The 461,373-nt window shown below is 42.5% G+C and carries 448 protein-coding genes, 6 tRNA genes, 1 other RNA gene, 1 pseudogene, 2 riboswitches and 1 other annotated feature (2 of these 459 running past the window's edge); of the genes and pseudogenes, 246 read left to right on the plus strand and 210 right to left on the minus strand.

All coding sequences use genetic code 11. The annotated features are described in order from the left end of the window. From CPC19_RS02020 to CPC19_RS02075, 12 genes are all read left to right on the plus strand, one after another. Window positions 1–165, plus strand: the 3' portion of a protein-coding gene (locus tag CPC19_RS02020; protein WP_015006959.1) for a YcgL domain-containing protein. 132 nt of this gene lie to the left of the window's left edge; 165 of the gene's 297 nt are visible here — the last part of the coding sequence; the start codon falls outside the window, past its left edge; its stop codon occupies window positions 163–165. A 2-nt stretch (window positions 166–167) separates the two neighbouring features. Then, window positions 168–899, plus strand: a complete 732-nt coding sequence (locus tag CPC19_RS02025) for a 16S rRNA (uracil(1498)-N(3))-methyltransferase (protein ID WP_016390815.1) — start codon at window positions 168–170, stop codon at window positions 897–899. A gap of 502 nt (window positions 900–1,401) precedes the next feature. Then, window positions 1,402–1,974: a hypothetical protein gene (locus tag CPC19_RS02030; protein WP_016390816.1), complete on the plus strand. Its 573-nt coding sequence runs from the start codon at window positions 1,402–1,404 to the stop codon at window positions 1,972–1,974. Window positions 1,975–2,017: 43 nt separating this feature from the next. Beyond that, on the plus strand, window positions 2,018–2,959 hold the full coding sequence (gene gshB, locus CPC19_RS02035) for a glutathione synthase (protein WP_016390817.1): 942 nt from the start codon (window positions 2,018–2,020) through the stop codon (window positions 2,957–2,959). A gap of 2 nt (window positions 2,960–2,961) precedes the next feature. Then, window positions 2,962–3,813 (plus strand): energy transducer TonB, encoded by an 852-nt coding sequence (locus CPC19_RS02040; protein WP_016390818.1) that lies wholly within the window; start codon window positions 2,962–2,964, stop codon window positions 3,811–3,813. A gap of 25 nt (window positions 3,814–3,838) precedes the next feature. Continuing rightward, on the plus strand, window positions 3,839–4,402 hold the full coding sequence (locus CPC19_RS02045) for a YqgE/AlgH family protein (RefSeq protein WP_015006954.1): 564 nt from the start codon (window positions 3,839–3,841) through the stop codon (window positions 4,400–4,402). Next, window positions 4,402–4,827 carry a Holliday junction resolvase RuvX gene (ruvX, locus tag CPC19_RS02050; RefSeq protein ID WP_015006953.1) on the plus strand — a complete coding sequence of 142 codons (426 nt, stop codon included), beginning with the start codon at window positions 4,402–4,404 and terminating at the stop codon, window positions 4,825–4,827. Before CPC19_RS02045 ends, ruvX begins: the two co-directional genes overlap by 1 nt. 2 nt (window positions 4,828–4,829) lie before the next feature. Then, a complete protein-coding gene (gene pyrR / locus CPC19_RS02055) occupies window positions 4,830–5,342 on the plus strand; it encodes a bifunctional pyr operon transcriptional regulator/uracil phosphoribosyltransferase PyrR (RefSeq protein ID WP_015006952.1) in 513 nt (170 codons plus the stop codon). Window positions 5,343–5,347: 5 nt separating this feature from the next. Continuing rightward, on the plus strand, window positions 5,348–6,361 hold the full coding sequence (locus CPC19_RS02060) for an aspartate carbamoyltransferase catalytic subunit (protein ID WP_015006951.1): 1,014 nt from the start codon (window positions 5,348–5,350) through the stop codon (window positions 6,359–6,361). Further along, a complete protein-coding gene (locus CPC19_RS02065) occupies window positions 6,358–7,629 on the plus strand; it encodes a dihydroorotase (RefSeq protein WP_016390819.1) in 1,272 nt (423 codons plus the stop codon). The genes CPC19_RS02060 and CPC19_RS02065 overlap by 4 nt, the downstream gene beginning before the upstream one ends. After that, complete coding sequence (locus CPC19_RS02070; protein WP_016390820.1) at window positions 7,629–8,504, plus strand: dihydroorotate dehydrogenase electron transfer subunit; 876 nt, start codon at window positions 7,629–7,631, stop codon at window positions 8,502–8,504. Before CPC19_RS02065 ends, CPC19_RS02070 begins: the two co-directional genes overlap by 1 nt. Then, window positions 8,479–8,883, plus strand: coding sequence for a VanZ family protein (locus CPC19_RS02075; RefSeq protein WP_236610541.1), 405 nt, complete (start codon window positions 8,479–8,481; stop codon window positions 8,881–8,883). Before CPC19_RS02070 ends, CPC19_RS02075 begins: the two co-directional genes overlap by 26 nt. Window positions 8,884–8,999: 116 nt before the next feature. Here CPC19_RS02075 and CPC19_RS02080 read toward each other — a convergent pair whose 3' ends face one another. The 4 genes from CPC19_RS02080 to CPC19_RS02095 all read right to left on the minus strand — a co-directional run bounded on the left by CPC19_RS02080 (window position 9,000) and on the right by CPC19_RS02095 (window position 12,981). Further along, on the minus strand, window positions 9,000–9,569 hold the full coding sequence (locus tag CPC19_RS02080; protein WP_016390822.1) for a class I SAM-dependent methyltransferase: 570 nt from the start codon (window positions 9,567–9,569) through the stop codon (window positions 9,000–9,002). Further along, the gene (locus CPC19_RS02085) at window positions 9,550–10,632 is read right to left on the minus strand and encodes an FAD-binding oxidoreductase (protein WP_016390823.1); all 1,083 of its coding nucleotides are present in this window, start codon (window positions 10,630–10,632) and stop codon (window positions 9,550–9,552) included. The genes CPC19_RS02080 and CPC19_RS02085 overlap by 20 nt, the downstream gene beginning before the upstream one ends. Before the next feature lie 89 nt (window positions 10,633–10,721). Beyond that, window positions 10,722–10,955 (minus strand): VF530 family DNA-binding protein, encoded by a 234-nt coding sequence (locus tag CPC19_RS02090; RefSeq protein ID WP_016390824.1) that lies wholly within the window; start codon window positions 10,953–10,955, stop codon window positions 10,722–10,724. A gap of 142 nt (window positions 10,956–11,097) precedes the next feature. Further along, window positions 11,098–12,981: an ATP-binding cassette domain-containing protein gene (locus CPC19_RS02095; RefSeq protein ID WP_016390825.1), complete on the minus strand. Its 1,884-nt coding sequence runs from the start codon at window positions 12,979–12,981 to the stop codon at window positions 11,098–11,100. A 175-nt stretch (window positions 12,982–13,156) separates the two neighbouring features. Here CPC19_RS02095 and recQ point away from each other — a divergent pair, with 175 nt between their 5' ends. Beyond that, window positions 13,157–15,271 (plus strand): DNA helicase RecQ, encoded by a 2,115-nt coding sequence (gene recQ, locus CPC19_RS02100; protein WP_016390826.1) that lies wholly within the window; start codon window positions 13,157–13,159, stop codon window positions 15,269–15,271. A 15-nt stretch (window positions 15,272–15,286) separates the two neighbouring features. On the opposite strand, the gene CPC19_RS02105 is transcribed toward recQ, so the two are convergent. Then, complete coding sequence (locus CPC19_RS02105) at window positions 15,287–16,843, minus strand: SulP family inorganic anion transporter (protein ID WP_016390827.1); 1,557 nt, start codon at window positions 16,841–16,843, stop codon at window positions 15,287–15,289. 293 nt (window positions 16,844–17,136) lie between these two features. On the opposite strand from CPC19_RS02105, the gene CPC19_RS02110 reads away from it, so the two are divergent. Further along, a complete protein-coding gene (locus CPC19_RS02110; protein WP_016390828.1) occupies window positions 17,137–18,852 on the plus strand; it encodes a lysophospholipid acyltransferase family protein in 1,716 nt (571 codons plus the stop codon). 39 nt (window positions 18,853–18,891) lie between these two features. On the opposite strand, the gene dbpA is transcribed toward CPC19_RS02110, so the two are convergent. The 4 genes from dbpA to CPC19_RS02130 form a co-directional block, all read right to left on the minus strand. Next, the gene (gene dbpA, locus CPC19_RS02115; protein WP_016390829.1) at window positions 18,892–20,274 is read right to left on the minus strand and encodes an ATP-dependent RNA helicase DbpA; all 1,383 of its coding nucleotides are present in this window, start codon (window positions 20,272–20,274) and stop codon (window positions 18,892–18,894) included. Between the two features lie 14 nt (window positions 20,275–20,288). Further along, entirely contained in the window at window positions 20,289–20,624 is a 336-nt protein-coding gene (locus tag CPC19_RS02120) for a HopJ type III effector protein (protein ID WP_016390830.1), read from the minus strand. 57 nt (window positions 20,625–20,681) lie between these two features. After that, window positions 20,682–21,248 (minus strand): elongation factor P-like protein YeiP, encoded by a 567-nt coding sequence (yeiP, locus tag CPC19_RS02125; protein WP_016390831.1) that lies wholly within the window; start codon window positions 21,246–21,248, stop codon window positions 20,682–20,684. Window positions 21,249–21,333: 85 nt separating this feature from the next. Further along, on the minus strand, window positions 21,334–22,161 hold the full coding sequence (locus tag CPC19_RS02130) for a DNA ligase (protein ID WP_016390832.1): 828 nt from the start codon (window positions 22,159–22,161) through the stop codon (window positions 21,334–21,336). A 391-nt stretch (window positions 22,162–22,552) separates the two neighbouring features. Between CPC19_RS02130 and CPC19_RS02135 the strand changes: the two genes are divergently transcribed. Continuing rightward, window positions 22,553–23,827, plus strand: coding sequence for an O-acetylhomoserine aminocarboxypropyltransferase/cysteine synthase family protein (locus CPC19_RS02135; protein ID WP_016390833.1), 1,275 nt, complete (start codon window positions 22,553–22,555; stop codon window positions 23,825–23,827). A 133-nt stretch (window positions 23,828–23,960) separates the two neighbouring features. Here the strand turns inward: CPC19_RS02135 and CPC19_RS02140 are convergent, their stop codons facing one another. From CPC19_RS02140 to def, 30 genes are all read right to left on the minus strand, one after another. Next, a complete protein-coding gene (locus tag CPC19_RS02140; RefSeq protein WP_016390834.1) occupies window positions 23,961–24,419 on the minus strand; it encodes a YaiI/YqxD family protein in 459 nt (152 codons plus the stop codon). Window positions 24,420–24,434: 15 nt separating this feature from the next. Further along, window positions 24,435–26,291 (minus strand): sodium:solute symporter family protein, encoded by a 1,857-nt coding sequence (locus tag CPC19_RS02145; protein WP_236610542.1) that lies wholly within the window; start codon window positions 26,289–26,291, stop codon window positions 24,435–24,437. Then, window positions 26,266–26,517 carry a DUF4212 domain-containing protein gene (locus CPC19_RS02150; protein ID WP_015006934.1) on the minus strand — a complete coding sequence of 84 codons (252 nt, stop codon included), beginning with the start codon at window positions 26,515–26,517 and terminating at the stop codon, window positions 26,266–26,268. The genes CPC19_RS02145 and CPC19_RS02150 overlap by 26 nt, the downstream gene beginning before the upstream one ends. A gap of 207 nt (window positions 26,518–26,724) precedes the next feature. Next, window positions 26,725–28,107 carry a DASS family sodium-coupled anion symporter gene (locus CPC19_RS02155; protein WP_015006933.1) on the minus strand — a complete coding sequence of 461 codons (1,383 nt, stop codon included), beginning with the start codon at window positions 28,105–28,107 and terminating at the stop codon, window positions 26,725–26,727. 19 nt (window positions 28,108–28,126) lie between these two features. Beyond that, entirely contained in the window at window positions 28,127–30,568 is a 2,442-nt protein-coding gene (locus CPC19_RS02160; protein WP_016390836.1) for an EAL domain-containing protein, read from the minus strand. A 27-nt stretch (window positions 30,569–30,595) separates the two neighbouring features. Further along, entirely contained in the window at window positions 30,596–31,804 is a 1,209-nt protein-coding gene (locus CPC19_RS02165; RefSeq protein WP_015006931.1) for a hypothetical protein, read from the minus strand. Then, window positions 31,779–32,189: a hypothetical protein gene (locus CPC19_RS02170; RefSeq protein ID WP_016390837.1), complete on the minus strand. Its 411-nt coding sequence runs from the start codon at window positions 32,187–32,189 to the stop codon at window positions 31,779–31,781. Before CPC19_RS02170 ends, CPC19_RS02165 begins: the two co-directional genes overlap by 26 nt. Window positions 32,190–32,267: 78 nt before the next feature. Next, a complete protein-coding gene (locus CPC19_RS02175) occupies window positions 32,268–34,337 on the minus strand; it encodes a YgiQ family radical SAM protein (protein ID WP_232228656.1) in 2,070 nt (689 codons plus the stop codon). Between the two features lie 89 nt (window positions 34,338–34,426). Next, the gene (locus tag CPC19_RS02180; protein ID WP_015006928.1) at window positions 34,427–34,789 is read right to left on the minus strand and encodes a DUF1499 domain-containing protein; all 363 of its coding nucleotides are present in this window, start codon (window positions 34,787–34,789) and stop codon (window positions 34,427–34,429) included. Between the two features lie 53 nt (window positions 34,790–34,842). Further along, entirely contained in the window at window positions 34,843–35,595 is a 753-nt protein-coding gene (gene tatC, locus CPC19_RS02185) for a twin-arginine translocase subunit TatC (RefSeq protein WP_015006927.1), read from the minus strand. 42 nt (window positions 35,596–35,637) lie between these two features. Then, window positions 35,638–35,850, minus strand: a complete 213-nt coding sequence (gene tatA, locus CPC19_RS02190; RefSeq protein WP_015006926.1) for a Sec-independent protein translocase subunit TatA — start codon at window positions 35,848–35,850, stop codon at window positions 35,638–35,640. Window positions 35,851–35,886: 36 nt separating this feature from the next. Beyond that, complete coding sequence (locus CPC19_RS02195; RefSeq protein WP_015006925.1) at window positions 35,887–36,204, minus strand: phosphoribosyl-ATP diphosphatase; 318 nt, start codon at window positions 36,202–36,204, stop codon at window positions 35,887–35,889. Next, on the minus strand, window positions 36,201–36,587 hold the full coding sequence (gene hisI / locus CPC19_RS02200) for a phosphoribosyl-AMP cyclohydrolase (protein ID WP_016390840.1): 387 nt from the start codon (window positions 36,585–36,587) through the stop codon (window positions 36,201–36,203). Before hisI ends, CPC19_RS02195 begins: the two co-directional genes overlap by 4 nt. Continuing rightward, window positions 36,584–37,357, minus strand: a complete 774-nt coding sequence (gene hisF / locus CPC19_RS02205; RefSeq protein ID WP_016390841.1) for an imidazole glycerol phosphate synthase subunit HisF — start codon at window positions 37,355–37,357, stop codon at window positions 36,584–36,586. The genes hisI and hisF overlap by 4 nt, the downstream gene beginning before the upstream one ends. 1 nt (window position 37,358) lies before the next feature. After that, the gene (gene hisA, locus CPC19_RS02210) at window positions 37,359–38,093 is read right to left on the minus strand and encodes a 1-(5-phosphoribosyl)-5-[(5-phosphoribosylamino)methylideneamino]imidazole-4-carboxamide isomerase (protein ID WP_015006922.1); all 735 of its coding nucleotides are present in this window, start codon (window positions 38,091–38,093) and stop codon (window positions 37,359–37,361) included. A gap of 64 nt (window positions 38,094–38,157) precedes the next feature. Further along, window positions 38,158–38,820, minus strand: a complete 663-nt coding sequence (hisH, locus tag CPC19_RS02215; RefSeq protein WP_015006921.1) for an imidazole glycerol phosphate synthase subunit HisH — start codon at window positions 38,818–38,820, stop codon at window positions 38,158–38,160. A gap of 20 nt (window positions 38,821–38,840) precedes the next feature. Beyond that, window positions 38,841–39,434 carry an imidazoleglycerol-phosphate dehydratase HisB gene (gene hisB, locus CPC19_RS02220; RefSeq protein WP_015006920.1) on the minus strand — a complete coding sequence of 198 codons (594 nt, stop codon included), beginning with the start codon at window positions 39,432–39,434 and terminating at the stop codon, window positions 38,841–38,843. A gap of 86 nt (window positions 39,435–39,520) precedes the next feature. Beyond that, window positions 39,521–39,775 carry a MoaD/ThiS family protein gene (locus tag CPC19_RS02225; protein ID WP_015006919.1) on the minus strand — a complete coding sequence of 85 codons (255 nt, stop codon included), beginning with the start codon at window positions 39,773–39,775 and terminating at the stop codon, window positions 39,521–39,523. A 61-nt stretch (window positions 39,776–39,836) separates the two neighbouring features. Continuing rightward, complete coding sequence (locus CPC19_RS02230; protein WP_015006918.1) at window positions 39,837–41,696, minus strand: aldehyde ferredoxin oxidoreductase family protein; 1,860 nt, start codon at window positions 41,694–41,696, stop codon at window positions 39,837–39,839. A 338-nt stretch (window positions 41,697–42,034) separates the two neighbouring features. Then, window positions 42,035–43,855 carry a translational GTPase TypA gene (typA, locus tag CPC19_RS02235; RefSeq protein ID WP_015006917.1) on the minus strand — a complete coding sequence of 607 codons (1,821 nt, stop codon included), beginning with the start codon at window positions 43,853–43,855 and terminating at the stop codon, window positions 42,035–42,037. Between the two features lie 66 nt (window positions 43,856–43,921). Beyond that, window positions 43,922–44,320, minus strand: a complete 399-nt coding sequence (locus tag CPC19_RS02240; RefSeq protein WP_016390842.1) for a rhodanese-like domain-containing protein — start codon at window positions 44,318–44,320, stop codon at window positions 43,922–43,924. A gap of 46 nt (window positions 44,321–44,366) precedes the next feature. Continuing rightward, a complete protein-coding gene (locus tag CPC19_RS02245; protein ID WP_016390843.1) occupies window positions 44,367–44,963 on the minus strand; it encodes a bifunctional 2-polyprenyl-6-hydroxyphenol methylase/3-demethylubiquinol 3-O-methyltransferase UbiG in 597 nt (198 codons plus the stop codon). Next, on the minus strand, window positions 44,963–46,402 hold the full coding sequence (locus CPC19_RS02250) for a TrkH family potassium uptake protein (RefSeq protein WP_015006914.1): 1,440 nt from the start codon (window positions 46,400–46,402) through the stop codon (window positions 44,963–44,965). The genes CPC19_RS02245 and CPC19_RS02250 overlap by 1 nt, the downstream gene beginning before the upstream one ends. Before the next feature lie 2 nt (window positions 46,403–46,404). Further along, window positions 46,405–47,796: a Trk system potassium transporter TrkA gene (gene trkA, locus CPC19_RS02255; RefSeq protein ID WP_016390845.1), complete on the minus strand. Its 1,392-nt coding sequence runs from the start codon at window positions 47,794–47,796 to the stop codon at window positions 46,405–46,407. Between the two features lie 21 nt (window positions 47,797–47,817). After that, window positions 47,818–49,185, minus strand: a complete 1,368-nt coding sequence (locus CPC19_RS02260; protein ID WP_015006912.1) for a sigma-54 dependent transcriptional regulator — start codon at window positions 49,183–49,185, stop codon at window positions 47,818–47,820. 28 nt (window positions 49,186–49,213) lie between these two features. Then, window positions 49,214–51,361, minus strand: coding sequence for an ATP-binding protein (locus CPC19_RS02265; protein WP_016390846.1), 2,148 nt, complete (start codon window positions 51,359–51,361; stop codon window positions 49,214–49,216). Continuing rightward, window positions 51,343–51,939: a DUF4390 domain-containing protein gene (locus CPC19_RS02270; protein ID WP_016390847.1), complete on the minus strand. Its 597-nt coding sequence runs from the start codon at window positions 51,937–51,939 to the stop codon at window positions 51,343–51,345. The genes CPC19_RS02265 and CPC19_RS02270 overlap by 19 nt, the downstream gene beginning before the upstream one ends. Next, window positions 51,921–53,237, minus strand: coding sequence for a 16S rRNA (cytosine(967)-C(5))-methyltransferase RsmB (rsmB, locus tag CPC19_RS02275; RefSeq protein WP_016390848.1), 1,317 nt, complete (start codon window positions 53,235–53,237; stop codon window positions 51,921–51,923). Before rsmB ends, CPC19_RS02270 begins: the two co-directional genes overlap by 19 nt. A gap of 1 nt (window position 53,238) precedes the next feature. After that, the gene (gene fmt, locus CPC19_RS02280) at window positions 53,239–54,162 is read right to left on the minus strand and encodes a methionyl-tRNA formyltransferase (protein WP_016390849.1); all 924 of its coding nucleotides are present in this window, start codon (window positions 54,160–54,162) and stop codon (window positions 53,239–53,241) included. A 13-nt stretch (window positions 54,163–54,175) separates the two neighbouring features. Further along, complete coding sequence (gene def / locus CPC19_RS02285; protein WP_015006907.1) at window positions 54,176–54,706, minus strand: peptide deformylase; 531 nt, start codon at window positions 54,704–54,706, stop codon at window positions 54,176–54,178. 140 nt (window positions 54,707–54,846) lie between these two features. Between def and CPC19_RS02290 the strand changes: the two genes are divergently transcribed. From CPC19_RS02290 to hemF, 7 genes are read left to right on the plus strand one after another with little or no spacing between them, the layout of a single operon-like run. Beyond that, window positions 54,847–55,863 carry a LysM peptidoglycan-binding domain-containing protein gene (locus tag CPC19_RS02290; RefSeq protein ID WP_016390850.1) on the plus strand — a complete coding sequence of 339 codons (1,017 nt, stop codon included), beginning with the start codon at window positions 54,847–54,849 and terminating at the stop codon, window positions 55,861–55,863. A 2-nt stretch (window positions 55,864–55,865) separates the two neighbouring features. Continuing rightward, window positions 55,866–57,026, plus strand: coding sequence for a DNA-processing protein DprA (gene dprA / locus CPC19_RS02295; protein ID WP_016390851.1), 1,161 nt, complete (start codon window positions 55,866–55,868; stop codon window positions 57,024–57,026). A gap of 21 nt (window positions 57,027–57,047) precedes the next feature. Then, the gene (locus CPC19_RS02300) at window positions 57,048–57,524 is read left to right on the plus strand and encodes a DUF494 family protein (protein WP_015006904.1); all 477 of its coding nucleotides are present in this window, start codon (window positions 57,048–57,050) and stop codon (window positions 57,522–57,524) included. A gap of 8 nt (window positions 57,525–57,532) precedes the next feature. Further along, window positions 57,533–59,824 (plus strand): type I DNA topoisomerase, encoded by a 2,292-nt coding sequence (topA, locus tag CPC19_RS02305; protein ID WP_016390852.1) that lies wholly within the window; start codon window positions 57,533–57,535, stop codon window positions 59,822–59,824. 18 nt (window positions 59,825–59,842) lie between these two features. Continuing rightward, window positions 59,843–60,358: a 5-(carboxyamino)imidazole ribonucleotide mutase gene (purE, locus tag CPC19_RS02310; RefSeq protein WP_015006902.1), complete on the plus strand. Its 516-nt coding sequence runs from the start codon at window positions 59,843–59,845 to the stop codon at window positions 60,356–60,358. A 7-nt stretch (window positions 60,359–60,365) separates the two neighbouring features. Next, window positions 60,366–60,920 (plus strand): L-threonylcarbamoyladenylate synthase, encoded by a 555-nt coding sequence (locus tag CPC19_RS02315; protein ID WP_016390853.1) that lies wholly within the window; start codon window positions 60,366–60,368, stop codon window positions 60,918–60,920. 17 nt (window positions 60,921–60,937) lie between these two features. Continuing rightward, the gene (gene hemF / locus CPC19_RS02320) at window positions 60,938–61,852 is read left to right on the plus strand and encodes an oxygen-dependent coproporphyrinogen oxidase (RefSeq protein WP_016390854.1); all 915 of its coding nucleotides are present in this window, start codon (window positions 60,938–60,940) and stop codon (window positions 61,850–61,852) included. Window positions 61,853–61,864: 12 nt separating this feature from the next. On the opposite strand, the gene CPC19_RS02325 is transcribed toward hemF, so the two are convergent. Beyond that, window positions 61,865–62,530, minus strand: coding sequence for a phospholipid-binding protein MlaC (locus tag CPC19_RS02325; protein WP_016390855.1), 666 nt, complete (start codon window positions 62,528–62,530; stop codon window positions 61,865–61,867). Between the two features lie 305 nt (window positions 62,531–62,835). Between CPC19_RS02325 and hemB the strand changes: the two genes are divergently transcribed. Both hemB and aroE read left to right on the plus strand, forming a co-directional pair. Next, window positions 62,836–63,849, plus strand: a complete 1,014-nt coding sequence (hemB, locus tag CPC19_RS02330) for a porphobilinogen synthase (RefSeq protein ID WP_016390856.1) — start codon at window positions 62,836–62,838, stop codon at window positions 63,847–63,849. Further along, complete coding sequence (gene aroE / locus CPC19_RS02335; RefSeq protein ID WP_016390857.1) at window positions 63,849–64,661, plus strand: shikimate dehydrogenase; 813 nt, start codon at window positions 63,849–63,851, stop codon at window positions 64,659–64,661. Before hemB ends, aroE begins: the two co-directional genes overlap by 1 nt. 31 nt (window positions 64,662–64,692) lie before the next feature. Here the strand turns inward: aroE and CPC19_RS02340 are convergent, their stop codons facing one another. Next, window positions 64,693–65,865 carry an EAL and HDOD domain-containing protein gene (locus tag CPC19_RS02340; protein ID WP_016390858.1) on the minus strand — a complete coding sequence of 391 codons (1,173 nt, stop codon included), beginning with the start codon at window positions 65,863–65,865 and terminating at the stop codon, window positions 64,693–64,695. A 59-nt stretch (window positions 65,866–65,924) separates the two neighbouring features. Further along, window positions 65,925–66,461 carry a gamma carbonic anhydrase family protein gene (locus CPC19_RS02345; RefSeq protein ID WP_015006895.1) on the minus strand — a complete coding sequence of 179 codons (537 nt, stop codon included), beginning with the start codon at window positions 66,459–66,461 and terminating at the stop codon, window positions 65,925–65,927. 52 nt (window positions 66,462–66,513) lie between these two features. Here CPC19_RS02345 and CPC19_RS02350 point away from each other — a divergent pair, with 52 nt between their 5' ends. The 4 genes from CPC19_RS02350 to CPC19_RS02365 all read left to right on the plus strand — a co-directional run bounded on the left by CPC19_RS02350 (window position 66,514) and on the right by CPC19_RS02365 (window position 70,838). After that, entirely contained in the window at window positions 66,514–67,086 is a 573-nt protein-coding gene (locus tag CPC19_RS02350; RefSeq protein ID WP_015006894.1) for a LemA family protein, read from the plus strand. Next, a complete protein-coding gene (locus CPC19_RS02355) occupies window positions 67,086–68,024 on the plus strand; it encodes a hypothetical protein (protein ID WP_016390859.1) in 939 nt (312 codons plus the stop codon). The genes CPC19_RS02350 and CPC19_RS02355 overlap by 1 nt, the downstream gene beginning before the upstream one ends. Window positions 68,025–68,125: 101 nt before the next feature. Then, window positions 68,126–70,201, plus strand: a complete 2,076-nt coding sequence (gene prlC, locus CPC19_RS02360; RefSeq protein WP_084709599.1) for an oligopeptidase A — start codon at window positions 68,126–68,128, stop codon at window positions 70,199–70,201. 1 nt (window position 70,202) lies between these two features. Continuing rightward, window positions 70,203–70,838 carry a TIGR04211 family SH3 domain-containing protein gene (locus tag CPC19_RS02365; protein ID WP_016390861.1) on the plus strand — a complete coding sequence of 212 codons (636 nt, stop codon included), beginning with the start codon at window positions 70,203–70,205 and terminating at the stop codon, window positions 70,836–70,838. A gap of 70 nt (window positions 70,839–70,908) precedes the next feature. Here CPC19_RS02365 and CPC19_RS02370 read toward each other — a convergent pair whose 3' ends face one another. After that, window positions 70,909–71,139, minus strand: a complete 231-nt coding sequence (locus tag CPC19_RS02370) for a sulfurtransferase TusA family protein (RefSeq protein WP_015006890.1) — start codon at window positions 71,137–71,139, stop codon at window positions 70,909–70,911. Window positions 71,140–71,201: 62 nt separating this feature from the next. Here CPC19_RS02370 and ubiD point away from each other — a divergent pair, with 62 nt between their 5' ends. Beyond that, window positions 71,202–72,668 (plus strand): 4-hydroxy-3-polyprenylbenzoate decarboxylase, encoded by a 1,467-nt coding sequence (ubiD, locus tag CPC19_RS02375; RefSeq protein WP_016390862.1) that lies wholly within the window; start codon window positions 71,202–71,204, stop codon window positions 72,666–72,668. Here ubiD and CPC19_RS02380 read toward each other — a convergent pair. From CPC19_RS02380 to CPC19_RS02405, 6 genes are all read right to left on the minus strand, one after another. Next, window positions 72,665–73,885: a heme biosynthesis HemY N-terminal domain-containing protein gene (locus CPC19_RS02380; protein WP_084709601.1), complete on the minus strand. Its 1,221-nt coding sequence runs from the start codon at window positions 73,883–73,885 to the stop codon at window positions 72,665–72,667. The two genes, ubiD and CPC19_RS02380, sit on opposite strands and share 4 nt — an antisense overlap. Before the next feature lie 11 nt (window positions 73,886–73,896). Continuing rightward, window positions 73,897–75,150 (minus strand): uroporphyrinogen-III C-methyltransferase, encoded by a 1,254-nt coding sequence (locus tag CPC19_RS02385; RefSeq protein ID WP_016390864.1) that lies wholly within the window; start codon window positions 75,148–75,150, stop codon window positions 73,897–73,899. 122 nt (window positions 75,151–75,272) lie between these two features. Next, a complete protein-coding gene (locus CPC19_RS02390; protein ID WP_015006886.1) occupies window positions 75,273–76,016 on the minus strand; it encodes a uroporphyrinogen-III synthase in 744 nt (247 codons plus the stop codon). Next, window positions 76,006–76,935 carry a hydroxymethylbilane synthase gene (gene hemC / locus CPC19_RS02395; RefSeq protein WP_016390865.1) on the minus strand — a complete coding sequence of 310 codons (930 nt, stop codon included), beginning with the start codon at window positions 76,933–76,935 and terminating at the stop codon, window positions 76,006–76,008. The genes CPC19_RS02390 and hemC overlap by 11 nt, the downstream gene beginning before the upstream one ends. Window positions 76,936–77,000: 65 nt before the next feature. Next, complete coding sequence (locus CPC19_RS02400) at window positions 77,001–77,741, minus strand: LytTR family DNA-binding domain-containing protein (RefSeq protein ID WP_016390866.1); 741 nt, start codon at window positions 77,739–77,741, stop codon at window positions 77,001–77,003. After that, on the minus strand, window positions 77,738–78,793 hold the full coding sequence (locus CPC19_RS02405; RefSeq protein WP_016390867.1) for a sensor histidine kinase: 1,056 nt from the start codon (window positions 78,791–78,793) through the stop codon (window positions 77,738–77,740). The genes CPC19_RS02400 and CPC19_RS02405 overlap by 4 nt, the downstream gene beginning before the upstream one ends. Before the next feature lie 91 nt (window positions 78,794–78,884). Here CPC19_RS02405 and argH point away from each other — a divergent pair, with 91 nt between their 5' ends. The 3 genes from argH to CPC19_RS02420 all read left to right on the plus strand — a co-directional run bounded on the left by argH (window position 78,885) and on the right by CPC19_RS02420 (window position 84,001). Continuing rightward, the gene (argH, locus tag CPC19_RS02410) at window positions 78,885–80,276 is read left to right on the plus strand and encodes an argininosuccinate lyase (protein ID WP_015006882.1); all 1,392 of its coding nucleotides are present in this window, start codon (window positions 78,885–78,887) and stop codon (window positions 80,274–80,276) included. A gap of 83 nt (window positions 80,277–80,359) precedes the next feature. Then, window positions 80,360–81,157 carry a GGDEF domain-containing protein gene (locus CPC19_RS02415; protein WP_016390868.1) on the plus strand — a complete coding sequence of 266 codons (798 nt, stop codon included), beginning with the start codon at window positions 80,360–80,362 and terminating at the stop codon, window positions 81,155–81,157. Window positions 81,158–81,160: 3 nt separating this feature from the next. Further along, complete coding sequence (locus tag CPC19_RS02420) at window positions 81,161–84,001, plus strand: class I adenylate cyclase (RefSeq protein ID WP_016390869.1); 2,841 nt, start codon at window positions 81,161–81,163, stop codon at window positions 83,999–84,001. Window positions 84,002–84,077: 76 nt separating this feature from the next. On the opposite strand, the gene CPC19_RS02425 is transcribed toward CPC19_RS02420, so the two are convergent. The 5 genes from CPC19_RS02425 to CPC19_RS02445 all read right to left on the minus strand — a co-directional run bounded on the left by CPC19_RS02425 (window position 84,078) and on the right by CPC19_RS02445 (window position 88,589). After that, entirely contained in the window at window positions 84,078–84,593 is a 516-nt protein-coding gene (locus CPC19_RS02425; protein WP_015006879.1) for a peroxiredoxin, read from the minus strand. A gap of 109 nt (window positions 84,594–84,702) precedes the next feature. Further along, window positions 84,703–85,584 (minus strand): LysR substrate-binding domain-containing protein, encoded by an 882-nt coding sequence (locus CPC19_RS02430; RefSeq protein ID WP_016390870.1) that lies wholly within the window; start codon window positions 85,582–85,584, stop codon window positions 84,703–84,705. A gap of 48 nt (window positions 85,585–85,632) precedes the next feature. Beyond that, complete coding sequence (locus tag CPC19_RS02435; protein ID WP_016390871.1) at window positions 85,633–85,992, minus strand: diacylglycerol kinase; 360 nt, start codon at window positions 85,990–85,992, stop codon at window positions 85,633–85,635. 33 nt (window positions 85,993–86,025) lie between these two features. Continuing rightward, window positions 86,026–87,720 (minus strand): phosphoethanolamine transferase CptA, encoded by a 1,695-nt coding sequence (cptA, locus tag CPC19_RS02440; RefSeq protein ID WP_016390872.1) that lies wholly within the window; start codon window positions 87,718–87,720, stop codon window positions 86,026–86,028. Between the two features lie 197 nt (window positions 87,721–87,917). Beyond that, on the minus strand, window positions 87,918–88,589 hold the full coding sequence (locus CPC19_RS02445; RefSeq protein ID WP_015006875.1) for an alpha/beta hydrolase: 672 nt from the start codon (window positions 88,587–88,589) through the stop codon (window positions 87,918–87,920). A gap of 97 nt (window positions 88,590–88,686) precedes the next feature. On the opposite strand from CPC19_RS02445, the gene CPC19_RS02450 reads away from it, so the two are divergent. Genes CPC19_RS02450 through xerC form a run of 5 tightly spaced genes read left to right on the plus strand, consistent with a single transcriptional unit; the run spans window position 88,687 to window position 92,510 of the window. After that, on the plus strand, window positions 88,687–88,806 hold the full coding sequence (locus tag CPC19_RS02450; RefSeq protein ID WP_015006874.1) for a lipoprotein: 120 nt from the start codon (window positions 88,687–88,689) through the stop codon (window positions 88,804–88,806). Next, window positions 88,806–90,077: a diaminopimelate decarboxylase gene (gene lysA, locus CPC19_RS02455; protein ID WP_016390873.1), complete on the plus strand. Its 1,272-nt coding sequence runs from the start codon at window positions 88,806–88,808 to the stop codon at window positions 90,075–90,077. The genes CPC19_RS02450 and lysA overlap by 1 nt, the downstream gene beginning before the upstream one ends. Then, on the plus strand, window positions 90,071–90,898 hold the full coding sequence (gene dapF, locus CPC19_RS02460) for a diaminopimelate epimerase (protein WP_016390874.1): 828 nt from the start codon (window positions 90,071–90,073) through the stop codon (window positions 90,896–90,898). The genes lysA and dapF overlap by 7 nt, the downstream gene beginning before the upstream one ends. Continuing rightward, window positions 90,895–91,599, plus strand: coding sequence for a DUF484 family protein (locus tag CPC19_RS02465; RefSeq protein ID WP_015006871.1), 705 nt, complete (start codon window positions 90,895–90,897; stop codon window positions 91,597–91,599). The genes dapF and CPC19_RS02465 overlap by 4 nt, the downstream gene beginning before the upstream one ends. A gap of 2 nt (window positions 91,600–91,601) precedes the next feature. Continuing rightward, window positions 91,602–92,510 (plus strand): tyrosine recombinase XerC, encoded by a 909-nt coding sequence (gene xerC, locus CPC19_RS02470; RefSeq protein WP_016390875.1) that lies wholly within the window; start codon window positions 91,602–91,604, stop codon window positions 92,508–92,510. An 8-nt stretch (window positions 92,511–92,518) separates the two neighbouring features. On the opposite strand, the gene CPC19_RS02475 is transcribed toward xerC, so the two are convergent. Continuing rightward, window positions 92,519–93,178 (minus strand): DUF4126 domain-containing protein, encoded by a 660-nt coding sequence (locus CPC19_RS02475; RefSeq protein WP_016390876.1) that lies wholly within the window; start codon window positions 93,176–93,178, stop codon window positions 92,519–92,521. 133 nt (window positions 93,179–93,311) lie between these two features. Here CPC19_RS02475 and hslV point away from each other — a divergent pair, with 133 nt between their 5' ends. From hslV to CPC19_RS02530, 11 genes are all read left to right on the plus strand, one after another. Next, window positions 93,312–93,863, plus strand: coding sequence for an ATP-dependent protease subunit HslV (gene hslV / locus CPC19_RS02480; RefSeq protein ID WP_035851044.1), 552 nt, complete (start codon window positions 93,312–93,314; stop codon window positions 93,861–93,863). Window position 93,864: 1 nt separating this feature from the next. Continuing rightward, entirely contained in the window at window positions 93,865–95,187 is a 1,323-nt protein-coding gene (gene hslU / locus CPC19_RS02485) for an ATP-dependent protease ATPase subunit HslU (protein WP_016390877.1), read from the plus strand. A 7-nt stretch (window positions 95,188–95,194) separates the two neighbouring features. Further along, window positions 95,195–95,551 carry a gamma-butyrobetaine hydroxylase-like domain-containing protein gene (locus tag CPC19_RS02490; protein WP_016390878.1) on the plus strand — a complete coding sequence of 119 codons (357 nt, stop codon included), beginning with the start codon at window positions 95,195–95,197 and terminating at the stop codon, window positions 95,549–95,551. Window positions 95,552–95,577: 26 nt separating this feature from the next. Continuing rightward, the gene (ubiE, locus tag CPC19_RS02495; protein ID WP_016390879.1) at window positions 95,578–96,327 is read left to right on the plus strand and encodes a bifunctional demethylmenaquinone methyltransferase/2-methoxy-6-polyprenyl-1,4-benzoquinol methylase UbiE; all 750 of its coding nucleotides are present in this window, start codon (window positions 95,578–95,580) and stop codon (window positions 96,325–96,327) included. Window positions 96,328–96,332: 5 nt separating this feature from the next. Next, on the plus strand, window positions 96,333–96,956 hold the full coding sequence (locus tag CPC19_RS02500; RefSeq protein ID WP_016390880.1) for an SCP2 domain-containing protein: 624 nt from the start codon (window positions 96,333–96,335) through the stop codon (window positions 96,954–96,956). Between the two features lie 13 nt (window positions 96,957–96,969). Beyond that, the gene (ubiB, locus tag CPC19_RS02505; RefSeq protein ID WP_016390881.1) at window positions 96,970–98,616 is read left to right on the plus strand and encodes a ubiquinone biosynthesis regulatory protein kinase UbiB; all 1,647 of its coding nucleotides are present in this window, start codon (window positions 96,970–96,972) and stop codon (window positions 98,614–98,616) included. A 169-nt stretch (window positions 98,617–98,785) separates the two neighbouring features. Then, window positions 98,786–99,556, plus strand: a complete 771-nt coding sequence (locus tag CPC19_RS02510) for a hypothetical protein (RefSeq protein ID WP_016390882.1) — start codon at window positions 98,786–98,788, stop codon at window positions 99,554–99,556. Window positions 99,557–99,672: 116 nt separating this feature from the next. Continuing rightward, window positions 99,673–100,224: a thioredoxin family protein gene (locus tag CPC19_RS02515; RefSeq protein ID WP_016390883.1), complete on the plus strand. Its 552-nt coding sequence runs from the start codon at window positions 99,673–99,675 to the stop codon at window positions 100,222–100,224. Window positions 100,225–100,272: 48 nt separating this feature from the next. Then, window positions 100,273–101,064 (plus strand): DUF429 domain-containing protein, encoded by a 792-nt coding sequence (locus tag CPC19_RS02520; protein WP_016390884.1) that lies wholly within the window; start codon window positions 100,273–100,275, stop codon window positions 101,062–101,064. A gap of 94 nt (window positions 101,065–101,158) precedes the next feature. After that, window positions 101,159–101,527, plus strand: coding sequence for a YajD family HNH nuclease (locus CPC19_RS02525; protein WP_016390885.1), 369 nt, complete (start codon window positions 101,159–101,161; stop codon window positions 101,525–101,527). A 63-nt stretch (window positions 101,528–101,590) separates the two neighbouring features. Next, window positions 101,591–102,022: an ester cyclase gene (locus CPC19_RS02530; protein WP_015006860.1), complete on the plus strand. Its 432-nt coding sequence runs from the start codon at window positions 101,591–101,593 to the stop codon at window positions 102,020–102,022. Between the two features lie 116 nt (window positions 102,023–102,138). Here CPC19_RS02530 and CPC19_RS02535 read toward each other — a convergent pair whose 3' ends face one another. Further along, on the minus strand, window positions 102,139–102,672 hold the full coding sequence (locus CPC19_RS02535; RefSeq protein WP_015006859.1) for a 3-phenylpropionate/cinnamic acid dioxygenase subunit beta: 534 nt from the start codon (window positions 102,670–102,672) through the stop codon (window positions 102,139–102,141). Next, window positions 102,672–104,027, minus strand: a complete 1,356-nt coding sequence (locus CPC19_RS02540) for an aromatic ring-hydroxylating dioxygenase subunit alpha (protein WP_016390886.1) — start codon at window positions 104,025–104,027, stop codon at window positions 102,672–102,674. Before CPC19_RS02540 ends, CPC19_RS02535 begins: the two co-directional genes overlap by 1 nt. Window positions 104,028–104,217: 190 nt before the next feature. Here CPC19_RS02540 and CPC19_RS02545 point away from each other — a divergent pair, with 190 nt between their 5' ends. The 19 genes from CPC19_RS02545 (at window position 104,218) to cobB (ending at window position 127,602) form a co-directional block, all read left to right on the plus strand. Continuing rightward, window positions 104,218–104,391 (plus strand): oxidoreductase-like domain-containing protein, encoded by a 174-nt coding sequence (locus CPC19_RS02545; RefSeq protein ID WP_016390887.1) that lies wholly within the window; start codon window positions 104,218–104,220, stop codon window positions 104,389–104,391. A gap of 99 nt (window positions 104,392–104,490) precedes the next feature. After that, entirely contained in the window at window positions 104,491–106,494 is a 2,004-nt protein-coding gene (tkt, locus tag CPC19_RS02550) for a transketolase (RefSeq protein ID WP_016390888.1), read from the plus strand. Window positions 106,495–106,506: 12 nt separating this feature from the next. Continuing rightward, a complete protein-coding gene (locus CPC19_RS02555; RefSeq protein ID WP_016390889.1) occupies window positions 106,507–107,478 on the plus strand; it encodes a type I glyceraldehyde-3-phosphate dehydrogenase in 972 nt (323 codons plus the stop codon). 19 nt (window positions 107,479–107,497) lie between these two features. Beyond that, complete coding sequence (locus CPC19_RS02560) at window positions 107,498–108,673, plus strand: phosphoglycerate kinase (protein WP_016390890.1); 1,176 nt, start codon at window positions 107,498–107,500, stop codon at window positions 108,671–108,673. Between the two features lie 191 nt (window positions 108,674–108,864). Beyond that, a complete protein-coding gene (locus CPC19_RS02565) occupies window positions 108,865–110,430 on the plus strand; it encodes a VWA domain-containing protein (protein WP_016390891.1) in 1,566 nt (521 codons plus the stop codon). 62 nt (window positions 110,431–110,492) lie between these two features. Next, on the plus strand, window positions 110,493–111,206 hold the full coding sequence (locus CPC19_RS02570) for a hypothetical protein (protein ID WP_016390892.1): 714 nt from the start codon (window positions 110,493–110,495) through the stop codon (window positions 111,204–111,206). A 299-nt stretch (window positions 111,207–111,505) separates the two neighbouring features. Continuing rightward, entirely contained in the window at window positions 111,506–112,591 is a 1,086-nt protein-coding gene (locus CPC19_RS02575; protein WP_016390893.1) for an alkane 1-monooxygenase, read from the plus strand. Window positions 112,592–112,794: 203 nt separating this feature from the next. Beyond that, complete coding sequence (locus CPC19_RS02580) at window positions 112,795–113,403, plus strand: TetR/AcrR family transcriptional regulator (RefSeq protein WP_016390894.1); 609 nt, start codon at window positions 112,795–112,797, stop codon at window positions 113,401–113,403. Between the two features lie 2 nt (window positions 113,404–113,405). Beyond that, complete coding sequence (locus tag CPC19_RS02585; protein ID WP_016390895.1) at window positions 113,406–115,724, plus strand: RND family transporter; 2,319 nt, start codon at window positions 113,406–113,408, stop codon at window positions 115,722–115,724. A gap of 47 nt (window positions 115,725–115,771) precedes the next feature. Then, window positions 115,772–118,069 carry an RND family transporter gene (locus tag CPC19_RS02590; RefSeq protein ID WP_016390896.1) on the plus strand — a complete coding sequence of 766 codons (2,298 nt, stop codon included), beginning with the start codon at window positions 115,772–115,774 and terminating at the stop codon, window positions 118,067–118,069. Next, window positions 118,066–118,842, plus strand: coding sequence for an outer membrane lipoprotein-sorting protein (locus tag CPC19_RS02595; RefSeq protein WP_015006847.1), 777 nt, complete (start codon window positions 118,066–118,068; stop codon window positions 118,840–118,842). Before CPC19_RS02590 ends, CPC19_RS02595 begins: the two co-directional genes overlap by 4 nt. Before the next feature lie 17 nt (window positions 118,843–118,859). Then, window positions 118,860–120,047 (plus strand): hypothetical protein, encoded by a 1,188-nt coding sequence (locus CPC19_RS02600; RefSeq protein ID WP_016390897.1) that lies wholly within the window; start codon window positions 118,860–118,862, stop codon window positions 120,045–120,047. Between the two features lie 138 nt (window positions 120,048–120,185). After that, entirely contained in the window at window positions 120,186–120,524 is a 339-nt protein-coding gene (locus tag CPC19_RS02605) for a P-II family nitrogen regulator (RefSeq protein ID WP_015006845.1), read from the plus strand. After that, window positions 120,525–121,823 (plus strand): ammonium transporter, encoded by a 1,299-nt coding sequence (locus CPC19_RS02610; RefSeq protein ID WP_015006844.1) that lies wholly within the window; start codon window positions 120,525–120,527, stop codon window positions 121,821–121,823. It begins immediately after the preceding gene. 86 nt (window positions 121,824–121,909) lie between these two features. Next, window positions 121,910–122,533, plus strand: coding sequence for a glutathione S-transferase family protein (locus CPC19_RS02615; protein ID WP_015006843.1), 624 nt, complete (start codon window positions 121,910–121,912; stop codon window positions 122,531–122,533). A gap of 133 nt (window positions 122,534–122,666) precedes the next feature. Beyond that, window positions 122,667–124,751 carry an elongation factor G gene (gene fusA / locus CPC19_RS02620; protein WP_016390898.1) on the plus strand — a complete coding sequence of 695 codons (2,085 nt, stop codon included), beginning with the start codon at window positions 122,667–122,669 and terminating at the stop codon, window positions 124,749–124,751. A gap of 73 nt (window positions 124,752–124,824) precedes the next feature. After that, on the plus strand, window positions 124,825–126,063 hold the full coding sequence (locus CPC19_RS02625; RefSeq protein WP_016390899.1) for a glycosyltransferase: 1,239 nt from the start codon (window positions 124,825–124,827) through the stop codon (window positions 126,061–126,063). Between the two features lie 2 nt (window positions 126,064–126,065). Beyond that, the gene (locus CPC19_RS02630; RefSeq protein WP_016390900.1) at window positions 126,066–126,911 is read left to right on the plus strand and encodes an NAD-dependent epimerase/dehydratase family protein; all 846 of its coding nucleotides are present in this window, start codon (window positions 126,066–126,068) and stop codon (window positions 126,909–126,911) included. Further along, a complete protein-coding gene (gene cobB, locus CPC19_RS02635; protein ID WP_015006839.1) occupies window positions 126,898–127,602 on the plus strand; it encodes a Sir2 family NAD+-dependent deacetylase in 705 nt (234 codons plus the stop codon). The genes CPC19_RS02630 and cobB overlap by 14 nt, the downstream gene beginning before the upstream one ends. Here the strand turns inward: cobB and CPC19_RS02640 are convergent. The 4 genes from CPC19_RS02640 to CPC19_RS02655 all read right to left on the minus strand — a co-directional run bounded on the left by CPC19_RS02640 (window position 127,594) and on the right by CPC19_RS02655 (window position 132,349). Beyond that, window positions 127,594–129,117, minus strand: a complete 1,524-nt coding sequence (locus CPC19_RS02640) for an FMN-binding glutamate synthase family protein (RefSeq protein ID WP_015006838.1) — start codon at window positions 129,115–129,117, stop codon at window positions 127,594–127,596. The genes cobB and CPC19_RS02640 overlap by 9 nt on opposite strands. A gap of 7 nt (window positions 129,118–129,124) precedes the next feature. Next, complete coding sequence (locus CPC19_RS02645; RefSeq protein WP_015006837.1) at window positions 129,125–129,718, minus strand: DoxX family protein; 594 nt, start codon at window positions 129,716–129,718, stop codon at window positions 129,125–129,127. Window positions 129,719–129,766: 48 nt separating this feature from the next. Beyond that, entirely contained in the window at window positions 129,767–130,714 is a 948-nt protein-coding gene (locus CPC19_RS02650; protein ID WP_016390901.1) for a bile acid:sodium symporter family protein, read from the minus strand. A gap of 372 nt (window positions 130,715–131,086) precedes the next feature. After that, on the minus strand, window positions 131,087–132,349 hold the full coding sequence (locus tag CPC19_RS02655; protein ID WP_016390902.1) for a 6-phosphofructokinase: 1,263 nt from the start codon (window positions 132,347–132,349) through the stop codon (window positions 131,087–131,089). A 267-nt stretch (window positions 132,350–132,616) separates the two neighbouring features. Here CPC19_RS02655 and CPC19_RS02660 point away from each other — a divergent pair, with 267 nt between their 5' ends. Together CPC19_RS02660 and CPC19_RS02665 are read left to right on the plus strand one after the other, a co-directional pair. Then, window positions 132,617–134,521 (plus strand): LapD/MoxY N-terminal periplasmic domain-containing protein, encoded by a 1,905-nt coding sequence (locus CPC19_RS02660; RefSeq protein ID WP_016390903.1) that lies wholly within the window; start codon window positions 132,617–132,619, stop codon window positions 134,519–134,521. Between the two features lie 24 nt (window positions 134,522–134,545). Then, window positions 134,546–135,247 carry a transglutaminase-like cysteine peptidase gene (locus CPC19_RS02665; protein ID WP_016390904.1) on the plus strand — a complete coding sequence of 234 codons (702 nt, stop codon included), beginning with the start codon at window positions 134,546–134,548 and terminating at the stop codon, window positions 135,245–135,247. A gap of 96 nt (window positions 135,248–135,343) precedes the next feature. On the opposite strand, the gene CPC19_RS02670 is transcribed toward CPC19_RS02665, so the two are convergent. From CPC19_RS02670 to CPC19_RS02685, 5 genes are all read right to left on the minus strand, one after another. Beyond that, window positions 135,344–136,600, minus strand: a complete 1,257-nt coding sequence (locus CPC19_RS02670) for a TolC family outer membrane protein (RefSeq protein WP_240183341.1) — start codon at window positions 136,598–136,600, stop codon at window positions 135,344–135,346. Then, the gene (locus tag CPC19_RS11925; RefSeq protein ID WP_240183342.1) at window positions 136,566–136,745 is read right to left on the minus strand and encodes a hypothetical protein; all 180 of its coding nucleotides are present in this window, start codon (window positions 136,743–136,745) and stop codon (window positions 136,566–136,568) included. The genes CPC19_RS02670 and CPC19_RS11925 overlap by 35 nt, the downstream gene beginning before the upstream one ends. An 86-nt stretch (window positions 136,746–136,831) precedes the next feature. Next, complete coding sequence (locus CPC19_RS02675; RefSeq protein WP_015006831.1) at window positions 136,832–137,461, minus strand: response regulator transcription factor; 630 nt, start codon at window positions 137,459–137,461, stop codon at window positions 136,832–136,834. A gap of 76 nt (window positions 137,462–137,537) precedes the next feature. Further along, entirely contained in the window at window positions 137,538–138,809 is a 1,272-nt protein-coding gene (locus CPC19_RS02680) for an HlyD family type I secretion periplasmic adaptor subunit (RefSeq protein ID WP_015006830.1), read from the minus strand. A gap of 2 nt (window positions 138,810–138,811) precedes the next feature. Further along, the gene (locus CPC19_RS02685; protein WP_015006829.1) at window positions 138,812–140,974 is read right to left on the minus strand and encodes a type I secretion system permease/ATPase; all 2,163 of its coding nucleotides are present in this window, start codon (window positions 140,972–140,974) and stop codon (window positions 138,812–138,814) included. Between the two features lie 122 nt (window positions 140,975–141,096). Between CPC19_RS02685 and CPC19_RS02690 the strand changes: the two genes are divergently transcribed. The 4 genes from CPC19_RS02690 to CPC19_RS02705 all read left to right on the plus strand — a co-directional run bounded on the left by CPC19_RS02690 (window position 141,097) and on the right by CPC19_RS02705 (window position 148,664). Beyond that, complete coding sequence (locus CPC19_RS02690) at window positions 141,097–141,435, plus strand: hypothetical protein (protein ID WP_015006828.1); 339 nt, start codon at window positions 141,097–141,099, stop codon at window positions 141,433–141,435. A 121-nt stretch (window positions 141,436–141,556) separates the two neighbouring features. Next, window positions 141,557–141,964, plus strand: a complete 408-nt coding sequence (locus CPC19_RS02695; RefSeq protein ID WP_016390907.1) for a response regulator transcription factor — start codon at window positions 141,557–141,559, stop codon at window positions 141,962–141,964. 9 nt (window positions 141,965–141,973) lie between these two features. Next, the gene (locus CPC19_RS02700; protein WP_015006826.1) at window positions 141,974–142,210 is read left to right on the plus strand and encodes a type I secretion C-terminal target domain-containing protein; all 237 of its coding nucleotides are present in this window, start codon (window positions 141,974–141,976) and stop codon (window positions 142,208–142,210) included. Window positions 142,211–142,313: 103 nt separating this feature from the next. Further along, window positions 142,314–148,664 (plus strand): type I secretion C-terminal target domain-containing protein, encoded by a 6,351-nt coding sequence (locus tag CPC19_RS02705; protein WP_096910737.1) that lies wholly within the window; start codon window positions 142,314–142,316, stop codon window positions 148,662–148,664. Between the two features lie 157 nt (window positions 148,665–148,821). Here the strand turns inward: CPC19_RS02705 and CPC19_RS02710 are convergent, their stop codons facing one another. From CPC19_RS02710 to CPC19_RS02720, 3 genes are all read right to left on the minus strand, one after another. Continuing rightward, a complete protein-coding gene (locus tag CPC19_RS02710; RefSeq protein WP_016390448.1) occupies window positions 148,822–149,100 on the minus strand; it encodes a hypothetical protein in 279 nt (92 codons plus the stop codon). Continuing rightward, window positions 149,100–149,345, minus strand: coding sequence for a type II toxin-antitoxin system prevent-host-death family antitoxin (locus CPC19_RS02715; protein WP_016390449.1), 246 nt, complete (start codon window positions 149,343–149,345; stop codon window positions 149,100–149,102). The genes CPC19_RS02710 and CPC19_RS02715 overlap by 1 nt, the downstream gene beginning before the upstream one ends. A gap of 357 nt (window positions 149,346–149,702) precedes the next feature. Beyond that, window positions 149,703–149,779 (minus strand) — tRNA-Arg (locus CPC19_RS02720). Between the two features lie 122 nt (window positions 149,780–149,901). Between CPC19_RS02720 and CPC19_RS02725 the strand changes: the two genes are divergently transcribed. After that, window positions 149,902–150,381: a cytochrome c5 family protein gene (locus CPC19_RS02725; protein WP_016390450.1), complete on the plus strand. Its 480-nt coding sequence runs from the start codon at window positions 149,902–149,904 to the stop codon at window positions 150,379–150,381. A 1-nt stretch (window position 150,382) separates the two neighbouring features. Here the strand turns inward: CPC19_RS02725 and CPC19_RS02730 are convergent, their stop codons facing one another. The 3 genes from CPC19_RS02730 to CPC19_RS02740 all read right to left on the minus strand — a co-directional run bounded on the left by CPC19_RS02730 (window position 150,383) and on the right by CPC19_RS02740 (window position 154,254). Further along, complete coding sequence (locus tag CPC19_RS02730) at window positions 150,383–152,386, minus strand: UvrD-helicase domain-containing protein (protein WP_096910738.1); 2,004 nt, start codon at window positions 152,384–152,386, stop codon at window positions 150,383–150,385. 62 nt (window positions 152,387–152,448) lie between these two features. Continuing rightward, window positions 152,449–153,963: a YifB family Mg chelatase-like AAA ATPase gene (locus CPC19_RS02735; RefSeq protein WP_016390452.1), complete on the minus strand. Its 1,515-nt coding sequence runs from the start codon at window positions 153,961–153,963 to the stop codon at window positions 152,449–152,451. Between the two features lie 42 nt (window positions 153,964–154,005). Further along, window positions 154,006–154,254: an accessory factor UbiK family protein gene (locus CPC19_RS02740; RefSeq protein WP_015006819.1), complete on the minus strand. Its 249-nt coding sequence runs from the start codon at window positions 154,252–154,254 to the stop codon at window positions 154,006–154,008. Between the two features lie 210 nt (window positions 154,255–154,464). On the opposite strand from CPC19_RS02740, the gene CPC19_RS02745 reads away from it, so the two are divergent. The 3 genes from CPC19_RS02745 to CPC19_RS02755 all read left to right on the plus strand — a co-directional run bounded on the left by CPC19_RS02745 (window position 154,465) and on the right by CPC19_RS02755 (window position 157,090). Further along, window positions 154,465–155,151, plus strand: coding sequence for a TorF family putative porin (locus CPC19_RS02745; RefSeq protein ID WP_016390454.1), 687 nt, complete (start codon window positions 154,465–154,467; stop codon window positions 155,149–155,151). 298 nt (window positions 155,152–155,449) lie between these two features. Next, complete coding sequence (glnK, locus tag CPC19_RS02750; RefSeq protein WP_015006817.1) at window positions 155,450–155,788, plus strand: P-II family nitrogen regulator; 339 nt, start codon at window positions 155,450–155,452, stop codon at window positions 155,786–155,788. A 24-nt stretch (window positions 155,789–155,812) separates the two neighbouring features. Then, a complete protein-coding gene (locus tag CPC19_RS02755; RefSeq protein ID WP_015006816.1) occupies window positions 155,813–157,090 on the plus strand; it encodes an ammonium transporter in 1,278 nt (425 codons plus the stop codon). A 64-nt stretch (window positions 157,091–157,154) separates the two neighbouring features. On the opposite strand, the gene CPC19_RS02760 is transcribed toward CPC19_RS02755, so the two are convergent. Next, window positions 157,155–158,045: a phosphoribosylaminoimidazolesuccinocarboxamide synthase gene (locus tag CPC19_RS02760; protein ID WP_015006815.1), complete on the minus strand. Its 891-nt coding sequence runs from the start codon at window positions 158,043–158,045 to the stop codon at window positions 157,155–157,157. Between the two features lie 78 nt (window positions 158,046–158,123). Between CPC19_RS02760 and djlA the strand changes: the two genes are divergently transcribed. The 5 genes from djlA (at window position 158,124) to CPC19_RS02785 (ending at window position 163,720) form a co-directional block, all read left to right on the plus strand. Next, window positions 158,124–158,900 (plus strand): co-chaperone DjlA, encoded by a 777-nt coding sequence (gene djlA / locus CPC19_RS02765; protein ID WP_015006814.1) that lies wholly within the window; start codon window positions 158,124–158,126, stop codon window positions 158,898–158,900. Window positions 158,901–158,985: 85 nt separating this feature from the next. Then, a complete protein-coding gene (locus CPC19_RS02770) occupies window positions 158,986–161,520 on the plus strand; it encodes an EAL domain-containing protein (RefSeq protein ID WP_236610533.1) in 2,535 nt (844 codons plus the stop codon). 87 nt (window positions 161,521–161,607) lie between these two features. Continuing rightward, on the plus strand, window positions 161,608–162,090 hold the full coding sequence (locus CPC19_RS02775; protein WP_015006812.1) for a YajQ family cyclic di-GMP-binding protein: 483 nt from the start codon (window positions 161,608–161,610) through the stop codon (window positions 162,088–162,090). A gap of 162 nt (window positions 162,091–162,252) precedes the next feature. Further along, on the plus strand, window positions 162,253–163,095 hold the full coding sequence (locus tag CPC19_RS02780; RefSeq protein ID WP_236610534.1) for a motility protein A: 843 nt from the start codon (window positions 162,253–162,255) through the stop codon (window positions 163,093–163,095). Then, entirely contained in the window at window positions 163,085–163,720 is a 636-nt protein-coding gene (locus CPC19_RS02785; RefSeq protein WP_016390457.1) for an OmpA family protein, read from the plus strand. The genes CPC19_RS02780 and CPC19_RS02785 overlap by 11 nt, the downstream gene beginning before the upstream one ends. Before the next feature lie 24 nt (window positions 163,721–163,744). On the opposite strand, the gene CPC19_RS02790 is transcribed toward CPC19_RS02785, so the two are convergent. From CPC19_RS02790 to CPC19_RS02800, 3 genes are read right to left on the minus strand one after another with little or no spacing between them, the layout of a single operon-like run. Beyond that, on the minus strand, window positions 163,745–164,455 hold the full coding sequence (locus tag CPC19_RS02790) for a DUF445 family protein (RefSeq protein ID WP_016390458.1): 711 nt from the start codon (window positions 164,453–164,455) through the stop codon (window positions 163,745–163,747). Between the two features lie 49 nt (window positions 164,456–164,504). Continuing rightward, window positions 164,505–164,969: a CopD family protein gene (locus CPC19_RS02795; RefSeq protein ID WP_016390459.1), complete on the minus strand. Its 465-nt coding sequence runs from the start codon at window positions 164,967–164,969 to the stop codon at window positions 164,505–164,507. Window positions 164,970–164,982: 13 nt separating this feature from the next. After that, a complete protein-coding gene (locus tag CPC19_RS02800; RefSeq protein ID WP_016390460.1) occupies window positions 164,983–165,789 on the minus strand; it encodes an alpha/beta fold hydrolase in 807 nt (268 codons plus the stop codon). Window positions 165,790–165,940: 151 nt separating this feature from the next. Between CPC19_RS02800 and CPC19_RS02805 the strand changes: the two genes are divergently transcribed. From CPC19_RS02805 to trpC, 7 genes are all read left to right on the plus strand, one after another. Continuing rightward, window positions 165,941–166,168, plus strand: a complete 228-nt coding sequence (locus CPC19_RS02805) for a DUF2835 domain-containing protein (RefSeq protein ID WP_015006806.1) — start codon at window positions 165,941–165,943, stop codon at window positions 166,166–166,168. Between the two features lie 90 nt (window positions 166,169–166,258). Then, the gene (gene rpe / locus CPC19_RS02810; protein ID WP_016390461.1) at window positions 166,259–166,933 is read left to right on the plus strand and encodes a ribulose-phosphate 3-epimerase; all 675 of its coding nucleotides are present in this window, start codon (window positions 166,259–166,261) and stop codon (window positions 166,931–166,933) included. Continuing rightward, window positions 166,930–167,622 carry a phosphoglycolate phosphatase gene (locus CPC19_RS02815; RefSeq protein ID WP_015006804.1) on the plus strand — a complete coding sequence of 231 codons (693 nt, stop codon included), beginning with the start codon at window positions 166,930–166,932 and terminating at the stop codon, window positions 167,620–167,622. Before rpe ends, CPC19_RS02815 begins: the two co-directional genes overlap by 4 nt. 113 nt (window positions 167,623–167,735) lie before the next feature. After that, window positions 167,736–169,238, plus strand: coding sequence for an anthranilate synthase component I (trpE, locus tag CPC19_RS02820; protein ID WP_015006803.1), 1,503 nt, complete (start codon window positions 167,736–167,738; stop codon window positions 169,236–169,238). Then, window positions 169,238–169,831, plus strand: coding sequence for an aminodeoxychorismate/anthranilate synthase component II (locus CPC19_RS02825; protein ID WP_016390462.1), 594 nt, complete (start codon window positions 169,238–169,240; stop codon window positions 169,829–169,831). The genes trpE and CPC19_RS02825 overlap by 1 nt, the downstream gene beginning before the upstream one ends. 3 nt (window positions 169,832–169,834) lie before the next feature. Continuing rightward, complete coding sequence (gene trpD, locus CPC19_RS02830; protein ID WP_016390463.1) at window positions 169,835–170,872, plus strand: anthranilate phosphoribosyltransferase; 1,038 nt, start codon at window positions 169,835–169,837, stop codon at window positions 170,870–170,872. Continuing rightward, window positions 170,865–171,662 (plus strand): indole-3-glycerol phosphate synthase TrpC, encoded by a 798-nt coding sequence (trpC, locus tag CPC19_RS02835; RefSeq protein ID WP_016390464.1) that lies wholly within the window; start codon window positions 170,865–170,867, stop codon window positions 171,660–171,662. Before trpD ends, trpC begins: the two co-directional genes overlap by 8 nt. Here the strand turns inward: trpC and CPC19_RS02840 are convergent. Beyond that, a complete protein-coding gene (locus tag CPC19_RS02840) occupies window positions 171,659–172,333 on the minus strand; it encodes a helix-turn-helix domain-containing protein (protein WP_016390465.1) in 675 nt (224 codons plus the stop codon). The genes trpC and CPC19_RS02840 overlap by 4 nt on opposite strands. A gap of 133 nt (window positions 172,334–172,466) precedes the next feature. Here CPC19_RS02840 and CPC19_RS02845 point away from each other — a divergent pair, with 133 nt between their 5' ends. Both CPC19_RS02845 and CPC19_RS02850 read left to right on the plus strand, forming a co-directional pair. Then, window positions 172,467–172,886 (plus strand): OsmC family protein, encoded by a 420-nt coding sequence (locus CPC19_RS02845; RefSeq protein ID WP_015006798.1) that lies wholly within the window; start codon window positions 172,467–172,469, stop codon window positions 172,884–172,886. Next, window positions 172,886–173,278, plus strand: coding sequence for a VOC family protein (locus CPC19_RS02850; RefSeq protein WP_016390467.1), 393 nt, complete (start codon window positions 172,886–172,888; stop codon window positions 173,276–173,278). Before CPC19_RS02845 ends, CPC19_RS02850 begins: the two co-directional genes overlap by 1 nt. Here the strand turns inward: CPC19_RS02850 and bioA are convergent. The 4 genes and pseudogenes from bioA to CPC19_RS12070 form a co-directional block, all read right to left on the minus strand. After that, window positions 173,247–174,569, minus strand: a complete 1,323-nt coding sequence (gene bioA, locus CPC19_RS02855; protein WP_016390468.1) for an adenosylmethionine--8-amino-7-oxononanoate transaminase — start codon at window positions 174,567–174,569, stop codon at window positions 173,247–173,249. The genes CPC19_RS02850 and bioA overlap by 32 nt on opposite strands. Before the next feature lie 6 nt (window positions 174,570–174,575). After that, window positions 174,576–175,217 carry a 2-polyprenyl-3-methyl-6-methoxy-1,4-benzoquinone monooxygenase gene (coq7, locus tag CPC19_RS02860; protein ID WP_016390469.1) on the minus strand — a complete coding sequence of 214 codons (642 nt, stop codon included), beginning with the start codon at window positions 175,215–175,217 and terminating at the stop codon, window positions 174,576–174,578. A 2-nt stretch (window positions 175,218–175,219) separates the two neighbouring features. Then, window positions 175,220–176,179 carry a (Fe-S)-binding protein gene (locus CPC19_RS02865; protein ID WP_016390470.1) on the minus strand — a complete coding sequence of 320 codons (960 nt, stop codon included), beginning with the start codon at window positions 176,177–176,179 and terminating at the stop codon, window positions 175,220–175,222. A gap of 42 nt (window positions 176,180–176,221) precedes the next feature. Beyond that, window positions 176,222–176,395: pseudogene (locus CPC19_RS12070) on the minus strand (4Fe-4S dicluster domain-containing protein); the annotation flags it as partial. A gap of 73 nt (window positions 176,396–176,468) precedes the next feature. Here CPC19_RS12070 and cysD point away from each other — a divergent pair. From cysD to CPC19_RS02895, 6 genes are all read left to right on the plus strand, one after another. Then, a complete protein-coding gene (cysD, locus tag CPC19_RS02870) occupies window positions 176,469–177,383 on the plus strand; it encodes a sulfate adenylyltransferase subunit CysD (protein ID WP_015006793.1) in 915 nt (304 codons plus the stop codon). After that, window positions 177,383–178,825, plus strand: a complete 1,443-nt coding sequence (gene cysN, locus CPC19_RS02875; RefSeq protein WP_015006792.1) for a sulfate adenylyltransferase subunit CysN — start codon at window positions 177,383–177,385, stop codon at window positions 178,823–178,825. The genes cysD and cysN overlap by 1 nt, the downstream gene beginning before the upstream one ends. A gap of 119 nt (window positions 178,826–178,944) precedes the next feature. After that, window positions 178,945–179,670: an adenylyl-sulfate kinase gene (gene cysC / locus CPC19_RS02880; RefSeq protein WP_016390471.1), complete on the plus strand. Its 726-nt coding sequence runs from the start codon at window positions 178,945–178,947 to the stop codon at window positions 179,668–179,670. A 10-nt stretch (window positions 179,671–179,680) separates the two neighbouring features. Continuing rightward, on the plus strand, window positions 179,681–180,274 hold the full coding sequence (gene cysC, locus CPC19_RS02885; protein ID WP_015006790.1) for an adenylyl-sulfate kinase: 594 nt from the start codon (window positions 179,681–179,683) through the stop codon (window positions 180,272–180,274). A gap of 2 nt (window positions 180,275–180,276) precedes the next feature. After that, the gene (cysQ, locus tag CPC19_RS02890) at window positions 180,277–181,062 is read left to right on the plus strand and encodes a 3'(2'),5'-bisphosphate nucleotidase CysQ (RefSeq protein WP_016390472.1); all 786 of its coding nucleotides are present in this window, start codon (window positions 180,277–180,279) and stop codon (window positions 181,060–181,062) included. A 13-nt stretch (window positions 181,063–181,075) separates the two neighbouring features. Further along, entirely contained in the window at window positions 181,076–181,384 is a 309-nt protein-coding gene (locus CPC19_RS02895) for a ferredoxin (RefSeq protein WP_016390473.1), read from the plus strand. Between the two features lie 38 nt (window positions 181,385–181,422). Here the strand turns inward: CPC19_RS02895 and CPC19_RS11840 are convergent, their stop codons facing one another. The 4 genes from CPC19_RS11840 to CPC19_RS02915 all read right to left on the minus strand — a co-directional run bounded on the left by CPC19_RS11840 (window position 181,423) and on the right by CPC19_RS02915 (window position 186,580). Beyond that, entirely contained in the window at window positions 181,423–184,188 is a 2,766-nt protein-coding gene (locus tag CPC19_RS11840; RefSeq protein WP_162789636.1) for an FkbM family methyltransferase, read from the minus strand. A gap of 13 nt (window positions 184,189–184,201) precedes the next feature. Then, window positions 184,202–185,026: a sulfotransferase domain-containing protein gene (locus CPC19_RS02905; protein ID WP_016390475.1), complete on the minus strand. Its 825-nt coding sequence runs from the start codon at window positions 185,024–185,026 to the stop codon at window positions 184,202–184,204. Window positions 185,027–185,030: 4 nt separating this feature from the next. After that, window positions 185,031–185,711 (minus strand): ABC transporter ATP-binding protein, encoded by a 681-nt coding sequence (locus tag CPC19_RS02910; RefSeq protein ID WP_016390476.1) that lies wholly within the window; start codon window positions 185,709–185,711, stop codon window positions 185,031–185,033. Between the two features lie 80 nt (window positions 185,712–185,791). Then, window positions 185,792–186,580 carry an ABC transporter permease gene (locus CPC19_RS02915; RefSeq protein ID WP_016390477.1) on the minus strand — a complete coding sequence of 263 codons (789 nt, stop codon included), beginning with the start codon at window positions 186,578–186,580 and terminating at the stop codon, window positions 185,792–185,794. A 307-nt stretch (window positions 186,581–186,887) separates the two neighbouring features. Here CPC19_RS02915 and CPC19_RS02920 point away from each other — a divergent pair, with 307 nt between their 5' ends. From CPC19_RS02920 to CPC19_RS02980, 13 genes are all read left to right on the plus strand, one after another. Next, entirely contained in the window at window positions 186,888–187,772 is an 885-nt protein-coding gene (locus tag CPC19_RS02920; RefSeq protein WP_198003974.1) for a glycosyltransferase, read from the plus strand. Window positions 187,773–187,883: 111 nt separating this feature from the next. Beyond that, window positions 187,884–189,005, plus strand: a complete 1,122-nt coding sequence (gene gmd, locus CPC19_RS02925; RefSeq protein WP_016390479.1) for a GDP-mannose 4,6-dehydratase — start codon at window positions 187,884–187,886, stop codon at window positions 189,003–189,005. Between the two features lies 1 nt (window position 189,006). After that, entirely contained in the window at window positions 189,007–190,026 is a 1,020-nt protein-coding gene (locus CPC19_RS02930; RefSeq protein ID WP_096910739.1) for a GDP-L-fucose synthase, read from the plus strand. A 68-nt stretch (window positions 190,027–190,094) separates the two neighbouring features. After that, complete coding sequence (locus CPC19_RS02935; protein ID WP_033422368.1) at window positions 190,095–190,853, plus strand: glycosyltransferase family 2 protein; 759 nt, start codon at window positions 190,095–190,097, stop codon at window positions 190,851–190,853. A gap of 3 nt (window positions 190,854–190,856) precedes the next feature. Then, window positions 190,857–191,816, plus strand: coding sequence for an SDR family oxidoreductase (locus CPC19_RS02940; protein WP_016390482.1), 960 nt, complete (start codon window positions 190,857–190,859; stop codon window positions 191,814–191,816). Beyond that, on the plus strand, window positions 191,800–192,360 hold the full coding sequence (locus CPC19_RS02945; protein ID WP_016390483.1) for a sugar transferase: 561 nt from the start codon (window positions 191,800–191,802) through the stop codon (window positions 192,358–192,360). The genes CPC19_RS02940 and CPC19_RS02945 overlap by 17 nt, the downstream gene beginning before the upstream one ends. 117 nt (window positions 192,361–192,477) lie before the next feature. Then, window positions 192,478–193,371, plus strand: coding sequence for a UTP--glucose-1-phosphate uridylyltransferase GalU (galU, locus tag CPC19_RS02950; RefSeq protein WP_016390484.1), 894 nt, complete (start codon window positions 192,478–192,480; stop codon window positions 193,369–193,371). Then, window positions 193,364–194,989, plus strand: coding sequence for a glucose-6-phosphate isomerase (gene pgi, locus CPC19_RS02955; RefSeq protein ID WP_016390485.1), 1,626 nt, complete (start codon window positions 193,364–193,366; stop codon window positions 194,987–194,989). Before galU ends, pgi begins: the two co-directional genes overlap by 8 nt. Continuing rightward, entirely contained in the window at window positions 194,979–196,232 is a 1,254-nt protein-coding gene (locus tag CPC19_RS02960; protein WP_016390486.1) for a nucleotide sugar dehydrogenase, read from the plus strand. The genes pgi and CPC19_RS02960 overlap by 11 nt, the downstream gene beginning before the upstream one ends. A gap of 15 nt (window positions 196,233–196,247) precedes the next feature. Further along, on the plus strand, window positions 196,248–198,149 hold the full coding sequence (locus CPC19_RS02965; RefSeq protein ID WP_015006773.1) for a nucleoside-diphosphate sugar epimerase/dehydratase: 1,902 nt from the start codon (window positions 196,248–196,250) through the stop codon (window positions 198,147–198,149). Between the two features lie 116 nt (window positions 198,150–198,265). Next, the gene (rplM, locus tag CPC19_RS02970; RefSeq protein ID WP_015006772.1) at window positions 198,266–198,694 is read left to right on the plus strand and encodes a 50S ribosomal protein L13; all 429 of its coding nucleotides are present in this window, start codon (window positions 198,266–198,268) and stop codon (window positions 198,692–198,694) included. A gap of 15 nt (window positions 198,695–198,709) precedes the next feature. Continuing rightward, window positions 198,710–199,102, plus strand: coding sequence for a 30S ribosomal protein S9 (gene rpsI / locus CPC19_RS02975; RefSeq protein ID WP_015006771.1), 393 nt, complete (start codon window positions 198,710–198,712; stop codon window positions 199,100–199,102). A 157-nt stretch (window positions 199,103–199,259) separates the two neighbouring features. Next, on the plus strand, window positions 199,260–200,771 hold the full coding sequence (locus tag CPC19_RS02980) for a GGDEF domain-containing protein (protein ID WP_016390487.1): 1,512 nt from the start codon (window positions 199,260–199,262) through the stop codon (window positions 200,769–200,771). Window positions 200,772–200,791: 20 nt separating this feature from the next. Here CPC19_RS02980 and CPC19_RS02985 read toward each other — a convergent pair whose 3' ends face one another. The 6 genes from CPC19_RS02985 to CPC19_RS03010 form a co-directional block, all read right to left on the minus strand. Further along, on the minus strand, window positions 200,792–202,495 hold the full coding sequence (locus tag CPC19_RS02985; protein WP_016390488.1) for a SulP family inorganic anion transporter: 1,704 nt from the start codon (window positions 202,493–202,495) through the stop codon (window positions 200,792–200,794). Between the two features lie 383 nt (window positions 202,496–202,878). Then, a complete protein-coding gene (rpiA, locus tag CPC19_RS02990; protein WP_016390489.1) occupies window positions 202,879–203,535 on the minus strand; it encodes a ribose-5-phosphate isomerase RpiA in 657 nt (218 codons plus the stop codon). An 87-nt stretch (window positions 203,536–203,622) separates the two neighbouring features. Continuing rightward, entirely contained in the window at window positions 203,623–204,246 is a 624-nt protein-coding gene (locus CPC19_RS02995) for a 5-formyltetrahydrofolate cyclo-ligase (protein ID WP_083856997.1), read from the minus strand. A gap of 8 nt (window positions 204,247–204,254) precedes the next feature. Next, window positions 204,255–204,434, minus strand: a non-coding RNA gene (gene ssrS, locus CPC19_RS03000) — 6S RNA. A gap of 218 nt (window positions 204,435–204,652) precedes the next feature. Then, complete coding sequence (locus CPC19_RS03005; RefSeq protein WP_015006766.1) at window positions 204,653–204,955, minus strand: cell division protein ZapA; 303 nt, start codon at window positions 204,953–204,955, stop codon at window positions 204,653–204,655. Between the two features lie 2 nt (window positions 204,956–204,957). Then, entirely contained in the window at window positions 204,958–205,176 is a 219-nt protein-coding gene (locus CPC19_RS03010) for a TIGR02449 family protein (RefSeq protein WP_015006765.1), read from the minus strand. A gap of 123 nt (window positions 205,177–205,299) precedes the next feature. Here CPC19_RS03010 and CPC19_RS03015 point away from each other — a divergent pair, with 123 nt between their 5' ends. From CPC19_RS03015 to CPC19_RS03030, 4 genes are read left to right on the plus strand one after another with little or no spacing between them, the layout of a single operon-like run. Beyond that, window positions 205,300–205,863, plus strand: a complete 564-nt coding sequence (locus CPC19_RS03015) for a UPF0149 family protein (RefSeq protein WP_015006764.1) — start codon at window positions 205,300–205,302, stop codon at window positions 205,861–205,863. A gap of 20 nt (window positions 205,864–205,883) precedes the next feature. Continuing rightward, the gene (gene pepP, locus CPC19_RS03020) at window positions 205,884–207,209 is read left to right on the plus strand and encodes a Xaa-Pro aminopeptidase (protein ID WP_015006763.1); all 1,326 of its coding nucleotides are present in this window, start codon (window positions 205,884–205,886) and stop codon (window positions 207,207–207,209) included. Next, window positions 207,199–208,398, plus strand: a complete 1,200-nt coding sequence (ubiH, locus tag CPC19_RS03025; RefSeq protein ID WP_016390490.1) for a 2-octaprenyl-6-methoxyphenyl hydroxylase — start codon at window positions 207,199–207,201, stop codon at window positions 208,396–208,398. The genes pepP and ubiH overlap by 11 nt, the downstream gene beginning before the upstream one ends. Beyond that, window positions 208,398–209,579, plus strand: a complete 1,182-nt coding sequence (locus CPC19_RS03030; protein WP_016390491.1) for a UbiH/UbiF/VisC/COQ6 family ubiquinone biosynthesis hydroxylase — start codon at window positions 208,398–208,400, stop codon at window positions 209,577–209,579. Before ubiH ends, CPC19_RS03030 begins: the two co-directional genes overlap by 1 nt. Before the next feature lie 2 nt (window positions 209,580–209,581). Here CPC19_RS03030 and CPC19_RS03035 read toward each other — a convergent pair whose 3' ends face one another. Further along, window positions 209,582–209,818, minus strand: coding sequence for a TIGR02647 family protein (locus CPC19_RS03035; RefSeq protein WP_016390492.1), 237 nt, complete (start codon window positions 209,816–209,818; stop codon window positions 209,582–209,584). A 150-nt stretch (window positions 209,819–209,968) separates the two neighbouring features. Continuing rightward, window positions 209,969–210,057: riboswitch (glycine riboswitch) on the plus strand. Between the two features lie 17 nt (window positions 210,058–210,074). After that, a riboswitch (glycine riboswitch) is annotated at window positions 210,075–210,176 on the plus strand. 43 nt (window positions 210,177–210,219) lie between these two features. Between CPC19_RS03035 and gcvT the strand changes: the two genes are divergently transcribed. From gcvT to CPC19_RS03065, 6 genes are all read left to right on the plus strand, one after another. Next, the gene (gene gcvT, locus CPC19_RS03040) at window positions 210,220–211,311 is read left to right on the plus strand and encodes a glycine cleavage system aminomethyltransferase GcvT (protein WP_015006759.1); all 1,092 of its coding nucleotides are present in this window, start codon (window positions 210,220–210,222) and stop codon (window positions 211,309–211,311) included. 63 nt (window positions 211,312–211,374) lie between these two features. Beyond that, a complete protein-coding gene (gene gcvH, locus CPC19_RS03045; protein WP_016390493.1) occupies window positions 211,375–211,764 on the plus strand; it encodes a glycine cleavage system protein GcvH in 390 nt (129 codons plus the stop codon). 4 nt (window positions 211,765–211,768) lie between these two features. Continuing rightward, complete coding sequence (gene gcvPA / locus CPC19_RS03050; protein ID WP_016390494.1) at window positions 211,769–213,133, plus strand: aminomethyl-transferring glycine dehydrogenase subunit GcvPA; 1,365 nt, start codon at window positions 211,769–211,771, stop codon at window positions 213,131–213,133. Window positions 213,134–213,144: 11 nt separating this feature from the next. After that, window positions 213,145–213,642 carry a thiol peroxidase gene (gene tpx / locus CPC19_RS03055; RefSeq protein ID WP_015006756.1) on the plus strand — a complete coding sequence of 166 codons (498 nt, stop codon included), beginning with the start codon at window positions 213,145–213,147 and terminating at the stop codon, window positions 213,640–213,642. A gap of 16 nt (window positions 213,643–213,658) precedes the next feature. Next, on the plus strand, window positions 213,659–215,113 hold the full coding sequence (gcvPB, locus tag CPC19_RS03060; RefSeq protein ID WP_016390495.1) for an aminomethyl-transferring glycine dehydrogenase subunit GcvPB: 1,455 nt from the start codon (window positions 213,659–213,661) through the stop codon (window positions 215,111–215,113). Next, window positions 215,110–216,105, plus strand: coding sequence for a carbohydrate kinase family protein (locus CPC19_RS03065; RefSeq protein ID WP_015006754.1), 996 nt, complete (start codon window positions 215,110–215,112; stop codon window positions 216,103–216,105). The genes gcvPB and CPC19_RS03065 overlap by 4 nt, the downstream gene beginning before the upstream one ends. Before the next feature lie 166 nt (window positions 216,106–216,271). Here the strand turns inward: CPC19_RS03065 and CPC19_RS03070 are convergent, their stop codons facing one another. From CPC19_RS03070 to CPC19_RS03150, 17 genes are all read right to left on the minus strand, one after another. Next, window positions 216,272–216,508, minus strand: a complete 237-nt coding sequence (locus CPC19_RS03070; protein WP_015006753.1) for a hypothetical protein — start codon at window positions 216,506–216,508, stop codon at window positions 216,272–216,274. 285 nt (window positions 216,509–216,793) lie between these two features. Next, the gene (locus tag CPC19_RS03075; protein ID WP_016390496.1) at window positions 216,794–217,558 is read right to left on the minus strand and encodes a metal ABC transporter permease; all 765 of its coding nucleotides are present in this window, start codon (window positions 217,556–217,558) and stop codon (window positions 216,794–216,796) included. Then, window positions 217,555–218,454: a metal ABC transporter solute-binding protein, Zn/Mn family gene (locus CPC19_RS03080; protein WP_016390497.1), complete on the minus strand. Its 900-nt coding sequence runs from the start codon at window positions 218,452–218,454 to the stop codon at window positions 217,555–217,557. Before CPC19_RS03080 ends, CPC19_RS03075 begins: the two co-directional genes overlap by 4 nt. A 57-nt stretch (window positions 218,455–218,511) precedes the next feature. Then, window positions 218,512–219,894: a carbohydrate porin gene (locus CPC19_RS03085; protein ID WP_016390498.1), complete on the minus strand. Its 1,383-nt coding sequence runs from the start codon at window positions 219,892–219,894 to the stop codon at window positions 218,512–218,514. A 68-nt stretch (window positions 219,895–219,962) separates the two neighbouring features. Further along, entirely contained in the window at window positions 219,963–220,250 is a 288-nt protein-coding gene (locus CPC19_RS03090; protein ID WP_084709580.1) for a DUF2607 family protein, read from the minus strand. Between the two features lie 83 nt (window positions 220,251–220,333). Next, window positions 220,334–220,672 carry a zinc ribbon domain-containing protein YjdM gene (locus CPC19_RS03095; protein ID WP_015006749.1) on the minus strand — a complete coding sequence of 113 codons (339 nt, stop codon included), beginning with the start codon at window positions 220,670–220,672 and terminating at the stop codon, window positions 220,334–220,336. Between the two features lie 110 nt (window positions 220,673–220,782). Beyond that, the gene (gene arfB / locus CPC19_RS03100) at window positions 220,783–221,196 is read right to left on the minus strand and encodes an alternative ribosome rescue aminoacyl-tRNA hydrolase ArfB (RefSeq protein WP_015006748.1); all 414 of its coding nucleotides are present in this window, start codon (window positions 221,194–221,196) and stop codon (window positions 220,783–220,785) included. A gap of 5 nt (window positions 221,197–221,201) precedes the next feature. After that, window positions 221,202–221,930, minus strand: a complete 729-nt coding sequence (locus CPC19_RS03105; RefSeq protein WP_016390499.1) for an ABC transporter permease — start codon at window positions 221,928–221,930, stop codon at window positions 221,202–221,204. A gap of 23 nt (window positions 221,931–221,953) precedes the next feature. Then, entirely contained in the window at window positions 221,954–222,175 is a 222-nt protein-coding gene (locus tag CPC19_RS03110; RefSeq protein WP_016390500.1) for a DUF3622 domain-containing protein, read from the minus strand. Between the two features lie 21 nt (window positions 222,176–222,196). Next, on the minus strand, window positions 222,197–223,039 hold the full coding sequence (locus tag CPC19_RS03115; RefSeq protein WP_015006745.1) for a S1 RNA-binding domain-containing protein: 843 nt from the start codon (window positions 223,037–223,039) through the stop codon (window positions 222,197–222,199). Window positions 223,040–223,189: 150 nt separating this feature from the next. Next, window positions 223,190–223,612 (minus strand): potassium channel family protein, encoded by a 423-nt coding sequence (locus CPC19_RS03120; RefSeq protein WP_016390501.1) that lies wholly within the window; start codon window positions 223,610–223,612, stop codon window positions 223,190–223,192. A gap of 131 nt (window positions 223,613–223,743) precedes the next feature. Then, entirely contained in the window at window positions 223,744–224,037 is a 294-nt protein-coding gene (locus CPC19_RS03125) for a putative quinol monooxygenase (RefSeq protein ID WP_016390502.1), read from the minus strand. A 270-nt stretch (window positions 224,038–224,307) separates the two neighbouring features. Next, a complete protein-coding gene (gene rlmKL, locus CPC19_RS03130) occupies window positions 224,308–226,512 on the minus strand; it encodes a bifunctional 23S rRNA (guanine(2069)-N(7))-methyltransferase RlmK/23S rRNA (guanine(2445)-N(2))-methyltransferase RlmL (protein WP_016390503.1) in 2,205 nt (734 codons plus the stop codon). Window positions 226,513–226,621: 109 nt separating this feature from the next. Then, window positions 226,622–227,704 carry an endonuclease/exonuclease/phosphatase family protein gene (locus CPC19_RS03135; protein WP_016390504.1) on the minus strand — a complete coding sequence of 361 codons (1,083 nt, stop codon included), beginning with the start codon at window positions 227,702–227,704 and terminating at the stop codon, window positions 226,622–226,624. Between the two features lie 39 nt (window positions 227,705–227,743). Then, entirely contained in the window at window positions 227,744–228,322 is a 579-nt protein-coding gene (locus CPC19_RS03140; RefSeq protein WP_016390505.1) for an SPOR domain-containing protein, read from the minus strand. Next, window positions 228,322–230,079, minus strand: coding sequence for an arginine--tRNA ligase (gene argS / locus CPC19_RS03145; RefSeq protein ID WP_016390506.1), 1,758 nt, complete (start codon window positions 230,077–230,079; stop codon window positions 228,322–228,324). The genes CPC19_RS03140 and argS overlap by 1 nt, the downstream gene beginning before the upstream one ends. Window positions 230,080–230,186: 107 nt before the next feature. Continuing rightward, window positions 230,187–232,388 (minus strand): primosomal protein N', encoded by a 2,202-nt coding sequence (locus tag CPC19_RS03150; RefSeq protein ID WP_015006738.1) that lies wholly within the window; start codon window positions 232,386–232,388, stop codon window positions 230,187–230,189. A 627-nt stretch (window positions 232,389–233,015) separates the two neighbouring features. On the opposite strand from CPC19_RS03150, the gene CPC19_RS03155 reads away from it, so the two are divergent. Continuing rightward, complete coding sequence (locus CPC19_RS03155; protein WP_015006737.1) at window positions 233,016–233,525, plus strand: sigma-70 family RNA polymerase sigma factor; 510 nt, start codon at window positions 233,016–233,018, stop codon at window positions 233,523–233,525. Further along, a complete protein-coding gene (locus tag CPC19_RS03160) occupies window positions 233,522–234,220 on the plus strand; it encodes a DUF3379 family protein (protein WP_016390508.1) in 699 nt (232 codons plus the stop codon). Before CPC19_RS03155 ends, CPC19_RS03160 begins: the two co-directional genes overlap by 4 nt. Here CPC19_RS03160 and CPC19_RS03165 read toward each other — a convergent pair. Continuing rightward, the gene (locus CPC19_RS03165; RefSeq protein WP_096910740.1) at window positions 234,217–237,261 is read right to left on the minus strand and encodes an efflux RND transporter permease subunit; all 3,045 of its coding nucleotides are present in this window, start codon (window positions 237,259–237,261) and stop codon (window positions 234,217–234,219) included. The two genes, CPC19_RS03160 and CPC19_RS03165, sit on opposite strands and share 4 nt — an antisense overlap. A gap of 8 nt (window positions 237,262–237,269) precedes the next feature. Then, window positions 237,270–238,340, minus strand: coding sequence for an efflux RND transporter periplasmic adaptor subunit (locus CPC19_RS03170; protein ID WP_016390509.1), 1,071 nt, complete (start codon window positions 238,338–238,340; stop codon window positions 237,270–237,272). A 196-nt stretch (window positions 238,341–238,536) separates the two neighbouring features. On the opposite strand from CPC19_RS03170, the gene CPC19_RS03175 reads away from it, so the two are divergent. Beyond that, complete coding sequence (locus CPC19_RS03175) at window positions 238,537–238,947, plus strand: hypothetical protein (protein WP_015006733.1); 411 nt, start codon at window positions 238,537–238,539, stop codon at window positions 238,945–238,947. Between the two features lie 199 nt (window positions 238,948–239,146). Here the strand turns inward: CPC19_RS03175 and CPC19_RS03180 are convergent, their stop codons facing one another. Beyond that, the gene (locus CPC19_RS03180) at window positions 239,147–240,301 is read right to left on the minus strand and encodes a GNAT family N-acetyltransferase (RefSeq protein ID WP_015006732.1); all 1,155 of its coding nucleotides are present in this window, start codon (window positions 240,299–240,301) and stop codon (window positions 239,147–239,149) included. Window positions 240,302–240,545: 244 nt separating this feature from the next. Between CPC19_RS03180 and CPC19_RS03185 the strand changes: the two genes are divergently transcribed. From CPC19_RS03185 to CPC19_RS03195, 3 genes are read left to right on the plus strand one after another with little or no spacing between them, the layout of a single operon-like run. After that, window positions 240,546–240,992, plus strand: a complete 447-nt coding sequence (locus tag CPC19_RS03185; protein WP_015006731.1) for a sigma D regulator — start codon at window positions 240,546–240,548, stop codon at window positions 240,990–240,992. Then, complete coding sequence (locus CPC19_RS03190) at window positions 240,985–241,542, plus strand: NUDIX hydrolase (RefSeq protein ID WP_015006730.1); 558 nt, start codon at window positions 240,985–240,987, stop codon at window positions 241,540–241,542. Before CPC19_RS03185 ends, CPC19_RS03190 begins: the two co-directional genes overlap by 8 nt. Window positions 241,543–241,563: 21 nt before the next feature. Then, entirely contained in the window at window positions 241,564–242,145 is a 582-nt protein-coding gene (locus CPC19_RS03195) for a CoA pyrophosphatase (protein WP_015006729.1), read from the plus strand. A 4-nt stretch (window positions 242,146–242,149) separates the two neighbouring features. On the opposite strand, the gene CPC19_RS03200 is transcribed toward CPC19_RS03195, so the two are convergent. From CPC19_RS03200 to CPC19_RS03230, 7 genes are all read right to left on the minus strand, one after another. After that, a complete protein-coding gene (locus CPC19_RS03200; protein ID WP_015006728.1) occupies window positions 242,150–242,623 on the minus strand; it encodes a DUF1456 family protein in 474 nt (157 codons plus the stop codon). A gap of 127 nt (window positions 242,624–242,750) precedes the next feature. Next, a complete protein-coding gene (locus tag CPC19_RS03205) occupies window positions 242,751–243,266 on the minus strand; it encodes a methylated-DNA--[protein]-cysteine S-methyltransferase (protein WP_015006727.1) in 516 nt (171 codons plus the stop codon). Between the two features lie 39 nt (window positions 243,267–243,305). Then, a complete protein-coding gene (pepN, locus tag CPC19_RS03210; protein ID WP_016390510.1) occupies window positions 243,306–245,942 on the minus strand; it encodes an aminopeptidase N in 2,637 nt (878 codons plus the stop codon). A 4-nt stretch (window positions 245,943–245,946) separates the two neighbouring features. Then, window positions 245,947–246,321 carry a DUF423 domain-containing protein gene (locus tag CPC19_RS03215; protein WP_016390511.1) on the minus strand — a complete coding sequence of 125 codons (375 nt, stop codon included), beginning with the start codon at window positions 246,319–246,321 and terminating at the stop codon, window positions 245,947–245,949. A 6-nt stretch (window positions 246,322–246,327) separates the two neighbouring features. Further along, on the minus strand, window positions 246,328–246,852 hold the full coding sequence (gene moaB / locus CPC19_RS03220) for a molybdenum cofactor biosynthesis protein B (protein WP_015006724.1): 525 nt from the start codon (window positions 246,850–246,852) through the stop codon (window positions 246,328–246,330). Between the two features lie 5 nt (window positions 246,853–246,857). After that, complete coding sequence (locus tag CPC19_RS03225) at window positions 246,858–248,231, minus strand: DegQ family serine endoprotease (RefSeq protein WP_016390512.1); 1,374 nt, start codon at window positions 248,229–248,231, stop codon at window positions 246,858–246,860. Between the two features lie 11 nt (window positions 248,232–248,242). Then, window positions 248,243–248,662, minus strand: a complete 420-nt coding sequence (locus CPC19_RS03230) for a DUF6524 family protein (RefSeq protein WP_016390513.1) — start codon at window positions 248,660–248,662, stop codon at window positions 248,243–248,245. A 211-nt stretch (window positions 248,663–248,873) separates the two neighbouring features. Between CPC19_RS03230 and CPC19_RS03235 the strand changes: the two genes are divergently transcribed. Continuing rightward, on the plus strand, window positions 248,874–253,388 hold the full coding sequence (locus CPC19_RS03235) for a cyclic nucleotide-binding domain-containing protein (protein WP_016390514.1): 4,515 nt from the start codon (window positions 248,874–248,876) through the stop codon (window positions 253,386–253,388). Further along, window positions 253,379–253,771 (plus strand): Rieske 2Fe-2S domain-containing protein, encoded by a 393-nt coding sequence (locus CPC19_RS03240; RefSeq protein WP_015006720.1) that lies wholly within the window; start codon window positions 253,379–253,381, stop codon window positions 253,769–253,771. The genes CPC19_RS03235 and CPC19_RS03240 overlap by 10 nt, the downstream gene beginning before the upstream one ends. 69 nt (window positions 253,772–253,840) lie before the next feature. Here the strand turns inward: CPC19_RS03240 and rpmG are convergent, their stop codons facing one another. From rpmG to radC, 3 genes are all read right to left on the minus strand, one after another. After that, complete coding sequence (rpmG, locus tag CPC19_RS03245) at window positions 253,841–253,996, minus strand: 50S ribosomal protein L33 (RefSeq protein ID WP_015006719.1); 156 nt, start codon at window positions 253,994–253,996, stop codon at window positions 253,841–253,843. 10 nt (window positions 253,997–254,006) lie between these two features. Then, a complete protein-coding gene (gene rpmB, locus CPC19_RS03250; protein WP_015006718.1) occupies window positions 254,007–254,243 on the minus strand; it encodes a 50S ribosomal protein L28 in 237 nt (78 codons plus the stop codon). Between the two features lie 104 nt (window positions 254,244–254,347). Continuing rightward, window positions 254,348–255,022, minus strand: a complete 675-nt coding sequence (radC, locus tag CPC19_RS03255; protein ID WP_016390515.1) for a DNA repair protein RadC — start codon at window positions 255,020–255,022, stop codon at window positions 254,348–254,350. 60 nt (window positions 255,023–255,082) lie between these two features. On the opposite strand from radC, the gene coaBC reads away from it, so the two are divergent. Genes coaBC through argB form a run of 4 tightly spaced genes read left to right on the plus strand, consistent with a single transcriptional unit; the run spans window position 255,083 to window position 260,080 of the window. Continuing rightward, window positions 255,083–256,327, plus strand: a complete 1,245-nt coding sequence (gene coaBC, locus CPC19_RS03260; protein WP_016390516.1) for a bifunctional phosphopantothenoylcysteine decarboxylase/phosphopantothenate--cysteine ligase CoaBC — start codon at window positions 255,083–255,085, stop codon at window positions 256,325–256,327. Further along, window positions 256,308–256,763 (plus strand): dUTP diphosphatase, encoded by a 456-nt coding sequence (gene dut, locus CPC19_RS03265; protein WP_015006715.1) that lies wholly within the window; start codon window positions 256,308–256,310, stop codon window positions 256,761–256,763. The genes coaBC and dut overlap by 20 nt, the downstream gene beginning before the upstream one ends. 3 nt (window positions 256,764–256,766) lie before the next feature. Then, a complete protein-coding gene (locus tag CPC19_RS12040) occupies window positions 256,767–259,148 on the plus strand; it encodes a phosphomannomutase/phosphoglucomutase (RefSeq protein ID WP_096910741.1) in 2,382 nt (793 codons plus the stop codon). A gap of 38 nt (window positions 259,149–259,186) precedes the next feature. Next, window positions 259,187–260,080 carry an acetylglutamate kinase gene (gene argB, locus CPC19_RS03275; protein WP_015006713.1) on the plus strand — a complete coding sequence of 298 codons (894 nt, stop codon included), beginning with the start codon at window positions 259,187–259,189 and terminating at the stop codon, window positions 260,078–260,080. On the opposite strand, the gene CPC19_RS03280 is transcribed toward argB, so the two are convergent. Continuing rightward, the gene (locus CPC19_RS03280) at window positions 260,077–261,027 is read right to left on the minus strand and encodes a DUF4124 domain-containing protein (protein WP_015006712.1); all 951 of its coding nucleotides are present in this window, start codon (window positions 261,025–261,027) and stop codon (window positions 260,077–260,079) included. The genes argB and CPC19_RS03280 overlap by 4 nt on opposite strands. 224 nt (window positions 261,028–261,251) lie before the next feature. Between CPC19_RS03280 and aceE the strand changes: the two genes are divergently transcribed. The 8 genes from aceE to CPC19_RS03320 all read left to right on the plus strand — a co-directional run bounded on the left by aceE (window position 261,252) and on the right by CPC19_RS03320 (window position 274,382). After that, entirely contained in the window at window positions 261,252–263,930 is a 2,679-nt protein-coding gene (gene aceE / locus CPC19_RS03285) for a pyruvate dehydrogenase (acetyl-transferring), homodimeric type (protein WP_015006711.1), read from the plus strand. 21 nt (window positions 263,931–263,951) lie between these two features. Next, entirely contained in the window at window positions 263,952–265,553 is a 1,602-nt protein-coding gene (aceF, locus tag CPC19_RS03290; RefSeq protein WP_016390518.1) for a dihydrolipoyllysine-residue acetyltransferase, read from the plus strand. 9 nt (window positions 265,554–265,562) lie between these two features. Further along, complete coding sequence (lpdA, locus tag CPC19_RS03295; RefSeq protein ID WP_016390519.1) at window positions 265,563–267,305, plus strand: dihydrolipoyl dehydrogenase; 1,743 nt, start codon at window positions 265,563–265,565, stop codon at window positions 267,303–267,305. A gap of 13 nt (window positions 267,306–267,318) precedes the next feature. Further along, the gene (locus CPC19_RS03300) at window positions 267,319–268,095 is read left to right on the plus strand and encodes an alpha/beta fold hydrolase (RefSeq protein ID WP_016390520.1); all 777 of its coding nucleotides are present in this window, start codon (window positions 267,319–267,321) and stop codon (window positions 268,093–268,095) included. A gap of 44 nt (window positions 268,096–268,139) precedes the next feature. Further along, window positions 268,140–269,291 carry an OmpA family protein gene (locus tag CPC19_RS03305; RefSeq protein WP_016390521.1) on the plus strand — a complete coding sequence of 384 codons (1,152 nt, stop codon included), beginning with the start codon at window positions 268,140–268,142 and terminating at the stop codon, window positions 269,289–269,291. Window positions 269,292–269,352: 61 nt separating this feature from the next. Next, on the plus strand, window positions 269,353–270,570 hold the full coding sequence (locus CPC19_RS03310) for an argininosuccinate synthase (protein WP_015006706.1): 1,218 nt from the start codon (window positions 269,353–269,355) through the stop codon (window positions 270,568–270,570). A gap of 340 nt (window positions 270,571–270,910) precedes the next feature. Further along, window positions 270,911–273,028: a TonB-dependent receptor gene (locus CPC19_RS03315; RefSeq protein ID WP_015006705.1), complete on the plus strand. Its 2,118-nt coding sequence runs from the start codon at window positions 270,911–270,913 to the stop codon at window positions 273,026–273,028. Window positions 273,029–273,275: 247 nt separating this feature from the next. After that, entirely contained in the window at window positions 273,276–274,382 is a 1,107-nt protein-coding gene (locus CPC19_RS03320) for an NAD(P)-dependent alcohol dehydrogenase (RefSeq protein WP_016390522.1), read from the plus strand. A 408-nt stretch (window positions 274,383–274,790) separates the two neighbouring features. Here the strand turns inward: CPC19_RS03320 and CPC19_RS03325 are convergent, their stop codons facing one another. Beyond that, window positions 274,791–275,906: a fatty acid desaturase gene (locus tag CPC19_RS03325; RefSeq protein ID WP_015006703.1), complete on the minus strand. Its 1,116-nt coding sequence runs from the start codon at window positions 275,904–275,906 to the stop codon at window positions 274,791–274,793. A 190-nt stretch (window positions 275,907–276,096) separates the two neighbouring features. Here CPC19_RS03325 and CPC19_RS03330 point away from each other — a divergent pair, with 190 nt between their 5' ends. The 3 genes from CPC19_RS03330 (at window position 276,097) to CPC19_RS03340 (ending at window position 279,224) form a co-directional block, all read left to right on the plus strand. Further along, on the plus strand, window positions 276,097–277,023 hold the full coding sequence (locus CPC19_RS03330) for a VOC family protein (RefSeq protein ID WP_015006702.1): 927 nt from the start codon (window positions 276,097–276,099) through the stop codon (window positions 277,021–277,023). 29 nt (window positions 277,024–277,052) lie between these two features. Further along, entirely contained in the window at window positions 277,053–278,045 is a 993-nt protein-coding gene (locus CPC19_RS03335; RefSeq protein ID WP_016390523.1) for an amidohydrolase family protein, read from the plus strand. Between the two features lie 72 nt (window positions 278,046–278,117). Further along, window positions 278,118–279,224 (plus strand): NAD(P)-dependent alcohol dehydrogenase, encoded by a 1,107-nt coding sequence (locus CPC19_RS03340; RefSeq protein WP_016390524.1) that lies wholly within the window; start codon window positions 278,118–278,120, stop codon window positions 279,222–279,224. Window positions 279,225–279,431: 207 nt separating this feature from the next. Here CPC19_RS03340 and thiE read toward each other — a convergent pair whose 3' ends face one another. Together thiE and CPC19_RS03350 are read right to left on the minus strand one after the other, a co-directional pair. Further along, entirely contained in the window at window positions 279,432–280,052 is a 621-nt protein-coding gene (thiE, locus tag CPC19_RS03345; RefSeq protein ID WP_016390525.1) for a thiamine phosphate synthase, read from the minus strand. After that, complete coding sequence (locus CPC19_RS03350) at window positions 280,049–280,852, minus strand: hydroxymethylpyrimidine/phosphomethylpyrimidine kinase (RefSeq protein WP_016390526.1); 804 nt, start codon at window positions 280,850–280,852, stop codon at window positions 280,049–280,051. The genes thiE and CPC19_RS03350 overlap by 4 nt, the downstream gene beginning before the upstream one ends. A gap of 122 nt (window positions 280,853–280,974) precedes the next feature. Between CPC19_RS03350 and metH the strand changes: the two genes are divergently transcribed. The 3 genes from metH to CPC19_RS11875 are packed head-to-tail and all read left to right on the plus strand — an operon-like array spanning window position 280,975 to window position 285,111. Further along, on the plus strand, window positions 280,975–284,688 hold the full coding sequence (gene metH / locus CPC19_RS03355) for a methionine synthase (protein WP_016390527.1): 3,714 nt from the start codon (window positions 280,975–280,977) through the stop codon (window positions 284,686–284,688). Beyond that, complete coding sequence (locus CPC19_RS03360) at window positions 284,669–284,938, plus strand: glutaredoxin family protein (RefSeq protein WP_236610535.1); 270 nt, start codon at window positions 284,669–284,671, stop codon at window positions 284,936–284,938. Before metH ends, CPC19_RS03360 begins: the two co-directional genes overlap by 20 nt. Beyond that, on the plus strand, window positions 284,935–285,111 hold the full coding sequence (locus CPC19_RS11875) for a hypothetical protein (protein ID WP_015006695.1): 177 nt from the start codon (window positions 284,935–284,937) through the stop codon (window positions 285,109–285,111). Before CPC19_RS03360 ends, CPC19_RS11875 begins: the two co-directional genes overlap by 4 nt. 82 nt (window positions 285,112–285,193) lie before the next feature. On the opposite strand, the gene purU is transcribed toward CPC19_RS11875, so the two are convergent. The 3 genes from purU to moaC are packed head-to-tail and all read right to left on the minus strand — an operon-like array spanning window position 285,194 to window position 286,993. After that, the gene (purU, locus tag CPC19_RS03365; RefSeq protein WP_016390529.1) at window positions 285,194–286,057 is read right to left on the minus strand and encodes a formyltetrahydrofolate deformylase; all 864 of its coding nucleotides are present in this window, start codon (window positions 286,055–286,057) and stop codon (window positions 285,194–285,196) included. 13 nt (window positions 286,058–286,070) lie between these two features. Further along, window positions 286,071–286,508, minus strand: a complete 438-nt coding sequence (locus tag CPC19_RS03370; protein WP_016390530.1) for an HIT domain-containing protein — start codon at window positions 286,506–286,508, stop codon at window positions 286,071–286,073. A 2-nt stretch (window positions 286,509–286,510) separates the two neighbouring features. Continuing rightward, on the minus strand, window positions 286,511–286,993 hold the full coding sequence (gene moaC / locus CPC19_RS03375) for a cyclic pyranopterin monophosphate synthase MoaC (protein WP_015006692.1): 483 nt from the start codon (window positions 286,991–286,993) through the stop codon (window positions 286,511–286,513). Window positions 286,994–287,039: 46 nt separating this feature from the next. Here moaC and moaD point away from each other — a divergent pair, with 46 nt between their 5' ends. Both moaD and CPC19_RS03385 read left to right on the plus strand, forming a co-directional pair. After that, entirely contained in the window at window positions 287,040–287,309 is a 270-nt protein-coding gene (gene moaD / locus CPC19_RS03380; protein WP_020932094.1) for a molybdopterin converting factor subunit 1, read from the plus strand. A 2-nt stretch (window positions 287,310–287,311) separates the two neighbouring features. Continuing rightward, window positions 287,312–287,764 carry a molybdenum cofactor biosynthesis protein MoaE gene (locus tag CPC19_RS03385; RefSeq protein ID WP_016390531.1) on the plus strand — a complete coding sequence of 151 codons (453 nt, stop codon included), beginning with the start codon at window positions 287,312–287,314 and terminating at the stop codon, window positions 287,762–287,764. Window positions 287,765–287,778: 14 nt separating this feature from the next. Here the strand turns inward: CPC19_RS03385 and ppa are convergent, their stop codons facing one another. Next, the gene (gene ppa / locus CPC19_RS03390; protein ID WP_015006689.1) at window positions 287,779–288,327 is read right to left on the minus strand and encodes an inorganic diphosphatase; all 549 of its coding nucleotides are present in this window, start codon (window positions 288,325–288,327) and stop codon (window positions 287,779–287,781) included. Between the two features lie 174 nt (window positions 288,328–288,501). On the opposite strand from ppa, the gene CPC19_RS03395 reads away from it, so the two are divergent. Continuing rightward, window positions 288,502–290,508: a sodium-translocating pyrophosphatase gene (locus CPC19_RS03395; protein WP_015006688.1), complete on the plus strand. Its 2,007-nt coding sequence runs from the start codon at window positions 288,502–288,504 to the stop codon at window positions 290,506–290,508. Between the two features lie 43 nt (window positions 290,509–290,551). Here CPC19_RS03395 and CPC19_RS03400 read toward each other — a convergent pair whose 3' ends face one another. From CPC19_RS03400 to CPC19_RS03415, 4 genes are all read right to left on the minus strand, one after another. Beyond that, complete coding sequence (locus tag CPC19_RS03400; protein ID WP_015006687.1) at window positions 290,552–291,004, minus strand: hypothetical protein; 453 nt, start codon at window positions 291,002–291,004, stop codon at window positions 290,552–290,554. Window positions 291,005–291,025: 21 nt separating this feature from the next. Continuing rightward, the gene (locus CPC19_RS03405) at window positions 291,026–291,472 is read right to left on the minus strand and encodes a DUF3465 domain-containing protein (RefSeq protein WP_016390532.1); all 447 of its coding nucleotides are present in this window, start codon (window positions 291,470–291,472) and stop codon (window positions 291,026–291,028) included. Between the two features lie 95 nt (window positions 291,473–291,567). Beyond that, the gene (locus tag CPC19_RS03410; protein WP_016390533.1) at window positions 291,568–291,972 is read right to left on the minus strand and encodes a DUF4332 domain-containing protein; all 405 of its coding nucleotides are present in this window, start codon (window positions 291,970–291,972) and stop codon (window positions 291,568–291,570) included. Window positions 291,973–292,041: 69 nt separating this feature from the next. Continuing rightward, window positions 292,042–293,511, minus strand: a complete 1,470-nt coding sequence (locus CPC19_RS03415) for a helicase HerA-like domain-containing protein (protein ID WP_016390534.1) — start codon at window positions 293,509–293,511, stop codon at window positions 292,042–292,044. Window positions 293,512–294,005: 494 nt separating this feature from the next. Between CPC19_RS03415 and lgt the strand changes: the two genes are divergently transcribed. The 3 genes from lgt to CPC19_RS03430 are packed head-to-tail and all read left to right on the plus strand — an operon-like array spanning window position 294,006 to window position 296,060. Further along, window positions 294,006–294,779 (plus strand): prolipoprotein diacylglyceryl transferase, encoded by a 774-nt coding sequence (gene lgt, locus CPC19_RS03420; protein WP_016390535.1) that lies wholly within the window; start codon window positions 294,006–294,008, stop codon window positions 294,777–294,779. Window positions 294,780–294,783: 4 nt separating this feature from the next. Further along, a complete protein-coding gene (thyA, locus tag CPC19_RS03425) occupies window positions 294,784–295,578 on the plus strand; it encodes a thymidylate synthase (RefSeq protein ID WP_016390536.1) in 795 nt (264 codons plus the stop codon). Beyond that, window positions 295,578–296,060, plus strand: a complete 483-nt coding sequence (locus tag CPC19_RS03430; protein ID WP_015006681.1) for a dihydrofolate reductase — start codon at window positions 295,578–295,580, stop codon at window positions 296,058–296,060. Before thyA ends, CPC19_RS03430 begins: the two co-directional genes overlap by 1 nt. On the opposite strand, the gene CPC19_RS03435 is transcribed toward CPC19_RS03430, so the two are convergent. Together CPC19_RS03435 and apaG are read right to left on the minus strand one after the other, a co-directional pair. Further along, on the minus strand, window positions 296,057–296,884 hold the full coding sequence (locus CPC19_RS03435) for a symmetrical bis(5'-nucleosyl)-tetraphosphatase (protein WP_016390537.1): 828 nt from the start codon (window positions 296,882–296,884) through the stop codon (window positions 296,057–296,059). The two genes, CPC19_RS03430 and CPC19_RS03435, sit on opposite strands and share 4 nt — an antisense overlap. Window positions 296,885–296,893: 9 nt before the next feature. Further along, window positions 296,894–297,277 carry a Co2+/Mg2+ efflux protein ApaG gene (gene apaG, locus CPC19_RS03440; protein ID WP_015006679.1) on the minus strand — a complete coding sequence of 128 codons (384 nt, stop codon included), beginning with the start codon at window positions 297,275–297,277 and terminating at the stop codon, window positions 296,894–296,896. A gap of 127 nt (window positions 297,278–297,404) precedes the next feature. Here apaG and mpl point away from each other — a divergent pair, with 127 nt between their 5' ends. The 3 genes from mpl to CPC19_RS03455 all read left to right on the plus strand — a co-directional run bounded on the left by mpl (window position 297,405) and on the right by CPC19_RS03455 (window position 301,829). Then, entirely contained in the window at window positions 297,405–298,760 is a 1,356-nt protein-coding gene (mpl, locus tag CPC19_RS03445; RefSeq protein WP_016390538.1) for a UDP-N-acetylmuramate:L-alanyl-gamma-D-glutamyl-meso-diaminopimelate ligase, read from the plus strand. A gap of 7 nt (window positions 298,761–298,767) precedes the next feature. Beyond that, window positions 298,768–299,352 carry an LON peptidase substrate-binding domain-containing protein gene (locus CPC19_RS03450; RefSeq protein WP_015006677.1) on the plus strand — a complete coding sequence of 195 codons (585 nt, stop codon included), beginning with the start codon at window positions 298,768–298,770 and terminating at the stop codon, window positions 299,350–299,352. Between the two features lie 416 nt (window positions 299,353–299,768). After that, entirely contained in the window at window positions 299,769–301,829 is a 2,061-nt protein-coding gene (locus CPC19_RS03455; RefSeq protein ID WP_236610536.1) for a bifunctional diguanylate cyclase/phosphodiesterase, read from the plus strand. Between the two features lie 74 nt (window positions 301,830–301,903). On the opposite strand, the gene CPC19_RS03460 is transcribed toward CPC19_RS03455, so the two are convergent. From CPC19_RS03460 to nth, 7 genes are all read right to left on the minus strand, one after another. Then, complete coding sequence (locus CPC19_RS03460) at window positions 301,904–302,509, minus strand: DedA family protein (protein ID WP_016390541.1); 606 nt, start codon at window positions 302,507–302,509, stop codon at window positions 301,904–301,906. A 12-nt stretch (window positions 302,510–302,521) separates the two neighbouring features. Next, entirely contained in the window at window positions 302,522–302,935 is a 414-nt protein-coding gene (locus CPC19_RS03465; protein ID WP_016390542.1) for a group II truncated hemoglobin, read from the minus strand. Further along, a complete protein-coding gene (gene hemL / locus CPC19_RS03470) occupies window positions 302,932–304,212 on the minus strand; it encodes a glutamate-1-semialdehyde 2,1-aminomutase (RefSeq protein WP_016390543.1) in 1,281 nt (426 codons plus the stop codon). The genes CPC19_RS03465 and hemL overlap by 4 nt, the downstream gene beginning before the upstream one ends. A gap of 144 nt (window positions 304,213–304,356) precedes the next feature. Then, the gene (locus tag CPC19_RS03475) at window positions 304,357–305,097 is read right to left on the minus strand and encodes a DUF2063 domain-containing protein (protein ID WP_015006671.1); all 741 of its coding nucleotides are present in this window, start codon (window positions 305,095–305,097) and stop codon (window positions 304,357–304,359) included. 13 nt (window positions 305,098–305,110) lie between these two features. Then, window positions 305,111–305,965: a DUF692 domain-containing protein gene (locus CPC19_RS03480; RefSeq protein ID WP_015006670.1), complete on the minus strand. Its 855-nt coding sequence runs from the start codon at window positions 305,963–305,965 to the stop codon at window positions 305,111–305,113. A gap of 12 nt (window positions 305,966–305,977) precedes the next feature. Continuing rightward, on the minus strand, window positions 305,978–306,331 hold the full coding sequence (locus CPC19_RS03485; RefSeq protein WP_015006669.1) for a hypothetical protein: 354 nt from the start codon (window positions 306,329–306,331) through the stop codon (window positions 305,978–305,980). 177 nt (window positions 306,332–306,508) lie between these two features. Beyond that, complete coding sequence (gene nth, locus CPC19_RS03490; RefSeq protein WP_016390544.1) at window positions 306,509–307,144, minus strand: endonuclease III; 636 nt, start codon at window positions 307,142–307,144, stop codon at window positions 306,509–306,511. A 200-nt stretch (window positions 307,145–307,344) separates the two neighbouring features. On the opposite strand from nth, the gene yrfG reads away from it, so the two are divergent. Continuing rightward, window positions 307,345–307,998 carry a GMP/IMP nucleotidase gene (yrfG, locus tag CPC19_RS03495; protein ID WP_016390545.1) on the plus strand — a complete coding sequence of 218 codons (654 nt, stop codon included), beginning with the start codon at window positions 307,345–307,347 and terminating at the stop codon, window positions 307,996–307,998. 9 nt (window positions 307,999–308,007) lie between these two features. Here yrfG and rhlB read toward each other — a convergent pair whose 3' ends face one another. Then, window positions 308,008–309,270, minus strand: a complete 1,263-nt coding sequence (gene rhlB / locus CPC19_RS03500) for an ATP-dependent RNA helicase RhlB (protein ID WP_015006666.1) — start codon at window positions 309,268–309,270, stop codon at window positions 308,008–308,010. Between the two features lie 140 nt (window positions 309,271–309,410). On the opposite strand from rhlB, the gene trxA reads away from it, so the two are divergent. Both trxA and rho read left to right on the plus strand, forming a co-directional pair. Then, window positions 309,411–309,737, plus strand: coding sequence for a thioredoxin TrxA (gene trxA, locus CPC19_RS03505; RefSeq protein WP_015006665.1), 327 nt, complete (start codon window positions 309,411–309,413; stop codon window positions 309,735–309,737). 181 nt (window positions 309,738–309,918) lie between these two features. Next, window positions 309,919–311,175 (plus strand): transcription termination factor Rho, encoded by a 1,257-nt coding sequence (gene rho / locus CPC19_RS03510; RefSeq protein ID WP_015006664.1) that lies wholly within the window; start codon window positions 309,919–309,921, stop codon window positions 311,173–311,175. 78 nt (window positions 311,176–311,253) lie between these two features. On the opposite strand, the gene purD is transcribed toward rho, so the two are convergent. The 11 genes from purD to CPC19_RS03565 all read right to left on the minus strand — a co-directional run bounded on the left by purD (window position 311,254) and on the right by CPC19_RS03565 (window position 322,031). Continuing rightward, window positions 311,254–312,540 (minus strand): phosphoribosylamine--glycine ligase, encoded by a 1,287-nt coding sequence (purD, locus tag CPC19_RS03515; protein ID WP_016390546.1) that lies wholly within the window; start codon window positions 312,538–312,540, stop codon window positions 311,254–311,256. A 15-nt stretch (window positions 312,541–312,555) separates the two neighbouring features. Next, window positions 312,556–314,118 (minus strand): bifunctional phosphoribosylaminoimidazolecarboxamide formyltransferase/IMP cyclohydrolase, encoded by a 1,563-nt coding sequence (gene purH / locus CPC19_RS03520; RefSeq protein ID WP_016390547.1) that lies wholly within the window; start codon window positions 314,116–314,118, stop codon window positions 312,556–312,558. A gap of 121 nt (window positions 314,119–314,239) precedes the next feature. Continuing rightward, window positions 314,240–314,488 carry a DNA-binding transcriptional regulator Fis gene (fis, locus tag CPC19_RS03525; protein WP_015006661.1) on the minus strand — a complete coding sequence of 83 codons (249 nt, stop codon included), beginning with the start codon at window positions 314,486–314,488 and terminating at the stop codon, window positions 314,240–314,242. After that, window positions 314,485–315,474: a tRNA dihydrouridine synthase DusB gene (dusB, locus tag CPC19_RS03530; RefSeq protein WP_026362656.1), complete on the minus strand. Its 990-nt coding sequence runs from the start codon at window positions 315,472–315,474 to the stop codon at window positions 314,485–314,487. Before dusB ends, fis begins: the two co-directional genes overlap by 4 nt. 114 nt (window positions 315,475–315,588) lie before the next feature. Beyond that, the gene (locus tag CPC19_RS03535; RefSeq protein ID WP_016390548.1) at window positions 315,589–316,323 is read right to left on the minus strand and encodes a zinc-ribbon and DUF3426 domain-containing protein; all 735 of its coding nucleotides are present in this window, start codon (window positions 316,321–316,323) and stop codon (window positions 315,589–315,591) included. Window positions 316,324–316,326: 3 nt separating this feature from the next. Beyond that, entirely contained in the window at window positions 316,327–317,208 is an 882-nt protein-coding gene (gene prmA / locus CPC19_RS03540; protein WP_016390549.1) for a 50S ribosomal protein L11 methyltransferase, read from the minus strand. A gap of 5 nt (window positions 317,209–317,213) precedes the next feature. Next, window positions 317,214–318,554 carry an acetyl-CoA carboxylase biotin carboxylase subunit gene (gene accC / locus CPC19_RS03545; protein ID WP_015006657.1) on the minus strand — a complete coding sequence of 447 codons (1,341 nt, stop codon included), beginning with the start codon at window positions 318,552–318,554 and terminating at the stop codon, window positions 317,214–317,216. A gap of 22 nt (window positions 318,555–318,576) precedes the next feature. Then, complete coding sequence (gene accB, locus CPC19_RS03550; RefSeq protein ID WP_016390552.1) at window positions 318,577–319,026, minus strand: acetyl-CoA carboxylase biotin carboxyl carrier protein; 450 nt, start codon at window positions 319,024–319,026, stop codon at window positions 318,577–318,579. Between the two features lie 2 nt (window positions 319,027–319,028). Next, a complete protein-coding gene (gene aroQ / locus CPC19_RS03555) occupies window positions 319,029–319,481 on the minus strand; it encodes a type II 3-dehydroquinate dehydratase (protein ID WP_016390553.1) in 453 nt (150 codons plus the stop codon). A gap of 138 nt (window positions 319,482–319,619) precedes the next feature. Further along, a complete protein-coding gene (locus CPC19_RS03560) occupies window positions 319,620–320,162 on the minus strand; it encodes a TlpA family protein disulfide reductase (protein ID WP_016390554.1) in 543 nt (180 codons plus the stop codon). Continuing rightward, the gene (locus CPC19_RS03565; RefSeq protein WP_084709583.1) at window positions 320,163–322,031 is read right to left on the minus strand and encodes a protein-disulfide reductase DsbD; all 1,869 of its coding nucleotides are present in this window, start codon (window positions 322,029–322,031) and stop codon (window positions 320,163–320,165) included. Between the two features lie 239 nt (window positions 322,032–322,270). Between CPC19_RS03565 and CPC19_RS03570 the strand changes: the two genes are divergently transcribed. Next, entirely contained in the window at window positions 322,271–322,774 is a 504-nt protein-coding gene (locus CPC19_RS03570; RefSeq protein WP_015006652.1) for an FxsA family protein, read from the plus strand. Here the strand turns inward: CPC19_RS03570 and CPC19_RS03575 are convergent. Next, entirely contained in the window at window positions 322,769–323,071 is a 303-nt protein-coding gene (locus tag CPC19_RS03575) for an antibiotic biosynthesis monooxygenase (protein ID WP_015006651.1), read from the minus strand. The two genes, CPC19_RS03570 and CPC19_RS03575, sit on opposite strands and share 6 nt — an antisense overlap. 307 nt (window positions 323,072–323,378) lie before the next feature. On the opposite strand from CPC19_RS03575, the gene CPC19_RS03580 reads away from it, so the two are divergent. Next, window positions 323,379–323,741, plus strand: a complete 363-nt coding sequence (locus tag CPC19_RS03580; protein WP_015006650.1) for a phasin family protein — start codon at window positions 323,379–323,381, stop codon at window positions 323,739–323,741. A gap of 161 nt (window positions 323,742–323,902) precedes the next feature. Here CPC19_RS03580 and CPC19_RS03585 read toward each other — a convergent pair whose 3' ends face one another. From CPC19_RS03585 to CPC19_RS03595, 3 genes are read right to left on the minus strand one after another with little or no spacing between them, the layout of a single operon-like run. Next, a complete protein-coding gene (locus CPC19_RS03585; RefSeq protein WP_016390556.1) occupies window positions 323,903–324,634 on the minus strand; it encodes an ABC transporter ATP-binding protein in 732 nt (243 codons plus the stop codon). Between the two features lie 6 nt (window positions 324,635–324,640). Beyond that, window positions 324,641–325,387 carry an ABC transporter permease gene (locus CPC19_RS03590; protein ID WP_016390557.1) on the minus strand — a complete coding sequence of 249 codons (747 nt, stop codon included), beginning with the start codon at window positions 325,385–325,387 and terminating at the stop codon, window positions 324,641–324,643. Between the two features lie 12 nt (window positions 325,388–325,399). Continuing rightward, window positions 325,400–326,386: an ABC transporter substrate-binding protein gene (locus CPC19_RS03595; RefSeq protein ID WP_016390558.1), complete on the minus strand. Its 987-nt coding sequence runs from the start codon at window positions 326,384–326,386 to the stop codon at window positions 325,400–325,402. 309 nt (window positions 326,387–326,695) lie between these two features. Here CPC19_RS03595 and moaA point away from each other — a divergent pair, with 309 nt between their 5' ends. The 3 genes from moaA (at window position 326,696) to CPC19_RS03610 (ending at window position 328,792) form a co-directional block, all read left to right on the plus strand. Further along, window positions 326,696–327,712 carry a GTP 3',8-cyclase MoaA gene (gene moaA, locus CPC19_RS03600; RefSeq protein WP_015006646.1) on the plus strand — a complete coding sequence of 339 codons (1,017 nt, stop codon included), beginning with the start codon at window positions 326,696–326,698 and terminating at the stop codon, window positions 327,710–327,712. A gap of 113 nt (window positions 327,713–327,825) precedes the next feature. After that, window positions 327,826–328,293, plus strand: coding sequence for a 4Fe-4S dicluster domain-containing protein (locus CPC19_RS03605; protein WP_015006645.1), 468 nt, complete (start codon window positions 327,826–327,828; stop codon window positions 328,291–328,293). Window positions 328,294–328,495: 202 nt separating this feature from the next. Then, window positions 328,496–328,792: a hypothetical protein gene (locus tag CPC19_RS03610; RefSeq protein ID WP_015006644.1), complete on the plus strand. Its 297-nt coding sequence runs from the start codon at window positions 328,496–328,498 to the stop codon at window positions 328,790–328,792. Here the strand turns inward: CPC19_RS03610 and pyrE are convergent. From pyrE to CPC19_RS03640, 6 genes are all read right to left on the minus strand, one after another. Beyond that, window positions 328,789–329,430 carry an orotate phosphoribosyltransferase gene (gene pyrE, locus CPC19_RS03615; RefSeq protein ID WP_016390559.1) on the minus strand — a complete coding sequence of 214 codons (642 nt, stop codon included), beginning with the start codon at window positions 329,428–329,430 and terminating at the stop codon, window positions 328,789–328,791. The two genes, CPC19_RS03610 and pyrE, sit on opposite strands and share 4 nt — an antisense overlap. An 86-nt stretch (window positions 329,431–329,516) precedes the next feature. Continuing rightward, window positions 329,517–329,714: a CPXCG motif-containing cysteine-rich protein gene (locus tag CPC19_RS03620; RefSeq protein WP_016390560.1), complete on the minus strand. Its 198-nt coding sequence runs from the start codon at window positions 329,712–329,714 to the stop codon at window positions 329,517–329,519. Continuing rightward, a complete protein-coding gene (gene hemW / locus CPC19_RS03625; RefSeq protein WP_016390561.1) occupies window positions 329,711–330,862 on the minus strand; it encodes a radical SAM family heme chaperone HemW in 1,152 nt (383 codons plus the stop codon). Before hemW ends, CPC19_RS03620 begins: the two co-directional genes overlap by 4 nt. Next, the gene (locus CPC19_RS03630; protein ID WP_015006640.1) at window positions 330,859–331,470 is read right to left on the minus strand and encodes an XTP/dITP diphosphatase; all 612 of its coding nucleotides are present in this window, start codon (window positions 331,468–331,470) and stop codon (window positions 330,859–330,861) included. Before CPC19_RS03630 ends, hemW begins: the two co-directional genes overlap by 4 nt. Further along, window positions 331,467–332,183 (minus strand): ribonuclease PH, encoded by a 717-nt coding sequence (gene rph / locus CPC19_RS03635; protein WP_015006639.1) that lies wholly within the window; start codon window positions 332,181–332,183, stop codon window positions 331,467–331,469. The genes CPC19_RS03630 and rph overlap by 4 nt, the downstream gene beginning before the upstream one ends. A 103-nt stretch (window positions 332,184–332,286) precedes the next feature. Next, window positions 332,287–333,198, minus strand: coding sequence for a serine/threonine-protein kinase (locus tag CPC19_RS03640; RefSeq protein WP_016390562.1), 912 nt, complete (start codon window positions 333,196–333,198; stop codon window positions 332,287–332,289). A 65-nt stretch (window positions 333,199–333,263) separates the two neighbouring features. Here CPC19_RS03640 and CPC19_RS03645 point away from each other — a divergent pair, with 65 nt between their 5' ends. The 8 genes from CPC19_RS03645 to ubiA all read left to right on the plus strand — a co-directional run bounded on the left by CPC19_RS03645 (window position 333,264) and on the right by ubiA (window position 341,342). Further along, window positions 333,264–334,130 (plus strand): YicC/YloC family endoribonuclease, encoded by an 867-nt coding sequence (locus tag CPC19_RS03645; protein WP_015006637.1) that lies wholly within the window; start codon window positions 333,264–333,266, stop codon window positions 334,128–334,130. Between the two features lie 9 nt (window positions 334,131–334,139). Beyond that, complete coding sequence (gene gmk / locus CPC19_RS03650) at window positions 334,140–334,757, plus strand: guanylate kinase (RefSeq protein ID WP_015006636.1); 618 nt, start codon at window positions 334,140–334,142, stop codon at window positions 334,755–334,757. A gap of 63 nt (window positions 334,758–334,820) precedes the next feature. After that, complete coding sequence (rpoZ, locus tag CPC19_RS03655; RefSeq protein ID WP_015006635.1) at window positions 334,821–335,093, plus strand: DNA-directed RNA polymerase subunit omega; 273 nt, start codon at window positions 334,821–334,823, stop codon at window positions 335,091–335,093. Window positions 335,094–335,212: 119 nt separating this feature from the next. Then, window positions 335,213–337,375 (plus strand): bifunctional (p)ppGpp synthetase/guanosine-3',5'-bis(diphosphate) 3'-pyrophosphohydrolase, encoded by a 2,163-nt coding sequence (locus tag CPC19_RS03660; RefSeq protein ID WP_015006634.1) that lies wholly within the window; start codon window positions 335,213–335,215, stop codon window positions 337,373–337,375. A 10-nt stretch (window positions 337,376–337,385) separates the two neighbouring features. Continuing rightward, window positions 337,386–337,775, plus strand: coding sequence for a RidA family protein (locus CPC19_RS03665; protein ID WP_015006633.1), 390 nt, complete (start codon window positions 337,386–337,388; stop codon window positions 337,773–337,775). Window positions 337,776–337,800: 25 nt separating this feature from the next. Further along, complete coding sequence (gene recG / locus CPC19_RS03670; protein ID WP_016390564.1) at window positions 337,801–339,885, plus strand: ATP-dependent DNA helicase RecG; 2,085 nt, start codon at window positions 337,801–337,803, stop codon at window positions 339,883–339,885. A 15-nt stretch (window positions 339,886–339,900) separates the two neighbouring features. Further along, a complete protein-coding gene (locus CPC19_RS03675) occupies window positions 339,901–340,455 on the plus strand; it encodes a chorismate lyase (protein WP_236610537.1) in 555 nt (184 codons plus the stop codon). After that, window positions 340,455–341,342, plus strand: a complete 888-nt coding sequence (gene ubiA, locus CPC19_RS03680) for a 4-hydroxybenzoate octaprenyltransferase (RefSeq protein WP_015006630.1) — start codon at window positions 340,455–340,457, stop codon at window positions 341,340–341,342. Before CPC19_RS03675 ends, ubiA begins: the two co-directional genes overlap by 1 nt. Here the strand turns inward: ubiA and CPC19_RS03685 are convergent. Beyond that, window positions 341,339–342,052, minus strand: coding sequence for a ComF family protein (locus CPC19_RS03685; RefSeq protein ID WP_015006629.1), 714 nt, complete (start codon window positions 342,050–342,052; stop codon window positions 341,339–341,341). The genes ubiA and CPC19_RS03685 overlap by 4 nt on opposite strands. Window positions 342,053–342,108: 56 nt before the next feature. Here CPC19_RS03685 and bioB point away from each other — a divergent pair, with 56 nt between their 5' ends. From bioB to CPC19_RS03725, 8 genes are all read left to right on the plus strand, one after another. Beyond that, the gene (gene bioB, locus CPC19_RS03690) at window positions 342,109–343,104 is read left to right on the plus strand and encodes a biotin synthase BioB (protein WP_016390565.1); all 996 of its coding nucleotides are present in this window, start codon (window positions 342,109–342,111) and stop codon (window positions 343,102–343,104) included. Window positions 343,105–343,112: 8 nt separating this feature from the next. Then, on the plus strand, window positions 343,113–344,270 hold the full coding sequence (gene bioF / locus CPC19_RS03695; RefSeq protein WP_016390566.1) for an 8-amino-7-oxononanoate synthase: 1,158 nt from the start codon (window positions 343,113–343,115) through the stop codon (window positions 344,268–344,270). A 62-nt stretch (window positions 344,271–344,332) separates the two neighbouring features. Next, window positions 344,333–345,049 (plus strand): alpha/beta fold hydrolase, encoded by a 717-nt coding sequence (locus CPC19_RS03700; RefSeq protein WP_035850905.1) that lies wholly within the window; start codon window positions 344,333–344,335, stop codon window positions 345,047–345,049. Continuing rightward, window positions 345,046–345,861 carry a malonyl-ACP O-methyltransferase BioC gene (bioC, locus tag CPC19_RS03705; RefSeq protein ID WP_016390568.1) on the plus strand — a complete coding sequence of 272 codons (816 nt, stop codon included), beginning with the start codon at window positions 345,046–345,048 and terminating at the stop codon, window positions 345,859–345,861. The genes CPC19_RS03700 and bioC overlap by 4 nt, the downstream gene beginning before the upstream one ends. A gap of 6 nt (window positions 345,862–345,867) precedes the next feature. After that, window positions 345,868–346,566 carry a dethiobiotin synthase gene (gene bioD, locus CPC19_RS03710; RefSeq protein ID WP_015006624.1) on the plus strand — a complete coding sequence of 233 codons (699 nt, stop codon included), beginning with the start codon at window positions 345,868–345,870 and terminating at the stop codon, window positions 346,564–346,566. Between the two features lie 406 nt (window positions 346,567–346,972). Then, complete coding sequence (coxB, locus tag CPC19_RS03715; RefSeq protein WP_015006623.1) at window positions 346,973–347,824, plus strand: cytochrome c oxidase subunit II; 852 nt, start codon at window positions 346,973–346,975, stop codon at window positions 347,822–347,824. A 12-nt stretch (window positions 347,825–347,836) separates the two neighbouring features. Continuing rightward, a complete protein-coding gene (gene ctaD / locus CPC19_RS03720) occupies window positions 347,837–349,417 on the plus strand; it encodes a cytochrome c oxidase subunit I (protein WP_015006622.1) in 1,581 nt (526 codons plus the stop codon). Window positions 349,418–349,578: 161 nt separating this feature from the next. Next, window positions 349,579–350,442, plus strand: coding sequence for a cytochrome c oxidase subunit 3 (locus CPC19_RS03725; protein WP_015006621.1), 864 nt, complete (start codon window positions 349,579–349,581; stop codon window positions 350,440–350,442). Window positions 350,443–350,494: 52 nt separating this feature from the next. On the opposite strand, the gene CPC19_RS12075 is transcribed toward CPC19_RS03725, so the two are convergent. Then, a complete protein-coding gene (locus CPC19_RS12075) occupies window positions 350,495–350,743 on the minus strand; it encodes a DUF2909 domain-containing protein (protein WP_084709585.1) in 249 nt (82 codons plus the stop codon). 70 nt (window positions 350,744–350,813) lie between these two features. Here CPC19_RS12075 and CPC19_RS03735 point away from each other — a divergent pair, with 70 nt between their 5' ends. The 5 genes from CPC19_RS03735 (at window position 350,814) to CPC19_RS03755 (ending at window position 354,611) form a co-directional block, all read left to right on the plus strand. Then, window positions 350,814–351,533: an SURF1 family protein gene (locus CPC19_RS03735; protein WP_016390569.1), complete on the plus strand. Its 720-nt coding sequence runs from the start codon at window positions 350,814–350,816 to the stop codon at window positions 351,531–351,533. Next, window positions 351,526–352,104 (plus strand): hypothetical protein, encoded by a 579-nt coding sequence (locus tag CPC19_RS03740; RefSeq protein WP_016390570.1) that lies wholly within the window; start codon window positions 351,526–351,528, stop codon window positions 352,102–352,104. The genes CPC19_RS03735 and CPC19_RS03740 overlap by 8 nt, the downstream gene beginning before the upstream one ends. 4 nt (window positions 352,105–352,108) lie before the next feature. Beyond that, complete coding sequence (locus CPC19_RS03745) at window positions 352,109–353,083, plus strand: heme A synthase (protein WP_016390571.1); 975 nt, start codon at window positions 352,109–352,111, stop codon at window positions 353,081–353,083. A 14-nt stretch (window positions 353,084–353,097) separates the two neighbouring features. Then, window positions 353,098–353,988, plus strand: a complete 891-nt coding sequence (gene cyoE, locus CPC19_RS03750; protein ID WP_020932131.1) for a heme o synthase — start codon at window positions 353,098–353,100, stop codon at window positions 353,986–353,988. Between the two features lie 98 nt (window positions 353,989–354,086). Continuing rightward, window positions 354,087–354,611: a TIGR02281 family clan AA aspartic protease gene (locus tag CPC19_RS03755; protein ID WP_016390573.1), complete on the plus strand. Its 525-nt coding sequence runs from the start codon at window positions 354,087–354,089 to the stop codon at window positions 354,609–354,611. A 22-nt stretch (window positions 354,612–354,633) separates the two neighbouring features. Here the strand turns inward: CPC19_RS03755 and rpoH are convergent, their stop codons facing one another. The 4 genes from rpoH to ftsY form a co-directional block, all read right to left on the minus strand. After that, on the minus strand, window positions 354,634–355,503 hold the full coding sequence (gene rpoH / locus CPC19_RS03760; protein WP_015006614.1) for an RNA polymerase sigma factor RpoH: 870 nt from the start codon (window positions 355,501–355,503) through the stop codon (window positions 354,634–354,636). Between the two features lie 105 nt (window positions 355,504–355,608). Continuing rightward, window positions 355,609–356,568, minus strand: coding sequence for a permease-like cell division protein FtsX (ftsX, locus tag CPC19_RS03765; RefSeq protein WP_016390574.1), 960 nt, complete (start codon window positions 356,566–356,568; stop codon window positions 355,609–355,611). Next, window positions 356,561–357,223: a cell division ATP-binding protein FtsE gene (gene ftsE / locus CPC19_RS03770; protein WP_015006612.1), complete on the minus strand. Its 663-nt coding sequence runs from the start codon at window positions 357,221–357,223 to the stop codon at window positions 356,561–356,563. Before ftsE ends, ftsX begins: the two co-directional genes overlap by 8 nt. 5 nt (window positions 357,224–357,228) lie before the next feature. Continuing rightward, on the minus strand, window positions 357,229–358,227 hold the full coding sequence (ftsY, locus tag CPC19_RS03775) for a signal recognition particle-docking protein FtsY (RefSeq protein WP_016390575.1): 999 nt from the start codon (window positions 358,225–358,227) through the stop codon (window positions 357,229–357,231). Between the two features lie 76 nt (window positions 358,228–358,303). Here ftsY and CPC19_RS03780 point away from each other — a divergent pair, with 76 nt between their 5' ends. From CPC19_RS03780 to ggt, 6 genes are read left to right on the plus strand one after another with little or no spacing between them, the layout of a single operon-like run. Then, window positions 358,304–359,656: a pitrilysin family protein gene (locus CPC19_RS03780; RefSeq protein WP_016390576.1), complete on the plus strand. Its 1,353-nt coding sequence runs from the start codon at window positions 358,304–358,306 to the stop codon at window positions 359,654–359,656. Then, window positions 359,646–360,965 (plus strand): pitrilysin family protein, encoded by a 1,320-nt coding sequence (locus CPC19_RS03785; protein ID WP_016390577.1) that lies wholly within the window; start codon window positions 359,646–359,648, stop codon window positions 360,963–360,965. The genes CPC19_RS03780 and CPC19_RS03785 overlap by 11 nt, the downstream gene beginning before the upstream one ends. Next, window positions 360,965–361,546, plus strand: a complete 582-nt coding sequence (gene rsmD, locus CPC19_RS03790; RefSeq protein WP_015006608.1) for a 16S rRNA (guanine(966)-N(2))-methyltransferase RsmD — start codon at window positions 360,965–360,967, stop codon at window positions 361,544–361,546. The genes CPC19_RS03785 and rsmD overlap by 1 nt, the downstream gene beginning before the upstream one ends. Next, window positions 361,539–362,018, plus strand: a complete 480-nt coding sequence (gene coaD, locus CPC19_RS03795) for a pantetheine-phosphate adenylyltransferase (RefSeq protein ID WP_016390578.1) — start codon at window positions 361,539–361,541, stop codon at window positions 362,016–362,018. Before rsmD ends, coaD begins: the two co-directional genes overlap by 8 nt. Before the next feature lie 4 nt (window positions 362,019–362,022). Beyond that, window positions 362,023–362,280: a YfhL family 4Fe-4S dicluster ferredoxin gene (locus CPC19_RS03800; protein WP_015006606.1), complete on the plus strand. Its 258-nt coding sequence runs from the start codon at window positions 362,023–362,025 to the stop codon at window positions 362,278–362,280. A 4-nt stretch (window positions 362,281–362,284) separates the two neighbouring features. After that, window positions 362,285–363,973, plus strand: a complete 1,689-nt coding sequence (gene ggt, locus CPC19_RS03805; protein WP_016390579.1) for a gamma-glutamyltransferase — start codon at window positions 362,285–362,287, stop codon at window positions 363,971–363,973. A gap of 41 nt (window positions 363,974–364,014) precedes the next feature. Here ggt and CPC19_RS03810 read toward each other — a convergent pair whose 3' ends face one another. From CPC19_RS03810 to CPC19_RS03850, 9 genes are all read right to left on the minus strand, one after another. Continuing rightward, the gene (locus CPC19_RS03810) at window positions 364,015–364,428 is read right to left on the minus strand and encodes a CBS domain-containing protein (protein ID WP_015006604.1); all 414 of its coding nucleotides are present in this window, start codon (window positions 364,426–364,428) and stop codon (window positions 364,015–364,017) included. Next, a complete protein-coding gene (locus CPC19_RS03815) occupies window positions 364,425–364,775 on the minus strand; it encodes a P-II family nitrogen regulator (protein WP_015006603.1) in 351 nt (116 codons plus the stop codon). Before CPC19_RS03815 ends, CPC19_RS03810 begins: the two co-directional genes overlap by 4 nt. 1 nt (window position 364,776) lies before the next feature. Next, window positions 364,777–365,571, minus strand: coding sequence for a DUF1538 domain-containing protein (locus CPC19_RS03820; RefSeq protein ID WP_015006602.1), 795 nt, complete (start codon window positions 365,569–365,571; stop codon window positions 364,777–364,779). Next, entirely contained in the window at window positions 365,571–366,305 is a 735-nt protein-coding gene (locus CPC19_RS03825) for a DUF1538 domain-containing protein (RefSeq protein ID WP_016390580.1), read from the minus strand. The genes CPC19_RS03820 and CPC19_RS03825 overlap by 1 nt, the downstream gene beginning before the upstream one ends. Before the next feature lie 98 nt (window positions 366,306–366,403). Then, the gene (gene mutM, locus CPC19_RS03830; RefSeq protein ID WP_016390581.1) at window positions 366,404–367,219 is read right to left on the minus strand and encodes a bifunctional DNA-formamidopyrimidine glycosylase/DNA-(apurinic or apyrimidinic site) lyase; all 816 of its coding nucleotides are present in this window, start codon (window positions 367,217–367,219) and stop codon (window positions 366,404–366,406) included. After that, entirely contained in the window at window positions 367,212–368,069 is an 858-nt protein-coding gene (locus tag CPC19_RS03835; RefSeq protein WP_035850860.1) for a DUF4340 domain-containing protein, read from the minus strand. The genes mutM and CPC19_RS03835 overlap by 8 nt, the downstream gene beginning before the upstream one ends. Before the next feature lie 3 nt (window positions 368,070–368,072). Further along, window positions 368,073–369,422, minus strand: coding sequence for a GldG family protein (locus CPC19_RS03840; protein WP_016390583.1), 1,350 nt, complete (start codon window positions 369,420–369,422; stop codon window positions 368,073–368,075). Further along, entirely contained in the window at window positions 369,419–370,162 is a 744-nt protein-coding gene (locus tag CPC19_RS03845; RefSeq protein ID WP_015006597.1) for an ABC transporter permease subunit, read from the minus strand. Before CPC19_RS03845 ends, CPC19_RS03840 begins: the two co-directional genes overlap by 4 nt. Next, window positions 370,155–371,087, minus strand: coding sequence for an ABC transporter ATP-binding protein (locus CPC19_RS03850; RefSeq protein WP_015006596.1), 933 nt, complete (start codon window positions 371,085–371,087; stop codon window positions 370,155–370,157). The genes CPC19_RS03845 and CPC19_RS03850 overlap by 8 nt, the downstream gene beginning before the upstream one ends. Window positions 371,088–371,240: 153 nt before the next feature. On the opposite strand from CPC19_RS03850, the gene CPC19_RS03855 reads away from it, so the two are divergent. From CPC19_RS03855 to CPC19_RS03880, 6 genes are all read left to right on the plus strand, one after another. Continuing rightward, window positions 371,241–373,190: a hydantoinase/oxoprolinase family protein gene (locus CPC19_RS03855; protein WP_016390584.1), complete on the plus strand. Its 1,950-nt coding sequence runs from the start codon at window positions 371,241–371,243 to the stop codon at window positions 373,188–373,190. A 334-nt stretch (window positions 373,191–373,524) separates the two neighbouring features. After that, entirely contained in the window at window positions 373,525–373,917 is a 393-nt protein-coding gene (locus CPC19_RS03860; RefSeq protein WP_015006594.1) for a limonene-1,2-epoxide hydrolase family protein, read from the plus strand. 117 nt (window positions 373,918–374,034) lie between these two features. Continuing rightward, window positions 374,035–374,898 (plus strand): alpha/beta fold hydrolase, encoded by an 864-nt coding sequence (locus tag CPC19_RS03865; RefSeq protein ID WP_015006593.1) that lies wholly within the window; start codon window positions 374,035–374,037, stop codon window positions 374,896–374,898. Further along, window positions 374,892–375,695 (plus strand): 2-oxo-hept-4-ene-1,7-dioate hydratase, encoded by an 804-nt coding sequence (gene hpaH, locus CPC19_RS03870; protein ID WP_015006592.1) that lies wholly within the window; start codon window positions 374,892–374,894, stop codon window positions 375,693–375,695. Before CPC19_RS03865 ends, hpaH begins: the two co-directional genes overlap by 7 nt. Window positions 375,696–375,719: 24 nt before the next feature. Next, entirely contained in the window at window positions 375,720–376,496 is a 777-nt protein-coding gene (locus tag CPC19_RS03875) for an HpcH/HpaI aldolase/citrate lyase family protein (protein WP_016390585.1), read from the plus strand. Between the two features lie 348 nt (window positions 376,497–376,844). Then, window positions 376,845–377,732, plus strand: coding sequence for an EamA family transporter (locus tag CPC19_RS03880; RefSeq protein ID WP_015006590.1), 888 nt, complete (start codon window positions 376,845–376,847; stop codon window positions 377,730–377,732). A gap of 150 nt (window positions 377,733–377,882) precedes the next feature. Here CPC19_RS03880 and CPC19_RS03885 read toward each other — a convergent pair whose 3' ends face one another. Together CPC19_RS03885 and CPC19_RS03890 are read right to left on the minus strand one after the other, a co-directional pair. Beyond that, entirely contained in the window at window positions 377,883–378,458 is a 576-nt protein-coding gene (locus CPC19_RS03885; protein ID WP_016390586.1) for an aromatic-ring-hydroxylating dioxygenase subunit beta, read from the minus strand. Window positions 378,459–378,503: 45 nt separating this feature from the next. Beyond that, window positions 378,504–379,835: an SRPBCC family protein gene (locus CPC19_RS03890; RefSeq protein WP_016390587.1), complete on the minus strand. Its 1,332-nt coding sequence runs from the start codon at window positions 379,833–379,835 to the stop codon at window positions 378,504–378,506. A 332-nt stretch (window positions 379,836–380,167) separates the two neighbouring features. Here CPC19_RS03890 and CPC19_RS03895 point away from each other — a divergent pair, with 332 nt between their 5' ends. Continuing rightward, entirely contained in the window at window positions 380,168–381,628 is a 1,461-nt protein-coding gene (locus tag CPC19_RS03895) for a 2-hydroxymuconic semialdehyde dehydrogenase (RefSeq protein WP_016390588.1), read from the plus strand. Window positions 381,629–381,676: 48 nt separating this feature from the next. On the opposite strand, the gene gstA is transcribed toward CPC19_RS03895, so the two are convergent. Continuing rightward, window positions 381,677–382,288, minus strand: coding sequence for a glutathione transferase GstA (gene gstA, locus CPC19_RS03900; RefSeq protein ID WP_015006586.1), 612 nt, complete (start codon window positions 382,286–382,288; stop codon window positions 381,677–381,679). Window positions 382,289–382,465: 177 nt separating this feature from the next. Here gstA and CPC19_RS03905 point away from each other — a divergent pair, with 177 nt between their 5' ends. Continuing rightward, window positions 382,466–382,876: a BphX family protein gene (locus CPC19_RS03905; RefSeq protein ID WP_016390589.1), complete on the plus strand. Its 411-nt coding sequence runs from the start codon at window positions 382,466–382,468 to the stop codon at window positions 382,874–382,876. A gap of 89 nt (window positions 382,877–382,965) precedes the next feature. Then, window positions 382,966–385,359 (plus strand): heavy metal translocating P-type ATPase, encoded by a 2,394-nt coding sequence (locus tag CPC19_RS03910; protein WP_016390590.1) that lies wholly within the window; start codon window positions 382,966–382,968, stop codon window positions 385,357–385,359. Here CPC19_RS03910 and CPC19_RS03915 read toward each other — a convergent pair. Beyond that, window positions 385,356–387,200, minus strand: coding sequence for an EAL domain-containing protein (locus CPC19_RS03915; protein ID WP_232228631.1), 1,845 nt, complete (start codon window positions 387,198–387,200; stop codon window positions 385,356–385,358). The genes CPC19_RS03910 and CPC19_RS03915 overlap by 4 nt on opposite strands. A 273-nt stretch (window positions 387,201–387,473) precedes the next feature. On the opposite strand from CPC19_RS03915, the gene glnE reads away from it, so the two are divergent. From glnE to CPC19_RS03960, 9 genes are all read left to right on the plus strand, one after another. Beyond that, complete coding sequence (glnE, locus tag CPC19_RS03920; protein WP_016390592.1) at window positions 387,474–390,329, plus strand: bifunctional [glutamate--ammonia ligase]-adenylyl-L-tyrosine phosphorylase/[glutamate--ammonia-ligase] adenylyltransferase; 2,856 nt, start codon at window positions 387,474–387,476, stop codon at window positions 390,327–390,329. Between the two features lie 42 nt (window positions 390,330–390,371). Beyond that, window positions 390,372–391,292, plus strand: coding sequence for a branched-chain amino acid transaminase (locus tag CPC19_RS03925; RefSeq protein ID WP_015006581.1), 921 nt, complete (start codon window positions 390,372–390,374; stop codon window positions 391,290–391,292). Between the two features lie 57 nt (window positions 391,293–391,349). Further along, entirely contained in the window at window positions 391,350–392,342 is a 993-nt protein-coding gene (waaF, locus tag CPC19_RS03930) for a lipopolysaccharide heptosyltransferase II (RefSeq protein ID WP_016390593.1), read from the plus strand. Further along, window positions 392,323–393,339 carry a lipopolysaccharide heptosyltransferase I gene (waaC, locus tag CPC19_RS03935; RefSeq protein ID WP_016390594.1) on the plus strand — a complete coding sequence of 339 codons (1,017 nt, stop codon included), beginning with the start codon at window positions 392,323–392,325 and terminating at the stop codon, window positions 393,337–393,339. Before waaF ends, waaC begins: the two co-directional genes overlap by 20 nt. Next, entirely contained in the window at window positions 393,336–394,796 is a 1,461-nt protein-coding gene (locus CPC19_RS03940; protein ID WP_016390595.1) for a lipopolysaccharide kinase InaA family protein, read from the plus strand. The genes waaC and CPC19_RS03940 overlap by 4 nt, the downstream gene beginning before the upstream one ends. A 30-nt stretch (window positions 394,797–394,826) precedes the next feature. Then, window positions 394,827–396,026 (plus strand): O-antigen ligase, encoded by a 1,200-nt coding sequence (locus tag CPC19_RS03945; RefSeq protein ID WP_016390596.1) that lies wholly within the window; start codon window positions 394,827–394,829, stop codon window positions 396,024–396,026. An 18-nt stretch (window positions 396,027–396,044) separates the two neighbouring features. Then, on the plus strand, window positions 396,045–397,133 hold the full coding sequence (locus CPC19_RS03950; protein WP_035850868.1) for a glycosyltransferase: 1,089 nt from the start codon (window positions 396,045–396,047) through the stop codon (window positions 397,131–397,133). A gap of 249 nt (window positions 397,134–397,382) precedes the next feature. Continuing rightward, window positions 397,383–398,087 carry a sulfotransferase family 2 domain-containing protein gene (locus CPC19_RS03955; protein ID WP_016390598.1) on the plus strand — a complete coding sequence of 235 codons (705 nt, stop codon included), beginning with the start codon at window positions 397,383–397,385 and terminating at the stop codon, window positions 398,085–398,087. Window positions 398,088–398,167: 80 nt separating this feature from the next. Then, a complete protein-coding gene (locus CPC19_RS03960) occupies window positions 398,168–398,920 on the plus strand; it encodes a hypothetical protein (RefSeq protein ID WP_016390599.1) in 753 nt (250 codons plus the stop codon). Between the two features lie 110 nt (window positions 398,921–399,030). Here CPC19_RS03960 and CPC19_RS03965 read toward each other — a convergent pair whose 3' ends face one another. The 3 genes from CPC19_RS03965 to msbA are packed head-to-tail and all read right to left on the minus strand — an operon-like array spanning window position 399,031 to window position 402,845. Continuing rightward, on the minus strand, window positions 399,031–399,873 hold the full coding sequence (locus CPC19_RS03965; RefSeq protein WP_016390600.1) for a sulfotransferase: 843 nt from the start codon (window positions 399,871–399,873) through the stop codon (window positions 399,031–399,033). A 52-nt stretch (window positions 399,874–399,925) separates the two neighbouring features. Continuing rightward, the gene (locus tag CPC19_RS03970) at window positions 399,926–401,059 is read right to left on the minus strand and encodes a glycosyltransferase family 4 protein (protein WP_016390601.1); all 1,134 of its coding nucleotides are present in this window, start codon (window positions 401,057–401,059) and stop codon (window positions 399,926–399,928) included. A gap of 31 nt (window positions 401,060–401,090) precedes the next feature. Continuing rightward, window positions 401,091–402,845: a lipid A export permease/ATP-binding protein MsbA gene (gene msbA, locus CPC19_RS03975; protein ID WP_016390602.1), complete on the minus strand. Its 1,755-nt coding sequence runs from the start codon at window positions 402,843–402,845 to the stop codon at window positions 401,091–401,093. A 110-nt stretch (window positions 402,846–402,955) separates the two neighbouring features. Between msbA and CPC19_RS03980 the strand changes: the two genes are divergently transcribed. Together CPC19_RS03980 and rfaP are read left to right on the plus strand one after the other, a co-directional pair. After that, a complete protein-coding gene (locus CPC19_RS03980) occupies window positions 402,956–404,089 on the plus strand; it encodes a glycosyltransferase family 4 protein (RefSeq protein ID WP_016390603.1) in 1,134 nt (377 codons plus the stop codon). Beyond that, window positions 404,079–404,882 (plus strand): lipopolysaccharide core heptose(I) kinase RfaP, encoded by an 804-nt coding sequence (gene rfaP / locus CPC19_RS03985; RefSeq protein ID WP_016390604.1) that lies wholly within the window; start codon window positions 404,079–404,081, stop codon window positions 404,880–404,882. Before CPC19_RS03980 ends, rfaP begins: the two co-directional genes overlap by 11 nt. Here the strand turns inward: rfaP and CPC19_RS03990 are convergent. Beyond that, window positions 404,879–405,697, minus strand: coding sequence for a lipopolysaccharide kinase InaA family protein (locus CPC19_RS03990; RefSeq protein ID WP_015006570.1), 819 nt, complete (start codon window positions 405,695–405,697; stop codon window positions 404,879–404,881). The two genes, rfaP and CPC19_RS03990, sit on opposite strands and share 4 nt — an antisense overlap. Before the next feature lie 23 nt (window positions 405,698–405,720). On the opposite strand from CPC19_RS03990, the gene CPC19_RS03995 reads away from it, so the two are divergent. Next, on the plus strand, window positions 405,721–406,482 hold the full coding sequence (locus tag CPC19_RS03995; protein ID WP_015006569.1) for a lipopolysaccharide kinase InaA family protein: 762 nt from the start codon (window positions 405,721–405,723) through the stop codon (window positions 406,480–406,482). Window positions 406,483–406,612: 130 nt separating this feature from the next. Further along, entirely contained in the window at window positions 406,613–408,346 is a 1,734-nt protein-coding gene (locus CPC19_RS04000; protein WP_016390605.1) for a carbamoyltransferase, read from the plus strand. 25 nt (window positions 408,347–408,371) lie between these two features. Here CPC19_RS04000 and CPC19_RS04005 read toward each other — a convergent pair whose 3' ends face one another. Next, a complete protein-coding gene (locus CPC19_RS04005) occupies window positions 408,372–409,043 on the minus strand; it encodes a lipopolysaccharide kinase InaA family protein (protein ID WP_016390606.1) in 672 nt (223 codons plus the stop codon). Next, entirely contained in the window at window positions 409,043–409,249 is a 207-nt protein-coding gene (locus CPC19_RS04010; RefSeq protein WP_016390607.1) for a DUF465 domain-containing protein, read from the minus strand. Before CPC19_RS04010 ends, CPC19_RS04005 begins: the two co-directional genes overlap by 1 nt. Window positions 409,250–409,304: 55 nt before the next feature. On the opposite strand from CPC19_RS04010, the gene CPC19_RS04015 reads away from it, so the two are divergent. Next, the gene (locus CPC19_RS04015; protein ID WP_016390608.1) at window positions 409,305–409,847 is read left to right on the plus strand and encodes a hypothetical protein; all 543 of its coding nucleotides are present in this window, start codon (window positions 409,305–409,307) and stop codon (window positions 409,845–409,847) included. 6 nt (window positions 409,848–409,853) lie between these two features. Here the strand turns inward: CPC19_RS04015 and rsmA are convergent, their stop codons facing one another. The 4 genes from rsmA to CPC19_RS04035 all read right to left on the minus strand — a co-directional run bounded on the left by rsmA (window position 409,854) and on the right by CPC19_RS04035 (window position 415,785). Further along, window positions 409,854–410,639, minus strand: coding sequence for a 16S rRNA (adenine(1518)-N(6)/adenine(1519)-N(6))-dimethyltransferase RsmA (gene rsmA / locus CPC19_RS04020; RefSeq protein ID WP_016390609.1), 786 nt, complete (start codon window positions 410,637–410,639; stop codon window positions 409,854–409,856). Next, window positions 410,623–411,621 (minus strand): 4-hydroxythreonine-4-phosphate dehydrogenase PdxA, encoded by a 999-nt coding sequence (gene pdxA / locus CPC19_RS04025; protein ID WP_016390610.1) that lies wholly within the window; start codon window positions 411,619–411,621, stop codon window positions 410,623–410,625. Before pdxA ends, rsmA begins: the two co-directional genes overlap by 17 nt. A 30-nt stretch (window positions 411,622–411,651) precedes the next feature. Beyond that, complete coding sequence (locus CPC19_RS04030; RefSeq protein WP_020932163.1) at window positions 411,652–412,950, minus strand: peptidylprolyl isomerase; 1,299 nt, start codon at window positions 412,948–412,950, stop codon at window positions 411,652–411,654. A gap of 108 nt (window positions 412,951–413,058) precedes the next feature. Continuing rightward, window positions 413,059–415,785: an LPS-assembly protein LptD gene (locus CPC19_RS04035; protein ID WP_035850874.1), complete on the minus strand. Its 2,727-nt coding sequence runs from the start codon at window positions 415,783–415,785 to the stop codon at window positions 413,059–413,061. Window positions 415,786–415,882: 97 nt separating this feature from the next. Here CPC19_RS04035 and CPC19_RS04040 point away from each other — a divergent pair, with 97 nt between their 5' ends. Beyond that, the gene (locus tag CPC19_RS04040; protein ID WP_016390612.1) at window positions 415,883–416,905 is read left to right on the plus strand and encodes an aminoglycoside phosphotransferase family protein; all 1,023 of its coding nucleotides are present in this window, start codon (window positions 415,883–415,885) and stop codon (window positions 416,903–416,905) included. After that, window positions 416,902–417,567: an N-acetylmuramate alpha-1-phosphate uridylyltransferase MurU gene (murU, locus tag CPC19_RS04045; protein ID WP_016390613.1), complete on the plus strand. Its 666-nt coding sequence runs from the start codon at window positions 416,902–416,904 to the stop codon at window positions 417,565–417,567. The genes CPC19_RS04040 and murU overlap by 4 nt, the downstream gene beginning before the upstream one ends. 18 nt (window positions 417,568–417,585) lie before the next feature. Here murU and lipA read toward each other — a convergent pair whose 3' ends face one another. The 12 genes from lipA to CPC19_RS04105 form a co-directional block, all read right to left on the minus strand. Next, complete coding sequence (lipA, locus tag CPC19_RS04050) at window positions 417,586–418,560, minus strand: lipoyl synthase (protein WP_015006558.1); 975 nt, start codon at window positions 418,558–418,560, stop codon at window positions 417,586–417,588. Between the two features lie 4 nt (window positions 418,561–418,564). Next, window positions 418,565–419,236, minus strand: a complete 672-nt coding sequence (gene lipB / locus CPC19_RS04055; protein ID WP_016390614.1) for a lipoyl(octanoyl) transferase LipB — start codon at window positions 419,234–419,236, stop codon at window positions 418,565–418,567. Then, window positions 419,233–419,514 (minus strand): YbeD family protein, encoded by a 282-nt coding sequence (locus CPC19_RS04060; protein WP_015006556.1) that lies wholly within the window; start codon window positions 419,512–419,514, stop codon window positions 419,233–419,235. Before CPC19_RS04060 ends, lipB begins: the two co-directional genes overlap by 4 nt. 1 nt (window position 419,515) lies before the next feature. Further along, the gene (locus tag CPC19_RS04065; protein ID WP_015006555.1) at window positions 419,516–420,382 is read right to left on the minus strand and encodes a D-amino acid aminotransferase; all 867 of its coding nucleotides are present in this window, start codon (window positions 420,380–420,382) and stop codon (window positions 419,516–419,518) included. 8 nt (window positions 420,383–420,390) lie between these two features. Continuing rightward, a complete protein-coding gene (locus CPC19_RS04070) occupies window positions 420,391–421,515 on the minus strand; it encodes a D-alanyl-D-alanine carboxypeptidase family protein (protein ID WP_016390615.1) in 1,125 nt (374 codons plus the stop codon). Window positions 421,516–421,611: 96 nt separating this feature from the next. Then, window positions 421,612–422,469: a septal ring lytic transglycosylase RlpA family protein gene (locus tag CPC19_RS04075; RefSeq protein ID WP_015006553.1), complete on the minus strand. Its 858-nt coding sequence runs from the start codon at window positions 422,467–422,469 to the stop codon at window positions 421,612–421,614. Continuing rightward, entirely contained in the window at window positions 422,466–423,479 is a 1,014-nt protein-coding gene (mltB, locus tag CPC19_RS04080) for a lytic murein transglycosylase B (protein WP_016390616.1), read from the minus strand. Before mltB ends, CPC19_RS04075 begins: the two co-directional genes overlap by 4 nt. 9 nt (window positions 423,480–423,488) lie before the next feature. Further along, window positions 423,489–424,625: a rod shape-determining protein RodA gene (gene rodA, locus CPC19_RS04085; protein ID WP_108912135.1), complete on the minus strand. Its 1,137-nt coding sequence runs from the start codon at window positions 424,623–424,625 to the stop codon at window positions 423,489–423,491. After that, window positions 424,622–426,451 (minus strand): penicillin-binding protein 2, encoded by a 1,830-nt coding sequence (gene mrdA, locus CPC19_RS04090; RefSeq protein WP_035850879.1) that lies wholly within the window; start codon window positions 426,449–426,451, stop codon window positions 424,622–424,624. The genes rodA and mrdA overlap by 4 nt, the downstream gene beginning before the upstream one ends. Before the next feature lie 6 nt (window positions 426,452–426,457). Further along, on the minus strand, window positions 426,458–426,943 hold the full coding sequence (gene mreD, locus CPC19_RS04095; protein WP_016390619.1) for a rod shape-determining protein MreD: 486 nt from the start codon (window positions 426,941–426,943) through the stop codon (window positions 426,458–426,460). Continuing rightward, on the minus strand, window positions 426,933–427,748 hold the full coding sequence (gene mreC / locus CPC19_RS04100; protein ID WP_016390620.1) for a rod shape-determining protein MreC: 816 nt from the start codon (window positions 427,746–427,748) through the stop codon (window positions 426,933–426,935). The genes mreD and mreC overlap by 11 nt, the downstream gene beginning before the upstream one ends. A gap of 88 nt (window positions 427,749–427,836) precedes the next feature. After that, window positions 427,837–428,880: a rod shape-determining protein gene (locus tag CPC19_RS04105; RefSeq protein WP_015006547.1), complete on the minus strand. Its 1,044-nt coding sequence runs from the start codon at window positions 428,878–428,880 to the stop codon at window positions 427,837–427,839. Between the two features lie 123 nt (window positions 428,881–429,003). Here CPC19_RS04105 and gatC point away from each other — a divergent pair, with 123 nt between their 5' ends. From gatC to CPC19_RS04125, 4 genes are all read left to right on the plus strand, one after another. After that, window positions 429,004–429,291 (plus strand): Asp-tRNA(Asn)/Glu-tRNA(Gln) amidotransferase subunit GatC, encoded by a 288-nt coding sequence (gene gatC, locus CPC19_RS04110; RefSeq protein WP_015006546.1) that lies wholly within the window; start codon window positions 429,004–429,006, stop codon window positions 429,289–429,291. Window positions 429,292–429,379: 88 nt separating this feature from the next. After that, a complete protein-coding gene (gatA, locus tag CPC19_RS04115; RefSeq protein ID WP_016390621.1) occupies window positions 429,380–430,843 on the plus strand; it encodes an Asp-tRNA(Asn)/Glu-tRNA(Gln) amidotransferase subunit GatA in 1,464 nt (487 codons plus the stop codon). Window positions 430,844–430,845: 2 nt separating this feature from the next. Further along, complete coding sequence (gene gatB / locus CPC19_RS04120) at window positions 430,846–432,279, plus strand: Asp-tRNA(Asn)/Glu-tRNA(Gln) amidotransferase subunit GatB (protein ID WP_016390622.1); 1,434 nt, start codon at window positions 430,846–430,848, stop codon at window positions 432,277–432,279. A 49-nt stretch (window positions 432,280–432,328) separates the two neighbouring features. After that, window positions 432,329–432,679, plus strand: a complete 351-nt coding sequence (locus CPC19_RS04125) for a hypothetical protein (protein ID WP_016390623.1) — start codon at window positions 432,329–432,331, stop codon at window positions 432,677–432,679. 27 nt (window positions 432,680–432,706) lie between these two features. Here CPC19_RS04125 and CPC19_RS04130 read toward each other — a convergent pair whose 3' ends face one another. Genes CPC19_RS04130 through hemA form a run of 4 tightly spaced genes read right to left on the minus strand, consistent with a single transcriptional unit; the run spans window position 432,707 to window position 436,340 of the window. Then, a complete protein-coding gene (locus CPC19_RS04130; protein WP_015006542.1) occupies window positions 432,707–433,129 on the minus strand; it encodes a Mov34/MPN/PAD-1 family protein in 423 nt (140 codons plus the stop codon). Window positions 433,130–433,144: 15 nt separating this feature from the next. Then, window positions 433,145–433,978 carry a peptide chain release factor N(5)-glutamine methyltransferase gene (gene prmC, locus CPC19_RS04135; RefSeq protein WP_016390624.1) on the minus strand — a complete coding sequence of 278 codons (834 nt, stop codon included), beginning with the start codon at window positions 433,976–433,978 and terminating at the stop codon, window positions 433,145–433,147. Window positions 433,979–433,999: 21 nt separating this feature from the next. Then, window positions 434,000–435,088 (minus strand): peptide chain release factor 1, encoded by a 1,089-nt coding sequence (prfA, locus tag CPC19_RS04140; protein WP_016390625.1) that lies wholly within the window; start codon window positions 435,086–435,088, stop codon window positions 434,000–434,002. A gap of 1 nt (window position 435,089) precedes the next feature. Then, complete coding sequence (hemA, locus tag CPC19_RS04145; RefSeq protein ID WP_016390626.1) at window positions 435,090–436,340, minus strand: glutamyl-tRNA reductase; 1,251 nt, start codon at window positions 436,338–436,340, stop codon at window positions 435,090–435,092. Window positions 436,341–436,507: 167 nt separating this feature from the next. Here hemA and CPC19_RS04150 point away from each other — a divergent pair, with 167 nt between their 5' ends. The 27 genes from CPC19_RS04150 to rplD all read left to right on the plus strand — a co-directional run. Beyond that, window positions 436,508–438,244, plus strand: a complete 1,737-nt coding sequence (locus tag CPC19_RS04150; RefSeq protein WP_016390627.1) for a tetratricopeptide repeat protein — start codon at window positions 436,508–436,510, stop codon at window positions 438,242–438,244. Continuing rightward, the gene (gene lolB / locus CPC19_RS04155; protein ID WP_016390628.1) at window positions 438,241–438,831 is read left to right on the plus strand and encodes a lipoprotein insertase outer membrane protein LolB; all 591 of its coding nucleotides are present in this window, start codon (window positions 438,241–438,243) and stop codon (window positions 438,829–438,831) included. The genes CPC19_RS04150 and lolB overlap by 4 nt, the downstream gene beginning before the upstream one ends. Beyond that, window positions 438,813–439,706, plus strand: a complete 894-nt coding sequence (gene ispE, locus CPC19_RS04160; RefSeq protein WP_015006536.1) for a 4-(cytidine 5'-diphospho)-2-C-methyl-D-erythritol kinase — start codon at window positions 438,813–438,815, stop codon at window positions 439,704–439,706. The genes lolB and ispE overlap by 19 nt, the downstream gene beginning before the upstream one ends. Before the next feature lie 17 nt (window positions 439,707–439,723). Further along, a tRNA-Gln gene (locus CPC19_RS04165) sits at window positions 439,724–439,798 on the plus strand. Window positions 439,799–439,859: 61 nt separating this feature from the next. Further along, window positions 439,860–440,795, plus strand: coding sequence for a ribose-phosphate diphosphokinase (locus tag CPC19_RS04170; RefSeq protein ID WP_016390629.1), 936 nt, complete (start codon window positions 439,860–439,862; stop codon window positions 440,793–440,795). Window positions 440,796–440,854: 59 nt separating this feature from the next. After that, the gene (locus CPC19_RS04175; RefSeq protein WP_016390630.1) at window positions 440,855–441,505 is read left to right on the plus strand and encodes a 50S ribosomal protein L25/general stress protein Ctc; all 651 of its coding nucleotides are present in this window, start codon (window positions 440,855–440,857) and stop codon (window positions 441,503–441,505) included. 3 nt (window positions 441,506–441,508) lie between these two features. Then, entirely contained in the window at window positions 441,509–442,078 is a 570-nt protein-coding gene (pth, locus tag CPC19_RS04180) for an aminoacyl-tRNA hydrolase (protein WP_016390631.1), read from the plus strand. 71 nt (window positions 442,079–442,149) lie between these two features. Continuing rightward, window positions 442,150–442,234: transfer RNA gene (locus CPC19_RS04185), tRNA-Tyr, on the plus strand. Window positions 442,235–442,257: 23 nt separating this feature from the next. Beyond that, window positions 442,258–442,331: transfer RNA gene (locus CPC19_RS04190), tRNA-Gly, on the plus strand. A gap of 16 nt (window positions 442,332–442,347) precedes the next feature. Next, a tRNA-Thr gene (locus CPC19_RS04195) sits at window positions 442,348–442,422 on the plus strand. Window positions 442,423–442,491: 69 nt separating this feature from the next. Beyond that, the gene (gene tuf / locus CPC19_RS04200; protein WP_015006521.1) at window positions 442,492–443,682 is read left to right on the plus strand and encodes an elongation factor Tu; all 1,191 of its coding nucleotides are present in this window, start codon (window positions 442,492–442,494) and stop codon (window positions 443,680–443,682) included. 30 nt (window positions 443,683–443,712) lie between these two features. Next, window positions 443,713–443,788, plus strand: a tRNA-Trp gene (locus tag CPC19_RS04205). 49 nt (window positions 443,789–443,837) lie between these two features. Beyond that, window positions 443,838–444,206 (plus strand): preprotein translocase subunit SecE, encoded by a 369-nt coding sequence (secE, locus tag CPC19_RS04210; RefSeq protein ID WP_020932174.1) that lies wholly within the window; start codon window positions 443,838–443,840, stop codon window positions 444,204–444,206. A gap of 10 nt (window positions 444,207–444,216) precedes the next feature. Then, window positions 444,217–444,750: a transcription termination/antitermination protein NusG gene (gene nusG, locus CPC19_RS04215; RefSeq protein ID WP_015006531.1), complete on the plus strand. Its 534-nt coding sequence runs from the start codon at window positions 444,217–444,219 to the stop codon at window positions 444,748–444,750. Window positions 444,751–444,801: 51 nt separating this feature from the next. Beyond that, window positions 444,802–445,233 (plus strand): 50S ribosomal protein L11, encoded by a 432-nt coding sequence (gene rplK / locus CPC19_RS04220; protein WP_015006530.1) that lies wholly within the window; start codon window positions 444,802–444,804, stop codon window positions 445,231–445,233. Next, window positions 445,234–445,932: a 50S ribosomal protein L1 gene (rplA, locus tag CPC19_RS04225; protein WP_015006529.1), complete on the plus strand. Its 699-nt coding sequence runs from the start codon at window positions 445,234–445,236 to the stop codon at window positions 445,930–445,932. It abuts the gene before it with no gap. A gap of 33 nt (window positions 445,933–445,965) precedes the next feature. Beyond that, window positions 445,966–446,090: a sequence feature (ribosomal protein L10 leader region), on the plus strand. A gap of 46 nt (window positions 446,091–446,136) precedes the next feature. Then, window positions 446,137–446,664, plus strand: coding sequence for a 50S ribosomal protein L10 (gene rplJ, locus CPC19_RS04230; RefSeq protein ID WP_015006528.1), 528 nt, complete (start codon window positions 446,137–446,139; stop codon window positions 446,662–446,664). A gap of 43 nt (window positions 446,665–446,707) precedes the next feature. Next, on the plus strand, window positions 446,708–447,082 hold the full coding sequence (rplL, locus tag CPC19_RS04235) for a 50S ribosomal protein L7/L12 (RefSeq protein WP_015006527.1): 375 nt from the start codon (window positions 446,708–446,710) through the stop codon (window positions 447,080–447,082). 150 nt (window positions 447,083–447,232) lie between these two features. Then, window positions 447,233–451,312 (plus strand): DNA-directed RNA polymerase subunit beta, encoded by a 4,080-nt coding sequence (gene rpoB, locus CPC19_RS04240; protein WP_015006526.1) that lies wholly within the window; start codon window positions 447,233–447,235, stop codon window positions 451,310–451,312. 56 nt (window positions 451,313–451,368) lie between these two features. Further along, window positions 451,369–455,589, plus strand: coding sequence for a DNA-directed RNA polymerase subunit beta' (rpoC, locus tag CPC19_RS04245; RefSeq protein WP_015006525.1), 4,221 nt, complete (start codon window positions 451,369–451,371; stop codon window positions 455,587–455,589). Between the two features lie 243 nt (window positions 455,590–455,832). Continuing rightward, on the plus strand, window positions 455,833–456,207 hold the full coding sequence (gene rpsL, locus CPC19_RS04250) for a 30S ribosomal protein S12 (protein WP_016391041.1): 375 nt from the start codon (window positions 455,833–455,835) through the stop codon (window positions 456,205–456,207). Window positions 456,208–456,226: 19 nt separating this feature from the next. After that, entirely contained in the window at window positions 456,227–456,697 is a 471-nt protein-coding gene (gene rpsG / locus CPC19_RS04255) for a 30S ribosomal protein S7 (protein ID WP_015006523.1), read from the plus strand. A 28-nt stretch (window positions 456,698–456,725) separates the two neighbouring features. Then, the gene (gene fusA, locus CPC19_RS04260; protein ID WP_016391042.1) at window positions 456,726–458,822 is read left to right on the plus strand and encodes an elongation factor G; all 2,097 of its coding nucleotides are present in this window, start codon (window positions 456,726–456,728) and stop codon (window positions 458,820–458,822) included. Between the two features lie 25 nt (window positions 458,823–458,847). Continuing rightward, window positions 458,848–460,038: an elongation factor Tu gene (gene tuf, locus CPC19_RS04265; RefSeq protein WP_015006521.1), complete on the plus strand. Its 1,191-nt coding sequence runs from the start codon at window positions 458,848–458,850 to the stop codon at window positions 460,036–460,038. A 5-nt stretch (window positions 460,039–460,043) separates the two neighbouring features. Then, window positions 460,044–460,355 carry a 30S ribosomal protein S10 gene (gene rpsJ / locus CPC19_RS04270; protein WP_015006520.1) on the plus strand — a complete coding sequence of 104 codons (312 nt, stop codon included), beginning with the start codon at window positions 460,044–460,046 and terminating at the stop codon, window positions 460,353–460,355. A gap of 34 nt (window positions 460,356–460,389) precedes the next feature. Then, window positions 460,390–461,028 carry a 50S ribosomal protein L3 gene (gene rplC, locus CPC19_RS04275; protein WP_015006519.1) on the plus strand — a complete coding sequence of 213 codons (639 nt, stop codon included), beginning with the start codon at window positions 460,390–460,392 and terminating at the stop codon, window positions 461,026–461,028. Window positions 461,029–461,036: 8 nt separating this feature from the next. Beyond that, window positions 461,037–461,373, plus strand: partial view of a 50S ribosomal protein L4 gene (gene rplD / locus CPC19_RS04280; RefSeq protein WP_016389916.1) — the 5' portion only. It continues 263 nt past the right edge of the window; 337 of the gene's 600 nt are visible here — the first part of the coding sequence; it begins with the start codon at window positions 461,037–461,039; its stop codon lies beyond the right edge, outside the window.

The following is a 461,373-nucleotide window of genomic DNA, read 5'->3' on the forward strand; positions in this document are numbered from 1 at the left end:
GAGCATGTGTTTGATTTAGAATTATCTGCGGAGCGTTCATTAGCACGAGAAGATGTATTAGTCGTGATGAAGAACCTTGAAACGCAGGGTTTTCACTTGCAAATGCCGCCTAAAAATGAAGACCCGATCGATACCATAACATTACCGGATAGTTTGCACGGCTAGCGATGCGTATTTCACGCCTTTTTGTTGAGCAAGATTTAGTCGAAGGAGCCGCTGTAACACTCGAAGCAGATGCGGCGCATTATTTACGCAATGTATTGCGTTTAAAGAAAGGTTACCAACTAACCGTTTTCAATGGCCAAGGCGGTGAATATGTCGCCACGGTTCAAGAGGTCCATCGTAAAGCGGTGGTGCTAGAACTGGGTGCTTGGCGAAATGTAGAATTAGAGTCGCCGCTTCAGATTGAATTGGGCCTGAGTGTTTCCCGTGGTGAACGGATGGATGTGGCAATTCAAAAAGCGACAGAACTGGGCGTGGCGGTTATTACCCCCGTTATTACGCAACACTGTGTTGTTAAACTCACCGAAGAACGTCGTTTGCAGCGCCATCAACATTGGCAAAACATTGTCTATCGGGCTTGTGAGCAGTGTGGTCGAAATAAGCCACCGATCTTAAATGTAACGATGGACTTAGCGCAGTGGCTAAATACAGAGTTGGCGGCAAGCCGTATTATATTTGAGCCGGGTAAGGCAGATACGTTAAGAGATTATCCAAAACCAAATGATGCGGTAGCCGTGCTGATTGGGCCAGAAGGCGGTTTTTCAGAACAAGAAGTGTTGGATGCGCAAGAGGTAAATTTTTCGGCCTTGGGTTTTGGGCCAAGGGTTGTCCGTAACGAAACAGCAGCGATTGCTTCCATTGCAGCGATGCAAGTTCTCTGGGGAGATATGGGGTAGGTTTGCATTTTTGCTGCCGCTAGGGTGTTCATTTCTTTTTGCGACAAAAAGAAACAGAACCAAAGAAAAGGTCGCCCAAATCGCAGTAATGAATTATTTTCGGGTTCGCGCTAAACTCGCTATGCTCAGACAACGCGCTCTCTTATCCGAAAAGAAATAATTCCTAGCGCGATAAAAGGGTACCAAAGTCAAAAGTGAGTGATTTTGATTTTAAACCCTCTTGCTCTCACTGAAAAACTAATCAATAAAATAGAGTTTTCTATTGTGGCTGTTTGAGCCCGTTCTTTAGGCGAGTTCCACAGTAGCTATTTTATTGCTTATTTTTGAAGGCACCCTTCAGGGTGAGAGCAGTGGGTGGCATTTTTCTGGTTACTCTTTTGTTGCTACTGACAAAAGAGTCACTCGCCTTTCAAGGCGAAACAGATGAAGAAATCTGGTTGTGTTTAAATGACAACGATAATTTACTATGTTTTGAGGTTGTTATTTGAATTGTAAGAATGATATGGGGAATGCTATTTTTAAATTGATGCTTAGGCAAAACCTTGGTTGTATAGCAAGGTTTCATGACTATATCGATGATGCTTTAAGAGCAACTTTAATAGATGAAGACGCGGACTCATCTGGTGTAGATAAAGCTTATTTGAGGATTAACCTAGAAAAACACTTCCCTGAAAAGCTTCGTGAAACATCTTTTCTGTTAATGTTTGGTCATCTAGAAGAAATGTTGTATTTATTATGGAGAGATAAAAACCCTCGTTCGGTTCAACAAGACGGAGGTTATGGGATAAAAAAATTCAAATCTTATATTAAAGATATATTGGGGGAGCTGGGAGATAATTCTGCGTATTCAATAATAATCAATGCTCAAGAAGTTAGAAATGCTTTGTTACATATAGCTGGTAGAGTGCCTTTATCTAAACACAAAGATGCTTTGAAGCGAGTAGCTATTAGCCATCCTGACAGCTATAAAATTGAAAATGACCGTATTAGAATTGAATTGAGCGGACTACTTGAGTTTCGAAATGCAATTAGTAACTTAACAGAAGAAATTCATAACAAATCTATATGTACATGACACGTTATAATATTAGAGAAAACACTTACAAGCGGAGAGACCCATGCGTTTAGGCGTTGTAATGGACCCTATCGGGTCAATCAATATCAAAAAAGACACCACATTTGCTATGTTGCTTGAAGCGCAAAGCAGGGGCTGGGAGTTGTTTTATATGGAACAACAAGACCTGTACCTGATAAATGGTACTGCGAAGGCGACCTATAAACCATTAACTGTTCAGCGCGATGAAAAAAGTTGGTTTACATTAGGTGAGCCTATTGATGATGTTATGAGTCAAATGGATGCTATTTTAATGCGTGTTGACCCGCCTTTTAACATGAACTTTGTCTATACGACGTATGTTTTAGAACAAGCCGAATCCGATGGTGTATTGGTGGTGAATAAACCGCAGTCTTTGCGTGATGCCAATGAAAAGTTATTTACGGCATGGTTTCCAGACTGTTGCTCGCCTACCTTGGTGACTTCGCAAACTCAACGGATTAAAGACTTTTTGCTTGAGCATGAAGATATTATTGTTAAACCTTTAGATGGGATGGGCGGCGCGTCCATTTATCGACTTAAAAAAGCGGACCATAACCTTGGCGTTGTGCTGGAAACGATGACTAATCATGGAAAAGAATTGACAATGGTTCAGCGCTATCTACCTGAAATTAAGCAGGGCGATAAACGTATTTTAATTGTTAATGGTCAACCCGTACCGTACGCCTTGGCCCGTATTCCTGCCGAAGGTGAAACGCGAGGGAACTTGGCCGCTGGTGGGACAGGTGAGGGCCGAACATTAACCGATAGAGACCGTTGGTTATGTGAGCAAATTGGCCCTACGTTGGTTAAAAAGGGGCTGTTTTTTGTTGGCTTAGATGTGATTGGTGACTATGTGACGGAAATAAATGTGACAAGCCCAACGTGTGTACAAGAGTTGGACAATCAATTTGGTTTAAACATAAGTGCTTTACTGATGGATTGCATTGAGGAGCAACTAGCATAGAGGTGGCTGCTCCAGCTGCCATATCATCAGCGGATAAGCTGGGTTTAACGTTATTTATGGCGGGCATTATTCATGCCTTGGTTATTTTGGGTATTAGTTTTGATGTTGATATCTCGCGTTCCGTTAGTCAAGCACTAGAGGTTGTGTTGGTGGTATCGCCGGATAAAGAGCGGCCTGAAAAAGCTGATTTTTTAGCCCAAGAAGATCAAGTTGGTAGTGGCGAAGCGGAAGAAAAGGCAGTTAATCAACAGCAAGCAGCGTTGCAGCCGAAAAAGCAGTCAGCACAATCTGAGCATACGAAAGAGCAGCAATCGCTGGCTCAGGCTCAAAAGGCGCTCTTGCAAACTGAAGCGGATGTGGCAATTGAGGCTAGCAATAAAAAAGTGCCAAAGCAAAGCAAGGCATTAACGACGGCTGATTTATTGCGTCAAAGTGAGGAAATTGCAAAACTTCAGGCAGAAATTAATGAAGCGGTTACCAGTTATTCACGACGACCTCGAAAATTACACATCAACTCAATTAATGCGCATAAATACAAAGCGGCCAGTTACGAAGCGGCTTGGCAACGCAAAATTGAGCGAGTGGGCAATTTGAATTATCCAGGGGAAGTGAGGCGTAAGCGTTTGTCGGGCACATTAGTAATGAGCGTTGAATTATATGCCGATGGTAATTTAAAGAAAATCATAATTAATCGCCGTTCTGGTCATAAAATTATTGATGATGCAGCAGTCAATATTGTTAAACTATCGGCACCATTTGCCCCGCTCCCTATTGATCTGCAAAAAGATATTGATATTTTGGTCATCACGAGGACCTGGCAATTTTTAAATGAAGGCTCTTTGCTAACACGCTAAAGACCACAACGATGAAATTTTATTTATGAATAAAAAAAACTATCTCACTAATAATTTCCTAATTGCAATGCCAGGAATGGAAGGTGATGACTTTTCTAAATCGGTCACCTACCTATGTCAGCATGATGAAGAAGGGGCGCTGGGTATCGTGATTAATAAACCACACACGATGACCATGAAAGCCATTTTTGATCAATTATCAATTACTGCAGTTAACCCAGCAGTAGCGGCAACGCCTTTATTTATGGGTGGTCCTGTTCAACCTGAGCGAGGGTTTGTGTTGCATACGCCGGTAGGCAACTGGGATTCTACGTTAACGGTGAATGATGAGTTTGCGCTGACCAGCTCAAAAGATATTTTAGAAGCAATTGCCGAAGGTAAAGGGCCCGAGAAATGGATGGTTGCGCTGGGTTATGCGGGCTGGGCTGCAGGGCAATTGGAGCAGGAAATTCAGCGGAATTCTTGGTTACATGGCCAAGCTGAACCACATATTATTTTTGATGAGCCTCTCCCGCAACGCTGGGAATTGGCGGCGCATAGAATAGGTGTTGATATTAGTTTGATGAGTTCTGATGTGGGTCATTGCTAATGGCGGTATGCCTAGGTTTTGATTATGGTGTAAAAAAAATAGGTGTTGCTGTGGGTGATACACAGACACACATTGCCAATGCCTTAACAACGGTTAAAGCAGTGAGACAAAAGACCGGCTGGGACGAGTTAACAAAAATTATTGAGACCTGGCAGCCAACAAAAATGATAGTTGGTATTTCTCGCCAAGAAGATGGTAGTGATAATACAGTTACGCCAAAAATGGAGCGGTTTTCTAGACAGTTAGAAGGGCGGTATCAATGCCCCGTTGAATTATTTGATGAGGCGCTGACAACATTTGAAGCAAAACAAATATTGTTTGATGAGGTTCAGGTGAGTGCCGATAAGTTATGGGAAGTTCAAGACCAAGTCGCTGCGCAGTTGATTTTACAAAGCTGGTTAAACACACAACAACACAAGCAATAAGTATGGATACAGAGTTAAAAGCTATTGATATTGATGCCATCATAAACACAATGGCAGATGAGTTGGCACAAATGATGGAGCGCAAGCAAATAGTTGAGCCACTGATGATAGGGGTGCATACCGGCGGGTTATGGGTGGCAGAAAAGTTACATCAGAAACTAGGGTTGAATAAACCGCTTGGTGAAATTGATATTTCATTCTACCGGGATGACTTTTCACGCATAGGCTTAAATCCACAGGTTAAGCCAAGTAATATCCCTGCTAAGGTTGAAAACGAGCACATTATCTTGGTGGATGATGTTCTCTATACAGGCCGAACGATCCGTGCAGCATTAAATGAAATTTTTGATTACGGTCGCCCTGATAGTGTTACGTTGGCGGTTTTAGTAGACCGTGGAGCGAGAGAATTGCCGCTTCATGCAGATATAGTCGGTGTGAAACTGGATTTGTTACCTGAAAAACAGGTAAAATTGATCGGCCCGGCGCCTTTAGCGCTAGAAACTAACCGGAATTGACTGATATGAGCTCTAGCAAGCAACCTGCTAGTACGTCCTTCAAAGCACCCGATAGTTCCCGTTTACAACTTGATGAACAGGGACAACTCCGCCACTTTCTAACCACCGAGGGTCTTTCTAAAGAAACCCTGATAGAGATTATGGATGTCGCCGAGTCATTCTCGAGCGTAGGTCATCAGGCGGTAAAAAAAGTCCCCGTACTGCGTGGAAAAACGATTGTTAATTTGTTTTTTGAAAACAGCACGCGAACACGTACGACGTTTGATTTAGCTGCAAAACGCTTATCTGCGGATGTGATTAATTTAAATATAGCAACGTCTGCAACCTCTAAAGGCGAAAGTATTCTCGACACGATTCGTAATTTAGAAGCGATGCAGGCCGATATGTTTGTGGTGAGGCACTCCGATAGTGGCGCGGCACATTTTATCGCGCGACATGTAGAGCCACATGTCAGCGTTATTAATGCTGGCGATGGAAGCCACGCACATCCCACTCAGGCGATGCTCGACATGTTTACTATTCGTCGAGTAAAGAAGGAGTTTAAGCATTTGAAAGTCGCCATTATTGGCGATATCTTGCATTCGCGAGTTGCTCGCTCGCAAATTCATGCGCTTAATACGCTAGAGGTTAAAGAGGTGCGAGTTATTGCTCCGAAGACGTTGTTACCGAGTGATGTTAATTCATTAGGTGTGCACGTGTATGGCGATTTACGTACAGGACTTGATGATGTAGATGTGGTGATCATGCTGCGTTTGCAACGTGAACGAATGGGCGCTGCACTCTTACCCAGTGAGCACGAGTATTTTGAGTGTTTTGGTCTGACGGAAGAAAAGTTGGCGTATGCCAAGCCGGATGTCACCGTGATGCACCCAGGGCCGATTAATCGTGGCGTGGAAATGGAAGCTGCCGTTGCTGATGGTGCCAATTCGGTTATTTTGCAGCAAGTGACGAATGGCATTGCTATCCGCATGGCGGTGATGACACTTACGCTGGGTCAAAATAAGGTAGTTAAGGGATGAATATACACATCAAAAATGGCCGAGTCGTTGACCCTGCTAATGCCTGTGATGCCGTTAAGGATGTCTATATTGCCAACGGTCAAATTCAATCGGTGGGTGAGAAGCCAGCGGGCTTTGTTGCACAACAGAGTATAGATGCCAGCAATAAATGGGTGTTACCGGGCTTTGTAGATTTAAATGCCAGTCTAAGAGAGCCGGGTTATGAACATAAGGCAACAATACAGAGCGAAACAAAAGCTGCTGTATCGGCCGGCTATACCTCAATTTGTTGTTTGCCAGATACCCAGCCAGTATTAGACACCCCTTCTGTTGTGCAACTGATTTTGGACAAAGCGGCCTTGGCTGGTTCGGCAAAAGTACTGCCATTAGGCGCTTTAACAGTTGGGCTACAAGGTAAGGCGCTGAGTGAAATGTATGCCTTGAAAAAAGCAGGTTGTGTTGCCGTAAGCCAAGCACCCAATAATACGATTGATAACCAAATATTAAGGCGTGCTTTACAGTATGCCAGTACCCATGACCTGCTGGTGATACTCAAACCAGAAGATATATCGATTAAAGATGATGGTTGTATTCATGATGGCTCGGTGAGTTCTAAATTGGGTTTATCGGGCATCCCTGTTTCAGCAGAAACAGTAGCTATCGCACAGATGATTGAATTAGCCGAAGAAACGGGTGCGAGAATTCATTTAACGGGCGTGTCTTCAGCAAGGGCTGTGACGATGATTGCAAGAGCGCAGGCTACTAATGATGCCATTTCGGCAGATGTACATGCATACCAATTAAGCTTAACTGAATTTGATGTGGGTACGTTTGACGCAAACTATCATACTTCACCACCACTGCGTTCAGTAGAAGACAGAGATGCGTTAGTGGCGGGTGTTGCAAAAGGAATATTGAGTGTTAGCTCAGGTCATCGACCGCATGAGGCAGAAGCTAAACAAGCCCCCTTCCCATCAACTGAGCCGGGCATTTCAAGTTTAGAAACGGTGTTACCATTAATGCTGACACTGGTAGATGAGGGAATATTGGATTTATCTCAAATGGTGAGTCGTTTAACGGATGGGCCATCAGTGACACTGGGGCTGGCAACAGGGCGTCTGTCGGAAGGCGCTCCAGCAGACCTTTGTATTGTTGACCCTGATAAAACTTGGCTAGTTGATGAGGAACATTGGTTTAGCCAAGGAATAAACACGCCTTACCTTGGGCATCAAATGAAAGGCAAAGTAACGCATACACTGGTTAATGGCCACTTAGTTTTCGAGGAATAATGCAAGAAAATACACGAAACACCATCTTTTTAGAAGATGCTGAAATTTTGGCGCAACAGGCGTTTGAACAAGAGCAATACGTTATACGCGTGAAGGCGCCTAAGTGTGCAGCATCAGCACAGCCAGGACAGTTTGCACACATTCAATGTGATCCCCAACGTTTAATGCGTCGCCCATTATCGATTATGCGTGCTTGCGCTTCAGAAGGTTGGGTTGAGTTTTTATATAAGGCGGTGGGTGCTGGGACAGAATTGCTCGCAAAACGCGCAGTGGGTGAGACAATTAACGTGATGGGGCCAATTGGTCGACCATTTGAGTTAAACACCAACAAACCTAGGGCCTTGCTGTTGGGTGGTGGCGTCGGTATTCCTCCCATGATTTGTTTATCAGAGTATATAAAAGACAATCAAACTGAGATAACACCGGTTGTTTTTATGGGCTCAGAAGTTCCTTTTCCGTTTCAAAGAAAGGCATCGGCATTGGCGCTTGATGGTATTGAAGCAAGCGTTAGTGATGGTTTACCATTATTAGAAGAGTGGGGGATTCCCAGCCGTTTAGCCAGTTTGCAAAATTATGATGGTGTTTATCAAGGTTATATTACCGACCTAGCACGCGATTGGCTGAATGCCCTTAGTGAAGCACAGCGGCAACAGGTAGAGATATATTCCTGTGGCCCCACGCCGATGTTAAAAGCGGTGGCTGCATTGGCCAAAGAATTTAATATTTCATGCCAAGTGTCGCTTGAAGAATATATGGCATGCGCCGTTGGTGGTTGTGCCGGTTGTGTTGTTAAGGTGAAGACAAAAGAGGGTGAGGCGATGAAACGAGTCTGTGTCGATGGCCCCGTGTTTGAAGCCAGTACGGTATTCGCCTAACGTGAAAGGCGTTTGCTTGGCTTTGTTGGTGGGCTATTGTGGGCTTATTTTTTACTTATCCCATCAGTCAGCGTTACCAACGCCAGTGCTATTTGCACATCAAGATAAGGTTATTCATGCAATTGCCTATGCTGTTTTAGGTTTCTTTGCGTTAGCTTATTTCACCCAAGTAATCAAAAACGAACAACGAGCGCTCATTGTGGCCTTTATTTTTTCAGCGCTCTATGCGGCCAGTGATGAATGGCATCAGTCATTTATATCAGGGCGTGAGTCGGATTTGTATGATTTGTTTGCTGATATCTTAGGGGCCGGTTTGTCCTTGCTAATCGTTACTCGGTGGTGCTTTTTTAAGGTGAAACCAAGCGGGCGAAATCCCTAAGGGTAATAGCTTGGCTAAAGTAGATAAGGCTTGGAAAATACTAAAACCCACTGAAAGATAATAAAAAGAACCGTGTATAAAGGCGACGCGTGTCTTAAACGTTATGGCATGATTAATTACAGGTGCTCTATCAAAATAAGTTCTGGTGGGCTATTTTTTGTTGCACTAGGTATTTGAATAGTCACCTCGTATTGTTTTTTTGGCAGTGTCTTCGCCCAACTTTTTACAGACTCAGTTTCCTCTCGACCACCAGTATGTCCTGTGTAAGCCAGTATAGAAATAATACCTGGCTGTGCCAACAGGGCAATCGCTGACTCTAATGCCTGAAGCGTAGAGTTTGGCGTCGTTTGCAGTAATTTATCACTACCCGGTAAATAGCCTAAATTAAACATCGCACAACGAATCGAATGAACATCGTCCTTCGTTAAGTAAGCTGATAATTGTGAATGATCATCTTGTATCAGGTAAACCCGGTGTAATAGTTTTTCTTTGCTTAGCCGTTGCTCTGTTGTGTGCAAAGCGGCGGCTTGTAAGTCGAATGAGTAGACTTTTCCTGCCTCACCAATTTGCTTGGCTAAAAAGAGCGTATCAAAGCCATTACCCATTGTGGCATCAACGGCAATATCGCCCTCTGAAAGATAATTCGCAATATTGTTATGCGCTTGCTCAACGAGTGAAATAGTCATGTGTATACCTATTAATATCAGCGGATGTTGGTAACGGCTCAGCGTGAGTTAAGTAACGTAAAAAGCGCTCTGCATGCCACGGAATGAGGAGGGAGCCCTTGGAGCCGAAACCGTTAAAAACGAGTAATTTAGACTGCTCAGGATGCTGGCCTAAAAAGGGTTGCTTGTCGCGAGTACCAGGGCGAATACCAACGTTGTGTTCTAGTCGTTGAGCTTGCCTTAAGTGCGGAAAATACGGGTAACACGCATCGAGTAACTCAAGAGCAGCTTTTTCGTTAGGTTGCTCATCCAGTGGTTGCCATTGCCAACTGGCCCCCAATTTGAGTTGCCCGTTAGCAAGGGGCAGTAACCATTTGCCAAACTGCACAATTTCATTTGGCAAAGGATGATCTGTTTTCAGGGTTAAAATATCACCTTGTACCGGCTGCAAAGGAAGCCATGAAAACCATGGGTTATATTGTAAGTGGTAGCCATCACAAAAAATTATTTTATCGGCAGTGTGGTCATGCCATTCAACTGATGATGAACTGATGTTAAGTTCACTCAAGTCAATTTGTGCCTTGATGAAGCAGCCTTGATGCAGGAAAAAATCACGCAAATGATCGAGTAAAGCAACAGTATCAAGGTAAGCACATTGCTGTTGCTTGAAACCACCCAAGGATGTTTCTTTTAGGTATTTTTTATCTTTTGCATTGAAACGTTCAGCCAAGAAAGGTGCATACTCAGCCTGATTTTTTCGCTTGTTCCACTGGTTTAGCTCAGCCTCTGATTGGAATAGGCGAACCTGTTCCCTTTCATGCAGAAAGGTGAGACCAAAGAAATTAGCCAGTTCTGCATAAAGTTCTTTTGCTGCTGTAAGGTATTGTTCGACATGGTCAGTTTTAACTAACCTTTTGCCCGTTACCGGGTTAATTAAGCCAGCCGCGGTGCGCGATGCGGTGTGCGTAAGGCAAGGGTCAAGGAGTAAAACAGAGTGACCTTGTTGAATAAGTCGCCAGCCCAACAAGCTACCGGCTAGCCCTTGGCCAATAATCAGGAATTCAACTTTTTTCTTAGGGGTCAATTTAGCCTTTTTTAAACTTGAATAGTGTCAGCGGTGCCTACTTTTCAATTAGGCTGGAATGGGCGGCTATTTGCAGTATCTAATAGGAATTATTTTTTCCAAACGCTATTTTGTGTTGCAAGGTAAAGCGTCTCCACTTTTTTCCTAGCCCAAGGTGTTTTGCGAAGAAACTTAAGGCTAGATTTAACAGATGGATCACTGATGAAACAACGAATGTTTATTTGCTGGCCTAAACTCTCCCAGCCATAATGTTCAACAAGGCTAGTAACAATCGCCTCAAGTGTAAGGCCGTGTAGAGGGTCTTTGTTAGTTTTTTCGCTCATTCCAATGTTGTCCATTCACGTAATAGGTGCTGATGTTACGCATTTGTAAGCGTTAATCAAGCGTGCCCAATATAAAATTGAGGCTTATTATGGTTAGTTAACTGTTTTTTCGGCCACAAACTGGGCTAGGCTCTTTAACTGATTATATAAGCTCTTCGAGCGCTTCTTGTGCCGTCAGCCAAGCCTCTTCGGTTTTGGCTAGTTGTTCATCAATGCTGCTCTTTTCATTAATAATGTCGGCTAATTGTTGCTTCTTATCTTGATGGTATAAATCGCTATCAGCCAGTTTGGCTTCAAGCTGTTGTTGTTTCTCCTGCAATTTATCGAGTTGTTTTTCTGCTTTTCTTAGGGCGTCGCGTAGTGGTTTTTGCTGTTGCCTGTTATTCGCTTGCTGCTGTTTTTGTTCTTTACGAGCATTAACGTTTTTGTCGCTAGAGGGGGCGCTGTCATTTTCTTTGGCTTGATTTTTTACCCAGTCGGCGTAGTCACCTAGGTCGCCATCAAAGGGTGTTATTTTGCCGCCAGAGACGAGTAAAAACTGATCAGTGATGGTGCGCAGCAAGTGTCGATCATGGGAAACAATAATCATTGCGCCACTAAACTCTTGTAAGGAGGCACTTAAGGCATGGCGCATTTCTATATCTAAATGGTTGGTCGGTTCATCAAGCAATAATAAATTAGGCTTTTGATAAACCAGAAGTGCGAGAGCTAGCCTTGCTTTTTCGCCTCCAGAAAAGGGCGCGATGGCTTCTAGAGTTTTGTCACCATGAAAGCCGAAACCACCAAGAAAGTTTCTTAAATCACGTTCGGTGGTTTTTTTATCTAATCGCTGCAAATGCAATAAGGGTGATGCATTAGGATCTAATTGCTCTAACTGGTGCTGTGCGAAATAACCAACTTTAAGGCTTTCGGCACATTCAATGCTGCCGCTTGTTGGCTTGTTTTCTTCTGCGAGAAGCTTAATTAATGTCGATTTACCAGCGCCGTTTGGGCCTAATAATGCAACGCGATCACCGGGTTTTATAGATAGAGAGACATTATTTAAAATGACATTGTCGCTGTAGGCCAGTGTTGTCTTTTCAACTTTGATCAATGGATTCGAGACCCGTTCAGGCTTGAAAAATGCAAAATGAAAAGGAGAGTCAATATGTGCGGCAGAAATCAATTCCATTCGCTCCAGTGCCTTTAAGCGACTTTGGGCTTGCTTCGCTTTAGTTGCTTTTGCTTTAAAACGATCAACATAACTTTGAATGTGTGCACGTTCTTTTTGTTGGCGTTCAAAATTAGACTGTTGCTGGGCCAAGCGTTCAGCCCTAGCGCGTTCAAATTGAGAATAATTGCCGCTATAGAGCATCGCACTTTGTTGCTCAATATGTAGAATATTGCCGACAACAGCGTCTAAAAAGTCCCTATCGTGAGAAATAAGTAATAAGGTTCCAGCATAACTTTGTAGCCACTCTTGTAGCCAAATAACTGCATCTAAGTCTAAGTGATTGGTTGGTTCATCCAACAGCAGCAGATCGGAGCGGCACATGAGTGCCTTTGCAAGGTTTAAACGTACGCGCCAGCCACCAGAAAAGCTGGTAACAGGGTTGTTTAAATCGGTGGCCTTAAAACCCAGTCCGTTCATTAAAATCGCTGCCCGCGAGTTGGCAGTGTAGCCTTGAATAGTTTCTAGTTCAGCATACAGTTCGGCAGCACGGTGGCCGTCGTGTTGCTCTTCTGCATGGGCTATTTTTTGCTGAATATCGCGGAGTTCTTTATCGCCATCGATCACAAACTCAATAGCGGCTTGCTCAGTGGCGGCTAACTCTTGGGCAACGTGGGCAATCACAAAGCCCGATTGAATAGAAAAATCACCGCTATCGGGGTGGAGGCTATCTAACACCATCGCAAATAAACTAGACTTACCGCAGCCATTGGCACCACTAATACCAACGCGTTGTCCTGAGTGCAGCGTGAAGGAAACATTCTCGAATAATACTTTAGTTCCTCGGCGGAGCGATACGTTGCTTAACTTCAACATGTTTTGGGTCGTACAGATGGGAAAGCTGGCATTATACCTAAAGCCCGAGTGCGATGCTTAAACGTGGCCTACGCTGGTTCTTGTATGGCTAATGTTATTGGTTGTGAGCCGATTCGTTTAGCTGCGGATAGGCTTGTTTATGCGATAATTATATTTTTTATTAGCCCTTGTATTGATGAATCGCGCGCAATCTATTTTACAGTCAACGTTTGGTTACGACGCTTTTCGTGAGCCACAAGGTGAAATTATTCATGAGTTAGAGCAAGGGCGCGATGCCTTTGTGCTGATGCCCACAGGCGGTGGTAAGTCGCTGTGCTACCAAATTCCAGCCTTATTGCGTGATGGCACTGCGATTATTGTATCGCCATTGATTGCGCTGATGCAGGATCAGGTGGATGCGCTTAATCAACTGGGTATTAAAGCAGCCTATTTAAACTCAACACTCGATGTCGCTGAGGCGCGAGAAGTGGAGGCGCAATTATTAAATGGCGCTTTAGATTTATTGTATGTAGCGCCAGAAAGGTTGTTGAACCCTATTATGCTGTCGTTGTTGGAGCGCTGCCATATTGCCTTGTTTGCGATTGATGAGGCGCATTGTGTATCGCAATGGGGGCATGACTTTAGGCCAGAATATCAAAAGTTACGTGTGCTGCATGAGCGTTTTCCACAAGTGCCGCGTATTGCATTAACCGCCACAGCTGATCAACGTACGCGCGATGAAATTATTGCGCAATTACAACTTGAAGGGGCGCGGGTATTCATCAATAGTTTTGATCGGCCGAATATTCACTATGCTATTTCTGAAGGTAATAACCCGAAATTACGGTTGTGGCGCTTTATACAGGAAAATCATGCGCAAGATGCAGGCATTGTGTATTGCCTATCACGCAAGAAAGTAGAAGCGACTGCCGAATGGTTAACAGAACAAGGGCGTATCGCATTGCCTTATCACGCGGGCTTATCGCAAGAGCTTAGGCAAAAAAACCAACAGCGTTTTTTACGCGATGAAGGGGTGATTATTGTCGCTACAATCGCCTTTGGTATGGGCATAGATAAGCCGGATGTACGTTTTGTAGCGCACTTAAGTTTACCAAAAAGTATTGAGGCGTATTATCAAGAAACCGGTCGTGCAGGCCGTGATGGCGAGCCTGCAAATGCATGGATGGCGTATGGCTTGCAAGATGTATTGACGCTGCGACAATTTATGCAAAACTCCAATGCCGATGAGGCGCATAAACGTGTTGAGCATAATAAATTAGAATCTATGCTGGGGCTTTGCGAGCTGATTGCTTGTCGGCGGCAAGCCTTGCTAGGCTACTTTGATGAGCGGTTAGAACAGCCATGTGGTGCCTGTGATAATTGCACAACACCGCCTGAAAAATGGGATGGTTCTGAAGCGGCGCAAAAGATTTTATCGAGCATTTATCGTACAGGGCAACGCTTTGGCGTTAATTATATTATTGATGTCTTAATGGGCAAGGCTGATGACCGTATCCGGCAAAACCAGCACGAGCAGTTAAGTACCTTTGGCATTGGTAAAGAATTCTCAACGATGGAATGGCGAACTATTTTTAGGCAGTTGATAGCGCTTGGCTTTATTAATGTTGAAGCAGAAAGCCATGGCTCGCTAACACTGACAGAAAAATGCCGACCAGTGTTACGCGGTGAACAAAAACTGGCGCTAAGAAAGCAAACAAAAGAAGAAAAGCTGACAACAGAAAAAAAGAAGAAAAGCCCTGTTCGCCCACAAGACGAGCCGTTATGGGACGCTTTACGAGCTTTGAGAACGCAACTAGCGGAAGACAGTGGTGTGCCGCCCTATGTCATTTTTCATGATGCAACCTTAATGGAAATGATTAAAAAGCGCCCGGTTGAGATTGGCGATATGCGGTATATCAGTGGCGTGGGTGATCAAAAAATAAAGCGTTATGGCCAGGTTTTTTTGGCAGAAATTGCAAAGTACCCGTTAGCAGAATTATTGAATAATCGGCTTAGCGCAACGGTTAATGAGACGCTCATGTTGTATCAAGAGGGTTTAGATATAAAGGCGATTGCAACACAGCGCGATATGAAAGAAAACACGGTATATGGACATTTAGCCGATGCAATTGAAGTAGGGCTACTGGATGTCAAAGAGGTACTCGATTTAGACGACAGTGAATATCAAGAAATCATCATGACTATAGAGTCTTTGGAAGATGAGTCAAAAGGCCGCATTAAACCTATCTATGAGGCCTTGGATGAAGAGTATGAATACGGCATTATTAAATGCGTTCAAGCCTCTATGTAAGGCAGGCTAACATTGTTAGCCTAGTTCATCATCAGCAATTGAATATTTTGGGTCTTCAATCACGTTAACTTCAATTAGCTTTCTAGCCTTGTGTAATAATTTGATGCACTCTGGGCTTAAATGACGTAAATGCAGTGTTTTGCCTTGCTTCATGTATCGTTCTGCCAAGGCATCAATGGCTTCAATGCCCGAATGATCGGAGACGCGTGAACGTGCAAAATCAACAATCACTTCTTGTGGGTCGTTATAAGGGTCAAACTGGTCACGAAAGTTATGGATGGAGGCAAAAAATAGCGGACCAGTTGGCTTATAAATTTTAACGCCATCTTTTTCTTCAATCTCAAAGTGCATGTTTTTAGCATGTTTCCAAGCAAACACTAAGGTAGACATTAAGACACCTACGACAACCGCAATGGCTAAATCAGTTAGCACGGTAACAACCGCAACAGTAATACCGACAAGTGTATCGGAAGTTGGGATGCGGCCCAATAAGCGGAAGCTGGCCCATTCAAATGTACCCAGTACCACCATAAACATCACGCCGACTAAGGCAGCAACGGGGATCATTTCAATCAGTGATGAGCCAACTAAAATAAAGGCAAGTAAGAATAACGCAGCGGAAATCCCCGAAGCGCGTCCGCGACCACCAGAATTAATGTTGATCATGCTTTGACCAATCATCGCGCAGCCACCCATTCCACCAAAAAAACCGGTAGCCACATTGGCAACGCCTTGACCAATGCATTCTTTATTTCCACGGCCACGCGTTTCGGTTATTTCATCAATCAGAGTTAAGGTTAATAAAGACTCAATTAAACCAATGGCAGCAAGAATCAGCGCATAAGGGAAAATAATTTTCAGCGTTTCAAGATTTAGCGGCACGCTAGGGAAATGGAATTGCGGTAAGCCGCCAGCAATAGTCGCCACCGGATCGCCAGTCATATCGACAAGCACATCTTGAACGGTACGTAAGTCCATATCTAAGCCAATAGAAATGGCAACGATGGTTAAGATCGCAGCCAATGATGATGGAATGGCCTTCGTTAATTTGGGTAAGAAATAGATAATGGCCATGGTCAGCGCCACCATGCCTAACATTAATGTCATCTGCTCACCTTGTAGCCAAGCAAGCTCGCCGGTGACCGGATCAAGGAATTGAAATTGTTGCAGCTGAGCCATAAAAATAACAATCGCTAAACCATTCACGAAGCCTAACATCACAGGGTGTGGCACTAAGCGAATGAATTTTCCTAAGCGAAAAACTCCAGCCAGCACTTGTAAAACACCCATTAAGACAACGGTTGCAAATAGATATTCAACCCCATGAGTTGCCACCAAGCTCACCATAACAACAGCCAGTGCGCCGGTTGCGCCAGAAATCATTCCCGGACGGCCGCCAATAGCCGCGGTAATTAAACCGACCATAAAAGCAGCATATAAACCGACTAAGGGTTCAACCCCTGCTACGAAAGCAAAGGCAACGGCTTCGGGTACTAGAGCTAGTGCAACGGTAAGGCCAGAAAGAAGATCACTTTTTAGGCTTTGAGAACGAGAAAGGATAAGTTGAAACATAGGGATTTGCAGACAGTTATATAAGGAGCATTAACATAATGGAAACATTCAATCGAACATTATAGCAGAGAGTGTGCATTTGCAGCATTCATTAAAGCGTCAAGCAATTGTTATAAAACGTTCATAAACAAAGATTATTCTAACGATAAATTAAAAACTAAATAGTGATATGAACTAGGAAAACTTCATGAAAACGGATCAAGGTTTGATGCCATCGCTAATGCTTTATAAGCACATTTTTGCTGGCTAGCCCTCGAAAATTTTAGTAAAAAAATAACGGACGATTAAGTAGTATGCTAAATATTGAGCAAACAATAGAGCAAAAATTCCCAAATTTTGAGCAACGTGGCTCATGGCTTAAAAAACCAACGGTTGGTTTTTTAAAAAAACTGATGCATGAAAATGAAGTGAATCAATTCCTAGAAGATCATCAAGATGACGAGGGGTTTGATTTTATTGATCAAGTATTTGCATTTTTTAACTTTAGTTACTCAGCATCACACAGTGACAGGGCTAATATCCCCGCCAGTGGCCGCGTAATTATTGTTGCTAATCACCCACTGGGTGCGCTCGATGGATTATCGCTGTTAAAGCTTGTTGGTGAGGTGCGCCGCGATGTAAAAATAGTGGTTAATGACATGTTAATGGAGTTTAAGGCGCTAGACAGTCTATTATTACCCGTTGATAATTTAAGAAAATCAACGCAAAAGAGTAGTATTTCGCGTATTTTGCAGAGTTTAAATAATGAAGAAGCCGTTATTATTTTTCCTGCAGGCGAAGTGTCAAGAATGAGACCGAACGGAGTACGTGACGGAAAATGGTCGAGCGGATTCTTAAGTTTTGCTAAGAAAACCCAAGCTCCTATTTTGCCAATTTACGTTAAGGCGCGGAACTCATCTCTTTTTTATAGCAGTTCAATGTTCTACAAGCCTTTATCAAGCATGTTGTTAGCGCATGAGGTTTTTAATAAAAACTCGAAAACGATAAGCTTCAAGGTGGGCGCTCCCATCCCATACCGTTTTATAGATAGTTTGCCATTAAAACGTAAAGAAATTGCGCGATTGGTTCGTCGCCATGCTTACTTGCTAGGTAAAGGAAAAAAGAGCCTGCTGGAAACAGAACAGACCATTATTCACCCGCGTGATCGAAAGGCCCTGAAAAATGAGTTAAAAGAGGGTGAGTTACTGGGCGAAACAGCCGATGAAAAGAAAATATACTTATTTGATTATCGACCGGACTCTGCGGTCATGAATGAAATTGGGCGCTTAAGGGAAATGACTTTTCGGCGTGTCGGTGAAGGCACAGGCAAAAGCCGAGATCTTGATCGGTATGATAAGCATTATCGCCATATTATTTTGTGGGATGAGCAAGAACTTGAAATTGTAGGCTCTTATCGACTCGCTGAAGTAAAACGCTTAATGGATTTAGACAAGGGTCGAGGCATTTATAGCCAAGAACTTTTTGACTATAACATGCAGAAAGTTGCTCCTTATTTTGAACAGGGTATAGAACTTGGCCGTAGTTTTGTCAGCCCTAAGTATTGGGGTAAACGCAGCTTAGACCACTTATGGTATGGCATTGGCGCCTACCTTAGGAAGTACCCATCAACACGCTACTTATTTGGCCCTGTTAGCTTAAGTGATGCTTACCCTGAACTAGCTAAAGCGTTGATTGTGACGTTCTATCAGCATTACTTTCCTGATGCCGATTGCTTAGCCACCTCTCGAACGCCCTATATTATGAGGCCAGAAATAAAAAAGCAGGTGGCAGATGTGCTGACCGGCAATAATCAAAGTGACGACTTTAGAGTCATGAAAGAACACTTAGCGCATATGAATGTCACCGTACCAACCTTATACAAGCAATACGCCGATTTATGTGATGAAGGCGGTGTTCGCTACATTGATTTTAATGTAGATGCGAACTTTGGACACTGTATAGATGGGCTGATCATGACCGATATGCATAAACTAAAAGCTAAAAAGCGTTTACGTTATGTAGGCGGTTAATGCTACTAACCGCTCTACAAGAGTAGACATCCGTTTTAATTAGCGAACCTTCCGTGCTTTAGCCGGGCGGCCTTTAATTTTCCCATTGGCGAGGTAGTTCAGTGCTTGTCGCACAGCCTCATGTTCAAGCGCCACATAACTGGAGCGGTCAAAAATATCTATTTTGCCGATTTGCTTGCCTTCTAAGCCAGCATCGCCGGTTAGTGCCCCTAAAATATCGCCGGGGCGAATTTTATCTTTACGGCCGCCATCAATTTGAATGGTAACCATTGGCGGGTAGAGCTTGTAGCTACTATTGCGGTCCAACGATAAAGGGCTGTCTATTAAACAAGGTTTGTGTTGATATTCTTCAATTGCTTTTACACGCACTTGCTCATGTTCAGCAAATAAGCTCATGGCGAGCCCAGTTTCGCCGGCACGCCCGGTTCTTCCGATACGATGAACGTAAATTTCAGGATCGCGAGGCAGTTCGTAATTGATGACCATGCCGATGGATTTAATATCGAGCCCACGAGCAGCCACATCGGTTGCAACCAGTACGGAGCAACTATTATTAGCAAAGCGAACAAGCACTTGGTCACGCTCACGCTGGTCAAGGTCGCCGTGTATCGCTAATGATTCAATATTATGCTCGCGTAAAAACTCAGCCATCTCACTGCACTGCGCTTTGGTATGGCAGAAAACAATCGCCGTTTTAGGTTGATAATGCTCAAATAATGCCAGTAGCGTATTGTTGCGCTCATGTTTTTTGACTTGGTAAAACAACTGCTCGATCACGCTTTGCTGATGATCAGACTCAACCGTGACGGTAACAGGGTCGCGTTGAATAGAGCGACACATTTTTTTTACTTCGTCAGGGTAGGTGGCAGAAAACAGTAGGGTTTGACGAGAGGCAGGTGTGCGTTTAATGATGTCAGTCATCACATCAGAAAAGCCCATATCCAACATTCGGTCCGCTTCATCTAACACGAGGGTTTTTAGCTGATCGAGCTTCAGGGTGCGTTTTTTTAGGTGATCTTGAATTCGCCCGGGCGTACCCACCACAATATGTGCACCATGCTCTAGTGAGCCTACTTGTGGTCCAAAGGGTTTGCCACCGCATAGTAGTACCAGCTTTATATTAGGCACACTGCGAGCCAACTTACGAATTTCTTTACCGACTTGGTCGGCCAGTTCGCGGGTTGGGCACAAAACCAGTGCCTGCGTACCAAAAAAGCGTGGGTTAATTTTATCTAGTAAGCCAATGCCGAACGCTGCGGTTTTACCGCTCCCTGTTTTAGCTTGTGCGAGGATATCTTTGCCCTTTAAAACATGCGGCAGGCTTTGCGCTTGCACTGGCGTCATATTTTTATAGCCGAGTGAGCTCAAGTTTTTAACTTGAGCTGATGTAATGGGTAAAGATGAAAAGAGGGTGTCAGGCATAGGTTTTATCGGGGTTATTTTTTTGCTGTTAGCGGGTTGCTGTCAAAGCGAATGCCTGCCCAGCCTGTTTTCATAAAGTGACGAATATTTTGGTGATCATCGCCATCTGGGGTAGCCAGTACATCACGGTAGTACTCACCAAATAATGCCAAGGTTTGTGGCTCGGTAAACTCATTTAGCTTGGCAAAGGCAAATAACTTGCAAGAACCATTGTTTTCATTTGCCTTATTGTTAACTTCGCCGTTACTAAATGCGCTGGGTGTAAAATCATACAGCGCATCAATAATGTCCATGGTGTCGCTAAACTGTAATGTGGCTAATGCTTCGCGTAGTTGTTGGATGTTGTTCATGCTGGTGTCTCGGTCAAATGGGCTTAGTGTTAAAAGGTGCGGTTGTCAGGTAATAATTTATCCGCGCGACATAAATTTGCCGGTGCTGGTGTTTATTTTAATGACTTCTTCATTGTCTATATATTCCGGTACTTGAACTTCTAACCCAGTGCTTAGCGTAGCTGGTTTGGTTCGTGCAGAGGCAGAGGCGCCTTTTAAACCAGGCGCAGTATCCACTATTTGTAAGCTAATGGTGGCCGGTAACTCAATAGCAACCAGAGCTTCTTCTAGTAAAATGCCTACTAGGCTATCGAGCCCCTCGCTTAGGTATTTAACTTGTTCTTCAATGTCTTCAGCATCTAGTGTGTATTGATCATAGGTGTCTAAGTTCATGAAGGTATAGGCGTTACCATCTTGATAAGAAAACTGTAAATTGGCTTTTTCGCAATCGAGATCCTTCAGAAAGTCATCGCCTTTTAAGGTTTCATCACGTTTTTGCTTGCTTTTAAGGTGATTAAAGCGAACTTTATAAAGGGTAGAGGCTCCACGAGATGATGGGTTGCGTACGTCGATACTTTTAACCGCATAGGGTTCGTCATTGACTTCAACAACCATTCCGCATTTTAAATCGCTGGCTTTAGGCATGTGTGTTCCATGTGTTTGATTAGGCGTAATTATACGCCAACATGAAAAGCGCAATGGAAAACTCTTTTGTTTGATTTACGGGTGACTAAGGTTTGTTAAACGGTCTTAAATAGACAGGAAATCGATAGCGGCCTTTTTTGGTTAGGCCATAATATTTAAACGTGATTTCACTGCCTATAAGGGGTGGGTCAGTTCTGTCTTTATTTGAAAAGCCAGAACCAATGGTTAACTGTTTGCCCTGTGAAGTCAGGCAGAGTATAGAGCCCATTTTGCCTTGATATTGTCCTTTTCCGGGGAGGACTTTTAGCACGGTACATTCTGTGTCGGTGTATTCCTTTAGTTTCAATGCTGAAGATAAACGACCTGTTTGATAGGCTTGATTAGGGTCCCTAACCACAACGCCTTCACCTTGGTTAGCAGTAATAGAGTGTAAAAAGCGCTGTAATTGTTTTTTATTGTTAACGGTTGTTTGCTGAATGATCTGAATGTACGGCGTAGGGTTCTTATCTAGATAGTTTTGTAAAACCTGTAGCCGTTTATGTAAATTACCTGTTTGATTGGGCACATCAAATATTTGATGGGTAATATGTTTCCATCGTTCACCAGCATGTTGGCTGTTAACAATGGAGCTGATGTTTTCAAAGTCGGCTCGCTGTGTCCATAGCTCACCGTCTATTGGAAAAGGTGGGTAGTTCTGGGTAAACCATGCTGGTGGGCTAAGTATTTTTCCTCCTCGACTAATGAGCTTGTTGCCATCCCAATAGCCGCGTACGCCATCGAGTTTTTCGCTCATAAGCCAACCCGTCACAGGAATATCTTGATGGTATTTTTTAAGTAAAAATATATCCGGTTTAGCAGCGTAAGCTGGCAACGATATAAGGCTTATTAATATAAAAAAGATCCGTTTTTTCATGTTCCATTGCTTCGAAGCGTTGGTGATATTGATGTATGGCTGATGACCCTTGAAATACTTGTCGTGTTCTTTATAAATGATGAAGTGGTTTTTTTACAGATTTATCAGCCTAAAGTTTTACTTTGTTGTTTAGCTCAGCGGTACCGTTTGTTGACATATCTTAACCATTAGTTCGACAATTGGTATTGTTAGAAGTCACAGTTAACCTATTGGATATGAGCTGTTAAGGCTTATATGTTGGCTCAGACTCATAGATACTCGCTGTGCAATTTAGTCTGCGAATGGAAGCCATTTTGAAAAAATGGGCGGCGCATTGTTTTAATAGCCGTTATAAAAACGCCACACTTCCGCAGTAGATTAAATTTATATAAATAATAATCGAGGAGACTCAATGAAATTAGAAACAATTGCACTTCATACTGGCTATCAAATAGACCCAAGCACTCATGCGGCCACGACACCTATTTACCAAACTACATCGTATGCTTTTGATAGCACTCAGCATGGCGCAGATTTATTCAACTTAAAGGTCCCCGGTAATATTTATTCACGCATTATGAATCCAACTAATGCGGTGTTGGAACAACGAGTGGCTGAAATGGAAGGTGGGATTGCAGGCTTGGCATTATCGTCAGGAATGGCTGCTATAACCTATGCTATTCAATGTATTACTCATGTGGGCAGAAACATTGTTAGCACCAACCAACTGTATGGTGGAACCTATAATTTTTTCGCCCATACGCTACCACAGCAAGGCGTTGAAACGCGCTTTGCCTCATATGATGACTTAGCTGGGCTTGAAGCGTTGATTGATGACAACACCAGTGCTGTGTTTTGTGAATCTATTGGTAACCCAGGTGGTAATGTGGTTGACCTTGCCAAGCTCGCAGAGATTGCCCATCGTCATGGTGTGCCTTTAATTGTAGATAATACAGTGGCCTCACCTATTTTATGTCGTCCATTCGAACACGGCGCAGACATTGTTATTCATTCATTAACAAAATATATCGGTGGGCATGGCACAACGCTTGGTGGCATGATTGTCGATTCGGGCCAGTTTGACTGGGTTGCCAATAAAGAGCGTTTTCCGATGTTGAATGAACCTGATCCCTCATATCATGGTGTTGTGTATACAGAAGCGTTAGGCCCTGCTGCTTTTATTGGGCGTTGCCGAGTTGTGCCGTTACGTAACACAGGCGCTGCACTGGCTGCACATAGTGCCTTCTTGCTGATGCAGGGGCTTGAAACATTGGCGTTAAGAATGGAGCGCCATTGTGAAAATGCAGAAAAAGTAGCTGAATACCTCAAGCAACATGCTCAAGTTGAATGGGTTAATTATGCTGGCTTAACAAGCAGCCCAGATTATCAAACATGCCAAAAAATATCTGCGGGTAAGGCCTCGGGCATCATCAGCTTTGGGATTAAAGGGGGTGCGGAAGCAGGAGGTAAATTTATTGATGCACTGCAAATGATTTTACGCTTGGTGAATATAGGGGATGCTAAATCATTGGCTTGCCACCCTGCTTCAACAACACACCGTCAATTAAGCGTAGAGGAGTTGGCTAAAGTAGGTGTTAGTGAAGAGATGGTAAGGCTATCGGTCGGCATTGAGCACATCGATGATATTATTGGCGATATTGAGCAAGCCCTAGCGGCGGCACAGTAATAATATAAGTCCCTATTCATTATAAAAATGAATAGGGACTTCTCGATTGAGTAAGTGAAGGCAGGGCTGTTTTCTATGGATTTACTGTCTATTTAATAGTGTCTGAACTAAAACAATAAAACGAACATTAGCGTTAACGATTGGCTTGAGTGAGCAGCCTATCGAGTTGGTTGGCAAATGTCTGTCTGTCCGTATTATTTAAAGGCGGTGGGCCGCCACCAATTTCTAAGCCACTGGAACGCATGGTTTCCATAAAGTCGCGCATATTAAGACGGTCTTTAATGTTTTCTTTTGTGTATAGATCACCACGTGGGTTTAAGGCCGTGCCACCTTTTTCTATGACATCAGCAGCTAACGGAATGTCGCCAGTAATCACTAAGTCTCCCGCTTGCATTCGTTTAACAATTTCATTATCGGCCTCATCAAAACCCTGATTAACGCGTAAAAAAGAAATATAAGCAGAAGGCGGCACCCGGATTGCCTGATTAGCCACCAAGGTCATTTGAGTGTTTGTGCGCTCTGCGGCGCGAAATAAAATGTCCTTTATGACAACAGGGCAGGCGTCGGCATCTACCCAAATAGTGTTAAGCATCGTTATTATCGCTTCTTAGTGATCGTGAGCGGCAGCGGCTGCATTGGGCAGCCGAATTCGTTCAACCATATTCTGTACACTTTGAGGAGGTGCAGGCGTTAGGCTGGACACAATAAAGGCGACGGAGAAGTTCAAGCACATACCGATCGCACCAATGCCTTCCGGTGAAATACCAAACAGCCAGTTTTCAGCGGTATTAGCGGCCATTGGCTCTATAAAAATACCTTTAAAATAAATGATATAGCCCATTGTGAACACCAGCCCGGTGAGCATGCCGCAAATGGCGCCGTATTTATTCATGCGCTTACTAAAAATACCCATAATCAGCACTGGGAACAAGGACGATGCAGCTAAGCCAAAGGCAAACGCAACGACTTGAGCGACAAACGCGGGTGGGTGTAAGCCTAAATAACCAGCAACGAGAATCGCGAAGGCCGAGGTGATTCGGCTAGCGCGTAATTCATTTTTCTCGCTGATCTTGTGCATAAAGGTGCTTTTTAATAAATCGTGCGAAATACTGGCGGAAATAACTAATAATAAACCGGCAGCCGTGGATAAAGCAGCGGCAACACCACCGGCAGCGATTAATGCAATAACCCAGTTGGGTAATTGCGCGATTTCTGGGCTAGCCAGTACCATAATGTCACGATCAACGTAAATTTCATTAGCAAATGGTGCGTTATTCACTACCTTGCCTTCAGACGGGTTAGTAATGATGCGTTCACCTAAAGCACCACGTTGTTCAGCATCGAATACAGGCTTTCCTTCGCCGGCAAACGCCTTGCCTGCAGCGTATTGCAATTTACCATCGCCGTTATGATCAAACCAGCCGAGTAAGCCTGAGCTTTCCCACGTTTGGAACCAACTGGGCATATCGATGTAGGCGGTGCCGCTGTTATCAGGCCCATTAATACTGTTGATAATGCTTAAACGGCTTAAGGAGCCAACAACTGGCGCGGTGGTATATAACAAGGCGATAAAAATAAGCGCCCAGCCAGCCGATTTTCTTGCATCAGAGACTTTAGGAACGGTAAAAAAGCGCACAATAACATGCGGTAAACCAGCCGTGCCGACCATTAAGGCTAAGGTAATAGCGGCAACGTCGATCATTGATTTATCGTTAAACGGCTCGGTGTAGGCATTAAAGCCTAAATCAAGCAGTGTTTTATCCAAGGCATCTAATAAAAACCCAGAACCATCTGACATTTGACTACCAAACGCAATTTGTGGAATAGGGTTGCCTGTAAATTGTATGGCCATAAAAATAGCCGGTACAGAATAGGCAAACATCAACACAATATACTGTGCAACCTGCGTGTAGGTGATGCCTTTCATGCCACCAATGACCGAATAGATAAACACAATGCCCATGCCAAGGTATAAACCTTGATCTATAGGTAATTCTAAAAAGCGCGAAAAGACGATACCAACACCGCGCATTTGCCCCGCGACATAGGTAAAAGAAATAAAAATTAAACACAGAACAGCAATGACACGAGCGGCACGTGAATAATAGCGATCACTAATAAATTCAGGTACAGTAAATTTGCCGAATTTACGTAAATATGGCGCTAGTAACATGGCAAGAAGTACATAGCCACCTGTCCAACCCATTAAATACACACCGGCTTCGTAGCCTAAATATGAAATTAAACCGGCCATTGAGATAAACGACGCCGCTGACATCCAATCAGCTCCTGTCGCCATGCCGTTAACGATAGGGTGAACACCTTTGCCGGCAATATAAAAATCGCCTGTTGTTTTTGCATTGGCCCAAATAGCAATGCCGATATACAGCGCGAATGTGGCCCCAACCACTAAGTAAATCAGTGTTTGTAATTCCATATCAATCATCCACGCCGTATTTAGCATCTAGTGCGCTCATTTTTTTAATGTAATAAAAAATTAAAAAAACAAAAGAAATAATGGAGCCTTGCTGAGAAAACCAAAAGCCTAACTTAAAGCCAGCAAATTCAATGCTATTAAGTGGTTCAACTAAAATGATGCCGAACACAAAAGAGACAAGAAACCAAATAAATAGCAGCTTCAAAATGAGACGAATATTATCCGTCCAGTAATGGTCAGTATTAGCCGACATAACACCCCTCCAAGTTATTTTTAATGACACCGTGTGTGAATTGATTGGTGTGTATACCCTTTGTAGGGTAAGTGTTTTTATTGTGTTGTATTATTGAGGATTAAGCGGTGCGATGCAATGAGTGAAGAGAGTGTCATCACTGGATTGTTTCTCTCATCATTTTGGTAGGCGTTTAATGGCGGAACCTGCAATATAGCAAGGCGCAATTTAGAGTAAAACGAACCAACAAATGGCTGTTATAACAAGGGTGCCAAGCAAGTTTAATATAAAGCCTTCTTTTGCCATCTGATCACCATGGATGTATCCACTACTAAACACAATGGTGTTCGGGGCAGTAGCAACAGGGAGTATAAAGGCGCAGCTGGCGCTGAATGCGGCGGGAACCATTAATAATAAGGGGTCAATGTCAGCGTTAATGGCGGTGGCGGCGAGTATGGGCATTAGCATGGCTGTGGTGGCGGTATTGCTGGTCGCTTCGGTCATAAAGGTCACGCTTAACGCAATAATGGCTATCATCACTATAAGGCTAAAGGCGGTGACAGCGGATAGTTGTTCACCCAGTTGGTTGCTTAGACCCGAGGCAACAAAAGCTTTGGCCAGACAAATGCCTCCGCTAAACAATAATAAAATACCCCAAGGTATTTGCTGAGCTGCTTTCCAGTCTAAGAGTTTTTGCTTGTTGCCATTTGGGGTAATAAATAAGACGATAACGGCCAGTAATGCGATAGATGCATCATTAGCGTGCGGTAAATTTAGCCAACCACTCCAACCACCAAAAGGCTCTCGGCGAGTGATCCATAGCAACGCGGTAAGCCCAACGACAAGTGTGACTCGTCGTTCGTGTGTTGTCCATGCGCCCACAGCAGGTAAGGAAAATTCGCCTGTACCCTGTAGGTGTCGGGTGAGCCAAAGCCAGACGATGGGAATAAAAGTGATCACTAACGGTAGCGCCCAGCTCATCCATTGGGTAAAGCTAATTTGCAAGCCGGTGTTCTCTTCATAAACCTGCATGAAAATTAAATTTGGAGGGGTACCAATGGGTGTGCCGATGCCACCGATGCTGGCAGAATAAGCGAGGCCTAGTAATAAAGGAATGGCTAGCTTTTTATTGTCAGTGCTATCAACGACGGCTAGCACAACGGGAAGTAGCATGATCGTTGCAGCTGTATTGGAAATCCACATGCTAAGTGTGGCCGAGGCGACCATAAACCCCAATACTAATCGTTTCGGGTTGTTGTTACCAAACCAATGGACCATGGTAAGTGCTATACGGCGATGAGCGCCACAATGAGAAATAGCCGTAGACAGTAAGAAGCCGCCGAGTAATAGTAAGATAAGTTTATTGCCATAAGCGGCAGCTACTTGCTCACTTGTTAAGACGCCTGTTAGTGGAAAAATAGCAATTGGTAACAGTGACGTGATGGGGATCGGCACTGGTTCAAAAATCCACCAAGTAATACACCAAACAGCGATAGCTGCTGTAATGATAAGAGGCTCAGGCAGCTTTCCATGAAAGCTGAAAAACAGCACACAAGATAGAATTGGGCCAGCGATTAAGCTTAAGGTTTTTAACGATAAGGGCGAGGTCAATGTATAGATATTAGGCTGATTAGTGACTGAGGATTAGTTTGTTATTAGGGAGCGTCGCCGAGGGCTTTGCTATATGGTAGCCTTGAGCATAATCAATATTATACGATGCAAGCAAATCTAAAATGGTTTGATTTTCAACAAACTCAGCAATGGTTTTTAATCCAGATAGTTGGGATATTTCAGACACTGCTTTAACAAACACTTGATCCTCCTTATGTTTTTCAAGTGTTTGAATGAAGGAGCCATCTATTTTTATATAATCAACGGGTAATTGGCGTAGGTAAAAGAAGGACGCATAGCCAACGCCGAAGTCATCAAGTGCAAACTTAGCACCGGTTTCCTTGATATCGTTCATTAGGTTGACGGCTGTATTGATGTTCGCCACAGCGGTGGTTTCGGTGACTTCTATGATTAGTTTTTTAGCGTCAATATCGTGCTGCTTGAGCCCCTCTTTAAGGGTGCTGATAAGGAGGGTGTTGTTAAAAGCTTTGCCCGACAGGTTAATCGATAGTTTTAAAGGGTTGTTTTGTGTCTGCAAGAAACGTAATGTTTCAAAGGCCAGCTGTAAAACAGCTAAGTCAATTTGGTTGATGAGTCCAGACTGTTCGGCTATGGGGATGAAGCTGTTAGGCATAATAATTTCACCGTCCAAATCGATCATTCGAACGAGAGCTTCAGCATGAGAGATTTGATTAGTTTTAATATCTAAAATTGGTTGAAAATGTAGGCAAAGCCGCTTATCTGCAAGAGCCGCTTCAATTTTTTCTTTCCATAAAATGCGTGTTTTTAGTAATTCTTTGGTTTGTTCTTTTTGGGAGTATAGGTGTGACTTACTACGGCCGCTTTCTTTAGCCTGGTACATTGCGATATCGGCATTTGACATAAAATTCTGAACAGTCAAACCATATTCGGGGAACATAGCGATACCAATACTGGCGCTAATATTATGTTGCGTGCCACTGTATTCAAATCGCATTAAACGCAGTTTTTCTATAATTTTTTGAGCGAATTGAGTGGCGCCATGAGCATCAATATTGGGTAACAGTAAGGCAAATTCATCGCCCCCTAAGCGAGCTAAGATATCGGATGAGCGGATAGTTTGTTGTATGGTCTCAGCGACTTGTTTTAATAAAAGGTCGCCGGCGCCATGGCCACTGGTGTCATTAATGTATTTAAACTGATCGAGATCTAAATAAAGAATAGCGCCGTTGCTTCTATAACGTTGAGAAATCTTTAATTGCTGCTCAAACTCAAGTTGGAAGCGGCGGCGATTAAAGAGCTTGGTGAGAGAGTCATGGTCTGCGAGCCAAACAAGGTTTTGTTCTTTTTCTCTAATTAACTGACTGCCTTTTTCTAATTGATCAATCACCATAGTGGCTGATTGCTCGAGTGTGACTAACTCGTCTTGAGTTTTATATTTATGCCTACGCGTTTGTTGCAAATAGACTCTTGCTTGATGGAAGTTCCCTTTAGATAGAGCAGGCAATGCATTGCTGACCGTTATTAATCGATGAGTAGCCTTCAGCAAAATAGGTAAAAGAATCACAACAGAGGCGATTAGCGCCAGTAAGATGGCATAAAGCGCTTCTTTTTTAGATTGCTCAATTAAGAGATAGTCTTCAGAAAGGTCGGTAGCGATTAGAAGCTGTGGGCTATTTGAATGAGAAGGCTCGACTAAATTAAACAGGCGTAAGCTAAATTGCTGCTGCCCTAGATCTAAATGACTGCCGTTGGTATCGGCAAGGTTTTGCTCTGGGTGGGCCTTATAAAAATTTGTAAGAAGTTGCTTAAGCTTATATGGGTTAGTACTAGCCACAATATTGAGCGGCCCGTATTCATTGTCCTCAGTAGTTGAAGAGCGGCTTAGGATGGCGATATCTGTACGTGTTGCTTCTTTAAATGTAATGATAATGTCGGCCAACGAGCGAACAAAGACAAATAAAGCGTTCTGCTCGCCCATTGAATCAGCAAGGACAGGGATGTAGACAATTTGGTAGCATTGGATTTGGCAAAATAGCTTATAACTGGGTTTTTCTAGTCTTAGGACGTTCGTTAAGTCTTCATTGGGTATGACCGCCGTCACGTTTGACCCCCAGAGTGCCTTTAGTTGGCTTTCTTGGTTGTAAAACGATATAGACACTAAGCCCCAGTTGGTTTGTAGGCTCCCCCATTGCTGAGTGATAGCTTTAATAGCCTGTTCTTCAAACTGAGTGGGAGTGTTGCTACGCTGTGTGGTGTTCAATTCTGCTATTTGTTCGATAAGCCTTGCAGATTGGCCGATGAGTGCTTTAACGATAGATAATTGGTATTGTTGTTCCTGATGATGCTGGCGTTCAAACTGCTCAGTAATTTGCTTATAACTGGTGCCATATTGGATGGCATGGGTAATGCTGAGCAACAGGCCGAAAAGTAATAGAGCTTTCCATTTGATGCTAAAAAATAAGTTATTTTTTCGACGCATAAGATTTTGGCTGCTTTGCTAATTAAATTAGAAGCGATACGAGACTTGCAGCGCAAACAGGCTCCAATGCTTTTTTGTGGCTAGTCGGTCTGGGTTGTCGGCAAACGACAAAATGGCGGTGCCATTGAGGCGATGATACTCTGCTTGAATCATCCATTGGCTTGAGGGGCTCCACTCTAGGCCGAGCATATAATCTTTAGTAAAAGCAGCACTGCGAAGTGAATTAGGTACGCTGGTTCTACCGTTTCGGTTATCTTTGTCTAAGAATAAAGCATCATAACGCGCATAGCCTTTCACACGGTTGGTGAAATAATAATCCCCTTGAAGGTAGTAACTTTCAGTTACTGGCGATGCATCAGGGTAGAAAGGGCCAAAGTTTTTGAAAGTATTTTCTTGTCTAAGGTATTCCCCAGTTAAGGTAATATCGCCAAAACGTTGTTGGGCAGACAAGATAAACTGTTCAAAATCTAAATCACCATTGTCAAAAAAGTCGCCTAGCCCGCTGGGTTTGTACTCCATATCAGCATTCGCATAACTAAATGCTAAACGTGTTGCGCCACTGATACTTTCATAGCCAATTTTAGTGATGTAGCTAGGCATATTTTCTAAGTGGCCGGGGGCATCGAATGTCAAAATAGCGATTTCAAGCTCGTCTAAATCATCACCTAATTCTCCAGCATTAAGTTGAAACGAAAAGTAACCAATATCTAGAGTTTTATCGACATAAATTTGAGCACCATCGGTGCTTAGAAGTAGGTTACGAGAGCGTTCGTAGTTTATGCCGGGTAAGGTTATTGAAGGTCGTGTAAAGGCTACGTCACGCGTTTCATTATAAAAGCCAAAAGGGTTTTTGATGCGCCCTAAGCGAAGACCCATGCGCAGACTGTAACTATCTATAATCGTCCAGTCGATCAAGGCAAAATCGATCCCCGCTTCTTCGCTTACATCACCAGCATGTCGATATATCCCTTGTGCAGCTACTCGTATGTTATCTAGGGGGCGAAAGGAAACATTAATGCCAGTTTCTGTAAGGCCTAAGGTTCCACGGTGTTTACTACTTTGACCATATATATTATTTGCAGTAGTTAAAAAATAACCTTGACTCGCAAAGCCATGTATTTGAAAGTCGTCTAACGGCTCAAAAGAATGAGCGGGGCTGAAACTGGTTAGCAGTTGGCTACTAATAACCAGTAAAGCCCAGCAACGATGTTTAATCGATTTTAATAATACGCACATTATCATTTCCTTTGTTAGCGTAGCCAATGGCACCGGGAGAAGAAGAAATGGCTTTCAGCATTTCTTCTTCACTGTCGACGGTGATGGGGGCCTCCCCTGTGCCAGAATAAATGTTTCTATCCCATATACGCCTAAGTTTATAAGGGAAAACATGTAGGCTTGTTTTTGAAAATTGTTGATGAAGAGCGTTTTCATCGCTCAACACAAAAACTTTTATGGGGCGGCCACTGGGCCAATATAGGGTGCGCATGGTAAAGATGTTACGGGCTGCTGTAGCGGATAGCCTATCAACAGGTACGCTAGGGTGCGCAATAAGTTCAACCGCCTGAGAAAGGGGCGATAGTTGGCAAATAAGGCAAAATATAATAAAACGTACTCTTTCCATGAACACGGTTCTTGAAAGTATTAGTTTTCAGTGTAGTACGTTTTATAGATTTGGCAATGCTTGGCCAAAGGAAAGGGGTTAAAGCTTATTTTTTCCTTTTTTAGTAGTCAATGGTTTGTAACCTTGTTTAGTGTGCTTAGTAACAAACTTCTGCACACCTTTCTTTTTAAAGTTCTTTGTGCCAACAGGTTTGCTAGGTATTAAGCAGTTGGGGGCTTCGCCAATGAGGTGTTTTTTGCCAGATTTTAACAGTAAATCTTTGATGACCTTCCAGTTAGCAGGGTCATGATAACGAAGCAGTGCTTTGTGTAAACGACGCTGCTCAATCTTTCTGACGGTGTTCACTTTTTCGCTTTTATAGCTGAGGCCTTTAAGCGGGTTTCTCCCAGTGTGATACATCGCCGTTGCGGTGGCCATCGGCGATGGATAGAAGGTTTGCACTTGGTCGGCTTGAAATTTATTTTTTTTCAGCCATAAAGCTAGGTTGACCATGTCTTCGTCTTCGGTGCCAGGATGAGCGGCAATAAAGTACGGAATGAGATACTGTTTTTTCCCGGCTTTTTTGGTGAATTTCTCGAACATGGTTTTAAAGCGATCGTAAGTGCCAATACCCGGTTTCATCATTTTCGATAAAGGCGCTTGCTCAGTATGTTCGGGGGCAATTTTCAAATAACCACCAACATGATGGGTTACCAGTTCTTCAACGTATTCAGGTGATTCTACTGCAAGGTCATACCGTAGGCCGGAGGCTATTAAAATCCGTTTAACACCTTTAATTTTTCGCGCTTTTTTATATAACTTAATTAACGGGTCGTGGTCTGTATTTAAGTTGTCGCAAATGCCAGGGTACACGCAAGAAGGTCGTCTACAGGCAGCTTCAATCTTGGGGTCTTTACAAGCAAGACGATACATATTAGCTGTTGGGCCGCCAAGATCAGAGATTGTGCCGGTAAACCCCGGTGTTTTGTCGCGAATGTCTTCAATCTCGTTCAAGATGGATTGTTCTGAACGATTTTGAATGATACGCCCTTCGTGTTCGGTAATGGAGCAAAAAGTACAGCCACCAAAACAACCGCGCATGATGTTGATAGAGAAACGGATCATTTCATAAGCGGGAATACGCTGGCCATCATATTTTGGGTGAGGGACGCGTTGAAAGGGCAAGCCAAATACCTCGTCCATTTCTTCGGTGGATAAAGGAATCGGTGGTGGATTTAACCAAACGTCTTTGCCGTCGTGGTTTTGTACTAATGCACGCGCATTGCCGGGGTTGGTTTCTAAGTGTAAAACCCGTGAAGCATGGGCGTATAAAACAGGGTCGCTTTTTACCTTTTTGTATGAAGGTAAACGTATAACCGTTTTAGCGCGATCAGTTTTGCTGTGTTTAGGTAAAAAGCTGAGTGTGACGACTTGGCTGCCATCGTCGGAATCATTTGTATTGTTGACCTGACATTTTCCGCCGGTTGCTGCGGCTAATTCTTCATCTGACTGATAAGGGTTATTGTGTGGGTCAATTTTACCTGGCCGGTCAATGCGAGTGGAGTCAATGAGTGTCCAACCATCCGGTAATGTATCGCGGACGAACGCCGTGCCGCGAATATCCTTAATATTGGCGATGGCTTCATTTTGGGATAGTCGGTGTGCTAACTCCGCAATAGCTCTCTCCGCATTACCATAGAGTAAAATATCGGCTTGAGAGTCAATTAAAATGGAGCGCCTAACGGCATCATCCCAGTAATCGTAGTGGGCTATCCTTCGTAGGCTGGCTTCAATGCTTCCGAGCACCGTGGGGACATCTGGGAAGGCCTCTTTACATCGCTGTGTATACACAATAACGGCGCGATCTGGACGACGACCTGCCTGATCACCAGGTGTATATGCATCGTCTGAGCGGGCGCGTTTATCCGCAGTATAGCGGTTAATCATTGAGTCCATATTGCCGGCAGCAATACCAAAGAATAAGTTTGGTTTTCCTAGTGCCGAAAAATCTTTGGTACTTTGCCAGTCAGGTTGGTCGATAATGCCAACACGAAAGCCTTGTTTTTCCAGTAGTCGGCCAATAACGGCCATGCCAAAGCTTGGGTGGTCTACATAGGCATCGCCGGTGACGACGATAATATCGCAACTATCCCAACCTAGCGCATCCATTTCTGCGCGGCTTGTCGGTAAGAAGGGTGCTACGCCATAGCACTCCGCCCAATATTTTGGGTATGAGGATAAAGGTTCAGCCGTAGGGATCACAGAATAATGCCATGTTGTTTTAATAATGAACGAAGTCTTTCAACGCGACGTCGGTTAACACCAAAATCGTAATAACCCGTACGGGAGGCCGAGCGTACATGAATAATTTGTTGCTCTATATTTATGATTAAATCGAGATCATCAACAAAACCAAAAACACGACTGGTGATTTCTGCATGAATATGGTTCTCATCATGGATAACAGCGATATTGTTGTCGAGCTGGTTAAGCACCTCTAGCAATCGCTGTTGATCAACTGGCTGATTTTGTTTTAATTTAAAGGGTGCAATAGCATGTTCGTCATCTGCTTTACTGGAGACGCAATTGGGTTTATCTGGGCAAGGTTTTAAAGAAGGCATGTTTGCGTATGCTGGTGAGCACATAGTAATAATTAGGAGTAAAAATAGTGTTTTCATTGGGCTGTTTGGTGTTCGGTTGGTCGAGCAAACCTTTTTGACATTAAAAGGCCTATTTCAAAAAGTAACCACATGGGTAAAGCTAATAAGGTTTGAGAGATAATATCAGGTGGTGTTAATAACATGCCAATAACAAAGGCGCCAACGATGATATAAGGGCGCTTTTCAGCCAAGCTTTGTGGTGTTGATACGCCAGTTTTAACCAACAAAAACGTTGCAATAGGCACTTGAAATGCCATGCCGAAAGCAAAAAATAGCGTTAGGATGAAATCTAAATATTTGCTGATATCAGTCATCACGGCAACGCCTTCGGGCGCGGTTGCTGTCAGAAACTTGAAGATCAGCGGCATGACGACAAAATAAGCGAACAGCATACCACCATAAAACAGGAAAGTAGCAGCGCTAATTAACGGTAAGGCGATGCGCTGTTCATGTTGATAAAGACCCGGAGACACAAACAGCCAGACTTGGTAGAAAACCCATGGAATGCTAATAAAAACGGACAACATTAGGGTTAGCTTTAGCGGTGTTAGGAAGGGTGAAATTACTTCAATTGCCACCATGCTAGTGCCTTCTGGCATATGGGTTAGCAGCGGTTGAGCGACCAATGAGTAGATGTCATTCGCGAAAGGAGCCAGTGGCAAAAAAACGACGAGCAGACCAATGATCGCGTGAATAAGACGCGTTCGCAATTCAACTAAGTGCGAAACGAAGCTGGTTTCTTGGTCGTTAGGGTCAATGTCTGACATAAGGTAAAACGTTATCAGCAATGAACGCCAGTAAAGCGTTAATTACTGCGTCGAGTCGTCTTTTTTAGTATCGTCGTTAGCGACTGATTTTTGATGATCAGTGTCTTTTTCTTTTTCGCCTTCTTTCATGGCGCCTTTGAAGCCTTTGATTGCGCCACCTAAGTCGCCACCAAGGTTACGTAAGCGTTTTGTGCCAAATAATAAAAGCACAATAACGAGAATAATAATTAATTGCCAAATGCCGATGCCACCCATGGTAACCTCTAATTGAAAGTTGTAGTAAGAATCATTCTACTTGGTTCTATTGGCTTTTTCATCTAGCCCAGATAGCCCAAAGCGGCGCTCAAGTTCCTTCAGCACATCGTCAGCACTTAAGTCTTGTTGTGCTAATAAGACCAGTGAATGAAACCACAGATCTGCCGTTTCGTAAATAATTTGTGTTTTATCGCCAGACTTAGCGGCAATGACCGTTTCTGTTGCCTCTTCGCCAATTTTCTTAAGAATGGTATCAAGCCCTTTATCATATAAACTGGCAACATAGGATGCTGTGGGGTCATCTTGCTTGCGCTGCTGCAAGATGGTTTCAAGTCGCTTCAGTATGTTACTCATTTTGAATAAATATTTTTGGGGTCTTTTAAAACAGGGTCTGTGTCTTGCCATTGTTCATCGACTAATTGCCGATAAAAGCAACGTTCCCGGCCAGTATGACAAGCAATACCGCCTTTTTGTTCAACAGACAGTAGGATAACATCTCCATCGCAGTCTAAGCGAATATCGTTGATGATTTGTTGGTGACCAGATTCTTCACCTTTATGCCAAAGTTTATTGCGAGAACGCGACCAATAAACAGCGTGCCCTTGTTCAACGGTAAGCTGTAAAGCTTGTTGGTTCATCCAAGCAAACATAAGTATTTTGCCTGTTTTGTGGTCTTGAGCTATAGCAGGGAGAAGGCCTTTTTCATCCCATTTTATTTCGTCAAGCCAGGTGCTCATAAGCGAACCTCTATACCATTATCTTGCATGTGCTGTTTTGCTTCACCAATACTAAACTCTGCAAAGTGAAATATGCTAGCAGCGAGGACTGCATCGGCTTTACCTTTAGTGACGCCCTCGACTAAATGGTCTAAGGTGCCAACACCGCCAGAGGCAATAACGGGTACTTCAACCGCTTCGCTGATGGCGCGGGTGAGTTCAAGATCAAACCCAATTTTAGTACCATCACGGTCCATACTGGTGAGTAAAATTTCACCGGCGCCTAAGGCAACCATTTTTTTTGCCCATTCGATGGCATCGATACCGGTTTCTTTTCGGCCACCATGGGTGAATATTTCCCAGCGTTTGGGTTCGTCGTTGGCGCTAACGCATTTAGCGTCAATAGCGACAACAATGCATTGTGAACCAAATCGCTCGGCGGCTTCCTTAACAAAGTTAGGGTTAAAAATAGCTGCGCTATTAATGCCAACTTTGTCTGCCCCTGCTTTTAGCATGCGGCTAATATCGGCTAATTCGCGAATACCTCCACCGACGGTTAGGGGAATAAAGACTTCATCGGCAACTTGTTCTATAACGTGCACAATGGTTTCGCGGTTATCCGAGGTGGCGGTAATATCAAGAAAGGTGATTTCATCCGCTCCTTCTTGGTCATAACGTCTGGCAACTTCAACGGGGTCGCCAGCATCTCGAATATCAACGAATTTGACGCCCTTAACAACACGGCCATTGTCTACATCTAGGCAAGGAATAATACGTTTGGCCAGTGCCATATTAAGCAAACGTCTCGGCTAGTTTTTCACCTTCAGCAAAATCAAGCGTGCCTTCGTAAATAGCCCTACCGGTTATGGCGCCCATGATGCCATCATCGGCCACCTTACCTAGGGCATAAATGTCATCCATATTGGTAATACCGCCAGAGGCAATAACTGGAATACGAATAGAGCGGGCGAGTTTGGCGGTGGCTTCAACATTGACGCCTTTCATCATGCCATCTCGACCGATATCTGTATAAATAATAGACTCAACACCGTCATTTTCAAAATGCTGTGCTAGGTCGATAACATCGTGATTAGATAGTTTTGACCAGCCATCAATAGCGACTTTGCCATCCTTTGCATCTAGGCCAACGATAATATGGCCAGGGAACTCTGCGCAGACATCACCAACAAAGTGGGGGGCGCTGACTGCCTTTGTGCCGATAATGACGTATTGTACGCCAGCATTAAGGTAGGTCTGAATAGTATCTTCGTCGCGGATACCGCCGCCAACTTGGATGATTAAATCGGGGTGAGCCTGCGCAATATCGTGAACAACACCTGCGTTTACAGGCTTGCCAGCAAAAGCACCGTCCAAGTCAACGAGGTGTAGCCGCTTAGCGCCTTCATTTACCCAGCGTGAAGCAACCTCTACAGGGTTGTCTGAAAAAATAGTTTCATCATCCATGCGGCCTTGGCGTAAGCGAACGCACTTACCTTCTTTAAGATCAATGGCGGGAATAAGAATCATGTTAGTTGTTCCTGGTGGTGTTAAGGGTTGCGTTTAAAGGGTATCTGTTTGATTGGAAAAATAGTTAAGCATGTCCATTTGATTCAGCTGTACCATCCCATTTTAAGAAGTTTCTAAGTAACTGCAATCCTGCATGTTGGCTTTTTTCAGGGTGGAATTGTACAGCGACTATATTTTTACACATAAGCGCACAGGGAAAGGGGGCTGGGTAGTTTGTGGTAGCAGAGGTGTGTTCTTCGCCCACTTCGCTAGCATGATAGCCATGAACAAAATAAAATCGTTCGTTTTGAGCTATATTATTAAAAAGTGGGTTTTTGTTTGTGTAATTAACTTCATTCCACCCCATGTGTGGAATTTTAATAGTATTTCCCTGTTCATCATATGTTCCTGATGGAAACTTTATAACATTTCCAGGGATAATGCCTAAGCATGTAACCCCATTGTTCTCATCGCTATGTTGCAATAACGCTTGCATACCAAGACAAATACCGAGTAAAGGTTTGTTCTGTGCGACTTGTTTAATGATGTCATCTAAGCCTGTTTTTTGTAGTGCAGCCATACAGTCACGAATAGCGCCTACGCCAGGGAAAACAACGTGATCAGCAGATAAAATAATATTTTTATCGGCCGTTACAATAACAGTAGCGTTTGGGGAAGCGGTTTTTAGTGCTTTTTCGATGGAGTGTAAGTTCCCCATCCCATAGTCAATAACGGCAACGGTGGCCATAATTTAGATCTCGTTTAGTGTTACAAGCAACCTTTTGTTGAAGGGACGATGCCTTCCATACGGGGGTCTCTTTCTAATGAAAAACGAAGAGCCCGGCCAAACGCTTTAAAGATAGTTTCAGCAACGTGGTGTGCATTAAGGCCTTTTAAATTATCTATATGTAAAGAGATGTTGGCATGGTTTACGAAACCTTGGAAAAATTCACGAAATAAATCAACGTCAAAATCTCCAATTCTTGCGCGAGGGAATTCGACATCGTAAACAAGTCCCGGGCGGCCAGAAAAATCGATTACAACCCTAGATAAAGCTTCGTCTAGTGGTACGTAGGCATGACCATAACGATAAATGCCTTTGCGGTCGCCCAGCGCGTCAGTAACAGCTTTGCCTAATGTAATGCCTAGGTCCTCAACGGTGTGATGAGCGTCGATATGCAAATCGCCCTTGGCATTAATGTCCAAATCTATCATGCCGTGACGAGCAATCTGGTCAAGCATATGTTCGAGAAAGGGGATTCCCGTAGAAAAGTTTGTTTTACCGTTACCGTCTAAGTTAATAGAAACTGAGATTTGGGTTTCTAGGGTGTCGCGATTAACAGTTGCTGTTCTGCTATCCATTTTTAAAGTATATGCTATGTTGCGAGTAAGCTGGCATTTTCCCAATAACGAGAAAGGATAGCAAGCAGGAAATAGGCGTTTATCTGTTAGCCGCCAACAACCGGAGGCCAGAGACTTAACGTGTCGCCATCTTTAAGCAGTGTGGAGTCACGTTTGTCTTTGTCGATATAAGTGCCATTTAAAATAACTAAATGTAGAGTCTTATGTGATAAATTTTCACGATCGGCAATGCTGGTGATGGTATCACCAGCTTGAATAGGAACCGTTCTAATTTCTCCGCCTATATTTTCAGGTGCTATTTTAGCTAAAGAGGCGAAAAGTTTGAGGGTGATTGTAGGCATGTTCTATATGGTAAAGACAGAGCAGTCACAACGACTGCTCTGTCGGATACAAAGTGATAATTTACAAACTTAGGCGTTGTTTTGTTGCTTCTTTAAGTGTGCCGTCTTGATTCCAACCACGAACTTCGTAGTATTCGGGCAACATTCTATCTAACTCACAAACTTCACCTTTTGCAGGGCCTGCTTTGACAGGCTCACTTAATAAGCGAGGTGGAAGCGTGTCATCGGCAGCAGTGAAACCAGCATTGTTGTTGAACTCACGCTCAAGGTTCCAAACGCGCTCGCCTAATTGGCCGAGTCTTTCAGCTGTCCAGTCGCCTTCGCAGGCAGCATCAATTTGTTCTGCCACTTCTTCAATGCCTTGTGCGAATGATGAGAAGGTGCAGATGCCGGCAGAATCAAACACACTAGTTGTATCTTGGAATGCCATCAGTAGTTCTGCTTTTCCTTCATAGGCTAATGGATCTGTTTTGAAAGGTATCCCGGCTGTTTCTGAGCCGTTAGTGTAACCACGTACGTGACAGGCGCCACGGTTTGATGTGGCATATCCAAGACCCATGCCTTTTACAGCACGAGCATCATAGGCTGGAAACTCTTGCCCTTTAACAACAATAGCGAGGTCTGGGCGGCCGTATTTTTCACAAAAACGAAGTGAACTTTGAGCGAGTTCTTGTCCAAAGCCTTCATGTTTTGCAATCAGTTCAATACATTCCACCATCGCCTCAGCATTGCCAAAGTTCATTTCAATGCCGCCAGTATCTTCTTTTGTAAGGATGCCTAGCTCATATAACTCCATGGCTGCAGCAATAGTGGCGCCTGCTGAGATGGGGTCAAGAGCTTGCTCATTACAGACAAAGTTAGCATAGGTCACGGCGTCTAAATCATCTACACCGGTATCGCAACCTAATGCCCATGCAGCTTCATATTCATTACCACCAGAATTACCTTTAAAGTGCTTATGGATGTCATCACGGTTTTTAATGCTGAAATGCTCTGGGTCGATTGTTGAGATACGTCCACAAGATATAGTGCAGGCAAAGCAGCCGGCATTTCGTGTTAAGTTTGGCTTACCGTCACTTTCCCTTGGTACGGCCATTGCCTCACTTGACAGTTTAGGTGCATTGTCAAAGGTGCTGTCTTGCCAGTTTCTAGCCGGTAAAGCACCCACTTCGTTCATATGGTTCATCATGACATTGGTACCTAAGGCGCTGAGGCCTTGAGTCATTTCACTGTCAGCGATAATTTTTTTAGCTTTGTTAGTGGCTTCGAAGAAACGTTTTGGATCTTTTATATTGCCAACACCTTTGCTGCCTCTAAGGGTCACCGCTTTGACATTTTTTGAACCCATAACAGCGCCTACGCCGGAACGCCCAGCAGCACGATGTAAGTCATTAACGATAGCAGAATATAGGTTGCCCTTTTCACCAGGTAGGCCAATAGCAGCGATTCTTAGTTGAGGGTCTTGGTGTTTATTATGAAGCCATTCATCGGCTTCCCAAACAGATTTGCCCCAAATTTCATCCGCCGGCAGGATCTCGCATTTTTCATCAACGATGCTGATATAAACTGGGGAGCTTGCTTTGCCTTCTAGGATAATCATATCCCAGCCAGCACATTTCATTTCGTTGCCAAAAAAACCACCTGAATTTGAGCAAGCCAGAGCATTGGTTAAGGGGCTTTTAGTGACACAAGAGTAACGACCACCCGTTGAAGCCATGGTGCCTGTTAGTGGGCCTGTTACCATATACAGCTTGTTTTCTGGCGCTAGAGGCTCGACGGTTGGGTCCACTTCTTCTGTAAGGTACTTTGTCGCTAGCCCTCTCTGGCCTAGATAAAGTTCTGCCCACTCCATATTGAGAGGTTCTTCAGAAGATGTCCTGTTTGTTAGATTTATGCGTAATACTTTTTTAGTCCAGCTCATGATCTACACCCTGAATATATTAGAATTGGTTTAGTATAGTAAGTCTGATGTGGATGAAAGACAATATGTTTTGATGAAATAAACGTTGTAGGGTGTAAGGATATGCTTACCCTGATTGAGGTTGTAGATGATTATTTACTAGGGATGTCAGGTCTATACTTTTAACGTCGCTAGAAAATTTATGAGAAGGATCTCACCAAACAAGGATTGTTTGCTAGGGAAGTGTAAAGGATTACACAATCAGTATGGATGCTGGTAAGGATCAAATTTTTTGCCAACCAAGCAATGCGACCACTTAACCGGCGGAGTTTACTCCGCCGGTTTTTTTGTGCCTGATATTAAGACTTTGGTGCGCGTGAGGCACGTTTACGTTCGTTTTCGGTTAGTAATTTTTTTCTTAGACGAATATGGTGAGGTGTGACTTCAACTAACTCGTCATCTTCAATAAACTCAAGCGCTTGTTCTAGCGTCATGACGACGGGAGGAACGAGTGTTAAGGCTTCATCTGTGCCCGATGCACGCACGTTAGTAAGCTGTTTGCCTTTGGTCGGGTTGACGACTAAATCATTACCGCGTGAATGAAGCCCCACGATTTGTCCTTCGTAGACTTCTTCGGCATGACCTAAGAATAATTTACCTCTTTCTTGCAGGTTGAATAAGCCGAAAGCCAATGTTTTGCCTTTGACCATAGAAACTAAAACGCCGTTTTGTCGAGAGGTGATTTCGCCGTCTTTCACTTGACCATAATGATCAAAGACACTGGTCATGATACCCGAGCCAGACGTCAGCGTTAGGAAGTGACCGCGGAAGCCGATTAAACCACGCGAGGGGCTCATAAATTCAAGTCGTATGCGTCCTTTACCGTCAGGCTCCATATTGGTTAGCTCGGCTTTACGTAAACCCATTTCTTCCATAATGGGTCCTTGGTGCTGTTCTTCAATGTCAATTACAACCATTTCGAACGGTTCCTGCATTTTGCCATCAATTTCTTTTTGGATGACTTCAGGGCGAGCAACACCTAGTTCAAAGCCTTCACGTCGCATGGTTTCTATCAGCACAGATAAGTGCAATTCGCCTCGACCAGATACGATGAATTTGTCAGGTGAGTCGCCGGGCTCAACACGCAGAGCAACGTTATGGATAAGTTCTTGGTTAAGACGGTCTTTAATATTGCGCGAAGTGACAAACTTGCCATCTTGTCCAGCAAAAGGTGAGTTGTTAACAGAAAAGGTCATGCTAACGGTTGGTTCGTCTACAGACAGCGCAGGCATGGCTTCAACATGATCAGGATCGCAGAGTGTGTCAGAAATTCCAAGACCGTCGATGCCGTTAATGCAAACGATGTCGCCAGCGAATGCTTCGTCAACGTCTATACGTTCAAGGCCTAAATGACCTTTTACGTTTAGTACTTTGCCTTTACGCTGTTTGTCATTGCTATCAATAATAGTAACGGTTTGCCCTGGTTTTAAGCTGCCACGAGTAATGCGACCAACACCAATAACACCCACATAGCTATCGTAGGCCAGTGATGAAATTTGCATTTGGAATGGGGCGTTTACATCAACAACAGGCGTGGGAACGTTGTCTCTAATAATTTCAAATAATGGGGTCATATCATCGGCTAGCTCATCTGCTTCTGGGCCAGCAATACCATTAATGGCAGAGGCATAAATAACAGGAAAATCGAGCTGTTCATCGGTGGCGCCAAGTTTGTCGAACAGGTCAAAAACCTGGTCAATAACCCAGTCAGGGCGTGCGCCTGGCCTGTCAACTTTGTTGATAACAACAATGGGCTTTAAGCCTTGTTCAAAAGCTTTAGAGGTTACAAAGCGTGTTTGTGGCATTGGGCCATCAACTGCATCAACCAATAATAGGACACAATCAACCATTGAAAGAACTCGCTCAACTTCGCCACCAAAATCGGCATGGCCCGGGGTGTCCACAATATTAATATGAAGACCTTGCCACTCAATCGCTGTGTTTTTTGCGAGGATGGTGATGCCGCGCTCTTTTTCTTGGTCGTTAGAATCCATGATTCTTTCTGTACCAGAGTTTTTACGGTCTAATGTGCCGGATTGTTCTAGTAATTTGTCAACGAGGGTGGTTTTGCCATGGTCAACGTGGGCGATAATGGCGATATTACGGAGGTTCTGTTTCACGAAATTAGGTTCCTTTGATTGGGTGAGTATCGGTTGATATGAATATGAGTTATGTATAGAGCGACGTTAGCTTTGTTCCCAAGGGAGTTGATGATAGCGCCAGCCCCCTAGCTTGCCTCGATGGTTGTTTTTATCTTTATCGCCTTCAAAGCCTTCATTCATGTTGTATAAGGACTGGTAGCCAGCCTCTTCTAATAATTTAGCCGCTTCCATTGAGCGTGCGCCACTGCGGCACATTAAAACAATGGTTGTTGACTTTGAAGGGACGTGCTTTTCAACCTGTTCAACAAAATCGGGTAAAGGTTTCCAGTTAGGTGGTCTTTTAAGCGGTACGTGGATAGCGCCAATGGGGTGGCCTACAAAAGAAAATTCAATAAATGTACGGGTGTCGATCAATACGGCATGAGAGTCGTTGTTAAGAATTTCGTAAGCCTGGGTAGGCGAGGTGCTTTTGATGCTAGTCATGGATTGACCTAAATTAACGTTAGCCGCTTATTATACAATGATATTTCTAGTTGAGTGGGGGTTTCAGCATTGCGGGCTTTTGAGCAATGAGAATGGCTTCATTTCGAAGGCCTTTACTAGCGTCGCCAATAAGGCCCTCCTCATGATAAATAATAGGTGTTAGTTGAGAAAAAAGGGATAATAACTCTCCTTTTTTCAGCAAAAAATCAGGGTTGCATGGCCCGCCCGGTTGCGCTTTTTCACGCGTAAATGTTTGATAAAAAAGCAGCCCTTGTGGCTTTAGTGTGGTGATGATGTCGTCAATGTGTTGTCGGTCTAGAAAGTATGAGACCGTAACAATATCGTAGTAATTTTTTGCAAACACACCATCGTTAATATTAACAACCGAGGTGCGTATATTGTCTGCAGGCCCTTTGCGCTGATCGATCTGACTGATAGCAACCGGTGAAATATCCCAAGCATCGACAGTTAGTCCTCGTTGAGCTAAAAAGAACGTATTGCCGCCCACGCCACAAGCTAGATCGAGGGCACGTCCTTGCTTGGGCAATAGGTGTGAATATTGAGATAACATAGCAGCCGGTTTAGGATCAGCTGCTTCTCGCTGACTATAGATACGGTCCCACTTGTGTTGTAAATCCGACACTAATCGCGCCAAAAAACAGGGCTAAATAAGACCAGCAAGGTGAAAATTTCTAGTCGGCCAAGCAGCATGGAAAAGCAGGCAATCCACTTGCTTGTGTCTGGAAGGGTTGCGTAGCTACTACTAATATCGCCTAGCCCCGGTCCGAGATTGTTAAGGGTTGCTGCAACGGCTGAAAAAGCGGTGATTTGGTCTAGTCCTGTCATCATCATTAAAATCATTAACAGACCAAAAGATAAAATATAGGCAGAAAAGAAACTCCAAACTGCATTGATAACCGGCCTTGAAACGACACGTTGATCAAGTTTTATTGGCATGTCGGCATGTGGATGGATCAAATGTGTTATCTCTTTGCCAAGCTGTTTGAGCAAAATTAAAATGCGGATAACCTTAATCCCGCCTGCTGTAGATCCGCCGCAACCACCATAGAAACTCATAAAAAGAAGTAACACCGGGATGAATAAAGGCCAGTTGGCGTGGTTGGAGGAAGTAAACCCTGTCGTTGTGGCGAATGAGACGACTTGAAATAGGGTTTGTTCAATAATATCAACATGACCTAAAAAAAGTAGGACTCCCGATATCAACAGAGTGTGTACAACGAGAATGCTGAGATAGGTTTGAAACTCATTATTATGAGTATAAACTTTAAGGCTGAGTGATTTGGCTGCTCTAAAGTGAAGTGCGAAATTTATACCCGCAACAAGCATAAATACAATGCAAATATAATTTAAGGCGGTACTGTCAAAAAAAGCAAAGCTCAGGTCATGGGTTGAAAAGCCTCCAATAGAAACGGTACTAAAACTATGTGTTAGTGCGTCAAAAAATGTCATGCCACCGATCCAATAGGCCAGTGTACATGCGATGGTTAAGCCAAGGTAGATCTCCCATAGTGCTTTGGCTGTTTCGGTGATACGGGGTGTCAATTTTGCATCTTTAACGGGCCCAGGCATCTCAGTTTTATAAAGCTGCATTCCACCGATGCCCAGCATAGGTAAGACGGCAACGGCGAGTACGACAATACCCATGCCACCAAACCACTGGAGTTGTTGACGGTAAAAAAGAATAGACTTTGGCAGCGTATCGAGCCCTGTAATAACTGTTGCCCCAGTAGTGGTTAAGCCTGAAATGGATTCAAATATAGAATCGGTTAATGACAAGGAAGGCAGACTAGAGAAATATAGTGGGATGGCTCCGGACAGTCCAAGGCTAACCCAGAAAAGAGTAGCAATAACGAAGCCATCTCGTGTTCTTAAATCTCCTTTAGCATTTTTGGCGCTTAACCAGAGCACAAAGCCGGTTAGGAAAATAGTAAAAAAACCGATCAAAAACGGTTGGTGGTTTTGTTCGTCGTAAATAAAAGACACGGCTATGGGTGGTAGCATGGTGATGCTAAATAGGCCTAATAATAGACCTGATACGCGTCTAATAACGTTGTAATGCATATTTAATTAATAAATCGGCGAAGGAAGGATTTTGGCGGCTGAAAAAGCGCCTCTACCTGGTGAATTAAAGACTTATCTGCAACAAAAATAATCAGGTGGTCACCACTTTTGATAATGACATCCTGTCTTGCTGGAATGGAAATATTCTCTCTTACTAAACCAATAATCATGCTGCCGTTAGGTAGCTTAACATCCCGTATGGCTTGACCATCGAGGTTATTCTTTTGTCCCCTACTTGAGACAATCGCTTCAAATGCTTCGGCTTTGCCCCGCAATAAAGAATGGACACTCGCAATAGCGCCTTGTCTGATATGCGATAATATTTTTCCAATGGTGGTGTGTTGAGGGTAAATGACATTATCAATGGCCCCGTTATCTACCATGCTCATATAGGCATTTCTATCGACTAAGCTCATGACAACCTTTGCGCCAAGGCTTTTGGCCAACATGGAACATAGAATATTCGTTTCATCGTCGCTTGTCAGCGTGCAAAAGACATCGGTTCTGTCAATGTTTTCATCCAGCAAAAAGGCCTCGTCTGTGGTGTCGCCGGACAGTACGATACTATGGTCTAACTGTTCTGATAGCTCGTAGGCTTTTTCGCTGCTTTTAGTGATGATTTTAACTTGTAAGGTGTTCTCAAGCTCTTTAGCTAAACCAAGACCAATGCGGCCGCCACCTGCAATAATTAATCGTTTATAGGCTTTATCTTGATTGAAGAGTACGCTCAGTACTTGCTGAATATCCTTAGATGGCGCAATAAAGAAAACGCGATCATGTTCTTCAATAATGGTGTGATAGTTGGGAATGATGATTTCGCTATCTCTATAAATGAGCGCTATTCTGGCGTAAACGCCACGTAATAAACGGGTCAAATCATCAAGTGATTTCCCGACTAATGCGCAATCTCGGTTGCATTTTGTTTCTACAAGGCTGAGGACGCCGTTAGCGAAGGATAAAACTTGCTGTGAGCCGGGATGCAAAATGAGGTTTTTTATAAATTGTACGATCTCATTTTCGGGGTTGATAATAACGTCAATTGGGATGGCGTTAGGGTTAAAAAGTTGTTCTTGAACGTCAATGAAGGTTCTTGCTCTTACGCGCGCGATTTTTTTCGGGACCTTAAATAAGTAGTGAGCGACTTGGCAAGCGGTCATATTTGTTTCATCGCTGTCTGTTGCGGCGATGATGATATCGGCATACTTGGTGCCGGCGCTTTCTAAGACATCTGGATGAGAGACATTGCCGCAGATGGCTGAAACATCAAGCCTTTCACAGACAGCGTCTATTACTTTTTGATCTTTATCAATCAGTGTGATATCGATATTTTCGCTAGACAAGTTGCTGGCAACGGTAGAGCCTACTCGACCGGCCCCTAAAATAATAATTCTCATAGGATACAGCGATAGCGCGAGTTAGCGTTTTCCTTTAAACTCAATGCCCAAGGCATGAAGTTTGCGGTAAAGGTGAGTTCTTTCCATGCCAGTTGTTTCAGCCAGTTTAGTAACGCTGCCTTTGTGCTGATCAAGGTGGTAATCAAGGTAGGCTTTTTCAAATTGTGCTCTAGCATCTTTAAGGGGTAAATCATAAAAGATTGGTATGTCGTTTGATGTTATGACGGATCTTGCAGATTCACCGAGCGTTGTTTTGACTTCAGTTAGACCGATCTCGTCCCCAATGCCTAGTATTAAGAGGCGTTGAACCACATTCCTTAGTTCGCGTATATTCCCTAACCACGTATAATCGCTTAAAAATTGTTGCGCCGCAATGGTGAATTTACGTTTTGGTAAGTTTTCTCGCTTTATGTAGTGCTGGAGATAGAAATCTAATAGTAAAGGGATATCCTCTTTTCTATCTTTTAACGAGGGCAAATGAAGGCAGGCGACATTCAGTAAATAGTATAAGTCTTTTCTAAATTGACCATTTTGAATGGCTTCTTCCAGGTCTCGTCGGGTCGAGGCGATAACTCTTACATCAGCTTTAACTTCTTCGTGGCCGCCAATGCGTTGAAATGATTTAGATTCTAATGCACTCAGTAAGCGGTGTTGGGTTTCACTGTCCATGTCACCAATTTCATCGATGAACAAGGTACCGTGGTTTGCTTTTTCCAATAAACCGTAGTGAATAGAGTCGCCGTCTTCACGACCAAAAAATTCTTCTAAGGCATTATGGGAAGTGATAATACCTGTATTCAACTCTATAAAAGGCCCTTGTTTTCTGGTGCTATGTTCGTGAATATATCGTGCGAGTGTTTCTTTACCGCTACCAGGTTCGCCCGTTAATAATATGCGAGTGTCATGCTGTCCGAGTCGGCGTGCCTGCTCAAGAAGTTGTTGAATTTGTGGGCTGCTGCCAAGAGGCTCCTGAATGGTATTTGAATATTGTTTAAGGTCGATATTCTCTTGTTTAAGTTTTTCAGCTTCCAGTGCGCGTTCAATGGTCAGTAATAGTTTGGCAATGGATAATGGCTTTTCTAGAAAGTCATAAGCGCCTAAACGCGTGGCTTCCACAGCGGTTTCAACGGTGCCGTGCCCAGACATCATAATGACCGGGCAAGATAAATCTCCCGATGTAGACCAGTCTTTTAATAAGGTGACGCCGTCGGTATTCGGCATCCAAATATCCAGTAAAATTAAGTCATGGCGACACTCATGACGTGCTTGCTGAGCGGTTACAGCGCTATCAGCAGTAGATACTTCATAGTCTTCATCTTCGAGAATATCCCTAATTAGGCTGCGAATATCGGGTTCGTCGTCAATAACAAGAATATGAGGTTTGTTCATAAAGTGTATCCGTAATGATTAGGTTTTTTTAGGGAGTCGTAATAGGGAGTTGAATAATGAAATTAGCCCCGTGTGGAGTAACCGGCTTGGTAATGATCGTGCCGCCATGTTCCTCGATGATTTTTTTAACAATAGCCAGTCCAAGCCCAGTACCTTTCTCTTTGGTCGTCGCATAGGGCTCGAAAATGCGTTCAATATCGGAATTATCTACGCCTGGGCCATTATCAGCAATACAAATCTCGATTGAATCATTGGCTTTATTGTAGTTGGCCGATATGTTGATTTCTCCAAATTCGTCGTCAGCAATGGCTTCTTGCGCATTTTTTATCAGGTTAATGAAAACTTGTCGTAATCGAACTGGGTCTGCATAGGCGTTGGGTAAATCGTTATCAATAGTTACTATAAGGTGTTGAACTTGGCCTTGATACAAAGAAGCGATGTCATCGATAAGCTGGCTTATTGATATCACTTGGGGTTTGGACTGTGGTGGGCGTGCGAAATTCGAAAAGTCATTGACCATGCTTTTTAAGGCGCTGACCTGTTGTACGATGGTCTCTGTCGATTTTTTCAGTACTTTATTGGCATCATCATTGAGCTGTGAGTGAAGTTTTCTTTGTAGCCGTTCAGCAGATAATTGAATCGGGGTTAAAGGGTTTTTAATTTCATGTGCTAGACGTTGAGCGACTTCGCTCCACGCCGCGTTTCTTTGTGACTGGATAATGGGGGTAACATCATCAAAAATTAACACGTAACCAGATAATGTTTTATCGGCGGCATACAAGGGAGTGCCTTTTAGACGTAGAGTTTTCTTTTGATGGTTAATATAGAAGATGAATTCTCGTTGCCATTCTTTTTCTTTAGCGGAAAAATTATCAATCAGTAAACTGGTAAAGGCTTCTAATTCTGGGAATTTAGCGGCAATGTCGGCAAGTGAGTATTCAATACAGGCCGATAAGGGGTGTTCGAGAATCTGGTTGGCACCATAATTGGTTGTTTTAAGTCGTAACGTAAGGTCAAAGCCTAAAACACCATTAGAAAGGTGGCTTAATATGGTTTCTAAATGAGCATGTTGGTTCTCCGCGTCTCGTTGGGCGTTATAGGCTGCTTGTCGAGAGCTAGATATTCGCAATGTCATGGCATTAAAAGAATTAATGAGGAAGCCAAGTTCGTCTTTTCGATTGGTTTTTAGTTTCTTTTCGTAATTCCCTTCGGCAATAGCTTGAGTGCCTTTGACTAATTGGCGAATCGGTGCGACTAGCTCTCTTGCAAACACAAAGGCTGCCCAGCTAGCAGCTAAAATACTAAATAGTAGAGCAAGAGAGAGTGTCAGGGTGAAACTAAACTTTAAAGAGTCTCGTAAATAACTGAATTCTTGATAGGTCGTATAAGCATTTTCTACCGAGTCGGCTAATTGACTAATATCTTCGGGTATCTCATAGATGGCTTGTAGGTAGCGCCTTGGATTGGTGTTTTTAATTTCCACGATGCTGCGGACAATTAAGCCTTTATCGGAGCTAGGTTCGAAGCCAATAAATTCTCGGTTTTGTTTGGCGAGCAGAAGCGTTGAACTGTCAGGCGTATTGGGAATGAGTACGCTGGGATCAATGTTAGTTGTGGCAATAATCTGCCCTTGTCTTGAAAAGGCGGTGAGTTCATTGGCATTGGTTTGTGCGCGTAGGCCGGCTAAGGTTAGCGATAAAAAGATATCTGGTTCGCTTTCTAGCTGACTAGCTAATTGACGAGTCTCCTTCATTAAGGAAAGAGTACGGTTATCTAGGGATCGGCGGCTCAGTGTTAATGAGCTTTCCATCGCGGTGTCTATTTTTGCATCAAACCAACTGTCAATACTTTGGTGTAGGAGCTGACTAGAAAAGTAAAAAACAATGCCAGTTGGGATCACAGAAATGGCAAAAAAAAGCAGCACAATGTGTACCGTAATACGTGAACCAACGGCTTGAGTTGAAAACTGTTGCCAAAGCCAGCGAATGTTTGAGAATAGCAGTCCGAATAAGAAAATAGTGCCTGCGATATTGATCAGAATAAGTGCAGAAAACAAGCCATTGAATTGAGAGTTAGACTCTGTTGCATGGCTCATCAAGTACAGGCTAAATAGCAGGCTGAGTAACACACCTGCGGGAATAAAATAGGCTCTCTTTTTTACTGGGCTAGTGGCCATTGAAAGGTATTGCTACGTAAGTGCCAGCCAGGGGTTATATAAGCTAAAGGGCGCATTGGAAGTGGTAATGCTTCAATATTTAGGTAGGCGTTTAAAGAAGCATTGGCATTAATGTGAGGGCTGTTTGTTAATGTGTATATAGGGATGTCAGTCAGTGTGCCTAATGAGTGAAGCGCTGCCGAAAGGCTGGAAAAGTTAAGTCGTATATTATTGGTGGTATCAGAGACTTGATAGATTTTAGCTAAAGTATGGTATCTCAGTTGATAGGGTAGGGTGAGGTTTGTATGGTGTTTGTTCCAAAGCCATTTTCTAGGTTCAGTGATTGAAAGGTCAATGTTGAAGGTAAGAGTGACTCCGTTGTGCAAAGCTTCGATGGCTTCATCGCTGAGGTTATAGACTATAAGACTGTTGAGCAAAAAAGTGCTGTCTTGCTGCGTTAGTGTGGCTGTTTTTATGGTGATATTGGGTTTTTCATCGGCCAGTAGGTTTGCTGGTAATAGCAGGCAAGCAAAAAAAAGCATGAAGAAGGAGAGTCGACAATAAAAGCGAATCGCCGGCATTAGATTTTTGTTAAACATGCGTAATAAAAACCATCCATATTGTTATCACCCGGTAAAATTTGCTGGCCATGTTCACAAGTGTGACCCCATTCAGCATTTATTTTAATTTCTTTTGCATCAGGGTGTTCGGCCAGAAAAGTAGATATTTGTTGGCTGTTTTCAGCTGATAATATAGAGCAGGTTGCATATAAAAGCACACCCTTTTTATCGAGCAAGGGCCAGATGGTTTTTAATAGCTTGCTTTGTAGTTCGATAAGAGCAGGAATGTCGGATGGTTGACGTAATATTTTAATGTCGGGGTGGCGTCTGATTACGCCTGTAGCGGAGCAGGGTGCATCTAGTAGAATGCGTTGAAAAGGTTTTTCATCAAACCATTCGTCGGCTTCTAGTGCATCAACGGTCATGACCTCAGCGTTGAGCTTTAATCGTTGAAGGTTTTCTAGAACACGTTGATTGCGCTTTTCATCAATATCAAGCGCTAGCAGAGAAACGGTGCCGGCGGCCTGTTCTAAAATATGGGCTGCTTTACCGCCTGGCGCTGCGCAGACGTCTAATATGCGTTGTCCGCCTTTAATGTCTAACAGTTCAGCCGCCAGTTGAGCTGCGCCGTCTTGTACTGAAGAGGCACCCTGCCAGAAGTCAGGCAGTTGATCAACATTGACCGGTTTTTCCAGTGTTAAACCTACTGTGTTGAAAGGGGTTTTTGTTGCGTGAATAGCGTTGTCGCTTAATTGCTGTAGATAGTGGTCTCGCGTGACTATTTTTTGATTAACCCGAATGGACATGGGCGGGTACTGGTTGTTTGCGGCAAGAATTTTTTTAGTTTGCTGTCCCCAACTTTTTGATATTTCTTTGACGAGCCAATCTGGATGAGAGAAGCGTTGGTTAAGTTGTTCGTCAACGGTTTTTTCAAGTGATTCTCTGTTGCGTAAAAAGTTGCGTAAAACGCCATTAAGCACACCGTTCGCCCAGCTTTTTTTTCCACGTTTACATTGGCTTACAGTCTCTGATACGGCGGCGTGGTCAGGTGTGCTGAGATAAATAATTTGGTACAAGCCGATTAAGGCCAGTACAGTAATATCCAAGTCTTTAGCTTTAAAGGGTTTCTTCAATAAAAGGTGGAGAATGGCATCGAGACGACTGTGCCAACGAAGAGTGCCGTAGCAAAGTTCTCGACAGAATGCCTTTTCACGAGGCTCTAAATTTTCACTTAAACTTAAGGCATCGGTGAGTGATTTGCCGTGTTGGATAACGGCGCATATAACAAGAACAGCCGTTTCCCGGGCAGAATGGCTAGTGTTTTTCTTTGCGTTCATCTTAGCCTAATGTTAATGCGTTGATGTGATGTGCAGATAGGTAGTCGGACGCGGACATGCGCCGTTTATTAGCAGGTTGAAGCTCGTTAACTTCAATGAAGTAATCGCCACAGGCAACAAATAATTTATTTTTCTCAGTGTTAACCTCTCCTGGCTGCCCGGAAGTGGGAAGTTGGGTGACGGTTGCCTGCCAAATGCGTAAGGGTTTGTTGTTGAGAAGCGTGTGGGCTACCGGCCATGGGTTGTAACCTTGAATACTGCGTTGAACGTCAGCAGCTGGTTTGCTCCAATCTATCAGGGCTTCTTGCTTACTGAGTTTGTGAGCATAGGTCGCTTCATTGTTGTTTTGGCGGCTCGGGCTAAGTTGTTGTGCGTCAACGAGGGGCAGTAAATCTATTAAGGCGTTGGCGCCTAAGGTCGATAATTTATTGTGGAGGCTGCTGGAAGTGTCCTCGGGCTGAATAGGGAGAACAGTTTTTGACAACATATCTCCGGTGTCGAGGCCGGTATCCATTTGCATTAGGGTAATGCCAGTTTCTTTATCGCCCGATAAAATAGCACGTTGAATAGGTGCGGCGCCGCGCCAGCGAGGCAATAAGGAGGCATGGATGTTAATGCAGCCAAATCTGGGTGTATTCAAGACAAGGTCTGGCAAAATAATACCGTAGGCGACAACAATCATAAGGTCTGCCTGATACTGTTCTAGCGTTGTTATCGATGCTGCTGATTTGAAGTTAACGGGCTGTTCAATGGGTATATTAGCGTCCAATGCGCATTGTTTGACGGGGCTAAGTTGAACTTTTCGTCCCCTGCCGGCCGGTCGGTCTGGTTGTGTATAAACAGCGCAGACATGATGCTGACTAGCCATAAGCGCTTGAAGCGTTGGCACTGAAAAATCAGGCGTGCCTGCAAATATAATGTTCATGTTTAAAGGCCAGCTATAGCGAGTTGGATTGAGTTGTTTGTTCGGCTCGTTCTTTATCCATTCGCACTAGCTTCTTTCGAATGCGATTGCGTTTTAAAGGAGATAGGTAATCGACAAATAATTTTCCGTCTAAATGATCTATTTCATGTTGAATGCATACGGCCAATAAATCGTCAGCTGTTAGCTCGAAAGGCTTGCCATGTTCATCTTGAGCGCTAATCGTTACCGACTCTGCTCTTTCTACGTCTTCATAAAATCCAGGGACCGATAGACAGCCTTCTTGCATTACTTCAATGCCTTCTTTATGAGTGATAACTGGGTTAATGAGGCAAAGCTGTTCGTTTTTATCTTCAGAGACGTCAATGACAATGAGGCGTTTATGGTAATTCACCTGCGTTGCGGCAAGTCCAATACCGGGCGCTGCGTACATGGTTTCAAACATATCGCGAATAAATTGCCTTAATTCGTCATCAAAGACGGTGATATCGGTGGCTTTTGTTCGTAGCCGTTTGTCAGGAAAATGCAGAATATTTAATTTTGTCATATTGGAAGGGGGTGAAATATGCGACGGTGGCCAATTGTTTAGAGTGAATTCTAACGAATTTAGGTTAAACTTTGAATAGTCAATATTTTAAGCTAGACTTAGAGTGTTATTAAATCGCCAATAAAAGGAAGATCGTGGCCATGAAAAAATTATTAGTGTTAGTGGTTGGAGTGTTGTTGAGTTGGAGTGTACTGGCAAACGATATTAAGCTGAACCCATCACACCCGGATCGCTACGTGGTTGTAAAAGGAGATACACTTTGGGATATTTCTGCACGTTTTCTACAAACGCCATGGCGTTGGCCAGATATATGGCAAGCGAATGATCAAATTGCGAACCCACACTTAATTTACCCCGGCGATATTATTGAGTTGTCTTTTGTAGATGGCGTGCCAAGGTTGACTTTAAAAAGAGGTGATGGAAAATTATCGCCCTCAATTCGGCGTTCTAGTTTAGCGGATGCCATTCCTGCAATACCGATTGATGCCATTGCACCCTTTTTAAATAGTCCAAGAGTGATGACGGAAGAGGAGTATGAGTCTGCGCCTTATGTAGTGGCATTTGATGATGAGCATATTCTCGGAAGTCCGGGCTACAAAGCGTATGTCCGTTCATTTCAAGACGGCATAGCCGATGGCTACATTATTGTGCGACAGGGCGAAGAATATTTGGATGGAGAAACTGGGGAGTCATTGGGTTTCGAGGCGGTCTATATCGCAGAGTCGACGGTAGAGCTGAAAGGAGACCCAGCGACTGTGATGTTGTCTAAATCAACGCGTGAAGTACGAAAAGGTGATCGTTTGTTACCGGCTATCGAAGGACCGATTGTTCAAAACTACTTCCCTCATGCGCCAAAGAGCAATATTAGAGGGCAAATTGTTGGAATCGTTGATGGTGTGTCGAAAGTAGCAAAATATGATGTGGTGGTGATTGACCGTGGCGAACAAGACGGCGTTGAAGTGGGTCATGTGTTACAAATTGATCGAGCAGGCGAAACGGTTAGAGACATCATTGCTGGTGGTGGCGCAGAAGTGACGTTACCGGATGAAAAGGCCGGCGTGTTAATGGTATTTAGGGTGTTTGACCGAGTCAGCTATGGTCTCGTGATGGAAAGCTCTCGCGTGATACACCGCCACGATGTTGTTCATACCCCGTAGTATTGGATAGCTCCAACGGGGAAGACGGGCGAGTTTCTTCAACGAGCATTCTTGCTTCTGATTATCGTCCTTGGTTAGCTTTATGGCGAATTACTGGCGTTGGTGCTAAAACATATTTATCGTTATTGGAGGTCTTTGGTACGCCGGAAAATGTTCTTGGCGCCTCCGCAGCATCGCTCAAGCAGGCTGGGCTTTCTTCAACGGTTATTCAGCAAATAAAAAACCTGGATGAGCGTGAAATTGAGCCAGATTTAAACTGGCTCAAACGTGAAGATTGTCACCTTATGTGTTGGTACGATGAAGATTACCCGCTTTTGCTTAAAGAAATTCCAGACCCGCCGCCTATTTTATTTATTCGTGGTAATCGTAGCTTGTTAGGATCTTTGCAAATAGCCATGGTAGGAACAAGAAACCCTTCACCAATGGCCATGAAAACAGCGCATGCATTTTCAAAAAGCTTTGCCACCTTTGGCTTAACAGTAACGAGTGGTTTAGCATTAGGCGTTGATCAAGCGGCGCATGAAGGTGTTTTAGAGGCCGGCGGAAAAACAATCGCTGTCGCTGCTACAGGGCTCGATAGGGTTTACCCCGCTGGTCACAAGCCGTTGGCTGAAGAAATTATTAAATCTGGTGCGTTGGTGTCGGAATTTCCAATTGGCACACAACCAAAACCGGGCTATTTTCCGAGAAGGAATAGAATTATTAGCGGCTTAAGCTTGGGTGTTTTGGTGGTTGAGGCGGCGATAAAGAGTGGAACCTTGATAACAGCAAAACATGCAATGGAACAAGGCCGGGAAGTGTTTGCAATCCCCGGGTCGATTCACAATCCGCTTGCAAAAGGCTGCCATCATTTGATCCGACAAGGGGCTAAATTAGTTGAAACGGCTGAAGATGTACTTGAAGAGTTAGGTAACTTATCGTTGGCGGCTCTCAGTGAAGATGATGGGCAGAACGAAGAGCTTAGGTTGAATAAGACATCAATAACGGGTGATTATGCTGTTTTACTTGAAAAAATTGCGTTTGACCCCATCTCCGTAGATGAACTAATAACAGAAACTAATTTTACAGCCGAAGAGATTTCGTCTATGTTACTGGTATTGGAGCTTCAAGGTTTAGTGTCATCTGCGCCTGGAGGCCTTTTCTATCGGTGTTCAGCCGAATAAATAGAGATAAAATTAAAATAAATGAAAGAAACTATTTTTGAAGTACTTGTGTATTTGTTCGAGCATTATATTGATGCGGGCGATGAAAAGGCCCTTGAGCAAGGCAAGTTAAAAACTGAATTGCTGGAAGCAGGATTTACAGAAAACTATGTTGATCGAGCCTTTGATTGGATGGGTGAGTTAACGACTCAACCATCGCAGGTGATAGAAAACTATGTTGGTCAAAGTGCGATCCGGGTTTATTCAGCCGAAGAACGATTACGTTTTGATGTTGATGCGCAAGGCTTCTTGTTGTTTTTAGAGCAGACAGGGATTATCGACTTAACACGCCGTGAGCTGATCATTGATAGAGCGATGGCCTTGGGTGATGCGCTTCTTTCTGTAGATCATGTGAAGTGGGTCGCGTTAATGGTGCTGTTTAGTCAATCTGGCATGGAAGGTCATTATTCACAAATGGAGGAGCTGGTTTACGGCGATACTCCATTCGAACTTCATTAGGTCTTATTATGTCAGCTCTTGTCATTGTTGAATCGCCAGCAAAAGCAAAAACCATTGAAAAATACTTAGGCAAAGGATTTACTGTTCTAGCGTCATATGGCCACGTGAGGGACTTGGTTCCGAAGGAGGGCGCGGTAGACCCGGACCATGATTTTGCGATGAAGTATTCTTTGGTCGAAAGGAATCAGCGTCATGTGCAGGCGATTACAAAGGCGATGAAAAAAGCCGATGAGCTTTATCTTGCAACCGACCCGGATAGAGAGGGTGAGGCCATTTCATGGCATGTTTCTGAGTTATTAAAGGAAAAAAAACTGCTCAAAGATAAGCCGGTACATCGAGTGGTTTTTCATGAGATTACTAAAAAATCAATTCAAAAAGCGATACAGGAGCCGCGTGAATTATCAATGGATATGGTTGATGCGCAGCAAGCTAGGCGCGCACTCGATTATTTGGTTGGTTTTAATTTGTCGCCGTTGTTATGGAAAAAAATCAGACGCGGCTTATCTGCTGGACGGGTTCAAAGCCCAGCGTTAAGATTAATTGTTGAACGTGAATTAGAAATAGAAGCTTTCAATAGTCGTGAATATTGGAGTATTGAAGCGGCAACTAAGGCGGCTAACCAATCTTTTAAAGCCAAGCTAACACATGTGGATGGCGAAAAGCTGACCCAGTTTAGTGTCGAAAACGCGGCGGATGCGAATAAAATAAAAGACGATATTGTGGCTGTTGCCGCCAATAAATTATTGGTTAAAAAGCTACAAAAAAAACAGCGTAAACGTAACCCAGCCGCCCCCTTTACAACCTCCACACTTCAGCAAGAAGCATCTAGAAAGTTAGGTTTTACAACTAAAAAGACCATGCAGATTGCTCAGCAGCTTTATGAAGGGGTAACCATCGGTTCAGAATCAATTGGTCTGATAACGTATATGCGAACAGATTCGGTGAACTTAGCGGCTGAAGCGGTTGATGAAATTCGTCAATTGATTGAATTGCGTTATGGTAAAGAGAATCTACCTAAACAAGCGCCGGTTTACAAAACTAAATCAAAAAATGCTCAAGAAGCCCATGAGGCTATTCGTCCAAGCTCAGCAGCAAGGATTCCTGATGAAATTAGAGGGTCGTTGTCGAATGACCAATATAAACTCTATTTATTGATCTGGAAACGCGTGGTGGCCAGCCAAATGGTTCATGCGTTGATTGATGGGGTGAGTGCAGACCTAACCTGCGGCAAGGGCTATGTTTTTCGGGCCACAGGTTCAACGGTAAATAAACCCGGTTTCATGTCAGTGTATCTTGAAGGTAAAGATGACAGTAAAGAGGATGATGACAATAAGGAAAAAATGTTACCACCTCTGGAAGAAGGTGCGCTAGTTGATTTGCAAGAGGTGATAGCGAACCAACATTTTACTGAACCGCCCCCTCGTTATGGTGAGGCAAGCCTAGTTAAAGCGCTTGAAGAGCATGGAATTGGCCGGCCATCGACCTATGCATCGATTATTTCAACATTACAAAATCGCGACTATGTAGAGCTAGAAACGAAACGCTTTTATCCGACTGATGTTGGGCGAATTGTAAATAAATTTTTAACGCAGCATTTTACGAATTATGTGGATTATGACTTCACCGCTAAATTAGAAGATGGCCTGGATGCCGTTTCAAGAGGTGAAATGCAGTGGTTGCCATTAATGAAGACGTTTTGGCAGCCATTTAAAACACTGATTGATGATAAGGAAGTCAGTGTTCAACGTAGCGATGTTACGCAAGAGGCGCTGGAGGAAAAGTGTCCAGAGTGCGGTAAACAGCTATCGATTCGCTTGGGTAGAAATGGACGGTTTATTGGCTGTACGGATTACCCCGAATGCAGTTATACGCGTAACTTGAATGATGATGCCGCTTCTGCAGAGCCTGAAGTTGTTGAAGGGAGAAAATGCCCAAAGTGTGAATCTAATTTAATTATTCGCACCGGTCGATATGGCAAATTTATAGGTTGTAGTGCTTATCCAGATTGTAAGCATATGGAGCCTTTGGAGAAACCAAAAGACACGAATGTTGTTTGTCCTGATTGTAAAAAGGGAACAATACTTGAACGTAAATCTCGAAAGGGTAAAATATTCTACTCGTGCTCTAATTATCCTAAGTGTAAATATGCATTATGGAATGAGCCGATTAATGAGCCATGCCCAAATTGTAATTGGCCTATTTTGACATTAAAAACAACTAAAAGACGTGGCACTGAAAAAGTCTGTCCACAACAAGAATGTTCCTACGTAACGCCATGCGAAGAAATGGCTAAAACTTAATAAATTAAAAGGTAAATGATGCAAGATAATAAAACATTTGTAGCCGTTTTAATGGGCTCTGACTCTGACTTTCCTGTTATGCAGGCAACACTGGATGTATTAAAAGGATTAGACATACCGTATGAGGTGAGAGTGACCTCAGCACATAGAACGCCAGTAGAAACACATGCCTACGTTACCGATGCCGATAAGAGAGGTTGCGCGGTCTTTATTGCAGCAGCAGGTCTGGCTGCTCATTTAGCAGGAGCAGTGGCGGCTAATACCGTTAAGCCTGTTATTGGTGTGCCGCTTGATGCGGGTTCTTTACAAGGGCAAGATGCATTATTGTCGACCGTACAAATGCCAGCAGGTATCCCTGTTGCTAGTGTAGCGATTGGTAAGCCGGGTGCAAAAAATGCGGCTTATCTTGCCGCTCAAATTATCGGCTTGTTTGATGAGGGCGTTGCACAACGAGTACGTGCAGATAGAAAAGCGTCAGGCGAAGCTGTTATTAAGAAAAACCAAGCCCTGCAAGAAAAGCTTCAACAAGGGTAATCCGGTTGTGCCATCAGTTTGGCAAAAAAAACGGTTTGTTGCTCAACTTCAAGCCGGTGGTCTTGTAGCCTACCCAACAGAGGCCGTGTTTGGGTTAGGCTGCGACCCATTGAACGAAGGGGCAGTTTATCGACTGTTAGATTTAAAAGGGCGATCGGTTAGTAAAGGCTTGATTCTTATCGCATCTGATTTTTGTCAACTTGAACCTTATGTGCAGCCTTTATCTGATGACCTTATGTCAAAAATAAAGGGCCAGGTATCGGAGCCAACAACTTGGTTACTGCCTGCAAAAACATCGGTGCCAGCATGGTTGACAGGTGGGCGGAGTAATATAGCGGTTCGTTTGACACAGCATGGCCTAGCTAAAGAGCTGTGCCAGTTAGCTGGTACAGCGATTGTGTCTACTAGTGCTAACATGTCGGGTTGTGAGGCAGTAAGAACGGCGTATCAAGCGCGTCTAAAGTTTTTGTCGAAAAATGTTTATACAATAAGTGGCCAAGTAGGTGGCTTTTTGAATCCCAGCCGAATCATCGACCCCTTTTTAAATAAGCAATTACGTTAACCTAAGAGATTTTATTGATGTCTGCACCCAATCCCCAGCGTGTTAAAGACTACCTGTTGGCTTTGCAAAACAACATTTGTAGCAGTATTGAAGGCCTTGAGGAAGAGGGTGGTTTTAAAGAAGACCTATGGGATAGAGGGGGCGATACAGGCGGAGGGCGTACGAGGCTGATAGAGAATGGCAAGGTGTTTGAGCAGGCGGGGGTTAATTTTTCGCATGTAAGAGGTGACGCCTTACCCGGATCAGCAACACAGAATCGTCCCAAGTTGGCGGGGCGAAATTTTGAAGCAATGGGCGTTTCATTGGTGATACACCCTCGTAATCCTTATGTACCGACATCACATGCTAATGTGCGATTTTTTATCGCAGAAAAAGACGGTGAAGCACCAATTTGGTGGTTTGGAGGCGGCTTTGATTTAACGCCTTATTATGGCTTTGAAGATGATGCAAAGCATTGGCATCGGCAGGCAAAAAAAGCGTGCGAACCTTTTGGTGATAATGTTTATAACGATTATAAAAAATGGTGTGATGAATATTTCTTTTTAAAACACCGTAATGAACCACGCGGTATCGGAGGGCTTTTCTTTGATGATTTAAATGAAGGGGGGTTCGAACGTTGTTTCAAGCTGATGAAGAGCGTGGGTGACCACTATATTTCTGCCTACCAGCCTATTGTCGAGCGACGTAAAAGCTTGCCGTATACTGGCAAGGAACGAGATTTTCAGCTCTATAGGAGGGGCCGCTATGTAGAGTTTAACTTGGTGTATGACAGAGGAACCCTGTTTGGGTTGCAAACAGGTGGCCGTACGGAATCCATTTTAATGTCATTGCCACCACAGGTTAGCTGGCGTTATAACTGGCACCCAGAAGCAGGGACAGCTGAAAGCGAACTGTATGATGTTTTTTTACAGCCTAAAGATTGGCTTGCTTAAACAGAGCTGTTATTAAGACTTGTTGCTCGTTTCTTCTCGAACAAGTTGGCTGTCTGTTTCTGATAACTTGTTTTTTTCGGCTAATTGTTGAATAACTTGATCGAGTCCGCCGGCGCTTTTGATGGTTTTAGAAAAGCTCGCTTTGTAATTAGTTACCATGCTAATCCCTTCGATGATCACATCATACGCTTTCCATTCGCCAGCTTTGTTAAGGGCCATTCGGTAATTAACAGCAACGGGTGGGCGAGAAGGTTGAATAATTTCAGTTTTAACCATTAGCCTTGTGTCTGTTGGGTCGAAGGTCATTGGTATGAAATGTATGGTCCATTCATCAAATTCTTTAAAGGCAGTGGCGTAAGTATTTACCAATAAGCCCTTGAACTCTTTTTGGAATGAGGTTTTTTGCTCTTCGCTTGCTTTACGCCAGTGTTTACCTAAAACAAGTCTAGAAATTTTATTTAAATCAACACGAGGTTCAAGTACTTCGTTGACCAACTGAAAAACATAATCAAGGTCATCGAGTTTACTTTTATCCTTTTGAAGGATGTCGTGTAACAGGTCAGATGTTTCTTGGATGACTTGTTGAGGAGGGTTTAAGTCTTCAGCGCTTGCAAATGAGCTAATTGTTAATGCAAAGGCGAAGAGCCCGACGGTTAAAAAACCTTTTAGTTTGTTCATTGTCTATATCCTGTTCTTATTTTGTAGTGCCGGGTTATCCCCTGGAATAGATTATTTTCTTGTCCTATTGCAGCTTCATTTATCGTCATTGCCCCTCTCTGGTGGCAGGGGTTGTAAAAAGACGCTAGTGTAGGCATTGTCGGGCAAGATACAATACTTAATTAAAGTTTATTAGGTGTTTAATTAAGCGGCCTTTGATCTGTGTTTGTAAAAAGTATAGTCGATCAGTTTAATTTTTCTACAGTGTTTTGTCGACTAAGTCGTTAAAATGTCAAAAATGATTATAGCTTGAAATGGTGGGTAAAATGAAGATCAATAAAACAAACTCGATTCTAGTCAGAAGGCAACGACGTATGCGATCAAGCCAGTTTAGTCGCCGTTTAATGCGTGAAACAGTGTTAACAACGGATGATCTGATTTACCCCGTATTTGTGATTGAGGGCGAGAGCCAACGTCAAACAATCGATTCTATGCCGGGTGTTGAGCGACTTAGTATTGATTTGTTGGTGGACGAAGCGCGTGAACTCGTGACACTAGGGGTGCCTGCGATTGCCTTATTTCCTGTGACGCCCGCGAGTGTTAAAACAAGTTCAGCAGAGGAAGCGTGGAACCCGCAAGGTTTGGCGCAAAGAGCAGTTCGGGCGTTAAAGGCTGCATTGCCGGAGCTAGGTGTTATTACCGATGTCGCCTTAGACCCTTTTACAACTCATGGTCAGGATGGGTTGATTGACGATACTGGTTATGTGTTAAACGATGACACGGTGGAGGTGTTGGTAAAACAAGCCTTGTCCCATGCAGAAGCGGGGGCTGATGTGGTGGCACCCTCAGATATGATGGATGGTCGTGTGGGTGCAATCCGCGAAGCACTGGAGGTAGAGGGCTATACGAATACTAAAATTTTGGCCTATTCGGCGAAATATGCGTCCAGTTTTTATGGCCCGTTTAGGGATGCAGTGGGTTCTGCGGCTCAGTTAGGAGCAGGCAATAAGTACAGTTATCAAATGGACTGTGCAAATACCGATGAGGCATTGATTGAAGTCGGCTTAGATATTGAAGAAGGTGCTGACATGGTAATGGTCAAGCCAGGCATGCCCTACCTAGATATTGTTCGTCGGGTGGCTGAATCGTTTGACACCCCCGTATTTGCTTATCAGGTGAGTGGGGAGTACGCAATGATAAAGGCAGCGGTGCAAAATGCTTGGCTTGAGGAGCGAGCGGTTGTTTTAGAGTCTTTACTGGCATTTAAACGGGCAGGTGCGCAGGGTGTTTTAACTTACTTTGCAAAAGATGTGGCACGCTGGCTAACGGAAGAAAAATAATGACGGATCGCTACGCAGTATTTGGGTTTCCCATTGGGCACAGTTTATCACCTATTATTCACCGACAGTTTGCTGATCAGACTGGGCAGCAATTAAGCTATGAGGCGCAGGAAGTGAAGCCCGACGTGTTTAATGAAGCGCTTGCTGATTTTTTTAAGGCTGGTGGAAAAGGTGTTAATTGCACCGTACCTTTGAAAGAGCTCGCATATGAAGCAGTAGACCAATTAACACAGCGCGCTAAATTTAGTGGGGCGGTTAATACGATTAAGCGTTTAGACGATGGTTCTTTATTAGGTGATAATACCGATGGTATAGGGCTGTTAACTGACCTTTGCACAAATTTAGGGGTGGAGATAGATGATCAGCGAGTCCTTGTGTTGGGTGCTGGCGGAGCATCTCGTGGAATACTAGGGCCGTTGCTCGAGGCAAAGCCTAGGCAACTTTATTTGGCTAATAGAACTGTCTCAAAAGCAAAAGCAATGGAAGTTTTATTTTCTTCATTGGGCCGAATTCAGTCTTCAAGCTATGAAGACTTAGCAGGAAAGCAATTTGATTTGATCATTAATGCGACATCGGCCAGTTTAAGTGGTTCTTTGCCTGAGATAGCAAATGGCTTATTGTCGCCGAACGGGGTTTGCTATGATTTGGCGTATAGTGAGCAGCCGACAGCATTTGTGTGTTGGGGTTTGCAAGAAGGCGCCCGCTTATCAGTGGATGGTCGGGGTATGTTAGTCGAGCAAGCAGCGCATGCGTTTCATCTTTGGCGTGGAGTTATGCCTGAGACTTCAGCCGTCTTAAAGGGGCTAAAGTAAAGCGCATTGAAATGCTGTTGAGCTTGTAAAGTTAAATGGATGAGCTAGCATCATCAGCCCATTGGCATGCTTTTAAATAGTCGTTTGAATAGTTATCACCTATGGGCCAATTAAGTTGCTGCTCATGTTTAATGATTATTTTTAAGACCTCACCCATCTCACCTTTTTGTTCAACTAAGGCGTCTATAATCTCACTTTTCAAGGGTAGGGGTTTAACGGCCTCCTTCATTGTCATGTCTAATAAGGCATCCAATGTAGACAGCAGCCCCATTAGAAAATAGCTGTTTGGGTGTGCTTTGTCGTTCTTTACGGCAATGTTTTCTGCCAATTTAGCACGTACTAAGGCATGCTTTATAAGCTCTAAGGGTTTAGAAGGGATGCTGCGCAAGCTAATTAATGTCGCCCACTTCTTTGTTTCATCAATACCTAAGATAACAATGGCTTGTTTAATTCGTTCAATGGGGTTTTTGAACGAGAAGCTGGCAGAGTTTAAATACTTTAAAAGCATATGGGTAAGATTAGGGTCCTTTTCAATGGTGCTTTCGAGTTCAGACATTGAAATGTCCACCTGGTTAACATGGGCTAGAAGTTGGATGATAGCAAACGTGCTAGCGCTAACAGTACGCCCTTTTATTAACTCTGGTCTTGAAAAAAAATATCCCTGAAATAGCTCGCAGCCTATTTGCTTATAGGCATTGAAGTCGTCGAAGGTCTCTATTTTTTCAGCTAAAAATTGTATAGCACAGGGTTGGAGTTTTTCAATTAAGGCTTTGTTGACCTCGATGGAGGTGAGGGTTAAATCAAACTTAATAATAGAGGCTAATTCGATTAAAGGGTCCCATTTTGGGCTGTACACGAAGTCATCAAGAGCGAAAGTAAACCCCTTTTCTGAAAGCTCTTGAGCTCTTTCGATAAGACTAGCGTCAGGTTGAATGTCTTCTAATAACTCTAAGATAACTTGCTCAGAAGGCAGAGCTTCAATCAGAGGGCTAAATAAATCTTCATACGATATATTGATAAAAACAAAGTGGTTGTTTGCTGCTTTTTGTAACCCTAAGTCTAACGCAGAAGAAGCGATAACCTCAGCAGTAAGAGAATGTGTTTGTTGCTTTTCATCTTCAATCGGGCGATACAAGAATTCATAGGCGTGAAGTTCTAAGGAGCGGTTTAGTATGGGTTGTCGAGCAAACGAGAAATGACGCATGACAGTAGCCCTTAGGATAATTAATGAATGATACCTTTCAGTTTAGTTGAAGAAACGCATTAGGTTGCCTCGTTAAGGTATTTATTTTTCAATCGAACGTAGTTCTGCGGTGAATAGGTTAAAAACTGGGCTTCTTTTTCATTAATGGGCCGAGCTTTTTTGACTGGAGAGCCAATATATAAATAGCCACTTTCTAATACCTTTCCCGGAGGGACAAGACTCCCAGCACCAATTATCACTTGGTCATTGACGATAGCGCCATCCATCACAATAGCGCCCATTCCAATCAGGCAACGATTACCAATGGTGCAGCCATGCAGTGTCACCTTATGCCCAACGGTTACGTCTTCTCCAATCACAACAGGGTAGCCCCCCGGGTTAAAGTCACTGGCATGGGTAACGTGTATAACGCTACCATCTTGAATATTAGAACGACGACCAATTTTAATACTATGAATGTCGCCACGAACAACGGCTAATGGCCAAATAGACACATCGGCAGCAAGTTCAACGTCGCCAATAACAACGGCGGTATCGTGGATAAAGGTAGAGTCTTCAATTCGCGGTGTTTTAGAGTCAAAAGATTTAACGTGCATGTGCGATTTCCTGTTCTATACTTTAGTGAGTATTTGTTAAAGGGAGAAAGACATGAGTGTATCAGGATTTATGGCATTGGCCGTTATTGTTGTCTTAGTGGGCTATGGAATAGCGTTGTATAACAGCTTAGTGAGCTTGAAACATAGCGTATCAAAAGCGTGGTCAAACATTGATGTGTTGCTTAAGCAGCGACATGATGAGTTACCAAAATTGGTTGAAACGTGTCGGCAATACATGAAACATGAGCAAGACACCTTGGAAAAAGTTATGTTGGCGCGCTCGGGCGTTTCAAATGCCCTAGGCGAGTCAGATGTGGCGGCATTAGGGAAGGCGGAAACACAGATGCGGCAAGGTCTCATGAACCTATTTGCCGTTGCCGAAGCCTACCCTGAACTAAAAGCAAATGAGTCGTTTAAAGAGCTGCAAAATAGAATAAGTCAGCTAGAGAATAACATCGCGGACCGACGTGAATTTTATAATGAAAGCGTGAATTTAAATAATGTCCGTATTGAGCAATTTCCAGATGTATTGATAGCAAAATTCTTTAACTTTAATGATTTTGATTTATTAGAGTTTGAAGCGTCACAAACGGCCGATGTTAATGTTAAAAAATTATTTGAATAATGAATGAGTGGGCAGAGGCCATTGAACGCTTGCCGGCTGATGAGTTTTGGGTATATTTTATTGCTACATGCCTAATTTCCTTGGCCTGCCTATATTTTTATTTTCGTTATTTGTGGCGTTATCGCATTATGCAGGACACGCCGACGGCACTGATCAGGTCGGCATCACAAGGTTATAACGAGTTTGCTGGCATCGCTAGATTATTACCTGGCGAGCCTATTATTGCGCCCTTAACGAAGCAAAGCTGTGTTTGGTATTGGTATAAAGTAGAAGAGAAACAGTCGCATTATGTGCGGGGGCGTAGCCGTACCAGTTGGAGCCTTTTTGAAACTGGTATTAGTGACGGCGTGTTTTCTCTGCATGGTAAAACGGGGCGGGCAATTGTTAACCCAGATGATGCTGAAGTAATCCATTCGGTTTCTGATACTTGGTATGGCAGTTCACCTTTTCCAACCGCAGGTCCAAAAGGCTTTAGTTCAAGTGCGTTTGCTCTTGCTAAGCGATACCGTTATAGCGAAAAACGCATTCATGAAGGTGATCAATTGTATGTTCTTGGTGACTTTAAGTCGTTTAAGGAACTGGCGTTGCCAACAAAGGATGAGTCTTTAGCGGCGATATTAAGGCAATGGAAAAGCAACCCGCGGATGCTATTAAACCGTTTTGATGAAGACCGCGATGGGCACATTGATTCAGCGGAGTGGGAAAAGGCTGTTCTTATTGCAAAACACCAGTTGGCAGAGGAGTTAGCCCGTCAGCACCGTGGACCTGTTGAGCATTTAATTGAAAGACCAGTGAGTAGCCGTAAACCATTTTTAATTTCAACAAAAAATGAGGCAGTGCTTACCGCGAGGTTTCAATATAAATCTTGGGTGTCGCTGTGTTTGTTTTTTGCGATAAGTGGGGTGGCGCTGTGGATGATGAATGTGCGTATGGGCTAGTTTTCTAAAGACCAGTGTCGATTTTCTTTGGCAGTCAGCTAGGCTTCTTAGTTTAAGTATTCGTTATGCAAAGTGTTGAGGCTTGGAAGCTGCACTGAAGCATGCGAAAATACTTTATTTTTCAACTGTATAAAAATATGACAAACCCTTTATTAGAAGAATTTGAGCTTCCGCACTTTAGTGAAATAACTGCAGCCGATATTGAGCCAGCTATTAATGAGGTGCTAGCAAAAAATAAAAGAGAAATAGCTTCTTTGCTTGAGGGGGGCAAAGAATACAGTTGGGAAAACCTGGTGCACCCGATTGAATTGATGGATGATTATTTAAACCGAGTGTGGTCGCCAGTCAGTCACTTAAACTCGGTGATGAACAATGACGAGTGGCGTGAAGCGTATTCTAATTGTTTACCTAAGCTCAGCGAATACTCAACAGAAATTGGCCAAAATAAAGAGCTCTACCTTGCTTATCTTTCGATTAAAAAAGGGGCTGAGTATAAGGTATTGAGCACGGCACAAAAAAAGATTATTGATAATGCGTTGCGCGACTTTGAGTTGTCGGGGGTGGCTTTGCCGAGTGATAAAAAACAACGTTATATGGATATATCGCAGCAATTGTCGACATTAACGAACCAATTTGAAGAAAATTTAATGGATGCCACCAATGATTGGAGTCAATTGGTGACAGATGAGGCTGATTTGCAAGGCTTGCCCGCATCGGCGATGGATCTACTCCGTCAAACAGCGCAGCAAAAGGACCAAGACGGTTGGATGCTGACGTTAGAGTTCCCGTGCTATATGGCAATGATGACGTATGCAGATAACCGTGAGTTACGCTATGCCATACATCATGCTTTTGTAACAAGGGCGTCTGATCAAGGAACTGGCAAAGAAAGCTGGGATAATTCACAGTTGATGAAAGACATCGTGGGCTTGCGACATGAAAAGGCACAATTGTTAGGTTACAAAAGTTATGCTCATTTATCGTTGGCCACCAAAATGGCCGATAAGCCTGAGGATGTACTGACATTTTTAAATCAATTGGCCGATAGCTCTTTGCCAATGGCTAAAAAAGATTATGCGACCTTATGTGACTTCGCTGCTAAGCAAGGACATAAAGGTGCTGTTGAATCGTGGGATGTCGCTTATTATTCAGAAAAGCTACGTCAAGAGAGGTATCAGTTTTCTCAAGAAGAAGTGAAGCCATATTTTCCTGCAAATCGTGTATTAACAGGGATGTTTAAGGTGGTTGAGAAACTGTATGGGCTTAATATTTCAGAAGTAAAAGACGTTAATACCTGGCATAAAGATGTGCAGCTTTTTTCCATTACGGATGAAAAAGGTGTTCACCGAGGTCGGTTCTTTATTGATCTTTTTGCTCGTCCGCATAAGCGAGGAGGGGCTTGGATGGATGAGTGCGTGACCCGTTTTAAAAAGAAAGACGGGGTGCAAACGCCGGTTGCGTATCTAACGTGTAATTTCACCCCACCTATCGGTGAAGACCCATCGTTGCTAACTCATGGCGAAGTAGAAACGCTCTTTCATGAGTTTGGACATGGCTTGCACCATATGCTGACACAAGTTGATTACTTAAGTGTGTCCGGCATACATGGTGTGGAATGGGATGCCGTTGAGTTACCTAGCCAGTTTATGGAAAACTGGTGCTGGCAAGCAGAGGTAATGCCGTTAATTTCTGGTCACTATAAAACGGGTGAGGTACTGCCACAGGAAATATTTGAAAAAATGTTGGCAGCGAAGAACTTTCAGTCGGGTATGCAGATGGTGAGGCAGATTGAATTTTCAATATTTGATTTTCGAATTCATTTGGAATATGACGCAACAAACGATTCGCAAATTTATGATGTGTTGGAACAAGTTAGAGCGGATGTTAGTGTTGTTAAAACACCAGAATTTAATCGTTTTCCGAATAGCTTTTCACATATTTTTGCAGGAGGTTATGCGGCAGGCTATTACAGTTATAAGTGGGCGGAGGTTCTATCTAGCGATGCTTTTTCGTTGTTTGAAGAAAAAGGAATCTTTGATGAGCAAACAGGGCGTTCTTTTTTACACAACATTTTAGAAAAGGGAGGGAGCGATGATGCGCTTGAATTATTTACAGCGTTTAGAGGAAGAAAGCCAACAATAGATGCTCTCTTGAAGCATTCAGGCATTGCAGCATAAGATGTTAAAGCACGTTTTCTTTTTGCTGTTGTTTTTGCCAGCCATGGCGAATGCAGCACATATAACTGATAAATTATTAGCTGGCATGTATGCTGAACCTAATAATAGTGAACAACCTACACAGTTACTCCCAAGTGGCACACCTGTTGAATTAATAGGTGAGGCTAAGGGCTTTGTAAAAGTGCAGTTGGTGGGTGGTGAAACGGGGTGGGTTGAAAAACGGTTTTTATCAGAAGAAAAGCCGGCAAAGGTTAGGCTGCTTTCACTTCAAAGTAAATACAGGCAGCTTCAAGAAAAGCTAGATCGTGCAGAAGCGACATTAACGAAATTAAATCAGCCGACTGAAGAGGTTGTGCCGAATGAGCAAAAGAACGATCAACGTATCACTGAAGAACTACAAGAGGCGTTGGCTAAGGCGGAAAAGACCATTCAACAGCTACAGCAAGAGAATGAGCAACACCCGTTGGTAGCCAATGTGACAAAAACGGTGCCGCCAACAGATAATGAGCCCGTCAGCTTTTCTTTTACAGGACTAAGTCTGTTGTTATTGATTCTTAGTATGCTTATTGGCGTGTATCTGGGTATAAAATTTCAAGATGCCCGTCAGCTGAAACGGCATGGTGGGTTTAGAATTTAAGCATTTCCAACAACAAAGGCGCTTTGATTAGCGCCTTTGTTGCATTTTGGTGATGTAAGCAGTAGTTCTATTAATCGGCCACTTTAATGTAAAAGCATTGAATATCATCATCGCGTTCATGCCTTAACATTTGATGGTTTGATTTATCAATAAACACGCCAACATCAAGATGAGAGGCAGGGTCGGTTGCTAACATTTTAATAATGTCGCCCGGGCTAGATTTTTGAAGCTGTTGCTTGAGTCTTAGTAACGGTAGCGGGCAGTTTAAGCCTTTCGCATCCAGTGTTATATCGTATTTCATATCTTAGTTTTTATATTGGTGTTACTTTATAATCTCATCATAATGAACAGTCTAAAGTAAGTATGGATTATAAGGATTTACGTGATTTTATCTCAAAACTTGAACAGTTAGGTGAGTTAAAGCGAGTCAATCAAGAGGTTGACCCTCATCTTGAGATGACAGAGATATGTGACCGGGTGTTGAAACAGGAAGGACCAGCAATACTATTTGAAAACCCTAAAGGTTATTCGATACCGGTTTTAGCTAATTTATTCGGAACGCCGAAACGGGTTGCTTTAGGGATGGGGCAAGATACTGTTAGTGCATTAAGGGATGTCGGTGAAGTGCTGGCAGCACTTAAAGAACCTGAGCCACCAGAAGGTGTAAAGGATGCTTGGGCAAAATTACCGGTTTATAAGCAAGTACTTAATATGGCGCCAAAGGTGGTTAAAAAACCCGTGTGCCAGCAGGTTGTTATTGAAGGAGAGGCTGTTAATTTGGCTGATTTTCCGATTCAAACATGTTGGCCTGATGATGCGGGGCCACTGATTACGTGGCCATTAGTCATCACTAAGGGGCCATTAGCAAAACGGCAGAACCTAGGTATTTATCGCCAACAGGTGATTGGGCGCAATAAAGTCATTATGCGGTGGTTAGCGCATAGAGGCGGAGCGCTAGATTTTAAAGCATGGCAAGCAGAGCACCCAGGGGAGCCCTTTCCAATAGCCGTTGTGTTGGGCGCTGACCCTGCCACCATTTTGGCGGCGGTAACGCCTGTGCCGGATGCGTTATCAGAATATGCATTTGCAGGGTTATTACGTGGTTCTAAAACAGAAATTGCAGATTGCTTAACGCATGATCTACAAGTTCCTTCTAGTGCTGAGATTGTTCTGGAAGGCTATTTATACCCTGATGAAATGGCAGATGAAGGGCCGTTTGGTGACCATACAGGCTACTACAATGAAGTTGAACGTTTTCCTGTTTTTACGATTGAAAAAATAACGCATCGTAAAAACCCTATCTATCATTCAACCTATACGGGCAAGCCACCTGATGAGCCTGCTATTTTGGGTGTTTCGTTGAATGAAGTATTTGTGCCGATTTTAAAAAAACACTTTCCTGAAATTCAAGACTTTTACTTACCACCAGAAGGCTGTTCTTATCGGATGGCGATAGTCAGCATTAAAAAGCAATACCCAGGGCATGCAAAACGAATCATGTTTGGTATTTGGTCATTTTTACGGCAATTTATGTATACCAAGTTTGTTATTGTGACGGATGATGATGTGGATATTCGTGATTGGGAATCAGTTATTTGGGCCATGACCACACGTGTTGATCCATCCAGAGATACGACGTTGATTGAAAACACGCCGATTGATTATTTAGATTTTGCGTCGCCAGTTTCTGGCTTAGGTTCAAAAATGGGTTTGGATGCGACAAATAAATGGCCAGGGGAAACCACGCGAGAATGGGGTAAGCCGATTGAAATGAGCGTACCGGTTAAGCTTAAGATTGACGAACTATGGTCAACCTTAGGGCTAGATTAGCTGGATTGGCTTGTTGATGGAGCCAGGTTTAGTTTGTTTGCGTTTATGCTCAGCTCAAGCCCCGTTTTATAGTGGGCGCTTGCCTCGTTATTAGGGTCGCCTAACTGTTCTTGCACTTGGCCTAATAGCAGATAGGCTAAGCTAGACGGTTGCAGTGAAATGCTGTCGTCTAGGTATGATTTAGCTTTGCTCCAATGCTCTTGCTCTATGCAAAGTTGCGCCAGTGCATTAAAAAATTCGCTGCTGGCCCCATGTTTTCGTAACCATTTTTCTAGCTGCTGCTGTTTTTTTTCTGCTGGAATAGTTAATTGCATATACTGAGCCAGTAAGTCAGGGTTTGCTTGTGCATTTAGGCCCTTAATCAATAGCTCTTCAGCGGTGGCATTATCGCCTGTGCGAATCAGTTGAGAAGTGTAAGCGATCAGGTAACGAGGGTTTAGCTTCTGTTTTTTGTCGAGTGCCTTCCAAATCATACTAAGCGTTAATTGGCCAGACTCAAGGTTGTTTGAAAATAACTGTGTTAACACTTTTTCTTCAACCGGTAGCCACTCTTGTGAAGCAATTTTTCGGTTGTTTTTTATTGATGGTAGTAAATGATAAAGAGCTTCCCACTCGTTTAACTGTAGATGTGTTTTCATTAACAACGTTAAAACAATAGGGTGGTTAGGTGTTGCTGTTCTTAGCTGTTGCAGTGTGGCAAGCGCCTGTTCAAATTGACCAGCGGCGAGTTGTAACTTAGCACGTGTTAGTTGAATGGCATGTATTTGGTCGGGCAACGTCTTGCCTGCCTTAAATAAATATTCATCTCGGCGATTATAAGCGCCTTGAGACTGGGCGGCATGGGCGGCGCTAAGGTAGTTCAGTAAAGGGGTGTCACTTTGTTCAGCATGCTTGACTAAGAGTTTTTCAGAGCGCTGCCAATTGCCTTCGGCAGAATTAATCAGGCCCTTATTAATTTCTTTTTGTGAGCGGGTCGTTTTACGTTTTTGGTTCCATCTGCTGATGCTTTTGGGACTACGTTTAAGAGTGAGCAGGGCTCTTAAAGAGAAATAAAAACCAATGAAAATAATCAATGTAACAAACAACAGGACTGCCAGAGACGTCTCAATGGATACGTGCCCATAAGTTAAAAGGGCGTATCCAGGTTCCAGATGTACCTGATAAGCAAGTCCACTAGCGATGACTAGAGCGAGTATGAGAAGAAGTATTAGTTTCATAGTGCTTGCCTCTATTGCTCTGCTTTAGTAGGTTCCGGAGCTGCCGAAGTTGGCATGTTATTGTCTATTGCGAGGGGGGCTGGTTCTTCAGCTGGTGGCTGTGAGCTGAGATCCTTTTTTTCTATGGAAGCAGGGGTAGCAATAGTGATTGAAGGGGCGGTACTGTCTTCGGCTGACATGCTTAATAGGGGCAAATCGCGCAGCATCTTTAACGATAAGGCAATAGAGGGAAGCTCAGCTTTGATGACTGTATTTTCAAGCTTATCAAGTTGCTTAAGGGCCGTTTTTACAGCAGGGTTGTTATGATCAAAGTAATCACCTAGCCAAGTTTTAGCAATGGCGATGTTCGCAGTGTAAAGGGCTTGTTGCTGGTTAATTAAGGCTAGCCTGGCTGATTCAAGCTTTAAGGCTAAATTTTTTCTAATCAGTTCAATGCGCTCTGGTGTCATCAACGCGGCTAAAGGTTTATCGCTGCGCCGAACGACGATTAATTTACTGAAGCTCTCCCAAGCATCGTTAAGGGTGTCTTGAATATTTTCTGGAATAGGGGAGGTATCACCTTTACCAATTTCAGGTGCTTGAGCGGTACCGGCATGAGGCGCTTTAATACCCATGTTAGAAACGGCGTCTTCTAGGGCCAAAAGTTGCGACGAAAGACCTACCGTATCTGGTAAGACGGTACTGTTGAGAAGGTTTATTTCTTTTGCTATTTGTTGACGAATGGCAAATGTTAGGGGGTCGCCATTTTCTTTAAGTCGTTGATCAGCGGTCTGTAGAGCAACAATGGCGGTATCAACGTCTCCGGCTAATTGTAAGCGGGTATTGGCCACACTCACTAAATACTCAGCTTCAGCAATAAGCCATTGACGCCTATTTTTGCCGACTTGTTGTTGTAATAAAGTGATCCTTTCATCTGCCGACTGCTCGAGCTGCTCAACGTGTGAGTTAAGGTCTGATAACTGATTGCTAACTTGACGGGTTTTAGATTGGAGTTCGTTTGAAGCTCCGGACGTGTCGTTTTTAAGTGCGTCGATGCTGCTCGACAGTTGACTAATGTGTTGAGTGAGTTGCTTAAAGGCGAGGTACCCAGCCATGGTGGCCAGAATAACTAAAAAAATGGCCAGCCAAGCAATCGCACTTCTTGATTTTTGTTTGGGCTGATTAGTAGATGATGTCTTTGCCACTACCTTTTCAGGCTGCTTACTGCTTGCCTTAGGGTTAGGTTTGTCTTCAGTGTGCGCTTCCTGTTTTGATGAGTCATTCATGACAGATATCCGTGAGTGATAAAGATTAGGTCATTTCAATACATAGAGCCTAATGGTTGTAAAGTCAGTTATGGTCCTCTTCAGTATAGCGCCGAAACAGCTACGATGCTTAAAAAAATTTGTTAGCGTTTTTTGTCTTGGTTGATGGCAGAGACTAAGCCTTTATCGCTAGCCCCATGACTAATGAGCAGATGTTGGCAGTCAAGACTGCTGGCGTAGCGGGCAAGTCGTTCGCTAAAGACCACGAAAGTACACTGTTGTTTAAGCTCACCAATAGGCCTTGGCGGGATTAGAAATAGGTTGTCTAAGGCCAGTTGACTAGTGATAGTGATGTAGGCGGGTTTCTTGTTGTGGCTTGTCTTGTAATTATTAGGTAATGTGCGTTGGTATACGTCAAGAGTATCAACGGTCATGCCGCGTTTTTGTAGTTGTTCAGCCAATAAAGTACGGCCTCCTTTGCCTTTAATGATGAGCCCTTTTTTTTGCTTAAGGTCGCTTGGAAGCTGTGTAAGTAGGCGCTCAGAATTAAAGGGTTTAGCGGCAGTAATGGCAGGTTTTAAACCGAGTTGGTCCAGCGTGTCGGCTGTTTTAGGCCCAATGGCAATCATGCCAGAAGGTGTTTTTTGCCATTGATGATCTATTAGGCGATCGGCCTGTATAACTGCATTTGCACTGATAAAAATCAGGTAATCGTAGTTACTATGCTGGTATAAAGTGTTGCTAATATGCGCTGTATTTTCAACAGCTTGAATCGCTATGGTTGGGTAGCGAATTGGTGTAAAGCCTGCTGCCGTTAACAGGCCACATAGGTGATCTGATTGATGGGCCGGCCGCGTGACTAAGACAGTTTTTTCATTACTCTGCATGATCGTACAGTTTGTCTAGAATCTCCTTAGCACCGGCAGCTAAGAGACGGTTAGCAACGGTAACGCCAATCTTTTCTGCATCCTCAAGGGGGCCTTCTAGTTGTTCAGTGATCATTACACTGCCATCAGGTTCTGCGACCAAACCATGTAGGCGTAAAATATCACCTTTAATCCTTGCGTGCCCCGCGATGGGGGCTTGGCACCCACCTTCCAGTGTGAAATTCATGGCGCGTTCGGCCTGCACACGAATAGCTGTAGGCTTGTCATGTAAGCATTCAATGAGCGCTAGTGTTGCCGTGTCGCCCTGCCTACATTCTATGCCGATAGCGCCTTGGCCAATAGCCGCCAACAATGTGTTAACCGGAAGGGGCATTTTTATTCTGTTCTCAAAGCCAAGGCGAATCAGACCCGCTGCAGCAAGAATAATGGCATCATAATCGCCGTTATCTAGCTTTTGCAGGCGACTATTTACGTTTCCTCGAAGTGATTTGATGTGTAAGTCAGGGCGCATTTTAAGTAGCTGGCTCTGACGCCTAAGACTTGAGGTGCCAACAACAGCGCCTAGGGGTAAATCGTTAATGCTTGAGTAGGCGTTGGAAACAAAGGCATCCCGAGGGTCTTCACGTGACAAAATAGCGCCAATTTCAAAGCCCTCTGGTACTTGAGCGGGTACATCTTTCATCGAGTGAACGGCGAGGTCTGCATCACCATTTAGCATTCCCTGCTCAAGCTCTTTAATAAAAAGGCCTTTACCACCAATTTTTGCTAAGGGTGTGTCAAGAATTTTGTCACCTTGGGTGACCATTTTAACCAACTCAATTTCAAGTGAAGGGTGTGATGCTTTTAGCAATTTAGCGACGTGTTTAGCTTGCCAAAGGGCTAATGGGCTTTTGCGAGTTGCGATTTTAATCAGAGACATGACGGTAACAAAGGGTTGTGAGATAGACGGATTATATCAGCCGGTGACGACATGTTTAAGGAGACTCAGTCTTTCTGTCGCAGAAAACGGTTTAATTCGGCTTTGTGTCGTCGACTGATGCTCAAGGTGTCTTTATAGCCTTTAAGCTGCAGCTCGAATTGGCCCGAGGCAGATTTTGTAATAGCGTGTATGGCAGTTGTATTAACCAGGGCATTACGATGAATGCGAAAGAATTGTGTGCCGAATTCTTCCTCCAGTAATTTCAGCGAGTCTTCGATTAATATCGACTCTGTTGCAGTCGCCGCGAGAACGTATTTATGGTCAGCTTTGAAGAATAAGATATCGTTGACGTTCAGGACTTTAAGGCCATGATGTGTATGAGCGCAAAGGTGTTGGCGTGGTCGTGATAATAATGGCGCGGCTTGTTTGATATTGATGGGCTGCGCCATGTATTGCGCTGCTTTATCAATGGCTTGATCTAATCGAGCTTGTTTAACCGGCTTAAGCAAATAATCAATGGCATTTTTATCAAAAGCCTCAATAGCGTATTCGTCGTAGGCGGTGACAAAGACTACCCGTGTTTTTAATTGAGCGTTTGCTATTTCAGTAGCGGTTTGCAAACCATCCATTTTTGGCATGCGAATATCCAGTAAAGCCAGCTCAGGTTGGATATCAATGCATTGCTTTAATGCGTCAACCCCATTACTGGCATCGGCATAGACAGTGTGGTGGCTGCTAATTGCATCGACTAGTCTTTTTAAACGTTGCCTTGCCAGTGGTTCATCATCTGCAATTAAGATTTTCATAAGAGGGACTTTTGGTATGGAAATTTAAGTTGGGTCTGGAATTCTAAATCGCTTGAGCTGACCAGTAACTGGCTTTGCCCTGGGAAGCATTGCTCCATTCGAAGGCGGATATTATGCAAGGCCATCTTGTTTCCGCCTCGCTCCTTTGATGCGTGTTCATTGCCAATAGGGTTTTTGACGAGTAAACGAATAATACTTTTTTCCATACTGCCAGAAATATTCAGCTCGCCGCCGTCACCGACCGTTTCAATACCATGGTAAACGGCATTTTCAATGATAGGTTGAATGCTTAACGGCGGGATGAGGGCATCGCTTGGGATGTTTGAAATATCTAACCGTATGGTTAACCGATCACCTAAACGGGTTTGCTCGATATTTAAATATTGTTGAATGAAAGCAAGTTCTTGGCTAAAAGGAATCAGTCGTTTAGAGGTTTGCATATTAGCTCGAAATAATTCAGCTAAGTCTTCTGTCAGCGACTCAGCCAAGGGTGGGTCTATTCGCGTTAGGCTGGCAATGGTATTTAGGCTATTAAATAAAAAATGTGGTCGAATACGGGCCTGTAATGCATCAAGTTGTGCATCGGCTTCTGCCTTTATTTGTCTGCGCCATTGAAATTGAATGTATAGAAAGCGTAATAAAATAAGGCTAAAGATAATACTGATACCCGTATTTCTTAAATAGATACTAAGGTAGCTATTTGGGGAACTTGCAAATAGGTCTAGCTGGGGTAATAAAAAAGAGATGACCCAGGTAATGAACAAGGTTGTAAGGTTGATGGTTAAAAACATCAGAAGACATATCTGGGTTGGAGAACAACGGTTTATTTTTTCTTTCAAAGCGCAAAAAATAGCAGCGCATGTAAAGGCAACCCATAAAATAAACAAGGCATTTAAACTAAGCGCTACCCAAAAGTCACCACTTATAAAGCTGGTATTTAAGGCAAGAATAATGGCCAGTAATTGAGAAATAAGCGTGAGATACAGGACATTCTTAGCAAGACACATGTCCGGCAAAAAATAAGCTTGTTGTGTGAGAGAACTTTTGTCCATGCTGGAAGTGCTAGCCTATGTTCTATTCGTTCTAAAGTAAGCGATTCTTAAGTGATATACTAGGCGAAAATTCACTTTTGTAGCTAAAGACATGTCACTAGATAAACAAAATAAATTGTGGGGCGGCCGCTTCACTGAAAGCACCGACGCCTTTGTTCAGGCATTTACAGCCTCCGTTGATTTTGATCAACGTCTAGCACCGTATGATATTCAAGGCTCAGTCGCTCACGCCAAAATGTTGACCAAGGTGGGGATTCTAACTGAGCAAGAATGTCAGCAGATAGAGGAAGGCTTGGCGGATATCTTAAGCTGTATTCAAGCGGGTGAGTTTGAATGGTCTGTTGCATTGGAAGATGTGCACATGAACATTGAGGCGGCGTTAACCGAACGTATCGGCATGGCAGGTAAAAAGCTGCATACAGGGCGTTCACGTAATGATCAGGTGGCGACAGATATTCGTTTGTTTTTGCGTGACCAGCTAGGGATGATTCAATCGGAGTTGAAGCGCTTACAACAAGGTCTGGTTAGTTTGGCCGAACAGCATACTGATACGATTATGCCTGGCTTTACACACCTACAAGTGGCGCAACCGGTCACCTTTGGGCATCACTTAATGGCGTGGTTTGAAATGCTAAAGCGTGATGCCGAACGGTTTGCAGATTGTGCAAAACGGGTTAATGTTATGCCGCTGGGATCAGCCGCGTTAGCCGGAACGAGTTACCCGATTGACCGCTTTATGACGGCAGAATTGTTGGGTTTTTCTCGCCCGTCAGCCAATTCTTTAGATGGTGTTAGTGACCGTGATTTTGCAATAGAATTTTGTGCGGCCTCTGCCTTGTTGATGACGCACTTATCTCGCTTTTCAGAAGAAATTGTTTTATGGACGAGCGCGCAATTTAATTTTGTTGATTTGCCAGACGCGTTTTGTACCGGTTCATCGATCATGCCGCAAAAGAAAAACCCCGATGTGCCTGAATTGGTGCGCGGTAAAACAGGGCGCGTAAACGGTCACTTGGTGTCGTTGTTAACGCTGATGAAGTCTCAACCCTTAGCCTACAACAAAGATAACCAAGAAGATAAAGAGCCGTTGTTTGATACCGTCGATACGGTTTTAGGGTCTTTGCGTGCGTTTGCCGATATGGTGCCGAATATTAAGCCAGTAAAAGCATCGATGCTGAAGGCCGCTAAACAAGGCTTTTCCACAGCAACAGATTTGGCAGATTACTTGGTAGGTAAAGGCATTGCATTTAGAGATGCACACGAAATTGTAGGGTTGGCAGTGCGCTTAGGTACTGAAACGGGCCGTGATTTATCGGAGTTGTCGCTTGACGAGTTGCAGGGCTTTTCACAAGACATCGGCGATGATGTCTTTCAGGTGCTGACCCTAGAGGGCTCTGTGTGTGCGCGAAACCACTTGGGTGGAACAGCGCCAAATCAAGTACGCCAAGCAATAATGGATGCAAAGACGTTGTTAGCAGAATGAAGAAAAGCTAAGAAAAAACAGTATTTTTGAAAAAATCAGCAATACTTAGGGTACGACTAATAACAGTAACTTTTAGCTAAAAGATGTTTGATTCATTGTCAGGAGGGTGGGGACAGCAAGCACTAGACGTTGCAGATTTTGGTGTGTTGGTAATGAATGAGCAAGGCGTTCAATGGCTTAACCCTTACCTGTTATCTTTGCTTCAACAAGAAGAAATACAAGATAGTACGACGTTCAAAAGTAGTGAGTTGACTTCTTTGTTACTGAGCGCCGGTAACCCCTTTCCTGTGCCGCCGCAGCAAACTCAGCAACGGTGGCTCAGGCGCGAACATATCAAGACGCCTGAGTACGATATCTACTTTTTTCATGATTGTACGGACTTAGTCATTATTGGTAATGAGTGCAGACGACTACAGGATGATTTGTCTGGCTTAAACTTAAAAGACCCAACAACTGGGATGATGAGTAATGATGTGATTGTTGAAATGCTGGATGGGCATATTAGTCGTAGTCGTCGTTACGATAACCCGTTATCGTTGTTAAGAATCAGTTATTTTTTTCCAGATCAAATGGATAGCCAACTATTCTCGCGTTGCGTCAAACGCATTGCTTATTTTCTTAAAGACCAGCTGCGCTGGGCCGATCAAATTGGCATGCTGGATCCTCATACCTTTCTGGTGATACTGCCCGAGACCAATTATCAATCTGCTGCTTCATTGTTAAAAAAATTTAATGAAGAGCCGCATTTGTCCTTGTTTGCCAAAGGTGATGGCCGCCCAGTTTCTTTTTCGGTTGGGCTAACCGAATGGTCAAAAGGGGATACGACTCAGGCAATGTTACAAGCACTACGAGATGATATCGACCTGACGGCAGTCATGTAGCGGATGGTTGGTTCAGTAAAAAAACCTGTTCAGGGGCGTCATTTAAAATGCATCAGCCTTGTTGGCCCGAATGGTGATATTAGTAAGAAAGATTTAAAAGTAGTCAAGCAGCGATTTTTAAACCTTCATAAGTTAAAAATGCAACGGGCTATAGATGCTGTTACCCCTCGGCAGAAAATATTCTTAGAATTATTACCGTTGTTATTTCACGTTAATCACCCTGTGTTGCCCGGTTATGTGTCCAGCGAAACGCCTGCCGGTATTGCTGATTATTCGCCAGATAAGCTTTCCATTGATAAAGCTAAAAAGTTGGGTAAAGGCTTTGTTTATAGCAAACGAGCCAAACGTGCTTTCGGCATTGAGTCCATTTTTTTGATGGGGAGTGTTGGCAGTATTGCATATGTTAAAGACAGTGATATGGATTTATGGCTGTGCTATGCGCCAACTTTATCAACGAGCGCCTTGGCGCTGTTGCAAGAAAAAGCCAGTAGTATTGAAAAGTGGGCAACAACGCTAGGCCTTGAAGTGCATTTCTTTTTGATGAATGCGGAAAAATTTAAACAAGGTGAAGCAACGCCCTTGTCCTCAGAAAGCAGTGGCAGTACGCAGCATCATTTATTATTAGAAGAGTTTTACCGTACCGCCTTGTATGTTGCTGGTCGTTACCCAGTGTGGTGGCTGGTACCACCAACAGAAGAAAACAACTATCAAGTGTTTGTTGATAATTTATTAAAGCAGCGCTTTATTGATCAGCATGATGTCATTGATTTTGGAGGGCTTGAAAAGGTTCCTGCCGAAGAGTTTTTAGGGGCCTCATTTTGGCACTTATACAAGGCGATCGACTCGCCTTATAAGTCGCTATTAAAGCTGATGTTAATGGAATCGTATGTTGACCAGTACCCCAGTTCTCATTGGGCTGCATTATTAATGAAGGAACGAGTGTATGCAGGTGAGTCAGATGCTAATAAACTCGATGCTTACCTTATTTTGTATGATGTGCTTGAAGCGTACTTCATTGGAAGGGACGAGCCTGAGCGTTTGAACTTAATGCGGTATTGTTTTTTCAGCAAGCTTAATGAGCATGCGCGTATAGCGGCTACGCCCGATTGGCGACAACGTGTTTTTAGTGACATGCTGGCTAAATGCCAGCCGTTGCCTGATTACATTAAACATTCGTTGGACAATAAGGGCTGGAATATTTCCCAAGCACAACAAGAAAAACAGCGTTTAACTCATGAGCTGACATACAGTTATCGCTTGTTGGTGAAGTTTGCAAAACAGAGAGTCGAAAAATCAAGGCGTGATAATGAGGAATTCCTGCTATTAGGAAGAAAGCTTAACGCGACGTTTGAAAAACGTCCTAGTAAATTAGAGCGCTCTACGATCAAACACACCTTGTTACAGCCTGAAACTAAAGTTGTATTAACGCAGGTAGTGAAAAATACGCAAACAAGCTGGCTATTAAATAGGCTGGGAGAGGGGCGCGATGAGCAATTTATACGACAGGCCCCTAGCTTAATTGGCTTGTTAGCGTGGAGTGTTGATAATGGCGTAGTCGGTAGCAGAACAAAGGTTGCCTTAAACCCGGGGGCAAGCCAGATAAGTTCACGCGAAGTCGCGCAGACACTGCATTCGATCCAGTCGTTTTTTGATGCGCTGCCAAAAAAACCGGTTCACTTGAAGGCGTATTGTCATGAGTCAGTGGTGACAGATGTCCTGTTAGTGATTAATTCAGGTTTAGATTCAATGAGTAGTTTCACTGAAAAAGGGGTGAACCTAACCAGTGAGCGGTCAGATGCCTTAAGTTTTGGCTCTCAGCGGCGGAACTTGGTGTATACGGTAGACATGCTGCTACGCAATTCCTGGAACGAAGTTATTATTGGTAAATACGAGTCAGCAACCGGTCTAATGAATTGTTTTTGTGATATTTTTGACCATAAAACACTCGGTCCTGCACAAGTGCTTCCACGTTTGGTCAGTGCTAGTTATAACTCGCCCAGAGCGATGAGTGTCGCTAAGCGAATACAAGCGTTGTTTAAAGAAGTGGCGATTGTTTTTAGACAATATGCGCATGGTGTGTCACCACGTTTTGTTATTCAGCTGGCTCGCTCGTTCTATATTATGCAGGTTAACGATGGCAAAATGACAGCCACCGGCGTAGCGGAAAATCATTTGTTTGAAGAGCTAGCAAGGCCTCAGCCAGTTTTTAGTCCAGTATATTTTGATAATAAAATTGACCCAAAAGGCTTACTGCCTGTTATTTATAGACATCATAAGGCAGGTCATACAAACCTTTATTACAGTCAACTCGGTGATAATAAGGCGCAAGTTTATATTTTAGATGAGAACGGTTCGATGTTTTTTGACGAGCAGACATTTGTGTACGAAACGTCATTATTGCAATCGTATCGGGTATTAATTGATAGTGTTTTTCATCGCCGAGGACTGGGTGCTGAGCAATTAAGTAGTACCGCTTTTGATGCGGAAATAATGTGTTATAAACTGGAGAAAATTGGCCAACATTGGGGGCATAAGCACGTGTTCGTGTCCGATAAGGTAGAACCGGATATGATAAATGTTCGGGTGGTTTATGATGAACAGACCAAAGGGACATATATTTATTGCAACGATCAGGTGTTCTCAAGCCTTGAGCAGGGTGATCAACTGTATAGCAGTGTATCGCGGTTTATCGTGCAGGCACGAAAATCTGCAGAAAAGTACCCAATATATATTACTGATATCGATGTTCCGTATTATGAACTCGGGGCAAGCAGTGATGATGCGCTGCAAATGGTTCATTATCTAAATTACAAGCAACGCATAGAGAAAAAGCTAAACGTTTAAGGCTTTAAGGTATTAACGACGACTAAAGAAATGAGTCCCCAGCCTTTAAAAAGGCTGGGGGTTTGTAAGGCTTAATTTAAAGTTGCTTAAGAACAGTATCAACATCACTGCAGGTAAAAGGGTCATCTGCGCAGTTGTCTTCTTTTCCTGGTTCACTGAATAAAGCAGTGATCTTTCCATCATCAACGATCATAGCGTAGCGCCAAGAACGCTCACCGAAGCCCAAGTTCTCTTTTTTAACCAGCATGTTCATTAAACGTGTGAACTCACCATTACCATCAGGTAGCATTTTCACGTTTTTAATACCAAGGTTTTTACTCCATTGGTACATGGTAAAGGCGTCATTCACGCTTAAGCAGTAAACTTCGTCAACACCTTTTGCTTTTAACTCTGCATACTTGGCTTCAAAGCCCGGTAGATGGGTACTTGAACAAGTGGGTGTAAAGGCACCGGGTAATGCAAAAAGAACAATTTTTTTACCAGCAAAGATGTCATCTGTTGTGAGGTCTTGCCAGCGAAAAGGGTTGTCACCTTCAATGCTGGTATCTCTTACGCGTGTTTTGAACGTGCACTGAGGTACTAACTGTGTCATAGATATCTCCTATTGGTTTAAATGGTTGGTTTATCGCTACAAGTAATAGTTTAGTCTTGATGCTTGATCAGGTAAAATCAATTGTTATTATTAATTTAATAGGTATTATCTATAGTTGATTTTTGTTAACACAAAGGTTTTTGAGCTGTTTTATAAGCTCAGTGCGTGGGTTTGTTTGTCGGCTGACTAAATAAATAGTGCGTTTCGGTTTAGGTGCTTCAAAAGGTATGTAGCGAATATTGTCATCATTGTTTTGAATCGCAATCGTAGGCATAAACGTAATGCCTGTGCCAGCAATGACCATTTGTCTCAATGTTTCAAGGCTGGTGGCCCTTACATTTTGTTCTTCATCTATACCGCTGAGCTGGCAAAACTGTAAGGCCTGGTCTCTTAAACAGTGCCCTTCGTCTAATAAGAGCAAGGGTTGATTGGTTAATTCATCTGGATTAATGATGGTTTGTTCGGCTAACGGATGGTGTGTTGCCACAGCGAGTTTAAATTCGTCATCAAATAATTTTTCTGCGATCAAGCTTTCATCATGGATAGGGCCGGCTAGTAGTGCTGCATCGATGAGCCCCGTTTTTAGTTTATGGAGCAAGATGTCAGTTTTTTCTTCTACTAAGATTAAACGCAGGTTAGGAAGCTTTTTTTTAATAAGTGGAATTAGTTTGGGAAGAATATAAGGGGCGATGGTAGGAAATGCGCCTAATGTAAAATCACCGGCGAAAGGGTCTTGTTCATGTTTTGCTAAAATGCTGATGTGTTCAGCATCTTGCAAGATACGCTTTGCCGTTTCAATAACCTGCTTGCCTATCTCGGTGACTAAAACATGTTTGTTGTTACGTTCAAAAATTTTAATATTTAATGAATTTTCGAGCTTTTTAATTTGCATGCTCAACGTGGGTTGGCTAACAAAGCATTGTTCGGCGGCCTTAACAAAGCTTTTTGTTTCTGCGACAGCAACAATGTATTTTAAATCCCGAAGGTTCATGGCTTGTATGTTTAGTGAAAGAAGAGAGTTAACAATAGATTATTGTATTTAAAGTAGAATTAAAAGCCAGGTTAAAGCAACTAATAAGCTGCCGAATAATACGGCAGCTGAAGCTATATCTTTAGCCCTTCCAGATAACTGGTGGTACTCGAGCCCGATTCTATCTACCGTAGCTTCGACTGCAGAATTTATTAATTCTATTATAAGGAGAAGTAGCAAACTACCGATAAGCAGGGCTCTTTCAGTAGGTATCTCGGTGATATAAAAGGCTAAGGGGGTGGCTAGTACAGTCAGTACTACCTCCTGTCTAAAGGCTTCTTCATGTGCCCAACATGCCTTTACTCCTGCCAGCGAGTTGCTCCAAGCTGCTTTTAGCCGTTGTATACCCTTTAAGTTTTGTCCGGCCAAGGTGGTTTCCTAAGAAAAGTTAGTATTTGACGGTTAATTTAGCGTAAGTTCTTGTTTGTGAGAGATAGAAACAAAATCAATCATTTTCTTTGGGGTGAATGGTGAACCAATCATACGTTTCCTAGCAATAAAATGTTTATTAAAGATACTTCTAGTCGGGTCATTACCTATGAAATCTATGCCTGCCAAGTCAGCCCAACTATAAATAAAGTCAGACGTTTGATAAGGGTGGTTTAGGGTTTTTTGAATTGAAGAGGTTGGATGCATTTTTTTCCATTCAGGAGATAGCCAGGCAATAAAAGGGACGGTATACATTGCGGGTGTTGGTTTGCCTTCATTCCTGCCACAAAATAAATCATCTTTTGTGTCGTAAACTTCTTCTCCATGATCTGAGAAATACACTAAAGAACTGTTTGTTGAGGTCTCTTTTAGAATGTTAATTAAGCTTGAGACAACGTAGTCATTGAATAAGATAGCGTTATCATAATCATTGTATTCCTCAGCTTGTTCATCTGGTACCCAGTCTGGCATACCAGCGCGACCAGTAAATTGTTTGAAACTTTCTGGATAACGATAATTGTATTTACGGTGCGTCCCAAGTAGGTGTACGACAATAAATGTTGGGCCATCACTATTACTTAAGGCGTTTTTGAATGGCTTTAGGACACCATCATCAAGCTGACTAGAGTTTTGAACACGGTTGTTGTTTAAATATACTTGCTCATCTGCTTGCTGGGAGAAGGTGAGTAATAAGGTGTTGCGCTTTGTTTGTGTTTGTTGGTTTGTAATCCAAAGCGATTTATAACCAGCTTGACGCATCATGTTTATTAGAGTTGGCTTGGTTAAGTAAACATCAGGGTTTTTCTGGTCGGCGAATGTTAGCACTTGTTGTAAAGCTTCAATTGTAGAGGGTCTTGGGCTAATCACATCGGTATATGTCAGTAATTCGCGCCGCATATTATCTAACTGTGGAGTTGTGTGGCGAGAGTATCCGTATAAACTCATCCTTTGTGAGTTAGTCGACTCACCTATAACAAGCACCATGGTTTGCTTATTATTTGAATAAACGAGGTTACTTAGTGGCGGTATTTGAGTGCTTTCCGCCAACTGTTCATTCATTGCGTCTAACACTTTTGTGTATTTAAAATAACCAGCAATCATATTCCAAGGTGCCGCAGGCTCAATTTTATCTTGAAATGATTTAATAGAATAATCCCAGCTTTTGCCATAAACGATGAGGGGTTTTAAAAAGCCACCTCCAAAGATCAGTGAAACAATACAAATAGTAATGAGCTTATTTAATCTAGGTAGATAAACGGGCGTTATTTGGCGCCATAAGTAGATACCCGTGAGAGCATGAGTGATAGCCAAGAGAATGATTTTATAATCAAGGTATGATTCTATAAATTCCTTACTTTCTGAGACATTTGATTCAAAAATGATGAAAAGTACGCTTTGAGAAAAATCTTGCCCGTAGATGTAAAAATAACTGAGGCTAACTAGAGAGGCAGGCCAAATTAATAGGCCAATAAAGGCTGAAATTTTGCGCGTATATTGAGGCCAAATTAAATTGGGAACCAGCCAAATAGTCGATATAAATAAAGCTTGCCGTATGCCAACTGTATTTGACATGCCTGCAGCATAAATTAAGATTTGGGTTAACCCAGAGAAATAAAAAAAATACAGGTAAAGCTTGCCTAACGATTTCCAACTAAAGTTTGATGACATAAGGTTCCTATATCAGTAGATGCATGGTTTGCATTGTAGTGACGTAATATTAAGGAAGCCTTAAACAGGGAAATCATATTAGGGTTTTGTTTAAAAGTGTGGCGATGTCCAAATGAAATGGGTGAATGAGGGGCTCCGTCTATATTGGGTTTGTGCTGTTATTGAAGGAATTTTTTTTGATAAAAAGTCAGTGCTTGTCAAGACAGCACGGTTGTTAACCAATCTTTAATGTGATGAATTTCTTGTGGGCAAACGGAGTGTTCCATCGGGTAAGCATGCCAGTCAACACAATAGCCTGACGCTTCAAGAAAGCGGCGTGATGAGTCTGCTTGTTCAATCGGTATCACAGGATCAAAGTCACCGTGCCCATAGAAAATTGGAATCTTAGCGTGACCGCTTTGTTCAGCGGTTGGCAATGTATCTTGCATAGGAATATAGGTTGAAAGAGCCATAATGCCTGCAAGCGTTTCAGGAAAGCGTAGGCCTGCGTCAAAAGCGATGACCCCACCTTGAGAAAAGCCAGCAATAACAATTTTTGAAGGCTCAATGCCTGTCGCGATTTCGTCATTGATCATGTCAGTAATGGTTTTGCTTGACGATACAATGCCAGCATTGTCAGCACGTTTCATTAAGTCCATTTCGGTAATGTCATACCAAGCGGGCATGACAGCGCCGCCGTTGATAGTTACCGCGATGGAAGGGGCATGAGGAAAGACGAATCGTATGCCTAGTTCATCTTGAATACCTAGCTCAGATACGATGGGTGCAAAATCATTGCCATTAGCGCCTAGGCCATGTAGCCAAATAACGGAACAACGAATAGGTGTGTTTGGGTTTGAGATAATGGCAGGAAGTCGGGTAGCTAGCATGGCGATAGGTTCAATTGGTTTCTAGAAAGGGTTAGAGTATGCCAAAAAATGCCAAACGTTTATACTGTCGATTACTGAAATAATTAAAGGGTACAAAATGTCGCGTTTATTAAAAATGATGCTAATTTGTGGGTTACTGGCCATGCTAGCTGCTTGTGGACAGAAAGGGCCGCTGTATATGCCGAGTAATCAAATCGCACAAGAATTAGGTTTGTAATGGATTATTTTCAGTACCAAGATAAGCAACTTTTTGCGGAAAATGTTTCGGTTCAATCAATCGTAGAGCAATTCTCTAGCCCCACCTATATTTATTCTCGGGCGACATTGGAACGCCACTGGAAGGCATTTGATCAAGCCTTTGAAGGACGTCCGCACTTAATATGTTATGCGGTTAAAGCGAACTCGAACATTGCGGTGCTAAATGTACTAGCACGCTTAGGTTCAGGGTTTGATATTGTGTCTATCGGTGAGTTAGAACGTGTGTTAACAGCGGGTGGGCAGCCTGAAAAAATTGTTTTCTCAGGGGTTGGTAAACGGCATGATGAAATACGCAGGGCGTTAGACGTTGGTATTCGTTGTTTTAATGTGGAAGTCTCTGCAGAGTTAGACCGTATCAATGAAATTGCGGGTGAGTTAGGTCATATTGCGAATATTTCTATTCGCGTTAACCCCGATGTAGATGCGCAAACGCACCCTTATATTTCTACGGGGTTAAAAGAAAATAAATTTGGCTTAGATATTGAAACAGCCTTTATGGAGTATCAACGCGCGAATGCGTTGCCGCACTTGAATATTACGGGCTTAGATTGCCATATAGGCTCGCAGTTAACGGATGTTGCGCCGTTTGTGGATGCGCTGGATCGGGTATTAAGTTTATTGGATCGGTTACAAGGTGTGGGTATTCGTATTGATCATCTGGATTTAGGTGGAGGTCTTGGTATTTGTTATCGAGACGAGCAACCACCATTGCCTGCCGACTATGTAAAAGCCTTGTACCAAAAGCTAGGCGATCTGCCCTATGAAATATTATTAGAACCAGGCCGTGCAATTGCCGGAAATGCAGGTATTTTAGTGACTAAGGTTGAATATATTAAACCGGTAGAAGGTAAGCGGTTTGCGATTGTAGATGCAGCGATGAATGACTTGATGCGCCCGGCACTATATCAAGCGTGGCAAAATATTGTGCCTGTTAATTTAACGTCAACAGCTAAAACAGCTTGTTATGATATTGTTGGTCCAGTTTGTGAAACAGGTGATTTTTTAGGAAAAGACCGTGAGCTGGCTATTGAAGAAGGCGATTTATTAGCGGTCCGTTCTGCGGGCGCTTATGGGTTCACAATGAGCTCGAATTACAATTCAAGACCAAGTGCTGCTGAGGTTATGGTGGATGGAGAGCAGATCCACTTAATTGGCGCACGACAACGGTTAGAAAGCTTATGGCAAAACGAAGCACTATTACCGAATGAAACTGAGGACGCAGGTTGTTAATTAACTTTAGTAAAATGCATGGCTTAGGTAATGACTTTGTTGTTATTGATGCCATAAACCAAACGGTTCAGCTAACGGCCGAGCAAATTAAAGCCTTAGCCGATCGCCACTACGGTATTGGCTTTGACCAACTACTCTTAGTGGAACCGGCAAGAATGGGTGCGGACTTTCGTTATGTTATTTATAACGCAGATGGTAGTGAGGTTTCTCAGTGTGGTAATGGCGCACGTTGTTTTGCGCTATTCGTGACACAAAAAGGCTTAACCAATAAACGCTCAATTCGAGTGGAAACAGACGCCGGTGAGTTGGTTTTAACGGTTAATGAGGAACAGTTGGTAACGGTTGATATGGGGGTTCCAAAACTCGATCCGGCAAATGTTCCATTAATAGCGAAGCAACAACAATTACAATACAGCGTTGATGTATTGGATAGGACCGTAGCGTTTTCAGCGTTATCAATGGGTAATCCTCATGCAGTACTTCAAGTTGAAAATGTCGCGACAGCAGAGGTCGAGGCAGTGGGTGCCGCGCTGGAAAGTCATAGCCTTTTCCCAGAGCGGGCGAATATTGGTTTTAGTGAAATAACGGGGCCGGATAGCCTCGCATTACGTGTTTATGAGCGCGGCGCAGGTGAAACCTTGGCTTGTGGAAGCGGTGCTTGTGCGGCGGTTGTTGCCGCAGTTCGATTGGGTAAAGTAACCACGCCAACAACGGTTGCCCTAACCGGTGGCGAATTAACGATTGATTGGCAAGGTGAAGGGGCTCCGGTAATGATGAGCGGGCCGGCGACATTTGTTTTTGATGGTATGATTGATATATGAGTACACAAGCAACTGCAACAACAGAAGGGTTAACGGCTGAACAAGTCCGTGAGTACTTGTTAGCCACGCCAGATTTTTTTAATCAATATCCAGAGTTACTCGACGATATTCAAGTGGTAGAGCAGCACGGTGGCGTGGTTTCTCTTACGATGCGTCAACTAGCAATTTTACGAGATAAAAACGAAAAGTCTCAAAAGCAACTTGAAGGCCTATTAGCGATTGCGCGTGAAAATGATGCCTTATTCGGGCGAATGCAGCAGTTAACAACCACATTAATTGATGCTCGTTGTGTGGAAGATGTATTCGCAACACTTGATGACACCCTGCGAGAATGTTTCGGTGCAGAGTTTTTTGCTATTCGCTTAGTAGACGAAAATAGCGACAGTGTCTTCCCCATCAGTGATGTTCTCTGGCAAAAAGATAATCCTCAGTTAGAGCATTTTAAACGCTTGCTTGAGTCACAGAAGATTAAGTGTGGCTTGCCGACACACGCACAGGCGAAGGCATTATTTAATCAACAAGCGGATGAGGTTAAGTCTGCTGCGCTGATCCCACTCAAGGTCGCCCAACAAGATGGCATATTGGCCATAGGCAGTAAGGATTCAGACCGTTTTCACACAACCATGGGTACCTTGTTTTTAGAGCACCTTGGGGAGCTGGTTGCCAAACGGCTTAACTCACTGCAAGAGATAAAAGAGTAACGATGGAACCAGCGGCTGTTGAGGCACGTCAGCAGTTTTTAGATGCATTAAACGTTGAGCGTAGATTCTCTTTAAATACGTTACAAGCCTACGCGCGTGACTTATCTCAATTAGTTAATTATTGTGATGAGAATGAGCTCGTTTCATGGTCGCAACTTGATCCACACCATGTTCGGCGTTTTGTCGCACAGCGACACCGAAAAGGCTTGAGTGCTCGAAGTTTGCAGCGCGAATTATCGGCCTGTCGGAGCTTTTTTAGTTATCTCATTAAAACCAATGTGCTGTTGAATAACCCTGCGTCTGGTATTCGAGCGCCGAAATCAGCGAAAACCTTACCTAAGGTGTTGGATGTCGACCAGATTAATAGTCTGTTAGAGGCGGTCCCCAATGATGACCTGGAAATTCGTGATGTAGCGATGTGGGAACTGCTTTACTCGTCGGGTCTACGGGTCAGTGAGTTAGCGAATATAGATTTAATGGACTTGGACTTAAGTAGCCGAACGGTTCATGTTGTCAACGGAAAAGGAGGTAAGTCCCGCTTATTACCGTTGGGCCGGAAGGCTGTCAACGCTATTCGTAAATGGTTAGCAGTGCGGATGGATAAGGTAAAAACGGGTGAAATGGCGTTGTTTGTCGGAAAGACAGGTTTACGCTTAACCACAAGAAGTATTCAGTCGCGTTTAGAGCGATGGCGAAAACGCCAAGGCTTGCAAGGGCGCTTGCACCCACATATGTTACGACACTCATTTGCGAGTCATATGTTGGAGTCAAGCCAAGACCTTCGAGCGGTGCAAGAATTATTAGGTCACAGTAATATTAGTACCACGCAAGTATACACGCACTTAGATTTTCAACACCTAGCGTCGGTTTACGATAAAGCGCACCCAAGGGCTAAGCCGAAAAAGAAATAAGTTTTGGTTTAGTCTGGCTTTGGCAATTTACCATCCGAGGGTGTCTCTAAGATATCATTGTTAGAGGGGCCAAATAGCTTGCCTAAAAATGTAAATACGCGTTTTATTGCACGCCATAATTTTGGTAGTGCCCAAATCATCAAGAGGATAAATAAAACTAAACCGACCATAAAAAAGGTCGGATGTTGGATGGATGCCCAAACACCTGCAAAAACGGCGATATCTTCCATAATAGAGGCGGTCCAGTTGGTGAACGGTTCGGGTGATGTGTTTATTAACGCACGGCTACCTGTTTTTGTAGCATGCGTCGCACCAGCTAAGCTTCCACCAACGATGGCTGCTGCAATTTCAGCGGCAGGGCCAATGTCACCAATAGCACCAGCAGCTAGCATCGCGCCAGCAGGAATTCTCACGAAAGTATGGATGGTATCCCAGCCGGTATCTACGCCGGGCACCTTATCGGCAAAAAACTCAACTGCATACATTAATCCAGCAGCGGTCATTACTAGCGGGTCCGCTACAATCAATAAATCAGGCGGCAAATCAATATGACCAGTATGCGCTAAGTAACCAAGGGTTAAGAGTGTAGCGTATAAATTGATACCGCTCCCCCACGCTGCGCCCATGCTCAAGGCCAGTGTTTGAGAAATTTGGTTTAATTCATCCACAATAATCACTCCCTGTTTTACACATTGGGTAAGAATATCATAAGAACTATGAATACTAGCTAAACAAATAGGGATGCACGCTAAGGCATGATTATTGTGTAAAATAAAGGGTCAATAGTTTAAATGAGAGATTATCGTGGATTTTAGAGGAACAACAATCGTCTCTGTGCGACGAGGTGATAGTGTCGTAATAGGTGGTGATGGGCAAGTCACCTTGGGCAATACGATTATGAAAGGAAATGCTCGAAAAGTTCGTAAACTTGCAAGTGGGGATGTTATTGCTGGCTTCGCGGGTGCAACAGCCGATGCATTCACCTTGTTTGAGCGTTTTGAAGGCATGCTTGAAAAGCATCATGGTAATTTAACCCGCGCGGCGGTTGAAATGGCTAAAGATTGGCGAACAGACCGGATGCTGCGTAAGTTGGAAGCGCTACTGGCAATTGCAGACAGTAAAGACTCGCTGATTATTTCGGGTAATGGTGATGTGATTCAACCGGAGCAAGATCTTATTGCCATCGGTTCAGGTGGCCCCTTTGCACAATCAGCAGCCAAAGCGTTATTAGAAAATACAGAATTGAGTGCCCGTGAGATTGTAGAAAAATCACTCAATATTGCCGGCGATATCTGCATTTATACTAATCATAACCAAACGATAGAAGAATTAACGTCCGAGGGAAAGAAGTAATATGAGCCAAATGACACCAAAAGAAATTGTGCATGAACTTGATAAGCATATTGTAGGGCAGAATGCGGCAAAACGAGCCGTAGCTATTGCCTTAAGAAACCGGTGGAGACGCTCACAAGTACCCGAGAATCTACGCAGTGAAATTACGCCCAAGAACATTTTAATGATTGGCCCAACAGGCGTTGGTAAAACAGAAATAGCGCGGCGTTTAGCAACCTTAGCCAAAGCGCCATTTATAAAAATTGAAGCAACTAAATTTACCGAGGTGGGTTATGTCGGTAGAGATGTTGATTCTATTATACGTGATCTTGCTGACATTGCCGTTAAAATGACCCGTGAAGTCGAGATGGGAAAAGTCAAACGTAGAGCGGAAGATGCAGCCGAGGACAGAGTGCTAGACCTTTTATTGCCGCGTGCTGAAAGCGCAGATACAAGCGATACAACGGGTGATGCAACACGACAAAAATTTCGTAAAAAGCTGCGTGAAGGTGAATTAGACGATAAGGAAATTGAAGTCGAGATAAGTGCGCCTAGCGTGGGTGTGGAAATTATGGCACCTCCTGGTATGGAAGAAATGACCAACCAGTTGCAAGGGATGTTTCAAAACATGTCGGGTGATAAAAAGAAGAAACGTAAAATGTCCATTAAGCATGCTTTGGTGGCGATGGTCGAGGAAGAAGCGGCAAAACTGGTTAATGACGATGAGCTAAAGCACAAGGCAATAGAAAACCTAGAGCAAACGGGGATTGTATTTTTAGATGAGCTGGATAAAGTGTGTAAACGAGGTGATAGTGGCGGTGCCGATGTTTCTCGTGATGGCGTTCAGCGTGATTTGTTACCCTTAGTTGAAGGGAGTACCGTTACGACTAAGTATGGCCCTGTTAAAACAGACCACATTTTATTTATTGCCTCAGGTGCGTTTCACGTGTCGAAGCCTTCAGATCTTATTCCCGAGTTACAAGGCCGATTCCCTATTCGAGTTGAGCTAGATGCGTTGGTAGCAGCGGATTTTGTGCGTATTTTGACAGAACCAAATGCTTCGTTAACAGAGCAATATTCAGCCCTATTGGCAACTGAAGAAGTTAATTTGCAGTTCACAGAAGATGGGGTGGCACGGATTGCAGAAATGGCCTGGCAAGTGAATGAAGGCACTGAAAATATCGGTGCTCGTCGTCTGCATACAATTTTGGAGCGTTTATTGGATGAGATTTCATTCCGCGCACCGGCAGGCTCACCGATAGATGAAGTGATCGACGCGGCGTATGTGGACGAGCACTTAGGTGAGCTTGCTTCAGATGAAGATCTTTCGCGTTATATTTTGTAGGTAAAACATGGTAGGGATAACAGATTTGGTGCTAGACCAAAAAAACAGGGAACTGTCATTGAGTTTTGATGATGGTAGAACAATAAAATTGAGTTGCGAATACTTACGCGTATTTTCACCCTCAGCAGAAGTACGTGGGCATGGCCCTGGGCAAGAAGTGTTACAAGTTGGCAAAGAATCGGTCAATATTGTTGCGATAGAACCAGTGGGTAATTATGCCGTTCGCCTTGTGTTCAGTGATGAGCATGATACAGGCTTGTATTCATGGCCATTTCTTATTGAATTGGCAGAGAATAAAGAAGAAAACTGGCAGGATTATTTGAACAGGCTTGAAGCAGCCGGCCATCAACGTCAGACATCATAAATCAGCGCGGTTATAAGGGTTTTACTATGGTAGATAAAACGACAACTCATTTTGGTTTTAAAGATGTTCCCGTTGCAGAAAAAGTAACTAAGGTTCGAGAAGTTTTTGACTCGGTTGCACCGTCGTACGACATTATGAATGATTTAATGTCGATGGGTGTTCACCGGTTGTGGAAACGCTTCACCGTAGAGATCGCGAACGTAAAGCCGGGGCATGTGGTGCTTGATCTGGCCGGAGGAACAGGAGACCTGTCAGCACTGTTTGCTAAACGAGTTGGAAAAACCGGCAAAGTTGTTTTAGTAGATATAAATGAAGCAATGCTACGGGTAGGCCGTGATCGAATGATCGATAAAGGTCATATTTCAAACATTACCTACAATTTGGCAAATGCTGAGTGTTTGCCCTATGCCTCTAATCAGTTTGATCGGGTTTGTATCGGTTTTGGACTAAGAAATGTTACAGATAAAGAGGCCGCATTGCGTTCGATGTTTGATGTACTTAAACCGGGTGGTCGCTTATTGATTTTAGAGTTTTCAAAACCAACCAACCCACTTTTAGACAAGATTTACGATGCGTATTCATTCAAATTATTGCCTAAAATTGGTGAATTAGTTGCGAAAGATGGTGATAGCTACCAGTACCTCGCTGAATCAATTCGTATGCATCCAGATCAATCCACGTTGAAAGATATGATGGAAGAAGCCGGCTTTGAGCGTTGCCAAGTGAACAACTTAACGGGTGGTATTGTGGCAGTTCATACGGGATATAAGCTGTAGCTGTTGTGTCATTGGTCAGCCCTTTTTTGAAACCATTGCAAATAGCGGTGAACCGTTATTTGGATTACGACCCAGAGGTTCCTAAGCAGCTAGCTAGGATGGAAGGTCGAGTTATTGAATTACATTTTCAGCAACTAGAGTTAAGCCTTTATATGATTATCAGCGCAGATGGGCTTGATATTCGAGAGGTCTTTGAGGGCAAAGCTGAGGCCACTATTTCAGGCACACCATTAGCATTGGCGATGATGAATATACAGTCATCAACCTCTAGCTTATTGTCGGGCGATGTGGTGATAGAGGGCGATACTGAGTTGGCTGCTCAATTCCAAACATTTCTTAAGGCGATAGAGGTTGACTGGGAAGAGCCATTATCGAAGATAACAGGTGATGTATTGGCTCATCAATTTGGAAACCTCGTTCGTGATGTATCGGGTTGGGTTCGAGAAACAACGAAGACAACCGCCATTAATGCATCAGAGTATGTTCGAGAAGAACAAAATATATTGCCCTCTAAATTTGAAGTGAATAAATTTAAAGCGGGTGTGGATGACTTACGATTATCTGTTGAGCGGCTAGAGGCAAAAGTCCAACGCTTGATGGCGGCGAAACTTAACCTAGAAAACGACTGAAAAAGGAAGTAACGTGATAAACCCAACAACGGCCTTTCGGCTCATTCGAATTCAGCGTGTGTTGTTGCGTTATGGTCTCGATGAGTTTGTATTTAATTTACATTTATTTAGGCCGTTACGTTATTTAACCTATTTATCCCCTAGCTATTTTTTAGGTAAACGAAAGGGTTCGCGTGGTGAACGTCTTCGTAAGGCACTAGAAGATTTGGGGCCTATTTTTGTGAAGTTTGGCCAAATTTTATCAACACGGCAAGACTTATTGCCACCTGATATTGGCGAAGAGCTGTCGCGCTTACAAGATAATGTTCCACCCTTTGCTGATGATTTAGCGCGCCAGATTATCGAAAGCTCGTTAGAGGTTCCGATAGAAGAGGTGTTTTCGACTTTCTCACCTAGTCCCTTGGCATCAGCCTCTGTGGCGCAAGTGCATACAGCAACATTGCATACCGGCGAAGATGTTGTTGTCAAAGTGCTTCGTCCGGGAATTGAAAAAATTATTAATTCAGATGTGGGTCTGTTATATACCCTAGCGGAACTTGCTAATAAATACTGGGGTGAGGCCAAACGGTTAAAACCCTTAGATGTGGTTAAAGAGTTTGACCATACCATTCATGATGAGTTGGATCTTGTTCGAGAAGCCGCGAATGCCTCGCAGTTACGACGAAACTTTGAGCATTCAGAGCACCTTTATGTGCCCGATGTGTACTGGGATTATACGCGCCAAAATGTGATGGTGATGGAGCGAATCTATGGCACACCAATAGGCAAAATAGATCAATTGCGTGAAAAAGGTGTTGACTTAAAGTTACTTGCCGAACGGGGCGTGGAAATATTTTTCGCACAAGTATTTAGGGATAATTTTTTTCATGCCGATATGCATCCGGGTAATATTTTCGCCTCTGATGATGCAAAATACCTTGCGGTGGATTTCGGTATTATGGGAAGCGTGACGCTTGAAGACCAGCGCTATTTAGCAGAAAATTTCCTAGCCTTTTTTCAGCGTGACTACCTCCGTGTGGCGCAATTGCATATTGAATCGGGCTGGGTGCCTAAAGAAACCCGTGTTGATGAGTTTGAAAGCGCGATTCGTGCAGTGTGTGAGCCGATATTCGAAAAGCCGTTAAAAGAAATTTCGTACGGTCATTTGCTCTTACGCCTTTTTCAAACGGCGCGTCGTTTCGATATGGAAGTGCAGCCACAACTAGTCTTGTTACAAAAAACTTTATTGAATATTGAAGGCTTAGGTCGACAGCTTTATCCAGATTTGGATTTATGGCAAACCGCTAAACCGTATTTAGAGGAATGGTATAAAAATAAAGTAGGGCCAAAAGCGACCTTCAATAAGTTAAAAGAACACCTGCCGATGATGGGGGAAAAATTACCAGAGTTGCCAGAGATGATGTACCAAGTACTCAGTGATGCTTCAAAAGGTGAGCTTGAGGTTAAGTGGAGATCAGCGCAACTAGAAGAAATAAAGCAGCAAATGGCTAAAAATCACCGTAAGAGTATTATGGCAATTTGTGGTGGGAGTTTACTGATTTCAGCTGCGGTTATTTTAGGCTTAGATGGTTTTTCGCCGTTAATGCTGGGTGATGCGCCGTTAACTACTTGGGTTTTGGGTGTGCTGGGTGGAATATTACTGTTTAACGCATTAGACTAAAACTTAAGCGTGGTTGGGTGAGTGCTTAGTAAAGAGGTTTAAATTTTTCGTTTGCAAGCTTCATAACTTTTAATGCATCATCCTTAGGGTTCCTTTATTTTATTGACCTAAATCAACAGGTTATATATAATCAAGTGGCTTAAATTTAATGGAAAAGGATGTTCTGAAAATGAAAATAAAAAGGCTTAGGTTAATTACGTTATGTATTGTTAGTTTGATAAGTGTAAATGTCATGGCGTTTGACTTTGGAAGTATTATTGCCGGGGCAGTAAAGGATGCTGTAACAGAAGTAGCTACAGATGTAGCAAAAGATTCAACAAAGGCAGCTGCTAAATCTGTCGCTAAAAGTCAGGGAATAGAAGGTGCTGATCAATACATTGATGCGGCTGTTGAAAATGCTGAAAATATTCAAAATGTTCAAGGATCAGTGGCAAATGCGTCAGCATCAGCGGGTGCGTTAAAAGGCTTAGCTGGCTCAGGACCTCTTGGGGCGGCGAGTGCAGTATTGAGTAGTGCAGGAATAGCACAAGATACGGTTAAACTAGGCTCAGCAGTTGGACGTCCTGATCAAGAGTATATGGCCATTTCTTCAAGCATGGGCAGCTGTAAAGATAATCCTTGTATACTGAAGCATCAACAACAATTAATAAACTTACAAAAGCGTGCAGAGGCTTATCAAGTTAACACAGGTGATGCTAATTTAGATGGGCAGGTTGATGGCTATGATGTCCGTCAAGCTAAAATTAACGCAGCTATGGCAAAAATTCATAGCTGTTCGTCAGCGGACCAAAAATGTAAAAACCAAGGGTATGAGCAGCTAAGAGCAGTTGATAACTTGGCGTCAGCTCAAAATGGTGAGGCAACGAACGCTCATCCTGCAGCAACAGTAGCAACTGAAGCGATGGGAAAGCTAATGGGCTCATTTGGTTTTGGCAAATAGTTTTAATTGTTTTTTCTTAAAAGCCGCCTATGAACAGGCGGCTTTTTTGTTAGCGCGACGATAATGATAAATGTATTGCTTCTTCACTGTTAACTAAAAGATACTTAAGCTAAGAAATGACATTAAAGCATACACCTATTTGCGACGTTGGCTTACAAGCCCCGGATTTTAAACTGCAATGCGTAGATGGTAAGTATTGGACGCGTGATGAATGTGCGGGTGAAAAGGGTTTGTTGGTGATGTTTATCTGCAACCACTGCCCGTATGTAAAAGCGATTCAAGAAAAATTAGTAGACGATGTCGCTATATTGAAGGAGAGTGGTATCGGTGTGGTTGCTATTATGTCGAATGACCCAAACGATTACCCGGCCGATTCATTTGAGAATATGCAAAAAATAGCCATCGAAAAAAACTTTAACTTCCCCTACTTAATCGACAGGACACAAAAGGTTGCGAAAGCGTTCGGTGCTGTTTGTACGCCCGATTTCTTAGGTTATAACGCCAATATGGAGCTTCAATACCGTGGTCGTTTAGATGGGCGTGGGATGCAAGATAATACGGTTGAAGTTAAGCGCGATTTAGTGGAAGCGATGTTATTAGTGGCAAAAACGGGCGCAGGGCCGGTTGAGCAAATACCCAGTATGGGCTGTTCTATAAAATGGATGTAGTTGTACAGACAGCCTGGCCTAAAGTGGCTCATTTTCAGTGAGGGCAAGATGCCGATCGCTCCCAAGCACTTAAAATTTGATGACGGCTCAGTAACAATTATTGGAGTAGATTGCGCGACGCAGTCGAGTAAAGTCGGTTTAGCCCTAGGCTCTATGTCTAAAGGGTTATTAACGATAGATAAAGCTATGAAGGTTGGTAAAAGCGGCTCAATCGCCAATGTAGTATCGAGTTGGATCAGAGAAAACAGTACGACTAAAACATTGATAGCGATGGATTCACCATTGGGCTGGCCGATAAAGTTAGGGGAAGAGCTGATTGGTCACACAGCAGGTTCTTCACTCAGTACAGAGGCTCATCAAATGTTTCGTCGCAGAACCGATTTTTTTATAAAAGAACAGGCGAATAAACAATCGTTAGATGTAGGAGCCGATAGAATTGCAAGAACAGCGCATGCCGCTTTGAGGTTGATAGACGAGATAAAAGAACAGGTTGGAATGTCTATTCCTTTGGCGTGGAATTCTGAATTAAGGCATCCGATAAGTGTGATTGAAGTGTATCCAGCGGTGACCTTGAAATCTTGTCGATTGCTTTCTGCTACGAGCTATAAAAAAGAAAGTAATGGTGCAAGAGAGCAGATTGTTGATGGCCTCAGTGAGTTCATGACATTACCAGAAGCAGATAAGCAGTCGATTATCGATGATGATGATATTTTGGATGCGGTAGCCTGTGTTTTGGCCGGTTCTCACTTTATTAATAATGAAAGTGTGGGCCCAGCAACTACAGAGGATAGTGCCCTAGCAGAAAAAGAAGGCTGGATTTGGGCGAGAATGCCTCGGTGAGTTTGCTGATACTCAAGCACCAATTAAAGTGATAACAGTATTTTCAATAAGACAGTGTTGGTATCGGTTGTTGAGAACTTTTGAGGAGGCATAAATGCCAACAGATAAGTTGAGTAAAACAGTGGATCAGGTTGTTAGTAATGCTCGAAAAGATCGTGAGCAACGAGATACTGGTTACCGTGCGAAAGCGTTAAAAATGTACCCTTGGATTTGTGGTCGTTGCGCAAGAGAGTTTTCTCAACAGACGCTGCATGAGTTGACGGTACACCATCGAGATCACGATCACGATCATGATAATAACCCTGAGGACGGGAGTAATTGGGAGTTGTTATGCGTTTACTGCCATGACAATGAGCATTCAAGGCAACTTGATCATCAATATGGCTCATTAACTGAAGATAAAACTAAAGAAGAGTTAATGCAACACCCCTTTGCAGGGCTGTCAGACTTATTAAATAAATAACCCCTCCCAACGCTATTATTACTTTATGCTAATGAATCAATAATAAGAAAATAAGGAGAGAGAATGTCTGAGGTTAATAAAAAAATTGTTAGGGAGTTTTTTGCAGCGATGGACAGCAAACGCTTTGATGATATGAGAGATTTACTGCACCCAGATCATTTGTTCCACTTGCCGATGGCAAAAGAACCGTTGGATAAAGATGCACATATGATTATGAATATGAAGCTGCAAGAGTCAATGACAGATTTTGATCGGCACTTTTATGATCAAATTGCTGAAGGTGACAAGGTGGTTAGCAGAATGAAACTACGCATGAAACATGTTGGCGAGTTTAATGGTGTTGCACCGACAAATGAATATGTTGACCTAGACGCTATTCATATTATGCGAATAAAAGATGGATTGAATATTGAAGAGTGGGATGCAGTCGATTTTGTGCCTTTTCTTAAAGCACTGGGCTTTATTCCAAAAGACTCGAAAGGCCCTTGGGATTAAAGAGCAAGAGCCCACATATGATGTAATGGAGATAGCTCGGTTGCAGTGCTTAATGAGCTGATCTAAGAAACGCCTATTGTTTTAAAGTAACAATAGGCGTTTTTTATTTAGGTGAATTAGAAGAAGAAGTTAAGGTTACTATCTGGGACGACAGTGTGATTAAACAACATGCTTCTTTTAGCCAGTTTGAGGCTATTGTCTTCAAGGCGCCAAATATCATCGCGCGATACCACCATGCGCTTTTCTACGCCATCGAGTCGGCTTCTAAGAACGGTAACAACAGAGAGAACGTTCCATTCACCCTCAACCTCTGTAGGGAACACCTCTATATTAGACACTGCGTGGTTTATCATGTTTTGAGGGTTCTCAGACCAAACGAGATTCGTCGCAAAGCGAGCAATACGTAGCTCTAATTGTTTTTTATAGTCATTAAAAATATTTGCGTCGAGAGGCTTGATGGCCTGCTTTTTTTCTTCACGTAAATAGCGAGCGGGTACGGGCATATAGTAATAAATATCGTCCGTTAGCATCGCTAGCCATTGGTCATACTCTTCATGGTCAAGTAGACGCGCTTCTTTATACAGAAGTGTTTGGAAGGTTTGGTAGGTGTCCGCATCAACAGCATTTTTAAAAGGAGATGGTTGACTCATTAGTTTTGTCCTCTTGTTGCATTTGCTTCTTCTAGGCTGTTGTAGTTTGGAACGGTGCTCCAATCTTTTGCTGCCATCATTTCTTGCCAGCGACGGTAGAAATATCGTTGGTTTTGTTCACCCACAAGACCGTCACTAACGACGCCAGGCATTTCAGGGTGTGAGTACTCTTTGCCTAAGCCCATATTGGTGTATACATCTTTTTGGCGGGTTTGTAGGCCTCTGTTTTGTGAAGTACAGGCGGCAAAGTTTTCACCATCATCGTTATCAAACATGCCGGCGGCGCCAAATGTTCGGCAAACATTGTCGAGCACAGTTTGTTTTAACTCGTCTGACATCTCTTTATCAACCATCGCCCACGTCCACATTTCCATTTTTCCTGGACCTTTTGGATGATAAACACGGAACCAATTAAGCCCCGGTAACATTTGCACATTGGGGAAAATAGTCATGTTAATTTGCGAGCCCCAAAATTGCTTACCACGCGTTTCGCCAAGGCGTGAAATAACAGTCTCTCGGTTTTCTTCAAGGTAGCTAACAGGTAGGCTTGGATCAGGGTAGAACGCATAACCTGATTGCCCATCAAGAGATGAAATAATCGAGTGACCATTCATGCCACCACCAGCCATAGCAGTTGAACTATCTACTTTAGTATTGCCTAGAGAAAGGCTTTCAATGTCCATTGAGGTAGCAACAGTCATAACACCTGCATGAGCCCAGCCAATATGATAGCCATCGCCGCAGGCGTTTTCGACAGGTAGTTTCCAGTTGACAGGGTATTCAACTTTTTGCGTTGAGCCGATTAACTCGGTGCCTTCTGGCATGGCGTCGAGCCAAACATCTAAGTACCATTTCATATCACCCAAATAATCATCTAAAGTCGGTGATTCTGGATCAAAGTTACCAAAAATTAACCCTTTATAGCTATCTACCTTGCAAACAGGGTGTAAGCCAAATTTGGATTTATCGAGTTCATTGTAATAAGCATCCTCTTCCAGCGGGACAGATTGAAGCGTGCCATCTGCGGCAAAGCTCCACCCATGGTAGCTACAAGTAAACTGCTTGGCATTGCCTTTATCTGCCTTACAAACACGGTTGCCGCGATGGGTGCAGGTGTTAAGGAAGGCTTTGACCGATTGGTCTTTTTGACGAATAACGAGGACCTCATCTTCACCCATAAAGGTCCTGAAATAGTCACCTGGATCAGGTATTTGGCTTTCGTGCGCTAAAAATAACCAGCATTTGCCAAAGATTCTTTCTTGTTCTTGCTCATAGATGTCTTGTTCATGAAAAATAGATCTACTTTGTCGACCAGTTGTATTGTCGACCAGTTGGCTAACGTCCACTTTACCCATAATGTTCCCCTTATGTGTTGAATTTGAGAAGGATGATTAATAACTATCCATCTAGTATATATTTATCGTTCAATGCTTGTCTAACGCTTGGTTGGTAAAAGCGATGAGGTTGGGCAAAAGATTGATCCAAGGCATTTTTTATAAAAAGAGTAATCGATAACTTAATTTAAGCTGCCATAATATTAAAGTGATGGCTGTGATACCAAAAAAAATACTAAAACCCAAACGCCCAGAAAATGATGATTGTTGTGGTGGAGGGAGCTGTTGCCCGTGCGTTTGGGAGGACTACTTTAATCAACTGGATCTATGGAATGAGCAGCAAGTTAAGGAAAAACTTGATAATACGTTAGATAAGAGAGACTGACTAACGCTATATCTTCTTAACGCTTCAGTGTAAAATTCACCATTTCAAAATTAGTGCGTTACGCGCTGATTATCAATCGATTAACAATAAGCAAAGATCATGAGCCCAAGACCTTCTCGTCAAACACTAGCGAATGCTATTCGTGTCCTTAGTATGGATGCTGTCCAACAAGCCAACTCAGGACACCCCGGTGCACCGATGGGGATGGCAGATATTGCAGAAGTACTATGGAATGACTTTTTGTCGCATAACCCAGCCAATCCACACTGGGTGAATAGAGATCGCTTCGTATTATCGAACGGTCATGGCTCAATGTTGTTATATTCGTTATTGCATTTGTCGGGTTACGATTTAGATATTGAAGACATTCGTAATTTTCGTCAGCTGCACTCTAAAACACCGGGTCACCCAGAATACGGATATGCGCCAGGGGTAGAAACAACGACAGGTCCTTTAGGTCAAGGTATTAGCAACGCGGTGGGTATGGCTTTAGCTGAAAAGGTATTAGCTGCACAATTTAATCAACCTAACTTCAAGGTGGTTGATCATTACACGTATACCTTTATGGGGGATGGTTGCTTGATGGAGGGTATTTCGCATGAAGCATGTTCTTATGCGGGAACGCTTGGCTTAGGCAAATTAATAGCGTTTTGGGATGATAACGGTATCTCGATTGATGGCGATGTAGAAGGTTGGTTTACCGATGATACGCCAGCACGTTTTGAAGCCTATGGTTGGCAAGTAGTTCGTGATGTAGATGGGCATAATGCTAATGACATCAAGCAGGCGATTGAGCAAGCACAAAAAGAAACGAATAAACCCACGTTAATTTGCTGTAAAACAGTGATTGGCTCTGGTGCGCCTAATAAAGAAGGGACGCATCATGTACATGGCGCTCCATTGGGTGCCGAAGAAATAGCTGCTACCAGAAAAGCATTAGGTTGGGCAGCGCCTGCCTTTGAAATTCCAGCTGAGGTAAAGAATGCGTGGGATGCAAACGATAAAGGTGAACAAGCAGAAGCTCAATGGGAAGAGTTATTAGAAGCTTATGTGGCTGAATACCCAGACCTAGCTGATGAACTATTGCGTCGTTTATCGGGTGAGTTAAGTGCTGATTGGGCAGAAAAATCAGAGGCATTTGTGCAGGCAGCGCAGCAGGCAGGTGAAACCATTGCCTCACGTAAAGCATCATTAAACACACTTAATGGTTACGGTCCTTTATTGCCCGAGCTTTTAGGGGGATCAGCTGATTTAACTGGCTCTAATTTAACTAAATGGTCAGGGTGTACAGATGTTGATGGGACGAATGCCAACGGCAACTATCTTCATTACGGCGTGCGTGAATTTGGCATGAGCGCAATTCAAAATGGCATTGCATTACATGGCGGCTTTATTCCTTATGGCGCAACGTTTTTAACATTTTCTGATTATGCTCGTAATGCTGTGCGTATGGCTGCATTGATGAAATTACGAAATATTTTTGTTTTCACGCATGACTCGATAGGGTTGGGTGAAGACGGACCAACACACCAATCGGTTGAGCATGTATCAAGTTTACGGTTAATTCCAAACTTAGATGTATGGCGTCCGTGTGATGCGGTTGAATCTGCTGTTGCATGGAAGTATGCGGTTGAAAATGAAAGCACGCCGTCAGCGCTAATTTTTACTCGTCAAAACGTACAGCACCAGCCACGCACAGCTGACCAAGTGGCGGCTATTTCAAAAGGGGGTTATATCCTTAAAGATTGTGAAGGTGAGCCGCAGGTTATTTTAATGGCTACGGGGTCTGAAGTTGAATTAGCGACAACCGCTGCTGACGTATTAGCAGCAGAAGGTGTTAAGGTTCGCGTACTATCTATGCCGTGTACAGACCTTTTTGATAGACAAGATATGGCGTATAAAGAATCTATATTGCCTGCCTCAGTAACCGCAAGGGTAGCGATAGAAGCAGGGTCAACAAGCCTTTGGTATAAATACGTGGGCTTGCAAGGTGCGGTCATTGGCTTAGACCGTTTTGGTGAATCGGCTCCGGCTAAAGAATTGTTTGAATACTTTGGCATCACAGCGGAAAAGTTAGTCGAAGCAGCAAAGAACTTAATATAAGTTTCTAAACTCATGGGTATTCGTATAGCCATTAATGGGTTTGGTCGAATTGGGCGAAGTGTACTCAAGGCACTGTATGCGTCTAACCGTCAAGAGCAGATTCAGGTGGTAGCCATTAATGACATTGAGTCATTTAGCACCGTAGCCGAGCATGTAAAAAATGATTTGTCTGGGCTGAACATAGAGCTGTCTACTGATAAGAATACCCTGCTGATTGCAGGTAGGGATGTGCATTATTCGTCACAGGCAAACCCTGTAAAACTGCCTTGGAAATCGCTGAATATTGATGTAGTGCTCGAGTGTACAGGGCAATTTACTCAAGCAGAATCCGCCCATATGCATATTTTGGCAGGGGCTAAAAAAGTCCTTATTTCTGCCCTATCAGATGATAAGGTTGATGCCACGATAGTGTACGGTGTAAACCAGGCAGATCTAAAAGCAGAACATAAAGTCGTTTCAAATGGCTCTTGCACATTAAATTGCTTAGCCCACATGGTAAGTGTTTTAGATGCTGCGATGGGCGTTGAGTACGGTTTAAGCACAACTTTACATGCTTACGATGATAGGCATGAGTCAATGGTTGAGCAAATACCCATGATTCCAACTAAAACAAATTCACCAAACTCTATTGGCCTGGTGTTGCCGCACATGAAAGGAAAAATAGATGGGCTTTCTATTCGCTTATCCACTATCAATGTAGCGATGCTGGATGTGACCTTTAGCAGTAAAAATCAGACAACAGTCGCTGAGGTTAATGAGCGAATGCGGCAGGCAGCCAGTGCTAGTCTGCAAGGGGCGCTTGGCTATAGTGAGGAAAATGCAGTGTCAACAGACTTTAGCGTTCATCCTGCTTCGTGTGTTTTTGATGCTACGCAAACTAAGGTGACAGCAGGTCGGCTCGTTAAGGTCGTTGGCTGGTTTGATAATGAGTGGGGCTTTTCAAATCGAATGCTGGACACCGCGCAAGCGATGATGACGAATTAAGAAACATAAAGGAACTCAGATGACGATTATAAAGATGCAAGATATAAATTTATCTGGCAAACGCGTACTGATCAGAGAAGATTTGAATGTGCCTATTAAGGCAGGGAAAGTAACCAGTGATGCGCGTATTAGGGCTAGTCTGCCAACCATCCAACAGGCGCACAATGCAGGTGCGGTGGTGATGTTAATGTCACATATCGGGCGCCCAATTGAAGGACAGTATGATGAGACCTTTAGTTTGAAACCAGTGGCAGAGCATTTGTCTACCTTGTTGGGAAAACCGGTGCGCTTAGAAAAAGATTGGTTGGATGGGGTCAGTGGTCAGCCGGGTGATATTATTCTTTGTGAAAATGTACGTTTCAATGTTGGTGAAAAAGCAGATGACGAAGTGTTGTCGAAAAAAATGGCCGCTCTATGTGATGTGTTTGTGATGGATGCGTTCGGCACGGCTCACCGCGCACAAGCCTCAACACATGGCGTTGCCAAATTTGCACCGATTGCATGCGCAGGTCCGTTATTATCAGCTGAATTAGATGCTTTAGGTCAGGCGCTATTTGAACCGGCTCAGCCGATGCTGGCGATAGTAGGTGGTGCAAAAGTGTCGACTAAACTGACGGTGCTGGACTCGATGTTAGACAAGGTTGATCAACTTATTGTTGGCGGTGGTATAGCGAATACTTTTATTGCCGCTCAAGGTTATTCGGTTGGCAAGTCGTTGTATGAGCCAGACTTGATTGATGAGGCGAAAGCGTTAATGTTAAAAGCAGAGCAGAATGGTGCGAGCATCCCGGTTCCGGTTGATGTGGTTTGCGGTAAAACATTTTCAGAAGCAGCAGAAGCGACAGTCAAATCAGTCAAAGATGTTGAAGAGGATGACTTAATCCTTGATGTTGGCCCTCAAACAGCTGCCCAATATGCGGGTATCGTTAAAGCGGCTGGAACAATTGTTTGGAACGGACCTTTGGGCGTGTTCGAGTTTGACCAATTTGCAGGTGGAACAAAGGTATTATCACAGGCAATTGCAGACAGTGATGGTTTTTCAATTGCAGGTGGCGGCGATACGTTAGCGGCAGTGGATAAGTACGACATTGCCGATCAGGTCTCTTATATATCAACAGGTGGTGGTGCTTTCTTGGAATTTTTAGAGGGTAAGGCCTTGCCTGCGGTATCAGTTTTAGCTGAACGTAGCGCCTAAAACCAGAGCTGTTGGCGCGTTGTTGCGCCTTTAACAACGTTATTTCAGAAAATCTTGTTATATTTTGGTGCCATTAGCGAGCGCCTATTTCTTGCTGCACGGTTTATATTCAAGTTATTTGAACGCTTGCCGATATACACTTTACCTACATAACCAATTTCACGGCTGCTTAAATAGCGCTTAACTGATTTATGAAAAAGATTACGCATTTTTCCCTAACGTGTTTATTACTTTTTGCCTTGATGGTCACATCTGTTCAGGCCGTAGATTTTAATAAAAATAATGCCATCGAAGTTCGCGTCTTGGTCGATGTGTCCGAGAGGATGAAAATAAGTGACCCAGAAAATCATAGAATATCGGCGCTCAAACTGTTCATCAACCTCTTGCCGAATAATGCAAACGTTGGTATTTGGATGTTTGATGAGATGCCAACAGAGATCATGAAAGTGGGTAAATCCGGTATTTCGTGGAAAACGCAGGCTCTTAAGAATGTAGAAAAAATTCAATCATCTAATAAAACAGGGGATATTGAAAAAGCGCTTGCGGTGGCTTCGCTGGATTGGGTAGAAAAAGACAAGAATGCACGTCGGCACATTGTTCTTTTAAGCGACGGAAAAGTAACGTCAGGAAAACTCATGAAAGATAATGTGGCGTCTAAAGAACGAATACTCAATTACCAGGTAGCGCGTTTAAAGGAAGTTGATGTTAGTGTTCATACGGTTGGATTTTCTGATGATGCGGATCTTGGTTTTTTAGAAACAGTGGCTAATGAAACACTCGGTTGGTTTGATGTGGCCAAAACAGCTGCACAGCTAGAACGAGCATTGCTGAGGGTTAGTAAACGCTTGGTTGAGAGAAATAGTATCCCATTAATTGCGAATACATTTACAGTTGATGAAACCGTAAGACAATTCACCGCAGTTGTTTTTAGAAAAAAAGGCTTTGGTACTACCCAGTTGGATGACCCGGAGGGTATGGATTTTGGACGTAGCAGTAATAGAAGCGGTGTTAGTTGGCACCGTGAAAAGAAATATGACATTGTGACAGTCACTAAGCCAATGGCTGGTGAGTGGAGGTTGATTGCAGCGGCTGATCCAGACAATGAAATCTTCATCACCACGAATTTGCAAATGGCTGTTGAAAACATGCCAAAAGAGATTTTTTCGGGTTCCGATACACGCATTAGAATGCTCATGACAGACAAAGGTAAGCTTCTGAAAAATAGCAATATGTTAGATGTTATCGATGCGACGGTCGAGATTATAAATCAACGAGGGGACAAAGAAGTGCTTCCAATGCAGTTAGATATGATCAACGGCGGGTATTTTTTTGTTGATATTGGAAAAAACCTTAAGGTCGGCCCTTATGAGCTAATAGTTAGGGCTGCTGGAAATACCTTTGAGCGGATAGAAACGCTGTCTTTTTATGTCAAACAAAAGCCTAAAGTTAATTATGTGGAAATCAACCCGGTGTTCGATAAAGTACTTGAGCAAGCCGGTATTGTGCTGCCTGAAGAGGGGCTCACAGAGCAGCAGATTTTTCAATGTCCAGATTTGTCCAGTATTGTAGCGGGCGGAGAGGGTGAGCTTGAACCTGTTGTTGAGTCAGTAGAGGAAGCATCAAATTGGGCCTTAACCAGCGGGGTCGTATTGCTTGTTAATATAGTGTTAGCTGTGGCTGGTTTTTTTGGCTTTAAGTTATTTAAGAAGAAAATGACCGTTAAGGATGAGCAGTTGAGCAAAACGTTAGGGGTTTAAGGCGGCTTGTGACAAACCAGGCGGCGAGTAATATTAACGCGATGAATAAACGGAGTATTTAAATGAGTGAGTCGTTTTTAATTTTATTAATTGAGTTGGTATTTGTTTTAACAGCGATTGTTGGCTTGCTTTTGTTTAAAGCCTATAAGAAAAAGGAAGCCCTACAGAGTCAGATCACAGGGCTGGTTAAAAAGGTCGATAAAGAAGCGCAAGGCAGAAAAGAAACACTAGAAAACACGTTCAAAGCACAGGGAATTGCAGCTGATCAAGCAGGGCAAAACGCCGATCGCTTGGTGGGTGCGGAAGCCAATTGTGTTAAAAAGTTTGCGGTAGCGCAACTTAGTTTAGACCCGAAGGATATTGCTTCCTTTTCCGAAGCCGTTTATGGCTTATCAGCAGAGCACTTGGATGTGGGGTTATTAAATGCTGAGATTCTTTCATCAACACAAGTTCCAGTTGCTCCAGTGGTACAGCCAGTTCAACCTGTGCAGACAACAGTTGGTAGCGAACAAGAATCGGTTCAAGTAAATGATGATATTGAAGTCTCGCTTGATCTCGATGCGCTAGCAGACTCAGATAGTGCTGACGATGCTGGTGAACAGTCAGAGTCAGATGTAAAGAGTGTTAATACGGCGACACCAACCATTGAGCCAGAGGCTGAAGAAGAGCTTGAAATAGGTCAGCTTGACGGACATGTTGAGGTGTTGCGTAGCCCTGATACAACGGAAGATTCGGATGAACCCGTTGAAGAAGAGGCTGAGTTAAAAAAAGATTGAATAATCAGTTAGAGCTGGCGTAAAAAGTGATTGGAAACACAGCGCCTTAGGTTAACCCTGTATAAGAATTCGTCAAATAATCCGCTCATAATAGCGGGCTAAATACTACTTAGTTAGTGTTATAGGGTGCCTCCCATCCCCAATAAACCTTCGTTATTTATATAGGCTTTAACTTGTTGCGGCATAGAGCCCCCAGAGAGTAGATATTTGTAAACAATAGTATTAGTTACGAGCATATATTAGAAAAAAATGATATAAATACTATTTTTAATAAGTCATTAGATGTTGGAGAGCTGAAAATGGAAAAAACAAAAAATAAAGTGGTTGCCCCACGCTATTTTTCAGGGTCGTTAATGTTAATGTTAGGCGTGTTAGGGTTTTATCTTGGTGGCCTTTGGGTTTGGTTAGGCACAGCGGCGTTTATTTGTCTTGTTGTGTTGGATGTAAGTTTGCCTCGTGATGAGCAGTTGCATGATGTTCGGGCGACAGGCTTGCAGCATTTCGTCCTTTATTGCCAGTTACCATTAATTGTCATGCTCTGGTTAATGTTTGCCGATATGTTGAGCACGTCGAGTGGTAGTGTGCTGGAGATTATGGGTGGTATTTTTTCACTGTCCTTTTTAACTGCGCTGGGCGGTTTGCCTCCAGCTCATGAGCTGATGCATCGTCATGGTACATTGGATCGCTTTTACTGTACTTTGTATCTCACAGTGTTCTTACTCCCGATGAATGATCTCGGGCATGTTAAAGGTCACCATTTGAAGGTCGCTACTTCTGAAGACAGTGATACACCTCGTAGAGGTGAGTCGGTTTATACGTTTGCCTTTAGGTCTTTATGGGGACAAATGAAAGACTCGATTGAGATTGAAAAAGGCCGTCTGAAAAAAACTAAAACTTCTTTTTGGTCGCCTCAAAGCCGTTTCTTTCAATCGGTTATTTTAATGTCGACTTGGTTGATTATTTGGTTTTCAATTGCAGGTATCCAAGCTTTGCCATTGTATATATTAACTATGGTTATTTTTTATCTAGTGTTAGGTGGCTTTAACTATACCCAGCATTATGGCCTGATCCGAGTTATTGGCGAGCCTATTGAAACGAGACATTCATGGAATCAACTAAAGCCATTAAGCCGAGCGCTTTCATTCGAAATATCTAATCACTCTGAGCACCATTTAAAGCCAACGCGTTTTTATACCGATCTAAATCCATATCCAGATGCACCGCAACTACCCAGTATTGCGTTGTGTTTTGTTTGCGCATTTATTCCCCCTCTTTGGGAGAAAAAGATTGTTAGGCCGCAATTAGCTATTTGGGATGAAACGGTGGCTAGCGAAGCAGAACGAAAGCTTGCTCATGAGGCGAATATAAAGGCAGGTTGGGTTTAAACTTGGTGTAGCCTGATTTGCGAAAACGGGCTTTTATTAGCTTATTCATTCTTTACTTTATTGTAATAGAGTAACAGCACTGTTTGATGTCTTAAGGTTGTCGAGTTAGGATTCATTGAGCGCTGCCCCCATTTTTGAATAAAAGCAAAATAAACTATGAATATTGTAGTAAATATTCATAGTTTATTTGCTATAGTGTGCGAATGAAGCGATTTGATACGAATTTATCTGAAGAACAGATAAAAAAGGATATTCTAGCTGCCGCTGATAAGCGTTTTAGAGCGTTTGGATATAAAAAAACAACCATGTCTGAAATTGCGCAAGATTTAGGTATGTCAACTTCAAACCTATATCGTTATTTTCCCAGTAAGGTAAGTATTGCTGAGGCGTTTGCCTTGCATTGCTTTGCAGAAAAAGAGGCTGGCCTACGATTGTTACTAGAGCAGCCATTAGACAATGCCATTGATGCCTTGATTGTTTATGCAAAGGGGCTTTTACACTATAACTTTGATCAGTTGAACAGCTACCCGGCTATCAATGACATGATTATGGCCTTATGTGAGACGAGTTCAGAAGTGGTGGATAAAAAAATGGACGGTGAATTATCGATCCTTAAGGTTATTTTGGAAAAAGGTCAGGCGCAACAATGTTGGGCCATAGAAAACATAGAAGAAACTGGCCTAGCGATTATGGCCTCTTGGGTAATGTTTAGCACGCCCACCTTTATGCATCATCAAACACTAGAGCAGCTAGAAGAACGTCTGAGCAATGTGCTCAATTTAATTATTATAGGTTTAAAGGTAAGGGATTAGTTATGCATCGTTTAGAAACAAACTTTAGTGAATGGGTTATACGATACCGTATCGCAATTATAGTGTTGAGCGTGTTAGTCGTTGTCGTCTCTGGGCTTGGTGTTAAATACCTAGGTTTTACGCCGGATTATAGAGTTTATTTTAGAGACGATAGTCCGCATTTGATGGCGTTTAATCAGAATGAAGCGACCTATGCTAAGTCAGATAATGTCTTTATTCTTATTGCACCTGAAACAGGCGATGTTTTCCAGAAGGAAATATTAAGCCTTGTTGAGAATATGACGGAAGAGGCGTGGCAAATCCCTTATTCACTAAGGGTTGATTCAATTCAGAATTTTCAGAATACGTATGCAGAAGATGATGACCTTATTGTTGAGGATTTGTATGCAGAGGCCAGCTCATTAGAACAGGACGATATTCAGCGGGTTAAATCGGTGGCGCTTAGCGATCCGCTTCTTTATAAGCGAATTATTTCAAAAGATGGTGGTGCAACGGCTGTTAATGTGACGATTGAGTTCCCTGAAATTGACCCCGAAGGTGAGTTGCGTGAAGTGGTGGCCCATGCACGTGAATTAGTGAAAAAATACCAAGAAAAACACCCGACAGTTAAATTTTATGTAACCGGTATGGCATTTATGAATAATGCCTTTGTTGAATCGGGTCAAGGGGATGGAGAAACGCTTTTTCCAATTAGCTTTGTGGTGATGGTTTTATTTCTCACCATATTATTACGCAGTTTCAGTGCGGTGTTCGGGGTAACCTTGGTTATTTTTATGTCAACGCTGGTCGCCTTTGGTTTGGGTGGCTACGCTGGTGTTCTACTGGCGCCCGCATCGGTGGCATCTGGACAAATGATTATGGTGTTGGCGGTGGCTAATAGTGTGCATATGCTGGTCACCTTCATTTTTGATTTGCAACATAATGTGGCGAAAACAGAGGCGTTAAAAGAAAGCTTACGGATTAATTTAGTACCCATTTTCTTGACCAGTGTGACCACGATGATTGGCTTTTTGGGGATGAATTTTAATGAATCAGCACCGTATAGAGATTTAGGGAATTTGGTAGCGGTTGGTGTTTTTGCATCGATGGTTTTTTCGCTGACTTTTTTACCAGCCATCATGAGTTTTTTGCCCGTACGAATTAAGCCCGGGGAGGATGCGGCAGTCCCTTATCTAGAAAAGTTTTCAAGGTTTTCTATTAAATTTCATCGTCCATTATTACTGTTAATGTGTGTGGTGGCCATTTTGTCAGCCGCAGCGATACCGCTAAATACATCGGAAGAGCATTTCACTACGTATTTTGACCATAGCGTACAGTTTCGCGTTGATTCGGATGCAACTCTGGATATTATGGGTGGCACGTTTCAGCTGACATACTCTCTTCCTGCCAACGAAAAGGGCGGGGTGAGTGAACCAGAATACCTTAAGAATTTAAAAGCATTTGCCGATTGGTATCGAGAACAGCCAGAGACGATCAATGTCTTTGTTTTTACCGATACCATGCTGCGTTTGAATAAAAATATGCATGGGGATGACCCTGCTTGGCAAAAATTACCAGAAAGTCGTGATTTGGCTGCGCAGTATACGCTGCTGTATGAGATGTCATTACCTTATGGTTTGGATTTGAATAATCAGGTTAATGTGGACAAGTCAGCCACGCGGATGGTCGCGACCGTCAGGGATATGACCAATAACGAACTGATGGCGCTTGAGGAAAGAGCACAGGCCTGGCTAAAAGCAAATGTTCCCAGCACAATGACGACCATTGGTACAGGCACCTTGATGATGTTTTCACATTTGGCTGATACCAATACCACCAGCATGATCGTTGGGTCTGTACTGGCACTGATTCTTATCTCAGGTATTTTAATGGTGGCCTTGCGCTCGGTTAAAATGGGCCTGTTAAGCTTGGTGACCAATATATTGCCCGCAGGGGTTGGTTTTGGGCTTTGGGGCGTGCTCAGCGGTGAAGTTCATATGGGCTTATCGGTAGTGGTCAGTATGACGTTAGGCATTGTGGTGGATGACTCGGTGCATTTCTTAAGTAAATATTTGCGTGCCAAACGCGAAAAAGGCTATTCGACAGAAGAGTCCATTACATACGCCTTTACTCATGTAGGCAAAGCATTAGGCATTAGTACGCTCGTTTTAATAGCTGGTTTTGGTGTGCTGATGGCATCGCACTTTGCGATGACGACTGATATGGCGCTGTTAACGGTATGGATTATTGTCGCCGCCCTAGCCGCAAACTTCTTATTCTTGCCGGGTCTATTGTTAAAGTTTGATAACAACAAAGCGAAGGTGTTGAAGCAAGACGCTTAATGAAAGTGCTTGAGTTGTTAATGTATAGGTTAGAGAGAAACCAATAGATGGATCGTTTAGAAGGCTATTTTAGTCAGTGGGTTATTAAGTACCGTGCATGGATTATTGCTGTTAGCCTGTTAGTGTTGCTAGCGGCTGGCAATGGGTTGCAATATTTAGGTTTTGATAATGATTACCGTGCTTTTTTTACCGATGATAACCCTGAGTTATTGGCTTACGATAAGGTTGAAAATACCTATACAAAGTCAGATAACGTCTTCATTTTAATTGAGCCAAAAACAGGCGATGTTTTTCAGCCGGAGGTGCTCAAGCTTCTCGAAGAGCTGACAACATCCGCTTGGCAAACCCCACATTCTAGACGTGTGGATTCGCTGCAAAATTTCCAGAATACCTATGCAGAAGACGATGATTTAGTTGTTGAGAGCTTGTATGAGGAAGCCGAAGATTTACTGGCTGTGGATATCGAAACAATTAAGCAAGTCGGTTTGTCAGACCCGTTACTATTGAAGAGGTTAGTCTCTGCCGATGGCCGTGTTACGGCATTGAATATTACCATTGAATACCCAAAAGTTGACGCGGATAAAGAGCTAAAAGACGTTGTGTCTAGCACACGTGACATGGTGGCTAAGTTTGAGAAGGCTTACCCTAATGTTAATTTTTATATTACCGGCATAGCGTTTTTAAATAATGCCTTTGTTGAAGCGGGGGAGAATGATTTATCCCTGTTAGTGCCGGTAAGTTTGCTTTTGATGGTTGTCATCATGTTTGTGTTATTGCGCAGCCTTAGTGCAGTAATAGGCATTACATTGATAGTTATTTTTTCCGATGTTATTGCCTTGGGTTTAGGCGGTTATGCCGGCATAAAATTAACACCCGCGTCTATTTCATCAGCACAAATGATTATGGTACTAGCGGTTGCTAATAGTGTTCATTTGCTGGTTACTTTTATGTATGGCTTGCAGCATAAAGTTCCAAAGCAAGAGGCTTTGCTTGAGAGTATACGGATTAATTTACAACCTATATTTTTAACAAGCGCCACCACGATGATTGGTTTTTTATGCTTGAACTTTAGTGAATCCCCACCTTTTAATGATCTAGGTAACTTAGTGGCAGTGGGTGTGTTTGTTTCCTTTTGTCTGTCGCTAACTTTTTTACCAGCGATGATGAGTTATCTGCCAGTCCGCGTGAAAGCGGGAGAAGATATTGCTGTAGAGCGCTTAGCGTCTTTTTCTAGGTTTGTTATTCGTTACCAAAATATTATATTGTTTTTGTCAGCAGGGGTTGTGTTGGTTGCAGCTTATGCTGCTACGTTAAATAAACCAGAAGAGCAATTTCTTAAATATTTTGATGAGTCTGTAGAGTTTAGAGGTGATTCTGATTTTGCTAATCAATCCGTTGGTGGTCTATTTCAAATATCGTTTTCTTTACCAGCTGAAGGTAAGGGCGGCATTAGTGATCCGCAATATCTAGAGCATTTAGCGCTGTTTGCCCAGTGGCTTAAAGAACAACCAGAAATTATTAATACGTATGTTTTAAGCGATACCTTAAGGCGGTTGAATAAAAATATGCATGGAGATGACCCCGCTTGGTATAAGTTGCCAGAAAGTAGAGAAATGGCTGCGCAATATCTGCTGCTATATGAAATGTCATTGCCCTATGGCTTGGATTTAAATAACCAGGTGAACATTGATAAATCAGCCACTCTTTTGGTGGTGGGTGTTGAAGAAATGAGTAATGTTGAGCTGTTAGATTTTGAACAGCGTGTGCAACAATGGATGCAGGATCATTTGCCAGCGAGTATGCAAGCAAAAGGCTCAGGATCGATTTTAATATTTGCTCATCTGACAGACAAAAATATCAAAGGTATGCTTAGCGGTTCTATATTGGCGTTGGTGCTTATTTCGATGATTCTAGTTTTTGCACTTCGTTCCATTAAGGTCGGCGTTTTAAGTTTGGTGCCGAATTTAGTCCCAGTGATTATTGGTTTTGGTCTTTGGGGTCTATTTTATGTTGAGGTGAATATGGCTTTAGCCGCTGTGGTGAGCATGACCTTGGGCATTGTGGTAGATGATACTGTGCACTTTTTAAGTAAGTATTTACGTGCTAAGCGTGAAAAGGGTTATAGCACTGAAGAGTCGATTACCTATGCGTTTACCCACGTTGGCAAAGCGTTAACCATAAGTACACTGATCCTCAGTGCAGGATTTGGTGTTTTAATGTTGTCACCTTTTGCGCTTAATTCAGACATGGCCACCCTAACTACGTGGATTATTATGATCGCTTTGGTGGTGGATTTATTACTGTTACCTATTTTATTACTCAAACTAGATAAGGAAAAAACATGAAAAAATTAGTCAGTTTATTGGTGCTTTTGTTGCCGTTAATGGCCAGCGCGCAAACGCCGGAAGAAAAAGGCATGGAAATAGCGGTAGAAGGTGATAAGAGGGATGCCGGTTTTGGCGATATGACGTCAGATATGGTGATGACACTTAAGAATGCAAATGGTGATGTCAGTATTAGAAAAATGCGATCTAAAAACCTTGAGGTAGAAGGCGACGGCGATAAGGGCTTAACTATTTTTGATGAGCCAGCTGATATTAAAGGCACGGCTTTTTTATCCTTCACGCATATTTTAGAGGCAGATGATCAATGGTTATATCTGCCCGCTTTAAAACGAGTAAAGCGTATTTCATCTAAAAATAAATCAGGCCCTTTTATGGGCAGTGAGTTTGCCTTTGAGGATTTATCATCCCGTGAGGTGGCAAAGTTCAGCTATTTGTACTTACGCGATGAAGTCATTAATGGTGAAGAGGTGTTTGTTGTTGAATCTAAGCCTAACTATAAGTATTCAGGATATACGCGTTTAATTGCTTGGATTAGTAAAGAAAAGTATCAACCGTTAAAAATTGAATATTATGACCGTAAAAATACCTTGTTAAAAACGACGACAGCAACCGGCTACCAGCAGTACATGGGTAAATATTGGCGCCCTGATTCATTAAACACGGTGAACCATCAAACAAAAAAAGAAACACGCTTGGATTTTTCAAACTACGAGTTTCAAAAAGGTTTGTCTGATCGTGACTTTAATAAAAGCAGCTTAAAACGAGCGCGCTAATAACTGAGTACAAGTCAATGAGCTTTAAAAAAGCAATGGTAGGCGGCCTGTTGGTAGGCGGGGTCGCCTTCTTATCGTCCGGTTTCGCAAGCGAGTGGTCTGGGTATGTAGCGGGGGAGTATCGCTATTTCACGCAGTCAGCTCTAGATCAGCAGCAGTTTAATGACGCAAGCGTATCGTTTTCAGCCGCGCCGGAGTTTTATCACAGTTGGAATGATGGCGATGATGCCTTTATCTTTAGCTCATTTTTTCGTTGGGATGAGCAAGATCCTCAACGCACACATATAGATTTGCGTGAGCTGATGTGGATTCATGCCGAGCGAGACTGGGAGGTGCGCTTAGGTGTTGGCAAAGTGTTTTGGGGGGTGACTGAATCACAGCACTTAGTGGATATTATTAATCAGTCCGATATGGTTGAAAACTTTGACGGTGAAGATAAGCTTGGGCAAACCATGCTTAACTTGTCGCTTATTAAAGACTGGGGAACAGTTGATTTATTTGTACTGCCGGGTTTTAAAGAGCGAACTTTTTCAGGCAAAGATGGGCGTTTTCGCCCAACACCGGCGATAGACGATCATACCGCTTATCAATCTGATTCTAAGGATAAGCATGTGGATTATGCTGTGCGCTGGAGTCAAACGTTTGATGATTGGGATGTTGGGGTCTCCCACTTTTATGGCACGAGCCGTGAGCCAAGAATTATTCCTACAGCGACCGCGGGTGGTATCGCGTTGGTTCCTTTTTACGACCTTATTAATCAAACCGGCCTAGATGTACAAGCAACGCTCGATGAGTGGCTTTGGAAGGTTGAATTGATACACCGTAGTGGACAGGGTGAAACATTTAACGCGTTTACAGGTGGTTTTGAATATACTTTTGTGGGTGTTATGGAATCTGCTGCTGATGTTGGTCTGATAGCGGAATATTTGTACGATGATCGCGGTGCAGACGTTGCTTTTGATAATGATATATTTGTGGGTGCTCGTTTAGCAATGAATGACGCGGCGTCAAGTGAGCTATTATTTGGCGTTATTGCTGATGTTGACCAAAATACTCAGTTCTATAGCCTTGAGGGAAGCCGGCGTATTGGTGTTAGTTGGGTATTAAGTGTAGAGGCGCGATTCATATCCGCTGCTAGCAATGATGCACTTGCACCTTTTCGCCAGGACGATGTTATTCAACTGGAGTTTGCGCGCCACTTTTAATCAACCCTTGCTGCCGCTTTTTAATTGATAGCCGCTTTTGCTAAGAGGCGGCTATCAACGGTTTGCACCAAAATAGGTTGATGAATGCTCGGCTTTGATGCAGAATCGAAAAATTAAATTAATAATAAAAGGTTTTGTATGAAATTAATAACAGCCATTATCAAGCCATTTAAATTAGAAGATGTGCGAGAGGCTCTATCTGCTGCGGGCTTTGAAGGAATTACTGTGACAGAAGTTAAGGGTTTTGGCCGTCAGCGCGGCCATACAGAATTATATCGTGGGGCTGAATACGTCGTTGATTTTTTGCCAAAGGTAAAGTTAGAGATTGCGGTTTCGACAGAGCAGTTAGACAGTGCAATTGATGCAATTATTAATGCGGCGAATACTGGAAAAATTGGCGATGGCAAAATTTTTGTAACGAATCTAGAAAGAGCAATTCGAATTCGTACCGGAGAAACAGGCGTTGAGGCTTTGTAAATGAAGATCAGGGGAATTGATAGCTGTCTCTTTTTAAGTCTGTTGTTTTTGCCGACTTTAGCCAGTGCTGAGGAATTAAACGGTGCCAATACTGCATGGATTTTAACGTCTACAGCACTTGTGCTTTTTATGACCATCCCCGGCCTATCAATGTTTTATGCGGGACTGGTACGTACTAAGAATGTACTGTCTGTGTTTATGCAGTGCTTTATGATTACCTGTGTCTCGTCTGTATTATGGTTAATTGTCGGTTATAGTCTTGCGTTTGGCGAAGGTAATGCGTGGATTGGTGATTTATCAAGGGTGATGTTTTCTGGTATTAGCCGTGAAACGTTGTCGGGCGATATTCCAGAAGCATTATTTGCAATGTTCCAGATGACCTTTGCGGTTATTACTCCTGCATTGATCGTGGGTGCCTTCGCAGAAAGAATGAAATTTTCTGCGATGCTGTTATTCAGTGCTATCTGGCTGTTGGTTGTTTATGTGCCCGTTACCCATTGGGTTTGGGGTGGTGGTTGGTTAAGCGCATTGGGTGTTTATGACTTTGCCGGTGGTATTGTTGTGCATATCACAGCCGGTGTTGCGGCCTTAGTGGCAGCACTTGTTATTGGCCCTAGGAAAGGCTTCCCAGCAACAGCAATGCCTCCTCATAATTTAACAATGACGATTGCTGGTGCAGGTATGCTCTGGGTGGGTTGGTTTGGCTTTAATGGTGGTAGCGCCTTGGCTGCCAATGGTGATGCAGCAATGGCCATCATTGTGACGCATATTTCCGCCTCTATGGGGGCCTTTACCTGGATGGCTATTGAGTGGAAAAGATTTGGTAAACCCAGTGCTTTGGGTGCCGTTACCGGGATGGTTGCAGGTTTAGGTACGATTACACCTGCGTCAGGTTTTGTGGGCCCAGGTGGTGCGCTTATCATTGGTTTGTTGGCGGGAATGGTTTGTTTTGGCGCCACACAGTACATTAAGCGTGTGTTGAAGATTGATGATTCATTAGACGTTTTTCCCGTGCATGGTGTTGGGGGGATTTTAGGGTCCTTAGTAGTTGCTGTGTTTGCATCCACCCAGTTAGGTGTTTTTAGCGGTTATGGTTTTGCCGATGGTATTACAACAATAGCAGGCCAGTTATCTGTTCAAGCAATTGGTGTAGTAACAACCATCGTGTTTACAGCTGTCTCCACCTACATTATTTTGAAACTTGTTGGTGCTTTAACCGGCGGTCTGCGAGTGGATGAAGAAGCGGAGCAGCAAGGACTGGATGTTGTTTCGCATGAGGAAACGGGTTACAACCTGTAAACAAAATAAGCGAGATAAAAAGCCCGGCTTAGCCGGGTTTTTTATGCGAGGTCTGGACACGCTATAAGAAAAATTAGGAGAGCACGATGATTAAATTATATGGTTACCCAAGGTCGAGAAGCACGCGTGTAGTTTGGATGCTGGAAGAGTTAGGTGTCGATTATGAGTACATCAAAATAGAGTTGTTAAAAGGAGCTGGGCAGGCGGAGGATTATCTAAAGGTTCACGCAGATGGCAAGGTGCCAGCGATTGATGACGACGGTTTTGTACTAACAGAATCAGCGGCTATTATGACGTACTTGGGAGATAAGTATCCTGCGTCAAATTTAGTGCCAATGCCAAATAGCAAGCAAAGGGCAAAATATGACGAATGGTGTTTCTTTGTGCTCACAGAGTTAGAGCAGCCGTTATGGACGACTGGAAAGCATACGTTTGTTTTTCCTGAAGAGAAGCGTGTACCGGAAATTCTTCAGATTGCGCGTTGGGAGTTTTTAAAAGCTTGTAAGGTATTGGCGCAGCGTTTAGAGAATAAAACGTTTGCCTTAGGTGAGTCGTTTTCTGCAATTGATATTCTAGTGGCGCAGACGCTTCTTTGGGCAAAGGCGTTTGATATGCCCACCGGCTCTAAAGAGTTAGACGCTTACCGTGACCGAATTAGCGCAAGGCCATCACTCGGTAGAGTCGTGGATAGAGAGACGGCGGCGAATTAATAATAAATTCTGGTCTATTCATAGACTTAACTTAGGTGCTACAATAGTGAGTTCATTCAAACTACTTAACTTTCGGTGTAAGCGTGGAAGCGATGTTTGGATAACATTTTATTAACTTAACCTTCGTAGACTTATGACTGACTTATCCAAATACAGAAACATCGGTATTTTCGCCCACGTGGATGCGGGTAAAACCACCACGACAGAACGTATCTTAAAATTAACCGGTAAAATTCATAAAACAGGTGAGACTCACGATGGTGAATCAACAACCGACTTTATGGAGCAAGAAGCTGAGCGTGGAATAACGATTCAGTCTGCTGCAACATCGTGTGAGTGGAATGGTCACCGCATGAATATTATCGACACACCGGGACACGTTGATTTTACTATCGAAGTGTATCGTTCATTAAAAGTACTTGATGGTGGTGTAGGTGTTTTCTGTGGCTCTGGTGGTGTTGAGCCCCAGTCAGAAACAAACTGGCGTTATGCGAATGAATCTGAAGTAGCTCGGGTTATTTTTGTAAATAAGCTAGATCGTATGGGTGCTGATTTCTACCGTGTGGTTGATCAAGTAGAGAATGTATTGGATGCTAATCCCTTAGTCATGGTATTACCGATTGGTATTGAAGATGACTTTACAGGTGTTGTTGATTTGTTAACACGTAAAGCATACGTTTGGGATGATTCTGGTCAGCCTGAAAACTACACAGTGAGTGAGCCTCCAGCTGACATGGCCGATAAGGTTGAAGAGTACCGCGAAAAGCTTATTGAAATGGCGGTTGAGCAAGATGATGACTTGATGGAAGCATATCTTGAAGGTGAAGAGCCTTCTTTAGATGATATCAAGCGTTGTATTCGCAAAGGAACAATTGCACTTGATTTCTTCCCTACATACTGTGGTTCTGCGTTTAAAAACAAAGGTATTCAGCTAGTATTGGATGCAGTTGTAGATTTCTTACCAAACCCAACTGAAGTGAAGCCTCAGCCAGAGACAGATGAAGAAGGGAATGAAACAGGAAAGTTTGCGATTGTGGACGAAAAAGGTCCATTACGTGCGTTAGCATTTAAAATCATGGATGACCGCTTTGGTGCCTTAACATTTATCCGTATTTACTCAGGGGTGATGAATAAAGGGGATACAGTTTTAAATACCTTCACGGGCAAAACGGAACGAATTGGTCGATTGGTGGAAATGCACGCTGATGAGCGTATCGAGCTAGAGGGTGCTGTAGCTGGTGATATTGTGGCTGTAGTGGGTATGAAAGATGTACAAACGGGTCATACATTATGTGATCCTAAAAACCCAGCAACTTTAGAACCAATGGTGTTCCCTGATCCAGTTATCTCTATTGCTGTGTCACCGAAAGATAAAGGAGGATCAGAAAAAATGGGTATCGCGATCGGTAAAATGATCAAAGAAGATCCATCGTTCCGTGTTGAAACTGACGAAGACAGTGGTGAGACAATTCTTAAAGGAATGGGTGAGCTTCACTTAGATATTAAAATTGATATTCTTAAGCGTACCCATGGTGTTGATGTTAGCGTAGGTAAACCACAAGTGGCGTACCGTGAAACCATTACTAAGCGCTTAGAAGATAGCTACACACATAAGAAACAATCAGGTGGTTCAGGCCAATTTGGTAAAATTGATTATGTTCTAGAACCAGCCGAAACAGGCGAAGGCTTTAGTTTTGAATCAAAAGTAACCGGTGGTAATGTTCCTCGTGAATACTGGCCAGCGGTTGAAAAAGGCTTCGAAAAGCAAATGGCAAAAGGTGTGTTAGCGGGCTACCCTTGTGTAGACGTTAAAGTCACCTTAATGGATGGTGGTTTCCATGCAGTGGATTCATCAGCCGTTGCATTTGAATTAGCAGCGAATGGTGCATATCGTCAATCTATGCCTAAAGCGGGCGCACAGTTAATGGAACCGATCATGAAAGTGGATGTGTTCACGCCAGACGATCACGTCGGTGACGTTATTGGTGACCTTAACCGTCGCCGTGGCATGATCAAGTCTCAAGATGCGGGCGCAACAGGTGTACGTATTAAGGCTGAAGTACCACTTAGCGAAATGTTTGGTTACATTGGTGACTTACGTACGATGACATCAGGCCGTGGTCAGTTCTCTATGGAGTTTGTTCACTATATGCCTTGTCCTAAAAACGTGGCTGAAGAAGTGATTAAAGAAGCCAAAGAGCGTGAAGCTAATAAATAAGTTAGTACGCGGTAAATAATAAAAGGGCTGGTTTTTACCGGCCCTTTTTTATGCAACACTATAAAATAAACGTATGAAGGTATTAATTGTCGCCGCTCTTTGGCCAGAGCCTACATCGTCTGCAGCGGGCCGGCGAATGATGGATTTATTAAAGCAGTTTCACGCGCAAGGCTGGTCCATCACCTATGCTTGCACAGCAATGGCGTCTGAGCATTGTTACCCGCTTGAGTCGCTCAATATTAAACGACAAAGTATTGCGGTTAATGATGCTACATTTGATGTATTTATCAGCAATTTATCGCCAGATATCGTTCTGTATGACCGCTTTATGGTGGAAGAACAATTCTCCTGGCGGGTAGAAAAGCATTGCCCAACAGCGATGTCGATGCTGGAAACATCAGACCTACACTGTTTACGCAGTGCACGTGAGATAGCAGTAAAAAAAGCTAGGGAGTTTAAGCAGGCTGATTTAATGAACGATGTCGCTTATCGAGAGATTGCGAGTATTTTGCGTACAGACCTAACATTAATTATCTCAAGCTATGAGATGACGTTATTGAGCTCGGTATTTAAAGTGGATGAATCATTGATTCATTACCACCCTTTTATGGTAGATACTAAAGATGCCCAGAATAAGGCTAACAATTGGCCTAGCTATGAAGAGCGCAACGGCTTTATCTGTATTGGTAATTTTAAGCACGCGCCAAATTGGGACTCTGTGCAGTATTTAAAGCAAGAAATATGGCCGCGTATTAGGCAGCAGTTATCGGCAGCAGAGTTATTCATTTATGGTGCCTATCCACCCCCCAAAGCGTTTCAGCTGAATAAAGAAAAAGATGGTTTCTATATAAAAGGACGGGCAGATAATGTGGAAACCGTGATGCAACGTGCGCGAGTATGTTTAGCGCCGTTGCGTTTTGGAGCGGGCTTGAAAGGCAAATTATTAGATGCGATGGAGAACGGTACGCCGAGCGTTACCTCATCAGTAGGGGCAGAGGCTATGCATGGAGATTTGCCATGGAACGGTTTTGTTGAAGATGAGCCGCAGGCGTTTGCAGACTTAGCAGTGAAGCTGTATACAAATAAGTCGATGTGGCAAACATGCCAATCGCAAGGTATGGATATATTGCAACAGTGTTATTCATCAACACGGTTTATGCAGCCGCTAATAGAAAGGATTATATCGGTGAAAGATCAGTTAGCCGCCCATCGTCAGCATAACTTTCAAGGTGCTATGCTGAAACATCATTTAATGAAAAGCACAAAATACATGTCTCTTTGGATAGAAGAAAAAAATAAAAGAAAAGAATAATTATGGCGAAAATCATGGTGATGGGGTGTGGTGATGTAGGCATGGGGTTAGCTGAAAGGCTGGCGGCGACAGGGCATGAAGTTACTGGGGTGAGAAGAACCTTGCAGACTCAGTCCTCAGATATTCATTTTATTCAGGCAGATGTGACGAATGCTGAACAGGTGGGTGCGTTAGACTTTAATGTTGATGGCCTTGTTTATATATTGTCTCCTACAGGGCGAGACATTTCTGCATACAAAGATGTGTTTAAAATAGGGGTAGAGCAGGTGCTAAGTGCATTAAAACAGCAAAACCCGACGCTACCGATTTTTTTTATATCATCCACAAGGGTATATGCTCAGCAACAAGGGGAGTGGGTGAGTGAGCAGTCAGCGACAGAGACAATGGACGAAAGAGGGCGGCTTTTATTGCAAGCTGAAGATCAGTTTTTAGCGTTTAATGAGCATGCAACAGTGATTAGGTTTTCTGGAATTTATGGGCGTTCAAACTACTTTATAAATCAGCTTAAAAGAGGCACAGAGATTCAAAAAGTCCCTCCATATTATACAAACCGAATTCATCGAGAAGACTGTATCGGTGTACTTGAATTTTTGCTAACTAAGCAGTTGAATGGTGAAGGCTTAGAGCGTATTTATTTGGCCTCTGACCTAGATCCTGCCGAAAAATGGAATGTGGCAAGCTATATCACAAAAAAACTAGGGTTAGCCTCTTGTAGTGCAAAGATATTAGATAAAACGGCTAGTCATAATAAGCGAATAGATAGTCGGCAATTAACCGAGGGCGGCTACCAGTTTAAGTATGCGACTTATAAACAAGGCTATGAGGCTGTGATGAATGAAGAACGCTAAATCAATCGTTATATTAACCGGTGCAGGGGTATCGGCGGAGTCAGGCATTAAAACCTTTAGAGCCAGTGATGGGCTTTGGGAAGAGCATAGAATAGAAGAGGTGGCTACGCCTGAAGGCTTTGCAAGAAACCCGGCATTGGTTCACCGTTTTTATAATATGCGTCGGCAGCAGTTATTAAGTGGCGAGGTGAAACCAAATGAGGCGCATCTTGCAATCGCTGAGCTAGAAAAAAACAATGAACTGTCTGTATTAGTGGTAACGCAGAATATAGATAATTTACATGAGCGAGCAGGCACAAAAAATATTATCCATATGCACGGCGAGTTATTGAAGTGTTTTTGTAAGCAGAGCGAAAAAAGATTTACAGTTTATGAAAATTTAAATGAAGACTCGGTGTGTGAGTGCTGCGGACAACAAAAGACCCTGCGACCAGATATCGTTTGGTTTGGCGAAATGCCCTATCAAATGGATGAGATTTACAGAGCGATTATCGAATGTGACTTGTTTCTGTCAATAGGGACATCGGGCAATGTATACCCTGCTGCAGGTTTTGTAGAAATGGCTAATCAAGCCGGAGCCCATACAGTAGAGCTTAACCTTGAGCCCTCTCAAGTTGAGTCAGAGTTTAAAGAAAAAATCTATGGCCCTGCAAGTGAGGTCGTTGCAAGCTACTTACGCCAATTAATGTAATTTAATAGCGGTGTCAGGGTAAGGCTGTAACTCGTTTAATGGAACGGACATGCCATCTGGCATGACGATACGAGCGTGGTGCCGGTGTAAGCGTCTTGGCCCTGAAACACCGCACGAATGAGCAATAGTAGACACCTCTTTAACTAAGTTCTTTTGATAATTAGCAACGCGATTTGCTTTATTCGCTGGATCGAGACCACGTTGTAGGTCACGGTTGTGTGTAGTGATGCCCGTTGGACAGGTGTTTTTATTGCATTGCAGGGCTTGTATGCAGCCGAGAGCAAACATGAAACCACGTGCTGAGGTGATAAAGTCGGCGCCTGCGCACAAAGCCCAAGCGACCTCAGCAGGGTTAATACGTTTGCCGGAAGCGATAATACGAATACGTTTACGAAGGCCATATTTAAGAAGGGTATTCTCAACCGCTGGTAATGACTCAGTAAGCGTTAGTCCGACATTATCAATTAATGACATAGGCGCTGCACCGGTTCCGCCATCGCCACCATCAATAGTAATAAAGTCGGGAGCGGATTCTTCGCCACGAGAACAGATTAATTCACACAGCTCCTCAAGCCATTGCCACGAACTGACAACGGTTTTAAAGCCAACCGGTTTGCCGGTTACATGGCGGACATGTTCAATTAAATCCAAAAGCTCAGTGGTTGAATTAACATCAACGTGACGGTTTGGGCTGATTGAATCCATACCGGCGGGTATGCCACGAATATCGGCAATTTCTTGGCTGACTTTTAAACCGGGTAAAATGCCTCCCTTTCCTGGTTTAGCCCCTTGGCTGAGCTTAATTTCAAACATTTTAACTTGATGGTGTCGGGCAATCGATTCGAGTTTCTCATCACTTAATTGTCCGTGCTGATCGCGAACGCCATATTTAGCGGTACCAATTTGAAAAACCAGGTCACAATCACCTTCCAAATGGTAAGGGGACAGGCCACCTTCGCCGGTGTTATACCAACAGCCGGCTTTTTTAGCGCCGTGTGAAAGCGCCTGTACTGCAGGCTTGGAAATAGCGCCAAAACTCATTCCCGAAATATTAAAAACCGATGACGTTGAATATGGTTTGTTGCAATAGGGGCCTATCATGATTGGGCCTAAGGCAGCGTTTTCATGTTCCAGTTTTGGAAAGGGGCAATTAACGAAAATAATAGCACCGGGCTGTCGTAGGTCTTTGGTTGAACCAAAAGCTACAGTGGCATCTAAATTTTTTGCAGCCCGATAAACCCAACTTCGTTGAGCGCGGTTAAAAGGCAGTTCTTCACGATCCATGGCAAAGAAATATTGTCGAAAAAACTCGCCTCCCTTTTCAAACAAGAACCTAAAGCGGCCTATAAGCGGGTAGTTTCTTAAAATAGTTGATTTTTTTTGCGTGCGGTCTTTGACGTAAAGAATAACCGAAAGTATGAGGAATGCGGTCAACGCAAAGACAAAGGCAGCACTTAAGAACTCAATGGATCTTGATAAATAAAGTGCAACATTCATTGAAAATAGACTATCCATAATTTAATTATCCCTTAAATTTTTTAGCAATCCAAAAATCTAAACTAAGGTATTTTCCCGCACCCATAAAAAATAGTACAAGTAACATGATGAAATAAGTGCTCGCAAATTCAATACCATTATTCAAGATAACGACACTACCATTCTCGGTGAGCCAGTTGTAATTCCCGTGTTCATGAAGAATCTCTTTTGCAACGTTGAGACGCTCAACAGCGCCACGAGTTCGCTCATTGGCAAACAAGCCGCTGCCTTCAGCAATGGCTAACCAACCATTGGGTAAATGCACGGTCACAGCAGCAACAGCCATGGTGATCATTAACGGAATAGAAACCCACCTAACAGCAAGCCCAATAAGTAAAAGAACGGCGCCAATAATTTCTACCCAAGTTGCAGCAGCAGCCATAAAATAGGGGAAAGGTAAGCCCAAGCCATAATCAGCATTGCCAAACCAGTCGACAGTGCTATCAAAAGCCGCTAATTTTTGGGTGCCAGCGAGCCAAAAAATGGGTGCAAGATAGAGCCTTAATGCCAACGGTGCCAAAAAATCCACTGAACGAGTGCTATCTAAGACAGATTGAAGTTTGTTAATACATTTAATCATGGGTAGTCCTTAATTTATTTCGGTCAGTAAAATAGACCCATTGATAAACTAAGTTCTTTCTGCCTCGTTTGTTAACGCGTTTAACCGTTGTTTGTGGCGTAGCCAAGCGCTAGCACCCGCACCGGTTAGGATGCACCAAACAGCAAACAACGCACCGGGTAAGGCTGTTTCGGGGGAAAAGTGTTTAAGGGCAAGTGCCACGCCTAAGCCCGCATTCTGCATGCCGATTTCTATCGCGAGTGTTAAGCGATAAGGGGCGCTAAAGTGAGAAAACTTTGCAATGCTCCAACCGAGTAAATAACCCAGTGCATTGACGGAAATAATAACTAAAAACAACTCAGGGGTAATGCTATTTAAACGGTCGTGGTTAGCAGCAACGGCATAAGCGCAGATAATAATAATGGCCAGTGAAGCCATAGAAGGGGCGAACTCAATGAGCGGCCTTGCATGTTGACCTAGGGTTTTTCTAATCAGCATGCCAAAGGTGAGTGGCAGTAAAACCGTTAGTAAGATGGTTCTCATCATCGGCCAAAAGGGAATTGGCAGGTAAGTGCCGCCTAACCATTCAACTAATAATGGAGTTAAGGCAGGCGATAAGAATGTTGCTATGGTGGTGAGCGTGACAGAGAAAGCGACGGCTCCGCCGGCCAAGAATACGATAACATTACTGGCCATTGCGCCGGGTGCGCAACCGACAATAATAACGCCTAAAGCTATTTCTGCTGGTAAACCGGCCAACCAAGCGGCGGTCGCGCCGAGTAGGGGCATAATACTGTATTGGCTTAAGATACCAATTAAGATCGGTTTGGGAGTTTTTATTGTTGTTTTTAATTCATCAGGTTTTAACACTACGCCCAAGGCAAACATAGAGGCGGCAAAAAACCAGAGAAAATAATCTTTAAAAATTAAAAAAATAGCGGGTTGATAAAATGCGATCACAGCGCATATGAGCGTTAATGGCGCCATGCCGCGAGAAATGAGGTTAAGTAGTTTCATGGGCTTAAGGATAAGTGTTTAGCAGCAAATAACACAGCTATTTATGGATTAAACGCGGCAATAGCAGTGTGGGTTCGATAGTATTTTGTATGTGGACTGTGGTTTATGCAATAGAGAGTAAGGCGGTTGATAAGGGCATTAAAAGACTATCGCTTAATTTAGCTGCCTCCTTCATCAATTGACGGGCTGGTTCGCCATCCTGTAACCAAGATTACGCATGGTTAATGAGCGGCCAGTCGCTAGCTGTAAGCGCTTATAGTGCTCACAGGGAATCGAGGACTAAGTGATTTTCTGCCTAATAAGAAATAATTAGTTTGCTTAAATAGGCAGGTAACGTCATCGTCTAATAGAAGGTAAGTATTGTAGCGTTAGTTACAGGTCAAACGGCTCGTTAAGTATTTTTTCAACCGGTAAGTTTTTCAAGCGAACGTATTGGGGGAGGCCATTAACGTAAGGAGGAGAGTCTTCACCCATAATTAAAGGTCGCAAGTATTCTTCACATTCAGCGGTAATGCCAAAACCATCTTCACTGATGTAATGCGGAGGAAGCATTTGCTCAATATTAGCAACGTCTTTTAATTCGCCAACACCTATTTCCCATTGGTATGGATTATTGCTGGTGCGAACAATGGTTGGCATGACAGCGGTTTTTCCGTCAAGCGCCAGCTCAACCGCGGCTTTGCCCATCGCATAGGCTTGGTCTACATCGGTTTTAGAGGCGATATGGCGTGCGGCACGTTGTAAATAATCTGCCACAGCCCAATGGTATTTGTAGCCATGGGCAGTTTTAATCATGTCAGCAACTACCGGAGCGACACCACCTAGTTGGGCATGACCAAAGGCATCACGGGTGCCAGCCTCCGCTAAAAACGTTCCGTCAGGATTCCTAACTCCTTCAGAAACAACGATGCAGCAGAAGCCATGTTTTTTAACAGTGCTCTCAACTTTGGCTAGAAATTTTTCTTGGTCAAACGTAATCTCAGGAAACAAAATAATATGTGGTGACTCACCTTCTCTTTCAGCTGCCAACCCACCAGCTGCGGCAATCCAACCCGCATGCCGGCCCATTACTTCAAGTACAAATACCTTGGTTGATGTGCGTGCCATTGAGGCAACGTCAAAGCCAGCCTCACGTATTGAAACTGCCACATATTTGGCAACGGAGCCAAATCCTGGGCAGTTATCAGTAAGCGGTAAATCGTTGTCGACAGTTTTTGGAATGCCGATACAACGCAAGTCATGTCCTAATGATTGACTTAATTGGGAAAGTTTATGCGTGGTGTCTTGTGAATCACCGCCGCCATTGTAAAAGAAATAACCAATATTATGAGCTTTGAAAACAGCAATAAGACGTTCGTATTCAGCGCGGTTTTCTTCAAAGCTTTTTAATTTATAACGACATGAACCAAATGCACCTGAAGGGGTATAACGTAAGGCGGCAATATCTTCATCAGACTCTAACGATGTGTCTATAAGGTCTTCGGTCAAGGCGCCAATAATGCCATTACGGCCTGCGTATACCTTGCCTATTTTATCGCCATGTTGACGTGCAGTTTCAATGAGCCCGCAGGCGCTTGCATTGATAACAGCGGTGACACCGCCAGATTGAGCGTAAAAAGCATTTTTAGTGGTCATATATCACCAGATAATTTGTAGAGGGCGCATTATAAATGCTGAATGATCATATCGTCAGCATATTTGAAAAACAGTGGTGATTAATAAGCTATGTAATGCGGGTTAGCCTGAACTTTTGTTTAGAATAACAGAAACAATTGGCGCTTAACGTTTAAGGAATAATGCCAGATTTGCGCTATAGTTAAGAACGTCTGGCGGTGATGCGTTGACTTGCGTTAACGATTGAGTCATTGCCGATCAAAAACCTACTTGAGAAGGTGTATAAGCATGTCGTTATCTAAACAATTACTGATTCTTATCTCTGCGCTATTTCTGATTATTTTCAGTGTGAATTTTGTATTGAGTGTAAACAATATAAGAAGCTATTTGGAAGGGGAGTCACAAATTCATGCGCAAGATACGGCGACCTCATTGGGCTTATCACTTAGCCCCTATATGGTGGACACTCAAGACCCCGTACTTGAAACAATGATGAAAGCAATATTTGATCGTGGTTATTACAAGGAAATTAAGCTGGTTGATGTGACAGGGCAGAGTTTGGTAACACTGAGGAATGATAAAACATTTGCTTCAGTTCCTCAGTGGTTTATTGACTTTGTGCCCATGCAAACAGCTCGTGCCGACAGTGAAATTAGTTCTGGTTGGAGTATCAGTGGCACTATTTCGGTAACAATTAATCCTGGCTATGCGTATTTTAAACTTTATGAGCAAGTGAAAACGAGTTTCTATTACTCGCTTATGGTTTTTGCTGCATCGATTGTTTTGTTGTTGTTGGTGTTGCAAATAACCTTGTCTTCGCTGAAAAGAATTGGCGTCATGGCAGAAACGATATCGACAGGGCATTTCGATATGATTAAGCGCTTACCTTGGACAACTGAGGTTCGAAAGGTGGCTTTGTCGATGAATATAATGTCTAAAAAGTTAGAACGTGTCATTCAAAACCTGAACAAAAAACTGGAGAACATTGGTAAGAAACTTCAACTGGATGAGTTGACTGGGTTAAGTAAAAAAAGCAGTTTTGAACTGAGGCTGAAAGAAGTGCAAAGCTCACATGAAGAGGCTTTTGTTTTTATGATAAAAATAGATGCTTTAACAAGTTTAGTCAAAGAGTTAGGCCCTGATACGATAGATCAATTTATTAAGGATTTTGCTGAAATATTAAAATCAAAAACGAGCGTTGACTCTTCGGTGGATATCGACGCATATCGTTTTTTTGGTTCAGAGTTTGTGTTGTTAATGCGCGGTGCAACAGTTGATCAGTCAGAAAGATTAGCTCGATCATTAAGCACTTCATTTACTGAATTGGGCGAGCAATATAATAAAAAAGATATCGCACATATAGGCGTTGCGGCCTTTGACCCATTTAGTCCGAAAAACAATATTTTGTTGGCTGCTAATGAAGCGTATGAACAAGCGCAGCTTATTGGTGCTAATAGTTACTACCTTCGAAAAGGTAAAGATCGAGCGAAGGATATGGCTGAATGGAAGGAGTTGGTGTTTGATATTGTTGATAATGATGACTTTAAAGTCTCCTATGTCAGCACAACGGAGAACCTCCAAACGGCGGATGTGTTGATGCAAGATGCCTTTTCTGAAGCACTTGATAAGAATGGTGATGTGCTTTCAATTGGCACCTTTGTTTCGATAGCCGAAAAGTTTGTAAAGATTGTAGACCTCGATAAAGGGGTGGTGTCTCGAGTCATTGATCATATCAAAGAGAATAATATTTCCAATCAAATAGCCATTAACTTATCTAGCAGAACGGTAAAGAGTAGTGATTTTAGGGGCTGGTTGACAGTTTTGTTAAATCAAAACCAGGCGGTTGCAGGTCAGTTAGTTTTTAGCTTGTCGGCGTATGCCGTTAATAAAGAGATCGGTGTGTATAAAGAATTTATTCACTTTATACGTAAACATAATGCCAAGGTTCTTATTAAGCGATTCGAGACGCAGTCAATGTTGCCCCAGGCAGTTAAAGAGTTAAAGCCTGACTATATTCGTCTGGCCCGAGACCTTGGTAACGGTATTGCGCAGGATGTTGAGAAACGTGAGTTTGTAAAAACAATGCTTGAAATAGGAGAGTTATTAGATATTCAGGTGTTAGCAGAGAATATTCAGGCCGATGAAGACATTGAATGTTTAACAAAAATGGGTGTTTTAGGCGCTAGTCGTTAGTCTATAAAACGATTGATCTGCTATATGAACACGATCTGCCAACAAGCGGTTGCCAACAGGGGTTCTAAGCGTCCGTGCAGCGCTTGGTTACAGCTTATCGTTTTTTTGTTTTGCTTGGTGGTTGTTGTGGTCTCTCCAGCGGCACTAAATTTTAGTTCAGAGCTTATCGCCAAGGTGGAAATGAAATATGGTAAGCATGCGTCAAACAGGGTGTTAGCCTGGCAAGGCCTGATTCAGTCGGCAAAAAATCTACCTGAAAAAGAAAAACTGGAGCGGGTTAATGACTTCTTTAATCAACAGCTTGAGTTTGTGGATGATGATGAGTTGTGGGGATTAGTTGATTATTGGGCAACACCATTAGAAGCCTTATCTAAAGGGGCGGGGGATTGTGAGGATTACTCAATTGCTAAGTATTTTACGCTTATTGAGTTGGGTGTCCCAGACAGCAAGATGCGAATCACCTATGTGAAGGCCATTGAGTTGGATCAAGCACATATGGTGCTGACGTACTTTGAAAAACCAGGCAGTATTCCAGCGGTGTTAGATAATTTAAAACCAGCTATTTCTCCGGCATCTATGCGGCGAGACCTATTACCTGTCTATAGCTTTAACGGTTCGGGTCTATGGTTGGCAAAGTCGCGAGGGACCGGAAAGAAATTAGGAGGTTCGGATCGTTTAAATAAATGGGGCAGTATGAAAAACAGAATGAGGGTTAATAAATTCTAGTTCTCTAATAGGAATTTGGATTATATGTTTTAAAAGTAAGTCAAAAAAAAGCCATCAACAAAAGTTAATGGCTTTTTAGTTTGTTTATGTTAGTAACTACTCAGGGGCTGCTGAATAAGTAGGCGTTACTTTTCCTCTTTGTGAGGCGCCAATCCAAGGTTGAACCTCGGGTAAGATGGTGGTCTCTTCGGGTAATGCAATATTGAGGTAATTATTCAGTGCGCCTGCGCTGGCAAGGATTCTGAATTGTGAGAATAGCTCGTCGTATTTCGCATTAGTGTAAGCGCTTTTAGCAACAAACATTTCGTTAGCAGAGTCTAGTAAATCTAATAGCGAACGACGACCAATATTAAATTGCTTTTGGTAAGCTTCATTACTTTTAATGCTTGAATCACGGTGGCTTTCAAAAAACGCCATTTGATTTTTCACCGTTTGATGAGCAATCCATGATAGTCGCATACTTTCTACGGCTTGGCGGTATGTGTTATCTCTTATACTTTTTGCCTGATTGATCAGTTGAGCGGTTTCTTTACGACGAGCAGCATCTTTACCACCGTTGAATAAGTTGTAACGCAAGCGAAGCATTGCAGAGGCATCTTCATTGACCTCTTCAATACCATCAATATCTTTGTTGTGCGTAGCGCTGAGTTCAAGATCAACACGTGGTAAAAAGGCTGTTTTTGCTGTTGCGTGCTGTGCAATAGCGGATTTAATATCTGAATTTGCTGACTTTAAAATGGGGTGGTTAGCAATGGCGCTATCAACCGCTTGGTCGAAGGTGGCTGGTAAGGCGTCTTCAGGTGGAGTGATGGGTTCTAACTCGGAAGGTAAGCGGCCAACTATTCTTAAATAAGCGGTCTGAGCGTCTTTTAAATTACCCACTTCTGATAAAACATTTTTTTGCGCTAGTGATAGTGATAAACGGCCTGTTGATTGCTCGACATCTGCCCTGCGCCCAACACCACGACTACTCCGTGAGGAAATTTGTTCGTTGGTGCTTTGGTGAACCGCTAAGTTTTCTTCAGCTAATGCCAATAGTTCTTCGCGACGTAAAACATTAATATAGGCTTCAACCGCGTTGAGGGCAGTAATTTCTGCTTGGCCAAAAACTGTATAAGCACGAGAGTTTGTTCTAGCCGTTTGGCGGTTAACCTCACTGGCCGTCGCAAACCCGTCGTAGATCATCTGTCTGACTTGGATAGAGGCCTCATCTCTACCAAGAGATTTTGACTCAGAACCATCTGCCTTTGTTGAAGAGTTGAAAGAGCGCTCCCAACCAGCACCAACAGCAATGTCTACAGTTGGAAAGTAGCCAGCTTTAGCCAGCTTTAGCCTGACTGATTTCCTGCTCAACGGCTAAACGTTCAGATTTGGCAGATTGAATTTGTGGGTTTTCATTGATAGTGTGTTGAATTGCATCTTGCAATGTCTCAGCACTTGCTGTGCTTAAGCTGAGTGCCAACAGACCACTTACAGCTATTTTTAGTTTAAGACTCATAGTTCCCTCTTGCTTTATTATGTGGTGTAAAAATAGGTATCTATACCAAATTATACGGCTGAATTTAACGTAAGCACCAAGTTAGGTCAACTATATTCTTTAATATACAGGGCGAGGTGTAACCTGTCAGAGACACCAAGTTTTTTAAAAATGGATGTTAGGTGAGCTTTGACGGTACGTTCTGATATGTTTAGGGCTGTTGCAATAGCCTTGTTGCTTTCCCCATCTCGAATCATATTCGCAACATCATTTTCTCGTGACGACAATGTTGCCAATAGAGCAGAAGACTCAATCGATTCGGTGTTATTAACTGCTTCAAGTGGCTGTGGTTTCATTTTGACCAGCGTACCAATCACTCGCGGCACAAGGTGACGCTGAATCCATATGTCTCCCTTTATTATACTGTTGACGGCCTGCACTAGAAGCTTTGCGGGTTCAGATTCACCGCAATACCCGGCAGCGCCATGGACGAGGGCATTAATTTGCTTATTTTCTGACCAATTTTTCCCTACCACCAAAATGCGTGCTGAAGTTGAGGTTAATGTAGAGGTTAAATCTGCGTCAGTGTCGACCTTTTTTGAGTCAATGACGACAACCGAAGCGTTGCTTAATTCCTTTTTGCTGGTGGCCGTAAAAATGTCAAAATGACTGATTAAGGCGTGAGACCAGAGTTTCACAATATCAGGGTTGTCTGAATAAATAGCGATGCGGTGCATTTAGCTCGCCTCTTTAGAGTCGGTGGTCAGTGCTAGTCGCTTGGAATAAATAAGATTGTTGCCTGGCAACCACATGTTAACGTTCCTTGAGTGCGCGTTCTTTCGCTTTTAAAATGGGTTTAAGCAAGTAATCTAACACAGTTTTTTTGCCCGTTAAAATATCGACATCTGCTGTCATGCCAGCAATAATGCTTAGCTTTACACCATTTCTTTCAAGGTAATTCTTTTTAGTGCGCAATCGAATCATATAGTAATTTTCACCATCTTCTTCATTGGTAATGCTGTCGGCGCTAATATGCTCAAGCTCTGCTTCAAGTCCACCATAAATAGAAAAGTCATAGGCTGTTAGCTTCACCATGGCTTTTTGTCCTGGGTGAAGAAAAGCAATGTCGGCGGGGCGAATTTGCGCTTCAATTAACAATTGGTCGTCAATGGGGACAATTTCAACTAAATCCATGCCGGGTTGGATGACACCACCAACAGTGGTGACCTTTAGTTGTTTAATAACACCTTTCACTGGTGAAAGTACACGTGTACGTGTTACTCGGTCTTCTAGCGCAAATGTCGATTCGCTGGTTCTATCTAGCTCTGCTTTGGTCTGGTTTAGCTCTTCGAGAGCCTTTGTTTGGAAGCGCACCTTGGTTTCATGGAGTTTATTTCTGGCCTCTGTTAATTGGCCTTTTAGGCTGTTCGCTTCTCGTTTGATACGAAGGAGTTCTACTTTAGACATGGCGCCTTCATCTACCAAAGGCGCAGACATTTCCAGCTCTTCCTGTAACAACGCATAGCCACGCGTATATTGGCTTATTTGTTCTTTTATTGTTTGGGTGGCGGCATTTAATTCTTTGCGTCGAGACTTAAAGAGTTGCACTGCATTTTTAGCAATCTCAGGGGCGTTTTTTAATACATCATCAGGAATAACCAGTGTTGTATTGTTGACCTCAGCGGTTAACCGAGCTGTTGCTGCTAGTAATTCGTGATATTTGAGTTTTGTTTCATTTAAAGAGGAGGCAAACCTAACTGCATCTAGTTGTAACAGGGCTTGGCCTTTTTCGACGGTTTCACCCTCACGAACTAAAATTTCAGCCAGAATACCTCCCTCTAAATTTTGAATAACTTGAATATGGCTTGAGGGGGTTGTTTTGCCCGAGCCACGAGTCACTTCATCTAGTTCGGCAAAATTAGCCCAAATAAGGGCAATGATGACAAAAATAAAACTTATCCATAAAATCAAGTGGCTTTGAATGGATGCGCCATAGAGGCTGGCTGCATTTACATCAGTTACGTAGGTCTGATTTTCGGCGTGTTGCTTGTATTTCTTTTTAACGGTTGAAATTTTATTTAACATTATTAGTTTGAAACCTTGATTTGTCCTTTTTTCAATGCTTCTAGGACTTTATCTTTCGGGCCGTCGGCCATGATTTTAGCGCCATCGAGTACGATAAGGCGATCTACAAGTGATAGTAAAGAAGCTCGGTGAGTTACTAAAATAAGGGTTTGGTTGTTTAACTGCTCCGATAGTTTCTCTTTGAAGCGCGCCTCGGTGCTATTATCCATAGAGTTGCTGGGTTCATCCATAATGAAAATAGGTGGCGATAGTAACAAAGACCGAGCCACGGCTACACTTTGACGTTGTCCGCCAGATAAAGACGCGCCTCGTTCACCAACGGGCATATCAAATCCCTCGGGGTGACGATTGACAAATTGGGTAACACCGGCGATTTCAGCAGCGTGTAAAATAGAAGCGTCGTCAGCGTAGCGTGAACCCATTGTAATATTGTCTTTAACGCTACCAAACATCAGCGAGATGTCTTGCGGCACGTAACCAATTTGGCGACGAAGGTCAGACGGGTCAATTTGACGAATATCTGTTCCGTCTATCAAAATGGACCCTTCTTGAGGTTCGTACATGCTGAGCATTAGTTTTTCAATAGTGCTTTTGCCAGAACCAATACGACCGATAAAGGCGATTCGTTCACCGGCTTTAATTTTGAATGAAATATTATCCAGTGCTTTAACCGGTTGTTCGGGGTAGCTAAATGAGATGTTTTTAAACTCAATATCACCCTTAAACGTTGGGCGGTGTAAATATTTTTTACCCGGTTCGCGTTCAACCGGCAACGACATCATATTAGTCAGTGTATCCAGTGATGTACGAGCTTGGTGGTAACGGGTTAGCAATGAGGCGACCTGTCCTATAGGTGCTAATGCACGACCTGTTAAAATGGTGCAAGCAATTAATCCACCGGTTGTAAGTTCACCTTCAGATATTTTATATACACCAAAAATCACTACCGATACAGAAGCCATCTGAGTTAAGAAGGTGGTTAAATTGACAGCAATAGATGAGTAAAAGCGTGACTTAAGGCCTAGGCGAGAAATCTGCCCAATATTTTGTTCCCATTTGCTTTGCATTTGCCCTTCAGCACCAGCGCTTTTGATCGAGTCTAGATTGTTAAGCGACTCAATCAAGGTGGCGCCTTTTTGAGCAGAGTGTTTAAACAGCTCGTTAATAGTGTTCTTAAGAGGTTTTTGCACAGCTATGCCACCCAAAATAGCCAAGGGCAAAATAGTTAGTGGCACAAACGCTAAGTTACCACCGATCATATAAATAACCGCAATAAAAATAAATAAGAAAGGGAGGTCAATTAAAGTGGTTAGTGTGGCAGAGGTTAGAAAGTCTCTGAATGATTCAAATTCGCTAAGATTGTTGGCAAAAGCACCGACAGATTTAGGGCGGTTTTCCATTTTAATGCCCATAACTTTTTCGAAGATGGTCGCTGAAAGAATAATGTCTGATCGTTTGCCTGCAACGTCAATGAAATAGCCTCGAAGTGCTTTCATAATAAAGTCGAAAATAAATACAATAGCGACGCCTATCGCCAGTACCCATAGTGTTTCAAGTGCATGATTGGGTACGACACGGTCGTATACATTCATAATGAACAGTGGAGACGCCAGAGCGAATAAGTTAATCAGTAACGAAGCGGCTAGCGCCTCGCTATATATTGGCCAAGATTTAAAAATAACATCCCAAAACCAATGCTTTGCTTTAGGGATAACAGAGTTGGCTGTTCTGCTATCAAAGGTGTGCTCTGCTTGAATAAAAAAAGCAGAACCAGTGTAAATTTCGTCTAATACGCTAAGACGGACTGTTTTTTCACCGCTGTCTGTTTCCGGTAAAATAATGGTGCAGTTATCATCATTTTTGGAAATTAAAACGCAGGTTTTATCGTCATCTAGTAGCAAGATAGCAGGTAAAACTAAATTGGATATTTCAGCCAGTGGGCGGCGGATAAGCCCTGTTGATAATCCAGCTCGTTGAGCTGCTCGTATGAAAAGTGACGCATTAAGTTTATTGTCTACTAACGGTAAACCGGCGGTTAGCGAGTCAGCAGAATGAGGCGTGTTGAGTAGTTTGCAGACTGACAATAAAGCTAACAGCAGCGGGTCATCCTGGTTTGTTATGCCTGCCATATTATCCAACGGTTTTTTTAAAGTTGCTTCGGTCATCTTTTATCCACTTGATACGAAATAAGGCACAAAAATCCGTATTTTGTGCACTAAGTTTGATTATTGTTTTTGATTTAGTGATACTAGAACAAATTTCAGAAAATGCAATCGGAGCTACCAATATGCCTTATGTTAATCGCAACGAGCACGGCGAAGTGACGGAATTATTAGATGTCTGCGATAAGGCTAATGGAGAGTGGCTTGATGTCGGCCATGCGGATGTTATTGAGTTTCTAAGAAAACCATCTCAAGCCAATAAGCTTAAGGAATCTTTGAGCCGCTCTGATAGTGAAATGGTACGTGTGGTTGAGGATTTGGTAGATATGTTAATGGAAAAGCAGGTATTCGTTTTTACTGAATTGCCAGAGGCGGTGCAAGATAAGCTTAATAAACGTAAAAAATTACGCCATGATGTTAATGCCTTAAGTAATCTCATTGGGGATGACGATAATATCTTGTAATCACTTCTTGTGGTCTTAAGGTATAAAAACTCAAAATTAGTACCTTAGTACAATAGCCAGTCTCAAGCGGCTGACCTAAAATTCCGGTTAACTTAGCAGCAATGAACGTTTGGCCTCAACAATGATAGATGCACTGGTAATCGACACAACAGATCAAATCACCTCATTGTTGTTAGGTGATAATGCTTGTATTCAAACGATTGATGATGAGGTTAAGGCATTGAATGTCATTGATAACGTGGCATCAGTCGTTGTATTGCTGCATTACAATGTACGAAAAGAGCAAACTGAAGAATATGTAAAGTTAATCGTTAACACTAACGCAAAAAGCAAGGTTGTTGTTATCGCTGACAAGCTTGATGAAGAGACGGTATTAGCATGCTTACTGGCTGGTGCGCAAGGCTATCAATCATTAAGCGGATTAAAGCAATATAGCAATAAACTATTGGCGGCCATGAATGCTGGTGAGGCATGGATAACGCGTCGAATGACCTCCACATTGCTTGAGACATTGCGGGCGCATAAATAGGACAAGATTATGGCAAATGATGTAACTAGTAACGAACCAGAGGCATTAGACCTGCTGGATCTGTTGGTTGACGAAAGCAATGATATTCTGAGTGATTATGTGTCTATTTCATTAGAAGCATTGAGTGAAGGCACAAAAATTAGTGTCACCACGGTGGAAGATCAGCCGGCAACCTACTCATCAACATTAACTGGTGTAACGTTAACCGACCTTCATTGTTTGGTCGATATACCACCAGAGTCATAAAAAATAAGTAAATTTAGTACTTTAGTACAATAGATAAACCAGTAAACGTAAGCAATACTCACTATTATTAAGAATGTAAAAACCAACGGATCGGAGAAACACCATGGCTAATGTAGGCACAGTACAATCAGTAACAGGGATTGTTAAAGCAATCGCAGAAGACGGAACGGAGCGCATTTTAAGCATAGGCGATACAGTCGCTGAAAATGAAAAGATTGTCACAGGCGACGGCGTTATCGTGATTGCCTTTAGCGATGGTACTGTCTTAGACTTGGGTAGTAACTCAAGTATCGTGTTAAACGAAGACGTGCTCAATCAAGAAGGTGAGCAAATAGCGCAAAACCGAGCAGATGCCAACGACGAAGTTGCCGCACTGCAAGAAGCATTAGCAAATAACCCAGACTTTGACCCAACAGCGGAGCTACCAGCTACAGCAGCTGGGCCGGCCGCAGGCGGAACAGAGGGTAATAACGGTCACAGCATTGTCAGTGTGGATTACCTAAACCCTAAAGCACCGGTAGAGTCAGGATTCGATACCCTTGGTATTAGCCAAGAGTTTTTACAGCCAGATGAGGAGTTGCCTCCAGTTATAGAGGATGCTCCTATGGTGAGTGTTTCAGTTCAAGTGGAAGTGCAGATAGATCCAGAAAACCCAGATAACCCACAAGAGCCGCCAACAACACCAACGCCAGAATACCCAGTTGTGGTGACGCCCGCGGGTGTTTTGGTTTTAGAGGGAACTTCTGAAGTTCAGGGTGAGCCTGGAACGCGTCAGGTAGCTTTTACACTTGCACTCGACAAAGTCTACGGTCAAGATGTTCAAGTTACTTATATTTTCCAGCAAACGGGTGCAGATAATGGCGCGAATACGTTTGGTGAAGATTGGTTCGATGGCGTTAGCCCAATAACCGTGACAATTCCCGCTGGTGAGCAAACATTCCCTGTTTATGTGAATATTGTAGAAGACAGCACTCCTGAAGAAGATGGGCAGTTTGAAATTGTTTTGATAGATGCTGTTAATGCAACAATTAACCCAGACGCATCATCTGTTACCGTGACGATAGTTGATGATGATTCCATCACGACTGTCACAGTTGGTGATCAAACAGTGAATGAAGATGCTACCTCTGCGAGTGTGGATGTAACCTTGGCTGGTCATGTGTTTAAAGCAGGCGAAACCGTAACAGTTAGTGTTGCGAATGGCACGGATGTGGCATTTACAGCTAACGGTACACAATCATCGACCTTAACACTAACTGCCGACTCTGATTCAATTGTAGAAGCAGATGCAGATTCATCCATCACGGCTACTGTCGCGAGTGATGCCGGCACAATTGAGAACCCAGTGGTGAACACAGGCACATTAACTGTTGAAGACTATGTTGACACAACGACTGTCACAGTTGGTGATCAAACAGTGAATGAAGATGCTACCTCTGCGAGTGTGGATGTAACCTTGGCTGGTCATGTGTTTAAAGCAGGCGAAACCGTAACAGTTAGTGTTGCGAATGGCACGGATGTGGCATTTACAGCTAACGGTACACAATCATCGACCTTAACACTAACTGCCGACTCTGATTCAATTGTAGAAGCAGATGCAGATTCATCCATCACGGCTACTGTCGCGAGTGATGCCGGCACAATTGAGAACCCAGTGGTGAACACAGGCACATTAACTGTTGAAGACTATGTTGACACAACGACTGTCACAGTTGGTGATCAAACAGTGAATGAAGATGCTACCTCTGCGAGTGTGGATGTAACCTTGGCTGGTCATGTGTTTAAAGCAGGCGAAACCGTAACAGTTAGTGTTGCGAATGGCACGGATGTGGCATTTACAGCTAACGGTACACAATCATCGACCTTAACACTAACTGCCGACTCTGATTCAATTGTAGAAGCAGATGCAGATTCATCCATCACGGCTACTGTCGCGAGTGATGCCGGCACAATTGAGAACCCAGTGGTGAACACAGGCACATTAACTGTTGAAGACTATGTTGACACAACGACTGTCACAGTTGGTGATCAAACAGTGAATGAAGATGCTACCTCTGCGAGTGTGGATGTAACCTTGGCTGGTCATGTGTTTAAAGCAGGCGAAACCGTAACAGTTAGTGTTGCGAATGGCACGGATGTGGCATTTACAGCTAACGGTACACAATCATCGACCTTAACACTAACTGCCGACTCTGATTCAATTGTAGAAGCAGATGCAGATTCATCCATCACGGCTACTGTCGCGAGTGATGCCGGCACAATTGAGAACCCAGTGGTGAACACAGGCACATTAACTGTTGAAGACTATGTTGACACAACGACTGTCACAGTTGGTGATCAAACAGTGAATGAAGATGCTACCTCTGCGAGTGTGGATGTAACCTTGGCTGGTCATGTGTTTAAAGCAGGCGAAACCGTAACAGTTAGTGTTGCGAATGGCACGGATGTGGCATTTACAGCTAACGGTACACAATCATCGACCTTAACACTAACTGCCGACTCTGATTCAATTGTAGAAGCAGATGCAGATTCATCCATCACGGCTACTGTCGCGAGTGATGCCGGCACAATTGAGAACCCAGTGGTGAACACAGGCACATTAACTGTTGAAGACTATGTTGACACAACGACTGTCACAGTTGGTGATCAAACAGTGAATGAAGATGCTACCTCTGCGAGTGTGGATGTAACCTTGGCTGGTCATGTGTTTAAAGCAGGCGAAACCGTAACAGTTAGTGTTGCGAATGGCACGGATGTGGCATTTACAGCTAACGGTACACAATCATCGACCTTAACACTAACTGCCGACTCTGATTCAATTGTAGAAGCAGATGCAGATTCATCCATCACGGCTACTGTCGCGAGTGATGCCGGCACAATTGAGAACCCAGTGGTGAACACAGGCACATTAACTGTTGAAGACTATGTTGACACAACGACTGTCACAGTTGGTGATCAAACAGTGAATGAAGATGCTACCTCTGCGAGTGTGGATGTAACCTTGGCTGGTCATGTGTTTAAAGCAGGCGAAACCGTAACAGTTAGTGTTGCGAATGGCACGGATGTGGCATTTACAGCTAACGGTACACAATCATCGACCTTAACACTAACTGCCGACTCTGATTCAATTGTAGAAGCAGATGCAGATTCATCCATCACGGCTACTGTCGCGAGTGATGCCGGCACAATTGAGAACCCAGTGGTGAACACAGGCACATTAACTGTTGAAGACTATGTTGACACAACGACTGTCACAGTTGGTGATCAAACAGTGAATGAAGATGCTACCTCTGCGAGTGTGGATGTAACCTTGGCTGGTCATGTGTTTAAAGCAGGCGAAACCGTAACAGTTAGTGTTGCGAATGGCACGGATGTGGCATTTACAGCTAACGGTACACAATCATCGACCTTAACACTAACTGCCGACTCTGATTCAATTGTAGAAGCAGATGCAGATTCATCCATCACGGCTACTGTCGCGAGTGATGCCGGCACAATTGAGAACCCAGTGGTGAACACAGGCACATTAACTGTTGAAGACTATGTTGACACAACGACTGTCACAGTTGGTGATCAAACAGTGAATGAAGATGCTACCTCTGCGAGTGTGGATGTAACCTTGGCTGGTCATGTGTTTAAAGCAGGCGAAACCGTAACAGTTAGTGTTGCGAATGGCACGGATGTGGCATTTACAGCTAACGGTACACAATCATCGACCTTAACACTAACTGCCGACTCTGATTCAATTGTAGAAGCAGATGCAGATTCATCCATCACGGCTACTGTCGCGAGTGATGCCGGCACAATTGAGAACCCAGTGGTGAACACAGGCACATTAACTGTTGAAGACTATGTTGACACAACGACTGTCACAGTTGGTGATCAAACAGTGAATGAAGATGCTACCTCTGCGAGTGTGGATGTAACCTTGGCTGGTCATGTGTTTAAAGCAGGCGAAACCGTAACAGTTAGTGTTGCGAATGGCACGGATGTGGCATTTACAGCTAACGGTACACAATCATCGACCTTAACACTAACTGCCGACTCTGATTCAATTGTAGAAGCAGATGCAGATTCATCCATCACGGCTACTGTCGCGAGTGATGCCGGCACAATTGAGAACCCAGTGGTGAACACAGGCACATTAACTGTTGAAGACTATGTTGACACAACGACTGTCACAGTTGGTGATCAAACAGTGAATGAAGATGCTACCTCTGCGAGTGTGGATGTAACCTTGGCTGGTCATGTGTTTAAAGCAGGCGAAACCGTAACAGTTAGTGTTGCGAATGGCACGGATGTGGCATTTACAGCTAACGGTACACAATCATCGACCTTAACACTAACTGCCGACTCTGATTCAATTGTAGAAGCAGATGCAGATTCATCCATCACGGCTACTGTCGCGAGTGATGCCGGCACAATTGAGAACCCAGTGGTGAACACAGGCACATTAACTGTTGAAGACTATGTTGACACAACGACTGTCACAGTTGGTGATCAAACAGTGAATGAAGATGCTACCTCTGCGAGTGTGGATGTAACCTTGGCTGGTCATGTGTTTAAAGCAGGCGAAACCGTAACAGTTAGTGTTGCGAATGGCACGGATGTGGCATTTACAGCTAACGGTACACAATCATCGACCTTAACACTAACTGCCGACTCTGATTCAATTGTAGAAGCAGATGCAGATTCATCCATCACGGCTACTGTCGCGAGTGATGCCGGCACAATTGAGAACCCAGTGGTGAACACAGGCACATTAACTGTTGAAGACTATGTTGACACAACGACTGTCACAGTTGGTGATCAAACAGTGAATGAAGATGCTACCTCTGCGAGTGTGGATGTAACCTTGGCTGGTCATGTGTTTAAAGCAGGCGAAACCGTAACAGTTAGTGTTGCGAATGGCACGGATGTGGCATTTACAGCTAACGGTACACAATCATCGACCTTAACATTAACAGCGGCTTCGTCAATCACGGCTACTGTCGCGAGTGATGCCGGCACAATTGAGAACCCAGTGGTGAACCCTGGCTCTATAACTATAGATTATGCGCCAATAGACGAATCGTATACTCCTCCTTTAGTAGTGAATAATGCTATCGGTAGTACTCTTGTAGATGATTTGTTCGATGCTAATCAAGATGGTTATGGGGATGTAACCATATCCAAAAACTTTAATCTAGAGCTCACATCTGGCGGTGAACCTTTGGTTTATACTAATGGGCTCGATGGAAGTTTGATTGCTAAAACTGAGTCAGGAGCACCTGTATTTACTGTGACTCCCGTAGTTGACGGTAATGATGTTAATTATAAGTTTGTAGTTTTTGCACCTCTGGAACTTGTGACTGTTACTGATTATGGTCTTGGAGTGTTGAGCGAAGGTGGTAATAAATCTTTTTATTGGTTACTCGATGATGGGGCTTTAGAGTCTGGTAACAATAGTAGTCAACAGCCAGCAAATACATCTGTTATTGTTAGAGGTAAGTTTGATGATGGCTCCTATGCAAATGTGAATGGTAATAATAATGGAATGGGCTCAACAGCAGTTGGAGGGCAAACTATTCAGGATGGTGAGTGGGTTGAATTAACATACACAACTGCACAAACTTCTGTTCAGATTGGCATCGGACAAGGTAGTAATAATGCCATTCCAGATGCAAATACTCCAATCGAAATTAAGGTTAATGGTGGGTCTATTGTTACATTTTATGGTTCAGCTCTAGTAGGCGGGAAATTAACTCTTAATGCTAGAGACTTTGGAGTTACCGAAATTAGCACGGTCGAAGTTTCTGCAACAGACCAGAACCTTGTCATTAATTCAATCTCTACATCAACGACAACAACTGTTGATGATGAAGTTCTTAACTTTACTTATGTTGGTGAAGATACCGATGGCGATACTACATCTGGTGATTTCTCAGTTCTTATTACATCTGACGGCTCATCATCATCAACAGTTGATAGTACTGGCGAATTGATTCGTGGAACAGATGCTGATGATATTTCCCTTGGAGGAACTGCTGGAGGCGATATCCTTTATGGGTATGATGGAGCTGACGCCCTTAGTGCAGGTGCTGGTCATGACGTACTTATCGGTGGTGCTGGAAACGACATTTTGAGTGGTGGTATTGGGGCTGATGAGTTTATTTGGAATGATGGCGATACTGGTACTGATACGGTCAATGACTTTAGTGTAGTTGAAGGGGATGTGCTTAATCTTAGTGATCTACTCGACCCTGGTACAACATTAGAGATTGGCGGTGCGGATAATTTGGATAATTATCTAAAAGCTACTTTTGATAATACTAGTAATACTACTACTATTGATGTTTATACAGGCGGAGATGCTAATTCATCCGGAATCATTGATCAAAGTATTCTAATTAATGGTGATGTTTCAGACCTGAATAGTCTAATAGGGACGAATAATCTAATCGTCGATCAATGAAAGTATCAAGGGGTCGTTCAGCTTGATAATTGAGATGTAAAATGTAGTATTTAAGATAGGTAAGTTACTTGATGTGACTTGCCTGTTTTTTTGATTGTCTGAAAAGTAAATCAGCTTGGTTTTGAAGTAGAAATTAAGGGGTGGATAGCTTGATTTGTTATTTATAAGCCCGGTCATGGCTACCAACGTTGACGAGTAGAATTGCTTTTTCTGAAATTACAAATTCCAGAGTGATTCGATAGCTTGCATTGATTGATACTGAGGATAAACCTGCCAATTTACCGGATAACTTGTGCAGGCGTAGAGAGGGGTGCTTTGGGTTTGCTGCAAGTAGTAGTAGCGCTTTTCTGTATTGTTCTTTTAGTTCAGGATGTTGTTTGCTGAATTTTCTTGCTCGTTTTATGTACGAGTCTGTATAAATGAGGGTGTAATTCATTAGTTGAAAATGTCTTCTACGTGAGAATTAACAGTGCTCGTTGTAAAGTTGTTTTCCGCATGATCTTTTTGTGCTTCATATAAGGCTGCCTCTAGTTCCATCTCACGTAGGTAATGATATTGCTCAATTTTCATGACGACAAATTTGTCTTTACCTCGAACTGTGATGGTGACTTCTGGTTGGTTGGTGAGAGAATCTTCAAGGCAGCTAATGCCTTTTATTTTTAAATCATTTGCTGTAATCATTTTTTAGCACTCCTAATAATTCTATTAACAATGCTAATAATAGCACTATTAGTAGTTAGTTGCATATCAAGGGGTCGGCCAACTTGATAATTAAGATATAAAAGTTGTAATTGGGATAGGCAAGTTGCTTGATGTGACCTGCCTATTTTTTTGCCTGTTCTAAATAAAGGGTATCAACCGGTTAGTCAGCTTGATATTAGTCAATTGAGATATTTGCGTCTAATTTTTGTTGGTTAGATAAGCGTACCAATTGTTCATTGCATCATACTTGGGAGATAGTTTTTTACATGGATACGCAGTCTTAAATAGGGGGGTGACTATTTTCTTTTTTATCTAAGGATATATTGATTGCTAAATTGGCGCGCTCGGCGGGAGTCGAACCCACGACCTTCGCCTTCGGAGGGCGACACTCTATCCAGCTGAGCTACGAGCGCTTTGTATATTGTTGCGGTATTATAACGTGATATGTTGATGAAATATTGAACTGTTTTTACTTCGGGTTTATAGGCTTAGGGTTTATAATCCTGAAAAAATATCACTAAATTGGAGTTAGTACGTGAGTGAAGATAAGAAAATTTTAAGTGACCTAGGTGTCACGATAGGTGTGTTAGTTATTATTGCTATTGTAATTTCTTTTGTAGCGATTGGTTTGGTTGACGAGAAGCCAATGTCTGCAGCAGCAGAAAAAAAGGTTTTAGATAGAATTAAACCTTTAGGTGAGTTAGCAACGACGTTAGCCGAAGCTAAAAAAGCTAGTCCAATTGTTGAGCCGCCAGTGGTGGTTGCAACGGAACCTATGTCCGCAGAGCAAGTTTATAATACGGCGTGTATGGCTTGCCATGCAACAGGAGTGGCGGGCGCACCTAAAACAGGTGATGTGGCAGCTTGGGCGCCTCGTATTGCACAAGGTGAATCAGTGCTCTTTGAGCACGCGACCAAAGGTTTTAAAGGAATGCCTGCACGAGGTGGTTCTGCTCAATTATCTGATGCAGATGTGACCGCCGCTATTGATTATATGGTTGAGAGAAGTCAGTAATTTAATTTAATAAACTTTTCATAAGGGCCAGGCTTTCCTGGCCTTTTTTCTTTTGTTCTTCTGGGTTTTTCTTTTGGACGGCGGCCCAATCTAAATCTTCGACGGGCAGTTCGGTTAAGAAACGGCTGGGTTCTGTTGATGAAACATCACCGTATTTCTTTCGTTGCGCGCAATAACTAAAGGTGAGCTGTTGTTGGGCTCTTGTAATGCCAACGTAAGCCAGTCGTCGTTCTTCTTCAATTTGATCAGTATCAATGCTGTTTTGATGAGGCAGGATGCCTTCTTCCATGCCAATTAAATAGACGTAAGGGAACTCAAGTCCTTTTGCGGCGTGTAAGGTCATGAGTTTTATTTGGTCAGTTTTTTCTTCCTCCTCGTTGCGCTCTAAGCTGTCGAGCAACATCATGCGTGACACAATATCGCCCAAGCTGCGCTCTTCTTGTGACTTTTTAGCGCTGTTTTCAATCCATTTTATTAACTCTAATACATTGTTTATTTTTCTTTCTGCCTGTTTGTCGCTATTGGCGTGAGTTTTAATCCAATCGTAATACTCAATGTGTTGAAGCATCTCATGAAGGATGGCAATCGGGTCTTCTTGTTGTGTTCTATCAGATAAGCTAACAATCCAGTCGCAGAAAGAGCGCAGTTTGTAATAGGTTCGTTCGTTTAACTGTTGTTCAAGCCCTATTTCAAAACAAGCATCAAATAAACTAATGTGGCGACTATTGGCATAAAGGGCGAGTTTTTCGACAGTGCTGGTGCCAATTTCACGGCGGGGTGTATTAATAACTCGGAGAAAAGCACTGTTGTCGTCTGGGTTAATAAGCAGTTTGATATAACACAGGGTGTCTTTTATCTCAGCATGGGAAAAAAATGAAGTGCCGCCGCTGATGGCATACGGTAACGATAATTCCCGTAGGCTTTTTTCTAACAGTCTTGCTTGGTGGTTGCTTCGGTAGAGGATAGCAAAGTCAGCATTGCTGGCCCGGTGTTTAAATTTTATACGAGAAATTTCGGCCGCGATTTGTTGTGACTCCGAAAACTCATCTTTACATCTGATGACGTTAATTTTCTCATCACTTTTAATGTTGCTCCAAAGGTTCTTTTCATATAAATGTGGGTTGTTGCTAATGAGTTGGTTAGCTGCTTTTAAAATACGTTGATTAGAGCGATAGTTTTGTTCGAGTTTAATGATCTCTAATCTAGGGAAATCCTTTTTTAGTGTGAAGAGGTTTTCTGGGTTAGCCCCTCGCCACGCGTAAATGGATTGATCGTCGTCACCAACGACGGTGAATTGTCCTATGGCGCCAACTAAATGCTTAAAAAACTCATATTGCGTGGTGTTTGTATCTTGATATTCATCGAGTAAAAGGTAACGAGTACTGTTTTGCCACTTTTCTAATACTGACGGGTGTTCGTTAAAAAGGACTAACGGCGTTAAGATTAAATCATCAAAATCGACCGCATTGCATACGCGGTTATATTGCTGATATTGTTCATATAATGCAGCAGCAAACTGCTGTTGAGCGTCTTCAGCTAAAGACATGGCTTGTGCGGGCAAGACAGCTTGGTTTTTCCAGTCGGATATTTGCCACGAAAGGGGGGGTATTTGAGCTTTATCTAACTGATGTTGGCTATTATCTAAAATATCTTGTAGGACCTTAAATTTATCCTGTTCATCTAAAATGCTAATGTTCTTTTTAAAGCCAAGTGTTTGATACTCCTTGCGAATAATATCAAGACCTAGGGAGTGAAATGTTGATATGCGAATGCCTTTTGTTTTTTTTGACGAACAGAGTTTGTCAACACGTGAACGCATTTCTCTTGCAGCCTTATTGGTAAAGGTAACGGCGGTAATATGTTTGGCTTCAACACCGTTACTAATAAGGTGTGATATTTTTTCGGTAATGACGCGGGTTTTTCCGCTGCCAGCACCTGCAATAACAAGCAAGGGGGTGTCCGTTGTGATAACAGCTTTGTGTTGTTCTGGGTTTAGTTTGGGCACGGCGACTTAAAAGATGAGTTTGGGAGCAAATTTTACTCGTTCTTTATGATATTTTCAGCGCTTTATGTGACGCGTTTATCCATGCGGCGATAGCTTAAGGCTTCAGTTAAGTGGTGGCGTTGAATATTAGTTTGATGGTCCATATCGGCGATGGTTCGCGAGACACGTAAAATGCGATGATAGGCACGGTGCGATAAACCCAGTTTTTCAATTGCCTGCTCTAGTAGCTGATGATCTTCATCGCTTATTTGGCAATGTTGTTTGATTTGTGCAGTGGATAATAATTCGTTGAGTTGACCTTGTCGTTTTAGTGCTTTTATTTGCGAGTGTTGCACCCGTAAAGCAATTTGTGCACTACTTTGCTCACCTCCGTTAGTGCCTTTACGTAGCATTTCACTGGAAATACGGGGTACCTCAATATGCATATCAATTCTGTCGAGCAAGGGGCCGGATATTTTGTTTCGATAACGGCTGATTTGAACAGGGTTACATTGGCATCGTTGAGAAGTATCACCAAGGTAACCGCAAGGGCATGGGTTCATCGCGGCGATAAGTTGGAAGCGAGCAGGAAATTCTGTTTGGTGGTTAGCGCGGGAGATGGATATTTTTCCATTTTCAATAGGTTCGCGTAATACCTCTAATACTTTACGGTCAAATTCGGGGAGCTCGTCTAAAAATAAAACGCCATGATGCGCGAGTGATACTTCGCCGGGTTTTGGCGAACTGCCACCACCGACCAAAGCAACAGATGAAGCGCTATGGTGAGGAGATCTAAAAGGAGGCATCCGCCACTGGTGAGTATCAAGGTTGTGCTGACTAATAGAGTAAATTGAGGCGGTCTCAATGGCCTCTTCTTCGCTTAGTAGCGGCAAGATGCTTGGTAATCGAGCTGCAAGCATTGACTTGCCGGTTCCTGGGGGGCCAAGCATTAATAGGCTGTGGCGTCCAGCAGCGGCAATTTCTAGTGCGCGTTTGGTGTGTTGCTGACCGTGAACGTCTGAAAAGTCGAGAGTATTTATTGAGGGAGAGGTTACATCATTTTTAGGTTTAAAAAGAGGCAGTTCTTGCTGTCCATGAAGGTGCGAGCAAACAGCTAGCAGATGGGGGGCGCCAATAATATCAACACTTGAGATGAGCGCTGCTTCGTGTTGATTATGGGTGGGTAAGCAGAGTGTTCGATGGCTTGTTTGGCAGGCTATAGCTGTGGGTAATGCGCCTTTAATGGCTCTTAATTCACCGCTTAGCGATAATTCGCCAAGAAACTCATAATCAAGCAGCTTGTCGTTGGGTATCTGGCCAGAGGCTGCAAGAATACTAAGCGCTATGGGTAAATCGAATCGCCCGCCTTCTTTGGGTAAATCAGCAGGTGCTAAGTTAATGGTGATGCGCTTAGCAGGAAACTCAAATTGACAATTGAGAATAGCGCTGCGTACGCGATCTTTACTTTCTTTAACAGCCGCCTCAGGTAAGCCAACAATATTTAGGCTGGGTAAACCGTTTGCTAGGTGCGCTTCAACGGTTACTAATGGCGCATTAATGCCAGTGGAGCTGCGCGTTAGAGTAGTAGCTAGTGACATGGTGGAATCCTTTCCTTAACAGCATGATTTAATGAGGAAGCTTTAGGTGTTATTGTTTTCCGTCAATTCATTAAGAGTTTGTTCAAGCGCATCTAACTTCTCACGTGTTCTCGCAAGCACAGCACTTTGTACATCAAACTCTTCACGCGTAACTAAGTCTAACTTAGCAAACTGTTGTTGCAAAATTGATCTAAAGTTTTTTTCGGTTTCACTTTTAATGCTTGCAAGGTCGTTGGGTAAGTGGTCGATCAGCGACTGGGTAATGCTTTCAATTATAGTTGGGTTAATCATAGCTATATAGGGTATATGAAATTTATTTAATGCACCGGTTAGGTGCGTGAAAAACAAAAAAGGCCGTAATTAGTGCGGTTTTGTTGTTTTTTTTTTAGTAAAAAAGCTTGATTTTGGCCATTTGTGCTACAATAACAACAAATACCGTTTATGCAAAAAACACTTTAAAGCTTGGACGGTATCATAATTTATCAACAACAAGGAATGAAAATGAAATTATTAAAAACAACTGCAGTTGCTGGCTTATTGGTTGCTTCAAGTGCAGCAAGTGCTATCGAAATCAGCGGCAACGTTGCTTTAACAACAGACTATATCTGGCGTGGTATGTCTCAAACTGACGGTTCACCAGCGATTCAAGGTGGATTTGATGCGGACTTAGGTAATGGCGTATATGCTGGTGTTTGGGGTTCAAATGTTGATTTTGATTCTGACGAAAGCATGGAATTTGATGTTTATGCTGGTTGGGCTGGTGAGTTCAATGGCGTTGGTGTTGATATTGGTGCTATCCATTACGCATACCCAACATCAGGAACAGAGACAGATTTCACGGAAGTTTATGTAGGTCTTTCAATGGGTCCTGCTTCTTTGACTCAGTATTTTGGTGTTGATTTAGGCAGCGATGACCTTGGTGATTACCGTTTAGGTAACTACACAGACCTAGGTCTTGATCTTGGCGAGTACAACGGTATCGCTTTTGCTGCTCATGTTGGCTACTATGATTTACAAGCTGACTCAAGTGACTACTGGGATTGGAAATTAGCTGCATCTACTACTTACATGGGTGTTGATGTAGAAGTGGCTTACACAGATGTTGATACAAATTCAAACGATGCTGGTTCTGAACTTAAATCAGGTGACGATGCTGCATATGTATTAACTGTTTCTAAGTCTCTATAAGACTGAGTTCAAGCAGAGCTTCTCTGCTTATTTAACTTGTTTTACCCTAACGGGTAATGAGTTAAGCAGTTTAAAAACACCCCTCCTTGAGGGGTGTTTTTTTATGCCCAACGTAAATAATAAACTGGTTATAGCTGGTTCATTGGCTGCACTAATATGGGGCAATATTTGATTTTAGAGTTTTCCTCGCTCGGCTTTTTATCAGTTAACTATTTGAATATTAACGTTTTTTTAAATATGGCATGCCCTATGCATTATTATCCCCGTCAATAAGACATCAAAGAAAAGAGGAACAATAATGAAACTAGTAACAGCTGTATTAAAGCCTTTTAAATTAGATGATGTTCGCGAAGCGTTATCTGATATTGGGGTTTCCGGCATTACCGTCACTGAAGTTAAAGGTTTCGGTCGCCAAAAGGGTCATACGGAACTCTATCGTGGTTCTGAGTATGTTGTGGACTTTTTGCCTAAAGTAAAAGTTGAGATTGCCTTGTCAGATGAGCAAGTTGAGGAAGCAGTCGATTCAATTATTAAAGCGGCAAACACTGGAAAAATTGGAGACGGCAAAATTTTCATAACTGAGCTTGAAAAAGTTGTTCGTATCCGTACTGGTGAAACTGGCGCTGAAGCGCTTTAATTTAAATAATTGGAGGATCTCAACGTGGATCAAATACTAGAGTTACAATATGCGCTAGATACGTTTTATTTCTTAATGTGTGGTGCGCTTGTTATGTGGATGGCAGCTGGCTTTTCAATGTTAGAGGCAGGTCTTGTTCGTTCAAAAAATACAGCAGAAATTTTAACTAAGAACGTAGCGTTATTTGCTGTTTCATGCATTATGTATTTAGTGTATGGCTATGAAATTATGTATGGTGGCGGTGCCATGTTAAGTGGTATTGAGCTAGACGGCGCTGCAACTGCTGATGCTTTGACAGCTACTGTTTTAGCAGAATCAAAAGAAGCCGGGTTTGATGGCGGTTCTGTATATTCAAATGCCTCAGACTTTTTCTTCCAAGTGGTGTTCGTTGCTACAGCAATGTCGATCGTTTCAGGTGCGGTTGCTGAACGTATGAAGTTATGGGCATTCTTGGCCTTTGCTGTCGTGATGACAGGCGTGATTTATCCTATGGAAGGTTCATGGACATGGAACGGTGCAGATGTCTTTGGCATGTATAACCTAGGCGACCTTGGCTTTTCAGATTTTGCAGGATCAGGCATTGTACATATGGCTGGTGCAGCTGCAGCGTTAGCAGGTGTTTTATTGCTGGGTGCTCGTAAAGGAAAATATGGAGCTAATGGTGAAATTCACCCTATTCCCGGAGCAAACTTACCCCTAGCTACATTGGGTACATTTATTTTATGGATGGGCTGGTTTGGCTTTAACGGTGGTTCTGTGTTGAAGCTAGGTGATATCGCGAGTGCTAACTCCGTAGCGATGGTGTTTTTAAACACGAATGCTGCGGCCGCTGGTGGTGCGATGGCGTCATTAATCATGGCCAGAATAATGTTTGGTAAAGCTGATTTAACGATGTTATTAAACGGTGCATTAGCAGGACTTGTTGCGATTACTGCTGAGCCTTCAACACCGACTGCGTTGCAAGCTACTTTATTTGGTGCAGCTGGCGGTGTTTTGGTTGTCTTATCAATTGTGACACTTGATCGATTAAAAATAGATGATCCTGTAGGTGCTATCTCAGTACACGGTACTTGTGGCCTATTAGGACTTTTATTGGTGCCGTTAACAAATGATGGTTCAAGCTTTTCTGGTCAATTGATCGGTGCGGCAACTATTTTTGTTTGGGTGTTTGTTGCAAGCCTTGTGGTTTGGGGTGTGTTGAAAGCTGTAATGGGTATTCGTGTTTCAGCTGAAGAAGAATATGAAGGTGTTGACCTTAGTGAATGTGGTATGGAAGCATATCCAGAGTTTACTAATAAATAAACGACATATTTAAGTGGTACAAAAAAGGGCGCTTAAGCGCCCTTTTTTGTATTTGAAAGAAACCTTACTCAGTTAATAGTGTTTGTGCTTCGCGGTATTTAGCAGCTGTTTTATTTGCGATTTCCGCTGGTAAGGTAGGCCCTGGGTTTGTTTTATCCCAATCTAAGGTTTCTAGGTAGTCACGAACGATCTGCTTGTCAAAGCTAGCAGGACTTGTGCCCACTTTATATTCTTTTGCATCCCAAAAACGTGATGAGTCAGGTGTTAACACTTCATCAATAAGGTGTAGCACGCCATTGTCATCTAAACCAAATTCAAATTTAGTATCAGCGATAATAATATTACGTTCTAAGGCGTATTGAGCAGCCGTTTTATATAAGGTTAAGCTGATATCACGCACTTGCTTCGCTAAATCTTCACCTAATAGTTGAATAGTCTCTGCGTAAGAAATGTTTTCATCGTGATCGCCAACTGCTGCTTTAGTTGAAGGTGTGTAAAGCGGCTCAGAGAGTTGTGAGGCTTGTTGTAAATTTTCAGGTAATTGAATACCGCATACCTGTCCTGACTTTTGATAGTCTTTCCAACCAGAACCTATTAGGTAGCCACGAACGATAGCTTCAATAGGTAATGGTTTTAGTTTTTTTACAATGATCCCACGTTTTTCAAGGCGCTGGCAGTCTTTCTCATCATCTAATACTTGATTAAGTGTTAATTTAGATAATTGATTAGGGATTAGGTGGGCTAATTTTTCAAACCAAAAATTGGAGACTTCGTTTAGCACAATCCCCTTGCCAGGAATAGGATCGGGTAGAATAACGTCAAACGCAGATAAACGATCGGTGGTAACAATTAACATGTGCTTATCATCAATATCATAAATGTCGCGAACTTTTCCTTTATGGATAAGTGGCAGGCTGTTTAGGTTGGCATCGAGTAAGGAAGCTGGAATAGTCATTTGATTTAGTATGCTTAGTAAAAAAGCTGCTAATGATCTAATTTTATTAAGAATTTTGCAAGTAAAAGGTGTGAAACGATGAGATGGACGGGTAAATTATTAGGCGCTGTTTTTGGTTATATGACGTTTGGTGCTTTAGGTGCGCTACTGGGTGTCTATATTGGTCATAAATTTGATACAGGTATGGCACAGAATCCATTTGATCCAGAGCGCCAGCAACGAACAAAAAAGATATTTTTTAAATCTACATTCGCGATCATGGGGCACCTTGCTAAAGCGGATGGGCAGGTGTCCAAAGAAGAAATTCAAATGGCTCAGCAGGTAATGGCTCAAATGGAGCTATCCGCGGCGATGAAAAAAGAGGCTGTTAATGAATTTAATCGCGGAAAAGCCCCTGAGTTTAATTTAGATGCCGAGCTGGATGAATTTAAACAGGCCTGCCAGCGGCAAAAGAACTTAATTCGCATGTTTATTGAAGTGCAGCTTCAAGCAGCTTATGCAGACGGAGAGCTAGATGATGCGGAAGATCAAATATTAGCGCATATTTGTGGACGTTTAGGTATTCCTCAGTTTGCATATGAGCAGCTAAAGCGTATGTTGGGAGCGAGTCAACGACGGGGGGCGCATCAACAAAGCCGATCAACACCAGAGGAGGCCTACGCTATTCTGGGAGTGAGTGAGTCTGCAAGCGATGCGGAAGTAAAAAAAGCGTATCGACGCTTAATTAGCCAACATCATCCCGATAAATTGGTATCAAAAGGCTTACCTGATGAGATGATGAAGATAGCAAAAGAAAAGACGCAGCAAATCACAGAAGCTTACGATACCATCAGAGACCTTCGAAAGGCAGCTTGAGCTTTTTAATGTTTGAGCTATATTCAATTGACAATACACTAAATATATAAGGCTTCGCCATGGAATGGCTAAGGGTTTAACGTTTATGGATGAACAAAATCTCAATCTGCAATCAATACCAACGAGAGGGGCGCAATACTTTAGCGATGATGTTCGTCATTATCAGCAATTATTTGATTTAAACCTTAACCCCATGATGGTGTACTGTGATGACGGCTTGATTGAATTAAATAAGGCCACGCTGCAGATGTTTAATGCAGCTTCTCGAGATGTGTTACTGGGTCTTCATTTGTTTTCGCTGGCGCCAGACTGTCAACCGAATGGGGTTGCTTCAAAAGAACTTTTTAGCCATTTACTGCAAGAGGCTACTTCAAAAGGTAGTGCAAATATTCAATGCATCTGTAAAAGATTTGATAGCGATGACGAGTTCCCTGTGGAAATGGTGATGAGCTTGTTAGATTTGTCCGACCAAACCTTATATCAGGTGACGCTGGCTGACTTATCACACCAGCAGCGCTGGCAAAATGCGCTTCAGGTTGAAAAAAAACACGTCGAATTAACGTTGAAGCACGTCGATAACGCAGTCATAACGGCATCACAAAATGGTCTGGTGACGTATATAAATGAGGCGGCCTGTCAATTGACCGGTTGGAATTACTCAGAAGCGATAGGCGTGCCGGTTAAACGTGTGGTTTGTTTAGTAAAAAAAGCCTCGAATACGTTGCTGAGTTATTACTCTAGCGATGAAGGTAGATCGTTTAATAGTGTTGAACAGCTCCCTCGTAATGTCATGCTTGTGACGAAAGGCGGTCAACGAGTCCCTGTGCAAGGGAAGATGTCTACTCTAGAGGGGGCAGGTGAGTTTACTACGGGGTGTGTCATTACACTCGTCGATACAACCGAGCATTCAGCTTACAGTGAAGAAATGATATGGCATGCAACGCACGATATGTTGACGCGTTTGCCTAATAGGGCCTTGTTAACAGACCGTTTTGAGCAGGCGCTTCATTTGGCATCGAGACATGGCACTAATTTGGCTGTTTGTATGATGGATCTAGATGAGTTTAAGCCGGTCAATGATACTTATGGCCATGAAGTAGGGGATAAACTATTAATTGAAGTGGCAAGCCGTCTGAAAAAACAACTTCGCCAGGAGGATACTGTTGCCCGGTTAGGTGGTGATGAATTTGTTATTTTGATCGGTGAGGTAAGTCAAAAACCAGCGTTAGTGCAAGCCTTGTATCGTTTAAAAGCTGCGGTGTCTGCGCCTTATCGGATTGATAATAAAACCATAGAAATCTCTTGCAGTATTGGCGTGGCAAACTATTCGGGTGAAAAAGTAAATGCTGATACGTTATTGCGACAAGCTGATCAGGCGATGTATGACGCTAAACAATCAGGCCGAAATAGAATTCATTGGTTTGATGTGGAGCAGAACCAAAAAGCGCATGATTCTGAAAAAGTTATTAAGCGAATTGAGCGCGCACTAGCGGCTGGTGAGTTTGAGCTGCATTATCAGCCCCAAGTAAATATGAGAACCGCTGAGGTTGTTGGTATGGAGGGTTTGCTACGATGGCGACACCCTGAAAAAGGCCTGATACTACCAATGGAATTTTTGCCAATCATCGAGCAGCATGAGTTAATCATCAGCTTGGGCGAATGGGTGATAGCATCAGCATTAGAGCAACTATCGGTTTGGCAAAAGCAGGGTAAGCAGTGGACGGTGAGCGTCAATATTGCAGCAAAACATTTTCATTTGCCTAGTTTTTATAGACGATTGAGAGATAGCTTAAAACAATACGCCAATGTGGAGCCAAATAAGTTTGAAATAGAAATACTAGAGTCGGCAGCGCTGGGGGATATTCAACACGTACAGGCAGCTATTAACAACTGTAAAGGCTTAGGTGTGCGTTTTGCGTTGGATGATTTCGGTACAGGGTACTCATCGTTAGGTTACTTGAAGCGATTACCTGCCGATAGGCTAAAAATAGACCAATCATTTGTAAGTGATATTTTGGATGATAAAGAAGATCTGGCGCTTGTGCAGGCGATTATAAGCTTAGCGACGACATTTGAACGAGAGGTGCTAGCAGAGGGTGTCGAAACCGCTGAGCAGGGAGGGCTCTTGATGCGTTTAGGCTGTGATGTTGCGCAAGGGGATGGGATCGCAAAGGCAATGCCGGCAGAAGCGGTAATGGCTTGGTCAGAAAAATTCACACCCGATGCGAGATGGAACGTTTGGTCAGAAACGGAATGGGATCTCAAGGTGTTTCCGTTATTGGTAGCGCAGTACGACATTCGTGAATGGGTTAATAATGTACTGAACCCAATTGAAGACGAAACATTAGCTGCTGAAAAAGCGCTACTAAGTGATGAAAATAGGTGCCGTTTTGGGGCTTGGTATCATTCAGATGGGTTAAAGCAGTATGGTCACTTAGCTAACTTTGGAGCTATAGACAAGCTGCATCGGCGTTTACACAGCGTAGGCGACCAAGTTATACAATTGTATAAAGCGCATCATAAGCAAGAAGCAAAAGAAAAGTGTGCAGAACTTCGTGAGATCAAAGATGGATTGCTGTCGATATTGGATGAACTGCAATTAAAGGTGTTTTCAAGCTAACGCCTTTGTGGGGCGATAAAAAACTGTTGTTCTACGACTCTACTCGTTAAAATTAAATGTATTTTAATCCAATGAACAGGAGGTGCTATGCCATCATTTGATGTGGTTTCAGAAGTCGATACACACGAATTAACCAATGCGGTTGATCAGGCAAACAAAGAAGTGAGTACGCGTTTTGATTTTAAAGGGACTGATGCCTCTTTTGAATTAGCTCAACATGAGGTTGTTCTAAGTGGTGAATCAACATTTCAATTGGGTCAGATGCTGGATATTTTTCGCATAAAATTATCTCGTCGGGGTGTTGATGTTGACTGTATGGACGTACAGAAGGCCGAAGAATCAGGCTTAAGGGTGCGCCAAAAAGTGATTATCAAAGAAGGCTTGGATAGCGAATCGGCTAAGAAAATAACCAAGTTAATTAAAGAAAAAAAATTAAAAGTCCAAGCGCAAATTCAAAAGGAACAAGTTCGTGTAACGGGTAAGAAGCGCGATGAGTTACAAGCGGTAATGGCTTTATTAAAAGCGGAAGACTTAGGTATTCCATTACAGTTTAAGAATTTCCGCGATTAGTATTGCCTGGCCGGCAAACGGCTGCCGCGACTATATTCTTTGCTCTAGATAAAATAAGTTATTTAAGTAAATAAAATTCCTAACTAGTTGTTTTTTAATGTAATAAATAAATAGGCATATCAATTGCTTTGTTTTTATTAAGATTAATAAATAAAGGGTTAGATGATGCGATTTTTGTCGGTTTTTAATGTAACGCTGTTGATGTTGTTAGGTTCGGTAGTTGTGTTGATTTCCCCTAGCCATTTGTTTGCGTTGATCAATGTCCCTGGGTTGCTGGTAGTGTTAGGTGGTACTTTATGTGCTGTGATGCTTAGCAAACCGAAACATAAAGTAGTGCAGTTGTTACGCGAATTGCCTGATATTATTCAAGGGAAAGAAAAAGCGTTTCAAGGGCGTGCGGAGTTTAAACAATTGCTCCGTTGTGCGCAGTTGTATCGCTCCTCTCAACTGCGAGTGCTAGAGCAAGAAATTAAATTGGCGCAACAGCCGTTATTAAGGAAAGGCGTCCAGCTTATTCTTGATAGAACCTCGTTAGAAGATATTGATACTATCCTGCGAAAAGAGCGAGCTCGTTTGCTAGTAGTCAATCAGGAAAAATCACAGATTTTACGTTTAATGTCGAGTTATGCCCCTGCGTTTGGGATGCTAGGAACCTTACTGGGTATGATACATATGCTTTATGGTTTGGGCGATGTAGGCTTGGATGAAGTCGGTGTCACAATGGGGTTTGCTCTGCTGACAACATTATACGGTTTGGTTGTTGCTAATTTGGTATGTAAGCCACTGGCGATTAAATTGGAAAAAGTTACGGCAGAGCATGCCGCGCACCTTAATGTATTGTTAGAAGGCTTGGTGATGGTGTATCAAAAGAAACACCCTTTTGTGATTCGTGACATGTTAGAAGCACACGGAATACCAGCAGACACAAAACCTGAAACAAAAAGAGCCATCACTAAAAGTAGACTGTCTAAATTATTACCTTTAATGGCCTCTCATGTCGATTGAACGAAGGTCACAGTCTAGTGAAACGCTGCTTCCAGTAGAGGACAATGAGTCGTGGGCGGTAAGTTATATTGATCTATTGCTATTAATGGTGACACTGTTTGTTTTGCTGCTCGGGTATCAACAACAAGGCATTCAGTCGGCAGAGGAAAAGTCTCAGGCAGCTAAAGCCATGCAAATATCTCCCTCTGTTGATAACGGTGCCTTTTTAGATCAGGTTTACCTTAGTCATTTAAAAGACCGGGTGAGCGTGGTAGAAGAGCAAAATATTATTAAGCTGGCGATGAGCGATAGTATTTTATTTTTCCCTGCAGATGCTACGTTAAGCCGCTCTGGTGAGCGGGTGCTAGATGAAATAGCGCTGATGTTAAAGCAGCGCCCTTGGCATATTCTGGTGGAAGGTCATACAGATAATCAGCCGATTTCTACGCCAAGGTTCTTATCAAATTGGGAGTTATCATCTGCAAGAGCGACGAGTGTCACGCGGTATTTAATCGGTCGTGGTATTGCTCCACAACGATTAAGCGCTATTGGTTATGCAGATACTCGGCCGATAGCTAGCAATATAAAGGACGAGGGGCGCAGTAAAAATAGGCGCGTAGCGCTAGTATTACGGGTTGCTGAGTAACCTATTATTGGTGTGACCGGTTTGTTATAAAAGGCTAAACACAAAACCGATCATCGCGCCAAAAACGCCGCCCCATACCACTAACCAACCCAAATGTTCTTTAATCATTTGCTGGATAATGATTTTGACCATATCGGGTGTCAATTCATCTAGTCTTTTTTCGACAATAGCCTCAATGTCATCGATTAAATCACCGCTGATTTGCTGAGCATTAATGCCTTCATGTATGGCGTCGATAAATGCTGGGCTTTGGGTCATCTGTGCAAGTGTTAAGCGAATCTTTTTACACACAGGTTCTTTCAAAGGGTCGAGCGCAGCAACGCCACCAACCATGGCTAGCATGCTGCCAAAGGATGACTCGGCAATCGCATCAACCAGTCCTTGAAAGAGTTGGTCATAATCAAGCCGATCAAGAAGTGGTTCAACATTAAACAGCTGTTGGGCGGCATCTTCTTCACGCTGTAGAAAACGTTGTATATTTTCCTGCGTAAAAAATTGCCGCATGATCAGGTCTTGAATGCCGCGTTTGAACTCTTCGAAATGAGCAGGAATAATGCCAGAGCCATATAGAAAAGGTACTTTTTCGAAAAGCATATGAACCGCAATCCAATTGGTAACTGCGCCAGAAAGCGCGAAGACACCAATGGCTCTAATATTCTCAGTGTATAGCGGGGTAAAAAAACTAGCGATAATAATGCCAACTGCCAATAAATTGGTGACTAAACTTTTGTTCATAAGACAGGCTGTTTTTTTAATTGATAGGGTTTTGCTCAAAAGATCCGCGTTAACCAACCATGTATCGGCCAGCGGTAGCAATAACGATAACACTCAGCCCAATGATAAGGTTGATGGCAATTAACAGACGAATTTGGCCTAGGCTTTTAGCCGCGCCTTCCCAGTTCTGTTCAGTAACGGCGCGTTTTAATTTACGTGTAGGTGCAAAGAAGATATGCATAAAAATAAGCACCATAATGATACCCATGCTCATCATGAGGTGAACATAGGGTGCAACATATTTCATGCCGCCAAATTTATTGAAAATAAGCCAAAAACCTGTGCCAAGTAGTAGTACAGCGCAAACCCAGACCCAAGGGAAGAATTTGGCAAACACAGTGGACCACAAGCTGAGTTGTTGAGGCGAATCAAGTTGGGTGGCAATACTGGGGCGTAAAACAAGGTAAGCGAAAAACATTCCGCCTACCCAAATAACAGAAGATAAAGCGTGCAGACTAATTGCTAGAGAGATCATGAGTATTCCTTTTTTATTGTGATTGAAGAGGGTGTTTAAAAACGTGTATAAGCCAATTATGTATCGATAAAACCAATGTGTCATTTAAACCAGTAAAGAGATGGTCGGCACCTGAGATTTCAACTTGACGGTTAAGAGGGTTGCTCTTAACCAGCGCTAATTTTCGCATAGGAGCGGTTTTTTTTACATTATCAAGGTCTTGGCTGCCAAAGATGTCGAGAACAGGGATGGATAAGTCCCTTAAATGTTCAGTTGCTTGAGCTTCTGGTAAGTCAGAGGCCAAGGTGGGTAAGCCAATTAGTACAAGAGCATCACAGGCTTTTTTGTCTTGTTGGGCTAGAAAATTTGTTGCCATAATGCCACCCAAGCTATGTGCTATTAATACGCAAGGGTGGTTGTCAAAGTTTTCACGCATGTAGTTTAAGGTCGACTCGATTCTAGGGCCGCTTTCTTTAATTAAAGCTAAATGATCGTTAATAGAGGCATCATCAGAAGCCATTGGGAGTTGAATGGATGCGGTGACCCAGCCCATTTGTGCCAGTTGACTACGCAATGGTCGAATGATTTGTGGTGCATTTGGGTTTGAGCCCATGCCATGCAAAATAATAATACTACCGCGCAACTGTTCAGGCTCTTCATTATTAAGTAGCCCCAAAAACTCGACACTGTCGGTTTTTAAAGTCAGTATGTCGCCAATGATAATACTGTCTTTGACGCTTTCTGCGATGCGCTTTTCTCTGTCTAAGTCTGCGCAAAATGCAAAACCGCTAGCAAGTAGACCAAAACTGAATGCTAAAAAAGGTAATAGTTTTTTAGGCATGGTTGAGAAGTATTATGTGAATGAATTGAAGTGCTCATGGTGCATTAGTGTACGTAAAAAATCTAGACTAAAGCAGGTATTAGCACTGCTAATTCATACAATGGTTTTTTGTCAGATATGAAAACAGTTTTTACATGGGTAAAATACGGGCATGCAAGATCAACGGTTAATCTTTAAATTGGCTATTTCAGCAGAAAAATATTTATCTGTTTATAAAGGCCATGCGAACAAAATCTCAACCATCGCTAGCGACGGAAGACGAATAGAGTTTTCGGCAGATAATGTGCGACAGTTTTTAACGCATGATGGAATTTATGGTGTGTTTGAAATGCTTATTACTGCAGAACAAAAGTTTTTATCTATTAGGCGGTTAAGATAAGCCGCGATGTAAGGCCTATAGGGTTAATGGAGATGAAATAAAATGCAAATTCGGGTACCCTTCTTCCTTTATTAAAAAGTTGCTTAAGAAATGAAAACACCCTTAATTGCACCGTCTATTTTATCGGCTGATTTTGCTCGTTTGGGCGAAGAGGTCGACAATGTGCTATTTGCAGGCGCAGATGTCGTGCATTTCGATGTGATGGACAACCATTATGTGCCGAATTTAACCATTGGGCCATTAGTGTGTGAGGCGCTGCGCAATCATGGCGTAACTGCACCGATTGATGTCCATTTAATGGTCAAGCCAGTAGACCGAATTATTCCTGATTTTGCAAAAGCAGGGGCTAGCTATATTACCTTCCACCCTGAGGCATCTGAACATATAGACCGCAGTTTAGGCCTGATTAAAGAATTAGGTTGCAAGGCAGGGTTAGTTTTTAATCCAGCAACGCCATTAAGTTATCTAGATCACGTGATGGATAAGCTCGATGTGATTTTATTGATGTCGGTAAACCCAGGCTTTGGCGGGCAAAGCTTTATTCCTTCTACGTTGGAGAAATTACGTCAAGTTCGTCAACGTATTGATGTGAGTGGGGCTGATATTCGGCTTGAAGTAGATGGTGGTGTAAAGATTGATAATATCGGTGAAATTGCCGCTGCCGGTGCAGATATGTTTGTCGCTGGTTCGGCCATCTTTAACACCGGTGATTATGCAAAAACTATTGCAGCTATGCGTGAGAAAATAGCAAAGGCAGTTGCTTGAAAACATTGCGTGACAATTGCCAAACAAAGTTAGTGGCCTTTGATTTAGATGGCACATTATTGGATAGCGTGCCTGACTTAGCAAAAGCAGTGCAACTAACATTGGCGGAGTTAAATTTACCAACGCAACAACAAGACAACGTGCGTGGCTGGATTGGTAATGGCGCACGCGTACTAGTAAAACGTGCCTTGTCGGGGGATATTAATGGCGATATACCGAAAGACTTGTTTGATAAAGCCTATCCAATATTCCTAAAGCACTACGCAGATAACCTAAATACCGACAGTGAGCTTTATAATGGGGTGGAAGACACATTAGCTGCTTTCAAACGGGCAGGAATAGCTATGGCCTGTATTACTAATAAGCCAGAACAATTTACGTTGCCTTTATTAAAGGAAATAGGGCTGAGCCAATTTTTTGATAAAGTTGTCTGCGGTGATAGCTTTGAGCACCGAAAACCACACCCGATGCCACTATTAGAGACGGCGAAGTTTTTTAACGTATTACCTGAGCAGTCTATTATGGTGGGTGATTCGGTCAATGATATTATGGCGGCCCAAGCAGCTGGTTTTTATTCCATCTGTGTCAGTTACGGTTATCACGGTGAGGATGATGTGCATCAATTAGGTGCTGATGTTGTCATACAACACTTTTCAGAAATAGCGCAGTTGCTGGAAAAAGCCGCATAAGAGAAGGTGCCAAATATGGGTGATGTAAAACTAATGAAAAAACGATGGCGGTTCGGCTGAATGATTTAGCAGAAGCATTAAAACCATTGATGAAGTAATTAAGAGACCGTGTGATGACACCCGAAAAATTTAAACAATATGCCGATCAGGGCTATAGCAAAATTCCCCTGATGAAAACGATTTTGGCCGACCTAGAAACCCCATTAAGCGCCTATATGAAACTGGCTAATGGGCCTTATAGTTATCTTTTTGAATCTGTACAAGGTGGCGAGAATTGGGGGCGTTACTCGATTATTGGCCTACCGTGTAACGAAGTGATTAAAATAACAGGTAACAACATTCGCTTGGAATCGAATGGTCGACTAACAAACAGCCTCAGTAGTGATGCCCCTTTAGATTGGGTGAGACAGTACGCATCGACATTTAATATACCGGATATTGATGGCCTGCCACGATTTAGTGGCGGCTTGGTTGGCTACTTTGGTTATGAGACTATTCATTATATCGAGCCAAAAGTCGCAGAAAACAGCCAACAAAATAAAAAAGAAGACCCAATAGGCTCCCCAGATATCTTATTAATGATTTCTGAAGAAGTGTTGATTTTTGATAACGTTAACAATCAAATAATGATTGTGACTCACGTTGATCCAACGCTGGAGACTGCCTACCAAGATGGTTTGAGTCGTCTTGAAGAGCTTAGCCTTCAATTAAATACTACTGAAATACGTTCTACGTTTGGGCAAAGCCAATCACCAGCGATTGATGAGTCTGGGTTCGTTTCGGGGTTCACCCAAGAAGGCTTTCAAGAAGCGGTTAAAACGGTAAAAGACTATATCGTTGAAGGCGATGTGATGCAGGTGGTCTTATCGCAAAGGATGAGCATCCCTTATGAAGAGCCGCCAATAGACTTGTATCGTGCACTACGGTGCTTGAACCCATCTCCATACATGTACCATTTAAACTTAGACGATACATATGTTGTTGGCTCATCGCCAGAAATTTTAACGCGCTTGGAAGATGAGCAGGTAACGGTTCGACCCATTGCGGGTACCCGCCCGAGAGGTGCGACACGTGAAGAAGATGAGGCCTTGGAGAAAGAGTTGCTGGCAGACCCTAAAGAATGCGCCGAACATTTAATGTTGATTGACTTGGGCCGTAATGATGCGGGGCGTGTCTGCAAAACAGGTACCGTAGAATTAACCGATAAAATGGTGATTGAGCGTTATTCTCATGTTATGCACATTGTATCGAATGTGACAGGGCAACTAGAGGCTGGCCTTAATGCTATTGATGTCTTGGAAGCGACCTTTCCTGCGGGTACCGTTAGTGGTGCGCCAAAGGTGAGGGCAATGCAAATTATTGACGAGTTGGAGCCGGTTAAGCGCGGCATTTATTCGGGTGCTGTTGGTTACCTGTCGTGGTCGGGGAATTTAGATACAGCCATTGCTATTCGAACAGCAGTGATAAAGGATGGGCAGTTGAATATTCAGGCGGGCGCAGGCATCGTGCATGATTCTGTGCCAGAGAACGAGTGGGCTGAAACAATGAATAAAGGACGGGCTATTTTTAAAGCAGTGGCGATGGCAAAACATGGTTTAGAAGAAGGTGAAGGTTAATGGCTACATGTAAATTAGTGATGATTGATAACTATGATTCCTTTACCTATAACTTGGTGCAATATTTTGCTGAGCTAGGGGCCGATGTGCATGTTGTGCGCAACGACCAAGCGACTATTGATGAAGTAATTGCGATGCAGGCCGATCGGTTAGTGATTTCACCTGGGCCTTGTACCCCAACCCAAGCGGGTATTTCTGTTGAACTTATTAAGCGAATGGCTGGTTCTGTGCCGATTTTAGGCGTTTGTTTAGGGCACCAGAGTATTGGTGAAGTTTTTGGTGGAAAGGTTGTTCACGCAAAGAAAATTATGCATGGTAAAACATCGGATATGCACCACAATAATAGCGGCGTTTTTACTGGTTTAAGTAATCCATTTAAAGCCACGCGTTACCATTCATTGGTGGTGGAAAAAGACTCCTTACCAGACTGTTTGGAAATAACAGCATGGACGGAAACAGAGACAGGTGAAATGGATGAAATTATGGGCTTTAAGCACCGAGAGTTAGAGGTTGAAGGTGTACAGTTTCACCCAGAGTCCATTTTGACTGAACACGGGCATGATTTATTAAACAACTTTTTATACAAGGTCTGAACAATGGATATTAAACAAGGGCTTGAAACAGCTATTAACCATCAAGATCTTGCTACCGATGAGATGATCGATGTTATGCGCCAGATTATGTCAGGTGCAGCAACAGAGGCACAAATCGGCGGTTTTCTAGTCGCATTGAGAATGAAAGGGGAGTCGCTCGACGAAATTGAAGGTGCCGTTATTGTGATGCGTGAGTTGGCAGCAACTGTGCCAGTGAGTGGTGATTTTCTAGTTGACACCTGTGGAACAGGCGGTGACGGTTCAGATTTATTCAATGTTTCAACGGCAAGTGCTTTTGTTGTGTCAGCAGCCGGCGCGAAAGTGGCCAAGCATGGTAATCGCTCGGTATCCAGTTCAACAGGTAGTGCGGATGTGCTAGAAGCAGCCGGCATCAACCTAAGTTTAACGCCAGAGCAGGTGGCTCAGTGTATTCAACAGGTGGGTATCGGCTTTATGTTTGCCCCCGCTCACCATAGCGCGATGAAGCATACTATTGGGCCGCGTACAGAATTATCTCAACGAACCATTTTTAATATGTTGGGGCCAATGACAAACCCAGCTGGCGTAAAGTCGCAGGTGATAGGGGTGTTTAACGAAGCTTTATGCCAACCTATTGCGAATGTTTTGCAGCGATTAGGCAGTGAGCGTGTGCTTGTGGTGCATGCGCAAGATGGGCTGGACGAAATTAGTTTAGCCACTCCAACACACGTCGCAGAATTAAAAAATGGACATGTTGTTGAATACAAAATAACGCCTGAAGAAATGGGGGTTGCGAGTCAAAGCTTAATTGGCTTAACGGTCAACAGTGCTAGTGAGTCACTGGCTTTAATAAACGATGCCTTGGGCTTACAAAAAACAACAGAAGGTAAAAAGGCGGCGGACATGCTTGCGCTTAATGCGGGTGCCGCATTATATGTTTGTGGTAAGTCAGACAGCATTAAGTCTGGTGTTGCATTGGCGCTTGAGACCATAAACAACGGTAAAGCTTTGCAAAAAATGGCTGAACTAAAAGAGAAAACACAAGGCTTTAAAGATGAGTGATACCCCCGACGTTCTAAAAAAAATAGTAGCGCGTAAGCACCAAGAGGTTGCCGAGAGGCTTGAGCGTTTTTCCATTGATGATTTAAAGCAGCAAATTGCACAGGCTTCGCCGGTTCGTGGTTTTGTTAAATCGATTAAGAAAAAACTGAGTAACGGTGAAACCGCGGTGATTGCTGAAGTAAAAAAAGCATCACCGAGTAAAGGCTTGTTGCGCGAGAATTTTAACCCAGCTGAGATAGCAGCCAGCTATGAAGCAGGTGGTGCTGCTTGCTTGTCGGTACTGACCGATAAGGATTTTTTTCAAGGCTCAGAAGCGTATTTAAAACAAGCAAGAACAGCGTGCAAGCTGCCGGTTATTCGTAAAGACTTTATTGTAGACCCTTATCAAGTTTATGAGGCTCGTGCGATCGGCGCAGACTGTATTTTGTTAATTGTTGCTGCGCTTGATGATGAGACATTACAGGGCTTGTATCAATTAGCTGGCGAGTTAGGTTTAGATGTGCTGGTAGAAGTTCACGATGCGGATGAGTTAGAGCGTGCGTTACGATTGGATTTAGCCTTGATCGGCATAAATAACAGGGATTTAAGAACCTTTGACACGTCATTAAAAACCACGGTGGACTTATTGGAGCATATTCCTGATGGCGTTATTGTTGTCAGTGAAAGCGGCTTGCACAAACCTGAAGACATTAGCATGCTAAAAGAGCATCAGGTGCATACCTTCTTGATAGGTGAGGCCTTTATGCGTTGCGATGATCCTGGCGAGGCCTTAAAAAGGCTCATTGCTTAGCGAGCCTTTTTTACTAAGATTGTTTTGCCGCTGACTTCAATCAATCCATCTTCGCCCATTGTTTTTAGAACCCGACCAGCCATTTCACGTGAGCAGCCGACCATTCGGCCTAGGTCTTGTCGCGTAATTTTAATTTGCATGCCATCGGGATGGGTCATCGCTTCAGGGGCACCGGTTAAGTCGATTAATGTTCGAGCAACACGGCCACTGACGTCTAAGAATGCTAAACGCCCAGCTTTGCGACTGGTTTGCAATAGACGCTTGGCCAATTGGCGGCCTAGTACGGTAATAATTTCTTTGCTATCTGCTTGGAGCTCATTCTTAAGTAAAGAGTTTAAGCGGTTATAACTAATGCCCGCAAGCTGGCAGGAAGAAGAGGTTTGAACGTAAACGTTTTGTTTGTCACGTGTCAGGGTCGGTTCAAAAAAACTCGCTTCGCCAAGGAAGTCTCCGCGACTTAAATTGGCGAGAATAAATTCGTGACCATCGACTTCATCGATACGTACGTAGGCGGACCCTTCAATAAAATAATATAAAGTGTTTATCTCATCACCGGGCTGAATAATATCTGTTTTATTCGGGTATTCGTGTCGGTGGCAAAAGCGGATAAACCTAGCAAAGGTTTCATCCGACATACCAGAAAAATTAAGAAGGTTTTTTTTTGTGCTCATTCCCCAAAGTGTAACAGAGATTATTTGAAATAACCTACGTCGTAAGCCTTTTGATGGTCGGTTTAGCAAACGTCATGTTGCTGGCTGGTTTTATGATATTCTTTGCGCCTAAAATTAAAACAAGGGTTTGAAAATGGATGTAAGAATAAAGTGGGTTGAAGGCGCGATGTTTCTTGGCGAATCAGGCAGTGGGCATACCGTTGTAATGGATGGTGCGCCAGCAAATGGCGGTAGAAATTTAGGGCCTCGGCCAATGGAAATGTTGTTAACTGGTATGGGCGGTTGTACAGCGTTTGATGTAAAAATGATTTTGGATAAAGCGCGTCAACAGGTGACCGATTGTGTGGCAGAAATTCATGCTGAGCGTGCTGATGAGGTCCCTGCGGTGTTTACTAAAATTCACGTTCATTTTATCGTGTCTGGTAAGGGCTTAACTGACAAAGCTGTTGCACGTGCTGTTAATTTATCAGCTGAAAAGTACTGCTCGGCCTCTATTATGTTGAGCAAGGCTGTTGAGATAACCCATGATTATGAAATTGTGGATGTTGCCTAATGAAGCGGCCTAATCCAACAACTGGCTTACGGCATGTTGCGTTAAATGTACAAGACTTAGTAGCCGCTGAGCATTTTTATGTTGAGTTAATGGGAATGTCTGTTGAATGGCGACCAGATGAACAGAACGTTTATTTAACCTCAGGGAATGATAACTTGGCCCTGCATGTTGTTACAGGAGAAGAGGCAGGGGTTCCAGCATTAGACCATATTGGCTTTTTTCTGGACCGGGAAGACGATGTAGATGATTGGTTTGAGTTTTTAAAACATCATGGCGTTAAAATGAAAACTCAACCACGCAAACACCGTGATGGCGCAAAAAGTTTTTATTGTTATGATCCTGGCGGCGTAACGGTGCAAATTATTTGCCACCCGCCTTTGGTTGGTCATTAATTGTATCGATGTCGCAGGCCACTTGATGCATAGCTGATGTTAGTTTTGACAAATCAGCTGTCGTCATAATATAGGGGGGCATCACGTAGATGAGGGTTGAAAAAGGACGAACCCATACACCGAGTTCTACAAACCGGGGTTGTATCCAATGGATATCAACGGGCTGATGCAGCTCAATGACACCAATCGCGCCTTTAACACGAACCTCTTTTACAGCGCTCAGTTGTGAACAAGGCGCTAGTTCAGATTGTAATTGTTTTTCAATCCTCTGTACCGAGGTTTGCCAGGGCGAAGCCAATAAAACCTCTAAACTGGCATTAGCTACTGCACAGGCTAAAGGGTTAGCCATAAACGTTGGACCGTGCATTAAGGTTGGGTGTTGGCCTCCGCCAATACCATCGGCTACTTTGCTGGAGCAGAGCGTGGCAGCGAGGCTTACATAACCACCGGTTAGCGCTTTTCCGACGCATAAAATATCAGGTGCAATTTGCGCTTGCTCGTAGGCGAATAAGGTTCCAGTACGGCCAAACCCAGTGGCTATTTCATCCAGAATCAGTAGTACATCGTGCTCATCACACAGCTCACGTACTTTTTTAAGATAGGCGGCGCTATAAAACCGCATGCCGCCTGCACCCTGCACCAGCGGTTCTATAATCACGGCTGCAATAGTACCTATATTGTCTTTTAATAAATGCTCAAAATCATCAATGGCGGCTTGATCGTATGGAGTTTGGTCTCGGCAATCAGGGGTTTTTGCAAAAAGGTGTTGAGCGAGAACGTTACTAAATAGATGATGCATGCCATTATCGGGATCGCAAACGGCCATCGCACCAAAAGTATCACCGTGATAACCATTTTTAATGGTTAATAAGCGTTGTTTTTGCGGTTGGCCTAGTGATGAGCAATACTGAAGGGCCATTTTGATTGCAACTTCAACGGCGACTGAACCAGAATCGGCAAAGAATACATGTTGTAAATCATCGTGGCTGATGTCGATGAGTTTTTTTGCTAAATCAACAGCAGGTTTGTGCGTTAAGCCGCCAAACATCACATGTGACATAGATTTGAGTTGGTTTTCAATAGCGGCATTTAAAGTGGGGTGATTGTAGCCATGAATGGCCGCCCACCAAGATGACATGCCATCAATCAATTCACGGCCATCTGCAAGCGTTAATCGAACGTCAGAAGCTGATTTTACGGGGAAAACAGGTGTTGGGTGGCTTAGACTGGTATAAGGATGCCAAATGTGTTGCTTGTCAAAATTGACAAGGTCTTCCCAGTTATTGCTCATTTAAGACTAAACCCAAAAAGATGTTTTTGTCATGATTTTTGAAACAAGCCGCATGCCTTGTTTAATGGGGGCAGGTAACTCAGCCCCGCCTTGCTCGATGGCGCTGGTAGCGTGTTGGCTTTCATCTTCGTGCATCTGATTAAGGATGGCGCGTGTTTTGTGATCGGTATCGGGCAGTTTTTCGAGATGGCTCTCAATATGTTGAACGACCTGTTTCTCGGTTTCGGCTAAAAAGCCGAGACTCCATTTGTCGCCGGCTAAACCGGCGGTGGCGCCAATGGCTAAAGAGCCCAAATACCAAGCAGGGTCTAGAATGCTGGTTTTTTCGCCAAGCTGGTCAAGACGTTTGCGACACCAAACAAGATGATCATTTTCTTCTTCGGCAGCTTGGGTCAGTTTTTCTTGCACGGCCTTGTTGCGAGCAGTTAATGACTGACCCTGATATAAGGCTTGGGCAGCGACTTCGCCAGCATGGTTTACACGCATCAGTTGCGCTGATAATTTAGCTTCGTCTTCATTAAGGTCGTTATCTTCGACGGCGTCAGACGGGTTTTCTCGCCCTGTTGTTTTAGCATGCCCCGCTAAGGTTCGTAACACACGGTTGGCATGAGCAATGAGGTTGTCAGCGGTGGAGTAAGCTCTTTGCATGGTTATACCTTTAGTTGTTGTGCTAGTAATGATACCGGATGCAAGGTGGTGGTGTTAAGCCCTGCTTGTTTTAAACCAGAGCGGATATGCAGTGCGCAGCCTACATTACTGGTTAGTAAATAATCAGTTGTGTGATCTTTTAAAGGAGCAATAGTTTGATCGCGTAGGGTGGTTGCGGTTTCTTTGTGGGTGAGCATGTAGCTACCAGCCGCGCCGCAACACATTTGATTGGGTTTGAAAGAGCGGATGTTTAATTCATTGATATTAGCAAGTAGTTCAGTAATATCGGTGGTTGAGGGGTGAGCATTTTTTAAGGTGCAAGGGGTGTGAAGCCAAGCCGATGCTTTCAGTGGTTTGAATGTGAGTGTACTTAAATAAGGCGCAATAAAATCACTGATATCAACGACTTTTTTTGATAGAGCATGGTCATATTCGGCTAAGGTAGAACCGCAACCACTGGCGACCGTAATGACGGCATCGTAGTGTGTATTATCAAACGTGTTTTGGTTGTTTTGGGCGAGCTTTAGTGCTTGCTGATGATTGCCAGCGTGTAAATCTATCGCGCCACAACAATATTGGTTTGGGGGAATGGAAACGTCAAAGCCACAATGTTGAAGAAGGAAGACAGTATCTTCTAGTGTTTTAGAATCAAGCACCTCTGTGGCGCAACCAGTAAAGAGCGCAACGTGCCCTCGCCTTTCTGCAACCAATGTCGGGTATGTTTCGTTAAACTGATTAGAGGAAATTTTGGCGGGCAAATAAGTATTTAGTTGTAAAGGGAGTTTACTTAAACCAACTTTCTGATAAAAACGCAGAAAAAAGTTTAGACTTTTCCTGTATTGTCCTTTGAGGCGACTAATGAATGAACGTTCTAACAGGCTCAATTTATTATGCTCGGTGGTGTTTGTGTCGCCACGAAAGTCGTTGATGAGCCTAGCATATGGTACTTTGGCGGGACACATTTGTTCGCAGGCTCTACACGTTAAGCAGTTATCAATGTGCTCGCTAAGCGTGTTTGTTAGTTCGAGATGGCCTTCTGACCAACCTTGAATGAGGGCTAGGCGGCCACGGGGTGAATCGTTTTCATTTTTAGTTAAATTGTACGTGGGGCACTGTGGTAGGCATAATCCACACTTAACGCAAAGGTCTGTATCGGTATAGTTGATTTGGTTTGTCAAAATAATAAAATAGGCAAGAGTGCGGATAATTCGTTATAATTAAACATTATATAATTTTATTTAAATAAACATTATGGTTATAAGTAAAAAACAACTGACGCATTTGAAGCGCTTAGAAGCGGAGTCTGTGCATATTATACGTGAAGTGATTGCTGAATTTGATAACCCGGCAATGCTTTATAGTGTAGGTAAGGATTCTTCGGTGATGTTGCATCTGGCACAAAAAGCGTTCTTTCCTGCCAAACCACCGTTTCCTTTGGTGCATGTCGATACCACTTGGAAGTTCAAAGAAATGATCGAGTTTCGGGATAAGCGGGCCAAAGAAGTGGGTATGGACTTGATTGTCTATATTAACCCAAAGGGTAAGGAGCTAAACATATCTCCATTTGAACATGGCTCATCGATGCATACCGATATCATGAAAACAGAAGGCCTGCGCCAGATGTTAGATAGTTATCAATATGATGCGGTGTTTGGCGGCGCTCGTCGTGACGAAGAAAAGTCACGTGCTAAAGAACGAATTTATTCATTCCGCGATAAAAATCACCGTTGGGACCCAAAGGCGCAACGCCCAGAATTATGGGATACCTATAATGGGCGCCATCAAAAAGGGGAGTCGATTCGGGTATTTCCGTTATCTAATTGGACTGAGCTCGATATTTGGCAATATATCTACCTTGAAGGGATACCTATTCCTGATTTGTATTTTGCAAAAGAACGCCCAGTGGTTGAGTACGGTGGAACCAAAATAATGGTCGATGACGAGCGCATGCCTGAAGAGTTACGTGACAAGGCGGTGATGGAGAAGGTGCGTTTCAGGACGCTGGGTTGTTACCCGCTAACAGGGGCAGTGGAGTCTACAGCGGAAACATTGCCTGAAATTATTCAAGAAATGCTGCTAACCAAAGTATCCGAGCGCCAGGGGCGATTGATAGACCATGATGAATCAGGGTCGATGGAGAAGAAAAAGATTGAGGGGTATTTCTAATGGCTGTTGAGCAAAATAACTTGATTGCATCTGATATCGAGGGGTATTTGAAGCAACATGAAAACAAAGAATTATTACGTTTTATTACCTGTGGTAGCGTAGATGATGGGAAAAGTACGTTAATTGGACGTTTACTGCATGACAGTAAAATGATTTTTGAAGATCAGTTGGCGGCAATTAATAATGACTCTAAAAAGCACGGTACAACAGGTGAAGCGGTTGATCTGGCTTTACTGGTTGATGGCTTGCAATCTGAACGTGAGCAAGGCATTACAATTGATGTGGCATATCGTTTTTTCGCCACGGACAAACGTAAGTTCATCATTGCAGATACCCCAGGGCATGAGCAGTACACGCGAAATATGGCAACCGGTGCGTCTACAGCCGATTTAGCGATTATTCTCATTGATGCGCGTTATGGTGTGCAAACACAAACACGACGTCATAGCTATATTACAAGTTTGTTGGGTATTAAGCATATTGTGGTAGCCGTCAATAAGATGGATTTGGTTGAATTTAGCGAACAGCGTTTTAATGAAATTAAAGACGAGTATCAGTCGTTTGCAAAAGAGGTGGGTATCAACTCGCCTGTGTTTGTTCCCGTGTCAGCGTTGACTGGTGATAACGTTGTTAATGCCAGCAAAAATATGCCATGGAATACCGATGCGCCGTTGATGGAGCAGCTCGATACGATTCCGCTTGAAGATACGGTAAATCTTGAAAACTTCCGCTTACCAGTACAGTACGTAAACCGTCCACACTTGGACTTTAGAGGCTTTTGCGGCACCATTGCGGCGGGTAGTATCCAGGTGGGTGATAGTATTACCGTGCTGCCATCGCAAAAAACGTCAGTGGTTAAACAGGTAATTCAGCCCGCAGTTAGTGAAAGCGAAATGAATGTTAGCGAAGCATTTGCGCCAATGGCGGTCACCTTGACGCTTGAAGATGAAGTGGATATTAGTCGTGGCGATATGATTGTGAAAACGACTGATCTTCCAGACGTCGCTGACCAGCTAGATGTCACCTTGGTGTGGATGAATGAAACGGCGATGAATACAGGGGTGGATTACCTAATCAAAAGGGCCAGTAATGTTGTGCCAGGTAGGTTTGAGCAGATTCATCATAAGGTCGATGTTAATACATTAGAAAAAATTGAAGCCAGTGAATTGCAACTCAATGAAATTGCTCGTTGCCGCTTATCGCTGAAGCAAGCGATTGCTTTTGACGCATATGCCGATGTAAAGGGAACGGGTAGCTTTATTGTGATTGATAAGTACACTCACGCCACGTTAGCGGCGGGTATGATTCAAGAGAAATCTACTGTTGCCGCAAACGGGCAATCAGCAAAAGAATACAGTGCTTTTGAAAAAGATTTAAATGTATTGATTAGACAGCACTTTCCCGAATGGGGCTGTCGATCGATTGATGATTTGCTCTCGTAAAGAATCACTTGGTGTTAGTCACTGCATGGAAGCAGGGCTCATAATCCGGCTTGCGAAGGTCGATAAGTTAACGAAAATAGTTAATGAAAATTCTTAGGGATAGGACGTAGAATACACGGATGTATAAAGAAACGAATAAGCGCTCTCTTATCAAAGGGGTGACGTGGCGTATTGTTGCGACAACAACAACGATGCTGATTGTCTACGTGTTTTTTGGTCGACTGGATCTTGCTATTGCAACGGGGTTGCTGGAAAGTGTTTTAAAAATTGGACTTTTTTGGCTGCACGAAAAGGCTTGGCTAAAAGTGCGCTGGGGGAAAAAAAGAATAGAGCCTTTCAATCTTTGGTTTACCGGCTTACCACTGAGTGGCAAAACGACCATTGCTGATAAAGTTTTTGAGCAACTTGAAAAGCTTGATATCCCCATTGAGCGGATAGATTCAAAAGATATTCGGGACCTCATCCCGAATATTGGTTATACAAGGGACGATAGAAATCGTCATATGCACCGTATTGGCAACCTTGTTTGTACCTTGCAGAACAATTCAGTGTCAACTGTTGCCTCGTTTGTTTCACCGTATAAAGAATCACGCAGAGCAATTCGTGAAATGGTCAGAAATAATATTGTTGTTTACGTAAAGGCAGACATCGAAACGTGTAAAAAGCGTGATCATAAGGGTGCTTACGCAAAAGCCTTAAGTGGGGAGTTTAAAAACTTTCCTGGCGTCGATGAGGTATATGAGGAACCTGAGCATGCCGAAGTAGTCGTTGATACGGATGCTTTGTCAGTTGACAAGTCAGTTGAAGTAATTGTTAAGTACGTTAAAAAGCATTACATCAAATAAGGGTAAATAAATGAGTACAAACACGGTATGGCATGAGCATCATATTAGTCAAAAGCAGCGCTCTATTTTAAAAAAACAAAAACCTTGTATTTTATGGTTTACCGGCTTAAGTGGTAGTGGTAAATCAACGGTTGCTAATGCAGTAGAAAATCAACTGTTTGCGATGAAGAAGCACACCTATTTGCTCGATGGCGATAACGTGAGGCAAGGGCTTAATAAAGGACTTAGCTTTAGTGAAGAAGATCGAATAGAAAATATCCGCCGCGTAGGTGAGGTGGCTAACTTGTTTTGTGATGCAGGCTTGGTTGTCGTTACTGCGTTTATTTCCCCGTTTGCTAAGGACCGTCAAATGGTGCGAGATATGGCCATGCAAGGCCAGTTTGTGGAGGTGTTTATTGATGCACCATTAGAGGTTTGTGAGCAGAGAGATCCTAAAGGGTTATATAAAAAAGCGCGTGCAGGAGAGATTAAAGACTTTACGGGTATCGACTCACCTTATGAGGTGCCGGTAAACCCTGAGCTGCATGTTGTTAACGACGGCATTAGTATTGAAGAGGCGGCTACGGAAGTTGTGGCTTACCTTAAAAAGAACGCATATATTTAAAAATGTTAGATAATATAAACATAGAAGACATTGTGGCACTCGCAAAAAAAGCAGGTGATGCCATTATGGATATTTATCAAAAAGATTTTGAGGTTGAGTTTAAGGCTGATCAATCGCCACTGACTGAGGCCGATACGGCGGCGCATAAGATTATAGAACAAGGCTTAAAAGAGCTGGATCAAAAGAATAATAGGCTAATCCCCTTGATGTCAGAAGAAGGCAAAAATATTCCTTATCAGGATAGAAAGGATTGGGACTACTTCTGGATGGTTGACCCTGTAGATGGTACTAAAGAATTTATCAAAAAAAATGGTGAGTTCACCGTCAATATTGCCTTAATAAATCAAGGCATGCCTGTTTTAGGCGTGGTGTATGCGCCAGCGCTGGGGCAAATGTATTGGGCTAAGCAAGGCGAAGGGGCCTTTAAAGACGGGCAGGCTCTACCGTTAAAACGAGCTGAGCAGCGCGATAGCTATAAAGTAGTAGCTAGTCGTTCGCATCTGTCTGATGAAACAAAAAAATTCATTGATGAGATAAAAACAGAAAAAGTCAAAGAGCTAGTATCCATTGGTAGTTCCTTGAAGCTTTGTCTCGTTGCAGAAGGTGAAGCTGACATTTATCCAAGACTAGGACCAACAATGGAATGGGACACGGCTGCGGCACACGCGGTTGTTTTATGCGCTGGAATGAAGGTATGTGAGTTTAATAAGGGTGGGATCTCAAAACCGCTTGTATATAATAAACAAAATTTACTGAATCCTTTTTTTATTGTTTCATCCATTAGCTAACAAATAAACTTATATGGCTTACTATAAACAGCATATCTTTTTTTGTACCAACCAGCGAAGCGATGGCCGCGCGTCTTGCCAAGACCATAATGCGCAAGAAATGCGTGATTACTTAAAGAAGAAAGTAAAAGAAGCAGGCCTTGCAGGACCAGGTGGTGTAAGGGTTAATAATGCAGGGTGTTTAGATCGCTGTGGTCAAGGCCCTGTGCTGGTTATTTATCCCGAAGAAACCTGGTATCAATTTAAGAGCAAAGGAGATATTGATGTAATACTGGAGCAGCACATAAAAAATAATAAGACAGTCCAAAGGCTTGTTATTTAATGTCTAAAGCTCTTTTAGGTAATGAGCTAATAGGTTTTTTATGACCTTGCTGCGCTGTAGCGCTGTTTTATACGAAATTTCAGATCAACAATAAAGTGTCTAAGCATGAATGGAAAAATTGATTTCCTAATGTTTTTTATTGTTGGTGTATAACCTAGTTCTCTTGTTCGTATGATGTTCATCTCCTCAAGGCCTATTTTATCCATTTCGGCAGATGTTTTTTGTTGAGAGTGAACACGGAACGCGCCTAAAAATTGAGGAATATGGCCAAATGTAGCGCCTACATTGTAAAAACGCATCAATAAATCCCAGTCCATAGCAAATTGGAAAGACTCATCTATTTTGCCACCTGCCTTTTCCCAAATGGAGCGCCTCCAAAATAAGGTCTCTTGAGGTATATAGTCAGCCCAAGCTAAAGTCTTTTCGCAGTGGTCAGGTAAAATCCATCTGCCAATTTCCATGTCATCATCATCAATCATCAATCGATTGCCATATACTACATCAATATGGGGGTGTTGGTTGAAATATTCAATAACGGTGTTTATTGCACCTGGTAATAATAAGTCATCGGAATTCAGCCAAGCCATAATCTCCCCCGATGTGTTCAAGAACCCACGGTTGATAGCTTGAGATTGTCCGTTATCAGGTTCTGATTTCCAGCCTGTTAACAGGTGTCCATTTTTCTTAAGGACCTCTACAGTACCATCGGTCGAGCCACCGTCTTGTATGAAGTACTCAAGGTTAGGGTACTCTTGGTTTAATACACTGTTTATGGTTCTTTCTATAAAGTTGGCTTGTCCATATGATGGTGTAACGATAGAGAGTTTAGGTGAATGTGTCAGTACTACTTTATCGTTAGGCGGAGTTTTTAATGGCCTAGGAGAGTATTGCCTCAACCAACCTAAACGCGGACGGGCGAGGCGGTTAAATTTTAACTTAAAGTAGATTGGTATAATCTTGCAGCGGTGTATTAGCTGTCTACAAATTGATTTGGATAGCTCATATGCGACGGCTTGTTTTTCAAGCAATACAGTTTTTTGTTCTTGAATAACACTTTCTTTTGTTTGCAATTCTTTTAACTGCTCTTGTATTACGGCTTGTTTTCCAAGCAATGCAGTTTTTTGTTCTTGAATAACACTTTCTTTTGTTTGCAATTCTTTTAACTGCTCTTGTATTACGGCTTGTTTTCCAAGCAATGCAGTTTTTTGTTCTTGAATAACACTTTCTTTTGTTTGCAATTCTTTTAACTGCTCTTGTATTACGGCTTGTTTTCCAAGCAATGCAGTTTTTTGTTCTTGAATAACACTTTCTTTTGTTTGCAATTCTTTTAACTGCTCTTGTATTACGGCTTCTTTTTCTTCTAACCCTGCTATAAGCTGGTTAACATGGGAGCATATTGATTGATATGATTTTTTGGATTGTTCATTAATAAACGTTTTTATGTTGTTGAAATCAAAACGTTGGTGAACAAAGAATACATTTCCCCAGTCACCGCTTATGGACCAGGGCATGTTTCTTTCAATGACTTCGATTGAGCCGTTTCTACGCACAATAACTGATTCTGGATAACCATTGCTTTCTGCCCATATCACTAAGTCTTCTAAAGTATAAGAATTCGCGCCACTTGTTTCGGGTAAGTCGTTCCAATACTCAGCCATGATAATGGTTGGTCGTAAACTACCTAGTCCGTGTAGAACATTCAAATCATGACCGTCGGTATCTATTTTTAGAAAGTCAATTTGCTCGGGCTTGCCACTAAAAAAATCTTTCAGCGTACATGTTTTAACTTCTACTATTGTGTTGCCTCTATTTACCGTGGAAGAGTCCCCCAGGTCACTCAATGTGTGATGGTAGTCCAGCTCATTTCCATCGTTATCAGTAGCCACATGAAATTGTGCGGAGCCTGTTTCATTTGAAACAGCGTAGGGGTTGATTGAAACGACATTAGACGCTTCATATTTTTTGCGGAGGTTATCAAGGTGTCGAGGTAAAGGTTCAAAACCGTCAACTTTACCAGCGCCCGATTTGATGGCTAAGTCTATAAAGCTACCGCGTTCGACACCGATATCGACGACATAGGGTTGCTTAAATTGAGAAAAAAACTCCCTAGCTATATTGTATTCTATTTCCTGACCGTATTCATCCATCGTGATGTATCCATTTTGTTGTAGCCAAGTTGAAAAATCTTCTTGGGTTTGTTGATATATTTGTTTTTCGATACCGCTGAGGTGTGCGGGGTCGGGCTGAAACGTTCTATGTTGCCCGAGTACCATATCTTTGGGAGAATAAGAGTTTGATTCTGAGGTCTGTTTGCATGTAAATTTTTTATCAATTTTATGCAACATAAGTTCATCTTCATGCAGTTGTAGGTGCGGACTTATATTGTTAATTAACTCCTTTATCTCGACTAACGTTGATTCTTTGTTGCTGTTCGCAATTTCATAGCGTATTGATATGTCGGCACTGCTCGTCCATTGCTTGTGTGCATCTAGCCAAGAAGTAATTTCATCAGAAGAGTAATGTAAGTCAAATTTTCTGTAGCAACTAACTGCCACTGTTCTAATGTCCCTGAAAGAATAGATGGTTAAATCAGCATGTTCTGCAAGTGTTTTGCTGTAATGATGGCACTTTGCTAGACAAATACCTTTAGAGGTTGTGAAGGCACCTTCAGCATCTTGGTCATCTGGCGCTATCCACAGTGTTTGCACGTCATTATCACTTAAGAGTTCTGCAGCGACATTGAATATCCACGTCGTCATTGAGCGTGGCATGCCACAAATAATGATCTTTAAGTCTGGAGGCATATTTAAGAGGATGCTAAGCTGAAAGCCGACTGAATGCAGATGTTGGGCTAACAGAATACCCGAAGGCTTCCAATATATCTTGGAACTCGAGCTCTAGAAATTGTTGCGTTTCAGCTGACAGCTTTTTTTTATAATTCCCCGGGTGAACTTGTCTTACATGACTTTCTTCTTTTTCAGTTTCAGGGAAAACATCATATTTATTAACAATTTTTGTGAGAATTTTTTCTTCAATAACCCATCCATACTGTTGGCAGATGTTTTTAAGGAATGATAGTTTGTCGTAAATGATGTCTTCGTACCTATAGATAACGCAATTGTCTTGGGAAAGGATTTCTTTGTAGCTTTTGATTCGCTTAATATGTGATTTATATTTTTCTTTCACAAATGCTTCGATGTCTTGGGCGTCTGCGCTCTCTCTTCTTTTTAACCAAACCTCACGAAGCAGGCCTTTTTTTGGTATGGCGTGTGATTTTTTTCTTGAAAAATACATGGAAACTAAAGCGTCCATTGGGTTTCTTATTAGTAATATTTTTTTATGGTTATTTAAGTTCTCTAATTTGTATGCCTGTGGAAAAAAACGGAACCCACCATACAGGTAGCCTTTGGGTTTAAAAAATAGTTTTGAGTTGGGGATTTCTGAGTTTGGCATTATCCCATTAATAAACATTTGGTCTTGCATGCTAAAGTATGTAAGGCCAGCATGGGGCGCTAAATCACTTAACATATTAAACAATAGGGTGCTGCCAGATTTATGAAGGGAAAAGGCATAAACGCTGGGGGCTTCAGATGTAGAGGGTGGTAATGTTAATTGGTTTAAAAATTCTTCAATATCTCTCATTTTATCATTCCCATGGGTTTGAGTTTTTTTGTGGTTTTGTGGTTTTTGATCGATAAAATTCAATGGCTTGTTTAGGCGAGCCATCAAAAACTAAAGTGCCTTTGTTAAGGACTATGGCGCGATCACAAAAACCGTCAATGGAGCTCATGTTGTGCGTAACTAGGAGAATAGTGGTTCCATTTTTTTGTAATTTCTTTAAATGCTCTTTGCATTTATCTTGAAAGAAGGAGTCGCCAACGCTTAAGGCTTCATCGATAATTAAAATATCTGGCTCTAGAGCGATTTGAACTGAAAAAGCAAGGCGAGCTTTCATTCCGCTAGAGTATTCCTTAATAGGTTGGTTAACTGCATTACCAATGCCAGAGAAGGCTATGATTTCTTCAAGTTTATTTTTGATTTGTGATCTGGTTAAGCCAAAGAGGAGACCATTGAAATAGATGTTTTCGATGCCGGTGTAATCCAAATTAAACCCACTGCCTAGCTGAAGCAGGGCAGCAATTTTTCCTTCAATTTTAATGGTGCCACTAGTTGGCTTTCTAGTGCCAGTTAGTAATTCTAATAGAGTGCTTTTCCCATCCCCATTTCTTCCAATAATAGCAATGGACTCTCCTTTGCTAACACTGAAAGACACGTCTTTGACAGCCCAGAGTTCTTTGATCCCTTTTTTATAGGAGCTAAAAAACATACAGAGTATTTTAGATAAATGGGAGTGGGATATGTTGTAACACTTGCTTAAGTTGGAAACGGTGATGCAGGTTAAGTCGTTCATATTAAATCAGCAAAGTGTTTCCTCATGGACATAAAAAACAAGTATGCCAAACAAGAGGATATTAATGAAAGAACAAAATAAATAGCTAAAGCCGAAAAGTCTGGTGCTGAATGATTGAAAACAATAGTTCTCATTTGCTCTACTATCAGTGATATTGGGTTGATGGTTATTAATGCATCTAATATATAAGGAGGGTTCTCGAATCGATATAGAACAGGGGAGATAAATAATATTCCACGGGCAAGTAGTCCTGTTATTTGTTCGATGTCTCTTGAGAGCGTCCCTAAGGCCGCAATTAACCAGGAGAGGCTTAAGAGCATCGGAAAGCAAATAGCTATCAATAAGGGAATGTAGAAAGTCTGAATAGGAGGGGGGGCGACTAGTACAGCGTAAGCAATTAATAGAATGTTCAGCGAAATAAAAAGATGAAGTAATGATGAAATGCAAATAATGACAGGTAAAATTTCAACAGGGAAGATGACTTTTTTTACGAGTGTTTGATTTTTTAAGATAACTCGGACAGATTTCGTAATACATTCAGATGTTGCAAAATAAATGATTAGGCCGGAAAAGAGCATTAAAACATACTCTCCGTTATCTATAGGCATGCCATTTCGGGCTCCTCTTAACCCAAAGCCGAAAACTAAACTATACATTGCAAGCATAATTAAGGGCGTTATAAACGCCCAAGCGAGCCCAAAAATTGAGTCAAGGTAACGTGATTTGAAGTCCCTTTTTAATAACTCAAAAATAAGGCTTTTATGGTTATAGGCTGTTGTTAGCAATGGGTTAACATCCGTGATTTATAATTTAAAAAGCGATAGTAATTAAATAAGCTTAGGTCTTCTTTTTTGCAAATTTTAATGTTGTTTACGTCGAGCCTAGTTTTTTTTGATACGTTTTTTATGAAGACGTGGTTTTAGTGGGGCCAAAGGTTTAGTAGCTTTTTTGTTGGTCTTTTTCAATTATCGTATAATAACGTATTACTGCTTTATCTGTCAGTAATGGAAGCGAATTACTTGATTGGTTATTCGCAATACTTTTGCCGGAAGGTTTGTTTGTATTGAATTGCAAAAGTGTTTTTATGAATGAGTGAATGCCTTTTTATTAAAAAGTGGATGTAGAGTGGATGACGAGTTAAAAATTAGTATCGCAGTGCCGTCATATAACTATGCTTGTTTCTTAGAGGAGGCTCTTGCTAGTATTAAAAGGCAATATTACGCTAATTATGAGGTATTAATTGCTGATGGCGGTTCTGTCGATGGATCGTTGGAAATTATTGAGAGGTTTTGCGGTGAAGACGAAAGATTTCGATTAATAAGTAAAAAAGATGCTGGGCAAGCAGATGCTATTTCTAAAGCATTTCAGTTTGCATCTGGTGACATCTTGTGCTTTTTAAATGCAGATGACTGCTATCTGGATGATGATGTGTTTGGTTTGGTGGTTAATGCTTTTAAGCTAAATCGATCGACCGAAATAATTAGCTTTGGTGGGGCTTATATCGATATAGATGGGAATTGGATGAAACGTATAAATTATCGTTACCACCCTTTAGATAGTTTTGATTTGATGCCTTACCGAACCGCGGTAATACAACCGGCAACCTTTTGGAAAAGACATGTTTACGATGAAAATGTGTGGCCCAAAGAGTTTAACTATGTGTTTGATGTGGTGTTTTTTTACAATGCTTTTTTGAAGCATTCTTGGTTAGAGGTCTCAAATATAGTTGCTGGGTACAGGTTGCATGATAATAATAAGTCACTAACAGTGAGGTCGAGTAGGGTCTTTGAGTTAGCGGCTTTCGAAAGAATTAAGTTTGGAGAAAAGTCTTTTCGAGCTCAATATTTGTTTAAAATAGCCAGAATTCTACAGCGTCATGGTAAACGAAAACTTGGTGGACTTGAGCTATCAAAAGCGATTTACTTTATCGTAAACACAGTGGCCTATATAAGTGTTTATAGGCTGCCTAGTATTTGAATGGTTAAGACTTAATGTTTCGATGTCTCTTTATAAATTATATAGGAGCAGAAATAGCGTATGAAAAGAAATTTATTAATAATTGCGTGTAAATAAAAATATGGGAAAAAGATGAATAAGAGAGCTTTAATTACAGGCGTAACGGGCCAAGATGGGTCTTATCTGGCTGAGTTGTTATTAGATAAAGGGTATGAAGTTCATGGTATTAAGCGCCGCTCATCTTCATTTAATACTGAACGAGTTGACCATATTTATCAAGATCAACACATTGATAATCCAAAGTTTTTTTTGCACTATGGTGATTTAACTGATACGTCCAACCTTACGCGTATTTTGCAACAAGTTCAGCCTGATGAGGTGTATAATCTCGGGGCTCAGAGTCATGTGGCTGTGTCTTTTGAGTCACCAGAATATACGGCAGATGTTGATGCGATGGGCACGTTACGGATATTGGAAGCGATTCGTATATTAGGTTTAGAAAAGAAAACGCGTTTTTATCAAGCCTCTACATCAGAATTGTTTGGGGAAGTTCAAGAGGTTCCTCAAACGGAGAAGACTCCTTTCTACCCGCGATCACCTTATGCTGTGGCCAAGATGTACGCCTATTGGATTGTAGTTAACTACCGTGAAGCTTATGGTCTGTATGCGTGCAATGGTATTTTGTTTAATCATGAGTCGCCTCGTCGTGGTGAAACTTTTGTTACTCGTAAGATTACTCGGGCCTTGAGTAATATTTCTCAAGGCTTAGAGGAGTGCTTGTTCCTAGGTAATATGGATGCGCTACGTGATTGGGGGCATGCAAAAGATTATGTGCGTATGCAATGGATGATGTTGCAGCAGGAAACTGCAGAAGACTTTGTAATTGCTACGGGAAAGCAAATTTCTGTGCGTGAGTTTGTGCGACTCTCAGCTGCTGAGCTGGGCATTGAATTAGAATTTAGTGGGGAAGGTTTAAATGAAGTAGGGATAGTTAGATTTCTATCAGATGAGTCATTGCCTGGTGTTAAGGTGGGAGATGTGATTGTCAAAGTTGACCCGCGTTATTTCCGTCCAACTGAGGTGGAAACTTTGTTGGGCAATCCAGCAAAAGCCAAAGAAAAACTCGGCTGGGTACCAGACATTACGGTTGAACAAATGTGCGCTGAAATGGTGGCTCATGATCTTGATATTGCAAAACGTCATGCTTTATTGAGATCGCACGGGCATGATGTAGCGATAGCCGTAGAGAATTAAGATGGCTGCAAAACGAATTTTTATAGCAGGTCATGAGGGTATGGTCGGTTCAGCAATTGTCCGTCAACTACAGCAGGAAAAAGGCGTTGAGCTGGTTACGCGGACACGTCGTGAGTTGGACTTGGTGTCGCAGGCAGACGTGACTACATTTTTTCAACAAGAAAAGATTGACCAAGTGTATTTGGCGGCTGCTAAAGTGGGAGGGATATATGCGAATAATGAATACCCGGCTGAATTTATTTATCAAAACCTGATGATTGAGACAAACATTATTCACCAGGCCTATGTAGGGGGTGTAAAAAAGCTACTATTTCTTGGTTCATCTTGTATTTACCCTAAGTTGGCAAAACAGCCCATGCAAGAGTCCGAGTTATTGACGGGGATCTTAGAGTCTACTAATGTGCCATATGCTATTGCTAAGATTGCAGGCATTAAGTTGTGTGAATCTTATAATCGCCAATATGCTATTGCTAAGATTGCAGGCATTAAGTTGTGTGAATCTTATAATCGCCAATATGGTGTTGATTATCGTTCGGTGATGCCAACTAATTTGTATGGTAAAAATGATAACTTCCACCCTGAAAATTCACATGTGATACCTGCGATGATGCGCCGTTTTCATGAAGCAAAATTAGCAGGTGACCAAGAAGTAACCGTTTGGGGTACAGGCAAGCCAATGCGTGAGTTTTTACATGTTGATGATATGGCGGCAGCTAGTGTTTTTGTGATGAACCTAGATAATGCAATGTATCAAGCTCATACAGAGCCGATGTTGTCGCACATTAATGTTGGTACAGGGATTGATTGCACCATTCGTGAATTGGCAGAAACAATGGCTAAGGTTGTAGGGTTTGAAGGGAAGTTGATATTTGATGGTAGCAAGCCAGACGGTACGCCTCGTAAATTGATGGAGGTGACGCGATTAAAACGGCTAGGCTGGAGCGCGGGCACAAGTTTAGAGGCCGGCCTAGAAAGGACATATGAATGGTTTGTGAATGCAGCGGAATCTTTACGAAGTTAATCGACCTTGATTTGCTTTAATGTAAGCGATAAGCCCTTGGGCAAGAGAACATGTTCGGCTTTATAGTGATGAAAGTTTCGATTGTTACAGTTTGCTATAATTCCTCCTTAGTCATACGATCATCTATTGATTCAGTACTATCTCAGTCCTACACTGACATTGAATATATTATTGTTGATGGAGGGTCCAACGATGGGACACTCAAAATTGTAAATCAATTTGCTGATCAAATTCATCACGTAATTAGTGAGCCAGATAAGGGGATTTACGATGCGATGAATAAAGGGATAGAGCTAGCAACAGGTGATATAATTGGTGTCCTGAATTCCGATGACTTTTACTCTAGTCCAGATGTTATTTCTAAAGTAGTGAATGTATTTAAGCAAAATGAGGGTATTGCTTTATTGTCTGGTAATGTCGATTTTGTTTCGGAACGTAATTTAATTAAGCCTGTTCGAAAGTACTCTTCTTTTAACTTTTCGCCTTGGAAGATGCGGTTTGGGTTTATGCCTGCCCACCCCGCGACATTTATTAAGAAGGCAGTATACAATGAAGTTGGTTTGTATAAAGTAGGGTATAAAATTGCTGCTGACTTTGATATGTTTATTCGAGTACTAGTGAAGCATAAGTTTAAGTACACAAAATTAGATAAGACGTTAGTTAGAATGAGGTTAGGAGGTGCCAGTACGTCAGGCTTTAAAAGCTATTGGGTCTCAACCAAAGAGATAGCCCGTTCATTAAATGAAAATGGTGTGTATTCAAACTTCTGGTTTGTATTCCTTCGCTTGCCGATAAAGTTTTTTCAGTTATTTAACCCTTGGGGTTAGCTGATGAGTAGGGTTTTAGTTACTGGCGCTACAGGGTTTATTGGGCGGGCTGTGACGGAGAGGTTGCTCTCAAGCGGACACTCTGTCGTGGCGGCGGTTCGTCAAAGTTCCGGTATTCTGGGGTTAGGTGTCAAGGTGGTAGAGGTTGGTAATACTTCGGCACAAACTGATTGGCGTCAGGAATTAAATAAGGTTGATGTGCTTATTCATTGTGCTGGGCGTGCTCATATTATTAATGAGATGGTTACCGACCCTTTAGCTGAATTTCGACAGATAAACACGGCGTCAACATTAAATTTAGCGAAACAAGCGGCTGAGGTGGGAGTTCGACGATTTGTTTTTATAAGTTCTATAAAAGTTAATGGTGAGCTGACGGTAAAAGAGGCTTTCTGCCCTGATGATATATTTGTTCCAACTGACCCATACGGATTATCTAAATATGAAGCTGAACAAGGTTTGTTGGCTTTAGTAAAGAGTACAGATATGGAGGTTGTTATTATTAGGCCAACACTAGTGTATGGTTCTGGCGTCAAAGGTAATTTTGCTAGTCTGCTAAAATGGATTGAAAGCACAGTTCCTTTGCCTTTTGGTGCTATTGATAATAAGCGCTCGTTAGTGGCTTTAGAAAACTTGGTTGATTTTATTATTCATTGTATTGATCACCCAAGAGCTGCAAATGAAATCTTTTTGATTTCAGATGGCGAAGATGTGTCAACAACTGAGCTAATACAGAAGGTCTCAAATGCCTTTGGCAAAAAGGCGTTCTTACTGCCTATTCCTGTGACTTGGATGAGGTTTGTGGCAAGGGTGATGGGTAAGACAGATGTGGTAAATCGGTTATTTGGTTCTTTGCAGGTGAATAGTTCTAAATCTCGGGAACTACTTGGCTGGGAGCCAGTTATTACGATGGATGAACAGTTGAAGAAAACAGTGAAGGCGTACTTGAATGAAAAGGCTCGCTGATTTAATTTTGGCTATCAATGCTGTTATTATTTTTTTTATTCCCATTTGTGTTGTGACTATTTTGGTTAGACTAACGTCAAAAGGGGGGGCTTTATATTGGTCCGATAGAGTAGGCATTAATAATGATGTTTTTAAAATGCCTAAATTCCGTAGCATGAAAACAGATACGCCCGCAGTTGCCACTCATTTGCTAAAGGATCCTAAAAGTTTGTTAACGCCAATTGGTGGTTTTTTGCGCAAATCAAGCCTAGATGAGCTGCCGCAACTATGGTGTATTTTAAAAGGAGACATGAGCTTCGTGGGGCCTCGTCCAGCGTTGTTTAATCAGGGTGACTTGATTGCCCTACGGACTAAAAATGGTGTTCATGAAATGTTGCCTGGTTTAACAGGTTGGGCTCAGGTTAATGGTCGAGATGAGCTGCCTATATCCAAAAAAGTAGAGCTAGATGTTGAATACAAGCATCGGCGCTCATTTTTCTTCGATATTTATATCCTTTGGTTAACGTTTCTCAAGGTGCTTAAAAGAGATGGTGTTTCCCATTAATTTAATGGGTACGTGATTCTGGGTTGCTATTTTTACGAATTTAGTCAGGAAAAAAGCTGGTAGTCTTTTTTCTTTGCTAGACTTAGCGATTATCGATAGTTTTAAGGAGCAAGGACGTTGAAAGTAAGGAAAGCAGTAATCCCCGTTGCGGGCTTAGGGACGCGCGTTTTACCCGCTAGTAAAGCGATCCCAAAAGAAATGATGCCAGTAGTGGATAAGCCGGTTATTCAATATGTGGTTGAAGAAGCTGTTGCCGCGGGGATAAAGGAAATTATTTTGGTGACGCGTGCGGGTAAATCAGCAATAGAGGATCACTTTGATTCGCATTATGAGCTTGAGGCTGAGTTAGCACGTAAAAATAAAACGGCGTTGTTGGCGGCTATTCAAAATATTGTCCCCCCAGAAGTATCGATTATTTCAATTCGGCAACCCGAAGCGAAAGGCTTGGGGCATGCCGTACATTGTGCTGCGAGCACGGTTGGCGGCGAACCATTTGTAGTTATTTTACCTGATGTGTTGGTGAATAACGGGGGTGATAAAACGAATGACTTAATGAGAATGGTTGTTGAGTTTGAAAACACAGGTGCGGCTCAAATTATGGTCGGCGAAGTGCCTGACGATAAAGTTCAACTATATGGTATTGCTGACTGTGGAGGCGTTGCTCCGGAGTTTGGCGAATCTACAGCTATTAAAGGACTGGTCGAGAAGCCAAAGCAAGACGAATCGCCTTCAAATTTAGCCGTTATTGGTCGTTATGTGCTGCCAGGGAAGATTATGAGTTTGCTGGCTGACGGTAAGCCCGGTGCGGGTGGCGAAATACAACTCACGGATGCTATTGATGCTCTATTAGAATTGGAGCCAGTGGAGGCCTATAAAATGATGGGTGATACATATGATTGTGGAGAAAAACTGGGTTATTTAAAGGCTAATCTTGCGTATGGTTTACAGCATAGTGACACGGCCAACGGTTTGAGACAGTTTATCAACGCCTTAGCTAATGAGCATGAATAGTGGTGAGGTAAAAGCATGGGTTGATCTTCAGTCGCACGCTGAAGAAATGAAGGGGTTGCACCTATCTGAGTTATTTCGTCTAGAGGCTGATAGGTTTGATGATTTTAGTTTTTCTACCGAGAGTTTTTTATTAGATCTTTCAAAGCAGCGGATTACCAAAGACACATTGGGTAAATTAATGGCCTTAGCTGAGCAGCAAGCGCTGGGCGAATGGATTGAGAAATTATTTACTGGAGAACAGGTCAATGTATCGGAGGGGCGTTCTGCGTTGCATACTGCGTTACGGCTCCCCAAAGAGGAAACCCTTAGGGTTAACGACCGGGTTATTACGGAAGATATCCATGCTTCCTTAGAAAAAATGGCGTTATTGGTTAGGCAGATCCAGCAGGCTCAGTGGCGAGGTTTTGATGGTCGACCTATTCGGTCAATTGTAAATATTGGGGTTGGAGGTTCAAACCTTGGGCCGTTAATGGCTTGTGATGCATTAGAGCAATATACGCCTGCTGAAAGCAAGCAACTTGATATCCATTTTGTATCATCAATGGATGGGAGTGAACTAGAAAAGCTACTTCCTTTATTAGAGCCCGCGACAACATTATTTATTGTGGCCTCTAAAACATTTAGCACAATTGACACCTTGGCAAATGCTAATACGGCTAGGGAATGGTTGTTAAAAGCAAGTGGGAAGTCTGTTGACTTAATTAATCAACATCACTTTATTGCAGCAACTGGGAATATCCGTGCGGCACAATCATGGGGGGTTCCCGAGAAAAACCAATTATTATTTTGGGATTGGGTTGGTGGGCGATATTCTTTGTGGTCAGTAATAGGGTTGCCTATTGCGCTTAAAGTTGGTATGGAAAATTTTCGTGCGATTCTTAAAGGTGCTCATGCAATGGACAGGCATTTTAGAGAGACGAGCTTTGATAAAAATTTGCCCGTTTTATTAGGCTTGGTTGGCGTTTGGAATATTAACTTTTTGAATATTCATGCACACACAATTTTGCCTTATGATGGGCGTCTTTCACATTTACCATCCTATTTACAACAGTTGGAAATGGAAAGTAACGGGAAAAGTGTCAATACCAAGGGAGAGCGGCTTAATTACCGAACCTGCCCAGTGTTATGGGGTGAAGTCGGCTCGAATGCACAACACGCGTTTTATCAGCTTTTACATCAAGGTACTGAATTGGTGATGTGCGACTTTATTACCACAGCGGTACGCTATGAAGGCGAAGGTGAAGAGCTTCAGCTGCAGCATCAGTTATCGCTTGCTAATTGCTTGGCGCAATCTAGGCTTCTGGCCTTGGGCGCCGAATCGGAAAATGATTTAGGTTATCAGCATTACGATGGCAATCAACCTAGTAGCACGATTATGTTGGATGAGTTAACCCCAGAAACGTTTGGCGGACTGATTGCTTTATATGAGCATAAAGTGTTTGTGCAGTCGGTGATTTGGGAAATAAACCCGTTTGATCAGTGGGGCGTGGAAAAAGGCAAAAAGCTAGCTTCATCATTATTACCAGAGTTTCAGTCACAGGTGAGTGGGGACCTGGATTCATCTACTAGGGGATTGATTCAGCGTGTTCAACGTCAACAGGCTCAGTATGAAAGTTAATGTGTATGGTGCGGGGCTTTCTGCCTGGGTTGCGGCGACATGCCTAGCTAAAGTAGGAAACGATGTAGCTATTTGCGGTGTGTCGCAAGGTGAATTAGGAAAGATTCCGACGGTTCGTGATGAGCCGAGTTTATTGCAACAGTTAGAAGCGCAGATTAGTAGTGGCCGACTTAGTCGGCGTAACGAAGGAGTGCAGCCAGAGGCTAATATTCATTGGCTTGCCTTTCAGCCAGACCAGCAATACAAGGCTGAGCAAGTGATGGAGCGGCTTTCTCAATCAGCTCAAAATGATATGCTGGTCGTTAATCAATGTAACTTTGCGGTGGGAGCGACACGTGACCTGCAAACTCGATTAAAAGGGAAAGGCTATGTGGTGTATATCCCCGATAATTTACAAGAAGGTTCGGCGATCCAGGGTTTTAGTCAACCTAACGGGATCGTTTTGGGGCTAGATCATGATAAGGCATTAGTTAAGGCTCGAGCTTTATTAAGGCCGTTTAGTGAGGGCTTGAATACACTGCAGTTAATGACAACTCGTGAAGCTGAATTTACCAAATTTGCTATTACAGGCATGCTCGCTATTCGTTTAGGTTATGTTAATGAATTGGCTAATCTGGCAGATCAGTTAGGTGTGGATATTAGCGTTGTTCAAGAAGGAATGAGGGCTGATACAAGGATCGGTGAGCATTACTTGTCGCCGGGCTGTGGTTTTGGAGGGCAGAACTTCCATGCTTATGTTTCTAAGTTTTCTGGCATTTTTCAACAGCAGAAGCAGCAATCACTCTTAAAAGCAGTTGTTGACGAAAATGAGGTGCAAAAAGAGTTGCTGTTCAGGAAATTATGGCAGCACTATAATGGTGCTTTGGACGGTAAGATGGTTGCAATTTGGGGGTGTTCATTTAAGCCAGGGACAGCCAGTATTGATAATGCACCTAGTATAAAAATAATTAATGCGCTGGTTGCACAAGGGGTTCAAGTTAATATCCATGACCCAGAAGCAATACCAAATATAAAAAGTTATTATACAGGTGAAAAATTGATCCGTTATTGTAAAACACCGATGGATGCAGCAGCTGGTGCTGATGCGTTATTACTCGTTACTGAGTGGCCGCTTTATTGGTCACCTGATTATGAGCAACTTGCTAAATGCATGAATGATCGTTTGATCATTGATGGGAGGAATGTTTTTGATAAAGAGGTCGTTAAACAGCACGGGTTTTATTATTTAGGAGTAGGTCGGTAGAGGTGTGAGTTAAATATGGATATTTTTTCACTTCCAGGTTGGTTCATTAGTCGAAGCAGGCGGATAAAGCGTGCGGTTACGCTGCTATTTGATTTTATTGTTATTACGTTGGCTTTATGGGTATCCTTCTCACTACGGCTAGGTGAGTTTTATTGGCCCGAAGGCAGCGTAATTTGGTTGTTTGCTGTTGCGCCTTTTATAGCAACACCTATTTTTATTAGATTGGGCTTGTATCGAGCGATTATTAGATATATTGGCTTTCACTCTTTATGGGTTGTGGTTAAGGCGGTCTCTCTTTATAGCTTGCTTATTGCTTTTTTTGTTGTGTTGGCGAACATTGAAGTTGTGCCGCGTTCAGTTCACATTATTAATTGGTTGGTGGCTCTCCTTATGGTGGGTGGAAGTCGAATGGTGGTGCGTTGGTGGCTGGCAGGGTTGGCTCCTGCGAATGTAAATGCAGCTCGTAATGTGGTCATTTATGGTGCGGGCTCGTCAGGTATGCAAGTGCTTGGGCAACTAAATGTAAAAAGTGGTATGAAAGTAGTGGCCTTTATTGATGACGAGCCATCACTTCATCGGCGGCAAATGGGTGATGTTCGTGTGCACCCGTTCTCACATTTGAGCCGACTTATTGAGCGACATGGAGTGAAGGATGTGTTATTGGCGATGCCCTCAGTGTCACGGTCTCGCCGTAACCAAGTTATTGCTTTGTTGGAGCCTTACCCAGTAACTGTGAAAACGTTACCAACATTAGCTGAAATTGCCGAGGGTGAAGTAACGGTTGATGATATAAGAGACGTTGAAATTGAAGATTTATTAGGCCGTGATCAGGTATTGCCTAATAAATCTTTGATGGCGAAAAACATACATAATAAAGTTGTGATGGTAACGGGGGCAGGTGGCTCAATCGGAGCTGAGCTGTGTCGTCAAATCTTGCAGCAAAAGCCAAAAGAGATTGTTTTATTTGAACATAGTGAGTTTGCACTTTATATGATAGAGCATGATTTAAAAAATCAGCCGATCAGCGAAGAAGTGGTCATTAAGCCTGTCTTGGGGTCGGTAACGGATTCAGATCGAGTTTTATTAGCTTGTCAGGCGGCGCACGTTGAAACGGTATATCATGCTGCAGCCTATAAGCATGTGCCATTAGTTGAGCAAAACCCAAGAGAAGCAATTAAAAACAATATTCTGGGGACCTTATATACAGCTGAGGCAGCATTAAAGTCGAAGGTTAAGGACTTTATACTGATCTCAACAGATAAGGCTGTGCGGCCTACTAATACGATGGGGGCTTCAAAAAGAATGGCTGAATTGGTTTTGCAGGCATTAAGTAATAAGCATAGAGGCGTATCTGCAACACAATTTGCGATGGTGCGTTTTGGCAATGTGCTCGGCTCGTCAGGCTCCGTCATTCCTCTGTTTAAGAAGCAAATAAAAGAAGGTGGTCCAGTGACTGTGACGGACCCTAAAATTATTCGTTACTTTATGACAATCCCTGAGGCAGCCCAATTGGTTATACAAGCGGGTGCCATGGCAAAAGGTGGCGATGTGTTCGTTTTAGACATGGGCGATCCTGTTAAAATATTAGAATTGGCAAAGCGAATGATTCATTTAAGTGGACTAGAAGTTAAAGGAGATGATACGCCGCACGGAGACATCGAAATAAAGTTCACCGGGTTACGCCCGGGTGAAAAGCTGTATGAAGAGTTATTGATCGGTAATGATGTGAAAAATACAGACCATGAAAAAATCATGCGGGCTAATGAAAGTATGATTCCTTGGGAAGAGCTGAATGTTCTCATTAGGCGTTTGCAGCAAGCGATTAATGACAATGATGATGTTGAAATTAGAGCGGTATTATCAGAAGCAGTGGTTGGTTATAAACCACAATGTGCTATTGCGAATGTGCTGCATTAGACGTTTTTAGTTCGATTTTATAAAGTTTTGTAACTTAACATTGTGATTTAGATAAAAAATAGATAGAATACGCGGCTCTTTGATAGACCCGCATCTCGAGTGAGTGGAATTAAGAAATGAAAACATTTAGCGCAAAAACAGAAGAAGTAGAACACGATTGGTATGTTGTTGATGCCGAAGGTAAAGCGCTGGGGCGCTTGGCCACAGAAATAGCACGCCGTTTACGCGGTAAGCATAAGCCTGAATATACACCTCACGTTGATACGGGCGATTACATTGTTGTCATTAACGCTGAAAAAATTGGTGTGACAGGCAATAAAGAAAAAGACAAGATGTATTATCATCACACAGGTTACATTGGTAACTTAAAGTCTGTTTCTTTAGGTAAGCTTCGTGAAACACACCCAGAGCGTATCATCCAATCAGCTGTTAGAGGCATGTTGCCGAAAAACACATTGGGTAGAAATATGTTCAAGAAAATGAAAGTATTTGTTGGCGCTGAGCATACGCATCAAGCTCAACAACCTAAAACATTAGAACTATAACAAGAGTTTATTATCATGGCACAAACCCAATATTATGGAACTGGTCGTCGTAAAAGTTCAGTTGCACGTGTTTTTGCACGTCCTGGCAAAGGCGAGATTAAAATTAACAATGCAACGCTAGATACTTATTTTGGCCGCGAAACTGATCGTATGATTGTTCGTCAGCCACTAGAAACAGCAGAAGCAATGGAGAAATTTGACCTTCTTATCACTGTAAAAGGTGGTGGAACATCAGGTCAAGCCGGTGCTATTAGATTGGGGATTACCCGGGCATTAATGGAGTTTGATGGCGAGTTACGTCCTGCCCTTCGCAAAGCAGGTTTTGTAACACGTGATTCACGTGAAGTTGAGCGTAAAAAAGTTGGTCTTCACAAAGCGAGAAAACGTCCTCAGTACTCAAAACGTTAATCGTATTGCTTCAAATAAGAGCGAAAGTTCTTACCGTTTTAAAAAAAGCCCATTATTAAAATGGGCTTTTTTTGTGCAAAAGGAAAAGAAATCGGTGTGTTGGTATCTTTTTAAAGGTTGGTCTATACTTCAAACATGATTATTTAGATACTGATTGATGGCAGACTATAAAGAGAAGTATAGGCGTGCATTAAAAGAGCTGGATGAGTCCGAGCAAAAGGCGGCAGATAGTATTCAGGCGTTGTATCAAGTACTAATGTCGATATTAAAAGGAGTTAAAGGGCACCATAAGGCAATAGATAAAGCGATTAACTCGTTACCTAGGAATACGCCCAATGGTGAAGGAGCACCTGTTGAAGCATTAAGTCGTGTAAGAGACTTAGTGATAAGCTATTTTGATAAAGACGATTTACGTTCAGCAATTACCACGTTAGATATTCTGTTAGAAAATTTAAAAATGTCAGATGTATTGGGTGATGATGTTGAAATCTTGCAAAAAGATGCCGCTAAGATTCGTACTCCAAATGAGTTAAAAGCTTTTACCCGAAAAGTCGTTAATTTAATAGTTGGGGCGCTTTTTGATAATAGTGGTCCTTCAATTAAAGCTTCTTTAAACGGATTAAAGGGTGATCTAGCACGTCAATTAGGAAGTCTTGAAGCATTAGACGCCGGGCTTGCAGAGTCGATTAAGGTGGCTGGGTTGCATAAAGATATTGAGAGGATTGCTAACTTATCTGACCTTAGTACTTTTCATAAAGAAACTTTTGATGTGCTAGGAAACGGCATTGTAAACAAGAATGAGCTCATTGTTGAGTTCTCTGGGCTTGTTGAAACAGTTATTCATAAGTTGGCTGAACTTTCTTCAGATCTTAGGCAAGCAGGAGCTGAAGAAGCAGATGAATTAAAAGATCGATGGCGTTTGACTGAGTTGATGGGTGGTCAGGTTAAAACATTGCAAGAGTCGGTGTTGCAAGCAGATAATTTAGCGTTATTAAAGACCTTGCTGACCAAACGGCTTGCTGAGTTTAGTCAAACAGTCTCTGAATTTACCGAGGTAGAAAGGCGTCGAGTAGATGAAGTCGAAGGGTATGCATTTTCCGTAGCGAATAAATTAAAAAAAATGGAGTTACAAGTACAAGAGCTGAAATTATCGCTAATACAGGCACATGAAGAAGCACTGGTTGATGTGTTGACGGGGGTTGCAAATAGGCGAGCGTTTGATGAGCGTATTAGGCTCGAGTACGAGCGCTGGAAACGAAATGCAGAGCCTTTGGTGTTGGCGGTGTTAGATATTGACCGTTTTAAAAAAATTAATGATACGTATGGGCACTCTGTAGGTGACAAGGTGTTATGCACGATTAGCCAGTTAATTAATAAGCAGGTACGAGAAAGTGATTTCTTTGGTCGAATTGGCGGCGAAGAATTTGCTGTTATTTTTACAGGTAGTGACCTTGATAGTGGGTTAAAAAGGTTAGAGCAATTTCGAAAAAGTGTAGAAGATTGTAAGTTTGGTTATCAAGGTAAACGACTTACAATAACAATGTCTGTTGGTTGTGCCGAGTTTGCTCCTGGAGATACGGTAAGTGATGTCTATGGAAGGGCTGATCAGGCCTTGTATAAAGCTAAAAGTTTAGGAAGGAACCAATGCTTGAGTGAGCGGGCAATATAATCCTTAAATGTTTGGCGTAGTTAGCGGCGCGCTTGTAATGTCGTTATGGCTTGGTGAGTGCTTAAAAAAATATTTTCCGTGCCTATCTTTTTTAGAAACTCAGTATCTTTCAGCTTATCCATAACCGGACCTTTTATTTCAGCTAAGTGTAGCTGAATGTTGGCTTTTTCAAGTCGGTAAAGAATGTCACTTAAGGATTGTAGCGCGCTGGTGTCAATAAAGCTTATCGACTGACAAATAAGTACAATATGGTTAATCGACTGGTTGTCCGCAACTAACCCCATAATATTGTCTTCAAGGTAGTTTGTGTTAGCAAAATAAAGGTTTTCGTCAACGCGTATGGCAAGAATTTCTTTATCCGTTTTTACTTTATAGCGCTTGATGTTTCTATAATGCTCAGAGTTTCCCACTTGCCCAACTACAGCAATATGAGGTTGGCTGCTTCTATGTAGGTATAAGCCAATAGAGATAATAATGCCAGCCAGAATGCCGCTTTCTACATTAATAAATAACACAGTAAGAAAAGTTATTAACATCAAAGTGGCCTCTGTACGGTCGTAGCGCCATGTGTGTTTAAGGGTGTGTGTGTCAATGAGAGGTAGTACGGCAAATATAATAACTGCACTGAGTGCAGCCTTTGGTAAAAAAAAGAATAAGGGTGTTAAAACAGACAGCGTCAAACCAACTAAGCAAGCCGTAATAATAGACGCCAAGGGGGAGTTAGCGCCGGCGGTGAAATTAACCATCGAACGACCAAAACCTCCAGCTACTGGATAGCCACCACTAAGAGCTGATGAGACATTGGCAGCACTGAGTCCTAAGAGTTCCTTATTCGCATCGATTTTTTGTCGTTTCTGCCCAGCCATGGATTTTGCAATAGAAACACTTTCTAGATAACCAATTAAAGCGATAAGCAGAGCAGAGGGAAGGAGTTGTTTAAATAGTTGCTCATCGTAATTAGGCAGAATAATATGAGGAAGCCCTGGTGGAATATAACCAACCACGGATACCTCAAATCGTGTATTTAAATGGAAATAATAAACAACAAGAGTGCCAGTAACGGCAACAATAAGAGGGCCCGAATTCGATATAAACTTTATGCTGTTAGGGTTAAATGCTCTTTTCTTTAAGAGGTTTGCTAAAGGGCCTTTAAACCACCATAGAAGCATTAAGCTGCAAACTCCGAGGATGCTTGTTACTAGGTGTCCTTGGGGAAGTTGGGTAACGATATGGGTTATAGCCTGGTAAGGGGCGAGCCCTTCGGTGATGTTTAAACCAACAATATGTTTTACTTGGCTTAAGGCGATAATGATAGCTGAGGCGCTAATAAACCCGGAAACAACGGGATGACTTAGAAAATTTATAATACTACCTAACCTAGCTGCTCGCATTAATAGCAAGATGATGCCAGTTAATAAAGCCAGAGTGTTTGCTGCGTTTATTACTTCGTCAATATTGCTGATGCCTAATTCGGCGATAGTGGCGCCTGTCATTAACGACATAATACCGACCGGCCCAATGGCCAATGTTCGACTACTGCCGAAAGCGGTGTATAAAATGATTGGAAGAACGGATGAATACAGGGCTACTTCGGCGGGGAGGCCTGCCAACAGACCATATGCCATAGATTGAGGAATAAGGACAATAGCAACAATGACGCCAGCAATTAAATCCCCCTTTAATTGAGCGGTTTGGTACGTCTTGATCCAGCTTGGTAGAAGCATGATGTAAAACCTTATTGCGCCGTATTTTTATCATTCGTAACGCACCTGAGCTAAATGCAGGGGTAACGTTCTTTGACAGAATTTATAGGTATATTAAATTAGCATAAATATATAATAACTTTATTAAGCTGTTGTTTAAAATTGACTTCAATCATTTTTTTTGTTGCAATGCAATAAAATTATAATAAAATCAATCAGTTAAAAAATATATATTGTTGCTTTTTTGCAAAAACACTGTATTATTCATTTTAAGAGCAAGGAGAGGGGAAAGACAGTTTCTTTTGTAGTTAGAAGAGCTGCATAAAAAATAATAATAAAAATAAAAACTAGGGGGCTTTTAGCCCCTTTTTTTTGCCTGAAATAAATGTCCTTGAGGCTTTGGTTTAAAGCGTTAAGGTTTGGGTCCCCTGTTCACTGGCAAGCAAAACAGTATCAGCCGACCGGTTAGCGAATAGGCCTGTTGTTACAACACCGGTAATGTTATTGAGTGTGTTTTCCAGTTTCATTGGCTCTAAAATATCTAAACGGTGAATATCTAAAATGACGTTGCCGTTATCAGTAATAAAATTTTCTCGCCAGACGGGCTGACCACCAAGTGCTGATATGGTTCGAGCCACATAACTTCTAGCCATCGGAATGACTTCTACAGGTAGCGGAAATTTGCCCAATCGAGAGACTAACTTGCTGTGGTCGGCAATACAAATAAAGTGTTTGCTGGCGGCGGCAATAATCTTTTCACGGGTCAAGGCACCACCGCCTCCTTTTATGAGTTCTAAATTCGTATTAATTTCATCGGCTCCATCAACATAAATATCCAAAGTGCCCACGGCATTTAAATCAAGAACCGGGATGCCTAAAGCCAATAATCTTTCTGTGCTGGCCTCTGAACTTGAAACGGCACCTTCAAATTGATGCTTAAGAGGAGCCAATAAATCAATAAAGTGGTTGACCGTTGAGCCGGTACCAACGCCTAAAATACGGCAGTTCTTTACGTACGGGATAGCGGCTTGTGCGGCTAGTTTTTTTAAGTCGTCTTGCATGAGTAAAAGATTGGCGTTAGTTGTTAAGAAGTATTCGTATGATATATCGCATCTAAGCGTAGTTAGAAGCTATTTAATCATCATTTTTTATAATGCATCGGATGAGTCGCCTAGTAGGCGTTGTTTTGCCTTGGCTGAAAAGCAGACCACTCCAAGCTCTGTGACGATGGCATCTAATGGAACATCCCAGGCTTCAGGCTTAATAGTATCAACCATTTGCAGGCTATAAGCGATACCCACTAAGAGCGGTTTTTTTTTGCATGCCGGACTCAACATAAAATTGAGTGTACGGTCATAGTAGCCGCCACCCATACCTATGCGATGGCCTAGCTGGTCAAAACCCACTAAAGGAATGAGTATGCTGGTTAATAATTTAGCAGGTAAATAGAGCTGTTTGGCAGGCTCGGGGATATTGAATCGATTGTTTTCCAATGGATCGCCCCATAGATAAGAAGAGAATCTAAGTCTTTGCTTATTTAAAGCCGGGAGATAGTGTTTGCAGCGGGTCTTTGAGCAAGCTTGTATGAATAAATCGAGTGTTGGTTCACCATCATTAGCGAGGTAACTCGCAACACTTGAGGAGCGAAGAAGAAGCCCTGTTTTTAACAAATGTTGGTTGATACTGTAATCAAATCGGGCTCTATCAGAGGTCGAAATAGTGTTACGTCTGCGTCGTAATGATTGTCTTAAGGAAGGTATTAATTGGGTCATAAAATAGGGCGCTTCCCGCCAGTGCCGTATTCAGGTTTCTACCTTGAACCGATAGGTTCAAGTGGGAGTCGGACATTTGCATTAGGCTTCTCTATGTAGAGCGTGCACACCAACAAAATGATCTGTCTTCCCGGGTAGGTAATTAGGTCCAAGGGCATTTCACCTTAACTCGAACACCGCAGGAAACGCACTGACAGTGTAACCCTATGAAAAAAAATTAACAGTATATTTTTTACATTTAAAGAGAGATAAAAAATATTTTTATTATTTTACAGCTGATCAAGATGTTTTCTAAAGAGTGTAAAGCCGCTTCGTTTTGCAGCTAAGGTTAAACAGATTGCGGTTGATATCGTATGAAGCCTATCTAATTTAATGAGTAGGGCAAATTAAAGTTAAAGTAGGAAAACTATTTACCGAAGGCGTCTATGGCAAAGTCTAGTTTATTTTGAAGGGCGATTATTTTGTCACTAATATTTAAAGAGGCGCCGCTTTTTTTTTGGTTTTCAACTAAAAAATCATGTGTGATATTGAGGCCAGCCATTACGGCTATGCGGTCTAAGCCTACTACTCGTCCGGATTTTTTAATGCTTTGCATTTTTTCATCTAAAAACCGAGCAGAAGACTCAAGCCCTGCTCGCTCATTTTCAGAGCAGCTGACTCGGTATTCTTTATCTAGTAGGTGTAAGGTGACAGTCGTGGAAGTTGACATGCTTATATTTCCATTAATTTAAGCCTAGAAATCATTGACTCAATACGCGTTTTAGCTTTTTCAGTTTTATCCATTAAAGCACTGCGTTGTTGAATGAGATCGGCTTGCTGGCTCTTGAGTTGTTGGTTTTCTTCATGCAGGTTTTGGCACACTTGAACAAGTGCGTCAATTTTCTGCTCAAGGTGTTGCAAGTCAATTTCTGGGTTTTGTTCTTTATTCACAAGATAAATAGTAGGTGTGATTGCTGAGAAGGTCAATACCGTTAGTAATATAGTCGGTAAGTTTTGGTGCCTCGGTCACGTAATGATAGCATAGCCACATTGATAAATTGTTTGGAGTGGGCAGTGAAACGTTTAGGTAATTATGAGGATTTGCAGTTAATTTTTGATGAGCATGATGCTGGTATGAATGTGTCTGAAGCACATGGCTTGGCGTCAGGCATGCTATGTGTGCAATTTGATGCAGACTTTAATCGTTGGATAAGTGCAATATTTGATACGGAAGATCAGCTAAAAGCCTTAACGAATGAGGATAAACAAGGCTTAATTGGTTTGTTTCAAGGTACATTGGAATTGCTCAAAACCGATGAGTTTATTTTTGACTTGTTGCTACCCGATGAGGAAGAACGGATTGGTGTGCGGGCAGTTGCCATGAGTGAATGGTGCCAGGGTTTTTTATATGGCGTGGCTTATATGGGGGTCGGTGATGATAAAGATTGGAGTGAGGACTGTAGAGGCATATTAAGAGATTTAATGGAGATTTCACGTTTAGATGCCGACAACTCAGATGAGTCAGATGAGCAAGCGTTTATGGAGTTACAAGAATACGTGCGGATGGGCGTGCAAATTTTAATGCAAGAACTGCAACCAGATAGCGATTCATCAACGGAACAACCAACGCTTCACTAGCGAGATATAAAGGAGGCTTTGTGATAGAAGAGCAAAAAGAATTTGCCCGTAGAAGGCAGCAATTTTTACGCATGGTGGGTGAAGGGAATATTGCGGTGATCGCCAGCGCATCTATTATGCAACGTAATAGCGATGTGGAATTTCATTTTCGTCAAAACAGTGACTTCTTTTATTTAAGCGGTTTTGATGAGCCTGAATCGGTGATTGTGTTTGTACCAGGTAGGGAGCAAGGCGAGTATGTTTTATTTTGCCGAGAATATGATGAGAAAACCGCTTTATGGGTAGGGGCGAGTGCGGGCTTAGAAGGCGCGGTTCGTGATTATGCTGTAGATGATGCATTTCCGATTGATGATATCGATGATATTTTGCCTGGCTTATTGGAAAATAAAAATCGGTTGTATTTCCCAATGGGGGCACAGCCTGATTTTGACCAACAATTGATGGATTGGTCTCAGCAAGTAAGAGGCCGCTCTAGGGCAGGGGTATCAGCACCCGCAGAGTTTATTTCGTCAGATCATATTTTGCATGAAATGAGGCTTATAAAGTCAGCACAAGAAATTAAATGGATGAAAAAGGCGGCAAAAATATCAGTTAAAGCACATATTAAGGCTATGCAATCTTGTCGTCCGGGGATGTATGAATATCAAGTTGAGGCAAACCTTAAGCACTGTTTTATGAGCCATGGCGCACAGCAAGAAGCCTACCCAGCGATTGTCGGTGGTGGGCATAATGGATGTGTTCTGCATTACATAGATAATAATGCCGTATTAAATGATGGTGATTTATTGTTGATTGATGCGGGTTGTGAATGGAAAAAATATGCATCTGACATTACCCGAACTTTCCCCGTAAATGGTGTGTTTAATGAAGAGCAAAAAGCGCTCTATCAATTAGTATTAGATGCCCAGTACGCAGCTATAGAGCAAGTTAAACCCGGTAACCATTGGAACGACCCGCATGATGCTGCGGTTGAGGTGTTAACAAAAGGTTTGGTTAGGCTTGGTTTGTTGCAAGGTAGCTTGTCAACATTGATTAAAAATGAAGCCTATAAGCCGTATTATATGCATCGTACAGGGCATTGGTTAGGGATGGATGTACACGATGTTGGGGATTATAAATTAGATGATCAATGGCGCTTGCTGGAGCCCGGCATGGTGTTGACCGTTGAGCCTGGTTTGTATATTCACCCAAATGCTAACGAAGTCGATAAAAAGTGGCGTGGGATTGGGATACGCATTGAAGATGATGTGCTTGTCACTAAAAAAGGGCATGAAGTGTTGACTGATAGTGTGCCTAAAGAAATTAAAGACATCGAGTCGCTGATGAGCAAGGTTAATGACGACTGATTACGATCTTATTATTATTGGCAGTGGGATGGTCGGTGCGTGTCTAGGTTTGGCGCTGAGCCAGACATCGCGCCGTGTTGCTATTGTAGAGGCAAAGACCATCGATGAAAAACAAGCCGATAGTGTAGGGAAAAGAGCAATAGCCTTGTCTTGGGGTAGTAGGGGAATTCTTGAACAGTTAAATAGTTGGCAAGAGCTGAGTGATGAAGCGATGCCAATACGGCATATACATGTTTCCGATAAAGGACGTTTTGGTAAAACGAGACTGTCAGCACAAAACCAGCAGGTTGAGGCGCTGGGGTATGTGGTGGAGGCTAGGTGCATTGAGTCGGTTGTTTCGACCAGGTTGGCAGCTACTACGGTTGATGTTTTATCGCCGGCAACGCTAAGTGATTATACGGTTAATGACAACGGTGTAGAGGTGATTGTTAGTGTTAATGGGAAAGAGCAAACACTGTCTTGCAAACTATTAGTTGGTGCGGATGGCGGGCTGTCAAAAGTTCGTCAACTAGGCCCTTTTGAATTAAAAGAATATCCTTACGATCAGCAAGCGATCACGGGCTTAATACATGTTGAGTCAGATGAAAATGACGTTGCTTATGAGCGGTTTACTAGCGAAGGTCCAATTGCGATGTTGCCGCATTTTGATGGGCTTTATTCGTTAGTTTGGACAATGCCGTCTAGTGTAGCCGAACAGGTGAAAAACCTACCAGAGGGCGCTTTTCTGCAGAGGTTGCAATCACGCTTTGGGCAGTGGTTAGGGGAGTTGTCGCTAGCGGGAAGCTGCCAAATGTTTCCATTGAGTCTGTCGCATGTCCCGCAGAATATTTCAAATCGAGTAGTGTTGATTGGTAATGCTGCACACCAACTTCATCCAGTGGCGGGGCAAGGGTTTAATCTTGGCCTGCGTGATGCAGCCATGCTAGCAGGGGTGATCATCTCAGCGCAGAAAGATGAGGAGCTTGATGATGTGCTTGAAGTTTATGCGCGACATCGCAAAACAGACCAAGCATTAATAACAGGGTTTACCGACAGTGTGATTAAATTATTTTCAACAGATAACGCGGCGCTGAGTGTGATGCGAAATAGTGGTTTGTTAATGTTGGACAACATCCCCTTGTTGAAGAACGAGTTTGCGCGACAGGCTATGGGCTTAGGTGCTCCAATCGCAAGGTTAAAGGTCAGTTAATGAGCGAAAAAAAATACCAAGTAGCGATTATTGGTGGCGGCATAACGGGAGCAACAATGGCTTGTTTGTTGGCTGAAAAAGGCATCTCGGTTGCCCTGGTGGATGCTGGTGATCCATCTGCTGAATGGCCTCAGGAGAGTTATGATTTACGTGTTTCTGCACTCACCCTTGCCTCGATTAACGTGTTTAAATCATTAGGGGTTTGGGACGAGATTGTTCAATTGGGTGAGCAGCCAATTGAAAAAATGTATGTGTGGGACCATTTCGGTAGTGGTGAGTTAGCCATCGATTCGGCCGAGGCTGGTGAAATGCAGATGGGTGCGGTGGTGGAAAATCGCATTACTGTCTTAGCGTTATGGAAAAAACTACAGCAGTTAAAAAGCTGCGATGTTTTTAAATTAACGCAATTGATGAGTTTTGAGACTAATGAAGATGGTGTGTCGATTCAGTTGTCAAAGAATACCCAGATCAACGCCCAGCTATTGGTGGGCGCTGATGGATCAAATTCTAAAATACGGCAACTAAGTGGAATAGAGCACTATGGTTGGAGTTATCAGCAAAAAGCGCTGGTGGCGACAATTAAACCGGAAAAACCACACCAAAATACTGCTTGGCAGCGGTTCTTGCCAGAAGGTCCTTTAGCTTTATTGCCTTTACGAGATGGTTTGATCTCTATTGTTTGGACATCGTCGGTGGAAACAACAGAAGGTTACTTAGCCTTGTCGGACTCGGATTTTTGTAGAGCGTTAGTAGAGGCGTCTGAGCAGCAGCTTGGTAAGCTTGAGTTGGTAGGCCAGCGCGGAGCATTTCCATTAGCGTTACAGTTTTCATCGCAATATTGTCAGCAGAGAATGGTTTTGATTGGTGATGCGATTCACACCATTCATCCGCTTGCAGGGCAAGGCGCAAATTTGGGGCTCAAAGATGCGACGGTATTAGCCGATGTGGTGTTAAAAGCACATATAGCAAAACGCGATATAGCCAGTCAGCAGGTATTGCGACGTTATGAGCGTCAGCGTAAGGGTGACAATTTGTTAATGATGGGCATTATGGATGGCTTTAAACGGCTTTTCGCTGCAGATCAATCACTTATTAAGCTGACTAGAAGTTCGGGTATGGGTTTGATTAACCAGTCGGCGTTATTGAAAAACCAAATTTGCAAATATGCAATGGGGGTTTAAGTTCAATCAGTTGTCAGTAGGCCCGAAATAGACAGTGTGTGTTCGGCCGCCTTTCTGCCAATAGACGTTAAATATCCGCCATCTTTTTTGTCGATTAACCCTTTATCGAACAAGCGAGCGGCGGCATCAATAGTTGCTGGGCTAGCGTCGTGATGTATTTTTATGCCCTGCTCGGTATTGCTAAGATCGTACTGTATAAGGATGTTAAGTTCATCAATGAGTTCTTGGTTGAATTTCATTATTAATCCCCCTAAGTTGGACCGCATACATTCTTTTTAATGTGGGTGAAACAGTAACACTATTTTTCAGTGTGGGCAAAAAGATCCGATGGATTGAAAATTTTTGTTGATGGAAATAGTGACTTTAGCAGGGTACAATGGATTATCAATTAACCTCTTTTGGGAGAGATCGGTATAACACCGACGCCGAAGGCGCAATTCGCTCGGAATCGCTCAGGCAAATGGACCATAAGAGAATTTACCGGCTTGCCGGTAATCAGTTGACTCTGGAGAGAGGTTAGGCGGATACGTTTAGCCCACCGAAGAGGCAAGAGGGCAAAAGCTCTTAAACTTTCAGGTTTTGGACAGAGGGGCGGCATGTGGTTTCCGCGTGCCGCCCTTTTTTTGTGCGGAGAAATTAGATGACTAAAAAGACAATTTTAAATGATGCGCACCGTGAACTGGGTGCCCGAATGGTGGATTTTGGTGGCTGGGATATGCCAGTAAATTATGGTTCGCAAATAGATGAACACCATGTGGTCAGACAATCGGTTGGCATGTTTGATGTGTCGCATATGACTGTTATTGATATTAATGGCGCGCAAGCGAAAGCTTTTTTACAATACCTGTTAGCGAATGATGTGGCGAAGCTAGCTCGACAGGGAAAAGCTTTATATAGTTGCATGCTGAATGAAGCAGCGGGCATTATTGATGACCTTATTGTTTATTTTTTAGACGATAATAATTATCGTCTAGTGGTTAATGCTTCAACGCGAGAGAAAGATTTAGCGTGGATTGAAAAGCAAGCCGACACATTTGAAGTGACCGTGACTGAGCGGCCTCAATTGGCAATGATTGCAGTACAAGGTCCAAAGGCTCGTCAAAAAGTTTGCCCATTATTACCGGAGCGGTTAGGGCTGTCGGCAGCTGAAATTAAACCATTTAGTGCCTGTTGGTATGGTGAGTGGTTTATTGGCAGAACCGGCTACACCGGAGAGGATGGCTTTGAGATTATACTGCCCGAAGAGAAAGCAGAAGGTTTTTGGAAACAGTTAATCGAAGTGGGTGTTAAACCGTGTGGTTTGGGCGCAAGAGATACGTTAAGGCTGGAAGCAGGTATGAATTTATACGGTCAAGATATGGATGAAAGCAAACATCCTCTAGAGTCTGGCTTAGCATGGACGGTAGCCTTTCAACCTGAAAACCGTCATTTTATTGGCCGTTCAGCGCTTGAGACGATAAACGCTAACGGTGTCAGCGATCAGTTTGTAGGTCTGCTGCTAGAAGATAAAGGCATTCTCAGAGGGCATCAAAAAGTCGTCTTGCAAGATGGCTCTACTGGCGAAATAACCAGTGGCGGGTATTCGCCGACAATGGAACGTTCTATTGCGCTGGCACGTGTACCAGCAAATATTGCTGAAACATGTAAAATTGATATTCGTGGCAAACTTAAAACGGCAAGGGTAGTCAGCCCTTGTTTTGTTCGTCATGGGGACGTACAGGTAACGTTATAACAACATCAAGCGAAATTCGCTTAAACGAAATAAGTGCCCTTGGGGACAAAGAGAGGAAAAAACATGTCAAATACACCTGATGATAGAAAATATGCGGATTCTCATGAATGGGCATTACTGGAAGCCGATGGTAATATTCGCGTTGGGATAACCGATCATGCGCAAGAACTATTGGGAGATTTAGTTTTTGTTGAGTTACCTGAGGCTGGTCAAGCTGTTGGTAAAGGCGATGAGTGCAGTGTTGTTGAGTCGGTAAAGGCGGCGTCAGATATCTATAGCCCCGTAACAGGGGAAATTGTAGCGGTTAATGACGCATTAGAAGATAGTCCAGAAGCAATTAATGAGTCACCATATGACGAGGGTTGGATTTTTGTCGTAAAACCAACTGATGCCAGTGAGCTGGATGATTTATTGGCTGCTGAAGGCTACGAAAACTTAATCGACGACGAGTAATAATATGCCCTTTATTCCCCATTCAGAGCAAGATATCGAACAAATGCTATCGGTCATTGGCGCGGATAGTATTGAAGACTTGTTTGATGAAATCCCGGCAAATTTACGGTGTGGTGATTTAGAGAAAATCCCACAAGGTATGAACGAGATGGAAGTGACTCGTCTACTTCGAGACCGTGCGGCACAAGATGGCTTGCCATTATGCTTCTTAGGTGCCGGTGCTTACGAACACCATATACCTGCTGCTGTTTGGGAAATAACCACGCGCGGTGAGTTTTATAGTGCGTATACACCCTATCAAGCCGAAGCTTCGCAAGGAACCTTACAGTTGTTGTATGAATTTCAGTCGATGATGGCCAGTTTAATGGGCATGGATGTATCAAATGCATCGCTGTATGACGGTGCTTCGGCACTCGCTGAGGCTGTTCTAATGGCGGTGCGTGCGAATAAAAAGTCTAAATCACGGAAAATATTAATGCCGGTGACGACGAACCCTGTGTATCGTTCAGTAACAGAGGCGATTGTCAACAATCAAGATATTGAGCTGGTGGCCGTGCCGTATGATTCAGAAACGGGCCAAACTGATTTAAATGCGCTCGACTCGTTTTCAGGCGAAGGTTTTTCTGCCTTGGTGATTCCCCAGCCTAACTTTTTTGGTGTGATAGAAAACGTAGATGCTTTAACTGCATGGGCAGCTGAGAATAAAATGCTGTCAATCGCTGTGGTTAACCCAGTAGCAATGGCATTGTTAAAGCCACCAGGTGAGTGGGGGCAAACAGGTGTTGATATTGTTTGTGGGGAAGGCCAGCCACTGGGTGTTCCGTTAGCGTCAGGCGGGCCGTATTTTGGCTTTATGTGCTGTAAACAAAAGCATGTTAGACAAATGCCTGGTCGAATTATTGGTCGGACAACAGATCTAGATGGTAAAGAAGGGTTCACCTTAACGTTGCAGGCCCGCGAGCAGCATATTAGGCGTTCAAAAGCGACATCAAATATTTGTACAAACCAAGGGTTATTGGTAACAGCGGCTACTATTTATATGTCCTTGCTTGGTCCAGAGGGACTTAAAAAAGTAGCACTCAATTCACATAAAAACACCCAACTTTTACGCAATCGTTTGCAAGCTATAAAGGGTGTGAAAACAGTGTTTAATGCTCCCAACTTTCATGAATGCGTTCTTCAGTTGGACATGGACGTTAAACAATTAATTGATACGTTGGCGCGAGAGCACCATATTTTGGCTGGTTTTGAAGTGTCTACGCATTACCCTGAATTAGGTAATGCCTTGATGGTTTGTGCTACTGAAACACGCACAGAAAACGACATTGAGCAATTTGCAACGACGCTCGATACATTATTAAACGGATAGGAGAAATAACCATGGCAACAATTACACTACAAAGTAATGAGATTCATACAAACGGCGATGTTCCTGCAGTGGGTTCAAACGCGCCAGACTTCAGCCTAACAACTAAAGAGTTGGCCGATGTATCGCTCGCAGATTATGCCGGTAAAAAGAAAATAATTAGCATTGTGCCAAGCTTGGACACACCAACTTGTCAGCTATCAACCAAAAAATTGAATGAATACGCTAAGAGCCACCCTAATACAGTGATTCTTGTTGTATCGGCGGATTTACCATTTGCAATGTCGCGCTTTTGTGGCGACGAGGGCTTAGAAAATGTCGTTACCTTGTCAATGATGCGCGATCGTAACTTTGCAAAAGATTATGGTGTGCTGATTGGTGATGGACCGCTGAAAGGTATTACAGCGAGAGCGTTAATTAGTTTAGATGAAAACAATAATGTAAAAACGTCAGAATTGGTGGCTGAAATTGCCGATGAGCCGGATTACGAGACAGCATTAGCCGCACTATAAAAGAGATAAATTTGACATGCTGATATTCGAGCAATCGCACAGTGGGCGGGCGTCAAACGCTCAGTTGCCGCAAGATAATGATGCTTTGGCTTCATTGCCTGCAGACGCCTTAAGAACCTCCAAGCCAAATTTACCTGAGGTTTCAGAAATGCAGGTGGTGCGTCATTTTACGCGCTTATCTCAGAAAAACTTCTCGATAGATACGCATTTTTACCCGTTGGGTTCTTGTACGATGAAATACAACCCACGTGCCTGCAATACGCTAGCGAGTTTACCTGAATTTACTGGGCGGCACCCACTTGGGCCTAGCTTGCACGGTCAGGGGTTTTTATCGTGCATGTATGAACTACAAGGCATGTTAAAAGAGGTTACAGGGATGCAGGCAGTCTCTTTGTCTCCTGCGGCCGGTGCTCAAGGTGAGTTCGCGGGTGTGGCGATGATTAAAGCCTATCACGATGAGCGTAATGATACGGCGCGTTGTGAAATCTTAGTCCCTGATGCGGCACATGGTACTAACCCAGCATCGGCTGTTATGTGTGGTTATAAAGTGCGAGAAATCCCCACTGGAAAGAATGGTGATGTTGATATTGAGGCGCTAAAAGAGGCGATTGGCCCGCAAACTGCGGGCATTATGCTGACAAATCCAAGTACGTTAGGTGTCTTTGATCGTAAAATAAAAGAGATCGCTGGCATTGTGCATGATGCCGGGGGGTTGTTGTATTACGATGGGGCTAACTTGAATGCCATTTTGGGTAAAGTACGCCCCGGTGATATGGGTTTTGATGTGATTCATATGAACTTGCACAAAACGTTCTCTACACCACATGGTGGTGGTGGGCCAGGGGCAGGGCCAGTAGGCGTCAGCAAGCGCTTGAAACCGTACTTGCCAGTACCAATTGTTGGTAAGAAAGAAGGGCAGTACGTGTTATTAGATGAACAAGATTGCCCTAAGACGATTGGTCGCTTGTCTGCTTTTGCAGGTAATGCGGGTGTTTTGTTACGAGCTTATATCTATGCAAAAATGCTCGGTAGAGAGGGGATGTCACGTGTTGCAGACTTTGCGACCTTGAATGCAAACTATTTATTGAAACGTTTAATGGCGGCAGGTTATGACGCTGCATACCCTGAGCGGCGTGCTACACACGAATTTATTCTAACGCTTAAAAAACAAGCAAAAGAACTTGATGTAACGGCGATGGATGTGGCGAAACGTCTCTTGGATTATGACTTCCATGCGCCAACAACCTACTTCCCATTGTTAATACCTGAGTGTTTGTTAATTGAGCCAACAGAAACTGAAGCTAAAGAAACGCTCGATGAATTTGTCGACACGATGGCGAAAATTTTAGATGAAGCAAAAATGCAGCCAGAAAGCTTAAAAAATGCGCCTTATAGTCTACCTGTAAGACGCTTAGATGATGTCAAAGCGGTTAAACAGTTGGATGTAGTATGGCAGGAGTTAAACCAATGAGTGCTGTAGAGTCAAAGGATATAAATGCCGAAGCGGGTGCTGACATGAACGCTAAGCCTCAATCAGCATTAATTTGTGGCTCAATGGCATTTGATACGATTATGGTGTTTCCTGATAAATTTCAACACCATATATTGCCCGATAAAGTACATATGTTGAATGTATCCTTTTTTGTACCTGAGTTACGGCGTGAGTTTGGTGGTTGTGCAGGCAATATTGCTTATAACTTACATTTGTTGGGTGAAAACGCATTGCCCATGGCAACAGTGGGTAAAGATTTCGCTTCTTATGCGCAATGGATGCTTAAAACAGGCGTAAAGCAAGACTATCTAAAAGTGCTGGAAGATGACTTTACCGGTCAAGCTTATATCACCAGTGATATGGATGATAACCAAATTACTGCTTTTCATCCTGGCGCAATGGGACGCTCCGAGCTTAACAAGGTGCCTAGCGATGCGAATATAAGCATTGGAATAGTCTCCCCGGATGGTAAAGCAGGGATGATTGAACATGCTAAGCAATTTGTTGAAGCGGGTATTCCATTTGTTTTTGACCCGGGTCAAGGTATGCCAATGTTTGATAGCGATGAATTAAAAACGTTTATTGAACAAGCAACATGGGTGACTTTAAATGATTATGAAGCGGCGATGTTGCAAGAAAAGACGGGCCTTTCACCACATGAAATAGCTGAGCAAGTAGAGGCATTAATTATTACTAAAGGCGCAGAAGGGTCGTTGGTTTATACCAAGACGGAGCGTATCGATATTCCGCCTGCAAAAGCAACAGCATTGGTCGACCCCACAGGGTGTGGTGATGCTTATCGCGGTGGCTTGCTATACGGCTTGATGAATGGCTTGGATTGGGAAGTAACAGGGCGTATTGCGGGGCTAATGGGGGCGATTAAAATAGCCCATGCGGGTACGCAAAACCATGTTGTGACGCTAGATGAGCTCAAAATGCAGTATGCAGAACAGTTTGGCGGCTCATTTTAAAGAAGTTGTTATAAAAGGGGTGTAGGACGACCTATATCGTCGTGCAATGACGACATTAAGCCCTAAAGCTAACCAAGCCGTTATCAACGGCTGGTTAACAGTATTGGCTAACATGAGTCGCGAAATACACGACTCATATTAGCTATTGTTACAGCGAAGCGGTCATTTATTTTTTAAATGAGTTAAAAAATTGCTGAGTTGCTTCAATGTTGTTTGCCATTATTTTCTTAAAAGCGTTAGTAATGTGATAAAGGTCTGTTGGTTTGCCTTCAATAATTCGTTTATAGAAAATACCTGTTTCTTTTGTTGCTTTAGAGGCACCTTCAACAAGCGTTTCGTTTAGCTCGGTTGCGTGTGTAATAGCCTCTTTAGACTTGGTTTCTAGTTCATCTATGGTTGTCATAATCTGTTCCTTTGTTAAATGATGCGGTGCACAATATCTCATGCCATATCTTTTATGTCAACACAAGAATATAAATTTTATTGGCGTTCTAGGTCTCTAGTTAGCTTATGAAAACAACTTGCTGAGGCTAGCCTAGCCAGTAGTTTTCATAGTCTTAAATGGCGGTTAATGGGCTATGCTGATAGAAAGGGAGGCTCTTCAAATACTAGAGCCTCCGTTGAAAGTTAAAGTTAAGAACTGACTGAAGAACAGTTACATTTTAGGTCTTTAATGAGCGCTTAATTGTTAATTAAGCTGCTGTGAAGCAGGTTTGACAATAAATTTGAATAATAAGGCAGTTATTGCAATGCTCCAGACGATAACAGCACCGCTGGGTAAATCAAATAATGATGAGCCAATTAAGCCAAACCCATAACCGGTGGCACCAATGAGAAAACCAATTAAGAGTGGTTTTTTATGCCCCAGGCTGCCCAGTGCAGGAATAATTAAGCTCGCAAACACTAGATACACCCCGATCAGTTGAACAGAGTTGGTAACCGCTAACGCAAATAAAATGTAAAAAACAAGATTACCTAAGCGGTTTCGAAAGTTAAATAATAGCCAGACAATTAAGCAGGTTACCAAGGCCGTAGGTAAAAGTTGATCGCTAGTGGTCCATAATATTTGACCGACCAGTAAGTCTTTCAGTGAATCACCGCCATGTGGGTTATTAGCAAGCAGCAAAATACTAGCGGTAGCGGCTAAGATAAAACTAATGCCAATAAGGGCTTCTTGGTGTTTTCCCCAGTGCTTTTCGGCCCAGCTTAAGCCTAATGCGCCGATTAAAGAAGCAGATAAAGCGGCGACTTGCACCTCCCAGCCATGTGCTTCCCAGCCAAAATGCCAGGCTACGATAACCCCTAAACCAGCCATTTGTGCAATAGCTAGATCAATAAAAATAATGCCGCGTTTTAGAACTTCTTGCCCAAGGGGGACATGCGTTGCGAGGACCAGTAGGCCGACAATAAATGCCGGCCCAATAATCGAAAGTTGAAGTCCTTCAATGTTCATGATGTAACATTTAATAATTGACTGAGGAGTCGATCAAACCAATTAATTAGAGTTTCATTATTATCAGGGCTGAGGGGTAAAGCAATGGCGGGGAGCGCCGTTTTACTGCTTAGCCAACGTGCCGATTTATCACTTTGGTAACTAGCATAAAGTAACATCTGAGCAGGTTCTTTTTTCAATGTGCTTAGTACCTTAGCAAGGTGAGTGCTACTTGCTGGAATACCGGGTTTTGGCTCTAGAGTTGCTACTTGCTTTAAACCTAACCAGCTTGATAGATAGACCCAATTATTATGGCTTACAACGATAGGTTTATCGCGTAATGGTTTGCTTCGCTGTTCCCATTGCTGCATTGCCTGTTGCCATTGCTGAGTAAAGGTTGCTAGGTTGTTTTTGTAATATGCTTGATGAGAGGGATCAATCATTGCTAGCCTGTCAGCTAAGGCCACGGAGACTTGAGCGATGCGTTTAGGGTCTAGGTGAAAGTGAGGGTTTCCGGCAGCATGAATATCACCGAGACTACGATCAAGCACGGTTGGTTTGTCCATCAGGCTAACGTAGTCAGCAGCCATAAAATAGCCTGTTTGACCGACCTGCACATTAGGGTTAGCAGATTTACGTAGTAATAAAGGAAGCCAGCCTGTTTCGAGGTCTGCACCTGTGCAAACCAACAGGTCGGCGCGGCGCATTCTGGCAATCAGGCTAGGGCGTGCTTGTATATGATGAGGGTCTTGCATCGCAGTTGTAGCGCTGTTGACGTGCACTTTATCACCACCGAGAGCTTTAGTTAGCGCTGCCCATTCAGGTTCACATGCAAATATATTGAGTTCAGCGTGGGCGTAAAATGGGCTGAGCAGAGTGAGTAATAAAATAAATGTTTTTTTCCATGGATGTAACATAATTGTCTCCAAACAAATGAATGTCGCACAGGCACAAAAGGCCTGTGCGATTTGTTTTTAATATTGATGAGCGCCGTGACTGCCTAGGCTAGTAGTGTATTGTAAGAAAATCTGATCATCTGATTCCTGGTAGGATTTATCACGGTTAAATTGCAGCCGTATCCGAGAAAATTCACTCGGTAACCACTCGATCATTGCACTCATACGTTTAGGTTTAAAACCGTCACTATCTAAACCTGCTTCCATTAACACATCGTCATCGAAGCCAGTGTTATCACTTTCTAACTGGTCATAACGAAGCCCTGCTCGCCACCGAGGTTTAAATTGATAAATAGTTTGTGCGTACCAGCCTTTTTGATGGCCGTCGAAGTTGGTTTCTTCTAGAGGTGGGCCACTGTTTAGCATGCTAATGGTGCCGTTTTCTTTACGGTCAAAATATTCAAACTGTACCTTAACATGTTGGTTTTTAGGGTTACCATTGGGCGCCCATTTGTAGACAAAATCAACAGCGTTTATTTTGCTATCGCCATCAAAAGATGGGGTTTCTTCAGCGCTATCTTCTTCACCATGGGCATGGCCACCACCTGTACGACCTTCTATGTTATTAGCTTGCCAATGACTTAAACCCAATTGCCAACTGTGTTCGATGCCGATATCACCACCGATGTTAGCAAATACTGTTGCTGCGCCAATACCATTTTGCTCGCCAGCGGATGGGAATTGGCTACCACTCATAATTTCTGCGCCTAACTGTAAAAAAGTATCGGTCGGTGCTATATAACTTAGTTGAATACCATCATCCCTAAGTTGGTCGCCAAATAAGCCGCGATAAATTAACGGCGCATCGGCAAAATCCCAAGTGTGAACATGGTGTTCATTCAGATACCCCATGGCAGAAAAGAAACGACCGGCCTTGATAGTTAGGCCATTCCCTAAACCTAATGTCTGTATATAGGCTTCTTCTAGGTCTACTTCGGTGCTACCGTCATCATTATGAAAACCAAGAGTGGCTTTGCCATAAAACGTGTTGTCAATATTAGCGCTCATGACCAGTTCGCTTTCGCCCACTGCAAACCCTTGGCTACCTAGGCCAGATTCGCCACCGAGCATGAAGCCGGGCAATGCGTAATCATCGGGGTCATTGCCCATGTCGGCAAAACGACCATCGAGAATAAGGCTAATGGCTGGATTGAAAGAATTTTGGGTCAGGAAGCTACTCTGTTTCGGTTTAACTGCTGCTTCCTGTGTTTTAAGTTCGATATATTGCGTTCTTTTTTCGGTTTCTATTAACCTAGACTCAAGGGCCTCAATGCGTTGTTCATAGTTCTTTTTAAGGGTGTCTAGCTGTTGTTTTAATAAGGCAATTTCAGTGTTAGAAAGTGCCGGGGTAGAAATAATTAAACTGGCGATTATTGCAGCCATAGTAAATGCTTTACGCATAAGTAACTCTCCTGTAACAAAAAGGTAGTCACGCAAGGTCAACCCATCGCGTAACGTTAAAATGTGGTTTACAAGAAAGTAAAGGGAGGTGCGCGAGCGAAATAAGCTGTTTTTAGTAGAGGAAATTGCTGAGTGGGAATGCCATCAACATGTGTTTTAGACAATAGTGGAACAGCGGGGAGTCGAATAGCCGAAACGAGTCCATTGCTAGACTTTTCACACTGGACAAATACCGTGCACGAATGGCTGGCTTTGTGAAAGGAATGCTCTACAGAATGGGCAAGCGCAGCCATTTGACTGATAAGCATCATGCTTATCAGTGCAATAGGTATTAAGACTTGTTGCCGTTTTTTCATTTATTGAAATGGAATATATGCCGAAGGTTAATACCGACAGCTGATTTTAGAGTCATTCTAAACAACTAGGCAATATATAACGGCTATGCTTTTTTTACAAATATAGATTTCAGCTTCATTGGGCCAATACCAGTGATTTTACAGTCAATGTCATGGTCGCCTTCAACTAAGCGAATATTTTTTACCTTAGTGCCGACTTTTACAACAGATGAAGAGCCTTTAACCTTTAAGTCTTTGATAACAGTGATGCTATCACCATCTTGTAAAAGGTTACCGTTTGAGTCTTTTATGACTAATTTGTCAGTGTCGGTTTCGCTTGAATTGGCGGACCACTCATGAGCACACTCAGGGCAGATATACACAGTCCCGTCTTCATAGGTGTATTCTGAGTTGCATTGGGGGCAATTAGGTAAAGCACTCATGTTAGATCCTTTTGTGTGAGCTAATGGGGGAAATACCATTATAAGTTTTTACCTGTCTTATTGGCCAGTTAAAAGGACTAAGGGGGTGTTTAGCGATTAATGATTTTAGGTTATTCGGTTAGTTTGCCACGTAGCTTTTTTAATTGGCCGCGTTGAGTTTTATTATCAGTCCGTTTTTTCTTAGCATTTTTGCTAGGCGAGGTTGCTCGCCTAGCTTTTTGACTAACCGTTACGCTTTTTATGATCTGTTTTAGGCGTTCTAGCGCATCGGCACGATTTTTTTCTTGGGTGCGGTATTGCTGAGCCTTAATGATGATAATACCCATATTATTAATACGGTGATCTTGTCGACTTAATAATCGTTGTTTAAAAAGCTCAGGCAGGGAGGATGCGTTAATGTCGAAACGTAAATGAATGGCCGATGAGAGTTTATTTACATTTTGCCCCCCAGCTCCTTGCGCGCGGATGGCTGTAAGCTTAATTTCATCATCAGCAAGGGTGATATGAGGGGTGATGACTAACATGAACTTTATTGCGGTTTAGTAAAACGGGTGCTAAATATTGGTTTAGCCAAAACAAGGAAAAAGGCAGCCGAGAGTACCGAAGAGGCGAAAATCATACACATCACCATAATTTGATAACGCACAGCAATCAGTGGTGATACCCCAGATAGTATCTGCCCGGTCATCATGCCCGGCAAAGAGACTAGGCCAACCGCAAATAGCGAGTTTATAACCGGGATCAGTGAGGCATGAAGTGCAATACGCCGCGCCTCCAAGTAAGAGACATGGCGATCTATTTCTGCATGGATACGCTCAGCGGCTAAACTAACGCTATTCATCGCATTGGCGAAAATCATTCCAGCTAATGGAATGATGATTTGAGGCAAATACCATGGCTTTAAATTAAGTACACCTTGAGTGATAACCAGCAGGGTAAAACCACCACCAACAAGAATGGAGAGAAAGGCTTGTTTATACAATAGGTTACGCTTTATCGGGATCGTGCCTAAAGCAATCCAGCTGGAGGCAAAGACCATAATAGCTAGAACAGTGATAACAATGGCAGCATTATCAGCGTTAAAAATGTAGCTCAACAGGTAGCCGACTAAAAGCAACTGAACCAACATGCGTGCCAGAGCATAAAGTGCGTTGCTTGACTCTAATGACCATTTAAACAAAATAGCCAAGGCGAAAAGAACAGGGATAAAAGATAGCGCTAGGTTTAACAGAGGAATATTTTGAATATCGTGTCCCATCTAATCGCTGTTAACTGTATTAGTTAGGTGCGTTTATCTGCTTGGCGCTTGTTTCGAGCGCTTTGCTTTTTTAAAAACAAGGCGAGTTCTTTTTCTGCCCATTGGACGGCTTCAGCTTCTGATTTAAACCCCGTTTGGGTTTTTGAAATAACCGTGTTTTTCGAACTGGCGCGACGAACGATGTCGGCTCTCCAGCTATCTTTTTCTGCGGAAGTTTGAAAAGTGTACTTTTTAGTAATGCTCATAAGTATAAGTTTGTCTTGAGTTTAAGAATCTGTTTCTAGCAAGCGTATGCCATCTTTTTCGATATTGATAATGCGCTGCTTATATAAACCACCAATGGCTTTTTTGAACGCACCCTTGCTCATCCCGAAGGTGTCAGAGATGATTTCTGGGCTGGATTTATCGTGAACCGGTGCAAAGTTATGGTTCTTTTTTAAATAATTAAGAATAATTTTACTGTATTTATCGCGTGTTTCTTTGCCGCCTTGGAGGCTTAAGTCTATTTTACCGTCGGGTCGAATACGTTTAATAAACCCTTTTTTTGATTGCCCGAAACTTAATTTTTGGAAGACATCATTTTTGTATAAAACCCCCCAATGTGAATGGTTAATGATGGCTTTAAAGCCTAAGTCGGTGCTGTTCGCAATGATAAGGTCAACTTGCTGTTGTGGGGTAAAGTCATGAGGTGCTTCATCATCGATGAACTTGTCTATTTTTGATGAAGCGACAATGCGCCCATCATTCTTGTCGAGGTATAAGTAGACTAAATAGGATTTGCCAACATCCATTGGTCGATGTTGTTCAGCAAATGGTACAAGAACATCTTTTTCTAACCCCCAGTCCAAAAAAGCACCCACATGTGTACGTGCCACGACTGTTAGGTAGGCAAATTCACCAACCTGAGCTTTGGGCTTTTTTGTGGTGGCAATCGGGCGGTCTTCTGAGTCGAGGTATAAAAAAACATAAATCAACGAACCAACGGTTAAATCACTTGGAGCCTGCTTGTTTGGCAGGAGAACTTCACCTAATTCTTTAGCATCTAAATAAAAGCCGAAGTCGAGCGACTTGATGACTTCTAATTGATGTGTTTTTCCTAGCGTAACCATGGTGTACTCCTAATATTCGGTGTGCTGGCAATTATACAGGTCGTTGACAGTTAAAATGATTAAAACAGATGGCTTCCTTGCATCAATACGCTTTATTGACGCTGTGTTTGCCAAAGAGCGGTGTGACCGAAGGTTAACATTGCTGCGTCATCAATTATCCCAATAACGTTGCATTTCATAATATAAGAATGAGGCCGTCCAGGTGATTAATACCAGTCCGGTTAATGACTCTAAGCCGGTTAAATGGCGCAAATCACCGATGGGTTGAATATCCCCAAAGCCTAAGGTTGTAAAGGTGGTGAAAGATAAATACGTGCAATCAAGCAAACTACCATCAAAATTGCCTTCTAAATGCCCCCAGCCTTCAGAATGATGCATAAAGTAAAACGCAAAGGCAAACACCCAAACCTCTACCGCATGCGCAATAAGCGCAGTAAAAACGCCAAACAGTATTCTCAGTCGATGCTTTAATTTCATTTTTGGGATATATCGAGAAACACGGTATAAAAATTCGTAATGGATGATCACAGCAATGGCGACAACGAGCGAATTTAAAAAAAATATATGAAACATTGATTTGAGGAATAGGGGCTAAACGTAATGGTTATTGGTTGATTGTATACTGGCGGGCAGAAAATTATCGTGTTCATACGTATGAACGGTTTATCGGCCTTAAGGGTATTCCGCCACTAGGTCTAGTGGGGTTAGATTGGGACAGTGGTCAAGTAGTGGGTAGTAGGTGGTGATGATAATAAATTGGCGAGTTTATCAATATCGCCACGCTCCGTCCGCCAGGCCATATAGCTTTCGTAGTCACTGCGTTGGTCCCACTTTTCAAGTAAAACAATATGGTGTCTATCGTCCTCATCACTGGTTACCGAAACACTTTGGCAGCCTTTGAAGGCACGTGTATCGGGTAGGATCGACATAAAAACGCTTAATAGCTCTTCTCGGTTTTCAGGGTTAACTTGTAAATCTAAAATAACATCAACTGTCATAGCGATACCTTTTACATGGTTTGCCCGTAGGACTATCCAGTATATGCCTATAAACTAAAGCCCGCAAGAATGAGGAAATACCCTGAGACTGGGCTTTATTCACCGTTACATAAGGGAATAAAGCGTTGTGAAGAACGAAAAACTCGATATTTGGGAGTAGGCCTTATAAACCGAGAATCAGGCCAAAACCAGCGACTAATAAACTGGCCTAACAGTAAAATGAGTAAGCAAGCTGTTTTATCGTGTACGTTTTTGAATATTTAAAACGGGTTAACGGTGTGTTAGTGACCAGCAATAATGTATTTTTGGATTTCGTTCAAAGTCTTTTGATATTGTTTTTTGACTAATATTTTGAACAGCCAAGTGGGTGAGCGAGGCTTCGTTTAATTTAAACTTTCGAAAGTTAGTTGAAAAGATCATTGTGCCTTTTTTGCTTAGTAACTTTGCCGCTTTATTAATTAATTCAACATGATCACGTTGAATATCAAACACATTGTCCATCCGTTTTGAGTTGGAAAAAGTGGGTGGGTCAATGAAGATAAGCTCGTACTTTTTTTGCTCTTCTACGGCAGTATCAAGCCATTCCATGCAGTTAGCTCGAATAAGCTGGTGCTTGTCTAAGTTTAAATGGTTTAGCTCAAAATTATTTTTTGCCCAATCTAAATAGGTTTTTGACATATCTACAGTTGTAGACGTGGTGGCACCGCCCAGTGCCGCATGTACAGTTGCCGCGCCTGTGTAGGCAAATAAGTTTAAAAACTGTTTACCGCCGGCGTGTTCGCCAATCCAAAAACGTATCGGGCGATGGTCTAAGAATAAACCTGTATCGAGGTAATCTTTGAAGTTAACGAGAAACTTTGCCTGCCCTTCGCTGACTTCATGGAAACCACCGTCGGTGCCTTGTTTTTCGTATTGTGTGTGACCTTTTTGGCGACGACGAATTTTCAGTGATAATTGCTGGGGAGGGATGTTTAATACCTCTGGCATAACGGCTAAGGCATCACGAAGACGTAGAATAGATTTAGCCTCATCAATGGTTTTTGGGGCTTCATACTCTTGTACATGTACCCACTTTTTTTCGCCTTGGTAAACATCAATGGCCAATGCGTACTCGGGTAAGTCTGCATCGTACAAGCGGTAACAATGGATGTTGTTTTTCTTCACCCAAGGGGAGAGTTTTTTAATGTTTTTGCGCAGGCGGTTTGCCAGCATGGTAGCGCCGTCGCTCCAATCACCGGGTGTCGGTAGTAAGGCTTTTTTTAAATTGTCGCCAATGTGTTGTTGCTGACTGGCATGCTGTCCTTCAAAGTGCCGTTCTGGAGTCACCGAAAAGTTAAAGACTTTACAAGCGATAGCGCCGTTAAATAGTTGGTACGACTTATGTGACTTTAATGAAACATTAAATGCAAGTTCAACATTACCGGTAAACACAGAGGCTTGCCAGCCGTTAAAGCGGGCCTTTAGGATGCTGCCAATTTCTTGATATAAGGGTTTGAGTTGTTTAATGTCGCCGAGTCGCTCACCATACGGTGGGTTAACGATAAACAAGCCAGGTTTCCATGACGGATCGGGGGCTACTTTTGTAAGCGGTAAGCTGGTGGCCTTAATAACGTCTGCAAGATGAGCCGCTTTAATATTGGCTTTAGCAATGCCAGCGTGTTTGATGCTGATATCAGAGCCGGTGATGGGTGGGATGTTATGTAGGCCTTTTTCTCGGCGATATTCGGCTTCTTTTATCAGTCGTTGCCATATTGTGGGGTTAAAGTGTTTCCATGCTTGAAAGCCAAAATACTCACGTAGCAAGCCAGGTGCAATGTCGCCGGCCATCATGGCGGCTTCTGTTAAAAAGGTACCTGACCCACACATGGGGTCGTATAAAGCACCGCCTTCGGCGGCTATTTTTGGCCAGCCTGCGCGAATTAAAATAGCCGCGGCAAGGTTCTCTTTTAATGGCGCTTCTACAGACTCAGTACGATAATGACGACGATGTAAGCTGTCGCCAGATAAGTCTAAGCTAAGCGTTACTTTATCTTCATTGATATATGCGTTAATGCGAATGTCTGGTTGCTCACGCTGGACGTTTGGCCGCTCGTCTGTTGCTTCTTTAAATTGGTCGACAATAGCATCTTTGATAACTTGCTCGGCATATCTCGAGTGGTTAATTTTTGAACGTCTAATAGAAGCGTCAATGGCAAAAGTGTTGGAGACATCGAAGTGCTTGGACCAATCTATTTTTAAGGCACCGGCATACAATTGCTCAGGTGTTTGTGCTGCATATCGAGCCAAGGGCACTAAGACGCGATTAGCAAGGCGAGACCATAGGCAAACGCGTAAAGCCATTTCCAATTCACCCTCAAAATAAACTCCACCGGCAGCTGGTTTTACTTGCAAGGCGCCGATTTGTTCCAATTCGTCGGCTAAGATCAGCTCCATGCCTTTGGCGGTTGTCGCGAAATAGTTATTGAGTTGTGGCATGGATATCCTTTTTAAGGTGGGTCGGCTAGAGGTGCTTGATTTGCAACGAACTAAGAAGGCTGGGTCCTTAGCGGTAAAAACTTAAGCGCTATGCGCATTTTAATCGTTTTTACGGCAAGGTAAAGGAAGCAATTACTGGCATGTGGTCAGATAAAGTGAGTGACTGAGCTTGTTCTACAAACGCATTTTGTACAGATAAATTTGGGCTGTAGAAGTAATAATCGATTGTCCGGTCAGGGTCTTGGCTTGATGAACTATTGGGGGCATAGGTGAACCATGCTTTGCGTTGCTCGGATTGCGTGTTTGCAAGGCTGGGTACCGCTAAATGTTGTTGGTACAAGGTTTCTATTGCAGATTGTTGATCGTAATTGCGACGTTGTTCTTGTGCGAGTAATGGATAGGCATTAGGCGGCAGTAAATTAAAATCGCCAGCAAGAACCCAAGGCGTTTGAGTCTGGTTAAGCGAATGTAATTGTTGATTAATTTGTGTTACTTGCCGTTCAAGGGTGTCGGAGCCTTTGGAAAAGGCGGATAAGTGAGTGTTCAAAAGCACCAGTTTATCTGCACCCTCTATGGGCAGGTGAACTTCCTGTAAGGCACGCTTAAGGTTAAATAATTGCGTGATGGGGTCTTGTGGGATAAGGCTGAGCTGAGTGCGTGTAGCCGTGGTTATTTTGTATTTTGAAATAATACTCAACTTGGTGCCCACAGCGCCCATGATACGTGGGTGAGGGAGATAACGGGCTTGCCAATAAAAGCTACTGGTATGACAGGCATAATCGCTGGGAAGCAACTCAAGTAATTGGGCTAATTGATCGGCATGATCTGTTCGCTGAGCACCTTCATCGACTTCTTGTAAGAGGATAATGTCCGGATTTTGCTGTGTAATTAGGTTGGCTAAACCCTTCAGGGTTTTTGTGATGTCGTCGCTAGAAGGGCGTTCGTCGGGACCGGTATTATTAGGCAGGTCATAGAAAAAAACATAGTTTTTCCCCGCCATAAATTGAACATTTTGGTTATACAGCTTAAGGGTTTGGCCCGCCGTTAAACGGGGTGTGTTTTCGCCGCAGTATACCGCTTCTTGTTGAAGAGCTGGTGGGTGGTATGTGCTAAACCACACTAAGGCAAACAGCCCTAAAAGACAGAGGCTGAGGGAAAATAACAGTCGATAAAAGACCTTTGTTATATCCATGTTATGAATGTACTTGCATCTGGTCTATTGATTTACACGTTATTTTAGTTTGATAGCGATACTGTCTATATTGTTGCGGTGCAAGCGATTTTGAATTTTATCGACCATTCTAAAGGAAGTGTACGGGCCCGATTTAACTCGGTGCCAAATGCTACCGCTTTGGTTTACTGTTTGTACGGTCGACTCAATACCTAACAATGCTAAGCGGGCGCGAAGAGTATCAGCCTGCTGAGCTTTTTTAAAAGAACCTATTTGAATAATAAAGGTGCCGGGTTTGCTTTTTCCAGTGCCTTCTAACCGACGCCTTTCTTCAATTTCATGCTCAGGAATAACAATTTCCATGTCGGGCAATATTTGATAAAAATCAAAACGTGGTTTAGTGCTGTCGATGGGTTTTGCAGTTGTTGCGATGGGCTTTTTTACATCACGTACGTCTTGTTGGTTAACAGGTCGCTTCACATCAGTAACGGGTTTATTTGGCGCTTCTTCCAAGTCAGATAAAAACATCGCAAAACCGCCAATTAATAGGCCAGTAATTAGCCACCAATAACCGGGAATAGGGCGTTTTTTTTTGCGCGTGTTATTGCTGTTAATTCGGTTTTTGTAATCTCTAGGCACTACATGGACTCCGGTGCATTAACGCCCAGTAGCTGTAAACCATTGGCTAGGACTTGCTTTGTTGCATTAATAAGAACTAGGCGAGCTTGCATCAGTGCTACATCATCAACAATGAATTTGTGTGAATTGTAATAACTGTGAAACTGCGTAGAAAGTTCACGTAAATAATGGTTAAGTTGATGTGGTTCGTATTGCTGAGCGGCTTGCGTCAGTTTTTCTGGGTAACGGTTTAAGGTATCAATCAGGTTGGTTTCGTGCGTTTGCGCTAATTGATCTAAATGCTTTAAACCCTCCTGTGCACTATAGTTGAGGCCTTTTTCTGTCAGTAATCGCATCACACTACAAACACGCGCATGAGCATATTGAACGTAATATAAGGGGTTTTCATTGGACTGCGAGGTAGCCAAATCAAGGTCAAAATCCATGTGCTGCTCGGCTTTACGCATGACGTAAAAATAGCGTGCAGCATCAGCGCCGATTTCATCGCGTAACTCCCTAAGTGTTACAAATTGACCAGAACGGGTCGACATTTGCATTTTTTCGCCACCTTTATACAAAACGGCAAACTGGACCAGCAAGACTTTCATACGCTCGGGGTCTGCGCCCATTGCTTGCAAAGCGGCCTTAACACGTGGCACATAGCCGTGATGGTCAGAGCCCCAGACATCGATGATATCGTAACCACGTTCGAGGGTGTGTAAATGATAGGCTATATCGGAGGCAAAGTACGTGGTTAAGCCATTATCGCGAATAACAACACGGTCTTTTTCATCGCCAAACTCGGTTGATTTAAACCACCAAGCACCTTCTTTTTGGTACATATAGCCAGAAGCTTTAAGCTTTTCAATGGCTCGATCAATGGCTCCTTTGTCCATAAGTGAGCGTTCTGAAAACCAATCGTCGTAATGAACGCCAAAGTCTTCAAGGTCTTGACGAATATCGCCGAGAATGGATATTAATGCGGCGTCAAAAATAATGCGGTAGTTTTTATCCCCTAAGGACTCTTTAGCGCGCGCAATAAGGCCGTCAATATGTTTTTCCTTGTCGCCGCCATCAGGCTCATCGGCCGGGATATCAAGAAACACATCACTGACAGGCATGTTAAAGGTTGGGCCATGTGACTGTTTAATCAGCGTTGCAATTTCAGCAATATAGCCACCTTTGTAACCGTTACTTGGAAACGGGATGCTTTCACCACAAAGTTCTAAATATCGTAGCCATACGCTGGTAGCTAGGATGTCCATTTGGCGGCCAGCATCATTAACGTAATACTCGCGATGGACATCGTAACCAATGGCTGTCAGTAGATTAGCAACGGTTGCACCGTAGGCCGCACCTCTTCCGTGCCCTACGTGAAGGGGGCCGGTTGGGTTCGCTGAAACGAATTCAACTTGCACCTTTTTACCTTTGGCAATATTGGAGGTGCCAAAGCGAGAACCTTGTTCAAGAATCTGTTTGATGACGGCGTGTTGGCTAAGCGGGTTGATGAAAAAATTAATAAAGCCTGGGCCGGCTATATCAACACTTAATACGTCGCTGTCTTCTGGCAAGCTATTGATAATAGCTTGGGCTATTTGGCGAGGATTCTTTTTTGCAGGCTTTGCCAACATCATTGCAACGTTACTGGCGTAATCACCATGAGATGGGTCACGTGTGTGCTCAATTTTGATAGTAGGCGTTAACTCTTCAGGCAATTCGCCTTGAGTTTGTAGCGATAAAATGGCTTGCTGAAGCAAAGAGGCCAAACGTGTTTTCATAGTAAATTTAGATCGTTGATTGATGCGCTGAATAGCTGTTCGGTGTTGAACACCGTTGTCATTGCGTATTATCGCTTGTGGGGTAAAACTTGCAAGTCTAAACGCTGTTAAAACAAGTCAATGGGATCAACATCAATGGACCAACGTACCTTACGCGAGGATTTGAGTTTTTCAAGTTTCGGTAAAAGCTGCTGTAAAAATTGATGGCGGGGTTTTCGCTGGGCCGATTCAATTAATAATTGATAGCGAAACCGTCCCGCCCTTTTTAGCATGGGGGCTGGAACGGGGCCTAGAATTTGAATCAGTGGTGCTTGAATCGTAGAGATCAACTCCTTAGCATCGTTTAGGAAGTTTAGAACCGCTTGTTCATTGATGGCGTTCACTCGTAATAGAGCTTGATAATGGTAGGGGGGCAATTGGGCTTGCTGCCTTTCATCCAGTGCCTCTTTTGCAAAACGCGTGTAGCCGTGCGTGATTAAGGTGTTTAATAAGGGGTGCTCGGGGTGGTGGGTTTGAATGAGTACCCGGCCGAGTTTTTCTTCGCGTCCTGCACGGCCAGCGACTTGGGTAATAAGCTGGGCCATACGTTCGCTGGCTCTGAAATCACAACTAAACAGCCCTGCATCAATATCAACAATGCCTACTAAGGTCACATTTGGGAAGTGGTGTCCTTTAGCAAGCATTTGCGTGCCGACTAAAATTTGAGCGCCGCCTTCATGTACTTTGTCAATGACTGACTGCATGGCATTTTTTTGTCGTGTGCTATCGCGGTCAATTCGACTCACAGGGGTGTCAGGAAAGTGCGAGCTCAATGTTTCTTCAACGCGCTCAGTCCCAAGCCCTAATGGAAATAATTCTGCTTGTTGACACGATGGGCAGGTATTCGGAATGGCATGTTCAACTCCGCAATGATGGCATCGAAGTAAATTGGCATTTTTATGAATGACTAGACGAGAGTCGCAACGACGACACTGTGCAACCCAACCACAGCTATGACACATTAACACGGGTGCAAAGCCTCGGCGATTCACAAAGAGTATGACTTGTTCGTTCCGCTCAAGTGTTTTGCCAATCGCTTTTAAAAGCGATTGGCTTAAATGATTGTCTAACGTTTGGTTTCGGCAGTCTAATAAACGAATATCAGGGTGTGAGGCACCTGCGGTACGCTCGGGCAACACTAATTGTTTGAAACGACCTTGTTGTACGTTGTATAGACTTTCGAGCGAGGGTGTTGCAGTGCCTAATACGATAGGGATGCTGTAGTCTCTTGCACGCATAACAGCAATATCTCGAGCGGAATAGCGAAAGCCTTCTTGCTGTTTGAATGATATGTCATGCTCCTCGTCCATAATGATCAGGCCGGGCGTACGCATCGGCGTGAATACTGCCGAGCGGGTGCCCAGCAATATATTGGCAAGGCCTTCTTTTAATCTAAGCCAGGCTTGAGCTCGTTGAGTGTCGTTAAGGCCGGAATGTGAAATGACCATCTGTGCTGTTAGGCGTTGCCTAAATCGCTGAGCTAATTGAGGTGTTAGGGTGATTTCAGGCAATAAAATTAACACCTGTTTTCCAGCACTAATGACGTGCTGAATAAGTCGAAGATAAACTTCTGTTTTTCCACTACCGGTGACGCCATCTAATAAAAATACTTGAAAGCCTTCGAGTGCCTTAGCAATTGAGTCGATGGCAGTTTGTTGGGCCGGGTTTGGGTCAAATAAAGGTGTGGTCGGAGAGTGTGTGGCTGTGTTGTGTTCTTGTGAGGCAGTGACCCAGCCTTTCTCGATCATGCTTTTAAGGGGCGAGCGCCAGTTCCAGTCAAGTGTGGAAAAGAAATCACGATCAACAGGTGCATCGGCGTTTTTTAGTTGATGCCATAAGCCTAGCTGCCTTGGGGAGCGTTTTAAGGAATTTTCATCGAGTGTCAGGCCATGTTTGGATAATGCGTATCGCGTGGTGAGCTCTATAGTGGGTGTTAATCCGGCTCGAAGCTGTTTTGGGAAGGCCTGAGCAAGCACCTCGCCGATAGGGTGATGATAGTAGTTAGCAGCCCATTTATATAGTTTTAAGTCATCAAGCGATATTAGAGGCTGTCTATCAATTAATTGGGAGATGGGTTTGAGTTGTTTTCGGCTAAGTTCGGTTGACGAAGAAATGTTAAGAATAACGCCAATTTTTTTTAATCGGCCAAAGGAAACAAAAACACGCTGGCCGATTTGGTAATCAGAGCGAGCCGAATTTTTTATCGGGAGATAGTCAAAAATACGGTGCAGGGGGGTGTCGACAGCAATATTGAGGTAAAAATCAGACATCAAGTAAAAGCGTTATTTGTTTTGTATCAGTTAGCCTGAAAAGATTAAAAAAATCTACAATAAATCGCTAACTTAATGAGTTAACTATGGTTTTTATTTTATCCACATTTTCTGTGGATAACTATGTGGATTATCTATTTATAATAGCTCTCAAAGCCCATGCAAAAAGGGCTGACATCAAATTGTAACAAAATAAACCATTGTTAACATATCTATAAAAAACAACAAGTTATATAATGCAAGGGTTATTTTAATCATTGCGTCGCAATATGTTTATGGCGACTAATCTAGTGTTTTTAGCTTGTGAATAAGAAGTCTTTGTGTATAGGGCTTAAGGCGCCTTTCAGCTAAATTATTACAAATAAGAAGGTCAAGTTAAGTGTTGCCGTGAATGTCTTTATATTCCTGTTATTTGTTTAGACTATCAATGTTTATCACTATCTTTTTGTTCAGCTTAATGTGTTAATTATTAGCCATAGCGTGAGATTGACCATTCGTTGTGTTATTGGTGTAGGTGTACCATAATAAGGTTGTCAAAGATGATAATAGTTAATCAGGAAGAATTTTCTGCTGGGTGTGGCATCATTTTTTAACTTGAAAGATAGCCGGTGCTATCGAGGTCTAATATTGCAACAGAAACGTAAAAAACTGGAATATGAGCGCTTAGTGTTGGCATATAGTGATGAACTTTTTCGTTACGCGCTTTGGCTATGTCACGATAAAAACATGGCTGAAGATTTGCTTCAAGAGACCTGTATGCGTGCTTGGAAGTCATTGGATAAATTACGTGATAGTTTATCCAGTAAGGCGTGGCTGATGACGATCTTGCGAAATGAACATGCCCGTCAATATGCACGCTTCCGGCCGGAGATAGTTGATTTCGATATAGATATGTTGAGTTTGAGGGATGTAGACAATGATACGAGTCCTGACGCGTTTGCTCTTAAGCAGGCATTGAATGAGCTTGCGAATGAATATAAAGAGCCGCTGTTGTTGCAGGTAATTGTTGGATTAAGCTGTGAAGAAATCGCCTCGGTTTGTCATATTTCTAAAAGTGCGACCATGACCCGTTTGTTTAGGGCAAAACAGAAGTTAAGAAGTGTTTTAAGGCCCGAAGCGGGCCGGGCAGGTGAATGATGAAATGTGATGATTTTAAATTTGAATATACAGTCGCAGCAAATGAGGTTGGGACAGAGGCCAAAGAGCACCTAGCATCCTGTGAGCAGTGTCAAATATTTGCAGCGCAAGAAAACTTGTTTGAGCAGCAATTAAAAGAGGTTGTTAACCGAGGTGTTCCAAGCGGTTTAAAGCATTCGATAAGAGACTATGTGTATAAGGCACCTTTTTGGAGTGCGACTAAAATGAAGCCGATTGCCTTTGCGGCATCGTTACTATTAGCGGTAGGCTTGGTAACGTTTATACCAACGCAAAACGAAGAGTCAGTGTTGCCAATAGATCAGTTAGTTTACGAACACTTTTCACACGATGGGGCATCTTCAACGCATGTGGCTTACCCGCGTAATGAGCAAGAGCTCATAAAGTTGAGTAAAGAGTTTGGTATACGGGTGAGGTTAGCTAAAAATATTAGCTTTGCAAAAAAGTGCCCTATTGGAGATAGTTATGGCTTGCACATGGTGTATCAATACCATCAGCAAGCCATAACGATTATTTATATGCCAGACATCAGTCTAGATAAAACCCTACCTTTCCATTATGCCGGTTTACATGGCTGGGTTAAGCCATTGAAAAATGGCTCGATGGCCGTCTTAGCTGGTACAGCGACTGATATACCAGACGAGGAATTTGCCAGCAACGCAGTAGAATGGCTCTAATCATTGCCTTTTGAGTGATCCCTAGCAAAAATCAAGTAAAAAGCAGGCAGAATATAAAGTGTAAATATAGTGCCTATACCTAAGCCAGTAGCAATAACTAACCCAATATCAAACCGACTAACCGCACCAGGGCCTGATGCAAGTAGCAGCGGAACCATCGCAACAATCATCGATGCAGTTGTCATTAGGATCGGCCTTAAACGTACTGTAGCTGCCTCCTCAACGGCATTTCGAATAGAAAGCTTTTCCGTAATTTGTAATTGATTGGCAAACTCAACAATTAAGATACCATTTTTAGCGACCAGCCCAATTAAGGTAATAAGCCCAACTTGAGTATAGATATTCATCGTTGCGACCCCTAGCATAATAAAAGCCATTGCACTGGCCAACGATAAAGGCACCGACACTAAAATAATAAGCGGGTCACGCCAACTTTCAAATTGGGCGGCTAGTACTAAGTAGATAATTAACAATGACATAAAGAAAGTTAGAACAAGCGCGCTACCTTGCTGTTTGTATTGTCGTGAACTACCCGTGTGGTCCCACTTAAAGCCTCTAGGGAAAGATTTTTGAGCTTCTTCTTCAAGATAAGCTAAGCCATCTCCCATGGTCACACCTGGGCGTAATAAGCCCTCAATAGTTATACTGTTAAGTTGTTGAAACTGTGTGCGTTTAGCCGGTTCAACTTGCGTTGATACGGTGACGATTGAACTGATAGGAACCTTCTTGCCTGATGAGGTTTTTAGGTAAATGTTATCAAGTTTTTCAATATCTGAGCGACTAATATCGGCTACTTGCGGAATCACTTTATAGCTTCGCTCTTGCATGCTAAAGCGATTCACATAACCTTCACTAAAATAAACCGATAAGTTACGGCCTATTTCTTCCATGCTGATCCCTAAATCTGCCGCACGGTCTTTATCAACCATCAAATTGTACTTAGGTCTGTCAAATTCTATGCTTTTTTGTAAGAAAATAAAGTTGCCGCTTTGCATAGCTTTACCAATCAGCTCACCTGTTACATCACTAATTTGACTATAATCAGCGTCAGAAATAACAACAAACTGTACAGGCAATCCACCGCCTGCGCCTGGAAGACCTGGTGGCTGTACAACAGCTGTTCTCACACCTGTAAGCGAGGCCACTTTTTGTTGGAGCTCGGGCTGTATCTCCATCTGAGTACGTTCGCGGGTGGATTGATGGCCCATTTTTAGGCCGCCAAGTAATTTAGTCGTATCATTCCCTAGCCCCAGCAAGATGAAGCTATGATCATACTCAGGCATGGCTTCAAAAATATCTGATAGCTTTTTGCCTTGTTGTTGTAAAAAGTCAAGAGTAGATGTCTGCGGTGCCGTACCCATCGCGATAAGCAAATTCCTGTCTTCAATGGGAGCTAATTCTGATTTTGATAACAGGTACATCGGGTAAAGGCTTAATAACACAACCAAACCAAATATAACGGGAATAGATGGGGTTGATAATAAAGGCGAAACAGTTTTTTTGTAGCCACTGGCTAATTTTTCAAAAAAGTGTTCAGCGTACTTTTCAAATCGGCCGGCACTTTCAGAGCTTTTTAGAATGCGAGCACTCAGCATAGGAGCGAGTGTTAGCGCAACAATGCCAGAAATAAGGACAGCAGCAGCTAAAGAAAAAGCAAATTCAGTAAACAATGTACCAACTAATCCACCCATAAAGCCTATAGGGAAATAGACGGCAATAAGGGTAGTTGTCATTGCGATGATAGGCAAGCTGAGTTCTTTTGCGGCATCTATGGCTGCTTGAATACGTGGTTTTCCCATGTCGATATGGCGGTGAATATTTTCAACCATGACGATAGCATCATCCACCACTAAGCCAATTGCTAAGATCATCGCCAGCAAGGTCAGTAGGTTTAATGAAAAACCAAACGCTAGCATAATGAAAGTTGCGCCAATGAGTGATAAAGGAACGGTGACTGCCGGTATAAACGCAGCACGCATGGTGCCTAGCGATAGGAAAATAACAACAATAACAATGCTGATGGCTTCAAGTAAGGTTCTTCCTACCTCGTTGATGGAGTCGCTGATAAATTTACTCGCATCATAGGGCATGTGAGACACAAGTCCCTCGGGCAAGTTATTATTAATGTCTACCATGGCAAGGTTAACCCGTTTAGCTACATCAAGCGGGTTTGCGTCGGGCGATTGATCTACCGTTATAAAAACAGCAGGCTTTCCACTGTAGAGGTTTTCGCTTTCGTAACCTTCGGCGCCAAGTTCAACATCGGCTATATCAGATAAACGAATTAGGGTGTCGTTTTGTTTGCCAACGACCAGTGTTAAGAAATCTTCTTCTTTAGCGACATCGGTTGTAGCGCCCATCTCAACACTGACCAGTGTGCCTTTTGTTTTACCAACACTGGAAAGGTAGTTGTTTCTGCGTAAGGCGGCAGAGACATCTTCAGCGCTCACACCTAAAGCAGCCATCCTTTTTGGCTTTAGCCAAATACGCATTGCGTATGTGCTATTGCCTAAGAGGCTTGCTTGGCCAACACCTTCAATGGATTGTAATCGTGGTTGAACGACACGCAATAGATAATCGGCGATTTGAATATCTTTCATGGTGTCACTAACAAAAGCGATATAAATCAGCGAAGTGGTAGACCCTGTTTTGGAGGTGATGATAGGGTCTAGTGCTTCTTGAGGTAATACACTACTTTGACTAGCCACCTTGGCTTGTATTTCTGCTATTGCGGCATTAGCGTCATAATTGAGGCGCATATGAGCCTCAATGGATGAGAGACCTTGTGTGCTGGAAGAAAAAAGGTAGTCTATTCCCTCAGCTTGGGCAATGGCCTGCTGTAAGGGAGTGGTAATAAAACCTTTTATAAGCTCACTACTAGCGCCAGGGTAAGACGTAGTAATAGAGATGACGGTATCTTTGGTTTCTGGGTACTCACGTATTTCTAGTGAAGCTATTGAGCGCAAGCCCAACACCAAAATAATTAAACTAACAACGCTGGCTAATACAGGTCGCTTAACGAAGATGCTGGTAAAGTTCAAAGCAATGCCTATTGTTGGTTATTGGAAAGGGTAACTACCTGACCGTTTCTGAGTTTTACGTGACCCTCATTAACGACTATATCGTTTAGTTGGAGTCCTTTAACTATTTCAACGCGGCCTTCTTGATGGGCGCCGGTTTCAATATTACGTAGCTCAACACTATGTTGGCCGTCCTGTTGTTTTACGACATAAACGCTCTCACCATAGGTATTAAATAAAACAGCGGTTTCAGGCAATGTTAAAACGGGACTGGCTTTTGAGGTAATAGCGGTTACTTCAGCAAACATCCCTGCTCTAAGTTTTTCATTGGGATTGTCGATAGTGGCTCTAACGCCAATAGAACGGGTTTCTTGATGTAGGCTTGGGTTTATCGCTTGGATATTACCTGTAAAGACTTCGTCGGGGTAAGCTTGAACCTTAACCTTTACCAATTGCCCTGTTTTAAGTTGTGCAAAGTGGCGTTCAGGAAATGAAAAATCGGCGATGATGGGCGATAAGGACACGAGTTGGGCAATTTGAGCGCCTTTGTCTAAGTATTGTCCAAGGCTGACAAGTCGAATACCTATTTCACCAGAGAATGGAGCACGTATTTTCTTTTTGTTAATAATGCTTTGTTGCGAAATAACGGCTGCTTTTGCGATGTCTAATTCGGCACGGGCCTCATCATGACTAGATAGGGAGGTTGCTTTGTTTTTTAACAAAGTGACCTGACGTTTAAATTTTATTGTCGCAAGCTTTTCAGCTGCGACTAAACCATCAAGGTTTGCTCTATCTGTTGAGGTATCAAGCTCGAGAATCAAATCGCCTTTTTTCACAGTGGCGCCTGAGTCTACGTGCAGAACGGAAATGATGCCTGCAATTTCATTGCTTAAAACAATGCCTCGTACAGGGTTAATGGTGCCGACTGATGACAAGGTGTTTTCCCACTGCTCTTTAATCACCTCGACCGTTGTTACTGTAGGCGGCGGTGGTGCTTTGCGGGATGACATTGCTTTGTTGATTTGAAGGAATTTCGAACCGAATAAGCCACCAAATATCACGATAATAATAATGGCTAGTAAAAGTATTTTTTTACTCAAGGGGGTCTCCGTAATGATGCTTGAATTGATTGCTAGCGGCCTAAGTATACGCCGTCAAAGAAGGCTTCTCAAACTGAATATTAGCATTCTTTAATGTAAAAACATTGTTTATCCGTTAAAAATAGACTAAGACTGCAACAGGAAAAGGACAATTTAGGCATAATAGACTGACGTTAGATATAGAGTAAGGCGTTGAATGAAAAATATAAAATGGGTTTGTGTTGGCCTAATACTGATGCTGTCGGCTTGCGCGCATATAACAGAGCAAAAAAAGTTAGAGCATCTAGATGCTAAACAAAAACTGTTTATGAAAGCGTTACGCTGGAAGTCGTATGAAACGGCGGCAAGTGTTATTCGTTATAGAAATCCAGCGCGCAAATTAGCTCCAATTGATGGGCTTAATAAAATTACGGTGACTTCTTATGATTTGATAGGTTCTGTGCCCAACGAGGAGGATGACACCATCATAGCGCAGGCATTATTTGGTTATATTCAAAATGAAACAGGGCGTGTCTATCAAGTAAAACATACTCAAGTTTGGTGGTTCGATGAGGAGTCAAAACAGTGGTTTTTAGACAGCGATATGCCGGACTTTAGAATAGATTAAGTTTCTTTGTAATTGTTGGCTTGTCAGATCTGCTCGAATGTTTATTTTTTCGTGAAGGTTTTTGTTATCGCCACAATTTATAAGTAGTTGGCAGTATTTGTGCCTTCAAGTTTGTCTTGAAGGTTAGTGTTGGTTGGCAATAAACGTTTAAGCCCTTCTTTAAAAGCGCGTATTTCATTGATAATGCTTGATGTTTTGTTTATAACGACGCCGATTTAAAAGGTAGGAAACTAGTGAGGTGGTCTATCTGTGCGTTAACCTGTATTTTTTCATCGTCAATAAACTGTTCAATGGCTTGACGAAATTCGGCATGTAATATCATGTGGTTTGACAAGGTTTTGACGGGCTTGAAACCACGTGAGATTTTATGTTCGCCTTGAGCGCCCGGGTCAAAGCGCATGAGTTTATGATTAATACAGTATTCAATGCCTTGGTAATAACAAGCTTCGAAATGTAAAAACTCATATTCTTGCTCACAGCCCCAATAGCGACCATACAGTGTTTGATGATCTTTAAAACACAGTGCAGCACCAATGAGCCTATTGTCTTTTTGGGCGCAAAACATCACCAAGTTCTCAGCCATGGTTGACAGTAATAAGTTAAAAAATTCTAAATTTAAATAGCCTTGTTGCCCGCTACGCTTTAAGTATGTGAAATGATAAAAACGATAAAATTCAGCCATTAATTGTTTGCTAATATCACGACCATCGACCACCGTCATTTCAATACCTTGTTGAGTAATTGACAGCCGTTCTTTACGTAATGTTTTGCGTTTACGTGATTTAAATGTTTGCAGGAAATCGTCGAAAGACGTGTAGTGATGGTTGAACCAATGGTATTGAATGCCACTGCGTTGTTTATACTCGGAGTCCTCCAGTAAGGAAGACATTTCGGTGTCAGGGAAAAGCACATGCCAACTCGATAACCCCACTGAAGAAACTGAATCGAGAGCAGCCTGTCGGATATTTTTAATGATGGTCTGTTTTTCTTGTGTCAGTTGAATGCGGTTGTGAAAAGCTAAACGAGGGCCTGTGGATGGTGTGAAAGGGATGGCTGATAATAATTTAGGGTAATAGTGTAATTGGTGTTGCTGATAGGCATTGGCCCAAGCCCAATCAAAAACGTATTCGCCGTACGAGTGGGTCTTAAGGTAACAAGGCATGGCAGCGATAATGTCATCTCTATCGGTGACAATAATATGATGAGGGGTCCAGCCGGTAGAAGCTTGGGTACAGCCGCTTTGTTCAAGTGCAGATAAAAAAGCATGTTGAATAAACGGATAATCAGTTTCAAATACACTGTTCCAGTGTGTGTCTGATACCTTAGATATGCTAGAGAGAAATTTAATATTCATAGTGTTAAGGTTAACGAAAAATAATGATTAAGGCGCATGCCATTGTAGTCGTTTCTAGCGCTGTTATGGCTAGCTATTATGAGAACCATTGGCGATAACAAGCCACTAAAACGCTGACGCTGAGCAGTTCAGATAGGGTTTTTAAAGAATAAATCGGTAAAGCTAAATACTGGAATTATATATTGTCGAAAAGTAAACAATGGCATAGAGTATTCTTTACAAAAAAAACATGATGGATAGGGATATGTCTAACGAAAGTATGGCTCAAAAGAAGGAACGAACCCAAACAAGTGGTTTGATCCGTGAGTTACTCGAAGAACGAAAACAAGTCTGGTCTTCTTACTGTGCAGTATCGGGCATTGAGGAACATAAAGGCCAAAAACCAATCGAGGAACTGCTTCAAGATTTTTGTCAGTTGACGGTTGATTATATTTCATTAGGACATTTTGGCGTGTATCAACGCATTTTAGCGGGTAATGAAAGACGTAAGTCTGTACTGGCCGCCGCTGAGCGCATCTACCCAAGTATCTCTAAAGCTACTGAAACTGTTTTAGACTTTAATGACAAGTACCAGACGTTAACGCCAGCAATGATTTTAAATGAATTGGCTAGCGACTTATCCTCAGTCGGTGAAAATCTGGCAAACCGAATTGAGTTAGAAGATCAATTAATAGGCGAAATGCTTGCCTAGACCACAGATAAAGTATTGCCCTGAATGTGGTAATAAAACGGAGTCAAAAACGCCCGAGGGGGATAACCAGATTCGGGATGTTTGTGACGCCTGCGACCTTGTGCATTATCAAAACCCACGAATTATTGCCGGCTGTATTCCTGTTTGGGAAGATAAAATTTTGTTATGTAAGCGCGCTATTGATCCTAGAAAAGGATTCTGGACATTGCCAGCAGGTTTTATGGAGCTGGGTGAAACGACCGAGCAGGCGGCTGTACGAGAAACTTTGGAAGAAGCCGAGGCGGTTGTCCAAACTGAAGAGCTATACGCGGTTTTTAACTTGCCACACATTGACCAAGTTTATGTGATGTATCGTTCAGTATTATTAAAGCCAGAGTTTTCAAGTGGTGAAGAAAGTTTAGAGGTGCGTTTATTTGCGGAGCATGAAATTCCTTGGGATGAGCTGGCTTTTGAAACCATGCGTAAATCGCTAGAGTTTTATTTTCAGGATAGACAGTCCGGTTGTTTTAAGTTTAGGTCTGCAGATATTACAAGACCGTTATCTCGTTAACCATTTAGCCATGGGTGTGAAATGAAACGAGAACAGATTATTCAATGCCTAGAGCCGGCAAGCAGCCTTCAAGGTTGGTCGCAGCAACAGCGTAAAGATGGTTTACGTAATGCAGCTGTTCTGATTCCTTTGGTTGAACGTGATCAATGGCAAGTTTTGCTAACTAAGCGTACCGAACATCTTAATAATCATGCTGGACAGGTTAGTTTTCCTGGAGGACGTGCTGACAGCATTGATCTTTCGCCACTACAGACGGCGTTACGAGAAACCGAGGAAGAAGTGGGGATTCAACAGGACTTAATAGAAGTGGCCGGAATTATCGAGCCCTTTTTAACGGTAACTAATTTTAAAGTCGTTCCCATTGTGGGTTTTGTGGAACCTTCGTTTACTCTCAATATTGATGAGTTTGAAGTGGCTGATGTGTTTGAGGTGCCATTATCAATCTTGGCAGACCAGTCTTGTTATGAAAGAAAAGAAGTTGTCTGGAAGGGTCAAAATAGGATGTATTGGGAGTTGATGTACGACGGCTTTCAAATCTGGGGTGCAACAGCCGCTATGCTGTATGCATTTGCTGGCCGTTTAAGGGTGGCGAAAAACACCTAATTTGCTAGTTTTTGGCTGAGCTGGGCCGGTACTTGTTTTGTAAGCCTTGCAAGAAATTTCGTAGGACTTGGTCTTTACAAGGACGATAATGTTTATGGTCTGTGCGACGAAAAAATGCGCTTAGCTCATGTTTACTAATGGAAACGCCATTGTTTGATAACAGCGCTAAAACGTCTTCATTTTTCATGTCGAAGGCGATTTTAAGTTTACGTAACACGATATTATTAGTGATTTTTTTATCGGGCTCAGGTGTGGGCCTATCCTGTTTTCCTCGTCGGTCGATAATCAACCCATTTAAAAATATTGAAAATGAGGTGTCTCCACAGCTTACATAAGCTTCGTCGTCATCTTTTTTTAACCAGTTGCTTATTTGCTCGCGTGTCACCTCGTGATCTGCCTGTTTAAAAATATCGATCATTTTTGCATCATTGAAATCGAAGGTGTAGCGAAGGCGGCGTAAAATATCGTTATTGGTCACAAAGGTTCCTAGAATGGTTTGGTCTGGTTGGTGAGAGTATTTTACAGCTTCGTGGGCGCCTGTAGTTCATTTTTTGTATGCGCTGAAAAAGTAAACCGAATAATAGGTGTTTTACAGTGACGAAGCTTTATTGATTTTGTTCTAAGGCCAATAACTGTTTTTTGGCCGCTAAGCCTCCCGCATAACCGGTCAGGCTGCCATGGCTGCCAATAATTCGGTGACAAGGAATGATTAAACTGACAGCATTGGCGCCTATAGCATTAGCAACAGCACGAACAGCTGTTTTATTATGAATAGTGCTAGCGATTGTTTGGTAAGAAGTAGTTGAAGCGTATGGGATGGTTTGTAGGCTACGCCATACGCGTTGTTGGAAATCAGTGCCTACCATTAAAATGGGTAAGTCGAATTGTGTTAATTCTTGTCGAAAGTAGCGATTGAGTTGCTTAAAGGCCGTGTCGATGATAGCTGTTTTTTTGTTGACATAATGCGCGTTTAGGCGCGTTTGTAGACGTCTGTCAATGCTCGCCCGTTTTTGCCGCTGTTGCCAATCACATAGGCATAGTTGATTCTCAAAGGAGCCAATCAGTAGTTCACCTAGTGGGCTATCGTATGATTGGATGTGGATTTCATTTAGCGATCGCATGCTATGGGATTTAGTCCTTTGTAGCGATAGCCCAGTGAATTAAGCGGTTAGGCTACGAGAAACAATTTCAGACACATCTTTTGACAGTGGTGTATGAGCTTGTATGCGCGATAGTTGCGCCTTAATCAATTGTTGTCGCGTACTATCAAATTTTTTCCAGTGGCTTAGTGAATTAGCTAATCGAGCCGCCACTTGAGGATTAATGCTGTCCAGCAGAAGAATGTTATCGGCTACAAATTCATACCCAGAGCCGTCTATTGCGTTAAAGTGCAAAGGGTTGGCTGTGGCAAAAGCGCCAATCACACTCCGAACTCGATTGGGTGTTTTCATGTCGAAGTCTGGGTGCTGAGTTAACTTTTTTACGCTGTGTAATGCGTCGGTTGTTTCTGAACAAGCTTGCAAGGCGAACCATTTGTCGATGACCAGATCTTCATTTTTCCACTGTTGATAAAAAGCATCAAAATAACTCACATTGATTGAGGTATCGAGGTGGCTTAATTCGGCTAGAGCAGCAATTTGATCGGTCATGTTCCGAGCCGTTTCAAATTGTTGAATACACATTGAACGAACCTCATCGGTTTCTAACGCCATTAAATAATCGAGACAAAGGTTTTTAAATGACCGTTGAGCAATACTTTGTGAATCGGTGCCAGCGCCTACGTGATGATTAGCGTGATAGTGTGCTAGCCATAGGTCTTGTAGAGATGAGGCTAAGGTTTGCTTAACAATGCGGTGTGCTTGGTATAAGGCATCAATATCAATAGTGCTCATTTGTTCGGCCAGGTAAGCTTTGCTTGGAAGGCTTAATAATAATGATTGATAAGCTAGATCTGCTAAAGGCTGTTGCAAAATGGCACGGAATGTACCCACCAGTTCATCGGGTAAGGGCGGTACCTTATGATGGTTCTGTATCGCATCAATGGTTTTAAAAATAAAATAGCTTAGGCAGTTTTGTCCTGCTTCCCAGCGATTAAAGGCATCTTTATCATGTTGAAATAAATGGATTTTCTGTTCAATGCTAAGTGTTTGTTGCAGTTTTATCGGTGCTGAAAATCCACGGAGTATAGATGGGGTGGGCTCTGTATTAATATCAGTAAAAGTAAATGATTGCTCCGCTTTAGTTAACTCAAGAACCGTTGATGTTTGCTCGCCATGCAGGTTAAGTTCTTTGCCGTTGTCATCGAGTAAACCCAGTCGAATGGGGATGACTAGAGGCTCTTTATCGGCTTGAGTTGAGGGGGAGTTATTGTGTTGTTCGAAACTTACGGTGTAGGTTTTTTCGTTTTGGTTATAGCTTGTTGTTACTGTAACCGTCGGCGTGCCTGCTTGACTATACCACTGTTTAAATTGCTCAAAGTTGGCGTTATTCGCATCTTCTAAGGCAGTTACAAAGTCTTCGGTGGTGACAGCTTGTCCATCATAACGTTCGAAATATAAGTCACAGCCTTTTCTAAAGCCGGTTTCACCTAACAATGTATGAAGCATTCGCACAACTTCAGCACCTTTTTCATAGATAGTAAGGGTGTAAAAATTATTGATCTCAACGAAGGAGCTGGGGCGAATAGGGTGTGACAATGGCCCCGCATCTTCAGCAAATTGATGTGTGCGAAGCATATTGACATCTTTAATACGTTTTACCGCTTCAGAAGTTTGATGGGCGGTAAACTGTTGATCGCGAAAAACGGTAAAGCCTTCTTTTAAACTCAGTTGAAACCAATCTCTACAGGTAACGCGATTGCCGGACCAGTTATGGAAGTATTCGTGGCCAATGACAGCTTCGACATTTTCAAAGTCGGCATCAGTAGCGGTTTTTTCACTGGCCAAAACATATTTTGTGTTGAAAATATTGAGGCCCTTATTTTCCATTGCCCCCATATTGAAATGGCTCACAGCAACAATCATATAGATATCAAGGTCGTATTCGCGACCAAAGGCTTGTTCATCCCAACGCATGGCATTTTTTAAAGACTGCATGGCATGTGACGTCTTATCTAAATCATGCTCTTCGACGTACACTTCTAACGCAACCTCTCGCCCCGAACAGGTTGTAAAAGAGTCTTTTAAGCAAGCTAAATCTCCAGCGACAAGCGCAAATAAATAGCTAGGTTTGGGGAAAGGGTCATGCCAACGGGCAGCGTGTTTATTATCTGCTAGGGCAATGTTTGGGCTACCAGTGCGGTTGCCGTTGGATAATAAAACGGGGTATTCATCTTTGTCGGCCACCATCGTGACGCTAAAGATAGACATGACGTCTGGCCTATCTAAAAACCAGGTAATACGTCTAAAGCCCTCGGCCTCGCACTGGGTACAGAGCATGGTGTTTGATTTATATAAACCACTAAGCGCTGTATTGGTGCTTGGGTTGATGTGATTGCTGATTTCTAAAACAAAACGAGCACTAGGGTTGTGAATAGTGAGTGTTTTATCATCGAGTGTATAGTGTTCAGGGTGAAGTCTTTCACCATCAACTTTAAGGTCAATAAGCGTTAGCTCTTCACCCATTAATACCAAATCAGGGTTAGTTTTTTTACAATCAGGGTTACGGTAAATATTGAGGCGAGAATTGACAAGGGTTTTGTCAGCCGATAAGTCAAAATGAAGCTCAGTTTTGCTAATTAGGAACTCAGGAACGGTATAGTCTTTTAAGTAAATAGTTTTTTGTTCGGAAGTAGACATAAGGTTATTTTGATTTAAAGGAGTGGTAGGCAAACAGTAACCATGCGATGAGCAAGGCAATGCCACCAATGGGTGTGATTGCGCCGAGAATGGTGATGCCTGTTAAGCTGAGGATGTATAGGCTGCCAGAAAAAATTAGCATCCCGGCAAGCATAAACCAACCCGCTATGCGTAATAAATTAGATGGATTGTTTTGGTGTAACACGCCGATGAGAATCAGGCCGATGGCATGCCACATTTGATAATCCGAAGCGGTGTGGTAAACGGCTAAATAATGAGGCGATAAGCTGCCTTTAACAGCATGTGCTCCAAAGGCTCCTATTACTACGGCCAAGAAAGCAAAGAAGGCCCCTAAGGTGATAAACGGTAAGGTTTTCATAAGGTGTTACTTTTCTAGTAAACGTGGCATTACTTCAACCAGATTGCAGGGTCGTGTGCGGTAATCAAGCTGTGCACTAATTAATTTGTCCCATGCGGTTCTACAAGCACCTGATGAGCCGGGTACGCAAAAAATATAATGTCCATTAGCAACGCCAGCAATGGCTCTTGATTGCATGGTTGAGGTACCTATTTCATCGTATGAAAGTGTGCGAAAAACTTCACCAAAGCCTGTCAATTCTTTATCTAGTAAAGGTTTTACAGCTTCAGGCGTGCCATCACGGCCAGTGACGCCAGTGCCGCCAGTGGTAATGATGGCATTAATAGCTGGGTCGGCAATCCAAGCGGATATTTTTGCGCGAATTTGGTAGATATCATCAATAACAATAACTTTTTCTGCACACTGGTGGCCTGCATCGACGAGTCGATCAACCAGTGTTTTTCCAGAAGTGTCGGTTTCTTCTGTACGCGAGTCTGAGACCACCATAATGGCGATATTAAGTGGAATAAATTGACGAGAATTTGTGGGCATTTTGGCTACCGAATAAGTAAAAAGAAGGCACTATTACCGCGTTGAATATTCAGTAGTAGCGAGTTGGATCTACGTTGTTTGATGGCATTGGTTAGTTCAAGGATGTTACGAACGGGAATGCGGTTTACTTGGCTAATGATATCACCTTTACGTAAACCGTTTAGCCAAGCAATAGAGTTGGTTGCGACGTCGGCAATTTTGACGCCGTGTTTGATGTTGTACAGTTGGTCACCATCAGATAAGTTAGACAGTGTTACCCCGACCAATTGATTATGAATACGCGCCCCATCGATAGAAACCACTTCATGTTGAGCGATGGTGATAGAGACAGGTAGTTGCTTGCCGTTACGTAAAATTTGTAGTTTGGCATTGTCGCCAATAGTTAGCAGTCCTAGGCTGTTACGTAAACTGGCACTATTTTTTATCGGTTTGCCATTTATGCTTAACACAATATCGCCGGGGCGTAAGCGGGCTTTTTCTGCCGGGGAGTTGGCAGCAACTTGGCTAATAATAACGCCATGTTTGACCCTAAGACTAAATGCTTTCGCCAGTTCAGGGGTTAAGTCTTGAACACTAATACCTAACTGCCCACGTTTGACTTTACCAAACTTAACCAATTGGTCTTTTAGGCTAACGGCCATATTACTAGGGATCGCAAAACCAATACCAACATTGCCGCCGCTCGGTGCCAGGATGGCGGTGTTAATCCCCACCAGTTCGCCTTTCAAGTTAATTAACGCGCCACCAGAATTACCAGGATTAATAGACGCATCTGTTTGAATAAAATCCTCATAACCTTCAATCCCAAGGCCAGAGCGGCCAAGCGCACTAACAATACCTGAAGTGACGGTTTGCCCAAGGCCAAACGGGTTGCCTATGGCAATAACAAAGTCGCCAACCCGTAAATGGTCAGAGTTGGCGATGTGTAAATCGGTGAGCCGATCGGCCTTAATTTGAATAACCGCAACGTCAGAATCAGGGTCGCTGCCGACCACGTTGGCGTTAAATGAGCGGCCATCGCGCAAAGTCACCGTTATTTTGTCGGCTTTATCAATAACGTGATGATTAGTAATGATAAGTCCTTTATTTGCATCGACGATGACGCCTGAACCTAAGCTTTGCGTGGAACGCTTTCTTGGTGTGTTGGGGAGCTGGAAAAAACGTCGAAAGAAAGGGTCTTGTAATAGAGGGTTTTCGTGCTGTTGAACCATACTTCTAGTGGCAATATTAACAACAGCAGGCGTTACTTTTTCTAAAACGGGCGCTAAGCTAGGCAGTGGTTTTTCGCCTATAAAAGCAGGCAGTGCAGCGTGCGTAGGTAAACTCGTAGCAAGGACTAATAAACCGATCAGTACAAATTGTTTAAGTCTTAACATCATAAACCTCTATGCTATTGATCTACATCGTCGGCGTCAACTTGTCCGCTCATACGACGACGTATGTGTGACCAAGATATACCTGTTGTCATAATAAAACATAAAATACATTGAATAATATAAGTGATCGCATCGATGTTATCAGCTGGCACAAGCCCCCAATCAACAATCATCCAGAATATGGTGCCAAAAAAAGCAATTGCCAAGGCAATGCCGATAGCACCAAGGGAGCGTAAAGTGGCGCGTATATAAATGACCCAACCAATTATTAAAATCAGCCCGGCAAGTGCCATAAGGGGTGTTATATCGGGTGTTTTTGTGACGACCCAATGGTAATAAGATAAGCCAGCGGGGTTGTAGCTTGCAAAGACGAGTACTGTTGCAATGGCTAAACGAATGAAAAAATTAGTGGCCGAGAACTGATTTGTTTTCAATGTATTATCCTTAATGAGTCACCTTGATGAGACGTATTCTAACTGAAAATGCTAACTTCTTTACGAACGCTTTAAAAGCGTTTTGAAAAAAGCGTAGCAAGTGTGACGTAATTGGAAAACACTAATTTCTATGGCTGAAATCAGACCATTTTTATTGCATGCACTACACTGTGTTGTATATATAGATAATTAATTGATCAAACCGAATTAAATGAGCGTGAGACCACATCAAGATAACCAACATATTTTAAGGAAATTTATTCCTTTAAACACCTTACCAAGCGGCCACTTTTCGACTATTTGCAATGAATGTCTTATTGAAGAGTGCGATAAGGGAACGGTGTTATTTGAGCAAGGGGATGATGCTAAAGAGTTTATCTATTTGATCAGCGGAATGATTAGCTTATTTGCCGGTGAGATGGAAATGGAAACCATCGTAACAGGTTCGGAAGTGGCGCGTTTTGCAATCGCCCACCAATTGCCCCGTAAAGTTCGAGCAGTGACGAAGTCTAAAGCGAGGATTGTGCGAGTTCCTACTTATATGCTGGATATGGATAACCCCGAAGATAATGGGCAAACCTATTTGGTAGATGACGTTGAAGACCATAGTGGCGATTGGATGACAACGATGTTGCAATCGCCGGTCTTTCAACGGTTGCCCGCATCAAATTTACAAAAAGTAATGATGCAGATGGAAGAGGTCGCTTTTGAACCGGGTGAGGTTGTTGTTAAACAAGGGGATGAGGCGGATTTTTATTACATCATTAAAACAGGTAGTTGTGAATTGATACGTCAGCCTTCTGAAGGTGCGCGGTTAATCAAGTTGGGTGAGTTACATAGCTGTGATGCTTTTGGCGAAGATGCGCTGCTATCAGGCAACCCAAGGAATGTAACGGTTCAAATGAAAGGCAAGGGGCAAATGCTTCGCCTATCAAAAGCTAACTTCATCAAGTTGGTTAAAGAGCCAGTATTACAATATGTAAACTTTCAAGAAGGGCAGGAAAAAGTCAGTGCTGGTGCTAATTGGTTAGACGTAAGAGGGGTCGATGAGTATGTTGATGATCACATTGACGGCAGTGTAAATATCCCCTTCTTTTCGTTACGAATGAAAATCGCTGAATTGCGTCACGATCAATTGCAAGTATTGGTCTGCTCCAATGGTCGAACCAGTGAGGCCGCAGCATTTCTACTATTGAAGTTTGGTTTTAATGCGCTGATTTTGAAAGGAGGAATCGCTAGCAGGTCTACCAGTAAGAGCAAGAAAAAGGCGCCAGAATTGTCCTTAAAAGAGGTGCCGTTATCAGCCGTTGCGACAACATCAAATGAGAATCAAGGTGCGACGGTTAGTAATGCTGACAGTTTGAATGCTAAGCAGTTAGAAGAGGCGCAACGTAAAGTAGCAGAGCTTGAAAAATTATGCGCGCAATCAAATGAAAGGTCCAATAAGCTTGAGTTAGAACGTAGGGGCTTACAGCAACAATATGAGCAACAAGCAGCCCTAGTCGCTGAGCTGCAATTATCATCAAAGCGTGTGTCAGACGAGCTGCTAGCACTGCGCAATGGTCATGGTGACCGTGAGGTGGAAATGAGCCAGGCGCTGCTTGCTGAAAAAGAAGCAGGTTTGCAGCTTTCAAAAGAACTGGAAGATAAAGTCCTAGCGCTGGATAAGGCGCAGCAAGCGATGGAGAGTTCTCGTGAATCGCTTAGCCTGTTAGGCGAAGACATTAAGGCGAAGGATAAGGAGCTCGATGAGCTTAAACGAACGATCAGTGATATTAATACTCGAGAGGCAGAAACGACAACAACGTTTAAGGAAACGTTGGCGATGGCAAAACAAGAAGCCATCGAATTAAGAAACAAAAAAAAGGCCTTGGAAGAAAAAGTAGAGGCGACTGAGCGCGAAATGGGCGCGTTACTTAAATCTCAAACTAAACTGGAAGAAGAAAATAAACAGCGGATTAGTGATAAGGAAGCGGCTAACTTAGAAAAAGATAATCAAATTCAGCAGTTAAATTCCCAATTGTCTGAAATGCGTTCGACTATAAAGAGCTCGGGCCAGTTGCAAACGCAATTAGAGAGTCAACTTTCGCAGACTAGGCATGAACTAGAGCAGTTAAAAGAAAAGCAAAACGATGCGATAGAAAAAAATAAAGCAGAGGCTGATGCGCGTCGCCAAGAGCTTGAAAGCGATATAAACGCGTTAACACAACAAATAGAAGAAAAAGATACAGCGTTAGAAAAGCAAACAGAGGCGTTAGACGTCTTGGCGGAAACCTGTGAATCGTTGAAAGAGAAAAGCAGGGGGTACGACCAAACCTTGCATGAAAAGACAACTAAACTTGAGGCTTTGACGAAGGCATTAGAAACGGCAGAGAAAAAACTTGAGGCGTTTAGTCAAGAACGAGAGGACCTAGAGTCCGCTGTGTTAGAAAAAGATGCGCTGTTGGCTGAATGGCGTGAACAGTCTGTTGCAATGAATGCTGAGGAAGCTGCTTTAGAAGAAAAGCTAGCACAGTCGGACAGTCATTTATCGAATGTGTTGGCTGAAAAAACAGTTTTAGCTGAACAGTTAAATGAATTGCGAGAATTGACCGATGAGCTAAAGAGTAACGAAGATAACTACTTAACAGAGATTGACAGTCTTAAACAACAAAAATCGCAAGCAGAAAAGTCGTTGGCTGAGTCGCTTAATGAATCAGAGGCTCGAACAGAACAGTTTGAAAAAGAAGCGATAAAACTACGTCAGCAGGTGATTGCCCTGGAAAGCTCTCTGAGTGAAATAAGCTCAGGCAAAGAATCGTTAGAGAGTGAGTTGAAGAAGCGCCTTGCCGAGGCGCAAAATGATGCCAAAGCAGCACTAACAACGCAACAAGATGTTGAGCTGCAACTGAATCGCGAAGTGAGTGAAAAGGAAGCTATCCAAAAAAGCCTAATAGCCTTGGAAAAACAGTTGGCGCAGAGGCAGGGTGAGCAGCAACAATTAAGCAAACAGTTAGATGAATCGCAAGAAAAGCTTGAAGAGCTGCGTGAAGGCGGAGAAGCTGAAGTATTACGTTTAACGAAGTTGCTACAGCAGGCCGAATCAAAACGTCAAGAAAGAAACGTAGAGTTTAATTCGTTGACTAAGGAAAAAGAGGGTGATGTTAGGCAGTTACAACAAAAGGCCGATATGCTTGAAGCCGAGTTGGAAATGCTGCAAAGAGCTGAGGCTGAAAGCGCGCAGGAACTTAATAAATTAGCGTCAGAAAAAGAAGCCGCAGAGCAAGCGTCATTAGTCACTAAATCTCAGCTTGATAGTCTGTTGATTGAGCAACAAAAAGTCACCGCAGAGCTGTCTCAAGAGCGTCAAGAAACGAAAATGATCATCCAAGAAAAGGATGCTAAGAATGCTAAATTAGCAGACTCGTTAGAGCAGCTCAAAGGCCAGTTGAAAGCATTAGAAGAGTCATTGCTCGAACAGACGCGACAGCTCGATGAAGCTCATGTTCAACAACTTAACAAATTGGACACAGAGCTAAAAAAAGTCAAACAGCAGCAGGAGCTTAGCGAAGGGCAGCTGATGTCAGTGCAAGCTGAGAAAGATGAGTTGCAACAGAAACTATTTGATGCGGAAGCAGTTTTATCGAGTGCTACGGGTGATCAACGAGAATTATTGGTGCAGCTAGAAAAAGCGCGCAATGAGTCTGTGGAATTAACACGAACGGTTGAGTTAAAACAAACTGAAATGGATGAGTTTGTATCGCTAAAAAAAGAACTGGAAGAAGAGTTGTTGACGTCTAAAAAGGCGCATAAAGCGCTGAGCACTTTAGCGGACAGCGCTGAGCAGCGTTGTGAGGAACTGAATAATGCTTTAGCTCTACAAGTGTCAAAACGGCAAGATAAAGAACGGATGTTTGAAGAGCGGTTAAAGGCGTTAGAAAACCAGCTTCAGCAGACAGAAAATGACCTCCAAAAAGAGCGTATTGCTCTACAAAAAGCGGAAACAAACTTATCTTCCAAGGTTAGTGAAAAAGAAGAAATGCGCGTCGCCTTATCAGAGTTAGAGCAACTTAAATTGTCGGGTGATAAGGTTGTTAACGTATCACAGCAAAAAATGGCTGAGCTGGAGCAATCGCTAAAAAGCCTTAAAGTGGAAAAAGAACAGTTGATCGAAGCGCATAATGACGCAGATGAAAAAACTGCTCAGTTAACTGAGCAACTATTAACGGCACAAAATGCAGAGAAAGAAACATTAAAAAGATTAGATCAGCTAATGAGCTCACTTGAGACCGATAAGCACGAAAAAGCGGCCCTGGAAGAGAAGCTGGCGGATATTAATAACAACAATAATGAGTTGAAGCATCAACTTGAAAAGATGGAAAGAAATGCGTCTAGTGCGGTCGAGAATGATCCAGCAGAAAAACGAATAAAAGAGTTGGAAAAACAGTTAGATGAGGCGTCAACTATGTTGCTGGATCTTGAGATAAAACTAGAGACATCCTCTAGCGATGTAGTAGAAGAATCCAGTGAAGAAGAGAAAAATGCTCTTAAAGCACTTCAGTCAGAGCTAGATTTAGTTCGGGAGCAAACAGAAAAAGATATCCAAGCAATGCAGCTAAAAGTAGAAAATAGTGAAAAAATGAATTTGGCGCTGAAGAAAAAGATCTTGACGATGCAAACGTTAGCAAACCAAGAAGTGCTTCCTGAGAAAACACAAAAAGAAAAGAAAAAGGGCTGGTGGAAATAATACAAAAAGATGGTGTTGAATATGTGGCTGCGGTTGAAGTTGAAACGCTAGCAAGCCTAAGTTCCAGAGCATTTGAAGTCGACTTGGGTGATAAAGGTGCTTGCAGTGGTTTTTTTGTGCGCGAACAAGACATGACGCTGAGAGCGTATAAGAATAACTGTCCCCATACAGGGGCGCCATTGAACTGGATGCCAGACCAGTTTTTAAGTCGAACTGGTTTATATATTCAATGCTCTATTCATGGGGCGATGTTTAAAACACAAGATGGCGAGTGTTTTGCTGGGCCATGTAACGGGAAGTGGTTAAAGGCATTGAGCTTTATTGAAAAAGACGGAATGTCTTATATTGCCTTACTTGATCTCGAAAAAAGCCCGTCAATTTGACGGGCTTTTTAAGGTATTTTTGCGCAGACTATGGCCTGTGCAGAAAGCTAAGTGCTGATTGGTTCAGACTTATTTTATTTTAGCTTCCTTATACATAACATGCTGTCTAATGGTTGGATCAAATTTTTTGATTTCCATTTTTTCTGGCATATTACGTTTGTTTTTTGTTGTTGTGTAGTAATGGCCTGTTTTAGCGCTTGAAACTAATTTAATTTTATCTCTCATTTTTCAGTCCTTAAACTTTTTCGCCACGTGAGCGAATGTCGGCCAAAATAGCGTCGATGCCATTTTTGTCAATTGTACGCATGCCATTTGCTGAAACGCGTAAGCGAACAAAACGATTTTCGCTTTCTACCCAAAAACGGTGGTGATGAAGATTCGGCTCAAAGCGACGACGAGTTCTGTTTTTCGCGTGAGAAACATTGTTTCCCGACATAGGGCGCTTGCCAGTGACTTGGCATACTTTAGACATGATAAAACCTCTATTAAAATTAATTGATTGGCAACTTACTGCGAAACGGTGCGAATTTATACCAGAATATGATAATTGAGTAAAGAAAAAATTCGTTTCTATTCTTAGATATGGCCTAGTTCAGCGAGTGAGGAAGTATCGCCGCTGCCGATGATTAAATGGTCTAAAACGCGAATATCGATTAACTTTAATGCCTCGATTAGTTGGTGGGTAACCTGTATATCGGCTTGACTGGGTGTTGGATTCCCTGATGGGTGGTTGTGAGCAAAAATTACTGCTGCGGCATTGTTAGCAAGAGCGCCTTTAACAACTTCTCGTGGGTGTACACTAGCACCATCAATAGTGCCAAAGAATAATTCTTCAAAGGCAAGAACGTGGTGCTTGGTGTCCAAATAGAGACAAGCAAATACCTCTCTTTGCTGATGAGCTAGTTTGCTTTTTAAGAACTGTTTGGTGTCATCGGGGGTGTTGAGCGCGTTTTTATGGCGGATGTTTTCGTGTAAATATCGACGTGCCATTTCTAGCACGGCTTGCAATTGTGCATATTTAGCCTTACCCAACCCATGCCCCTGACAAAACTCAGGTTGCGATGCGTGCATTAGCGAGTTTAATGAGCCAAATTGCTTGAGAAGGCGGCGAGATAGGTCTACGGCGGTCAAGCCTTGAGTGCCTGTACGTAAGAAAATGGCGAGAAGTTCTGCATCGGACAGTGAGGCGGCGCCTCGACTTAATAATTTTTCACGGGGCCTTTCCAATTCAGGCCAGTCAGTAATAGACATAATCAATCCTTGATAATGATAGTGGCTTGGATCATAGAATATATCGTGTTGTGTGACATAATGGGGTATTACTTACATAAAGATGCAGAAAATATTGTGAATGAATTACAGTATCGGCGTGTGTTATTGGGCGTGACGGGCGGAATAGCCGCTTATAAGGCCGCCGAAATTTTGCGCCAATGTCAAAATATGGGTGCTGAGGTGCGTGTTGTGATGACCCCAGCGGCAACAGAATTTATTACCCCGTTAACGTTTCAGGCGTTGTCAGGCTTGCCGGTGCATACTCAATTGATGGATGTCGAAGAAGAAGCAGGTATGGGGCATATTAACCTGGCTCGTTGGGCTGATGTGATTTTAGTGGCGCCAGCCAGCGCAGACTTTATTGCTCGCTTAGCTTCCGGTATGGCGAATGATTTGTTGACAACGCTTTTGCTGGCAACAGAAAAACCAGTGATGTTGGCGCCAGCAATGAATCGTGCGATGTTTGATGATCAAAATACACAAAACAATATCCGTCAGCTTGAGTCTCAAGGCGTAGTTATTTTAGGGCCAGGCGAAGGCGTGCAAGCCTGTGGTGAGGTTGGCTTAGGGCGAATGCTCGAACCGGAAGATTTGGCGCAAGCCGTTGTCGAACATTTCCAAACAGGTGAGTTGGCAGGGTTAAATGTTTTATTAAACGCAGGGCCAACAAGAGAAAACATTGATCCTGTTCGCTATATCAGTAATCACAGTTCTGGGAAAATGGGCTTTGCATTGGCGCAAGCCTGTGTGGAGGCGGGTGCGCACGTGACGTTAGTGGCGGGGCCTGTATATATGCCAACACCGTCTGGTGTGGAACGAATTGATGTGGTGAGTGCGCGCGAGATGGCGGATGCTGTGCTTTCAAGGTCGGCGCAAGCCGATATCTTTATTGCCTCAGCTGCAGTTGTGGATTACACCCCAGTTGAAATTGCCGAGAATAAGATAAAGAAAAACGCATCGCAGATGCAGCTAACTCTGGTTAAAACAACAGACATTTTGACCAGTGTCGCAACACAAGGCAGCGCAACGTTTTGTGTTGGTTTTGCGGCAGAAACGGATAACTTAGAAGCGTATGCTAAAGGCAAGTTAGAAAAAAAATCGTTGGATATGATTGCGGCAAATTGGGTAGGCCGGAAAAACGTTGGTTTTAACAGTGAAAATAATGCCTTATCGGTCTACTGGAAAGGTGGTGAGCAAGAGCTCGGCTACATGCCTAAGTCTGAATTGGCTCGTGAATTAGTGACATTAATAGCAAAAAGGTACCATGAAAAAAATACAACTTAAATTACTGGATGATCGTTTAGGTCAATCAATTCCTTTACCGGAATATGCGACAAGTGGTTCTGCGGGGTTGGATTTACGTGCATGTTTGGATGAATCGTTATTGGTGAAGCCTGGGCAAACAACGTTAATTCCAACCGGAATGGCCATTCATATCAGCGATGCTAATTTGGCGGCAGTCATCCTACCTAGATCAGGTTTGGGGCATAAACATGGCATAGTATTGGGTAATTTAGTTGGTTTAATTGACTCTGATTATCAAGGACAGTTATTTGTTTCATGTTGGAACCGCGGTGATACGGCCTTTAATATTGAGGTTGGGGACCGGATTGCACAATTGGTTTTTGTGCCTGTGGAACAAGTTGAGTTTGAGCAAGTAGATCATTTTGATAACAGCCATCGTGGCGAAGGTGGTTTTGGCCATACAGGACAAGGGTAAAAAATGATAAATAAAACAATACTTGTGCTGATGTTGCTTGTTATTGCTTTGGGTGGTGCGGGCTATGTTTACCTCGGTCAGATTGACCAACAAAATATTGAGCAAGCCGAACAGTTAACCAAGCGGACAGAAAAGGCGAGTGATACTTTATCAGCAAAAGTAAGGGCGTGGCGTCAGGCCCTAGAGGATGTGGCGAAAGCACCAGCTTTGATTGAAGGCTTGGACGGCGGTGAAACAGCGGCAACAAATTGGGTGGCAGCACAAGCAGCGTTGATAGATGACATCGTATCGTTACGAGTTGTTAAGCCGGACCTGATGCAGGTTGATCCGACGAGTAAGCCGCCCTTGGGCTATGCAACGCTGGATCTAATTAGAAAAGTAGAGTCATCAAAGAAAGCTCAAATGCCAGAAGTTCATATGATGGAGACAGATCATCAACATGTTGTAATAGCACTACCTGTATTAGACGGCGAGACACTGCGAGCAGTGATGCTCGGCGCATTTGAGGTGCCGGCCATACAGACGGCATTTAGTGTGGCCATAGGCAGTGAAAAAGAGGGTTTTTTAACGCTTAAGCAAGGTGCGTTGAAGCTTGTTGGTGATGGCGCTTCAATGCATCAGATGGGGGAGAGTATTGGCAGTGTGCCAGTAGCAGGAACGCATTGGCGCATAAGTATAAAAAGGCAAGCGTTAGCAGCGCCTATTACTAAAGCAGAGTTGTTTACCTACCTTGTTGGAGCATTGGTAATGGTGCTGCTTGCAGGGGTGTTGCTTGCCCTTGTGAAACATAAAGATAAATGTCGAGAATGGGTTGAGGTGATAAAGCAAAGCACAAGCAAGGCGTCTAAAAAGCCGCTGGTTTTGAAAGATGATGATATTTCCCCACCAGAAGATGAGGCGCGTGAACATAAACAAATCGTCGATAGCATTAAGGAAGAAAGTGTTGATGCGGGTGACTCAACATCAAGTCCAATTTTTATGAAAGACGATGTAATTGATGTGGTAACCCAAGCCGAAGTGCCGCAGTCTATTTTTAGGGCATATGATATTAGAGGGATTGTTGATAAGACATTGACAGAACAGGGTGTGTTTTTGATTGGACGTGCGATTGCTAGCGAAGCGTTAAGTGTAGGTCAGCAGACTATAGCGATTGCTCGTGATGGCCGGCTGCACAGTCTAAGGCTTAGCGAGTCACTATCCAAGGGCATACAAGCTGCGGGATGTAATGTGATAGATGTTGGCCAAGTCCCAACCCCCGTCTTGTATTTTGCAACCCATCAACTAGACACTCAATCAGGGGTAATGATAACGGGTAGCCACAACCCTGCAAATTATAATGGCTTGAAAATTGTTATTGCGGGTAATACGTTGTCAGGCGAGGCAATTCAGCAGTTATATCAACGCATTCAGCAAGATAACTTGGAAACTGGTGAAGGCGCTTACCAAGAGCAAATGATGTTACCTGAATATATTGGTGCTATTACTGGCGATGTTCGTTTAGGCAGAATGATGAAAGTAGTGGTCGATTGCGGTAATGGAGTGGCTGGAGAGGCTGCCCCAATGCTACTGTCGACGTTAGGCTGTGAAGTGATTCCGTTGTATTGTGAGATTGATGGTAATTTCCCAAACCATCATCCCGACCCGAGCAAGCCAGAGAATTTACAAACGCTGATCGACAAGGTGCGTGAGGAAGAGGCGGAGCTGGGTTTAGCTTTTGATGGCGATGGCGATCGTTTAGGCGTGGTTGACTCGGATGGCAATATTATCTGGCCGGATAGGCAAATGATGATGTACGCGGTTGATGTGCTATCTAGACAAGCAGGCGCGGACATTATTTATGATGTGAAATGTACACGGAACCTTGCCAAAGTAATTGCCAAACATGGCGGGAAGCCCATTATGTCGCAAACAGGGCATTCACTGATTAAAGCTAAAATGAAAGAGACTAAAGCAGAGCTTGCAGGTGAGATGAGCGGGCATATCTTTTTCAAAGAGCGTTGGTTTGGTTTTGATGATGCTTTATATACCGCGGCACGACTATTAGAAATTGTGACAGCAGAGTTTAGGTCAACAGCCGAGATTTTTGCAGAACTACCTGACAGTGTGAGCACCCCCGAATTAAATATTAGTTTGGCAGAAGGTGAAAACTTCAGTTTTGTTGAAAAATTGCAGTCTCAGGCAACCTTTGACGAAGCTAAGGTTATTACCATTGATGGTATCCGTGTTGAATTTAAAGATGGTTGGGGGCTGGTCAGAGCATCGAATACAACGCCTTCGTTAGTATTGCGCTTTGAAGCGGATAATGAGGTGTCGTTAGAGCGTATAAAAGACGTATTTAGAGAACAAATGTTGAAAATTAATGCGGACATAGCGTTACCTTTTTAACCGTACTATTTATCAATATGATTTGTAGATGAGGCATGATGGAAAATAATAAAATTGATCCAATTCAGACAGCGCACGTTTTAAGTGAGGCGCTTCCGTATATTCAAAAATTCTCGGGTAAAACCATTGTCATCAAATATGGCGGAAACGCCATGGTGGACGAAGACTTAAAAAGTGGTTTTGCACGAGATATTGTGTTGCTAAAGCAGGTGGGTTTAAACCCGGTTGTTGTTCATGGTGGTGGGCCACAGATTGGTCGTCATCTCGAAAAATTGGGTATGAAAAGCCAATTCGTAGATGGTATTCGCGTGACAGATAGTGACACGATGGATGTTGTTGAGATGGTGCTTGGCGGTTTAGTTAATAAAGAAATTGTAAGTCTTATCAATCAGCATGGAGGCTCAGCTGTTGGCCTAACAGGTAAAGATGGTGACTTAATAAGAGCGAAGAAAATTTCTAGTAAAGAAGCAGCAACAGAAGAGGCTTCAGAGCTGATAGATATGGGACATGTTGGTCATGTTGATAGCATTGACTCTGCAGTTGTTGATATGCTGGTTCAAGGTGATTTTATTCCTGTTATTGCGCCTATTGGCGTGGGTAAGGATGGGGCTTCTTACAATATAAATGCGGATCTTGTTGCGGGGAAAATGGCCGAAATTTTATCTGCAGAAAAGCTGTTGTTGTTGACCAATACATCAGGCTTGCTAAGTAAGGAAGGTGAATTATTAACAGGCTTGTCTATTGATGAGGTAAATAAGTTGATAGACGATGGCACCATTTTTGGTGGCATGCTACCAAAAATTCGATGTGCGATGGATGCGCTGAATGGTGGTGTGAACAGCGCCCACATTATTGATGGGCGTGTTCCACATGTTGTTTTGCTAGAGCTATTAACTGATAAAGGTATGGGTACTTTACTGGTTAGAAGTTAAGGTGTTAGCTGATTAAATTGCTCGATGAGCTGGGCAGTTTGTTCGCTTTTACAGGTAGCTTTTCCGCCTTTTGAATTAGCACAACGGATATCCAGCATAATATTTAGTTCGGCTTTATTGTTAACTTTAGTTAATGAAAGGCCTATGTCTTTGCTAAGCCTTGGTGTCCTGGTAAGGATGAGTTCATCCGAGCGATACACAATGGTAGCGCCAGCGTCAGTGATAAAGGATGATGCTTTGTCCCATAGTGTTTCGCAGGTATTTGCGTCACATGTTAACTGGCCTAGAAAGAGGCTAGGAATGGTTTCTGAATCAATGGTAGGTGTTTCAACTGAATGAGTTTTTAATACGTTGAAGCGTAATTTATCGTTCGCGAGTTGTTCGCTTAACTGTGTTTTTTGTAATTTAAAGTCAGCGATTTCTTGTTGATTTTTATCAAATTGTGCTTGAGCAGACTGAATGTTAGAAAGGTTTTTTTGCGGTATTTTTTTTCCTGAACGTTCGAAATTTGCAGCCGCCGCTTGGTGAAGAATAAGTTGTTTTTTAAGTGTCTCAGACTGACTTGTAGCGATTGTTATATGTGAATCAAGCATCTCAAGTTTGCTGTTTGCCAGCGTGTCGATATCTTCTTCTGAGCGAAATGTTTTTAATAAAGCGCTATCTTTAGCCAATTGTGACTGTAAGAGCTCTTTTTGTAAGGCTTGTAAGTGATTGATTTCTTTCAGCCGCTGAATTTCTTCCGGGGTTTTAGCAGCATCTTTTACAGCGATGGTGCGGCCTTCTTCATTTAGTTCTTCTCGTTCTCGCCTTGACTCTTCAGGTGGCACTTTGTCCGAAAAGGATACGTTTCCATTCTTATCAACCCACTTATATAGTTTTCCAGCAAAGGTTGGGTTTGAGAGAGTCAATAAAAGGATGGATAAAATTAAACGGTTTTTTTTTCTCATGGGAATTAAAGGTCTATTTTTTTTGAAGATTAAATCAATTAATGGTTATCATAGGCATAGACTGAAAACTTAGGTATCAGAGTGAATAACATTCATTATGGTTATATGCCATTTTTCGTTATATAACGAATGTGCCTGTTAGTGAGTATAGTTTAGAAAGTGGTATTTGTGGGAATGTAAACAGATGCTGGTTTTTTTAATATTTGATTCATTTTGGAGTATGTATGCCTACCGATAACTTCCCTTTCATCGCCGATGCGAATGATACGGATCCGCAAGAAACCAACGAGTGGCTTGAGGCACTTGAGGCGGTCATTGAACATGAGGGTAAAGATCGCGCCCATTTTTTACTTGAAACATTGATAGAGAGAACCAGATCTGCAGGAGCGGATATCCCGTTTAGCGCTGCAACGGCGTATATCAATTCGATATCGATTGCAGAACAAGCGCAATATGTTGGTGATAGAACCTTAGAGCATAAAATTCGTTCGTATGTTCGTTGGAATGCCATGGTGATGGTGCTTCGAGCGAATAAAAATACTAATGTTGGTGGGCATATTGCCAGCTTTGCATCATCAGCTACGTTATATGATGTAGGTTATAACCATTTTTGGCACGCAGCGAGTGAAACGCATGGCGGAGACTTAGTCTATGTGCAAGGACATGTAGCAACTGGGATTTATGCACGTGCATTTATGCTGGGTCGTTTGAGCGAAGAGCAGATGGACGGTTTCCGTCAAGAAGTTGATGGTGGTGGTTTATCATCTTATCCGCACCCTTGGTTAATGCCTGATTTTTGGCAATTCCCAACGGTTTCAATGGGCTTGGGGCCGATCATGTCGATTTACCAAGCGCGCTTTTTGAAATACCTGGAAGACCGAGGTTTTGCTAAAACTTCAGAGAGAAAAGTCTGGGCGTTTTTGGGCGATGGTGAAACCGATGAGCCAGAATCCTTAGGTGCCATTGGTATGGCTGGTCGTGAAAATCTTGATAATTTGGTATTTGTTATCAACTGTAATTTACAGCGACTAGATGGGCCGGTTCGAGGTAATGGGAAAATTATTCAAGAACTAGAGTCAGAGTTTAGAGGCGCTGGCTGGAATGTCATTAAAGTTGTTTGGGGTAATCGTTGGGATGCCCTGTTAGCACGTGATACTGAAGGTCATCTACGTAAACGTATGATGGAGTGCGTTGATGGTGACTACCAAACAATGAAGGCCAAAGATGGGGCTTATGTTCGTGAGAACTTCTTTAATACGCCAGAGCTAAAAGCAATGGTGGCTGACTGGTCCGATAAAGATATTTGGGATTTGAATCGTGGTGGACATGATCCCGCTAAAGTATATGCAGCGTATGATGCAGCTTGCAAAGAAACAAATAGACCGACTGTGATCCTAGCAAAAACCATCAAAGGTTATGGCATGGGTGAGTCAGGTCAGGCGCAAAATACCACGCACCAGCAGAAGAAGATGAGTCATAACTCATTGCTTCACTTTAGAGATAAATTTGAGCTGCCGATTTCTGATGAAGATGTTGATAATCTTGCCTATCTTACTTTTCCTGAGGGCTCGGCAGAACAAGAGTACATGAAGAAGAAGCGCGAAGATTTAGGCGGCTACTTACCTGCGCGTCGTGAAAAGTCAGAGTCTTTAACGATTCCAGACTTAGCCGTATTTGAGCCGATGATGAAAGGGACATCGGAAGGCCGTGAAATTTCCACCACGATGGCTTTTGTTCGGTTATTAAACATTTTGTTGAAAGATAAAGAGATTGGTAAACGTATCGTGCCTATCGTGCCAGATGAGTCGCGTACGTTTGGTATGGAAGGCTTATTCCGTCAGTTAGGTATTTGGTCGCACGTGGGTCAGTTGTACACACCACAAGACTCAGATCAGCTGATGTTTTATAAAGAAGATAAGAACGGTCAAGTATTGCAAGAGGGCATCAATGAGGCCGGTGGAATGTGTGACTGGATTGCAGCAGGTACGTCCTACTCAACCAGTGATGTGCCAATGATCCCGTTCTATATTTTTTACTCAATGTTTGGCTTTCAGCGCATTGGTGACTTGATATGGGCTGCGGCTGATCAGCGTGCACGTGGCTTCTTATTAGGCGGAACAGCCGGGCGTACGACACTTAATGGTGAAGGGCTTCAGCATGAAGATGGGCATAGTTTGTTATGGGCCTCATCTGTGCCGAACTGTATTTCATATGATCCAACGTTCAATTATGAATTAGCCGTCATCACGCATGATGGTTTAAAACGCATGTTCCAAGAGCAAGAAGATGTTTTCTATTACCTAACGGTTATGAATGAAAACTATGCGCACCCAGCAATGCCAGACGGTGCAGAAGAAGGCATTATTAAAGGCATGTACTTGTTTAAAGAAGGGGCTTCGAAGAGCAAACTGCGTGTGCAGTTATTGGGTTCTGGTACGATCTTTAACGAAGTGATTGCCGCGGCAGAACTATTGAAAACTGATTGGGGTGTTGAAGCTGATTTGTGGAGTTGTACCAGTTTTACGGAGCTGGCCCGCGAGGGACAAGCCTGTGAGCGTGAAAACCGCTTGAAACCAACGCAAGAAAAACGGATACCTTATGTGTCTGAATGTTTAAATGAACGTCAAGGCCCCGTTATTGTGTCGACAGACTATGTGCGTTTATTAGCAGATTCAATTCGCCCATTTATTCGCAAGCATTGTTCAATATTGGGTACAGATGGTTTCGGTCGATCAGACACCCGTGAGAACCTACGTCGTTTCTTTGAAGTTGATCGTTATTATGTTGCCATTACCGCACTAAATGCGCTGGTAGACTTAGGGCAAATTAAGGCTGAGGTTGTTCAGCAGGCCATAGAAAAATATGAAATAGACACTGAAAAACCTGCGCCATGGTTAGTGTAGAGCGAGCGATAGGAGAATTGAATGAGTGATTTAATAGATGTAGCGGTGCCAGATATTGGTGATTTTGATGCTGTTGAGGTTATTGAAGTCTTAGTTTCTATCGGTGATTCAGTTGAGGTAGAACAAGCCTTGTTGACGTTAGAGAGTGATAAGGCAAGTATGGAAATCCCTTCATCAGCAGCAGGGGTGGTCGAAGAAATTTTAGTGACGGTTGGCGACTCTGTGGCAGAAGGCACTGTTGTCGTTCGCCTAAAAGAGCTTAACTCGTCAGAGCAAGCGAAGGCACCAGCTCAAGAAGCAGCAGCTGAACCAGTACAAGAAGAAGTAACAGAAAGCGAAATTAATATTCATGTCCCAGATATTGGTGACTTTGATGCTGTTGAAGTTATTGAAGTGAATGTCGCTGTCGGCGATGTGGTTGAAGAAGAACAATCGTTGTTAACCTTAGAAAGTGACAAAGCCAGTATGGAGATTCCTTCGACCTCAGCAGGTACCGTTAAAGAGGTTAAAGTCGCCGTCGGTGAGCAAGTCTCAGAAGGTGATTTAATTGTAGTTTTATCCGGCCAAGCGGCTGCAACAGTGAAGGCTGAGAGTCCGGCAAAGTCTGAGCCAAAAGCAGAAGAAAAAGCGCCAGCAAAGCCAGCGCCGAAATCGCAAACGAATACCAATCCCAATACCAATGTTGCAGCGGCACCGGTGACTTCAAAACCAATGGGACATATTCATGCAAGTCCAACGGTACGCAAGTTTGCAAGAGAGTTGGGTGTTGATTTATCAACGGTTACCAAGGCAACAGGGCCTAAAGGCCGGCTTTTAAAAGAAGACATTAAACAACACGTTAAGCAAATTATTGCCGGCCAATCAGCGACGTCTTCATCAGTTGGCTCGGGGATTCCACCTATTCCAGAGGTTGATTTTACAAAATTTGGTGAAATAGAGGAAAAACCGCTCAGTAAGATTAAGCGCTTAACAGGCACGAATTTAACGCGTGCTTGGCTGAATGTGCCGATGGTGACACATCATGAGCTAGCAGACATTACTGATATGGAAGCGTTCCGTAAATCATTAAAAGCAGATGCTGAAAAACGGGGTGTGAAGGTCACGTTTTTAGCATTTATGATGAAGGCTTTAGTGGCTACATTAAAAGAGTTTCCACAGTTTAATGCCTCGTTATCGCCAGATGGTAATAGCTTGATTTATAAAAAATATTACAACATTGGTATAGCTGTTGCGACACCAAATGGGCTTGTTGTACCTGTCTTTAAAGATGTTGATAAGGTCAGTATTTTTGAGTTGGCTGAACAAATGGGCGTGATCAGTAAAAAAGCAAGGGATGGTAAGCTTTCGCCAAAGGAAATGCAGGGCGCATGTATGACGATCTCAAGCCTAGGTGGAATTGGCGGTACTGCTTTTTCACCTATTGTTAACGCCCCCGAAGTGGCGATCTTAGGTGCGACACGTGCAGAGATGCAGCCAGTCTGGAATGGTAGTGAATTTATCCCCCGCTTAATGCTTCCATTAGATCTCACTTATGATCATCGCGTGATAGATGGTGCGGATGCTGCCTCCTTTATGGTAGCACTTTCACGTTATCTCAATGACATCCGTCGTGTGTTGTTGTAGGAGGATATGATGGCTAATCTAATAGATATAAAAGTTCCAGACATTGGCGAGTTTGATGACGGCGTAGAGGTAATTGATATTCAGGTCGCTGTGGGTGATAGCGTTGCGGTCGAAGACAGTCTTTTGACCTTGGAAAGCGACAAGGCGTCGATGGATATTCCAAGTACCTCAGCCGGTGTTGTGAAAGAAATAATGGTTGCATTAGGCGATAAAGTGGTTGAAGGTGATTTATTGATAAAGCTTGAAGCATCTGAGGCTATGGCGACGCAGGACTCGTCAGCTGCTAACGATATTCCTGTGGCAGAACCTGTTTCCACGCCGCCTGTAAGCGCAAATGAAAGTGCTGATCTGCATGTGGATGTACTAGTTATGGGCGCAGGTCCTGGTGGTTACACGGCGGCCTTTCGCGCAGCTGACCTCGGCAAAAAAGTGGCGCTTATAGAACGCCATGCCTCGTTAGGGGGCGTTTGCTTGAATGTTGGATGTATTCCATCAAAAGCATTATTGCACCAAGCGCAGGTTATTCATGAGGCGGCAGAAATGTCAGCACATGGCGTTACTTTTGAACCTCCGACGTTGGATATCGATGCTATTCGTGGCAATAAACAGAACATTATTCAGCGCTTAACAGGTGGCTTAGCAGGCTTAGCAAAACAACGGAATGTTACGGTTGTGACAGGGTATGCGAATTTTGCATCCAGCCATTCTGTTGTGGTTGAAAATGAAGGCAGTAGCCAAACGATATCCTTCGATAATGCAATTATTGCAGCCGGTTCGCAGCCGGTTAAAATCCCTGGTTTCCCGTACGACGATGATCGTCTGATGGACTCAACAGGTGCGCTCGCTCTGGCCGATGTTCCTGAAAAAATGTTGGTGATCGGTGGCGGTATTATTGGTTTAGAAATGGCGACGGTCTATCATGCTTTAGGTTCAAAAATTAGTGTGATTGAATTAATGGATCAATTGGTAGCCGGCTGTGATAAAGACCTTGTTAAGCCCTTACATAAAAGATTATCGAAACAGCTTGAAAATATTTACTTGAAAGCAAAAGTAACGGCTATTGAGTCAACAGATGATGGCTTGAAAGTAAGCTTTGAAGGCGAAGGTGTGCCCGACTCAGCGGTATATGACCGAGTGTTGATGTCTGTAGGTCGTCGTCCTAACGGCAGTTTAATTTCGGCAGATAAAGCCGGTGTGAATGTAGATGAGCGCGGCTTTATTTCGGTCGATAAGCAAATGAGAACCAACGTACCACATATTTTTGCGATTGGTGATGTCGTTGGTAACCCTATGTTAGCGCATAAGGCAGTTCATGAAGCAAAAGTAGCCGCTGAAGTGATAGCGGGTGAAAAAGCAGCCTTTGACCCTATGACGATTCCATCGGTAGCATATACCGACCCTGAAATTTCATGGATGGGATTGACCGAAACAAAAGCAAAAGCGGATGGTATTAAGTACGAAAAATCTGTTTTCCCATGGGCAGCGAGTGGTCGCGCCTTGAGCATTGGCCGCGATGAAGGGATGACCAAAATCCTTTGGGATCCTGAAACAAAACGTATTTTAGGTGCAGGTATTGTTGGCACCAACGCAGGTGAATTAATTGCCGAAGCGGTTTTAGCATTGGAAATGGGCGCAGATGTTGACGATATGGGGTTAACCATTCATCCACACCCGACCTTATCTGAGACCTTGTGTTTTGCAGCAGAAATGCAGGCGGGTTCAATTACCGACTTATACGTTAAAAAGAAATAAGTCGGGTCAGGCGATGAGCGTATCACTGAATTTTGTACGACACGGTGAAGCGGGTAGGCCGATAATTATTTTACATGGGCTATTTGGTAGCGCGCGTAATTGGCAGGGAATTGCAAAGCAATTGGCAGAACGCGACACGGTATACAGCTTAGATTTACGTAATCATGGTTCATCTCCACATGCTGATGAGATGGGGTATGAATCAATGGCGGCTGATGTGCTAGCGTTTATGACGCTTGAAGACATTAAAGAAGCGGTGGTACTAGGCCATAGCATGGGTGGGAAAGTTGCGATGCAACTGGCCCTCTCAGAGCCAGAAAAGGTGAGTCAATTAATTGTTGTGGACATGGCACCTGTGACGTATTCGCATAATTTCGATGATGTGTTGTTGGGCCTATATCATGTACCACTTGACAGCGTCGGCTCAAGAAAAGAAGCTGATCAGTACTTAGCTGAAAAACTAAGTACGCCCAGTTTAAGACAGTTTTTACTACAAAACTTGGTGGCGAATACATCAGGGGGTTATCAGTGGCGAGTTAACCTTGCGAGCATTGAAAAAAGCATGCCTGATATTATGGGGTTTCCAGCAAATAGCCTTAAGAAGCAGTATGCGAATCGTGCGTTGTTTATTAATGGTGGTCAATCAACCTATATGACGTCACGCTACCGAGAACCGACGAAAGAAATGTTTCCAGCCGCCGAATTTCAAACCATAGCTAAGTCTGGCCATTGGCCGCATATTGAATCACCTGTGGAATTTATGACGTTGCTTAATAGTTTTTTAAGTTAGAAGAAAAATATAAAGTTCTATTTTTATCTGCCGATATAGGCGGTATGAAGACGATTAAACACTATATATTCTTACTGGCAATGACGCTGTTTAGTGCGAGCACCTTGGCTCAGCAGTATCAGGCGCCAGTTACGCATTCACAATGGACGTTCTCAGGTAACAAAGTTGGGTGTTATATAACGCATGTTATTCCACAATATGGCGTGGGTGTTTTTGAGCAAAAGTCAGGTGAGCGTGTTAATTTTATTTTAAAAGCAGAGTCATACGTGCCACCAATTCACACGGCTATGTTGAGCTCTGTGCCACCAGTATGGATGCACGATGCGCCCTCACTTAAATTAGCAAAGGTTAAAACGAAAACCAAAGAATTGGTGGTTCAAAGTGATGTATCAGAACGTATGTTACAAGAACTATCCAATGGCCGTTTTCCACAGTTTAGTTATAAGGCGAATCAAGGCGGGCAGGTTAACGTAGCGATATCATCGGTTAACTTTTTGGATGTGATGGCGCAATTTGAGTCATGCCGCCAAAATCTACTCCCCTTTAGCAGGGACGATGTGCACCAGCAATTGTCGTTATTCAACTATTTAAGTACAACAATCACACATAAAAACCGCAAGCTGTTAAGCAAAGCGGTTACGTATGTAAAAGAAGCTGGTCAGACAGAAAGAATTGACTTAGTTAGTGGCACAGAAGATTTTTCTGTCAAAGACGGTCGGCGCGTTTATGATGGGCGGGTTCAGGCGTTACGCCAGTTCTTAATTAACGAAGGAATGCCTGAAGAACAGGTTATTGCCTTAGATGACCCCGAAGCATTAGATACACCCGCCGCCAGTGTGCGGATGAAAGTGGCTGGCCCTGAGCCTTTTAAGCATATCTACTTTAGGTCCGGTTCAGTCAGCTTAAATGAGCGTGATAATAAAAAGTTAGACTACTTATTACAATATAGGCGTTTACAACATCCAAACGGGAAGATAGTGCTTAAAGGATATAGTGATAGTCAAGGTCCTCGTCAGATTAATATGGCAGTCTCCAAAAAGCGTGTTGAGGTAATAAAAAAATACCTCTTATCAAAGGGTGTTAAGTCAGATCAAATAGTGACTAAGGCGTATGGTGAAAGTCGCCCTACATCTAGTAATAGGTACCCTGCAGGGCGTCAATTAAACAGACGAGTGGATATTTCAATTTCAGGGTAGCGCCAAGTGGTCATGCAATCGGGTATAATTCGCGGATTATTTTTAAGTCGCGAGTGATCTCATGTCAAAGCAAGAAGTCAATAAAGTTGTTTTAGCTTATTCTGGTGGATTAGATACGTCGGTTATCCTTAAATGGCTAGAAGATGTATACAATTGTGAAGTGGTTACGTTTACCGCCGATTTGGGTCAAGGTGAGGAAGTAGAGCCAGCCCGTGAAAAAGCACGGTCCTACGGCATTAAGGAAATTTACATTGATGATCTAAAGGAAGAGTTCGTCCGTGATTTTGTTTTTCCAATGTTTAGAGCGAATACAATTTACGAAGGGGAATACCTTCTCGGGACATCTATTGCTCGCCCGCTAATTTCAAAACGCTTAATTGAAATTGCTAATGAGACAGGAGCGGATGCCATTTCACACGGGGCAACCGGCAAAGGCAATGATCAGGTGCGTTTTGAGCTCGGTGCCTATGCGTTAAAGCCAGATGTAAAAATTATTGCGCCTTGGCGCGAGTGGGATTTAACCTCGCGTGATTCATTGCTTGCGTATGCTGAGAAAGCGGGGATAGCCGTTGAAATGAAACGTGGTAAAAAGTCACCCTATTCGATGGATGCGAACTTGCTACATATTTCTTATGAAGGGGATATTTTAGAAGACCCATGGGTTGAGCCAGAAGAAGACATGTGGCGTTGGTCTGTTTCTCCAGAAGCAGCCCCCAGTGAGCCGACCTATATTGAACTGGAGTATAAAGGTGGTGATATTATAGCGATTGATGGTCAAGCGATGTCACCGGCTACCGTATTAGCGGAATTAAATAAAATAGGTGGGGCAAACGGTATTGGCCGTGCAGATATTGTTGAAAACCGTTATGTGGGTATGAAGGCGCGTGGTTGTTACGAAACCCCAGGCGGCACTATCATGCTAAAAGCGCATCGTGCCATCGAATCGATAACATTAGATCGCGAAGTGACCCATCTGAAAGATGAATTGATGCCACGTTACGCTAGCCTTATTTACAACGGCTACTGGTGGAGTCCAGAGCGTGAAATGTTGCAAACAATGATTAATGCGTCACAAATTACCGTAAATGGCCGAATTCGTTTGAAACTCTACAAAGGAAATGTGATTGTTGTGGGTCGTGAATCAGCCTCTAATAGTTTATTTGATGAAAACATTGCCACGTTTGAAGATGATGGCGGCGCATATGATCAAAAAGATGCAGAAGGGTTTATTAAATTAAATGCATTACGCATGCGAATTGCGGCTAGGAAACGTTCTTAATCTTTATAGTCAAAAAAAGCCCTCTGGGATACAGAGGGCGATAAAGAACTCTTAATAGATTTGAGGTCGAAAAAGCAGCCATAGAAGGGAGATTCGGGCTGCTTTATGCCCATAGGGCATCAGCATGTTTGAAGTAAAAATTACTCAATCAGCTTTTAAGAGTTGCTGATAGCTTACCGAGATATGTGAGTCCTGAGAATGTGGCAAATTGTCGCAGAGGTTTTAACGTTTATTTTTGTGTGACGCTATAGAGGTGTGACAATTTGTCACATTTCTGAAAACCGATTCATTGGTAAAATCCACTTTGTTGTAAAAAAACAAAAAACTAATTAGAGGGTTTATGAAACGGTTTAAATTAAGTTTATTATCATTAGCTGTCATTGCAGCTTTGCCAGTTAAGGCGGCTGATTACACAAATCAAACAATCATTGTAGAAGGTGCTAGCATGCGTCCGGGCGCATTCGGAATTGCACCAGAATCGTTAGCATTGAAAGATACTGCTGCGCTTCTAAAAAGAGTGCCTGGCGCTAATGTTAATCGTAATGGCCCGCTAACCGGTATAGCCTCATACCGAGGTCAATTTGGTGGTCGTATTAATGCAGTGGTTGATGGCATGTCTTGGAAAGAAGTTGGGCCAAACAGCATGGATCCTCCATTAAGCCATATACCAGCAGCATTAACCGATAAGCTGACCGTGTATCGCGGTATTGCGCCGATCAGTAGCGGGATTGAAACAATAGGTGGTTCAATGATCGCTGAGTCTCGTAAAGGAGAGTTCACCGATGGTGAAGAATTTGAGTTTCATGGTTTAGCGTCACTGGGGTTTAGTGAGGTAGATAACGGCTTAACCAGCAGTGTGTTGAGTGCATATTCGAATGATAGCCATCGTTTTTATGCGAGTATTAGCAAAGAACAAGGCGATGACTATGAGTTTGACGGTAGTCGTACAGTTGACCCTAGCCAATATGATCGTGATGCTTATACCATTGGTTACGGTACAAAATTTGGTGCTCATGAGTTAGGGTTTAATTACAGTAATAATGATACCGGTCATACTGGCTCCGCTTCTTTACCGATGGATATCATCTGGGTTAGAGGCGGTATATTTTCTGCTGATTACAGTGTTCAGTTAGCTGACAATCGTTCATTAGAAGTCGATTACTATTATCAAGATATGCGTCATTTAATGAATAACTTTAGCTTACGTTCTAACGGTACGAACATGACCACCATGGCAGGTAGTAGCCGCACCCGTGAAAACCTAACAACAGTTGATGGGGGTGGCTTATCGGCTGTTTATAAAATGCCTTTTTCAAACGGTCACCTTAGCCTTGGTGTGCAAGGCGATCAATCGACGCATGACGGTTTTATTACTGATCCGAACAACCCAATGTTTGGCGTGGATAATTTTAACGGCGCTGAACGCAATCGTTACAGTGGGTTTGCAGAATGGAAAGGTGACGTCCAGCAGGGTTTAGAGCTTGAAACAGGCCTTCGATATACCCAAGTTAAAATGGATTCAGACGAAGTGGGGCACCACATGTACGGGAATATGATGATGATCGGGCCTCAAGTCACAGAATTGGTTGATAGCTTTAATGAGGGAGATCGTTCTCAAACAGATCATAACTGGGATTTTGATGTTATTTTAAGGCAGTCGATATCAAGCGAATTAACAGCTGAAGTAGGTTTTGCACGTAAAATGCGTTCTCCCAGTTATCAAGAACGTTATTTATGGATACCGTTAGAAGCCACGGGTGGTTTAGCGGATAACCGAGTGTATATCGGCGATGTGAATTTAGAGCCTGAAACGGCCTATCAGTTTGAGCTGGGTCTAGAATATGCTGCTGGCGAGTTATACCTTGCGCCGCGTGCTTTTTATCACCGTGTGAATGATTATATTCAAGGTGAGCAAGTCACTGGCACAACTGCAAATATTGTAGCAGATGGCGCGAACAGTATTTTTGGCGGAGATACGGTGTTACAGTTCAGCAACGTAGATGCTGAACTGTATGGTGTGGATGTGGAGTGGGGCTATGAACTTACGACAGACTGGCGTTTGGATGGAACGGTCAGTTATGTGCGCGGTCGTCGCCGTGATGGAGGTGGAGATAATCTTTATCGGATAGCACCTTTTAATACGAGAACGCAATTAACGTTCGAACAAAATAACTGGTCATTAGCCACAGAGCTCGAAGCGTACAGTGCGCAAAATGACGTAGCTGCTTATAATGGTGAGCAAAAATCAGCCGGTTATGGGCTGCTGCATGTTCGTGGTGAAATAGCACCTATTGCAGGCCTTAAAGTTGGGTTGGGGGTAGAAAATATTTTAGATAGAGATTTTGAAGATCATACCTCAGCTGTTAATCGGGCAATGAATAATGAAGATGTTGCAGTGGGTGACAAAATACCAGGCCAAGGACGCAATCTTTATGTCACAGCGAGCTACAAATGGTAAGTTGTAAGAACTAAGTTTTACATAACAATGGTAGTAAAAAGCCTAGGTGACGCCTAGGCTTTTTTATGCGGTATTGGAAAGCAATAAAATGCTAAAAGTATATAGAGAATGATAATTGTCTCGATTAGCTCAATTATTGTTTGACGATAGAAAAAGATGATGTTTTTATAGTGCCATTGATAAATTGGCTACCAAGTAGGTGGCTTTGTTTTTTTTTATAACGTAAAAATAATTCAGGAGAACGTGTATGAAGATTGAAGCAGCAGTGGTCCGAGAAGGTAAGGGTGACTTTAAAATTGAAACACTTGAGTTAGCAGAGCCATCTGATGATCAAATTTTAATTAAAATTGTTGGTGTTGGCTTATGTCATACCGACTTAACCTGTCGTGACCAGCTTTATCCAGTACCACTTCCGATGGTATTCGGGCACGAAGGTTCGGGTGTAGTAGAAAAAGTAGGTAAAAATGTTACTAAAGTAGAACCAGGCGATCATGTTGTTTTAACTTTTTACACCTGTGGTAAATGTGATGCATGTTTAACAGGCGATCCTACAAGTTGTATAAACTCTTTTGGTCCTAACTTTATGGGGCGTGCTGTTGATGGTAGTTGTACTATTCACGATCATGCTGGTGATGAGGTTGGTTGTAGTTTCTTTGGTCAATCCTCCTTTGCAACGCATGCATTAGCATACGAGCGTAATACCATTAAGGTAACGAAAGATGCGCCGCTTGATTTATTAGGCCCGTTAGGTTGTGGTGTACAAACGGGTGCAGGTTCTGTGCTTAATGCGTTAAACCCACCTGCGGGTAGTGCGATTGCAGTGTTCGGTGCTGGGGCGGTTGGCCTTTCAGCTGTGATGGGTGCTGTGGTAGCTAATTGCACAACCATTATTTCAATTGATGTTAACCCTGATCGTTTGGAGTTAGCTAAAGAATTAGGCGCGACGCATACTCTTAATGCGTTAGAGGTTGATCCTGTTGAAGAAATTCAAAAATTAACCGGTGGTGCAGGTATCGCTTATGTGCTTGAAACCAGTGGTGTAGGCCCCGTGCTATCTCAAGCGATTATGTCATCTTGTGTTGGTGGTGAGGTTGGTATTGTTGGAGCGCCAGCGATGGGTACAACAATTCCTTTAGATATTAACCACATGTTATTTAACCGTAAATTGCGTGGAATTGTGGAAGGGGAATCAAATTCCGATATCTTTATTCCTCGGTTAATTAGTCTCTATCAACAAGGTAAATTCCCATTTGATAAATTGATTAAGTTCTATGATCTTGAGCAAATTAACGAGGCAGCAGAAGACTCAGAAAAAGGAACAACGCTAAAAGCTATTATGCGTCTTCCTAAGTAGTCACCTGTAGGGTATTAAGAAACCGGCGTTATATATAGCGCCGGTTTTTTTATGTCTGATATTTTTGTATTGGTATGGCATTGTTGCCTGTGCATTAGTTATATTTATTTTATGCTGCGCGTCCATTTCTATGACGTTTTAACCTAGAGCGTGCTAGCTATTTAATGCTGACTAAAATTGAGTAAGTAATATAATGTTCTCAGGCAGTGACGTCGTTTCAGCCTTGGTTTGCCAATAAGAACTGATCATGTGCCTAGTGGCGCTTCATTTTCAAAAGGTTGTGGCGATTGTTACTACGAATAATTAGCGGTGTTATGTGATTGATCCGCTAAACTAAATTAGGCTACTTTATTATTCAAAAAAACCGAGTAGATTGCTACTCGGTTTTTTTCTGAGTAAGAGGAAAAATTACGCGCTGACAGTTTCTTCTGTTGGTTCACCCAGCCAGTCAGGCCAACCAGCTGCTCTATTAGCTTCCCTTGCAAGCACTCTTTCTTCAGGTGTAGCGCGAGTCAGATCCCACTCTTTGAGTTTAGGTTGAGCAAGAAACTTAAACCAAATGGGCGGGATTAGGGCTGCATTGAAGGATAAAAACATGCTCGGGCCTTGTGGGCCATCAGGTGTTGGTTTTAGTTCATAAAACGGGATATATGAGTCTAGGTGATGATCGTTATGATTTGAAATTTCATATGCGAGCGGGCGAATAATGTAGGACAAGTGATTCCAAATATGACGTGATTCATAAGGTTGGCCCTCAACCCTAACTAAACCATTGTGTTGGAAGTAGTTAAAACCCTCAGCAAATAGTTTAGCTAGCATTAAGCCGAAAATGCTTATCACCATCGCATAAACGCCGCCGAACCAAGTAACGACTCCAATGAGGATAAACACTTGGACGATAGCACGTACTAAGCGACCACTCGGAGACCATATGCTTTTATTAGTTTTTTTACTCTTTTCACGTTCTGCATGAATAAAGTCTTTATAGCTGCCAAAAGAGGCCCTAAACATATAGCTATAAATGTTTTCACCTCGTCTTGCGGTATCAGAGTCCAGAGGTGTTGCTAGGTTAACATGGTGGTTGTGGATATGAGCGACGTCACGAGTGGGATCTAGAAAAAAAGTACCTAATAAGGTGGCAAAATAACGCCCATAATCTCTGCGGTGTAGTAACTCATGGGTAACAGGTACGTTGGGCATAGCGCCTAACAATCCAAGAGAAAGTACTGCGCCGACCATATCTATAACAGGGATAGAGCCTGTAGCCTGGACCGTCGTGTTGACCCAATGTACAAAGCTTGCATATAAACCAATCATAAAGAAGAGGTGAAGGTACAGAGGGATATTGACGATAAACGGGTGATTTATCTTGCGCATGTTCAGATCGGGTTTGGCTAAAACATCAAGAATAGTGATGGGTATCAGCAGCCCGACGCCGACCCAAACCCAGTGGCCTCCATGAGCAAAGCCCCAAATAGCAATGCAAACAAGAATGGTTCCGAAGTAGTATCGTAAATAATCCATAACTCCCTCCTGTAACGATTGAGTTTATTTTTATTGGAATCAACACCCTAGCACAAAAGAAAATAAATAACTAACGGATGTTATTTTTTATTGATTGCTTTAAGAGCTTGAGTTAAGGTCTTTATTCTTAATTTCAATGAAAGGGCTTTAATTAAGTCAGCCGTTAGGTTTAAACACAAAAGGAAATGTAATGATCCGTTATAAAAAATTAGGTTATGTTGCGTTGGGTGTCACCGATCTGGAAAGGTCTATTACTTATTACCGTGATTTAGTTGGTTTGCAGCTTAACTTGCAAGAAGAGGGGGTGGCATATTTCTCTTGCAGTGATGACCATCATAATCTAGTGCTTTACCAAAATGATGTTGCGGGGTTAAAGCGCATTGCATGGGAAATGGAGAGTGATGCCGAATTAGATAACGCGGCTGATACGTTTAAAAAGCATGGCCTCGATGTGTATGAATTGCCAACCGAAGAAAGTAAGGGGATTTTCCAAGGACGAACATTACGTTTTATAGAGCCTAATGATGGTATATGTTTTGAACTCTATAACCAGCAATACAAGAGAGCAACAAGTTATCAGCCAACCGTCAGTAAAATTGCCCGTTTGGGTCATGTGGTCGTGAGTTTTTCTGATTGGGATGCCTCGATCAAGTTCTTTAGAGAAGTCATGAACTTTGATACCTCTGACTCGATTGATGGTTTTATAAACTTTATGCGGTGTTTTCCTAACCCATACCACCATACGTTGGGTGTGAGTAATGCGAAATTAAGAGGCGATAGACCAGGCTTGCATCATGTTAATTTTATGGTGACAGACATGGATGATATTGGGCGCGCACTGAATAGAATGCCAGAAAATAATATTCCTATTGTATTTGGGCCAGGACGGCATCCACCCTCAGGCAGTATTTTTTATTATTTCTTAGATCCAGATGGAATGACGGTTGAATACAGTTTTGGCATGGAAGAATTTCCTGAAGAAAACCCACGGAAACCAAGGTCGTTAGAGCCTCGTCCAGATTCTGGTGATTATTGGGGAAGTGTACCGAAAGAAGATTGGGCTCAGGCTGGCGATATTTTACCGGCTAAACCACAATTGATAGGCCAGTTACTTTAAAAACCAGATTAGCCTTATAGGGGTTCAAAGTGATTATTGATGTACACACGCATGTGGTTCCTGAGTATTTCCCTGCATACTCTGGTAATAATGTAGCCACTCGATGGCCATCAATGGGCTGTTGTGATCAGCCGCATCATCGGTCAGTTTTAATTGCTGGCAAAACATTTCGAGAAGTCAGTCATCATAGCTGGGATGCCTCTCAACGTCTGCTTGATATGCAGGTGGAAAAGGTTGATAGACAAGTCTTGTCGCCAATGCCTGAGCTTTTATCCTATTGGTTTGATGTGGATGATGCTGTGCGTATGTGTGGGCATATGAATCATACGATTGCTAACATGGTTAATAGTTCTCCTGAATCCTTTTATGGATTAGGAATGGTTCCCTTGCAAGACCCTGAGCGTGCAGCTAGTGAAATGTCACGTTTACGTGCTGATTATGGTTTATTGGGTATAGAGGTGGGTACAAATATTAATGGACGGCCCATTGGCGACCCTTTCTTTGAGCCCATTTTTGCGGCAGCGGTTGAGAATGGATTATCAATTTTTATTCATCCGTTACACCCAGCTGGGGTGGAAAGAGTTATAGGCCCGCCAGCCATGTCAGCTTTGGTAGCGTTTCCAAATGAAACAGCTTTCGCGGCAGCCTCTTTAGTCAGCGGGGGAATGTTAACCAAGTACCCAGCGTTACGTATTGGGTTAAGTCATGGTGGCGGTGGTTTTGCCATGATGTTGCCGCGAATGATGCAAGGGTGGGAAACAATGGGGCGTGATCTATTTGATGAATCGCCGATAGATATTGCACAACGACTCTACTACGACACCTTGGTGTACGATAATCAAACACTTCAGTATTTAATTGACTCATTTGGCATAGAGCAACTCATGGTGGGTACTGACTACCCCTTTGTCATTCGTGAGAAGTCGCCCGGCAAGCGGATACAATCTTTGGGGCTTAGTGAGCATGATATGTCGCTCCTTCAGTCTGTTAACGCACAACGTTTTCTAGCTTGCTCTAGGTAGGCAAAGCATTCATTCATATTTTTAACACTAGCATTTTATAAAAAATAATAATCACCTAAAGGAGATCATTCCATGGAAATAGAAGCAGCAGTAATAAGGGGAAGTAAAGGGGCTTTTGAATTTGAATCGTTGGAGTTAGCAGAAGTATCAGCTGATCAGATTTTAGTAAAAATAGTCGCAGTTGGGCTTTGTCATACGGATTTAACCTGTCGTGATCAAGCCTACCCCGTTCCTTTGCCCATGGTGTTTGGTCATGAAGGGGCTGGCGTTGTAGAAAAAGTAGGTAAAAATGTGACGAAGGTTGAACCGGGCGATCATGTTGTTCTTACATTTTATACCTGCGGTCACTGTGAAGCTTGTTTGAATGGTGAGCCTGCGCGATGTGAAGCAGCATTTGAGCCGAACTTTTTAGGTCGAGCAGTCGATGGTAGTTGTACGATTCATGATCACTCGGGGGCAGCAATCGGTTCGAGTTTTTTTGGCCAATCATCGTTTGCTAGCTATTCACTATCCTATGAAAGAAATACCATAAAAGTGCCTAAAGACGTCCCATTGGAGCTATTGGGGCCGTTGGGTTGTGGCGTGCAAACAGGTGCAGGGTCGGTGCTCAATGCCTTGAACCCACCTGCAGGAAGTGCAATTGCTATTTATGGTGCGGGTGCAGTCGGTCTATCGGCTGTTATGGCCTCTGTTATTGCAAACTGTACAACGATAATTTCGGTTGATGTAAAGGAAAACCGTTTAGCGTTAGCAAAAGAGCTTGGGGCGACCCATGTTATTAATGCCGCTGAGGTAGACCCTGTTGAGGAAATTAAGAAAATAGTGGGTGGAGCAGGTATTGCTTATGTACTTGAAACAAGCGGGGTTCCAAATGTATTGGTTCAAGCAATTACTTGTTCAAAACCAGGGGGTGAAATAGGCATCGTGGGTTCACCAGCGCTAGGTGTAACGATACCTGTAGATGTTAGTTTTATGTTGGATAACCGAACGCTACGAGGGATTATACAAGGCCAATCTAACTTTGATATTTTTATCCCACGCTTAATCGAGTTGTATAAACAGGGTAAATTTCCATTTGATAAATTAATAAAATTTTACGAATTTGATCAAATAAACCAAGCAGCGGAAGACTCAGAGAAAGGCGTGACACTTAAAGCGGTGATGCGACTTCCCAAGTAGTACTTAGAATACAAACGCCGAACCTTACTCTTCGGGTTTTTACGAGGTTTAGTTAGAAATGAAAGAGCGTAATATGCGCATTTTGAATGTCAGAGCATAGTTAAAGAGAATTATCGTGAGCCAGCAAATACTATTGACTTGCGCGCGTGAGTTAGTGGCAGCTGATGCAAATGCTCTACAGGTCGTGGATAGGTGGGCACTGCAATACTAAAATAAAGCACTGAAGTGTTGGCAGCTTTCGCTGATGTTATCTGCGCTGAAAATTTGCTCTACAACGGCGATAAAGTCTGCACCTTGATTAATCAGTGCTTTTGCATTGTTGTGTTGAATGCCGCCAATGGCAACGATGGGGATAGATAAAGCAGCTTTCGCATCCTGTAGGGTTTTAAGGTTTGCTAAAGGAGTGCCGGGCTTTGTGGTTGAATTGAAAAATCGACCAAATGCAACGTAATCTGCACCCTGTTCTTGAGCCTGTAAGGCAAGCGATAAATGGTGATGACAAGTCACCCCGATAAGTGCATCCTTGCCTAATCGTTGTCTCGCTTCAAGAATGCTGCCATCTGATTGACCAAGGTGGACACCCTCTGCCTGACAGGCTAGTGCAAGGGCAGGATTGTCGTTAATGATCAATGGAACGTTATAATTTAAGCACAATTGATGAATAGCCTGTGCTCGCAGCAGTGTTTCATCAGGCGTGCTGATTTTGTCTCGGTATTGCAGAAGGCTTGCACCTCCTTGAAGTGCTTGTTCTACTTTTTCTAATAATAAAGCTGTTTCGGCTATATTTGGTGTAATAGCGTATAGGCCATTTTTAGGTAACGGAGTCATTGCTGAATGCGATTGGGGAAAAGTTGCCCTTTACCAACTCGGTTAGCTAATTTAATGGCTTGGTTAACATATGTTTGTGCCAACGCTACGGCATTGGGTATTGATTGACCTTGCGCGACTAAGGCTGCAATGGCTGAGGCCAGTGTGCAACCGGTACCATGAAAGTGGCCGCTTTGGCGTTCCCATTCATAAGTTATTTGTTTTTCATGATTAAAAAATAAGTGATTATGCAGTACCGCCCCTGGTGAATGCCCGCCCGTTATTAAAACGTAATTTGTACCTGTGTTAAGCAGTGCTTTGCCAAGGCTTTCTTCATTGTTATCGTGTTGTAACCCAGAAAGTTGAGCCGCTTCGATAGTATTGGGTGTCAACACGGTTGTGAGGGGAAGAAGCGTATTTTTAATTTCATCGAGCAGTTTAATATTGGCCAATGATGTGCCATCGCCACTAGCAAGGACGGGGTCGAAAACCACAGGAATATTAGGGTGTAACTGAATGATCTTGACGATAGCTTTAACGGCGTCGACTGACCCAGTTAACCCAACTTTGATAACAGCAATAGGCATATCATCAAACAGTACCTTGGCTTGCTCAATGATATCGTCCGCTTTTAAGGGTATTAAACGATGAACCGTGCTGGAATCTTGTACCGTTAAGCAGCTGATGATTGAGCAAGGGTGGCAGCCAAAATGGGTGAGTACTTCGATATCCGCTTGAATGCCGGCGCCGCCAGTTGGGTCATGCCCAGAAATAGTTAGTACGGCAGGTTTTGTGTCTAGATTTTTTGGCGAATGAGACAAAAGAGTGGGGTGCGTTTTACATTTAAAAAGGATGGTAGAGGAATAAATTTATAACAACAAGTGCCTGTTCAGTAGCAAACGAGTAAAATGGCCGATTATTTAAAAACAAACGTACCGAAACAATGGCACAAACAGAAAAACATACACAGCTGTTAGATTTATTAAAGCAACGCATTTTATTACTGGATGGCGCTATGGGTACGATGATTCAGTCGTATGACTTTAACGAAAGTGATTATCGTGGAGAGCGTTTTGCTGACTGGCCAAGCGATGTAAAAGGCAATAATGATTTATTATCGTTAACTCAAGAAGATACTATCCGTGCTATCCATTTGGCTTATTTTGAAGCGGGTGCGGATATTGTTGAAACGAATACTTTTAATTCAACACGTGTCGCCATGGCTGATTACGATATGCAAGAGTTATCGTATGAAATTAACGAACAATCGGCTCGTATTGCAAGAAAAGCGGCAGATGAGATTGAGGCAAAATACCCTGGCAGAGTATGTTTTGTAGCAGGTGTTTTAGGCCCAACAAATCGTACGGCCAGTATTTCGCCGGATGTAAACGATCCTGCTTTTAGAAATATCAGCTTTGATGAATTGGCGGAGGCTTATACAGAATCAATTGATGCGCTGATAAAAGGTGGGGCCGATATTATCTTGGTAGAAACCATTTTTGATACGCTCAATGCGAAAGCGGCGCTGTACGCGATTCAAATGTATTTTGAAACACATGATGTTGAATACCCAGTCATGATTTCTGGCACAATAACCGACGCCTCCGGTCGAACGTTGTCAGGTCAAGTAACCGAAGCATTTTGGAATTCGCTAAGACATATCAAGCCGATTAGTATTGGCTTTAACTGCGCTCTTGGTGCTGAAGAGTTGCGCCAATATGTAGAAGAGTTGTCTCGCGTTGCCGATACGTATATCAGTGCACACCCCAATGCAGGTCTACCGAATGAGTTTGGTGGTTATGACGAAACACCAGACGATATGGCCGGCCATATTCGGGAGTGGGCGCAAAGTGGTTTCTTGAATATTATTGGTGGCTGTTGTGGAACATCACCTGAATTCATAACGGCAATGAAAGAAGCGGTGAGCGATAGTGCACCAAGGGAAATACCGGAGCTTGAGATTGCCTGTCGATTGTCTGGCTTAGAGCCGATGAATATTTTTAAAGACTCTCTGTATGTCAATGTGGGTGAGCGAACGAATGTGACCGGTTCGGCTCGGTTTAAACGCCTAATTAAAGAGCAAGATTACGAAACAGCACTCGATGTAGCGCGTCAGCAGGTGGAAAGTGGCGCTCAGGTGATCGATATCAACATGGATGAAGGCATGTTGGATTCGAAAGCAGCGATGATACGTTTTTTAAGTTTGATAGCGGCAGAGCCAGATATATCGGTGGTTCCTGTGATGATCGATTCTTCTAAATGGGATATTTTAGAAGCCGGTTTAAAGTGTGTGCAAGGCAAAGCGATTGTCAATTCGATTAGTCTGAAAGAAGGCGAAGAAAATTTTATCAATCAAGCTAAAACCATTATGCGTTACGGCGCGGCAGTGATAGTGATGGCGTTTGATGAAACTGGGCAAGCAGATACATTTGAACGTAAAGTTGAAATTTGTACACGTGCCTATAAAGTGCTAACTGAAAAGGTTGGCTTCCCAGCCGAAGATATTATTTTTGACCCTAATATTTTTGCCATTGCCACAGGCATCGATGAGCACAATAATTATGCGGTTGATTTTATTGAAGCAACACGTGTTATTAAGCAAACTTTGCCACATGCTATGGTGTCTGGTGGTGTTTCGAATGTGTCCTTCTCCTTTCGAGGAAATAACAAAGTCAGGGAAGCGATTCATGCGGTATTTTTATACTATGCGGTTCAAGCAGGCATGGATATGGGTATTGTCAATGCAGGGCAGCTAGCAGTATATGACGATATTCCTGATGAGCTACGCGAGAGTGTCGAAGATGTCATCTTAAACCGGACACCTAAAAGCGGTACCTCTGCGACAGAGAACTTATTAGCCATTGCTGAAAAATACCTTGAGGGTGATTCAGAAGAAGCGGTTAAAGAAGCCGCCGAATGGCGATCTTGGCCGGTTAAAAAACGCTTAGAGCATGCGCTGGTTAAAGGCATTACAGAATTTATTGAAGAAGATACCGAATTGGTTCGACAAGAAGTTGAGCGTCCTTTACACGTCATCGAGGGGCCGCTGATGGATGGTATGAATGTAGTAGGTGACTTGTTTGGCGCTGGTAAGATGTTTTTACCGCAAGTCGTAAAGTCTGCGCGTGTTATGAAAAAAGCGGTCGCCTATTTAATGCCGTTTATGGAAGAAGAAAAGGGTGATGTGGTGGAGACTAACGGAAAAGTCTTAATGGCAACAGTCAAAGGCGATGTGCATGACATCGGTAAAAACATAGTTGCTGTTGTGCTTCAATGCAACGGTTTTGAAGTAGTTGATTTGGGTGTAATGGTACCTGCAGATACTATTTTGAAAGAAGCCAGCAAACACAATGTTGATGTGATTGGCTTAAGCGGCCTGATTACGCCATCTTTGGATGAAATGGTGCATATGGCAAAAGAAATGGAACGCCAAGGGTTTGATATACCGTTAATGATTGGCGGTGCGACGACATCGCGTGCGCATACAGCGGTAAAAATAGAACCGCACTATCATGGTGTAAGTGTGTACGTTACCGATGCGTCTCGGTCGGTTGGTGTGTTGAGTAATTTAATGGATAAAAGCGCGGCGAATGATTATCAGCAAAAAATTCGTGAGGAATATGCTGAAGTTCGTGAGCGTCATAAGGGACGTCAGTCTACAAAACGCCAGCTTAATTTAGATGATGCCAGGCAGAATGCAAGCACGATTGATTGGAGTCAGTATACACCGGTAAAGCCGAGTTTCTTGGGTACCAAGGTGTTGAATGATTTTCCACTGGATGAAATTGCAAAGTTTATTGATTGGTCACCCTTTTTTCAAACTTGGGAGCTGGTTGGAAGCTACCCTAAAATTTTAGAAGATGAAATAGTCGGTCAGCATGCAAAGGACTTGTTAAAAGATGCCAAAATCATGCTGCAAAAAATTATCGATGAGAAGTGGCTAACGGCTCGTGGGGTTTTTGGCTTTTATCCAGCCAATAGTCAAGTGGATGATATTGTTGTTTATGAAGATGAGTCGCGTTCTAATGAAGCAGCGGTTTTACATCATTTACGTCAGCAAAATATCAAGCCACCAGGACGTAAAAATTACTGCTTATCGGACATGGTTGCACCAAAGGGTTCAGGCATTAATGATTACATTGGCGCATTTGCAGTAACGGCGGGTATTGGCATTGAAGAGCATATTAAGCGATTTGAAGCAGATCATGATGATTATCAATCGATTATGGTCAAGGCGTTAGCTGATCGTTTAGCAGAAGCGTTTGCTGAGTGCTTACATCAGCATGTAAGAAAAGATTATTGGGGGTACGCCGCTGATGAATCACTTGTAAATGACGAGCTTATTGGCGAGAAATATACGGGTATTCGTCCTGCTCCAGGCTACCCTGCCTGTCCTGATCATACTGAAAAGGCCACATTGTTTTCATTGCTTAATGCTAGCGAGCAAGCAGGTATTGAGTTAACAGAAAGTTTTGCCATGTACCCAACTGCAGCAGTGAGCGGCTGGTACTTTGCGCATCCGCAGGCGCAGTATTTTAATGTTGGAAAACTAAAGAAAGACCAAGTTGAAGACTATGCGGTGCGTAAGGGTGAGTCGTTAGAATATATAGAACGTTGGCTGGCCCCGAGTCTTGCGTATGACCCAGATGATAATTGAGTTAACCTTTTATACAACCGAAGGGTGTCATTTATGTGAGGATGCACAGCGGTTATTACAGCAGTTATTAGTGCAGTATCCAACGCGTTTTCAAATCGAAGTGGTGGATATTATTGACTCAGAAGAGTTGATTGAACAGTATGGAACGCGCATACCCGTTGTGATGAAGGATGCTGTTCGGCAAGTGTTGGCTTGGCCGTTTACTTATGCAGATTTACTCTGTTTTGTAGAGGAAGGGGAGATGCAGTGAGAGCGAATAAAAAGGCAGTAAGCCGCTTTGCTTATATGATGGTTGTCTTAAGTGTGGTGGCCGTCTTGTTGGGTGTTGGGGTTTTTTATTGGTTTGTTTTTGATGAGGTTGGTGCATCATCTGACGGCGCAAAACGTCCCAGCTTAAGTAGCTCTGTTGTTACAACTAAGTAGAGCGTGGTTGGGAATGGCTTTTTGACTCGGTTGCTATTTACGCAAAACCAACTGGGCAACTAAGCCGCTGTTGATTAGGTTGTTAAACAAAGACGATACAACGGTTTTTGTAAACTAATACTTTGTGCATTAGGTGATGCCGGATAGCGCGAGATAACACAATTTTTTCATTGTCTTGGCCCTTGCGTTTTAAATCTTCGATATTATCGTTATGCCTGATGCGTACAATATCTTGTTCAATAATAGGGCCTGCATCTAGTTCAGTGGTGACGTAATGACTAGTGGCACCAATAATCTTGACCCCTCTTTCATGCGCTGAATGATACGGCCTAGCGCCTGGAAAAGCGGGTAAGAAAGAATGGTGAATGTTAATAATTTGATGCGGGTAATGGTCTATAAAGTTGGCGCTTAATATTTGCATATAACGAGCCAGCACAATAGTGTCTATTTGATGCTTGGCAAGTAAGTCAAGTTGCGCCTGTTCTTGCTGCTGCTTGTTGTCGGCAGTGATGGGTATGTGATGAAAAGCAATGCCCGCGTTTTCGGCAAGTGATTGATGGTTTTTGTGGTTGCTGATGACTAGGGGGATCTCGACGTCCCACTCGCCGGATTGGTAGCGAGAAAGAATGTCGAACAAACAATGCCCATGCTGTGAAACAAACAGTGCAAGTCTAGGTTTAATGTCAGAAAATGCTATCTGCCAGTTCATATTAAGCGCCGAGCCAACTTCTTCCGAAAAGGTTTTTTGAATCTGTTCGCGGTCAATAGAAAAGTTTTCTAGTTGCCACTCAACACGCATAAAGAAGTGCTTATCTGCAGTATCGACATGTTGTTCTAAATCGACGATATTGCCATTATTCTTAGTAAGAAAATTGGTAACTTTTGCGATAATGCCAGCTTGATCAGGACATTCTGCTAATAAGATGGCGGTGGTTTGTTGGTTCAAAATAAGCCCTGTTTTAGCTGGTTTGTAAGTTAGGGGTGAAGTGCATCTGACCGAGCAATTGGTGTGTTTTTTGAATACGGTCTTGTAATGCAGAAGGGGTGTATTGTTTAGCGCTCACATGGCCCCATATAGGATTTGGCCAAGCGGCATCATGTTTATAACGAACAATATGATGAAGGTGCAATTGCGGGACCATGTTTCCTAATGCGGCGATATTCATCTTGTCAGCGGAAAAGGCTGCGCTTAACGCTTGGCTGAATTGTAAGGATTCATCTTGTAGTGTTTGTTGGTCCTGCTTATTGAGCTGAAATGCTTCGACAATGCCTGCTTGTCGGGGCACAAGAATGTACCAAGGGTAATTGGCGTCTTTGCTCAGTAAAAGTGCACACAAAGGAAAATCGCCTAGGTAATAACAATCTTCAGCAAGCCTTGGATGTAATTCAAAGTCCATGTTTATGGCTCCTCACGTTTCCAATGACCTGATTTTCCGCCCTTTTTTTCAAGCAAACGAACACCTTGAATAGTCATACCGCGGTCAACCGCTTTGCACATATCGTAAATTGTCAGTAAGGCTACCTGAGTAGCATTGAGGGCTTCCATTTCAACACCTGTTTTGCCCGATGTGGTGACGGTGGTTTGGCAAGCAATCAAGTTATTTTGCGTATCAGGTTCCAGTTTAATGTCCACATGGGTAATTGGTAAGGGGTGGCATAAGGGCACAAGGTCAGCTGTTTTTTTGCTGGCCATAATGCCAGCGATCCGTGCAATACCCAGCACATCGCCTTTTTTATTATCGCCGTTCATCACCCGTTGTAAGGTGGCAGCGCTCATTTCAATAAAGCCTTCAGTTACGGCTGTCCGGTCGGTATCGGCTTTGGCGCTAATATCGACCATATGAGCATCACCGGCGGTGTTAAAATGTGTGAGTTCAGACATAATCTAGTGGCTCGATTCGTTTGTTAACATGATAATATAATCAATTATGACACAATCAAATAGTCAGATGTATGAAGAAGCGATGTCTGTAAAAGTACTTTATTTTGCCAGTTTAAAAGAGCTGTTCGGGCGTAGCGAGCAACAGCTTAATATTGACGGCCTAAAAACGGTCGAAGATGTTTGGAAGCATGTGAGCAAGGGGTACGATGTATCCCAGCAGGTGCTGTATTCGGTTAATCATGAATATGCGCAGGCGGACTCGTTAGTACATGCTGGCGATGAAGTGGCTTTTTTTCCTCCAGTTACGGGTGGTTGAGAATGATTAAAATTATTCAAAAAGCGTTTGACCCTTGGCATGAGTTAGCAACCTTTCAGCGAGAAATGAAGCGAGAAGGTGAGTTTGGTGCTTGTGCTAATTTTATTGGAACGATGCGTGATATGAACGAGGGAGATGCCGTCAACGGAATGTTTCTTGAACATTATCCTGGAATGACCGAAAAACACTTGGAAAAGATCGTTCAATCGGCAAAAAAACAGTGGGACCTGCTGGAAACATTAGTTATTCATCGAGTAGGGGCGCTATTGCCAAATGATCCTATAGTCTTGGTGGCTGCTTGGTCGGTACATCGTAAAGATGCGTTTGAGGCGAGTCGTTTTATTATGGAAGATTTAAAAAGTAAGGCACCTTTTTGGAAAAAAGAGAACCTTAGTTCTACCGCTTTGCAGGCAGAAAAAAACCGCTGGGTTGAAAAAAACACCAGCGGTTATTGATCAGAACAAGCCGTTTAGAAGTTAGGCTTTTCTTCTATAGCGTTGTAACGAGCAACACTTTCTGTAATTTCTTTGGCGGCACCATCAACACCTTCCCATCCTTCAACTTTTACCCATTTATTCGCTTCTAAATCTTTATAGTGTTCAAAAAAGTGAGCGATTTGTTTTAAGGTAACCGGTGAGATATCTTCATAGGATTTAACATCATCATACAAGGGTGTCAGTTTTGATACAGGCACAGCCAATACTTTGGCATCTTCACCTGCTTCATCAGTCATCTTTAAAACACCAATAGGACGACAGCGAATAACCGAGCCATTCATCAAAGGAATGGGTGTAATAACGAGCACATCCACTGGGTCACCATCATCAGAAAGTGTATGCGGCACGTATCCATAGTTACATGGGTAATGCATGGCAGTGCCCATAAATCGGTCTACAAATAATGCGCCAGATTCTTTGTCTACTTCATATTTAATAGGATCAGAGTGAGAGGGTATTTCGATAATAACGTTAACGTCATGGGGTAGATCTTCCCCAGAAGGGACTAGGTTAAGGCTCATGTTTTTTCCTATGTTTTTATGTTGGATTGAATGTTGTGCCGCATTATACAGGGAGGATTTGATTTAATTAAGCTTTCTGCTTGCACCATACCAGTAGGCAGAGTAAAAAAGAGAAGGCGTGGTGTTTTTATGAAGCTAATCAACGGGAAATAGAATAATCATCAGGAGAAAACTATGGAGTTGAGTCACTTATTGCCCCCTATTATTGGGTGTTTTGGTTTGTATGCAGCGAAATATGTATATAGCTTGGTAATGAAGTACCCGGAAGGTGAGGGTGTTGTCGCAAAAATTGCTGAGCAAATTCATTTAGGCGCAATGGTTTTTATGAAGCGCGAATATAAAATGCTGGTTAATTTTGCGGCCGCTTTATTTGTTTTAACATTTATATTTTTAGGTTGGGCAACAGCACTTTGCTTCTTAGTGGGCGCGTTGGCCTCTGGTGCGGCTGGTTATATTGGTATGAATACAGCCACCAAAGCGAATGTTAGAACAACAACGGCCGCTCATACAGATGGCGCCGAAGCAGCTCTTTCAGTTGCTTTCTTTGGTGGTTCAATTATGGGGCTAGCGGTAGCCTCTCTTGGCCTAATGGGTTTAGGCTTGATGTATTTATTTTTTGGCAGTGACCCCGAAAGCTCACATGCTATACATGGTTTTGCGATGGGCGCCTCAGTTGTTGCGCTGTTTTCTCGTGTTGGTGGCGGTATTTTTACTAAAAGTGCAGATGTTGGTGCGGATTTGGTGGGGAAAATTGAAGCGGGCATACCAGAAGATGACCCGCGTAATCCGGGCGTGATAGCTGATAATGTTGGCGACAACGTGGGCGATGTTGCTGGCATGGGCTCAGATATTTTTGAATCATATTGCGGATCAATGATTGCGACCATTGCGATTGCATCAACGATGTCTGCTGTTTTGCTGTCAGAGCTGGGCGCACAGTCCAGTTTAATGTTTTTACCCTTGGCATTGGCCTCGATTGGTTTGCTTTGCTCAATAGGTGGTATTGTTATTGTTAAAAACAACGCTTCCAAGTCGCCAGAAAAAGCACTACGTATGGGAACTATGGGGGCATCTGCTTTATTTATTGTTGTGGCTTTGCTACTTATTTTGATGATGGATGTGAGTAATTATGTTTGGGTAGCGGTTTTGGCCGGTGCAGTAGGTGGTATGGTAATTGGCTTAGTGACAGAATATTACACTGCAGGAGCGCCGGTTAAACATATCGCTAAATCAGGCGAAACGGGCCCTGCAACCGTGATGATTACAGGCTTATCTGTTGGTATGCAATCAGTCGCTATCCCAGCATTTAGTATTTGTGGAGTGATTGCGGTTTCCAGCCACTTTGCTGGTTTATACGGTGTGGGTATTGCTGCGGTGGGCATGCTGGCGACTGTTGGCATAACTATGGCCATAGATGCTTATGGCCCCGTTGCAGATAACGCCGGTGGTATTGCTGAAATGGGGGGATTGGGCGAGGAAACCCGTAAAATTACAGATTCGTTAGATGAACTGGGTAATACAACAGCAGCGATAGGTAAAGGCTTTGCTATTGGTGCAGCGGCATTAGCGGCCTTGGCGATTATTACTGCGTTTATAGAAACAGTATCGGTACATGTGCCAGATTTCTCTTTGCAGTTAAATGATCCGCAAGTATTAATTGGTTTATTTATTGGTGGGGTTATTCCGTTTGTTATTGCTGCATTGACGATGACAGCTGTCGGTGATGCGGCATTTGAGATGATTAAGGAAATTCGTCGCCAATTTAAAGAGATTGATGGATTATTAGAAGGAACAGCCGAGCCAGACACTGCTCGTTGTGTTGATATTGCAACAACAGCGGCACTTAAGAAAATGATTGTGCCCGGTGTGATTGCAGTGAGTGCACCTCCTTTGGTTGGTTTTTTTATAAGCGCCGAAGCCTTAGGTGGTATGTTATCAGGCGCATTACTGTGTTGCGTGTTGTTAGCATTGATGATGGCGAACGCCGGTGGTGCTTGGGATAATGCTAAAAAGTACGTTGAAAAAGGGAATTTAGGGGGTAAAGGTTCTGATACGCACACAGCCGTGGTGGTAGGCGATACGGTAGGCGACCCCTTTAAAGATACATCGGGCCCTTCAATGAATATCTTGATTAATGTAATGGCGATTGTAAGTTTGGTTATTGCGCCGTTGCTCGGGTAGAGCGTAAAAGGGTATAAAAAAAGCGGCTTACATGCCGCTTTTTTTATATGTGAACTTCTTTATCAGGCCAGATAAACCCGATGGATCGTTGGGGCGCCTCTTCTTTTATTTCTATCGCGTGGCAGAGCATTTGTACACTGGATTGGTGAGCAAACATCACGCAGCTATTCCCGCCCATTTTGCCTTCAATTCTAATACCGTGGAAACTGACTTGAGAGAGTTTTAACACGTCAATTTGAATGCCACCTTGTAGAACGGCCACAATAGCTGGTTGTAGGCCTTCTTCAAGTGATTGTCGCCAAGATAGGGCTTCATCAGCAATGGCTTTCATTAACACGCCGGCACTTCTAAACTCATTACTTTCTTGTAAGTTAGGCGTGTCATCCTCTGAAAGGGCGCAAGAATGAATTTGACCAATGTCTACGTTGACTAGATTTGAACCAAGTAAGGGTTCTGCTTTTGTTGGAATCTTTTTGCTTTTTGTTGGTTTGCTCATAATGTTCTCTAATTTTTCATCTTATTGGTAAACTTTACCACGATATTTGATCCATCCGGCTGGGTGTATGCCTCTAGGGTCATGATGGGTCCAGTGAATAACACCACCTTTTATATTCCACTTATATTCTCCCTTAAATGTAATAGGGTCGTCTTTTTTTAAGGCCTTTACTCGAGGAGCTAGGTCAATATTATGCGCAACCAAGACTGTTAATACGGGTGAAATACGGACAATAAATTTTTGATGCCTGCTGCCATTGTTATCATCGGCTAATAATTTGCTCACGGTGCCTGTGGCAGTGATAATTTTATCGCTTTGTTTATTGTTATAAGCGCTTATTAACGCATCAGTTGAATACGTGGACGTAGAAGAGCTTGAGTCATGAGATGTATCAAGGGGTAGATGCTGTTTGTTAAAGAAGGCGAAAAAAATAATGATCGCTATTATTAGAACAAGATACTTTCTCATGGATGTAAAGTTTACAAAGGATTGTTTTGGGGTAAAAAAAAGCCGTACATAGCATTAACGATATATACGGCTTTTATATAGGGTGCTGGAAGCTTTTAATGTGTGATTTTTTTAGGTAATTCTTTAGCTTGCTCAACCCAACTTTCTACTTGTGATAAGGCGGGAACTTTACGGACTAAATTTTTATCTTCATTCACCTGTGCCATTTTAGCGTGTAAGTTCTCGGCGTTTCGTTGCTTTAGATCTGGTACCGTGTCAACGCCAGCGCATTCCAATAAGTCTGCATATTGTGTGCTGACACCTTTAATACGCGTTAAATCTGCGCGGTTGGCCCAGCCTAGGATAAGTTTCTCACTCAAGCCAGACTTTTCGGCAATTTCTTTGCGTCCTTTTTTTGTACAGCAAACCTCTAATAAATTCTCAATTGATGTTAAACCGGCGTCCCTTAGTTTTTCTGCATATGCTGGTCCAATTCCTTCTATATCAGATAATGCGGTCATCTTTCTCTCCCTATGTTGTTTTGTCGAGTTGACGTTAAAAACTTTACACTCATCTGTCCTTGTTTAAAACTACTTTAGTAATGAACCTAGGAGACCGCGTATGAGTTTACCGCCAATTTTAGTTCCAATGGCTCGGGCGGCGCTTTTTATCATGGCGTCCATTGGGTTATTGGTAGAGCGTTGAGGTTTCTTACGAGTGGGTTTTTTTCTGGCTTTTTCTTCTTCAATATCGAGCGCACGTTTTTCTGCTTCTTCTGCTCTTATTTTTAAGAGCTCATGAGCGGATTCTCGATCAATAGGCGTGTCATACTTTCCGGATACAGGAGAACGGTCAAGTTTTTCTGCGCGTTCTTTCATCTTTATCGGGCCAATTTGTGATTCAGGTGGGCGAATGAGCGTTCGCTCAACCTGTGTAGGGCTACCGTTTTCGTCAAGTGTGGAGACTAAGGCTTCGCCAATACCTAGCTCAGAAAGGCATGTTGTAATATCAATGTTTGGGTTTTGTCGAAACGTTTGAGCCACCAGTTTGATAGCTTTTTGGTCCTTAGGTGTAAATGCTCGTAAGGCATGTTGTATACGTAAGCCTAATTGCCCTAAGACATTTTCCGGAATATCCATAGGACTTTGGCTGATAAAATAGACGCCAACACCTTTCGACCGAATGAGTCTTACAATTTGTTCGATTTTGTCGGTTAATGCTTCCGGTGCATCGTCAAAGAGCAAATGCGCCTCATCAAAGAACATAACAAACTTTGGTTTATCTGCATCACCGACCTCCGGTAAGTTTTCGAATAATTCAGACAGTAACCATAATAAAATAGTGGCGTATAAACGAGGTGACTTTTGCATGAGTTGCGTTACATCCATCACATTGATGAATCCTCGACCTGACCAGTCAATACGCATTAAATCCTCAAGCCTTAAGGCTGGTTCACCTAAAAAATTTTCTACTCCTTGTTGTTGTAAAATGAGCAGATCACGCTGTATTGCGCCAATGCTGGAGGAGGTGATATTGCCATACTCGCCTTTTAGTTCTTTGGTGTTATTGCTCACCCATGTCAGCATTGATCTAAGGTCGTTGAAATCGAGTAACAATAATCCGTTATCATCTGCAATTTTGAAGCAGGCGTATAAGACACCCGTTTGAGTATCATTTAATTCGAGTAAGTTAGATAGAAGTAGCGGGCCCATATCGCTGACAGTTGTGCGTAATGGGTGACCAAGTTTTCCATAAACATCCCAAAAAACTACTGGTGAAGCTTGCGATTGATAATCTGTTATTTTGATTTTCTTAATACGCTCTTCGATTTTTGGGTGTGCTGATGCGGCGTTAGCAAGTCCAGATAAGTCCCCTTTAATATCAGCCATAAAGACAGGGACACCAAGCTTGGAGAACCCTTCAGCTAACACCTGAAGTGTCACGGTTTTTCCAGTGCCTGTAGCCCCCGCAATCAACCCGTGTCGATTGCCCATTTTAGGGTTCAATTTTATTTGATCAGTAAGGTTGCCGCCAATTAACAAGTTAGATTCATTCAACATTGATAAGCACCGTTTATTTTTGTTGAGTTAATAGCCTTCACAACCATAAAAATAGTGAAAGCAATAATTATAAAATCGACCACCGTTTAAATAAAAACTAACGTATTTAATGACCGCAGCAGGTACTTCGCTGACAGCTTCTTGAATAGTGACGAGAAGAAGTAATTCATCTGTGGATGGTATAATCCTGTCAGCTAAAAATGATGAAAGGGTCCTTAACTACAAGCCGTGCGAATGATGATGCTAATCACCATACCAACGGCATTTCTTTGTACAGTAAATCCTTTCATCATGCTTATTTTATATTTCTTATATTAGTCAGTTGTTCGAGTAGCCACAATAGTTATTTTTGTTGTTAGATTTCATGTCTTATTTAACATGAGAAAAATGTTAAAAATATCGATAACTTTTGTTAATCAGGTTGCGTTAAATAAAAGATGCATGTCTTGGCGTGCACACGCTAAAATATTTACTCCCTTTAAGGATTAAATAATATGTTGGTATACCCTCAAATAGACCCCGTTGCGATCAACCTCGGGCCATTGGCTGTTCACTGGTACGGCCTCATGTATCTTGTTGGGTTTGTGGGGGCATGGTTGTTAGGTCGGTATAGGGCTAAAAAGGTGGGCTGGAGTGTTCAGCAAATTGATGACCTTATTTTTTACGCGGCGATGGGAGTGGTATTGGGTGGCCGTATTGGCTATGTGTTATTTTATAACTTCCCTGCTTTTATCGATAACCCTGTTATTTTGTTAAAAATATGGCAAGGCGGTATGTCTTTTCACGGGGGGTTATTGGGTGTGCTTGTTGCCATGTACCTGTTTGGCAAAAAATACCAGCATCACTTTTTTGAAGTGACTGACTTTATTGCCCCTTTGGTACCGATTGGTTTAGGGGCGGGACGAATTGGTAATTTTATTAATGGTGAGCTGTGGGGTAAACCGACTGATTTTGCGCTAGGTATGCTAGTGCCAGGGTTAGGTAATATGCCTAGGCACCCTTCACAATTGTATGAGTCGGTACTAGAAGGCTTTGTGCTATTTTTTATTTTATGGATTTATTCAAGCAAACCAAGAGCAAGGATGAGCGTGTCGGGCCTGTTTTTAATCGGTTACGGTGCCTTTAGGTTTGCGGTTGAGTTTGTCCGGCTGCCCGATGCGCATTTAGGCTACTTAGCATTTGGTTGGCTAACCATGGGGCAAATTTTGACCTTGCCAATGTTGCTGTTAGGAGCCGTCTTAATGCTGAAAGCAAAACAAAAAGGCTAAGTTAATGAAACAATATTTAGAGTTAATGCAAGATATCCTCGATAACGGGACAGATAAAGAAGATAGAACGGGAACTGGAACGCGGTCAGTGTTTGGTCGGCAGATGCGCTTTGACTTATCGAAAGGTTTTCCGTTGGTAACAACTAAAAAATTACACTTGCGATCTATTATTCATGAACTGTTATGGTTTTTAAATGGCGATACAAATACACGCTATTTGAAAGATCATGGCGTAAGCATTTGGGATGAATGGGCCGATGAAAAGGGTGATTTAGGCCCAGTTTATGGTCACCAGTGGCGTTCTTGGCCAACTCCTTCTGGCGAGAATATTGACCAAATCAGTGAGGTGTTGGCGCAAATTAAAAACACCCCCGACTCTCGCCGAATGATAGTGAGTGCATGGAACGTGGGGCAGATACCGGATATGGCCTTACCACCATGCCATTTATTGTTTCAGTTTTATGTCGCTAATGGGAAACTGTCGTGTCAGTTGTACCAGCGCTCAGCTGATTTCTTTTTAGGGGTGCCGTTCAATATAGCCAGCTATGCCTTGTTAACCCATATGGTTGCTCAGCAAGCAAACTTAGAGGTTGGTGACTTTGTTTGGACAGGGGGAGATGTGCATCTCTACAGCAACCATTTTGAACAAGCAAATTTACAGCTATCACGTGATACTTTAGCGTTGCCTCAATTACAGATAGCAAGAAAGCCCGCCTCATTATTTGATTATCGGTATGAAGATTTTGAGATCATTGGTTATCAATCCCATGCCGGGATTAAAGCACCGGTCGCGATTTAATGATTTCTATGATTGTTGCAATGGCTGAAAACAGAGCCATTGGGAAAAATAATGAGCTGCTTTGGCACTTACCTAAAGATTTTCAGCATTTTAAGTCGGTCACCATGGGGAAGCCTATTTTAATGGGGCGTAAGACGTTTGAATCGATAGGAAAGGCATTACCGGGCAGAAAAAACATTGTTATTACCCGTGATAATAACTTTACGGCTGAGGGTATTGTCATTGTTCATTCAATTACAGCAGCCCTAGAAGCGACGGAAGAATTTGATGATGTGATGGTTATTGGTGGCGCAAGTTTTTATGAGCAAATGTTACCGGTGACAGAGACATTATATTTAACGGTGGTCCATCAAGATTTTGAAGCAGATGCTTTTTTTCCTGAGATCAAAGCCGAAGATTGGGAGGTTGTTGAGCAGGTTAAGCATGAAGCGGATGAAAAGCACGCTTACCCGTATTCATTTATAACCTATCGACGAATCTAATAAGGTTCTAATGAAGCGTCACAATCTAGCGAGATTATGCGCTCAGTTCCATCCAGTGTCATGGCGCTTAATTGGCCACCCCAAAGACAGCCAGAGTCTAAACAAAAGGCGTTGTTTTGTTTATTGAGGCCTAAAGTTGACCAGTGACCAAACACTATTTTTTCCTGGGCTGTTTGCCGCTTAGGTACTTCAAACCAAGGTATTAAGTGAGGCGGACTATCTGCTGGCGAACCTTTTTCTTTAAACTCTAAATGTCCTTGTTCATCGCAAAAACGCATTCGGGTAAAACAATTAATAATAAAGCGCAAACGTGCATGACCTGACAAGCTGTTATCCCAGTGGGTAGGCTTGTTACCGTACATACTTGCTAAAAAGGGATCGAATAAGTCGCTCTGAAAGGCTGCTTCCAGCTCCTTTGCATATCGTTTAGCATCTTCAAGTGTCCATGGGGCAGGCAAGCCTGCGTGAATCATTGTATAGCCGAGTGTTTTGTCGTGATGTAAGAATGGAAGCGACCGAACCCAGTGAATAAGCTGGTCGGCATCGTGAGCCTCTAAAATATCAGCAAATGTATCTGTGCGATGTGCTTTCTTGTGACCACGTGCGGATGCTAAAAAATGGCATTCATGATTACCTAATACACTGTGGGCGCTGTCGCCTAGCGAGATGATAAAACGTAATGTTTCTAATGATTTGGGACCTCGATTGATGAGGTCGCCAGCAAACCATAGTTGATCTTTGTTAGGATCGAATTGAATTTTATCCAATAGCCGGCGAAGAGAATCATAACAACCTTGAACATCACCGATGGCGTAGGTTGTCATAACAGCGCCTTAGTGCAAGGTTCTTGGCGTGGATAAAGAAAAGGGCGCAATGGTAGCGGTGAACTTTTCGCCATCAGCATCTTGTAGATGATAACTGCCTTGCATCGCACCTACCGATGTTTCAATAACCGCACCGCTAGTATATTGAAAAGACTCGCCTGGTTGTAGGTGAGGCTTTTCGCCAACGACGCCTTCGCCATGCACTTCTTGAACTTTGCCATTAGCATCAGTGATAATCCAATGACGGCTCAAGAGTTGTGCCTCAATATTACCGGTATTTTTAATTGTTATAGAATACGCAAAGACGTAACGTGCTGCTTCTGGTTCAGATGAAGAGGCGATGTAAGTAGTGTCTACATCGACTTGAATCTTTTGACGTTTTATATCACTCATGGTTTTTATAAATAATAGCGTTTGCCCAATGTGGGTGGTTGTTCATAATAAATTGGCCTTTACCTTCAAATATAAACAGTATCTGAAGTAAGATGGTCTTCAGCGATATTATCTAGGAAAACGTGAATTGAGAGTACATATTTTAGGTATTTGTGGCACCTTTATGGGCGGGCTTGCCGTTATGGCGAAACGTTTAGGCCATACCGTTACTGGTTCAGATGCAGGTGTTTACCCTCCCATGAGTACTCAGCTTGAAGCCGAAGGGATTGAGTTGATGCAGGGGTATAGTGCTGATAACTTAAGGGTAAAGCCAGAGATTGTTGTGATAGGTAATGCACTGTCGCGAGGCAATGAAGAGGTTGAAGCGGTGTTGAATCTAAATCTGCCTTACACATCAGGTGCACAATGGTTGGCCGAACATGTATTGCAACATCATTGGGTGTTAGCTGTCGCTGGCACGCATGGCAAAACGACAACCAGTTCGATGTTAGCGTGGATCTTAGAGGACGCTGGTTTAAAACCAGGTTTTTTAATAGGTGGTGTGCCGCTAAATTTTGCTATATCTGCTAAGTTGGGAGAATCTGATTACTTTGTGATTGAAGCGGATGAATATGATACGGCCTTTTTTGATAAACGTTCGAAGTTTGTACATTACCGGCCAAAGACCTGTATTTTAAATAACCTTGAGTTTGACCATGCTGATATTTTTGATGACCTTGGTGCGATAAAACGCCAGTTTCATCATTTGGTAAGAACGGTGCCAAACAATGGGCTGTTGATTTCCCCTTCCGGTGATGAAAACTTAGACGAGGTGCTCATACAAGGTTGCTGGTCTCCGGTAGAAAAATTTGCTAAACAGTCATCAGCTAAAGCGACTTGGTTTGCCGATAACCTTGACGCAGGTGAAGGCGAGTTTGATGTGTATTATCAAGGTGATTTTATGGGGCGTGTGTGTTGGAGCTTAAGCGGGCAACACAATGTATCAAATGCCTTAGCTGCTATTGCAGGGGCAGCTCATGTGGGTGTTAAGCCGGCCACCGCAATTAAAGCGCTGGCGCGATTCCAAAACGTTAAACGTCGAATGGAAGTTCGAGCGGTTGTAAATAATATTACCTTGTACGATGATTTTGCCCATCACCCAACGGCCATTGCTAGCACCTTGGCGGGTTTGCGAGGAAAGGTTGCAGATCAACGGATAATAGCGGTGCTTGAACCACGATCCAACACTATGAAAATGGGCGTGCACAAAGAGACCTTGTTACCCTCGTTAGAGCAAGCAGACCTTGCTTTTGTTTTTATGCCGGATGAGATGGACTGGCAAATGGAGATGGGTAATTATCCCAATATTAGGCTTTTTAAAACCATTGATGATTTAGTGGCAGCCATCGTTAGTGTTGTGCAATCAAATGACCATGTGTTATTTATGAGCAATGGTAGTTTTAGCGGTATTCATCAAATAATTGAAGACAGATTAAATTCGTAACACGGCCATGCAAATTTCAACAAACAATGTCCCTATTTTTCCATTATCCGTAGCCCTTTTTCCAGAAGGGGTTTTGTCGCTAAGAATTTTTGAAACGCGATACCTCGATATGGTGAGCCGTTGTTTAAAACAAAATATGCCTTTTGGCGTTAATATGATTGAAGATGGTCATGAGGTAGGTGATGCAGCCAAGTGTTATGCAATAGGCACATTAGCTAAAATCATCAATTGGGATCAGTCAGCCGATGGCGTGCTGCAAATCGAGGCATTAGGTTGTCAGCGATTCAGCATAGTAGATAGCCAAGTGTCTGATCAACAGTTAAGAACTGCCAGTATTAAAATTTTAGAGGAACCTGTGGGCGCAACGATTCCTGCTGAGTGCTCTGAGTTAATCACGATGTTAAAAAGAATACTTAAAAAGCATCAGCCCAATAACTCATTGGATGAAACAAGGTTTAAAGATGCAAACTGGGTAAGTTGCCGCCTAACAGAAGTATTTCCAATGGAAAATATTATGCGCCAACGATTGCTTGAAATAGACAATCCTACCGAGCGATTAGAGGTGATTTTGGGTTTGTTATCGGCCCATTGAATTGTCTTTGTTTATCGACTTGTAGAAGAGTTTTTATCTGCTATATTTTAAAGGTTAAAAAAATTTATGACCGGGTGGTTTTGGGTATGTGTGTGAAAACAAGGAGTAATGAAGGCAATGAGCGATCGAGAATATCTTGCTCGTTGTTTTGCTTGGATAGATTTTTTCAGGGGCAATATTTATGCTTGAACACTTGCTCAAGCTCTAAAGCCATTGGTGAGTTGCACTCACAAGATGAAAGCGTGGCATATTGAGATGGTGGCCACTTATGAGAGCAAGGCTAGGTGGCCAGTTGTTAATCATGTGGGTCGTTGCCTAATAGCTGTACCTGTGCGCGCCAATCTGACCCCCTTTTTTGAGTGGCAGCAATCTGCTGTCTGTTTACTACAAAAAGCAATTAATTAAAGGGGATAAGCTTGTTAAGTACAGTGAAGCTTTCTTATCTCCCTGTCAGGTATCAATTTATCTTGTTAATGATGGTGATGGCGTCAGCACTGATTGTTTTTTATTCTGTGTTTGCCTATCAGCATGAAAAGGCTGAGTATGCTAAAGAGTCAGTCAGCGAACTGAAAGCTATCACTCAGGTCTTAGAAAATGATTATGCTACCTTGGTATTGAATGGGGCTCCAAATTTGCGTGAGGAATTATTGCGCAAATGGCAACAGTTTCCTGTTCTTGAGCATGCCGACCTTGCGGGGGGGGCTGGGCAGACTATTTTGCATTATTCAAAATCTGCACAAGCACATCAAAATATTCAACTTGTTGAGCCGGATACAATAAAAGCAGTCGACAACCTACTGTTATACAAAAGTATTGTAGTGTCTGGAGATGAGGAAGTAGGTGCTGTCACTTATGCCATTTCTACTGATAGTTCTGAAAAGCTTCTAATAGCGCTAAAGGAGTTGATTGTGATCTCAATTCCTATCGCGTTTGTTTTGGCAATTCTTTTGTCTATCTGGTTGCAAAGTATTTTCGTCAAGCCATTACAGGATTTAATGGAGGATATCAAAGACATTACACTTGAACAGGCTTATGCCAAGACAATCTTCGTCAATAAGGCAGATAGCAGTGAGTATGCTGAAATGGCGAAGCACTTTAATAGTTTATTGCAACGGATGAATGCAACGTTGAATGAGGTTGAACAATCAAAAAAAGTGGCTCAGGAGCTGGCTTATTATGATGAATTAACAGGCCTTGCGAATAGACGGCTGTTAACAGAACACATGGAGTACATTCTCGATATTGCTATCAGAGAACACCGGCACGGTGCGTTACTGTTTATTGACTTAGACAACTTTAAAACACTGAATGATTCACGTGGTCATGCAGCCGGGGATGAACTGCTAAAAAAAGTAGCCGCTAGTTTGAAGCAGGTTTTCCGTGGGGTTGATACGATTGCTAGATTGGGCGGAGACGAGTTTGTTATTTTGTCAGGTCAGCTGGAAGGCTCTGAAGAGGCGGTCATTAACCAAATTCATTCGTTAATGTTGAAGTTACGACATGTTTTAAGTGAAAAATTCATTATTCAAGGTGAGGTTTATCATTTAACAGCGAGTATTGGCATTACCACATTCCCAAATATGGCCACGACCCCTGAAGGGCTGATGAAGCAGGCTGATACTGCAATGTATCGTGCCAAAGAAGGTGGTCGTGATGGTTATCGTTTTTACCAGCTTGAGATGCAAGCAGATGCAGATGCTAAATTGCAAATGGAGACAGACTTAAGACATGCTCTTAGTGCTAATGAGTTTGAATTATATTATCAACCTCAGGTAGATGAGTTTGGCCGAATTTCAGGGGCTGAGGCCTTGTTACGCTGGTTTAAAAAAGATGGAGAAATGGTGTCCCCGTCGGAGTTTATACCAATAGCTGAAATGACAGGTCTTATTTTACCGATTGGTGAGTGGGTTATAAAAGAAGCCTTCGGGCAATTGAAAAAATGGAAGCAAGCAGACATTACTCCAGACTTTAGGTTATCAATAAATATCAGTCCATATCAATTCGATCAGGATAATTTTCTTGAGACCATAACAAGTTTATTGAATGAATCAGGTGTGTCTGCAAGTTATGTGACGTTAGAGATGACTGAAGGCATCACTGTTAAAGATATACACCTGACTATTGATAAAATGCATGCGTTGACAGATCTCGGCTTTAAAATCTCGATGGATGATTTTGGCACGGGGTATTCGTCGCTAATGTATTTGAAGAAGCTGCCGCTGAGTGAATTAAAAGTCGATCAGTCATTCGTTCGAGATTTGCACGTCGATCAATCGGATGCGGAAATTGCCGCTACGATTATTGCGATGGCTAAAAGTTTGAGCTTGGATGTGGTCGCCGAGGGTGTTGAAAAGGAAAGCCAATTGAGTTTTTTAACCTATCACGGGTGTTCTGTCTTTCAAGGGTATTATTTTCACAAACCAATGCCAGCAAAAGAGATGGATGATTTATTATTTAGAAATGTGGTTGTTTTATAAAGGCTGACAAGCAATGGTTTGGCTTTTGATAGTACGATTTAACGGGTTTTAGTAAGGGTTAAGCCATCAGTTTATTAACGTTGTTTGAGTATTTTGTAAAAAGCCCAGATAAGCACAGCAAAGAGCAGGGTGAAAGGCCATCCATTCTCAAGGTTAGTGGTGATGAGGGTCGTCGATTTTCCAAAAAAAAAGCCGGGTATGAGATAAGCAGGCGCCCATAAAGCCGAAGCAATAAGGTTAGTAGGAATATAATGTTTAGTAGGCATGTCTAAAATACCAGCAATAAGTGGAATAATCGCGCGAATAGGGCCAATAAAACGCCCAATCAAAATACTAATTGCGCCATACTTTTCAAAAAATTCGTGGCCGTTTTTTAATACATCCGGATTGTTTTTAAACCAAGCGATGGTGTAAATTTTTTTATCGTAGTGCTTACCTAAGGCAAAGCTTAGTCCGTCGCCAAATGATGCGCCTGCTGCCGCCCACATAACAGTGCTAGCCATATCTAATGTGCCATTGCTAATAAGTGTGCCGACTCCAAACATAATAGCGACACCTGGTATAACTACCCCAATAATAGCCAGTGATTCAACCATGGCAACTAGAAAGACAATAAGGCCTGCCCAAGTTGGGTGCTGGTTAATTAGCTGTGTGAAGGTGTCAAGCAGTTCGGCAAACATTCAGTTCAGTTGTTACTCAGTTTGGTTGCGCATAAAATCTGCGGTGTTAAAGAATGCTTGCATCAATTCATCGTGCATGGCTTTTTCGATATTCATTTTGTGGAGAGCTTTATCCATGCAGTGTAGCCATTGATCACGCTCTTTAATGCCAATGGAAAAAGGTAAGTGGCGCGCTCGTAATCGTGGGTGACCATATTTTTCAATATACAACGAAGGGCCGCCGAGCCACCCGCTTAAAAAAAGAAATAATTTGTCTTCAGCCTCCGTTAAATCGGCCGCATGCATGTCACGAATTGTTTTAACGTCAGTGTTGTTGTCCATGGCCTCGTAAAAGTACTTAACAAGTTGACGAATAACTGTTTCACCACCTAGTTTTTCGTATTGGGTGAGTTTATAGGTTTGGCCAGGTTTTAATGTGTCAATCATGTTAATTTCTCAAAGGCGACCTTGGCAGCATGAAGTGTGTCGTTAATATCTTGTTCACTATGCGCAGCAGAGACAAACCCAGCTTCAAAGGCAGAAGGGGCGAGGTAGATCCCTTGTTCTAACATAAGGTGAAAGAATTGTTTGAAGCGTGCCTGGTCGCATGCCATGACTTGGCTAAAGCGGCGAATATTTTTGTGCTCAGAGAAAAATAGGCCAAACATACCGCCCACTTGGTTGGTAGAAAAAGGGATGTTGGCTTCTTTAGCAATGTTGTTTAGACCATCCAATAACTGCGTGGTACGGAGTGATAGTTGGTGGTAAAAATCAGGTTGGCTAATAAGCTCAAGTGTTGCGAGCCCAGCAGACATAGCTAGGGGGTTGCCTGATAGGGTGCCAGCTTGGTAGACAGGGCCATCAGGTGCAAGTTCAGCCATGATTTTAGCGCGGCCGCCAAAAGCACCGACAGGCATACCACCCCCAATGACTTTGCCTAGTGTGGTTAAATCGGGCGTTACGCCATACACTTGTTGTGCGCCACCAAGCGCGACGCGAAAGCCACTCATCACTTCATCAAAAATCAGCACAATGCCGTATTGGTCACATAATGTTCGTAAGCACTCAAGGAAGCCGGTTTCTGGAGGTATGCAGTTCATATTGCCAGCGACTGGTTCGACGATAATACAGGCGATGTCATTGCCGTTGGTTTTTAATAATTGCGAGACCGCTTCAGCATCATTATAGGGAAGCGTTAGGGTGTGGTCGGCCAGTGAGGCTGGTACACCCGGTGAGCTGGGAACGCCAAAAGTGAGTGCGCCAGAACCGGCTTTTACCAATAATGAATCGGAGTGACCGTGGTAACAGCCTTCAAATTTAATGATATTGTCACGGCCTGTGTAACCACGAGCTAAACGTATAGCACTCATGGTGGCTTCTGTTCCGGAGCTGACCATGCGTACTTTTTCAATGGATGGTACTAGTTGGCACACTTTTTCTGCCATCGTGGTTTCAATAATGGTGGGTGCACCAAAACTAAGCCCTTTTTCGGCCGCTGTTTGGACGGCTTTAACAACATCGGGGTGGCTATGGCCTAAGATCATAGGGCCCCAGGAACCAACATAGTCGATATATTGTTTATTGTTAGTATCAACAAGGTATGCGCCCTTTGCATGGTCGATAAAAACAGGGTCTCCACCGACACCTTTAAAGGCGCGAACCGGTGAGTTAACCCCGCCAGGAATAGATTGTTGTGCTTGATCAAAAAGAGAAGAGTTGCTCATATCAATGGGTGGTTTATTTGAATAACGGAACATTATAAGCAATAAAGATGAAGGACTTAAAAAAAGCAGGCATTAGCGGGTTAAAAAGTTTTGAAAATAGCTCAGGCGGCTATCGCAAGCTCGTTTTAAGTGCTGAGGGTTAAATTAATTAGGGGCAGAAACGACGATACCACGATGAATAAAGTCATTAATTATGGATAGCCCTCCTTGTATAACAACGCTAGGGTCTGGGTGTTGAAGGTTTTTAGCTAATGTTGACAAAATGTCTTTGGTTAATTGGCTTGTGTTGTCGGCTAATGCGATAAGCAAGGCATGTGTTGTTGGTGTTATTTCTAAAAAGCATATTGTGTGCTCAATATTGCGGTAAACGGCTAGGTATGTTGGCTGATCGGGTGGTTCGGCGGGTAAAAAGTCAGGCGAAATTTTATGTACGGGGTAGGTATAGGCAGCAACTAAGGCTGTTGGCGCAACGGTTAAAGCTTGATTGAAAGGGTCGCTAATGGGAGGGTAGGCTTCATCGTCAGTAATGGAAACGATAAACTCAAGCCATTCATAATGAGCTAGCTCTAGTAGGAATGGAGTATCATCAATGGCGTCTGAATTACTTGTGCGTTCGTGCTCTAAATAGTGGATAAACTCTTGGGGAATGTCAGAAAAGTAGGGGCTTTGACTTGGGTGACGATGATAAAAATCTCTACAGATATTTTCCCATTGTTGTTCAGAGCAAATAGTCTTAACAACCGGGAATCCATCACTAAGCGCGCTGGCAATATTGGTGAACAGAAGGTCGCGGTATATATTTATGCGTCGTTCTTCAATATCACTCGGTTTTGGCGCATTTTTTGGGTCACGAATATAGCGGGTGAATGCATGTTGAGTTTGCATGAAAGAAGGCGCGTTATTTTGCGACACGTTTTTGACCTGATTGGGGTGAATAATTTAATTGGGCTTGATGAATAAGGTGAACCTCGTCGAGTAACTCAGGTAGTGGTGGAATATTAAAGTCACGCTCCAATAGGGTGGGAAATAGGCCAAAATTGTCGTAAGCTTTATCGAGTAATTGCCAGACAGGATCAATGACATTAGCACCGTGAGAATCAATAATAATATCGTCGGCTTCGTTATAGTGTCCTGCAATATGTGCATAGCTTATGCGGTCACCGGGTAGTGCTTTCAAAAATTCTTCCGCACTGTATTTATGGTTTACGCTGTTGACATATATATTGTTAATATCGACCAGTAACTTGCAATCGGCTTTTTTTATCACTGCGTTAATGAAATCAATTTCTTCCATTTCCTTACCAGGGGCAGCATAGTAAGAGGCATTTTCAATGGCAATTTGTTGGCCAAGAATATCTTGTACGTGGAGAATCCTCTCAGCTACGTATTCAACTGCTTGCTGAGTAAACGGGATGGGCATCAGGTCGTATAGGTGACCGCCATCACTACAATAGCTGAGATGTTCGGTATAAACCTTAATTTGATGTAGTTTAATAAAATCTCGAATGTCGCGAATGAACTTAACGTCTAGTGGGTCTGGGCTACCTAGGCTGAGTGACAAACCATGTGCTACAAAAGGAAACTGTTCGGTTAAGGCGCGTAACTGCTTACCATATCGACCACCGATTTTTATCCAGTTTTCAGGAGCGATTTCATAAAAATCTATATTGCTAGGCGGCTTTTCAACTAGCGGGCCTATAAAGGCCCGCCTTAATCCAAGCCCAACTCCATGAACGGGAAAGGTATTAATCATTGCTAGCTAGCGTTACTTCTTAGAGCCACATTTACCTTCTTTTGCTTTGTTAGCAGCTTTTTCAGCGCCACATTTACCTTCACCGCATTTTGCTTCTTTTACTTTGTCAGCAGCTTTTTCAGCGCCACATTTACCTTCACCGCATTTTGCTTCTTTTACTTTGTCAGCAGCTTTTTCAGTACCACATTTACCTTCACCGCATTTGCCTTCACCGCATTTACCTTCGGCAAGCACCATGTAGCCAGTTTTTAATTCAGTTGCGCCAAATGGGTTTGTGTCTGCGTTTACGACTGGAGTAAATGCCATTGAGGTGACAAAGGCAGCCCCTAACGCGGTGATGATTGGTTTTTTTGTAGGGTTTTTCATAAGAATATCCTGTTGTTTTTTTATTCTCGGGTCACTGTTTATTTCAGTGCGTTTGTCTGCAGTACCGACAAGAGTAAGCCGGTTTACTATATGCGCTTTAATAGACCAAGCAAAGTTTAAAAAACTTACAGCTTGTTTTAGTTTTACTAGAATTAATAAGCTTGATTTAAAAATGATCTAATAGATGGTTTTGTCTTTAAATTCACATAAATCTTCAATGACGCATGAACCGCAGCGTGGTTTTCGAGCAATACATGTGTATCGACCATGAAGAATCAGTAAATGATGGGCATCAAGCTTGTGTGCTGTTGGTACGTTTTTTTCAAGTTTCTTTTCAACCTCTAAGACATTTTTACCGGTGGCAATTTTAGTGCGATTACTGACCCTAAAGATATGCGTATCAACAGCGATAGTCGGAACACCAAAGGCAGTGTTTAGAACAACGTTTGCCGTTTTTCGCCCAACGCCCGGTAAGGCTTCAAGTTCCTCGCGAGTTTGAGGGACTTGGCTATTATGCTGTTCCATTAACATTTTACAGGTTTTGATAACGTTGCTGCCTTTGGTGTTAAAAAGCCCGATAGTTTTAATATATTCTTTGAGTCCTTTTTCACCGAGTGCAAAAATAGCTTCAGGCGTGTTGGCAATAGGGAATAATTTATCGGTCGCCTTGTTAACTCCCTTGTCGGTAGCTTGAGCAGAAAGGATAACTGCAATTAAAAGCTCAAAAGGTGAGCTGTAATTAAGTTCGGTTTCAGGTTCAGGGATAGCTTGAGCGAGTCGCTCGAATATTTCTAGGCGTTTAGCTTTGTTCATAAGTGAGTTGAGTTATTGTGTAAGTATCTGTTTATTAGCGCTTAAATAGCATTGGTGGGGGAATGTTGAGAGGCATTGATGGTAAGCAATAAACCACTTATTAGGAAAAGGGATAAGCGTTTGCTGAAATGGTTTAACATACCGGTATGCCTTTTGAAGGTAAGTCGAAAAGTTTAACGTTGTAAAGGTTAGGTTACCAGATGATTAATTGGTCGGAAATAGAAACTGTTTTATTGGATATGGATGGTACTTTGTTGGATCTACGGTTCGACAACCATTTTTGGCAACGTGTTGTGCCTGATTATTTTGCTAATAAGGAAGGTATTTCATTTGATGAAGCAATTAAACAGCTAGAGCCTCTTTTTAAAGCCCAAGAAGGCTTGTTAAATTGGTATTGCTTAGATTATTGGAGCGAGGCATTAGGTATTGATATTGTTAAGCTAAAAGTTGAAACACAGGAACATATTAAAGAATTGCCGCATACACGCGATTTTTTAGGAGCTATAAAAGCATCGGGTAAACGCTGTGTGTTGGTAACAAATGCACATGCAGAGAGTTTAAACCTAAAAATGCAAAAAACAGGTTTGGTAGAGTTTTTTGATGCGATTGTTTCTGCGCATGATTTTGGTTACCCCAAAGAGCAGCAAAGTTTTTGGCATGCTTTTCATCAGCTGGAGCAGTTTGATAAATCTAAAACCGTGATGGTGGATGATAGTTTAAGTGTGTTGAAGGCAGCCGATACATTTGGCATTCAATACATCGTCGCTATTACTAAACCCGATAGCGCTGAGCCACCGCGTATCGTACATGACTATTTAGCAGTCGAAAGTCTTGGCGCTATTCAGCCAAAATAAACGGCTTAATTACCGTTTATGTGAGCGTGATTTTTGTTGTGTTCGAGCGTTTGCTGGGCGTTTGTGAGTAGATGGTTTAGCGGTTCTTTTAGTAGCTGGTTTAACATCCGGTAAGGAGGCGCCATCAATATTTTCGAAAGGAATTTTGTGTGATATATAGGCTTCAATGTCAGGCAGTGAGTAAGCATAGGTTTCACAGGCAAAACTAATGGCTTTACCGCTGGCGCCTGAGCGGGCGGTTCTACCAATTCGGTGAACATAGTCTTCGGCATCTTGAGGTAGGTCAAAATTAAATACATGACTAACAGCAGGAATGTGTAATCCACGAGCGGCCACATCAGTGGCAATTAATAAAGGTAGTTTGCCGTCTTGAAAGCGAGTTAAAATGGTTTGTCGTTTTTTTTGTGGTACATCGCCTGAAAGCACGGCGTTATCAAAGTCGTTGCCCTTTAGGTAACGATGTAAACGGTCTGCAGTGTGTTTGGTATTAATGAAAATAATCCCTCTTTCGGGTTTCTCATTTGTCAGCAGATGAAGAAGTAAGGGGATTTTTTCATTATCAGCAGGGTAATAAACAGACTCAACCACTTGTTTTGCAGTTATTTGTTCGGGTTCAACGCGAACCATTACAGGATTGTTCATATGCTCGTAAGCCAATTCGGTAACTTTGAACGAAAGTGTTGCCGAGAACAATAAGTTTAAACGGTTTTCAGGTTTAGGTAATCGTCGTAATAAATAGCGAATATCATTTATAAACCCAAGGTCAAACATTCTGTCTGCTTCATCTAGTACTAGGACCTCGGTGTTTCTAAGGTTAAATACTTTTTGTTTGAAAAAATCGATGGTTCGTCCCGGGGTGCCAATTAAAATATCCACACCATCCTCTATGGTTTTACGTTGTTTATCGTAATCTGTTCCACCGTAGGCAAGGCCGACTTTAATGTCAGTGTGTTTACCAATAATTTTTGCATCATTTGCAATTTGTATCGCCAGTTCACGCGTTGGAGCAAGAATAAGCGCCCTAACACCTTTTTTATTATCGGCAGGCGTTTTTGTTAGTAGGGTGTGATACGTGGCGAGTAAAAAAGCAATGGTTTTTCCAGTGCCTGTTTGCGCCTGTCCTGCGACATCGTTGCCGAGCAAACTGATGGGTAAGGTTTGTTCCTGAATAGGCGTGCACTTTATGAAATTAGCCTCGTCTAAACCTTGAATTAAAGGGGCAGTGAGCCCAAGTGAAGAAAATTGAGTATCAGTAAGATGGGTGTCGGACATAAGTTATGTAATTGTTGAAGAAATAGAGGAGTGAATTGGAAGTTTAGTTAGGAATGAAATATTCATGGTAAGCTATGCATCTGATATCGTACTCTATTATGATGTAATAGTGCGTAGTATTAACCGAACGGAGATAAATAGTGAGTGAAAATGTAGTTCATACCACCGATGATAGTTTTGAACAGGACGTTTTGGCGTCTGAACAACCAGTATTAGTAGATTTTTGGGCTGAATGGTGTGGTCCTTGTAAAATGGTAGCACCGATCCTCGATGAAATTGCAGACGAATATGCCGGTAAGTTGAAAGTCGTTAAGTTGGATATAGATTCAAACCCAGCGATGCCAAGGCGTTTTGGTGTGCGAGGCATTCCAACCTTAATGGTTTATAAAGCTGGTGAAGTGGAAGCGACCAAAGTAGGAGCCGTGACTAAATCACAATTATCAGCATTTATTGACAGTAATATCTAAAAAAATACAACGCCTTCGCCTTAAAGGTAGACGAGGGTGTTTTTTAATGCTACCTTTACTTCCATAAGTAAGAACCCCTTAAGCACGCCACTTGCCGTGCAAACAATCAAAAAAATCAATTAAAAAACCTCTAGTGCTAAATGTGCACGTTTATACCTTTTTATTCCAACCTTAAATCTATATGAACCTAACTGAGCTGAAGCGTAAACCCGCAACTGAAATCCTTGAACTTGCGAAAGAACTTGGTGTTGATAACACTGGGCGATCATTAAAACAAACCACTGTCTTTCAAATTCTTAAGAAAATAGCCAAAAAAGGCGATGATGTATATGGTGATGGGGTTCTTGAAATATTATCAGATGGTTTTGGGTTTTTAAGGTCGGCAGATGGTTCGTTTTTAGCGGGTCCAGATGATATTTATGTCTCGCCGAGTCAGATTCGTCGGTTTGGTTTAAGAACGGGGGATACCATTTCGGGAAAAATTCGCCCACCTAAAGATAGTGAGCGTTACTTTGCACTATTGAAGGTCGATAAGCTTAATTATGAAAAACCAGAACATGCAAAAAACAAAATAGCGTTTAAGGATTTAACGCCTATTTTCCCCAATGAACGTTTAACTTTAGAAATGGGGAATGGTACGACTGAAGATTTAACTTCCCGTGTTATTGACTTGGTATCACCCATTGGTAAGGGGCAACGTGGCTTAATTGTGTCACCGCCTAAAGCTGGTAAGACCATGATTCTGCAAAATTTAGCGCACTCTATTGCTGCAAATAATCCAGAAAGCCATTTAATGGTTCTATTGATCGATGAGCGGCCTGAAGAGGTGACAGAGATGTCACGTACCGTTAAAGGTGAAGTGATTTCCAGTACATTTGATGAGCCTGCTTCTCGCCATGTTCAGGTGGCCGAAATGGTTATTGAAAAAGCAAAAAGAATGGTGGAGCACAAAAGAGACGTTATTATTTTGTTAGACTCTATTACCCGTTTGGGTCGAGCCTACAATACTGTAGCGCCTTCATCAGGTAAAATTTTGACTGGTGGTGTGGATGCTAATGCACTTGAACGTCCTAAACGTTTTTTTGGTGCGGCACGTAATATTGAAGAAGGCGGTAGTTTGACAATTATTGCAACAGCTCTCGTTGAAACCGGTTCGCGTATGGACGATGTGATTTACGAGGAGTTTAAAGGCACGGGTAATATGGAGCTTCATCTTGAGCGTAAAATTGCTGAAAAACGTATTTACCCAGCGATTAACGTTAACCGTTCAGGCACACGCCGAGAAGAATATTTAGTGGACGCTGATATCCTTCAAAAAACTTGGATTCTCCGCAAAATTCTTAATCCAATGGATGAAATGGGTGCGATTGAGTTCTTGTTAGAACGCTTTAAGAAAACAAAAACAAATGGCGAGTTCTTTGATTCAATGAAGCGTTAGCAATTAATAATTTTAAGAAACAAAAAAAGAGCGTTTATATTTAAACGCTCTTTTTTTGTGTGTTGATATTTTATTAGGCTAGGCCGATTGTTCGCGCTTTATAGCGCGGTGGCCAATATCAGTTCGGAAGTATACATTGTCCCATTGAATTGAACCGACCGTCTCATAGGCCTTTAATTGCGCGTCGAGTACGCTGTTACCTAGGGCACAGGCGCACAGGACACGGCCGCCATTAGTGGTGATATCACCATTGCTCATTTTGGTACCAGCATGAAAGGTTTTAGCATTATCGGTCTCCGTTGGAATACCAGTAATAATGTCACCCTTATGATAGTCGAAAGGGTAGCCACCAGCGGCAAGAACCACACCAATAGCTGTGCGAGTATCCCACTGAGCTGAGATGGTATCTAATTTATTATCAAGGGCGGCATTACACAGCTCAGTCAGGTCGCTCTTCAAGCGCATCATGATGGGTTGGGTTTCTGGGTCGCCAAATCGACAATTGTATTCAAGTACTTTGGGTGTTCCTTGAGCGTCAATCATTACGCCTGCGTATAGAAACCCGGTGTATGGAATACCGTCTTTTATCATGCCATCCAATGTAGGTTGAATAATGGTATCCATGATGAGGTCATGCATTTTAGGTGTTACAACAGGTGCAGGTGAGTAAGCACCCATGCCACCCGTGTTAGGACCTAAATCTCCATTATCACGTGCTTTATGGTCCTGAGATGAGGCCATGGGCAGTGCTTGATTACCATTGGCAATGACAATAAAGCTGGCTTCTTCACCGAGCAAAAATTCTTCGATCACAACGCGATGACCTGCTTCACCAAAGGCATTGCCAGCTAACATGTCGTTGACCGCGTCAATGGCTTCTTGTTTAGTTTCCGCAAGGATAACGCCTTTGCCAGCGGCTAAACCATCAGCCTTTACAACAATAGGAGCGCCTTTGCTGCGAATGTAGTCGCAAGCAGGTTCGATATCGCTAAAGCTTTGATAGTCAGCGGTAGGAATATTATGGCGTGCTAAGAAGTCCTTACAGTAGGCTTTGGATCCTTCAAGTTGTGCAGCCAGTTGGGTTGGGCCAAAACAACGTAAACCGTTAGCGGTAAATTGATCAACGATACCGGCCACTAACGGAGCTTCGGGGCCAACAATGGTCAATTCAATTTTTTCTTCTAAGGCAAAGGTTAATAAGCGATCAATATCTTCAGCCTGAATGTCAATATTGGTAATGCCGGGTTCTTGTTCGGTGCCTGCATTACCGGGTGCTACATAGACCGTATCTACGTTAGAAGATTGCTTTGCTTTCCACGCTAAGGCGTGTTCACGCCCACCGCCGCCTACGATTAGTACATTCATTATAGAACTCCTTGATTAGTGCCTAAAGTGGCGCATGCCCGTAAAGACCATGGCAATATCGTGCTCGTCAGCCGCTTGAATAACTTCCTCGTCACGCATTGACCCACCAGGTTGAATCACTGCTCGAATACCCACTTGAGCAGCATTATCGAGGCCATCTCTAAAGGGGAAGAATGCATCAGATGCCATGACAGAGCCAGTAACATCTAGACCTGCTTGCTCAGCCTTAATCGCGGCTATTCTCGCAGAATTAACACGGCTCATTTGACCGGCGCCTACGCCGATAGTCATGTTGTTTTTGCCGTAGATGATAGCATTTGACTTAACAAACTTAGCAACGCTCCAGCTGAACAATAAATCTTGCATTTCTTGTTTGCTGGGTTGTCGTTTGGTAACAACGGTTAGATCTGTGAATAACTCTTTATCAATAGTTTGGACAAGTAGGCCGCCATTAACACGCTTGAAATCATAGCGATCTTCGTCGCTTTTTTCCCATTGTCCGCTGTCCAGTAGGCGAAGGTTTTTCTTGCCAGCGATGACGGCCAAGGCATCTTCGTTAACACCTGGGGCGATAATGACTTCAACAAATTGACGATCTGTGATGGCTTGAGCTGTTGCTAAATCAAGTGGACGGTTAAACGCAATAATGCCGCCAAACGCAGATTCAGGATCTGTTTGGTAAGCTCGGTTGTATGCGTCCAGAATGTTATCACCAAGGGCTACGCCACAGGGGTTTGCATGTTTCACGATTACGCAGGCTGGCGAATCATCAAACTGTTTAACACACTCAAGCGCCGCATCGGTATCGGCGATATTGTTATAGGATAACTCTTTGCCTTGATGCTGAACTGCTGAAGCAATTGTGCCGGGTTGAGAGGCCTCTTCGGTAAAAAAGGCTGCTTTTTGATGAGGATTCTCACCGTAACGCATCACTTGTTTTTGTTTAAATTGTAGGTTAATAGTACGAGAAAAGTCGGCTTTATCGCCGTTTTCTTGAATGGCCCCTAAATAATTTGCGATAGCGCCGTCATATTGTGCAGTATGCTCAAACGTCTTAACGGCAAAATTAAAACGACTAGGCGCATCGACCCCGCCAGTTGCCTTAATAGACTCAATGGTTTGTTGGTAATCATTAGGGTCAACAATAATGGTGACATCTTTATGGTTCTTAGCAGCAGCGCGAATCATAGTGGGCCCACCAATATCGATATTTTCGATGGCCGTTGCAAGATCACAATCTGGATTTGCCACTGTTTGTTGGAAGGGGTATAGGTTTACAACAACTAGGTCGATCGGCTTGATATCATTATCTTGCATAATGGTTTGGTCAATATCACGGCGACCTAAAATACCACCATGAACTTTTGGGTGCAGCGTCTTGACGCGGCCATCCATCATTTCTGGAAACCCGGTGTAATCACTGATTTCTACAACAGGAATATTATTGTTTTGTAGTAATTTAGCGGTGCCGCCGGTTGAAATGATTTCAACACCTAAGCTGCTCAATTGTTGACAGAACTCAATAATGCCTGATTTATCGGAAACGCTAACTAAAGCGCGAGTGATTTTATTGCTCATTTTTTGACCTGTTTATGAAAGAGTGTCAGGCCTAATTGGCCTATCTGAAAACAGGGTATTCTATAGAAAGTCGTATGTTTTTGCTGAGCTTTTTGCTACTCGGCTTAGAACTGAACTAGGGTTAAATATCCAAATTGTAGCTGGCTAATTTCTTTCTCAGCGTGCCACGGCTTAAACCAAGCATCTTCGCAGCTTTAGACTGGTTAGACTTAGTATGGTTTAGCACTGCTTCAAATAATGGTTTTTCAACTTCACTGATGACTAGTGCGTGTAGGTCAACGACTTCTTGACCGTCAAGTTGTGCAAAATAGTTTTCGAGTGCTTGTGTCACTTGGTGACATAAAGGTTGTTTTGATTTATCTAAACTCATGCTACTTGGTGTTGTGTTTGTGTAAGGGCATGAAAAATTTTATCCATAAAATCTAGTTGTTGCTGAGGCTCTTGGATGGAAAAACTTTTCTTAACAAGAGGCAGTAATGATGTATCTAGGTGTTTAAAATACCAAGCTATATGCTTTCTGGCAATCCTGACGCCCATAATATCACCATAAAATTGATGTAGCTGCGTAATATGGCGAATAACAACCTGTCTTATTTCCTCAAAGTCAGGTGGCGCTAAGGTCTCGCCTGTTTTCAAGAAATGGTCAATTTCTCTGAAAATCCAAGGTCGCCCTTGGGCACCACGGCCTATTAACAGACCATCTGCATTGGTGTGATGTAATACGTCACGTGCTCGTTGAGGGGTAGTTATATCTCCATTGGCAAATACCGGAATGTTGATGGATTGTTTAACGAGTTTAATGGTGTCAAATTCAGCGTTTCCATCATATTTACAAGCACGTGTCCGACCATGAATCGCAAGGGCCTGTATGCCGGCTTGCTCGGCAATTTTAGCAATGGTGGGGGCGTTTTTGCTGAGTGGATCCCAGCCGGTTCTTATTTTTAGCGTTACCGGAATGTGGACGGCAGAAACCACAGACTTTAAAATTTCTTCAACCAAAGGTTCGTCTCTTAATAAGGCTGAACCAGCAGCGACATTACATACTTTTTTAGCAGGACAGCCCATGTTGATATCAATAATTTGTGCGCCATTGGCTTGATTAAAGAGAGCCGCTTCAGCCATTTGTTTGGGATTTGTGCCAACAATTTGTACCGAGCGAGGCTCGTTCTCGCCATTATGATCGAGTTTCAATAAGGTTCGTCGGTGTTTGCGTAAAGCAGGGTTTGACGCAGTCATTTCAGACACCGCTAAGCCAGCCCCTAATTCCCGACAAAGTTGACGAAAAGGTCTGTCGGTTATTCCAGCCATGGGGGATAAGACTAAGTTGTTACTTAATGTATACGGACCAATTTTCATAAGAACTTAAAGGGGTTGAGTTGAGAGTTTTATGCGACACTCTCAGGTGTTTAGTGTCGCTATTGTCTGATCTTGAGTCAATCCTTAGCGGCGATTTATCGCAAGCATTTTACCTTAAGGTTGAAAGGATATTTCAAAACCAAAGGCAGTTTTGCTAGGTTTTTGGAAGGTAAGCGTAATGTTCCTTAGGGATTGAGGTGCGAAATAATCATTGATTTCACTGTCTGCTAGGTAATCATTTTTAGTAAAAACTCCTTGAGCTATTGGCTCACCGAGAGTCGATGTTAGTAGCAATTTTATGCTTGGATAGGGTTGTTCGGCTAAGGCGGAATTTTTGATTGTGAGTTGAAAAGACAGCAGCTCATCTAGCTTTGGGTGAGGCGTAAGCTGGCGTGCAATGATGTGAATTTCATCCAGGTTTTGGTAGCTAGGAATTGATAAGTCGAAGGTGTTATTGAGTTTTTTGAAGAAGGGTTGTAATTGTGTGTTCTGAGTTAATCGTGTTGATTCAATGAAGGCAATTTGAGTGAGAAGCACTAACACTAATACAAATGAAAGCAGACCGTAAGGCAGTTTATAGTGATGGGTGGTTTTTGTAGACTCCCATGCCGCAATAATTGGAGGAGAATCTATTTCAGACGAATGCTCTTGGATAGCAGTTGATGACTGAGTGATGTCTTCATTGGGTTTAATGGGAATAGTTCGCTCAATATCGGCGCTGAGTTCATTTTCCCGTGCATTAAATACTTTATGGCAATGGCCGCAGCGAATAACGCCTGACTTAACTGCTAATTGTTCAGGGGTGACATGTAGTGTACTAAAACAAAAAGGACAAAGTGCATAAGGCATTGCTCAAGTTTTTTTAACGGCATGGAGGCAAGCCCAATTGTCTCTAATGGTGGCAGGGCAGAAGATGAATTCATGTTGGTAGGCGCTAATAACTTGCGTTACTTGTTCGCTAAGGATGCCAGACAATAATAAATGGCCTTTGGGTTTAACTAAGGCTGAAATATCGCTTGATAGTGAGATAAGCGGCTCAGCTAAAATATTCGCAATAACAATGGCTTGGGGTTTTCGAGGGTATTGATCAGCGGCATAAACTTTGACTTTATCAAGCACATTGTTTTGTTCGGCATTGCTCGTTGTGGCGATAAGTGCCTGAGGGTCAATGTCTATGCCAATAGCACTTTTTGCACCTAATAAAAGACCTGCAATAGCGAGTATGCCAGAGCCACATCCAAAGTCGATAATATTGCTTTTTGTAAGATCATGTTTGGCTAACCAATCAAGACAAAGGGCGGTCGTAGGATGTGTGCCGGTGCCAAATGCTAGACCAGGGTCGAGTCGTAATAAGGTTGCATTGGAATCTGCAATGTCATGTTCGGTAGAGCAAACCCAAAAGTTATCGCCAAATTTAATGGGTTGGAAATTTTCAAGCCAAACACGTTCCCAGACTTGGTCTTCTAGACGCTCAATAGTTAATTGCCACTCGCCCTGATGGCCAAGTTGTTGGTTAAAAAATTGCTCGATATTTTTAAGGTCGTCTTGTTCGTCAAACAAACCTGTAATGGAGACATGTTGCCATAGAGGCGTGCTATTTAATGGCGGCTCATAAATAGGTTGGTCGGCTCTGTCTGTGATGGTCACAGACAGAGCGCCAAGGTTTTCTAATAAGCCTTCAATCGTTGCGGCTAACTCTTGAGTTGTTGCAATGGTCAATTGTTGCCATGCCATGCCGATTACATCCCCAGTTTCTTTTCAAGGTAATGAATATTATAGACGCCTGAGGCAAAATCTTTGTCGACCACAATGTCCTTTAATAACGGGATATTGGTGTGAATGCCATCAATAACCGTTTCGTTAAGAGCTGTTTTTGTGCGAGCAAGTGCAGAGTCGCGAGAGGGGCCTGATGCGATCAGTTTGCCGATCATCGAGTCATAGTATTGAGGCACGGTGTAGCCGTTATAGATATGGCTATCAAAGCGAATGCCAGGACCGCCTGGGATATGTAACTGTGTGATTTTCCCTGGTGAAGGCATAAAGGTTTCAGAATGCTCAGCATTTAGACGACATTCAATAGCGTGACCTGAAATTTTAATATCATCTTGCGTGTAACCAAGTGGTAGACCAGCGGCAATTTTCAGTTGTTCAGCAACAATATCGACACCAGTGACAATTTCTGTAATTGGATGTTCTACTTGAACCCGTGTATTCATTTCAATGAAATAAAATTCACCTTTCTCATATAAGAACTCAAAGGTTCCTGCTCCATAGTAGCCAATATCTGTACAGGCTTTCGCACAGCGAGTACCAATTTCTTGGCGAACCTCTTCGCTGATGCCAATTGCGGGCGCTTCTTCAATTACTTTTTGGTGCTTACGCTGAGTTGAGCAGTCACGTTCTCCCAAGTGAATGGCGTTACCGTGTTGGTCGGCCAGCACTTGGAATTCGATATGGCGTGGCGTTTCAAGGAATTTCTCCATATACACCATATCGTTACCAAAAAAGTTTTTAGCCTCGGTTTTGGTCAGTGAAATGGCATTCAAAAGGGCTGCTTCTGTATGAACCACACGCATCCCGCGGCCACCACCACCGCCAGCAGCTTTAATGATAATGGGGTAGCCAATATCACGGGCTAATCTGACATTTCGTTCTTTGTCATCGTTTAACGGGCCATCTGAACCGGGAACGCAAGGCACGCCAGCCTTAATCATTGCCTCAATCGCTGAGACTTTATCACCCATTAGGCGAATTGTTTCCGAGCGAGGGCCAATAAATGTAAAGCCGCTTTGTTCTACGCGTTCAGCAAAGTCCGCATTTTCAGACAAAAAGCCGTAGCCGGGGTGAATAGCTTGGGCATCGGTAATTTCTGCAGCACTAATAATGGCGGGTACGTTTAGGTAGCTTTCTGTAGATGAAGGACCGCCAATACAAACGGATTCATCTGCTAAACGAACGTGTTTTAAATCACGGTCGGCAGAGGAGTGAACGGCAACTGTTTGGATGCCCATTTCGCGACAGGCACGCAAAATACGCAAAGCAATTTCACCACGGTTGGCAATAAGAATTTTATCGAACATATTTTTCTCGTCTCAGGGGCGGTTATTCGATGATGAAAAGTGGCTGATCAAATTCGACTGGGTGGCCATTCTCAGTCAACACTGATGCAATAACACCAGATTTGTCCGCTTCAATTTGGTTAAGGATTTTCATTGCTTCAATAATGCACAAGGTATCGCCTTTTTGAACGGATTGACCTATTTTGACGAAAGGGGCCGAGCCTGGCGCAGGTGCGTCATAAAACGTGCCGACCATTGGAGAAGTAATAACATGTCCAGACGGCTGTTCAGTATTGTCGCTTGCAGCTGCTTGAGGCGCAGCGCTGGCAACGGCTGGAGAGGCAGCAGGTGCAGGCATTTGTGTTACGGCAACAGGTTGTGTTGAAGAGTAACGATTGATACGTACAGACTCTTCACCTTCGTGAATTTCAATTTCTGCAATATCGGACTCTTCGATGAGTTCGATCAGTTTTTTAACTTTTCTTATATCCATAATTAATCTCTTGATGGTTTTTGTATTAATGGGAGAGCTGCAAGCAGCGCTAATTTATAACTGTCGGGGCCGAAGCCACAGATAACACCTTTGGCAATATCTGAAAAATAAGAGTGTTGGCGAAATGACTCGCGAGCATGAACATTTGATAAGTGAAGCTCAATAAAAGGTGTGTCGCTTGCTAATAGGGCATCACGCAAGGCAACGCTTGTATGCGTAAAAGCCGCTGGGTTTAATAAGATAACAGCAACCTTATCATGCTTACTTTGTTGTACTTTATTAACAAGGTCATGCTCTGCATTACTTTGATAGAAAAGCAATTCGTGTCCGTGTTGTTCGGCCAGCTGAGTTAAGGAACTCTCTATATCTGCGAGAGTTTGAGCACCATAAATCCCAGGTTCTCGTGTGCCTAGCATATTTAGGTTTGGGCCGTTGATGACTGAAATAATTGCCATAATGTACTAACTTAAAAATAATTGGTTATGCAATTTCATCTTGCAATAAGGGGGGATTTTGCCAAAGCTTTTGGATAAAGTCTATATAAAATGTTATTTCGCGAAAGATAAAGACAAATATAAGCAAGTTAGCAGGAGTTAGCCTTTTGAAAGCTGAATGGATTTAAGAATTTTGGATCGTTCAAGAAGCCCTACTTGACGAGTAATAATGCGGCCTTCAGGGTTGATAATAACAGAAAAAGGAAGGGCGCCCATGGTGTTGCCGTATTGCCTTGCTAGATCCAGACCCTGTATTTCGGCAATTAAATTTGGGTAGTTGATGCCTACTTCTAAAGCAAATTTGTTAACTGAGACCGTGTTATCAATGGCAACTCCAATGAACTGTAGGTTGGTTGCACCATATTCTTTTTGCATGGCAATGAATTCAGGGATTTCTTCACGACAAGGTGGGCACCAAGTTGCCCAGAAATTAAGCACGATATAATTGCCGTCCCATTCCTTAATGTTTCGTAACTGGCCTTGAAGGTCGGGAAAAGAAAACTCTGGCCGCATGGTTGGGGCCTGCTGAGTAGCTGTTGTGTCGTTAGAGCTAATAGTTAAAGGGTTCTTGCTAAACAAAGTGATAGCAACGGTAGCGAAGATAAGTATAAAACCAATTGAAAATAGAGCCTTCTTCTTCATTTATTTCAGTATTTGTAGTTGTTTTAGAAAATCGTCAGCTGCCATATAGCCGATGACTCGATGTTGTTTTATTTCAGTGCCGTTAGGCGAAAAAAATAAAATGGCTGGTGGCCCAATAAGTGAGAAAGCATTTAATAATGCTCGATCTTCATCATTATTTTTGGTGACATCTGCTTGTAACAGGAGGGTGTTTTTTAAAGCCTGTTGGATAGATGGTTCACTAAAGGTAAAGGCTTCCATTTCTTTACAGGAAACACACCAGTCAGCATAAAAATCTAACATGACGAATTGTTTGTTTTGAGAGGCAAGCTGTAAAGCAGCCTGTAAGTCGTCAATATTTTGGATTCTCTTAAATGGCAGGCTATGCTGTAGAGTGTTATTTTTTTGCGAAAGACTAAAGTTGGCTAAAGGTTTTAAGGGGTTGCTTCCGCCGGAGGCTGCACCGAGCATTAAAATAACACCATAGATCATCAAAATAGCACCGACTCCTTTGGATAGTTTTTGCCAACCCGAAGAATTTTCTGGTAACCGATCCAGTGCGTTAAGGTAAATGGCGCAAATAATAAATAAGCTTGCCCACAAAAGGAGTGTGATGCTGGCCGGTAAAATGCGCTCAACAAGCCAGATAGCGACAGCCAATAATAACACCCCAAAGAAGTACTTAATGGGTTCCATCCAGTGCCCGGCCTTAGGTAATAATTTACCCGCAGAAACACCGATAATTAGTAAGGGAATGCCCATACCGAGGCCTAACGAGAATAGTGCAAGGCCGCCTAATACAGCATCGCCCGTTTGTCCTATATAAATCAACACCCCGGCGAGTGGCGCAGCAACACAGGGGCCAACAATAAGTGTCGATAAAATACCCATGATTGCACTGCCCCATAAGGAGCCGTGTTTTTGGTGTTGTGACAGTTGAGATAGTTTACTTTGGAGTGCATTAGGTAGCTGTATTTGATACAAGCCAAACATCGATAAAGCAAGTAACACAAAAAGCCCACTAAAGATGCTGAGAATCCAAGGGTTTTGAAAGGTGGCTTGTAAGTTACTACCAAACAGGCCCGCTAATATGCCGAAAAGCGCATACGTTATTGCCGAGGCAAACACGTAACTAAAGGATAAATAAAAGGCTTTACGTGTAGTAAGGCTTTTGCCATGCCCAATAATAATGCCAGACAGAATAGGGATCATGGGAAATACACAAGGCGTCAATGAGAGTAATAGACCAAACCCAAGGAAGGTTAAAGCGGTCAACCAAACGGTATTGTCCACAAGGGCTTTGGCGATTCGGCCCTGTTCCGAAATATTGCTAGGGGTAGGTTTTGTCGGCTGGGTAATATTTAGGTGGTTTGTCGGTTGCAGGGATAAGCTCACCGTTTTATTCATGGGCGGGTAGCAAACCCCAATATCAGCACAGCCTTGAAATCGAATGTTGAGCGTTACGTTAGTGGGTTTAACAAGTGGATTGGTTAAGCGTTGGGTGAGTCGTAAATCATGGTAATAAACCACCGTATCACCAAATATCTCATCTACTTTGCGCTTGCCTTTTGGGAATTTTATTGCTTCTAACTGAACGCCTTGAGGGTTGATTACTGTTACCTCAACCTGTTGTTGATATAAGTAATAACCGTCAGCAATTTGCCAATTTAAGATAATGTGTTGTTGATCGTTTACCTCTGCAAAAAATTTAAAGGCATCATCTGGTTCCAGTAATGCATCAGAGGGGGAAGTACTGAATCGATCAAATAAATCACCTATTGTATCGGTAATATTTTTTTTATTAAGGTCTGCCTCAGCTGCAAGCCCCATTGATGTAGAAAATACAGCGCAAAGGAGAAGACATAAAATAATTACATTTCTTGTTTTCATTGAGTAATTGATTGGGTCAGTATGCTAACTTGAAATATCAAGCATTGCTCAGGTGCTTGTTGTTCATTGTTATTTGTAGGCATTATAACGCCACCGGTAATACAAAGGAGCTGATTTTGTTTTGCATAGAGATTAGGACCTGAAGAGCTCCTGATATCTTTCTTTTTAATGTTGTTATTGTGCTGTTTATCTGTATGCCAGTTTTTACAAAGGCATCGTTCCTGTGTAAGCTGTTGGCTATGAATCCCTTTTCTGTTTTTTTGTTACTCTTAATTGTTGTCCCTGTGGTGGAAATTTATTTTCTTATTCAGGTGGGAGGCATAATCGGTGCGTTTCCTACCGTTGTGTTGATTTTGCTGACAGCGGTATTAGGTGCTTACCTGTTTAGATTGCAGGGCCTAGCAACACTACAGCGCATACAGGCAAGCCTGTCTAGAGCTGAGATACCAGCAGTGGAGATGGTTGAGGGTGCTATGTTGCTGGTCAGTGGAGCCTTGCTGTTAACACCAGGCTTTTTGACGGACATTATTGGTTTTCTTTGTTTAGTGCCGTCGTTACGATATCGCTTTGCGCGCTCTATTCTGCAGAGCTCGTTAATGGGCCAAGCCTCTTTCCAACAAGATGGCCCGTTTCAACAAGGCAGCCGTGAAGACGCGTTGGATGGGGATATCATCGAAGGTGAGTTCAAGCGGGAAGACGAGACTGATGTAACAAAAAAAACAACTAAACCACCTAAGCTATAAAACGACTTCAAACCCTTCAAAGTTAGGGTGCCCAATATATAAACCTTTTGTTTGCCCGGCTTGAGCGTGCACTTGTTTAAACGCGTCCGAGTGAGTCCAGTCATCAAAAGCCGCTTTATCTTGCCATGTTGTATGTGAGGCAAATAGGGTGTGATCCTCAAGTGCTGGGCCACGTAAAAGGTGAAATGTTTTAAAACCAGGGACTTCATTTAAGCGAGATTCGCGTGAACGCCAAACTTCTTCAAACTCGTTTTCTTTGCCAAGGCTTACTTTAAAGCGGTTCATTGCGATAAACATAACACTGCTCCTTTTTGGTTAAATAAGACTTTTTTACCATTCATTACGCTGAATAATCGAGACTATTAAATGGATATCGTCGTCGTTAATGATACGTTAACTAAAGAGGTTAGCGTATGTTCTTTTAAGACTGCAATATAAATATTTAGTAAGGGGACTAATACCACTAGTGGTTCAAGGGGTGTTGACAGTGCGTGCAAAATGCGATAGTTAGATAAGTGTTGCGCTGCAATAAAAACACTGTATAATCCAACTCAGCAAAGAAGAAGTTATTGCTTATACCTTAAAACAAATAAAAGGATATGACATGTTAAATAATCTAGAAACTTTATTCGCTCCTGCTAAAAAATTAGTTGAATTAAATAAAGCACAGTTCGAAAAAGCTATTGCCGCACAACAAGCTGCAGCTAAAGAATATGTTGCTCTCACTGAAGCACGCATTAAAGCGGCTACTGCCATTACAGATCTTGAAGGCCTAAGTGCTTTTGTTAAAGATCAGGTTGAACTGGCCCAAAGTAGCTTTGAAAAAGTACAAGCTGATAGTAAAGAATTGATTGAAGAGGTTAAGGCTTATAACGAAGAAGTGATTAAGCTTGTTCAAGAAAGCAACTCAGTAGTAACTCAAGAAGTTAAAGACACTGTAAAAAAAGCAGCTAAAAAAGCAGCTTAAAGTGAAACTAATTGCTTGACCATTTGTGAGAAGTCCTCTTTTTGAGGATGGTTTAATAGCTATAAAAATCCGCTGCCAAATTTGGTAGCGGATTTTTTTTGTTTATGAGTATCTTAAGAAAACAGAGGTTATATTTTTTATAGCCAGTTTATGCGTTTAACTTACAGAAATGGGCGAATGTTTGGTTGGCTGGTTTTCAGATGCTCTTTAAATGCGTTAACTTGATTGAGTGTGCGTTCAGTTCTCGTCAGGCTAATGTTGACCTCGGCGATAATATGACTAGGGGGGGCGGATAAAAATAAAATGCGATCGGCTAGTGTTATCGCTTCGCTTAAATCATGGGTAACAAATAATATAGACCTTGGTTTTTCATGCCATAAGTTTAATAAAGCCCCTCTGGCTTTGTTCGCGTTGGCCTGGTCGAGCGAAACGAACGGCTCATCCATTAACAACAAGTTACTTGGTAAGCAAAAAGCTCTTGCAAGTGAAACCCGTCGTTGCATTCCCAGTGATAAATGATGGGGGTAGCTATGTAGATGGTCGCCTAAGTTTAAGGATTGAAGAGTTTTTATTATGCTGGCTAAAGAAGCATCGGGCTGGGTTGCTAATTGAATGTTTTCCAAGACAGTTCGCCATGGTAATAAACGGGGAGTTTGGAAAACGTAACTGGGTCGAAGCTTGCTGCTTTGACTATTAATAGTACCGTCATAATCACTATCAAGGTCCGCGATAATATTAAGCAGCGTTGTTTTGCCACAGCCTGATGGGCCGACAAGGCAGACAAACTCATTATTTGTTATATCGAAAGAAAGGTTTTCTATGACGGTGAACGTTTCCTTAAGCCCACTTTTTGGAAAGTTCTTCTTTTTTATATCGACAGTAAGAGAGCTCATCGTACGTTATTTCCAGCGTTGAGATTTTTTGTCCAAGGGTTTTAATATCATGCTTTCTATCAATTGAATGACAATAATAAAAGAAACGGTATAAGCCATAATGCTGGGGATATCAAAAAGTTGAAAAAACAGGTGTATTTGATAACCCATGCCATCGCTTCTGCCTAACATTTCAACGACTAAAATTATTTTCCATATTAGAGCAAGGCCGGTTCTGGCGGCAGCCATAATGTAAGGAAAGAGTTGGGGGAGAATTACATGACGCAATGTCTTGTAGCGCCCAAATCGATAAGCCCTAGTCATTTCCATAAGGTGCTCATCTAGGTTTTTAGTGCCTTCTCTAATGGTGACGATAACGTTGGGAATCTTGTTGATAACGACAGCGAAAATAGCAGCTGTTTCAACTAAACCAAACCAAATGTAACACAAGATAATAGTCACCAAAGCAGGGATATTTAGCAGAATGATTAGCCAACTATCAAAAAATTGATTGAGTGAATTGTGCCGGCCTAAAAGAATCCCAATGGCGGTTCCTATAAGCATGGCCAGAAAAAAACTAATTATTAACCGATATAAAGTTACGCCAAGGTGATGTGGTAATTCATGGGTTTGAATAGCATGAGCCAGTGTCTTATAAACCAGTAAAGGTGAGGGTAAGACGGGGCTGTTAAATGTGACTGCGGCAAGTTGCCAAATTAATATCAGCAGCCCTAATGATAACATCGAGTTTAAGAATGAGGAGCGTAGCATCATGAGGTTGGTTAATTAATGGCCGCTATTCCAAAATAAATTAGGGTCAAATTGCTTGACTGTCCCGACAAGTTTTTCACCTCCAATATCGGCTATTATAGAGTAAATATCAGCAATGGCTTGTTTCTCTTCAGCTGAAAATTTTTTAATTTGTCCTTCGCAATAACTCTTTCGTAACAGTTGTTGAGTCAATGTGTTGTGTGTCTTGGTTAGCGGCAAGATGGCTTTCCAGTGTTTATCTGAAGTACATAAGAGCTGAGTGGCATCATGGCTAGCGGTGAGAAAATTATTGAGGCTGATTGACTGCTCTCGTGCCCATTTTTCACTAAAAACGTAGCCAAGGATGGGAACGGTTTTGTTGATACCGAGTTGCTGAATAATCTCATGCGTATTAATAATTTCACGATAAGCATCTGCTTTTAAACGCGTACTATAGTGCCAATAATTGATTAGGGCGTCCAACTGGCCTTGTTTGATGAGGCTATTGAGCAGCGGTGGGGCGCCAAAAAATGTATCGATGCCTGTTTGAAGGTCGATGCCTTTTTTTAATGCTAATGCTCGGAGTAACAGCCAGTTTTTATCTAGCTCGCCTCCTGCGATCCCTAATCTCTTACCGCTCAAATCCTTGATGGAATGAATAGCTGAGTCATTAGGCACCATAATAGAACCTGCCGCGGATGAATAGGGGGCAAATAAATAATCAGATGAAAATTGGCGTTGGCGCGCAACCCATGTCCAATCTGAGACAATAATATCGGCAGCACCTGCTTGCAGTGCAATTTTGCCCGCTTGAGTGTTGGCTAAAGGCTGGATGATGAGTTCAAAACCATTTTTTTTATCAAGTCGATTTTTCTTTATGGTTTCTAATGTCCAGTTAACAGTACCAAACTTAAGGACAGAGATTTTTATCGGCGTGCCTGTATCGGCGATAGCGCTATAAGATAAAATAAATGCAGTTATCAGTACGTAGCTGGTGAGGTATGTTTTTAATGACAGTCGCATCTATAGTAAAGGGGGCTGTTGTAATAATTGTTATAGAAGCTAGTTTATCTTAATTACAGTGAAGGTGAAGTGAATGATGAAATAGGCCTTGGGAGGTATATAAAAGCTCTAGTTTGGAGTTAGCTTTATGAACTAATTTATTGACCTATAAATTTAAACTGCGGTAAGGTGTACAAAGTACGAATGTGGCTGTAAGTCATTAATTATAAATGAGAATAATTTTCAATTGAAAGTAATTCTCAAGAAGCTCGTAACCTTTTGAAGTGCGGGAGTTTCTTAAGAAAAATTAGGAGAAGCAGTTTAGATTGTATGAATGCCGTATCGCCAATAATAAACACAAATAAGTTAATCGACAAATTTGGTCGACAAGTCACCTATGTGCGAATTTCTGTGACAGACCGTTGTGATTTTCGCTGTGTGTATTGTATGAGCGAGGATATGGAGTTTTTACCGCGCGAAGAGGTATTGAGCTTAGAGGAAATAACTCGTTTATCGAAGGCTTTTGTAGAAATGGGCGTGACGAAAATTCGTATAACAGGGGGTGAGCCTTTGGTACGAAAAGATATCGTCAATATGCTGGCAGATGTTGCTAAGTTAGAGGGCTTGGAAGAATTAGTTATTACGACAAATGGTTCGCAATTAACTAAATTAGCACACCCATTGAAAGAGGCTGGCGTCAAACGAATCAATATCAGCTTAGATAGTCTTGATGCGGATAAATTCAAAAAAGTAACGCGAGTGGGTGACCTTAATACTGTCTTAGAAGGTATTCAAGCTGCTAAAAAAGCGGGCTTTGAAAAAATTAAACTAAATGCGGTGATTCTTAAAAATAGGAATCACGATGAGGTAAACAGCTTAGTTCAGTTTGCAATGAAAGAGGGGCTCGATATCAGCTTTATTGAAGAAATGCCTTTAGGGGCCATAGAAAGTCACTCGAGACAAGAGGCGTATTACTCTAGTGATGAAATTAAGCGCGATATAGAACAACAATTTGAATTGCTACCAAGTACAAAAAATACGGGTGGTCCAGCACGTTATTACGGCGTAAAAGGTTATGACAATTTGGTGGGTTTTATTTCTCCACATAGCCATAACTTTTGTGATACTTGCAATAGAGTGCGTGTTACAGCATCGGGCTTGTTGTTATTGTGTCTGGGGCAAGAGCACTCAATGGATTTAAAGCAGGTACTAAGAGCGAACCCAACAGATTTAAATAAGGTCAAAGAAGCGCTTATAGAGTCAATGGACATAAAGCCAAAAGGGCATGATTTTGATATGACAGAACAACCTGTTATTTTTCGACATATGAGTGTTACGGGCGGTTAAGTGTGAGTGTGGCAAAGAGGTAAGTTTTACCAATCAAATTAGGCCTTATGTCTTTACGGTATAAATTTTTTGTTAATGTTATTAAAAGTAAATAGAACCCACAGGAGGGTGTTATGCAGATGTCATTAGTTATTGACGCAAATAAATGTACGGGTTGTTTGCAGTGTGAAATGGCTTGTTCTTATGAAGGCGAGGGTGTTTTTAACCCAGCAAAATCCAGAATTAAAATCTTCCCATTTCATGAAGAAGGTATTTTTGTACCTTACACGTGTACCCAATGTGATGAAGCGTGGTGTATGCATGCTTGTCCTGTTGAAGCGATTCAGTTGAATAAAGAAACAGGCGCAAAAGAAATTGTTAATGATTTATGTGTTGGCTGTAAAGTTTGTACGATTGCCTGCCCATTCGGAACGGTTAACTATAATGCAGACAGTGGCAAAGTGATTAAATGTGATTTATGTGGCGGTGACCCAGAGTGTGCAAAAGCATGCCCAACGGATGCTATTACTTATCAAGATGCGAATTGGACTGGGTATGACAAAATGAAAGGTTATGCGGCGAAAGCGATGCCAGCAAAATAACGACTGACGTTATAAGATAAATGGCATTGATCGGCGTTTGATATCCATTAGCTGATCAAAGTGCTAATAGAAAGGGCGAGACAAAAGTCTCGCTTTTTTTATGCTTGATTTTAGCTTTAAAGGAACGTGTGATGAATCTAAAAGTTGCAACCTGAACAGCAAAGCCAGTGTTCTTTGAGTTGACAACAAGTGAGGCTGAATAATGAAACTATTTAAAAAAAAACAATTTACATTAGACATGGGGTTCTCGCGCAAAGAGTTTCTTTCGTTGCTCGAGAACCAAAATAAGTTGGTTTATAAACGCGATGAAAATCTCATTATCTTTACAGTAGCTGATCAACAGGCGCGTCTTAGCTTAGGTCATGAGGGTACGCATAAAGTATCCTCTACGCGCCTACCAATGTTGCCCGTGAGCTTTGACTTTTCAACGATGGATGATGAAAAGCAAGCGCAGTTTATGGACGTGTTTTTGCTTAAGTTTCTTCGTGGTGGGGGCTAGCCAGTCCCGTAAGTTTCCTGATACTTAAGAATACTGTTTAAATGCTCAGGTTCAGCTGATTCTTTGAGGTAATCGATAATGTCTGCTAAGCCAATAATAGAAGCGACTTTAAAGCCATAGCTTTCTTCCACATCGTCGATTGCTGAGGTGTCGCCACGACCTTTTTCTTGCCGATTAAGCGCGATTAGAACACCGGATGCAGTCGCATTAGCTGATCGAATAATATCGACAGACTCTCTAACCGAGGTGCCGGCACTAATAACATCATCAACAATGATAGCGTTACCCTTCAGTTCTGAGCCGACTAACAAGCCACCTTCGCCGTGGTCTTTGACTTCTTTACGATTAAAAACATAGGGTATATCTTGATTTGACACCTCAGATAAGCCAATAGACACAGCGCAAACAAGTGGAATGCCTTTATAAGCGGGACCATATAAAATATCGTAATCCATACCAGAGTCTATCAAGGCATGTGCATAGAAATGCCCTAATTTTCGTAAACGATAGCCCGTGTTAAATAGCCCTGTGTTAAAAAAGTAAGGGCTAATTCGGCCAGACTTTAGGGTGAATTGTCCGAATTTGAGTGCGTTACATTGCAGGGCGAATTCAATAAACTCGCGTTTGTAATTTTTCATGGTCTGATTATCTGGGTTAATGTTGGGCTATTTTATACTGAAAGGTGCTCTATTTCGTAGGAACGAAGCAATCTTTTGGCGCGATATTATTCTGAATCAGTGTGTGCAGTTAGGTTAACTTCTTGGCTGCTGATATCAATTTCTATGTTTAACTCAATGGGGCGGCAGCAGACACAGCAGTCCTCGACTGTTTGATGGTTGCCTTGAGAGGTGTCGATGAAGGTATCGATTCGTTCTCCGCAGTATGGACAACTGTAAGTTTTGTTAATCAGTAATTCGTTCATTCGCTGGGTAAAAAGTGTTCTACGGTATCATTTAGAAAGTTCCATCCTTGCTCGGTGCAGCGGTAGCTTGAAGCGTTCCGCTGTAATAATTTCTTGTTAACCAGTGAGTCTAAGATGGCTTGTATTTGGTAAGCGTTTTGATGTGTTTGTTGTTGATAGTGGTCAACTGTAAAGCCTGATTTTAAGCGCAAAGCATTCATCATGTATTCAAAAGGTAACTCAGCGTCTTTAACGATATTTTTTCCACCTATAACATCTTGAGTGCCCGCCAGCTTGATGTAGTCTCGAGGCAGTTTCTTTTTCCAATAGCGTGAGATAGTACCTTGTTCATCGGTTAACTTGCCATGTGCGCCCGCGCCGATTCCAATGTAGTCGCCAAATTGCCAATAATTTAGGTTATGACGAGACTGCTGCCCCTCGGCAGCATAGGCAGATACCTCGTATTGGTTAAGTTCGTTATCAATTTTTGTTTGACAGGCAACTTGCATATCCCAAATTAACTCATCATGCGGTAACGCTGGTGGGTGTTTATAAAATAAGGTGTTTTTTTCAAGGGTGAGTTGATAATGAGACAGGTGGCCTGTGTGGTAACTTAGTGCCATTTCAACGTCGTCAATGGCTTGTTGGATGTTCTGGCCGGGTAAGCCAAACATGAGGTCAAGATTGATTCTATTAAAACCAGCTTTTTGTGCTAGTTGGATGGCCTTATGCGCTTGCTCAGCATCATGAACACGGCCCAGTTTTTTCAAATGTTCGTTATTAAAGCTTTGCACGCCAATGGATAGGCGGTTAATACCAATTGCGTGAAAGTCAGAAAATTTCTTGGCTTCGGCTGTACCAGGATTAGCTTCTAAGGTAATTTCAGTCTGTTCATTAATACCCAGCGCATTATCGGTTGCCTCTAGAATGCGGTGAATACTAGCAGCGGAAAAGAGGCTGGGTGTGCCGCCACCGATAAAGATACTTTTTAATGACTTATTGTTAACAGTTTCTATTTCGGTTGAGAGATCTTTTATCAGCGCGTTAACGTACAGTTCTTCGTTATAGTCGCCTTTTTTTTCATGTGAATTAAAGTCACAATAAGGGCATTTTTTAATGCACCAAGGGATATGAATATAGAGGCTATAATCTGTTGAGCCTTTTGTCATGCTTGCGTCGTGAAGTAATCAGAAATTTGAGGCATGAGTTGATTCAATGCTTTAGCGCGATGACTGATTGTGTTTTTGATAGAGGGCGCTAGCTCAGCAGAGAGGCACTGGTGTTCAGGGGTAAAAAAAACGGGGTCATAGCCAAAACCATTATCGCCATTTTCTTGAAATGCGATACGCCCTTCCCAAACACCATGAGAGATCAAAGGGGAAGGGTCATTAGCATGTGCCATGAAAACCATCACGCAATGAAAGCGTGCTGTACGTTTTTCCTGAGCTACGTCGGCTAACGCATTGAGTAACTTTGCGGTATTTTTTTTATCGTTGCTGGGTAAGCCTGCATAACGGGCAGAATAGACGCCAGGCGCGCCATTAAGGGCATCAACTTCTAGTCCAGAGTCATCCGCAATGGCAGGTAAACCTGAAATTTTTGTTGCTTGTCTAGCCTTAATGATAGCGTTTTCAATAAACGTAGTGCCGGTTTCTTCGGCATCAGGCACATCAAAATGTGATTGTGAAACAATCTCAATGTTTTGATGTTTAAGCATCGCCTGAATTTCTGCTATTTTCCCTTTATTGCTGCTGGCCAGCACAAGTTGTTGGATCATTTTGCTAAGGCGTCACGCTGTTGCTGCATTAATTCGCTAATGCCAGATGCGGCAAGGTTTAACATTTCATCCAGTTCTTCACGACGGAAAGCATGCCCTTCCGCAGTGCCTTGAACTTCGATGAAGGCACCTGCTTCATTCATAATGACATTCATGTCAGTTTCCGCTTCGGAGTCTTCGGGGTAGTCTAAGTCTAGCACTGGCACGCCGTTGAAAATGCCTACAGAGACAGCAGCAATTTGACCATGGATTGGGTTTTTCTTGATTTTTTTCTCATCGAGTAATTTTTCAATAGCCAATGACAAAGCAATAAAACTTCCCGTAATAGAGGCGGTGCGTGTCCCGCCATCTGCTTGAAGAACATCGCAGTCGATAGTGATTGTGTAGCCATCTAGTGCGTTTAGATCAACGGCGGCACGCAAAGAACGACCTATGAGGCGTTGAATTTCTTGTGTGCGACCGCTTTGTTTGCCGCGCGCAGCTTCGCGACCCATACGGCTGTGTGTTGAACGCGGAAGCATGCCGTACTCAGCAGTGACCCAGCCTTGACCTTTGTCTTTTAAAAACCTTGGTACACGGCTTTCAACCGAAGCGGTGCATAGAACTTGGGTGTCACCACAGGCAATTAATACAGACCCTTCGGCGTGAATCGTAAAGTTGGTTGTTATTTTTACTTCGCGAAGTTGGTCAGGGTTACGTCCACTGGGTCTCATGTTTTTTCCTATGATAATAATATTGAATGACGGGCAACGTTGAAAATGCCACGTTTGATAATATGCGCATTATAGGCCAGAAAAATCACTTTATCTGACTGAATTAAGAATTCTGGCGGTAGTTTATGATATTCAATAAGTCGTCGATGGATTGGGGCCTTTTAGAGGGTGACATTTGCATGGCCCAGTCGATAGCGTAAAGAATATTTTCATTAATTTGCTTCTTATAAAGACGGTGGGCCGATTGCCTTTTTTCAATAGCGACAACGTCTGATGAGCTTATAGGGGCGGTTCTATCTAAACAAGTGCGCATGCTAGCGCCTATTGCATAGCAATCACTCCAAGGGCCTAGTGTTTTGCTTTGCTCGTGTTGTTCTGGTGCAGCGTAACCCTTTGTCATGCTATGTGAATTTAGCTGTTGTTGGTTTTTGTAAGACAGTGCTGAACCAAAATCGAGGATGAGAGGGTTGCATGAGGGTCTTAATAGAATGTTATCGGGTTTAATATCGAGATGAAGTAACCCTCTGTTATGCATGTTTTTAATACATCGCATTACGGGTAGAAAAACGTCCAGTAAAAACTCAGTGGTCGCGATATTTGTTGAATCTTTTAACCAATTTCCAAGGGTTATACCGTAGTCATAATTCATCACTAAGTAAGCGGTATTATTGCAGAGGAAAAAATTAAGCACGCTAACAATGTTTGGGTGTTTGAGGGTTGTTAATAAGGTGGCTTCTTTCATAAATAACTGGCGGCCACGTTGGAATAAGTTTAGTGCCGCCGAGTCAATAGGCATGACAGCGTTGCCATCGCGTCTAGTTAGGTGTTTAGGCTTGTATTCTTTGATAGCAACTTGTTGCTGATCGTTTAGTTGGCGAGCTAAATAGACGGTGCTGAAACCGCCTTGTGCAATGACGCGTTCGATAATATATTCATCAACAACAGTGCCAGAGGGTAAGGTCTCGGTATGATTTGTTGTTGCGTGTGCAGGAAGTGAGAAGGTGTTTTTTGTCATCAGGGTATTAATCTTTTTAAAAACAGCCTAATATTTATTGTTTAACGTTAAGTATAGGCGACAAAATGATAAGAAGTATGACTGCTTTTGCAAGTAGTGAGTGTGAAGTTGAAGGATACACGTTGATTTGGGAGATTCGGTCAGTTAATCATCGTTATTTAGATGTTTCACCTCGGTTGCCTGAAATATTTCGTACGATTGAACCATTAGTTCGTGAGGCAGTTGGCAAGCGGCTAAAGCGTGGCAAAGTTGATTGTAACTTGGTTTACAGAAAACAAAAGCAAGGCGAAGAAAGCATTGAAATAAATCAAGCACGCTTGAAGCAGTTGCTAACAGCAACCTCGAAGATCGAAACGAATATGGAACAGTTTCAGAAGCTGTCTGCGTTAGATATTTTACGTTGGCCGGGTGTGCAAGCAGAGGTAAGGGAGGACTTAGAGCCGGTGCATGATGGTGCGATGTTATTATTAAATCAGGCGTTAGAGCAATTGATTGACTCGCGTGAACGAGAAGGCGCCAATATATTGGAAATGGTTGATTCGCGTTGTGAGCTGATTCAAGAACAAATGGACATAGCTAAAACACGGCTACCAGAAGTGCAGGGCTTACTGCGTGAAAAGCTAGAAAAGAAAATTAAGGACTTGATGGATGAGCCTGAGCAAGCAAGGCTTGAGCAAGAGCTTGTTTATTTTTTACAAAAAATGGATGTTGAAGAAGAGCTAGATAGGCTTGAGTCACATGTTAAGGAAGTACGTAGGATTTTGCACCAAGAAGAACCGGTTGGACGACGGTTAGATTTTTTGATGCAAGAACTTAATCGAGAAGCGAATACCTTGGGATCAAAGTCGGCAGATATCCAAACAACGAATGTTTCTGTTGAGTTAAAAGTTCTGATAGAACAAATGCGAGAACAAATTCAAAACATAGAATAAAGGACAAAAGTGACGAGAACAGGGCAATTATTTATCGTATCTGCACCCTCGGGGGCTGGTAAAACAAGTTTAGTGAAGGCGTTATTAGAGACACTCTCAGATATTGAGGTGTCTGTTTCAAGTACAACGAGAGCACCACGGTCAGGTGAGGTGAGTGGTATTGATTATCACTTTATCAGCGAGGAAGGCTTTCAACAGGTTGTTGCGCAAGATGGCTTTTTAGAATACGCGACCGTTTTTGGCAATTCGTATGGAACGTCCAAGCGCTTGGTTGATGAAAAGTTAGCACAAGGGGTGGATATTATTCTAGAGATTGACTGGCAAGGGGCGCAACAAGTTCGCCGTGTGATGAAGGATAGCTGTTCAATATTTATTTTGCCACCGTCCAAACAGGTTCTCGAGGAAAGGTTGCGAGGACGTGGGTTAGATAGCGACGAGGTTATCAATAAGCGAATGCGTACAGCAGTGGATGAAATGGTGCATCATGAAGAATATGATTTCTTGGTGGTCAATGATGATTTTGAAGTGGCTTTGGACGAGCTAGCCATGATTGTAAAGACTCAACGATTAGCCATGAAAAGGGGAAAACTCACCCACTCGGCTTTGATTAATCAGTTGCTTAATTAATTATTTAAAAATATAGTATAATGTTCGACTATTCAAATTATTTCATATTTAAAAGGGGTTCAAATGGCACGTGTAACAGTTTCTGACTGTCTTGAAAAATTAGACAACCGTTTTGAGTTGGTTTTATTAGCTTCAAGACGTGCGCGCCAGATAATGGATGGTGCTGATTCAAGCCTTGAGCTTGAAAATGATAAACCAACTGTTCTTGCTCTGAGAGAAATCGCAGCCGGTCATATCACCGAAGAAGCGTTGGACTTGGTTGATAATCCACCGATTGAAGAGCTGTTTATTGAAGACGCTGATTCAACTGAGCAAGTGACTGTTGAAGAAAACTAGGGTTGGCCAACTAAAAAATTAGAAACGCTGCCTATTCGCCAATAGAGTTTTGGTGATAGACTCAAATGCTCATGATGCTCTCATGGGCATTTTTTATGTGAAAAAGAAAATAATTGTAGATGGATGTAGAAAAAGAAAACGTTGAATTGCCGCAAACGGCCTTGTTAGCAGAGCTAATGTCAGTGTTGTCTGAGTACTTATCGCAGGAGCAATTGGATCAGGTTCATCAGGCGTACCAAGTGGCCAGTGAAGCACATGCTGGACAATACCGATTGAGTGGTGAAGATTATATTTGTCACCCAGTGTCTGTCGCACTCATTTTAAGTCATATGAAAATGGATGTTGACTGCATTATGGCTGCCATAATGCATGATCTTCTTGAAGATACAGACACGACCTATGAGGAATTGGCGTCGTTATTTAATGATGATGTTGCTGGCCTTGTTGATGCAGTGAGTAAACTCACAAAAATTAACTTTAAAACTCGTGAAGAAGCGCAGGCTGAAAATATGCGCAAAATGTTTTTGGCAATGGCAAAAGATTTGCGAGTGATTATTATTAAATTAGCTGACCGTTTGCATAATATGCGAACAATTAAGGTGATGAAACCCGCTAGCAGACGGAGGATTGCCAAAGAAACATTAGATATTTATGCGCCTATTGCACATCGGCTAGGGATGCATGAGTTTCGGCTTGAATTAGAAGACCTTAGTTTTGAAGCAATGTTCCCTCGTCGCAGAGCGATTATCAATAAAAGTATTAAAAAAGCTCGAGGCAACCGAAAAGAGGTCGTCGATAAAGTAGAGAAATTACTGGTAGAAAAGTTTTTAGACACCGACTTTCCGGGCGTTATTTACGGGCGTGAAAAGAACTTATACAGCGTTTATCGAAAAATGAAACGGCAAAACATACCCTTTAACGAAGTGTTTGATGTGTATGCCTTTAGGGTGATTGTCGAGACAATTGAGCAATGCTATCAAGCCTTAGGCTTGCTGCATAATTTATTCAAACCGGTACCGGGTCGGTTTAAAGATTACATCGCTTTGCCAAAAACGAATGGTTATCAGTCATTACATACCGTATTAGTTGGGCCCTTTGGAGTGCCAATAGAGCTTCAAATTAGAACCTTAGAAATGGATCGTTTGGCTGAGTCAGGGATTGCCGCACATTGGCTTTATAAAACAACAGATGTTGCGCATGATGCAAAAGTGAGAGCGCATGAATGGTTAAGGAACCTGTTAGAAACGCAAAAGGGTTCTGATGACTCGTTTGAGTTTATTGATACGTTAAAGGTGGATCTGTTTCCGACAGAAATTTTTGTGTTCTCGCCGAAAGGCAAAATTGTTAAATTGCCTAAAGGCTCTACGGCGGTTGATTTTGCCTTTGCGGTTCATACCGATATTGGTATGGCGTGTGCTGGCGTGAAGATAAATAGAATAATGGAGCCGTTGCACACAGTGCTTAGAAATGGCCAAACTATTGAAATTATGACCAGTGATTTCGCAGTCTGTAACCCCAATTGGTTAAATTTTGTTGTAACCAACAAAGCAAGGCACGCTATTCGAAATCACCTTAAAGAATTTAAAGAGCGTGATGCTATTCGTCTTGGTGGTCAACTGTTGAATGCAGAGTTTAAAAGTGTCGGCTTAAATTTTGATGATGTTGACCCTGAACAATTACAAAAGTTTTTAAGCGAACAGCAAATTGGTTCGCTTGATGCCTTATTGATGGATTTGGGCTTTGGTAATCGAATGCCTTTGTTGGTTGCGCAACATTTAATTGCAGCAGCTGGGGATGAAGACTCCTTCATCGACATTGCCAAGGGTAAGCAAGCAACAGCCACGCTTAATATCCACGGTGCAGATGGGATGCTGATTAATTTGGGTACCTGCTGTAGGCCAATTCCAGGCGATAAAATTATTGGTTTCTTTAACCCTGGGCGTGGTGTGGTGGTACATCGGGTGCATTGTAAAAACACACGGGAATATAAACGCAAACACAAAAATTGGTTAAGTGTTCAGTGGGCCAATATTGTGGAAGGCGAGTTTAGTTCCGATATAGGCTTAGAGTTAAAGAACGAGCGGGGTGTTTTAGCAGAGATTGCGTCAATATTATCATCGTATGATTGTAATATTGAAAACATCAAAATAGCCTCACGTTCTGCAGATGCTTCTAGTGATGTTTTTACCATAACGGTACGGGACAGGAAGCATTTAGCAAGGGTGATGCGTCGTTTACATGCACTTGCATCGGTTATAAAAATAGCACGAATTAGGAACTAAGGAGGGCGCTTTGCAAAAAACAGTCATTCATACAGATTTAGCACCAGATGCTATCGGCACTTATTCGCAGGCGATTAAGGTGGACCAAACGGTTTATTTATCCGGTCAAATTCCACTATTGCCAGAAACTATGGTGCTGGTTAGCGGCGGCATTGAAGAGCAAATTGAACAAGTATTAAAAAACTTAACCGCTGTGGCACAAGCGGCAGGCGGTGGTTTGGCAGATATTGTAAAACTAAATATTTATCTAACTGATATGGCGGACTTTCCGGTGGTCAATGAAAAAATGGCGGCCCACTTTTCGCAGCCCTACCCAGCACGAGCGGCAATAGGCGTGGCTGAATTACCAAAAAATAGTCGTGTTGAAATGGACGCTGTCATGGTATTGGTTGACGATTAATACTATTGCATAGAAGGCTGTCATAGTGGTGGATAGTTATTTGGATGATTTGCCCATAACTTACCTTAAAGGTGTTGGCGAAAAAGTAGCCGAAAAATTAAGTCGGCTAGGGATCGTGAGTGTTGCAGATATCTTGTTTCATTTGCCATTTCGTTATGAAGACAGAAGCAAGGTGGTTGCGATAGGCTCGTTGAAAACAGGGGAGTCGTCTTTATTTGAAGGTCAAGTTGAGTTAGCAGAGGTGGTTTTTAGGGGGCGACGCTCTTTGCTCGTTCGCTTGAGTGATGGGACGGGCTTTGTCACATTACGTTTTTTTCACTTTTCAAACAGTCAAAAACAAGCTATGCAGCGTGGTCAGTGGCTACGTTGTTTTGGTGATATTAAATCTTATAGTAAACAAGGGATTGCTGATGTGGTCCACCCTGAATATCAGCTGATTAATGAAGCGCAACGCGGTGAAATTCAAGAAGGTTTGCTTGCGGTTTACCCAGTAACAGATGGCTTACATCAAGCATCATTTAGGAAACTGATAAGGCAGGCTTTTTTGCTCCTTCAACAAGGGATGGGCATTCGTGATTGTTTGCCGCAGTCCATGTTGAGTCAACGCGGTCTGCCTACGTTAGTAGACAGTTTGCAGCAATTACACTACCCAGACACAATGCCAAGCTTGGATGCCAGTCAGCGACCGGCATTTAAACGCTTAATATTTGAAGAATTACTGGCTCATCACCTTAGTTTAAGTCGGTTAAAAAAAGGCGTTCGTTGTGATGTTGCGCCGAGTTTTAAATCGACTGGGGAAAGTCGACAGCGTTTTTTAACATCATTGGGTTTTGAGCTGACTAATGCACAAAACCGAGTGATTCAAGAAATATTGTCAGATCTGGCACGTTCACACCCGATGCAACGTTTATTACAAGGGGATGTTGGTTCAGGGAAAACAGTGGTTGCAGCGTGTGCTGCCTTAGCAGCTACAGAGGCGGGGTATCAGGTAGCAATGATGGCACCAACAGAACTATTAGCAGAGCAACATTTCAAAAACTTCCAATTGTGGCTAAAAGATCTAGGTGTTCAAGTGGATTGGCTTGTTGGGCAACATAAGGGTAAAACATACGAGTCAATTACTGCCGATATTGCCGAAGGTCGGTCTAACATCGTAATTGGCACACAAGCCTTGTTTCAAAAAAAAGTAATCTTTGCAAACCTAGGTCTAGTCATTATTGATGAACAGCATCGGTTTGGTGTGCATCAACGATTAGCGTTACGCGATAAAGGAGCGAAGACAGGGGTTTATCCGCATCAGTTGGTGATGACAGCAACCCCCATTCCAAGAACCCTAGCAATGTTAGGGTATGCAGATTTAGATTTGTCGATTATTAACGAGCTACCACCCGGGCGAACACCAGTGACCACGGCGGTGCTTCCGGTCTCTAAAAGAGAACAAATTATTGAGCGAATTGAAAAAGGGGTTGAGGATGGCCGGCAAGTGTATTGGGTTTGTACGCTGGTTGAAGAGTCGGAGGCTTTACAGTGTCAGGCAGCTGAAGTAGCGGCTGATTTGCTGCGAGAGTGTTTACCAAGGTTGAAAATTGGCTTGGTACATGGTCGGATGAAAGCACAAGAAAAGCAGACTGTGATGATGCAATTTAAGCAGCAAGCATTACAGGTTCTGGTGGCGACAACGGTTATTGAAGTAGGTGTTGATGTGCCTAACGCAAGTCTAATGGTCATTGAAAATGCCGAACGTTTGGGCTTGGCGCAACTACATCAACTGCGAGGTAGGGTCGGCAGGGGGCAACGAGAAAGTCATTGTGTGCTGATGTATAAGGCGCCGTTGTCAAAAAACGCCAGTGAGCGGTTATCAATTATGCGTGAAACAACGGATGGCTTTAAAATTGCCGAAAAAGACATGCAATTGCGTGGTCCAGGGGAAATATTAGGTCAGCGACAGGCTGGTTTTATGCGGTTTAAAGTGGCTGACTTAGTGCGAGATGCTGAGTTGTTAGATCAAGTGGCACTGTCTGCGGAGGAGGTTTTGCGAATACAGCCGGAGTTAGTTGAGCCATTAGTTCACCGTTGGATAGCGAATTCAGTAGAATATGCGCAAGTTTAATTGAGTCAGGCTGTGTTGAAGAACATTAATAACTTTTTCCTACAAGAACCCGTATGGCGTGCGTTAAGCCGATGGCCAATACACTCGATGCCGCAACAGGTGGTAGACTGGTTATTAGAGCCTAATTCACTTACTGTGCGAATGAAAAATACATTTGATGAGCCTTTTAGTGTCAATGTGTTAGGGCAAGGACTGGCAAAACCTTTATTGGCGGATGCCCGCTATTTAAATCAGCGCCCGTATCGGTATGCGCTTATTCGTGAGGTGCAGCTGAATATTAATAATCAACCGTTTGTATTTGCACGGACCACTTTGCCAAGAAAAGCGGCCCATCACTTGCAAGAATTAACACACCTAGGGGACAAACCGCTGGGCGAAGTCATTTTTAGTGACCCAAGGTTAAAAAGAGTAGGGCTTGACCTGGCTAAAATTGGCTGCCATCAGTTAAACCTACAAACTCAAAAAATGCTTGAAGGTCAGCCGCATATCTGGGCACGTCGTAATGCTTATCAGCTTAATAAACACGTGTTTTTGGTTAGCGAGTTTTTTTTACCAGCTTTGTTTAATTAATGATGAAATTAGAATTAAAAAAAGAAAACATTGAGGCGTATTGGCGTTTAACACGCATGCATAAGCCAATTGGTAGCCTATTATTACTTTGGCCGATGTATTGGGCGCTTTGGATCGCCAGTAATGGCAAGCCGGATATTCTGGTTTTGATCGTGTTTACGTTGGGCGTGGTGTTGATGCGTTCGGCTGGCTGTGTGATTAACGATTATGCAGATAGAAAACTTGACCCGCATGTGTTGCGAACAAAAGATCGACCGCTAGCCTTAGGGCAAGTAGAGCCCACTGAAGCATTGCAATTATTTTTTGTTTTGGTTTTTGCGTCGTCGCTGTTGGTGTTACTGATGAACATGCTGACAATTTATTTATCATTGGGTGCTGTTTTTTTAGCCTCGTTGTATCCCTTTATGAAACGCCATACTCATTTGCCGCAAATATTCTTAGGCATGGCATTTGGCTGGGCCGTTCCTATGATTTTTGCTGCTCAAACAAATACTGTGCCTGCGATGGCTTGGCTGATCTTTACCGCTACAGTGATATGGGCAGTGATCTACGATACGATGTACGCAATGGTTGACCGTGATGATGATTTAAAAATTGGGGTTAAATCTACGGCCATTTTGTTCGGTGATTTGGATAAAGTATTGATTGGTTTTTTCCAGTTATTATTTTTTATAGCGTTGATTATGATTGGGCAAAAAGCAGATTTGGGCAGCCTTTATTTTACAGCCGTCTTTATTGCGTTTTTACTGTCTATTTACCATCAGTATTTGATCAAAGATCGAGATCGCTCAAAGTGTATGGCGGCGTTTTTAAATAATAACTGGCTCGGTTTAATCGTTTTTGTAGGTATAGCTGCGGACTATGCAGTAAAAGGTATTGTTGCTTAAGCCCGAGCAAAAGCCCAAATTTCAACCTGTTGCACTCCTTTTTTCTTCAGCGTTTTGGCAATTTCGTTTGCTGTCGATCCAGTCGTGACCACGTCATCAATAACAGCGATGGATCTAAGTTCTATTGATGGCTCATAGCAAAAAGCATTTTTTAAGTTTTTTCGACGTTCGCTGGCTTTAAGGCTGGTTTGGCTCGTGCTGTTAATGATTCGAGTCAGGTCGGGCGAAACCAGAGGAATGTTGAGCTCTTTATGTATATGTTGAGCGATAAGTTCTGCTTGGTTAAACCCTCGTTCTTTTAGGCGTTTTGGGTGTAGTGGAACAGCTATTAGGGCGTCAGGTAGCTTTTCGAGAGTTTTGAAATGCTGCCCCATTAAGTGCCCGATGGTTCTTGCGCAACTGTGTTTTGCTTGAAATTTTAATGACTTAATTAAAAATTGTGCAATACCTTCGTATCGGTATAACGAAAACACATGGTCAAAACAGGGTGGCCTTTGTAGGCAGCGACCACAAATGGATGATACAGCGCTGAGCTCTATATTGCAGACTGGGCATGCGTGTGTTGATGGCTTTAGTTCTTGTAGGCATTCAGTGCATAGGTCTAATGCATTATGCCCTGGCTGATCACAAATAAAACAAGTGGGCGGGTAAAGGTTAAATTGGATAATATTTGACCAGTTGTCCATTTTCGTATAAATTAATTTTGACAACTTTTTAACCTAATGTACCATTGTCAATTTATATCCAGTTGAAAAGGTATTTTTGAATGAGCATAGCATCAGAAGCGATTGGCGAGCAAAAAAAAGCTGCCGTTAATATAGTTAGGAACACGTGGCCGTTAAAGAAAATTCAAGCACTGTTTGATTTGCCATTCAACGATTTGCTTTTTAAAGCGCACACTATCCACCGTGAGAATTTTGACCCAAATGCGGTTCAAATTAGCACCTTATTGAGTATTAAAACGGGCGCATGCCCTGAAGACTGCTCCTATTGCCCACAAAGTGTTCGTTACGATACGGGGCTGGAAAAAGAAGCATTAATGGAAATTAGAGCAGTTGTTGATGCGGCTAAAGAAGCTAAAGCGAATGGTGCAAGCCGATTTTGCATGGGGGCGGCATGGCGTAGCCCTAAAGATCGTGATTTAAATAAAGTCACCAAAATGGTTGAAGAGGTAAAAGCCTTGGGAATGGAAACCTGTGTTACCTTGGGAATGTTGGAAGATGGCCAAGCGAAACAGTTAAAAGACGCTGGGCTGGATTATTACAATCATAATATTGATACGTCAGAAGACTATTATAAAGAGGTGATTACGACGCGAACCTATCAAGATCGCTTAGATACGATTGATACGGTTCGAAATGCCGGCATTAACGTGTGTAGCGGCGGAATTGTCGGCATGGGTGAGGCCAGTGATGACCGAGCAAAGATGTTACAAACATTAGCGAACATGGAGCATCCGCCAGAAAGCGTACCGATTAATAAATTAGTGCAAGTAAAAGGAACGCCATTAGACGGTGCCGAGGCGATAGACTCGCTTGAATTTATAAAAACGATCGCAGTGGCTCGAATTTTAATGCCAACTTCTCAAGTCAGGTTGTCTGCTGGTCGTTCTGATATGACCGATGAAATGCAGGCGATGTGTTTCTTTGCAGGCGCAAACTCCATTTTTTACGGTGATCAACTGTTAACCACAGAAAATCCAGAAGAAAGTGCAGACCATCAATTGTTTAAGCGATTAGGTATTTATCCTGCAACGGCGTAGTTTTTTGTATGGATCCTTGGGAGTTAGCAACAAAGCTCGATGAGTTAAAGCGTCAGCAGCGCTATCGCTTGCGCAAAACAATCGAAAGTCCTCAAGGTGCAAGTGTCCAAATGGCTGGGCAAATGTTTGATAACTTTTCGAGCAATGACTACCTAGGGTTAGCAAATCATCCGTCGGTTATTAAAGCATTTCAACAAGCTGCTGAACGTTACGGTGTTGGAAGTGGTTCTGCGCATTTGATTTGTGGCCATAGTGCCGAACATCATGCGCTTGAGGAAGAACTGGCAGAATTTACCGGGCGTGATCGTGCGTTGATTTTTTCAACCGGCTATATGGCAAATCTAGGCGCAATATCGGCAATGGCTCATAAAGGCGATGAGATTTTCCAAGATAAACTTAATCATGCATCGCTGATCGATGGCGGAAGACTTTCTGGTGCTCAGGTTAAACGGTTTGTTCATGGTGATATGGGGCAGTTAAAGCAATTGCTCGAAGGCTCATCAACTCGCAGAAAGTTGGTCGTTAGTGATGGCGTGTTTAGTATGGACGGTGATGAAGCCAACATGCAGGGCTTGGTTGGTCTAACGGAAACCTCAAATGCAATGTTGATGATTGATGATGCGCATGGGCTAGGGGTGTTGGGTGAAAAAGGTGGTGGATTGTTGGAAGCATGCGACTTAAATCAGCAACAAGTCCCCATTTTGATGGCGACGTTAGGCAAGGGCTTGGGAACATCAGGGGCTTTTGTTGCAGGTAGTGAAGAACTTATCGAAACGTTGATACAACAAGCGCGTACCTACGTTTTTACCACTGCAATGCCGTCAGCGGTAATGGCAGCCACCAGACAAAGTTTAAAAATTTGCCAACAAGAAACATGGCGCAGAGAAAAGTTACGGCATTTGGTCGCTAGGTTTAGGAAAGGCGCCGAGCAATTAGGGCTTAACTTGATGCCTTCGCAGACACCTATCCAGCCGATTATTCTTGGTAGTAATGAGGCGGTCATGGCTGCGGGTGAGTATTTAAAAGAGAAAGGTGTTTTAGTGGGCGCTATTCGTTATCCAGCGGTTAAAAAAACGAGTGAGCGGCTAAGAATTACGTTATCGGCAACCCATACGGACTCACAAGTTGATAATTTACTGCTGGGTTTGGAGGAATTGTTCTGTTAACAGCATTAAATATACAAGAATCGGGTGAAGGGCCAAATCTTGTGTTAGTACATGGCTGGGCCATGAATAACTTGGTTTGGAATAATTGGTTAGCTCTTTTGGAACAGTCCTTTCGTGTTATTTGTGTTGAGTTGCCGGGGCACGGAAACAGCGAGTATAACGAGCCATGGCAGATGAGTGACTTGCTGGAGATGATGGCGGCACAATTACCTCAGCAGTGTAGTTTTTTGGGGTGGTCATTAGGCGGGTTGGTTGCCTTGGCTTATGCAGATCACTTCCCGAAGCGTGTTAATCGGCTTGTCATGCTGGCGAGCACACCAAAATTCGTACAATCTGCCGACTGGCAGCCTGCCCAATCTAAAGCAGTATTTGATGTTTTTTCTAGTCACTTGAAAAGAAAGCCGCTGCCGACAATGAAACGCTTTGTTAAATTGCAAACAGACGGTGGTGAACCATCTCAAACAATCGAGAGGTTTCTAAAGTCGGTGTTACAGGTGCGCAGTGAAACATCAACAAAAGGATTGATTAGCGGTTTGGATATTTTATCTCAGGCTGACTATCGGCTTGCGTTAAAAAAACTAAACTGTCCGACTATGCTGTTGCTTGGGGAGAAGGATCAATTGGTGCCAGTTGAGGTAGCAGATAAGTTCGCACAAATTAATCCTCGTGTTGCTGTGTGTGTCATAGAGGGCGCCACACATGTTCCTTTTTTGTCACACCCGAATGAGGTATCACAAGAGTTAGTACGATTTATGTCTGCTGGAGATAGGGAGTTATGAGCGTTGGCGGGTTTCAAAAAGTTACTTATAGTAAAGAAATGGTGCGTCAATCATTCGACTCAGCGTCACAAAACTATAACGAACATACCTCTCTTCAACGGCTGATTGGTGATCACTTACTTTTACACAAAAAAGCTCAAAATCATGCGAATCAAAGTGTTCTTGATATTGGCGCTGGAACGGGCTATTTAACCAAGAAATTATTTGAGTTAAATGAAGTGAAGGATGTGTATGCTTTAGATATTGCAATTGGTATGTTGAAGCATGCACGTCATTATTTAGGGGCTTTGCAGGCGAAAGGCGTTATATGTGCCGATGCTGAAAAGTTACCACTGAATGATGGCGTTATGGATGTGATTTATTCTAATCTGGCATTTCAATGGTGTGAAAACTTGGAGAAAGTGTTTGCTCAAGCACATAGGGTGTTACAGCCGAAAGGTTTGTTTGTGTTCAGCACATTTGGGCCTGCAACATTGACTGAGTTAAAAAGCTCATGGCAGCAAAGTGATAAGGCGGTACACGTTAATTCGTTTGTGGGTGAAGAAGTGATTCGGCAAGCGCTTCAACATGCTGGTTTTTACGACATAACGATACTGACGGATAATGTTGTGAATTATTACTCATCACCAAAACAATTGATGGTAAGCCTGAAAGGGATGGGAGCACACAATATGAATCAAGGACGACGGCTTGGTTTAACAGGTGTTAAATCATTTAAGGCTATGCTCAAAGCGTATGAAAGTTTACGAACAGAGCAAGGGGTCCCTGCCACTTTTCAGGCAGTTTATGTTTATGCTAAAAAAAGTGAGTAAAGTTTAATGTTGAAGAGTTTTTTTATTACGGGTACCGATACGGATGTTGGAAAAACTTATGTCGCGGCTGCCTTAATAAGGGGTTTAGCAGAGCGTCAGTTGACGGTGTCTGGTTTTAAGCCAGTTGCTGCTGGTGCTACATGGCAGGATGGTCAATTTAAAAATGAAGACGCAATTGATTTAATGCGGGAATCTACGGCAGGGCTCGGCTATTCGGATGTAAACCCTTATTGTTTTGAACCAGCCATAGCACCGCACATTGCGGCGGAACAAGAAAACGTGGTCATTAACTTGCCAGCCATTGAGGCGGTTTACGCAAAACATAAGTTGGCAGCTGATATGGTGATAGTGGAGGGAGCCGGAGGTTGGATGGTTCCGCTAAATGATCAGCTTGGTTTTGATGATTTGGCGTTAGCGCTTAATGCTCCGGTTATTCTAGTCGTTGGTTTAAAGCTTGGGTGTATTAATCATGCGTTATTGACCGAGGCTGCAATTTTGAACAAGGGGTGTCGGATTGCAGGTTGGATCGGTAATGACCTAAACGGTCAGTTTATGGAGATAAATGAAAATATACGGACATTAAAGCAGCGAATGAAATCTAAATTTATAGGCAATATTGAATATCAACCAGATAAAGACAAAAAGAGTGCTGTGGATCAAAGAAAGATAAAGGGTCTACTTGATTATTTGATTGAATTTCGTTAAATTGCGAGGCCATACTGTCTTATGCTTGGATAGATGAAAATTAATGGGTTAAGTCGGTAGAAGTCATTGATAGAATGCCTGACACTAACACTCAGATTTTCATGGGTATTCTGAAAATACTATATATTTTTAATTGATTTTACTTTGTATATCTTTAAGTGAGTGAAGGAGAACTAACTCACTCGGATAAAAGTAAAATCGTTAGTTGTTAAATAAATATTACTGGAGACGTCACTATATAACTGACGCCCAGAGACCTTGTCTTACAAGGTAGTAACATTAAATTGAGGTCGGATGCTTTTGTAACTAAAAGTAAACGAAAAGTTGGTGATGCGACATTTGAAAATGCTAATCGTGTCAATATCAAATTAGTTTTGAAAGATAAAAAATAAGGGAGGCAGTTTCTGTGATTAAACTAAAGCAACTTTTTGCTGGTGGCACTGTATTGACGTTGATGTCAGGCATCGCCCAGGCGGACTATGGGTTGAATTTACCGGTGGGTGTAACTGAGACGAGCAAGCAAGTTCATGATTTGCATATGTTGATCCTATGGGTCTGTGTAGCGATTGGCGTGGTTGTTTTTGGTGCGATGATTTATTCGATGATTTATCACCGTAAATCACGCGGTGCAGTGGCATCACAGTTTCATGAAAGCATGGCGGCAGAATTGGTGTGGACTATTATTCCATTCATCATTCTGATTGTTATGGCTATTCCAGCGACTAAAGTGTTGATTGAAATGCATGACACGTCTGAAGCTGATATGAAAATCAAAGTAACCGGCTACCAGTGGAAATGGCGTTATGAGTATGTCGGTGAAGGCGTAGACTTCTTTAGCACATTAGATGTTGCCAGTAACGAAGCACGTCAAGTTGGTTCAGAAATTGATCCAGCCACTGTTGAGAATTACTTATTAAATGTCGACAACCCATTGGTGCTGCCTGTGGGCAAAAAAGTAAGTTTCTTATTAACAGCAAGTGATGTTATCCACTCTTGGTGGGTACCAGATTTTGGCTGGAAGAAAGATGCGATCCCTGGTTATATTAATGAAGCTTGGGTTGTAGTGGATAAACCAGGTATTTACCGAGGTCAATGTGCTGAGTTATGTGGTCGTGACCATGGTTTTATGCCTATCGTTGTTGAAGTCAAATCTGAAGAAGATTATGCAGCGTGGTTAGCCGAACAGAAATCAGGGGTTAAGGGAGCGAAAATAGCAGCACTTGACGCGCTTAATCCAAGAGACTTAAAAGATAATTAGGAGATTCAGATAATGGCGACTGTTATAGATTCACATGATGATCACCACGATCATGGTCCAGCAAAAGGCTTTATGCGTTGGGTAACAACAACAAACCATAAAGACATTGGCACACTGTATTTAGTATTTGCACTAGTAATGTTTATGGTTGGTGGTGCAATGGCAATGGTTATACGCTTGGAATTATTTCAACCAGGTTTACAATTTATTGATCCAGGCTTCTTTAATCAAATGACAACCGTTCATGCTTTAGTCATGATTTTTGGTGCTGTTATGCCGGCTTTTGTGGGTTTAGCCAATTGGATGTTGCCTATTATGATTGGCGGCCCTGATATGGCATTACCTAGGATGAATAACTGGAGTTTTTGGATACTACCTTTTGCATTTACAATGCTATTGGCAACATTCTTTATGGATGGTGGTGCGCCAGCAGGTGGCTGGACTATGTACCCACCGTTAGTACTACAAGGTGGTAACGGCTTTCCATTTATGATTTTTGCGATTCATATGATGGGTATTTCATCTGTGATGGGCGCTATAAACGTTATTGTTACCATCCTTAATATGCGTGCTCCTGGCATGACATTGATGAAAATGCCTTTATTTGTATGGACTTGGTTCATTACAGCTTATTTATTAATTGCCGTAATGCCTGTGTTAGCAGGGGCAATCACAATGCTTTTGACAGATCGCTTTTACGATACAACGTTCTTTAGTGCAACGGGTGGTGGTGATCCAGTGTTGTTCCAGCATATTTTCTGGTTCTTTGGTCATCCAGAAGTGTATATTTTGATTTTGCCAGCTTTTGGTATCATTTCTGCGATTATTCCAACGTTTGCTCGTAAGCCTCTTTTTGGTTACAGCTCAATGGTATACGCGACCTCGTCGATCGCATTCCTTTCATTTATTGTTTGGGCGCATCACATGTTCACAGTGGGCTTGCCGCTGCAAGGTGAATTGTTTTTCATGTACGCAACGATGTTGATTGCGGTACCAACAGGGGTGAAAGTGTTTAACTGGATTTCCACTATGTGGAAAGGCTCGATGACATTTGAAACACCCATGTTATTTGCGATTGGTTTTGTCATTATGTTTACGATTGGTGGGTTCTCAGGCTTAATGTTGGCGATTGCCCCTGCTGATTTTCAATACCATGACACCTATTTTGTTGTCGCTCATTTCCATTACGTATTGGTGACCGGTGCGGTGTATTCAATCATGGCATCTGTTTATTATTGGATTCCAAAGTGGACAGGCAATATGTATAGCGAAAAATTGGGCCAATGGCACTTTTGGCTATCTACGATATCTGTGAATGTATTGTTCTTCCCTCAACACTTTTTAGGGCTTGCTGGAATGCCTCGTCGTATTCCTGATTACTCAGTTCAGTTTGCAGAATTTAATATGTGGTCGAGTATTGGTGGTTTTGCCTTTGGCCTGTCGCAAGTATTTTTCTGCTTCATTGTTTATAAAACAATCAAAGGCGGGGAAAAAGCAACGGATCAAGTTTGGGAAGGGGCTGAAGGTCTTGAATGGACATTGCCTTCTCCAGCGCCGTATCATAGTTTTTCAACGGCACCTGAAATTAAATAAAGGTATGAGCGTCTAGCTTAAGGGCTAGACGCATTATTAATATGAAAGAACAACGCAAAAAAAAATTAATCACAGTGGCTATTTTGGTCGCTATGGCATTAAGCTTTTATATAGGTTCTTTTATGTTCCTTACAGAATAAATAATTAGAATAGGTAAATTTATGTCTTCTGAAAACGCGTATTACGTACCTCACGATGCGAAATGGCCGATTATTGGCTCCATTGGTTTGATGTTATTTTTTGGTGGTTTTGCTGCCGAGCTAAATAATGCTCCTTCTGCATCTATTATCATGACGGTAGGTTTTTTAGTCTTGGTTTATATGATGTTTGGGTGGTTCGGCGAAGTTATTAATGAAAGTGAATCGGGTGCTTATAAAAGCAATGAAGATGCTTCTTTTCGTGGCGGCATGGTTTGGTTTATCTTTTCTGAAGTAATGTTTTTTGCCGCATTCTTTGGTGCTTTGTATTATATTCGAACATTTTCAGTGCCTTGGATAGGCGGTGAAGGCTCAGGAGCGAGTACCAATGAATATATTTGGGATGGCTTTGAGGCGATGTGGCCAACAAATGGACCAGCAAATGTAGGTGGTGAATATGAGAAAATGGGCCCATGGGGTTTGCCAGCGATCAACACACTTATTCTGTTAACAAGTGGTGTGACGGTGACTTGGGCACATTGGGGTTTAATTGCTAATAAACGTAAACAACTTATTATCGGATTGGCGTTAACGGTTATTTTGGGCTTCGTATTCGTTGCTTTACAGGCCCTTGAATACAGTCACGGTTATAATGACTTGAACTTAACCATGGCTTCGGGCGTTTATGGGTCTACTTTTTATATGTTGACTGGTTTCCATGGGTTTCATGTATCAATGGGTGCTATTATCCTCGCAGTTATCCTTTTTCGTAGCATGAAGGGACACTTCACGCCAGAAAATCACTTTGCTTTTGAAGCAGCGGCTTGGTATTGGCACTTTGTTGACGTGGTTTGGTTGGGATTATTTGTCTTTGTTTATTGGCTATAGAGACTGAGGTTTATTTAAAAAAGGCGCTACAAGATAGCGCCTTTTTTTATTGTCATTGATTTAATGGTTGTTGATTACTTTGCTGGGTGGGTATGGCAGGATGAGGCTTAATAAAGCCAAGATAAGAAAATAATAATAATGAAATGAATAGCGTTAATGATAGGCCAATTCGTAGTGCGAGTGACCTCACCACTTCTTTAGGGGAAGATTTTCTACGAGACAAATGGTAGAAAGCTTTAAAGAGGCTGTAAATAATGACGCATAATGTAAAAACAATTAGGTATTTAATGAGGGGGTTCATTGCATATTTCTCAAATTATAATGTTCCTATTGTCATTTAAACTTAGTGTAAACACTAACAATATTTTATTATGCAATTCAAAGCGAATATATATTTAACAATACTTGCCATATTGGTTTTGTTATTGCTTCTAAGTTTGGGTAATTGGCAGCTTAATAGAGCTCAAGAAAAGCAAGATATATTAGATTTGCAGTCCATTAGAATGAACATGGAGTCTGTTGAGTTGTCAACGTTGCAGTTTAGAGCTAATAAAGGCTTACGTTACTGGCCAGTTAAGGCAACTGGTTTGTTAGACACAGATCAACAAATTTTAATAGATAATCAAGTGAAAGATGGTCGACAGGGCTACTTTGTATTAACACCTTTAAAATTAAATACATCAGAAGCAATTTTATTGAATCGAGGGTGGGTGCCTGCCGGACCGACTAGAGATATGTTACCAAATGTCAGTTTACCGGCTAATGAGGTTACAATTAGTGGGAAACTAGATCATTTCCCCAGTGTTGGTATAAAGCTAGATGGAGCAGATACACTGTCTAATGGTTGGCCTTCGGTAACGCAATTAATTGATGTCGATAAGGTGTCGGAACGCTTAGGTTATGCTGTTTTGCCATATCAACTGTTATTAAACCAACAAGAACCCAATGGCTATGATCGTCGTTGGGTTCCAATGAAGATGGGCCCACAAAAACACCATGGCTACGCATTTCAATGGTTTGCTTTAGCGACGGCTTGGGTCATTATTTATTTTGTATTAACCATAAAACTAGGTAGAAAAAAGAATGGATAACGTCACTAAAAATAGACTTAAACTTATATTTATTGCAAGTATGTTTGCTGTGCCAGTTTTAACGGCCTGGCTATTGTTCAATAATCCACAATGGCTTGACGGTGGCAGTACTAAAAACTATGGTGAATTAATTGTACCAGCAATACCTTCTGAATTAAGTGACTACTTTGTTGGTTCAGAAGATGAGATCAAGGACTTGAAGGGGCGATGGGTTCTTGTGCATATTGATACGGATGGGGAGTGTTCTGAATTGTGTGAACAGTCTGTTCATATTGTTCAACAACTGCACGTATTGTTAAACAAAGATGCGAAGCGATTAAAAAGAGTATATTTAGACAAATCCGAGCATCAAGATAATGTGTTTCTTTCACAGGCTCCTGAGTTGTTCGTATTACGTTGGAGTGATCAGCATCTTGCAAAGTTACAAGCTAATGTTAAAAACATCAACGATGGTGATATGTTGCTGTTGGATCCTCTTGGGAACATCATGATGAAATATTCGCAAGACGCAGACCCATATGGTATTCAAAAAGACCTTAAACTTTTATTTAAGGCCTCCCAAATAGGTTAATAACATGTTCAGAAACTTAACTATTTTTGCAATACTCTTGGCCTTGTTTGTCGTTGTATTGGGCGCATATGTTCGCTTATCAGATGCAGGGCTAGGTTGCCCAGACTGGCCTGGTTGCTACGGAAGCCTCATTGTCGACGAATCGCATGAAGGTGTTGCGCATGCCGCTGAGCATTACCCTGAGCGCCCTCTAGAGGTATCTAAAGCGTGGAAGGAAATGATACACCGTTATTTTGCTAGTGGCCTAGGTCTTGTCATACTAATATTAACGATTATGGCTTGGAGGCAACCAGAGCTTGGTCAGCGAGGCTTAACGACGTTATTATTATTGTTAGTTATGTTTCAAGGGGCGCTTGGAATGTGGACAGTAACTTTGTTGGTTAAACCGGCGATTGTTATGAGTCATTTGCTCGGTGGGTTAGCAACACTTAGTTTGTTATTGTTGCTGTTGCTGCGTATTCAGACAAAACGGTTAGCACAGACAGACAAAAAAAACACTGTCAGGGGTGTTACATCAGTTGCTCTGTTAGTACTAGTCGTGCAAATTGCCTTAGGCGGCTGGACAAGTACAAACTACGCAGCGTTGGCTTGCCCAGACTTTCCGACATGCTTTGGTACTAGCTGGACCCCAGCTGTGGATTATAAAGAAGGGTTTGTGTTATGGCGTGGCTTAGGTGTGGACTATGAGTTTGGTGTGTTAAGTAATGAAGCGCGTGCAGCTATACACTGGGTGCATCGTATAGGCGCCTTAATAACGACTATATTATTTAGTTTCTTGATATATTTACTGATCCGTTTAAGTGCCGTCAAAGAAGCAATAATGCTTGGTGCTCTATTATTTATGCAAGTAATGCTGGGCATATTAAATGTGTTGCTAAATTTGCCTCTACACGTTGCTGTCGCGCATAATGCAGTAGCAGCATTACTTTTATTAAGTGTAGTGTATGTAAGATTTAGGCTTGGTAAGCCAGTACTATAATTTAGGGTTATATTTTGAGTGAACAGATGATTAATGATTCCACTAACACTATTAGTTGGAAAAGCTATTACGAATTATGTAAGCCTAAGGTAGTCCTGCTGATTATTTTTACAGCAGTGGTTGGAATGTTTTTAGCAGTGCCGGGCATGGTGCCTTGGCAACCATTGGTATTCGGCACGATTGGAATTGGTTTGGCAGCATCTTCAGCAGCAGCGATTAACCATTACCTAGATCAGAAATTTGATGCCAAAATGGCTCGTACAAAAGGGCGACCATTACCACATGGGGATTTGAACGGTACACAGGTGCTTGGATTTGCCTTTACGATTGGTGCTATTGCAATGCTAGTGCTAATCTTTCTGGTAAATGAGTTAACGGCCTTTTTAACCTTTCTTTCATTAATTGGTTATGCAGTTATTTATACCGTTTATTTGAAGCATGCTACACCGCAAAACATTGTTATTGGTGGTGCTGCGGGTGCAGCGCCTCCTGTATTGGGCTGGAGTGCGGTTACATCGACAATTGACCCACATGCTTTATTGTTATTCCTAATTATTTTTATTTGGACGCCGCCACATTTTTGGGCACTGGCTGTTGCGCGAAGAGAGGAATACGCTAAAGCAGATATTCCGATGTTACCGGTGACTCATGGCGCCGAATTTACTAGGTTACACATTGTTTTTTATACGGTTTTATTAATATTAGTGAGTTTATTGCCGTATTTGACAGGCATGAGTGGCATGCTCTATTTGGTTAGTGCTATCGGCTTAGGTTTCGGTTTTTTATATTATGCGGTGCTGCTTAAGAAAACAGCTGATGACATTATTGCAATGAAAGCATTTAAATACTCAATTTTATATTTAATGCTGTTATTCGCCGCCTTACTTATCGATCATTATCTTTGATTTAAATAGGCAAAATATTTAATACCGTTACACATACAGCGAGTTAAATAACTACCTGTCATAATGCGGTAAGACGTAAGTGTGTGTAATATTTGCTAATGAAAAGTGTAGAACCGAATACTAAGCTTTCAAAAATAATGGTCTGGATAACATGGTTGGGCCTTTTAGCCATGTTAGTGATAGGCTTCGATCGATACCTTGACTTGCAAGCGAACCCCAACGAGCGCCCTGATGTTATCTATGACTTGGATGGTGTGGCTGAGGTAACGTTACAACAAAATAAACAAGGTCATTATGTAGCGAATGGCAAATTGAATGGTCATTGGGTTATGTTTGTTTTGGATACTGGAGCGACCAATATCAGTGTTCCCGCTAAAGTTGCTAAACAGATACGATTGCCTGAAGGTTACCCGCAAAGAACGCGAACCGCCAATGGTGATATTGTGGTGTATCGGGTTACGCTTGAGTCGGTTAGCCTTGGGTCGATTGAACTAAAAAATGTTGCGGCACATATCAACCCACATATGGATGGTGAGGTTGTTTTATTAGGGATGAGTTTTTTAAAGCAGGTCGAGATGATACAAGTCGGGAAACAGCTGACTCTACGCCTAAAGCCAAGGTGATATTCTTGGGCTTTAGGCGGTTTTAAGAGGCTCTATACTCAATTAATTCTTGCTTTACCTTATTCATCGCATTTTTTTCTAATTGACGAATACGTTCAGCAGAGACTTGATATTTATCTGCTAACTCATGCAAAGTTGATTTCTTTTCGCTTAACCAGCGCTCTGCTAAAATTGATCGACTTCTATCGTCAAGGTTGCTAAGGGCAGTATTTAAGCGAGAAGCATCGTGAGCCTCTTCGTTGTATGTTTCTAGTAAAGTAGCAGGGTCGTGTTCTTCTTTAGTCACAAATGTCGCAGGCGTATGAATCAATTCGTCTGATTCTGTGTTGTCATCTTGATGACCGTCAAAAGCCATATCAAAATTGCTCAAACGCTTTTCCATTTCGTAAACGGCAGATTTATCGACACCTAGGTCATTTGCAATAGCGTCGGCTTCATTTTCGTCTAGCCATGCTAGGTTCTTTTTGTGCTTTCTTAAGTTGAAGAACAGTTTGCGCTGAGCTTTTGTCGTCGCAATTTTAACAATACGCCAGTTTTTGATTACAAATTCATGAATTTCAGATTTAATCCAGTGTACGGCATACGAGACAAGACGAACCCCCATGTCAGGGTCAAAGCGTTTAACGGCTTTCATTAAGCCAATGCTACCTTCTTGAATGAGATCTGGCAGTGCAAGGCCATAGCCACTATAGCTTTTGGCAATATGGATAACATAACGCATATGAGATAAAACGAGCATGCGAGCAGCTTCTAAATCATTTTCATTTCGTAAACGATTTGCTAAATCTCTTTCTTGCTCTACCGTTAACGCAGGCGCAGAGGAAACAGAGGCTATATAAGCATCTAAAGATCCAGCTGATAATTGATTAGGTAATGCTAAAGCATGAGTCATACTATCCCTCCTTTTGTGTGCTTGAATAACTTAACACTCACAATATAAGACCAGCAAGTATAACAAAGGTTCATTTTATAAAGCAATTTAAAGGCTTTATGATACTCAGTTTTCTAGTTCTGATAAGTATCGACTAACAACCAGCCATGAACCAATAATACCAAGGCTGATAGAGAAGATAACCCATAAAATAGCATGCCCTAAAGGCATAAAGCTAAGGCTGAACGAGCTATTATATAAAGCAGATAAAGAACTGGTGGGACCATCAATTAGCCACACAGATAAATTAACCAGCAAACAAGCGAAAATACCACCCAGAAAACCATACCAAAAACCACTATAGATAAATGGGCGCATAATAAAACTGCGTGTTGCACCCACTAGTCGAGTGATGTCAATTTCATCACGACGGTGTTGCAGTTCTAATCGAATAGTATTGCTAACGATTAAGAGTACAGCAAAACCCAGTAATACAGTGATAATGCTAACACCACGCTGGGCTATGTTGAGGATGCCATTTAACCGGTCGAGCCAGCCCATATCCAGTTGGACCAGTTCGATATCGGCTCGTTGTTTAAGTTCATTAACCAGGGCCTCTAGTGCCTCACGGTTGTTTAGCTGAATAATAGGGGTGATTTGGATAACATGCGGTAATGGATTGCTGGCAAGTGCGCTAATGGCTGAACCAAATCCGCTATATTGCTGAAACTCTTCTAGAGCTGCTTGCTTACTAATTAAAAGTGATTGGGTGATCTGATCATGTTCATGTAGTGCCTGACTGAGTTTGGACGCTTGCTCAAGGTTGACCGACTGATCAAGAAATAATGAAATATTGTTGTTTAAGTCAATTTGCCCGCTAAGTGATTGAAGGTTGTTAATAGAAACTAATAAACCGGACGGCAGGGATAATGTTATGGCAATGACGCTGACCGTCATCATAAAGTTAAAGGGTGCTCTTGAAAAACGACCAAGGCTGGCAAAAAAAGTATGCAAGTGAATTAGCACGTAAGCACGTAAACTAAATAGACTAGTAGGTCTTTGTACGTTTTGTCGACGACTAGCCATGATTGCTCACTATTTCACCTTGAGAAAGTACTAATGTTCGATAATTCATGCGTTCAATAAGGGCAATATCATGAGTTGCGACCAGTACAGTCACGCCCACTTGGTTAAACTGTTCAAACAATTGCATTATTTCTTCGGATAAAGCAGGGTCTAAGTTTCCTGTTGGTTCATCGGCTAAAATCATTGGCGGCCTATTAACAACTGCCCGTGCAATACCAATACGTTGTTGCTCACCGCCAGACAAAGTGATGGGGTAGCGCTTTTCTTTTCCAAGTAAATTGACTTTATCTAACGCTGCGCGAACACGGCGTTGAATTTCATGACGATCCAGTCCAGCAATAATTAAAGGTAAGGCGACATTATCAAAGACGGTACGGTCATGCAGTAAACGATGATCTTGAAATATCATGCCAATTTTACGCCGAGCATAGGGAACAAGCCGTTTGGAAAGGCGGCCAATGTTTTGGTTGTCGAGCATCACTTGACCTTGCGTGCTACGTTCAAGAATCGCGATAAGTTTTAGCAAGGTGCTTTTACCCGCGCCAGAGTGGCCGGTAAGAAAGGCCATTTCGCCTTTTTCTAACTCGAAATTAACGTTTTTAAGCGCATCGGCACCACCAGGGTAACGTTTGCTGACGTTGATAAATTGAAGCATGAGCGCTAATGGTCAGTTTCAGATTTTTCAAATAGAGCCGTGGTGAACTCGGCGGCATCAAAAGGACGTAGGTCATTGATGCCTTCACCAATACCAATAAAACGAATGGGTAGTTTGAATTGATTGGCAATGGCGAAAATAATACCACCTTTTGCGGTGCCGTCCAATTTCGTAAGAGTGATGCTAGTTAGTGGGGTGGCTTTATCAAAATTCTTAGCTTGGGCGAGGGCATTTTGTCCGGTGCCTGCATCAAGAACCAGCATGGTTTCGTGTGGCGCGCTGTCATCCAGTTTTTTAATAACACGGTTGATTTTGCTTAACTCATTCATTAGGTTTGTTTGGGTATGTAGGCGGCCAGCAGTGTCTGCCAGTAAGACGTCAATGTTGCGCGCTTTTGCCTTCTCAAAGGCATCGTAAATAACCGAAGCAGAGTCAGCCCCAGTATGTTGAGCAACAACCTCAACGTCGTTACGCTTCCCCCATTCTTGTAATTGTTCAATCGCAGCGGCCCTAAATGTATCGCCAGCCGCTAACATGACACTTTTGCCCTCGGCTTGTAAACGTTTAGCCAGTTTACCAATGGTCGTCGTTTTACCCATGCCATTAACGCCGACCACTAAGATAACGAAAGGGCCGTCACTGTCAGGAATGGTTAAAGCTTGTTGGTTTGGCTCAAGGATCGATAGCATCTCTTCTTGAAGTGCTTGGGTGAGAGCCTGTGGGTCGGCTAGCTGCTTGCGCGCAACTCGCTGAGTTAAATTTGAAATGATGTGTTGAGTGGCTTCAATGCCGACATCAGCTGTTAGCAGTAACATTTCTAATTCTTCAAACAAATCGTCGTCGATTTGTTTTTTCCCTAAAAATAAATTACCTAAACCACCGGTCAATCCGCTGCGTGTTTTTGTTAACTGGTTTTTTAAGCGGCCAAAAAAACCTTCTTTAGGTTCTTCGACAGGCGGCTGCTTAGTTGTGTCGGTATCTTTCTTTTTGCCAAATCCAAACATGATATTGTGTCTATTGGTGGGAACTTTATCGTAAAATCCCTATTCTAAATTCGTTTTAAAGTTAAGTGAGAACTAAATGAAGAAGTTATTTGTGGCACTTTTTATTCTGAATATCGTTTATTCGCTGAACAGTTTTGCTTCGCCAGAAACTCTGCCTGATATGGTACACGAAAAAGTGCTAAAAAATGGCTTAAAAGTGTTGGTTAAAGAAGATCGGCGAGCACCCGTTATGGTGTCGCAAATTTGGTATAAAGTCGGGGCCAGTTACGAACATGATGGTATTACCGGTGTATCGCACGTACTAGAACATATGATGTTTCAAGGAACAGAAAACCTAGAGCCGGGTGAGTTCTCTAAAATAATTGCTGAAAATGGCGGTCGTGAAAACGCGTTTACCGGTGCTGATTATACGGCGTATTTTCAAACCATGGAGGCCTCACGCCTTGAGGTAAGTCTGCGGCTTGAGGCAGAACGGATGCAAAATTTAAAGTTGCAAGAAAAGGAGTTCAGCAAAGAGCTGCAAGTGGTTATGGAAGAGCGCCGTATGCGTACTGAAGATAAACCACGAGGTCAGGCGTACGAATACTTTAAAGCACTGGCTTACACCAGTAGTCCCTATCGAAACCCTATCATTGGTTGGATGCAGGACTTAAAAGATATGGAACTAGAGGATTTAGCGGTTTGGTATAAACAGTGGTATTCGCCAAATAACGCAACACTGGTGGTTGTCGGTGATGTTCAGCATGAGCAGGTCTTTCAGTTGGCAGAACAATATTTTGAGCCTATTCCTGCGGTCGCGTTTAAGCCGGTTAAAAAAAGAACAGAAGTGCCACAGGTGGGTGTGCGACGTAGTATTGTGAAGCAGAATGCTAAAGTCCCTTATTTATTGATGGGCTACAAAGTACCTGTGCTCAACACTGTGCAGAATGAAGAGGATGTGTACGCATTAGAGGTGTTATCCGGTATTTTAAGCGGCGGTAGTAGCGCACGATTGCCCTCAAATTTAGTACGGGGTTCTCAAGTTGCCTCCAGTGCCAGTGCAGGGTACGACATGAATGCTCGGCTACCGACATTGTTTTTGTTTGATGGTGCGCCGGCTGCAGACAAAAGCATTCAACAGCTTGAGGAGGCCTTAGTGGAGCAAATAGCAAACTTGCAAACGGATTTAATTGAGGAAAAAGAATTGAACAGGGTTAAAGCGCAAGTGATAGCGGCATCGGTGTATGAAAAAGATTCCAATTTTTATCAGGCGATGCAGTTGGGTATGCTTGAAACTGTAGGTGTTGGTTGGCAAAAAGCGCATGATTATGTTGAAAAAGTAAACGCTGTGACGGCTGAGCAGGTTCGTGCCGTTGCACAACAATATTTGATTGAAGATCATTTAACAGTCGTTCATATGCTGCCGATGGGGGACGCTAATGAAAATTAAAATAAAGGTTATAGTCAGCAGTGTTCTGTTGTTACTCAGCCCGTTATCGCTGGCTCTTCCAAGTATTCAACATTGGCAAACAAATAACGGCGTTCAGGTATATTTTGTGCCAACTGAAGGGTTGCCAATTTTAGACGCACAACTAGTCTTGCGGGCAGGCAGTTCAGCGGACGGAGATAAAAATGGCGTGGCAGCGTTAACCAGTGCTTTACTGACTCAAGGTGCAGCGGGGCTTAATGCGCAAGATATTGCAGAGCGACTAGACAGTGTTGGGGCGCAACTCAGCGCATCAACATCGCGTGACTTAACAACAATTAGTTACCGAAGCTTAACAGATGAAAAAGCGCTACAAACCTCGTGGCGGTTATTGAAAGCAGTATTAAGCAAACCGAACTTTCCTCTGCAGGACTTTAATCGAATTAAGGCACGTACATTACTGGGGATTAAGCAGCGCCAAGAGTCACCGGGAGTATTGGGGCAATTGGCGCTCTACCAAGAAATATATAAAGACCACCCTTATTCGCATGCAATACAAGGTGTCGAAAATACGGTGAAAGAGATTCAAGTTAACGACTTAAAGCAGTTTTATCAGCAGTATTATGTAGCCAATAACCTTGCGGTTGTTTTAGTCGGCGGTATTTCGCGTGATCAGGCCGAACGCATGGTGGAGGAGTTGGTGGTTGATTTGTTAGCGGGTAAAAAAGCGGCGCCGATTGAAGCGGTGCTGACGCCGCAAAAAGGTAAGGTTATTCATCTAGAATATCCATCTGAGCAGACGCACTTACTGTATGGTTTGCCGGTATTACAACATAATGATCCAGACTACTTTCCATTGTATGTGGGTAACCATATTCTCGGTGGCAGCGGGTTTAGCTCACGCATTGTTAAAGAAATTCGTGAAGAAAGAGGGCTGGCCTACAGTGCCTACAGTTATTTTCACCCGATGATTCAAAAGGGGCCATTTGTAATGGGCCTACAGACACGTAATGAAAAAGCAAAGGAAGCGTCAATGGCTGTTAAACAAACGTTGCGAACTTTTATACAGGACGGACCAACAGATGAAGAGCTAATGGCCGCTAAGAAAAATATCATAGGGGGCTTCGCGCTTAAGTTAGACAGCAATAAAAAATTGTTAGGAAATGTGGTGAGAATCGTTGTTAGTGGTGCACCCTTAAATTATTTAAATAGCTATATGCAGAAAATAGAAGCGGTCACACAGCAGCAAATAAAACAAGCTTTCCAAAGACATCTGAAGATGGAAAAAATGGTCATGGTAACTGCTGGCCAATCTGTCGTACAAAAAGATTAATGGCTGCTAAGGGAAACCGTGTTCGTATCATTGGTGGACAATGGCGAGGGCGTAAACTCGAATTTCCTAGTATTGACGGTTTGCGTCCAACTACAGACCCAATTCGTGAAACGCTATTTAACTGGTTGCAACCTTACTTACCGCAAGCTAATTGTTTAGATTTATATGCAGGTAGTGGTGCATTAGGGTTTGAGGCGGCATCGCGTGGTGCGCGTTCTGTTTTAATGGTGGAAAAAGATATTAAGGCAATAAAGGCACTAAGGACGAATAAAGAACTGATAAAAGCAGATAATATTCAATTAATGCAACGAATGGCGTTGGATGTTTTAAACGATAAGCGTAAACAAACAGATGCGCTATTTGATGTTGTTTTTCTTGACCCACCGTTTAAGCAAGGTGAACTTAGTGAATGCGTGAAACGGCTTGAAGAAAGTGGCTGCTTATCGGATGATGCTGTTATTTATTTGGAATGCGAAAACGCGCTAAATTTAGATTTTCTGCCAAAAAACTGGACTGAGCACCGACAAAAAAAAACAGGTCAAGTGGCCTATTACCTATATCACCGAGAAGCAAATGATTAAAAAAGCAATTTATCCTGGAACGTTTGATCCGATGACAAATGGACACATTAATAGTATCCAGCGAGCCAGCAAATTATTCGATACGATAGTGGTGGCGGTTGCAAAAAGTGCAGGTAAGTCACCTTTATTTGAAAGCCAAGAACGTTTGGATATGGCAAAACAAGCATTATGTGAATATGACAATATTGATGTGGTGTTTTTTGATGGCCTGCTGGTTGATTTAGCAAAAGAACATAAAGCCAATATTGTTGTTAGAGGCATTCGCAGCATTGCGGATTTTGAATATGAATCACAAATGGCAGGTATGAATAAAAAAATGATGCCAGCATTAGAAACGGTATTTTTAACAACCGACCCTGACTGGTGTGATGTTTCCTCAACCTTGGTACGCGATATTGCACGGCTTGGTGGGCAGGTCAGTGATTTTGTTCCGCGTGAGATTGAAAAAGCTATTTTAGCTAAGGTGAATTAGAAAAATGTCATTAATTATTACCGATGAGTGCATCAACTGTGATGTTTGTGAACCTGAATGCCCGAATGATGCGATTTTTATGGGCGAAGAAATTTACGAAATACACTCTCACCTTTGTACAGAGTGTGTCGGGCATTTTGATACGCCTCAGTGTGTGGAAGTCTGCCCCGTTGAATGTATACCAAAAGATCCGAATAACGAAGAAACTAACGATCAGCTTTTATTGAAATATCAGCAATTAATGGCGACAAATGAGGATTAAAAAAATGAAAAAAATTCTTTTTTTCACCAGTATTTTATTTGCAATAACAGCGTATGCAAACCCTGCCACACAGCTGCATCAACAAGCAGTAGCAAGTGCACACCCGGCGGCAACTCAAGCAGGACTTAGTGTGCTCAACCAAGGAGGTAATGCTTTTGATGCAGCCATTGCCGTTAGTGCAGCATTGGCAGTTGTCGAACCCTTCGGTTCTGGACTGGGTGGTGGTGGATTTTGGTTATTACATCGCCAACATGATGGTAAACAAGTGATGATAGATGGGCGTGAAGTAGCGCCTTTGGCCGCCACACGTGATATGTATTTAGACAGTCAGGGTGAGCCAATTAAGAATGCCTCGGTCGATGGGGCATTAGCTGCCGGTATTCCGGGTTTACCAGCTGCTTTAGATCATTTAGCAAAGCATTATGGAGTATTAGCACTGTCGGATAGTTTGCAGCCGGCGATAAAGCTGGCTAAAGACGGTTTTTTAGTTAACGAGCATTACCAGCGATTGGCTAAATTTCGTCAGGCGGTTTTAGCGTCAAATGACTCTGCGAAGGCTATTTTCCTAAGTGATGGAAAGGTACCTGCCTTGGGCACAAACATTATACAAAACGATTTAGCTAATACTTTGCAGTTATTGGCAACACAAGGTTTTGATGGGTTTTATAATGGAGAGCTTGCAGATAAGTTAGTAAAAGGTGTGCAACAAGCTGGGGGCATATGGACCAAAGAGGATTTGGCTCGATACACAGTGAAAGAGCGTTTGCCGGTGGTTGCGCATTATAAAAATATCAAGGTGAGCAGTGCTGCTTTGCCCTCATCGGGTGGATTGGTGTTGTCTATTGCGCTAAATATTTTAGAACAATATGACTTGTCAACGATGGACGAAGCCACACGAATTCATGTTGTGGTTGAAGCAATGAAACGAGCGTACCGTGATCGTGCATTACACATGGGCGATAGTGATTTTGTCAGCGTGCCAGTAAGTGAGCTGAGTGAAAAGTCGTATGCCCATACTATCTCTAAAGATTTAAGGCTAGATGAGGTTACACCCAGTCAACACATTAGTGGTTTAAACGAAATTGAAGGACATGATACAACGCATTTCTCTGTGATCGATAAAAGGGGTAACCGTGTGGCGGCAACTTTATCGATTAATTACCCATTTGGTTCTGGATTTGTGCCTCAAGGGACGGGTGTTTTGTTGAATGATGAAATGGATGATTTTTCTATTAAGCCAGGCACGCCAAATGTATACGGCTTGGTGGGCGGAGAGGCAAATGCAATCGCAGCAGGTAAGCGAATGTTATCGAGCATGTCTCCAACTTTTATTGAAACAGAGGAAAAAGTGGGCGTTTTGGGTACACCAGGAGGCAGCCGAATTATTAGTATGGTGTTATTGGGTATTTTGGATGCCGAGCAAGGACATAGTCCTGAATCTTGGGTCAACTTGCCACGTTATCATCATCAATACTTACCGGATGTTATTCAACATGAGCCAGATACTTTTAAAGCAGAAACTTTGCTGGAGTTGACCGAAAAAGGCCACAAACTAAAGTCTGTTGGAAGGCATTATGGCAATATGCACGCAGTCTTGTGGGATAAAAAGTCTAATAAACTTGTTGCCGCCAGTGACCGTAGAGGATCTGGGGCAGCTATTGTTGAGTCAGTACCTTTAAGCACAGCAAAATAAATCGCGTTGCTGCGTTTTTGATGAGCTTTTTATACGGTTAATTAACAAATGCCAGTAATTTCACATAAACCATCAAGCACTAGCTGAATAGGACTGACAACACCAATAATTTTGCCTTGTTCCATAACCGGTGCTCGCATCAAATTATAGCGCGCAAATAAACGAGAACAGTAACGAATATCCATGTCGGGGTGTGCGTTAATGAGTGGCTTTTCATTTATTTCGTATACATTGACACGGTCGGGTGCTCTATCTTTTGCTAAAACAAGTCTTGCAATAATGCCCGCATTAATCACGCCATACTCATCATGTTCGTGAAATTTATCGACAAATAAAACCGAGGTTTTATTTTTTTTCATCATTCTAATAGCTTCTGTGATGGTGGCTGTTCCATCAATCATATAAAACTCGGTCTTCATCACATCGCGTACGGTGATAAGTTTTGCATCATTCATAGTTCTGTCTCTATTGATTGGGTAATTTTTTTTGCTTGATGTAGCACGCCAATAGCATCTTCAACATCTATTTGTAAGGCGATGCCGCTGCCCGGTTCTTCATCGAATAAACCCGCTCGTGATACCTCTTCGATAATTTTTCGACTTAAATGTTCTTCGACCAAGAAAAGCAAAACATCTCGTTGAGTATCTAAATTTAGACCCAAGAATGTTTTTTGCTGTTTAATACCTTCGCCGCGTGCATTATTGATAATAGTAGCGCCGGTGGCGCCTACTTCTCTAGCCGCTTTAAGGACTTTGTCAGTTTTGTTGTCATCAACAAAGACGATAATGAGTTTAAAGTGCATTTTATTCTCCTATTTGGTCTGCTTGTTTAAGTTGTGCGCGATGATTTACCCACTCAGCAAATTGTGCGTAGGCTAACACAGCCATGATGGGAAACAGGCTGGCAAAGGCAATAAGGCCAAAACCATCCATCAATGGGTTTCGGCCAGGAATGCTTGAAGCTAAACCGATACCTAATGCGGTAACTAACGGTACGGTGACGGTTGATGTGGTAACGCCACCTGAATCATAAGCAAGGCCAATGATGAGTTTTGGTGAAAAAATAGTCTGGATAATGACAACGACGTAGCCAGCAATAATAAACATATATAAATCAATGCCGCTTACAATTCGAAATGTCCCTAGTGAAATACCAACTGCAACACCAATAGACACAGCCAACCTTAGGTACCAAGCTTTAATAGTACCACCAGAAATTTGTTGAGCTTTGATAGCAACAGCAATAAGAGCAGGTTCTGCTAATGTTGTAGCAAAGCCAATACAGCCCCCGAAAATATAAACCCAATAATAGTCTTGCCAAGCAATAGAAATACGTTGATCGGTTGTTGGGTTGATGAAGTCTGGGCTGGTTAATTGTTCGGCCATGCTGGTGCCTAATGGAAAAAGGGCTTTGTCTAAACCCACAAGAAAGAAAGTCATCCCTAGAACTACGTAAACCATTCCGGTTATTAAGTTATTCAAATGACTAAATGGTCGTCGGATAATGACCAATTGAAAGAAAAGGATAACAAAAATAATTGGCGCGACATCACGTAAGGTACTTAAGAAAGTGCTCCACAATTCCGCCAGCAATATCATTATAAAATGACCCCGTATGCCATCACAAAAATCATCGGGGTGAGTGATGCAAAGGCAATTAAGCCAAAACCGTCAGTCATTGGATTGCGGCCCTGAATGGCTGAGGCTAAGCCAACGCCGAGAGTGGTTACCAAGGGGACTGTGATAGTAGACGTAGTAACGCCACCTGAATCGTAGGCAATACCGATAATTGATTCGGGTGCAAAAAAAGTCATCACCACAACGCCGATATAGCCTGGAATAATCAAATAATGCAGAGGCCAGCCACGAATAATTCTTAGTACCCCTAACAAAATGGCAAAGCCCACAGAGAAGGCAACGGTAAACCGAAGACCAAAAGCATAAGATTCTTTTGCTTTGTTAGTTTTCTCGATCATGCCACCTTCCGCTGCAATACGTGCTGCTTCGTCGGCAACAGCAATTAAGGCGGGTTCGGCTGCAGTGGTGCCAAAGCCTAATGAAAAGGCAAAGACTAGTAACCACAATAAGCTACCTTTCTTAGCAAACGCATAGGCCATGGTCTCACCAATGGGGAATAGGCTTTTTTCAAGACCTTGAATAAACAGCGTTAAGCCGAGTACAACAAAAGCTGTACCAATAGCTATATCCGCTATATTGGGGATGGGTTGGCGCAGAATAAATAACTGAAAAAAAAGAACCACTGAAAAAATTGGCAGCAGGTCCATAAAACTGCCGAATAACTGTTGAATGAATTTATTTTTTAACTGAAACAAGCAAACTCCCTTTAGAGCTATAACTCTATAGGAATTAGGAGGGTATGCCTAATAAAGAATTAAAAAACGTTATTGGCAGGCGTTAGCTCGTCAAGTATTTAACGTTGGCAGTGGGTGCAGTAAAAGGTCGATCGTTGAGCAATAATGATTTGTTTAATGGGTGTTTTGCACCTTGGACAAGGTTTGTCTTTTTGCCCGTAAACATTAAGTGTTTGTTGAAAATAACCAGGGTTGCCGTCACTGTTAACAAAATCTTTTAACGTTGTGCCGCCTTGTTGTATAGCTTGCGCTAGGATTTTTTTAATGGCAAAAACGAGGTTAATCAAGCGCTTTTTAGAAACTTTATTAGCGGCACGTTTAGGGTGAATGCCTGCCTGAAATAATGCTTCGCTAGCATAAATATTACCAACGCCGACAACGACTTGCCCATCCATAATAAAACTTTTAATGGGTGTTTTTTTTAATTGAGCCTTTGGGTAAAAATCGTCAATATTAAATGCGTCGGATAAAGGCTCTGGCCCAAGGTGTTGTATTAATTTGTGATTTTCAATGACATCTGTTGACCATAACAGCGAACCGAAACGGCGCGGATCTTTATAGCGCAAGCAGGTGTTATTACTAAAAATAATGTCAATATGTTCGTGTTTTTCTGGTGTCGTTGAAGCCTGAACGATGCGTAAACTACCCGACATGCCCAGGTGGATAATTAACGTGCCCTTATCGGTTTCAAGCAATAGGTATTTTGCACGACGTTTAACATGGTTAATGCAAAGACCCGGTAATAAGGTGGAAACTTCTGGGCTAACGGGCCAACGTAATTTTGCTTGTCGGACAATGACCTGTGAAACTTGTTTGCCTTCAATATGAGGGGCAATTCCGCGACGAGTCGTTTCGACTTCTGGTAACTCAGGCATCGGGTGTCTCCAATCTCGGTAGAGTTGTCATTTTCTTATATTTTGTATCACTAAACTGATATGCAAGTTTTTTATCATTGGAGACTAGCAAGACGCTGTCTTTTTGCTTTATTAAATGAAAGATCAAGTTTGGCTGCTCGTAGAGAGAAATAATAATCTGCTCGGTAGGTGTGGCGTCGAATTTTGTAGTAACAGTAATAGCGCGGGCAAATCGCCATTCATCGAGAAGCATTTGAACCGCGTCTGATGAGAGCTCGTCAGTGGGTGATTGGATACTTTTCCAAGTATTATCTTCTTGTCGTTGAAGCGTTATCTCGGGTGTTTTTAAGCCAATAATCTGACCGTTATTGGGTATCAGCCGAGTGTCAATATAAGCATCAACAGGCGCGGTTAGATGATGTAAAAAAGTGTCATCTAATAAAAATAATTGTGTGTCGTTGCTGACGTAGCGACGTGATTGAACGCTTTCTGTTTTGCCAATATTGAGTGTTTTTTTGTTAAAAGAGACCTTAACTGTTGGTGTATCTAGGCCAAATTGACTGAGTGGCTGTTTTTCTAATGGGTAGCTAGTGGTTGGTTTGATCTGAGATATTTTAAGTAACCTTTCTACCTTGCCTGCTAAGGCTAGTGTGTTGACAGGCTGGGTTAAGTACCACTGGTTTTGTAGGCGCTTTAATTCGATGGTATTAGCCGCTGTTCGCTCGATCTTAATGTGCTGAATAGTGTTGATGTCTAACCCAGCTAGGTTGGTTTTTTTAGGGGCTTCATGCCCGGGCTTTAGCCACGCAATCATGCCTAGACAGACCACTAAGGTAATTAGTAGCAAGTTGATAAGTAGACGATTTTTCATAGCTTAACGTTTTTTGCGTTTAAGCCAAATGAGCAGGCCACTGACGATAAAGAGGGCCGGTAGCAGAAACAAAAACCCAAGACCAAAAATAAGCGACCACTGTTGGCTTATTTCTAGTGTGGTATCGGGCGCTGTTTTTGCAGGAATATCAATAAAGGAGTCGTCGTGGTTGAGCCATTGAATTAGGCTAAGACCAAGGTCTAAATTAGCGCCATTACCAAGAAAAGTATTGGATAAGAAATCCGCATCGCCCAAAACAATAATGCGCTGCTCTTTGGTATTGTCATCTTTTTTATTCAGCGCATAACCAATTGTAATGGGCCCCTGCTTTTCATCCGTATCGGGGTCAAATTGTATTTGCCCTTCAATATCACCTGTTTCTGTCCATGAACGTTCCAGCGTAGATAATAAGGGGGCGGCTTGATAAGGGCTGTTAGCTAATAGACTGAGCCCAGCGGCGCCTGGAAACAAGCTCATAGCCTTTAAATGTTTGGTTGCTAAATGGTTAGGGTATGCGGTGACCAAGGCAAAGGTTGGGTCATCAATACCAAAGACTTGGGTAGTGGCGTCGACCACAGTGCCGGGCAAGAGTTGAATCGTTAACAGTTCAGTTAAAGGCTTAAGAGGCTCGGATTGATTAGGTTCGCCCAACAATAATAATGCCCGACCTTTAGCAAGATATTGTTTTATCACGTCGATTTCTCCGGCTAGGTAATTTACCTGTGGGTCAGCGATGACGAGCAAGGATGTATTGTTTGGTATGGATGGCGTATCCATTAGATTAATGGTTTGGCTATTAATGCCTTTGTTTTTTAATTCGTTTGCGAATAGGCCAAAGTCATAATTTGAATGACCTGCTGGGTTGCGCTCGCCGTGCCCGGTGAGAAAAACAACCCAACGCTGATCACTATTAGCAAGCCTTTGTAGGGCATTGGTAAAGGCTTGCTCGTTTAACTGTTGTAGTGATTCGCGTTTACCGTTATAGCGAATCACTAACTCACCATCGGCGGTGATACCTTCTTCACGTGCTTGGTCAGGGCGTATATCGGGGTTAATAAGGGTTAATGTAATATCTGTTTTATGGTGGCTGTATTTATCGATAAGCTCAGAGATTTGTTGGCGCAAAATATCATTTTCAGTGGCGTACGCGTCTACCTCTATGGGGTGTGTTAATTGTTTCAGTAATTGGATGCTCGGGGTAGATAACGAATTTCTACTATTGGCTGTCCAATCAAATTGGGCGGTATATTGTGTGCTTAGCCAAGCGAGTAGGCCAAGTACGCCAAGAAATAAAAGTGTGAAAACGACATTTTGCAGCCGAATAAATTGGTGTGCTTTGCGGGATATTTTCATTTTTGTAAACGGTCGTTATCTAATCGACGAATGCTGAGAATTAAAAACCCGGCTATAAACAAAATAAAGTAAAAAATATCAGTCGAGTGTATTAAGCCGCGTAGTAAGTTTTCGAAATGTCGCATGATAGAAATATATTCAAGCACACTGCTGCTGTTACCAGCCCAATCAATAATCCATAAGAGTAGTAAAGCGCCAAAACTTCCGATTGCTGCAACCGTTGGTTGAGAGGCAATAGCAGACATGTAAAGCCCTAGCGCATTGAACGAAGCCATCAGTAAGACCATGGCAAGCAGGCAGGCGAAAAGCTTGCCTATATCGAGTTCGCCTACAGTCAATAACGAGAGCGGCATTAGGGTGATGGATAAAAGAATAATCAGTAAGAAAGCAAAAATGGCAAGGAATTTACCAAGCACAATTTCAGTTAGACTGACGGGAGCAGAAAACAGCAAGCTAATGGTTTTGTTGCGGCGTTCATCACTGATGGTTCGCATGGTTAGCAGTGGAATAATAAGTAACAAGATGACAGCAGCATTACCAAACAGCGGTGCGACAATCAGATCGGTTACGCCAGGCGCACCCGGTATACCAATAAGTTTGGGTTGTATCGCTAAATAATAATCAATTTGTGTTAAAAACATGTAGGCCAAAATAAGCTGGCTAACACCGAGAATGGTCCACGCAAGTGGTGACAGAAATAAACTGCGCAGTTCTCGGCTGGCAATCGTGAAACTATTCATGGTTATTTGAATGTTGAGTGAGTGAAAGGAAAATTTGTTCCATATCGTGTTGCTGAGGTGTTAACTCTAGCAAGCCCCAGTTATTTGTTACCGACAGCTCGACTATTGTTTCTGAGATACTAGTGCCTTGGGTATGCTGAATCAGGTACTGCCCGGTGTCGAGGGCTTCAAGGGCTGTTATGTTGGGCACGTTTTGCAGTACTTCCTCGTTCGGTTGTTGACGAAAGCGCACTATTAAGCTCGAAGACGTCATTCTGCGAGATAAGCCTTCAACAGGCTCATTTAATACCAGTTTTCCGTGATGAATGATTTGTACTCTACTGCATGAATGCTGAACCTCGGGCAGTATATGAGTGGATAAAATGACACTGTGTTCATTGCCAAGTTCACGAATGAGTTCACGAATTTCTAAAATTTGAATAGGGTCTAGGCCAACCGTGGGTTCGTCTAAAATAATCACCGATGGGTTATGTAAAATAGCTTGAGCAATACCAACGCGTTGTTGATAACCCTTTGATAAATTGCCAATTAAACGATGCCCCATGTCGCTTAAACCACATTTTAGCTTTCCACGTTCTACAGAGAGTTTAATGGCGTGTTTACGTAAACCGTGCAGTTTGGCGCAGTAGCGCAGGTATTCATCTACCGTCAGGTCTGGATAAACAGGGGGTATTTCAGGCAAAAACCCTAATTCAGCTTTGGCAAGTTTGGGTTGGTCGATAATGTCATAACCATTAATTTTAATTTCACCGACGGTGGGTGTTAAGTTGCCACAAATCATTTTCATGGTGGTTGATTTACCAGCCCCATTTGGCCCCAAAAAGCCAAGAACCTCGCCTTTATTAAGCGAAAAGCTTACATCGTCAACAGCACAATGGTGACCAAATTGACGCGATAAATGGTTAACTTCTATTAGGCTGCTCATCAAATTTAGTATCTGTGATCTTAGTTTAGGGGGTTAAACGAAGGAGTCTAATATGTGCCTGACTTCCTTTCAAGCAACGATGGTCAGATAAATAGGGGTGAATCTATTATAGAGGCATGTAAAAATACAGGTTTAAAAGGTTGAGCTTTTTTCATGTTATTAGGTATAGATACTGGCGGCACTTTCACCGATTTTGTTTACATAGACGATCAAGGCGTGCGTATTCATAAGGTGCTTTCAACCCCAGAGGCTCCTGAAAAAGCTATTTTGCAAGGCATTAATGCCTTGGGCGTTGATAATGAAAATTTGTTGATTGTGCATGGATCAACAGTGGCGACCAATGCTGTATTAGAAAAAAAAGGTGTCCGTTGCTGCTTTGTGACAAACCATGGCTTAGCGGATATGTTAACGATAGGTCGCCAAGCAAGGAAAGAGCTTTACAACTTAAACCCAAAACCGGAAGAGCCGCCGGTGCCCTCAAACTTGTGTTTGGAAACGGGCGGGCGTGTCTCAGCGCAGGGTGAAGTGATTGAACCGCTAAGCGATGAGCAGATCGCAACATTGATTTCAAAAATAAATTATCTAGAACCAGAACCAGAAGCAGTTGCGATTAATTTATTATTCTCTTTTTTAGATGATGCAGCAGAAAGACGATTAGAGGCGGCCATGCCTGAAGGTTTATTTGTATCGCGTTCATCGATGGTTTTGGCTGAATATAAAGAATATGAACGCGGTATGGCGACTTGGTTGAATGCTTATGTTGGGCCGTTAGTCATTGGTTATCTAGATAGACTAAGAGCAGCAGTTAAAGCATCATCCGTTTCTGTGATGCAAAGTTCTGGTGGAACGATAGCCGCAGAACAGGCAGGTAAACAAGCGGTTCGAATGCTTTTGTCTGGCCCTGCTGGTGGATTAATGGCCGCATTACACATAGGTGAAAAAGCAGGGTTTGATCGTCTGTTAACGTTGGATATGGGGGGGACGTCTACGGATGTGGCCTTATTAGATGGTGCGATAGCGTTAACAAACGAGGGGCAAATTGAGGGTTATCCCGTTGCGGTTCCAATGGTGGATATGCATACCATTGGTGCAGGCGGTGGCTCTATTGCATCTGTTGATGCAGGTGGGTTGCTGTGTGTTGGACCTGCATCTGCGGGTGCCTCACCTGGGCCAGCTTGTTATGGCAAAGGTGGGCAGGCAGTAACAGTAACTGATGCCAATGTATATTTGGCTAGAATTAATACGCGTTATTTTCTTGGTGGTGATATGCCCTTAGATATAAAGGCGACAAATCAAGCAATGGAGAGCTTAGCGGCAGACTTGGGATGTGAACCTAAAGAGGCAGCGCAAGGGGTTATTAAGTTAGCGAATGAACATATGGCACGAGCGTTACGTGTTATTTCAATTCAGCGTGGTATTGATCCAAGGCCATATGCCTTAATGACGTTTGGTGGGGCAGGCAGTTTGCATGTGTGTGCTTTAGCGGAGGCTTTGGGAATGCAAACAGCCATAGTCCCTGTTAACTCGGGTGTGCTGTCTGCCTTTGGGATGTTAGCAGCGCCACGCTCGCGTGAGTTGTCCCGAAGCTTACTAGGGCGGTTGGATGATGTAGCTGTTGAGCAAATAGAGCATGGTTTTTTAACTTTAGTGAGGCAAGGCCAAGCAGAGTTAATGGCGGAAGGCGTGTCCTTAGACGATATAAAAATAAACTACCTGGTTGATCTAAGGTATGTCGGTCAGTCGTATACGTTGCCAATACAATGGAGTGATTCGGCGACAGTGATTAAAGACTTTCATACGATGCATAAGAGCCGTTATGGGCATGATCTAGAGCTGGCCGTTGAATTAGTTAATCTGAGGGTGTCATTATCGGGTGAAATGCCGAAGCCTAGGTTAGTTGAACAGTGTTCACGTGATAAAGACGGTAAGGTGCCTGTTGAAATGGATGATGGAATGCACATTTACCAACGAAAAGAGTTAATGTCGAATGACGTAATTAATGGGGAAGCGCTCATTGTTGAACAGGTGGCAACCACGTACCTAGCCGCTGGTTGGCAATGTCAGGTTGATCATATAGGTAACTTGGTTCTATCGAAACTATAGCTGACATTGCTTTTTAAAAGCTCAGTCTAAAACAAGAACAGCTGAATGATGATGGCCTGCCAAAGTTTTAAAAAAAATACAATAATGAGGAGAATCAACTAGCTTTGCTTCGACTTGAGAATTAGATTAAAGTTAAGAGTAGATTTTTACTAAATCTCAAGCATAAAAAGCATTGATTTAGTCGCTGTAAGTGGTTAGCATTATGCCGATCTGTAAAAATAACAAGTGTTAGTTTTCTTTTGAGTCGCCAACATCTGCGTTTTGTGTCATGCATGTTGAATGCTAGCCCTAAGTGGTATGAAAAGCGCGGTTCTCATAAATAAGAAGGAGGGGCATGCTGGTAACCAATAATGAGGAAACGGTTAAGCGATTCTGTGAGGCTTGGGATGAAATGGATCAGGATACAATCTTATCGTTAATGAGTGATGATGCTGTTTACCATAACTTACCGCTAGGGCCATTAAAGGGCCGCGAGCAAATAGCAGGCTCTGTAGAAGGTTTTTTAAAGATGACAGCAAGCACTGAATTTAAAATATTAACCTTGGTGGCAGATGGTAAGCGTGTTGTAACCGAACGAGTCGATACCTTTGCTTTTAAAGATGGCACGATGATGGAAGAACTGCCAGTATTAGGTATATTTGAGTTTGATAATAATGGCAAAATAAGTTCGTGGCGTGAGTATTGGGATATGCAAGATTGGCTTAAACGTGGTGGACCAGTGTTATAGCAGACGTTAAATGAATACTGTTATTTTATAGTGGTGAATAAACTAATGGGCCTTTTAAGGGCCATCGTTTTTAGAGTTGTAGAAGTTTTTTATAAATTAATATAGAGGAAGAGAAATATGAGTTTTGAAATGGTTGAGAAAATGATCCCTTCTGGGGAGCTTGCAAGTAACTGCATTATTGCGGGAAACCCTAAAAATCCACCGCTATTGTTATTACATGGTGCAGGCCCAGGAGCCAGTGCGATGTCAAATTGGGCGCAATGTGCTCCTATTTTAGCAAAAGATTTTTATGTGATTGCACCGGATGCGATTGGTTTCGGCCAATCAGAATTACCGAAAGAAGTGCCGACAAAAATTGCTAGATGGATGGGCTATCGAGTGGAACAAATTAAAGGCTTGCTTGATGAGTTAGGCATTGAAAAAACACATATTATTGGTAATTCAATGGGTGGTGCGCTTGCTATGCAGTGTGTTGTTGAAATGCCAGATCGTTTTGATAAGTGTATGTTGATGGGCGCTATCGGTGCGCCATTCGAAAAATCATCCACGCTTACACGTATGATGACTTTTTATGATGATCCAAGAAAAGCGCGTTACCGTGAGTTAATTCAAAGCTTTGTTTATGATCCAAGTATCTTTGAAGATTTAGAAGCAGTGATGCAAGATCGTTTTGATAAAGCAATGGACCCTAAAATGCGTCCTATCCAAGAAGTTATGTTTAAAGCGATGAATGAAGAGATGAATACAGTGCTCGTTATTCCACCACCTATTCTTGCTTCTATGGACCATGAATGGGCGATTATTCACGGTCGCCAAGATAAAGTGGTACCACTAGAAACTAGCATGTACTTCTTACAGCATTTGAAACGTGCTGAGCTACATGTATTGGATCGTTGTGGTCACTGGGCTCAAACACAACGTTGGGACGGTATGTATCCAATTATTATGTCTCACTTCTTGGGTAAAGAAATCAGGTGTTAGACCAAAAAATATTAGAAGCCTCTGCGCTAGCGCTTGATAAAGCGCTAGCCAGTGGTGAGACTATCCCGCAGTTCTCTCAGCTGTATCCTGAAATGACCATTGAAGATGGTTATGCCATCCAAGCTGAATGGACAAAAATTAGGTTGGCTCAAGGGCGAAAAATTGTAGGGCGAAAAATTGGTTTAACATCCCGTGCTATGCAAATGGCATCGCAAATAACCGAGCCTGATTACGGTACGTTAATGGATGATATGGTATTTTCAGATAACTCTGAAATTCCATTTGATCGTTTTATTGCGCCGTTGGTTGAAGTAGAGATAGCATTTGTTTTAGGAAAACGCCTTGTTGGTGAAGATATTACGCTAACGGATGTGCTGAAAGCGACTGACTATGTTTGTCCAGCTGTAGAAATAGTTGATTCACGGGTAATACGTGTAGACCCAGAAACCGGCAAACGACGCAAAGTGTTTGATACTATTGCGGACAATGCTGCTTGTGCTGGTTTAATTACTGGTGGCCGACCAGTAAAGCCAATGGATGTTGATTTAAGATGGATAGGTGGTGTCATTTCGCGTAATGGTTTAATCGAAGAAACGGGCGTTTCTGCGGGCGTGCTTAATCACCCAGGTAATGGGATTGTATGGCTGGCAAAGCGTTTTGCTCCGCATGGTATATCGCTGGAACCGGGGCAAGTGATATTAGGTGGCTCATTTACGCGCCTTTTGTCAGTCGAACGTGGAGATACCTTTCATGCTGATTTTGGCACCTTGGGTAGCATTGGATTCCGTTTCGTCTAATTAAATATTAAGAGGTAGAGAAATATGTCATTACCGATGACAAAGAATATATTTAAGCAGTCGATACAGGCGAATAAAAAACAACTGGGCGCCTTTATGGCATTGGCCGATTCTACGGCAGCAGAGCTGATGGCGACGACCGGTTTTGACTGGTTGTTGATCGACGCCGAACACGGCCCTAATGATATCAAAAATATTATGCATCAACTGCAAGCGATGAGTGCGTATGACGTTAACGCAGTTGTTCGCTTGCAAGATCATAATGTTGGCGATATTAAAAGGGTGCTTGATATTGGTGCGCAAACATTGCTTATTCCTATGGTTGACACGGCTGAGCAAGCGAAGCAATTAGTCGACGCGGTACGTTATGCACCGAAGGGTGTGCGAGGTATGGGAGGGGCTTTGACCCGAGCAACCCGCTGGGGGAGCATCAAAGATTACCTTCAACAAGCAGACGATAATATTTGTTTAGTCTTACAGCTAGAAAGTAAAGAAGGCATTGCGGATCTTGATGCGATTACTCAAGTTGATGGCGTGGATGCGGTGTTTATAGGCCCTGCAGACTTGGCGGCTGCCATGGGCTATATAGGTCAACCTGGGCACCCTGAAGTTTGTAAAGTCGTTGAACGGTCAATTCAGCGTGTTCATGAACTTGGAAAGCCGGTGGGTGTTTATTGTGGTGATCCTGAACAAGCAGAGCGCTACCAACAAATGGGAGCTAGTTTTTTCTTGATTGGAGCAGATACCTTATTGTTAAAGGCAGCTGCTGGCTCTTTGCTAGATCGCTTTAATAAGGATTAGCCTTTTTCTTGTTTTATAAAAAGCTTATGGGTGATGTGCTCATAAGCTTTTTTAATGCGCCATGAAAAATTTAAATGAGATAGGTGATATTAAAGGAGGTCGCTCTTTCATTTAACCCAGTGCCTTGTTGTTATGGGTTAATGTGGCTATGGTTGGTTCGTATTAAATAAATTTGTATATGCTGTTTAAGTATTAAAAGTGTTAGCGAATGAGTAGTGAATCACAGTCAGTCATATTGATACGGATGTTAGGGTAAACTGTCATTAATAAAGCTGATACAGAGCCTGAATATTGGTATTATATTAGCTTGTAATAATATTCTGGTTTATTCCTACCTAGGACATCATTTTGATATCAATTATCCCCTCCTATGTCTGGCTAACATTGCTGGCATCTGTTTTTCATGCGTTTAGCTTTACGTATACTAAACAGTTCTTAGCGCATTCTTTGAATCGCCAAAAGTTAGCTTTTTACAGTCAGTATGCAGTGGGGTTTCTAGCGGTACTATTATTGCCGTTTGTTGATTTAGCACAATTGTGGGAGCAGTTTTGGCTAGTCTTATCGATGTGTGTGCTCGTGCTATTGGGACAAACAAGTTATCTCAATGCAATGCGGCATGGTGATGCGTCATTTGTAGTGCCGATGTTGGGCTGTAAAATTTTTGCAGTGGCTGGCTTGTCGGTACTGTTTTTTGAACAAACCTATCCGCCGAGTGTCTATCTTGCGGGGCTAGGTGCTTTCGTTAGTTTGTTTTTTTTAAATGACGGTAAATTACATGGCTCGCCGTTGGCATTGTTCTTTGTATTGTTAACGTGTTTCTTCTTTGCCTTGGCCGATATAATTGTCGTCCATGTATTGAAAAATGGCATGGGGGGCTTGGAATTGGCGGTGTTTGTTTTTGTTGTTCCAGCCGTATTATTAATGCCACTTTCACCAATTTTGTTTAAAAATGACTGGAAGGTTTCAAAACCGTTTGGCAAATCATTGCTTATCTATGCGTTAGCGCACTTCATGGGGCTTATTATTTTGATGTATGCGTTTAAGTTATCGCAAGAGGCAACCATGATAAATATTGTGCAAGCATCAAGAGGCTTTATTGCCGTAGGTGTGGTTTATGTATTAGCCCGGTTTGGTTTGAGTCAAATGGAAAAACTGACGCGTAAACAATTAATTAGTCGACTAGCAGGCGGTTTGCTAATGTTTGGCTCGTTAGCGGTTGCTGTGGCAGGTATATGAGGGTTTAGTGGTGATGCGCTAAGGCCGAAAGAATCTGGCTGTCGGTTCGGCTACTCTTTGGATCAAGGGTATTTTAGACCAGAGTTTGTTATGCCATGAGGTCGCTGCGAATATTGGCAACAACCTCATGGTGGTCTGGTTTCTATCTAACTAGAAAAAGATACTAATATTGTTTGATAGGATGGTGCTTTGGTCTACTAAAATGGTACGTTTGGCTATTTTAAAGCCTAATGTATTATCTGAGCGGCGCAGCACGTCGTGACGTTCGCCTGCAAAAATATCCACCTGCGTTTCTAAGCGGTTTCGATAAACAATAAATGATGAGCAAACATTGAAGGTGTCTTTCTGTTCACCTTCGGTAATAATCACGTTTGAAACGGTGTGACGTGTTCGCGAAGCTGGGTTTTCAGACCAACTAAAGTCACTGAGAAGCTTTCTTAAACGTCCGTTCATTGTGGTTTTGTCTTCATCGAAATGAGCGAATTCATGCTGGTTAGTATATTCAACTAAATCACTAGCTCGAGCGCGTCCACGTCGTTGCATAGCGTTTCTTCTAATGGGCATATAATAGTGAATGTCGTCATCTAATAAGGCAAACCAATCTTCGTATTTGATGTTGTCTAATAGTAGCGCTTCGCGGTAATAAAACTGCTCAATTTCGTTTTGTAGTGCAAGGTCAGCCGCAGGGCTTGAAATAATTTCTTTAATGTTAATAGGTGAGGCCATAGTCGATTCCAAAAGTAATTTTTAGGTTAAGATCAGCTCTTAAAGTTAAGGTTTTAAGGTGTCCCAGCTGAGCTCAGTCATCATTCTTAACCAGTGCTGATACATGCCACGAGCGGCATCTTCACTGTAAACACCACTAATGCGGCCAGGGAAGTCAGGGTGATCGGTCGTTGAGTCACCTAATCCCATTTGCATATTAAGCTTAGTTTTTCGAGCCTTATTGCCTCTGAAAAGCTTTTGAACCTCAATCCAGTTTTCACCATCGTCTTGTTCAAAAACACCACCGGCAGAAAAGGTGCGAATATTCTGTTTTCTGAACTCTTCTTTAATATGATCAGGTGCATCAGCATCAACCACAATAAATGCCCATACTTCGATTTCGTTAGGGCCACGAGGGTGCCAAGTACGGATGGTGTTAACGCCCGGTAAAAAGGAGCAAGTAGGGAAGATGGTCATGTGTTGCCCCATCATACGTTGACCAAACATAGGGCCTAGGCGTTTTGAAGCGATCTCGGCCTGCGGGCTGGTGGTAATATATTCAGTAATGGCCGGGCCCATAATGCCCTGCAAAAGACCGGGTTGATCTACATAGTACCCGGTGCCATGACCGCCCCATTTAGCGCGGAACTGGTTGCCTTGAGTTGGGATATCAATATCGTTCAAGTTAAGCTCTTCAGGTAAACCAGCGGTAAAACCAGATAAGTGAGACATAGTGGCAGCATGATACATATCGCTACAAAATTGTTCGGCAGCAAATTTCCAGTTGGTGGGGATAACCCATTTTTGAATGCCGCCGATGGCTTCTGTGCCTGCCTCGGTTCGGTTAAACATCACATCGATATAAGGTTTTGAGTCAGATAGGTATTCGTCTAACGAAGGTGCTTGTTCATCCCAGTTGGCAAAAATAAGTCCGCGATAGGTTTCAACACGGGCTTGCAAGGGGCTCCACTCTGATTTGTCTAGGGGTTCACAATGGCCTTCTTTCTCGAAAGGGATATCAATTAACTGGCCAGAAATGTCGTGAGCCCAGCCGTGGTATGTGCAAACAAATGCTTTGGCGTTGCCTGCGTCATCACGGGATAATTTCATGCCTCGATGATGGCACTGGTTTAAGAAAACACGAAGGCTAGCATCCTTTTGCCGCACTAGAATGACAGGGTCTTCACCAATATAAGTGTTTAGGAAGTCGCCGGTATTAGGAACATGACTCTCGTGTCCAAGTAGGATCCATGAACGAGCGAATACACGTTCAAGCTCAAGTTCATAGAGCGCCTCATCATTATAGATGCGTGCATCTATAATTCCGTTTTCATCGCTGACTAACTTTTTGATCTCATCGATAGACCAATTAGATGTGTTTTTTTCCTCATCATTCATGAGTTACTGTTCTCCAAAAGTGATTTTTAAGTTCTTTAGACTAAAATATTGATTAAAGTCATTGTAGTTTAAAAAATATCCGTTAGCAAAAATTTAAAAAAAATCTATCTTTAGTTAGATTTGAGCGACAGTTTGTTTGATAATGCAGGGTTTAAAGCTTTAAAGTAAGGTATTAAAACTCAGATATTGGCTTATTTTAGATAAGCTTGTGTTTTGATGACATTAATTTTAAGTCGTTTAAAGACTATGATTGATGATGATCAATGCGTGGTGTATTTAGCCACGGTAGAATAAATTATTTTATCATTCAGTTAACTATTTAAGGAAGGCATATGCAACATATTAATCATTTCATAAATGGCGAGTTTGTATCCGCTGTTGACGGTAAATCATTTGAAAAACGCTCCCCTGTTGACCGGCGCCTTATTGCTCAGGTATCTGAAGGGGGTAAGGTTGATGTTGATCGTGCAGTCCACGCAGCGCGTGCCGCTTTAAATGGAGAATGGGGAGCTTTTACCATGGAGCAACGCGTTGAGATTTTATATGGTGTTGCCGATGAGATTACCCGACGTTTTGATGATTTTGTAGAAGCGGAAATGGCAGATACGGGGCAACCTAAAAGTATTATGACGCATGCGTTTATTCCTAGAGGCGCGGCAAACTTTAAAATTTTTGCTGATGTCATTAAGAATGTTCCGAATGAGTCATTTCAAACGACAACGCCGGATGGTTTAGGTGCGCTGAACTATGCTATTCGTGTACCAAAAGGTGTTGTTGGTGTGGTGTCGCCTTGGAATGCGCCCTTTTTGTTAATGACGTGGAAAGTAGGGCCTGCGCTGGCTTGTGGTAATACAGTGGTGGTTAAGCCTTCTGAAGAGACGCCATTAACCACTACTTTATTGGGTGAAGTCATGAATAAAGTAGGCGTACCAAAAGGCGTGTTTAATGTTGTTCACGGTTTTGGGCCTGACTCTGCCGGTGAGTATTTAACACATCATCCAAAGGTAGACGCTATTACCTTTACCGGTGAAACGACTACAGGAGCGGCTATTATGAAAGCCGCATCGGAGGGGATGCGAGATGTTTCCTTTGAGCTGGGTGGTAAAAATGCGGGTATTGTCTTTGCAGATAGTGATTTTGATAAAGCGGTTGATGGGATATACAAGTCCTCATTCTTGAATTCTGGACAGGTCTGCTTAGGCACGGAGCGTGTTTATGTTGAGCGGCCCATTTTTGATAAATTTGTGGAAGCACTGAAGAAAAAAGTCGAAAAAGTGCGCCACGGTAGGCCGGATGATGAAAACTGTAATTTTGGCCCAATGATTAGCCATGAGCATCAAGCAAAGGTACTGTCTTATTATGCAAAAGCAGTTGAGGAAGGCGCAACAGTTGTCACGGGAGGTGGCGTTCCCAGCATACCAGAAGAATTAAAAGAGGGTGCTTGGGTGGAGCCAACCATTTGGACAGGGCTTGCAGAAGATGCAACGGTCATGAAGGAAGAAATTTTTGGTCCTTGCTGCCACATTGCGCCATTTGACGATGAGCAACAAGTGATTAACTGGGCCAATGATACAGAATATGGTTTATCAACAACCGTATGGACACGGGATTTGTCACGCGCTCACCGCGTGGCTGCCAAAATTAATGTGGGTATTACCTGGATTAATAGCTGGTTCTTACGTGATTTAAGAACCGCTTTTGGTGGCTCTAAGCAATCAGGTATTGGACGAGAGGGTGGTGTTCATTCCTTAGAGTTTTATACTGAAACACGGAATGTTTGCGTTAAATTGTAATGAAATAACCGAGGTGCCTTATGGGCACCTCGATTACTTGCTTAAGACTTAAGCTAAACCTTCATGCTTAAGTGCTTCTTGTACAGCAGGGCGAGAGCCAATACGCTCTTGGAATGCTTTAAGTGATGGCCAAGGTGAGGCATCAAATTCAAAGTATGGGTGCCAGCTTAAGATAACGAATAAGTAGATATCTGCTACTGAGAACTGATCACCTACTAGGTACTCACTATCACCCATTGACTCAACTAATTGAGTTAGGCGCTTGCTATAACCTTCAATAAAAACACCTTTTGTATCATCAGAAAGAGCAGGGTTAAATAAAGGCGCAAGTCCTTTATGTAATTCTGTTGATAAAAAGTTTAACCATTGCTGTAACTTTGCACGTTCAAACGTGTCAGCAGCAGGTGCTAGGTTTTTTTCAGGTGCTAAGCTTGCGATGTATTGCACAATAGCAGGACCTTCGAATAAAAACTCACCGCTATCAAGCTGTAACGCAGGCACATAACCGCAAGGGTTAATGTCAAGATAGTTATCACCATTCTCGAGAGTGTGTGATTGCAAGTCTACTTTTACTAGCTCTGTTTTAGCTGTTAAACCTGCTTCATGAATAGCAATATGTGGAGATAAAGAACATGATCCTGGGGAGTAATAAAGTTTCATACGTGTTATTCCTTATAATTATCGTTAGTTAAAAATCCCAAAATAAATGTGGGTCATTGTCTACTAAAAGCATCAATATGCTTAGTTTTATTGTAACGCCGTTCTTTGATTATTGTTAAGTAAATGCTAGTGTATTCGTGCTTTAAAAAATTAATCAAAATCTAGGAGAGCAATCTGATGAAAGGCTTAAAAGTTTGGATGGTCGGTGTTGGTATTTTTTATATATTAAACTTGGTGTTATTGTGGCCAAGCCTTTGGGGGCCGCAAGTACCTTTGATGTATCCAGGTGTTGAGCTATATCAAGATGAGGTTATATTTCAATTGTTGCTAGATGCTTGGTTGATTGTAGGGCTTGGTTTAGCAGCAATAGGCGTGGTGTTGATTGCTGGCGCACGAAACCCAATGCGCTACTATCCTGCGTTGATTCCTGTGGTGTTTATCACAGAAACGATCTTTGGCATTTGGGATATCTACAGTGCGATGAACCATGAGGATGTTGTTGTGGCACTGATTACGCTGGTTATTCATGTCATTATTATCGCAACAGGGCTTGTGGTCTGGAAGAACGCTAAAGCCTTAGAGGTGTGAATATAGTTTATAAATAATCTTGATCAGTTTTTTTATGAGGAGTTGCTAACATGCATGATTGTTGTCATGAAGCTCAACAGGAGAAGGGAATGAGCCATAAAGACCCTGTATGTGGCATGGATGTTTCTAAAGATACTCAGTACCAGACGGAATATAAGGGCCAATGGTATGGGTTTTGTTGTGAAGGCTGCCTGATAAAATTTAACAAAGATCAAGACATGTACCTGTCGGGTCAAGCACGGCCTGAACCTACTGCTGCTCTAGGGGCTAAATATATCTGTCCAATGTGTCCGGGTGTTGAAAGTGATAGCCCAGATATTTGCCCAAAATGTGGTATGGCATTGGAGCCGGAAGCCTTTGTACCTCCATCTAAAAAGACCGAGTATATTTGCCCTATGCATCCAGAGGTGGTGGAAGAGTCACCGGGTTCATGCCCGGTTTGCGGTATGGCTTTAGAAGCGCGAACGGTGGTTTTGGAAGAGGAAAACCCAGAATTAGATGATATGAGTCGACGGTTTACCTTTAGTCTTATATTTACGGTGCCGTTATTTATTATAGCCATGTCAGAAATGGTGGTAGGGGATTTGTTTTTATCATTTTTATCGGCCAAAACATGGCAATGGATTCAGCTACTGCTGGCGTCCCCGGTTGTATTATGGGCGGGCTGGCCGTTTTTTGAACGCGCCGTGCAGTCGATAAAAACATGGAACCTTAATATGTTCACCTTGATCGGCTTGGGTGTAACCGTCGCTTGGCTGTATAGCCTCGTGGCGGTGTTCTTCCCTAATGCCTTTCCGGACTCAATGTTCAATGCACAGGGTGTTGTTGCTGTCTATTTTGAAGCGGCTGCAGTGATTATTACCTTGGTATTGTTGGGTCAAGTGTTGGAATTAAAAGCACGCGGTCAAACCAACAAAGCAATTCATTTGTTGGTGGGGCTATCACCTAATACAGCGCGACGGGTGAATGGGCATGGCGATGAAGAGGAAATTTTATTAGAAGATGTTGTTGTCGGTGATGTGCTGCGTGTTCGCCCAGGCGATAAAGTGCCTGTGGACGGTGTTTTACTCGATGGCGGTAGCTCAATAGATGAGTCGATGGTCACCGGTGAGCCTGTGCCGGTGGAGAAAACAGCAGGAGACTCAGTTATTGCCGGTACAGTTAATGGCACTGGCAGCTTTACCTTAACGGCGCAGCATGTGGGCAATGAGACGTTGTTGTCACAAATCATTCATATGGTTAGCGAGGCACAGCGTAGTCGTGCGCCGATTCAGCGTGTGGCGGATGTTGTAGCGTCGTGGTTCGTCCCGATTGTTGTTAGTATTTCTGTGGTGACTTTTTTTGCCTGGTATGCCTTGGCATCCGAATATGCGCTAAGTTTGGCTGTTGTTAATGCCGTTGCGGTGTTAATTATTGCCTGTCCGTGTGCCCTAGGTTTAGCGACACCGATGTCGATTATGGTGGGTATGGGACGTGGTGCGAACATGGGCGTGTTAATCAAAAATGCTGAAATGTTAGAGTTGATGGAAAAGGTGGATACCTTGGTGGTTGATAAAACCGGCACATTAACAGAAGGGAAGCCCAGTGTAACGGGTATCAAAACACTAGGGAAGATGACGACTGATGAGGCGCTCTTATTGGCGGCAAGCCTTGAAAAAGTCAGTGAACATCCACTGGCGGAGGCGGTTGTGAATGCAGCGCAAGAGTTAACTCTGCTTGAGGTGGTTGATTTTAATGCTACTACTGGAAAAGGAGTGTCTGGTGAGATTAATCAGCAGTCTGTATTGTTAGGGAATAAACGTTTTCTGGATGATAACGGGATCGATACGGGTGATTTTAATAGCTTGTCGTTATCTGATAACAGTGCAGGAGAAACTTTATTGTATATGGCGGTAAATGATCAGGCCTGTGCAGTGTTTTTATTAAAGGATGAAATAAAGCCTTCAACACATCAGGCGATAGATCAACTGCATCAAAATGGCGTGAAAGTGGTGATGTTAACGGGTGACCAGCAGACGTCAGCTGAGCAGGTAGCCAATCAGTTGGGGATTGATGAATTTAAAGCGGGTGTTTTACCGGCAGAAAAAGCGGATGTTATTAAAAGTCTTCAAGCTGATGGCCATGTGGTAGCGATGGCTGGGGATGGTGTTAACGATGCCCCCGCGCTGGCGCAAGCAAATGTAGGTATTGCAATGGGCAACGGTTCGGATATTGCTATTGAAAGCACTGGAGTTGTACTAGTTAAGGGTGACCTGAGAGGTATCGTCCGCGCGCGTAAATTGAGTAAAGCAACGATGAAAAATATCAGGCAAAACCTTGTGTTTGCTTTTCTTTACAATAGCTTAGGTGTGCCGGTTGCAGCAGGCGTGTTGTACCCTTTCTTAGGGATTTTATTGTCGCCGATGATTGCCGCCGCAGCGATGAGTTTAAGCTCTGTATCAGTGATTGCAAATGCGCTGCGGTTAAAAATAGTAAGGCTTTAAGTTAGGTGATCAAGCAGTTCATCTAGGGGTGCGGGTTTAGCTATGTGGTAGCCTTGAGCATAATCTACCCCGAGTTGCCTAAGCAGCTGAAAAATTTCTTCATTTTCAACGAACTCAGCAATTGTACTCATGCCCATAACATGACCAATTTCATTGATGGAGCGGGTCATCGCTAAATCAATGGGGTCGGACTCAATATGACGAATAAAGCTACCGTCTATTTTTAAATGATTAACGGGTAATTGCTTAAGGTAAGAGAAGGATGACATCCCCGTACCAAAGTCGTCTAATGAGAAAGAGCAGCCCAACTCGTGCATATTGTGTATGAACTCAAATGCCAACGATAAGTTTTGAATGGCCGATGACTCGGTTATTTCAAAGCATATTTTTTTACAATCAATAGCATATTGTTTGAGGTATCGAGTGACATAATGGGAAAGATCCTCGTCTGACAACGATAGGCCTGATAGGTTAATGCTGCATAATTTTGTTTTCGCTAACACATCAGGGTGCTCAGACAGCCATGCCAATGTGTTTTTAATGACCCAATGATCAATTCGGTGTATCAGCCCGTAACGTTCAGCTGGTGGTAAGAAAGCGCCGGGGCTGATGAGTCTTTCATTATCTTTTATTCTGAGTAGGACTTCGTAATGTAAAGATTGGTTACTACCAGGGTTGGTTGGGGCTATTCTTTGTTGATAGAGAATGAATTGGTCGGTGTCGAGCGCAGTGTTTAGCTTGTTAAGCCATTGCATTTGGTGTTGAGGTATGCCCGGCTGTTGCTGAACATTTGAGATATCCATTTCTATAATACAGTTTCTACCCTCTTCTTTTGCTTTATAGCAAGCAGCATCAGCGACTGTTAGTGGGTCACTTTCAGATTGTAATCCGGAAGAAAAGTGTGCAATGCCCATACTCGCGCCGATATTAAACGTTTTATGATCACAGGTGAAACGAAACTTTTGTATGGTGGATAAGACGTCGTTAGCCACTTTAAGTGCAGCCTCTTTCGGGCACGCTTCCAATAAAATGGCAAACTCGTCGCCACCAAGTCTTGCTAAGGTATCTCGTCCTCGGACTAAAGGCGAAAGAATGGAGGAGAGTTGCCTGAGTAATTGATCTCCACCTTGGTGTCCACAGGTGTCATTAACTATTTTAAATTGATCGAGGTCTATAAAGATCAGGCTATGCCTAATATTGGCTTCTTGAGTTGCAGATAGGCAGTTTGCTAAGCGGCGGCTAAATTCACCACGGTTTAATAAGCCGGTTAAGGTGTCATGAGAGGCTTGATGCTTTAATTGGTTGGTTAAATGATAAGCCGTTGTGATGTCGTTAATAGTAAAGACAAGCCCTAAACGTTCGGCATTTTTGTTGGTTATAAAAGTGCGAGACCACTCAATCGTAGATTTGTTGCCATCTTCGTGCTCAATAAAAGCAACTTGTTGTTTTGCTTCCAACGTTTCTTTATTGATATTAACCAACTCAATGGGCAACGATTCATTGGTTTTTAATATTAAAACCTCATCAATAGCTTGGTGGGTACAGTCTTTTTGTTGAGTGTTTAATAACTTATGGGCAGCGGGGTTGCTATAGTGAATGATACCGTTGAGGTCGGTAACGATAACGCCTTCATGCACTGACTCCATCGTTGCTTGAAGAAAATCTCTCTCGATGCTTAGTTTTTCTTTAATGTTTGAAGTCTCTTTTTCTGGTTGATTAATGCGAGCCTGTTGGTCTTTCAGTTTCTTTTGAGCCTTCGCAGCTATATGAGGCTTAACGGTTGACGAAGGGTTAGAAAGAGGCTTTTGTTCATTTATTAAGAAACCCTTTTGGTTAAACATATCGTCTTTCATTGGCTTAGTTATGTTTAAGGTGCCATAACGCAGCGGCACAGTTTTGAGTGGTTTTTTTAGCAACCTGTACAGCTAATGTAGTGATCATGTGGGTAACCTTATAAATGACAAGATTCTCAATAGATGATTGATTTTATTGAGTTTTGATTTATTACTCCGTTATAAACCAGGGCGCAAAGAAGTACAATGATTTTAGACTAAATTTATAGAAAGGATATGATATTAGACTATGACAGAGATATTTTCGATTAAAGTAACTTTATGACAATATTAGACAGTAGTGAATTATTGGCTCAATTGCCTAGCGAATTACATGCAGATATAACGCATATGGTCAGTGAGCTGCCGGATTTATTTGATCAACGTCGGCTTGCAGAAATGGATGCTCATTTAGCTGGCCGAGTTGTGGCGAGTAGTTCGTTTATTCAACGCCAAGCAGTACGCTTTCCTGAGATAAGCGAGAAGCTATTGCAAGGGGTCGGCCCAATTAACTGGTGTGTCGATAGCCTATTTGAAGAGTTAACGGGCAGGGTCGATGGAGTTACTGATGAAGCGACTATGATGCCCCTGCTTCGCCAGTTTCGCAATCAATACATGTTACAGATTGCTTGGCTTGATCTCGCTGGCGCTGAGGTCGATTCAATTTTGCAGTATTTGTCTGCATTGGCTGATGCGTTGATCCGATGTGCAGTGGAATGGGCGTATTCGATGGCTTGTGCACGCTCGGGTATTCCCCGTGATGAGCAAGGCAAAGAGCAGCAGTTAATAGTGATTGGTATGGGGAAACTGGGTGCGAAGGAGCTTAACTTTTCCTCGGATATAGACCTTATATTTTGTTACCCATCAAGGGGTGAAACCGATGGTACACGGCCTACAAGTAATGAAGAGTTCTTTACTAAAATGTGCAGAATGGTTATTCGCTTGCTAGACAAGGTTACAGTGGATGGTTTTGTCTTTCGCGTAGATACCCGGTTACGCCCTTTTGGTGAAAGTGGGGCATTAGTGCTAAACCACGATGCCATGGAAATTTATTACCAAAGCCATGCGCGAGAGTGGGAGCGTTATGCGATGGTGAAGGCACGGCTGATAACCGGAAGTAAAGAAGGTAAGGCTGAACTTACGACGATGATAAAGGCCTTTGTTTTTCGCCGTTATTTAGATTATGGCGTGTTCGACTCTATTCGCGTGATGAAGCGACAGATTGAAGCGCAGTTACAAAAAAAGGGTGTTGAGCATAATGTTAAATTAGGGCCGGGTGGTATTCGGGAAATTGAATTTATTGGCCAGGCGTTCCAGCTGATTCGAGGTGGTCGAGATAAAGCGTTGCAAGCGCGTGGTATTTTGAAAGTGTTAGGCTTATTGGCTGATAGGAATCAAATTTCACCATTAGCAGCGCAAGAACTTAGCGAAGATTATCGCTACTTACGTCGTTTAGAAAATCATATTCAAGAGATAGATGATCGGCAAACACATGATTTACCCACCGATACTAAAAACCAGCTGCGGCTAGTACTTTCAATGGGCTTTTCAAGCTGGCTTGAGCTGCTTGAAAAAACACAACAAACGATGAAGCGAGTACATCAATATTTTGACAGGCTGGTCGATTTTGATGAGCCTACCGAACAAACTGATAATACCGACTGGTTAGACTTAACTGAGGAGGGGCTGGATAGCTTTTTAGCCGCCAAAGGTGGCTCAGTGAGTGAGGAAACGCGAAAAGGCATTATCCATTTTTGCCACAGTTATCCGGTTAGACAATTACAGGAGAAAGGTCGGCAATATATCGTTCGGTTATTGCCCATGTTGTTAGAGCGTTTACTCATAGTGGAGCCAGAAGAAAAAACAGTGCTTATTTTTTTGGCTATGCTTGAAAAGATTTGTAACCGTGTTGCGTACTTAGTTCTTTTGGTTGAAAGCCCAAGCGTCTTTAATCAGTTAACTCGGTTGGCGATATTGAGCCCTTGGATTGTAACGCAGGTGACAAGATCGCCCATTCTATTGGATGAATTGATTGATCCTCATAGTTTATATCAGGTGCCGTCAAAAGATGAGCTTCAAGCTGATTTAGATAATGCCTTATTATCTATAGACTCGGACGATATTGAAGCTCAGATGGAAGCGTTGAGGTTGTTTAAGCAAACCAGTGTTTTACATGTTGCCGCCTCAGATTTAACAGGTACTTTGCCGGTCATGGTGGTGAGCGATAAACTGACGGAGATAGCAGAGGTCATTGTTGAAAAAGTGGTGACATTGAGTTGGAAATCGATCTGTGCACAATATGGAACGCCTGCGAATGCAAGTGCGCAGTCGGTGAGTGGTTTTGCGGTGATTGGCTTTGGAAAAATGGGGGGTATTGAGCTGGGCTTTGGGTCAGATCTTGATGTGGTTTTTTTGCATAAAGAGGCTCAAATAGATGAGATGACATTGGGTGATCGTGCGATTTCATTGGGTGAGTTCTATATGCGCTTGGGGCGAAAAATTATTACTTACATGGTAACGCGTACTTTTTCTGGTTTATTGTATGAAATGGATTTACGACTGCGGCCGAATGGAAATTCTGGTCTGTTAGTTAGCAGTGAGTCATCATTTGAGCAATATCAGCGAAAAAACGCATGGGCGTGGGAACATCAGGCTCTAGTACGTGCGCGATTTGTTGCTGGGTGTTCTGACGTAGCTGAGCGATTTAACAAGATTCGAAGTGAGGTGTTAGGGCTTCGACGAGATATAACAACCTTGAGAAATGAGGTGGTTGAAATGCGAGAAAAAATGCGTTCAACGTTACTGACTAAAAAGCAGGGCTTTTTTGATCTTAAACATGGTGTTGGAGGTATTGTCGATATTGAGTTTATTGTACAATTCGGTGTATTGGCTAATGCTAATGAACATGACAGTCTATTAACGTATACAGACAATATTCGTCTGTTACATGAATTGAACAAGATTGGTTTCTTATCGACGTTACAACAGCAGAATCTTGATGGGGCATACAAAGCCTATCGAGAAGCCTCGCATCATGCTTCATTAGCAGAACAGCCAACAATGGTACCAGTTGATGTGGTTGAAGAGCAGGTTCGGCAGGTGGCGTTAGTTTGGGATGAAATAATGATAAATAACTAAACGAATGGTCGTTTAGTTTCACAAATAAATTAGGAGTTAACTATGGGAATGGATGACAAAGATGGCGTCATCTGGATGGACGGTGAATGGGTAGATTGGCGCGACGCCAAAGTCCACGTGCTTACGCATACTCTGCATTATGGTATGGGTGTGTTTGAAGGCACACGTGCCTATGAAACAAATGAAGGCACCGCTATTTTCAGATTGCAGGATCATACTGACCGTTTGTTCCGCTCGGCTCATATTTTAAATATGCAAATTCCGTTTGATAAAGCTACGCTAAACCAGGTGCAGCGCGAGGCGGTGGCTAAAAATAAGTTAAAGTCTGCTTATTTGCGTCCGATGTGTTTTTACGGTTCTGAAGGAATGGGTATACGTGCCGATAGCTTGAAAGTTCACGTCATGGTTGCGGCATGGGAATGGGGTAAATACCTTGGTGAAGACGGTATAGAAAAAGGTATTCGCATTCGTACGTCTTCTTATATCAGAAACCATGTGAATAGTGTGATGTGCAAAGCTAAAGCAAATGGAAACTATATGAACTCTATTTTGGCGCTGCAGGAAGCTATTTCATGCGGTTACGATGAAGCGATGTTGCTCGATCACGAAGGCTATGTGGCAGAAGGCAGCGGTGAAAACATCTTTCTTGTTCGCAATGGTAAGTTAATTACGCCCGACTTAACCTCTGCACTGGAAGGGATTACGCGCGAAACAATTTTCCAACTGGCTGAAGAGTGTAACTTAGAAGTCGTTGAAAAAAGAATCACACGTGATGAAGTTTATGTCGCCGATGAAGCGTTTTTCACCGGAACAGCTGCTGAAGTGACGCCTATTCGTGAAGTGGATGATCGAACCATTGGCAATGGGGGGCGTGGTCCAATTACCGAACGCTTACAAACAATGTATTTTGATGCCGTTCAAGGTCGCTCCGCTCAGCATAGTGATTGGTTAACTTACGTATAAATAGAGGTGAGTAATCCTTATCGCATACTAGTCGTGGGCCCTTCATGGGTCGGCGATATGGTGATGGCGCAGAGCCTATTTATGGCCTTAAAAGAGCGGCATAAGAACTGCTCGATTGATGTGCTAGCACCTGAATGGTCGTTAGAGTTGATGGAGCGGATGCCTGAAGTACGTAAAGCGATTGTTATGCCAATGGGACATGGGCAGTTTAATTTCAAGGGTCGTAAAAACTTGGGCCTATCGCTACGTGATGAGGCTTATGACGAAGCGATTGTATTACCAAACTCATGGAAGTCGGCCTTAGTTCCTTACTTTGCCAATATACCGAAACGAACCGGTTATTTAGGTGAGATGCGTTGGGGCTTGTTGAATAATGCACGGAAACTTAATAAAGCTTTTTTGACTAAAACGGTGCAGCGGTTTGTGGCCTTGGCCACCGAGCCGTGTGCTATTTTGCCGGTTATTCCACAGCCACGTTTATTAGTTGATCCAGCGAGTGTTGCTAAAACAACTGAAACGTTTTTATTGCCCTCCAAGGCAGGGAAAATACTTGGGCTTTGCCCAGGGGCAGAATATGGCCCGGCAAAACGTTGGCCTGAAACGCATTATGCTGAGGTGGCAAAAAAAGCCATAGAAAATGGCTGGCAAGTGTATCTATTCGGTTCGGCAAAAGACGAAGCAGTGGCAACAAGCATTAATGAGTTAAGTGGCGGGGGTTGCCGTGATTTTGCTGGAAAAACAAGCCTAACAGAAGCGTTAGACCTGATGTCACTTTGTGATGCGGTCGTCAGCAATGATTCTGGCTTAATGCATGTTGCCGCCGCTCTTAATATTAAAATCATTGCGCTTTATGGTTCATCCGATCCAAATTTTACCCCACCTTTGCACCCAGAGGCAGATGTTATTAGTTTGAACTTAGCTTGCTCGCCCTGCTTTAAGCGAGAGTGCCCACTGGGGCATTTAGATTGCCTAACCAAAATATCAGCTGATCGGGTGACCACTTTATTGGGTATTTCCTCATTGATGACAGATGAAAGTATTAGTCGTTAAGACCTCATCGTTGGGCGATGTTATTCATACATTGCCCGCCTTAAGCGATGCAACAAAAGCTATTCCAGGTATTTCATTTGATTGGGTGGTCGAAGACTCGTTTCAAGATATTCCAGCCTTACACCCTAATGTGCAGCGTGTGGTACCGGTGTCTGTTCGGCGTTGGCGAAAGAACTTTTGGAAATATCGTGCTGAAATTAAGGCGAGTATTCGCGATATTCAGGCAGACGAATATGATGCTGTGATTGATGCACAGGGTTTAATAAAAAGTGCTTTTTTTACACGTTATGCAAAAGGTAAAAGGTACGGTCTGTCTAAAACAAGTTGTCGAGAACCGCTAGCAGCACTGGCTTACCAATATAAGGTCGATGTTGCAAAAGGGCAGCATGCGATTGACCGTGTTCGGCAGTTATTTGCAAAAAGCTTAGGTTATGACGTTCCAAGTAACTTTTTTTCATATGGCCTGAATAAAGCAAGTATAAGTGACTCGTCGGGTCTGGAAGCACCGTATTTAGTTTTTCTTCATGGCACCACATGGGAAAGCAAGCATTGGCCTAATGAATACTGGCAAACATTAATTTCACTGGCGACCGCTAAAGGCTTCAATATTTATTTGCCTTGGGGGAACGAGTTTGAAAAAACGCGTGCTGATGAACTCTCTCGCTTATCAGAAAAAGCATATGTGTTAAAACGTTCATCCGTAAAACAGCTCGCTGAAATCCTAATGAATGCCAGCGGGGTAGTGGGTGTGGATAGTGGTTTAGCGCACTTAACGGCGGCATGTGAGACACCATCAGTGACGATTTACGGCTCAACGAGTGCTGACTTAACCGGCACCATGGGAGAAAAAAACGCCTGTTTACAAACAAATTTCGCTTGCTCACCATGTTTGAAAAAGGTTTGTTGTTACAATCAACAAACAACTGTAACCCCCGCCTGTTATCAGACTTTACCAGCGGACTTGGTTTGGCAAAACTTAGTTGAGCTAATGGTATGAATATAGAAAAGCTAAATACAGTGAAGGAACTTGAGAATTGGGCGAACAGTTCAGCTGACATGTTGGCATTAACAACTCAGCATGGACCTATTCAGTTAGAGGCGAATTTAAGGCACTTACCTACAAGACGATTAACGTGTCGTGCGCAATGGCAGAATAAGCGAGTGATCGCGAAGTTTTTTTACGGTGCTGGTTTTAAGGCATTAATGTTTAAAGAAGCGTTAATGTTACAGGCTTTAAAGAAGTCATCTATCAAGGTGCCCGAGTTACTGCATAGTGAACAACATACTGATTATGGGGTGCTCGTTATTCAGTATATAGAGCACGTGCAAACGCTTTCTTCCTTTTTTTGGTCGCAGCCTGAACAAGCCGAGCTTGAGACTAAATTACTCGCAGTTACTGAGTTAGTGTTGTTGTGCCAACAGGCAGGGTTTGAGATTAAAGACCCTCATTTAGATAATTTTTTATGTTGCCAAGGTGATGTGTATCTTATTGATGCAGGTGATATAAAAAAAGTAAAAAACAAGCTTAGCGCTCAAGCAGCGATGCAAAATTTAGCATTATTTTATGCGCAATTACCGGTAACGTTAGATCAACAAGCGTATCAATTGTTAACAAAAATGTTAGAAAGTTTGGCTGACTGGAACGGCTTGAGCGAACAATCTTGGCGGCAAGCGTTACTTAAACAACGACGTTGGCGACAAAAAAGATTTATTAATAAAAAGGTTTTTCGCTCATGTACAGCCTATATTTGTGAGCAAAATACATCACGTTTTTTGATGGCTAAACGGGCTGATTACTCTGAACAAATGGCCGTAGCGCTATCTGATCCAGACAAGCTTATTGCTAAGGGCCGATTGTTGAAAGATGGCGCCACTGCCACGGTAGCCCAGGTGGAGATTGCTGGACAGCCGTATGTGTTAAAACGTTACAATATAAAAAAACCTATTCATGCTTTACTACGAGGTTTTTGTTGGTCTAGAGCGGCAATATCGTGGAAGAACGGTCTGCTCTTAGAAATGTTGGGCATCCCAACTGCAAAATCGTATGCGATGATTGAGGAGCGTAAGGGGGCACTAAGACGGCGCTCATACCTGTTGTCAGAATATATTGATGCGCCTAGAGCGTGGGATATTTATGAAGATGATCAATATGATGAAGAGAATAAAAAGCAGTGGGCAAAAAAAATCTACGAATTGTTTTTACTCTTAAAACTCTGTCAGATCAGCCATGGTGATTTAAAAGCACATAATATTTTGTGCTCCGCTGAAGGCGCTTTTTTTATAGACTTAGATGGCTTGAATGCAGAGCAATCATTTGCTGGTTTTTGGCAGCAATTTAAGAAAGATGTGGGGCGATTCCAAATTAGTTGGCCGAAAAAATGGAAAGTAAATCCTTATTTTTCATCATTTAGTGACAAATTGTTAGCTGATGATTTAAAGCTTTATAAAAAGTAGATAGACCGAAATATATAAGAGAACAACGCTATGCAAGAAGAGCAGGTGAATAAGTTGGGTACAGCAGGTTTTCAGCGTTTTGTGTTAAAAGCCGCTCCCTATGGAGTACTGTTATTTATTTTCTTCATGTATGCAGCACCTACTTCTAAATTAGCCAATATTGGATTTTATTTGGTGGTTTTGTTACCGATGGTACTGGCGGCTCCCTTGCTGATTAAGGATACAGAGTATGTCAGTTATATTCGTCCTTTTATTATTATTATTACTGCTTGGTTACTATTAATGGTAATAGGCTTAGATGCCGAGTGGGGTATGTTTGGCAAAAAGCTAAGGCATGCTTTTTATGTTCTTGTTTTTATCTCGGCCATTTACTTCACGCTCTCTTCAAGGCTCGTATCAGTTAATAAAATAATCGCTTATATTTTTTGGTTAACGGTGGCTTATAGTATCGTTTCAATGGCGATTTATTATGGCTGGTATGGTCGAAGCTTCAGTGCTCGATTAATACCCGTGCTACGTCTAGATTCTCCTATCTTTGTTGCAGATATTTTGAGTGTATTTGGTGTGTCATTGATTTATTTGATGTTTCAAAAGGAAAGTTACTTACAAGTCTTGGTCACCTTGGCGGTTATTTTATCTTTACAGTATTTTTATAACGCACGCTCAGCACTTGTTGGGTTGTGCTTTGGGTTATTCATAATGCTGTTCTTGTCGAATGTGAAGCATAAAAAGGTTATTTTACTAGTCACTTTTATATTACTTGTAAGTTACGTAGCAGTTTCAGCTTATTATGGTAATTTGCTGAATCGTGGAGTTTCATATCGGATTGATATTTGGTTGAGTGGTATTGAGAAAGCATTAGACTGTAACTTATGGTTTGGTTGTGGTTTTGGAGATGATAGGGGAGTGGTCATTGATGATGGGCTCGTGTTTCAACACGCACACAATATTTTTATTGTCCATCTTATAAATACCGGTATAGTTGGCGCTTTGGGCCTGCTAATACCGCTTGCATACATTTTGGTCAAAGGCTGGCAAGTTAAATCGGCTATGTCGTTTGGTTTGTTTGCCGGTATTATTACTTTGTTTTTTGATGGAAATGAACTAATAACAAACCCCGATGCGTTGTGGCTGATTTTTTGGTTACCAGTGGCACAAGTCTATTGGCAGATTAAGTTGAACGAAGAAAAATTGTTAGGCCATTCATATAAAAGCGCTCTTCAAACGTAATGTAATTATTCCTATAAAATGAAAATACTTCAAATATCGCATGGATATAACGCACCGTTTTTAGGTGTGAGCAATCATTATGAGTCGATGCTAAATGATGATAATGAGGTTGTTACGCTATATTTGACAGGTGATGAATCAGAGGCAGTTAAACAAGCAACAAAAGCTTCTAGATTGATTTTTTGGGCTTGCGATACAAAACAATTAAGAGGAATGAAGCTGGGGCTGATCGTTAAGCTTTATAAACTGATAAGGGATGAAAAATTCGACCTTGTTATTTGTCATAGGTATAAGGCTATTTATTTAGCAATAATAGTGTGTTTATTAGGCTTAAAGTTTAAACAGGTCGGTGTTATACATGCTTTTGGTGCGTTTCAAAATTTAAGTCGCAGGTTACTTCTTTCCTTAGTTGCTAAGCGTTTAATAATACTAGGTGTTTCTAATGCTGTTAGAGATGATATTAGGGACTCAATGCCATTATTTCCGAAGAATAAAGTGCAAACGCTATATAACGCTCTTGATATAAGAGAAATAAAAAGGGGGCAGTTAACTCGTGAGGCTGCCAGAGACTTTTTAGGTTTAGCCAAAGATTCATTTATTATTGGTAATGTTGGTCGTCTTCATGATGATAAAGATCAAGCGACGCTTATAAAGGCATTTGCGCTTTTTAATAAAAAGATACCTGTTAGTCAGCTAGTAATTATAGGTAGTGGGAGGCTTAAAGCATCATTGCAGCAGTTAACTAATGATTTAGGTGTGGGAGAAAAGGTTAGATTTTCAGGCCAAATAAACAATGCAAAGAACTATTATAAAGCGTTTGATTTATTTGCTTTATCTTCAGATAAGGAACCATTTGGCTTGGTTTTGTTGGAAGCAATGGCCGCTAAGGTTCCCGTTGTAGCAAGTGATTGTGGTGGTGCGAAAGAGGTGGTTTCAGGTGCTGGTTGGCTTTTTAATTTTAGAGATGTTGAGGCACTTGCAGAGGTTATGTTTCGTGTCTATTTGGGTGAAAAGGAAGAATTGCTTGATGTTGCATTGAACCGGTTGGAAACTAAATTTTCTATCATGGCTACTAAGCGAGAGTTTACAACTATTATTAGATTGTAGACAATTTAGGTGGTCATTAGGAAATGATGACATTTTAAGAAAACGTTTCTGGTGCTATTGATGCTTTATCTGCGTTCCCTAAGTTTTTTTAGCAAGTAAGTCTCACCTAAATACAGTAAGTTAAGTAAAGCTTCCATGTTGGAAACCATACATAAAAATTTGTAATTTATAAAATGAGCATAATGAGCCGGTTGCGCTTCAAATAACCAATATTTTTATTTGTTAAGTTGCAGTGTTGAAGGAGGAAAAGTGAGTTTAATTAATAAGTTAGTTTGGAAGTTATTCTCTCTTAAGGAACGCGAATATTTATTATCAACCTTAAAAGCGCATGAACAAGGCGGGATTAAAAAAATATTAAATAATAGGGCGACATTTCCGGAGGCTTTTGATGATCGAAAAATAATTTTGATTGAAGTACCTAAGGCAGCTAGTAGTAGTTTAGCGGCGGCCTTATATGATGGGAAAAGGTATGGGCATTTGCCATTAAAGTACTATGAGACCTTAAGTTCTCAGCCGCTCTCAATATATTTTAAAATTGCATTTGTCAGAAATCCATGGGCTAGAGCACTATCTGCCTATAATTATTTGAGACAAGGTGGAGCGGGTAAAAGAGATCAGAAATGGGCAAAACTAATGAATAGCTTTGAGTCATTTGATCATTTTGTGTCAACTTGGTTGAATGAGGATAACATATATAAACAAATACACTTTGTGCCACAAAGGAAGTTTCTTGAGGATACTCTAGGAATGGTGAACCTTGATTATATTGGTCGATATGAGAATTTAGAGGAAGGGTTTAATGAGCTTAAAGAAAGTTTAGGTTTAGTGGTGGATTTGCCCAAAATAAAGATGGGCTCATCTATAGATTACAAAGAGATATACACTAAACACACTAGAGAAAAAGTTGGGTACTTATATAAACAGGATATTGATGAGTTTGGTTATGAGTTTTAGTAAATCTAACCTATATAGGCGAAAGTCGTTTTGGGTATTTAAAGACCGCTCAGCTAGAGTTGTTTGTTTTAGGAGGTATTTTGTTTATCACTGAGAAGTTGATATACATTCAGATGCAAAAAACGGGCTGTACTCATATTGCATCATTATTATCTAAAATTTTTGATGGGGAACAAATCGGAAAACACAATCCAGCATCTGATAAGCAAATTAAAACTAATGATTACTTTATTTCTTCTATACGTAACCCATGGGATTGGTATCTCTCTCTTTGGACATTCGGGGTGCAAGGAGGGGGGGGGCTGGCAGACCGGTTGACTAACAAAATAAAGAATACTTCATTGTGGAAAGAGGTATACAGTGATTCTACAGATGTAGAGCTGTTTAGACGTTGGCTAAAACTTATACATACCCCAAGTAATAGCGGTTATTTAAATAAAGAGTACGGGCGTACCGCCATTATAGATTTCTGTGGTTTTATGTCATACAGGTACCTACGCTTGTGTTGTTTGGAACCTAGAAAGTTAGATGATCAACGCTTAATATCCAATTTCACTGATCTAACCCAGTTTGAAGCAGAGGCTTGTTATATTGATTTTTTTATTCGTCAAGAGTCGTTAGAGAAAGATTTTTTAAAAGCTATTGAAAAAATAAGACCCCTTAAACAAGAGGAAAAGGACTCGGTTTTTAGTGCAGAAAAAGTGAACATATCCAAAAGACCGTTTAAAATTTCTCAATACTACGATAGCGAGTCTATTGAACTCATTTATAACCGTGATAAATTACTGATTGATAAGTTTGGTTACGCCCCTCCCCTATTGACAGCTGAATAAACTATTTGACTAGTTATTCTTAAATGTAAGTCATTTTTATAAGTGTTTTGATCTGTATAGGTCGGGCATCAGGAAAACTTATAGGGTCTAGGTAAGATGTTCAAAATCACTTATAGTTTTGTTATACCTTTTTCTATCTGAAATAGTTTGTTTTGTTCAAGGTAACTTCTAAGGTCTCGATTACTTGATATTAATTTAGATTGCTTTTTAGTTAATGCATCTTTCCAACGCAAGTCAATATGTGAAGTAGTTTGTTGTTTTTTTACCCACTCATATTGCCTTTTTTGGGTTCCATGATGCTCAAACTCCCAGTATTTTAATTGAGTCGTTTCATAAGTGTTGCCTAACCATTCCATTAATGTTGATAACTCTTTTTCAGGGTTTAGTGTTAGGTCATGGTAGGTAATGGTTTTTGTATCTAGGGAAAATCGCTTAGTGAAATCAACAATTTTTTGATTTTGTTTTAACCATTTATATAAATAAATATTACTTTGACTGCTAAAGATCAGCTGAAGTGTTTTTTTTGGGAATGCTTTTAGTACTTTTCTTCGCTGGCTTAGCTGGCTTAATAAAGATGTATATTTATTATTCCAACGTCTTATCAGTGCCCTAGGGTCACGTATTAAATGAACGATTTTAATGTCATATTCCGATTGAGTATTAATGAAATTGATAGCCCACTCAGTTTTTTTTGAAGTATCAATAAGTAAGTTGATTTGATCTCCAGCACGATCAAAAAGTGTTGGGTAGAATGTTTCGGTAGTTAATTCCTGAATGCCTTCAAATAAATGGCAGTCATTTGAAACGCCGCATTTATAACAATTAACGCCCTCTTTGATGAGGTTTTTTGTTTCCCCAAGGTGTACTGCTTTTGAATGACTACCTAGCAATAATGATAAAAAGTGTGAGCCTGAGTAATTGCTCGATAAAATAAAGACAAGTTTTTTCTTCATGTTTTTGTAGTGGGTCTGGTTGGTTCTGAGGCTAATGGTTAGAAGGTGTTGATTATGTACTTTTTTTACTATCAACTATTTCTAGTTGAGTGGTAACTAATTCCCGCCATGCCTGTTGGAAATTAAACAAGCTAAAATGATCATGAAGGCGTTTATGTAATAATTCGGTTTCTTTAAGAACGAGTGGTTGATCTTTTGAAAGGTATTTTAGCATAGCTGTTGCATAGGCTTGTGGTTGATCAATGGGGGCTACCAGTTGACCTAAACTGCCAAGAACATAAGGAATCCCTCCGGTATTACTGGCGATAATCGGTAATTTTGCTGCCATCGCTTCTAATAATACAAGACCAAAACCTTCTTTTAATGATGGCAAAACAAAGACATCTAAAGCTTTTAATAATGACGATGCAGTTTCGATATGGCCAGGTAGTTTGACGGAATGAGTTAGCTCATGGTCATGAATATATTGTTTTAGAAAAGGTTCTTCGTCGCCACTACCAATGATAAGAAGCTGGTTATGAGGGTGTTTTTTTAGAGTTATTTGAAATGCCTTAATTAAAGTCAAATGCCCTTTAAGTGGAACTAGTCGGCCAATGGTTCCAAAAATAAAGGCATCTTGCTTAAGGCCTAATAACTCCCTGCTTTGGGTTTTTGTTTTGAATGATGCACTTAATTTTTGTATATCAATGACATTATGGATGACGCTGATATCATTTTTATCAAGTCGAAGAGTTTTTTTTAAGTAAGCGGAGACGGGTTCTGACACGCCTACAAAATGCCAATGTTTACTCCAGCCGATGGAGACGCATTTTTTTCGATAACGACGTTTAAACTCATCAAACCCATGAACTACGGGGATACATAACGATATGTTTAATAATTTATTTAAGGCTAACATGAGATGTAGTGGTTTGAACCGGTGTGTGATAACGACATCAAAATTTTCTTGGCGACAATATCGATAAAGTTTCCATAAAGCCTTAAGGCGTAAACCTTTAAGGTCGGACTTTTTGAGTTGAAAACTAAAAGCCTTTTTGTAATCTGTTAGGTGTTTTGTCGGATGTAGAAAAGCTGTGATTATTTCATAAGGCGGATCATTAAATGTTTTAGCAATTTCGCGTGTTAAGTCTAAAATCCCAGGATCTTCAGAAATAGTTAATTGTAATATTTTTATGGTCTTTTTCATCTGATAGGGGGGGTACGGTTTTGCTCTTTATCTACGTGTTTTTTACTTGGTTTTTTAATAGCTTAGTGTAAGCACCGTTACTTTCTAATAAGATTTTATGTGTCCCCGATTCAATAACCTTACCATTATCCATAATCAAGATTTCATCGGCGTTTTGGATGGTCGAGAGCCTATGGGCTATGACGATAGTTGTACGGTTCTTCATGGCTTTTTCAAGTGCATTTTGAATCAGTTGTTCTGATTCGGTGTCCAAGGCAGAAGTTGCTTCATCAAGAATGAGGATAGGTGCGTCTTTTAATAAGGCTCTAGCAATTGCAATTCGCTGACGTTGGCCACCAGAGAGCTTTAAGCCATTTTCTCCCACTAAGGTATCCCAACCATTTGGCAATTGTTCGATAAACTCGGAGGCATTCGCATCACTGGCTGCTTTTTTGATGTCGTCTAACGGTGTTCCCCTAAGTCCACCATAGGCAATATTGTTAGCAATAGTATCGTTGAATAAGGTGATATTCTGAGTAACGAGAGCAATATGTTGTCTCAGGTTTTTGAGGGTATAGTTGTTAATTTCCACACCATCCAAGAATATTTCACCTTGCTGGTGGGGGTAAAAGCGTGGAATCAAGTTAGCTAAAGTGGTTTTGCCACTGCCTGATTTGCCGACTAAGGCAATCATCATGCCGGGCTTAATATCGATATTGATATCATTAAGAACCATCTTATCGGTGGCGGGGTAAGTGAATTTTAAGTGCTTTATTTCAATGTGGCCTGTCACTGAGTCGGTTGTATAAGTTCCAGTATCTTTTTCAGGTTGAGTGTCGAAAATCTCAAAAATACTTTCTGCACCGGCGATACCTTTCTGAATGTTTGCGTTTACTTCACTGAGTTGTCTGATGGGTTTAGGCATTAATCCAGCGGCGGTAATATAAGCAATAAACTCACCAGGGCTGGCATTAGTCATAAACAATAAAGCTAAATAAATCATTAATGCTAAGGCAGAAGACACTATAAGTTGTAAAACAGGTGTGTTTATAGCGCTTGTTTGTACCATTTTCATCGCTTGTCTGAAGTTTGAAAAACTTGCGTCTTTGAAACGTTCTTTTTCGTACTCCTCGCCACCAAAGCTGCGAACAACGCGGTAATTGTTGATCAGCTCGGACGAGACATGGGTGATATCGCCCATTGAGGTTTGAATTCGCTTACTAATGGCTTTGAAACGCTTACCTGCATACCTTACAAGTAAACCAATAACGGGCGCTATGGCTAGAAATATCAAAGATAATGCCCAATTCATGTATAAGAGATAAGCTAATAAGCCTATGACAGTCAAGCCTTCTCTGACAATAATTTTAATGGCATCTGTGGCCGCAGAAGTGACTTGAGAGACGTTATAAGTGACACGTGAAAGTAAATGACCTGAGTTTTGGTCCTCAAAATATGAGTTCGGAAGGGTTGTGTATTTATTAAAAATTTCACGACGTAGAGTATGTACAATATTATTAGCGACTTTAGCGATGTAATAGCTGCCTAAATAAGAGCCAATGCCTCTAAAAAAGACAATACAGATAGTTGCTAAAGGTACCCAGTAAATTTCCGATCTATTTTCAGCCTGTAATGAATCGACTAAGTACTCCATCAAGGCAGCAAGAGCGGGTTGCGTGAGGGCGAAAATGAGAAACCCTAAGAGGCTAACGGAAAAAGGTTTCCAATAAGGCCAAACGTATTCAAGCAGCCTTAAGTAAATTTTAATGCTAGTGCTTGATGGGGCTTTTTTAGTTTGCTTGTTCAATGTTTAACCGTTGCGCTTAACAATCCAACATTTTAACGCATAGTTTGACCATTGGTAGGGTGTTTAGGGGTAAAATTATTTTAATTCAATAGGATTTTATTTTAGCTTCCATGCGTTTAGCTTTTGCACTTTATAAGTATTTCCCGTACGGCGGACTAGCGCGTGATTTTATGCGTATTGCGGATATTTGCCTTGAGAAAGGTTATCAAGTTGATGTGTATGTAATGGAATGGCAAGGTGATCAAAAGGCTGGCTATAATGTCTCTGTGTTGCGTTCCTCGGGGTGGAGTAATCATGCCAAAGTTGCTGACTTTCACCAGCAATTGAGATCAAGGTTGGAGCAACAATCGTATGAGGCAGTGATCGGTTTTAATAAAATTCCCGGTGTTGATGTGTATTATGCCGCGGATCCTTGTTACATCGATCGCTTTTCTGCCCGGTCGTTTTTCAATAAACTCAATCCGCGATATCGTTTTTACGCTGGGGTGGAAAAAGCTGTTTTCAAAGCGCCCAGTCGTACGGTATGTTTGATGATATCAGATGTGCAAATGGCACTGTTTAAAAAGCACTACCAGACTGCTGCTGAAAGGTTAGTGATGTTACCGCCAGGCATTGATATCAACCGACGTAGACCATTAGATGCACTTCGTAAGCGGGCAGCTTTTCGTCAACAGCTAGGCATGCTTGAGCAAGATTTAATGGTCTTGATGGTTGGAACTGGGTTTAAAACCAAGGGCGTTGACCGAGCGATAAAAGCAATAGCGGCGTTACCTGAAGGGTTGAAGAGTAAAACGTCTTTAATGGTTGTTGGTGAAGATGACCTTTCTAGCTATGAGCGTTTGGCCCGAGAAAACAAGGTAAGTGAACGGGTTCACTTAATGGGAGGGCGGTCAGATGTGCCTGATTTTTTATTAGCGGCTGATCTGCTGTTACATCCTGCGCGTAAGGAGAATACGGGAACGGTTATTTTAGAAGCAATGGTTGCAGGTCTACCCATGTTGGTAACGGATGTGTGTGGTTATGCGAAGTATGTTACGCAGTCTAAAGCAGGTGCAGTAATGTCGTCACCCTTTAATCAGCAGTTACTTAATGAACAGTTAGTGAGAATGCTAACGGATGGTAAAACCAATGAACGGCGTGACCATGCATTAGCATTTGCAAACAAAGAAGACTTATACAGCATGCCTGAAAAAGCAGTAGAGGCGATTGAAACTGTCATAAATAGGAAACGGAATGAAACTTGAAGTAACGGAAGAGTTTCAAAAAGACTGGGGCGACACCCCTAGCTTTGATCAGTTAATGGCACTTGACGGTGAAATGTATCGACAAGTGGCGCGACGTAAAACATTTAAGTTTCTTCTTAAGGAGACGTTTTACTTTGCAAAAATTCACCACGGTGTTGGTTGGAGGGAGATTTTAAAAAACATTATTCAGGGGCGGTTACCTATATTGGGTGCCGAAAATGAATATGATGCCATTCGTGCTCTAACAAAGCTTGGCATTAAGACGATGACACTTGCAGCTTATGGGCGGCGTGGGTGGAATATCGCCGAGCAAGAATCCTTTGTGCTAACACGGTCACTTGAGCCGGCCATAAGCTTAGAAGATTTCTGTGCAAATTGGGCAGTAGATAAGCCTTCGCTAAAATTAAAGCGAGCATTGATTAGACGTGTGGCTAGCATAACGCGAAAAATGCATGAAAATGGCATTAATCATCGAGATTTGTATATTTGCCATTTTTTATTGAAAGAGAATGAACTTGAAGCCCTTAATGGCAATAAAGATGTTGATCTTTATTTAATAGACTTACATCGGGTACAAATAAGAGCTAAAACGCCGATGCGCTGGTTAGTAAAAGATTTGGCCGCTTTGTGGTTTTCAAGTATGGATCTTGGCCTCAGTCGTCAGGATTTGTTTTACTTTATCTATCACTACACTGGGAATAAAGCGACTAAAGAATTAACCGGGAACAAAAAGTTTTGGGCTGAAGTAAAAAGAAAAGCACGGATCTTAAAAGCTAAACCGATAAAAGCTTAAGGCGTTATCTTTTTAGGTGGGCGGCGGCTTAAATGCTTGGCAATATCCAAAAACAGCTTTCTAGCCTCTGCTTTTGATGCGGAGGGACCAAGGTAAGAATAAAGCATTCTGTATAATTGTTGGGTGGTAAAGAAGGAGAGTGCTTTGCGGGCTAAGCCGCTTAAGTCGGCCACCTTAAGGCGGTAATTAAAAAATTTACGCTGAATGCCTCGTGGGCAATCTATCCATATAGGTGTGTAAGTCTGTCCTGTTTGTTGGATAAGGATATTCCGCCATTTGAGATCTAAATGAAACAGCCCAGTGTCATGAGCGGTTCTTATTTGTTGGAATAATTGCTCCTTAAGACTATTAAGTATAAGTCTGCGCTCACTGTTGGGCATTTTTAACAGGACTTTTTTGAAAAAGTGATCTAATTGCATGGTATCAGGTTGTTCCTTTGTCACGATGCAAGCAGTATCTAAGCGACCAAAGGAGCGTTGTTCATATAAGGCAATTGTATCTAAGGTAGGAATGCCAAGATTCTTAAAACGTTGGTAGTTAATTGACTCATTAGCGGCTTTGCTTCGGCGTAAGAAAAATTCCCAGCGATTTTTTTTATAGACATACCTTTTGAAATAAAAAACTCCTTGATTGCTTGGCAGAGTAATTTTTAGGCAGGTGGTTTTGCCTGATGATAAAGTTTTACCAGTATTAAACGTTAGCCAGTTCGATGCATCATTGAGCCCGATAGTCGATAAAGTGGAGCGGTATTGAGGGACTATATTTAATCGAGTACCGTGAAAAATATACCGATATAATGATTTCCTAGAGGACATTAGATGTGTAAGTTGGTGATCAAATGAAACATTATATAGCTGAAAAATGGCGGGACATACTCGTTTTTAATGACTTAGACAGTTATGAAAAAGTATGGGCACTGAAAGCAGATTGGTTTGAAGAGCCTAATTACCGCCGAGGTGGTTGGAGCGGAGTTTCTAGGGTTGAGTTAAAGTTGCCGCTAGGTGGTTCAGTCGGGGTGTTTTTAAAACGTCAAGAGGACCATGTGACGCGTACACTGGGGCACCCCATTAAAGGGTTTTCCACATTTGCTAGAGAATTCAATGTTATTCGTGCTTTTCAGCAGCATAATATTCCATCGTTAGAAGTCGTTTTTTTTGAACAATGGAAGCAAGATGGGCATCAACGTGCTTTTATTATGACCGAGGAATTGTCTGGCTATGCTCCGCTATCGTCCGAAGACTATAGGATGGGCTCAGCACTGTTAGCAAACGAACAACAAAAAACGGCACTATTTGAAAAACTGGCTGAACTACTCCATAGCATGCATAAGCATAAGTTTCAGCATAACTGCTTGTATCCAAAGCATGTTTTCGCAAAGCAATTAGCAACAGGTGGGGTGGATTTACGCGTTATAGACTTGGAAAAAGTAAAAAAAGTGCTGACAAAGAAGCAAGCTATGTATAGGGATTTAGATACCTTATTACGACATGCTAAGACGTGGAGTGATGAAGATAAGTTAGCATTTTATAAGACCTACCAAGGTGAGAGCTATTTGAGCAGTGCTTCAAAACGGCTTTGGAATAAGTTGAATAAAAAATAAATTTAATGGGCGCTGAAAAGGCTGTCTTGTGGGTTGAAATTATAAACAGCAAGAACCTTGGATCCTGTAAAATGCTGCAAAAAGAATCACCAAGCTAGGTGAAATAACAGGAATTGAAAACGGATTATTTATGATAGTTTTAGGTTTGTCGGGTGCAGTTAGTCATGACGCATCAGCAGCGTTATACATTGATGGGAAATTAGTTGCGGCGGTTGAAGAAGAGCGCTTTTTACGAGATAAACACGCAAAAGGTCAGTTTCCCTACGAATCTACCAAGTTCTGTCTAGAGTACGCGGGTATTAAACCAAGCGATGTCGACGTAGTGGCGTTTCCGTACGCGAAAATAGGCTTATCTAGTCCAGCGAGATGGCATTATGCAAAACGGCATTGGTATGCGCCAGATCGTGCGCTGATGGCATTGTTTAATGGTAACCGTCGATATGAGCGCAACTTCAATAGTGTTATGAAAATGCTCGATGACCTTGGCATTGGCTCTCAGCGTGTTAAGTATGTTCCAGTTGAACATCATTTAGCGCACGCGAGTAGTGCGTATCACTTAAGTGGTTTTAAAGAAAAAACGGCTATTCTTGGAATTGATGGAAAAGGTGAGTACGCAACCACCTTTTTCGGTTACGGTGAACATGGAAAAATTCATAAAATAAAAGAATTTTATGATCCTGATTCACTGGGCGGTGTTTATGGCGCAATTACCGAATTTCTCGGTTTTGAAATGCTTGATGGCGAGTTTAAAGTAATGGGGATGGCACCCTATGGCGACCCTTCCCGGTTTGATTTTTCACGTTTAATTGAAACCGATGGTAAGGATTTCCGAGTGAATACTAAGTTGGTTAATTGCTTGGGCTTACGTCGTTATAAAGAAAATGGCAAAGGCTATTTCTTTAGTCCAAAGTTGATTGAGTGGCTGGGGCCAAAGCGTGAAGGTGATGAGATTGATGACCCGTATATTGATTATGCTGCAAGCATTCAAGCCTTGCTTGAAAAAGTAGCGCTGGGCCTAATTGATACCTATCTAGGCGACACCTTAAAAGAAACTGGCAAGTTATGTTACGCCGGTGGAGTTGCTCTTAATGTTAAATTGAACCAGCGCATTATTGCTCGACCTGATGTTAAGGAACTGTTTGTACAACCTGCTGCAAGTGATGCAGGAACAGCGATTGGTGCGGCGAGTTATGCGGCTCAAGAATTAGGCGATGAGATTGAAAAAATGGAACATGTCTACCTTGGGCCAAAATACACCAATGAAGAGTGTATTCAGGCCTGTTTAGATCACCCGAATAAACCAAAGTATGAAGTGTTGGAAAATACGACGCAATACACAGCTAAGTTGTTGGCTGAGGGTAACCCTATTTCATGGTTCCAAGGCCGTATGGAGTTTGGCCCTCGTGCGTTAGGCAATAGAAGTATTATTGGCAACCCCAGTAGTAAAGGTGTGGCAGATAGAATTAATGCACAGATCAAATACCGCGAACGTTGGCGACCTTTTTGCCCAAGTATTTTAGATACAGTGGCTGAGGATATATTGCAAACCGATCACCCAAGCCCTTATATGACGTTTACCTTTGATGTGGCAGAAAGTTGGAAACAACGTATTCCGGAAGTAGTGCATGAAGATGGAACAGCACGGGCACAAATTGTCACTGAAAAAACTAACCCTCGTTATTATTCGCTGATTAGCGAAGTTGAAAAGCTCAACGGCAATGGGGTTGTGTTAAACACCTCGCTAAACCGTCGTGGAGAGCCAATGGTGTGTTCACCAACCGATGCCCTAAATATGTTTTATGGGTCTGACTTGGAATATTTAGTGATGGAAGATATTTTAGTGAGAAAACATAACGTCGACTAGGTGATGTGTTCTTGCAGTACTTTGTTTACGTCGCTGATGTATTACTCAAATTAGACTGTAAGCCACGGTTTAGAGCTGCTGCATCGGTTTTGTTTAACGGGCTGGCCTCAAGGTAAGCTGAAAGAAAGGCTTCAGTGTGTTTTTTGAGTAAGTCTTTATCTGCCTGATAACGAAGTATGTGTTGAAAATTCCGTATGCGTAACGTTAACTTGAGGGCTTTTTTCTTGATTTGCATATCTGAAATATCAATCAGTGCAAAGTCCCCATTAGGACAAACAAGAATGTTTTTTAAATGGGCAGAGCGGAAATAAACTCCTTTATTGTGTAGCTTGGCAATAAAGCTTCCAAATTGTCGAAAGAGGGCATCGCTATTGAGTGTGCTATCGCTTAAGACATCGCGCAGTAATAAGCCGTCTAAGCGTTGGTATACAATGAGATGACGCTTAATGCTGTGACACCAAAGTAGTCGATTAATTTTAACCGTTGGAATACCAAGGGTGTCAAGCTGTTGAGCGTTGTTTACAAAACGAACTGCGTAAGGTTTTAAAACAGCAGTCGAAAAGAATCGTTTTCGGCGAAATAATTTAATGATTTCACCTTGCTGAGTATCCAGTACTTTTATACCGGCGCCATCTTTTTCTATTACCTGCGCACCGTCAATCAGTTGTAGGTATTGTTCGTAACTAATTTTTTCCATTAGGCATCAAGGTCGGGGATTAAGGTGCTTTTCAAGTGTACGATTTGATCTTTTATAAATAGGCGCCTTTTTTTTAATCGACGAATCCTCAGTTGATCAGGCTGAATTTCTTCACTTAAATGGTCGATGATATAGTGTAAATCTTGATGTTCTTGGTTGAGTTCAATAATCCTGAGCTCTATTTGATCATTTTCACTTAATATCATTTCGATTTACACAAAGCGCATTGAATAAACGCCTATGGTACAGCATACTTGCGGCATGAATAATGATTTTAAAACAGTGTTACGGCTATTTGTTGATCTTTGTCTCATCAAGAAAGGACCGCAAGATGTGCCGGACTCTACAATATTATTGAAAGCCGTATTTTTTATTTATTTTCTATCAGGTAGTTTACTGCTTTCAAGTTCTATGGCATTCGGTGAGGCAGTTGTTCAATCCTTCATTGAAACCATATTGTTGGGCTTATTCGTCTATATATTATTGAGTTTCTTTGCACTCAAGAATCGTTTTAATCAATCAGTAACAGCGATTTACGGAAGCGGTGCTTTAATTACCGTAATCAGTGCTCCATTTGTTTTTTTGATGGGTGGTATGACTGGTAATGAAGGCTCAACCGGCGTGCTAGGTTTGGTCGTCTTTCTAATTGTTTGTTGGAGCTTTGCTGTGCTGGCAAATATTATTCGACAAACAATACAAAAGAGTTTGGGTGTGAGTTTATTATTAACGTTTTGTTACTTGTACTTGTCCTACCACGTAATACAGCTGATATATCCTGTTGAAGCAGCGTTGGTTGCTCAATAATTTAACTTAAGCACGACTGAGTTGATTGCTAAGGTTAACGAAGTCATCAATTGTCAGGGCTTCTGCACGAAGGCTGGGGGCGATGTTAGCGGCGTCAAGTGCGTTGTCATCACAAATATTTTTTAATGTGTTCTTAATGGTTTTACGACGCTGAGAAAAGGCGGCCTTTACTATGGTTTCAAATAGCTGCATATCATCAATCAGGTATTTTTGTTGGCGGTAAGGAGTAATACGGACGATACTCGACATGACTTTAGGTTGTGGGTGAAAACATTCTGGTTCGACATCAAATAGTGCTTCAACCTGACAATGAAGTTGCACCATGATACTTAGGCGACCAAATTGCTTGCTGCCAGGCTGTGCTTGAAGCCGATTAACAATTTCCTTTTGCAACATAAAATGCATATCTTTGATATGCGAGGCTTGGGTTAATAGATGGAACAATAAGGGCGTTGAAATATTGTAAGGTAAATTCCCAATAACTCTCAATGGCTGGCCATGGTCTAAAGCAGCAAAATCAAAGGTTAAGGCATCTGCACTGTGAAGGGTAAAGCGGTCGATATGAGAAAAGCGGCTAGTTAGTTGCTCTACTAAATCTCTATCCAACTCTACTACATCAAGCTCACATTGAGCATCAAGGAGTGGTTCTGTAATAGCGCCTTGACCTGGTCCAATTTCAACAAGGTGTTCAGTGGCGATAGGGTTTATGGCCATGATTATCTGATGAATAATTTGGCTATCTTGTAGAAAATTCTGGCCGAAGCGTTTACGAGCTTTATGTTGTTTGTTCAAGGGTTGACCTTTGTGCGAGTTGTATGGCAGTGTCTAAAGCAGATGCTAAACTGCTTGCACTGGCCTTTCCTGTGGCGGCTAAATCAAGAGCTGTGCCGTGATCAACAGATGTGCGAATAATTGGTAGACCTAAGGTGATATTAACAGCGTCGCCAAAGCCAGAGAACTTAAGGGTTGGTAAGCCTTGGTCATGGTACATTGCTAACACCACATCATGTTTTTCAAGCACGGGTTGTGTAAACGCGGTGTCAGCCGGCAGGGGGCCAGTCAGGCAGATATTATTTAGGCGTAATTTTTCAAGTGAAGGAATAATGGTGTCAATTTCTTCATTGCCCAAGTGACCATTTTCACCTGCATGGGGGTTGAGCCCACAGACGGCGATTCGCGGGTTGGCGATGGCAAATTGCCGTTGAAGATCATGGTTTAAAATTGTAATCGTTTTTTCCAGTAAAGTAGGGGTAATGGCTGCGCTAACATTGCTTAGTGGAAGGTGCGTTGTTGCAAGAGCAACTCGTAAGGTTTTGGTCGCTAGCATCATTACTGGGTAGCTGCCGCAATAATCAGCTAAAAACTCAGTGTGGCCAGAAAAGGTTATATGAGCATCATTAATAACACTCTTTTGGACAGGCCCAGTAACGAGTGCTTGGCATTGCTTGTCGAGACAGAGTTGAGCGGCGGCTTTGAGCGTTTCAACGATATACGCGGCATTGCTGACATCCAAGAGCCCACTAATTTCTTGCTTAGCGAGTTTAATTGGAAACACGTTCATAGTGCCGGGTTTATGGGCGCTAGAGGCTTGCCTTAGGTCTGCTTGTTGAATGTCGATGGAAAGGTTTAGTTCAGTAGCTCTACGGGCTAACAGGTTAGGGTCAGCGACAAAAATAAGCTCGCAGGGCCATGGTTTCAGGCAGATTTGCAGACAAATATCAGGCCCAATACCGGCAGGTTCGCCAGGTGTAATAACAATTCGAGGTAATGGCATGATTACATGATCACTGGATAAAAAAGATAATTAGTTATCCAAGCGATATTCAATGTAAGCATCATCCCTTAACTTAGTTAACCACGACTCAATCGCAGCATCTGCTTTACGTTTTTGTAGTTGAGAACGTGCTTGAGCTTCGCGCATCAGTTGGGTGTTATCTTGTTCCTCGCGACCTAACACTTGAATTAAGTGCCAGCCGAATTGGGTTTGTACAGGTTGGCTAATTTCATTGATCTCGAGTGTGTTCATGGCGGCTTCAAAAGCAGGCACCAAAGCACCGGGTTGCACCCAATTTAAGTCGCCGCCATTAATGGCTGACCCTCTATCTTCGGAGTTTGTTCTTGCTAATGCAGCAAAGTCTTCGCCGTTTTCAATACGCTGTTTAAGATTAAGCAATCGGTCCTGCGCAATTTGATCGGTAATCAATGCATTAATTTTAATAAGAATATGACGAACATGTGTTTTAGTAATCATTACCTTTTGTTGGCCACGTGTCCCAAACAGTTTAATAATATGGAACCCACTAGGGCTTTCAATAGGGTCTGAAAACTCATTGACTTGCATTTTTTCAACGAAGGGCGTTAATAATGACGGCATTTGCGCTAATTTCATCCACCCAAGGTCACCACCATCCAATGCATTGCTGGCGTCTGAATTTGCAATGGACAGCGTAGAGAATTTCTTTCCTTGTTTAAGGCTAGTAATAATTTTTTCGGCCTTGTTACGAGCGGTTGTTATTTGTTGTGGTGATGCGTTTTCAGGCGTAGCAATGAGGATATGTCCTAAATGATACTCTGTCGACTGATCTCCTTCGCTTTGTTCTAGGTAGTTTAGAAAACTGGCGACTTCTTGGTCTGAAACTTTAACTTCATGATGTACATAACTTGCTTGTACACGTCTGACTAACATCTGATCTCTAATTGAGTTCTTAAAAGACTTCAGCGTAACGCCATCTTTTTGTAGAACGTCTAAAAATTCTTCTGTTGAAAGTTTATTGGCGGCTGCGATACGTTGCATGGAGTCTTCGATTTCCGCGTCAGAGATTTTCATTGCACTTCGTCTAGCAATTTGTAGTTGTAGTTCGGTTTGTACCATACGGTCTAATACGCGTTTTTCAATATCGTCTCTTGATATTGAGGCACGTTGTTCAGCGGGTAGGCGTTGGTAGGTTTGTTTAACTTGCTCGTCTAATTGGCTTTTTAAAATAACGCCTTTATCAACAATGGCGACAATGCGGTTCATAGACTCTTGTGCGAAGACAGCAGGCGAAAGGAAGCTACATAGCACGATTGCATTAATAAAGAGAGCGCGATTAAGATTATTCATGATGGAAAGATTCACAAGTTAAAAGGGGCTTAAATAGAAGGTTAAAATAACATTTGGATTGCTATTATGTAACCTTCTATTTACTGTTGAGAGTGATTTTTCTGGACGTTATTGCTCGGGTATTTGGTAGCCTAATATGCCTTCTTCAAGGAAAGAGTCTAGTTTTTCACCAAAGCTGGTAAGGCCTTTTAGTTCAAATTGAAAGAAAATGCCTTCTTTAGGTTCTTCGTCTATTGCGTCGTTAACGTAGCGCCTAGCGATGACTCTTAAGCGCCAGCAACAGGTGTCTTTCTCTAACCCTAAGAAGGTATCAAGTGCTAGGTTATGCTCTTGTGAGTAATTCCAGCGGCCAACCGTACTCCATTCTTTGCTAATTGGCCATTTGAATGATAAGTCGGTTTGTTCAATATCATTAGAGTTTCCTCTGAAGTCAGTAGTGCCTTCATAGCGTGAACGGTAGGTTGCGTTAAATAAACGATTTGCCCCATCACGATAATGTAGCCCCAGAGTCGCTTTTTCTGTTTTGCCAGCATGTGGGTCGTATTGCAAGGCTGAGCGAGCAGACCATGTATTTGTGATTTTTGCGGAAACTTCTGTTACTAAGTCAGAAGTATCGTCGGTAATAGGTTTATCGTTTTGCTTAAGCTGTACGTTAAGGTCATCAAAGTAAACTATGGTACCAATGCTCGCTCTTAATCGTTCAGAGCCCGAGTCAGGCTCAATAAAACGTGAAGTGACTGCGAGGGTAAGCTGGTTTGCGTCGGCTACTCTGTCAGCACCGGAGAAACGGTTTTCTCTAAATAACTGATTAAAGCTAAAGTCATATTCAGAGGTATCAAACAATGGAATATCATCTTGGTCTTCATGGGGAACGTATAAATAATATACGCGTGGTTCCAGTGTTTGTATCATGCCACTGGCAAAATTAAGGTTTCTTTCAAAAAACAATCCAGAGTCTACAGAGAGTATTGGAAGCGTTCTGCTTTGAACACTGTTAATGGTGCTGGCTTGATCGCTCAGCCGATATTCGGTATGCCTTAGGCTTAGTCTTGGGGTTATAAAGCCACTGGCGTTTCTTAAAGGAACGCTAATGCCTGGATGAATATCTGCACGTTTAGCATCGACGTCTGAGCCGTGCTGAAAATAAACAAACTCATTACGCATGTCCATTTTGGCGATACCAAATAGCTCTGTTTCACGTAAATTAAACAGTATTTGTGGTAAACGACGGTGAGGTCGATCAGTGCTAGAGAGAGATTCATCAATAGAGTCATAGTTATCTATTTTAGTTAGTAGGCTCCAGTGATCGGCACGGTAATTTAAACTGGCTTGGCTTTTTAGGTAACGGTTACTAGAGCTGATGAGGCTATTACCAAAATCTTCAAAATAATCATCATCGGAGATGTAGTTTAAGTCTATATCTGAGCTCAAACGAGATGTAATGGTTGATTGGTTTTGTAATGAAAATTGACCTCGTAAGTCGCTCGTCTCTGTATCGCTTAGAATTTCAGCAGATACCTGTCCTTCACTGCTACCTGTTAGGTAGCGAAATTCGCCTCCGAGCATAAACCCTCGGTTGCTCATGATGCGAGGAGTAATAGTTGCATCATAGTTTGGCGCAATATTCCAATAGTAAGGGAGAGAGAAATCAACGCCTGTTGTGTCAGAACTTCCAAAGGTCGGTGTCAAGACCCCAGATTGACGTCGGTCATCAATAGGGAAGCTAATGTAAGGCGTATAAAGCAATGGAATATCAAATACTTCAACCCATACGTCACGTCCAGTTCCGCGACCAGTTTCCTTGTTCAACTCAAGTGTTCTTGCCTGTAACTCCCAGTCACTAACACTCGGTGCGCAGGTGGTGTAAGTAACGTTTGTTGACTGGGTGATATTACGGTTAACCAGTGTTGTTGTTTGGGTGCTGCCGCGAGCGTGTGTGGTTTCAAGAATAAATTGGTTGTTTTTAAATTGCCCGGTATCCTTAGCAAGCTGTAGTTCAGCTTGGTCACTGTGCAAGGCGAAACCATTTTCTTGGTAGAAAACATCACCTGAAGCAGAGGCGCTTTCTTGTTGATTATTATATGTCAGTTGGTCGGCGGTAATAGATTGATCAGCACGATTAACCAAGACATCGCCGCTAAATTTGGCATTACTTTTATCAAGGACTTCGGCGTAGTCTGATTGTATGTTTACCTCAGAATTTAAACGATTTTGCTGAATGCTGTTTCTGCTTTCGCGAAGTGAGTCGGTAGTGACTTCACAAGTGTCCCAAGGGTCAACTTTAAGTTGCCTAACCATTTGATGAAACAGCGCATTATTTCTAACCCGGCCTGCATTATCATCATACAAGGCAATGCTCTGTCTATTATCTAGGGTGGCTACCATTGTAGAAGGCGCGCTGGTTTGTGAGCAGTCCCAAGTTCCATTCTCACCAGTTTTGCAATCCCATGAGCCAGTGTTTTTTAATGTTGTGACTTGAGTCTGAGTCGGTGCTTTTTTGTTTGTTTGTATGACTTTTGGTTGGCCAGCAACTCGAACCCTTGGAACAGAGGGGGGCGCTGGTTTATCAGTCGTGTTGTCTGCAACGGTTGTTTGATCCTTAGAGGGTTGTTGCGGACTATCTACTTTGGCACTTTTTTCAATCGGTTTGGTAGACGCGGAACAATCCCAGGTTTGACCATCATTCGCTAATTTACAATCCCACTGAGAGTTACTGAAACCAAATGCCTGGCTTGCCATCAATAAAAGCACTAGGGCTAAAAGAAAGTGTTTGTATGAGCAGATAATGGCTGAACCTTTTTGCTTGAGTCTAACGTAAGTTGTATAAAATCGCATAGAATGGTGCTTATCTTCAACGATAGCATGTAATTTTTTCGATATATTAACACGCAACTTTCGGTCTGCGTTAATTAGGTCTGATAGAGTATTTTTTATGGTAAGAGATGAGCGTAAGCAGCGTTTAATTAAATGGTTGTCGGGGGTTCTCTTAACCGATGATTTTAGTTGTGAGCCTGCTTCAAGTGATGCAAGTTTTCGACGTTATTTTCGAGTTAAATGTCAGGCAAAATCTTTTGTTGTGATGGATGCGCCCCCTGCTCAAGAAGACTGTACCTCTTTTATTATGATAGCTGAGGTATTACGCGAAAACGGCATTTATGCGCCGGAAATTTTTTACAAATCGCTTGAAGAAGGGTTTCTCATGCTCAGTGATTTAGGAACAGACAGCTATTTGGATAAATTGAACGAATTGTCTGTTAATGAGCTCTACCAAGATGCTTCGACTGTGCTACATAAGATGCATGCTATAGCGCTGAAAGAACTGTCAATTCCGCATTATGACTCTCAGTTGCTTCACAAAGAAATGGGCTTGTTTGATGAGTGGTTTATCAGTCATCTATTAAGTGTAGAGTTATCATCTGAAGATAAGAAAACACTAGTGACTGTTAAAAACGCCTTAACAGGCTCTGCTCTCGAGCAGCCACAGGTTTTTGTACACAGAGATTACCATTCAAGAAACTTGATGGTGACACAGAAGAACAACCCAGGGGTGATTGATTTTCAAGATGCTGTTGTCGGGCCAATAAGCTACGACTTAGTCTCTTTATACAGGGATTGTTATATAAATTGGCCAGATGAAAAAATTTATGCCTGGCTGGATGCGTTTCTACAACAACGTAAGCAACGTGGTTGTAGCGATGATTTTGACTCGCTTCGTTTTTACCAATGGTTTGATTGGATGGGTGTTCAACGACATATGAAAGCAGTAGGTATCTTTTCTCGTTTGCTATTAAGGGATGGTAAAAAAGGCTACTTAAAGGATATACCGCGCACACTGGCGTATATAACCCGTGTGTGTTCACGCTATGAAACATTAAAGCCATTAGCAGATTTGATTAATAAGTACCAATTAATGAAGAGATTTACAACGCTTCAACAAGAGCGTGAAGAAGCATGAAGGTCATGATTTTAGCGGCAGGTCGAGGCGAAAGAATGGGCCGCTTAACCGACAATTGCCCGAAACCGCTGCTTGAAGTTTCGGGGCAGCCGTTAATTGTGCATCACCTATTGGCGTTAAAATCGCAAGGGTTTAATGACTTTGTTATTAATGTGGCCTATTTGGGCGATCAAATAAAAACGGCCTTAGGAAAAGGGGAGCAGTGGGGCGTTCACATTGAATATTCAGATGAAGGCGATAACGCCTTAGAAACAGGCGGTGGAATTTTTAGGGCCTTGCCTTTATTAGGTGATGAACCGTTTTTATTGGTCAATGCGGATGTATGGACTGATTTTCCATTCCAGCGTTTAAGAAACAAGACAGTGAAAGATATTCATCTGGTGCTTGTTAATAATCCTGATCATAATCAACACGGTGATTTTTGCTTGCTGGATGGCGAGCAAAAAAATCAAGACAGTCAACGTTATACCTACAGTGGAATCGGCGTGTTTAGCCGCGCTGTTTTTGAACAGCAAACAGAGGGTGTTTTTCCTTTAGCACCGATTATTCGTCAGTTTATAGCGCAGGGGCGAGTGAGCAGCGAGCTTCATCGGGGGGAGTGGGTTGATGTAGGAACACCGGAAAGGCTTGCTGAGTTGGCGTTAAAGCTTAAACCGCGTTAACGCCACTCAAACGTTAGGCTAGTCGATGACCCCGGAGGCTTGTTGATCGGCATGGTAAGAAGAGCGAACCATCGGTCCACTGGCGACGTGTGAAAAGCCCATCTCTTTGCCCAGTTTGGCTAATTCATCAAACTCTTCTGGGGTGACATAACGTTCCACAGCTAAATGCCCTTGGCTAGGTTGTAAGTATTGGCCTAAGGTCAGCATGTTACATCCATGCGCGCGTAAATCTCGCATTACCGCTAAGGTTTCTTCGTTGGATTCCCCTAAACCAAGCATAAGTCCCGATTTAGTTGGAATATCAGGGTGGGCGTCTTTGTAACGCTTTAATAAATCAAGCGACCACTGATAGTCTGAGCCGGGGCGCGCTTTTTTATATAAACGTGGAACGGTCTCTAGGTTATGATTAAAAACATCTGGTGGTGTTTGCGCTAATATGTTGACCGCGATATCCATACGGCCCCTAAAGTCAGGGACTAGCACTTCAACTTGTATAGTAGGGTTTTTTTCACGCACGGCACTAATACATTGGGCAAAATGGTCAGCGCCACCATCACGTAAATCATCACGGTCTACCGATGTAATGACCACATAACGGAGCTTCATATCTTTAATGGTGTCGGCGAGTTTTTGTGGTTCATCTTTATCTAGCGGGTTTGGCCGACCATGAGCAACGTCACAAAATGGGCAGCGCCGTGTACAGATATCACCCATAATCATAAAGGTGGCGGTGCCATTATTAAAACATTCGCCAAGGTTTGGGCAAGCCGCTTCTTCACAAACGGAATATAAACCGTGTTCACGAAGAGCCTTTTTTATGGCGTTAACGCGGTTTCCGCTGGGTACTTTTGCACGTATCCATTTGGGTTTGCGTAAAATGTCAGCTTTTTTCTCAACTTTAATCGGAATGCGAGCCAACTTTGCTTCACTGCGTTGATGTGTTTCGGGTGTAGCGCGAGAGGGTGCTTTTAAAGTATCAGTATCGTGTGACATAGTGTTAAACGTGTAGTGTATTGGGGCCGAGTATTAATTGGGAATAATTGAGTTGTTCTTTTAATTCATGCAATAAAACGGCTGAAAAGTCTGCAGTAGTGCATTTTACGCCATGTTTGGATAATTGGGTAACTTCGAGACCTTTATAACCACAGGGGTTAATAAAGCTAAAGGGTGTTAGGTCCATATCAACATTTATGCTGAGTCCATGATAACTACAGCCTTTTTTTACCCGTAAACCTAAGGAAGCAATTTTTTTATCATTAAGATAGACGCCCGGCGCATCTATTTGTGCAGCAGCCTTTAATCCGTATTTCTTTAACCCTGAGATAGTAATATTTTCGAGCACATCAACCAGTGCACGAACACCTATTCCTAGGCGGCGTAAATCCAATAAAACGTACATGACCAATTGCCCAGGTCCGTGATAGGTGACTTGACCGCCACGGTCTGTTTGAATAATAGGAATATCACTGGCACTCAAGACGTGTTCGGGTTTACCGCTCACCCCTTGGGTGAAAACAGAGGGGTGTTCAACAAACCAAATTTCATCATGTGTTTCGCCGGTACGATCAATGCAAAAGGCTTTCATCGCTTCCCAGGTTGCTAGGTAGTCCTGCTGGTTAAGCTGACGAATAACTAATGGTAAATCTGGGGGTGTTGTGTCAATGCTCACAGAGACATTAAAACGTGTTCGCAGTCCGTTAAGTCCTGATAAATGGCATCCATTTGCTGTTTATTTTGAGCAGTAAGGGTGATGCTAACAGACACGTATTTTTTAGATTTACTGAATTTCGACGATACCGCATTTTCACTCAGATCAGGCGCGTGGCGACGCACAATCTCGACAACGATTACGTCAAACTCAATGTTTGATAGCCCCATTGTTTTGATGGTGAACTCACAAGGGTAGTCCATTAATGCATTATGTTGATCGTCTGGGTTATCAGTCATTTTACTGGTTTCTCAATTGGTTCTTAAATTGACTATAGCTGGTTGAGACTTGTTGCCATAAATTCCCCGGTTGTCCGTTGCCGACCGCTTGGCGGTTTAATTTAACTACAGGCATAATTTCTTTGGTAGAGCTGGTTAACCAAATTTCATCAGCATCAAACAGTTGTTGTTCTGATATTTCTTGCTCAATGCATGAAATGCCTTCTTTGATAGCAAGCTCTAAAACAAGATCACGTGTAATGCCGGGCAATAAATGATGGCTTTTGGGTGGCGTAATAAGTTGCTGGTCTTTAACGATAAACAAGTTACTAGCAGACCCTTCGGTTGCAAAACCATCACGTAATAAAATAGCCTCAGTACAACCTTGATCACTGGCTTGTTGCTTCAATAATATATTGCCAAGTAAGGCGACGGATTTTATATGGCACCAATCCCAGCGAATATCATCTAAAGTGATAGCGTTAATGCCGTTAGCAATAGAATCGAGACTCTTGGGGTCTATTGTTTGGCACATTGCAAAAGTTGTTGCGGAGTACTCAGTTGGCAATTGGTGATCACGGTTTGTGCCAGCACCACGTGTTACTTGAACATAGACCGATTGGTCAGATTGCGTATGCGGTGAAACCAGTTGGGAGAGTGTTTTTGTCCATTGTTGATCACTCATGACCGGTTTCATGCGAATAGCGGCTAAGCTACTATTGAGGCGGTCTAAGTGCTGTTGAAGGCGAAAAAGCTTGCCGCCGTATGCAGGAATAACTTCATACACACCATCGGCAAATAAAAAACCACGGTCTAATACAGAAACGTTAGCCTCAGCTAGTGGCAGAAATTGGCCATTAAGGAAAACATCAGTTTTGTGCGACACCATCAATTCTCCTACTCAAGCAATAACAATGCTTCATCTTTTAGGATGTCCATAAATGACCCTTCCGGAATATCTTGTAAAGCAATGAGTGGGCGTTTGGCAATAATGTCACCTTTAAGTTGAATAACCGCGTTGCCAACAAGTTGGCCTTTTTTTATGGGTGCAATCAGCTGGGGGTTTAACGCTAGGCTCGCATCTAATGATTTATATTCATTGCGAGGAATAGTCAGGTAAAGGTCTTTCGCCAAGCCTACTGGTAAAGATTTAATCGCGCCTTTCCAGACGCGGGTGGTGGTTAGTGATTGTTGTGCTTTATACAGCAAGTGAGTTTTATAAAAACGGTAACCATAATTCAGCAAGGCCTGATTGATATCATTTCGTGCAGCTACGCTGTCTGTGCCCATAACGACAGAAATTAAACGCATATTGTCGCGAACAGCAGATGAAACTAAACAATAACCAGCGTCCTCTGTATGCCCTGTTTTAACGCCGTCTACTGTGCTATCACGCCATAACAGCTTGTTTCTATTTTGTTGAGTAATACCGTTAAAAGAAAATGATTTGATCGCATTTATTTTATATAACTCGGGAGACTCAATGATTAAGGCGCGAGTTAGAACTGAGAGGTCTCTAGCGGTAGTGTAATGCTGTTCGTCGGGCAGACCAGAACTATTAGTAAAGTGGCTATTTTTCATGCCAAGGTCTTTAGCAACTTGGTTCATTAATTGTGCAAAAGTTGATTCATCCCCTGCGATATGTTCGGCTAATGCAACAGTGGCATCGTTACCTGATTGCACAAGCATTCCGTGAATTAAATCATCGACCGTAACGAATTTATTAACTTCCACAAACATTCTAGAACCAGGAGTTCGCCATGCTTTTTCACTAATACGAACTTGATCGTCTAAATTCAAATTTCCATGGTTTAGTTCACGAAAGACAATTAACGCAGTCATGATTTTTGTCATGCTGGCGGGGGCTAGTTTTAAATCAGGGTCTTTAGAGGCTAAAACTGTTCCACTGTGAAAGTCGGTCAGGTGGTAGCTTCTCGCTTTTAAATTTGGGGCGGAAGGAATAGGTAACGCGATGGCTTGAGAAGAGAGAAAAAAGCTCAGCAGCAGGATAATTCTTTTCATATTAATGCAATGTTAGGTATTAGGGTAACGATAAGCTCGGATTATATCATGCAAAACGTATCATTAAGGGCTAGGAGGAAGGCTGTTTTAGCTGGCTTATTTAGAGGTATAAAAAGTGCTCTTATAGCCTAACTCGTAAAGTTTTGATCTTGTTGAGTCGGCACTTTTCATTCGTATATAAGGGCCGACACGCACAAAATACAAGGGTTTTGACGTGCTACCACCAGACTCTATGGTGACTGGGGTTTTTAGTAAATTGGTCAATTCATACTTGAGTTTATTGGCATTTTCTTCAGAGCTAAAGGCCCCCGCTTGAATAAATAACAAACCCTTTTGTTCAGTAGAGGGTTGGGGTGGCTGAACAGTATACCTTAAGGTGAGGTCGCTTTTTGGTGCGGCAGGTGGCTCATCTAAAGAGGTTGAAAGATAGGTGTGAGGGTCGAGGGCTTTGATTTCTACCATTGATGTGCCGTTTTTAAGGGTGCCGAGTTTAGCGGCAGCGGCATACGATAAATCTATAATTCGTTCATCATGAAAAGGGCCACGGTCATTAACGCGAACAATGATTTTTTTGCCATTAGAAAGATTAGTGACTTCGACATAGGTTGGGATAGGCAGGGTTTTATGCGCGGCAGTCATTGCATACATATCGTAGGTTTCACCGTTCGAAGTTTTATTGCCATGAAATTTAGTGCCGTACCAAGAGGCGAGGCCGCGTTGAACAAAGTTTTTACTGGACGCTTGTACGTAATACTTTTTGCCAAAAACTTCATAGGAGCTGGGGTTGCCTCCACGGCTCTTAGCTTCTATTTTAGGGATCGCATCTGGGGTTAGTTCAATACCGGCTGGGTGAACGGATGGGGCGCTATCGGTAACGAAAGGTTGTTGGCTTGTGCAGCCTATTAAAAAGTAAGCAGACAAGCAGCATAATAAAAAAAAGTGGAGGCGGATCATGCGTTATTTATAAAGCCCTTTTTAATTTCTTGACCAAGTTGATAAACGGCCATTGCGTATAAGTGACTATGGTTGTAGCGGGTGATGACATAAAAATTATGAAATGTTAGCCAAAATTCCGATTGGTCTTTTTGTTTAAGTTCCAATAATCTGACGATAGTGTCATCTGCAAGATTAGGTGGTGTTTGCACCTGATGTTCAGCCAGTTGTTTTAAGGTGTTCTTTGGTTTGAGTGAACGATTGAGTAAGGTTTTATAAGCATCACCTGTAACGTTAGTTTGTTGTGTGACTAGGTCTGTGTTTTTCCAACCATGTCTTGAAAAGTAATTGGCCACGCTGTTAATGATATCAGCCTGGCTATTCCACAAGTCCCGCTTGTTATCGCCATCACCATCAACAGCGTAAGCACGGTAGCTGCTTGAAATAAATTGAGACTTCCCCATGGCTCCAGCATAAGACCCTTTGGGTTCATAAGGGTCAAAGCCTTCTTCACGACACAGTAATAAGAAATGCTCTAACTCACGTTGAAAGAACTTAGCGCGTTTTGGAAAATGAAAACCAAGGGTTGTTAGGGCATCGAGGACTTTATAAGACCCTGTGTTGCCACCATAACGTGTTTCAACACCAATAATGGCGACAATGATTTCTGCTGGTACGCCATATTTTTCGGTGGCGGCATCCAATAGGTCTTTGTTTTCTTTCCAGAATTTTATACCGCCATTAATGCGATTAGGTTTAAGAAAAATATTACGGTAACTGTGCCACTCTAGGCGTTTCTCCGCCGGTGATGACATGGCTTTTAAGATGCTTTCTTTAACAACCGATTTATTTAATAAGGTTGTTAATTCGTCACGATTAAATTGGTGCTCTACGACCATTTTTTCAATAAAGTCGTGATAAAGGCTAGGGTTGCTAGGCGACGACGATGTTGAGGCGCAAGCACTAATAGAGACTAGCGTTAATAGAAGGGTTAATGCTAATCGAAAAGAAAAAAGTTTTATGTTGCGCATCGTTTGTCCTTAAGAAGAAAGTAATTTTCGATGAGTATGTATCGACATTAATATGCCAAATCCAAGTAATAATGTCACCATTGATGTACCGCCATAACTCACTAGAGGTAAGGGTACACCAACGACTGGCAAAATACCCGTGACCATCCCGACGTTTACAAATAAATAGATAAAAAATGTTAGCGATAAGCTACCTGCAAGCAGTCGTGAAAAGGTGTCTTGTGCCTGAATCGCAATGTAAATGGAGCGGATGAAAATAATCAAATAAATGGTTAATAAGCCGACACAACCCATCAAGCCAAATTCTTCAGAGAAGACGGCAAAAATAAAATCGGTAGAACTTTCGGGTAAAAACTCTAGGCGTGCTTGCGAGCCATGCATCCAGCCTTTGCCATTGATACCACCTGAGCCAATGGCGATTTTTGATTGAATAATGTGGTAACCAGCCCCTAATGGGTCTTCTTCTGGGCTCAAAAAGGTAAGAACCCGTTGTTTTTGATAGTCTTTCATAAAACTCCATAGAACAGGGGCGAGTCCTGCGCCAGTTGCTATGACGCCGATGATGATCTTCCATGAAATGCCGGCAAGAAACAGCACGGTTAATCCCGAGCTGGCTATTAAGATAGCGGTACCGAGGTCAGGTTGTTTGGCAATTAAGACGGTAGGGATAGCTATAAAAACAGTGGCGAGACCGACATGTTTGTGACTGGGAGGTAGTCGCCGTTCTGCTAGGTACCAAGCCACCATCATGGGGGTTGCCAGTTTCAGTAATTCAGAGGGTTGAAAGCGAAAGAAGCCTAGGTCTAGCCAACGTTGAGCGCCTTTCCCCATATCACCAACAAATAACACGCCCAGTAATAAGAGCGTGCCGAGAAAAAATAACCAAGGAGCAAACATTTTTAACGCATGAGGTGGCACTTGAGCAATGATAAACATGGCAAAAAAGGCAACAGCTAATCGAGTGGCTTGCCTGTTTAATAATCCAATATTTTGGTGTTCGGCGCTCATCAAAATAAGAATGCCAATAGACGATAAGAGGGCCAGTAGAATGAGCAAGGTGAGGTCAATATGCAATCGCTGAAAGAGGCTCTCTTTGCGATGATGATAGAGGCTCATTTGTGGGGATTTTTGGAAAGACCAATTCATGGGGTAACTTGTATATATTGATCGAAAATAGAACGGGCAATAGGTGCAGCAACGGAGCCACCATGACCACCGTTTTCTACCACGATAGCTACGGCTAATTGAGGCTCACGTGCGGGTGCAAAAGCGATAAAAAGGGCATGGTCTTTGAGGTGTTCTTGCACATTTTCCTCATCATATTTTTCATCTTGTTTGATGGTAAACACTTGAGCAGTTCCCGTTTTGCCAGCTATTTTGTAGGGCGCACCTTCCCTAATTTTTCGAGCAGTGCCACGCGCACCGTTAACGACATCATACATGGCATCAATAATGGTATTCCAATGCTGAGGGTTATTTAATGTAATTGGCGGGGTGCTTGATGTTTGCTGAGGCTTATCATTAATTTTAGCAACGAGTGATGGAATATGTGTGGAGCCTTTGTTAGCAATAAGAGCCGTTGCATGGGCTAACTGAAGGGGTGTAGTTAAATTGAAACCTTGCCCTATGCCAGCAATCAATGTTTCGCCAGGGTACCAGACCTGATTTCGTGTGCGTTTCTTCCACTCTCTTGAGGGCAATAAGCCCGATCTTTCGCCCAGAATGTCAATGCCTGTTTTTTGCCCAAAACCAAATTTTTGCAGAAAGTCATGCATCCGATCAATTTTTAACTCATGGGCCAATATATAGTAATAAACATCGCACGACTGAACGATTGAGTCATGAAGCGTGGTCATACCATGCCCAGTTTTTTTCCAATCACGGTATTTATGTGTTTGTTTGGGTAGTTGATAGAAGCCTGGGCAGAAGATTCTTTGATGTGGGTGAACGGTTTTGTAATCGAGGCCGGCGAGCGCTAAAAATGGCTTTAAGGTAGACCCTGGGGGATATTGCCCTCGAAGAAAGCGGTTAAATAAAGGGCGTTTTGAAGAGTTTTGTAATTGGCTGTATGAGGCTTGATCGATACCTTTAGCAAACAAATTAGCATTGAAGCCTGGTTTGCTCACCAAGGCGCGAACTGCGCCAGTACGAGTATCTATTGCGGCAACACTTCCGGTGTAATCACCGAGTGCGTCGTGAGCGATTTTTTGTAGCTCAATATCTAGATTCAAAGTTAGATCGCTACCTGATAATGGTGGTGTGTAGCTAAGGACTTTTAATGATCTGCCTTGTGCTGTGTTTTCGGTTTGTTGGTATCCAACATAGCCATGTAATTCAGTTTCGTAAGTTCTTTCAATGCCGGTTTTTCCAATAAATCGAGTCCCTCGGTAGTTGGCTGGCTCAATAGTTTTCAGCTCTTGTTCATTAATGGCGCCGACATAACCCACTACATGTGCGGTTAGCTCAGGGAAAGGGTAGTGTCTTAATGGACGTGCCTGTATGTCAACACCGGGAAATAAGTGACGGTTGGCAGAAAAAATAGCCACTTCCTGATCGTTTAATCGATTTCTAATGGAGACGCTAGCGAAGCGTTTTTGCTGTTTTCTACGTTTTTCAAATAACGCGAGTTCATCTTTAGAAATGGGTAATAAGGCACTCAAGCGTTCGAGGGTGTTCGCAAAGTCTGGCGTTTGTTCCGGTACTAATTCAAGACTATAAGTAGGGTTATTTTCAGCAAGAACGCGACCTTTTGTATCGAAAATTAAACCACGAACAGGACTAATAACTGATAGTTTTACGCGGTTATTTTGAGCGAGGTCTACATACTTCTCATGTGTTGCGATTTGTAAATAGGTAAGACGGGCAATCAGCGCAAAAAATAAAATAAGAACAAAAACGATCAATGTGGTGGCTCGCAATAGGAAAAGGCGATTTTCCTGGAGTGAGCTCTTGAGGTCGAAGCGAGTGTTCATGTGAGGTTACTGTACTTTAAAGTGTCTTCTGATGAGGCGTAAGACAGCAAATATAGCAGGCCATACCAGCGCGCTAAAAAGAACTTGAAGCCCATGTTGGTAAGTATACTCAATGTGAACAATAAAGTGATTAAGCCATAAAGAGAGTAGTTTTATGCACGCTAAGAACATTAAAATAAGCGTAGATTGTTGCCACACAGGATAATTTCTTAGGCGTGAATAAAGAGAGTGGCTAAAAAAAGAAGCGGTACTGAATATTAGCGCATTTTGTCCGAGCAAACTGCCTGTTAAAACATCGAACAGTAGGCCGGTTGAAAAACCAGTCAAGATACTAACTTTGTGCGGTAAAGCGATGCTCCAGTAGATTAATGTTAGCAACGTCCAGCTGGGCATTAATATAGCCAAATGGTCAGGCCAAGGTGCAATGCTAAGGGCCATGGAAAAAAATAAAGTTAAGCCAATGATGGCACCACCAGAGGATTTAGCGTGCATTGTCTGTGGGTACTTCTGGTTCTTCAGGGACGCCTGATAAAATAGGAATGGGCTGTTGTTGGCTCCATACCAATAAAATGTCACGAGTGCTGTCTATTTTGGCGACAGTTTTAGCCTCGGCATGCATGAAAGCTTCTCCTGGCAGCGGGGCCAGTTTGGTGACGGTGGCAACAGGGTAACCAGATGGGAAAACACCGCCCAGTCCAGATGTCGTTAATAAATCGCCTATCTTGATGTCAGCATTATGGGGTAGGTATGGTAGCGTTAATGTATTTTTTAGTCCGCTACCAGAGGCAATGGTTCTTAAGCCTGTTCGGTTTATTTCAACAGGTATAGCATGATTGGGGTCAGTAATCAGGATGATAGACGAAGTGAGCGGGTGAACGTTGGTAATCTGACCGAGTACACCGTCTTCGTTGAGGGCGGCTTGTCCTTTATAAAGGTCGAAACGACTGCCTTTATCAATCACAATATTGGTTGTGTTTGGGTGTTGGTTTACTTTAATAAGAGACGCTGAAATAAATTGTTCTCCAATTTTGAATGAAGACTCCAATAAGCTATGCAACCGGGTATTTTCTGTTTCAAGCGCCTCAAATTTTTGCAGTTTGACTTTAAGAAATAATAACTCATCTTTTAGGCGTTGATTTTCGTCAGCTAATTCAGATAACTCTGTTGTGCTTTCAGTCAGCCAGGCATAGAGCTGGCTAGGCAGGTCCACAACGATGAGAACAGGGTGAACGATAAAAGAAAGGCTGTCTTTAAGGCGCGTGAGTTGGTTCGTTTGCTGTGCAAGTAGCAAAAGCAAAATAGAAATAACGGCGGCGGCAATATAGCGTGTGCTGGTAGCAGGACCTTTTGAGAAAATTGGTTTTATGGCGAATAACCTCTTATTCTTACTCTAATGCAAACGTATTAGGCCCTTTTTCATTGATCAACTCTAGTACTTTGCCCCCACCTCGCGCAACGCAAGTTAGAGGGTCGTCAGCTGTGCGAACAGGTACGCCTGTTTCTTCATGGATAAGCTCATCTAAACCATACAGTAATGCACCGCCACCGGTTAGCACAATGCCATTTTCAGCAACGTCAGCGCTTAGCTCTGGGGGAGTTTGCTCGAGAGCTTGTTTCACAGCACTAACAATGGCGGTAACAGGTTCTTGTAATGACTCTAAAATTTCATTGCTGTTAAGTGTAAAGCTTCGGGGAATGCCCTCTGCTAGGTTTCGACCAGTAACGGTCATTTCCTTAACTTCATTTGCTGGGTAAGCTGAGCCAATCGTGTGTTTAATTCTTTCGGCGGTCGATTCACCGACGATAGTGCCGTAATTGCGTCGAACGTAATTGATAATCGCTTCGTCAAAACGGTCACCACCAACGCGAATTGACTCCGAGTAGACGATACCATTGAGTGATAAAACGGCGATTTCTGATGTGCCGCCACCAATATCTAACACCATGGAGCCGCGTGCCTCATCTATCGGTAAGCCTGCACCAACTGCCGCTGACATTGGCTCCTCAATTAAATATACTTCACGTGCACCAGCACCTGATGCCGATTCTCGAATGGCTCTTCGTTCAACTTGAGTAGAGCCACACGGTACGCAAATAAGCACACGAGGACTAGGGCGTAGAAATTTACCTTCATGTACTTTATGGATAAAGTACTGAAGCATTTTTTCAGTGATAGTAAAGTCGGCAATAACACCGTCCTTCATTGGGCGAATCGCGGTGATATTTCCGGGTGTTCTACCCAGCATTGCTTTTGCTTCGCTGCCGACAGCGGCAAAGCTTTTTTCGCCACGCACTTTATCTTCTCGAATGGCAACAACAGAGGGTTCATCTAGCACAATGCCTTTGCCAAGTGCATAGATTAGTGTGTTCGCTGTGCCCAAATCGATGGATAAATCGTTGGAAAACATGCCGCGTATTTTTTTAAACATGAATTTTATAAATGTAGGTGGTGAGAATTTTGTACTTTAACAACCCTTTACCTCTTTGGGCAAGGCGCGAATTGTGTTAATTTGCACTGTTTTAAAGTATGAATAAAACAAGGGGGTTATTTTATGCCAATTCAGTCAGAAGATGTACTGAAAATCGCACACTTGGCGAGGCTCGGTATTCAGCACGAGCAGCTTGAGTCATATGCGTCAGACTTGTCGAATATAATGCTGTTAGTTGAGCAAATGAATCAAGTTGATACAACTGATATTGAACCTATGGCCCACCCACTTGATCAGTTTCAACGTTTACGGGCGGATGTGGTATCAGAAAGCAATCAACGTGATATTTTGCAGGACAATGCACCATCTATTGAAGACGGTTTGTTTTTAGTGCCGCGAGTGATCGATTAGTCGTCCTTTAACGAGGCGGTGTCATATTTATTTAAACAAAGGCTTATAGCGATAAGCATATATACCTTTTAAACAGTATTGGTAATCAATGTATAACAAATCATTAAAAGAACTGTCCAGCGACCTTCACAACAAACAAATATCCAGTGTTGAGCTTAGTCAATACTTTTTGGAGCGTATCAATCGATACGATGGGGCGTTAAATAGCGTCATTACATTAAATGAAGACGGCGCATTACTTGCAGCTCAACAGGCGGATCAACTAATTGCATCAGGGGATGCCGGCTTGTTAACGGGGATTCCTTTGTTACATAAAGATATCTTTTGTACACAAGGCTTACGAACAAGCTGTGGCTCAAAGATGCTGGATAATTTTATTGCCCCTTATTCGGCAACAGCGGTTAGTAAATTAGAACAAGCTGGTGCGGTGATGTTGGGTAAAACCAATATGGATGAGTTTGCGATGGGCTCGTCAAATGAGACCAGTTTTTATAGTGGAGTAAAAAACCCTTGGGATTTGGAAACGGTTCCAGGTGGCTCATCGGGTGGATCAGCAGCGGCGGTAGCGGCACGTTTGGCGCCGTTGGCTAGTGGTACAGATACAGGGGGATCGATCCGTCAGCCAGCAGCTTTTTGTGGGGTGACGGGCATTAAACCAACCTATGGCCGTGTGTCACGTTACGGCATGATTGCGTTCGCCTCTAGTTTGGACCAAGGTGGTGCGATGGCGAAAAGTGCTGAAGATGCAGCGATCATGCTACAAGCGATGTCTGGTTTTGATGAGAGGGATTCAACCAGTGTTGATAGACCCGTTGATGATTTGTTAAGCGGCTTGGGTGACTCGATCAAAGGCTTGACCGTTGGCTTGCCCAAAGAGTTTTTTACCGATGATCTTGATAGTGATATTCGAGAAAAAGTAGAAGAAGCGGTTGATACCATTCGGTCTGCAGGGGCACTTGTGAAAGAAATTAGCCTACCGAATATTAACCTATCAGTGCCTGCTTATTATGTGGTTGCCCCCGCTGAATGTTCTGCTAATTTGTCTCGTTTTGATGGTGTTCGATTTGGGTATCGCTGCGAATCGCCAAAAGACTTAGAGGATCTTTATAAGCGTTCGCGTGGAGAGGGGTTTGGTGACGAGGTAAAACGAAGAGTTATGATTGGCGCTTATGTTTTGTCTGCGGGGTATTACGATGCGTATTATAAAAAAGCTCAACAAGTTCGTCGTTTGATTCAACAAGATTTCGTAGAAGCGTTTAAAGAAGTAGATGTGATCGCTAGTGCAACAGCACCTTCTGTTGCCTTTAAATCAGATGAGAAGAAGGGAGACCCTGTTTCAATGTATCTTTCAGATATTTTTACCATTGGTGTTAATTTAGCAGGCTTGCCTGGAATGTCAGTGCCGTGTGGTTTTGTGGAGAACAAGCCGGTAGGTATGCAGTTGATAGGAAATTATTTTGAAGAGTCTCGCTTGTTAAATGTAGCGCACCAATATCAACAACTGACTGACTGGCATCTTGCGGTGCCGGCTGGATACGAGCAGGAGGTATAAGGATGCAGTGGGAAACAGTTATAGGTCTTGAAATTCATGCTCAGTTAGCGACTCAATCAAAAATTTTCTCGGGTGCTTCAACGGCTTATGGCGCAGAACCTAATACGCAGGCTTGTGCGGTGGACCTTGGGTTACCGGGTACATTGCCGGTGTTGAACGAGCAGGCCGTTCGTTTTGCGGTGAAATTTGGTTTGGCCATTGGTGCGCATATCGCTCCATATTCAGTGTTCGCACGGAAAAACTATTTTTATCCTGACTTGCCTAAGGGTTATCAAACAAGTCAATTTGATAAGCCGATTGTTGGTTTAGGGCGGTTAGATATAGAGGTGGATGGTAAATCAAAAACAATAGGTGTTACGCGGGCTCATTTAGAAGAAGATGCGGGTAAATCGTTGCACGAAGACTATCATGGGATGACGGGAATAGATTTAAATCGAGCAGGAACACCGTTGCTTGAAATTGTTTCTGAGCCGGATATGCGCTCTGCCGCAGAAGCAGTAGCGTATGTTAAAAAACTACATACTCTTGTGCAGTATTTAGGAATTTGCGATGGCAATATGCAGGAAGGTTCTTTTCGTTGCGATGTTAATGTATCAGTCAGACCAGTAGGGCAAGAAGCCTTTGGAACCCGTGCAGAGATAAAAAACTTAAACTCATTTCGTTTTATTGAAAAAGCCATTGCACATGAGGTTGAGCGCCAAATTGATGTGATCGAAACAGGCGGACAAGTGGTTCAAGAGACTCGTTTGTATGATGCTAATAAAGATGAGACACGTTCTATGCGTTCTAAGGAAGAAGCGAACGACTATCGATACTTCCCGTGCCCTGATTTATTACCAGTCGAAATCACAGCAGAGTTGTTGGATGAAGTGCGTAATGACTTGCCAGAATTACCTGCGGCTAAAAAACAACGTTTCCAACAGCAGTATGGTTTAAGTGAGTATGATGCCGACGTATTAACAACACAACGGGCGATGGCAGATTACTACGAAGATGCTGTTAACTTTTCAGATGGAGAGGCGAAGCTTGTTGCTAATTGGGTGATGGGCGAATTGAGCGCACACTTGAATAACAATAATTTAGATATCCAGCAAAGCCCCTTGAGTGCTGAACGATTAGGAGGCTTGGTTAGACGCATTGCAGATAAGACAATTTCTGGAAAAATCGCTAAGCAAGTCCTTGAGTTTATGTGGAATAGTCAGGATGTTGCAGACGACGTGATTGAGCGAGAAGGTTTGAAACAAATTTCTGACACAGGTGCCTTAGAAAAAATGATTGATCAGCTAATGGCTGATAACGCTCAGCAAGTTGAGCAATATAGAGCCGGTAAAACAAAAATGATAGGCTTCTTTGTTGGTCAGTTGATGAAGCAAACCCAGGGTAAGGCGAATCCACAAGAATTAAATAAATTGCTGGAAAGTAAACTAAAAGGGTAGTTTCTCTTAAAGTGTTACGTTAATTATTAGAATAAATAGCGAGGATGTTATGAGTATATTGAAGGTGTTGAGTGTTTTTGTTATCGCGTTATGGTTGGCTGCTTGTGGCCACGCGACTAAAAATGGCGTGGAACCCACTCAAGAAGGGCTGGCGACTAAGACTTTGTCAGCAGAGGAAGCGGAAGTTGAGCAGCAGGTTGCGCGTATATCTGAAAAGCTAAAAGATGAACCAACGGTTAAAGGCTGGTTGTTAGTCGGCGATGGAAACATGTATTTGAAAAGATATGATGAAGCTGTTTCAGCCTACAGAGAAGCATATATATTGAGCGACTATGCAGATGAGCCCAAAAGAAAACTAAAACGAGCAATGTTTTTGGCAACGATAGCGTTAAGTAAATAGCCAATAAGGGATAACCCGGTCTGGTTGTTATTCCTCAACCATTCTTAGGGTTATCTCAACAATATTTTCATCGTGTAATAATTTGAAACAGCGCATCTCTAAGACACCTTTGGTGTTTAGCGAAATAATTAAATAATAGGCTTCGGGGTGTGAAGGCATTTCAGTATCGCTTATTGAAGGCCTAGCCGGTGCGGTGGGGTGCGAGTGGTAGATAGCAAAAACCTCTTCATCCTTATCGCGGATTTCTTTCATTACGCTGATTTGTTCTTCAGGCGCCATTAGAAAACGCTTGCTAGGTGTTTCAGCTATATTTTGAACAGGATGGCAGGTGTACTGCCCCGTTTTGTTTTTACTGATAAAACCACAGACCTCGAGGTGTTCTGATAATTGTGCGTTATGAAGTAATTCATTAACGAGTTTTCTTGGTAAGACAATTTCTTTTTCGTGCATTTTTAACCCTAATGTTTATGGTTTTGTGCCTAATGTTGCCCGAACGTGCCCTTGAATATCTTGGAAATGTTGGGTTGATTTAAATCCGTACAATTCTAACAAGTTTTTGACCAAAGTGCCTTGCTGAAAGCCATGCTCAAACAAGATAAGTCCGTTGTGTTTAAGGAAAGACTTTGCTTGCGAGGTAATATGCTCAAGATCCTGTAGGCCTTCGTGTTGAGCAATCAATGCCGAAGAGGGTTCAAAACGAAGGTCGCCTTCTAAAAGGTGAGGGTCATTTGGGCAAATATAAGGTGGGTTACTTATTATTAAATCAAACCTCGTATTGGGCACTGTTTCAAACCAATCGCTACGCAGAAACTGAATATTGTGGACCTTATGTTGCAGGGCATTTTTTTCAGCAATCGCTAAGGCCTTTTGGCTGTTATCAACGGCTGTCACCGAGGCGTTTGGAAACTCTAATGCCAAGGTGATAGCGATGGCGCCGCTACCAGTCCCTAAATCTAATACTGAGAAATGTTGGTCGGTAGCGAACGTTTCGTGGGTAATTTCTATGAGTAGCTCGGTGTCGGGTCGAGGAATTAAGACGTCTTTTGAAACGATAAATCGTCGTGACCAAAACTCTCGTTCGCCAACTAAGTAAGCGATCGGCTGCCCTTTTTGTCGCTGTTCAACAAGTTGCTGAAACCTGTCCAGCTTCTCGGTAGTTAGAAGCTCGTCAGGCCAAGCTCTAAAATAGCTACGGTTTTTATTCAGTACGAAGGCTAGTAATACTTCGCTATCAAGCACGCAGCTGTCACTGCTAACCAGTGTTTTTGCAGCTTCTGTAAGAGCCTCTTTTATTGTCAAGGGGGACTTCAAAACGAGGGTTTATTCTTCTGCGCTTAACTGTGTTAGTTGTTCTGCTTGGTGTTCTTGAATTAATGGGTCGATCACCTGATCTAGTGCGCCTTGCATGATCTCATCTAGTTTATACAGTGTTAAGTTGATGCGGTGGTCGGTAACTCTGCCTTGTGGGTAGTTATAGGTTCGAATGCGTTCAGAGCGATCGCCGCTACCAACTTGCGAACGACGAGACTCAGCTTGTTCAGCATCAGCTTTTTCTTGTTCAGCGGTCATGATTCTGGCTTTTAATAAGGACATCGCGCGAGCCCTATTTTTATGTTGTGAACGTTCGTCTTGACACTCTACAACTGTACCGGTGGGAAGGTGAGTAAGACGTATAGCAGAGTCTGTTTTGTTAACATGTTGCCCGCCAGATCCTGATGCTCTAAAAGTGTCGACACGCAAGTCGCCAGCGTTGATTTCAATATCATCTTTTTCATCGGCTTCAGGCATGATAGCTACCGTGCATGCAGAGGTGTGAACGCGGCCTTGAGATTCGGTTTCTGGGACACGTTGAACACGGTGAGCACCGGATTCAAATTTCAGTTGTGAATACACGTCGTGACCTTCTATTCGAGCGATAATTTCTTTGTATCCGCCGTGGTCGCCTTGGTTTTCACTCATGATTTCAAACTTCCAGCCTTTTTTCTCAGCAAATCGTAGGTACATACGGTAAAGATCGCCTGAAAAAATAGCTGCTTCATCACCACCTGTTCCCGCACGAACTTCAAGAAAAGCATTCTTTCCATCGTTAGGGTCTTTAGGTAACAAAAGGATTTGTAATTCATTTTCTTGTTTTTCAAGGGCTGCTTGAGTGTCCTTTAACTCATCTTTTGCCATAGCCTTAATATCCGGGTCGCTATCATTCAGCATGGCTTTTGCAGACTCATTATCTTCTAGTGTCGCTAGATAGTTCTGGTAGGTGCTAACAATGGGATCTAATTGGGCATACTCTTGACTCAAAGAGCGAAATTTATTTTGATCGCTTTGTATGCTGGGTTCAGAGAGTAGCCCAGCAATTTCTTCGAAACGTTCAGACAGAGTGTCTAGCTTTTGTAGGATAGTTATATTCACGTTATTTATTTAAGTTAAAAAGTTGTTGAGCGGCTAATAGTAATTCGTTGTTACCTTCGGATGCAGCTTTCTTCAGGGTGCTGCTAGGTGCGTGTAATATTTTTTTCGTGAGATCATTTGCTAAACGTTCTAGGGCTTGTTCAGCGGGCTGGCCGTTTTTTACCGCACTAATCGCCTTTTGAAGGAGTTCCTCACGTATATTGTCCGATTGGGTTCTAAGCTGGTAAATGGTTTTTGAGGCATCTTGCGCACGTAGCCATGTTTGAAAGTGCGAGATTTGAATGTCGATTATATCTTCAGCTTGTTCGGCCGCTTCGCGACGTGATTGAAGTCCATCATCAACTATATTTTTTAGGTCATCTACGCAGTAAAGATAGACGTCGCTTAATGAACCAACTTCTTTTTCTATATCGTGTGGTACTGCCAAATCCATCATAAACATGGGTTTGTGTTTACGTTTTGAAATGGCGGTTTCAACACTCCCTTTGCCAAGGATGGGTAGTGAGCTAGCCGTTGATGAAATGATAATGTCTGCTTCGGCGAGATGCTCAGGGATATCTTTAATTTCAATGGCGTATCCATTACCTTGAGAAGCAATGGCATGTGCTTTTTCAAGGGTTCTATTAGCAACAATTAATCGACCAATGCCTTGCTCTTTTAGGTGTTGGGCTGATAGTTCGATAGTTTCCCCGGCACCAATAAGTAAGGCGGTTTGATCTTGTAATTGACCAAATATTTGTTGTGCTAATTTTACGCCAGCAAAAGCAACCGATACCGGGCTAGAGCCAATGGCTGTATCGGTACGCACTTTCTTCGCGACTTGGAAGGTGTGCTGGAATAAGCGACCAAGATACTTTCCTAGGGTGCCGGCCTCAGAGGCATGTTGATAAGCCGTTTTCATTTGGCCAAGAATCTGTGGTTCGCCAAGCACTAAGGAGTCAAGCCCACAGGCGACTCGTGACATGTGCTTTATTGATTGGGGGCCAATGTGGCTGTATAGATAGTCTCTAATACTACTTTCATCTAGGCGATGGTAGCTGGCAAGCCAAGCGATCAGTTCATCTGTTTGTTGCGTTGCTATATCACAGTATATTTCGGTGCGATTACAGGTGGATAAAATAGCGGCTTCTTCAATGGATGAAAGCTGCGCTAATGACTGAAGCGATTGACCGAGGCGCTCAGGAGAGAAAGCGAGTTTCTCTCGAATCTCGATAGGTGCTGTGTTGTGATTGAGTCCGAGCGTAAGCAGCATGCGCTTTTGGTAGTTTTACTTTAGGTTAATTGGGTTATTATAAGCGTTTTAGCCCTATGAATGTTCTATATGTTTAAACAGGTAGTTTTCGATTTGCCTTGTAAAAAGAGAATGAGGTGTTAGTTTTATAGGCGGCTGATGTTGATTAGGGTGTGGGTGAGAAAAATATGATTCTAAAGTTCGTGATGATGGTTTTTGTTGTTTTATCTATAGGTTGTACACACGTAGGTAAAAACGATGCTGTTGAAGTGGTAGAGCCAAGCAAAGCAATATCGAATCTTGTGCAAGAAACGCCTGAGGTTAAAACGAAGCAGGTACAACCGAGCCAGCTAGATGCTGCTTTATTGTATAGTTTGTTAGGTGGCGAGGTGGCAGGTCAACGTGGGGATGTCAAAATGGCTTCTGCATTCTATGTTGATGCGGCTAAGCGCTCGAATGATCCACTGGTAGCGCTTAGGGCTGCACAAATAGCGTTGTATAGTAATGATATCGTTGGAGCTAAGTTAGCCGTTGATATATTGGTGGCAAAAGGAAAGCTATCGCTTCAATCGCAACGACTTGTTCTAACAGTTTACTTGCGCGCGGGTGAGGCAGAGAAGAGTTTGGATTTGATTACTTCAATCCTTAAAGAAAGCGATATGCCTCAACGAAATACCTTGCTGGCCATTGGCGACATTGTTTCCCGTCATGCGCCTAAAGACTTGGCTGGTCATCTGATCGATGAGTTGGTGAGTTATTATCCTGAAGAGGCTGGAGCTTATCTTGCTCGCTCGCAAATGATGTCTCATTTAGGGCAACTGCTTCAAGCCGAAAAGGATGCGGTGAAGGTTACTGAGTTGGATTCGACCTGGCCTGTGGGGTTTGCTCAGCTTGCCCTAGTGTTGGAGCAAAAAGGTGAGACAGAGCGTGCGTTAGAGGTTTTAAAAAACGCTGTCGAGAACCTTAAAGCGAAACCTTTGCTGATGGGTTATGGTCAGTTGTTAGCCAAGAATGAACAGTACGAAGAGGCAAAAGAGCAGTTTTTAAAGTTGTTGTCTGATGGGGAAAGCTACCCAGAGGCAAGTTTTGCATTGGGCCTTGTTTATTTAAAGTTGGATAACCCTATAGAAGCGGCGAAAGTATTTGAAAATTTATATAACGAAGAGGTGTTTGCTTCGAAGTCAGCCTTTTATTTAGGGCGAATATATTATTATCAGAAACAGTACCAAGATGCTTTGTTGTGGTTTGAGAAGGTGGATAATGGTGTTCACCATGTAGATTCTTGGGTCTCAATCGCGATGATTAAGTCAGAAATGGGAGATTTGCAAGGCGCCAGGAGTGTTTTGCAACAGTTGCGCAATGAATACCCAAAAAATACAGCACGGTTTTACCTGTTAGAGGCGGAGCTTTTGGTGGATGTTCAGAATTATCAGCTGGCTTATGACTTATTATCGTCGGCAATTAGTGAAAATGTGGATAACTTATCGCTCAGATATGCGCGCTCAATCGCAGCCACGGAGCTAGATAAATTGTCCGTTGCAGAGAAAGACTTATTGTTTGTATTAGAAAAAGAGCCTAAGGATGTTAATGCCTTAAATGCATTGGGTTACGCATTGGCGAGTAAAACCTTTCGCTTTAAAGAAGCGAGGGGTTACCTAACGCAGGCGCTTTCATTAAAGCCAGATGACCCCGCTATTTTAGATAGTATGGGGTGGTTGGATTATCGTGAAGGTCATTACGAAAGCGCACTGGTTTTGTTAAAAAGAGCATACAGTCAAACACCTGAAGGTGAAATAGCTGCTCACCTTGGTCAGACTCTTTGGATGCTAGGGCGTCAAAAAGAAGCGCGTACCATCTGGGAGGAAGCACTAAAACGGGATAAAGATAACCGTTACCTACTTGAAGTATTGCAGAAACTAAAATGACCCGTTGTCTTGTTTGTCTTCTGTTAGTTTCGCAATTGATGGCCTGTGCCTCTACAAGCATTATAAAAACTGAGGAAAGTTCTTTACCGACCTTACACAACGCAGAGAAGGTTTTAGCTATTAATGAGTGGCGTTTGCTGGGTCGTTTATCTGTTCGAAATATGCGGCAGTCTTGGTTTACAACGCTAGAGTGGAATCATCGAAAGGGTATAGATGACCTGACCTTAAGCACCTCATTAGGGGGCGTGGTTGCAAAAATATTGTATTCAAAGCAAGGTATTTTACTGACCGATGAAGAGGGTGTTTTACAGCATGTTTCGGAGGAGGAGTTGGCTTCATTATTGGGGTATTCAGCACCTTTAAAGCATATGAAATATTGGGTGAGAGGTGTGTTATCCCCCGAGTTTCAAGGACCATCAAGCAGGGAATATCTCGATGATACCGTGTTGTTTGAGCAGGGTGGCTGGAATGTGCAATTAGAACGGTTTCAGAGTTATGGGGAAGTTGTATTGCCCGCTAGGGTGACGCTTATAAAAGAAGACTTAAAAATTAAATTGGTTGTAGATAAATGGTGGATGGAAAAATAGCGGTGACAGAGTGGGAAGAGCATTGGTGGCCAGCACCGGCAAAGTTAAATTTAATGCTAAATATTGTTGGACAAAGACCTGATGGATACCATGAGTTGCAAACAGTTTTCCAGTTAATAGGTATTTCTGACTGGTTAAACGTCGTGCCTACAGAGGATGGTGAGATCACATTAAGTTGCAATTCGGTCAGTCTTGCAACAAATACTAATTTGGTTGTTCAAGCGGCTAATTTACTAAAGCAGCAAGCAAATGCAAGTTTAGGTGCAAAGATAATACTTAAGAAAATATTACCAATGGGTGCCGGTTTAGGAGGAGGTAGCTCTGATGCGGCCACTACGTTGATTGTGCTTAATGCAGTTTGGGGGCTCGGTTATTCAGTTGAAGAGTTGGAAATGTTGGGCCTTAAACTGGGGGCGGATGTGCCTGTTTTTGTTAGGGGCTTGTCAGCATGGGCGGAAGGTATTGGTGAAAAAATGACAGTGATTGACTTGCCTGAAAAGTGGTTTGTTGTGGTAAATCCTCCTTATCATTGCTCAACAAAAGAAGTTTTTTCACATAACAGTTTGACACGGGATAATTCAGCCATCACAATACGCGACTTTTTAGACGGGCAAGAAGATAATAGTTGCTTGCCGGTTGTTAGAGAAATAAGTCAAGAGTTGGATGCTGTTTATCTGCAATTTTCTGAATTCTCTAAGGTTTATTTAACAGGCACTGGCTCGAGTATGTTTGCTAAATGCGATACTCGGCAAGAGGCGGTGCTGCTGTCAGAAAGGTTACCTGATGGCTGGAATAAGTGGGTAGTAAAGGGCGTAAGCGAATCACCTTTACAGAAGTCGCTTAAACAGTTTTTTAATCGGTTAAATCAGGTATAATCTGCAGCCATAAAGTTTGGGGCGTGGCCAAGTGGTTAAGGCACGGGGTTTTGATCTCCGCATCCCAGGTTCGAATCCTGGCGCCCCAGCCATTCTTTATACTTATATCATTCAATACTTTAGTGGGAGTTCATAGTGCTAGATAATGGCATCATGGTGTTTACTGGTAACGCAAATATATCGTTAGCTAAAGATATCGTTCGTCATCTTAATATGAGGCTTGGCCGTGCCAGCGTTGAGATATTCAGCGATGGCGAAGTAATGGTTGAAATTGGCGAAAATGTTCGTGGTAAAGATGTGTTCATCATACAGCCAACATGCGCACCAACAAACAACCATGTGATGGAGTTATTGGTGATGATTGATGCGCTGAAAAGAGCTTGCGCAAATCGTATCACTGCGGTTATTCCATATTATGGCTATGCTAGACAGGATCGCCGCCCACGTTCAGCGCGGGTGCCTATAACGTCTAAATTAATAGCAAAAATGATTGATACTGCCGGTGCAGATCATGTACTAACAGTTGATTTGCATGCCGATCAGATCCAAGGTTTTTTTGATATCCCGGTTGATAACGTTTATGCGTCACCTCTTTTGTTGAGTGATATATGGAAGAGAAAAACAAAAGACCTAATGATTGTGTCGCCTGATGTCGGCGGTGTAGTAAGGGCAAGGGCTATTGCAAAACGCTTAGACGATGCAGATTTGGCAATAATAGATAAGCGTCGCCCAAAGGCTAATGTTTCGCAAGTGATGAATATTATTGGCGATGTAAGCGGCAGAGAATGCGTTATTGTTGATGATTTGGTGGATACAGCGGGTACCTTGTGTTTGGCTGCAAAGGCGCTAAAAGATAATGGCGCAATAAGTGTAAAGGCGTATTGTACGCACCCTGTGTTATCAGGAAAGGCAATAGAAAATATATCAGGTTCAGTGCTTGATGAATTGGTTGTTACAGATACAATTCCTTTAAGTGAAACAGCATTGGGTTGTGAAAAAATAAGACAATTGAGTATTGCTGAGATGCTGGCAGAAACAATTCGTCGAATGGTAGAAGGCGATTCAGTAAGTTCGCTATACGTAGATTAAAAAATGTGGCAAAATACGCTGTTTAGCGCAAATTAAATATTATTTTTGGAGAAAGTTAGATGAGTATCAGCTTTGAATTGGCGGCATCGATTCGTAATGACTTAGGTAAAGGTGCAACGCGTCGTTTACGCAAACAAGAAATGGTTCCAGCTGTAATTTATGGGGCGGGTGAAGAACCTGTTTCGATAACTTTGGGCCATAATCAATTAATGCATAGCACGGAAAATGAAGCCTTTTTCTCGCATATTTTATCTATTGATGTGGATGGAAAGAAAGAAAGCGTTATTATTAAAGCGTTACAGCGTCATCCTGCGAAAAATATTTTAATGCATGCGGATTTTATGCGTGTCAGCATGAAGGAAAAATTAAAAGTTCATGTGCCTATTCACTTTATTGGTGAAGAAGAGGCTCCAGGCGCTAAACAGGGTGGTGTGGTAACGCATAGCCTAGTGGATGTTGAGATCCAATGTTTACCTAATAATTTGCCTGAGTTTATAGAAGTGGATGTATCGGCTCTAGAAATTGGTGATAGTTTGCACTTGTCCGACATTAAGTTGGCCGATGGTCTAGAAATGGTTGCCTTGTTGCAAGGTGAAGACCACGATCTGCAGGTGGTTGCAATTCAAGCCAACAGAGCAGCAGAAGTAGACGAAGATGTTGAAGGTGCTGAATCAGCTGAAGGTGAGTCCGAAGAGGGTTCTGGCGAGTAATAAATGATTTCAGTAATAGTCGGTCTGGGCAATCCGGGCGATGAGTATAAAAAAACCCGACATAATGTCGGGTTTTTATTGTTAGATGCTTTGGCTCAAAGAGAAGGTGTGCACTTTAATTATGACGCTAAATTTAAAGCCGATGTGTCAAAGTGCGTAATTGGTAACAGCATGGTTAGGTTAATCAAGCCGCAAACATTTATGAATAAAAGTGGCTTGTCAGTATCGGCCTATGCAAAGTATTATTCTGTCCAGCCAGAAAATGTCATGATTGTGCATGATGAGTTGGACTTGGAGCCTGGCATAGTACGATTGAAGAAAGGAGGGGGTCATGGCGGGCATAATGGTCTTCGAGATATAATCGCGCATTTATCATCCAAAGAGTTTTATAGGCTTAGACTTGGGGTGGGGCACCCAGGTGATCGCAATAAAGTTGTAAATTATGTATTAAAGGCGCCCAGTAAAGCGGATAATGTATTAATTGAGGCTGCAATGGATCGTGCAATTGAGAAAATACCGGGTATTTGTGCCGGTGATATCCAGTCGGTAATGCAAAGTTTACATACAGACTAAAATCTTTTATTAAGAAGTATATTGGTTGTTGACAGCCAAAATTAAATCAAAGACAATAGTCGGCTAATTTCGGAGGGGTTCCCGAGCGGCCAAAGGGATCAGACTGTAAATCTGACGGCTCAGCCTTCGGAGGTTCGAATCCTCCCCCCTCCACCATTTTTGGTAGAGCCGAAATGACCGCGGGTGTAGTTCAATGGTAGAACGTCAGCCTTCCAAGCTGAACACGTGGGTTCGATTCCCATCACCCGCTCCATTGCGGCATGGGTCAAGCCCATATAGCTCAGGGGTAGAGCACTTCCTTGGTAAGGAAGAGGCCATCGGTTCAATTCCGATTATGGGCTCCAGTTGTATCTAGTTGTTAAGAAGTGATTGTGGTTTTTAATTTAAATTAATATTCGAATAAAAGGTGCGTAATGTCTAAAGAAAAATTTGAAAGAAATAAGCCCCATGTAAACGTAGGCACAATTGGCCACGTTGATCACGGAAAAACAACATTAACGGCTGCGTTAACGAAAGTTATGGCTGAAGCCATGGGTGGAGAAGTTAAAGCCTTTGATGAAATTGACAATGCACCAGAAGAACGTGAGCGTGGTATTACCATTGCAACATCACACGTTGAATATGAATCAAATACACGTCACTATGCTCACGTAGACTGTCCAGGTCACGCCGATTACGTTAAAAACATGATCACAGGTGCGGCGCAAATGGATGGTGCCATCCTAGTATGTTCAGCTGCAGACGGCCCTATGCCGCAAACACGTGAACATATCTTGTTATCACGTCAAGTGGGTGTTCCATACATCGTCGTATTCCTTAACAAAGCGGACATGGTTGACGATGAAGAGCTATTAGAACTAGTAGAAATGGAAGTACGTGAACTATTAGACATGTACGAATTCCCAGGTGATGACACACCAATCGTAACAGGTTCAGCACTTAAAGCCCTAGAAGGCGATACATCAGACATTGGTGTTCCATCAGTGCTTAAACTAGTTGAAGCGCTTGACTCATACATCCCATTACCAGAACGAGCTGTAGACGGCGACTTCATTATGCCAGTTGAAGACGTATTCTCAATCTCAGGTCGTGGAACAGTTGTAACCGGTCGTATTGAGCGCGGTGTTATCAACGTTGGTGAAGAAATTGAAATCGTTGGTATCAAAGACACGGTCACAACCACGTGTACCGGTGTTGAAATGTTCCGCAAATTATTAGATCAAGGTGAAGCTGGCGATAACGTTGGTATCTTACTACGTGGTACAAAACGTGAAGACGTAGAGCGTGGTCAAGTATTAGCTAAGCCTGGATCAATCACACCTCACACACACTTCGAAGCAGAAGTCTATGTGTTAGGTAAAGATGAAGGTGGTCGTCACACACCATTCTTCAACGGTTACCGTCCACAGTTCTACTTTAGAACGACAGACGTAACAGGTGCATGTGACTTACCAGAAGGTATCGAAATGGTGATGCCAGGTGATAACGTGCAAATGACCGTCAAATTAATCAACCCGATTGCCATGGAAGAAGGTTTACGTTTCGCTATTCGCGAAGGTGGCCGAACAGTTGGTGCCGGTGTTGTTGCTAAAATTATTGAGTAATAACATAATAAAATTTAATTCAATAAGTATAGGTCAGTAGCTCAATTGGCAGAGCAGCGGTCTCCAAAACCGCAGGTTGGGGGTTCGATTCCCTCCTGGCCTGCCATTTGGAAGGTGCTGACCTTTCTTACTTTGATCGAGAGAAATTAATCACTATGAATGCAGAAACAGATCAAGGCTCTGGTCAACTGGATGTAGCAAAATTAGCGTTAGCAGTTGTAGTTATAGTCGCGTCAATAGCTGGGTTTTATTATTACGCAGATGAGTCTTTGTTGTTTCGAGTAATAGGGTTGCTTGTTGCGTTATCTTTTGCAGTTGGTTTGGTGTATAGCACAGGCTTAGGGCAATCATTGTGGCAATTTGCTCAGGGCTCTAAAATTGAGCTTAAAAAGATTGTTTGGCCAACTAAAAAAGAAACCATGCAGACGACGTTAATTGTTGCAGTGATGGTTTTGTTTGTTGGAATTTTATTATGGATGTTTGATGGCCTGCTTATGTGGGGCATTGGCTATATAACAGGTTAAGGCTAATAATATGACGTTGCGTTGGTATGTGGTTCACGCTTATTCAAACTTTGAGCACAGAGTAAAAAGCTCATTGGAAGAGGCGATTGAACGTGAAGGTATGCAAGATAAGTTCGGTGAGATCTTAGTGCCAACTGAAGAAGTTGTAGAAATGCGTGAAGGTCAGCAAAAAAGAAGTGAGCGCAAGTTTTTTCCAGGCTATGTATTGGTTCAAATGGAACTAGATGATGATACTTGGCACTTGGTAAAAGACACAAATAAAGTATTAGGGTTTATTGGTGGTAAAAGTGATCGTCCAGCACCTATCTCAGAAGCTGAAGCAAATAAAATACTTAATAGAATACAAGAAGGTGTTGAGAAGCCACGACCTAAAGTACTCTTTGAAGTAGGTGAGGTTATTCGCATTAACGATGGGCCATTCAAAGACTTTAATGGTACAGTCGAAGAAGTCAATTATGATAAAAGCTCGTTACGCGCATCCGTATTGATCTTTGGTCGTGCCACACCGGTAGACTTAGAATTTGGTCAGGTCGAAAAGGTCTGATTGTTATTAACGGGGGAGCCGTAAGGCGTTTGACCCAATTAGGAGAGTAAGATGGCTAAAAAGATTGATGCCTATATTAAGTTACAGGTGAAAGCAGGTGAAGCAAATCCAAGTCCACCAGTGGGTCCAGCGTTGGGTCAGCACGGTGTAAATATCATGGAGTTTTGTAAGGCGTTTAACGCTAAAACCCAGAGTATGGAAAAAGGCTTGCCTATCCCTGTGGTTATTTCTGTTTTCGCTGATAAAAGCTTTACATTTATCACCAAGACACCTCCAGCTTCAATTTTATTAAAAAAAGCAGCCGGTATTCAAAAAGGTAGTGGTACACCAAATACTGTAAAAGTTGCAAAGGTGACACGTGAACAGCTTGAAGAAATTGCCAAAGTAAAAGATGCAGATATTACTGCAGCTGATATGGATGCTGCTGTAAGAACGATTGCGGGTAGTGCTCGTAGTATGGGTATTGATGTGGAGGGTGTGTAAATGGCTAAGCTAACCAAAAAAGCAAAACTAATTAAAGAGAAAGTTGAGCCCGGAAAAGCATATGATGCAAACAATGCGTTCTCAATTCTAAAAGAACTGGCCATCAGTAAATTTGAAGAATCAGTAGACGTAAGCGTCAACCTTGGCATTGATTCACGTAAGTCTGAGCAAAATGTTAGAGGGTCTACATTATTGCCAAATGGTACAGGTAAAGTTGTTCGCGTTGCAGTGTTTACTCAAGGTGCAAATGCTGAAGCTGCAACAGAAGCAGGTGCAGATGTTGTAGGTATGGATGATTTGGCTGCCCAAGTAAAAGCGGGCGAGATGGATTTTGATGTTGTGATTGCGTCACCTGATGCTATGCGTGTTGTTGGTACACTTGGGCAGATATTGGGCCCACGTGGTTTGATGCCTAACCCGAAAGTTGGAACAGTTACTGCAGATGTGGCAACCGCTGTAAGAAATGCTAAAGGTGGTCAAGTGCGTTATAGAACTGATAAAGCTGGCATTATCCATTGCAGTATAGGTAAAACAACGTTTAATGAAAATGCACTTAAAGAAAACATGGAAGCACTGTTGTCTGATTTGATCAAAGCTAAACCAGCTGCTGCTAAAGGTGTTTACTTAAAGAAAATTAGTGTGTCAACCACAATGGGCCCTGGTCTGATGGTTGATCAATCTAGCGTTTCTATTGGCTAGAAGCTTCGTATTCGAAGCAAAACTTTGGATTGTTAAAATAATTAACAATCGTCAAAGACCGTAGGAGCAGATTTTGCTTAATTTCCTACGCAGGCGGTAAAGTCCTTAATTTTATTTTAAAGGATGGCCCCGTTAGGGTGCCCTTTTTGGGTTTTATAAACCGTAATAACTTAAGTTATTACATACAGTAGTCAGGAGGTATATATGCCACTAAATCTTGAGCAAAAACAAGCGGTAGTTGCTGAAGTGGCTGAGGTAGCTGCAAATGCATTTTCAGTGGTTGCAGCAGAATACCGTGGTTTGACTGTTGTTGAGATGACTGAGCTTCGTCAACAAGCTCGTGAATCTGGTGTGTATTTACGTGTGGTAAAAAACACGTTGGTACGAAAAGCAGTTGAAAATACAGATTTTGAATGTATTCAAGACGCTTTATCGGGCCCGCTAATTGTAGCGTTCTCGATGGAAGATCCAGGTTGTGCGGCTCGATTGGTGAAAACCTTTAGTAAAGACCATGCAAAGCTAGAAACAAAATTTGTTTCTGTCAGTGGCCAATTACTTGAGGCTTCAGAACTCGAACGACTATCTAAACTACCGACAAAAGACCAAGCAATCAGTATGTTGATGTCTGTGATGAAAGCACCTGTCGAGAAATTCGTCAGAACGCTTGCTGAGCCACATGCGAAATTGGTTAGAACTGTCGATGCTGTCCGCGTTCAAAAGCAGGCTGCATAGGTATTATTTTTTCAAACAAATTTAAATTATAGGGGTTAAGACAATGGCTGTCTCCAAAGAAGATATTTTAGAAGCAATCTCAAACATGAGTGTAATGGACGTCGTAGAACTAGTTGAAGCGATGGAAGAAAAATTTGGTGTGTCTGCAGCGGCTGCTGTAGCGGCTGCACCAGCTGCGGGTGGCGAAGCGGCTGCCGTAGAAGAAAAAACTGAGTTTGACGTTATTATGACAAGCTTCGGTGATAACAAAGTTTCTGCTATTAAAGCGGTACGTGGTATCACAGGCCTAGGCTTGAAAGAAGCGAAAACATTAGTAGAAAGTGTTCCAGCTCCAGTTAAAGAAGCAGTGTCAAAAGATGAAGCTGAAGAAACAGTAAAACAACTTGAAGAAGCAGGTGCTGCTGCTGAAATTAAGTAATTCTTGTTGTTACTAAAAAGCTATAAAAGCTTTTAAAAGAATAGGGTCGGCAGTTGTTAACTGTCGGCCTATTTCCCGTTGTAGGGTATTAAGTTTCTAAATTGGAATGTAGTCTAAATTTAGAAGTAATTGATTAAAAAGGGTTTAAAAATGGCGTACTCATATACTGAGAAAAGACGTATTCGTAAAACATTTGGTCGACAAGAAGGAGCAATGGAAACGCCTTACTTGTTAGAAACACAAATTAGTTCTTACAAACGTTTTCTTCAATCCGAAGTTGCAAAAGCAGATGAACTTGACTCTGTTGGTCTTCACGCTGCGTTAGGTAGTGTGTTTCCAATAACTAGTCATACCGGTTATGCTGTTTTGGAATATGTGAGTTACCGATTGGGTAAGCCCAAGTTTGATGTTAAAGAATGTCAATCACGTGGTGCTACATATGCATCACCATTAAGAGTACAGGTCAGGCTTGTCATTTATGATAAAGACTCTCCTGCGGGCTCTAAGCGCGTAAAAGATATACGTGAGCAAGAAGTTTATATGGGTGAATTACCCTTAATGACTGATAATGGTACGTTCGTTATTAATGGTACTGAACGCGTTATAGTGTCGCAGCTGCACCGCTCTCCTGGTGTGTTCTTTGATCATGACAAAGGTAAGACGCATTCATCTGGAAAATTACTTTTTTCTGCCCGTGTTATTCCATACCGTGGTTCTTGGTTAGACTTTGAATTCGATCATAAAGATATCGTATATGTACGTATCGATCGTCGTAGAAAATTGCCGGCCACTGTATTACTTAAAGCGTTAGAGTTTACTAACGATCAAATTATAGATATGTTCTTTGAAAAGAATGTATTTCACCTAAACAAAAATGGACTCACAATGGAACTCGTGCCTGAAAGGTTACGTGGTGAAATTGTTGGTTTTGATGTTAAGGTCAATGGTAAAACCCTTATTGAAGAAGGGCGTAGAGTAACAGCTAAACACATTCGTGACTTAAGCAAAGCTGGTGTTAAGCAAATTGATGTACCGAGTGAATACCTGATTGGAAAAATTATGGCTACGCCCATAGTTAACCAAGAAACAGGTGAGATTATTGTCGATCTGAATGAAGAGGTTACTGAAGATAATATCGACGATATTGTACATAGCGGTGCAACGACAATTGAGACACTGTATGTAAATGATCTTGATAAAGGTGCTTTTATCTCAAATACGTTGAAAATTGATTCAACCGTAGATCAGCTAGATGCCTTGGTTGAAATTTATCGTATGATGAGACCAGGTGAGCCACCAACGAAAGAATCAGCGCTAAAGTTATTCCAGAACTTGTTTTTCACATTAGACCGTTATGACATCTCAACAGTTGGGCGAATGAAGTTTAATCTTCGTCTTGGCCGTGAAGAAATAACAGGTCCTGGTGTACTGAGTAACGAAGACATTATTGATGTACTTAAAGAGCTAATTAGTATCCGTAATGGTGAAGGCTCAGTTGATGATATTGACCACTTGGGTAACAGACGTATTCGCTCTGTTGGTGAGATGGTTGAGAACCAATTTAGAGTCGGTTTAGTTCGTGTTGAACGAGCTGTTAAAGAGCGCCTTTCAATTGCAGACTCTGAAGGTTTAATGCCTCAGGAAATTATTAATGCAAAACCTGTAGCGGCTGCGATTAAAGAATTTTTTGGCTCAAGCCAATTGTCGCAGTTTATGGATCAAAATAACCCGTTATCAGAAATCACACATAAACGTCGTGTTTCTGCTTTAGGCCCAGGTGGTTTAGCTCGTGAAAGAGCAGGTTTTGAGGTTCGTGATGTTCATGCAACTCATTACGGTCGAGTGTGTCCTATTGAGACACCAGAGGGGCCAAATATTGGTTTGATCAACTCATTAGCTGTTTATGCGCGTACTAATGAGTACGGTTTCTTAGAAACTCCGTATAGAAAAGTTGTTGATGGACAATTAACTGATCAGGTTGACTTTTTATCAGCTATTGAAGAAGGTCGTTTCTATATCGCGCAGGCGAATGCTGAAATAGACGAAAATGGCCGGTTTGTAGAAGACATGGTGACATGTCGTCATGCAGAAGAGTTTGCCATTGCTACAGCTGATAAAATTGACTATATGGATGTATCACCAAAACAGATTGTATCTGTTGCGGCTTCTATTATTCCTTTCCTCGAGCATGATGATGCTAACCGTGCGTTGATGGGCTCTAATATGCAGCGTCAAGCAGTTCCAACCCTTAAGGCAGATAAGCCACTGGTAGGTACTGGTATGGAGCGTGCTGTTGCTGTTGACTCAGGGGTAACAATTGTTGCAGAGCGTGGTGGTGTAATTGATGACGTTGATGCGTCAAGAATTATCGTTCGTGTTAATGATGAAGAAACGTTAACAGGTGAATCGGGTGTAGATATTTACAATTGTACAAAATACACACGATCTAACCAAAACACCTGTATTAACCAACGTCCATTGGTAAAACCAGGGGACTTGATTGCTAAAGGTGACGTTCTTGCTGATGGTCCATCGACTGACATGGGTGAATTAGCGCTTGGTCAAAATATGATGGTCGCGTTTATGCCTTGGAATGGCTATAACTTTGAAGATTCGATTCTTATTTCTGAAAAAGTTGTTAAGGAAGATCGCCTGACTACCATTCATATTGAAGAAAAAGTCTGCGTTGCACGAGACACGAAATTAGGCTCTGAAGAAATTACAGCTGATATTCCAAATGTAGGTGAAGGTGCATTATCTAAGCTTGATGAATCTGGAATTGTATATATCGGTGCCGAAGTTAAAGGTGGCGACATTCTTGTTGGTAAAGTAACACCTAAAGGCGAAAGTCAGTTAACTGCTGAAGAAAAATTGTTAAGGGCGATCTTTGGTGAAAAAGCTTCTGACGTAAAAGATACTTCATTACGAGTTCCTTCAAGCATGCAAGGTACTGTCATCGATGTAAAAGTATTTACACGTGATGGAGTTGATAAAGATGCACGTGCAATTGAAATTGAAGATGCAGAATTAGCCAGTGTTAAGAAAGACCTTGATGATCAATTAAGGATTGTTGAAGGTGATACGTTTTTACGTGTTGAAAAGCTTATTTTAGACAAAGAGGCCGTTTCTGGGCCACAGAAACTGAAAAAAGGCACTAAAGTTACGAAAGAATACCTATCTAGTATTTCTAATCATGATTGGTTAAAAATTAAATTCAAAGATGAAGGGCTTAATGTTCAACTTGAAGCAGTAGCTGAACAAATTGAACAGCAACGAATTGATCTTAATGAATTATTTGAAGAAAAGCGTAAGAAAATTACAATGGGTGATGACCTTCAGCCAGGTGTATTGAAAATGGTTAAGGTGTATCTAGCTGTTAAACGACGCATTCAACCGGGTGATAAAATGGCGGGTCGTCATGGTAACAAAGGTGTTATCTCAATGATTGTACCTGAAGAAGATATGCCCTATATGGAAGATGGTACCCCTGTAGATGTTGTCCTAAACCCATTGGGTGTTCCTTCGCGGATGAACGTTGGACAGGTGCTAGAAACTCACTTAGGGTGGGCTGCTAAAGGTTTAGGTAATGAAATTGGTAAAATGCTTGAAGCAAAAGCCAATGTCGATAAAGTGCGTAAATTTTTAGATAAAGTATATAACACCAGTGGTCGTAAAGAAGATTTAGACTCATTTAGTGATGATGAGATTCTAGAATTGGCTGAAAACTTAAAGGGCGGTGTTCCGATGGCTACGCCAGTGTTTGATGGTGCATCAGAAACAGAAGTGAAGCAAATGTTGAAACTTGGTGGACGTTCAGACACGGGTCAAGTGCAACTTTATGATGGCCGTACAGGTGAAGCGTTTGATAGAGAAACGACGGTAGGTTACATGTATATGCTAAAGCTTAATCACTTGGTTGACGATAAAATGCATGCTAGATCAACAGGACCTTATAGCTTAGTGACTCAGCAACCACTTGGTGGTAAAGCACAATTTGGTGGCCAACGCTTCGGTGAGATGGAAGTATGGGCACTAGAAGCTTACGGTGCAGCATATACTTTGCAGGAAATGCTAACAGTTAAGTCTGATGATGTTTCTGGACGTACACGAATGTACAAAAACATTGTTGATGGAAATCACACAATGGATCCAGGAATGCCAGAGTCATTTAACGTGTTAGTTAAAGAGATTAGAGCGCTGGGTATCAATATAGAGTTAGAACAAGATTAATTTCTTTTTCTATTAGCATTTAGCTGAACAAAAACTGATAACAAGGAGATACGGTCTTGAAAGATCTACTCAATTTTTTAAAGCAACAAAACCAAACTGAAGAGTTTGATGCCATTCGTATAGGTCTAGCTTCACCTGATATGATCAGATCATGGTCATATGGCGAGGTTAAAAAACCTGAAACGATTAATTACCGTACATTTAAACCAGAAAGAGATGGCCTTTTCTGTGCAAAAATTTTCGGCCCAGTTAATGATTATGAATGTCTGTGTGGTAAATATAAACGTCTAAAACATCGCGGTGTTATTTGCGAAAAATGTGGTGTAGAAGTCACATTGTCCAAAGTTAGACGTGAACGTATGGGTCATATTGACCTTGCTTCTCCAGTTGCTCATATCTGGTTCCTTAAGTCGCTACCATCACGTATCGCTTTATTACTCAATATGACATTACGAGATATCGAGCGAGTATTGTATTTCGAATCATTTGTTGTTGTTGATCCGGGTTTAACTGCGCTTGAAGCCGGTACTTTGATGACAGAAGAAGAGCACTTAGATGCCCTTGAAGAGCATGGTGATGAATTTACAGCGCTGATGGGTGCGGAAGCGGTTGATGGGCTTTTGAAAGCCCTTGATTTGAACGCTGAAATGGAATCGTGTCGTACAGATATTAATGCAACTAAATCTGAAACAAAGATTAAAAAAATATCTAAGCGTCTAAAAGTTTTAGAGGCTCTGGTTGAATCTAAAAACAAACCAGAATGGATGATTTTAAGAGTGCTTCCTGTACTTCCACCTGAATTAAGACCTTTGGTGCCATTAGATGGGGGCCGTTTTGCGACATCAGACTTAAACGACCTTTATCGCCGTGTTATTAATAGAAATAACCGTTTACATCGTCTATTAGACCTTAGTGCGCCAGACATCATTGTTCGCAATGAGAAGCGTATGCTTCAAGAATCTGTTGATGCACTGTTAGATAATGGTAGACGTGGCCGTGCTATTACAGGTACGAATCGTCGTCCGTTAAAATCTTTAGCTGATATGATTAAAGGTAAGCAAGGTCGTTTCCGCCAAAACTTACTAGGTAAACGTGTTGATTATTCTGGGCGTTCAGTCATTGTTGTTGGACCTACCTTAAAATTACATCAGTGTGGTTTACCTAAGAAAATGGCGCTTGAATTATTTAAGCCATTTATCTTTAACAAATTACAATTACGTGGTGAAGCAACAACCATTAAAGTAGCTAAGAAACAGGTTGAACGTGAAGGGCCAGAAGTTTGGGATATTCTTGCTGAAGTGATTCGTGAGCATCCTATCATGCTGAACCGTGCTCCTACACTTCACCGTCTTGGTATTCAAGCATTTGAACCAACCTTGATTGAAGGTAAAGCGATTCAATTACATCCGTTAGTTTGTTCTGCATTTAACGCTGATTTTGACGGCGACCAAATGGCTGTCCACGTTCCATTATCAATAGAGGCACAGCTAGAAGCTAGAACATTGATGATGTCGACAAACAATATCTTGTCTCCAGCAAACGGTGAGCCAGTAATTGTGCCTTCACAAGATGTTGTGTTGGGTTTGTACTACATGACACGCGAACGTATCAATGGTCTTGGTGAAGGCATGGCGTTCAGTGATGTAGAAGAAGCGGCACGTGCTATCCAGTCAGGCGTTGTTGGTCTTCATTCAAAGGTTAAAATTCGTATTGAAGAGATGCACACCGATGAAAACGGTGAAACCACAGTGACCAGACGTCTTGTTGAAACGACAACGGGTCGTGCTCAAGTATGGAATATTGTTCCAAAATCATTAGACTTTGATTTAGTTAATAAAGATTTAACTAAAAAAGCGATTATGCAGTTAATTGATGCGTCTTATCGCCAATTGGGTGATAAAGAAACGGTTATTTTCGCTGATCAGCTTATGTATCTTGGTTTCTCAAATGCTACTAAGTCAGGGGTATCGTTTGGTATTAACGATATGGTTATCCCGGAAAGTAAAAGTAAATTAATCAAATCAGCGCAAAAAGAAGTTAAAGATGTTGAGAGTCAATATGCATCTGGACTTGTGACTAATGGCGAACGCTACAATAAAGTCATTGATATCTGGTCTCATACTAATGAGCAAGTTGCTAAGGCAATGATGGATAACTTAGGTAGCGATGATGTCGTTGATGCCAAAGGTGAAACAGTTAAGGAGAAATCATTTAATTCTGTTTACATGATGGCTGATTCTGGTGCTCGTGGTTCAGCAGCGCAGATTAGACAGCTTGCTGGTATGCGTGGCCTGATGGCTAAGCCAGATGGGTCAATTATTGAAACACCTATTACAGCTAACTTCAGAGAAGGTTTAAACGTTCTACAGTACTTCGTTTCTACACATGGTGCTCGTAAAGGTTTGGCTGACACGGCTTTAAAAACTGCGAATGCTGGTTACCTTACTCGTCGTTTGGTTGATGTGGCACAAGATATGGTCGTTTTAACAGATGATTGTGGTACTGAAAATGGCCTTGAAGTAACACCGCTAATTGAAGGTGGAGAGGTTGTTGAGCCACTGGGTAATTTAATACTGGGTCGAGTTATCGCGCAAGATGTCATTAGCGCCGCAACTAATGAAATTATTGTTGAAAGGAATACACTAATTGACGAGGCATGGGTAGAACGTCTTGAAGAAATGGGTGTAGATAAGGTGATGGTCCGTTCTGCGATTAGTTGTGAAAATCGTAAGGGTATTTGTAAGATGTGTTACGGCCGCGATTTAGCCCGAGGACAATTAGTTAACCTAGGTGAAGCGGTAGGTGTGGTAGCAGCGCAGTCAATTGGTGAGCCTGGTACACAGCTTACTATGCGTACTTTCCATATTGGTGGTGCGGCGTCTAGTTCAGCTGCGATCAATAGTATTCAGATAAAATCTGAAGGTACACTAACGTTTAATGACAAGCTAAAAACAATTGAGAACAAAGAGAATAAACTGATTGTTATTTCTCGTTCCGGTGAGATCAGTGTTGTTGATGAATATGGTCGTACTCGTGAAAACTATAAGATACCTTATGGCTCTGAATTATCAGCTAAGGAAGGTGACACCTTATCAGCCGGCGCGGTCTTAGCAACATGGGATCCGCACACTCACCCTGTTATTACAGAGGTAAATGGTAAAGTTATCTTTACCGATTTTGTAGAAGGTGTATCTGTTCAACAACATTCGGATGAAATCACAGGCTTAACATCTTTAGTGGTGACAGATGCGAAACAGCGTGGAAGTAGCGGTAAAGATTTAAGACCAGCTATTACCTTGGTTGATGAGCAAGGTGAGCCGGTCTATATCCCTGGTACTACCATTGTTGCGCATTATGTTATGCCTGCAGGTGCTGTTGTTAATGTCACTGATGGAATGAGCGTAGAAAATGCTGATATTTTGGCGCGAATTCCACAAGAATCAAGTAAGACTCGTGATATTACCGGTGGTCTTCCTCGTGTGGCCGATCTATTTGAAGCTCGTAAAACAAAAGATCCGGCTATCTTAGCTGAAATGACTGGTACAGTAAGTTTTGGTAAAGAGACTAAAGGTAAACGTCGTTTAGTAGTCACTGATAAAGATGGTGAAACTAAAGAATTGCTTATACCAAAATGGAGACACATCACAGTATTTGAAGGTGAACACGTTGAGCAAGGTGAAACCATTGCTGAAGGTGAATTAACACCACATGATATTTTAAGATTGAGAGGGGTTTTTGAATTAGCGAGATACTTGGTAAATGAAATCCAAGATGTTTATCGTTTACAAGGCGTGAAGATTAACGATAAGCACATTGAAGTAATTATCAGGCAAATGTTAAGAAAAGTTGAAATTACGTCTGGTGGGGATAGTTCATTCATCAAAGGTGAGCAAGTTGAGAAGACTCGTTTCCTTGAAGTTAATGATCAACTAGAAGCAGAAGGTAAAGTACCTGCGACAGCTGATAATGTACTACTCGGTATTACAAAGGCATCCTTAGCGACTGAATCGTTTGTTTCTGCAGCATCTTTCCAAGAAACAACAAGAGTGCTAACAGATGCAGCTGTAAGAGGTACCAGAGATGACTTGCATGGTTTGAAGGAAAACGTCATTGTTGGTCGACTTATACCGGCTGGAACAGGCTTGGCTCATCACCTAGAACGCAGAAAAAATAAAGCAGCATCGATGAGCCCAGAGATTGTTGAAGAAGTGACTACAGCAGCAGCACATGACGAGGCAGAAGAGGCGTTGAAGCAAGCGCTTAACATGCAAGAATAATTAATTATTCTATTGTAGCGGGATTAAAGAATGCCAACCTGAACCATGGGTTGGCATTTTCTTATCTAAGAATAATTACGCACTCATTATGCTTGACAGATAAGTGATATCTGCCTAAAATTCCCGCTCTTCGGTAGATTGGATTTTTTATATTTACTGAAATAACCTAAATAAGAATTTAAACGCACGTCATAGGATGTGTGGAAAATGTTTTGCACGAGTTTTTGGAGCTCTAAATTAGATATGACCACTATTAACCAACTAGTTCGTAAACCTAGAAAGCGTAAAGTAGAAAAAAGCAATGTGCCAGCACTAGAGGCTTGTCCTCAAAGACGAGGTGTTTGTACGCGTGTTTATACAACAACACCAAAAAAACCAAACTCAGCGCTTCGTAAAGTAGCTCGTGTAAGGTTGACCAATGGCGCAGAAGTAACTAGCTATATTGGTGGTGAAGGCCATAACCTCCAAGAGCACTCGGTTGTACTTATTCGTGGTGGTCGTGTGAAAGATTTACCTGGTGTACGTTACCACGTAGTCCGAGGTAGCCTGGATACATCTGGTGTAGAAGCGCGTCGTAGAGGCCGTTCTAAATATGGTGCTAAGCGCCCTAAAAACTAATATTAAACGAGTTTAAATAATGTCTAGAAGAAAAAAAGCGATAAAGCGCGAAATCCTCCCAGATCCAAAGTTTGGTAATTTAGTGTTAGCAAAGTTTATGAATATGATCATGGTTGATGGTAAGAAATCAATCGCTGAGAAGATTGTTTATGGCGCTCTTGATACGATTGAAGGCAAGGGTCATGCAGAACCTGTTGATGCGCTTATTAAGGCGTTAGAGAAGGTTCAACCTGCAGTTGAGGTTAAGTCTCGTCGTGTAGGCGGTGCTACTTACCAAGTGCCCGTAGAAGTGCGTCCAAATCGTAGAATGGGTTTGTCAATGCGTTGGATGATAGATGCTTCTCGTAAACGTAGTGAGCGTTCTATGTCTGCTAGATTGGCAGGTGAAGTTATTGATGCTTTAGAAAGTAGAGGGTCTGCATTTAAAAAACGTGAAGATACTCACCGTATGGCTGAGGCGAACAAAGCATTCTCTCACTTCCGCTGGTAATTATATTTAGAATAATTTAGGAATAAAGATGCCTCGCAGTACTCCAATTGAGCGTTATCGGAATATAGGCATCATGGCTCATATTGATGCTGGTAAGACAACAACAACAGAGCGTGTTTTGTTTTATACGGGTGTGTCGCATAAAATGGGTGAGGTTCATGATGGTTCAGCTACCATGGACTGGATGGAACAAGAACAAGAACGTGGTATAACGATAACTTCAGCGGCCACCACATGTTTCTGGTCTGGGATGGATAAGCAGTATGATACGCATCGTATCAACATTATCGATACACCAGGGCATGTTGACTTTACCATTGAAGTTGAGCGCTCGTTAAGAGTTTTAGATGGAGCATGTGCTGTTTTCTGTGCTGTTGGTGGTGTTGAGCCGCAATCAGAAACGGTTTGGCGGCAAGCAGATAAATACAGAGTACCTCGTATTGCGTTTGTGAATAAAATGGATCGGGCTGGCGCAAATTTTATGCGTGTGGTCGATCAATTAAAAGTTCGATTAGGTTGTAATGCAGTGCCTTTGCAATATGCAATTGGTGCTGAAGATGCTTTCAAAGGCGTTGTAGACTTAATAAGTATGCAAGCGATCTATTGGAATGAAAGTGATAAAGGTGTTTCACATGTAACAGGTGAAATACCTGAAGAAATAAAAGATGAATGTGAAGCGCTTCGTGAACAGTTAGTTGAAGCAGCAGCTGAAGGTAATGATGAGTTAATGGAGCTGTATCTTAACTCTGGCGAGTTATCTAAAGAAGAAATTAAGCTTGGACTGCGTTTACGAACTCTCAATAATGAGTTAGTGCTTGTATTATGTGGTAGTGCATTTAAAAACAAAGGCGTACAAGCAATGCTGGATGCGGTTGTGGATTTTTTACCATCACCGATAGATGTGCCGGCTATTTCCTCAGTAGTATCTGAGGGTGAGGAGCCAGAAATAAGAAGTGCTGATGATGAGTCACCATTTTCAGCATTAGCATTTAAAATTTTAACGGATTCATTTGTTGGAACGTTAACATTTTTTAGAGTGTACTCAGGTGTGTTAAAAGCAGGTGATACTGTTTATAACCCACTTAAAAATAAGAAAGAGCGTATTGGTCGATTGGTGCAAATGCATTCGAATGATAGGCAAGAAGTTAAAGAAGTATATGCTGGTGATATAGCGGCAGCAATTGGACTAAAAGATGTTACTACTGGTGATACTTTATGTTCAATTAATGCACCCATTACACTTGAGCGTATGGAGTTCCCGGATCCCGTGATTTCAATTGCGGTAGAGCCTAAAACCATACAAGATCAAGATAAAATGGCAGTTGCATTGGGAAAGCTTGCACAAGAAGATCCATCATTTAAAGTGCATACTGATGAAGAGTCAGGGCAAACAATTATTTCTGGAATGGGCGAGCTTCATCTTGAGATAATCGTTGACCGTATGCTTAGAGAGTTTAATGTGGTAGCCAATGTTGGAACACCACAAGTTGCTTACCGTGAGACTATCCGTCAAGTCGTGAAGCAAGAAGGTAAGTTTGTAAGGCAGTCTGGTGGTAAGGGTCAATATGGCCATGTATGGTTGAAGATTGAGCCACTAGAAGATCAAGAGTTTGAGTTTGTAAATGCGATTGTCGGTGGTTCAGTACCAATCGAATATATTGGTGCGGTTGAGGCTGGTGTCAAAGAACAAATGAAAAATGGGGTTTTAGCAGGATACCCCATGATAAATATTAGAGTTACTTTGTACGATGGTTCGTATCATGATGTTGACTCAAATGAAATGGCGTTTAAAATAGCCGGCTCACTTGGTTTTAAAGATGGCGCAGCAAAAGCAGATCCTAAAGTGCTAGAGCCAATGATGAAAGTAGAAGTGGTGACACCAGAAGAGTACATGGGTCATGTAGTTGGAGATTTAAATAAGCGTAGGGGGGTTATTCATGGTATGGATGATTGTCCTGCTGGAAAGATGGTTGATGCAGATGTGCCGCTTGCCGAGATGTTTGGTTATGCAACAGACCTTAGGTCTGCAACGCAAGGTAGGGCTACATACAGCATGATGTTTGATAGTTATGCTGAAGTGCCTAAAGCGTTAGAAGAAAAGATTAAAAGCAGAATTTTTTATTAATATTAAGTAATGACGGGTATTTACAATGTCTAAAGAAAAATTTGAAAGAAATAAGCCCCATGTAAACGTAGGCACAATTGGCCACGTTGATCACGGAAAAACAACATTAACGGCTGCGTTAACGAAAGTTATGGCTGAAGCCATGGGTGGAGAAGTTAAAGCCTTTGATGAAATTGATAATGCACCAGAAGAACGTGAGCGTGGTATTACCATTGCAACATCACACGTTGAATATGAATCAAATACACGTCACTATGCTCACGTAGACTGTCCAGGTCACGCTGATTACGTTAAAAACATGATCACAGGTGCGGCGCAAATGGATGGTGCCATCCTAGTATGTTCAGCTGCAGACGGCCCTATGCCTCAAACACGTGAACATATCTTGTTATCACGTCAAGTGGGTGTTCCATACATTGTCGTATTCCTTAACAAAGCGGACATGGTTGACGATGAAGAGCTATTAGAACTAGTAGAAATGGAAGTACGTGAACTATTAGACATGTACGAATTCCCAGGTGATGACACACCAATCGTAACAGGTTCAGCACTTAAAGCCCTAGAAGGCGATACATCAGACATTGGTGTTCCATCAGTGCTTAAACTAGTTGAAGCGCTTGACTCATACATCCCATTACCAGAACGAGCTGTAGACGGCGACTTCATTATGCCAGTTGAAGACGTATTCTCAATCTCAGGTCGTGGAACAGTTGTAACCGGTCGTATTGAGCGCGGTGTTATCAACGTTGGTGAAGAAATTGAAATCGTTGGTATCAAAGACACGGTCACAACCACGTGTACCGGTGTTGAAATGTTCCGCAAATTATTAGATCAAGGTGAAGCTGGCGATAACGTTGGTATCTTACTACGTGGTACAAAACGTGAAGACGTAGAGCGTGGTCAAGTATTAGCTAAGCCTGGATCAATCACACCTCACACACACTTCGAAGCAGAAGTCTATGTGTTAGGTAAAGATGAAGGTGGTCGTCACACACCATTCTTCAACGGTTACCGTCCACAGTTCTACTTTAGAACGACAGACGTAACAGGTGCATGTGACTTACCAGAAGGTATCGAAATGGTGATGCCAGGTGATAACGTGCAAATGACCGTCAAATTAATCAACCCGATTGCCATGGAAGAAGGTTTACGTTTCGCTATTCGCGAAGGTGGCCGAACAGTTGGTGCCGGTGTTGTTGCTAAAATTATTGAGTAATTGAAATGTCAAAACAATCCATAAGAATTCGTTTAAAAGGCTTTGATCACCGTTTAATAGATCATGCGGCACGTGAAATAGTTGAGACTGCGAAACGTACAGGCGCTCAAGTAATGGGTCCTATTCCTTTACCAACAAAAAAAGAACGTTTTACAGTGCTTATTTCTCCGCATGTTAATAAAGATGCAAGGGATCAATATGAGCTTCGTACGCATAAACGTATGATGGATATTGTTGAGCCGACTGATAAAACTGTTGATGCGCTGATGAAGCTAGACTTATCAGCTGGTGTTGATGTTCAAATTAAACTGAATTAAATCAGTTTTAAATATATAAAATAAAGGATAAATCATGTCTTTAGGTTTAGTGGGCCGTAAATGCGGAATGACAAGATTGTTTACAGAAGAAGGTGAGTCAATTCCTGTTTCTGTAGTACAAATTTTGCCAAATCGTGTGACACGTGTTTTAAATGAACAATCCGATGGTTATTCTGCAGTGCAGGTAACAACGGGTGATGTAAAGAACTCTCGAGTTAATAAAGCTGAGGCGGGCCAGTTCAAAAAAGCTGGTGTTGAAGCGGGAAGAGGTTTATGGGAGTTTAGACTTGAAGAAGACTCTGACCTTGAAGTAGGTTCTGATTTATCACTTGATATATTTGAAGCTGGTCAAAAAATTGATGTGCGTGGTAAAAGCATTGGTAAAGGATATGCGGGTGTTATCAAACGCTATAATTTCCAAATGCAAGATGCTACACACGGTAACTCTTTATCACATCGTGCGCCTGGATCAATTGGGCAATGTCAAACACCAGGTCGTGTTTTAAAGGGTAAAAAAATGTCAGGTCACATGGGTGACGAAAGAGTGACTACTCAAAACCTTGAGATCGTAAAAATTGATACAGACAAGTCTGTGGTATTAATTAAAGGTGCGATACCGGGTTCAAAGAATAGTGACATTGTTATTACACCTGCTATTAAAACAAATAAATAGGCAAAATTATGAATATTCAAACGCCTGTCGTAGGTAAAGATGTTTCTGAAGCGGTCTTTGGCCAAGAATATAACGAGGGGATAATTCATCAACTTGTTGTTACTTATATGGCGAATGCTAGAGCAGGAACACGTGCGCAAAAAACTCGATCAGAAGTAAGTGGTGGTGGTATCAAGCCTTGGAAACAAAAAGGAACTGGTCGTGCTCGTGCAGGAACAATCAGAAGTCCTATTTGGAGAACTGGTGGTGTAACGTTTGCAGCTAAACCTCAAGATCACAGCAAAAAATTAAATAAAAAAATGTATGCTGTTGGTATGAAGTCAATTTTATCTGAGCTTATCCGTC

Source organism: Cycloclasticus sp. PY97N, assembly GCF_002443175.1.
In the GTDB taxonomy this organism is placed as follows: Bacteria; Pseudomonadota; Gammaproteobacteria; order Methylococcales; family Cycloclasticaceae; genus Cycloclasticus; species Cycloclasticus pugetii.

Coding starts and splice junctions, on each gene's coding strand:
- CPC19_RS03280 (WP_015006712.1), bottom strand. CDS start 261,027: ATGAGAAAAAAAAACCGTTTAATTTTATCCATCCTTTTATTGACTCTC.
- CPC19_RS02985 (WP_016390488.1), bottom strand. CDS start 202,495: ATGCTTCTACCAAGCTGGATCAAGACGTACCAAACCGCTCAATTAAAG.
- CPC19_RS02780 (WP_236610534.1), top strand. CDS start 162,253: ATGATGCGATTTTTGTCGGTTTTTAATGTAACGCTGTTGATGTTGTTA.
- pyrR (WP_015006952.1), top strand. CDS start 4,830: ATGGATACAGAGTTAAAAGCTATTGATATTGATGCCATCATAAACACA.
- CPC19_RS02300 (WP_015006904.1), top strand. CDS start 57,048: ATGAAAGAAACTATTTTTGAAGTACTTGTGTATTTGTTCGAGCATTAT.
- CPC19_RS02575 (WP_016390893.1), top strand. CDS start 111,506: ATGGAAAAAACAAAAAATAAAGTGGTTGCCCCACGCTATTTTTCAGGG.
- CPC19_RS03860 (WP_015006594.1), top strand. CDS start 373,525: ATGCTGGTAACCAATAATGAGGAAACGGTTAAGCGATTCTGTGAGGCT.
- CPC19_RS03400 (WP_015006687.1), bottom strand. CDS start 291,004: ATGAGCAAACCAACAAAAAGCAAAAAGATTCCAACAAAAGCAGAACCC.
- ruvX (WP_015006953.1), top strand. CDS start 4,402: ATGGCGGTATGCCTAGGTTTTGATTATGGTGTAAAAAAAATAGGTGTT.
- aceF (WP_016390518.1), top strand. CDS start 263,952: ATGAGTGATTTAATAGATGTAGCGGTGCCAGATATTGGTGATTTTGAT.
- CPC19_RS03940 (WP_016390595.1), top strand. CDS start 393,336: ATGAATATAGAAAAGCTAAATACAGTGAAGGAACTTGAGAATTGGGCG.
- CPC19_RS03235 (WP_016390514.1), top strand. CDS start 248,874: ATGAGCGTGAGACCACATCAAGATAACCAACATATTTTAAGGAAATTT.
- purD (WP_016390546.1), bottom strand. CDS start 312,540: ATGAATGTACTAATCGTAGGCGGCGGTGGGCGTGAACACGCCTTAGCG.
- dusB (WP_026362656.1), bottom strand. CDS start 315,474: ATGAAAATTGGTCCGTATACATTAAGTAACAACTTAGTCTTATCCCCC.
- CPC19_RS03575 (WP_015006651.1), bottom strand. CDS start 323,071: ATGTTTATCGCAATGAACCGCTTTAAAGTAAGCCTTGGCAAAGAAAAC.
- ubiA (WP_015006630.1), top strand. CDS start 340,455: ATGATGAAATTAGAATTAAAAAAAGAAAACATTGAGGCGTATTGGCGT.
- CPC19_RS03910 (WP_016390590.1), top strand. CDS start 382,966: ATGAGCCATAAAGACCCTGTATGTGGCATGGATGTTTCTAAAGATACT.
- CPC19_RS02420 (WP_016390869.1), top strand. CDS start 81,161: ATGGTTGGTTCAGTAAAAAAACCTGTTCAGGGGCGTCATTTAAAATGC.
- CPC19_RS03090 (WP_084709580.1), bottom strand. CDS start 220,250: ATGAAAAAACGGCAACAAGTCTTAATACCTATTGCACTGATAAGCATG.
- def (WP_015006907.1), bottom strand. CDS start 54,706: ATGACAAAATTAAATATTCTGCATTTTCCTGACAAACGGCTACGAACA.
- cysC (WP_015006790.1), top strand. CDS start 179,681: ATGAGTACAAACACGGTATGGCATGAGCATCATATTAGTCAAAAGCAG.
- pyrE (WP_016390559.1), bottom strand. CDS start 329,430: ATGAAAAATTACAAACGCGAGTTTATTGAATTCGCCCTGCAATGTAAC.
- gcvPB (WP_016390495.1), top strand. CDS start 213,659: ATGCTGATATTCGAGCAATCGCACAGTGGGCGGGCGTCAAACGCTCAG.
- cptA (WP_016390872.1), bottom strand. CDS start 87,720: ATGTCATCAAACTTTAGTTGGAAATCGTTAGGCAAGCTTTACCTGTAT.
- CPC19_RS03990 (WP_015006570.1), bottom strand. CDS start 405,697: ATGTCCTCTAGGAAATCATTATATCGGTATATTTTTCACGGTACTCGA.
- CPC19_RS03085 (WP_016390498.1), bottom strand. CDS start 219,894: ATGCGTAAAGCATTTACTATGGCTGCAATAATCGCCAGTTTAATTATT.
- pdxA (WP_016390610.1), bottom strand. CDS start 411,621: ATGCCATTACCTCGAATTGTTATTACACCTGGCGAACCTGCCGGTATT.
- aroQ (WP_016390553.1), bottom strand. CDS start 319,481: ATGGCAATTATTTCAGTCATCAACGGCCCAAACCTAAATATGCTAGGC.
- hisF (WP_016390841.1), bottom strand. CDS start 37,357: ATGGCACTGGCCAAACGTATTATTCCTTGCCTAGATGTAGACAATGGC.
- CPC19_RS04070 (WP_016390615.1), bottom strand. CDS start 421,515: ATGAAAAGAATTATCCTGCTGCTGAGCTTTTTTCTCTCTTCTCAAGCC.
- CPC19_RS02930 (WP_096910739.1), top strand. CDS start 189,007: ATGGCTGCAAAACGAATTTTTATAGCAGGTCATGAGGGTATGGTCGGT.
- mutM (WP_016390581.1), bottom strand. CDS start 367,219: ATGCCTGAGTTACCAGAAGTCGAAACGACTCGTCGCGGAATTGCCCCT.
- CPC19_RS02850 (WP_016390467.1), top strand. CDS start 172,886: ATGAAGCGGCCTAATCCAACAACTGGCTTACGGCATGTTGCGTTAAAT.
- CPC19_RS02515 (WP_016390883.1), top strand. CDS start 99,673: ATGACATTAAAGCATACACCTATTTGCGACGTTGGCTTACAAGCCCCG.
- CPC19_RS02680 (WP_015006830.1), bottom strand. CDS start 138,809: ATGTTAAATAAAATTTCAACCGTTAAAAAGAAATACAAGCAACACGCC.
- CPC19_RS02150 (WP_015006934.1), bottom strand. CDS start 26,517: ATGTCGGCTAATACTGACCATTACTGGACGGATAATATTCGTCTCATT.
- hemL (WP_016390543.1), bottom strand. CDS start 304,212: ATGAGCAACTCTTCTCTTTTTGATCAAGCACAACAATCTATTCCTGGC.
- CPC19_RS02735 (WP_016390452.1), bottom strand. CDS start 153,963: ATGTCACTAGCTACTACTCTAACGCGCAGCTCCACTGGCATTAATGCG.
- CPC19_RS03415 (WP_016390534.1), bottom strand. CDS start 293,511: ATGTTGAATGAATCTAACTTGTTAATTGGCGGCAACCTTACTGATCAA.
- CPC19_RS03435 (WP_016390537.1), bottom strand. CDS start 296,884: ATGACAACCTACGCCATCGGTGATGTTCAAGGTTGTTATGATTCTCTT.
- mltB (WP_016390616.1), bottom strand. CDS start 423,479: ATGCGCAACATAAAACTTTTTTCTTTTCGATTAGCATTAACCCTTCTA.
- CPC19_RS03835 (WP_035850860.1), bottom strand. CDS start 368,069: ATGAAAAATCGTCTACTTATCAACTTGCTACTAATTACCTTAGTGGTC.
- rpsG (WP_015006523.1), top strand. CDS start 456,227: ATGTCTAGAAGAAAAAAAGCGATAAAGCGCGAAATCCTCCCAGATCCA.
- rhlB (WP_015006666.1), bottom strand. CDS start 309,270: ATGTCCGACACCCATCTTACTGATACTCAATTTTCTTCACTTGGGCTC.
- rlmKL (WP_016390503.1), bottom strand. CDS start 226,512: ATGCCACAACTCAATAACTATTTCGCGACAACCGCCAAAGGCATGGAG.
- CPC19_RS03135 (WP_016390504.1), bottom strand. CDS start 227,704: ATGGATATAACAAAGGTCTTTTATCGACTGTTATTTTCCCTCAGCCTC.
- CPC19_RS04060 (WP_015006556.1), bottom strand. CDS start 419,514: ATGACTGATAACCCAGACGATCAACATAATGCATTAATGGACTACCCT.
- purH (WP_016390547.1), bottom strand. CDS start 314,118: ATGAGCAATAAAATCACTCGCGCTTTAGTTAGCGTTTCCGATAAATCA.
- CPC19_RS02705 (WP_096910737.1), top strand. CDS start 142,314: ATGGCTAATGTAGGCACAGTACAATCAGTAACAGGGATTGTTAAAGCA.
- CPC19_RS02135 (WP_016390833.1), top strand. CDS start 22,553: ATGAAATTAGAAACAATTGCACTTCATACTGGCTATCAAATAGACCCA.
- CPC19_RS02895 (WP_016390473.1), top strand. CDS start 181,076: ATGGCTTACTATAAACAGCATATCTTTTTTTGTACCAACCAGCGAAGC.
- ftsY (WP_016390575.1), bottom strand. CDS start 358,227: ATGTTTGGATTTGGCAAAAAGAAAGATACCGACACAACTAAGCAGCCG.
- CPC19_RS03465 (WP_016390542.1), bottom strand. CDS start 302,935: ATGATTGACACATTAAAACCTGGCCAAACCTATAAACTCACCCAATAC.
- CPC19_RS04005 (WP_016390606.1), bottom strand. CDS start 409,043: ATGGAAAAAATTAGTTACGAACAATACCTACAACTGATTGACGGTGCG.
- CPC19_RS02030 (WP_016390816.1), top strand. CDS start 1,402: ATGGGGAATGCTATTTTTAAATTGATGCTTAGGCAAAACCTTGGTTGT.
- CPC19_RS02270 (WP_016390847.1), bottom strand. CDS start 51,939: ATGTTTAACAAAAATCTAATGCCGGCGATTCGCTTTTATTGTCGACTC.
- CPC19_RS02415 (WP_016390868.1), top strand. CDS start 80,360: ATGTTTGATTCATTGTCAGGAGGGTGGGGACAGCAAGCACTAGACGTT.
- rplM (WP_015006772.1), top strand. CDS start 198,266: ATGAAAACATTTAGCGCAAAAACAGAAGAAGTAGAACACGATTGGTAT.
- CPC19_RS02660 (WP_016390903.1), top strand. CDS start 132,617: ATGTCGTTATCTAAACAATTACTGATTCTTATCTCTGCGCTATTTCTG.
- lipA (WP_015006558.1), bottom strand. CDS start 418,560: ATGTCACACGATACTGATACTTTAAAAGCACCCTCTCGCGCTACACCC.
- CPC19_RS02940 (WP_016390482.1), top strand. CDS start 190,857: ATGAGTAGGGTTTTAGTTACTGGCGCTACAGGGTTTATTGGGCGGGCT.
- CPC19_RS04105 (WP_015006547.1), bottom strand. CDS start 428,880: ATGTTTAAAAAAATACGCGGCATGTTTTCCAACGATTTATCCATCGAT.
- CPC19_RS02130 (WP_016390832.1), bottom strand. CDS start 22,161: ATGAAAAAACGGATCTTTTTTATATTAATAAGCCTTATATCGTTGCCA.
- CPC19_RS12075 (WP_084709585.1), bottom strand. CDS start 350,743: ATGAACCCCCTCATTAAATACCTAATTGTTTTTACATTATGCGTCATT.
- secE (WP_020932174.1), top strand. CDS start 443,838: ATGAATGCAGAAACAGATCAAGGCTCTGGTCAACTGGATGTAGCAAAA.
- CPC19_RS02290 (WP_016390850.1), top strand. CDS start 54,847: ATGAAAAAATTATTAGTGTTAGTGGTTGGAGTGTTGTTGAGTTGGAGT.
- CPC19_RS03305 (WP_016390521.1), top strand. CDS start 268,140: ATGAAGACGATTAAACACTATATATTCTTACTGGCAATGACGCTGTTT.
- CPC19_RS03330 (WP_015006702.1), top strand. CDS start 276,097: ATGATCCGTTATAAAAAATTAGGTTATGTTGCGTTGGGTGTCACCGAT.
- CPC19_RS02430 (WP_016390870.1), bottom strand. CDS start 85,584: ATGAACCTTCGGGATTTAAAATACATTGTTGCTGTCGCAGAAACAAAA.
- CPC19_RS03480 (WP_015006670.1), bottom strand. CDS start 305,965: ATGATTAATACCTTTCCCGTTCATGGAGTTGGGCTTGGATTAAGGCGG.
- CPC19_RS03315 (WP_015006705.1), top strand. CDS start 270,911: ATGAAACGGTTTAAATTAAGTTTATTATCATTAGCTGTCATTGCAGCT.
- CPC19_RS02230 (WP_015006918.1), bottom strand. CDS start 41,696: ATGAGCTGGACTAAAAAAGTATTACGCATAAATCTAACAAACAGGACA.
- CPC19_RS02690 (WP_015006828.1), top strand. CDS start 141,097: ATGCCTTATGTTAATCGCAACGAGCACGGCGAAGTGACGGAATTATTA.
- CPC19_RS03605 (WP_015006645.1), top strand. CDS start 327,826: ATGCAGATGTCATTAGTTATTGACGCAAATAAATGTACGGGTTGTTTG.
- CPC19_RS02170 (WP_016390837.1), bottom strand. CDS start 32,189: ATGGAAAGAGTACGTTTTATTATATTTTGCCTTATTTGCCAACTATCG.
- moaA (WP_015006646.1), top strand. CDS start 326,696: ATGAATGCCGTATCGCCAATAATAAACACAAATAAGTTAATCGACAAA.
- trpC (WP_016390464.1), top strand. CDS start 170,865: ATGAGTGATACCCCCGACGTTCTAAAAAAAATAGTAGCGCGTAAGCAC.
- CPC19_RS03160 (WP_016390508.1), top strand. CDS start 233,522: ATGATGAAATGTGATGATTTTAAATTTGAATATACAGTCGCAGCAAAT.
- CPC19_RS03075 (WP_016390496.1), bottom strand. CDS start 217,558: ATGAACATTGAAGGACTTCAACTTTCGATTATTGGGCCGGCATTTATT.
- glnE (WP_016390592.1), top strand. CDS start 387,474: ATGACAATATTAGACAGTAGTGAATTATTGGCTCAATTGCCTAGCGAA.
- bioB (WP_016390565.1), top strand. CDS start 342,109: ATGAGCATAGCATCAGAAGCGATTGGCGAGCAAAAAAAAGCTGCCGTT.
- rpoZ (WP_015006635.1), top strand. CDS start 334,821: ATGGCACGTGTAACAGTTTCTGACTGTCTTGAAAAATTAGACAACCGT.
- CPC19_RS03180 (WP_015006732.1), bottom strand. CDS start 240,301: ATGAATATTAAATTTCTCTCTAGCATATCTAAGGTATCAGACACACAC.
- bioC (WP_016390568.1), top strand. CDS start 345,046: ATGAGCGTTGGCGGGTTTCAAAAAGTTACTTATAGTAAAGAAATGGTG.
- CPC19_RS02465 (WP_015006871.1), top strand. CDS start 90,895: ATGAGTACACAAGCAACTGCAACAACAGAAGGGTTAACGGCTGAACAA.
- CPC19_RS02195 (WP_015006925.1), bottom strand. CDS start 36,204: ATGAGTAACATACTGAAGCGACTTGAAACCATCTTGCAGCAGCGCAAG.
- hemC (WP_016390865.1), bottom strand. CDS start 76,935: ATGTCTCTGATTAAAATCGCAACTCGCAAAAGCCCATTAGCCCTTTGG.
- CPC19_RS04175 (WP_016390630.1), top strand. CDS start 440,855: ATGAGTATCAGCTTTGAATTGGCGGCATCGATTCGTAATGACTTAGGT.
- CPC19_RS03115 (WP_015006745.1), bottom strand. CDS start 223,039: ATGGTTACGCTAGGAAAAACACATCAATTAGAAGTCATCAAGTCGCTC.
- ppa (WP_015006689.1), bottom strand. CDS start 288,327: ATGAGCCTTAACCTAGTCCCTTCTGGGGAAGATCTACCCCATGACGTT.
- CPC19_RS03580 (WP_015006650.1), top strand. CDS start 323,379: ATGTTAAATAATCTAGAAACTTTATTCGCTCCTGCTAAAAAATTAGTT.
- CPC19_RS02865 (WP_016390470.1), bottom strand. CDS start 176,179: ATGTGTCCCGCCAAAGTACCATATGCTAGGCTCATCAACGACTTTCGT.
- CPC19_RS03925 (WP_015006581.1), top strand. CDS start 390,372: ATGGGAATGGATGACAAAGATGGCGTCATCTGGATGGACGGTGAATGG.
- CPC19_RS02685 (WP_015006829.1), bottom strand. CDS start 140,974: ATGACCGAAGCAACTTTAAAAAAACCGTTGGATAATATGGCAGGCATA.
- CPC19_RS02545 (WP_016390887.1), top strand. CDS start 104,218: ATGGCTGTGATACCAAAAAAAATACTAAAACCCAAACGCCCAGAAAAT.
- CPC19_RS02905 (WP_016390475.1), bottom strand. CDS start 185,026: ATGAGAGATATTGAAGAATTTTTAAACCAATTAACATTACCACCCTCT.
- CPC19_RS04150 (WP_016390627.1), top strand. CDS start 436,508: ATGATTCTAAAGTTCGTGATGATGGTTTTTGTTGTTTTATCTATAGGT.
- hisI (WP_016390840.1), bottom strand. CDS start 36,587: ATGAGCACCTGGCTTGACGAAATAAAATGGGATGAAAAAGGCCTTCTC.
- rpsJ (WP_015006520.1), top strand. CDS start 460,044: ATGTCAAAACAATCCATAAGAATTCGTTTAAAAGGCTTTGATCACCGT.
- CPC19_RS03310 (WP_015006706.1), top strand. CDS start 269,353: ATGTCAAAGCAAGAAGTCAATAAAGTTGTTTTAGCTTATTCTGGTGGA.
- waaC (WP_016390594.1), top strand. CDS start 392,323: ATGAAAGTATTAGTCGTTAAGACCTCATCGTTGGGCGATGTTATTCAT.
- rsmD (WP_015006608.1), top strand. CDS start 360,965: ATGGCTGCTAAGGGAAACCGTGTTCGTATCATTGGTGGACAATGGCGA.
- CPC19_RS02570 (WP_016390892.1), top strand. CDS start 110,493: ATGAGTGAGTCGTTTTTAATTTTATTAATTGAGTTGGTATTTGTTTTA.
- CPC19_RS12040 (WP_096910741.1), top strand. CDS start 256,767: ATGATAAATAAAACAATACTTGTGCTGATGTTGCTTGTTATTGCTTTG.
- gcvH (WP_016390493.1), top strand. CDS start 211,375: ATGTCAAATACACCTGATGATAGAAAATATGCGGATTCTCATGAATGG.
- CPC19_RS02110 (WP_016390828.1), top strand. CDS start 17,137: ATGCTAAATATTGAGCAAACAATAGAGCAAAAATTCCCAAATTTTGAG.
- cysQ (WP_016390472.1), top strand. CDS start 180,277: ATGTTAGATAATATAAACATAGAAGACATTGTGGCACTCGCAAAAAAA.
- CPC19_RS03970 (WP_016390601.1), bottom strand. CDS start 401,059: ATGAAAAAGACCATAAAAATATTACAATTAACTATTTCTGAAGATCCT.
- CPC19_RS02775 (WP_015006812.1), top strand. CDS start 161,608: ATGCCATCATTTGATGTGGTTTCAGAAGTCGATACACACGAATTAACC.
- CPC19_RS03660 (WP_015006634.1), top strand. CDS start 335,213: ATGGATGTAGAAAAAGAAAACGTTGAATTGCCGCAAACGGCCTTGTTA.
- CPC19_RS02065 (WP_016390819.1), top strand. CDS start 6,358: ATGAATATACACATCAAAAATGGCCGAGTCGTTGACCCTGCTAATGCC.
- trkA (WP_016390845.1), bottom strand. CDS start 47,796: ATGAGAATTATTATTTTAGGGGCCGGTCGAGTAGGCTCTACCGTTGCC.
- moaC (WP_015006692.1), bottom strand. CDS start 286,993: ATGTCTGAACTCACACATTTTAACACCGCCGGTGATGCTCATATGGTC.
- prlC (WP_084709599.1), top strand. CDS start 68,126: ATGCGAAAATACTTTATTTTTCAACTGTATAAAAATATGACAAACCCT.
- CPC19_RS02530 (WP_015006860.1), top strand. CDS start 101,591: ATGTCTGAGGTTAATAAAAAAATTGTTAGGGAGTTTTTTGCAGCGATG.
- CPC19_RS02560 (WP_016390890.1), top strand. CDS start 107,498: ATGACGATTATAAAGATGCAAGATATAAATTTATCTGGCAAACGCGTA.
- dut (WP_015006715.1), top strand. CDS start 256,308: ATGAAAAAAATACAACTTAAATTACTGGATGATCGTTTAGGTCAATCA.
- gcvPA (WP_016390494.1), top strand. CDS start 211,769: ATGCCCTTTATTCCCCATTCAGAGCAAGATATCGAACAAATGCTATCG.
- CPC19_RS02045 (WP_015006954.1), top strand. CDS start 3,839: ATGAATAAAAAAAACTATCTCACTAATAATTTCCTAATTGCAATGCCA.
- gstA (WP_015006586.1), bottom strand. CDS start 382,288: ATGAAACTTTATTACTCCCCAGGATCATGTTCTTTATCTCCACATATT.
- CPC19_RS03070 (WP_015006753.1), bottom strand. CDS start 216,508: ATGACAACCATAGATGAACTAGAAACCAAGTCTAAAGAGGCTATTACA.
- fmt (WP_016390849.1), bottom strand. CDS start 54,162: ATGAACATTATATTTGCAGGCACGCCTGATTTTTCAGTGCCAACGCTT.
- CPC19_RS02590 (WP_016390896.1), top strand. CDS start 115,772: ATGGATCGTTTAGAAGGCTATTTTAGTCAGTGGGTTATTAAGTACCGT.
- CPC19_RS03980 (WP_016390603.1), top strand. CDS start 402,956: ATGCGTTTAGCTTTTGCACTTTATAAGTATTTCCCGTACGGCGGACTA.
- CPC19_RS02565 (WP_016390891.1), top strand. CDS start 108,865: ATGAAAAAGATTACGCATTTTTCCCTAACGTGTTTATTACTTTTTGCC.
- rho (WP_015006664.1), top strand. CDS start 309,919: ATGAACCTAACTGAGCTGAAGCGTAAACCCGCAACTGAAATCCTTGAA.
- CPC19_RS03035 (WP_016390492.1), bottom strand. CDS start 209,818: ATGAAATTCAACCAAGAACTCATTGATGAACTTAACATCCTTATACAG.
- CPC19_RS02610 (WP_015006844.1), top strand. CDS start 120,525: ATGAAGATCAGGGGAATTGATAGCTGTCTCTTTTTAAGTCTGTTGTTT.
- ubiE (WP_016390879.1), top strand. CDS start 95,578: ATGGTAGATAAAACGACAACTCATTTTGGTTTTAAAGATGTTCCCGTT.
- CPC19_RS02795 (WP_016390459.1), bottom strand. CDS start 164,969: ATGATCTCTCTAGCAATTAGTCTGCACGCTTTATCTTCTGTTATTTGG.
- ftsE (WP_015006612.1), bottom strand. CDS start 357,223: ATGCTTCAATTTATCAACGTCAGCAAACGTTACCCTGGTGGTGCCGAT.
- CPC19_RS03485 (WP_015006669.1), bottom strand. CDS start 306,331: ATGAAAAACCCTACAAAAAAACCAATCATCACCGCGTTAGGGGCTGCC.
- CPC19_RS02250 (WP_015006914.1), bottom strand. CDS start 46,402: ATGCATTACAACGTTATTAGACGCGTATCAGGTCTATTATTAGGCCTA.
- CPC19_RS03755 (WP_016390573.1), top strand. CDS start 354,087: ATGAAAAGTGTAGAACCGAATACTAAGCTTTCAAAAATAATGGTCTGG.
- ctaD (WP_015006622.1), top strand. CDS start 347,837: ATGGCGACTGTTATAGATTCACATGATGATCACCACGATCATGGTCCA.
- CPC19_RS02800 (WP_016390460.1), bottom strand. CDS start 165,789: ATGCCTAAAAAACTATTACCTTTTTTAGCATTCAGTTTTGGTCTACTT.
- CPC19_RS02140 (WP_016390834.1), bottom strand. CDS start 24,419: ATGCTTAACACTATTTGGGTAGATGCCGACGCCTGCCCTGTTGTCATA.
- murU (WP_016390613.1), top strand. CDS start 416,902: ATGAAGGTCATGATTTTAGCGGCAGGTCGAGGCGAAAGAATGGGCCGC.
- rph (WP_015006639.1), bottom strand. CDS start 332,183: ATGAGACCCAGTGGACGTAACCCTGACCAACTTCGCGAAGTAAAAATA.
- bioA (WP_016390468.1), bottom strand. CDS start 174,569: ATGAGCAATAACTGGGAAGACCTTGTCAATTTTGACAAGCAACACATT.
- lysA (WP_016390873.1), top strand. CDS start 88,806: ATGGATTATTTTCAGTACCAAGATAAGCAACTTTTTGCGGAAAATGTT.
- CPC19_RS02845 (WP_015006798.1), top strand. CDS start 172,467: ATGGATGTAAGAATAAAGTGGGTTGAAGGCGCGATGTTTCTTGGCGAA.
- hemF (WP_016390854.1), top strand. CDS start 60,938: ATGTCTGCACCCAATCCCCAGCGTGTTAAAGACTACCTGTTGGCTTTG.
- CPC19_RS02585 (WP_016390895.1), top strand. CDS start 113,406: ATGCATCGTTTAGAAACAAACTTTAGTGAATGGGTTATACGATACCGT.
- CPC19_RS02715 (WP_016390449.1), bottom strand. CDS start 149,345: ATGATTACAGCAAATGATTTAAAAATAAAAGGCATTAGCTGCCTTGAA.
- CPC19_RS04030 (WP_020932163.1), bottom strand. CDS start 412,950: ATGAATAATCTTAATCGCGCTCTCTTTATTAATGCAATCGTGCTATGT.
- CPC19_RS02490 (WP_016390878.1), top strand. CDS start 95,195: ATGGTAGGGATAACAGATTTGGTGCTAGACCAAAAAAACAGGGAACTG.
- CPC19_RS02935 (WP_033422368.1), top strand. CDS start 190,095: ATGAAAGTTTCGATTGTTACAGTTTGCTATAATTCCTCCTTAGTCATA.
- CPC19_RS03630 (WP_015006640.1), bottom strand. CDS start 331,470: ATGATCCAACAACTTGTGCTGGCCAGCAGCAATAAAGGGAAAATAGCA.
- thiE (WP_016390525.1), bottom strand. CDS start 280,052: ATGACTCCGTTACCTAAAAATGGCCTATACGCTATTACACCAAATATA.
- CPC19_RS03620 (WP_016390560.1), bottom strand. CDS start 329,714: ATGAACGAATTACTGATTAACAAAACTTACAGTTGTCCATACTGCGGA.
- CPC19_RS03005 (WP_015006766.1), bottom strand. CDS start 204,955: ATGTCAACTTCCACGACTGTCACCTTACACCTACTAGATAAAGAATAC.
- coaBC (WP_016390516.1), top strand. CDS start 255,083: ATGGGGTATTACTTACATAAAGATGCAGAAAATATTGTGAATGAATTA.
- CPC19_RS02555 (WP_016390889.1), top strand. CDS start 106,507: ATGGGTATTCGTATAGCCATTAATGGGTTTGGTCGAATTGGGCGAAGT.
- CPC19_RS11840 (WP_162789636.1), bottom strand. CDS start 184,188: ATGCCTCCAGACTTAAAGATCATTATTTGTGGCATGCCACGCTCAATG.
- argH (WP_015006882.1), top strand. CDS start 78,885: ATGTCACTAGATAAACAAAATAAATTGTGGGGCGGCCGCTTCACTGAA.
- CPC19_RS02980 (WP_016390487.1), top strand. CDS start 199,260: ATGGCAGACTATAAAGAGAAGTATAGGCGTGCATTAAAAGAGCTGGAT.
- CPC19_RS02390 (WP_015006886.1), bottom strand. CDS start 76,016: ATGCAGAGTAATGAAAAAACTGTCTTAGTCACGCGGCCGGCCCATCAA.
- mreD (WP_016390619.1), bottom strand. CDS start 426,943: ATGCACGCTAAATCCTCTGGTGGTGCCATCATTGGCTTAACTTTATTT.
- coaD (WP_016390578.1), top strand. CDS start 361,539: ATGATTAAAAAAGCAATTTATCCTGGAACGTTTGATCCGATGACAAAT.
- CPC19_RS02645 (WP_015006837.1), bottom strand. CDS start 129,718: ATGATTAAATGTATTAACAAACTTCAATCTGTCTTAGATAGCACTCGT.
- CPC19_RS02805 (WP_015006806.1), top strand. CDS start 165,941: ATGCAAGATCAACGGTTAATCTTTAAATTGGCTATTTCAGCAGAAAAA.
- CPC19_RS03890 (WP_016390587.1), bottom strand. CDS start 379,835: ATGAATGATGAGGAAAAAAACACATCTAATTGGTCTATCGATGAGATC.
- ftsX (WP_016390574.1), bottom strand. CDS start 356,568: ATGGCTAGTCGTCGACAAAACGTACAAAGACCTACTAGTCTATTTAGT.
- CPC19_RS02520 (WP_016390884.1), top strand. CDS start 100,273: ATGCCGATCGCTCCCAAGCACTTAAAATTTGATGACGGCTCAGTAACA.
- CPC19_RS03360 (WP_236610535.1), top strand. CDS start 284,669: ATGACCCAGATGATAATTGAGTTAACCTTTTATACAACCGAAGGGTGT.
- coq7 (WP_016390469.1), bottom strand. CDS start 175,217: ATGCAAAGAGCTTACTCCACCGCTGACAACCTCATTGCTCATGCCAAC.
- CPC19_RS04170 (WP_016390629.1), top strand. CDS start 439,860: ATGGTGTTTACTGGTAACGCAAATATATCGTTAGCTAAAGATATCGTT.
- gatA (WP_016390621.1), top strand. CDS start 429,380: ATGTATAACAAATCATTAAAAGAACTGTCCAGCGACCTTCACAACAAA.
- hslU (WP_016390877.1), top strand. CDS start 93,865: ATGAGCCAAATGACACCAAAAGAAATTGTGCATGAACTTGATAAGCAT.
- djlA (WP_015006814.1), top strand. CDS start 158,124: ATGAGATGGACGGGTAAATTATTAGGCGCTGTTTTTGGTTATATGACG.
- CPC19_RS03475 (WP_015006671.1), bottom strand. CDS start 305,097: ATGCAAACTCAACATGCATTCACCCGCTATATTCGTGACCCAAAAAAT.
- CPC19_RS02120 (WP_016390830.1), bottom strand. CDS start 20,624: ATGAACAACATCCAACAACTACGCGAAGCATTAGCCACATTACAGTTT.
- tkt (WP_016390888.1), top strand. CDS start 104,491: ATGAGCCCAAGACCTTCTCGTCAAACACTAGCGAATGCTATTCGTGTC.
- CPC19_RS02385 (WP_016390864.1), bottom strand. CDS start 75,150: ATGAATGACTCATCAAAACAGGAAGCGCACACTGAAGACAAACCTAAC.
- CPC19_RS02770 (WP_236610533.1), top strand. CDS start 158,986: ATGGATGAACAAAATCTCAATCTGCAATCAATACCAACGAGAGGGGCG.
- cysN (WP_015006792.1), top strand. CDS start 177,383: ATGGCTGTTGAGCAAAATAACTTGATTGCATCTGATATCGAGGGGTAT.
- tpx (WP_015006756.1), top strand. CDS start 213,145: ATGGCAACAATTACACTACAAAGTAATGAGATTCATACAAACGGCGAT.
- CPC19_RS03950 (WP_035850868.1), top strand. CDS start 396,045: ATGAAAATACTTCAAATATCGCATGGATATAACGCACCGTTTTTAGGT.
- CPC19_RS02995 (WP_083856997.1), bottom strand. CDS start 204,246: ATGACCCAATTAATACCTTCCTTAAGACAATCATTACGACGCAGACGT.
- hisB (WP_015006920.1), bottom strand. CDS start 39,434: ATGGATAGCAGAACAGCAACTGTTAATCGCGACACCCTAGAAACCCAA.
- CPC19_RS02265 (WP_016390846.1), bottom strand. CDS start 51,361: ATGGCCACTAGCCCAGTAAAAAAGAGAGCCTATTTTATTCCCGCAGGT.
- CPC19_RS03395 (WP_015006688.1), top strand. CDS start 288,502: ATGGAGTTGAGTCACTTATTGCCCCCTATTATTGGGTGTTTTGGTTTG.
- CPC19_RS02355 (WP_016390859.1), top strand. CDS start 67,086: ATGAATGAGTGGGCAGAGGCCATTGAACGCTTGCCGGCTGATGAGTTT.
- CPC19_RS03800 (WP_015006606.1), top strand. CDS start 362,023: ATGTCATTAATTATTACCGATGAGTGCATCAACTGTGATGTTTGTGAA.
- CPC19_RS02400 (WP_016390866.1), bottom strand. CDS start 77,741: ATGAAAATCTTAATTGCAGATGATGAACCACTGGCAAGGCAACGTTTA.
- argS (WP_016390506.1), bottom strand. CDS start 230,079: ATGAAAACACGTTTGGCCTCTTTGCTTCAGCAAGCCATTTTATCGCTA.
- CPC19_RS03325 (WP_015006703.1), bottom strand. CDS start 275,906: ATGGATTATTTACGATACTACTTCGGAACCATTCTTGTTTGCATTGCT.
- rpiA (WP_016390489.1), bottom strand. CDS start 203,535: ATGCAAGACGACTTAAAAAAACTAGCCGCACAAGCCGCTATCCCGTAC.
- CPC19_RS03450 (WP_015006677.1), top strand. CDS start 298,768: ATGCAAATTTCAACAAACAATGTCCCTATTTTTCCATTATCCGTAGCC.
- CPC19_RS02380 (WP_084709601.1), bottom strand. CDS start 73,885: ATGAAACTAATACTTCTTCTCATACTCGCTCTAGTCATCGCTAGTGGA.
- rpmG (WP_015006719.1), bottom strand. CDS start 253,996: ATGAGAGATAAAATTAAATTAGTTTCAAGCGCTAAAACAGGCCATTAC.
- CPC19_RS02405 (WP_016390867.1), bottom strand. CDS start 78,793: ATGGACAAAAGTTCTCTCACACAACAAGCTTATTTTTTGCCGGACATG.
- fusA (WP_016390898.1), top strand. CDS start 122,667: ATGACTGACTTATCCAAATACAGAAACATCGGTATTTTCGCCCACGTG.
- CPC19_RS03095 (WP_015006749.1), bottom strand. CDS start 220,672: ATGAGTGCTTTACCTAATTGCCCCCAATGCAACTCAGAATACACCTAT.
- CPC19_RS02095 (WP_016390825.1), bottom strand. CDS start 12,981: ATGTTGAAGTTAAGCAACGTATCGCTCCGCCGAGGAACTAAAGTATTA.
- tuf (WP_015006521.1), top strand. CDS start 442,492: ATGTCTAAAGAAAAATTTGAAAGAAATAAGCCCCATGTAAACGTAGGC.
- ubiH (WP_016390490.1), top strand. CDS start 207,199: ATGACGACTGATTACGATCTTATTATTATTGGCAGTGGGATGGTCGGT.
- CPC19_RS03965 (WP_016390600.1), bottom strand. CDS start 399,873: ATGAAGAAAAAACTTGTCTTTATTTTATCGAGCAATTACTCAGGCTCA.
- CPC19_RS03585 (WP_016390556.1), bottom strand. CDS start 324,634: ATGAGCTCTCTTACTGTCGATATAAAAAAGAAGAACTTTCCAAAAAGT.
- CPC19_RS03065 (WP_015006754.1), top strand. CDS start 215,110: ATGAGTGCTGTAGAGTCAAAGGATATAAATGCCGAAGCGGGTGCTGAC.
- CPC19_RS02580 (WP_016390894.1), top strand. CDS start 112,795: ATGAAGCGATTTGATACGAATTTATCTGAAGAACAGATAAAAAAGGAT.
- CPC19_RS03645 (WP_015006637.1), top strand. CDS start 333,264: ATGATAAGAAGTATGACTGCTTTTGCAAGTAGTGAGTGTGAAGTTGAA.
- CPC19_RS02625 (WP_016390899.1), top strand. CDS start 124,825: ATGAAGGTATTAATTGTCGCCGCTCTTTGGCCAGAGCCTACATCGTCT.
- cysC (WP_016390471.1), top strand. CDS start 178,945: ATGTATAAAGAAACGAATAAGCGCTCTCTTATCAAAGGGGTGACGTGG.
- rplK (WP_015006530.1), top strand. CDS start 444,802: ATGGCTAAAAAGATTGATGCCTATATTAAGTTACAGGTGAAAGCAGGT.
- CPC19_RS03125 (WP_016390502.1), bottom strand. CDS start 224,037: ATGACAGTTGATGTTATTTTAGATTTACAAGTTAACCCTGAAAACCGA.
- hisA (WP_015006922.1), bottom strand. CDS start 38,093: ATGATTCTTATTCCCGCCATTGATCTTAAAGAAGGTAAGTGCGTTCGC.
- CPC19_RS02595 (WP_015006847.1), top strand. CDS start 118,066: ATGAAAAAATTAGTCAGTTTATTGGTGCTTTTGTTGCCGTTAATGGCC.
- CPC19_RS02790 (WP_016390458.1), bottom strand. CDS start 164,455: ATGAACAAAAGTTTAGTCACCAATTTATTGGCAGTTGGCATTATTATC.
- CPC19_RS02655 (WP_016390902.1), bottom strand. CDS start 132,349: ATGACCACTAAAAATGCTTTTTACGCTCAATCTGGCGGTGTCACCGCT.
- CPC19_RS03610 (WP_015006644.1), top strand. CDS start 328,496: ATGAAACTATTTAAAAAAAAACAATTTACATTAGACATGGGGTTCTCG.
- CPC19_RS02365 (WP_016390861.1), top strand. CDS start 70,203: ATGTTAAAGCACGTTTTCTTTTTGCTGTTGTTTTTGCCAGCCATGGCG.
- tatC (WP_015006927.1), bottom strand. CDS start 35,595: ATGTCAGACATTGACCCTAACGACCAAGAAACCAGCTTCGTTTCGCAC.
- CPC19_RS03570 (WP_015006652.1), top strand. CDS start 322,271: ATGAATCCCTTTTCTGTTTTTTTGTTACTCTTAATTGTTGTCCCTGTG.
- arfB (WP_015006748.1), bottom strand. CDS start 221,196: ATGTTAGTCATCACCCCTCATATCACCCTTGCTGATGATGAAATTAAG.
- CPC19_RS04010 (WP_016390607.1), bottom strand. CDS start 409,249: ATGATATTAAGTGAAAATGATCAAATAGAGCTCAGGATTATTGAACTC.
- CPC19_RS03725 (WP_015006621.1), top strand. CDS start 349,579: ATGTCTTCTGAAAACGCGTATTACGTACCTCACGATGCGAAATGGCCG.
- ispE (WP_015006536.1), top strand. CDS start 438,813: ATGGTGGATGGAAAAATAGCGGTGACAGAGTGGGAAGAGCATTGGTGG.
- aceE (WP_015006711.1), top strand. CDS start 261,252: ATGCCTACCGATAACTTCCCTTTCATCGCCGATGCGAATGATACGGAT.
- CPC19_RS03215 (WP_016390511.1), bottom strand. CDS start 246,321: ATGAAAACCTTACCGTTTATCACCTTAGGGGCCTTCTTTGCTTTCTTG.
- CPC19_RS03595 (WP_016390558.1), bottom strand. CDS start 326,386: ATGCGACTGTCATTAAAAACATACCTCACCAGCTACGTACTGATAACT.
- pgi (WP_016390485.1), top strand. CDS start 193,364: ATGAATAGTGGTGAGGTAAAAGCATGGGTTGATCTTCAGTCGCACGCT.
- tatA (WP_015006926.1), bottom strand. CDS start 35,850: ATGGGTGGCATCGGCATTTGGCAATTAATTATTATTCTCGTTATTGTG.
- CPC19_RS03885 (WP_016390586.1), bottom strand. CDS start 378,458: ATGGCCTCACCTATTAACATTAAAGAAATTATTTCAAGCCCTGCGGCT.
- CPC19_RS02160 (WP_016390836.1), bottom strand. CDS start 30,568: ATGCGTCGAAAAAATAACTTATTTTTTAGCATCAAATGGAAAGCTCTA.
- CPC19_RS02340 (WP_016390858.1), bottom strand. CDS start 65,865: ATGCGTCATTTCTCGTTTGCTCGACAACCCATACTAAACCGCTCCTTA.
- CPC19_RS02960 (WP_016390486.1), top strand. CDS start 194,979: ATGAAAGTTAATGTGTATGGTGCGGGGCTTTCTGCCTGGGTTGCGGCG.
- dbpA (WP_016390829.1), bottom strand. CDS start 20,274: ATGCCTGACACCCTCTTTTCATCTTTACCCATTACATCAGCTCAAGTT.
- CPC19_RS02910 (WP_016390476.1), bottom strand. CDS start 185,711: ATGTTTTTTAGCTCCTATAAAAAAGGGATCAAAGAACTCTGGGCTGTC.
- topA (WP_016390852.1), top strand. CDS start 57,533: ATGTCAGCTCTTGTCATTGTTGAATCGCCAGCAAAAGCAAAAACCATT.
- CPC19_RS03430 (WP_015006681.1), top strand. CDS start 295,578: ATGATTTCTATGATTGTTGCAATGGCTGAAAACAGAGCCATTGGGAAA.
- yrfG (WP_016390545.1), top strand. CDS start 307,345: ATGATTAATTGGTCGGAAATAGAAACTGTTTTATTGGATATGGATGGT.
- CPC19_RS03560 (WP_016390554.1), bottom strand. CDS start 320,162: ATGAAGAAGAAGGCTCTATTTTCAATTGGTTTTATACTTATCTTCGCT.
- CPC19_RS02180 (WP_015006928.1), bottom strand. CDS start 34,789: ATGCCTTCTTTAAAACCTTGCCCAGATAAACCCAATTGCGTCTCCAGT.
- cobB (WP_015006839.1), top strand. CDS start 126,898: ATGAAGAACGCTAAATCAATCGTTATATTAACCGGTGCAGGGGTATCG.
- hisH (WP_015006921.1), bottom strand. CDS start 38,820: ATGGCCACCGTTGCCGTTATTGACTATGGGATGGGGAACTTACACTCC.
- CPC19_RS02025 (WP_016390815.1), top strand. CDS start 168: ATGCGTATTTCACGCCTTTTTGTTGAGCAAGATTTAGTCGAAGGAGCC.
- gcvT (WP_015006759.1), top strand. CDS start 210,220: ATGACTAAAAAGACAATTTTAAATGATGCGCACCGTGAACTGGGTGCC.
- CPC19_RS03875 (WP_016390585.1), top strand. CDS start 375,720: ATGTCATTACCGATGACAAAGAATATATTTAAGCAGTCGATACAGGCG.
- rplC (WP_015006519.1), top strand. CDS start 460,390: ATGTCTTTAGGTTTAGTGGGCCGTAAATGCGGAATGACAAGATTGTTT.
- CPC19_RS03120 (WP_016390501.1), bottom strand. CDS start 223,612: ATGTTTCATATATTTTTTTTAAATTCGCTCGTTGTCGCCATTGCTGTG.
- CPC19_RS03945 (WP_016390596.1), top strand. CDS start 394,827: ATGCAAGAAGAGCAGGTGAATAAGTTGGGTACAGCAGGTTTTCAGCGT.
- CPC19_RS03320 (WP_016390522.1), top strand. CDS start 273,276: ATGAAGATTGAAGCAGCAGTGGTCCGAGAAGGTAAGGGTGACTTTAAA.
- CPC19_RS03205 (WP_015006727.1), bottom strand. CDS start 243,266: ATGCGATCGCTAAATGAAATCCACATCCAATCATACGATAGCCCACTA.
- CPC19_RS02600 (WP_016390897.1), top strand. CDS start 118,860: ATGAGCTTTAAAAAAGCAATGGTAGGCGGCCTGTTGGTAGGCGGGGTC.
- CPC19_RS03735 (WP_016390569.1), top strand. CDS start 350,814: ATGCAATTCAAAGCGAATATATATTTAACAATACTTGCCATATTGGTT.
- xerC (WP_016390875.1), top strand. CDS start 91,602: ATGGAACCAGCGGCTGTTGAGGCACGTCAGCAGTTTTTAGATGCATTA.
- CPC19_RS02370 (WP_015006890.1), bottom strand. CDS start 71,139: ATGAAATACGATATAACACTGGATGCGAAAGGCTTAAACTGCCCGCTA.
- CPC19_RS03895 (WP_016390588.1), top strand. CDS start 380,168: ATGCAACATATTAATCATTTCATAAATGGCGAGTTTGTATCCGCTGTT.
- CPC19_RS02615 (WP_015006843.1), top strand. CDS start 121,910: ATGATTAAATTATATGGTTACCCAAGGTCGAGAAGCACGCGTGTAGTT.
- thyA (WP_016390536.1), top strand. CDS start 294,784: ATGAAACAATATTTAGAGTTAATGCAAGATATCCTCGATAACGGGACA.
- CPC19_RS04000 (WP_016390605.1), top strand. CDS start 406,613: ATGATAGTTTTAGGTTTGTCGGGTGCAGTTAGTCATGACGCATCAGCA.
- rsmB (WP_016390848.1), bottom strand. CDS start 53,237: ATGAACGCAAAGAAAAACACTAGCCATTCTGCCCGGGAAACGGCTGTT.
- gatC (WP_015006546.1), top strand. CDS start 429,004: ATGCCAATTCAGTCAGAAGATGTACTGAAAATCGCACACTTGGCGAGG.
- CPC19_RS03850 (WP_015006596.1), bottom strand. CDS start 371,087: ATGAGCAGCCTAATAGAAGTTAACCATTTATCGCGTCAATTTGGTCAC.
- CPC19_RS02640 (WP_015006838.1), bottom strand. CDS start 129,117: ATGGATAGTCTATTTTCAATGAATGTTGCACTTTATTTATCAAGATCC.
- CPC19_RS03565 (WP_084709583.1), bottom strand. CDS start 322,031: ATGAAAACAAGAAATGTAATTATTTTATGTCTTCTCCTTTGCGCTGTA.
- CPC19_RS03815 (WP_015006603.1), bottom strand. CDS start 364,775: ATGCACTTTAAACTCATTATCGTCTTTGTTGATGACAACAAAACTGAC.
- CPC19_RS03110 (WP_016390500.1), bottom strand. CDS start 222,175: ATGAGCATTACTAAAAAGTACACTTTTCAAACTTCCGCAGAAAAAGAT.
- CPC19_RS02175 (WP_232228656.1), bottom strand. CDS start 34,337: ATGGATGCGCTAGGTTGGGATAGTTGCGATATTATCGTCGTCACCGGC.
- CPC19_RS03845 (WP_015006597.1), bottom strand. CDS start 370,162: ATGAATAGTTTCACGATTGCCAGCCGAGAACTGCGCAGTTTATTTCTG.
- CPC19_RS02445 (WP_015006875.1), bottom strand. CDS start 88,589: ATGCTAGCTACCCGACTTCCTGCCATTATCTCAAACCCAAACACACCT.
- CPC19_RS03385 (WP_016390531.1), top strand. CDS start 287,312: ATGATTAAAATTATTCAAAAAGCGTTTGACCCTTGGCATGAGTTAGCA.
- prmA (WP_016390549.1), bottom strand. CDS start 317,208: ATGGCATGGCAACAATTGACCATTGCAACAACTCAAGAGTTAGCCGCA.
- rodA (WP_108912135.1), bottom strand. CDS start 424,625: ATGAATTGGTCTTTCCAAAAATCCCCACAAATGAGCCTCTATCATCAT.
- CPC19_RS02510 (WP_016390882.1), top strand. CDS start 98,786: ATGAAAATAAAAAGGCTTAGGTTAATTACGTTATGTATTGTTAGTTTG.
- CPC19_RS04075 (WP_015006553.1), bottom strand. CDS start 422,469: ATGATCCGCCTCCACTTTTTTTTATTATGCTGCTTGTCTGCTTACTTT.
- CPC19_RS04035 (WP_035850874.1), bottom strand. CDS start 415,785: ATGCGATTTTATACAACTTACGTTAGACTCAAGCAAAAAGGTTCAGCC.
- CPC19_RS02650 (WP_016390901.1), bottom strand. CDS start 130,714: ATGAAACTACTTAACCTCATTTCTCGCGGCATGGCGCCATTAACGCTC.
- CPC19_RS02540 (WP_016390886.1), bottom strand. CDS start 104,027: ATGGGTAAAGTGGACGTTAGCCAACTGGTCGACAATACAACTGGTCGA.
- hemA (WP_016390626.1), bottom strand. CDS start 436,340: ATGCTGCTTACGCTCGGACTCAATCACAACACAGCACCTATCGAGATT.
- rplA (WP_015006529.1), top strand. CDS start 445,234: ATGGCTAAGCTAACCAAAAAAGCAAAACTAATTAAAGAGAAAGTTGAG.
- CPC19_RS03810 (WP_015006604.1), bottom strand. CDS start 364,428: ATGAATGATGCAAAACTTATCACCGTACGCGATGTGATGAAGACCGAG.
- lolB (WP_016390628.1), top strand. CDS start 438,241: ATGACCCGTTGTCTTGTTTGTCTTCTGTTAGTTTCGCAATTGATGGCC.
- CPC19_RS02665 (WP_016390904.1), top strand. CDS start 134,546: ATGAACACGATCTGCCAACAAGCGGTTGCCAACAGGGGTTCTAAGCGT.
- CPC19_RS02105 (WP_016390827.1), bottom strand. CDS start 16,843: ATGTTTCAACTTATCCTTTCTCGTTCTCAAAGCCTAAAAAGTGATCTT.
- CPC19_RS03340 (WP_016390524.1), top strand. CDS start 278,118: ATGGAAATAGAAGCAGCAGTAATAAGGGGAAGTAAAGGGGCTTTTGAA.
- gmd (WP_016390479.1), top strand. CDS start 187,884: ATGAATAAGAGAGCTTTAATTACAGGCGTAACGGGCCAAGATGGGTCT.
- rpe (WP_016390461.1), top strand. CDS start 166,259: ATGAAAACACCCTTAATTGCACCGTCTATTTTATCGGCTGATTTTGCT.
- radC (WP_016390515.1), bottom strand. CDS start 255,022: ATGTCTATTACTGACTGGCCTGAATTGGAAAGGCCCCGTGAAAAATTA.
- CPC19_RS04040 (WP_016390612.1), top strand. CDS start 415,883: ATGGTAAGAGATGAGCGTAAGCAGCGTTTAATTAAATGGTTGTCGGGG.
- CPC19_RS03405 (WP_016390532.1), bottom strand. CDS start 291,472: ATGAGAAAGTATCTTGTTCTAATAATAGCGATCATTATTTTTTTCGCC.
- trpD (WP_016390463.1), top strand. CDS start 169,835: ATGGATATTAAACAAGGGCTTGAAACAGCTATTAACCATCAAGATCTT.
- CPC19_RS02060 (WP_015006951.1), top strand. CDS start 5,348: ATGAGCTCTAGCAAGCAACCTGCTAGTACGTCCTTCAAAGCACCCGAT.
- CPC19_RS03745 (WP_016390571.1), top strand. CDS start 352,109: ATGTTCAGAAACTTAACTATTTTTGCAATACTCTTGGCCTTGTTTGTC.
- lgt (WP_016390535.1), top strand. CDS start 294,006: ATGTTGGTATACCCTCAAATAGACCCCGTTGCGATCAACCTCGGGCCA.
- CPC19_RS03080 (WP_016390497.1), bottom strand. CDS start 218,454: ATGTTACATCCATGGAAAAAAACATTTATTTTATTACTCACTCTGCTC.
- CPC19_RS04125 (WP_016390623.1), top strand. CDS start 432,329: ATGAGTATATTGAAGGTGTTGAGTGTTTTTGTTATCGCGTTATGGTTG.
- CPC19_RS04015 (WP_016390608.1), top strand. CDS start 409,305: ATGAATAATGATTTTAAAACAGTGTTACGGCTATTTGTTGATCTTTGT.
- CPC19_RS02165 (WP_015006931.1), bottom strand. CDS start 31,804: ATGTGCGTATTATTAAAATCGATTAAACATCGTTGCTGGGCTTTACTG.
- CPC19_RS03370 (WP_016390530.1), bottom strand. CDS start 286,508: ATGGACTTTGAATTACATCCAAGGCTTGCTGAAGATTGTTATTACCTA.
- rplJ (WP_015006528.1), top strand. CDS start 446,137: ATGCCACTAAATCTTGAGCAAAAACAAGCGGTAGTTGCTGAAGTGGCT.
- CPC19_RS03150 (WP_015006738.1), bottom strand. CDS start 232,388: ATGTCTGATTTTTACCTCAATATTGCTGTCGACACCCCCCTGCACCGT.
- CPC19_RS03700 (WP_035850905.1), top strand. CDS start 344,333: ATGAATAACTTGGTTTGGAATAATTGGTTAGCTCTTTTGGAACAGTCC.
- CPC19_RS02695 (WP_016390907.1), top strand. CDS start 141,557: ATGATAGATGCACTGGTAATCGACACAACAGATCAAATCACCTCATTG.
- CPC19_RS02260 (WP_015006912.1), bottom strand. CDS start 49,185: ATGAACAAACCTCATATTCTTGTTATTGACGACGAACCCGATATTCGC.
- CPC19_RS03855 (WP_016390584.1), top strand. CDS start 371,241: ATGTTATTAGGTATAGATACTGGCGGCACTTTCACCGATTTTGTTTAC.
- tuf (WP_015006521.1), top strand. CDS start 458,848: ATGTCTAAAGAAAAATTTGAAAGAAATAAGCCCCATGTAAACGTAGGC.
- yeiP (WP_016390831.1), bottom strand. CDS start 21,248: ATGCCTAAAGCCAGCGATTTAAAATGCGGAATGGTTGTTGAAGTCAAT.
- bioD (WP_015006624.1), top strand. CDS start 345,868: ATGTTGAAGAGTTTTTTTATTACGGGTACCGATACGGATGTTGGAAAA.
- CPC19_RS02945 (WP_016390483.1), top strand. CDS start 191,800: ATGAAAAGGCTCGCTGATTTAATTTTGGCTATCAATGCTGTTATTATT.
- CPC19_RS02325 (WP_016390855.1), bottom strand. CDS start 62,530: ATGAACAAACTAAAAGGTTTTTTAACCGTCGGGCTCTTCGCCTTTGCA.
- nusG (WP_015006531.1), top strand. CDS start 444,217: ATGACGTTGCGTTGGTATGTGGTTCACGCTTATTCAAACTTTGAGCAC.
- CPC19_RS02675 (WP_015006831.1), bottom strand. CDS start 137,461: ATGCACCGCATCGCTATTTATTCAGACAACCCTGATATTGTGAAACTC.
- CPC19_RS11925 (WP_240183342.1), bottom strand. CDS start 136,745: ATGAGTCTTAAACTAAAAATAGCTGTAAGTGGTCTGTTGGCACTCAGC.
- CPC19_RS03785 (WP_016390577.1), top strand. CDS start 359,646: ATGAAAATTAAAATAAAGGTTATAGTCAGCAGTGTTCTGTTGTTACTC.
- CPC19_RS03740 (WP_016390570.1), top strand. CDS start 351,526: ATGGATAACGTCACTAAAAATAGACTTAAACTTATATTTATTGCAAGT.
- rfaP (WP_016390604.1), top strand. CDS start 404,079: ATGAAACTTGAAGTAACGGAAGAGTTTCAAAAAGACTGGGGCGACACC.
- rpoH (WP_015006614.1), bottom strand. CDS start 355,503: ATGACTCATGCTTTAGCATTACCTAATCAATTATCAGCTGGATCTTTA.
- rpsL (WP_016391041.1), top strand. CDS start 455,833: ATGACCACTATTAACCAACTAGTTCGTAAACCTAGAAAGCGTAAAGTA.
- CPC19_RS03105 (WP_016390499.1), bottom strand. CDS start 221,930: ATGGGACACGATATTCAAAATATTCCTCTGTTAAACCTAGCGCTATCT.
- pepN (WP_016390510.1), bottom strand. CDS start 245,942: ATGTCTACTTCCGAACAAAAAACTATTTACTTAAAAGACTATACCGTT.
- aroE (WP_016390857.1), top strand. CDS start 63,849: ATGACGGATCGCTACGCAGTATTTGGGTTTCCCATTGGGCACAGTTTA.
- CPC19_RS03905 (WP_016390589.1), top strand. CDS start 382,466: ATGAAAGGCTTAAAAGTTTGGATGGTCGGTGTTGGTATTTTTTATATA.
- CPC19_RS02450 (WP_015006874.1), top strand. CDS start 88,687: ATGTCGCGTTTATTAAAAATGATGCTAATTTGTGGGTTACTGGCCATG.
- CPC19_RS02825 (WP_016390462.1), top strand. CDS start 169,238: ATGGCTACATGTAAATTAGTGATGATTGATAACTATGATTCCTTTACC.
- fis (WP_015006661.1), bottom strand. CDS start 314,488: ATGAGTTTAGATAAATCAAAACAACCTTTATGTCACCAAGTGACACAA.
- CPC19_RS03915 (WP_232228631.1), bottom strand. CDS start 387,200: ATGTTTAACCAAAAGGGTTTCTTAATAAATGAACAAAAGCCTCTTTCT.
- bioF (WP_016390566.1), top strand. CDS start 343,113: ATGGATCCTTGGGAGTTAGCAACAAAGCTCGATGAGTTAAAGCGTCAG.
- gatB (WP_016390622.1), top strand. CDS start 430,846: ATGCAGTGGGAAACAGTTATAGGTCTTGAAATTCATGCTCAGTTAGCG.
- rpmB (WP_015006718.1), bottom strand. CDS start 254,243: ATGTCTAAAGTATGCCAAGTCACTGGCAAGCGCCCTATGTCGGGAAAC.
- CPC19_RS02090 (WP_016390824.1), bottom strand. CDS start 10,955: ATGAGCGAAAAAACTAACAAAGACCCTCTACACGGCCTTACACTTGAG.
- CPC19_RS02345 (WP_015006895.1), bottom strand. CDS start 66,461: ATGCACGTTAAATCTTTTGACTCTAAAACACCGCGAATTGAAGACTCT.
- fusA (WP_016391042.1), top strand. CDS start 456,726: ATGCCTCGCAGTACTCCAATTGAGCGTTATCGGAATATAGGCATCATG.
- CPC19_RS03840 (WP_016390583.1), bottom strand. CDS start 369,422: ATGAAAATATCCCGCAAAGCACACCAATTTATTCGGCTGCAAAATGTC.
- CPC19_RS03640 (WP_016390562.1), bottom strand. CDS start 333,198: ATGACAAAAAACACCTTCTCACTTCCTGCACACGCAACAACAAATCAT.
- CPC19_RS02965 (WP_015006773.1), top strand. CDS start 196,248: ATGGATATTTTTTCACTTCCAGGTTGGTTCATTAGTCGAAGCAGGCGG.
- CPC19_RS02350 (WP_015006894.1), top strand. CDS start 66,514: ATGAGTGTATCAGGATTTATGGCATTGGCCGTTATTGTTGTCTTAGTG.
- CPC19_RS02740 (WP_015006819.1), bottom strand. CDS start 154,254: ATGATTAACCCAACTATAATTGAAAGCATTACCCAGTCGCTGATCGAC.
- rplL (WP_015006527.1), top strand. CDS start 446,708: ATGGCTGTCTCCAAAGAAGATATTTTAGAAGCAATCTCAAACATGAGT.
- CPC19_RS03300 (WP_016390520.1), top strand. CDS start 267,319: ATGAGCGTATCACTGAATTTTGTACGACACGGTGAAGCGGGTAGGCCG.
- purE (WP_015006902.1), top strand. CDS start 59,843: ATGCAAGATAATAAAACATTTGTAGCCGTTTTAATGGGCTCTGACTCT.
- CPC19_RS02080 (WP_016390822.1), bottom strand. CDS start 9,569: ATGACTATTTCACTCGTTGAGCAAGCGCATAACAATATTGCGAATTAT.
- CPC19_RS02605 (WP_015006845.1), top strand. CDS start 120,186: ATGAAATTAATAACAGCCATTATCAAGCCATTTAAATTAGAAGATGTG.
- CPC19_RS02840 (WP_016390465.1), bottom strand. CDS start 172,333: ATGAGCACAAAAAAAAACCTTCTTAATTTTTCTGGTATGTCGGATGAA.
- metH (WP_016390527.1), top strand. CDS start 280,975: ATGGCACAAACAGAAAAACATACACAGCTGTTAGATTTATTAAAGCAA.
- CPC19_RS02070 (WP_016390820.1), top strand. CDS start 7,629: ATGCAAGAAAATACACGAAACACCATCTTTTTAGAAGATGCTGAAATT.
- argB (WP_015006713.1), top strand. CDS start 259,187: ATGGAAAATAATAAAATTGATCCAATTCAGACAGCGCACGTTTTAAGT.
- CPC19_RS03535 (WP_016390548.1), bottom strand. CDS start 316,323: ATGCCTTATGCACTTTGTCCTTTTTGTTTTAGTACACTACATGTCACC.
- cysD (WP_015006793.1), top strand. CDS start 176,469: ATGGTTATAAGTAAAAAACAACTGACGCATTTGAAGCGCTTAGAAGCG.
- mrdA (WP_035850879.1), bottom strand. CDS start 426,451: ATGAACACTCGCTTCGACCTCAAGAGCTCACTCCAGGAAAATCGCCTT.
- CPC19_RS02535 (WP_015006859.1), bottom strand. CDS start 102,672: ATGAGTCAACCATCTCCTTTTAAAAATGCTGTTGATGCGGACACCTAC.
- CPC19_RS03590 (WP_016390557.1), bottom strand. CDS start 325,387: ATGATGCTACGCTCCTCATTCTTAAACTCGATGTTATCATTAGGGCTG.
- CPC19_RS02745 (WP_016390454.1), top strand. CDS start 154,465: ATGAAATTATTAAAAACAACTGCAGTTGCTGGCTTATTGGTTGCTTCA.
- trpE (WP_015006803.1), top strand. CDS start 167,736: ATGACACCCGAAAAATTTAAACAATATGCCGATCAGGGCTATAGCAAA.
- CPC19_RS03030 (WP_016390491.1), top strand. CDS start 208,398: ATGAGCGAAAAAAAATACCAAGTAGCGATTATTGGTGGCGGCATAACG.
- CPC19_RS02225 (WP_015006919.1), bottom strand. CDS start 39,775: ATGCCTACAATCACCCTCAAACTTTTCGCCTCTTTAGCTAAAATAGCA.
- CPC19_RS04065 (WP_015006555.1), bottom strand. CDS start 420,382: ATGGTGTCGCACAAAACTGATGTTTTCCTTAATGGCCAATTTCTGCCA.
- CPC19_RS02425 (WP_015006879.1), bottom strand. CDS start 84,593: ATGACACAGTTAGTACCTCAGTGCACGTTCAAAACACGCGTAAGAGAT.
- CPC19_RS03995 (WP_015006569.1), top strand. CDS start 405,721: ATGAAACATTATATAGCTGAAAAATGGCGGGACATACTCGTTTTTAAT.
- gshB (WP_016390817.1), top strand. CDS start 2,018: ATGCGTTTAGGCGTTGTAATGGACCCTATCGGGTCAATCAATATCAAA.
- CPC19_RS03820 (WP_015006602.1), bottom strand. CDS start 365,571: ATGATATTGCTGGCGGAATTGTGGAGCACTTTCTTAAGTACCTTACGT.
- CPC19_RS03185 (WP_015006731.1), top strand. CDS start 240,546: ATGTCTAACGAAAGTATGGCTCAAAAGAAGGAACGAACCCAAACAAGT.
- hemB (WP_016390856.1), top strand. CDS start 62,836: ATGAAGATCAATAAAACAAACTCGATTCTAGTCAGAAGGCAACGACGT.
- ubiD (WP_016390862.1), top strand. CDS start 71,202: ATGGATTATAAGGATTTACGTGATTTTATCTCAAAACTTGAACAGTTA.
- rpoB (WP_015006526.1), top strand. CDS start 447,233: ATGGCGTACTCATATACTGAGAAAAGACGTATTCGTAAAACATTTGGT.
- moaD (WP_020932094.1), top strand. CDS start 287,040: ATGACACAATCAAATAGTCAGATGTATGAAGAAGCGATGTCTGTAAAA.
- lpdA (WP_016390519.1), top strand. CDS start 265,563: ATGGCTAATCTAATAGATATAAAAGTTCCAGACATTGGCGAGTTTGAT.
- CPC19_RS02240 (WP_016390842.1), bottom strand. CDS start 44,320: ATGACTAGCATCAAAAGCACCTCGCCTACCCAGGCTTACGAAATTCTT.
- CPC19_RS02785 (WP_016390457.1), top strand. CDS start 163,085: ATGTCGATTGAACGAAGGTCACAGTCTAGTGAAACGCTGCTTCCAGTA.
- accB (WP_016390552.1), bottom strand. CDS start 319,026: ATGGATATAAGAAAAGTTAAAAAACTGATCGAACTCATCGAAGAGTCC.
- accC (WP_015006657.1), bottom strand. CDS start 318,554: ATGTTCGATAAAATTCTTATTGCCAACCGTGGTGAAATTGCTTTGCGT.
- CPC19_RS02525 (WP_016390885.1), top strand. CDS start 101,159: ATGCCAACAGATAAGTTGAGTAAAACAGTGGATCAGGTTGTTAGTAAT.
- nth (WP_016390544.1), bottom strand. CDS start 307,144: ATGAACAAAGCTAAACGCCTAGAAATATTCGAGCGACTCGCTCAAGCT.
- CPC19_RS03460 (WP_016390541.1), bottom strand. CDS start 302,509: ATGTTTGCCGAACTGCTTGACACCTTCACACAGCTAATTAACCAGCAC.
- hemW (WP_016390561.1), bottom strand. CDS start 330,862: ATGACAAAAGGCTCAACAGATTATAGCCTCTATATTCATATCCCTTGG.
- CPC19_RS03410 (WP_016390533.1), bottom strand. CDS start 291,972: ATGACCGCATTATCTGATATAGAAGGAATTGGACCAGCATATGCAGAA.
- CPC19_RS03865 (WP_015006593.1), top strand. CDS start 374,035: ATGAGTTTTGAAATGGTTGAGAAAATGATCCCTTCTGGGGAGCTTGCA.
- waaF (WP_016390593.1), top strand. CDS start 391,350: ATGGTGATGGCGCAGAGCCTATTTATGGCCTTAAAAGAGCGGCATAAG.
- CPC19_RS03175 (WP_015006733.1), top strand. CDS start 238,537: ATGAAAAATATAAAATGGGTTTGTGTTGGCCTAATACTGATGCTGTCG.
- recQ (WP_016390826.1), top strand. CDS start 13,157: ATGAATCGCGCGCAATCTATTTTACAGTCAACGTTTGGTTACGACGCT.
- CPC19_RS03225 (WP_016390512.1), bottom strand. CDS start 248,231: ATGATGTTAAGACTTAAACAATTTGTACTGATCGGTTTATTAGTCCTT.
- moaB (WP_015006724.1), bottom strand. CDS start 246,852: ATGCCCACAAATTCTCGTCAATTTATTCCACTTAATATCGCCATTATG.
- ggt (WP_016390579.1), top strand. CDS start 362,285: ATGAAAAAAATTCTTTTTTTCACCAGTATTTTATTTGCAATAACAGCG.
- CPC19_RS04130 (WP_015006542.1), bottom strand. CDS start 433,129: ATGCACGAAAAAGAAATTGTCTTACCAAGAAAACTCGTTAATGAATTA.
- rpsI (WP_015006771.1), top strand. CDS start 198,710: ATGGCACAAACCCAATATTATGGAACTGGTCGTCGTAAAAGTTCAGTT.
- CPC19_RS03780 (WP_016390576.1), top strand. CDS start 358,304: ATGAAGAAGTTATTTGTGGCACTTTTTATTCTGAATATCGTTTATTCG.
- CPC19_RS03195 (WP_015006729.1), top strand. CDS start 241,564: ATGAAACGAGAACAGATTATTCAATGCCTAGAGCCGGCAAGCAGCCTT.
- CPC19_RS02700 (WP_015006826.1), top strand. CDS start 141,974: ATGGCAAATGATGTAACTAGTAACGAACCAGAGGCATTAGACCTGCTG.
- glnK (WP_015006817.1), top strand. CDS start 155,450: ATGAAACTAGTAACAGCTGTATTAAAGCCTTTTAAATTAGATGATGTT.
- CPC19_RS02710 (WP_016390448.1), bottom strand. CDS start 149,100: ATGAATTACACCCTCATTTATACAGACTCGTACATAAAACGAGCAAGA.
- CPC19_RS02145 (WP_236610542.1), bottom strand. CDS start 26,291: ATGCTAAATACGGCGTGGATGATTGATATGGAATTACAAACACTGATT.
- CPC19_RS02630 (WP_016390900.1), top strand. CDS start 126,066: ATGGCGAAAATCATGGTGATGGGGTGTGGTGATGTAGGCATGGGGTTA.
- apaG (WP_015006679.1), bottom strand. CDS start 297,277: ATGAGTGATATAAAACGTCAAAAGATTCAAGTCGATGTAGACACTACT.
- pth (WP_016390631.1), top strand. CDS start 441,509: ATGATTTCAGTAATAGTCGGTCTGGGCAATCCGGGCGATGAGTATAAA.
- CPC19_RS02760 (WP_015006815.1), bottom strand. CDS start 158,045: ATGACTATTCCAGCTTCCTTACTCGATGCCAACCTAAACAGCCTGCCA.